General features: G+C 44.1%; 320 protein-coding genes, 1 other RNA gene and 1 pseudogene. 137 read left to right on the top strand and 185 right to left on the bottom strand.

All coding sequences use genetic code 11. From position 1 onward, the window contains the following. Positions 1-94: 94 nt before the first annotated feature. The gene (gene glnB, locus H8B19_RS06135) at positions 95-433 is read right to left on the bottom strand and encodes a nitrogen regulatory protein P-II (protein ID WP_186505914.1); all 339 of its coding nucleotides are present in this window, start codon (positions 431-433) and stop codon (positions 95-97) included. Between the two features lie 18 nt (positions 434-451). Next, positions 452-1,276 carry an ammonia-dependent NAD(+) synthetase gene (gene nadE / locus H8B19_RS06130; protein ID WP_186505913.1) on the bottom strand — a complete coding sequence of 275 codons (825 nt, stop codon included), beginning with the start codon at positions 1,274-1,276 and terminating at the stop codon, positions 452-454. Between the two features lie 201 nt (positions 1,277-1,477). Between nadE and H8B19_RS06125 the strand changes: the two genes are divergently transcribed. Further along, positions 1,478-2,023, top strand: a complete 546-nt coding sequence (locus H8B19_RS06125) for a GspH/FimT family pseudopilin (RefSeq protein ID WP_186505928.1) — start codon at positions 1,478-1,480, stop codon at positions 2,021-2,023. 1 nt (position 2,024) lies between these two features. Here the strand turns inward: H8B19_RS06125 and H8B19_RS06120 are convergent, their stop codons facing one another. The 11 genes from H8B19_RS06120 to murJ form a co-directional block, all read right to left on the bottom strand. Beyond that, positions 2,025-2,483, bottom strand: coding sequence for a type IV pilin protein (locus H8B19_RS06120; protein WP_186505912.1), 459 nt, complete (start codon positions 2,481-2,483; stop codon positions 2,025-2,027). A 2-nt stretch (positions 2,484-2,485) separates the two neighbouring features. Beyond that, complete coding sequence (locus tag H8B19_RS06115; RefSeq protein WP_186505911.1) at positions 2,486-6,574, bottom strand: PilC/PilY family type IV pilus protein; 4,089 nt, start codon at positions 6,572-6,574, stop codon at positions 2,486-2,488. Positions 6,575-6,583: 9 nt separating this feature from the next. Next, on the bottom strand, positions 6,584-7,165 hold the full coding sequence (locus H8B19_RS06110) for a PilX N-terminal domain-containing pilus assembly protein (protein WP_186505910.1): 582 nt from the start codon (positions 7,163-7,165) through the stop codon (positions 6,584-6,586). Further along, on the bottom strand, positions 7,162-8,031 hold the full coding sequence (locus H8B19_RS06105) for a PilW family protein (protein WP_186505909.1): 870 nt from the start codon (positions 8,029-8,031) through the stop codon (positions 7,162-7,164). The genes H8B19_RS06110 and H8B19_RS06105 overlap by 4 nt, the downstream gene beginning before the upstream one ends. Position 8,032: 1 nt before the next feature. Next, complete coding sequence (gene pilV / locus H8B19_RS06100; protein WP_338401499.1) at positions 8,033-8,686, bottom strand: type IV pilus modification protein PilV; 654 nt, start codon at positions 8,684-8,686, stop codon at positions 8,033-8,035. Positions 8,687-8,845: 159 nt separating this feature from the next. Continuing rightward, a complete protein-coding gene (ispH, locus tag H8B19_RS06095; RefSeq protein WP_186505907.1) occupies positions 8,846-9,787 on the bottom strand; it encodes a 4-hydroxy-3-methylbut-2-enyl diphosphate reductase in 942 nt (313 codons plus the stop codon). A 7-nt stretch (positions 9,788-9,794) separates the two neighbouring features. After that, a complete protein-coding gene (gene fkpB / locus H8B19_RS06090) occupies positions 9,795-10,235 on the bottom strand; it encodes an FKBP-type peptidyl-prolyl cis-trans isomerase (protein WP_186505906.1) in 441 nt (146 codons plus the stop codon). Beyond that, positions 10,213-10,722 carry a signal peptidase II gene (gene lspA, locus H8B19_RS06085; RefSeq protein WP_186505905.1) on the bottom strand — a complete coding sequence of 170 codons (510 nt, stop codon included), beginning with the start codon at positions 10,720-10,722 and terminating at the stop codon, positions 10,213-10,215. The genes fkpB and lspA overlap by 23 nt, the downstream gene beginning before the upstream one ends. Continuing rightward, the gene (gene ileS, locus H8B19_RS06080; RefSeq protein ID WP_186505904.1) at positions 10,715-13,543 is read right to left on the bottom strand and encodes an isoleucine--tRNA ligase; all 2,829 of its coding nucleotides are present in this window, start codon (positions 13,541-13,543) and stop codon (positions 10,715-10,717) included. The genes lspA and ileS overlap by 8 nt, the downstream gene beginning before the upstream one ends. 64 nt (positions 13,544-13,607) lie before the next feature. Next, a complete protein-coding gene (ribF, locus tag H8B19_RS06075) occupies positions 13,608-14,546 on the bottom strand; it encodes a bifunctional riboflavin kinase/FAD synthetase (RefSeq protein WP_186505903.1) in 939 nt (312 codons plus the stop codon). A 132-nt stretch (positions 14,547-14,678) separates the two neighbouring features. Further along, a complete protein-coding gene (gene murJ, locus H8B19_RS06070) occupies positions 14,679-16,247 on the bottom strand; it encodes a murein biosynthesis integral membrane protein MurJ (RefSeq protein ID WP_186505902.1) in 1,569 nt (522 codons plus the stop codon). Between the two features lie 158 nt (positions 16,248-16,405). Between murJ and H8B19_RS06065 the strand changes: the two genes are divergently transcribed. Further along, complete coding sequence (locus tag H8B19_RS06065; RefSeq protein WP_186505901.1) at positions 16,406-17,071, top strand: hypothetical protein; 666 nt, start codon at positions 16,406-16,408, stop codon at positions 17,069-17,071. Here H8B19_RS06065 and H8B19_RS06060 read toward each other — a convergent pair. From H8B19_RS06060 to H8B19_RS06020, 9 genes are all read right to left on the bottom strand, one after another. Then, positions 17,068-17,766, bottom strand: coding sequence for a DUF6445 family protein (locus H8B19_RS06060; RefSeq protein ID WP_186505900.1), 699 nt, complete (start codon positions 17,764-17,766; stop codon positions 17,068-17,070). The genes H8B19_RS06065 and H8B19_RS06060 overlap by 4 nt on opposite strands. 3 nt (positions 17,767-17,769) lie before the next feature. Next, positions 17,770-19,278, bottom strand: coding sequence for a tryptophan halogenase family protein (locus H8B19_RS06055; protein ID WP_186505899.1), 1,509 nt, complete (start codon positions 19,276-19,278; stop codon positions 17,770-17,772). Positions 19,279-19,290: 12 nt separating this feature from the next. Beyond that, complete coding sequence (locus tag H8B19_RS06050; RefSeq protein ID WP_186505898.1) at positions 19,291-20,700, bottom strand: tryptophan 7-halogenase; 1,410 nt, start codon at positions 20,698-20,700, stop codon at positions 19,291-19,293. After that, the gene (locus H8B19_RS06045) at positions 20,700-22,271 is read right to left on the bottom strand and encodes a tryptophan halogenase family protein (protein ID WP_186505897.1); all 1,572 of its coding nucleotides are present in this window, start codon (positions 22,269-22,271) and stop codon (positions 20,700-20,702) included. Before H8B19_RS06045 ends, H8B19_RS06050 begins: the two co-directional genes overlap by 1 nt. Before the next feature lie 104 nt (positions 22,272-22,375). After that, positions 22,376-25,717: a TonB-dependent receptor gene (locus H8B19_RS06040; RefSeq protein ID WP_206683164.1), complete on the bottom strand. Its 3,342-nt coding sequence runs from the start codon at positions 25,715-25,717 to the stop codon at positions 22,376-22,378. Positions 25,718-26,261: 544 nt separating this feature from the next. Next, the gene (gene manD / locus H8B19_RS06035; protein WP_186505896.1) at positions 26,262-27,470 is read right to left on the bottom strand and encodes a D-mannonate dehydratase ManD; all 1,209 of its coding nucleotides are present in this window, start codon (positions 27,468-27,470) and stop codon (positions 26,262-26,264) included. Position 27,471: 1 nt separating this feature from the next. Further along, on the bottom strand, positions 27,472-30,360 hold the full coding sequence (locus H8B19_RS06030) for a glycosyl hydrolase 115 family protein (protein ID WP_186505895.1): 2,889 nt from the start codon (positions 30,358-30,360) through the stop codon (positions 27,472-27,474). Next, on the bottom strand, positions 30,361-32,088 hold the full coding sequence (locus H8B19_RS06025) for a glycoside hydrolase family 43 protein (RefSeq protein WP_186505894.1): 1,728 nt from the start codon (positions 32,086-32,088) through the stop codon (positions 30,361-30,363). 13 nt (positions 32,089-32,101) lie between these two features. Beyond that, complete coding sequence (locus H8B19_RS06020) at positions 32,102-33,844, bottom strand: glycoside hydrolase family 9 protein (RefSeq protein ID WP_186505893.1); 1,743 nt, start codon at positions 33,842-33,844, stop codon at positions 32,102-32,104. Positions 33,845-34,085: 241 nt separating this feature from the next. Here H8B19_RS06020 and H8B19_RS06015 point away from each other — a divergent pair, with 241 nt between their 5' ends. Beyond that, complete coding sequence (locus H8B19_RS06015; RefSeq protein WP_186505892.1) at positions 34,086-34,304, top strand: hypothetical protein; 219 nt, start codon at positions 34,086-34,088, stop codon at positions 34,302-34,304. On the opposite strand, the gene H8B19_RS06010 is transcribed toward H8B19_RS06015, so the two are convergent. Beyond that, a complete protein-coding gene (locus H8B19_RS06010) occupies positions 34,301-36,385 on the bottom strand; it encodes a TonB-dependent receptor (protein ID WP_338401498.1) in 2,085 nt (694 codons plus the stop codon). The two genes, H8B19_RS06015 and H8B19_RS06010, sit on opposite strands and share 4 nt — an antisense overlap. A 402-nt stretch (positions 36,386-36,787) precedes the next feature. On the opposite strand from H8B19_RS06010, the gene H8B19_RS06005 reads away from it, so the two are divergent. Then, positions 36,788-37,414 carry a YitT family protein gene (locus tag H8B19_RS06005; RefSeq protein WP_186505890.1) on the top strand — a complete coding sequence of 209 codons (627 nt, stop codon included), beginning with the start codon at positions 36,788-36,790 and terminating at the stop codon, positions 37,412-37,414. A gap of 119 nt (positions 37,415-37,533) precedes the next feature. Here H8B19_RS06005 and H8B19_RS19225 read toward each other — a convergent pair. The 8 genes and pseudogenes from H8B19_RS19225 to H8B19_RS05970 all read right to left on the bottom strand — a co-directional run. After that, positions 37,534-37,638, bottom strand: a pseudogene (locus tag H8B19_RS19225) (Lrp/AsnC family transcriptional regulator); the annotation flags it as partial. A 103-nt stretch (positions 37,639-37,741) separates the two neighbouring features. Beyond that, positions 37,742-39,061: a hypothetical protein gene (locus tag H8B19_RS06000; RefSeq protein ID WP_186505889.1), complete on the bottom strand. Its 1,320-nt coding sequence runs from the start codon at positions 39,059-39,061 to the stop codon at positions 37,742-37,744. A gap of 223 nt (positions 39,062-39,284) precedes the next feature. After that, on the bottom strand, positions 39,285-40,835 hold the full coding sequence (locus H8B19_RS05995) for a M17 family metallopeptidase (protein WP_186505888.1): 1,551 nt from the start codon (positions 40,833-40,835) through the stop codon (positions 39,285-39,287). Positions 40,836-40,924: 89 nt separating this feature from the next. Beyond that, entirely contained in the window at positions 40,925-41,983 is a 1,059-nt protein-coding gene (gene dinB, locus H8B19_RS05990; RefSeq protein ID WP_186505887.1) for a DNA polymerase IV, read from the bottom strand. A 126-nt stretch (positions 41,984-42,109) separates the two neighbouring features. After that, positions 42,110-45,658 (bottom strand): glycoside hydrolase family 16 protein, encoded by a 3,549-nt coding sequence (locus H8B19_RS18960; RefSeq protein WP_186505886.1) that lies wholly within the window; start codon positions 45,656-45,658, stop codon positions 42,110-42,112. Then, complete coding sequence (locus H8B19_RS05980) at positions 45,655-46,377, bottom strand: hypothetical protein (protein WP_186505885.1); 723 nt, start codon at positions 46,375-46,377, stop codon at positions 45,655-45,657. The genes H8B19_RS18960 and H8B19_RS05980 overlap by 4 nt, the downstream gene beginning before the upstream one ends. A 308-nt stretch (positions 46,378-46,685) precedes the next feature. After that, positions 46,686-48,686: a methyl-accepting chemotaxis protein gene (locus H8B19_RS05975; protein WP_186505884.1), complete on the bottom strand. Its 2,001-nt coding sequence runs from the start codon at positions 48,684-48,686 to the stop codon at positions 46,686-46,688. Between the two features lie 193 nt (positions 48,687-48,879). Beyond that, the gene (locus H8B19_RS05970) at positions 48,880-49,986 is read right to left on the bottom strand and encodes an acyltransferase family protein (RefSeq protein WP_194362638.1); all 1,107 of its coding nucleotides are present in this window, start codon (positions 49,984-49,986) and stop codon (positions 48,880-48,882) included. A 354-nt stretch (positions 49,987-50,340) separates the two neighbouring features. On the opposite strand from H8B19_RS05970, the gene H8B19_RS05965 reads away from it, so the two are divergent. After that, complete coding sequence (locus tag H8B19_RS05965) at positions 50,341-51,618, top strand: cation:proton antiporter (protein WP_186505883.1); 1,278 nt, start codon at positions 50,341-50,343, stop codon at positions 51,616-51,618. A gap of 82 nt (positions 51,619-51,700) precedes the next feature. On the opposite strand, the gene nqrM is transcribed toward H8B19_RS05965, so the two are convergent. The 14 genes from nqrM to H8B19_RS05895 form a co-directional block, all read right to left on the bottom strand. Further along, positions 51,701-51,934 (bottom strand): (Na+)-NQR maturation NqrM, encoded by a 234-nt coding sequence (nqrM, locus tag H8B19_RS05960; protein WP_186505882.1) that lies wholly within the window; start codon positions 51,932-51,934, stop codon positions 51,701-51,703. 21 nt (positions 51,935-51,955) lie between these two features. Then, positions 51,956-52,969: an FAD:protein FMN transferase gene (locus tag H8B19_RS05955; protein WP_186505881.1), complete on the bottom strand. Its 1,014-nt coding sequence runs from the start codon at positions 52,967-52,969 to the stop codon at positions 51,956-51,958. Between the two features lie 67 nt (positions 52,970-53,036). Then, positions 53,037-54,269: an NADH:ubiquinone reductase (Na(+)-transporting) subunit F gene (nqrF, locus tag H8B19_RS05950; protein ID WP_186505880.1), complete on the bottom strand. Its 1,233-nt coding sequence runs from the start codon at positions 54,267-54,269 to the stop codon at positions 53,037-53,039. A gap of 25 nt (positions 54,270-54,294) precedes the next feature. Next, on the bottom strand, positions 54,295-54,903 hold the full coding sequence (nqrE, locus tag H8B19_RS05945; RefSeq protein WP_186505879.1) for an NADH:ubiquinone reductase (Na(+)-transporting) subunit E: 609 nt from the start codon (positions 54,901-54,903) through the stop codon (positions 54,295-54,297). Between the two features lie 3 nt (positions 54,904-54,906). Further along, entirely contained in the window at positions 54,907-55,539 is a 633-nt protein-coding gene (locus H8B19_RS05940) for an NADH:ubiquinone reductase (Na(+)-transporting) subunit D (protein ID WP_186505878.1), read from the bottom strand. Between the two features lie 2 nt (positions 55,540-55,541). Further along, positions 55,542-56,297 (bottom strand): Na(+)-translocating NADH-quinone reductase subunit C, encoded by a 756-nt coding sequence (locus H8B19_RS05935; protein ID WP_186505877.1) that lies wholly within the window; start codon positions 56,295-56,297, stop codon positions 55,542-55,544. Continuing rightward, positions 56,284-57,492 carry an NADH:ubiquinone reductase (Na(+)-transporting) subunit B gene (locus tag H8B19_RS05930; RefSeq protein ID WP_186505876.1) on the bottom strand — a complete coding sequence of 403 codons (1,209 nt, stop codon included), beginning with the start codon at positions 57,490-57,492 and terminating at the stop codon, positions 56,284-56,286. Before H8B19_RS05930 ends, H8B19_RS05935 begins: the two co-directional genes overlap by 14 nt. Positions 57,493-57,495: 3 nt before the next feature. Then, entirely contained in the window at positions 57,496-58,830 is a 1,335-nt protein-coding gene (locus H8B19_RS05925; protein ID WP_186505875.1) for a Na(+)-translocating NADH-quinone reductase subunit A, read from the bottom strand. Positions 58,831-59,188: 358 nt separating this feature from the next. Then, a complete protein-coding gene (gene fabV / locus H8B19_RS05920; protein ID WP_186505874.1) occupies positions 59,189-60,391 on the bottom strand; it encodes an enoyl-ACP reductase FabV in 1,203 nt (400 codons plus the stop codon). A 365-nt stretch (positions 60,392-60,756) separates the two neighbouring features. After that, positions 60,757-61,866, bottom strand: a complete 1,110-nt coding sequence (locus H8B19_RS05915) for a TRAP transporter substrate-binding protein (protein ID WP_186505873.1) — start codon at positions 61,864-61,866, stop codon at positions 60,757-60,759. Between the two features lie 33 nt (positions 61,867-61,899). Then, complete coding sequence (locus H8B19_RS05910; RefSeq protein ID WP_186505872.1) at positions 61,900-63,270, bottom strand: TRAP transporter large permease subunit; 1,371 nt, start codon at positions 63,268-63,270, stop codon at positions 61,900-61,902. Further along, on the bottom strand, positions 63,270-63,770 hold the full coding sequence (locus tag H8B19_RS05905; protein WP_338401497.1) for a TRAP transporter small permease subunit: 501 nt from the start codon (positions 63,768-63,770) through the stop codon (positions 63,270-63,272). Before H8B19_RS05905 ends, H8B19_RS05910 begins: the two co-directional genes overlap by 1 nt. Before the next feature lie 196 nt (positions 63,771-63,966). Beyond that, complete coding sequence (gene bolA / locus H8B19_RS05900; RefSeq protein WP_186505871.1) at positions 63,967-64,290, bottom strand: transcriptional regulator BolA; 324 nt, start codon at positions 64,288-64,290, stop codon at positions 63,967-63,969. Between the two features lie 140 nt (positions 64,291-64,430). Beyond that, positions 64,431-65,066, bottom strand: coding sequence for an alpha-ketoglutarate-dependent dioxygenase AlkB (locus H8B19_RS05895; protein WP_186505870.1), 636 nt, complete (start codon positions 65,064-65,066; stop codon positions 64,431-64,433). Between H8B19_RS05895 and H8B19_RS05890 the strand changes: the two genes are divergently transcribed. Together H8B19_RS05890 and H8B19_RS05885 are read left to right on the top strand one after the other, a co-directional pair. Beyond that, complete coding sequence (locus H8B19_RS05890) at positions 65,067-66,212, top strand: methyltransferase (protein WP_186505869.1); 1,146 nt, start codon at positions 65,067-65,069, stop codon at positions 66,210-66,212. Between the two features lie 12 nt (positions 66,213-66,224). Then, positions 66,225-66,821, top strand: a complete 597-nt coding sequence (locus H8B19_RS05885; RefSeq protein ID WP_422121146.1) for a peptidylprolyl isomerase — start codon at positions 66,225-66,227, stop codon at positions 66,819-66,821. A 38-nt stretch (positions 66,822-66,859) separates the two neighbouring features. On the opposite strand, the gene djlA is transcribed toward H8B19_RS05885, so the two are convergent. After that, positions 66,860-67,693 (bottom strand): co-chaperone DjlA, encoded by an 834-nt coding sequence (gene djlA, locus H8B19_RS05880; RefSeq protein ID WP_186505868.1) that lies wholly within the window; start codon positions 67,691-67,693, stop codon positions 66,860-66,862. Positions 67,694-67,980: 287 nt separating this feature from the next. Here djlA and H8B19_RS05875 point away from each other — a divergent pair, with 287 nt between their 5' ends. The 7 genes from H8B19_RS05875 (at position 67,981) to H8B19_RS05845 (ending at position 76,578) form a co-directional block, all read left to right on the top strand. Continuing rightward, positions 67,981-70,110, top strand: coding sequence for an LPS-assembly protein LptD (locus tag H8B19_RS05875; protein ID WP_338401496.1), 2,130 nt, complete (start codon positions 67,981-67,983; stop codon positions 70,108-70,110). A gap of 10 nt (positions 70,111-70,120) precedes the next feature. Then, the gene (gene surA / locus H8B19_RS05870; RefSeq protein WP_186505866.1) at positions 70,121-71,413 is read left to right on the top strand and encodes a peptidylprolyl isomerase SurA; all 1,293 of its coding nucleotides are present in this window, start codon (positions 70,121-70,123) and stop codon (positions 71,411-71,413) included. A gap of 5 nt (positions 71,414-71,418) precedes the next feature. Further along, positions 71,419-72,396: a 4-hydroxythreonine-4-phosphate dehydrogenase PdxA gene (gene pdxA, locus H8B19_RS05865; RefSeq protein ID WP_186505865.1), complete on the top strand. Its 978-nt coding sequence runs from the start codon at positions 71,419-71,421 to the stop codon at positions 72,394-72,396. Then, the gene (gene rsmA / locus H8B19_RS05860) at positions 72,393-73,193 is read left to right on the top strand and encodes a 16S rRNA (adenine(1518)-N(6)/adenine(1519)-N(6))-dimethyltransferase RsmA (RefSeq protein WP_186505864.1); all 801 of its coding nucleotides are present in this window, start codon (positions 72,393-72,395) and stop codon (positions 73,191-73,193) included. The genes pdxA and rsmA overlap by 4 nt, the downstream gene beginning before the upstream one ends. A 5-nt stretch (positions 73,194-73,198) precedes the next feature. Further along, positions 73,199-73,582 carry a Co2+/Mg2+ efflux protein ApaG gene (apaG, locus tag H8B19_RS05855; RefSeq protein ID WP_186505863.1) on the top strand — a complete coding sequence of 128 codons (384 nt, stop codon included), beginning with the start codon at positions 73,199-73,201 and terminating at the stop codon, positions 73,580-73,582. 6 nt (positions 73,583-73,588) lie between these two features. After that, complete coding sequence (locus H8B19_RS05850) at positions 73,589-74,395, top strand: symmetrical bis(5'-nucleosyl)-tetraphosphatase (RefSeq protein WP_186505862.1); 807 nt, start codon at positions 73,589-73,591, stop codon at positions 74,393-74,395. A gap of 161 nt (positions 74,396-74,556) precedes the next feature. Then, positions 74,557-76,578: a methyl-accepting chemotaxis protein gene (locus H8B19_RS05845; RefSeq protein WP_186505861.1), complete on the top strand. Its 2,022-nt coding sequence runs from the start codon at positions 74,557-74,559 to the stop codon at positions 76,576-76,578. A gap of 337 nt (positions 76,579-76,915) precedes the next feature. On the opposite strand, the gene folA is transcribed toward H8B19_RS05845, so the two are convergent. The 4 genes from folA to rplU all read right to left on the bottom strand — a co-directional run bounded on the left by folA (position 76,916) and on the right by rplU (position 79,314). Further along, positions 76,916-77,413: a type 3 dihydrofolate reductase gene (gene folA, locus H8B19_RS05840; protein ID WP_186505860.1), complete on the bottom strand. Its 498-nt coding sequence runs from the start codon at positions 77,411-77,413 to the stop codon at positions 76,916-76,918. A gap of 24 nt (positions 77,414-77,437) precedes the next feature. Beyond that, on the bottom strand, positions 77,438-78,589 hold the full coding sequence (cgtA, locus tag H8B19_RS05835) for an Obg family GTPase CgtA (RefSeq protein WP_186505859.1): 1,152 nt from the start codon (positions 78,587-78,589) through the stop codon (positions 77,438-77,440). A gap of 140 nt (positions 78,590-78,729) precedes the next feature. Continuing rightward, positions 78,730-78,987: a 50S ribosomal protein L27 gene (gene rpmA / locus H8B19_RS05830; RefSeq protein WP_186505858.1), complete on the bottom strand. Its 258-nt coding sequence runs from the start codon at positions 78,985-78,987 to the stop codon at positions 78,730-78,732. Positions 78,988-79,002: 15 nt separating this feature from the next. Then, positions 79,003-79,314 (bottom strand): 50S ribosomal protein L21, encoded by a 312-nt coding sequence (gene rplU, locus H8B19_RS05825; protein ID WP_186505857.1) that lies wholly within the window; start codon positions 79,312-79,314, stop codon positions 79,003-79,005. Between the two features lie 205 nt (positions 79,315-79,519). Here rplU and ispB point away from each other — a divergent pair, with 205 nt between their 5' ends. Beyond that, on the top strand, positions 79,520-80,491 hold the full coding sequence (gene ispB / locus H8B19_RS05820; protein ID WP_186505856.1) for an octaprenyl diphosphate synthase: 972 nt from the start codon (positions 79,520-79,522) through the stop codon (positions 80,489-80,491). Between the two features lie 71 nt (positions 80,492-80,562). Here ispB and mdh read toward each other — a convergent pair whose 3' ends face one another. Then, positions 80,563-81,501, bottom strand: a complete 939-nt coding sequence (gene mdh, locus H8B19_RS05815) for a malate dehydrogenase (RefSeq protein WP_186505855.1) — start codon at positions 81,499-81,501, stop codon at positions 80,563-80,565. Positions 81,502-81,716: 215 nt separating this feature from the next. Between mdh and argR the strand changes: the two genes are divergently transcribed. Then, positions 81,717-82,178 carry a transcriptional regulator ArgR gene (argR, locus tag H8B19_RS05810; protein WP_186505854.1) on the top strand — a complete coding sequence of 154 codons (462 nt, stop codon included), beginning with the start codon at positions 81,717-81,719 and terminating at the stop codon, positions 82,176-82,178. Here the strand turns inward: argR and H8B19_RS05805 are convergent. Together H8B19_RS05805 and H8B19_RS05800 are read right to left on the bottom strand one after the other, a co-directional pair. After that, the gene (locus H8B19_RS05805; RefSeq protein WP_241737491.1) at positions 82,175-83,320 is read right to left on the bottom strand and encodes an endonuclease/exonuclease/phosphatase family protein; all 1,146 of its coding nucleotides are present in this window, start codon (positions 83,318-83,320) and stop codon (positions 82,175-82,177) included. The two genes, argR and H8B19_RS05805, sit on opposite strands and share 4 nt — an antisense overlap. 143 nt (positions 83,321-83,463) lie before the next feature. Continuing rightward, positions 83,464-86,610 (bottom strand): TonB-dependent receptor, encoded by a 3,147-nt coding sequence (locus H8B19_RS05800; RefSeq protein ID WP_186505852.1) that lies wholly within the window; start codon positions 86,608-86,610, stop codon positions 83,464-83,466. A 331-nt stretch (positions 86,611-86,941) separates the two neighbouring features. On the opposite strand from H8B19_RS05800, the gene H8B19_RS05795 reads away from it, so the two are divergent. From H8B19_RS05795 to H8B19_RS05775, 5 genes are all read left to right on the top strand, one after another. Continuing rightward, complete coding sequence (locus H8B19_RS05795; RefSeq protein ID WP_241737490.1) at positions 86,942-87,805, top strand: PhnD/SsuA/transferrin family substrate-binding protein; 864 nt, start codon at positions 86,942-86,944, stop codon at positions 87,803-87,805. Then, the gene (locus H8B19_RS05790; protein ID WP_186505851.1) at positions 87,780-88,733 is read left to right on the top strand and encodes a hypothetical protein; all 954 of its coding nucleotides are present in this window, start codon (positions 87,780-87,782) and stop codon (positions 88,731-88,733) included. The genes H8B19_RS05795 and H8B19_RS05790 overlap by 26 nt, the downstream gene beginning before the upstream one ends. Before the next feature lie 153 nt (positions 88,734-88,886). Then, positions 88,887-89,513: a uridine kinase gene (udk, locus tag H8B19_RS05785; protein ID WP_186505850.1), complete on the top strand. Its 627-nt coding sequence runs from the start codon at positions 88,887-88,889 to the stop codon at positions 89,511-89,513. A gap of 19 nt (positions 89,514-89,532) precedes the next feature. Beyond that, the gene (locus tag H8B19_RS05780) at positions 89,533-90,735 is read left to right on the top strand and encodes a NupC/NupG family nucleoside CNT transporter (protein WP_186505849.1); all 1,203 of its coding nucleotides are present in this window, start codon (positions 89,533-89,535) and stop codon (positions 90,733-90,735) included. 94 nt (positions 90,736-90,829) lie between these two features. Next, positions 90,830-91,669, top strand: a complete 840-nt coding sequence (locus H8B19_RS05775) for an isopenicillin N synthase family dioxygenase (protein WP_186505848.1) — start codon at positions 90,830-90,832, stop codon at positions 91,667-91,669. Between the two features lie 52 nt (positions 91,670-91,721). On the opposite strand, the gene H8B19_RS05770 is transcribed toward H8B19_RS05775, so the two are convergent. The 6 genes from H8B19_RS05770 to H8B19_RS19220 all read right to left on the bottom strand — a co-directional run bounded on the left by H8B19_RS05770 (position 91,722) and on the right by H8B19_RS19220 (position 97,963). Further along, a complete protein-coding gene (locus H8B19_RS05770; RefSeq protein WP_186505847.1) occupies positions 91,722-92,912 on the bottom strand; it encodes a dipeptidase in 1,191 nt (396 codons plus the stop codon). A gap of 24 nt (positions 92,913-92,936) precedes the next feature. Then, on the bottom strand, positions 92,937-93,860 hold the full coding sequence (locus H8B19_RS05765; protein WP_186505846.1) for a Dyp-type peroxidase: 924 nt from the start codon (positions 93,858-93,860) through the stop codon (positions 92,937-92,939). Between the two features lie 168 nt (positions 93,861-94,028). After that, the gene (locus H8B19_RS05760; protein ID WP_186505845.1) at positions 94,029-95,291 is read right to left on the bottom strand and encodes an ammonium transporter; all 1,263 of its coding nucleotides are present in this window, start codon (positions 95,289-95,291) and stop codon (positions 94,029-94,031) included. Between the two features lie 15 nt (positions 95,292-95,306). Beyond that, positions 95,307-95,645, bottom strand: coding sequence for a P-II family nitrogen regulator (glnK, locus tag H8B19_RS05755; protein ID WP_186505844.1), 339 nt, complete (start codon positions 95,643-95,645; stop codon positions 95,307-95,309). A 215-nt stretch (positions 95,646-95,860) separates the two neighbouring features. Next, the gene (locus H8B19_RS05750; protein ID WP_186505843.1) at positions 95,861-96,793 is read right to left on the bottom strand and encodes a M28 family peptidase; all 933 of its coding nucleotides are present in this window, start codon (positions 96,791-96,793) and stop codon (positions 95,861-95,863) included. Beyond that, positions 96,794-97,963, bottom strand: a complete 1,170-nt coding sequence (locus H8B19_RS19220) for a tetratricopeptide repeat protein (protein ID WP_186505842.1) — start codon at positions 97,961-97,963, stop codon at positions 96,794-96,796. Positions 97,964-98,207: 244 nt separating this feature from the next. Between H8B19_RS19220 and H8B19_RS05740 the strand changes: the two genes are divergently transcribed. The 4 genes from H8B19_RS05740 to H8B19_RS05725 all read left to right on the top strand — a co-directional run bounded on the left by H8B19_RS05740 (position 98,208) and on the right by H8B19_RS05725 (position 105,598). After that, positions 98,208-99,290, top strand: coding sequence for an AGE family epimerase/isomerase (locus tag H8B19_RS05740; RefSeq protein WP_186505841.1), 1,083 nt, complete (start codon positions 98,208-98,210; stop codon positions 99,288-99,290). Beyond that, on the top strand, positions 99,290-101,149 hold the full coding sequence (locus H8B19_RS05735) for a sodium:solute symporter family protein (RefSeq protein WP_186505840.1): 1,860 nt from the start codon (positions 99,290-99,292) through the stop codon (positions 101,147-101,149). Before H8B19_RS05740 ends, H8B19_RS05735 begins: the two co-directional genes overlap by 1 nt. 80 nt (positions 101,150-101,229) lie before the next feature. Next, the gene (locus H8B19_RS05730) at positions 101,230-103,674 is read left to right on the top strand and encodes a glycoside hydrolase family 94 protein (protein WP_186505839.1); all 2,445 of its coding nucleotides are present in this window, start codon (positions 101,230-101,232) and stop codon (positions 103,672-103,674) included. 424 nt (positions 103,675-104,098) lie between these two features. Continuing rightward, positions 104,099-105,598 (top strand): sensor domain-containing diguanylate cyclase, encoded by a 1,500-nt coding sequence (locus H8B19_RS05725; RefSeq protein ID WP_186505838.1) that lies wholly within the window; start codon positions 104,099-104,101, stop codon positions 105,596-105,598. 178 nt (positions 105,599-105,776) lie between these two features. Here H8B19_RS05725 and msrQ read toward each other — a convergent pair whose 3' ends face one another. Further along, a complete protein-coding gene (gene msrQ / locus H8B19_RS05720; RefSeq protein WP_186505837.1) occupies positions 105,777-106,379 on the bottom strand; it encodes a protein-methionine-sulfoxide reductase heme-binding subunit MsrQ in 603 nt (200 codons plus the stop codon). An 18-nt stretch (positions 106,380-106,397) separates the two neighbouring features. Further along, positions 106,398-107,429 carry a protein-methionine-sulfoxide reductase catalytic subunit MsrP gene (msrP, locus tag H8B19_RS05715; RefSeq protein ID WP_186505836.1) on the bottom strand — a complete coding sequence of 344 codons (1,032 nt, stop codon included), beginning with the start codon at positions 107,427-107,429 and terminating at the stop codon, positions 106,398-106,400. 136 nt (positions 107,430-107,565) lie between these two features. Here msrP and H8B19_RS05710 point away from each other — a divergent pair, with 136 nt between their 5' ends. After that, positions 107,566-108,462 carry a dienelactone hydrolase family protein gene (locus H8B19_RS05710; protein WP_206683163.1) on the top strand — a complete coding sequence of 299 codons (897 nt, stop codon included), beginning with the start codon at positions 107,566-107,568 and terminating at the stop codon, positions 108,460-108,462. Between the two features lie 8 nt (positions 108,463-108,470). On the opposite strand, the gene H8B19_RS05705 is transcribed toward H8B19_RS05710, so the two are convergent. Then, complete coding sequence (locus H8B19_RS05705) at positions 108,471-109,484, bottom strand: LacI family DNA-binding transcriptional regulator (protein WP_186505834.1); 1,014 nt, start codon at positions 109,482-109,484, stop codon at positions 108,471-108,473. 452 nt (positions 109,485-109,936) lie between these two features. Between H8B19_RS05705 and H8B19_RS05700 the strand changes: the two genes are divergently transcribed. Both H8B19_RS05700 and H8B19_RS05695 read left to right on the top strand, forming a co-directional pair. Continuing rightward, entirely contained in the window at positions 109,937-111,322 is a 1,386-nt protein-coding gene (locus H8B19_RS05700; RefSeq protein WP_186505833.1) for a Na+/H+ antiporter NhaC family protein, read from the top strand. Between the two features lie 2 nt (positions 111,323-111,324). Further along, entirely contained in the window at positions 111,325-112,053 is a 729-nt protein-coding gene (locus tag H8B19_RS05695) for a sulfite exporter TauE/SafE family protein (RefSeq protein WP_186505832.1), read from the top strand. 333 nt (positions 112,054-112,386) lie between these two features. Here the strand turns inward: H8B19_RS05695 and H8B19_RS05690 are convergent, their stop codons facing one another. From H8B19_RS05690 to H8B19_RS05675, 4 genes are all read right to left on the bottom strand, one after another. Then, complete coding sequence (locus tag H8B19_RS05690; RefSeq protein ID WP_186505831.1) at positions 112,387-113,364, bottom strand: GGDEF domain-containing protein; 978 nt, start codon at positions 113,362-113,364, stop codon at positions 112,387-112,389. Positions 113,365-113,457: 93 nt separating this feature from the next. Beyond that, positions 113,458-114,468 carry a ferrochelatase gene (gene hemH / locus H8B19_RS05685; RefSeq protein WP_186505830.1) on the bottom strand — a complete coding sequence of 337 codons (1,011 nt, stop codon included), beginning with the start codon at positions 114,466-114,468 and terminating at the stop codon, positions 113,458-113,460. Positions 114,469-114,488: 20 nt separating this feature from the next. Next, complete coding sequence (locus H8B19_RS05680; protein ID WP_186505829.1) at positions 114,489-115,202, bottom strand: YebC/PmpR family DNA-binding transcriptional regulator; 714 nt, start codon at positions 115,200-115,202, stop codon at positions 114,489-114,491. 135 nt (positions 115,203-115,337) lie between these two features. Next, entirely contained in the window at positions 115,338-115,793 is a 456-nt protein-coding gene (locus tag H8B19_RS05675; protein WP_186505828.1) for a YaiI/YqxD family protein, read from the bottom strand. A gap of 412 nt (positions 115,794-116,205) precedes the next feature. Between H8B19_RS05675 and leuA the strand changes: the two genes are divergently transcribed. The 7 genes from leuA to H8B19_RS05640 all read left to right on the top strand — a co-directional run bounded on the left by leuA (position 116,206) and on the right by H8B19_RS05640 (position 123,607). Next, positions 116,206-117,762 carry a 2-isopropylmalate synthase gene (leuA, locus tag H8B19_RS05670; RefSeq protein WP_186505827.1) on the top strand — a complete coding sequence of 519 codons (1,557 nt, stop codon included), beginning with the start codon at positions 116,206-116,208 and terminating at the stop codon, positions 117,760-117,762. After that, entirely contained in the window at positions 117,763-118,860 is a 1,098-nt protein-coding gene (gene leuB / locus H8B19_RS05665) for a 3-isopropylmalate dehydrogenase (protein WP_186505826.1), read from the top strand. Continuing rightward, positions 118,860-120,266 (top strand): 3-isopropylmalate dehydratase large subunit, encoded by a 1,407-nt coding sequence (leuC, locus tag H8B19_RS05660; protein WP_186505825.1) that lies wholly within the window; start codon positions 118,860-118,862, stop codon positions 120,264-120,266. The genes leuB and leuC overlap by 1 nt, the downstream gene beginning before the upstream one ends. Beyond that, a complete protein-coding gene (gene leuD / locus H8B19_RS05655) occupies positions 120,266-120,868 on the top strand; it encodes a 3-isopropylmalate dehydratase small subunit (protein WP_186505824.1) in 603 nt (200 codons plus the stop codon). The genes leuC and leuD overlap by 1 nt, the downstream gene beginning before the upstream one ends. 149 nt (positions 120,869-121,017) lie before the next feature. After that, a complete protein-coding gene (locus tag H8B19_RS05650; RefSeq protein WP_186505823.1) occupies positions 121,018-121,647 on the top strand; it encodes a YiaD family glycine zipper/OmpA-like lipoprotein in 630 nt (209 codons plus the stop codon). Between the two features lie 74 nt (positions 121,648-121,721). Continuing rightward, positions 121,722-122,612 (top strand): TraB/GumN family protein, encoded by an 891-nt coding sequence (locus H8B19_RS05645; RefSeq protein WP_186505822.1) that lies wholly within the window; start codon positions 121,722-121,724, stop codon positions 122,610-122,612. An 11-nt stretch (positions 122,613-122,623) separates the two neighbouring features. Then, the gene (locus H8B19_RS05640; protein ID WP_186505821.1) at positions 122,624-123,607 is read left to right on the top strand and encodes a D-cysteine desulfhydrase family protein; all 984 of its coding nucleotides are present in this window, start codon (positions 122,624-122,626) and stop codon (positions 123,605-123,607) included. A 7-nt stretch (positions 123,608-123,614) separates the two neighbouring features. Here H8B19_RS05640 and H8B19_RS05635 read toward each other — a convergent pair whose 3' ends face one another. The 6 genes from H8B19_RS05635 to H8B19_RS05610 form a co-directional block, all read right to left on the bottom strand. Next, positions 123,615-124,274, bottom strand: coding sequence for a hypothetical protein (locus tag H8B19_RS05635; RefSeq protein ID WP_186505820.1), 660 nt, complete (start codon positions 124,272-124,274; stop codon positions 123,615-123,617). A gap of 63 nt (positions 124,275-124,337) precedes the next feature. Beyond that, positions 124,338-125,936, bottom strand: a complete 1,599-nt coding sequence (locus H8B19_RS05630) for a hypothetical protein (RefSeq protein ID WP_186505819.1) — start codon at positions 125,934-125,936, stop codon at positions 124,338-124,340. 10 nt (positions 125,937-125,946) lie between these two features. Then, positions 125,947-127,677, bottom strand: coding sequence for a GMC oxidoreductase (locus H8B19_RS05625; RefSeq protein WP_186505818.1), 1,731 nt, complete (start codon positions 127,675-127,677; stop codon positions 125,947-125,949). A gap of 42 nt (positions 127,678-127,719) precedes the next feature. Beyond that, entirely contained in the window at positions 127,720-129,258 is a 1,539-nt protein-coding gene (locus tag H8B19_RS05620; protein WP_186505817.1) for a patatin-like phospholipase family protein, read from the bottom strand. After that, complete coding sequence (locus H8B19_RS05615; protein ID WP_186505816.1) at positions 129,258-130,139, bottom strand: acetoacetate decarboxylase family protein; 882 nt, start codon at positions 130,137-130,139, stop codon at positions 129,258-129,260. The genes H8B19_RS05620 and H8B19_RS05615 overlap by 1 nt, the downstream gene beginning before the upstream one ends. Positions 130,140-130,161: 22 nt before the next feature. Further along, positions 130,162-131,217: an alpha/beta fold hydrolase gene (locus H8B19_RS05610; RefSeq protein ID WP_206683162.1), complete on the bottom strand. Its 1,056-nt coding sequence runs from the start codon at positions 131,215-131,217 to the stop codon at positions 130,162-130,164. 174 nt (positions 131,218-131,391) lie between these two features. On the opposite strand from H8B19_RS05610, the gene H8B19_RS05605 reads away from it, so the two are divergent. The 3 genes from H8B19_RS05605 to H8B19_RS05595 all read left to right on the top strand — a co-directional run bounded on the left by H8B19_RS05605 (position 131,392) and on the right by H8B19_RS05595 (position 135,131). Continuing rightward, positions 131,392-132,615 (top strand): MFS transporter, encoded by a 1,224-nt coding sequence (locus H8B19_RS05605; protein WP_186505815.1) that lies wholly within the window; start codon positions 131,392-131,394, stop codon positions 132,613-132,615. 166 nt (positions 132,616-132,781) lie between these two features. Next, positions 132,782-133,447, top strand: a complete 666-nt coding sequence (locus H8B19_RS05600; protein WP_186505814.1) for a DUF6064 family protein — start codon at positions 132,782-132,784, stop codon at positions 133,445-133,447. Between the two features lie 46 nt (positions 133,448-133,493). Continuing rightward, positions 133,494-135,131, top strand: a complete 1,638-nt coding sequence (locus tag H8B19_RS05595) for a diacylglycerol kinase family protein (RefSeq protein ID WP_186505813.1) — start codon at positions 133,494-133,496, stop codon at positions 135,129-135,131. A 28-nt stretch (positions 135,132-135,159) separates the two neighbouring features. On the opposite strand, the gene H8B19_RS05590 is transcribed toward H8B19_RS05595, so the two are convergent. Next, entirely contained in the window at positions 135,160-136,506 is a 1,347-nt protein-coding gene (locus H8B19_RS05590) for a sigma-54 interaction domain-containing protein (protein WP_186505812.1), read from the bottom strand. A gap of 286 nt (positions 136,507-136,792) precedes the next feature. Here H8B19_RS05590 and H8B19_RS05585 point away from each other — a divergent pair, with 286 nt between their 5' ends. Then, a complete protein-coding gene (locus H8B19_RS05585; protein WP_186505811.1) occupies positions 136,793-137,263 on the top strand; it encodes a DUF2383 domain-containing protein in 471 nt (156 codons plus the stop codon). A gap of 105 nt (positions 137,264-137,368) precedes the next feature. Here H8B19_RS05585 and H8B19_RS05580 read toward each other — a convergent pair whose 3' ends face one another. From H8B19_RS05580 to H8B19_RS05560, 5 genes are all read right to left on the bottom strand, one after another. Further along, the gene (locus tag H8B19_RS05580) at positions 137,369-138,040 is read right to left on the bottom strand and encodes an alpha/beta hydrolase (RefSeq protein ID WP_241737489.1); all 672 of its coding nucleotides are present in this window, start codon (positions 138,038-138,040) and stop codon (positions 137,369-137,371) included. A 218-nt stretch (positions 138,041-138,258) separates the two neighbouring features. Further along, positions 138,259-138,810 (bottom strand): BON domain-containing protein, encoded by a 552-nt coding sequence (locus tag H8B19_RS05575; protein ID WP_186505809.1) that lies wholly within the window; start codon positions 138,808-138,810, stop codon positions 138,259-138,261. Positions 138,811-138,987: 177 nt separating this feature from the next. Then, the gene (locus H8B19_RS05570) at positions 138,988-139,992 is read right to left on the bottom strand and encodes a homoserine dehydrogenase (RefSeq protein ID WP_186505808.1); all 1,005 of its coding nucleotides are present in this window, start codon (positions 139,990-139,992) and stop codon (positions 138,988-138,990) included. Between the two features lie 61 nt (positions 139,993-140,053). Next, positions 140,054-142,666, bottom strand: coding sequence for a bifunctional aconitate hydratase 2/2-methylisocitrate dehydratase (gene acnB / locus H8B19_RS05565; RefSeq protein WP_186505807.1), 2,613 nt, complete (start codon positions 142,664-142,666; stop codon positions 140,054-140,056). Between the two features lie 217 nt (positions 142,667-142,883). Then, positions 142,884-143,729 carry an HDOD domain-containing protein gene (locus H8B19_RS05560; protein WP_186505806.1) on the bottom strand — a complete coding sequence of 282 codons (846 nt, stop codon included), beginning with the start codon at positions 143,727-143,729 and terminating at the stop codon, positions 142,884-142,886. A gap of 171 nt (positions 143,730-143,900) precedes the next feature. Between H8B19_RS05560 and H8B19_RS05555 the strand changes: the two genes are divergently transcribed. Next, positions 143,901-144,995 (top strand): alpha/beta hydrolase, encoded by a 1,095-nt coding sequence (locus H8B19_RS05555; RefSeq protein ID WP_186505805.1) that lies wholly within the window; start codon positions 143,901-143,903, stop codon positions 144,993-144,995. Between the two features lie 73 nt (positions 144,996-145,068). Further along, complete coding sequence (locus tag H8B19_RS05550; protein WP_186505804.1) at positions 145,069-145,725, top strand: hypothetical protein; 657 nt, start codon at positions 145,069-145,071, stop codon at positions 145,723-145,725. Here H8B19_RS05550 and H8B19_RS05545 read toward each other — a convergent pair. From H8B19_RS05545 to H8B19_RS05525, 5 genes are all read right to left on the bottom strand, one after another. Continuing rightward, complete coding sequence (locus H8B19_RS05545; protein ID WP_186505803.1) at positions 145,722-145,967, bottom strand: DUF1289 domain-containing protein; 246 nt, start codon at positions 145,965-145,967, stop codon at positions 145,722-145,724. The two genes, H8B19_RS05550 and H8B19_RS05545, sit on opposite strands and share 4 nt — an antisense overlap. A gap of 33 nt (positions 145,968-146,000) precedes the next feature. After that, on the bottom strand, positions 146,001-149,123 hold the full coding sequence (locus tag H8B19_RS05540; RefSeq protein ID WP_186505802.1) for an efflux RND transporter permease subunit: 3,123 nt from the start codon (positions 149,121-149,123) through the stop codon (positions 146,001-146,003). 9 nt (positions 149,124-149,132) lie between these two features. Further along, positions 149,133-150,341, bottom strand: a complete 1,209-nt coding sequence (locus H8B19_RS05535) for an efflux RND transporter periplasmic adaptor subunit (RefSeq protein ID WP_186505801.1) — start codon at positions 150,339-150,341, stop codon at positions 149,133-149,135. 60 nt (positions 150,342-150,401) lie between these two features. Next, positions 150,402-150,806: a hypothetical protein gene (locus tag H8B19_RS05530; protein WP_186505800.1), complete on the bottom strand. Its 405-nt coding sequence runs from the start codon at positions 150,804-150,806 to the stop codon at positions 150,402-150,404. Between the two features lie 83 nt (positions 150,807-150,889). Then, positions 150,890-152,950, bottom strand: coding sequence for a M13 family metallopeptidase (locus tag H8B19_RS05525; RefSeq protein ID WP_186505799.1), 2,061 nt, complete (start codon positions 152,948-152,950; stop codon positions 150,890-150,892). A 268-nt stretch (positions 152,951-153,218) separates the two neighbouring features. On the opposite strand from H8B19_RS05525, the gene H8B19_RS05520 reads away from it, so the two are divergent. Next, positions 153,219-153,779: a phosphoribosyltransferase family protein gene (locus tag H8B19_RS05520; RefSeq protein WP_186505798.1), complete on the top strand. Its 561-nt coding sequence runs from the start codon at positions 153,219-153,221 to the stop codon at positions 153,777-153,779. A 662-nt stretch (positions 153,780-154,441) separates the two neighbouring features. Here H8B19_RS05520 and H8B19_RS05515 read toward each other — a convergent pair. The 7 genes from H8B19_RS05515 to ampE all read right to left on the bottom strand — a co-directional run bounded on the left by H8B19_RS05515 (position 154,442) and on the right by ampE (position 164,485). Further along, the gene (locus H8B19_RS05515) at positions 154,442-154,852 is read right to left on the bottom strand and encodes a hypothetical protein (RefSeq protein WP_186505797.1); all 411 of its coding nucleotides are present in this window, start codon (positions 154,850-154,852) and stop codon (positions 154,442-154,444) included. An 86-nt stretch (positions 154,853-154,938) separates the two neighbouring features. Beyond that, on the bottom strand, positions 154,939-156,231 hold the full coding sequence (locus H8B19_RS05510) for an NCS2 family permease (RefSeq protein WP_186505796.1): 1,293 nt from the start codon (positions 156,229-156,231) through the stop codon (positions 154,939-154,941). Between the two features lie 128 nt (positions 156,232-156,359). After that, a complete protein-coding gene (gene lpdA, locus H8B19_RS05505; RefSeq protein ID WP_186505795.1) occupies positions 156,360-157,784 on the bottom strand; it encodes a dihydrolipoyl dehydrogenase in 1,425 nt (474 codons plus the stop codon). Positions 157,785-157,874: 90 nt separating this feature from the next. Next, positions 157,875-159,845 (bottom strand): pyruvate dehydrogenase complex dihydrolipoyllysine-residue acetyltransferase, encoded by a 1,971-nt coding sequence (aceF, locus tag H8B19_RS05500; RefSeq protein WP_186505794.1) that lies wholly within the window; start codon positions 159,843-159,845, stop codon positions 157,875-157,877. A 21-nt stretch (positions 159,846-159,866) separates the two neighbouring features. After that, the gene (aceE, locus tag H8B19_RS05495) at positions 159,867-162,539 is read right to left on the bottom strand and encodes a pyruvate dehydrogenase (acetyl-transferring), homodimeric type (protein ID WP_186505793.1); all 2,673 of its coding nucleotides are present in this window, start codon (positions 162,537-162,539) and stop codon (positions 159,867-159,869) included. A 129-nt stretch (positions 162,540-162,668) separates the two neighbouring features. Then, complete coding sequence (gene pdhR, locus H8B19_RS05490; RefSeq protein WP_186505792.1) at positions 162,669-163,415, bottom strand: pyruvate dehydrogenase complex transcriptional repressor PdhR; 747 nt, start codon at positions 163,413-163,415, stop codon at positions 162,669-162,671. A 245-nt stretch (positions 163,416-163,660) separates the two neighbouring features. Next, a complete protein-coding gene (gene ampE, locus H8B19_RS05485) occupies positions 163,661-164,485 on the bottom strand; it encodes a beta-lactamase regulator AmpE (protein WP_186505791.1) in 825 nt (274 codons plus the stop codon). Positions 164,486-164,678: 193 nt separating this feature from the next. Here ampE and H8B19_RS05480 point away from each other — a divergent pair, with 193 nt between their 5' ends. The 8 genes from H8B19_RS05480 (at position 164,679) to yacG (ending at position 170,664) form a co-directional block, all read left to right on the top strand. Continuing rightward, entirely contained in the window at positions 164,679-165,197 is a 519-nt protein-coding gene (locus H8B19_RS05480; RefSeq protein WP_186505790.1) for a retropepsin-like aspartic protease family protein, read from the top strand. Positions 165,198-165,203: 6 nt separating this feature from the next. Next, complete coding sequence (gene nadC / locus H8B19_RS05475; protein WP_186505789.1) at positions 165,204-166,046, top strand: carboxylating nicotinate-nucleotide diphosphorylase; 843 nt, start codon at positions 165,204-165,206, stop codon at positions 166,044-166,046. 231 nt (positions 166,047-166,277) lie between these two features. Further along, positions 166,278-166,688 carry a pilin gene (locus tag H8B19_RS05470; RefSeq protein ID WP_186505788.1) on the top strand — a complete coding sequence of 137 codons (411 nt, stop codon included), beginning with the start codon at positions 166,278-166,280 and terminating at the stop codon, positions 166,686-166,688. Between the two features lie 86 nt (positions 166,689-166,774). Next, a complete protein-coding gene (locus H8B19_RS05465; protein WP_186505787.1) occupies positions 166,775-167,995 on the top strand; it encodes a type II secretion system F family protein in 1,221 nt (406 codons plus the stop codon). A 64-nt stretch (positions 167,996-168,059) separates the two neighbouring features. After that, positions 168,060-168,941, top strand: a complete 882-nt coding sequence (locus H8B19_RS05460) for a prepilin peptidase (protein WP_186505786.1) — start codon at positions 168,060-168,062, stop codon at positions 168,939-168,941. Further along, positions 168,938-169,552, top strand: a complete 615-nt coding sequence (gene coaE / locus H8B19_RS05455; RefSeq protein ID WP_186505785.1) for a dephospho-CoA kinase — start codon at positions 168,938-168,940, stop codon at positions 169,550-169,552. Before H8B19_RS05460 ends, coaE begins: the two co-directional genes overlap by 4 nt. A 64-nt stretch (positions 169,553-169,616) precedes the next feature. After that, positions 169,617-170,369: a cell division protein ZapD gene (zapD, locus tag H8B19_RS05450; protein ID WP_186505784.1), complete on the top strand. Its 753-nt coding sequence runs from the start codon at positions 169,617-169,619 to the stop codon at positions 170,367-170,369. Positions 170,370-170,430: 61 nt separating this feature from the next. After that, positions 170,431-170,664, top strand: a complete 234-nt coding sequence (gene yacG, locus H8B19_RS05445; RefSeq protein WP_186505783.1) for a DNA gyrase inhibitor YacG — start codon at positions 170,431-170,433, stop codon at positions 170,662-170,664. A gap of 28 nt (positions 170,665-170,692) precedes the next feature. On the opposite strand, the gene H8B19_RS05440 is transcribed toward yacG, so the two are convergent. Beyond that, positions 170,693-172,063, bottom strand: a complete 1,371-nt coding sequence (locus H8B19_RS05440; RefSeq protein WP_186505782.1) for an aminotransferase-like domain-containing protein — start codon at positions 172,061-172,063, stop codon at positions 170,693-170,695. Between the two features lie 105 nt (positions 172,064-172,168). On the opposite strand from H8B19_RS05440, the gene H8B19_RS05435 reads away from it, so the two are divergent. Next, a complete protein-coding gene (locus H8B19_RS05435; RefSeq protein WP_186505781.1) occupies positions 172,169-172,765 on the top strand; it encodes a LysE family translocator in 597 nt (198 codons plus the stop codon). On the opposite strand, the gene mutT is transcribed toward H8B19_RS05435, so the two are convergent. From mutT to mraZ, 19 genes are all read right to left on the bottom strand, one after another. Beyond that, positions 172,762-173,154, bottom strand: a complete 393-nt coding sequence (mutT, locus tag H8B19_RS05430) for an 8-oxo-dGTP diphosphatase MutT (RefSeq protein ID WP_186505921.1) — start codon at positions 173,152-173,154, stop codon at positions 172,762-172,764. The genes H8B19_RS05435 and mutT overlap by 4 nt on opposite strands. Positions 173,155-173,214: 60 nt before the next feature. Next, positions 173,215-175,914, bottom strand: coding sequence for a preprotein translocase subunit SecA (gene secA, locus H8B19_RS05425; RefSeq protein ID WP_186505780.1), 2,700 nt, complete (start codon positions 175,912-175,914; stop codon positions 173,215-173,217). Positions 175,915-176,075: 161 nt separating this feature from the next. Next, positions 176,076-176,993: a M23 family metallopeptidase gene (locus tag H8B19_RS05420; RefSeq protein WP_186505779.1), complete on the bottom strand. Its 918-nt coding sequence runs from the start codon at positions 176,991-176,993 to the stop codon at positions 176,076-176,078. A 217-nt stretch (positions 176,994-177,210) separates the two neighbouring features. Continuing rightward, positions 177,211-178,125 carry a UDP-3-O-acyl-N-acetylglucosamine deacetylase gene (gene lpxC / locus H8B19_RS05415; protein ID WP_186505778.1) on the bottom strand — a complete coding sequence of 305 codons (915 nt, stop codon included), beginning with the start codon at positions 178,123-178,125 and terminating at the stop codon, positions 177,211-177,213. 93 nt (positions 178,126-178,218) lie between these two features. After that, the gene (gene ftsZ, locus H8B19_RS05410) at positions 178,219-179,379 is read right to left on the bottom strand and encodes a cell division protein FtsZ (RefSeq protein WP_186505777.1); all 1,161 of its coding nucleotides are present in this window, start codon (positions 179,377-179,379) and stop codon (positions 178,219-178,221) included. Between the two features lie 100 nt (positions 179,380-179,479). Then, a complete protein-coding gene (ftsA, locus tag H8B19_RS05405; protein WP_186505776.1) occupies positions 179,480-180,709 on the bottom strand; it encodes a cell division protein FtsA in 1,230 nt (409 codons plus the stop codon). A 4-nt stretch (positions 180,710-180,713) separates the two neighbouring features. Next, a complete protein-coding gene (locus H8B19_RS05400; protein WP_338401495.1) occupies positions 180,714-181,457 on the bottom strand; it encodes a cell division protein FtsQ/DivIB in 744 nt (247 codons plus the stop codon). A gap of 9 nt (positions 181,458-181,466) precedes the next feature. Continuing rightward, a complete protein-coding gene (locus H8B19_RS05395) occupies positions 181,467-182,402 on the bottom strand; it encodes a D-alanine--D-alanine ligase (RefSeq protein ID WP_186505775.1) in 936 nt (311 codons plus the stop codon). After that, complete coding sequence (gene murC, locus H8B19_RS05390; RefSeq protein ID WP_186505774.1) at positions 182,399-183,850, bottom strand: UDP-N-acetylmuramate--L-alanine ligase; 1,452 nt, start codon at positions 183,848-183,850, stop codon at positions 182,399-182,401. The genes H8B19_RS05395 and murC overlap by 4 nt, the downstream gene beginning before the upstream one ends. Further along, positions 183,843-184,913 carry an undecaprenyldiphospho-muramoylpentapeptide beta-N-acetylglucosaminyltransferase gene (murG, locus tag H8B19_RS05385; RefSeq protein WP_186505773.1) on the bottom strand — a complete coding sequence of 357 codons (1,071 nt, stop codon included), beginning with the start codon at positions 184,911-184,913 and terminating at the stop codon, positions 183,843-183,845. The genes murC and murG overlap by 8 nt, the downstream gene beginning before the upstream one ends. Next, positions 184,906-186,141, bottom strand: a complete 1,236-nt coding sequence (gene ftsW / locus H8B19_RS05380) for a cell division protein FtsW (RefSeq protein ID WP_186505772.1) — start codon at positions 186,139-186,141, stop codon at positions 184,906-184,908. The genes murG and ftsW overlap by 8 nt, the downstream gene beginning before the upstream one ends. Continuing rightward, positions 186,141-187,442: a UDP-N-acetylmuramoyl-L-alanine--D-glutamate ligase gene (murD, locus tag H8B19_RS05375; RefSeq protein ID WP_186505771.1), complete on the bottom strand. Its 1,302-nt coding sequence runs from the start codon at positions 187,440-187,442 to the stop codon at positions 186,141-186,143. Before murD ends, ftsW begins: the two co-directional genes overlap by 1 nt. Before the next feature lie 9 nt (positions 187,443-187,451). Then, positions 187,452-188,534, bottom strand: a complete 1,083-nt coding sequence (gene mraY / locus H8B19_RS05370; RefSeq protein WP_186505770.1) for a phospho-N-acetylmuramoyl-pentapeptide-transferase — start codon at positions 188,532-188,534, stop codon at positions 187,452-187,454. After that, a complete protein-coding gene (locus H8B19_RS05365) occupies positions 188,528-189,928 on the bottom strand; it encodes a UDP-N-acetylmuramoyl-tripeptide--D-alanyl-D-alanine ligase (RefSeq protein ID WP_186505769.1) in 1,401 nt (466 codons plus the stop codon). The genes mraY and H8B19_RS05365 overlap by 7 nt, the downstream gene beginning before the upstream one ends. After that, on the bottom strand, positions 189,925-191,415 hold the full coding sequence (gene murE, locus H8B19_RS05360; protein ID WP_241737487.1) for a UDP-N-acetylmuramoyl-L-alanyl-D-glutamate--2,6-diaminopimelate ligase: 1,491 nt from the start codon (positions 191,413-191,415) through the stop codon (positions 189,925-189,927). The genes H8B19_RS05365 and murE overlap by 4 nt, the downstream gene beginning before the upstream one ends. After that, positions 191,405-193,153: a penicillin-binding transpeptidase domain-containing protein gene (locus H8B19_RS05355; RefSeq protein ID WP_186505767.1), complete on the bottom strand. Its 1,749-nt coding sequence runs from the start codon at positions 193,151-193,153 to the stop codon at positions 191,405-191,407. Before H8B19_RS05355 ends, murE begins: the two co-directional genes overlap by 11 nt. After that, positions 193,150-193,470 carry a cell division protein FtsL gene (gene ftsL, locus H8B19_RS05350; RefSeq protein ID WP_186505766.1) on the bottom strand — a complete coding sequence of 107 codons (321 nt, stop codon included), beginning with the start codon at positions 193,468-193,470 and terminating at the stop codon, positions 193,150-193,152. The genes H8B19_RS05355 and ftsL overlap by 4 nt, the downstream gene beginning before the upstream one ends. After that, positions 193,467-194,405 (bottom strand): 16S rRNA (cytosine(1402)-N(4))-methyltransferase RsmH, encoded by a 939-nt coding sequence (gene rsmH, locus H8B19_RS05345; protein WP_186505765.1) that lies wholly within the window; start codon positions 194,403-194,405, stop codon positions 193,467-193,469. The genes ftsL and rsmH overlap by 4 nt, the downstream gene beginning before the upstream one ends. Further along, entirely contained in the window at positions 194,406-194,864 is a 459-nt protein-coding gene (gene mraZ / locus H8B19_RS05340) for a division/cell wall cluster transcriptional repressor MraZ (protein WP_186505764.1), read from the bottom strand. A gap of 381 nt (positions 194,865-195,245) precedes the next feature. On the opposite strand from mraZ, the gene trhA reads away from it, so the two are divergent. Both trhA and H8B19_RS05330 read left to right on the top strand, forming a co-directional pair. After that, entirely contained in the window at positions 195,246-195,884 is a 639-nt protein-coding gene (gene trhA / locus H8B19_RS05335) for a PAQR family membrane homeostasis protein TrhA (RefSeq protein WP_186505763.1), read from the top strand. Positions 195,885-195,947: 63 nt separating this feature from the next. Next, positions 195,948-196,118 (top strand): hypothetical protein, encoded by a 171-nt coding sequence (locus tag H8B19_RS05330; protein WP_186505762.1) that lies wholly within the window; start codon positions 195,948-195,950, stop codon positions 196,116-196,118. A gap of 75 nt (positions 196,119-196,193) precedes the next feature. Here H8B19_RS05330 and H8B19_RS05325 read toward each other — a convergent pair whose 3' ends face one another. Both H8B19_RS05325 and H8B19_RS05320 read right to left on the bottom strand, forming a co-directional pair. Next, positions 196,194-197,195: an isoaspartyl peptidase/L-asparaginase family protein gene (locus H8B19_RS05325; RefSeq protein ID WP_186505761.1), complete on the bottom strand. Its 1,002-nt coding sequence runs from the start codon at positions 197,193-197,195 to the stop codon at positions 196,194-196,196. Positions 197,196-197,207: 12 nt separating this feature from the next. Further along, a complete protein-coding gene (locus H8B19_RS05320; RefSeq protein WP_186505760.1) occupies positions 197,208-198,674 on the bottom strand; it encodes a M20 family peptidase in 1,467 nt (488 codons plus the stop codon). Between the two features lie 607 nt (positions 198,675-199,281). On the opposite strand from H8B19_RS05320, the gene H8B19_RS05315 reads away from it, so the two are divergent. Both H8B19_RS05315 and H8B19_RS05310 read left to right on the top strand, forming a co-directional pair. Further along, complete coding sequence (locus H8B19_RS05315; RefSeq protein ID WP_338401500.1) at positions 199,282-200,070, top strand: DMT family transporter; 789 nt, start codon at positions 199,282-199,284, stop codon at positions 200,068-200,070. Beyond that, positions 200,021-200,833, top strand: coding sequence for a PhzF family phenazine biosynthesis isomerase (locus H8B19_RS05310; protein ID WP_186505758.1), 813 nt, complete (start codon positions 200,021-200,023; stop codon positions 200,831-200,833). Before H8B19_RS05315 ends, H8B19_RS05310 begins: the two co-directional genes overlap by 50 nt. Here H8B19_RS05310 and H8B19_RS05305 read toward each other — a convergent pair. Then, entirely contained in the window at positions 200,782-201,138 is a 357-nt protein-coding gene (locus tag H8B19_RS05305) for a hypothetical protein (protein WP_186505757.1), read from the bottom strand. The genes H8B19_RS05310 and H8B19_RS05305 overlap by 52 nt on opposite strands. Positions 201,139-201,221: 83 nt before the next feature. Beyond that, positions 201,222-201,582, bottom strand: an RNA gene (rnpB, locus tag H8B19_RS05300) — RNase P RNA component class A. Between the two features lie 143 nt (positions 201,583-201,725). Between rnpB and moeA the strand changes: the two genes are divergently transcribed. After that, entirely contained in the window at positions 201,726-202,961 is a 1,236-nt protein-coding gene (gene moeA / locus H8B19_RS05295) for a molybdopterin molybdotransferase MoeA (RefSeq protein WP_186505756.1), read from the top strand. Between the two features lie 4 nt (positions 202,962-202,965). On the opposite strand, the gene H8B19_RS05290 is transcribed toward moeA, so the two are convergent. Beyond that, positions 202,966-204,111 carry a phosphoserine transaminase gene (locus H8B19_RS05290; RefSeq protein WP_186505755.1) on the bottom strand — a complete coding sequence of 382 codons (1,146 nt, stop codon included), beginning with the start codon at positions 204,109-204,111 and terminating at the stop codon, positions 202,966-202,968. Positions 204,112-204,477: 366 nt separating this feature from the next. Here H8B19_RS05290 and H8B19_RS05285 point away from each other — a divergent pair, with 366 nt between their 5' ends. Beyond that, positions 204,478-205,950 (top strand): hypothetical protein, encoded by a 1,473-nt coding sequence (locus H8B19_RS05285; RefSeq protein ID WP_186505754.1) that lies wholly within the window; start codon positions 204,478-204,480, stop codon positions 205,948-205,950. 11 nt (positions 205,951-205,961) lie between these two features. Here the strand turns inward: H8B19_RS05285 and H8B19_RS05280 are convergent, their stop codons facing one another. Further along, positions 205,962-206,609 carry a response regulator gene (locus H8B19_RS05280; protein WP_186505753.1) on the bottom strand — a complete coding sequence of 216 codons (648 nt, stop codon included), beginning with the start codon at positions 206,607-206,609 and terminating at the stop codon, positions 205,962-205,964. A 9-nt stretch (positions 206,610-206,618) separates the two neighbouring features. Then, positions 206,619-207,764, bottom strand: coding sequence for a sensor histidine kinase (locus H8B19_RS05275; RefSeq protein WP_186505752.1), 1,146 nt, complete (start codon positions 207,762-207,764; stop codon positions 206,619-206,621). 135 nt (positions 207,765-207,899) lie between these two features. Between H8B19_RS05275 and H8B19_RS05270 the strand changes: the two genes are divergently transcribed. From H8B19_RS05270 to H8B19_RS05255, 4 genes are all read left to right on the top strand, one after another. Then, entirely contained in the window at positions 207,900-208,658 is a 759-nt protein-coding gene (locus H8B19_RS05270) for a DUF2306 domain-containing protein (protein ID WP_186505751.1), read from the top strand. A gap of 28 nt (positions 208,659-208,686) precedes the next feature. Beyond that, positions 208,687-210,018 carry a DUF2254 domain-containing protein gene (locus H8B19_RS05265; protein ID WP_186505750.1) on the top strand — a complete coding sequence of 444 codons (1,332 nt, stop codon included), beginning with the start codon at positions 208,687-208,689 and terminating at the stop codon, positions 210,016-210,018. Positions 210,019-210,133: 115 nt separating this feature from the next. After that, positions 210,134-210,559: a MarR family winged helix-turn-helix transcriptional regulator gene (locus H8B19_RS05260; RefSeq protein WP_186505749.1), complete on the top strand. Its 426-nt coding sequence runs from the start codon at positions 210,134-210,136 to the stop codon at positions 210,557-210,559. A gap of 13 nt (positions 210,560-210,572) precedes the next feature. Beyond that, positions 210,573-211,913 (top strand): MATE family efflux transporter, encoded by a 1,341-nt coding sequence (locus H8B19_RS05255; RefSeq protein ID WP_186505748.1) that lies wholly within the window; start codon positions 210,573-210,575, stop codon positions 211,911-211,913. Positions 211,914-211,937: 24 nt separating this feature from the next. On the opposite strand, the gene rsmI is transcribed toward H8B19_RS05255, so the two are convergent. Beyond that, positions 211,938-212,774, bottom strand: a complete 837-nt coding sequence (gene rsmI, locus H8B19_RS05250) for a 16S rRNA (cytidine(1402)-2'-O)-methyltransferase (RefSeq protein ID WP_186505747.1) — start codon at positions 212,772-212,774, stop codon at positions 211,938-211,940. A gap of 202 nt (positions 212,775-212,976) precedes the next feature. Here rsmI and H8B19_RS05245 point away from each other — a divergent pair, with 202 nt between their 5' ends. Genes H8B19_RS05245 through H8B19_RS05230 form a run of 4 tightly spaced genes read left to right on the top strand, consistent with a single transcriptional unit; the run spans position 212,977 to position 216,326 of the window. Then, on the top strand, positions 212,977-214,812 hold the full coding sequence (locus H8B19_RS05245; protein ID WP_186505746.1) for a penicillin-binding protein activator: 1,836 nt from the start codon (positions 212,977-212,979) through the stop codon (positions 214,810-214,812). Further along, positions 214,799-215,158: a YraN family protein gene (locus H8B19_RS05240; RefSeq protein ID WP_241737486.1), complete on the top strand. Its 360-nt coding sequence runs from the start codon at positions 214,799-214,801 to the stop codon at positions 215,156-215,158. The genes H8B19_RS05245 and H8B19_RS05240 overlap by 14 nt, the downstream gene beginning before the upstream one ends. A 6-nt stretch (positions 215,159-215,164) precedes the next feature. Further along, positions 215,165-215,758, top strand: a complete 594-nt coding sequence (locus tag H8B19_RS05235; RefSeq protein WP_186505744.1) for a phosphoheptose isomerase — start codon at positions 215,165-215,167, stop codon at positions 215,756-215,758. Between the two features lies 1 nt (position 215,759). Next, positions 215,760-216,326, top strand: coding sequence for a BON domain-containing protein (locus tag H8B19_RS05230; protein ID WP_186505743.1), 567 nt, complete (start codon positions 215,760-215,762; stop codon positions 216,324-216,326). Positions 216,327-216,371: 45 nt separating this feature from the next. Here the strand turns inward: H8B19_RS05230 and H8B19_RS05225 are convergent, their stop codons facing one another. The 8 genes from H8B19_RS05225 to zapE all read right to left on the bottom strand — a co-directional run bounded on the left by H8B19_RS05225 (position 216,372) and on the right by zapE (position 222,774). Further along, positions 216,372-216,770: a ClpXP protease specificity-enhancing factor gene (locus H8B19_RS05225; protein WP_186505742.1), complete on the bottom strand. Its 399-nt coding sequence runs from the start codon at positions 216,768-216,770 to the stop codon at positions 216,372-216,374. A 15-nt stretch (positions 216,771-216,785) separates the two neighbouring features. Further along, positions 216,786-217,418 carry a stringent starvation protein SspA gene (sspA, locus tag H8B19_RS05220; RefSeq protein ID WP_186505741.1) on the bottom strand — a complete coding sequence of 211 codons (633 nt, stop codon included), beginning with the start codon at positions 217,416-217,418 and terminating at the stop codon, positions 216,786-216,788. 110 nt (positions 217,419-217,528) lie between these two features. Further along, on the bottom strand, positions 217,529-218,266 hold the full coding sequence (locus H8B19_RS05215) for a cytochrome c1 (RefSeq protein ID WP_186505740.1): 738 nt from the start codon (positions 218,264-218,266) through the stop codon (positions 217,529-217,531). Continuing rightward, a complete protein-coding gene (locus H8B19_RS05210; RefSeq protein ID WP_186505739.1) occupies positions 218,263-219,531 on the bottom strand; it encodes a cytochrome b in 1,269 nt (422 codons plus the stop codon). The genes H8B19_RS05215 and H8B19_RS05210 overlap by 4 nt, the downstream gene beginning before the upstream one ends. 2 nt (positions 219,532-219,533) lie before the next feature. Beyond that, the gene (gene petA, locus H8B19_RS05205; RefSeq protein ID WP_186505738.1) at positions 219,534-220,127 is read right to left on the bottom strand and encodes a ubiquinol-cytochrome c reductase iron-sulfur subunit; all 594 of its coding nucleotides are present in this window, start codon (positions 220,125-220,127) and stop codon (positions 219,534-219,536) included. Between the two features lie 456 nt (positions 220,128-220,583). Next, the gene (gene rpsI / locus H8B19_RS05200) at positions 220,584-220,976 is read right to left on the bottom strand and encodes a 30S ribosomal protein S9 (protein ID WP_186505737.1); all 393 of its coding nucleotides are present in this window, start codon (positions 220,974-220,976) and stop codon (positions 220,584-220,586) included. Between the two features lie 10 nt (positions 220,977-220,986). Then, on the bottom strand, positions 220,987-221,415 hold the full coding sequence (gene rplM, locus H8B19_RS05195; protein ID WP_186505736.1) for a 50S ribosomal protein L13: 429 nt from the start codon (positions 221,413-221,415) through the stop codon (positions 220,987-220,989). 252 nt (positions 221,416-221,667) lie between these two features. Next, positions 221,668-222,774, bottom strand: a complete 1,107-nt coding sequence (zapE, locus tag H8B19_RS05190; protein ID WP_186505919.1) for a cell division protein ZapE — start codon at positions 222,772-222,774, stop codon at positions 221,668-221,670. Between the two features lie 110 nt (positions 222,775-222,884). On the opposite strand from zapE, the gene H8B19_RS05185 reads away from it, so the two are divergent. The 3 genes from H8B19_RS05185 (at position 222,885) to H8B19_RS05175 (ending at position 226,258) form a co-directional block, all read left to right on the top strand. Further along, entirely contained in the window at positions 222,885-223,322 is a 438-nt protein-coding gene (locus tag H8B19_RS05185) for a ZapG family protein (RefSeq protein WP_186505735.1), read from the top strand. Positions 223,323-223,700: 378 nt separating this feature from the next. After that, positions 223,701-225,056 (top strand): Do family serine endopeptidase, encoded by a 1,356-nt coding sequence (locus H8B19_RS05180; RefSeq protein WP_186505734.1) that lies wholly within the window; start codon positions 223,701-223,703, stop codon positions 225,054-225,056. 101 nt (positions 225,057-225,157) lie between these two features. Then, positions 225,158-226,258: a trypsin-like peptidase domain-containing protein gene (locus tag H8B19_RS05175; protein ID WP_422121145.1), complete on the top strand. Its 1,101-nt coding sequence runs from the start codon at positions 225,158-225,160 to the stop codon at positions 226,256-226,258. A gap of 5 nt (positions 226,259-226,263) precedes the next feature. On the opposite strand, the gene murA is transcribed toward H8B19_RS05175, so the two are convergent. Genes murA through mlaF form a run of 7 tightly spaced genes read right to left on the bottom strand, consistent with a single transcriptional unit; the run spans position 226,264 to position 230,824 of the window. Next, on the bottom strand, positions 226,264-227,520 hold the full coding sequence (gene murA / locus H8B19_RS05170; protein WP_186505733.1) for a UDP-N-acetylglucosamine 1-carboxyvinyltransferase: 1,257 nt from the start codon (positions 227,518-227,520) through the stop codon (positions 226,264-226,266). After that, on the bottom strand, positions 227,520-227,783 hold the full coding sequence (locus H8B19_RS05165) for a BolA family protein (protein WP_186505732.1): 264 nt from the start codon (positions 227,781-227,783) through the stop codon (positions 227,520-227,522). Before H8B19_RS05165 ends, murA begins: the two co-directional genes overlap by 1 nt. Before the next feature lie 32 nt (positions 227,784-227,815). Continuing rightward, positions 227,816-228,118, bottom strand: coding sequence for an STAS domain-containing protein (locus tag H8B19_RS05160; RefSeq protein WP_186505731.1), 303 nt, complete (start codon positions 228,116-228,118; stop codon positions 227,816-227,818). Then, positions 228,118-228,765 carry an MlaC/ttg2D family ABC transporter substrate-binding protein gene (locus H8B19_RS05155; RefSeq protein ID WP_186505730.1) on the bottom strand — a complete coding sequence of 216 codons (648 nt, stop codon included), beginning with the start codon at positions 228,763-228,765 and terminating at the stop codon, positions 228,118-228,120. The genes H8B19_RS05160 and H8B19_RS05155 overlap by 1 nt, the downstream gene beginning before the upstream one ends. An 11-nt stretch (positions 228,766-228,776) precedes the next feature. Further along, positions 228,777-229,244: an outer membrane lipid asymmetry maintenance protein MlaD gene (gene mlaD / locus H8B19_RS05150; protein ID WP_186505729.1), complete on the bottom strand. Its 468-nt coding sequence runs from the start codon at positions 229,242-229,244 to the stop codon at positions 228,777-228,779. After that, positions 229,245-230,024 carry a lipid asymmetry maintenance ABC transporter permease subunit MlaE gene (gene mlaE, locus H8B19_RS05145; RefSeq protein WP_186505728.1) on the bottom strand — a complete coding sequence of 260 codons (780 nt, stop codon included), beginning with the start codon at positions 230,022-230,024 and terminating at the stop codon, positions 229,245-229,247. Continuing rightward, positions 230,021-230,824 carry a phospholipid ABC transporter ATP-binding protein MlaF gene (mlaF, locus tag H8B19_RS05140; RefSeq protein ID WP_186505727.1) on the bottom strand — a complete coding sequence of 268 codons (804 nt, stop codon included), beginning with the start codon at positions 230,822-230,824 and terminating at the stop codon, positions 230,021-230,023. Before mlaF ends, mlaE begins: the two co-directional genes overlap by 4 nt. A 287-nt stretch (positions 230,825-231,111) precedes the next feature. On the opposite strand from mlaF, the gene H8B19_RS05135 reads away from it, so the two are divergent. The 12 genes from H8B19_RS05135 to H8B19_RS05080 all read left to right on the top strand — a co-directional run bounded on the left by H8B19_RS05135 (position 231,112) and on the right by H8B19_RS05080 (position 240,549). Then, positions 231,112-232,068 carry a calcium/sodium antiporter gene (locus H8B19_RS05135; protein WP_186505726.1) on the top strand — a complete coding sequence of 319 codons (957 nt, stop codon included), beginning with the start codon at positions 231,112-231,114 and terminating at the stop codon, positions 232,066-232,068. Positions 232,069-232,095: 27 nt separating this feature from the next. Next, positions 232,096-232,650, top strand: a complete 555-nt coding sequence (gene kdsC / locus H8B19_RS05130) for a 3-deoxy-manno-octulosonate-8-phosphatase KdsC (RefSeq protein WP_186505725.1) — start codon at positions 232,096-232,098, stop codon at positions 232,648-232,650. After that, positions 232,647-233,216: an LPS export ABC transporter periplasmic protein LptC gene (lptC, locus tag H8B19_RS05125; RefSeq protein WP_186505724.1), complete on the top strand. Its 570-nt coding sequence runs from the start codon at positions 232,647-232,649 to the stop codon at positions 233,214-233,216. The genes kdsC and lptC overlap by 4 nt, the downstream gene beginning before the upstream one ends. After that, a complete protein-coding gene (gene lptA / locus H8B19_RS05120) occupies positions 233,179-233,715 on the top strand; it encodes a lipopolysaccharide transport periplasmic protein LptA (RefSeq protein WP_186505723.1) in 537 nt (178 codons plus the stop codon). The genes lptC and lptA overlap by 38 nt, the downstream gene beginning before the upstream one ends. Beyond that, on the top strand, positions 233,702-234,427 hold the full coding sequence (lptB, locus tag H8B19_RS05115) for an LPS export ABC transporter ATP-binding protein (protein ID WP_186505722.1): 726 nt from the start codon (positions 233,702-233,704) through the stop codon (positions 234,425-234,427). The genes lptA and lptB overlap by 14 nt, the downstream gene beginning before the upstream one ends. A gap of 73 nt (positions 234,428-234,500) precedes the next feature. After that, positions 234,501-235,946: an RNA polymerase factor sigma-54 gene (locus tag H8B19_RS05110; RefSeq protein ID WP_186505721.1), complete on the top strand. Its 1,446-nt coding sequence runs from the start codon at positions 234,501-234,503 to the stop codon at positions 235,944-235,946. Between the two features lie 32 nt (positions 235,947-235,978). Then, on the top strand, positions 235,979-236,266 hold the full coding sequence (gene hpf, locus H8B19_RS05105) for a ribosome hibernation promoting factor (RefSeq protein ID WP_186505720.1): 288 nt from the start codon (positions 235,979-235,981) through the stop codon (positions 236,264-236,266). Positions 236,267-236,288: 22 nt separating this feature from the next. Next, positions 236,289-236,732 (top strand): PTS IIA-like nitrogen regulatory protein PtsN, encoded by a 444-nt coding sequence (gene ptsN, locus H8B19_RS05100; protein ID WP_186505719.1) that lies wholly within the window; start codon positions 236,289-236,291, stop codon positions 236,730-236,732. Further along, positions 236,729-237,592 carry an RNase adapter RapZ gene (gene rapZ, locus H8B19_RS05095; protein WP_186505718.1) on the top strand — a complete coding sequence of 288 codons (864 nt, stop codon included), beginning with the start codon at positions 236,729-236,731 and terminating at the stop codon, positions 237,590-237,592. Before ptsN ends, rapZ begins: the two co-directional genes overlap by 4 nt. 3 nt (positions 237,593-237,595) lie before the next feature. Continuing rightward, the gene (locus H8B19_RS05090; RefSeq protein ID WP_186505717.1) at positions 237,596-237,871 is read left to right on the top strand and encodes an HPr family phosphocarrier protein; all 276 of its coding nucleotides are present in this window, start codon (positions 237,596-237,598) and stop codon (positions 237,869-237,871) included. Between the two features lie 123 nt (positions 237,872-237,994). Further along, positions 237,995-239,356, top strand: a complete 1,362-nt coding sequence (mgtE, locus tag H8B19_RS05085; protein ID WP_186505716.1) for a magnesium transporter — start codon at positions 237,995-237,997, stop codon at positions 239,354-239,356. Beyond that, a complete protein-coding gene (locus H8B19_RS05080) occupies positions 239,356-240,549 on the top strand; it encodes an MFS transporter (protein WP_186505715.1) in 1,194 nt (397 codons plus the stop codon). The genes mgtE and H8B19_RS05080 overlap by 1 nt, the downstream gene beginning before the upstream one ends. Here the strand turns inward: H8B19_RS05080 and H8B19_RS05075 are convergent. Next, the gene (locus H8B19_RS05075) at positions 240,546-241,787 is read right to left on the bottom strand and encodes an MFS transporter (protein ID WP_186505714.1); all 1,242 of its coding nucleotides are present in this window, start codon (positions 241,785-241,787) and stop codon (positions 240,546-240,548) included. The two genes, H8B19_RS05080 and H8B19_RS05075, sit on opposite strands and share 4 nt — an antisense overlap. Before the next feature lie 158 nt (positions 241,788-241,945). Here H8B19_RS05075 and H8B19_RS05070 point away from each other — a divergent pair, with 158 nt between their 5' ends. Both H8B19_RS05070 and pgmB read left to right on the top strand, forming a co-directional pair. Continuing rightward, on the top strand, positions 241,946-244,273 hold the full coding sequence (locus tag H8B19_RS05070) for a glycoside hydrolase family 65 protein (protein ID WP_186505713.1): 2,328 nt from the start codon (positions 241,946-241,948) through the stop codon (positions 244,271-244,273). Between the two features lie 3 nt (positions 244,274-244,276). Next, on the top strand, positions 244,277-244,927 hold the full coding sequence (gene pgmB / locus H8B19_RS05065) for a beta-phosphoglucomutase (protein WP_186505712.1): 651 nt from the start codon (positions 244,277-244,279) through the stop codon (positions 244,925-244,927). A gap of 24 nt (positions 244,928-244,951) precedes the next feature. Here the strand turns inward: pgmB and H8B19_RS05060 are convergent, their stop codons facing one another. Both H8B19_RS05060 and H8B19_RS05055 read right to left on the bottom strand, forming a co-directional pair. Continuing rightward, positions 244,952-245,977, bottom strand: coding sequence for a LacI family DNA-binding transcriptional regulator (locus H8B19_RS05060; RefSeq protein ID WP_186505711.1), 1,026 nt, complete (start codon positions 245,975-245,977; stop codon positions 244,952-244,954). A gap of 163 nt (positions 245,978-246,140) precedes the next feature. Beyond that, complete coding sequence (locus H8B19_RS05055; RefSeq protein ID WP_186505710.1) at positions 246,141-248,396, bottom strand: TonB-dependent receptor; 2,256 nt, start codon at positions 248,394-248,396, stop codon at positions 246,141-246,143. A 714-nt stretch (positions 248,397-249,110) separates the two neighbouring features. Here H8B19_RS05055 and H8B19_RS05050 point away from each other — a divergent pair. The 5 genes from H8B19_RS05050 (at position 249,111) to H8B19_RS05030 (ending at position 253,845) form a co-directional block, all read left to right on the top strand. Next, entirely contained in the window at positions 249,111-249,968 is an 858-nt protein-coding gene (locus H8B19_RS05050; RefSeq protein ID WP_186505709.1) for a MipA/OmpV family protein, read from the top strand. A gap of 12 nt (positions 249,969-249,980) precedes the next feature. Continuing rightward, positions 249,981-250,346: a DUF3019 domain-containing protein gene (locus H8B19_RS05045; RefSeq protein WP_186505708.1), complete on the top strand. Its 366-nt coding sequence runs from the start codon at positions 249,981-249,983 to the stop codon at positions 250,344-250,346. Beyond that, positions 250,346-251,041, top strand: a complete 696-nt coding sequence (locus tag H8B19_RS05040; RefSeq protein WP_186505707.1) for a response regulator — start codon at positions 250,346-250,348, stop codon at positions 251,039-251,041. The genes H8B19_RS05045 and H8B19_RS05040 overlap by 1 nt, the downstream gene beginning before the upstream one ends. A 163-nt stretch (positions 251,042-251,204) precedes the next feature. Then, on the top strand, positions 251,205-252,434 hold the full coding sequence (locus tag H8B19_RS05035; RefSeq protein ID WP_186505706.1) for an ATP-binding protein: 1,230 nt from the start codon (positions 251,205-251,207) through the stop codon (positions 252,432-252,434). A gap of 100 nt (positions 252,435-252,534) precedes the next feature. Next, positions 252,535-253,845, top strand: a complete 1,311-nt coding sequence (locus tag H8B19_RS05030; protein ID WP_186505705.1) for a GntP family permease — start codon at positions 252,535-252,537, stop codon at positions 253,843-253,845. A gap of 1 nt (position 253,846) precedes the next feature. On the opposite strand, the gene arcB is transcribed toward H8B19_RS05030, so the two are convergent. Then, the gene (gene arcB, locus H8B19_RS05025) at positions 253,847-256,198 is read right to left on the bottom strand and encodes an aerobic respiration two-component sensor histidine kinase ArcB (RefSeq protein ID WP_186505704.1); all 2,352 of its coding nucleotides are present in this window, start codon (positions 256,196-256,198) and stop codon (positions 253,847-253,849) included. Between the two features lie 278 nt (positions 256,199-256,476). Here arcB and folE2 point away from each other — a divergent pair, with 278 nt between their 5' ends. The 3 genes from folE2 (at position 256,477) to H8B19_RS05010 (ending at position 263,815) form a co-directional block, all read left to right on the top strand. Then, the gene (folE2, locus tag H8B19_RS05020) at positions 256,477-257,400 is read left to right on the top strand and encodes a GTP cyclohydrolase FolE2 (protein WP_186505703.1); all 924 of its coding nucleotides are present in this window, start codon (positions 256,477-256,479) and stop codon (positions 257,398-257,400) included. Positions 257,401-257,923: 523 nt separating this feature from the next. Beyond that, positions 257,924-262,390, top strand: a complete 4,467-nt coding sequence (gene gltB, locus H8B19_RS05015) for a glutamate synthase large subunit (RefSeq protein WP_186505702.1) — start codon at positions 257,924-257,926, stop codon at positions 262,388-262,390. 9 nt (positions 262,391-262,399) lie between these two features. Next, complete coding sequence (locus H8B19_RS05010) at positions 262,400-263,815, top strand: FAD-dependent oxidoreductase (RefSeq protein ID WP_186505701.1); 1,416 nt, start codon at positions 262,400-262,402, stop codon at positions 263,813-263,815. A 71-nt stretch (positions 263,816-263,886) separates the two neighbouring features. Here the strand turns inward: H8B19_RS05010 and H8B19_RS05005 are convergent, their stop codons facing one another. After that, entirely contained in the window at positions 263,887-264,336 is a 450-nt protein-coding gene (locus tag H8B19_RS05005) for a hypothetical protein (RefSeq protein WP_186505700.1), read from the bottom strand. 259 nt (positions 264,337-264,595) lie between these two features. Between H8B19_RS05005 and H8B19_RS05000 the strand changes: the two genes are divergently transcribed. From H8B19_RS05000 to H8B19_RS04985, 4 genes are read left to right on the top strand one after another with little or no spacing between them, the layout of a single operon-like run. After that, on the top strand, positions 264,596-265,177 hold the full coding sequence (locus H8B19_RS05000; RefSeq protein WP_186505699.1) for a ZrgA family zinc uptake protein: 582 nt from the start codon (positions 264,596-264,598) through the stop codon (positions 265,175-265,177). 45 nt (positions 265,178-265,222) lie between these two features. Continuing rightward, a complete protein-coding gene (locus H8B19_RS04995; protein WP_241737496.1) occupies positions 265,223-265,603 on the top strand; it encodes a MerC domain-containing protein in 381 nt (126 codons plus the stop codon). A gap of 55 nt (positions 265,604-265,658) precedes the next feature. After that, positions 265,659-266,576, top strand: a complete 918-nt coding sequence (locus tag H8B19_RS04990) for an endonuclease/exonuclease/phosphatase family protein (RefSeq protein WP_186505697.1) — start codon at positions 265,659-265,661, stop codon at positions 266,574-266,576. A 27-nt stretch (positions 266,577-266,603) separates the two neighbouring features. Continuing rightward, complete coding sequence (locus tag H8B19_RS04985; protein WP_186505696.1) at positions 266,604-267,971, top strand: alkaline phosphatase PhoX; 1,368 nt, start codon at positions 266,604-266,606, stop codon at positions 267,969-267,971. Positions 267,972-267,993: 22 nt separating this feature from the next. On the opposite strand, the gene H8B19_RS04980 is transcribed toward H8B19_RS04985, so the two are convergent. Both H8B19_RS04980 and H8B19_RS04975 read right to left on the bottom strand, forming a co-directional pair. Continuing rightward, on the bottom strand, positions 267,994-268,686 hold the full coding sequence (locus H8B19_RS04980) for a DUF3299 domain-containing protein (protein ID WP_186505695.1): 693 nt from the start codon (positions 268,684-268,686) through the stop codon (positions 267,994-267,996). A 61-nt stretch (positions 268,687-268,747) separates the two neighbouring features. Further along, positions 268,748-269,314, bottom strand: a complete 567-nt coding sequence (locus tag H8B19_RS04975; protein WP_186505694.1) for a DUF3299 domain-containing protein — start codon at positions 269,312-269,314, stop codon at positions 268,748-268,750. A 98-nt stretch (positions 269,315-269,412) separates the two neighbouring features. Between H8B19_RS04975 and H8B19_RS04970 the strand changes: the two genes are divergently transcribed. The 3 genes from H8B19_RS04970 to H8B19_RS04960 all read left to right on the top strand — a co-directional run bounded on the left by H8B19_RS04970 (position 269,413) and on the right by H8B19_RS04960 (position 271,823). Further along, positions 269,413-270,105 (top strand): ABC transporter ATP-binding protein, encoded by a 693-nt coding sequence (locus H8B19_RS04970; protein WP_186505693.1) that lies wholly within the window; start codon positions 269,413-269,415, stop codon positions 270,103-270,105. Then, positions 270,099-271,334 (top strand): ABC transporter permease, encoded by a 1,236-nt coding sequence (locus tag H8B19_RS04965; protein WP_186505692.1) that lies wholly within the window; start codon positions 270,099-270,101, stop codon positions 271,332-271,334. The genes H8B19_RS04970 and H8B19_RS04965 overlap by 7 nt, the downstream gene beginning before the upstream one ends. A 156-nt stretch (positions 271,335-271,490) precedes the next feature. After that, on the top strand, positions 271,491-271,823 hold the full coding sequence (locus H8B19_RS04960) for a PDZ domain-containing protein (RefSeq protein ID WP_186505691.1): 333 nt from the start codon (positions 271,491-271,493) through the stop codon (positions 271,821-271,823). 76 nt (positions 271,824-271,899) lie between these two features. Here the strand turns inward: H8B19_RS04960 and H8B19_RS04955 are convergent, their stop codons facing one another. Both H8B19_RS04955 and H8B19_RS04950 read right to left on the bottom strand, forming a co-directional pair. Beyond that, entirely contained in the window at positions 271,900-272,994 is a 1,095-nt protein-coding gene (locus H8B19_RS04955) for an NF038122 family metalloprotease (protein ID WP_186505690.1), read from the bottom strand. Between the two features lie 283 nt (positions 272,995-273,277). After that, positions 273,278-274,243 carry a formylglycine-generating enzyme family protein gene (locus H8B19_RS04950; RefSeq protein ID WP_186505689.1) on the bottom strand — a complete coding sequence of 322 codons (966 nt, stop codon included), beginning with the start codon at positions 274,241-274,243 and terminating at the stop codon, positions 273,278-273,280. A gap of 229 nt (positions 274,244-274,472) precedes the next feature. Between H8B19_RS04950 and H8B19_RS04945 the strand changes: the two genes are divergently transcribed. From H8B19_RS04945 to H8B19_RS04930, 4 genes are all read left to right on the top strand, one after another. After that, positions 274,473-275,381 (top strand): AEC family transporter, encoded by a 909-nt coding sequence (locus tag H8B19_RS04945; protein WP_186505688.1) that lies wholly within the window; start codon positions 274,473-274,475, stop codon positions 275,379-275,381. Between the two features lie 237 nt (positions 275,382-275,618). Continuing rightward, the gene (locus tag H8B19_RS04940) at positions 275,619-275,825 is read left to right on the top strand and encodes a ParD-like family protein (RefSeq protein ID WP_186505687.1); all 207 of its coding nucleotides are present in this window, start codon (positions 275,619-275,621) and stop codon (positions 275,823-275,825) included. Then, positions 275,818-276,597 carry a type I methionyl aminopeptidase gene (map, locus tag H8B19_RS04935; RefSeq protein WP_186505686.1) on the top strand — a complete coding sequence of 260 codons (780 nt, stop codon included), beginning with the start codon at positions 275,818-275,820 and terminating at the stop codon, positions 276,595-276,597. Before H8B19_RS04940 ends, map begins: the two co-directional genes overlap by 8 nt. Before the next feature lie 105 nt (positions 276,598-276,702). Further along, positions 276,703-277,098 (top strand): hypothetical protein, encoded by a 396-nt coding sequence (locus H8B19_RS04930; RefSeq protein ID WP_186505685.1) that lies wholly within the window; start codon positions 276,703-276,705, stop codon positions 277,096-277,098. Positions 277,099-277,107: 9 nt separating this feature from the next. Here H8B19_RS04930 and H8B19_RS04925 read toward each other — a convergent pair whose 3' ends face one another. Next, positions 277,108-277,398 carry a YciI family protein gene (locus tag H8B19_RS04925; protein WP_186505684.1) on the bottom strand — a complete coding sequence of 97 codons (291 nt, stop codon included), beginning with the start codon at positions 277,396-277,398 and terminating at the stop codon, positions 277,108-277,110. 93 nt (positions 277,399-277,491) lie between these two features. On the opposite strand from H8B19_RS04925, the gene H8B19_RS04920 reads away from it, so the two are divergent. Continuing rightward, positions 277,492-277,824: a winged helix-turn-helix transcriptional regulator gene (locus H8B19_RS04920; RefSeq protein WP_186505683.1), complete on the top strand. Its 333-nt coding sequence runs from the start codon at positions 277,492-277,494 to the stop codon at positions 277,822-277,824. 33 nt (positions 277,825-277,857) lie between these two features. On the opposite strand, the gene H8B19_RS04915 is transcribed toward H8B19_RS04920, so the two are convergent. The 3 genes from H8B19_RS04915 to H8B19_RS04905 all read right to left on the bottom strand — a co-directional run bounded on the left by H8B19_RS04915 (position 277,858) and on the right by H8B19_RS04905 (position 279,838). Continuing rightward, positions 277,858-278,349: a DUF6622 family protein gene (locus H8B19_RS04915; protein WP_186505682.1), complete on the bottom strand. Its 492-nt coding sequence runs from the start codon at positions 278,347-278,349 to the stop codon at positions 277,858-277,860. Positions 278,350-278,436: 87 nt separating this feature from the next. Next, positions 278,437-278,925: an arsinothricin resistance N-acetyltransferase ArsN1 family B gene (locus tag H8B19_RS04910; RefSeq protein WP_186505681.1), complete on the bottom strand. Its 489-nt coding sequence runs from the start codon at positions 278,923-278,925 to the stop codon at positions 278,437-278,439. 40 nt (positions 278,926-278,965) lie between these two features. Continuing rightward, positions 278,966-279,838, bottom strand: a complete 873-nt coding sequence (locus H8B19_RS04905; RefSeq protein WP_186505680.1) for a LysR substrate-binding domain-containing protein — start codon at positions 279,836-279,838, stop codon at positions 278,966-278,968. 130 nt (positions 279,839-279,968) lie between these two features. Here H8B19_RS04905 and H8B19_RS04900 point away from each other — a divergent pair, with 130 nt between their 5' ends. Beyond that, entirely contained in the window at positions 279,969-281,117 is a 1,149-nt protein-coding gene (locus H8B19_RS04900; protein WP_186505679.1) for an S-(hydroxymethyl)glutathione dehydrogenase/class III alcohol dehydrogenase, read from the top strand. A 67-nt stretch (positions 281,118-281,184) separates the two neighbouring features. On the opposite strand, the gene H8B19_RS04895 is transcribed toward H8B19_RS04900, so the two are convergent. The 8 genes from H8B19_RS04895 to H8B19_RS04860 all read right to left on the bottom strand — a co-directional run bounded on the left by H8B19_RS04895 (position 281,185) and on the right by H8B19_RS04860 (position 289,143). Continuing rightward, positions 281,185-281,988: a PEP-CTERM sorting domain-containing protein gene (locus H8B19_RS04895; RefSeq protein ID WP_186505678.1), complete on the bottom strand. Its 804-nt coding sequence runs from the start codon at positions 281,986-281,988 to the stop codon at positions 281,185-281,187. A 216-nt stretch (positions 281,989-282,204) separates the two neighbouring features. Then, positions 282,205-283,110: an aldo/keto reductase gene (locus tag H8B19_RS04890; protein WP_186505677.1), complete on the bottom strand. Its 906-nt coding sequence runs from the start codon at positions 283,108-283,110 to the stop codon at positions 282,205-282,207. Between the two features lie 121 nt (positions 283,111-283,231). Next, on the bottom strand, positions 283,232-283,534 hold the full coding sequence (locus H8B19_RS04885; RefSeq protein WP_186505676.1) for a type II toxin-antitoxin system RelE/ParE family toxin: 303 nt from the start codon (positions 283,532-283,534) through the stop codon (positions 283,232-283,234). After that, the gene (locus H8B19_RS04880) at positions 283,531-283,773 is read right to left on the bottom strand and encodes a type II toxin-antitoxin system ParD family antitoxin (RefSeq protein WP_186505675.1); all 243 of its coding nucleotides are present in this window, start codon (positions 283,771-283,773) and stop codon (positions 283,531-283,533) included. Before H8B19_RS04880 ends, H8B19_RS04885 begins: the two co-directional genes overlap by 4 nt. Positions 283,774-284,628: 855 nt before the next feature. Next, positions 284,629-285,615, bottom strand: a complete 987-nt coding sequence (locus tag H8B19_RS04875) for a hypothetical protein (RefSeq protein WP_186505674.1) — start codon at positions 285,613-285,615, stop codon at positions 284,629-284,631. A 110-nt stretch (positions 285,616-285,725) separates the two neighbouring features. After that, the gene (locus H8B19_RS04870) at positions 285,726-286,955 is read right to left on the bottom strand and encodes an ABC transporter permease (RefSeq protein ID WP_186505673.1); all 1,230 of its coding nucleotides are present in this window, start codon (positions 286,953-286,955) and stop codon (positions 285,726-285,728) included. Next, entirely contained in the window at positions 286,952-287,671 is a 720-nt protein-coding gene (locus H8B19_RS04865; protein ID WP_186505672.1) for an ABC transporter ATP-binding protein, read from the bottom strand. Before H8B19_RS04865 ends, H8B19_RS04870 begins: the two co-directional genes overlap by 4 nt. After that, complete coding sequence (locus tag H8B19_RS04860) at positions 287,671-289,143, bottom strand: efflux RND transporter periplasmic adaptor subunit (RefSeq protein WP_186505671.1); 1,473 nt, start codon at positions 289,141-289,143, stop codon at positions 287,671-287,673. The genes H8B19_RS04865 and H8B19_RS04860 overlap by 1 nt, the downstream gene beginning before the upstream one ends. A 200-nt stretch (positions 289,144-289,343) precedes the next feature. On the opposite strand from H8B19_RS04860, the gene H8B19_RS04855 reads away from it, so the two are divergent. The 3 genes from H8B19_RS04855 to H8B19_RS04845 all read left to right on the top strand — a co-directional run bounded on the left by H8B19_RS04855 (position 289,344) and on the right by H8B19_RS04845 (position 291,585). After that, complete coding sequence (locus H8B19_RS04855; RefSeq protein ID WP_186505670.1) at positions 289,344-290,429, top strand: Gfo/Idh/MocA family protein; 1,086 nt, start codon at positions 289,344-289,346, stop codon at positions 290,427-290,429. Between the two features lie 123 nt (positions 290,430-290,552). Beyond that, positions 290,553-290,885, top strand: coding sequence for a hypothetical protein (locus H8B19_RS04850; RefSeq protein WP_186505669.1), 333 nt, complete (start codon positions 290,553-290,555; stop codon positions 290,883-290,885). 121 nt (positions 290,886-291,006) lie between these two features. Further along, positions 291,007-291,585 carry a DUF2726 domain-containing protein gene (locus tag H8B19_RS04845; RefSeq protein WP_186505668.1) on the top strand — a complete coding sequence of 193 codons (579 nt, stop codon included), beginning with the start codon at positions 291,007-291,009 and terminating at the stop codon, positions 291,583-291,585. A 57-nt stretch (positions 291,586-291,642) separates the two neighbouring features. Here H8B19_RS04845 and H8B19_RS04840 read toward each other — a convergent pair whose 3' ends face one another. Next, positions 291,643-292,284, bottom strand: coding sequence for a DUF1707 and DUF2154 domain-containing protein (locus H8B19_RS04840; RefSeq protein WP_186505667.1), 642 nt, complete (start codon positions 292,282-292,284; stop codon positions 291,643-291,645). 261 nt (positions 292,285-292,545) lie between these two features. On the opposite strand from H8B19_RS04840, the gene H8B19_RS04835 reads away from it, so the two are divergent. The 7 genes from H8B19_RS04835 to H8B19_RS04805 all read left to right on the top strand — a co-directional run bounded on the left by H8B19_RS04835 (position 292,546) and on the right by H8B19_RS04805 (position 297,977). Then, the gene (locus H8B19_RS04835; protein WP_186505666.1) at positions 292,546-293,244 is read left to right on the top strand and encodes a 5'-methylthioadenosine/adenosylhomocysteine nucleosidase; all 699 of its coding nucleotides are present in this window, start codon (positions 292,546-292,548) and stop codon (positions 293,242-293,244) included. Positions 293,245-293,252: 8 nt separating this feature from the next. Then, on the top strand, positions 293,253-294,191 hold the full coding sequence (locus H8B19_RS04830; protein ID WP_186505665.1) for a cobalamin biosynthesis protein CobD/CbiB: 939 nt from the start codon (positions 293,253-293,255) through the stop codon (positions 294,189-294,191). Then, positions 294,188-295,006, top strand: coding sequence for a cobalamin-binding protein (locus H8B19_RS04825; RefSeq protein ID WP_186505664.1), 819 nt, complete (start codon positions 294,188-294,190; stop codon positions 295,004-295,006). The genes H8B19_RS04830 and H8B19_RS04825 overlap by 4 nt, the downstream gene beginning before the upstream one ends. 254 nt (positions 295,007-295,260) lie before the next feature. After that, the gene (locus H8B19_RS04820; RefSeq protein ID WP_186505663.1) at positions 295,261-295,680 is read left to right on the top strand and encodes a hypothetical protein; all 420 of its coding nucleotides are present in this window, start codon (positions 295,261-295,263) and stop codon (positions 295,678-295,680) included. Beyond that, positions 295,677-296,075: a DUF2721 domain-containing protein gene (locus tag H8B19_RS04815; RefSeq protein ID WP_186505662.1), complete on the top strand. Its 399-nt coding sequence runs from the start codon at positions 295,677-295,679 to the stop codon at positions 296,073-296,075. The genes H8B19_RS04820 and H8B19_RS04815 overlap by 4 nt, the downstream gene beginning before the upstream one ends. Next, complete coding sequence (locus H8B19_RS04810; protein ID WP_186505661.1) at positions 296,072-296,638, top strand: GNAT family N-acetyltransferase; 567 nt, start codon at positions 296,072-296,074, stop codon at positions 296,636-296,638. Before H8B19_RS04815 ends, H8B19_RS04810 begins: the two co-directional genes overlap by 4 nt. A 1-nt stretch (position 296,639) precedes the next feature. Beyond that, the gene (locus H8B19_RS04805) at positions 296,640-297,977 is read left to right on the top strand and encodes an NAD(P)/FAD-dependent oxidoreductase (protein ID WP_186505660.1); all 1,338 of its coding nucleotides are present in this window, start codon (positions 296,640-296,642) and stop codon (positions 297,975-297,977) included. A gap of 54 nt (positions 297,978-298,031) precedes the next feature. Here H8B19_RS04805 and H8B19_RS04800 read toward each other — a convergent pair whose 3' ends face one another. Next, entirely contained in the window at positions 298,032-299,162 is a 1,131-nt protein-coding gene (locus H8B19_RS04800) for a DUF6136 family protein (protein ID WP_186505659.1), read from the bottom strand. Further along, positions 299,159-299,803: an ABC transporter ATP-binding protein gene (locus tag H8B19_RS04795; protein WP_338401494.1), complete on the bottom strand. Its 645-nt coding sequence runs from the start codon at positions 299,801-299,803 to the stop codon at positions 299,159-299,161. The genes H8B19_RS04800 and H8B19_RS04795 overlap by 4 nt, the downstream gene beginning before the upstream one ends. Before the next feature lie 238 nt (positions 299,804-300,041). On the opposite strand from H8B19_RS04795, the gene H8B19_RS04790 reads away from it, so the two are divergent. Next, entirely contained in the window at positions 300,042-300,848 is an 807-nt protein-coding gene (locus tag H8B19_RS04790; protein WP_186505658.1) for a hypothetical protein, read from the top strand. On the opposite strand, the gene H8B19_RS04785 is transcribed toward H8B19_RS04790, so the two are convergent. After that, complete coding sequence (locus tag H8B19_RS04785) at positions 300,841-302,970, bottom strand: tetratricopeptide repeat protein (protein ID WP_186505657.1); 2,130 nt, start codon at positions 302,968-302,970, stop codon at positions 300,841-300,843. The two genes, H8B19_RS04790 and H8B19_RS04785, sit on opposite strands and share 8 nt — an antisense overlap. 159 nt (positions 302,971-303,129) lie before the next feature. Then, positions 303,130-304,329, bottom strand: coding sequence for a tyrosine--tRNA ligase (gene tyrS, locus H8B19_RS04780; protein ID WP_186505656.1), 1,200 nt, complete (start codon positions 304,327-304,329; stop codon positions 303,130-303,132). 274 nt (positions 304,330-304,603) lie between these two features. Between tyrS and H8B19_RS04775 the strand changes: the two genes are divergently transcribed. From H8B19_RS04775 to H8B19_RS04765, 3 genes are read left to right on the top strand one after another with little or no spacing between them, the layout of a single operon-like run. After that, positions 304,604-305,899 carry a peptidoglycan DD-metalloendopeptidase family protein gene (locus H8B19_RS04775; protein WP_186505655.1) on the top strand — a complete coding sequence of 432 codons (1,296 nt, stop codon included), beginning with the start codon at positions 304,604-304,606 and terminating at the stop codon, positions 305,897-305,899. A gap of 29 nt (positions 305,900-305,928) precedes the next feature. Next, positions 305,929-307,041, top strand: coding sequence for an anhydro-N-acetylmuramic acid kinase (locus H8B19_RS04770; protein WP_186505654.1), 1,113 nt, complete (start codon positions 305,929-305,931; stop codon positions 307,039-307,041). A 10-nt stretch (positions 307,042-307,051) separates the two neighbouring features. Next, positions 307,052-307,516, top strand: a complete 465-nt coding sequence (locus H8B19_RS04765) for an Lrp/AsnC family transcriptional regulator (protein ID WP_186505653.1) — start codon at positions 307,052-307,054, stop codon at positions 307,514-307,516. Positions 307,517-307,543: 27 nt separating this feature from the next. On the opposite strand, the gene H8B19_RS04760 is transcribed toward H8B19_RS04765, so the two are convergent. Both H8B19_RS04760 and H8B19_RS04755 read right to left on the bottom strand, forming a co-directional pair. Next, positions 307,544-308,092: an AAA family ATPase gene (locus tag H8B19_RS04760; protein ID WP_186505652.1), complete on the bottom strand. Its 549-nt coding sequence runs from the start codon at positions 308,090-308,092 to the stop codon at positions 307,544-307,546. A 55-nt stretch (positions 308,093-308,147) separates the two neighbouring features. After that, a complete protein-coding gene (locus tag H8B19_RS04755; protein ID WP_186505651.1) occupies positions 308,148-309,962 on the bottom strand; it encodes an aminotransferase class I/II-fold pyridoxal phosphate-dependent enzyme in 1,815 nt (604 codons plus the stop codon). A 244-nt stretch (positions 309,963-310,206) separates the two neighbouring features. On the opposite strand from H8B19_RS04755, the gene H8B19_RS04750 reads away from it, so the two are divergent. The 3 genes from H8B19_RS04750 (at position 310,207) to H8B19_RS19215 (ending at position 312,731) form a co-directional block, all read left to right on the top strand. Then, positions 310,207-310,893, top strand: a complete 687-nt coding sequence (locus H8B19_RS04750; protein ID WP_186505650.1) for a hypothetical protein — start codon at positions 310,207-310,209, stop codon at positions 310,891-310,893. A gap of 81 nt (positions 310,894-310,974) precedes the next feature. Then, positions 310,975-312,228 (top strand): sensor histidine kinase, encoded by a 1,254-nt coding sequence (locus H8B19_RS04745; RefSeq protein ID WP_186505649.1) that lies wholly within the window; start codon positions 310,975-310,977, stop codon positions 312,226-312,228. Next, positions 312,225-312,731 (top strand): response regulator, encoded by a 507-nt coding sequence (locus tag H8B19_RS19215; protein WP_186505648.1) that lies wholly within the window; start codon positions 312,225-312,227, stop codon positions 312,729-312,731. The genes H8B19_RS04745 and H8B19_RS19215 overlap by 4 nt, the downstream gene beginning before the upstream one ends. A gap of 4 nt (positions 312,732-312,735) precedes the next feature. On the opposite strand, the gene H8B19_RS04735 is transcribed toward H8B19_RS19215, so the two are convergent. The 5 genes from H8B19_RS04735 to slyA form a co-directional block, all read right to left on the bottom strand. Then, positions 312,736-313,311 (bottom strand): glutathione S-transferase family protein, encoded by a 576-nt coding sequence (locus H8B19_RS04735; protein ID WP_186505647.1) that lies wholly within the window; start codon positions 313,309-313,311, stop codon positions 312,736-312,738. 227 nt (positions 313,312-313,538) lie between these two features. Then, complete coding sequence (erpA, locus tag H8B19_RS04730) at positions 313,539-313,883, bottom strand: iron-sulfur cluster insertion protein ErpA (protein ID WP_186505646.1); 345 nt, start codon at positions 313,881-313,883, stop codon at positions 313,539-313,541. Positions 313,884-313,991: 108 nt separating this feature from the next. After that, entirely contained in the window at positions 313,992-315,041 is a 1,050-nt protein-coding gene (locus H8B19_RS04725) for a DUF2955 domain-containing protein (RefSeq protein WP_186505645.1), read from the bottom strand. Beyond that, on the bottom strand, positions 315,031-316,098 hold the full coding sequence (locus H8B19_RS04720; protein WP_186505644.1) for an HlyD family secretion protein: 1,068 nt from the start codon (positions 316,096-316,098) through the stop codon (positions 315,031-315,033). The genes H8B19_RS04725 and H8B19_RS04720 overlap by 11 nt, the downstream gene beginning before the upstream one ends. Next, the gene (gene slyA, locus H8B19_RS04715; protein WP_186505643.1) at positions 316,095-316,532 is read right to left on the bottom strand and encodes a transcriptional regulator SlyA; all 438 of its coding nucleotides are present in this window, start codon (positions 316,530-316,532) and stop codon (positions 316,095-316,097) included. The genes H8B19_RS04720 and slyA overlap by 4 nt, the downstream gene beginning before the upstream one ends. 191 nt (positions 316,533-316,723) lie before the next feature. Here slyA and H8B19_RS04710 point away from each other — a divergent pair, with 191 nt between their 5' ends. Further along, complete coding sequence (locus H8B19_RS04710; protein WP_186505642.1) at positions 316,724-317,188, top strand: nuclear transport factor 2 family protein; 465 nt, start codon at positions 316,724-316,726, stop codon at positions 317,186-317,188. A 294-nt stretch (positions 317,189-317,482) separates the two neighbouring features. After that, positions 317,483-318,250 carry a PEP-CTERM sorting domain-containing protein gene (locus H8B19_RS04705; RefSeq protein ID WP_186505641.1) on the top strand — a complete coding sequence of 256 codons (768 nt, stop codon included), beginning with the start codon at positions 317,483-317,485 and terminating at the stop codon, positions 318,248-318,250. Positions 318,251-318,394: 144 nt separating this feature from the next. Here the strand turns inward: H8B19_RS04705 and H8B19_RS04700 are convergent, their stop codons facing one another. Both H8B19_RS04700 and H8B19_RS04695 read right to left on the bottom strand, forming a co-directional pair. Then, positions 318,395-319,387 (bottom strand): GGDEF domain-containing protein, encoded by a 993-nt coding sequence (locus H8B19_RS04700; RefSeq protein WP_186505640.1) that lies wholly within the window; start codon positions 319,385-319,387, stop codon positions 318,395-318,397. Between the two features lie 65 nt (positions 319,388-319,452). Next, positions 319,453-320,169, bottom strand: coding sequence for a DUF6776 family protein (locus H8B19_RS04695; RefSeq protein ID WP_186505639.1), 717 nt, complete (start codon positions 320,167-320,169; stop codon positions 319,453-319,455). 107 nt (positions 320,170-320,276) lie between these two features. Here H8B19_RS04695 and H8B19_RS04690 point away from each other — a divergent pair, with 107 nt between their 5' ends. The 7 genes from H8B19_RS04690 (at position 320,277) to H8B19_RS04660 (ending at position 328,293) form a co-directional block, all read left to right on the top strand. Continuing rightward, a complete protein-coding gene (locus H8B19_RS04690) occupies positions 320,277-321,959 on the top strand; it encodes a chloride channel protein (protein ID WP_186505638.1) in 1,683 nt (560 codons plus the stop codon). After that, a complete protein-coding gene (locus H8B19_RS04685; protein WP_186505637.1) occupies positions 321,959-322,381 on the top strand; it encodes a CopD family protein in 423 nt (140 codons plus the stop codon). The genes H8B19_RS04690 and H8B19_RS04685 overlap by 1 nt, the downstream gene beginning before the upstream one ends. A gap of 28 nt (positions 322,382-322,409) precedes the next feature. Beyond that, complete coding sequence (locus H8B19_RS04680) at positions 322,410-323,780, top strand: MATE family efflux transporter (protein ID WP_186505636.1); 1,371 nt, start codon at positions 322,410-322,412, stop codon at positions 323,778-323,780. A gap of 57 nt (positions 323,781-323,837) precedes the next feature. Continuing rightward, positions 323,838-324,857: an aspartate carbamoyltransferase gene (locus tag H8B19_RS04675; protein WP_186505635.1), complete on the top strand. Its 1,020-nt coding sequence runs from the start codon at positions 323,838-323,840 to the stop codon at positions 324,855-324,857. Between the two features lie 7 nt (positions 324,858-324,864). Continuing rightward, positions 324,865-326,145, top strand: coding sequence for a glutamate-1-semialdehyde 2,1-aminomutase (gene hemL, locus H8B19_RS04670; protein WP_186505634.1), 1,281 nt, complete (start codon positions 324,865-324,867; stop codon positions 326,143-326,145). Between the two features lie 88 nt (positions 326,146-326,233). Continuing rightward, positions 326,234-327,343 (top strand): adenylate/guanylate cyclase domain-containing protein, encoded by a 1,110-nt coding sequence (locus tag H8B19_RS04665; RefSeq protein WP_338401493.1) that lies wholly within the window; start codon positions 326,234-326,236, stop codon positions 327,341-327,343. A gap of 170 nt (positions 327,344-327,513) precedes the next feature. After that, positions 327,514-328,293, top strand: coding sequence for a S1/P1 nuclease (locus H8B19_RS04660; RefSeq protein ID WP_186505633.1), 780 nt, complete (start codon positions 327,514-327,516; stop codon positions 328,291-328,293). A 44-nt stretch (positions 328,294-328,337) separates the two neighbouring features. Here the strand turns inward: H8B19_RS04660 and H8B19_RS04655 are convergent, their stop codons facing one another. Next, positions 328,338-328,625, bottom strand: a complete 288-nt coding sequence (locus H8B19_RS04655) for a DUF1244 domain-containing protein (RefSeq protein WP_186505632.1) — start codon at positions 328,623-328,625, stop codon at positions 328,338-328,340. A gap of 14 nt (positions 328,626-328,639) precedes the next feature. Beyond that, positions 328,640-331,012: a penicillin-binding protein 1B gene (gene mrcB, locus H8B19_RS04650; RefSeq protein ID WP_186505631.1), complete on the bottom strand. Its 2,373-nt coding sequence runs from the start codon at positions 331,010-331,012 to the stop codon at positions 328,640-328,642. Between the two features lie 330 nt (positions 331,013-331,342). Here mrcB and H8B19_RS04645 point away from each other — a divergent pair, with 330 nt between their 5' ends. Next, complete coding sequence (locus tag H8B19_RS04645) at positions 331,343-331,633, top strand: winged helix-turn-helix transcriptional regulator (protein WP_186505630.1); 291 nt, start codon at positions 331,343-331,345, stop codon at positions 331,631-331,633. 11 nt (positions 331,634-331,644) lie between these two features. Here the strand turns inward: H8B19_RS04645 and hrpB are convergent, their stop codons facing one another. Then, positions 331,645-334,104, bottom strand: coding sequence for an ATP-dependent helicase HrpB (gene hrpB / locus H8B19_RS04640; protein ID WP_186505629.1), 2,460 nt, complete (start codon positions 334,102-334,104; stop codon positions 331,645-331,647). Positions 334,105-334,193: 89 nt separating this feature from the next. Here hrpB and thpR point away from each other — a divergent pair, with 89 nt between their 5' ends. Beyond that, positions 334,194-334,709 (top strand): RNA 2',3'-cyclic phosphodiesterase, encoded by a 516-nt coding sequence (gene thpR / locus H8B19_RS04635; RefSeq protein ID WP_186505628.1) that lies wholly within the window; start codon positions 334,194-334,196, stop codon positions 334,707-334,709. Here thpR and H8B19_RS04630 read toward each other — a convergent pair. Next, the gene (locus tag H8B19_RS04630; protein ID WP_186505627.1) at positions 334,706-336,385 is read right to left on the bottom strand and encodes a methyl-accepting chemotaxis protein; all 1,680 of its coding nucleotides are present in this window, start codon (positions 336,383-336,385) and stop codon (positions 334,706-334,708) included. The two genes, thpR and H8B19_RS04630, sit on opposite strands and share 4 nt — an antisense overlap. Positions 336,386-336,814: 429 nt before the next feature. Between H8B19_RS04630 and purU the strand changes: the two genes are divergently transcribed. Continuing rightward, positions 336,815-337,669 (top strand): formyltetrahydrofolate deformylase, encoded by an 855-nt coding sequence (gene purU / locus H8B19_RS04625; RefSeq protein WP_186505626.1) that lies wholly within the window; start codon positions 336,815-336,817, stop codon positions 337,667-337,669. A gap of 13 nt (positions 337,670-337,682) precedes the next feature. On the opposite strand, the gene H8B19_RS04620 is transcribed toward purU, so the two are convergent. From H8B19_RS04620 to rpsJ, 12 genes are all read right to left on the bottom strand, one after another. Then, the gene (locus tag H8B19_RS04620; RefSeq protein ID WP_186505625.1) at positions 337,683-338,252 is read right to left on the bottom strand and encodes a hypothetical protein; all 570 of its coding nucleotides are present in this window, start codon (positions 338,250-338,252) and stop codon (positions 337,683-337,685) included. A gap of 271 nt (positions 338,253-338,523) precedes the next feature. After that, the gene (rpsQ, locus tag H8B19_RS04615; protein ID WP_186505624.1) at positions 338,524-338,784 is read right to left on the bottom strand and encodes a 30S ribosomal protein S17; all 261 of its coding nucleotides are present in this window, start codon (positions 338,782-338,784) and stop codon (positions 338,524-338,526) included. Continuing rightward, the gene (rpmC, locus tag H8B19_RS04610) at positions 338,784-338,975 is read right to left on the bottom strand and encodes a 50S ribosomal protein L29 (protein ID WP_186505623.1); all 192 of its coding nucleotides are present in this window, start codon (positions 338,973-338,975) and stop codon (positions 338,784-338,786) included. Before rpmC ends, rpsQ begins: the two co-directional genes overlap by 1 nt. Beyond that, a complete protein-coding gene (rplP, locus tag H8B19_RS04605; protein WP_186505622.1) occupies positions 338,975-339,388 on the bottom strand; it encodes a 50S ribosomal protein L16 in 414 nt (137 codons plus the stop codon). Before rplP ends, rpmC begins: the two co-directional genes overlap by 1 nt. Before the next feature lie 3 nt (positions 339,389-339,391). After that, positions 339,392-340,096: a 30S ribosomal protein S3 gene (gene rpsC, locus H8B19_RS04600; RefSeq protein WP_186505621.1), complete on the bottom strand. Its 705-nt coding sequence runs from the start codon at positions 340,094-340,096 to the stop codon at positions 339,392-339,394. A 9-nt stretch (positions 340,097-340,105) separates the two neighbouring features. After that, positions 340,106-340,438, bottom strand: a complete 333-nt coding sequence (gene rplV, locus H8B19_RS04595) for a 50S ribosomal protein L22 (protein WP_186505620.1) — start codon at positions 340,436-340,438, stop codon at positions 340,106-340,108. 11 nt (positions 340,439-340,449) lie between these two features. Beyond that, positions 340,450-340,728, bottom strand: a complete 279-nt coding sequence (gene rpsS / locus H8B19_RS04590) for a 30S ribosomal protein S19 (protein ID WP_186505619.1) — start codon at positions 340,726-340,728, stop codon at positions 340,450-340,452. 15 nt (positions 340,729-340,743) lie between these two features. Further along, positions 340,744-341,568 carry a 50S ribosomal protein L2 gene (gene rplB, locus H8B19_RS04585; protein WP_186505618.1) on the bottom strand — a complete coding sequence of 275 codons (825 nt, stop codon included), beginning with the start codon at positions 341,566-341,568 and terminating at the stop codon, positions 340,744-340,746. Between the two features lie 15 nt (positions 341,569-341,583). Then, complete coding sequence (gene rplW / locus H8B19_RS04580) at positions 341,584-341,883, bottom strand: 50S ribosomal protein L23 (RefSeq protein ID WP_186505617.1); 300 nt, start codon at positions 341,881-341,883, stop codon at positions 341,584-341,586. Next, complete coding sequence (gene rplD, locus H8B19_RS04575; protein WP_186505616.1) at positions 341,880-342,485, bottom strand: 50S ribosomal protein L4; 606 nt, start codon at positions 342,483-342,485, stop codon at positions 341,880-341,882. Before rplD ends, rplW begins: the two co-directional genes overlap by 4 nt. Before the next feature lie 17 nt (positions 342,486-342,502). Continuing rightward, on the bottom strand, positions 342,503-343,141 hold the full coding sequence (gene rplC, locus H8B19_RS04570; protein ID WP_186505615.1) for a 50S ribosomal protein L3: 639 nt from the start codon (positions 343,139-343,141) through the stop codon (positions 342,503-342,505). A gap of 16 nt (positions 343,142-343,157) precedes the next feature. Next, complete coding sequence (rpsJ, locus tag H8B19_RS04565) at positions 343,158-343,469, bottom strand: 30S ribosomal protein S10 (protein ID WP_010179497.1); 312 nt, start codon at positions 343,467-343,469, stop codon at positions 343,158-343,160. Between the two features lie 299 nt (positions 343,470-343,768). Here rpsJ and H8B19_RS04560 point away from each other — a divergent pair, with 299 nt between their 5' ends. The 4 genes from H8B19_RS04560 (at position 343,769) to H8B19_RS04545 (ending at position 350,238) form a co-directional block, all read left to right on the top strand. Further along, positions 343,769-345,991, top strand: a complete 2,223-nt coding sequence (locus H8B19_RS04560) for an ATPase, T2SS/T4P/T4SS family (RefSeq protein WP_186505614.1) — start codon at positions 343,769-343,771, stop codon at positions 345,989-345,991. Between the two features lie 144 nt (positions 345,992-346,135). After that, complete coding sequence (locus H8B19_RS04555) at positions 346,136-346,987, top strand: mechanosensitive ion channel family protein (protein WP_241737485.1); 852 nt, start codon at positions 346,136-346,138, stop codon at positions 346,985-346,987. A gap of 227 nt (positions 346,988-347,214) precedes the next feature. Beyond that, the gene (gene fusA / locus H8B19_RS04550; protein WP_186505613.1) at positions 347,215-349,299 is read left to right on the top strand and encodes an elongation factor G; all 2,085 of its coding nucleotides are present in this window, start codon (positions 347,215-347,217) and stop codon (positions 349,297-349,299) included. 168 nt (positions 349,300-349,467) lie between these two features. Continuing rightward, positions 349,468-350,238, top strand: a complete 771-nt coding sequence (locus H8B19_RS04545) for a hypothetical protein (protein ID WP_186505612.1) — start codon at positions 349,468-349,470, stop codon at positions 350,236-350,238. Between the two features lie 53 nt (positions 350,239-350,291). Here the strand turns inward: H8B19_RS04545 and H8B19_RS04540 are convergent, their stop codons facing one another. Then, positions 350,292-351,344, bottom strand: a complete 1,053-nt coding sequence (locus H8B19_RS04540) for an aldo/keto reductase (protein ID WP_186505611.1) — start codon at positions 351,342-351,344, stop codon at positions 350,292-350,294. Between the two features lie 135 nt (positions 351,345-351,479). On the opposite strand from H8B19_RS04540, the gene H8B19_RS04535 reads away from it, so the two are divergent. Beyond that, entirely contained in the window at positions 351,480-351,941 is a 462-nt protein-coding gene (locus H8B19_RS04535) for a YciI family protein (RefSeq protein WP_186505610.1), read from the top strand. Positions 351,942-352,059 lie beyond the last annotated feature (118 nt).

Below are 352,059 nucleotides of genomic sequence, written 5' to 3'. Positions count from 1 at the left end.
AAAAATCCGATGACCTTACGATCATCGGATTTTGATCCTCTTATGCCGAATGTCAACTTCTTAACTGATCGGCATTAGCCTCATGGCGCTTTTTTTAAATAGCTTGTTCGTTTTCTTCACCGGTTCTAATGCGCACCACTCGCGAAACATCATAAACAAAGATTTTACCATCACCAATTTTGCCGGTTTTTGCAGAACTAACAATGGCTTCAACTGCTCTGTCGACCTGATCATCGTTGACTATCAGGTCAACTTTTACTTTAGGTAAAAAATCCACCTGATACTCGGCACCACGATATAATTCAGTGTGTCCTTTCTGACGACCAAAACCTTTAACTTCAGTTACAGTCATGCCAGTAATACCAATTTCTGCAAGTGCTTCCCTGACATCATCCATTTTAAAAGGTTTAACAATGGCTTCAATTTTTTTCACACAAACTCCTTGCGACTCTTAATCGTAAATTGTTGGAATAGGCTGACGCTTATGTTGCGTGCGCTGGTAAATATAGATTAGCTTCTCACTGACTTCATCAGCAACCGCTTTTCCTTCGAGGAAATCATCGATTTGAGCATAGGTTAAGCCTAACGCTTCTTCATCAGCCTTCTGTGGCGTTAAGCTTTCCAGATCGGCTGTTGGGGCTTTTTTAATAATAACTGAAGGTGCGCCCAGTGTTTCAGCCAACTGACGTACTTGACGTTTATTTAACCCAAATAAAGGCGCCAAATCACACGCACCATCCCCGTATTTTGTATAAAAACCGGTAATATTTTCAGCTGAATGGTCAGTACCAAGAACAAGCCCATCAAGCATGCCGGCAATCTCATACTGAATCACCATTCGGGTTCTGGCTTTTACATTGCCTTTAACAAAGTCGACTTTGCCCGCTTGTTGTGGCAATAAACTTCCAAGTGCGTCACAAGTTGCCTGATGCACCGCGTCGGCCCCCGGTGCGACATTAACAACAATGGACTCCGTTGGTTGAATAAAATCAATGCATAACTGCGCGTCATCTTCATCAGCTTGCTGATTGTAAGGCAACCGCACCGCTACAAATTTATATTGCTCGGCATGTTCTTTATTTAATTCATCCACGGCCAACTGCGCCAACCGCCCAAGAGTGCATGAATCCACTCCGCCGCTAATTCCCAGCACCAAAGTATTCAGACCTGACTGTTTAAGGTGAGATTTAATAAAATTAACTCTACGCGTTATTTCATAATGGCTGTCAATTTGCGGTAACACCCGCATTTCACTGATAATATCTTGTCTGTTCACCTGATTTCCCGCTAACGCATTAAAAATATTGGCCTTTTACCTATCATAAAAAATTTTGCATCAATATGCTGCACTAACCTCATTAATTTTTAAATTTAGTTTTTAGGGTATTGAGCCTGCTACTTAGTACAGCAGCACCATACGCATAATTGATAAAAAGCGTGTAAGGTATAATTTTGCAGCCCGCTTCAGGTACTTACTATGCGCAAACAATCCGGTTTAACTTTGTTAGAACTGTTAATCAGCGTTGCCATTATTTCAATATTAATTACAGTAGTAGCACCTAACGTGCGCGAGATGTTGATCACCAATCGTGTTATTTCTCAAATTAACGAACTCAGTGCAACCATTCAATACGCAAGATCAGTAGCGGTCAACGAACGAACAACCACCATAGTGTGTCCCACCAGTAACTTTAGTGTCTGCTCAAATAACTGGAGCGAGGCCAAAATGGTATTTAATGATTTAAACGGTAATGGAAGCAGAGATAGCGACGAAGAGATTTTGGCTGGCACTGAAATCAACGAAAATATCTTGATCACAACCGGACCGGCTCAGGAAATACGTTTTAATCAGTCCGGGGCGACTGCCTCACCCGCCACATTAAAAGTATGTCATAACAGTAATGAAGCTAAATTTGCCCGGGCAGTAGTGATTAGCCTGCAAGGACGTGTAAAAACAAGCAGAGACACTGATAATGACGGCATATATGAAGACAATGCAGGAACAGCACTAAGCTGTCCCTAAACTAACATTTCCAGCAATATTCGCTTGATGCCAGGGTCCCATTATTATTTTTATCCCATCCTTTACGCCCATCACTGAAATAATACAATTTTCCATCGTCAGCTTGTGCCGTGCCACTCACTGGCGTTGCTAACAGTACATAACTGGTGCCACTGGCATTGACACTGTCTATGGTCAGGTTGTACTGCTTTTCTGATGCGGGTTCACTGGATGGGCTGTATGCGTGAAATATACTTGGGGCACCGGTATCAGCCCCACCTGCCGCTGCACCTTTGTAATTATAATTTCCCGCTTTATGACGTTGCATGGCTGCGGCCAGAGCCATCAAATCCGCCTGAGCAGCACTGCGTTTGCCATTTTTTACAAACCCCATGTAAGAGGGGTAAGCAATCGATGTAATAATGCCGACAATGGCGACAACTATCATAAGTTCAATTAAGGTGAATCCGTTATCTCTCATGGCTATCGCTCCGTTTCAGTTTTCCAGCTATTTTTTTGTACTCTTTCCATACGCCCGTAAATATTCTCTGCTAAACAATCCAGTTTGGTTGTGCAATTCTTGGTTGTTCCATCATCTTCCTGTTCTTTGACAATTGAACCGCACTCGGTCCCCAGACACACCACCGGATGGGTCGGATCTTCAATCAATATTTTGGTTTCGGGTGCAATACCGGTTTGTTGCAAATCGACAAATCGATCCGTGTGTTCATCGATATTATTGTGGTTCAAATCAGTTACTGCATTGCCATTAATTAATTCCACCAGATAAGCGCGACTGTTACCACTGGGAGGTGCGCATAAACTGGCGCTAATTTGAGCAGGCACATAAGTAGTGAAAAATAGTTTGTAATTAAGAATCAGCGGCGTTGCCAGGACTTTTTCACCACCCGTTCCCAACCGAATCATCCAACCTTGTTTCCCGGCAAATTTTGCCGCCTCCAGTTGCTGGTCGCTGGTGGAGCCAGTTGTTAACAAATGATCTGTTGCATCATATAACTCGGCTGCGGTAATGGGAGAAGAAGGCAAAATATAATCACCATTACTATCGGTATTAAAAACACCAGTATCTTTAATCATGTAAAGATTATCCTGAATCTCTACATTCAACGGGTGTGCGCGGTAACCAGACCCAATTGCTACCGCATAATAATGCTGATCTGCCAGACTAATTTCGGCTACGTCGGGCGCATAATAGAATCGACGATTATCGGCAGCAGTGCTATCTGCAGAAATAGATGCCAATAATCCACCGGTTACAAATGAACTGCCCGATTCACCATTATGTATATCAAGACGGAAAATTTGTCCGCCAGTGTCGGCGACATACATATGGTCAGCCAGACCATCACTATCCCGGTCAATAACCGAGATACGTGCAGGAATGCTATATTTCATATCACTGATATTTTCGCTAGCATTCGCATCACTGGCAGACCACAACAAGTCCCCCGTATCAGCATCAACGATATAAACGGCGTTCCCCATAGTATCCACGTCACGCAATTGACGGTTATCCTGTAACTCATCATAGCCACCACCAAATACCAACACCGTTTTAACCACGCCACCTATATTCATTTTAGTCAGCGTCGGTTTTGACCATGTTTGCCCTAATTTCGAGAAGTCTCCCACGCCACCTTCAATTTTAAATGCCAGTGATGGCGACGTTTTATTGGTGATGTCAAACGCGTAATAATTGCGGCCACCACGGCGCATGCCAACATAAAGCAGTTTCCGCGACCCCGTATCACGCAACACCATATCGCCATCCATACCGTAGATATGGTTAAAAGAAGAGTTATTCAGATAAAAATCATATAAATTGGGCAACAATTCTTTAGGTATTACAGCAAAATTTTCACTGCCGGTTTCTGGGTCAAAAGAATGTAAAAAGCCCTGGTTGGTCGCCACTAATATCGCACTGTCATTAGTTCCATAATTCACGATAACGGGTTGTGAATGGATAGGATCCCCCATTTGCAAACGCACATCTGTGGTTGAGTTGTCATCATCATCATCTTTGACATCCACACCTCTGGCCCACTGAAGCAAGGTATATCGCAAGCTAGTTGGATTAGCCTGTGTATCAATACCTAAGTCGGATACCGTAATTGAACTGTTGTTTTCATGCAGACTATTGCTGACACTGGCAATATTACCAACCCCATCGAATGTATAAATTGCCCGGCTTAAGTCCAGTTGACTTGCCGCTCCACCGTCTCTTACATCACTCCCATCCACCGTTGGTGACCAATAACTATGCGAAGTATCTTTAAAGAATCCGGTGCCATCATCCACCGCAGCTAAACCGTTTTTATCTTTAATGGTATCGCCGGAAATTTTGTATTTTTTCAGGTTACCTGGCCATGCCGTACCTTCTGCAGGTTTAAACAAAGCAAAATACAATTCATCTTTATGAGTTAAGCGATTGAGCTGGTTAACCGCAACGCCGGGCGAGACAAAGGTTGCATTAACGTCTTTCACGCTTTTTAAAATACTTTCAAATGCGGTCAAAAGCTGAGCACTATCACTGGCCGTATAAAATCCGCCACCACCTTGCAATGCAAGCTGGCTCAAAAAGTTATTGGCCGTCGAATTGGCTGCAAATCCAATGGTGTGAGTAATCACTCTTGCACCAATTTTAGACTCGTTGCTCTTGCTGATATTTTTTACCAGATCAAGACCGCATTTTTCTCCACCACTGGCACTGCCACAACTTTTACCCAGCAGGTCCTCAATTTCATCGACACTATGATTATTATTAGCCTCACCATCTGACAATAAAACAATGTGATTATTGGTCTGACATTGCAAATCAGTTACCGGAGAATTATAGGTGGCACCCGATGGTATATATTCGTAAATACAATCACTGTCGTTAAGGTTATCTTCACTACAGCCATAAGGCAGAACCGAATCATCACCGCTATAAGACAATCGATTACTCACCCGGGTGTGACGACGAACACTGGAACTGACACCATTTTCACCACGTTTCAGACCGTAATAGACATCACGTCCACCATAATAATTAACTGCTTCATAAAGAGTATCCACAATTGGGGTTAATCCATCGGCAGACAACTCATCAACCTTATTTAATAAATGGTCGCGTACAGTTGCCACTGTGGCTGGAATAGCGTTCCCCTGAAATTTAATTTTTAATTGCGTCGCCCCTGAAGGTTTACCGTTATAAGTGTAGGCACCCCTGTTGCCACTAAAATTAGATAATACAAACATCATGGCATTGCCGGATTGCCAGTCGGCCCGATTAACCACAGCCTGAACCTGGTTGACTAATGAGGGACTATCATAGGTATTATTACGATACCAGTTTGGTACCGGCGACCAGGTAACCGCCGAGGTTTTATTTTTACGGTCAAGATATCGCCGGGGGTAAGGTGAAAAATCATTGGGATCTGCTTCATCAACTGCTGCAATATCAAAGGACGCGCTACCAATGCGATTCTGATAAGCGGTAAAGGTTAAATAGGCTTCCTGAACGACCGCTCCCTGAGGAATAGTAACATTTTCGAAACGAACACCCGCGTACTGATTGCTACTCGAGTTTAAGGTTAATTCGGTCCCGGTATTCTGATAACCGTTAGACTGTTCTTCAGCATTATTATTTTGACTGTTTACCTGAAAGAACATTTCACCACCAACACATCCGGTAGCACTGGCTTTATCATAACTAATGACAATTTCAGCCCCCAAACCACTACCTTCATCGTAAGACTTAATAAAACGCTGGCTGGAGCCACTTATCCCACTGCCATCTATTAACAGACTTAGTGCATTACCACCACACCAATCACCACGATTCACAACTTCCTGAATGACAGACGTTATGTCGGGAGTGACAAACTGCTCATTGGTATTGGGCCAGTCATTATCAGTATTCCAGTCCACATAACTGCTGGTTTTTGCTCTTGAACTAATATCGCCACTGGAACCACTAAAAGAATCAGAATTACCGGACGCCTCTCCATAAAATCGTATGTTAGCCGCGCTGACATTGTAGCTATCTGAAGTAAAACGCAAATAAGCAGAATTAATTGTGGCACCGCGGGGAATTTGTAATTGTTCAAAACGCAACCCTGATGATACCGGTGAAGTTCCATCAACCAGTACCAGACGGTTATTAGTGGTGTTAACACTTACACCAATTTCATGTGCATCATCAGCCGAATTTGCCACAGAAGTGACAATTTCAGGCTCAACCGGAGAGTCAATTGGACGCACAGGATATAAAACAGGGCCTCCGTAATCAGAGAAACGCATTAACCCTGCATTAATATTGGTGGCAGAACGCAATGCATCTTTTAATGCATTTTGTACTCGCAGTAATCTGGATTCATAGGTGCCATCCTTGCCTGCCATACTGCCGGAACTGTCCATAATAAACAGTACGTTGGGATTATAGGTAAGCTGGTTATTTCCCACCCCCAAATAGATTTCAATATCATCACCAAATGCAGCTGTATTGACCATAAATGACAGTACGGCCGCAGCCAGCGTATTAAACAGAGAAATTTTTGACCGAAACATCATACCCTCCTAGCCACCATTACTGGCAGGGGCAAAAACGGAAACATTGAGTGAATTAGCCACCACATAAGGTGAACCTACAACCTGACCACAACCTTTTACTTTAAAGATGTGGCAACTGATATTGCTGCCGCCAATCACATTGCTTGATCCCAGACACGCGCGTTCTCCAACAAAGGCGGTACTTGACCAACTATTCGTTGGGGGTTGACTGCTAAAGGTACCAGCGGAATTATTTTGTGCGCCGGGTTGTACTCCGGCACTGGTCATACGGCGCTGTGTCCAGTTAAGCGTATCCAAACAACTTAAATCCTGAACTGTCAGATCGAGCTGGGCTTTTTGGCGAGCCTCAGTTAACGGGTCAGCGACCGCATTGTTTCCCAAAACCTGTAAATCTTCGGACTCAAACATCACGCCACCAAGTCCGGCTTCAGCCGCATCAAAAGCCAGATTATAAGATTCCATTGACTGTGACATTTTGCTTTGCATTAAACTCGAGCTCACTGATGACACACCCAGGATGGTCAAACTCAGTAAGATCAGCAATGCAAACACCAGTACGATGCCCTGCTGTTTATTTATGCTTTTCATTGGTTGTTACTCCGCAAAAAATTTTTCACATTGCGAAAACTGATCGTGGTTTCAAATTGCTTATATAACTGGTGATCTGTGGGACTAAAACTATCTTCATTCAATAATTTAAATGTTGGCACTTTATCGATATACAACTCACTCTCACCTTTCACCAAAACCGCAACTTGTATCGCCACAACCTGCCCACCGGCCAGAATTTGAGCGGCCACATTATCAGCAGTGACATAATTTACCGGACGACCAGAACTGTCATTTGTGATAGCAGCATTAGCAATGGCGTATAACACCTGAAATCCGTAAACATCATCCAATAAGGTAAACGCAGCATCACCATTATTCCCCACTGCCACTTTTTGACCTGCCAGCACTCGTCCGTCAAAACCGACACATTTGAGTTTGTTATCTTCAACAAAATACCGATTGACCACATAAAACTGTTCAGTGTCGGCATATCCGAGCTTGTAACCACGACAATCCTGACCTGCCTGCATACCGGCTACCAGTACGTCATCACCACCATTAGCACCCTGAGTCGAACCTAAAACAGGCTGTAAGGGGAAATCTCCCGGGAGAATTATCGGATGATTTTGTACAAAAGCGGCTTCCGGAACGACATCAACACTGCGTTCAAGATTTGGGTCAAGCGAATCATAACGCCCAGTCTCTAACAGCTCATTACGAAGGCGAGTCATAATAAAACGACCACTTTCCTGAGCAGAAGCAATGCCCCGGTTCAGGCGCTCTGTCACCTGATTGCTGACTAATACCTGAACGATTGCACCAGAAATAATTAACCCCAGTACTAAGGTGATCATAAGTTCAATTAAGCTAAAGCCGCGGGATAAGGAATTTAAACGATGCATATCAGAGTACCAGCTCTAACAAAACGCAGTCGCGCGGCTCTGCGTCACTGGAAGGATTACAGACAGGATTTAACTTTCTATCGATGTTTTGCCAGTTTTCAGCCGGCCAGCTCAGCATGATTTGCTGAGCAGAGCCCGCACTGCACGCATCGGCATCCGCCAGATTATTGTCATTGCAACTCACGTCCAGCGTCACTGAAGGATTAATTTTGGTTGCGGCACAAGTTAACTGCCAGCCATCATAGGTTGCCAACTCGGCACTACTACAGGTGTTAGCATTACAATCCCGTATTGACGCGGGTTTATCCTTACAAAAACATTCCCATCCCGGCTCCCCACTGCCGCAGGAGAGTTGCTTGAAATTATAGGTATCGGGATCAAAATAACGATCATCTGCGACCAACCCGCTAAAACTGGCTGATACAAAACTATTGGCACGTAATCGCTCAGCGGTTTGCTGAGCAACAAGTACAGCATTCGCCCTGTTGAGCGCATCAGAATTTGAAAAGGCACCAATAAACTGTAGCGACGCCACCCCAAGCATGCCTATAGCCAGAATAAACAAGGTCACCAATACCTCGATCATTCCAACACCGCTTTGATGATGGCACCTACTTGTTTGTCTGTGTCTTAATTGCGTTTGAACTGATAACACCTTGCCCTCTTGCAACCTGCAATATGTACAGGTATGTCACTATAGAGTAGCTGAACTTGTTACAGCTTTGGTTATCAATTCAATACTAAAGGTATAAAGATCGGACTGTTTTCATACCTAAAAGGCCCCATCTAAATGTGGCCTTTTAGGTGATTTAGATTAAATCATCTTAACTTGAAGTTCTTTGGGCACGGCAAATTCAATATTTTCCTTACGTCCTTCAACTTCGATAACATTGGCAGCACCAAGGGCTTTGAGCCGTTCAATCACACCGTTCACCAACACCTCTGGCGCTGAAGCACCGGCAGTTACCCCAATGTTAGCGGCACCCGTTAACCATTGTGTTTGAATGCAGTTTGCATCATTAATTAAATACGCAGTGACGCCCATTTTTTCTGCCAGTTCACGCAGACGGTTTGAATTTGAACTGTTTTTAGCACCAACAACTAACATCAAATCGCATTTTTCTGCCAAGTCACGCACGGCATCCTGACGGTTTTGTGTGGCATAACAAATATCATCTTTACGTGGGCCTTCGATAGCAGGGAATTTTGCCCGCAACGCATCAATCACATCCGCGGTGTCATCAACCGACAGCGTAGTCTGACTGCAGTAATACAGACGTTGTGGATCTTTTACTTCAAGGTTGGCCACATCCGCTTCTGACTCCACCAGATAAATCCCACCTTGCGGATTATCATATTGCCCCATGGTGCCTTCCACCTCAGGATGTCCCTGATGACCAATTAAGATGCATTCAACGCCACGTTTGCTGGCACGGGTTACTTCCATATGCACTTTAGTCACCAGAGGACAAGTGGCGTCAAAAACCTTTAACCCCCTGTCATCCGCTTCTTTACGCACCGACTGTGCTACACCATGCGCAGAGAAAATAACAATGCAGTCGTTAGGTACTTCATGTAGTTCATCTACAAATACCGCACCGCGCTTTCGCAAACCATCAACCACAAACTTGTTATGCACCACTTCATGGCGCACATAAATAGGCGGCTCAAAAATTTCCAGCGCACGTTCCACAATGGTAATGGCCCGGTCTACACCGGCACAGAAGCCTCGGGGATTAGCCAGTTGAATGTCCATACAATACCTAGTGAATATCTATAATTTCTACGGCAAAAACCACATCCTGACCAGCCAGTGGATGATTAAAGTCCACTGTCACAGAATGTCCGTTTATCTCGCGAATAATGCCTGGCATTTCAGTACCATCTGGTTGGGTAAACGCAATAATCATCCCAACCTGAGCAGGCGTATCCTGACCAAAACGACTAATATCCATATAGTGAATATTATCAGGGTTCGGCATACCAAAGGCATCCTGTGCAGCTAGCTTAAACTCTTTTTTATCACCGACAGATAAACCCAGCAAACACTGTTCAAAGTTAGGTGTCAGGCTGCCATCGCCCATTACCAGTTTGGCAGGTTTATTGTTAACACGAGTACTATCGGCCGCAGAGCCATCGGTAAGTTTTAAATCAAAGTGCAAAACCACCTGACTGTTTTGATCAATGATTTGTGGCTTGCTCATCTTTTTTATTTCCTGAACGCATTGCGTCATAAATTAAAAATACCGCGCCTACAAAAATGGCGCTATCAGCGATATTAAAGGTTGGCCAGTGCCACTGCTGGTAATACACATCGAGAAAATCGATCACATAGCCATAATGCAAGCGGTCGTATACATTGCCCAGTGCACCACTTAAAATTAACGCGAAAGCAGATGGTACTAATTTTTGTTTGGCCTCTGTTTTTTTCAGCCAGTACAAAATTAATACACTGACGACCACAGCGATAACGGTAAAAAACCAGCGCTGCCAGCCACCCTCGGTGCTTAAAAAGCTAAACGCTGCGCCATGGTTTTGCACATAAGTAATGCTAAACATCGGAATAACAGGAATGGAGTCATACAACTTCATGCTACCCACCACCCAATGTTTGCTAATCTGGTCAACCGCGAACATTACTACGGTTAACCACAGCCAGCGCAAACCTGAGCCGCTAAAAAACTTAAGCATAATGACGTTGCTCTCCGTCGCCTTCGATATTGTCCACACAACGACCACATAATTCCGGGTGTTCAGTGTGCGAACCAACATCTTCGCGATAGTGCCAGCAACGCGTACATTTATGACCTGCAGATACCGCAATCGATACCCACAAACCGTCCACTTCTGTTGCTACAGCACCTTCTGGCGCACTATCACTTACCACCACTTTGGCTTGTGAGGTAATCAAAACAAAACGTAACTCATCTTGTAGTTTATTCAGTTGTTCTGCGAGTTCAGACTTAGCATATAAGGTCACGTCTGCTTGCAAAGAACCACCAATCAGGCTGTCACGACGCGCTTGTTCCAGCGCACCATTCACTTCATCCTTCACCGACATCACTGTTTGCCAGAATGCATCACTGAATTGATTATCCACACCTTGCAAATCAAAACCCTTGTACCAAACATCAGTAAAGACAAATTCATCACGCTCACCTGGCATTTCCTGCCAGATTTCCTGAGCTGTAAAGCTCATTATCGGGGCAATCCAACGAACTAATGCTTCAACAATATGATACAGCGCAGTTTGACAGGAACGGCGTGCCACACTGTCAGATTTAGCCGTGTATTGTCTGTCTTTAATGATATCCAGATAGAAACTACCCATATCAATGGAACAGAAGTGCATTAACTTTTGGGTGATTTGCAATAAATCATATTTGTTGTAATCGCTGATTAATTCCTGCTGCAAGGCTTCGGCTTTTTGCACTGCCCACAAATCAAGGGACACCATATCTTTCGCTGCTACCATATCTGTCGCAGGGTTAAAGCCATTAAGGTTGGCAAGCAGGAAACGTGCAGTATTACGAATACGGCGATAAGCGTCAGCAGAACGTTTAAGAATTTCATCAGATACCGCAATTTCACTGCGGTAATCGGTTGACGCTACCCATAAACGTAAAATATCAGCGCCCAGTTTGTTCATCACATCCTGTGGCGATACCGTATTACCAATAGACTTAGACATTTTTTTGCCTTCCGCGTCTACAGTAAAACCATGGGTTAATACTTGTTTGTAAGGTGCTTTGTCAGACATAGCCACCGATGTCATTAACGACGACATAAACCAGCCACGGTGTTGGTCTGAGCCTTCTAAGTATAAATCTGCAGATGCCGGAATCTCTTCACGTTGATCAACCACAAAGAAGTGCGTTACACCCGAGTCGAACCACACATCCAACGTATCTTGCACTTTTACATAGGTCTGCGCATCGTCACCCAATAACTCTTCAGCGTCCAAATCCCACCAGGCCTGAATACCCTTGGCTTCAACTTGCCTGGCAACCTGCTCCAGTAACTCGGAACTACGAGGGTGCAAATCACCGGTGTCTTTATGGATAAATAACGCAATCGGCACTCCCCATGTACGCTGACGCGAAATACACCAGTCAGGACGTCCTTCTACCATCGCAGTGATTCGGTTTTCACCCCACTCAGGGATCCACTGCGTTTTTTTGATTTCTTCAAGCGACTTCTGGCGTAAACCGTTTTTATCCATGCTGATAAACCATTGCGGTGTGGCACGGAAAATAATTGGTGTTTTGTGACGCCAGCAATGCGGATAACTGTGCTCAAAGGCATGGTGATGTAATAACGCACCATGCTGTTTTAATACTTCGATGATTTCATCGTTAGCTTTAAATACATGCTGACCGGCAAACAATTCAGTGCCTTCCATATAAACACCGTTGGCACCCACAGGGTTTGCCACTTCGATGCCATATTGGCGACCGACATTAAAGTCATCCACACCATGACCCGGCGCAGTATGAACTAAACCAGTACCAGAATCGGTAGTAACATGATCACCCAAAATAAGTGGTACGTCGAAATCATAAAACGGATGTTTTACCCGTACATTTTCAAGTACTTTACCCTTGCAAAAACCTAATGCGTGATAATGCTCAATACCAAAACGATCCATGCAATCTTTAACCAGATCGCTGCCGAGGATCAGACGCTTAGGTGTATCACCGTCTTCAATTTGCACCAGACAATAATCCAGATCCGCATGCACGCTGATTGCACGGTTAGCAGGTAAAGTCCAGGGTGTAGTCGTCCAGATAGCTGCTGAGACAGCGCCTTTGCCAGCATGACCATCAGGATGGTCAAATAAATCAGCAACGGCGTCACTATCAACTGCTTCAAACGCCACATCTATTGCCGGGGAATGCTTATCTTTATATTCCACTTCCGCTTCAGCCAGCGCCGAACCACAATCGGTACACCAGTGCACCGGCTTAAAGCCTTTTTCGATATGGCCGTTTTCCAGTACTTTACCTAATACACGGATAATGTCGGCTTCAGAGCGAAAATCCATGGTTTTGTAGGGTTTATCCCACTGACCAAACACACCAAGACGGATAAAATCACGCATCTGGCCGTCGATTTGCTTTTGAGCATATTCGCGACATTTTTGACGAAATTCAGCTGCCGACACTTTTTTGCCAGGCTTACCCACTTTCTTTTCGACCTGCAGTTCGATTGGCAGGCCATGGCAATCCCAACCCGGGATATAAGGTGCATCAAAATCCGATAAAGTCTTTGACTTAACAATAATGTCTTTCAGAATTTTATTAACAGCGTGGCCAATGTGAATATCACCGTTGGCATAAGGAGGGCCGTCATGCAACACAAAAGGCGTTTTACCTTTTTTGGCTTGACGGATCTTTGAATAGAGCTCGGCATCAGTCCAGCTTTTGAGCATTTTAGGCTCACGCTGGGCTAAATTACCACGCATCGGAAACTCAGTTTCCGGCAAATTCAGAGTATGCTTGTAATCGCTCATGTGTAATAAAATCCAGTCAAAGTGTAATGGGCAACACTGCCCGTTTATAAAAAATGTAATTCAGTTAAATTGCCTGATGCAGGCTATCAAAATAACGTTTGGCTTGCTCACTATCTAATGCAATTTGTTGGCGTAAATCGTCAAGTGAGGCAAATTTTTGTTCATCACGAATTTTGCTCAATAATTCTACTTCAATATGCAGCCCGTATAAATGCTGATCAAAATCAAATAAATGTGCTTCCAGCTGCATACGGCTGCCGTTTAACGTAGGTCGGGTGCCCACATTAGCCACCCCGTTAAAATCACCACGAGGGCTTTTAACTCTTACCGCATACACACCGGCTACCGGTGATTTTACCCGTTTTAACAACAGGTTTGCGGTAGGAAAACCTATGGTACGCCCTTTCTTCTCACCATGAATGACTTTACTGGCAATTGAAAATTTACGTCCCAGTAAGGATTCAGCCAACTGCATATTGCCAGCAGCCAGTGCATCACGCACAGCAGTTGAGCTGATACGACAATCCTGATGTCTAAAACTCTGAGTACTCACCACGTCAAAGCCCCAGCGCTGGCCTTCGCGCTGTAACATATCAAAATCACCGGTACGATCATGTCCAAAACGGAAATCGTCACCCACCACCAAAAAACGGATACCTAATTTAGCGACCAGTAACTCTTCAACAAAATGATTGGCGCTTTGTGCGGCAAATTCACGGTTGAATTTCACGCATATCAGACGATCCACACCCAGTTTTTTTAGTTCGGTATATTTATCACGTAATCGGCTTAATCTCGCGGGTGCCGTCTGTGGACGGAATACCTCTTCCGGCTGAGGTTCAAACACCATCACGGTCGCCGGTAACTGCATTTTTCTGGCTTGTTCGACCAGATTTTTTAGCACCGCCTGATGACCAAGATGCACGCCGTCGAACTTACCAATAGTCAGCACACAGCCACGGTGTTTCTGCCGGATATTGTGCAAACCCCTGATTAATTCCACTGACACCCCTTAAGCAAACCGCATTCCGCCAAGTTTGGCGTATAAAAACAGCGGATTATAACCAACTAGCAGTGTAAAAAAAGCACTCTGACAGGGATGTTTGATGATTTATTTAATATGTTGGCGTAAAGCTTACAGATCTGCTGTTTTTCTGAGCAATGATGAAGGTCTGACACCTAATACGATAGCACTGGTGACAAAAATAACACATGCACCAGCAATACACGCTGAGAGAGCTAAAATTTGCTGTTTAATATCCCAGGCCATCCATTGCTGATTAGAAGGCTGCCACCAATGTAAACAACCTGCCATCACCAGCGCTGCGAGCAGAATCTGGCTGACAAAAATAATGGTTTTGCGTGACACTCGGAAAATCTGACTACGGTGCAATTGTTGGTATAACAAAATGGCGTTTAGCAAGGCAGACGCAGAGGTTGCCATGGCCAACCCCACATAACTAAAGTGCCAGGCAAAAATCACGTTAAAAACCATATTGCTGATCATCGCCCAAATGCCAAATTTAACCGGTGTTTTTACATCCTGACGAGAATAAAACCCCGGTGCCAACACCTTAATTAACATAAAACACAATAAACCACTGGCATAGGCTACTAATGCCGCTGACGTCATTACCACATCATTAGCAGTAAACTCACCACGCTGAAATAACACAGTTAACATGGGCGAAGCCAATACAATGAGCCCGGCGGTGGCAGGAATACCCAACAAGCACACCATTTTCAAACCCCAGTCCATATTCTGTTTAAATGCCTGATGGTCCTGCTTAGCATGGTCATTAGATAATGTTGGCAGGATCACAGTGGCAATGGCGATACCGAATAATCCCAGGGGGAATTCAAGCAAACGGTCGGAATAATACAGCCAGCTAATAGAACTGTCCTGTAAGTGACTGGCAATAAAGGTATCGAACAACAGATTGATTTGACTAACGGAAACACCAAACAAGGCTGGGATCATCAGTTTTCTGACCCGACTGACTTGCGGGTCGCGCCAGCCCCACTGCGGTTTTACTAACAATCCAGCTTTGCGCAAAAAAGGGATCTGAAAAACAAATTGCACCACACCACCAATAAATACCCCCCACGCTAACCCAATCGCCGGTTCGGTTAGCTGAGGTGATAACCATAGCGCTGCGCCAATAATACAGGCATTTAATAACACCGGCGTAAATGCTGATACAGCAAAGCGATTTAAGGTATTCAAAATAGCGCCAGATAGCGCAGTTAAAGTGATAAAAAACAAATAAGGGAAAGTGATTTTCAGCATCAACGCAGCGAGTTCATATTTTGCTGCCTCGGGCCCGCCATTGAGATAATCAATAAACCAGCCATTGGCAAATAACATCGCCAGTATCGGTGAGGCAATAACGCCTAATATAGTGACTATCATCACCAGGGTGCCGAGTGTGCCCGCCACTCGAGCGATAAACAGCTTAAGTTCATCTTCCGAGTGCTGATGTTTGACTTCACTCAACATCGGAATAAACGCCTGCGCAAATGCGCCTTCAGCAAACAAGCGACGCAGGAAGTTGGGTATTTTATTTGCCAGCAAGAATACATCGGCACTACCACCGGCACCGAGCAAATTGGCGACGATCACATCGCGAGCTAATCCCATGACTCTGGATACAAAGGTCATGGCACTGACAATCATGCCTGATTTAAGAAGTTTTCCCGACAAAATACATAGTCCCAACGAAATATGCGCCCATTATGCTGCAACTCGTTTAGACGCAAAACCCTCTTTAATAGACTAAAGCTAAATAAATGAAAAATAACTATAAAAAAGCCAAATCTGTCTATTATTAAATCAATGCTGATATCCAAAGGACAGGAAAGATGTCATCAACTGATAATATTATTATGGCTGTAGGCGGACTGCTTATTCTAATAGGCTTATACCTGTTTATTGGCGGTAAAAAAGATTCAGGCAGCCACAATAATGTCGAAGGGTTTGGCATTAAACTCAACGTGAGTAATCCGTCAATCATTCTGATTATTGTTGGAGTAGGATTATTATTAGTCCCCCGTTTGTTGCCAGAATCTAAGCCTACACCGATCGATAGCAACGAGCGAGTCATTGACAACAATCCGGATCCTAAGGTTTCTCCCAGCCCCCAAATTGAACCGCAAAAGCCTGATGCGGACTTATTTTTTCCTGCTGGATTTTGGCAACTGGCCAATTACAAACAAAACGGTATAGAGATGCCGGTTCCGAGTATGGTGCGAGGTAACATTAGTTTCGGCAATCCCGCCAATCAGCAAATCAGCTGGAAAACTCATGTGTGGATTGATGATATTTGGGGCGGCACTAGCAACTTTTTCTATCAGGGACAAATCCGCTATAACAATGGTGGCTACTTTATTTCATTTGATAACAGTAATGATCCCGACTTTTCACCTAATGGATTTGTGCCTTTAGAGCTTTATATGGAAAACGAACAGTTGCTGCATATGGCTTACACCTCACAAGGATTAAATGACTTGTTACACTGGCACCGTTAACCTGAAATGAAACTCGCCAGTGTAAAACGTCCGGTGAGTGGATTAAGATCAAAATTATAGTCCCTTGAAATATCACCAGAATGTAAACTCGCGCAAGAATACACCAGCATACGGTTAAATCTGGCTGGCACCGATCTAATACACTCGAACAATGCTGTATCGCCGTTTATATATTCCTGCGGCAGCCCATAAAGCTGCACTTCCTGATCTAACCGTGAAAAGTAATCCTGTTGCCGCTTTTTATCCACCCATTCATAACCTGAACTGCGGTGACGATAAAAACTGGTACCACCGTGGGAGTCATCACACAAATAGTGTAATACGGCAACATCATTAATGACTGCAAAGTCAAAATGAGGAATACATTGGGCGGGTTTTAATTCTGATAGCGGTGTACTTACCAGTGAGTAATAACTTTCAATTTGAGCCTGTTTTTGAACGCTATTTCCATCAATGAGTAACGGTTGAATAAGCGGTAATACGTTTTGCAATATAAGATTTTTATAACTATCGGGGGCGGGAGAGCGAAGCCCCGGATACAAGCCTTTTGCAGGCAACACATTTTGTTGTTGCAACGCAAAATCAATCAGCCATTTAGGATCATTTAATGCGTTATCGATAATCAACAGCGGCATGTGATCACGGCCGAAATTCAGCGTACGAATATCGGCATTATCATTCCAGGACACACTCATAATTTACATTTTGTCTGCTTTGCAGTGTTCGTTGATAAACGCCTGATGAGATGGCATGTAATCGGCAGATTTACGCACCACAGCACGAATTGACTCTAATCGGCGCTCCAATTCCTGTTCACTAAAAATATCCACCAAAGCGTGGTAAGACTGCGGGCGAATACCTTGTCCGTACATCACCTCAAACCAGCTTAAATCGTTAAACATTTCATTGTTAAAACGCGCAATACGGCCATTGGCCTTAAACTGTTCAATTTTTTGGGTGAGTTCTTCAGGCACAGACATAGTGCGGCAATAATTCCAAAAATCACTGTCATCACGTTGTGTGGCGTAATAATGCAGGATCAGGAAATCGCGGATTCGTTCGTACTCAAAATCAACCTGACGGTTGTACTCAGTTATATCTTCCGCTGAGAAATCTAAATCAGGGAAAAAGCTAAACAACTTGGATATGCCCGACTGTACCAGGTGAATACTGGTTGACTCCAACGGCTCCATAAAACCAGCAGCTAACCCAAGCGCCAGACAATTTTTATTCCACACTTTATTACGTTTACCGGTGACAAATCGCAGTAATTTTGGCTCTGCTAAGGGTTTACCTTCCAGATTATCCAACAATATTTGTTTGGCAGTCTCGTCATGCATAAATTTACTACTGTAAACGTGTCCATTGCCAATACGATGCTGCAAAGGAATGCGCCATTGCCAACCAGCTGAGTGCGCAGTTGAGCGTGTATAAGGCAAAGGATCACCATTGCTTTCACAGGGCACCGCAATCGCACTGTCACAGGGCAACCAGTGCGACCAGTCCTGATAACCGGTTTTAAGTGCTTGTTCGATTAAAATGCCTTTAAAGCCAGAACAATCGATGAAAAAGTCGGCGGCTAATACATCACCATTTTCTAAGGTTACCGATTGAATAAATCCGTTATCTTTAAGTTGAGTGGATTGCACCTTACCTTCGGTGCGTACCACGCCATGCGCCTCAGCAAATTCACGCAAATATTGCGCATACAGACCTGCATCAAAATGAAAGGCGTACGCAATATTAGACAGGGGTGAATTACCCGCATCAATCGAGCGCATAAAACGCTGTTCGCGGCTGGCCATGGCCGTTAAGGTATATTCGTCAATATGTTCAGCCTTGCCTAAGGCACGCATTTTTAACCAGTATTGATAAAAATGTACCCCTTCCATATCACGGCCAACATCGCCAAAGGCATGATAATAAGCACTGCCTTTTTTATCCCAATCAACAAATTGTATGCCTAACTTAAAGGTAGCCTGGGTTCTGCGCACAAAATCGTTTTCGTCTAAGCCCAGTAGCTGATTAAACAGCTGGATTTGTGGAATCGTCGCTTCTCCCACGCCCACAGTGCCAATTTGCTCTGATTCCACTAACTGAATGTCACAGTAACTTTTGCCCAGCACTTTGGAGATAGCCGCTGCTGCCATCCAGCCTGCGGTGCCACCACCAACAATGAGAATTTTATTTATTTTTTTACTTTGCATAGTCGATTCACTTTACTGTGAGTGAGTTAATTGTTGATAAAACGCGGCATAGTCTGGCATACCCGCAACAATGCCCTGCATGATCTTATCCAGATGCTGCAGTTTTTGTATGAGTTGTTCTAATGAGACATGCTGCAAATACAAACTATCAAGCTCAGGTTGGATCCCCAAACCAGCCAATAGCGCGTGCCAGCGAGAAGACGACACCACATCATAATCGGATTGAGGCAAGCGCCCACATCGCGCATATAGCCCGGCAACAGCATGTGACCTAATCTTTGATGAATTGACTTCAGCCAACTTATGTAACGCGTAATATTGCTCAATTTCTCTGGCTATGTTTTGCATATGCTGATTAAAACATGCCGCCAATGATAGGGTATTTGGCGACGCGGGAAAATGCGAACTTAAAAAATCACTGATTTGCATCAGCCAAACCAGGTTAGAAACACATTGTTGTTGCTCATTTTGTTGCCTGACATTGAATGAAATAACATTGTTTTGCCAATGTGGGAACTGTGTTTGTGAACACGAATCAAAACGAATGTTATCTGATCCACTATGCTGTTTTATTAATTGCGCAGCATCGATTTCGGATACAGAACTTTTATCAAAATAAAACTGATAACAAAGCTGATCACCATAGAGTGACTGATACAGCCAGCCTAGCTCAGTTGCAATGCATTGCCGGTAAGGACGCATCGCACTCGTTTCGATTGTTGTGCAAGCGCTGGCAACGCACCATGTACTTTTGCTCTCTTTTTTGCCATTTACTTGATTGCAGAGCAGATATAAATCAGCGCTATGCAATTGCCCATCCAATAAAACGCCATCAAGTTGTTTTTGGCTGTCATTCGATGTGCAATAGCTAAGCGCTGCCTCGCCTTGAAAAAAGTTAACACCCAGTTTTTCAGCCTGCTGTTTTAGCAAAGTCGTCGCACTTTTTGTCGGTAGATTGAGCCCAAACTTCAAACTGTTTTTTAACTCTGTGCGATTGGCCGGTGGAACCGCAAACCTGGCATTGCTGGCTGCTCGTGCCGCCAAATTAAATTGATTAATGGATAAATCCTGATGCTGTTTGGCGAGCTTAACCACACCTTGCACAAACTCTTCATTTGGCCCAAGCCCATAATCGGCATAGGGTACGAAAAACGACTTTTCCGTCAATTGATATTGCATGCCTAAACTGACTCCAGCTTTTGTTTGCTGCATCAGCGTTTTTAGGGCTAATTCAATTTGTTGGCAAAATGGTGCGATTTCAGGCCCGACAATCTCAACCTTATCAGGCTGCTCACGCACACTTTCAAACGCAGAAATTCGAACTGAAAAAGGCTGCAGCTCGGCGGCTAACAGCGCACATTGGGCATAAAAATCAAAGCCTGAGCCTATCAGTGCAATATGAAGATCCTGCTTAGTCGTCATTAGCATAAACGCCCGTAAAGAGATTGCCCGACGGCAGGATAATGCGCAGTACTTTGCTCAGAGCGCTGCGCTGTGGCATCAAGCGCATGCTGATGGGCAGGCATTTTAGCTACCGCATTTTGCACGCTTTGGTAGTAACGTTCGAGTTGTTGATTAATACTGTCTGACGATAATTTTCCAAGGGCACTATTATCAGTTAGTGGATAAAAACCCTGGCCTAAATACACCGCCAGCCAGCTCGGCTGCATAAATAATCCTTGTCGATAATTATCAACACAGGCGTGTTGTTTAAACAGATCCATTTGCTGTTGCAAGCTATCGGGTATCGACATATCAGCACAATAACGCCAAAAATCGCTGTCTTGCCGCTGATTTAATTTGTAATGCAGGATCAAAAAGTCCCGCACTTTGAGGTATTCATTATTTAATGTGCGATTAAAATAATCACGTTCGACGTCAGTTACACCATTTTGCGGGAACAGCTCAATTAAACGCTGGATCGCTATTTGGGTTAAATACAAGCTGGTGGATTCTAACGGCTCTAAAAATCCGGCAGACAAACCAATTGCCACACAATTTTTCACCCAGGAATTTGTGCGCTTGCCCGTAACGAAGCTAATTTTTTTCGGAGCCTTATCCGCGTGTATTTCCAAATGCTCTGAAAACTGCTGCTGCGCTGAACTGTCCGACATAAAATCGCTGGCATAAACCCAGCCATTACCGGTGCGATGTTGCAGCGGTATACGCCAACGCCAGCCGGCAGTATGCGCGCTTGCTTGTGTATAAGGCACTATTGTGTCCATTTTTTTGGTAGCTAACGCCAATGCGCTGTCGCAGGGTAACCAGTGCTGCCAGTTGTCAAAGGGTTGCTGCAAACTTTCGCCCACCAACAAGGAGCGAAACCCGGAACAGTCAATAAAAAAATCACCGTTAATTTCTTGGCCATCTTGCAGCACCAGACTTTTGATATCCCCGGACGAATGTTGATGAACGCTGGTAATTTTATCTTCGATGCGCTCAACACCTGCTTGTTGCGCCAGCTGTTTTAAGAAAAGACCATATTGGGTGGCATCCAAATGAAAGGCATAGCTGTAATGGCTAAGTAATGAGGTTTCATCCTCAGATTGATACTGAAACTTACCTGCCAGCGCCATTTGGCACGCAATGGAATACTGCTGGAAATCACGTGCCTGTCCGGCTTTTTTGGCCTTAAGCCAGGCATGATGAAATCCAACACCAGCAATATCCTCACCGCTAAAACCAAACGGATGAATGTAACTGCTGTTTTCACTTCCCCAGCCGTTAAACTGGATCCCTAATTTATAGGTTGCACCAGTTGCCTGCATAAACTGGTTTTCGTCTATGCCAAGCATTTGATTAAATTGACGAATATGTGGGATCGTTGCTTCACCGACACCCACGGTACCGATTTGCGCAGACTCAACTAATTGGATACTAAAGCGTTGTGGATCTAAAAATCGACCCATTGCCGCAGCGGTCATCCACCCGGCCGAACCTCCACCAACTATTACAACCTTAAAGCGTTGCATACCGCCCATTTTCTCCGACATGTCTGATTAGCGACCTGAGTTATATCACATCAAAATGTACAAAACGAAAAGCTGTCACAAACAAAAACGCCCCGATAAACGAGGCGTTTTAACATCAACAATGTTTAGAAGTTTGCGCGAACAACAAAGGCAACCCTTCTGTCAGCTTCAAACCAGGAGCGACCTGCTTCTAAATATTCATCATTTAGCAGCATGATAGTTTCTGATACCGAGTTGGTCAGGTTAGTGCCTTGCAGACCCACGGTAATGCTATCAGTGACATTGTAGAACACCGACGCATCTAACTGACCATGATCATCATAGAATAACGGTGCTTTACTGATAACATCACGCGTGGTTAACAGGTAGCGAGAACGCCAGTTATAGGCTAAACGCGCGCTCCAGCCATCTTTTTCGTACATAGCAACCAGGTTAGCCGTGTGTCGTGATTGCCCCTGCATTGGCACGCTATCAAAACTAACGCGGATACCGGTATCTGTTGCCACATCGCCTACCCATGATGCATCGTCATAAGACTGCTCATTGTTTGGCACACCGGCAGCGTCAATATAGGTATAGGTAGCCTGTAAACCTAAACCATCAAACGGCTCTGGCAACATATCAAAGAACTGCTGATAGGCAATTTCCAACCCTTCCATTGTACCTTCGCCACCATTGGTAGTGGTCGTTAGTAATACGGTTTGCTCTGCACCATTGGACGGATTAGTGAACGAACGAGGGAACGCGCCCTGAATAAAGTAGTTTTTCAAGTCCTTACGGAAGTAAGTACCACTTAATTGGCCAACTTCAGCGAAGTACCATTCCAAACCAATATCAAACTGCGTTGATTCCATTGGTTTGAGGTAAGGGTTACCACCGCTACCTGTCCAGGAACCTACCAGCGTTTCCTGAATTAAATTATCTTCAGGCTCTGGCGGATTCTCCGGATCAATCACGCCGCCTGCACGAACAGTTTGTAAGCTTTGCGCCCCTAAAGATGCATGGTTAACCACATCGCCCATATCTGGTAAAGCTACGGCCTTAGAAAAAGCAAAACGTGCAATTAAATCATCGTCCAATTCAACTTTTAAGTTAAAGCTGGGTAACCACATTTTAAAGGTGGTGCTGGCTTCCACTTCCTGTTCACTATCATTACCAAATTGACGCGCATTATCTGGCAGATAGTTGTTCATATCGCCAATCCAACGGTTGTCGGGTAATCCGTTTGGATTACCATCTGCATCCATACCGGTAGAGCGAATTGCAGAGGCTACGTCCGGGAAGATGCCATCGGCAACTTGCTGATTTACGTAAGTCAGCACTACATCGGGATTTAGTGATTGGCCTTGTAATGACGCTGGCGGCGCAAAATCAGGCACCAAGTCAGGGAAAGTAACAGAACCTAAACTAGTGCGGTCTAACTCAACATAACGCAAACCAATGTTACCGCTGTAACGCAGATCTCCGTCACCTTCGAAATTCAAACGTACATAAATCGCTTTATTTTCTTCAGTGGTTTCACTGATCTCCCCGGGTGTAAACAATCCATACTCTGCATCTACGTTGTCTCGCAACGAATAAGGAGCCCAGTCTCCACCTGCGGTGCGATAGGGTTGTGCGCCTTTAATAATGTTACGCACATATTCTTCGGTCATATGAATGGTTTGGTTACCCGGTATATCAGCAACACCACCACCCATAAAGTCAGACCAGTCGACTAATTCGTAATCTGATGGGCTCAGATCTGTGGTTGGCAACCAGGCTGCGGGTGCCGAACCGGAAAACTCAGGCCCCAAAGACCCCCAGTTCCAGTCGGTTTTGCGAATCGTTTGTTCACGCTTGGCGTAACGCACACCGGTTTGCAATGAATTAAATATGCCCATATTGTCGAGGAAATATTTGGCATCGATACGCGCTGCTACAGAGTCACCTTCAGAGCGTTCATAGTGATCCATCGCCGAACGCAGGAAATAAGAATTAGGATCCTGGAAGAAATTGCCATCTCCCGCCGGATCACCAGAGAATCCCGGATAATTTTCCGCAAACAGATCTGGATTTTCATCACGATAACCTAACCATGGATCGATGTATCGCACATGCGGCTTACCTCCGCCAGTTGTATCGTATTCCTGCGCAGCAAACCCCCCCGTGTGCAGCACGACATCGTCATCCTGAGTATCCGCTTTAACGTATTGGATATCTGTTGTTACTGTTAAATCTTCGGTAGCAATCCAACGCAAGTTCAATGAGAAGTCTTCTACCAAAGTAGACGTATCTTTTACCCGGCTATCATACTGGGTTTTGTGCCCCCACTGTGGACGGGCATTTTCACCCCAGGCACGTGGCACATTGTGTGCACCCGTTACCGGATCGGTCGCATTACCATCAGCAGCACGCCAGCCGCCCGCCCCCTGAGTAATAATCCCTGACTCAAAACGACCTAGCTCATCAAATTCAAACTCTGTCCCGGCCAGAGGACGAGACGCATCCTCACCGGCAATTTTTTGTGAATAACCGCCCTGATATTTGATTGCATTTTCATGCCATGAAAGCGTGGCGTCTGAACGAATATACTGAAACGTTGCCAGTAAACTATCATCAGCGGTTTCAAACTGAATGGTCGCCGCCATGCCCTCACGCTTGCGATCGTCGACTTTTTTAAGCAAGTTTGCGCCGTTAGTCACCCAAACAATGCCTTCTCCATCATCACCAACAAAGGCTTCTGCACCGGCTAAATCACGGGCATAAAATTGGGTATATGCATCTGATTGAATACCTTCGGACGCACCATGCAAAGTCGAGTTGGCATAGTTAACTAACAGCCCCCATTCTGCACCGCTATCCAGTGTCCAGCGATCGCTAAACAAACCAGAAAAAGTTGGGCTGCCTTCTTCAGCAATATCACCGTAAGAATAATCGGCGTTAAATGCGATAACACGATCCTGCGAGTCAAATGGCTTTCGAGTCCGCAGACTAATAGTGCCGCCAATACCGCCCTCAATCATATCAGCAGTCTGGCTCTTATAAACATCAACGCCCCCCATTAATTCGGGTGACACATCCTGGAATGATAATCCACGACCAGAGTTGGCAGTAAAGGAATCACGCCCATTAAATTCAGAGCGGGTCTGAGTCATACCACGGATAATGGCACCACTGCCTTCCACACTGAAATGATCCGGGTCATCTGGGCCGGCAAATCGTTCAACCGATACACCGGGTAAACGCTGAATAGCTTCTAATACACTTCGGTCTGGCAAGGAACCAATATCCGATGCAGTAATGGAATCCACTACTGTGTCAGCCTCGCGTTTCAGATTCTGGGCATTTAACAGGTTAGCGCGTGTTCCCCTTACCTCAATCTGTTCTACTTCATCGGTTTGATCTTTTTTATCAGCGTCCTGCTCGGTTGCAGCTTGCTGACCATAAGCAACAAAATTGACGCCCATCATGGCGACTGCCAGCATGGATTTCCTGAAGATTGGTTTTGTTGTCCGTCGTTTATATTTAACACCTGGATGTGTCATTAATATGCTCCACTGTCTTTATTGTCTTACATTCACAGATGAGCGTTTAATGCTAACTACCACAACTTAAACGAGATTGCTGGTCGAGGCGGTTGTCCCCCGAAACCGTCCCTGCAACCGTTTACACTCTTCACCATTAAAGAATGCAAAATCATCAGTGAAAACGTTTTTATTTTTTGCCATAGTGAACGGGGTTAAGAAACCAGTCAAACACCTGCAAAAATTTCGCAACATAAAAACAATAAATCGAAACAATTTTATAACAAGATTTTTATGTAATGGGTATAACGAAATAGTCACGAAAAAATGAATATTAGTGTAGATAATTCAATCAATTAGATATTAACCGCACAAAAATAAAGACGATTTTATTATAGAAGCTTTTTTGTAATGACATAAAAAAGCACCCTGCAGGGTGCTAATAATGTTAATAAACCTTAGGCAAAAATTAACCTGAATCAGTCATTTTTGATTTTACTGCGTGTTACCAATGCCATAAGGTGCCATCTTCCAAACGGTTGACCGGCAAACATTTACGCTGATACGGATATTTCGCCGCCAGTTTTTCATCAATATCCACGCCGTGGCCAATTGCCTCACCCGGCGTAAAGTAACCATCTTCGTAACGATAAGCACGGGTAAATACCGATTCCATCAGTTCGCTGTGTGGCATATGTTCCTGAATTCCAAAGTTTGGTACCCAGTAATCAAAATGCAGCGCAGCGCCCATACATACAGGTGATAAATCGGTAGCACCATGGCTACCAGTTCGCACATGATACAAAGAGGCAAAATCAGCAATGCGGCGCATTTGGGTAATACCACCGGCATGCACTACTGTGGTACGAATATAATCAATCAGCTGGTTTTGGATAAGCTCGCGGCAATCGTGAATGGAATTGAAAATTTCCCCCACTGCGATAGGCGTGGTGGTGTGCTGACGCAATAAACGGAAGCTTTCCTGATTTTCCACCGGCACCGCATCTTCCATCCAGAATAAATGATAAGGCTCCAGCTCTTTACCTAAACGACCCGCTTCAATCGGGGTTAGGCGGTGGTGAACATCGTGCAGTAGATGAATATCATTTCCGTACTGGCGGCGCACTTCATCAAATAATTTAGGGGTGAAATTCAGGTATTTTTCAGTCGACCAGCTATGTTCATCCGGTAAATCCGAATCCGCCGGTTCGTACTTACCACCACCTTTGGACACACCATAAGTCGTTGCGACACCTGGAATGCCTGACTGTACACGGATCGCTTTATAACCTTGCTCTATGGCTTTGCCCACCGCATCCAAAGTAGAAGGAATATCAGCACCATTGGCATGGGTATAAACCATTATTTTATCGCGGCTGCGTCCACCTAATAGCTGATACAGCGGCATATTGGCGGCTTTGGCTTTGATATCCCATAAAGCAGTATCAACTGCAGCAATCGCTGTCATACCAACCGGACCACGACGCCAGTAGGCACCGCGATATAAATACTGCCAGATATCTTCGATGCGCTGTGCATCTTTGCCAATTAACATCGGGCACAGGTAATCTTCTAAAAAGCTAACTACCGCTTTTTCACGCCCGTTTAAAGTGGCATCACCAATGCCATACAAGCCCTCGTCCGTTACAATTTTTAAGGTGACGAAGTTGCGGCCAGGACAACACACAATGACTTTTGCTTCGGTGATTTTCACGTTATTTCTCCATAGATGTCGCTGATGACGCAGCGATGTACTTACTTGCTTGTGGTCCCAGATAAGAAGGCTTCAGACCACCGGTATTAATAATAATTTTCTCAATGACAACGGCAGGATCAATCAGATAGATGCGTAACTTATGATGCCCGGTTTCCATGACCTGATGCTGACTAACGATATCGCGAATATTGTTACTCACCGCCTGTTGCCAGTCGGCATGGGTATTCTTCGCCAGAATATCGACTATTTGCGGTGTTTTATCGTCCACGGCAATGGCATAACGCAAGCCGCGCTCAGGTACAAAATTAAGCGTAGGAGCCACCTGAGTGTGTACCGTTAAATCCCCCGTTGTAAACAAAGTAAAGTCGTATTCCAATACCGGTGTATTGGTCAAATCTTCGATACTGGTATTGGCGGGGGTAACGCTGGTTACTGAGGCTTTTTCACGACCATAGTTGGGGATCAACTGCCAGCTGACATCCTTTGAATTGTTCAGCATATTAGCTTTGCTCACATCCAGTGAGATGTAGCCGTCTGCCTCAACAAAGCCGTTTACGTCTGTTGACTGTGGCTTAACAGCAGTGACATTAATGACGGCGCCGCCCCAGCCGGTGCCTTTTATATTAATCTGTCCAGCCAGCTCACCTGCAGGCGCCTTTTGCCAGTCGATACTTACCCACAAACGCTGTTCAATGGTTACCTGCCCACTGGTTTTACTAATTTTGATCCAGGGTTGGTTAGCACTGGCACTAAACGCAAAGCCTTTTGTGCCTTTATTGAATACATCAATAAAACGCTGCTGCTGACCATAAGGTGAAAAAGCATCTAAAGTTAAACGCCCCTGAGCTGGCCACGATGCCTCAGTTCCTTCCACTGCCACGCCCATATCTGCAACAGCTTGTGGCTGATTCATTGCCACATAAGGCATGCTATTGGCAGGAGGATTATTCCAGTGGGTGTAACCAATATGAGTTTGATCCATAAAGTGATCCCAGCGCCCATTTTCTAACTCATGGTATCGCTTGGTTAGCTCGGCATCTTTTTCAAACCACTGTTTAGTTTGTTCAGCAAATTGATTAGTACTGGCACGGCCCTGTTTGGCATATAAACGATTTATCGCCACATTGTGATACAGCTCAAACACCGCTTGCGATGCTTGTACAGGATGCAGCACCAATTGGAAGAAAGCGGCTTTATCCTCATCATTTAATTGCTGATAAATATTCTCAGCACTGGCTGCCAGACTTTGCAATTCATCAGACACGCCTTTGGCTTCGAGATAATGCAAAATACTGTAGGTGTTTTCATCTAAAAGTTCTGGTTTGCGATTAGCGTTATGGCGAGTGTAACCATCAACAATTCGCGCGATTTCTGCAGCATGAGTTTCACTAAATTGCTGACGCGCCCACTGCTGTGAATATTGGCTTAACTGCTGCTGCGCAACGGCATCCGGGTTCCAGGCTAAACGCAGGAAAAAGTCTGTAGGCAGTTCCATTGGTTTTAGATCACCTACATTCACCACCCAGATTCGATCAGCGCCATACTGATAAGCAAGCTTCATTTGCTCCCACACTTTGCTAACTTGTGTGGTATTGATCCAGCGATAGGAACGTGGCCCACCTACATAATCAAAGTGATAATACACACCCGCGCCTCCCTGGCGTAAACGCTCTTTTTCGGTTGGTAAGCGGCGGATATTGCCCCAGTTATCATCTGACCATAACAACGTCACATCGTCTGGCACGCGCATGCCATTTTCGTAATAACTTTGTACTTCTTTATACAAAGTCCATACCTGCGGCACATCACTGATATCGCGATCACTAAAGGTGTTTTTCAGGATTTCACGCTGGTCGTGAACGATTTTTTCCAGCAGGCCGATGTTTTCGGTTTCACTCATCGGCGTGTCTGCCTGACCACGCATCCCCAAGGTAAAAATGCTGTCTAAGTTTTTATGACGCTCTGCACCTTGCTGCCAGAATTGATACAGATTATCCGGGTTAACCGCATAGTCCCATTTACCCTTACCTACTCTGTCCCATTCTTTATCGGCGCGCATCATAGGCTCATGGTGTGAGGTACTCATTACTATGCCCATTTCATGGGCCAGTTTCGGGTTATTGACGTCATCCATGCTAAAGGCATTATTCCACATGGCAGGCCACAGGAAGTTGGCTTTTAAGCGCAATAACAATTCAAAAACATGCTGATAAAACTCTGCGTTGTAATCACCGTATTTTTCTTTCACCCACCCGGTTAAGGCGGGTGCTTCATCATTTAAAAAAATACCGCGATATTTGACTTTGGGCTGCTCGGTGACGTTTACATCAGCGGCAATAAATAGTTGTGACTGAGGTTTAATTGCCACATCGGCCCACCAATACCAGGGTGAAACACCGATTTGCTCCGAAATATCATAAACACCAAAAATGGTGCCGCGTCTGTCACTACCAGCTACAACCAATGCTTTTTCAACGCCCGGAAACGGATTGGTGACTTGCTGAATATGGAATGCTTCCCACTGCCCTTTAATAGCTGATACATCCAGTTTGCCGCTGGCAATCAGTTGATCTATTAATTGGCTGTGGCCTACTGTGCCAATAATCACCAGCGCCGACTGGCCGCTTGGCTCATTAATTAACTGCGGTTTGATACCAGTGACTTTTTGAATATCACTCTGCAAAGATTGCACCGCCAGCGATACACCGGACAAGTCCTGACTATCCACATAGATGGCGGTGGCGGTGTTACCTTGTTTTAACGCAAAATCACCTTGCTGATAGTCATAATGCACATAGGATTTTTTAAGAGGAACCGATGCTGTCGCCCAGCAGGACACCAAAGTACAACTAATGAAAATAAGTTTGACCAACTGCGCAAACCGCATTTATTTTTCTCCGTTTTTAACAAACTGGCTATAAGGCCCGACCATAGTGCCGACAAATCCTCCGGCCACTGTGGTACTTAAAATTTTACCGTCGGTATCCTTTAAAAACGGTTGCTGATTGTCTGCAAGTGAATAGCTAAAATCCATTTTTCCGGCATTAGCAGTTATCGACAATCTGATGGTGTCACCCGCTTCGGCAACAATTTTTATATTCGCTAATTTTTGTTCAATACCCGCGGCCATCTGGCGCACTAATAAGTGATAACCACCTGTCATTTTGCTCAGACCAAAATCATAGTGATACTGGCTGTTTTGAAAGGCAGTTAGGCCTGTTTCAATTTCAGTGGATTCAGGCAATACCAGCTCGGCACTGGCAGTAAAATGCATATGTTGCTGACGATGTCCGATAAAAGCCGGCTGATTAAGGGAATTTAAATTGGCTGGTTGCGCGGTTAATGTTAACTGTCCATTTTCAAGCGCTGACCAACTATGTTCAGCCTGACGTAGCCAGCTCCAATTAAGATCAAGATTCGTTTGTTCAAAGTCATCCCGCCAAACAAAGTTACCGGTTTGTGGCACGGCATCGGCCGGTTTAAATAAATCTAAATTGGGACGTTTGGTCACATAAGGCACCACGTCGCCTTTGGCTAAAATCGTCGGCCAGTCATTATTCCAGCTCACCGGTAAAAGAAAGGTTTCGCGGCCGGTGTTGTAAAAGCGCTGCTCATAGGAACGAGTGGCTAAAAACACCGCCCACCAGTCACCGGCTGGCGTTTGGATTAAATCGGCATGCCCGGCCGTGGTAACAGGTTGTGCCCGGTTCGGATCTAAATCACGTTGAGTCAGAATTGGATTATTGGCATAAGGCTCAAAAGGCGCTTCCAAAGAACGGCTGCGGAAAATCACCTCAGAGTGATTATCACCGGTGCCGCCCTGAGCGCACATCAAATAGTACCAGCCGTTAATTTTGTACAGATGCGGTGCTTCAATCCATATCGGCTTTTTGCTGATATCGGTACCGCCATTAACCACCACATGGCCTGAATCTTTGACCACTTTTTGTGTAGCAGGATCGTATTCCCACATCCAAATTGCCCGGTGTCCGTCATAACGCGGTTTTTCAGCTGGGGCATCGTTGTGGGTGATATACACCTTGCCGTTATCATCAAAAAAGATATCGGGATCAATACCACCGACTTCAGGCAACCAGATAGGACCAGACCAGGGACCTGCTGGATCCTCTGCCGTAATAATAAAATTACCACCACTATCCACTGCCGTAGTGATGATATAAAACAGTCCATCGTGATAACGAATGGTGGGCGCAAAGATACCGCGAGATACGCGCAAACCGTCAAAGTTAAATTGCGCGTTGCGATTAAGCGCATGACCAATTAATTGCCAGTTAACCAGGTCTTTACTGTGCAAAACAGGCAGCCCCGGCGCATAGGAAAACGACGAGGTGGTCAGGTAATAATCATCGCCTTTGCGCGTGATACTTGGGTCAGGGAAAAAACCACTTATAACGGGATTGTAAAACTCATCGGCTTTCAAAGGTTGCCCGAATACTTTGTCATTTCCCTGATATTCAAACCAGTTAAACGAGGCAACGGGTTTAACTTTTATCGATGCTGCGTTATCTACAACCTTTTTATCGCCACAGCCTGACAAACAACTCACAATCAACATGACAGTGGCTACAAATAATGGATGAGATACACGCAGCATACTTTGCCTCTTATTATTGGTTTAACGCAGCAAGCACAAATACCAGCGGCGCATTCCAGTTAATGGTGATTTCGTTGGTGGAATAACTGCAAACATCATCCACATAGGATAATGCAGGCAAGTTAGATGGATAGTTACAATCATCTTGCTGACCATTTTGCGCGCCACCTGCCAGCCAGCCCGGCACCGGTTCAGCAATGCCATCGGCTTCTGATGGACGATGATGAATATGCATCGGCGTTTTATGCCCGAATCCGGTCACATAACTGTAGCCCGTTGGATTACGGCCTAATACATAATCCAGCAGCCCCTGAGCCGCTTTTTTGTAATCACTGTTTTGGTTGGAGGCAAATAGTTGCATGAGCACCATTGCTTTATTCAAGGCATTGGCGTTACTGCCCCACACAAAATCTGTGCGGTTCATTGCCACTTGATAAGCGGAACTTTGAGCATCACTCACAACCTGATTGGCATAATCCGTGAGTCGTTGTTGCACATTTTGGTAATCTGCTGCTGAAAGTAATGACTTACCTTCACTTTGTAATGAAAGCAAACCTAAGGTGCCTACGTTCCCCCAACCTGGGGTACTGGCATTTAGCCAATGTTCGGATACATATTGCCAATAGATGTCTTTTTGCGTGGTTAGATACAACTCCGCCGCCGCCCAGAAAAACTCATCCTCAGCATTGTTATCACCATAAGCGCCAGTGCTAACATCTTCCGGTTGCTGATAATAAGCTTGTGGATGTTCAACAGCCCATTGCCACGCCTTTTCAGCCGCCTGAATATAATCTGCCGCTTTAGCACTATTAGGCTCGCCTAAGTCAGTATAAATTCGGCTAGCAAGTGCCAGGGTTGCGGCGTAATCGAGCGCCGCTGTAACTGTTTTTTGCACCACATAGCGCTGCGCGGTGGCATCTTTTGGCATCACCATTCCGGCAAAATTAAGTGTGGTTAATTTGTGATATACACCACCATCAACCGGATCCTGCATGCTGCGCATCCAATCCAGATTCCAGTTAGCCTCGTCAATAATATCCGGCACACTATTGGCTGATTCCGGAATATCGGTAAGTTGCTGCTGATAAAATGCGGCATACTGACGATAAGCGCTTAATAAGGTGTAGGTAGAAATACCGGAGTTAACGATATATTTATTGTAATCACCGGCGTCGTACCAGCCTTTGGGTGCACTGATTTCGCAGCCTGCCGGTCGATTGGCAGAGGCAGCTGAAGCATGAATTTTTACCTTATCATCCGCATGGCCTGCCGCCCGGGCATAGTCACCGGCAAATTCGGTGCTTAATGCTGTACTGGCACGATTAAAATAAAAGGCTTTTAACGCAGCGTTATGAACCGCCTGATAGGCATCATCACTAATAACAAATTCATCAGACTGATTATTTCCCACCACCAGTTTAAAATTGCCCTGCTGATCAAAATCACTAAAATCAGCCACTTGCACCTGCTGGTTAGCCACATCCCAGTTTGCGGCTTCGGATAAATTACCCGTATATACCACCTGATTATTTTGCTCACTTACCAGAGAAAATTCTGTCGCATCACTACTACTAACAACCGCCACCTTGAATGAATAAGGCCTGAAGCCTAACTGATTCAGTTCAAATTTAACCGTCTGTGATACAGCTGGTGAATCCGGTTTTACTGTATTACTGGCTGTTGGCGCTGTTTCTGTTCCACCACATGCTGTTAACAACAAACTGCTCATCATTAATGAAAGTTGCGCGAACCGCATTGCATTTTTCCTTGTGAATTAACTAAATGCGTTTGATTAGAAGGGAAAAGTCCCTGATCTTCAATGTAAATCCATTGTAAAAGACTTATGAAATCCGGTGAGCAGGTTTGCGTTTTATGATTTAGGGCAAAATATCGGCAACCTGCCTAAGGCATGAAAGATGACTGACTTTATTTTGCCTGATGACCGCAGTTAGAATAGCCAGTCTAACGAAAGTTATATGAATTGAATGAGGATGGCGATGGACAAACAATCACGGATACGGCGCAGTATTAAAGTCATGAAGGTCTTTATGCTGCTCATAATTGCCATTCCGTTCCTGCAATATCAGCAAACGGGCAGTTTTAGTCTGCAAGATATATTGGCAACGCTGGCATGTTTATGTTGGATGCAGGCATTGTTTAAGAAGGGCAGCCAGCACAAAACTGGCTGCAGGATCTATTCCCGTATCCCGCTTTAAAAACGATATACCACACCTAAATTAACCGAACGTCCTTCACCAGCTAATTGTGCAAAATTATCGCTGCGCTTAGAAGAAACATCAGCAATACTCACACCACCTAAAGGCAGTTGGTAATACTCATCCAGCAGATTATCAATCGACAAGCTCAAAGTAACATTGTCCCATTCATACTGACTTTCAAGATTAAGTAAGTGATTACTCTCAGTGGTATTTTCCAGGCGATTGAGATCCACATGGATTTTATCATCCAGCCACTGCCAGCTCAGGCTATTTTGCCAGTTGCCTAGTTGATGTTTGATGGTTGCAGTCAGTTCAAGCGGTTTGATTTGGTATAAATCGGAGTGGCTATCGGCGTTGCGGCCAAATTGTTTATCTGCCGATAATTGTAATTGCCATACGCCACTTTCATTACTCGCCAGTTCATTTAACCAGTTGGCTTTTAAACCATATAAACGTGCGTCTACATTGGTGAATTGCAGAATATGATGCAGGGTTGCCGGGTTATCACTGCGATTAAACTGACCAATTTTTACCGCGTCAATGTAATCATCAACCTTTGTATAATAACCACTGACATCAAATTGCCACTTAGCCGCAGCGTCCATTTTGCTAAATTTAATACTCAATGTGCGTGCGGTCTCGGGCTTTAACTCAATATCCCCGACATAACCGTTGCCACTGCCAAACCAGCCAATCATAGAAGTGGCCATCACACCGCGGCCCCAGCTGTATCTTTCATACAAGTTGGGCGCACGATTTTTTTGGGCCAGTCCAAATTCAATTTGGCTGTTGTTATCCAGAGAATAACGACCAATCAGGCTCAAATCGAGCAGCGTATCCTGCTGCTTTCTGTCGCTGGTATTAAATTGCTGCATCGCCATAAAATCGGCGTTCATCGGCATGGTGTTGTAGGCCTGCGCCTCATCGGCGTTAGTGGTTACCTGCTCGATACGTGCGCCATAATTTAAATAAAAATCAGGATTTATATTTTGCTCAACTTCGGCAAAAACAGCTGTACGCTTACGCTTACCGTTATTGATATTTAAGTAATCCAGCGGCCCCATCATCATCGAATCAGGCATGCCCGGCCACCAGTCATCCAGTTGGTAATCAAATAACTCATGCCCCAGCAAAATGCGTGTTTGCGCATTGGCAGCAAACTGATAACTCAGCCGATAACTTTTATCTTCGGCTTCGGTATTCATTGGCATCATGCCCATTTTTTCGGGAGTGAAAAATCCCATTTCGTGGGACACCTTATGCCAGTTAACTCGTGCCGAAAACTCGCCATTTTCAAGATTATTGGTGTATTCCAATAGTGCGCCATTACTGCGATTTTTGGTCATATCCATGTATTGATTTGGATATCCCTGATACGGAATTTGCTGGTGAGTCAGTTTGACTAACCATAGCTGGTTATCTTGTTTGTAAGCAGTGGTAAGCAAATGGTTTTCGGCTTTATATAAGGTATCAAACACCAGATTGCCATTGCCGTCTTCATAGCTTTGCGCTTTGTCACTATGGCCCTGATAATCGATACTAAAATTATCGCTCGCCAGCGCCAGCCCAACACCTAAACGCTTGGCTTTATTATTTGAACGATACTCACCCGACACATAACCCGCTTGCCAACCAAATTCAGCACTATTGGCAAAACGCGCCCCGGTACTTTTTACCTGTATCACCCCGGCAATATTGTCTCCGGCAACACTCACCGGAGAAACACCCGCCAATACACTCACCTGACTCACCTGGCTGGCAGACAAATAAGAAAGGGGCGGATTCATCTGATTGGCACAAGCCACCGATATATCCGCCCCATCCAGCAAAACTTTGACTTTGTCGGCTGTCATGCCGTTAATTACGGGCAATGCCGATACGCCCCCAGCGGCTGAAAAATCAACGCCTTGTTGTTTTAATATGGTATCTAAGGCGCCCATGTTGGCAGTGTTTTGTTGTAAATGGCCTGTCACTTCGATGGTATCGAACTCATCATCAGCCTGAGCAACTAACGGGAAACAACTGGCAACAACAACAGATAAATAACTAATAGGAGAAAACAAGGGCAACTTATGCACAACCAATAACCTGTGATACGAATAAATTCAGAGGGTTAGCAGTATAAAGTCGAGGTGGCATACTGAACATGCGACAAATTGTCGCAGCTAATATTTGAGCATATTCCCGCGATGAGTCGCCCATATTCTTTTGTATCAATTAATTTACAAATTCCAGAAAACACGCTTAGCAAAACAATAAATCATTAAATTGTAAACTTTAATAAACACTAGTCACTTAATTGTTAATAACAGTCCCAGCCTAGCGCAGTCATTCTGATTCCTATTTACAAGCTTGTAACGAATTAACTCGCTTACTCATTGTTAGATTGTGGCCACATTTTTAAGGGGCTAGCACCACAAAAATTACACAGTAAAATACGCGCTATTCAACAACCCTATGACTCAATTTTTGAGGGCTATATGCAACTACAGCACAAATTTTATGAAGATATATTTGCGATACTCTGCAGTGCAGTGATGGTAGCGTTAGGTTTGTCGTTATTTAAGGCCGAAGGCCTTTTAACGGGTGGTACAGCGGGAATCGCACTCATTTTAAGCCATATTATTCCAGCCAATTTTGGTCTGGTGTTCTTTTTAGTCAATGTGCCATTTTATTACCTGTCCGTTAAACAACTAGGATGGCAATTCACGCTTAAAACCTTCATCTCGGTGACTTTGGTATCGGTACTAGTTGAACACATGCCACAATGGGTTGAAGTAAAAATTTCTCATCCATTATTTGCCGCACTAGCGGGAGGATTACTGATAGGTGTCGGTCTGCTGGTTTTATTCCGTCACAAATCCAGTTTAGGTGGCATTGGCATTTTAGCATTTTATCTACAAAACAAATTTGGACTGCGTGCAGGGAAGTTTCAGATGGCTGTAGATATGGGCATTCTAACTGTGTCGCTTATTATCAGTTCGCCCATCATTACCTTATTATCCGTGGTTGGTGCGGTAATGATGAATATGGTTATTGCGGTAAATCATAAGCCCGGACGCTATCAAAGCACACTGACGCAAACTGAAGCTCAACCTGCAAATTAGATAAAATTAACAGGTCTGAAAACGTAACTTTTAAAGATCATTTACATAAGCGAAAGCTAACCGTTCCATTAAAAAGTTCTATACCGTTAACTGAGTCATGACAGAGCATTAATGGCAATCTAAATGGTCGAAAGCAAGATACTGGTTTCACTATTTAATATGCCATCAATTTCCCTTATCTGGCGCAGTACTCCATCAAACTTAGTTAAATTTGCAGCTTTTAAAGCAGGTGTGCCACGGAAAAATATAGATTGAAACTGACAATAGTGTTGACCAGTATGGCGAACATCTCTGTTCGCCTTTTTTGCGCATACTTGCCTTCATATGTTATTCGGCATTGATATAGACTTCAGCAGGTAGACTCGAAACACTAAATTCGCCGTCTGATACTATTACGGTTGCTCTGATTCTATCTCCGGCAGTCGCAATACCCGCAGGCAAAATACTTTCAGTTTGATCAGGAATAATCTCATTCCATTTTGTCCATTGGTAAGAAACTGTTAGTTCATTTTCGGGAGTATCTGGATCAATGTAACGAATATCATGTATTTCTAATTGGTCCCCTTCAAAAGCAAATTCAGGTTGAATATAGGGTTTAAGCACTCTTGGTGGCTGATTCATGGCCTCGACATCTTCCAGAGATGTATGAGTAAAATCTGTATTGAGGAAATGATCCAGTGAAATAAAATACTTGCCAGACTCCGGTTCACCATCGGCATTTTGATCAATCAGTAACTTTAGCGCCGCTGCAAATTCTAAGGATGCAATTGCGTTATCTCCCATGGAAAATGCCAGTTTGGCATATAATGGATTATTATCGCTGGAGAATTTGCTTTCCGTTGTAAATTGAACCGAGCCAAGTGATTCCAGTACTATTTCACCTGAATAACTAGTACCATCTTCGTCACCGCGGTTGCCATCTGAACGCCAATTTAACTGTTCTAAATACTGAATACCGGTCGATTGCGCTTCGAATAACAAGTGACTAGATGAAAAATAAATGCCAAAAGGGCCTTCAGTGCCTATTTCTGACCCGTATAGATAATGGCCAGTAATTATCCATTCCTCATTAAAAGCTTCCAAACTGACTTCGTTAAAAAAAAACACACTAGTGAAGTCTGAGTTACTCGATTCATGCAGGCTTATGGCGCCAGTACCTGTAATTGTGCCGTTCCCCTCATTACATTGATTATAACTTACAGCGAGAATGCCAATTCCTTTCTCGTCCAATTCACCGGTAAGATCTACGCTGCCAGATACATAGCATGCCTCAGAAATATTACCGGTTACCAACTGACTTTGATTGGATGTAATAACTCTGCTGAAAAGTGCATTTAAAAAATAAGGGATTAATGGGTTCCCTGTTCCTAACAGTTTATTTGTGACTTGTTGGATTGGCTCAGGCCCGACTGTCGCCGATTCTGTTATGCCTTGGTAAAGATGTTGTGCGTATCCCCAATAATTTTCCTGCAGTTCAACTTCACTTAACGTTGTCGGATCAGTATTGATGACTTCAGTCCAATCAATGGACGGTGGGGCCGGAGGAGGGAGCTGAGTTGGGGGAGGGTTTTCATTACGATGTCCTCCCCCACAAGAAACAACAGAAATTAAAATTACATTTATAGTGAGTACTTTTGACAACATCAATCATGCTTCCTTTCATAAAATATATACTTAATACTTCCAATTAGTGAAAGTACAAAAATTTTCCTTTATTTAATCAAAAGGTTACAAAAAAACTAACACTTAGTCTTCTTTTATTAGAGTCCCAAAAGAAGACTATCGATCAAATCAATTTGCTGAATTCAGCACCCACTTTAATAGCGCAGTCCACTATAAAAAATTAATGGACCGCATAAATCTAAATTAACTATTTCAAATATCTGGCTGATAACGCCACAACGGGCGCACCTGTGGGTGAATCGTGTTGCCAGTCGCCCCCCTCCACACCGCTACCAGCGATATCGATATGGGTGTAGCTAAGTGGTTGAGGACTATTTATTCCGTGAGCATCTAAACCCGATGCAACGGTCAAAAATGCCATAGGGAATTGATGTCCACGCATCGTAGCTGACGAAGGCGCATTGTTACTGGATAACACATCATCGGCTAAAGAACGTGGACGAATAAAATCGAAATCTTCACGGCGTGAACGGGAAATTTCGCAAGGGTCACCCCACACTTCACCTGTTGCCGCCAATCGTGTTGAACAACCATGAGCACGCGCCACACCATTATCAACCAGCGCCGTATAAGGTCCCATCGCCAAAGCTGCGTGGCCTGTTAAAGTAGCCACAGTAAATAACTCCGGCTGGTTTTCATCTACTGCATTTTGTTTTATATGGGACAGCAAATCGGCCATCACCAAACGGCCTTCTGCATCGGTGTTGCCTATGCGCACCCGCACACCAGCATGGCTTTGGATAATTTCATCGGCTACAAAAGCATCGGCACCAATACTATTTCGCACCACGCCCAACTCGGCAATAATTTTGATGCCTTTGGGTGCAAGCAATGCTGCAGTTTTTAAAAAGCCGGCGACAGCCGCTGCACCACCTTTATCACGGCTCATACCCGCCATGTGGCCACCGGTTTTGATATCTGCACCGCCTGTGTCATACACCACACCTTTACCGGCAAACAGCAAAGTGTGTTCAATTGCGCCTTCAGGAATATATTCAAGGCGCACAACGCGAGGCTGATGATGTTTAACCATGACTGAGGCACGCGCTACCGCGTATAAAAGCGGATAGTCCTGTTGTAACTCGTTTGGATCTTCACCCAGCACTGTCACTTTAACAGGTAATCCGGCAAAGGCTTGTTGGCAATATTCGGCAAATTTAGGCGGAGCCATACGCTCAGGTTCAGTACCACATAAATCACGGGCTAAACGACGGCCTTGCTCGGTAGCATTCAGCCAGTCGATAGCGGGTTCCGTCTGGCTAAACAAACCAACTTTTTGCATCGGCTCAACCTTACTTTCCCCTAACGCTTCACGTGCTTCGAGCGGCTGCCATAATATCTGACAAAATCCGAAATAAGCGACCTGCAGCGCATTTTCATACACCGCACCATCCGGCTTTTGAATTAACATCAAAGGTTTCACCATGCCGGCATTTTGTGCCATTTTTGCGGCAATTTTGGCTGCATCGGAATAACGGCGTACATCATCAAAATCACGATCGAGCACACAGGTTGGCGAATAAATTAAACGCTGCCCTGCCAGCTCCGGGCTATGGATAAATACCGCTTCGCGGCCGAGTCGCTGATCAAATTGTTTGTAGTGTTCGATACATTGATTTAATAGTGGGTGGAAATAATCTTCACTCTCAGGCGCAATTAAAATCACACCATCATAGCCACTGGTTTTACCTAAAGCGGCGTCCAGATCACTGACCCATTCTGCAATTGGGAATGCCATAAAAAATCCTGAAAAATTATTTAGTTAGTTCGATTGTGGCAGAAATCCGCCATTTGGCGCAAATCTGACCAGCAAATTGTCATCAGGGTTTATCCCGCTAAGGGTAATTCTAATTGCAGGATATCCGTATCTGTGGGCAACCCCACATGAAGTCCAACCAGACGAATGCCTCTGCCTTGCTGGCGTTGCAACGCATCACTTAACAAACTGATGAAATAGTTTTTATCCAGCTTATGGTAGCGGGTTTCAACCGTGGTCAACTGAAAATCATCAAATTTGAGTTTAACGCCCTGAGTATGAATCGCCAGATTATTACTTACAGCCTTTAAACGTTTTTCCAGTTTGGGATATAACTGCTCCACCCATTGCCAACAGGCTTCAAAATCGTGAATATCGGCCGCTAAGGTGGTTTCTACCCCGACAGACTTGCGTTTGCGATTATTGCTGACTTTCCTGTCATCTATCCCATTACTACGCTGCCACAGCACCGGCCCAAATTTACCGAAGGATTTAAGCAATTTATCAAAGGGATACCGACGCACATCGGCACAGGTGTACAATCCCATACGATTAAGCTTTTCCAGGGTGACTTTTCCGACACCCGGAATTTTGCCCAGTGGCAGTTTTTCAACAAAGTGATCTAACTTATCTGGCGTAATAACACACATGCCATTGGGTTTATTTTCATCCGAGGCAATTTTGGCGACAAACTTACATGGCGCCACACCTGCAGAAGCGGTTAAACCCGTTTCATAATAAATGGCCTGACGAATATCGTCGGCAATTAAGGTCGCGCTGCCGTTAAACAATTCACAATCACTGACATCCAGATAGGCTTCATCCAGTGACAAGGGTTCGATAATCTCGGTATAGCGTAAAAAGATCTCGCGAATTTGCCGCGATATTTGCACATAAAGTTCCATCCGTCCGGGGATCAAGACTAAGTCGGGACATAGTTTAAATGCTTGTGCGGTGGCCATAGCCGAACGCACACCATATTTGCGTGCAATATAGTTACAGGTGGAAATAACACCACGACGATCAGATGCGCCACCAATAGCTAAAGGTACGTCACGGTAGGCTGGATTATCACGCATCTCAACTGCTGCGTAGTAACAATCCATATCAATGTGTATTATTTTTCGCATCACACAAAACACTGTATATAGTTACAGTTATTTTGCAATAAGAGTAGCTAAAGTCAAGCGCTTGATCTTACAGAAAATAAAAAGCCTGCATCACACAGGCTTTTACAGGGAGAAATAAACACTATTTTATAGTGGCAAGCTAATCATCGTATAAGTTTGATTAGGCGTATCAGTCGCTCCACCACCACCATTTCCGTCATTAGTCCAGTAAGTAAATGAGAAGGTAATAACATCGCCCGGATTGAGTCCATTTACTTCCCAGATATTCTGACCGTCAGTTCTGTTCATACCAACATTAAGAGGACCACCATCATTAACTTCATAATGGACATTTGCCCAATCATTGTTATTTGCATAGAAATACAAACTATGGTCTGAGGTTTGAACGAATCCAGTGATGGTGTCGGTTGGGATGTCACAACCTGTTGAATCAACGGCTGTTCCAGCAGGAGTATTTGGGCACTGATCAACACCGTCTTCTACCCCGTCATTGTCAGCATCGGCTATGGCAATTTCACAACCATTTTCGCCAACACTGGCAGCAACTGGGGTATTGGGGCATTGATCAAACTCATCAGTAACACCATCACCATCTGAATCTGCAGGCGCGGAACAGCCGCTTGCATCCACTACAGCACCAACTGGCGTTGCCGGACATTCATCCACAGGATCGGCCACGCCGTCACCGTCTGCATCAGGAATCGAGATTTCACATCCATCGATGTCCACTGTCGCCCCAGCCGGGGTGGCCTGGCAAAGATCATCATTATCAACAACGCCATCGCCATCAGTGTCTAAGGTGCTACCATCATTTGAGCGAAATACCACGTTATCGAGATGATAAACCGCCCCCTGAGCCTGACCCCAGGCCGGGAAAACCATCACAATTTTAACTTGTGATAAATCAAGGCCGGCTGCGGCTAAATCAGACAAACGATAGGTAAAGTGTTGCCATTGACCTACCTGCGCATCAACACCCTGCAAACTTTGATTTAATTCAAACTGAGCAAAGGCACCACCCAAGGCTTCAATTTTTATAAGCATTGGCGCACTTGTATCGTTTGGTTGTTGTACCAGTTTTAAATCAAACTCTAATGTGCCGTTGGTAAGCTGAGTTAAGTCCACCACTGAACTGGCAAATAACCCAGAAACCGTGCCTGAGGGGCCAAAGAAATCGACTTTTATTGCTTCGCCGTGATCGCCATCAGGATCAGTTATTTGCGACACACTCGCATTGGCACAGCAGTCCCACAGGCTCCAACCTTGCGCAAGAGAATCATCAAACAATACCAGTTCATCGGTCGGAACCGGTGGCGGCTGAACCACGTCCCCACCTTTAGTCAGTTGAACGTTATCCACCTGCATAACGACACCTTGCTGATTACCCCATGCAGGGAATACAACCAACGGCGTATCAACCTGAAATACATTCAAGCTCGAACCTGGATTATTATTCAAATCCACAACCGGAATTTTATAATGTGTCCAAACACCAATATCTGGCGCTGCAATAGGGAAATCACCCGAACCACAAGGGCTGCCACAGTCCATTTTGACCATAAATGTGCGCTCTTCCCGGGGGTCGGCAACAACGTTTAAATCAAACTCAACATAACTAAAACTACTGAGATCAAGTTTTAACGGGGTTAAATCACGCTGTAACATGGTTTGGAAATACACCACAGATTCGTTGGTGTTAAAGTTAATTTGTTTTACCTGACCATGGGTACCGTCTCCGGCATCAACCTGTTCAATATCAACACTGCCGTTAGCGACATATTTGTTAATACCAAATGGAGCATGATCCTGCTCATCAAAAATAGTGGCAACGTCCTGATGAGATAAATCAAACTCGTAACGCACGTTATCAACACTGAAATTCATTGCGGCTGTTGGTTCAACCACAAACGGATTAGCAACCTGCGCCATATTAACGAAGTTACCTGGTGAATAACGATTACCAGCGGCGACAATATCCTTGATGGGGATACGCACGGTTGTCCATTCACCTATAGTAGGTAACGGAACGCTGTAATCACTGACGTTTGGCCAGCCACTATCGAGCTTAACCAGTAACTCTGCGCCGGTTTCAACCGAGTTAACTTTTAAATCGAAAGTTAGCACGCCAAACTCTTCCCAGCGCGCTAAATCGGCGGTTGGAGCGTAGGCAAAAAATACATTACCAATTGGTCCAGCCTTATCAATATTGACGACTGTGCCATGGTCAGTTTCAGCTTGCTGATCAATGGTTATTGAACCGTCAGGATTGTAGCTTTCGAAAGTTAAACCATCCGCCAGTTCATCAATATACAGGTTAAACACGGATTCCTGACCAAACCCCGTTTCCGGGTTCACAATCTCGGGCGGCTGATTCCCTTCAATTATTTCGGGATTATCACCAATGGTTGCACAACCGGTTCCATCAGTTGGATTAACCGAACATTCATACACACGAACGTAGTCAACTTGCATTGTCTGTGGGAACACGGATTCATCGATACCGGTTTCATTGACATTGCCAGCCCAGGCACCACCAACAGCCAGATTGAGCAACATGTGGAAGCGTTCATTGAATGGCGCATCTTCTTCACCATTAACCGTTAGCCCTTCCTCATTTTTATACTGGTTATACCAACCCGATGCACGATGTGTCGCAAAGTGCACACCATCAACGTACCAGCGGATTTCACCTTTTTCCCACTCCAGTGCATATTCATGGAAATTATCGGCGGGATTGGCACCATTTGGAAGTTTATATGGTGCACCTGACGACACATTACCCGGCCATACATTTCCGTAATGTAACGTTCCGTGCGTGCGCGCTTCTGGCGTATTTTCTGGTACACCAGCTTCATCAGAATTTGCTTTTAAGTTAACCGCTTCCATGATGTCAATTTCGCCAGATGACGCCCAACCACCATAGACGTAATCGGTGGGTAACATCCAGATTGCCGGCCAGGTTCCCTGCCCATAAGGCAATTTTGCACGGATTTCAAAACGTCCGTATGTCCAGTCACCTTTATATTTAGTACGCAAGCGTGCAGAAGTATATGGCAACGTCGCGGTATTGCTCATGTCCCCTTCTACTTCAGCAGGACCAGTAAAGGTTTCACGTTGTGCTTTGATGGTGAGCAATCCATTATCTACCCATGAGTTGACCGGACGGTCGGTATAACATTGTTGCTCACCGTTACCACCACCCCAGCAGTTCACTTCGTAGCCCCATTTATCAGTATCAACTTCAGTGCCATCGAATTCATCGTTCCACACCATAGTCCAGCCCGATGCAGGCACATCTTGCTGCAATTCTGCGGTGAACTGAATGCGTGCCCGGGTCAGCGGGAATTTAACAGCAACTGATGTAGTACCGCCTGACGCTATCGACTCAATACTAATATCGATATAACTGTCGCCTTCACTCGTTATACCATCCGCATTTTGCACCGCCAGAGTAGGATTTTTTAATACCAGTCTAAATGGACCTGTGATCTCTGAATCTGTTGGGTTGCTAACCGTAACCAGCACTGAATACTGACGATTAACACGATCCACGGTTGGTCTGGCAGTATCTATTTGAATACTCTGCTCTACCGTCATCCAATCTGCACTGACGAATGACGATGCAATACCACAGCCAAGAGCAATAGCACTTTTTAACAATACTTTATTATTCATGGCTCATTCCTTGAGATTTGTTGACTATTGTTTCGACGCCACGCCATTAAGCCCAGACCCAAAGCAAAAAATGCCAAAACTGGGGCTTCGTCTACCGTTGCATTAGGAACCTCATTCAAACTAACGTTTTGCAGATAAAGCGATGAGCCAGCAAAATCTCCCATTAAAGTATTGTTATCAAATCCTGGTAGTACCTGAAACTCCAACGCCCAGCCAGCCTGATTTACCCAGGAATTATCCAACTCAAATGAAAAACTATATTGATTAATCCCATCAATATCGGTTGGCGCAACCAGATAGCCAGGCTTGCGGTATTGGTCAAATAAACTACCGGTTCCATCACCAAAACCAATAGCAAAATAATCAGCTATAAACCCCGCATCAGCGCTGGTTAATTCACTGTCAACGGAAAAATCAAAACTTAATAAAAAAGTGCTGTCTGCAGCCGCGGATAGAGCCAGGTTCTGGTAAAGCGTATTAGCAAAGAAAACATCCGTGAAATTTGCCCCCCAGTAATCCACATTGATTGCAATACTGCAATCAGGCGCACTACCAACGATAGTGAAGTCATTACTTCCACCTGGACCTAATCCATCGGTATCCGTTTCCCAGCCATTTAAACTGCATGAATTGGCGATATCGCCATTGATAATTGCACCGGCCATACTTTGACTACTAGCCAGCAAAATTGCCGCTCCTATTAAAAATTTCATTTTCATATTGCTCTCCTACCTAACGTATTTTTATGTTTTTAATTATTATGTAAGCGCTTTCATTTTAATAAATGGAAGCGCTTACATTTTGTTAACATTCAGAGCGTATTTTAAGTGTAAAAATTAATCAATAGTTTTTATTTGGCGGCATATTGGGGGTTTTATAATCTAATGCAACGGTGAAACGCTTTAAAAACATTACTAGTGCCTGTATAGAAAGGAATGTACCCAACAGACTATCGGACACATTTAGCGGTTTAGAACAAATTAAAATAAACAATAATTTAACAATTATAAGGAAAGTTAGCACTTTCCTAAACGCGGAACTGTTTCACAACCTTATCCAGCCCTGACGATAACTTACGTAATTGATGGATACTCGATTCCACGTCCTGACTTTCATTAACCGACTCATCCGCCAGTTCTTTCACATGAGCCACATTACGCGCGACATTTTCTGCAATGGTTGCCTGCTGTGTGTTGGCCGCACCGATACTGTGCATTTGTTGCTGAATATCATCGATCGCCTTCATAGCATCTTTTAACACTAATTGAATTTCCGAAACTTGTTTCACACCACTTTCTACTTGTGTATTACTGGCATGCATTGCTTTACTGGCATCGCTGGCAGTTTGTTGTAGCGTGCGAATTATGTCCTGAATATGACTGGTCGATTCCTGAGTGCGTTGTGCCAGTGTACGTACTTCATCGGCTACAACCGCAAACCCTCTCCCTTGCTCACCTGCTCGCGCAGCCTCAATTGCCGCATTGAGCGCCAGTAAATTGGTTTGTTCAGTAATGGCACTGATCACTTCTAACACTTCACCAATTTTGTCAGTTTCATTTTCCAGTGCGGTGACAACACTGACAGATTGTTCAATTTGCTCAGATAACTGGTGAATATTGTCCACTGCCGATGCAACAACATTATTGCCTTTATCCATTTGTTGCTTAACTTTGTCCGAAACATTCATCGCTCCTTCAGCGCTGCTGGACACATTACGACTGGTTTCGGCCATTTCCTGACTCGCTTTTGCCACTGTTTCAATTTCCGACTTTTCATTATTGGCAAGCGACACATTATGCTCGGTAATTCGCGACACAGTTTCAGTCACATCAAGTACTTCAGTGACAATATCTTTAGCCTGACTTACCAGGCCCTGAATTTTATCCATAAAAGTATTAAATTCAGCAGCAAGCTGCCCAGTTTCATCTTCACGGTTAACATGAATACGTTTGGTCAGATCGCCTTCGCCATGAGAAATATCCCGCATGGCCGATAACATGTTTTTTAGCGGTTGCAACACCGGCTTTACAATGACACTGACAATGACGGCAATAATAGCCAGCATAACGATTAGAATAACGCCCGATGATAATACAGCGTTATTAATCGGCTCGGAGATCACAGAGTCTGGCACCATAAAACCCAGCTTCCAGTTCATGCTGGGATAATCACTGGTCACCTCATCAAATATCACCCGGTAATTTTCCCCTTTCCAACTTACCGTCGCTATGCCATGTGCCTGGTTTGAGGTCAGTGACTTAAGGGCAGAAAAGCCTTCAGTATCACTAAATTTTTTATCCACCATCGACATATCACTTCCGGGAGGGAAGGCATCACTAAAGCCGGGAAAATAAACCAGTACACCTTTTTCAGTGACTAAAAAGGCATTGCCTAGCTGTTGATATTTAATTTTTCCCAGCAACTTTTGTCCTATGGTACTGATCAAAATATCCATACCACCAATACCAATAAACCGGCCATTATGCTTTACCACTGTTTTAATGGTGGCTGAAATGGAGCCGTCGTTGGCATCTACTGCCGGATCTGATACATACAGACTCTTTTTCTGCTGGGTTTCACTCCACCAGGGACGTTTGTTGGTGTAATAATTAGGATCACCATCATAACGTCCATTTAAGTCAAAATATTCAAAGGTATTAGCCGAACCAAAAAAGACACTTTTTATTGCGTTATCCTGCTCAGAGAAAAATTTAAAATACTGCTGGATGGACTGATATCCTGAATCATTCGCGATGAAACTACCACGCTCATTGTATTGATCAAACCAGTCAAGTACTTGCGGGCTGGCAAACACACTGTGAATAATTTGTCCCTTGGCTTCAAAAAAACCTTTGATTTCGCTAGCACTAAACTTCACAAGTTGCTGAATATCAGCCTGCACATTCTGAGTTGTGACGCGTTTAACCTGACTAATCTGCCATACGCCATAGAGAATAAATAAAACTGCCAGACTGGCAACAACACCGGCAATTAAGCGACTGCTAATTGATTTTTTTAACCACGTCATTTGAGTATCCTATTGTTATTTTTGTTATTTTTTCCCCTTGCCCATGATGACTATGTCGGCAAGCTGTGTAAAGACTGAACTATTGCCCCATTAAAATGTGATAAAAAAGTCAGCATTTTTCAAATATCAGAAACAAAAAAGCCGACTTGCAAAAATGCAAAGTCGGCCGAATATGAATTGGATAAAAAGTTATTTACAGTTTCACAAACCACTTCTTGTGATCAAGAAATCTGGCCAGTAGATACAAAACACTTACCACGATTAACGCAAATAACAACGAAGCATTTTTGGGTGCCATAAACTGGTTGAGTAACTGGAAACAATAATGGTACATACTGGTTGTTTTGCCCTGGTATTCAGCAGTTAACACTTCCCCCAATGTAATCGCGATCAAACCTGAACACACATAGACCACCAAAGGATTACTGCCATAAATACGGAAAAATTCCAGCCCTCTTCGCACTCCCATTAATTCCCATGCCCAAATGATCACAGCCAGCACACACATCGCCACACCTGCGGTTAACATAACAAATGACCCGGTCCATAAGCTTTTATTAATCGGATGCCACTGGTGCCAGATTAAAGCCAGTACAATTAATGGGACTGCCGCAGTTAACAGTTTTTTGATTTGTTGCATGGGCTCCGGAGTTTGCGCCAACCACCAGGTACTCAGATATCCACTTAACAATGTTACCGTTGCTGGCAAGCTGCTTAATAATCCTTCCGGATCAAATGCCAGTCCTTTGCCTTTCCACAAATGTGATGCACCTAAAATCGCTAAATCAATTTGTCTTACCAGATTACTTTCCAGTGCATAAGGATTATCACTCCCCAAAGTCATCACCAACCAGTAGCCAAGTAAGATCCCAACGCTGGCAATAACAAGTTGTCTGGTATTTAGCGTAAGGATCAGAATAGCACCGATAAAATAACAAATGGCGATACGCTGCAGGACGCCAAGAATACGCACATTTTCAGGTGCGGTATCAAACGGCAAAATATTTAAAAACAAACCAATTAAAAATAACAGCACGGCACGTTTACAAATTTTTGCCCAGGGGATAAGGCCGCTCTCCCGTGCGGAAGACAATGAATAAAACATTGCTGCGCCGACAATAAACAAGAAAAAAGGAAAAACCATATCGGTAGGAGTTGCACCGCTCCAGTCAGCGTGCAAAAACGGGGGATAGACATAACTCCAGGAACCTGGGGTATTGACCAGAATCATTAGCGCAATGGTTAATCCCCTGAGTACATCAATTGCTGCAACCCGTTGTTTTCTTATTGTTTGTTGCATTTTACTCTCCGGTAGATACATGTTGTACATGCTTTTTATATTTAGCGGCTACCTGTTTTCCACTACTGCTTAACACTGATAAGTAAAATAACAGTCCAGCCACCCCACAAAATGACAACGCTGTCATTTGATGATAATGTACATGAGCAACATATGGATGGCAACTCACTTAGTTATAATTTAAACAGGCTGAAGTCATAAAATATTCGTAAAATTTATACTATCAACCCAGTAATTCACTGACTAAACTGTCGCCCAACGTTACAATACGCTGCCCTTAGCAATAATCATTTGTACCCTCAATCATAATAAATGCTGGCGCTACCTTTTTACTGTTAACTTTAGGAATTCGTAATGAGTGCCTGGTACTTGCTGTGCTTTTTGTCTGCCTTAGCCATCCTGATTGCTTTTGCCAATCAATATGTCCTTAAACTTCAAACCACCATCGCCATCACCACAGGTTCAGTGGTGATATCTCTGTTATTAATTCTCGCGGTATCTTTACTGGGAGATAAAACAGCTTTAGCTATCACTGAGGTGGTAACTGAACTGGATTTTAATCAGTTGCTGCTTAAAGGCATGCTGGGCTTTTTGTTGTTTGCCGGCGCATTGGAAATCGATTTACGCGCATTACGTAATCAACGCTGGGAAATTACTACACTGGTATTATTCTCGACCTTGCTGTCGACTTTCATGATTGGTTTTATTAGCCAGTGGCTTATGGCATTAGTCGGCTGGCAAGTGCCTTTTATCTATTGTCTGCTATTTGGCGCACTCATTAGCCCTACAGACCCCATCGCAGTACTGGCCATTATCAAACAAATGAAAGCACCACCAAACATTGCGATTCAGGTTGAAGGTGAATCTTTATTTAATGACGGCGTAGGGCTGGTCATATTTACCACTATTTTTGCCGTGGCATTTTCAGGTGTCGAACCAAGTTTTGCCAGTGTGGGGGAACTATTCTTAAAAGACGCCCTTGGTGGTGTTGCATTTGGTTTGCTGCTGACGGTGATTGGACATTTTCTGGTGATTAACAGTAAAGATGCCAATATCCGTTTACTGGTAACGCTGATGGTGCCATCCGCAGGTTTTGCCACCGCCAACCTGCTTGAGATATCAGGTGCGTTAGCCATGGTGACCTGTGGCATTTTAATGGGCAATATAACTCGCTCTAAAGCATCGAAACGCACCGGTATTTCTGCAACCAAATATGTCAAAAGTTTTTGGCACGCCACCGATTATTTTTTGAATGCGCTGCTGTTTCTATTGATTGGTTTATTGCTGGTCACTATGCCATTAACGCTGGGCGAAATTGGTCTCGGCTTATTAATGGTACCCATTGTGCTCTTTGCACGTTTTGTCAGTGTCGCAAGCCCATATCTGGTGTTTCGCCGCTTCAGAGAGTATGACTTAAATTCAGTACGTATTTTAACCTGGGGAGGGTTACGCGGCGGACTGGCGTTAGCCATGGCCGCATCCATACCATCAGGCACCTTATTACCCAACGGCACGGATGTACATAACCTGATGATTATCATGACTTATGTAGTAGTGATTTTTTCAATTATTGTACAGGGCTTGACGATAGGGCCGCTGATTCGAAAAAGTATCGCCGCTCGCAGCAAATAATAAAAAGCCGGAGTAACATAAAATGACTCCGGCTTTTCTTCTTCTGAACGCTAGTTATTAGCGAAATAAAGCAAACACTCTGCTACAGAATTTGGTCCTGCTTCCATTGCTTAAGTTTTTCAGCACGAGCAGCTTCTTTTTCCAGTCTGGCTTTTTTGCGGTCACAGGGCTCAGGACAGTCACAGGCTTTTTCAATACCCAAGGCGCCCAAACCACCACAACTACCAGAAATCGATTTTTTTTGCAGGATATATCCAATCGCCATTGCTGCAACGACCACTACAAAAAAAACAAAAGCTAAAATAAACGTATTCACAACTGCTCCAAATGCAAAAAACTAACGTAAATAAGGCTCAAACTGCTTGCTAGTATACGACTTAAAGCCGTCATTTTCTCGGGTAATCAGCAGGACAGCCAGATTATTTTTTTCTGCAAAAGCCAGACCCTTTTCATACCCCATCACATCAATCGCGGTAGCCAGACCATCTGCGGTCATACATGAAGGATGCACAACGGTAACCGACACCAAATTATGCTGAATAGGGTAACCGGTTGTCGGGTCGATAATGTGTGAATATCTAATACCATCCTGCTCAAAATAGTTGCGATAATCACCCGAAGTCGCAACCGCATTGTTACCAACACCAATAATCTGCGCCACAGAGCGCTCAGAGCTTACTGGTTTTTCTACCGCAACTCTCCATTCCACCGCACCGGGTTTAGTACCAGCAAGACGCATTTCACCGCCAATTTCCACCAGATAACTCTCTACGCCATGGGCATGCAAAATATCAGCAACCACATCGACGCCATAACCTTTGGCAATGGTCGATAAATCCACATACAAGTCCTCGTGGCTTTTACTCAGCTGATTACCATCGATACGCAGATATTTTAAACCTGTACGACTTTTGGCTTCAGCAATCACATCAGGCGCAGGAATCGTTTCTGGTCTGGCCTGAGGTCCGAACCCCCACAAATTCACCAGAGGGCCTACCGTAACATCAAGAACACCGCCAGTAAGTTCACCTAAGCGCTTAGCTTCTTTAATCACAGTTGCGGTGCCATCTGACACTGTCATCGCTTCGCCCGCAGGGCTTTGATTAAACACAGAAAGCTCAGAGTTTGGATCATAAGTGGACATTTCTTTGTTCACTTTCACCAACGCCTGATCGATTTCTGTTTGCATTGCAGTCACTGACGGGCTGTTATCCGTTGGAACCCACTTAATATGATAAGTGGTACCCATGGTTTTACCTTCAATGGCAACCACACCTTCAGTGGCTGGCTGACATGCACTTAGCAATAACAGGCTTAAAATCAGACCTGTAAAACCCAGTTTGAATTTCATTCTTTTACCTATCAAAGAGACATAAAAAAGGGCAGTAATCTGCCCTTTTAAAATACATTATCTGGAATTAACCACCAAAATCATCCAACAGGATATTTTCGTCTTCCACACCTAAATCTTTAAGCATGTTAATAACGGCGGCATTCATCATAGGTGGACCACACATATAGAATTCACAATCTTCTGGTGCCGGATGATCTTTCAGATAATTTTCCAGCAATACATTGTGAATAAAGCCAGTGTAACCTTCCCAGTTGTCTTCTGGCTGAGGGTCAGAAAGAGCAACGTGCCATTCGAAGTTGTCATTCTCAGACGCCAGTTCATCGAAATCTTCCACATAGAACATTTCACGCTTAGAACGGGCACCGTACCAGAAACTCATCTTGCGGTTAGATTTAAGACGACGTAATTGGTCGAAAATGTGAGAGCGCATTGGCGCCATACCTGCACCACCACCAACAAAGACCATTTCTGCATCGGTTTCTTTAGCGAAGAATTCACCAAACGGACCAGAAATTGTCACTTTATCGCCAGGCTTAAGGCTCCAGATATAAGATGACATTTTACCTGCAGGCAGAGACAGATTATTAGGTGGCGGCGTAGCGATACGCACGTTCAACATAATAATACCTTTCTCTTCCGGGTAGTTTGCCATTGAGTAAGCACGAATAGTTTCGTCATCAACTTTTGATTCAATATCAAAGAAACCAAAGTGATTCCAGTCTTTACGATACTCTTCCGGTACATCAAAATCTTTATATTTAACATGGTGCGCAGGCGCTTCAATCTGAATGTAACCACCAGCACGGAACGGAACCACTTCACCTTCAGGAATTTTCAGCTTCAATTCTTTGATAAAGGTAGCTTTGTTATCGTTACTGATAACTTCACATTCCCACTTTTTGATACCAAAGATTTCTTCTTCAAGCTCAATTTCCATATCCTGCTTAATAGCTACCTGACAGGATAAACGGCAACCATGTTTAGCTTCACGCTTACTGATGTGATCTAATTCAGTTGGAAGGATTTCTCCCCCACCCGATTTAATGTCAACACGACACTGACCACATGAGCCACCACCACCACAAGCTGATGATACAAAAATACCAGCATTGGCTAAAGCGCCTAATAATTTGTCACCCGGTTGCGCAGTAATGGCTTTTTCCGGATCACCGTTGATGCTGATAGTCACTTCGCCTTCTGGTACCAGTTTTGATTTGGCAAACATGATTACCATTACCAGTACCACAACGATGGCGATAAACATGCCAACGCCAAGGGCTATTTCTATTTGATTCATTTAGTAATACTCCAGTGGCCGTTTATTACAGTGCAATACCAGTAAATGACTGGAAGCCTAATGCCATCAGACCCGCAATCATAAATACTGAACCCAGACCACGCAGTCCATCAGGAATGTCTGCGTATTTCAGTTTTTCGCGCACGGCAGCCAACAAAGTAATTGCCAGTGCCCAACCCAGGCCACTACCAATACCGTATACAATACTTTCGCCCAGCAAATACTCACGCTGAACAGCAAAAGCAACTCCACCGAAAATGGCACAGTTAACGGTAATCAAAGGCAGGAAGATACCCAGAGCGTTGTATAACGCAGGGAAAAACTTATCCAGAGCCATTTCTAAAATCTGAACTAATGCTGCGATAACCCCGATAAAGGTCAGGAAGTTAAGGAAGCTCAGATCAGTTTCAGGGAAACCAGCCCATTCCAACGCGCCTGGAGCCAGAAAGGTAGTGTAAATAATTTGGTTAGCCGGAACTGAGATACCCAGTACCACAACAACCGCAACCCCCAAGCCCATCGCTGTTTTTACTTTTTTCGATACCGCCAGGAAAGTACACATTCCCAGGAACATAGACAACGCCATGTTCTCGATAAAAATAGAGCGAACAAATAAACTTAAATAATGTTCCATGACTTACTCCTTCGCCTCTACCTGGTCTTTCTTAAAGGTACGGATAGCCCAAATCATGCCACCGATTAAGAAGAACGAACTGAACGGAAGAATTAATAAACCATTTGGTTGATACCATCCGCCATTCTGAATAACAGTAAAGACTTCGAATCCTAAAATCGTACCGAAGCCAAACAGTTCCTTGATTGTACCGACAACCATAAGAATGAAGGCATAACCCAGACCATTACCAATACCGTCCATAAAACTCATTAACGGCGGATTTTTCATAGCGTAAGCTTCTGCACGACCCATTACGATACAGTTGGTAATAATCAAACCAACAAACACCGATAGCTGTTTAGAAATTTCGTAAGAGTATGCTTTAAGAATTTGGTCTACCACGATTACCAACGACGCAATAATCGTCATTTGCACAATAATACGTACACTTGACGGAATAGCGTTACGAATAATCGAAATAAACAAGTTAGAGAAAGCCGTTACCGAGGTAAGTGCTAACCCCATCACTAATGCTGTTTCCAGCTTAGTGGTAATTGCCAGAGCAGAACAGATACCCAGTACCTGTAATGCAATTGGGTTATTGTCGAGGATCGGCCCGAACAATACCTTTTTCAATTCTTTAGTATTAGCCATGATTAACCTCGCTTAAGATTTTTCAGGTAAGGACCAAAGCCTTGCTCACCTAACCAGAAATCAAGCTGATGTTGCACACCATTACTGGTTAAGGTTGCGCCAGACAGAGCGTCCACAGTGTATGGGTCATTTGAGCTGGCATTTTTCACCACTTTGATAGCCACTTTGCCATCTTTAAACAGCTTTTTACCATCCCACTTCGCCTTCCACGCTGGATTCTGAACTTCACCACCTAATCCCGGCGTTTCTTTTTGCTGGTAGTAAACCAGGTTACGCGCCGTTGCACCATCAACGTCAACTGCCAGGAAGGCGTACATCAGATCCCATAAACCACTACCGTGAATTGGCAGTACCACACGGGTTGTATTGCCAGCTTCATCTTTAACCAGATAAACGCTAGCCACATTTGCGACACGTTTGAAACCTGCTGGGCTGCCATCTAATGCAGTACTCATGTCAGGCTTTTTAGCTGCTTTATACATATCAAAGTTAGTAGATGGCTTTTCAACATATTCACCAGTGCTTAAATCTACATAGCGAATTTCTACAAACTTTTTGAAGGTACCGGCAATATCACCATTGGCTTTATCCAGTAAATCAGCTGCTTCAAGGATGTTGGTTTGTTTATCCAACATTGCGTTGTGTTGTTGCAAAGAACGCAATCCAACCGCTGCGCCAGAAACAATAACAGAACAAACTAAACAAACAGCTAAAACGACACCTAAAGTTTTACCTAATGTTTCTTTATTGGCTGACACGAGCAACCCTCCGTTTGATATTGCCTTGTGCGACAAAATAGTCGAATAATGGAGCCCAAAGGTTAGCGAACAGAATGGCTAACATCATACCTTCAGGGAAGGCCGGGTTAAGTACACGGATCATCACACACATAAAACCAATTAATGCACCGTATGCCCATTTACCTTTGTTGGTAAATGATGCAGATACAGGGTCGGTCGCCATAAACAACATACCAAAGGCAAAACCACCTGTTACCAAATGCCAGTACCAAGGCATAGCAAACATTGGGTTAGTGCTGCTGCCAATCATGTTTAACAAGGTAGCAAACACGATCATGCCAGCCATAACACCACCAACAATGCGCCAGGATGCAATTCGCATATACATGATGAACAAACCACCAATTAACAATGCTAATGTGGAGGTTTCACCAACAGAGCCCTGAATAGAACCATAAAACGCATTCCACCATTCAGCATTCATACTCCAGTCCGTTACGTTACCTAACGCCGCCTGACCCAGGAAAGTTGCACCAGAGAAACCATCAGCAGCAGTCCAGATTGCATCACCCGACATATAAGCTGGATAAGCGAAATATAAGAATGCACGACCTGATAAAGCAGGGTTCAAGAAGTTACGACCGGTTCCACCGAAAATTTCCTTGGCGATGACGACACCAAATGAAATACCCAGCGCCACTTGCCATAAAGGCACAGTAGCAGGCAATGTCAGAGAGAACAGTACCGAAGTTACAAAGAAACCTTCGTTCACTTCATGTTTACGAATAGAAGCAAATAACACTTCCCAGAAACCACCCACAATAAATGTGGTGGCATAAATAGGAAGATAAAAACAGGCGCCGTAGAAGAACAACATTAAACCGCTGGCACTCTGACCTAATTCACCGCCAAACGCGCTGAATAAAGCAGCTTGCCACATATCTGGCAAAGTAGCGCCAGCCATGATAGCGGTATTGGCTTGCAAACCTACGTTGTACATGCCGTAGAACATAGCCGGGAATGTTGCCATCCACACCATGATCATAATACGTTTTAAATCGATGCTGTCTTTTACGTGAGTCGTCGATTTATTGACTTTACCTGGGGTATAGAAAATAGTCGCAGCAGCTTCATACAGCGCATACCATTTTTCGTACTTACCGCCCGGCTCGAAATTCGGCTCGATTTTTTCTAAGTAATCTTTCAAGCTCATGGATTACCCTTCCTTCTCAATCGTAGTCAAGCAATCACGCAACAATGGCGCGTAGTCATATTTGCCGGGGCAAACATAAGTACATAGTGCCAAATCTTCTTCATCCAGTTCTAAACACCCCATTGCCTGAGCACTGTCAGTGTCACCAGAGATAATGTCACGTAATAATAATGTGGGAAGAATATCTAACGGCATAATGCGCTCGTAGTTACCGATTGGCACCATAGAACGTTCTGAACCATTAGTTGTTGTGGTCATATTAAACAAACGCTTCGGAGACAAGTGACCTAAATAGGCACGCGTCACAGAGTGCTGGTCTGAACCACCACGAAGCCAACCAAACAATACTTTTTCACGACCTTCCATCACCAATGAAATTTGGTTGTGGTAACGACCGATATAACCGTGAACACCAGCTGCATTATGACCGTGCAGAACAGAACCAGAAATAACACGTACTTCACCGTCTTTGGTTTCACCTGTTAGTAATTGTTCAGTGCTTGCACCATTCAACGTTTTAACTAAACGCGGTTTAGACGCAGCTGGCCCAGCAATGGCAACCACACGAGAGCTATCAATCTCACCGGTAGTAAACAAGTGGCCAATGGCTATAACATCCTGATAACCCACATGCCAAACTGTTTTAGCAGCACCGGCGCTATCCAGAAAATGGATATGCGTGCCCACTAAACCAGCCGGGTGAGGGCCAGCGAACTCATTAACTTCAGCTTTAACGCTGCCTGTATCAACCGTCGCACCTGGCGCTTTGTTTACGAACAGCTTGCCATCAGTTAATTTGGCTAATACCTGTAAACCATTGGCAAAATCAGCCTGACGCTGAGTAATGATCACTGTCGGGTCTGCTGCCAGCGGGTTAGTATCCATCACGCTAATGAAAATGGAATGAGGCTTGCTGCCAATAGCTGGAACCTTGCTGTAAGGACGTGTACGAATAGCTGTCCATAAGCCTGATTCAACCAGGGTAGTCTGAATTTGTTCAGCTTGTAAGCTGCTGATATCTGCACTGGCATCAAAGGTAAGTTGTTCATCACCTTCAATATCAATCACAACCGATTGCAAAACACGCTTCTGGCCACGATTAATTTCAGATACAGTTCCGGCAGCTGGTGCAGTAAACTTAACGCCTGGATTCTTTTTATCTTCAAAAAGAACCTGACCTTTTTTTACTTTATCACCGACCTGAACATGCATAGTGGGCCGCATGCCCACATACTCTTCTCCGAGCACAGCAACACGGGTTACCGCGTTACCATCCTGGATTTCCTGAATGGGAGCCCCCTCGAGTGGGAGGTCCATGCCTTCTTTGATTTTTATCATATGCAGTCGCACTACTCTTAAATTAAAAAAGATTCGAATTCTGCTCAGTCTGATAAAAGTCCACGCCTTTTATCAGTAATAATCTTTGCCTGTTAGCTCTAAAAACCCCTATTTAAGCATGGAATTTTAGCATTAATGGGAGAAACTTCGCCACGCAAATTATTGTTTATGCGATTTATTTGCTGCTTTTAACGTATTTTTTACGCAACAAATACTTGATTGATGATTTTTACAGCAGTTAATCGCCATAACATCACGATTTTTTTGGCGCTGTATTGTGACAAAAAATGAAGCATTTTGAAAATGCAAAAGCCGTCAAAGAGACGGCTTATTTATATTTTTGATGTATTTTTTAACGTTAGAGTGCTTCAACGTCAAAATCGACTACTGGATCCACTTCTGCATCATAATCAACCGACGCAAGGCCAAATCCAAACAGTTTCAAAAATTCATCTTTGTATAGCTGATAATCAGTTTCATCGAACAAGTTATCATCTGTCACTTTTGGCCATAAATCACGACACGCCTGCTGCACGTCTTCACGTAATTCCCAGTCATCAACACGTAAACGATTTTTATCGTCAGTTAATTCTGCCGGGTTAGATTCGTTATACAAACGCTCAGCAAACAAACGATAAATTTGTTCCATACAGCCTTCGTGAATGCCTTTTTCGCGCATCACTTTAAAGACCATGGATAAATAAAGTGGCATAACCGGGATAGCAGAGGACGCTTGTGTCACAACAGATTTCAATACGGCAACATTGGCACCACCGCCAGTCTGGCTGAGGTTGCCATCAATCGCGTTAGCCGCGCGATCTAAATCTTCCTTCGCTTTACCTAATGCGCCATGCCAATAAATTGGCCAGGTAATATCTGAACCAATATATGAGTAAGCAACACTGCGTGCACCGTCTGCCAATACACCGGCGTCGCTTAATGCCTGCATCCATAATTCCCAGTCCTGACCACCCATTACGGTAACTGTCGCTGCAATTTCTTCTTCAGTAGCGGGTTCAATTTCAGCATCAATAATCACATCACGATTAGTATCAATTGCGGTTGAGCGGTATGGTTCGCCTATTGGTTTTAATACCGAACGGATCACTTCTCCACTGTCTGGTAATTTACGTACCGGAGAGGCCAGTGAATAAACCACCATATCAATCTGACCTAAGTCAGCTTTGATTAACTCAATAACCTTGTCGCGCGCTTCATTTGAAAAGGCATCGCCATTAATGCTTTTAGCATACAGACCGGCTTCTTTTGCTGCCTTATCAAATGCTGCGGCGTTGTACCAACCAGCGGTTCCAGGCTTTTTCTCTGTGCCCGGCTTTTCGAAAAACACACCAATGGTGGCAGCATCACAACCAAATGCAGCAGCTATTCTGGACGACAGTCCATAACCACTGGACGCACCAATCACCAATACCCGCTTAGGGCCATTGTTAATTTTGCCTTTGGTTTTGGTTAACTCTATTTGTTCTTTTACATTGTGCTCACAACCCACAGGATGCGTGGTGGTACAAATAAAACCGCGAATTTTCGGTTTAATAATCATTTGGTTATTCCCTACATAAAAATTGCGCCCATTTTAAGGGCGCAAATTTAATAAACAACTCTGAACAGCTAAACTTTGTTTCACAAAGCTTATTAACTGTTAGGGTCTGTTGATCTTTACTGTATACTTTTGCAACGAGTTGCGCGGTATTTAAACAATGAAGCACGATTGTGGTGTAGTTGTTCTACATGAATGAGTGCTGAAGCAGTAGAGATGCCGCGCAAACGTTGCCCGAAGGGTTCGTCTTAAACACTTTTTACTCTTTGTTGCTTATTTTTGACTTAATCCATTAGGCCTGCAAATAAGCGCCGCGATTAAAAAGCGTTTAGTTAGAACAAAATTCATACAACAAAGATCAACAGACCCTAGTGAACATCATCCCGGTTTCGGTAGTAAGTTACTTCAGAAATATGGTGATAAGCACTTACACCTTTCTGAAAAGCCACATACGCTCGGTATATATTGTCAAACTGCGGATCAGCTTCTGATTGTTCTTTCATCACTTCCACTGTGGCATTTTTTAAAGCAACAATCACATCGGCTGGCAATGGCAACAAATTTACCTGATGTTTATCAATCAGTGTTTGCATGGCCATATTATTCCGCGCTGTATATTCGTCCAGCATGTCGGCATTAACAGCCTGCGCAGCGGTGGCAACAATTTCCTGTAAGTCAGCAGGTAAACTTTCATAAGCTTTTTGGTTAACCTCAAACTCCAGTACTGAGCCAGGTTCATGCCATCCGGAATAGTAGTAATAATCTGCGGCTTTATATAAACCAAATGCTAAATCATTATATGGGCCTACCCACTCTGTCGCATCAATGGCACCACTTTGCAGAGAAGTGAAAATTTCGCCTCCACTCAGTGAAACAGGAATTCCACCGACTTTTTTCAACACCTCACCACCCAAGCCAGGAATACGCATTTTCACGCCTTGAAAATCCTCAAGGCTGGTAATGGGCTTTTTAAACCAACCGGCCATCTGTACCCCGGTATTACCACCTGGAAATGGAATAACACCAAAGGGTTTATATAGATCCCGCCACAACTTAAGACCGCCTCCATAGCGCAACCAGCCATTAACTTCCTGCGCGTTCATACCAAATGGAATGGCACCAAAAATCTGTGCCGCTGGCATTTTGCCTTTCCAATAGTAAGCTGCAGCATGCCCCATTTCTGCCGTGCCTTGCGACACGGCATCAAAAACTTCCAAAGCAGGTACTAACTCACCGGCTCCGTAAACTTTTATTTTCAGACGTCCATTGGACATTTTTCGCACTTTTTGAGCAAATTCTTCTGGTGCATGACCCAGTCCCGGAAAGTTTTTCGGCCAGGTGGTCACCAATTTCCACTCGAAGGTCTGCTGCTCTTTAGCGCTGCTATTTTGTGCTTGAGATTGTTTATCACCACAGGCTGATAATAGCGTTACTATTAAACCTAAACCCGCCATTATCATGATACGATTCAATTTCATACTTATCCCTTTAAGTTGTTAGTAAACAGTACCTTATTGACTAAGTTGTTGTGGTAACCAGGTCGCAAGTTCCGGCCATATTGCCAACATTACCAATACTGTCAGTTGGATTAAAATATAAGGCAACACACCTCGGTAAATAGCAACTGTTTTAACCGATTCAGGCGCAACCCCTCTTAAATAAAATAGTGCAAAACCAAAAGGAGGAGTTAAAAAAGAAGTTTGAAGATTAATGGCAATCATAATACCCAGCCACACCGGATTAATATCCATTGCTAACAAAACAGGTGCGACTAAAGGTACAACCACAAAAGTGATTTCGATAAAATCCAGAATAAACCCAAGTAAAAATATTACCAGCATAACCAATAAAATTGCGCTCCACTTACCACCGGGTAATTGTTCAAAAACATCATTTATTAGTTCTTCGCCACCAAAACCCCGAAAGACAAGAGAAAACACAGCAGCACCAATTAAAATCATGAAAACCATCGAAGTGGAGGTCAATGTTGACAGGCAAATTTCCTGTAGACGTTTGAATGACAATTGTTTGTTCATCACTGCGATCAACAAGGCACCACAAGCGCCAACTCCAGATGCCTCAGTTGGTGTCGCATACCCCGTGAGTATGGTACCGAGCACAATTAAAATCAGGAACAAAGGCGCAAACAAAGCGTTAAACAATGAAGATGAGCCAACTTGTGCAGAACGATGAGTATCTTTTGAGGGAAGCTGACTACTGGATTTAAACGCCAGAAAAAGGATATACAGCAGATACCCGACAACCAGTAACATACCGGGTAAAATTGCCCCCATAAATAAATCCCCAACCGAAACAGATTCGGGTGAGAAAATGCCTAAATCCAGTTGCGACTGCTGATAGGCATTGGAAATAACATCTCCCAGCAATACCAGAGCGATAGACGGAGGAATAATTTGTCCCAGTGTTCCTGTGGCACAAATTGTGCCGGTCGCCAGCTGAGGAGAATAGCCTTTTTTTAACATTACCGGCAATGACATTAAGCCCATAGTCACAACAGTTGCACCTACAATACCTGTGCTGGCCGCCATTAACATGCCTACCAATACAACCGACACCGCCATTCCCGCCCGAAAACGGCCAAACAACTGCGCCATCGCCGCCAGCAATTTTTCTGCAACTTGCGACTTTTCCAGCGTAACACCCATGAAAATAAATAAAGGAACTGCCAACAATGTAGGATTGGTCATAATGCCGTAGATTCGATTTGGCAATGCGTGCAAATAAGCCATATCAAATACATCAAACAATACACCAATACCGGCGAATAATAATGATGTGCCTGCAAGCGCGTACGCCACCGGATAACCACAAAGTAGTACAATGCAAACCAGTGCAAACATCACCAAAGACAATATTTCCACTATTTTTGCTCCAGTGTATTTTTATAGATAGACCAGTTACGTACTATTTCGGCTACACCCTGTAACGTAAGAAAAAACGCAAATAATAGAATCAGTGTTTTAAGTAAAAAGACCAGTGGCAAACCACCAGCCTGAGGCGAGTCTTCTAGTAATTCCCAGGAACTGGCAACATAACCCCAGCTAACAACAGCAATAAACACATTAACCGGCAATAGCAGAAAGATGCCTCCCAGCACATTCACCAGAGCTTTCTTGCGAATATCGAAGTGACGATAGAACACGTCAACGCGTACATGTTGATCAACTTTCAGGGTGTAAGCTGCTCCCAACATAAATACACACGCATGCAAATACATTACCGACTCTTGCAAGGCGATCCAGCCAAGATTAAATCCATAACGTAAAATAACAATAAGCAAGGTCAACATTGCCATTAACAATGTGAACCAGCTGATTAACTTACTTAAACCAGTGTGAAAGCTATCAATCTGTTTTATCACTCAATCATTTCCTTCAACGCCGAATTACAACCTGGGCGAATTGAACTTTACTGAGTAAAATTATTAACAAATTTATAACGAGATGGAAATACTTATTGAAGCGAACACAACAAAATAAATTAGAAAAAACGTTTTATTTTCAGAGTATTAGAGGAAATGAATGCTCTGGTTTTAATGACAAACCAGAGCGAATAGATTAGGCGTTTTGAACCCGGCTTCCGCCCCGACATGCAGGTGACGCAGGCGCACCGCCATACAGGCCCTGCCATTCTGTATCAGTGTAGGTATGTAATGCCAACGCATGAATTTGATTAGCTAACTCATCTTTTAATACCGCGTTAACCGCCCGATGACGACTGATTAAACGCTTACCATCAAATTTAGGTGTGACCAGTACCACTTTAAAATGCGTTTCAGAACCGACAGGAACATTATGCTGACTACTTTCATTCACCACTTCTAAATGTGCGGGCTCGAAATGTTCTATCAGCTTACTCTCAATATTGAATTGAATATTCATTGTTATTCCCTCTTAAGAACCACGACTTCTGCTATTAAATTTAGCTGTGAAATGCAGGATAAAAAACTTCTTTTTTGGTGGGATGCGGATTTTCTCGTATAAGCTACTGAGTGTTCAAGTTATATTTTTTTAAAGCCATTTTAGACACTATTTATAACTCTTTTTATAACTCTTTTAATGTGCCGAAATGTCAAATTCAGACGGGGTGCGACATTGCGGCGCGTTTTATCAATTCCGTGCTGCCAATAAGTTTGAGTGGCTCCCGCCATCACTAACAAACTACCATGCTCCAACTCTATTTTATGGCGTTTACCAGAAGATTTATGCTTAAAAATCAATATCCTAGGCTGACCAAAACTTAGGGATGCGATAGTGGGTTCAATACCCAGTTCACTTTCGTCGTCACTGTGCATACCCATACTATCCTGTCCGTCACGATAATAATTACACAGCACTGAGTTAAATAACGTTGCACACTCCACCTCACATCGCTTTTTCAACTGCAGTAACAATGGGTGCCAGGGAATTGGATTCATTTTGAGGCCTGAATACTGATAGTCAGTACCAACATCGCCATACCATGCCTGCAGTCTTGGGATCTTATGTTCACGGCCGTAGAGTCTGATATAATCCTGTCTCCATTGCAGCTCGTTGGTCAGGATCCGCAACACGTTTTCGGCTTGCTCAGTTTGAATAAAATGACTGAAATATCGAATATTTGCCTGAGGTAACGGAATGTCTGAATTTTGTGTTAGGTCAAAGGTAAACTGCTTCACATGACTTCTCCTGCTCAACCCAATAGTATTTTAACGCTGGGCGACCACACCCTTAAGCTTTTTCGTTATCCTAAACAATTCCAGCATAATACACTGCAGGCATGGGATTCTTCAGACGAACTGTTGATAGACCATATTCTGAGCAACATTAAACCGACAGATACAATAAGTGTGTTTAACGATGATTTTGGCGCACTGGCCTGTGCGCTCTATGCTTATCAGCCTGATTGGTATAACGATTCCTTTGTTAGCGAATGCAGTTTAAAACAAAACCTGCAATTGAATAAGTTAAGTACTGATGCAATAAAAGTCTTTAGCTCACTCAGTAAACCTGCACCATCGGACTATTTTCTAATAAAACTTCCGAAGTCACTGGCGTTATTGGAACAACAATTAATTGATGTTCAGCAAGTTGCCAGCACCGATAGCCAGATCATAGCCACCGGCAAAACCACAACAGTCACAAAAGCGGTGTTGGCGTTATTTGAAAAGTACATAGGAACCACAACCACATCGCTGGCGCGTAAAAAGTCTCGATTAGTTTTTTCCGGTCTAACGGTTCAACAACGTCATCAATCTCCTTACCCCACCACATGGACATTGCCAGATAACAACATGTTAATCAGCAATTTGGCGAACGTTTTTTCTCGTCAGAGCCTTGATATTGGTGGACGTTTTTTATTGCAGCATTTACCGGATTGCAGCAATAAAAACGTTATTGATTTGGGTTGTGGCAACGGCATTATAGGTTTGTCGGTACTGGCTAAATTTAATCATTCAAATGTTACTTTTGTTGACGAATCGCGTATGGCCGTCGCTTCTGCACATCAAAACGTGCAAACCAACATAGAAAATGGGCTAAATCGCGCCCGGTTTTTATTGAGCAATTGTCTGGAACAGGTCAGCGACACACAGGCCGACATTATTTTATGTAACCCGCCTTTTCATCAAAACAACACTATAACCAGCCACATTGCCAGACAAATGTTTGATGACAGTTATCGTCACCTGAATTCTGGCGGAGAACTAAGAATTGTTGGCAACCGGCACTTAAACTACGGACAAATGCTCAAAAAACGTTTTGGTGGATTTAAGGTGGTTGCATCCAATAACAAATTCAGTATTTTAAGCTGCATTAAACGATAAATAAGGAACTGTATGATGTTCATGCGCACACTCTTTTGTGCTTTATTACTCATTTGCACAAATACATGGGCTAAAGAAGATGGGTCAGACATTCAACCGGACAATTTGTTTCCCCGGGTAAAGCTGGAAACCAGTATGGGCAATATAGTGATTGAATTAGATCGCTATAAGTCCCCGCTGACCGCCAATAATTTTCTGCGTTACGTCGTTAAAAAGAGTTACGACGATACGATTTTCCATCGTATCGTACCCGATTTTGTAGTGCAAGGTGGAGGGTACGACAAAGATTTCAACGAACAACCTAAGTTTGGCAATATTTTCAATGAATCAGGGAATGGCAATAAAAACGCCATTTATACTGTTGCCATGGCTCGCCAGAACGATCCGCACAGCGCCAACCGCCAGTTTTTCTTTAATTTAAAAGATAACGACAGCCTCAATCCGGGAAAAGACTGGGGGTATGCAGTATTTGCAGTCGTTGTGGATGGTATGGATGTAATCGATAAAATGGCGGAAGTCGAAACTCACTACGATGCAGAACTAGGCTGGAACGATGTACCAGTAAAACCTGTGTTTCTTAAAACTGCGCGTTTGTTACCTCAACAATAAAACAATCAAAGGCGGCACTGCCGCCTTTTTAATATATTTTATCCACGCTTACTTTTAATTAATTCATAGGCAGCCTGAATGTCCTGTGCTTTGTTTTTAGCGATTTCCAGCGCTTGTTTAGGCAACCCCTTCGATACCAGTTTATCCGGGTGATTCTCACTCATAAGCTTTCGATACGCTTTTTTGATATCTCCCATTGAATCACTGGCACTGACGCCAAGTATTTTATAGGCATCACTCAATGAATCTTTTGTGGAGTAACTACTGGCTTTTTGTCGTCCGTGGCCTGAACTTCGTCCCTGTCTAAAACGTAATTCTGCTTCATAAATCGAGATTAAATAAAGTAATTCGTTGTTGCGGAAACCTAATGCTCTGGCCGCTTTTTCTAATACCACCTGTTCTTCTTTTTGTACCTGCCCGTCAGCAAAAGCAGCCTGAATCAAAATTTCCAGAAACACCTGCATAATATCGCGACGACCATGACAGGATTGCTTGAACTCCTGCAGTATGTCACTCACCGGAAAATCAGCAGCCTTACCTTCATTAAATGCTTGCTGTGCTTCGCGCCTGACCTCCCCCTCCAGATTCATCTGATCCATCAGTTGGCTGGCCATATTAATTTCATCTTTAGTCACACGACCATTGGCTTTAGCAACATGTCCCATTAGTGAGAAAAGCGCATGAAAGAAAATTGCCTGCTTACGCATATCATTCGCCTGACCAAAAAAGCGACCAAATCCGCCCATCTGATCAAAATCCTGACTGTACCCCTTATCAAATAAATGACCGACAACGAAACCGATAATTGCACCGGGAATACGGGCAAACATAAATCCAAACAAGGTTCCCAGTATTCGCCCCCAAATTCGCATTAAAACCGCCTCTTCACCAGCAAATGTGCGTGAGCCACACTGCTTAACTAAACATTAATAACAATGTTCGCCACTATACCAAAAGCCAACTAGAATAGAAGTTTGCAGATAATAACGAACTTTACTGGTAAAATTCGTCTAAAACCTTAAAATCGCAAGCCAGAAAAGCCCTGTCTAAAACAAAGCCCGGTAAAACATTTATTAAACGTATGAATTTTAACCATCTAGTGATTTTATTTGTTTGCTGTTTCAGTGCGTCATCTTATGCGCAGCAACAGCAATGCCCTGTGCCACTAGATAACGCAGGTTTGGCCCTGCGGGCATCTGGAACAGGTGTTGAAATCAAAGCCAATGAAACATCAGTTCAGCAAAATAAAATGGCAGAGTTTGCCGGTAAAGTGCAAATAATTAGTGATAGTGCACAAATTCAGGCGCAACACGCGCGAATTGATAAAGTTACTCAACAACTGAACGCCAGTGGCAATATTCGTTTTGAAGACCCCCAGATTCGGGTGAGCAGCGATGATGTTCACCTTGATTTTAACTCGGGTGAATTATCACTGGATAAAACAGCTTACGAAATGGTTGGAATTAATGGCCGTGGCGAAGCCGGTCGCATAGAGTTAAGTAAAGAGCGTGGTATTGAATTACAGGATGTGAGTTTTACTACCTGTCCGGTTGGTGAAGAAGACTGGGAAATGATTGCCAGCAGCATACAACTGGCGCCCGGTGATATCTGGGGTACCGTTACCCATGCGCGTTTTTATATGATGGATGTGCCGGTTCTGTACCTGCCTTACTTTAAATTTCCGGTAACGGAACAACGACAATCCGGCGTATTGTTTCCCAAATTCTCAAGCTCTGACAGCACTGGCATGAGTTATGAACAACCTTATTACTGGAATATTGCCGAAAATTATGATGCGACAATTTCCCCCAGGGCCATGGTAAACAGGGGCGTTCAACTCAAAACTGAGTTTCGTTATTTAACGGATAAATCTCAAGGCCAAATTGATCTGGAGTACATGCAGCACGACCGTAATCAGGATAGTGAGGAAGAACGTTATTTTTACCGTTTTATCCACCGCAGTTCGTTTGCTAAAGGCTGGCAGTTAAATATAAATATTAACGCGATCAGTGATGACAACTATATTGTCGATTTAGGCTCTGATTTTTATAACCGTGCTGATACTCATCTTTATCGCAACGCTGGCGTCGCCTACCGCGATGACAATCTCAGTTTTAGTGCTGAGCTACGAGACTTCCAGTTGATCGGTAATCACCCTGATAGTTATCGTGCGTTACCAGAGTTAAAACTCGATTATGTGGAACCATTATTTAATGGGCTGGATTTTTTATTACACAGCGAATTAACTTATTTTGATAGTGCGGAGCAAACGGCTCCGGCAGCAACCCGTTTTCATATAGCGCCCGGCTTGCGTTATTCTGTGTATGAAAACTGGGGAGAGTTCTCAGCAGAAACTACATTATTACAAACAAACTACCGCCAGCAAGATGGTGATCAATATGGTTTAAAGGATGATGTCAGCCGCACTATTAGCCGTAGTCGGTTATATGGCTCCATGACATTTGAGCGTGACAGCAGCTGGTTTGGCAGCAGTAAGCAAACACTTGAACCAAAAGCTCAGTATCTGTATACCAGCTATCAGGACCAAACTGATATTGGTTTATACGATACCACCCGTTTACAAAATAACTTCGCCGGACTGTTTCGTGGACAGGAATTTACCGGATTAGACCGCATTAGTGATACCAATCAACTTACGCTGGGTCTGACAACCCGATTACTGGACAATAAGGATGAAGAGCTTATTCGATTCAGTCTCGGTCAAATATTTTATCTGACTGATAACCGCGTTCTGGAAGCACACAAAGGCACCAACCGCTCGGCATTAGCCGGTGAACTGGACTGGCGACTGGGCAGCAAGTGGTTTATGCACAGCGAAGTACAAATGGACAGCGAGACACATAAACTGGATAAAAGTAGCCTGTCATTTGATTATCGTTTAGGCGAAGACAAGTTAATTCAGATTTCCCATCGTTTTGTGCGTGAACTTTCCAACGAACGAATTGACCAATTAGGCATTACCGCAAGTTGGCCCATCAGCCAAAACTGGCATTGGGTAGGACGCTGGTATAAAGATATGGACAGCCACCGTACCATTGAAAGTTACACTGGCGTACAATACGAATCTTGTTGTTGGTCTTTACAGTTGGTTACCCAACGCTATCTCAACAACCGCTTTGACCAAAACGGGTTACAACAGGGCAATGCTTTTGAATCCGGCATTGCACTTAAATTTATATTTAAGGGAATGGGCGGTGGAAACACCACCCGCGCAATGCTGAATGATGGTTTGTTTGGCTACCGTCAACCTTATTTTTTGAATGAGTAGAACGATAACTATGAAATTAAAACTCGCAATCCTCGCCATGATGGCATTTGTTACATTTGGTTCAGGTGCAGCAACTCAGGAACTGGATCAAGTTGCAGTCATTGTCAATCAGGGAGTTGTACTGGAAAGCGAAGTACAGGATCTAATTAGTACTGTAAAACGCAATGCCGTGGTAAATGGTCAGCAACTGCCATCAGACCGGGTATTACGTACGCAGGCAATTGAGCGTCTCATTGTACAAAGTTTGCAAATGCAAATGGCAGAACGCATGGGTATCCAGGTAAGCGATCCTCAGTTGGAGCAAACCATTGCCAATATGGCTGAAAGCCAGGGGCAAAGCATGGATCAATTGCACGCCAGCCTGCAACAGGATGGGATTAGCTACGATAAGTACCGCGAAGAAGTGCGTAAAGAGCTAATCATGGGCGAAGTCCGTCGCGCGAATGTTCGCCGCCGTATTTACATCACTCCACAGGAAATTGAAAGCCTGACCAAACTAATGGATGAACAAGGCGAAGAGCAAGTTGAATATCATCTGGGTCATATCCTGATCGGTCTGCCCTCCGATCCCACACCGGAAGATATCGAAAATGAGCGCGGTCGAGCGAATAAGGTTATGGAATTGTTAAATAATGGCTCAGACTTCAAGAAAATAGCGGTAGCCTCATCGGGCGGTGCAAAAGCGCTGGAAGGTGGAGATATGGGATGGTTAAACGTTAATGCGATGCCAACCCTGTTCGCAGAAGCGGTACAAGGAAAAGAAAAAGACGCATTAATTGGTCCAATTCGTAGTGGTGCAGGTTTTCATATTCTGAAAATTTTTGATATTCGTGGCCAGCAAAAAGTTGAAGTAACTCAGGTCAAAGCTCGTCATATCTTAATTAAACCCTCAGTCATTCTAAGCGACAAGAAAGCCGAGAGCATGTTGCTTGAGTTCCGTAAACAGCTGATTGCCGGTGAAATTGATTTTGCAGAAACCGCCAAAGAGTATTCTGAAGATCCGGGAACAGCGATTAAAGGTGGTGAATTAGGTTGGGCAAATCCGGATATTTACGCACAAGCGTTTAAAGATGCACTGGAGAAACTGGATAAAGGCGAATATTCGATGCCATTTCGCTCGCAATTCGGCTGGCACTTAGCTCAACTGGAAGACAGACGAGTTGAAGACGCCAGCGAAAAGCGCAAGCAAGATAAAGCTTACCAGTTATTATTCAACCGCAAGTTTGCAGAGGAAAGCGAAGCCTGGACCCGGGAAATGCGTGACGAAGCCTACGTTGAAGTTGTGCATAACCCGGCTAATTAGTCACTATGGCACTTAAAATCGCAATAACTCCCGGAGAACCTGCCGGGATCGGCCCCGACCTCACAATTGAACTGGCACAGCAAAGCTGGCCTGTTCAATTGGTTGTGTTCGCCAATAAAACCATGCTGAAAGAGCGGGCTGCATTGCTTAATCTGCCGATTGACTTAATCGATTTCCAGGATCAAGACACACCTCAACCATCAGGCTCTCTGTATATTGTTGATATTCCTATGGGAGCAACCGTCATACCTGGAGAGTTAAATCCTGAAAACGGTCATTATGTTGTGGAAACTCTGCGCCAGGCAAGTGAAGAAAATATTCGCGGAAACTTTGATGCTGTGGTCACCGGCCCGGTGCACAAAGGCACTATCAATAAAGCAGGTATTTCATTCAGTGGACACACTGAATTTTTTGCCCTACAGGCGAATACGCCGGATGTAGTTATGATGCTGGCAACAGAAGGTCTGCGTGTAGCTTTAGCCACAACCCATATTCCACTTGCCTATGTATCAAAAGCTATTACTGAAGAACGCTTAACTAACGTTATTCATATTATTGATCAGGATCTCAAACAAAAATTTGCACTGAAAACGCCACATATTTTTGTTTGTGGCCTCAATCCTCATGCAGGAGAAGATGGCCACATAGGGCGTGAAGAGCTGGACATCATTATCCCCACGTTAAACAGACTGCGTGAACAAGGCATTAAAATAACCGGCCCATTACCAGCGGACAGTTTGTTTCAACCCAAGTATATGCAGGATGCAGACGCTATTTTAGCCATGTATCACGATCAGGGCTTACCGGTTCTTAAATACAAAGGTTTCGGCGCCTCAGTCAATATAACCTTAGGTTTACCCTTTATTCGTACTTCAGTTGACCATGGAACAGCAATTGATTTAGCTGGCACCGGTAAAGCGGATAGTGGCAGCTTTAAATTTGCCTTACAGCAAGCAATTGAATTAGCAGGAACCAAACTTTGAGTAAAAAGCATTTAGGTCACACTGCAAGAAAACGCTTTGGTCAGAACTTCTTACATGATCAATATATTATTGATCAGATTGTATCGGCAATTAATCCATTGTCCGAACAAACTCTGGTAGAAATAGGCCCGGGCCTTGGCGCAATCACCGAGCCGGTGTGTGAACTTGTAGACAAACTCAATGTTGTCGAACTCGACCGCGATTTAGCCAAACGTCTGCGCAGTCACCCTTTTATTGGCAGCAAACTTAATGTGATCGAAACCGATGCACTGAAGTTTGATTTTTCTACATTGTTTGAAGAGGGCAAACCTTTAAGGGTATTTGGTAACCTGCCATACAATATATCGACACCTTTAATGTTCCACTTGTTTTCTTTTGCGGGCAAAGTACAGGATATGCACTTTATGCTGCAAAAAGAGGTAGTAAACCGTCTGGCGGCCTCTCCGGGAAACAAAAACTATGGGCGTTTATCTATCATGGCGCAGTATTATTGTACGGTTGTGCCGGTACTACATGTTCCGCCCGGCGCTTTTAACCCGCCACCTAAGGTTGACTCTGCAGTTGTTCGCTTAATCCCTCATACGAACAAACCACATCCGGTTAAAGACGAAGCCTTGCTCAACCAGATATGTGCGGCGGCTTTTAATCAACGCAGGAAAACCTTGCGTAACAGCCTGAAAAATGAAATAACCGAAAATGAATTGGTTGCATTGGGAATTAAGCCCGATTTACGTGCAGAAAACTTGAGCCTGCAAGATTACGTAACCATTACCAACTTTATTTCAGAAAAAGAGTAACGCCTGTGTCACAAAGCGCTGCTGAAGATATAGTAATCACGGTAAAAACACAGTTCCTCGCAGATCATCCTGTCTGTGATGAAGGTAAATTTGCATTTGCCTATTTCATTACAATAAAAAATACCAGTAAACAGAGTGTGCAATTACTCAATCGCTATTGGTTAATTACTGACGGTAATGGCAAAACCTCGGAAGTTCAGGGTGCCGGTGTCGTTGGTGAGCAACCTCACATATCGCCCAATCAAGCACATCATTACAATAGTGGCGCCATTCTGGATACACCAGTGGGAACCATGCAGGGTTTTTATGAAATGCAACGTGCCGATGGCAGCACGTTTGAAGCTCCCATCCCTCTTTTTTCACTCGCTGTCACTTCACTGGTCAACTAGCGTTAGATGGCAGATTATGTTGTTGGCGATATACAAGCCTGTTACAGCGAATTAAGATTACTGCTGGATAAGGCTGGATTTAATCCTGCCAATGATAAATTGTGGGCAACAGGCGATTTAATTGGTCGCGGTCCCCAAGCATTACAAACACTGACTTATCTTAGAGACTTAGGTGATAGTTTTGAAACCGTACTGGGGAATCACGATCTACACTTTCTAGCCGTAAGTCAGAAAATTAAATCGGATAAGCCAGAAAACAAGTTTGAATCCGTTTTAACCTCCCCGGCCCTTAACGAAATAGTTGAATGGCTGCGCCATAAACCCCTGGCCTGCAAAATAATGAAAGGACGTTTACTGACCCATGCAGGACTTTATCCAGGCTGGTCACTGAAAGATGCAATTGAATACAGCGATGAGGTCAGTAAAAAGCTTAGTAGCCCTGACTGGCATCAACTATTACAGTCAATGTATTCCAATAATCCATTGAAATGGTCTAATAAATTAAAAGGGATACCGCGTTACCGCTTTATCATTAATGCCATGACCCGCATGCGTTTTGTGACCCAAAATGGCGAACTTAATTTTTCGGCGAAATCCAGTATTGCTTCAGCTCCCAAACACCTTCAGCCGTGGTTTTCTCACCCTGCGACACAATTAAAACCCCATCAACAGGTATTATTTGGTCATTGGGCGGCATTGGATGGTGAGACAGGCTCAGAACAATTTATCGGACTGGACACAGGTTGTGTTTGGGGAAATAAGCTAACCCTGCTAAATTTGGAAACTAATGATTACTTTTTTGTAAAAGCATAAAGTTTCAGCTTTTAGTGACGATATAAATTTACCAACTTTTACAATAACTTGGCGGAAAACCGCTAAAATCCAACCTTTAAAATGGCTAAAACTTCATTTAATGACCAAATAAATGTAAAATCAGCGGCCATTTTGTAAGCAACGCAGAGTCAGGAGTATTGATGAAAATTACAGTAGCTATGCGAGTTTTTGGTGGCTTTTTGCTCATCACTTTGTTTCTGTTCGCGATCAGTATTTCTTCTTTAGTTAGCTTAAGTTCAATAGACTCGGCCACCGAAGAAGTAAATTCACTGGCAATGCCAACAGTAACAGGCAGCAATGGGTTGAAAGTGGATTTTCTGACTCTGAGTAAACTGACCTTTCAAAGCTATTATGAGAAAGATTTAGCCGCTTTGAATGAAGAGTATGACAACTTCCAAACCTACGAAGAGAAATTCGAGCAACGCCTGAAGAAACTAAAACAGGTTATTTCCGGTCAGCCTAAACTGGAAACGACGTTAGCCACAGTCGAAAGTAGTTATAACTCATACAAAACTAATGCCCGCGCAATGTTTGAAGGAACAAAAGCTAATTTAACGCTGGAAGGCATTATTCAGAATCAATTGGGTGATATTGAAGAGCACACTGAAGATACTTCAAGTTTGCTGTTAGATTTTTCAGACTCTGATGCAGCACAAAGCGGTGCCTTAGCCCAGGCAGCCAAAATTGGCTCTGATATGGAAACCAAGCTGATGTCGCTTGTGGCAGTAAGTACCGATTACTCCAAAACCAAAAACCTGACTAAAGCAGAAACCATTGGTAACGAGTTGAAGCTGAAAATTGCCGATGTGGTCGAAAAACACAACGACATTAACAAAGCGGCTGGTAGCAGAGATACCACGGGAATGCTGTCTGATGTTAATCAGAAAATATCTGAATTAACTGAAACATTAAACGGCAGTAACGGTTTGGTACAAAACCAAATTACCCGCTTAAATGAGCAAGTCAAAGCGGCTAAAGCCCTGTCCAATTCCGAGCAAAATATGGGTGACGCATTAACCAATATCGATAACTTGCTTAATCAGGCCAATGAAAAATCTCAGCAAATAAAATCGCTGGTAAATGACTCTGTTAGTCGCGGTACCACCATTACCTACGTATTTATGTTGATTTCGGCGGTTGCTGCATTCCTGATTTCTACCTTAAGCGTACGTGCTATTACAGTGCCACTGAATAAGGTTAACGACATGCTGAAAATCATCTCTGGTGGCGACTTAACCCAGAAGCTGGATGACAAATCAGATGACGAATTTGGTACCTTGGCGAAAAACTGTAACAACCTGATTGATAGTCTGAAAGAACTGATTATTGGTATAGGCTCACGTGCAGGGCAATTAGCTGCGGCTTCAGAAGAAACCTCTGCGGTGACCACAGAAACCACCAGCTCAATTCAGGAACAAAAATCTCAAATTGCTCAGGTTGCAACTGCGACCACTGAAATGAACAGCACTTCTGAGTTAGTCACTCGTAATGCAGAAGACACACTGAACCAAATCAAGAATGCTGACAACGAAGCTGAACGTGTTAAGAAAATCTCTGAAGAGAACAAAAATACCATTATCGCATTGGCGCGGGAAGTGGAGTCTGCAGCAGAGGTGATCAATAAGTTACATCAGGACAGCGCAAGCATTGGCGGTATCTTAGACGTAATCCGAGGTGTTGCCGATCAAACTAACTTACTCGCACTAAACGCTGCAATTGAGGCGGCGCGTGCTGGTGAACAAGGCCGGGGTTTCGCAGTGGTTGCTGACGAAGTACGCACATTAGCCAGTCGTACTCAGGAATCAACTCAGGAAATTCACTCTATGATTGAAATGTTGCAGGCCGGCGCTGAAAAAGCCGTAGCAGTCATGCAGCAAGGTAAATCACAGACTGAGTTATGTGTTGAACAAACAGAAACGGCAACTTTAGCACTCAATACTATCACTGACGCTGTACACAAAGCCTATGATGTGAGCGCGCAGATTGAACAATCAGCCCGTGAACAAAATCAGGTTTCGCAGGAAATCAGTGAAAAACTGGAAAGCATTGTATCCATTGCCGAACACACAGTGCATGGTGCAGAGCAAACCTCTGATTCCAGCCATGAAGTAGCTAAACTGGCTGAAGAGCTACAGGAATCAATCAGGCAGTTCCGCGTATAATTGCCAGTCAGACCAAACAAAAATCCCGCTTTATAAGCGGGATTTTTTATTCAGATGAAATAGTATCCTAGGGTCTGTTGATCTTTGCTGTATATTTTTGCAACGAGTTGCGCGGTATTTAAACCATGAAGCACGAATGTGGTGTAGTTGTTCTACATAAATGAGTGCTGAAGCAGTAGAAATGCCGCGCAAACGTTGCCCGAAGGGTTCGTCCTAAACACATTTTACTCTTTGTTGCTTATTTTTGACTTAATCCATTAGGCCTGCAAATAAGCGCCGCGATTAAAAAGCGTTTAGTTAGAACAAAATTTATACAGCAAAGATCAACAGACCCCAGCTATTCTGAATCCTGACGTTCCAGCGTCACAAACTGATAATTATAAGGGTTTTTGTCGTCTGCCAGATTCTGTTGTTGCTCAACCTGCTTCCAGCTGGCTGATTTTGCATAATCCGGGAAACAGGTATCCCCTTCCACTTCAAGGTCGATGAAAGTGAGATACAAACGATGACAGTCAGGTAAAAAGTGCTGATAAATACTGCCCCCTCCGATAATCATGACTTCAGTCTGATCTTTAAGCAGTTTTAATGCAGCTTCAGGTGAAGTAACTACTGTTGCATCATCTGGCTTAAACGCGCTGTCTCGCGTTATAACAACGTTTAATCTTCCGGGTAATGCCTTACCTATCGAATCATAGGTTTTGCGTCCCATGACAACTGGATGGCCCAGCGTTACCTGTTTAAAATGTTTCAGATCTGCCGGCAAGTGCCATGGCATCTTATTATCCGCACCAATAACACGATTATTTGCCATCGCAGCTATCATTGAAATGATCATTATCTACATCAACTCCCTTGAGATTTATTTCTGATAAATAACCTCAACGTCATAATCATCGTCGTCAAAGTCGTCATCATCGTCATCCCAGTCTTCAACGTCGTGTTTCGGTTCATTATCCCATTTAAATGCGATTTCTTTATCAGCGGGATCTTCGATAACTTCTGGTGGCAGTTCTTCAATAAAGGTCATCACTTCGTGACACAGGTCGTCAGTGCCTTGTTTATTTAATGCAGCAATACGATAACTAGGTCCTTGCCAATCAAGCGCTTCGATAACAGATTGACATACTTCATCAGCCTCTTCGGGCAACAATAGATCAACCTTGTTAAAGACTAACCATCTCGGTTTGGCAGCTAATTTGTCGCTATACTTTTCAAGCTCGGAGATAATGGCTTTGGCATTATCTGCCGGATTACTGCCATCTGGGGGCAATACATCAACCAGATGCAACAATATACGACAACGTTCCAAATGCTTTAGAAACTGGATACCAAGACCCGCTCCCTCGGCTGCACCTTCAATCAAGCCGGGGATATCTGCAATCACAAAACTACGCTGATTATGCAAGCGCACCACCCCCAGATTAGGCACCAGCGTAGTGAATGGATAATCTGCCACTTTAGGTTTTGCTGCAGACACACTGCGAATAAAAGTAGACTTTCCGGCATTAGGTAACCCTAATAAACCAACATCAGCCAATAACATCAGTTCCAGTTTTAAATTGCGAATATCACCAGGAGTGCCATTGGTTTTTTGACGTGGTGTACGGTTGGTGCTGCTCTTAAAACGTGCATTGCCCAAGCCATGATATCCACCTTTGGCAACCAATAGTTTTTGCTGATGAACAGTAAGATCTCCCAGCACTTCCCCGGTATCCTCATCAGTGGCACGGGTACCAACTGGAACAGGAACAACTAAATCAGAGCCCTTTTTACCAGTACAATTAGTTCGTTGACCATTTTGGCCACGCTCGGCGCGATGAAAACGTTCAAAGCGATAATCCACTAAGGTATTGAGGTTTTCATCAGCAACGAGGTAAACACTACCACCATCACCACCGTCACCACCATCGGGACCACCTTTAGGAATGTATTTCTCCCGGCGGAAACTGACAATACCGTTTCCACCATCCCCGGCTTCAACCCGGATTTCTGCTTCATCTACGAATTTCATGATGCACCTTAATGCGCAAAGTTCAGTATAAGATTATGAACTTTAACTACTGCGATTCAAACTTTTAACGGGAGACTAAATTCTCCCAATAAAAAACCCCGCTGATGCGGGGTTTTCAAAAACGTTTTTATAAACAGTGCTTATTCAGCAACAATGCTTACAAATTTGCGGTTTTTAGGACCTTTCACTTCAAATTTCACTTTACCTTCAGTTAAAGCGAACAAGGTGTGGTCTTTACCTAAACCTACGTTGTCACCCGCGTGGAACTTTGTACCACGTTGACGAACAATAATATTGCCGGCCAATACTGATTCACCACCGTAACGCTTAACACCTAAACGTTTACTTTCTGAGTCACGACCGTTTCGGGTACTACCACCCGCCTTTTTGTGTGCCATCTTTTCGTACTCCTATTAAGCGCTGATGCTAGTGATTTTAACTTCAGTAAACCACTGACGGTGGCCCATTTGCTTGCGAGAATGCTTGCGACGACGAAACTTCACAATGTTAATCTTCTCACCACGACCATGGGTAATAACTTCAGCTGTTACCTTACCGCCGTTAACATAAGGAGTGCCGATTTTAACATCGTCACCATTGCTTACCATCAAGATATTATCAAACTCGACAGACTCACCTGGCGCAATTTCGATCTTCTCAAGACGAACGGTCTGGCCTTCAGCCACACGGTGTTGTTTACCACCACTTTGGAAAACCGCGTACATATTAAACTCCGCTCTTTGCGTCATGCAGACGCTATTCGATTCATAAACAGGGCGCGAATTGTACGCGAAGTGAAATTCTGCCGCAAGTGCAAATTCGGATTTATTTTGAACAACTTACACTATCGCTATACAGACTGGATAATCGTGTTTTTTTTTGCCAGAATCCCGCCCCTAAGTACCTTACCGGACAGATAAAAAGACGTCGATGGATATAACCCGCATACAGCAATTAGCCGAACCCGACATGTTGAAAGTTAATCAGCTTATTCAACAACAATTAAGTTCTGATGTCGCGCTAATTAATCAACTTGGATTTTATATTATCAATAGTGGTGGTAAACGCCTGCGTCCTTTACTTTCAGTACTTGCGGCACGCGCTCTTGGCATAAAGACTGATCAACACCATAGGCTGGCAGCAATTATTGAGTTTATTCATACCGCAACTTTATTACATGACGACGTGGTTGACGAATCCACCATGCGCCGTGGTAAAGAAACCGCTAACGCATTATTTGGTAATCAGGCCAGTGTATTAGTTGGTGATTTTCTTTATACCCGTTCTTTTCAGCTCATGGTCACGCTGGAAAATATGCAGGTAATGAAAATTTTATCTGACTCGACCAATGTAATAGCCGAGGGTGAAGTTTTACAGCTAATGAACTGCAATGACCCGGATACCACCGAACAAAGCTACATGCAGGTCATTTACAGCAAAACCGCACGTTTATTTGAAGCCGCAACTCAGCTAGCCGCTATATTAACTGACCAAAACGAACAGGTGACTAAAGCCATGCAGTATTACGGTATGCATTTAGGCACCGCATTTCAATTGGTAGACGATGTACTGGATTATGTTGCCGATGCTCAGGAAATGGGTAAAAACGTCGGTGACGATTTAGCAGAGGGCAAACCAACGCTACCTTTACTATATGCAATGTGGAATGGGGATCAGCATCAACAGCAACTTATTCGTGATGCAATAGAGAACAATACTGGTATGCAGCATCTGGATGAAATTCTCGAAGCCATGCAACAAACCGGCGCAATTGAATATACCAAACAACGGGCGATTGAAGAGTCTCAAAAAGCGATTGAATATGTGCAGATTTTACCTGATTCAGAGTACAAAGATGCATTAGTTGCGCTGGCAGGTATTGCGGTAGAGCGCGCGGCATAAACAACTCTAAAATACAGATCCCACAAACAAAAAAACCAGCTTCACAGCTGGTTTTTTTAATCATAAGATAATTAAGCGTTTACGAAATCAACACCCAACTGAATATCTTTACGTAAGCCATCTAACATATCGTCTTTGGCTTTTTGCTCATATTCACTTAGCTCGCCATAAGGCAGAATTTCTTCCACACCGTTTGGCCCTAAACGAACCGGATGAGCGAAAAAGGCAGCATCAGCAGAATCATCAACCTGAACATAGGTATATTCAACTACGTTGTCACCTTTAATAGCAGCAACTAAAGACAGGCAGAAACGCGCCGCAGCCTGACCCATTGATAAAGTTGCAGAACCACCGCCCGCTTTGGCTTCAACCACTTCGGTACCCGCGTTTTGGATACGATGAGTCAGGCTAGCCACTTCTTCATCAGAAAAGCTTACGCCTTCAACCTGTGACAGCAATGGCAGGATAGTCGTACCAGAATGACCACCAATAACAGGTACATGAACGTTTGCGGCGTTTAAACCTTTCAGTTCAGCAACAAAGGTTTCAGAACGGATTACATCCAGCGTGGTTACACCAAACAATTTGTTTTTATCATACACACCTTTGGCTTTTAACGCTTCGGCCGCAATCGCAACTGTGGTATTAACCGGGTTAGTGATAATTCCAATGCATGCAGATGGGCAGGTGTCGGCAATGGCATCAACCAGGTTACGCACAATACCCGCATTAATATTAAATAAATCTGAACGATCCATGCCTGGCTTTCTTGGCACACCAGCAGGGATCAAAACAATTGTCGCGCCAGATAATGCAGTTTCCAGCTCATCTTTACCATGTCCGGTCACTTTTACGTCTGTCGGAATGTGGCTCAAATCAACCGCTACACCAGGTACTACAGGTGCAACATCATACAATGCCAGTTCAGAACCGGCTGGCAATTGGGTTTTCAGTAATAAAGACAGTGCCTGCCCAATACCACCAGCTGCACCTAATACGACGACTTTCATTGTTTTCTCCTGTGAATCAAGAACTTTGCGGGCTGCAACACTACTACAGCACCGCAAAAATTGAAATATATTTGCCCATTAACCATAGCGGATTTATGCGAAATTAAGGCAATTATGTTGTTCATTTTGCTAAATCTATGCATAAATATGTTCAAATTGAGAAATTTCAATAGTTTGGGCAAAATAGAGCGCTAACAAATTTACAGGAACCCTGCATGTCACAACCCAAAGATGAAGTCATTAAAGCTTTTAAAGAAATTCTCAAAGCGGAGAAATTTGGTTCTCAGACTGAAATTGCCAACGCTTTAAATGAACTTGGGTTTGAAAATGTCAGCCAGTCTAAAATTTCGCGTTTGCTAAGTAAACATGGCGCGGTAAGAGCGCGCAACGCCAAAGGACAAATGGTGTATTGCTTACCACCAGAGTTTGGCATGCCGACAGCGAAAAGCCCACTGAAGCACCTGGTACTCGATATTGTTCACAATAACGTAATGGTGATCATTCGTACCAGCCCCGGTGCCGCTCAGCTTATTGCACGCTTATTAGACTCATTAAGCCCGGCTGATGGCGTATTAGGTACCATTGCCGGAGACGATACAATTTTTATCGCTCCAGCAGACGTATCCAATATTGAAGCGACCTTAAAACTGGTAGAAAGTTTGTTCGATAACGTCTAGTCATTATCGGTGAGCACTAACTCAGCCCACACTAAACGGTGATCAGAAGAACTTTCTCTGTTCTTAATAAGTACATAATCGGCCTGCTGTTCAGTAGGCCAAAATATGCCACTTTGCTTAATTGAAAAGCCATACTCAGAAGGTAAAACATAATCAGCGCGCATGCGCCAACCAGCAGTATGTGTTGCAGCAAATGGATTATCAGGCGAATGTCTCTTTCCTCCCTCGCTCATGGGCGCAGGTTCACTGATTATGGTTGTGTGGTTAATCAAGCCACCAATGGCATCCTTATAGGAATCCCCTTCATCCTGCGAAGAATTTAAATCGCCTAACACCACAAAACGCTTACCACTGAAACCGCCGTGTTGCCCCTGATCATCGTATATGTAAGCTGCATTTTGTCCGGCATTAAGATAATCAACCCAAAAGCGCACTTCGTCATGATTACGTTTGCCATTTCTATCCTCAGGGCCATCAAAAACCGGAGGTGTCGGATGACTTGCAAGAATATGAACGGTCTTACCATTCACATTGACAGGTACGTCCCAGTGCGATTTTGAAGATAACCTTAAAACGTCCTGTGCATCAGCTGAATACCAGGATTTACCCTGTTTATCCTGAATCGTGGTTAGCATGTTATTTGGCATATCGCGCCATTTAAACAGCTGAAATGTGCGGATCTTGCTTTTATCAATTGGGAACTTACTGAGTAACACCATGCCATATTGACCGGGATAGACACCATAACCAAATGCATCGTCACCCTTTCCACTCGCGACACCATCACGGTTTAAGTCCACTCCGCTGTCAACACCAGTATTAACGGGAGCAATATAATAATAAGGATAATCTATACCTTTGCTGCCTGGCTGATCCTTATTTAAGTAATGCTTAACAAAGGCTTTTACCCCTTTATTTTCATCCGGCGTGTAGTCAAATTCATTAAGCAGAATAATATCCGGGTTTATTCGCTGGATAATCGCCGCAATATTTTTAATATGTGGATTTTCAGACGTCGCCAGTCGCTCAAATAGCTCATTACCTTTAATATCACTTTCCCTGGCAACATAGTTTGTTGCTTCCATGCTAACATTAAAGGTGGCCACTTTTAGCGTTTCGCTAGCCGCAACAATCTGTGACATAAACACTATACTCCAGCAAAACACAGCATAAACTTTTGACATTACTTTGCACTCTTAATTTAATCAACAATCGTTTTAACACACTGATTTAAAATAAAAAAGCCGGCATAAGCCGGCTTTTTTTGTACTGCTTTTAAGCAATCTTAGAAAGTGTATTTAACACCCACTTTGATGTACCAAACAGACTCGTCACCTTCGATATTGTAAGAACTAACTTCAGCGTCAGTTGGTCCAATCTTAGAACGGCTGTTAGGGCTATAAACGATTTGACCAGCATCATTCCAATCAGCGTTGGCGAATTCTTTGTTGTAATCGCCATCAGTTGGATTATATACGTGGCCCCAATCTTTGTTTAACAGGTTAGCCAGGTTTTTAATGGTGAAAGTTAATGTACCCTTATCACCGTCCATAAAACCAGGAATATCCTGTTGGATTGAGAAATCCATTGTTGTTACCCAAGGGCGTACAGAAGCATTCTTAGCAACATAACCACCAGCATAACCTTCTAAACCGGCAGGAATTACATAATCATTCATGAATTCCTGATAGGTCATGCCATCATATGCAACGTTTGGATCATCGGCACCTGAAGGAATGTATGGAGTATAAGCATTGTAGCGAGACAGATAGTACTGGTCACCCAAAGACTCATTTCTGTAAGTTCCCATTACCCATCCATAAGGACGACCTGAACGGCGTTCAAAGAACAGGTTCATGCGGGTAGCATAGCCATCTACGAACTCATTGGTATAACCCAGTGATAATTTCAGGCTGTGCTTGATTTCGTAGTTACCTGTACCTAAGTAATCCACATTACGGTTAACCACTACATCATATTTGTAGTTAGACGCCGCCTGAGAACTGGTACCAGTATTACCATCCACTACGTCCTGATTAGTGTAAGACGCGAACATGCTGAAACCATTATCCCAGGTTTTGTTCAGGCTGGTAGTGAACACGTTTGAATGACCATCTTTATCAGCATTAGTCATCAGGATGTCATAGTGATCAGGGCTTGAAGGATCAACCGGCTCATAAATGATACGGCCATCAAGCGTGGTTTCACCACTTGGCTTACGGCCAAGATCACGCCATGCCAATGAATCCTGCTTATCTACATAGATATACTCTGCAGACCAGTTCCAGTCATCACCCAGTACAGGCATATCGAAGTTATAATCGAAGCCTAAGCTGTAACGCCATTCAGAAGGGATATTGAAATCTGAATCGATTACATCTGTCTCACCATCAGCTTCAACGTTAGCTAATGAATCTTTAATATCCTGTGGAACTTTAAGAGAAGTCAGACCTTCATAAGACATGGTATTAGTAACATAGTTAATACCACTCTTGCTGTATGAGTTAGAAATCCATACGTTTGGCTTACCGCCACTGAACAGGCCAATACCACCGTGAACAGTTAATGCATCGTCAGCATACCAGGTAAAACCTGCACGAGGTAACCAGATATCGAAACCATCAAGGTTTTCCTGGTTATCATAACCATAACGCTCTACAAATTTAGGGTTATAGCCTGGTTTATCATCTGCAAAAATTCTTTCGTAACGGATACCAAAAGTCAGGTCGATATCAGAGCTGAATGCCCAGTCATCCTGAATATAAGTAGAGTAGCTACCCATAACCAAAGAAGCAGCAGTGTCTTCCTGATTGTTAGATGGCGCATTACCGTAGAACAATTCACCGTTTCCGTTAGCAAAATCTTCAATGCTATCGAAAGTCCAGGTACCCAGTGTTGCTTCAGCAAACATATTGAAGATATCGTTACGCTCGTACTGAACGCCGAAACCTAATTTATGATCACCAATTAAGTATTCGCCTTCAAAATTTGCACGCCATGTTTTGGTTTGCAATTCGTTAGCGTGACGATAGTTATCCGGGCCAAAGTTAATAGAACGGTCGATGCTTACTTTACCGTAATCACGGGTAGCAATACCTGAAATGGATTCTACATCTTTATAAGAAATGGCTACTTCAGTCGTGAAGTCGCTGTTCCAGTCAGAGTATAAATGAGCAGCGTATGAATCCATGTTTTGCTGGTAGTTATACCAGTTAGTAGATGTATTTAATGAACTGCTACCGCTGGTAACATTACGAATATCGTTACTTTCATCACGGTTAAAAGTGAATGATGCACGATGGTCGTTATTGATGTTCCAGTCTAACTTAACAAGAATTTTTTCATCTTCTTCTTTTGGTGTACCTTTCCAGTCACCAATATCGGCTATACCGTAACGCTCACTAGCGATTTGCGCGATTTGGTTGTATTCGTCTAGAGTCAGGTTAGTAGACAGAGGCTTGTCTGAACCGTCTGGACCATAGTTAGATAAAGTTGGCTTTTCGAAACTTTCGTAGTTTGCGAAGAAGAACAATTTATCTTTGATGATTGGACCACCTAAATGCACACCCCAAGTGTCGCTTTTAACACCTTCAACTTCATTATTTTTTGAAGTATTGGTGTCGTAGTCACCAGCCCAGCTATCAGAAGTTTTATCGTAGAAAACACCGCCATGGAATTCGTTAGTACCAGACTTGGTTACAGCGTTAATACGTGCACCACTGAAACCACCGAATTTAGCGTTGTACGGGTTGGTATCGATAGTAATCTGATCGATAGCATCTAAAGAAATAGGTGAACGCTGAGTTGGGTAACCATTACCATTTAGACCAAAGTCATCGTTCAGGCCAACACCGTCAACGTTCAAGCTGTTGAAACGCGGGTTTGCACCAGCCACAGAGAACGCATTGTCATCACCACCTAAAGAGGTCGCCAAAGGGTTTTGACGTAGAACGTCCTTAAGGTCACGATCGAAAGATGGGCTGTTGTTAATTGAATCGGAACCAAAAACACTGGAACTACCTGCGTTTTCAGTTAAAGACAGTGCACTACCAGTAACAACAATGCTTTCCATGCTATCAGCATTTCCAAGCTGTTCAGATAAGCGTAATGTCTGACCTAACTGTAAGAATACGTCATTTTTTGTTTGATCCTGGAAAGTATCAGAATCAATAACGATTTGGTAAGGACCACCAACACGAAGACCATTAGCACTGAATGTACCTGATTCATTTGTAACAACTTCAGTTACGGTTCCTGAAGGTTGGTGGATAAGAACAATTTTCGTGCCCGGAGCTGGTTGACCGTTTGGACCAACAATTGTTCCGCGAACCGATGAAGACGTATCCGCGGCAAACGCCATATTGGCACTACCCAATGCCAACGACAACGCGACTGCACCAGCAACGCGGGTCAGATTTAGCTTGTGTAACATGTTTTTTTCCTAAGTTAGAGTGTGTATAGAGTTTTATAAAATTTTAAGCTGCAAATATTACATTTAGATTACAACTATCTATTTTACTTATTATTGAAACAATTTAAATCCTAGTACAAATTCTTCGCTTTCCATAAGCAAAAAGCCCGACAAATTTTCCTCTCCACAGCAAAAACAGCTACCCCTCATTAATATTCATAATATGCTGTTAATAAAATATATATTTCAAACACTTACATCATAAAAATAACTTTATTTATTGCAATAAGTAAGATTAATTGTTCAAATACCAGTATCATCCCCCTTGTTAAAAAAAGTTTGGCAAGCGCTTATGATTGATATTCGAATTTCAATAGTTATCTGTACCCTGCTTGTTGCAACAGCAATGGCCGTTTTAGGTCAAAAATCAGTGACCTTATCCAAAGCAACGATCGAACCCGGCTTATCCTTTTCAATACATTGTCAAACTCAGGGAAATAATCAGTCCACAAAACTAATTGCCTATATTAACGACCAGCAAGTAGCCAATAAACTCAGCAGGTTGTTATGCAGTAACAGTGTTGTTGCTAAACAATATGGCGCAGTGGATGTTTACTGGAGCACAGGGGAAGATCAGGTTCTTCAGTTTACAGGTAAAGGGATAGCTGATTTAGCCTTAGTTAAAAAAAACCTAATGGACGCAGTTAAAGCAGAAACCACCTACGGTTATGAAGAGGTTGGCTCTTACCCGGATTACACGGCTTATTTGATATCACTGCGCGAAAAACCAGTGATTTCCAAAGAATATCTGTTGGGCAAACGAATTGGTCTGGTCGATTACCCCACGAGTCGTTCGGGGCATATTATTCCAATTCGCATGATGAAATCATTGGGCTTATCACCGAATAACCTGCATATTCAGTTTGCTTCTAATCACGCAGAACTGCGTGAACTGCTAACCTCCGGTCAGGTAGACTTAATATCAACTTATTGGCAGGAAACGGATCAAGATACTTTATTTAAGAATTACATCACGCCCATTGACGAGCAAATTAAGGGTTCTACCTGGTATTTAAAAATGGATACCGATAACGTCGATTTGTATTGTGCGATACAACAGGTTTTGGCCACTATAGCCAAACAAACACAGTCCAGTTATTTTAAACAGCTAACATTGACAGGTAACTGCGATGAAAACCTCAATACAGCGAATTAATCCAATACAGTTTGCCATTGCAGGAAGTGCGATAGCGTTATATGCGTTTTTTCAGCTGTTGTTTAGCACGGCAGCTTATTTTAGCTATCAGCATCAAATTGAAATAATAACCGGCAAAGTTATCAATCGTGTCGCGCTGGATTTACCTCTGTTGCAAATTGCTAATAAACCGATGAAACAAGTCGCGAATAAACAAGCCATTATTGACTACCAACAGAATATAAATCAGCAGCTCGAATCACAAAAATTTCCTGTCAGGATCGCCTATATTCAGGGAGTGGACGCCCCGGAAAATAAGGGCTTTAACGGCATAATCAGCACTCAGGTTTTAACCACACCTTATCAGAAAGTTGAGTTAGGGCTGGATGGAATACCTTTTCCATTCATCAGCAGTTTGTCATTTTATCCGGTAATTGGTTCAGTGTTGATAATGTTGGTTTCGTTGCCCCTGATAAACCGTTGGAAAAAAGAACACCGGCAAGTACCTGAACGTATTGAAGAACCTAAACTGATTATCAATTTAAACAACCGGACATTAACCAACAGTGCAGATGGAAAATCAGTGCAAATGTCCAATAAACCCTTTTGCTTCTACGTCGCATTACTCGACTATTGTAGTAAAAGTGATGATGCCACCCTCAACCACAATAAAAATCTGCCACCAGAATTACTTGAGCTTGCCAGTCGTAATTTTTATCGCTTAATCGAACTTGGGCATACGATACGCAAACGCCCGGATTTCAGTTCAAATTTAGACAAAATGCTCAGTGAAATACGCGCGGCACTGGATGAAATATATAAAGACACACCGGAACTTAAATCCCCTTATTATCCTCCCAAGGCGCAGGGAGAAGGCTCACGCTCCAAGCTACATAATTATGCCTTGGAAGGGATCGATGCAAACAGTCTTGAATTCATAGGAAAATAAGCATTTTCGGGTACTTTTCGACCATACACGGCTAAAAAACTAATAATTCCATGTTCAGGTAAGTTTATTTGGTACTATTTTAGGCTCTAACACTGGCTTTTTTCATCGTCGCTGGTAACCTTTGCAACGTTTAAACTACCACGCCTCTATGCCATGACATTACCTCATATAATTGCTATTTCTGGTGCCTCAGGTTCAGGTAAGTCATTATTTACCGAAACCTTGTGTGATGAACTACGACAGATTGATACTGACGTATTGGTTTTATGTGAAGACCACTATTATCGTGATCAAACACATCTGGAAATGTCTGAACGGGAAAAAACCAATTACGACCATCCGAATGCCTTTGAACACGAACTTTTGGCTCAGCATTTACGTGACCTTAAGGCAGGCAAAAGCATACAGTATCCTCATTACTGTTTTAAGACACATACTCGCCTGCAGAAATTAACAGAGGTAACAGCCCATCGGGTGGTGGTGGTTGAAGGTATTTTATTACTGGCATCCCCAGAATTAATGCCACTGTTTGACCTTAAGGTATATATGGACACGCCTTTGGATATATGTTTATTAAGACGTATTCAGCGAGACCTAACCGAACGTGGACGCACTCTGGATTCAGTAGCCAAACAATATGAAAAAACAGTAAAACCCATGTACCATCAGTTTATTCAACCCTGCCGCCATAAAGCGAACATTGTAGTTACTCAGGGTGGCAAAAATCGTCCTGCGCTGGAAGTGATCAAAGCGCATATTAGAAATACTTCAAAACTATAAAAATAATTGAGGAATTAACATGACAAGTCTTTTCGGCGTCTTGGTCGTATTAGGCCTGGCACTGCTTTTATCAACTAACAGACGTGCGATTAACTGGCGTACTGTAGGTGGTGCTTTTGTAATACAGGCATTAATTGGCGCGTTTGTATTATACTTTCCCCCGGGCATTGAAATGTTACTAAGCCTGACCGAAGTCATTAAGAATGTACTGAGCTACTCTCAGGAAGGCATCAACTTTCTGTTTGGCCCTGTCGGCGATAAATCCATTGGGTTTATTTTTGCTTTTAACGTTTTACCGGTCATAGTATTTTTCTCTTCGTTAATCAGCGTACTTTATTATCTTGGAATTATGTCGTGGATTATTCGTCTGATTGGTGGTTTTTTGCAATTAGTGCTACGAACCAGCCGGCCTGAGTCCATGTCTGCTGCCGCCAACATTTTTGTCGGACAAACTGAAGCCCCCTTAGTAGTTAAACCTTTTATTCCACAAATGACACGTTCTGAACTGTTTGCGATCATGGTTGGCGGCCTGGCTTCAATTGCCGGTTCTGTGATGGCAGGTTATGCCGGTTTAGGCGTCGAGCTTAAATATTTACTTGCAGCCAGCTTTATGGCAGCTCCAGCCGGCTTATTAATGGCGAAAATCATTTTACCGGAAACGGATAAAGCCAAAAACGAACTAACCGAACTGGACAGCTCCAGCGAGAAATATACCAATATTTTTGATGCCGCTGCCAGCGGCGCATCTTCAGGTATGCAACTGGCCTTAAATGTAGGCGCCATGCTTTTAGCTTTTGTGGCATTAATTGCCTTACTTAACGGATTAATTGGCTGGATTGGTGGTGTTTTTGGCATGGAAGATCTGACCTTCCAAATGATTCTCGGATATATCTTCCAACCTCTGGCATGGGCGTTAGGTGTACCCTGGAATGAAGCCAATGTTGCCGGCAGTTTTATTGGACAAAAACTGGTTGTAAACGAATTTGTGGCTTACCTTGATTTCATTAAGCATCAGGCCGAGCTTTCTGAGCAAACACAGGCAATCGTTACCTTTGCGCTTTGTGGCTTTGCCAACTTTTCATCCATTGCCATTTTAATGGGTGGCTTAGGTGCACTGGCACCAAACCGCCGTAAAGATATTGCAGAGTTGGGATTAAGAGCGGTAGCAGCCGCAACACTGGCGAATCTTATGAGCGCGGCACTGGCCGGTATTTATTTGTAAATTAAACCACTTATTTAAGCCAGTCTTGCGTTTTCCGAAGACTGGCTTTTTTGACTAAGCTAATAATTAATACCCTATATTGTCAGGATTAAATATGAAACTTGAAGCAGTAGATTTTAACGCCGACAACGCAGCAGAACTTTTTGTTGAGTCGCTGCGTGAAACCGGCTTTGGTGTATTAAGAAATCATCCGATCCAGCAAAAAATGGTAGATGATATCTATACCAGTTGGCAGGCATTCTTTGATAGCGAAGAAAAAAACAATTTTGTGTATAACAAAGGCACACAAGATGGTTTTTTCCCTTCAACTGTTTCTGAAGTCGCTAAAGGCCATAAGAAAAAAGACATTAAAGAATATTTCCATTATTACCCCTGGGGCCAGTGTCCAGCTCATCTAAAACAACAATTAGCTGATTATTACGCTGCAGCAGGAAATCTGGCTGAAACCTTATTGGGATGGGTGGAACAGTACTCACCTGAAGACGTATCCAAACTCTACAGCCAGACACTGTCTTCAATGGTCGAAAACAGCGAACAAACCTTATTACGTGTACTACACTACCCGCCACTAAAAGGCGACGAAGAACCAGACGCGATCCGTGCCGCTGCGCACGAAGATATCAACCTGTTAACGATATTACCGGCAGCCAACGAACCGGGCTTACAAGTAAAAGGTAAGGATGGCAACTGGATTGACGTGCCTTGTGATTTTGGCAACTTAATCGTAAACATTGGCGATATGTTACAGGAAGCATCAGGTGGTTATTTCCCATCCACCACACACAGAGTAATTAATCCACAGGGTGCGGACCAGACTAAATCGCGAATTAGTTTGCCGTTATTTCTGCATCCAAATCCTGACGTGGTATTGTCTGAACGCCATACAGCAAAAAGCTATTTGCAGGAAAGGCTACGCGAACTCGGAGTGATTTAAACCTGTTAAAAAGGCGCTTAAAGCGCCTTTTTAATCTTTATGGTTATAAATATTAAGCCTTGTTCATACTCGCAGAAACCTGTTCAACTTGTTTCCACACCCGTAGCAGGTTTAACCCCATTATTTTCTTGATATCCATTTCTGAATAACCGCGGTCCAGTAAACCCTGCACCAACCAAGGGTAATAAGATACGTCTTTCAAATCACGGGGCAGAGAATCTCCAACGCCATCAAAGTCAGAACCAATGCCCACGTAATCAATACCTACCAGATTTTTAACATGGTCAATATGGTCCAGTACCATGTCCAGACTTGCATAAGGGAAAGGATTGCTTGACTTAAAGCGCTCACTAAAGGCTTTTTGTGCCGCTTTATCATCTTTTGCGATCTTTTCCTTTTCCAGTTCGTTTTTACGCTTTTTACCCCATTGTTGAGCGACATCTGAAATAAAGCTCGAACCAAAGTTAATCTGGATAACACCGCCGTTTTTAGCCAGCGCTTTAATCATGTTGTCATCCATATTACGCTCGAACCCCGGAGTAAAACTTCTAAGGGAAGAATGCGATGCGATAACCGGAGCTTTGCTGATTTCCACCGCCTGATAAAACGCATCATCAGACACATGGGAAATATCAACCATAATACCCAGACGATTCATTTCAGGTACCAGTTCCTTGCCAAAAGGACTCAAGCCATGCCATTGGCGACGCAAATCATAGGAGGAATCTGCAATATGATTGCTCATAGAGTGAGCGAGAGTAATATAACGAATCCCTCTATCATAAAAGTGCGCCAGTTTCTCCAGACTCCCCTCTACCGGTGTACCATTCTCCATCCCCATTGGCAGGGCGATTTTTCCTTCGACGAACGCTCTCTCTGCATCACTGCTGGAATAAGCCAGTGTAAACTTTTCCGGTGCGCGGCCAACAATAGCTTCCACACTATCAATTAATTTATCGGCTAGTGCATCCCCACCACCTGTCTGTTCATAACTGGCAGGGATATAGATAGACATAAAAGCAGAATTTAAGCCTCCTTTAACCGCGCGTGGATAATCAAAATCTCCGCTTTCAGTGGCTTTTGTTACATCTTCCCAATGATTATTCACCCTGTAAGGCACATCGATATGGGTATCGATCAAAATATTTTGCGCGGCTAGTTTATTTGCCTGCTCACCTGGTTGATTTGCAGCTGAGGCAAACCCGGACACTGAAACCAACAAGCACACTAAAGTTTTGTTCATATTAACTCCCTTACTTTTCTTAATTTATTGTTTTGCGAATTGATGAATAAATTGAATTGATGGGGCAAAAAAAGCAGCACCGGTTTCGGCTGTGGTGTAATCCAGAAACCGGTCATACAATCCGTTTTTATCAGCCAGAATACGGTTTCTCAGCATTCGGGTAAAAGTCACCGGACTCTTGGCACAGGAGACAAAATACACTCCCTGCACCTTCATATCCCCATAGGGCATACTTTGATCGAGTAATACAAGTGGTATTCCATTGTCATCAGTCACCCGGGTTTTACTTAAATGCGAATCCGGTAACAATTGCTCATCAGCCAGTGCTTGTCCACTATCCTTGTATCGCCCAATAATTTGTTGCTGTCGCTCCAGTGATAATTGTTGCCATTGAGTTAGCTGGTGCTGATAACGTTGAACGTGCATGTAACAACCACCACTAAAATCAGGATCCTCATCACCAATAATTGCCACATCAAACTTTTTCATGCCTCTGGGGTTATCCGGCGTTGTAATAAACCCGGTTAAATCGCGGCCATCCAAATAACGAAAACCTTTAACTTGTTCAACCAGATCGGCAACAGGCAACATCAGTTCACAAATATCCAGCCCCATTGCATGACAAATATCAGCCCGATCGGCTCTTACCTGGATAAATAAATCAGCAGGCACCACGGGAGCACTGCGGTCACGTTCCGAAAAATCAGGAAAAGGAGCCAGCAATTCAGGCATATGTCCCGGATACAACTCCATCCAGTAATTGCTGCCAATTGCCACGACCCCCGACACCATTGCTTCATAATGCTCTTCATCATAATGATCAAAAATGGTCAATATTTTCGGAAGTAACTGGCGAATACACACTTCCTGACCATCGTTAACATTAAACATCAGAAACAAGGCATGCAGATTTGGCTCTGCGCAAATGCCCTTTTGCGGTTGTGACATGGCATCTCTTTATCATTATTGTTAATAACGCCAATCATAAACCACATGCAAATTTTTAATAGCGCTTTTACAGTTTATATCAGGCAGTATCTCTTAATATTTGCCCGGAAAAATGAAAGCCCCGACAATGCGGGGCTTTAAACTTAAAGACAAGAGGACACTTGAATATTAAGATTTGATAGAGAAATCCGGATAGGCTTCAAGTCCGCATTCACTGATATCAACACCTTCGTACTCTTCTTCTTCCGAAACGCGGATACCGATTGCAGCTTTGATAATGGCCCAAACAATCAGACTGACAACAAACACCCATACGAAGATAGTCACGGCACCCAGTAACTGACCACCGAATGACGCTCCGCCGTCATCAGTTAATGGATTGGTTACTGGTACCAGCATCAAACCAAGGAAGCCTACAACACCGTGCACTGAAATAGCTCCTACTGGATCATCAATTTTCAGTTTATCCAAAGTGATAATACTGAATACCACTAATACACCACCTAATGCACCAAACAATGTTGCCTGCAGCGGTGTTGGAGTTGATGGCTCAGCAGTAATAGCAACCAAACCCGCTAACGCACCATTAAGTGCCATGGTTAAATCAGCTTTACCAAACATAAAGCGTGCAACAATTAATGCGGCAATCAAACCACCTGCTGCTGCTGCGTTAGTATTCATAAATACAACAGCAACGGCATTCGCATTATCAACACTGCTGGTCGCCAGCACCGAACCACCGTTAAAACCAAACCAGCCTAACCAAAGAATAAAGGTACCTAATGTTGCCATGGGTAAGTTAGCACCCGGAATCGCGTTAACTTTACCATCCGGACCAAATTTACCTTTACGAGCACCAAGTAATAACACACCAGCTAATGCAGCTGCAGCACCGGCCATATGCACAATACCTGAACCGGCAAAGTCAGAGAAACCCTCGTCACCCAGCGTGTACATACCAAATACAGAGTCACCGCCCCAGGTCCATGAACCTTCCATTGGATAAATAAACGCAGTCATAACGATTGAAAATGCAAAGAATGACCAAAGTTTCATACGTTCAGCAACAGCACCAGATACAATAGACATTGCGGTAGCAACAAAAACAACCTGGAAGAAGAAATCTGCACTCGGTGCATAGGTATCTTCATGTTCGGCAACCCCATTACCTAAGATGCCGTCAAGAAAAGGCACTGCAGCATGCAAGCCATCAGGGCCACCATACATAATGGCATAACCGCAGATCATAAACATGGTGCAGGAAATCGCATATAAAGCGACGTTTTTAGTTAAAATTTCGGTGGTATTTTTGGCACGAACCAAACCGGCTTCCAGCATGGCGAAACCCGCCGCCATCCACATAACCAGTGCGCCGCACACTAAAAAATAAAATGTATCAAGAGCATATTGTAATTCGAATACTGGTTCCATTTTTATGCGCTCCCCTTAAATCGCTTCGTTATCAGTTTCACCAGTCCGTATACGGACTGCGTGTTCTAAATCGTAGACAAAGACCTTGCCGTCACCGATTTTGCCGGTTTTTGCTGCACCAATAATGGCTTCAACCAGACGATCGACCTGATCATCCTGAACAGCGACTTCCAATTTAACTTTTGGTAAGAAATCAACCTGATATTCAGCTCCACGGTAGAGCTCGGTATGACCTTTTTGACGTCCAAAGCCTTTCACCTCAGTCACGGTTAATCCATCGATTCCGATCTCTGAGATTGCTTCGCGAACATCATCAAGCTTAAAAGGCTTTATGATAGCGCTTATTAACTTCATCTTTGTTGCTCCTGTTTGATTTTTATAGTTTTCACCTGACTGCAAATTTTTATTACAATCACTGTGCCATATTTTTTACGTATATTTTTCATATACTTACAAACAGTTAAAATTCAACCATGTTAATTACGCACATTAAAGGAGCATATTATTTAAGCAAACGCACCAAACTGGTGCCTGTGTGCAAATATGTTTAATCAGGCAAATTTAAAAATTTATTGTGCGGGATTATCCCAGCTAAGAATAGTCATCAGGATGGATATAACAGCGGTATGAAAAAAGGGTTGATCAATATTATCAGGCGTATCTTCCGGGGTATGATAAAAACGATGATCGTTGGTGCCAAAATACAAAAAGGGGATATGTTGGCGATAAAATGCATAGTGATCACTGGCCTTTAGCCAATGGATGCGTTTACGCTTATCATAACTTCGTGATAGCCCTTCATGCCCGGTTTGCATCGATACACAGGGCAACAAGGTGGCTCTGCGAATTATATGACTAAGTGCAGGAGAATAGCGCTCACCAGCAACATACAGCATCGGATTTTCCCCGCTTCCGCCAATCATATCAATATTGACATTAAGTTTAATGTTACCTAAAGCAACAGGTGGTTGACTCACAAAAGCTCTGGCACCTAATAAGCCTTTTTCCTCACCATCTGTTGCCACAAAAATAATAGAGTGCCTGGGATGATAACGGGAAAAATACTCAGCGAGAAACAGCAAGGCTGCTGTTCCACTGGCGTTATCATCCGCACCATTAAAATTATCATGCATTTGCACACCTAAGTGGTCGTAATGTGCAGTTATAACCAGAAATTGTTCTTTAAAATCGGTCCCCTGAAGCCAGCCAACGATGTTATTTCCTTCAGTTTTACCAATAGCATATTGATGCAAAAATGATTGTTTATAGGACGGATTAAAACCTAGCAACCCTATTTGCTTATAACGGGAAATCAGGTAATTCTGCGCTAACTGGTTTTCTCCCAATTTCCGACCGCGCATTTTATCTGCCGCAAGAGCGGTCAGATCAATCTGCAGTATGCTGTCATCGGGATATTTTGAATACTCACAAGTTAAAGCAAAACAGGATGGCGTAACAAGTGACAATATTACGCCGGACAGACATATTGCTTTTAACTTCATTTATTGGTCATTACGTGAAAGTAATTCTAACTTTCCCTGATAAGCTGAGCGCTGAGAATCACTGATAGAGTTACGTTTCGCTAATTTGAGATTTTGCTCACTCATATCGATATCACCTAACTTGTAATACGTTTTCGCCAGAGCAAAATAAATTTCATGAATATGCTGATCTAATCTGCTTGCCGTATGCAGCGAGATTAATGCTTTATCATAGTCACCTCTATCGTATGCTTCTTCGCCTACAATCAAATGATAATAAGGATTTGATTGCCTGCGCGTAGTTATGATTTTTCTGATGTCCCGCGCGCGATCAAAGTTACCAGTATATTCTTTCAAAATTGCGAGGTTTTCTAAGCTGTTTAAATTATCCGGATCCAAATGAATCGCTTTGGTGTAAATTTGTTCAGCCAATTCATACTTACCGTACAAGCGATACAAAGCACCGAGATTAATTAAGGCAGGAACAAATTCCGGATCTGTTTTTAACGCGGCACGAAAATAAGCAAAAGCCGGTGTGTAACCTTTACTCAACAAGTAATCCGCACCATTGTTATTGTAAAACATAGCGATCACACGCTCTTTAGTTATATTCTTTTTGGTATAGCTTCTTTGAGGGCGATTAAAATCAACCTCGGTATAATTATCTGCGAAATCGACTATTGCTACCTCACTCGCTCTGGGTCGAATTTTTAAATTAATATGCCCATTCTGCAGATTTCTCTCCGCTCTTCTAACCCAGTTTTCGGGAATACCTATTTGTTGAAACTTAACGTCGAATCGCGCGTAATCGGCCATTGCGTATGCAAGAATAGTCAGAGATAAACAGTTTGCTTTGGCGTTAACATAGGTTTGTTTAGCGACGGTATTGGCTTCGTTTAAATAGGTAACTCCCATTTGCTGGCGGCTAAACAGAGCCTGCGCCAACTTTTCAACCTGAATATCAGGATCACGAAACTGTAAAATATAATTGTCTACAAAGTCTTTCGCTTCTGAAGGTAGCTCAAATATATCTTTTTCGCTTTCGACAACCACTTGATTCGCAGCGGGAAATAAATCGTTTTGAAATAACTCAATAGAAGATTGCGGCTGACTAACAAATACCGGAATTCGATTTACAGTGCAGCCGACCGTAAAAAGTAGCGTAATAATTAGGGTTAACCAAGCTCGCACCGAAATACTCCTGCAACCGCTTCGACTTGTATATAATTCAAGCACTTTATCAAGTTGTTAACAATGCCGGTTATCACTTGATCCCCCCCACTCACAATTGGAAATCATCGCAAATCAGCGATTTTTATAATCTTATGAATAACATCCCTAACTAAATTAATTATTCTTTTTGCCACTCATTTATCGTTGTAAACGTTTTCATAATATTGTAAATTTTTATAACATTTAAATTTGGATGGCACAGATGACCCCATCAGAGCTTAAAAACAATATGCTAAAAGAGGTGGAACAAACCATTCTGCCTTTTTGGATGTTTAAAGCATGTGACCTGCAAAATGGAGGGTATTGGGGCAGTGTCAAAACCAATGGGCTCATAGACAAACAAGCCGCCAAAGGCAGTATTTTGCACTGCCGGATTTTATGGAGCTTTAGTGCTGCATACGCGGCAGTTCCAAACCCGGCCTGGCTCGAACACGCACAACGTTGTTTTAGTTTTATCCAGCAGCACCTATTGCAGGAAAATGGATATATTGGCTGGGACTCTTCCAATTTAACTGAGTTTAATACAGCCGCTGACCAGACTATTGCACAAGCCTACTGGCTTTATGCCAGCAGTGAATTGGCCTTAACCACCCGCCAGCAACAACATAGCACTGTCGCGAAACAAAACTGGACGAACTTAATGTCATTAATCGAAGGGAAAGGGTTTGCGACTGAAGACAATCCGACTAGTTTTGGCTGGCGTACCTGGTTACATATTATTGAATCTTTGGATAAATACGCCAGCATCGCAAATTCAGTGCAAATAACCGAACAAATTAATGAACTGCTTTCACGCACTTTCCGTTTATTTGACATCAACTCAGATATGCCGATTAGCAACGCCCATCTTTGTGCGTCAGCCTGGATGTTAATCAAGTGGTGTCAGAACTGGGCTCCCCGATACTCAAACCGGGCGTCAAACCTGGCATGTAAACTGGTGGATAAAGCGATAGAAAGAGCTTATATGCCCAATGGTGGCTTTATTGCCTCAGATGAAGACCCTGCTCAGTATGGATGGGTGCAAGCCGAAGCGATGTTAGCCTGCTGGCGCTGCTACTTAGCCAGTAATGATCCTAAATATCTGAAACATACTTTGGAGCTTTGGCAGTTTATTCAACAATTTATCAGTGATCCCGTTTATGGCGAGTGGCACTGGCAAAAAGGCGCAACAGATAAGGCTCAGGAAAAAGCCGGCTTCTGGAAGTGTCCCTATCATAATTCCAGAGCTTGTCTGGAAATTTTCAACGATCTGTCCGAGATGGACATCACGCACTGGAAACAATAATGAAAATCACTTTTTTCGATATCAGCATTATCCTGCTGTACTTGCTAACGATTGTTGGCATTGGATTTTATCTGAAAAAACGTGCCGCGCAGAGCATGGATGACTATTTTGTTGGTGGAAAATCCATGCCCTGGTATTTACTGGGTTTGTCCAACGCCTCAGGCATGTTTGATATCTCAGGCACGATGTGGCTGGTTACCTTATGTTTTGTGTACGGCATGAAAAGTATCTGGATCCCCTGGTTATGGCCGGTATTCAACCAGATATTTTTGATGGTGTATTTATCCATCTGGTTACGTCGTTCCAACGTTCTAACCGGCGCAGAATGGATCCGTACCCGCTTTGGTGATGGCACCAGTGGCAAGCTATCGCATATGGTAGTGATTGCCTTTGCCGTCATCGGTGCTTTAGGTTTTCTGGCCTATGGCTTTGTTGGCATCGGCAAATTCATTGAAATATTCATTCCGTGGGAAGTGGTGTCTGGTTATGTGCCTTTTCACGTCAGCCCCGAATACGTGCCGCATTTTTACGGGATTATTTTCACTGCTATAGCCACCTTATATGTCATCCTGGGTGGCATGATGAGTATCGTGTGGGCCGATGTGCTGCAATTTTCCATCATGACTTTCTCTGCACTGTTTATTGGTATTGTCGCCATGCTGCAGGTATCTCCCGACACTTTAAATGCAGTGGTGCCAGAGGGCTGGATGAACCCATTTTTTGGCTGGACGCTGGATATCAACTGGACAGGCTTACTCACCGAAGTAAACGAGAAAGTGGTGTCCGACGGCTATTCGCTATTTAGTATCTTTTTTATGATGGTGTTGTTTAACGGTATTGTTAAAAGCGCCGCAGGTCCTGCACCTAACTACGACATGCAAAAAATTCTGGCGACCAAATCACCACGTGAAGGGGCATTGATGAGTGGTTTTGTCTCCGTCATTTTAATGCCTATCCGTTATTTTATGATTGCCGGTTTTACCGTATTAGCTCTGGTGTTCTACGACAAACTGGATTTAGTCACAGGCGGTAAGCTGGATTTTGAAAATATTCTGCCCAGCGCTATTTTGGAATTTGCTCCGGTTGGTATTATGGGATTAGTTCTGGCTGGACTGATTGCAGCCTTTATGTCGACCTTTGCTTCGACCGTTAACGCGGTGCCGGCTTATTTAATTAACGATATTTATAAGCGTTACATCAACCCGCAGGCCGATACCAAAACCCTGATCCGCGCCAGCTACATAGTCTCGGTATTGGTGGTGATCATCAGTACTCTTATAGGCCTTGGTGTACAAAGTATTAACAGTATTTTGCAATGGTTAGTGTCCGGTTTATGGGCAGGTTACGCCATTGCCAACGTGCTCAAATGGTACTGGTGGCGTTTAAATGGTTACGGCTATTTTGCCAGCATGTTAGCTGGGATTTTATGTGCAGGTTTAGTACCGCCACTGATGGAAGCGCCGCTGGCAGATATGGGAATTAGCAGCGCAATTGTGCCCTTATTTGCCTTCCCGGTTATTTTGCTGATTACCGGCGTTATCTGTGTGGTGGTAAGCTTAAAAACCGAGGCCGAAGATACCGAATTACTTAGACGCTTCTACAAACAGGTTAATCCCTGGGGCTGGTGGGGGCCAATTCGCGAGGCCGTCAAAGCCGATGATCCTAACTTTGTCGCCAACCCCGATTTTAAACGCGATATGTTTAATATTGCCGTGGGCATAGTGGCGCAAACCTGCTTGGTCGCACTGCCTATTTTTATCGTAATTAAAGAATGGGATTCAACCGGTATTACACTAGTGATGCTGGCAGTGACTGCGGTGATTTTAAAGAAAAACTGGTACGACCGTTTACCAGCATAACGCTGGCAGCGGAGCCAACTTAGTTTGCTCCGCTTTTTAATACAACTTACTGAAAACGATTACAGCTACGGAAATAAACTATGTCTGCAAGCAACTTTGGACACTTCGACGATGCCAACAAAGAATTTGTCATCACCACCCCTTACACGCCACTGCCGTGGATTAACTATCTGGGTAATAACGGGTTTTACGCACTGATTTCGAACACCGCTGGCGGTTACAGCTTTTATCGCGATCCCAAATTTCGTCGCTTAACCCGTTATCGTTACAACAATGTGCCAATGGACAGCGGCGGCCGTTATTTTTATTTTAATCTGGATGGCGATATCTGGAGTGCCACCGGCCGTCCGGTAGATGCCAAGCTCGATCACTATGAATGCCGGCACGGCATGGGTTATTCACGTTTTATCGCAGAGAAAAATCAGCTACGTAGCGAACTGACCTCATTTGTGCCATTAAATACCACCGCCGAAGTGCATCGCCTGCAAATCACTAACCAGGGCGACAGCGACAAAAGCTTTAGTTTGTTTTCGTTTATTGAATGGTGTTTGTGGAATGCCGAAGACGATGGCACCAATTTCCAGCGCAATTTATCCACCGGTGAAGTGGAAGTTGAGAGCAATACCATTTTCCATAAAACCGAATATCGCGAGCGCCGCAATCATTATGCGTTTTATAGTGTTAACCGCGAGATGCAGGGTTTTGATACCGATCGCCAGCACTTTATCGGCACTTACAACAGCTTTGCCAATCCGCAGGCAGTGCAACAAGGCAAGAGCACTAACTCAGTGGCACATGGCTGGTCGCCGATTGCTTCACACCAACTGGATATCACTCTCGCCCCCGGTGAAAGTCAGAGCCTGATTTTTGTTTTAGGCTATGTGGAAGTCGAAGAAAGCCAGAAATGGCAGGCACAAGGTATTATCAACAAACAACCGGCCTGGCAGTTACAAAATCAGTTTAATACCGATGCCAAATTCGAACAGGCACTAAGTGAGCTTAATCAATACTGGGCTAACCTGCTGGAGCGCATCAAGGTTGATACACCAAGCGAGAGCTTTAACCGCAGCGTGAATATCTGGAACCAGTACCAGAATATGGTGACCTTTAACCTGTCACGCAGTGCCAGTTTTTATGAATCCGGTATTGGCCGTGGCATGGGTTTCCGTGATTCCAATCAGGATACGATTGGTTTTACCCATATGGTACCCAGCGCGGTACGTGAACGCATTATCGATTTGGCCGCCACCCAGCAATCTGACGGCTCGGCCTATCACCAGTATCAGCCGCTGACCAAAAAAGGCAACGCGGCGATTGGTGGTAACTTTAATGATGATCCTATGTGGCTGGTATTATCCACCGCCAATTACATTAAAGAAACTGGAGACGCAAATTTCCTGCAGCAGGTTGTGCCGTTCGAAGATACGCCCGAGGTACCCAATACCTTATTTGATCATCTAAGCGCGTCATTTAATCATGTACTCAACAACCTTGGACCACACGGATTACCGCTAATTGGTCGCGCCGACTGGAACGATTGTTTAAACCTCAACTGTTTTTCAACTGAGCCCAATGAGTCTTATCAAACCACTCAGCGCGGTCCATCGGATGTGGCTGAATCATTGATGATTGCGGGTCAGTTTGTACTGTACGGCAAGGAATATATTGAACTGTGTAAATTGCAGGGTAAAACCGAGCTGGCGGCCAGCGCCCAGCAGGCAGTGGATACCATGATCGCCACGGTTGATAAACACGGCTGGGATGGCGAGTGGTTCCTGCGTGCTTATGATTCGCGTGGTTTGCCAATTGGCAGCCACAAAAATGACGATGGTAAAATTTTTATCGAATCACAGGGCTTTTGTGTCATGGCTGGCATTGGCCTTGACGATGGCCGCGCCCAGCAAGCGCTGGATTCGGTCAATCAGCACTTACTGGCCGAACATGGCGTGGTGCTGCAACAACCGGCCTTTGCCGATTACAACAAATTTTACGGTGAAATCACCTCATACCCACCCGGTTACAAAGAAAACGCGGGCATCTTCACCCACAATAACCCCTGGATTGTGGTGGGAGAAACCCTGTTAGGACGTGGCGATCAGTCGTTTGATTATTTCAGTCGCTTTACACCGCTGTTCCGCCCCCAGGATATGGCCAAACACAAAACCGAACCTTATGTGTACAGCCAGATGATTGCCGGTAAAGATGCGGCCATTCCGGGGGAAGCCAAAAACAGCTGGTTAACAGGCGCCGCGGCCTGGTCTTTTTACACCGCTACCCAATATATTTTGGGCATAGCGCCAGATTACCAAGGTTTGCGCATTAACCCTTGTATTCCGGCAGATTGGTCTGGATTTAATTTTACCCGCCAATATCGTGGTGCAACTTATCATATCGAGGTACAAAACCCGCATAAGGTGAGTAAAGGCATTAAACAGCTGATTGTCGATGGTAATCCTATTGAGGGCAATTTAATCCCGTTTGATGATTACCAAGGCCAGCATAAGGTTGTGGTGGTGATGGGTTAATTCCAACCGACTAACGGTAACGCCATTCTGTTAAGCATGTTTTGACTGAATGCCGTTACCCTTCTACGCGGCTTTCCGTACTAAATTGCGGCATTGAGACTGTGTAGAATAAGCTCTTTACCGTCGTTTATGACAAACCCGAAAAATTTAAACAAGCTGACGATCAGATCCCATTCCCCTGTCACAAAGTTAAAAATCGGACTCAGTTTAGCGGGTGGATTTTCGAGACAGAGATGTCGAGAACGCGCTATCGCGGATGGGATGCACATTGAGCACTTTGATGCGCCTGTACGTTTTAGTCAAATAAGCATGATATAGTCCGGACATCCGTTTAATTATATCCATTTGTTACCCCCAATAGGAACGATAGACCATGTTGTTGAATCGGTCTTTAATAAGCTTATTGCTTCTTCTGCTAACAATATTGAGTAATGGAGCAGTAGCCGAACAAACCACACAATGTCAGATATCCCAATCTGAGGGTACCTCAAACACTGAAGCATTGGTGATGGATCAGACGTTGATTTTATCCATGCATGATGGCATGCAGCGTCTGCATCTGGATTGCCATACCGATAAGCAAGGTGTTTTAGCCTGGAGCAGCAAAGCGGTACGAGCCAGTCACTTGCAGATTAATGAACAGGACGTTGCGCTGATGCGCTCGTCAGAGGTGTCATATTTGACCCCCGCCGGTCATTTCCGAGCCGAGTTAGATTTAACGATGGAAAACGCTGGCCAGCTGGATTTTCACTGGACTCCAATAAACCAATATGTGGGGAGCCTGCAGCGTAATACCCTGTTTGTCAGTCTGTTTGTGGGCTTGTGTCTGACGTTGGCGGTGTATGTACGCATTATCGGTTGGCATTTAAGTGAAGCCTACTTTCGCCTTTACAGCCTGTATGTGGTGAGTGCCACCTGTTTTTTCATTGTGCAGGAAGGCTATCTGAATCTATTTTTCTCACTGGGAGGATGGCAAAACAGCATGCAGTTGTACCTGGCGCTGGCCGGTATGACGGTATTTTGGGCTACTCGCTTTGTTATCAGTCTACTGGATTTACAGGCACTATGGCCTCGCTATGTACGCTTTGGCTTATTGTGGCCGGTCTGGATAGTGCTGGGACTGTCGTTGCTGCCATTACTGGGTATTGAAGCAAACGGACCAAATCAAGTAATGAGTTGGCTGACCTTATATATATCGGTAGGCAATTTCGTGCTGATTACTTTAGCGCTGCTACGTAAGCTGCATACCGCCAAGTTGGTGTTCATTGCCAAATGTGCAATGTTAGTCGCCATGGTGATCCGCATCACTTTTCCCTATTCAGAATTATTTTTGCGTCAGTATGCGTTGCTGATTTCGATGGCCTTTGAGGCCTTTCTACTGGCCTGGGCTACCTCAGAAAAAATCAAACAGCTAAATCTGCAGCGTCAGTTAGCTCAGCGAGAGGCCATTACCGATCCGCTGTGTAATGTCTTGAATCGCCGGGGCTGGACGCTGGCAGCCGAGCAGTTAATCAAACAGCAACAACAGCAAGGCGGCGTGTTGCTGGTGTTCTATATCGATCTGAATGATTTTAAACATATTAATGACCAATATGGTCATCAGATTGGTGACGAAGTATTGCAACGGGTGGCAGACATACTTAAGCATCAGGTTCGTGACAGCGAGGCAGTTGGCCGTCTAGGTGGTGATGAGTTTGTCGTAATGGGGCATTTTTCTGAGCAGCTGCAAGGCCGTTTGCTGTATGAGCGCCTGCAACAAAGAATGGGGAATATATTGATCCGTACATCGGCTGGTGAACTGTCAGTCAGCGCCAGTGCGGGTATGCAATTATACCAAGAATCGCCACACAGCGTTGAACAAGTATTACAAGAATCCGACCAGATGATGTACGAACATAAGCGGGCGATTAAGCAAAGCACCTAAGCGCTATTGAGACTCGATCCGTTACCCATCTAAGAAAACGTACATCGCGTATTATGCGGCTACGCACCGACACCAGTGCACACAAACGGACAACTCTTCCAATTCTTTTAAAAATCAAGCCTTAACTGATTGGTGTTACCGACTAAAGGGCTTTTTGTTGAATATATAACAAGGCTCATTATCGGCTACTTGGCAGTATTCGGCTGAATTTTTTGTAACGCAATGCCAGTAACACAAATGCCAGCATAAAATAAATCAGTGGCTGGCTGATATTGGCTTTCACCGACCAGATATAATGCACACAAACCAAAAGCAAAATAACATATACCCAATTATGTAACTTTTGCCAGTTGCGTCCCATTTTACGTCTCAGTGCATTAAACGACGTCACCGACAATGCAGTTAACAGCAGCAATGCCACCATACCAATGGTGATATACGGCCGTTTTATCACTTCATTGATAAACAGGCTCCAGTTATTCTGCAAATCAAACAGAATAAAATTGGCTAAATGCAACACCGCATAAAAAAAGCTGTACAACCCTAGCAAACGGCGCACCTGCATTAACCAGCCCTGTTTAAATTTCTGCGCCAGTGGTGATACACATAAGGTGATCAGCAACAGGTTCAATGCACCTTTACCAGTGAAATGAATCACATATTGCACAGGATCAGCGCCCAAACCATCGCTAAAAGCCGATAAATACAACCAAATAACCGGCGTCAACGCAGCAAGATGAATAAAGGTTTTAAGCGTAAATACTTTCTGGTTTTGTGTCATAACACCCACTGCATCCAATCAGTAATAACGGGTTAAATCCATATCTTTGTATAACGATGCCACCTCATCGGCATACCCGTTAAAAGGCAAGGTTGCTATGCGGTTACTGGCAAATAAGCCACCTGTGGTGATGCGTCTTTCACTGGCCTGACTCCAGCGCGGATGATCCACTTTAGGATTCACATTAGCGTAGAAACCGTATTCCTGCGGGGCCAGTTTATTCCAGGTAGTGGGTGGCTCTGTGGTAGTTAACTTGATAGAGACAATCGATTTGATGCTTTTAAATCCATACTTCCAGGGCACCACCAGACGAACCGGTGCGCCATTTTGACCGGGCAGGGCTTTTCCATAAAGTCCAACCGCTAACATGGTTAACGGATGCATGGCTTCATCCATACGCAAACCTTCCACATAAGGATAATCAATACCGCCGCCTAAAAAGCGGTTAGATTGGCCCGGCATGCGTTTAGGATCATAGAGAGTTTCAAACGCGACATATTTGGCAGAGGATTTTGGGTCTGCTTTTTTAAGCAAAGATGCTAATGGAAAACCCACCCAGGGGATAACCATCGACCATGCTTCCACACAACGCAAACGGTAAATGCGCTCTTCCAGGTCAAATTGTTTGAACAGGTCATCGTTATCGAGCAACAAGTTGTTGTTAACCTGACCATCTACTTTTAAGTACCAGGGATCAACTTTAAAATTGCGGGCGTATTCAGCCGGTTGAGATTTTTGTGCGCCAAACTCATAAAAATTGTTGTGATGGGTAACTTTATCTTCGGGCGTAAGTTTATCTGTGGCAGTAAATTCTGCCGCCGCTTTTTGATATTCGAGTGCGGCTAATTTACTCGCTGATTTTTTGTCATCGTCGGTGAAAAAGTCCAACACACCCGCATTTGCACTTCCCAAAGGTAAAGCACCAGCCAGCAAGCTACCAGTGCCAATAAATCCCATTTTTTTAAGTAATTCACGACGCCCCAGATAAACACTTTCATCGGTGACATCGTTATCTGTTAATGCATAACTCTTTCGACTCTTAATCAGCATTACCGCTTCCTGAATCCACTAATCTATATCTACACTAGACAAGTAAAACATTGCTTTAATTTCATTTTTAATAAAATTACTGCAACAAGCACAGAACTGTGTATTAATAAATATCTAACCCCCCATGGATTTACGTATGAAAGAGCGCGCGCAAAATACAAAACTGCCTGAGCAGGCTTTTACTCTTTATGACCAGTTTGCTCACGGACGAATTAATCGTCGTGAATTTATGTCAGGATTAACCAAACTGGCAGTGGGAAGTTTAACGGCCAGCTCCATCATGGCAGCCTTAATGCCCAATTATGCCAATGCTGAACAGGTGTCGTTTAACGACCCGGACATTAAAGCAACATACCAGCATTTTGATTCCCCCAAGGGTAACGGGCAATGTCGCGGCTATCGTGTAGAGCCCGCGAACTTGAGCCAATCTGCACCAATAATTTTAGTTATTCACGAAAATCGAGGGCTTAACCCCTATATCAAAGACGTGACCAGACGTTTAGCCAAAGCAGGATTTATTGCCTTTGCACCAGATGGATTATTTCCGGTTGGCGGTTACCCCGGTAATGATGAACAAGGCAAAGCAATGCAAAGGGATATGGACGGCGAGAAACTTAAACAAGATTTTTTTGCCGCAGCAGCGATGCTTAAAGGTGATTCTAAAGGACATGGCAAAGTAGGTGCAGTTGGCTTTTGTTATGGCGGAGGAATGGTGAATAAATTAGTCACCGAGCAACCGGATGTCATTTCTGCCGCTGTACCTTTTTATGGTGCCGCGCCGGATTTAACCAAAGTAAAAAATATTAAGGCGCCTCTTCTCATTCACATGGGAGAGTTAGATGAGTGGGTAAATGCAATGTGGCCAGACTATGAAACTGCATTAAAAGATAATAACAAATCTTATCAGGCCTATATTTATCCCAATGCGCGACATGGTTTTCACAATGATTCTACACCACGTTTTGACAAAGAGCAGGCGGAGCTGGCCTGGCAACGAACTCTGACGTTTTTCCATCAACACCTAAAAGCCTGACAATAAACTTATTGCTGCAACTGTGCTGTACTGCGGCGTACTTGTAGCTTGATGGGTAACTCAATACAGCGCTGGCTAATTGGTCTTTTTTCTATCTGGGCAAGTAATAATGCCATACAATTTTTGCCGATTTCTTTTAACGGCTGATGCATGGTAGTCAACGCTGGCGTCATAAAGGCGGCATATTCGGTATCATCAAACCCAACAACAGAGATATCATCTGGCACCTTCAAACCGGCGTCATGTAATGCACTCATTGCACCAAATGCGATGTTATCACTAAAGCAGAACAATGCCGTTGGACGTTCAGATAATGCTAATAGCTGCTCAGTCGCAGTTTTACCTGATTCGATAAGATAGTTACCGTTGGTCACTAAGTTAGCATCAAACTCAATTCCGGCTTGGGCCAGAGCTTGCTTGTAACCTGTTAATCTGTCATTCGAACTGGGCGTATCCATATTGCCGGTAATCGCACCGATACGCTTATGGCCTAGCGAGATCAAATGATTAACCGCTTCTTTGGCGGCCGCCACATTGTTTACCATGACCTGGCATACTCCATCCAGGTCCAGCGGTTCACAGGAATTAACCAAAGGAGGTAATTGATCAATCGTCGTTTCAGGTGTGATATCAAAGGGTAGGTGCTGTGAAAATAAAATAATGCCATCTACCTGACCCGAGCGAACCATGGACGCATAGTGACGCACTTTAACCGGATCCCTTTGGGTATCCCCCAACAACACCGAGTAACCCACTTTCGCCGCTTCGTCTTCAATTGAACGGATAATACCGGCGTTAAACGCATTAGTAATATCCGGAATAATGACAACAATGCTGCCACTTTTTTGCGTTCTCAAGCTCGCCCCAAACCGGTTAGGTGTATAACCACACTCATCAATGGCTTTTAACACCTTCTCTCTGGTCGCAGCAGAGACAATTTCGGGGTTACTTAAGGTTCGGGATACAGTCGCAGGTGAAACACCAGATAATTTAGCAACTTGTTTTATGCCAGCTTTTAACAAGAGTCCAATCTCAATGAAAACGTTATCAACAAATTGTTAATATAACCCAAATCAATCCGAAAAAAAGCCTTTTACTCAGATTGATGAAAATTTAACCTTACATTCAATTATTTAGTTAGTTATTGTTTTACCAAATAAAAATATTACTAAGCTGTACAGCCTTTAAAATCTGCTCAAACAGATAAGATTTTACCTTTTATTAACAATAGCTATATGCAATGCCAAACAAAGCACTAATTTTTTATTCTTAAAACACCTTATAAAAATTAAGACTTTATTCTATTTACATAATCGGTTATACCTTAAACGCGTTAACTGTGCCGGTTGACGTATTAACACTGGCAATATGATGTAAATTCACCGATCATCCCGTTTAAAATAGCATTACCCTATTTTGCAAATATCATGGATGTGGCATTGTCCTTCTTCTAACAATAACAAAGGTATTTCACGTGAGTAATTGGTTAACCGTTCTTCCGCCTGTTCTGGCAATTCTGGTCGTTTTTTGGCGCAAAGAAGTTATTTTGGCGTTATTGGTCGCATTATTATCTTCCGAAATATTGTTGTTAGTACAAGCCCATACATCAATTGGCGTCCCCTTTAATGGCGTGTTAAATACAGTTGAAAGAATCGTTGGTGTTTTCTCTTCCGCAGGTAATGCGCGCATTCTTATTTTCTCGTTGCTGGTAGGTGCGCTGCTCGCTTATATGCGCCAATCTGGCGGGGTTACCGCTTTAGTCAGTAAATTAATCAATGGCGGCGTGGCTAACAGTGAACGCAAAGTCGGCTTGCTGGCCTTTTTTACAGGTGTGGTAATTTTTATTGAATCGAATTTGAGTGTACTGACCGCAGGTATTTTATCGCGCGGTTTGTTTGACAAATTTAAAATGAGTCGTGCACGACTGGCATACATTATAGACAGTACCAGTGCGCCAATTTGTATTTTAATTCTGCTAAATGGCTGGGGTGCCTATATTCTGGCATTATTGGGCAGTTATGATTTACCTGAAACAGCAGTCAGTACGTTGGTTGGCACTATACCACTTAACTTTTATGCCATCATTGCGCTGGTTTTAGTACTTTATACAATTCTAACTGGCAAAACTTATGGCCCACTGGCCAAAGCTGAACAACAGGCGGAAATTCGTGATGAGCACAGTGAAATAGAACAAAAAGCCACGAAAGCCCGATACATGTTACTGCCATTATTAACTATGGTGCTGGGCATGGTCGGCTTTATGTTATGGACAGGTAACGGCGTTTTAACCGATGGTGACGGCTCTAAATCAGTACTTTACGCCACTGCGTTAGCCTGTGCCGTTGCATATGGCTTGATGCTCAGTTCTGGTCAGTTCAGCCATAAAAAGTTGGTTGATATCGGTTTTAAAGGCATGGGCGAACTTTTGCCATTGGTTACCATTGTTTTGTTTTCTCTGGCACTGGGTACCAGTTTAAAACAACTGGGAACAGGTAACTTTATTGCCGGTTTAGTTGCGGATTCACTACCGCTGTTTATTGTACCTGCGATGCTGTTTTTGGCTGGCTCACTAATTTCATTTTCCACCGGCACATCCTGGGGAACATTCGCCATTCTGATCCCAATTGGTATGCCACTGGTAGTAAACCTTGGTTTACCACCAGAGCTAATTCTGGCTGCAATTTTAGGTGGAGGCGTATTTGGCGATCATTGTTCGCCGATTTCAGATACTACAGCCGTTAGTTCTATAGCGTCTGGCTGTGACTTACTTGAACACGTTCGTACGCAAATTCCATACGCCATTACAGGCGGCATTTTAACCTTTATCGCCTACATCATTGCCGGCTTACTCATGATTTAAACATGAGTTTTACATTATTGTGGCTGGGCCTGTGCGTGTTTTTAGGTTTTACCGCGCAGGCGATGGTCGGGTTCGGCAGCATGTTAATTGCCGTTTCATTAGGTTCTTTGTTTTTTAGTATCCCACAACTATTACCCGTGTTGGTGCCGTTAAACGTGATGATGACGGCATCAATGGCGATTCAACTTCGACACAAAACTGACTTTTCACTGTTACTCAAACAAATATTGCCTTTGATGTTAGTAGGCATGACTGCCGGGATCAGCCTTATTAACTTAATGTCAGGCATGTGGCTTAAGAAGATATTTGCCGTGCTTATTATTACGCTTGCGCTACGTGAATTATGGCAATTGAGCAGCCATTCACAACCACGGATATTGAATAATATGATGCGTAACTTTTACATATTAATTGCTGGCATTGTTCACGGTTTATATACGACAGGCGGGCCTTTGCTGGTGTACGCCTTGCAAGCAACAAACATAGATAAAACCGTTTTTCGAGCCACCATGGTAACGGTCTGGAGCATACTTAATTCAGTATATCTCCTCATTTTGCTTTGGCAGGGCAAAGTACAAACCGTCTGGTTGGAAGTATTATTCTATGCGCCATTATTGCTATTTGCGATTTGGCTGGGTAATAACCTGCACAACAGGGTAAATCAAAAACAGTTTAAGCAACTACTGTGCATCTTGCTGATGGGGTCAGGCACAGCGCTACTAGTCAAGTAGAGCGTGTTGATCTTTGCGGTATATTTTTGCAACGAGTTGCGCGGTATTTAAACCATGAAGCACGAATGTGGTGTAGTTGTTATACATAAATTCGTGCTGAAGCAGTAGAAATGCCGCGCAAACGTTGCCCGAAGGGTTCGTCCTAAACACTTTTTACTCATTATGAAAGACTCCTGTCTTTCACCGCTTCGCGGCCAGCTAAAGCTGTTTTATGGCGTTCCCTACGCCATAATGTTGCTTATTTTTGACTTAATCCATTAGGCCTGCAAATAAGCGCCGCGATTAAAAAGCGTTTAGTAAGAACAAAATTCATACAGCAAAGATCAACACGCTCTAATGTTGCTTACAGCAATTCCTGCCTGCATTTTTGGCTTCATATAATGCATTATCGGCACGTTCCAGCCACTGTTCAGGCGTTTCATTTGCAGAATACTCGGCAATACCCGCAGATATCGTAATATTTTCTTCACTGATTAAACTGGTATTCTGAACGAGCACTCTTAATGACTCTGCCAGTTCACTTGCCTCAGTCAGATTTTTACCACTGCACAATAACAAAAACTCTTCCCCACCATAACGGAACAAGCGACAGCTTTTATCCAGTTGTACCTGAATCAGTTGCACAAGCTGAATCAGGATTTTATCTCCTTCACTATGGCCATGATTATCATTGATCACTTTAAAGTGGTCCAAGTCGAATAATACAAGTGTCGATATTCCATGCATCGCATTAAGGCGCACTGTTTCATCCAGCAAAGCATCATCCATCGCCCGGCGATTACCAATGCCAGTAAGTGGATCGCTACTGGAAAGCACCATTAACTGGGCTTGTTGATCACGCATACGTTTGGCAAACACAAAGTTAAATACCATCGTTGCTGTAGATGAAATAACAAAACTAAGCGCAGTGATGAGTGGTGTTTTGGCAAAAATTCCGGGACTTAAACACACCAGCATAACCAGATAAAACAACACCGCTTTATAGGGGGAAAGCAGAAAAAACAAAGCAACAGTAACAGGATACGCCCAAACCAATTGCGCCATCCCTTTTAGCGATACAGTTACAAACAGCACCACTACACACAGTATGGCCAGTATAAAGCCAGCCATTTTAGTTTCGCGGGTTCGGAACACATACCAGTAAATACTGCTCATCGAGCAAACAGCAAACAAATCCAGAATGGCAATAGCCCATTCACCAGCCAGTGAACGCATGATAAAAAAGGGCAGGATACACAGTGCACTTGCACCAGCAAGCGATAACACAATGTACTCTTGGGTGGTACGCTGTGCGGAAGTTAAAATAGTCATGATGTGGCGGCTTTACCCTATTAGATTATCAGGTTTATTCCATTAAACCTTGTTAAAGGCCGTTTATTAAACGAACAAACTTTAACCTGATTTTTACCAGCCCTGAATGTTTAATTCCACAATTTTCTTAAGTGTTTTTATGTGCTCTGGCTGAGCATTAAGTGCAGGAATGTACTGGTAGTTGTTGCCACCAGCTTCTAAAAAGTAGTCACGGTTTTCCATACCAATTTCTTCAATGGTTTCAAGGCAATCAGCAGAGAATCCCGGGCACACAACCTGGACTGAAGTTACACCCTGTTTTGGCAAAGATTTTAAGGTTTCATCAGTATAGGGTTGCAACCAGGGCTCACGGCCAAAACGTGACTGGAAACAACTCATATATTGTTCCGGCTTTAAGCCTAACAGCTTGGCCACCCTCTCAGAGGTTGCAAAGCATTGCTGCTGATAAGGATCGCCTTTATCCACGTATTTTTGCGGCACCCCATGATACGAAAAAATCAACTTTTGTGGCTTACCCGACACATCCCAAAAAGATTTAATATGATTAGCTAAAGTGCTGATGTAATCATCAAACTGATAATACTGATTGATAAAACGCAATTCTGGAAACCAGCGACGGCGCTGAAAACAGCTCGCAATAGCATCAAAAGTAGATGCCGAGGTGGCCGCACAATATTGCGGGTATAGTGGAAATACCAATAACTTACCCACACCTTTGGCAATCAATTCATCAATGGCACTTTCGATATTGGGGTTGCCGTAGCGCATGGCATACGCAACCTCAATATTTTGTGCTGAAAGCTGGTGTTGCAGCGCAATGGCCTGATCTTCAGTATGAAACAATAACGGAGAGCCACGCTCTGTCCACACGCCCTGATAGGCTTCAGCCGATCTTGCGGGACGAATTTGCAATATCACCAGATTAAGAATTAAAGACCAAATAACCCGGGGAACTTCCACAACACGTGGGTCAGATAAAAATTCCTTCAAATAGGGCTTTAACGCCTTTTTGCTTGGCGCATCAGGCGTACCTAAATTAGTAATAAGCACCCCAATTTTTTGTTGTGCTTCGGAATTTAACCCCGGATTATTTATGTATTTCATCGGCTAATTAATTCACCCGATTACTCAACGTTGTGATATACGTTTTGCACGTCATCACAATCTTCCAGCATTGACAAAAACTTTTCGAAGTTAGGTAAGTCTTCGTCGCTGACTGTGGTCATGGTTTGAGGAACAAAGGTAATTTCTTCCACATCAAACTGAATATCAGGATTATTTTCCGTTAACGCAGTTTTTACTTTGAAAAACTCGGTATGAGGTGCAAATACAGTAATTTTGCCGTCTTCACATTCAATGTCGGTCACGTCGGCATCAGCCATCATTAGTACTTCAAGTACTTCATCTTCGTCATCACCGGCAAAGGCAAAAATAGCCAGATGATCAAACATATGTGATACCGCGCCTTGCGCACCAATTTTGGCGCCGGTTTTGGTGAAGCAGTTACGCACATCAGTAATGGTACGATTGTTATTATCGGTTAAGCAGTCAACGATAACCATACATCCACCTGGGCCGTAACCTTCGTAACGCGCGGTTGCGTAATCTTCACCACCACCACCACTGGCTTTTTCAATGGCACGTTCAATAACGTGAGAAGGAACCTGATCTTTTTTGGCTTTATCCATTAAACGACGTAACGACAAGTTAGCATCGGGGTCAGTACCACCGCTTTTTGCCACTACATAGATTTCTTTACCGTATTTAGAATAAACCTTGGTTTTTGCGCCTTGTGTTTTGGCCATTGAGGCCTTACGCACTTCGTAACTTCTACCCATGGGAAATATGCTCTTTGACTGATTTTCAGTTGTTTTTACTTAAATTTTAAGACCGCCAATTCTACGATTTTGTGCTGCATTTGACCAGTGGCGATTGGCTGTTAAGCCGGTTAGTTCACCTCAACGTTGATAAACCTAGCTGGCTTTATGCCCAGCGGTTAGCCATTTATCCAGTTCATTGGCAAATTGCTGACGTTCCTGTTGAGATAGCGGTGGAGGTCCTCCCGTCTGCACACCACTGGCGCGCATGGTATCCATAAAATCACGCATATTAAGCCGGCTCCGCACTGTGGACTTGGTATACAATTCGCCTCTGGGATTGAGCGCCAGTGCGCCCTTTTCTATCACTTCGGCCGCTAGTGGGATATCCGCCGTTACCACTAAATCCTGTTCAGTAACACGTTGCACGATTTCGTTATCTGCCACATCAAACCCAGAGGAAACCTGAATCAAACGTACGTATTTACTGGCGGGTGTGCGCATAAAATGATTGGCCACCAGAATAACCTGCACTTTGGTGCGCTCTGCGGCGCGAAAAATAATATCTTTTATCACGCTGGGACAAGCGTCCGCGTCAACCCAGATCTGCATTACAACTATGTCTCCTACAACAGTGATTCGCGTCTTTAAGCTAAAAAACCGCCAAAAACACAAAATGCATATTTATTCAAAACCAGCTAGTAAAACGAAATGAATTTTACCATTCCAAATAAATATATACCGATAAACTAATTTATTGTTGACGATGCGCAGTATAAAGGCTACTAATAGATAAGATTTATTCAATTTGCTGTTAATACGAACTTAAGACATGAAAAACAACCTGCTCCTTAACCTCCTACTACTTCTGGCAGCAAGACTGCGCGGGTAGGTTGTATTTGTAGCAAACAGCCAGATTACAAGAAACCCGTGCCAAGCACGGGTTTTTTTTTTAAATTTTTTAGTAAGTCGTGGTTTTAAGCAGGAACAATAAACCATCAATAGCAACCATGAGGGTAATACAATGACAGATCGCGTTTTGATATTTGACACCACCTTGCGGGACGGCGAACAAGCGCTACCAGCAAGCCTGACCATCAAAGAAAAACTGCAGATCGCCCTCGCCCTCGAGCGTTTGGGTGTGGATGTTATTGAAGCCGGTTTTCCTGTTTCATCGCCAGGTGATTTTCAGTCGGTACAGGAGATTGCACGCCAGGTAAAAAATTCGACGGTTTGCGGATTATCGCGTGCTGTCAAAGCCGATATCGATGCTTGTGGCGAAGCGCTAAAAGTAACCGATCATTTCCGTATCCATACCTTTATTGCAACGTCTGAAATTCATGTAGGCGCAAAATTACGTAAGTCGCAGGATGAAGTGGTCGAAATGGCCGTTGCTGCAGTGAAACATGCCAGACGTTATACCGATGATGTTGAGTTTTCCTGTGAAGATGCCGGGCGCACCAATATCGACTATTTATGCAAAATGGTTGAATCTGCAATCAACGCAGGTGCGACCACAGTCAATATTCCGGACACGGTGGGTTATACCATACCTACTGAGTTTGGCGGCATCATTCAGACCTTGTTTAATCGAGTGCCCAACATCGACAAAGCGGTTATCTCTGTACACTGCCATAACGATTTAGGGTTAGCGGTAGCCAACTCAATTTCCGCAGTTCAGCAAGGTGCGAGGCAAATCGAATGTACTATAAATGGTTTAGGTGAACGTGCTGGCAACTGCTCGTTAGAAGAAGTGGCGATGATTTTACAAACGCGTGAAGCCATGTTGGGGTTAAAAACCGGCATCAGGAGTCAGGAAATTTCACGTACCTCTAAACTGGTCAGCCAACTGTGTAACATGCCAGTGCAAGCCAACAAAGCGATTGTGGGAGCTAATGCCTTTAGCCATTCCTCAGGTATTCATCAGGATGGCATTTTAAAATCACAAAATACCTATGAGATCATGACACCGGAAAGTGTCGGTATTAACAAAAACAATCTGAACATGACCTCGCGTTCTGGTCGTCATGTGATTAAGCACCGCATGATGGAGTTGGGTTACAAAGAAAGTGATTACGATCTGGATGCGCTGTACAGTAACTTCTTAACCCTTGCTGATAAAAAAGGTCAGGTCTTTGATTATGATTTGGAAGCCCTGGTGTTTTTTGATCAGCAAAAACACCAGCAAGCCTTCTACAAACTGGAATATCTGCAAGCCAACTCAGGTAAAAACATTATTCCAAGCGCCACAGTCAAAATCGCCATGGGCGATACTCAGGCCACCGAAACCGCCATTGGTAATGGTCCGGTAGACGCAGCTTACAACGCCATTATTAAAGCAACCGGCATTGCAGAAATTGACATAGTTGATTTTAAACTGGATTCAAAAGGTGAAGGTGCCGATGCACTGGCGCAGGTTAGTGTAGTCGTAGAATATCGTGGCCGCAGATTTAATGGTATTGGCCTTGCGACTGACATTGTCGAAGCAGGGGTTAAAGCCTTGATTTATGTACTGAATAATACTCATATGGCTGACCAGATTGATCAGCACAAACAGCAACAGAAGATAGTTGGGATATAAATGTCTGAATATAACATAGCGGTACTGGCCGGCGACGGCATTGGACCGGAAGTCATGCAACAGGCACTAAGAGTGCTGGATGTAGTGGCAGATAAGTTTTCTTTGAAATTTAAGCTTGAACAATACGATGTTGGTGGTTGTGCCATCGACAATCATGGACAGGCATTACCACCCGCCACGCTACAAGGGTGTGAAAACGCAGATGCCATTTTATTTGGCTCTATTGGTGGCCCTAAATGGGATAAATTGCCACTGGAGCAACGCCCGGAGCGGGCAGCGTTATTAAAATTGCGTGAGCATTTTGATTTATTTGGCAATTTACGTCCTGCGCGTATTTATCCGGGCATGGAGCACCTGTCACCATTGCGTGCGGATATCGCAGCACAGGGTTTTGATGTTGTGGTCGTACGCGAGCTGACCAGTGGTATCTATTTTGGTCAGCCTAAAGGGCTTGAAGGTGAAGGCGAACAGCAATTTGCTTTTGATACCATGCGTTATAGCAAAGCTGAAATTCGCCGTATCGCGATTTCGGCATTTGAAGCAGCACGTGGGCGTCGTAAAAAAGTCACCTCGGTAGACAAAGCCAATGTTTTAGTTTGCAGTCGCTTATGGCGCGAAGTGGTTGAAGAAGTCGCTACAGATTACCCGGATGTCGCCCTGGAGCATATTTATATCGATAACGCTACCATGCAGCTTTTGCGTTATCCGGACAGTTTTGACGTGATGTTATGCTCGAACCTGTTTGGTGACATCATCAGTGATGAATGTGCAATGATCACCGGTTCTATGGGTTTACTGCCATCAGCCAGTATTAATCAGCAGGGATTTGGTTTATACGAACCGGCTGGTGGTTCTGCACCCGATATCGCCGGTAAAGGCATTGCTAATCCGATTGCGCAAATACTATCGGCGGCGATGTTGCTGCGTTACAGCTTAAAACAGGCTAACGCTGCCGATGCCATTGAACAGGCTGTACTGCAAACGCTGGCTGACGGCAAACTGACCGCGGAACTTATCGACAAACAAAGTGGCACCGCCCCTTGCTCAACATCTGACGTTGGGGATCACATTGTGAAATTAATTCAGGAAGCTCACTAATGGCTAAGAATTTATACGAAAAAGTGTGGGAAGCACATTTAGTGCATCAGGATGGTGATGATTGTTTGATTTATATCGATCGTCATCTGATCCACGAGGTGACCTCACCTCAGGCATTTGCCGGATTAAAAGAAAAAAACCGCAAAGTACGTCGTCCGGATAAAACCTTTGCCACTATGGATCACAGTATTTCTACCCGCTCGCTAGCGATTGATGCCTGTGGTCCCACCAATGCGCTGCAATTGCGTACGCTGGCACAAAACTGTGAAGAAAATGGCATTCAGCTGTATCCGGTTGGTCACCAAAAACAAGGCATAGTGCATGTTATTGGCCCTGAACTGGGGTTAATTCAGCCTGGTATGACAGTGGTTTGCGGTGATTCACATACGGCCACCCACGGTGCATTTGGTGCGCTAGCCTTTGGTATCGGTACATCTCAGGTAGAACATGTATTTGCCAGCCAAACCTTAAAACAGGGCAAAGCCAAAAGCATGAAAGTTCAGGTGGATGGCAAGCTGGGTTTAGGTGTAACTGCTAAAGATATTATCTTAGCGATCATCGGTAAAATTGGTCACGCTGGCGCAACCGGTCACGTGATTGAATATTGCGGTAGTGCCATTGAAGCCACCAGCATGGAAGAGCGCATGACCATCTGCAATATGACCATAGAAGCCGGTGCCAAAGCAGGATTAATTGCGCCAGACCAAACCACTATCGAATACCTAAAAGACCGCGAATTTGCCCCAAAAGGTGCGGATTGGGATGCCGCAGTTGAATACTGGAAAACGCTTACATCTGATGCTGAAGCCAAATTTGACACCGAAGTCTATTTAACAGCCGAAGAGATCAAACCACAGGTGACCTGGGGTACCAACCCTGGTCAGGTAATAGCGGTAGATGAACCTGTTCCTGCACCTGAAAGTATGCCTAATGACGTAGAAAAAGTATCTTGCGATAAAGCGTTAAAATACATGGGAATTCAGGCAGGGCAACAACTCAGCGAACTAAATGTTAATCACGTATTTATCGGTTCATGTACCAACAGCCGGATTGAAGATTTACGTGCGGCAGCGGTTGTCGCCAGGTTAGGTAAGGTAGCACAAAGCGTGACGGCGATTGTGGTGCCCGGCTCTGCTCAGGTTAAACAACAAGCCGAACAGGAAGGGTTGGATAAAATCTTTATTGATGCTGGTTTTGAATGGCGTTTACCCGGCTGTTCTATGTGTTTGGGAATGAATGACGATATTTTGCAGGAAGGTGACCGCTGTGCATCCACCAGCAACCGCAACTTTGAAGGCCGTCAGGGCCGCGGAGCGCGTACTCATTTGGTAAGCCCGGCCATGGCCGCTGCCGCTGCCTTACACGGTCATTTTGTTGATGTTCGCCAATTACAGGGAGTAGCCTGATGTCTGGTATCGATTTACATAGCGGCACAGCCGTACCTTTGGATCAGGCCAATGTGGACACTGACCAAATTATCCCCAAGCAGTTTTTGACCGCCGTTACACGTAGTGGTTACGGCAAACACTTATTTCACGACTGGCGCTACCTGGATCAACATGAATCGGTACCCAATCCGGATTTTGTGTTAAACAAACCACAACATAAAACAGCGAGTATTTTATTAACCCGCCAAAACTTCGGTTGTGGTTCAAGCCGTGAACATGCGCCCTGGTCGCTGACTGATTATGGTTTTAAAGCGATTATTGCTCCCAGCTTTGCTGATATTTTTTATGCTAACAGCATTAATAATCAGTTATTGCCCATCCGTTTAACGGATGAACAAGTTGAGGCGTTATTTAAAAAAGTGCAGGCAAACGCAGACGTCTGTATTGATATCAATCTATCAGCACAAAGTGTGAGCTGTGAGGAATTAACATTCCAGTTCGATATTGATCCGGCACATAAAAATTCGCTGATTAAAGGGCTGGATGCCATCGGTCAGACTTTGGAACTCGGTGCGCATATCGATAACTACGAACAGTCAATTCCGGCCTGGCGACAATAACATCAGTTAGGCCAATAAAACGAGTGGTAGCCATACCACTCGTTTTAATTCAGACAGGGTTCAGTGTTGGGTATTTAGCATACGGATCATATAAACAACTGAATTAAATGGAGTTAATCAGTTATCTCATTTTTTGCTGTGGAGGTAATATGAAAAAGCTCACCATCCTTATGTTATCAGCCGCAATAGGTATTAGCGGTTGTGCGGCTAATAGTTCTAATGCACAAAAAGGCGCCGGTATTGGAGCCGTTGTAGGTGCAGTTTTAGGTAAAGCAACCGGTGATAACGCTAAAAGCCGTTATGTATGGGGCGCTGCTGTTGGTGCATTGGCGGGTTCCGCAATTGGTACTTACATGGATAAACAGGAAGAGGAATTCAATCGTGAACTGGCCGATACCGGCATAGAAGTCAAACGTCAGGGTGATAATCTGCAATTAATTATGCCCGGCAACATTACCTTTGCCAGCGGAAGTGCCAATATTCAACCCAACTTCAATCCTATTTTGGATGATGTGATAACGGTCTTAAATCGTTACCCCAAAACCATATTGCATATAAGTGGCCATACAGACAGCGTAGGCAAAGATAGCGACAATCAGCAATTATCCTTAAACCGGGCAAACAGTGTGAAAAATTATCTGGTACAACACAACGTTGATAATCGGCGTATTACCACTCAGGGCTTTGGTGAATCCATGCCAGTAGCATCCAATATGAATGAGACGGGACGTCAGCAAAACAGACGTGTTGAACTGACTATTTCTCCACTTCGCCAGTAGTAAAAATACATCAAATGCTTACAGGCATGCGGTAAAAACGGTAGACTGTTGGTTTTTGCGTTCAGGGACATTAGATGAACACACGATGGAAACGGACAGTCTTCTGCTTAATCTGCCTGCAGATTACTTTTCCAGCATTAGCCAATTCGCCAGTCTGGCAAGTTAGCAAAGGCAACCACCACCTGTTTTTAGCGGGTACCATGCATGTTCTGACTAAAAGTGATTTTCCCTTACCCGCCCCCTTTGAGCAGGCTTACCTACAAGCAGACATTATTGCTTTCGAAACAGATATGTCTCAATTGCAAACCACTGAGTTTCAGCAAAAAAGTATGCAATTGCTTACCTACGAAAATGGCACAAAATTAACGGATAAACTGAGTGCTAATACACGCAAGAACCTGATTGACTATTTACAAGAAAGGCAGCTGAATATTGAACAGTTAAACCACTTTAAACCCAGCCTGATGGGTGTATTGCTGAGTTTAACCGAGCTTAAAAAGCTGGGATACAGTGGCGAAGGCGTTGATCAGTACTTCTATACCCGCTCTGTCAGGGATAAAAAGCAGCATGTGTATTTCGAAAGTCCGGAACAGCAACTTAACTATCTTGCTTCACTCGGAGCAGGTGAAGAAGATAAATACATCCAATACACTTTACAAGACCTGAAGCAGTTTGCGCCACAACTGCAGCAAATGCGACAAAACTGGCGCAGTGGTAACTATGTGCAAATGGCGAAAGATTCTTTAACGCCCATGCAACAAGACTTCCCAAATATCTACCAACAGCTTATTTTTCAACGTAATCTGGCATGGTTACCTCATCTGGAGCAAATGCTAACAACAGTACCTACCGAATTGATACTGGTTGGTGCATTGCATTTAGCTGGCCAGGACGGCCTGATTAAAACCCTGGAAAATAAAGGGTACAAGGTAAGTGAGTATAAACCTAAAAAACAAATAAACTGAGTAGCTCTATTATGACAATCACCCTGGCTAAAAAAGTGGATTTGGCATTTTTACCGACTCCACTACATCCTCTGACTCAATTAAGTGAGAAATTGGGTGGCCCTGCAATTTATATTAAGCGTGATGATCAAACCGGCCTCGCGTTAGGCGGTAACAAAACCCGCAAGCTGGAATTTATTCTGGCACAAGCGTTAGCCGGGCAGGCTGACTGTGTTATCACCGCTGGCGCCAGTCAATCAAATCATTGTCGTCAAACGGCGGCAGCTGCAGCCAGACTGGGGTTGGAATGCCATCTGATACTGGGCGGTGAAAAGCCTGCCGACATTAATGGTAATATTCTGTTGGATACCATGTTAGGTGCGCACCTCCATTTTGCAGGTAATAATCGCAAAGGTGAAGATATACCTGCCTTAGTAGAGTCCTTAAAGCAACAGGGAAAACGGCCTTTTGTGGTGCCATATGGTGGTTCAAATTGTTTCGGTGCGATGGCGTATATCAATGCTATGGGTGAGTTAAAAAGCCAGCTGGAAACAGCAAATTTAAAGATGGATCATATTGTATTTGCTTCCAGCTCGGGCGGTACACACGCAGGTTTAGCCCTGGGCAACCAACTGCTTGATCTCAATATCAATGTAATGGGTATTAACAACGATAAGCAATCTTCAGACACGCCTTTGGAACGCGTGATTGAAACCTTGTGCACGGAAACACTTGCAGCATTAAGCATAGATGCCCCAGTACCTGAAATTAAGCTCAATCACGATTATATAGCCGACGGTTACGGCGTGATTAATCAACTGGATAAACACGCATTATCATCTCTGGCACAAACCGAAGGGATTATTTTAGATCCCGTCTATACTGGTCGTGCCATGGGCGCCCTGATAGATATGATCCGCCAGGGAAAATTCAGTAAGGATGACAATGTCCTGTTTTGGCATACTGGTGGTGCACCAGCGGTTTTTGCTTACGCAAAAACACTGGTGCCAGCGTAATTAATAATCATTGTGACTGGCTGTCGGTCTCCCCGTCAGCTGGTTTGACTTTGATGTAGAGTAATTCTTCCATCGATAGTTTATTAAGATATTCTGCAGTGACATTAATACCCGTCACTAACACCGCCTCAAGTTTACCCTCTACGATCAAAGGATTAGCGATAAAAAAGGAATAAGTGGCAGTACTGGCATCCCAGTCCTCATCACTAACAAACTGGCTTTTAGTCACCACAGGCTCAATAAATTTTTCTTCGTCCGCCTGCCAAAAATCGCTAGGCATCGGGGTTGCAGCAATCAACCCTCCCAAAGAATCTGTCAGTAAGATCTCAACTATCTTCAAATCACTTTGATTAACCAGTTGTTTAAATCGTTGCGCACAAGGATTTTCCAGCACTGCTTTTACCACCTGAGGTTGACGTGGCCATTGGCTGTTAATTGTCAGTAAATCGGCTAACTGCAAATTTGACTGAGCATGATTTTTAATACACTCAATCACTAATTCAGAATGCAATAGTGAATCGATAGCGTGTTGGTGCAAGGCAACAATAGCTTGTTTATCGCTGACATCTATTGGCGCACGATTTTTATCTTCATGAGCCAGGGCGCTGTTGCATAAACCACTAATCAACAATAACAGTAGAATGGTAAAACTTGTTTGCTGCTGCATACTTAACATCAATCCCCATACCAAATTTAACTTAACTTTAATAAGCAAGTTAAGTTTAGTCGATTAAAATTTAGCTTGTAGTTGCCCAGTGTTATCAAGTGCATCTTTGTTGTCGCCCCAGTTCACCACATCCTCAACAAAATAATCAAAACTTCGCGGCCGTTGTTCTTTGGTATGTGTATGATTTTTTAAATCAAGTATATATAACGCCCGCAACACTCCTTGCCTGCGGTAACCGCTGTGTTTACGCATTACAATCTGGTCTCGCCAGGTACCCAGGTTGATATAGGTTGCTGGCTGAGGATTATTTAGAGCAGGTTGCTCCTGTAATGGCACATGAGTATGCCCCTCAATATGCAACTGAAAGCCATAATGTTGATAGCAGGGTAAATAGGCAGGAAAAGTTTTCATGGTACTAAGCTTTTCCCCCTTATTACTGAAGCGTTCAATTTTAGCCAATAACTTCAACCAACGTTGCAATACCGGAATTTCGATACCTTTATCGAGTTTATGTAAATACAACAAAATCGATTTACCTACTTTTAATGCCAGCTTTATTACTGGCGTTGCAGATTCATATACAAAAGGCCAACTTAACCATTCGCGAATGCCGTTAAACAGGTTTTTCTCAATAATCACAATCGCCTCACGTCCGCGATTTTGTTTTTTCATTTTACTGGTTTCCTGCAAGATTCGGCTTAGTGCGGCATAGGTAGGTCGATATAAATCCAGTTCATCGATAATCCGGCTTAAACGTGGCTCGTTGCACTGTTGTTCTGCAAACGCCTTTTTAACCCGATAAATAAAAGTGGATAACAAACCCGCTGCGACAGTATCGCCAAAGCAGGGCTCAAGAAAAGGTGCGAATTTCTGTTGCTGCCAGTTTGCTAACTTCCAGCCGTCACTTGCTTTCCAGCCAGGCAAATCATAAGTGGATTTAACTGCCAGCGAGTTATGTGGGTCACGCCATTGACCATGAGTACTAAACAAACGGAAACCGCAATCAGCATAATAAAAGGCAAAATAAGGTGCGCTCTCCAATGACTGAAATAACGTTTCATCACCGTACATTTGGCCAAGTGTACGCCGGGTTTGTGCTGATATATCTTTAAGCGGCTGATTAAGGCCTTTTTCATAAAAATAAGCCAGCGCATCTGGCACACACAACAATTCTTTATCATGATTACCCAGCGTAATAACCAGCTCAACCTTTGTAATACTGCAACCTTCTTCCGCTTTTAACTTGTCTTCCAGTGATGTCAGCATCCTAAAAAATGATTTATGCTGGACTTCAACAATGTCGTGGATAATCTGTGTTACGACTGCCGAAAATTCGTCCCTTTGTTCACGCTGCCACGGATAAATACCGTGCTCAGCCCACCGGCTACTTCGAATCAAATCAACAATGTCGCCATCCAGCAGCAAAACTAATTCTTCAACATAATAACTTTTACAGCGCTGTAATAACGTCTGATAAAACCGTTGCCAGGCATGCTCACCCAAATTCTGAAATCCGACGGTGCCATCGGTCAAATGAATATCACTGACACTCACACACATGCGGTTTCCACGTTCAGCCTCTGCCAGCCTCACGCCAGGCAACTCCAGTGCTTTCGTTTTTTTCATACCAAGCTTTTCAGAAATAGAATGCCACCAGGCCATAGCTACGTCCTTATAATTCGCCACTGGGATCTGGCTTAATGCCAGTGATCCCTTCGGCAACCTTCTCAGATAGAGCAGATATCGTTGCAACAGGATTAGCCCCTACCGCAGTGGGTAACAATGAGCCATCTGCTACATATAAGCCCGGATAACCAAAAACCTGACCAAAGCTATCGCTGTCAGCGCTGGTCACCCCCCGGCCTGGATTATCCGCTAACCGGCATCCCCCTAATGCGTGCACGGTGACATTGCTACGTTTAGGCCACCACCAGTTCGGCAGCGGGAAAAAGTGTTTTCCCCCCACAAAACGCTTAAAGCGCTCTCCCATAGCCAAAATCGCCTGATATAAAGGCATATTTTGTTTCCGCGGCCAGTTGATGTTGATATTGGCACGTTTGTCCAGCGTCAACTGTCCCTGACTATTATCAATCCCCATACACAGCAAAACGGCGGAACGATAAGACATATCATCTTTAAGTAGTTCATTTAATTCGTCGGCCACACTGCCATTAGTCCTGCCCGATAGGAAACGCTGAATAAAGCGTTTAATACCGCGATACAGTGCCGGTATTTTGGCCCAGACGGGCTTCATACCCTCGGTATACCAGGCGGCAAAATTGGGGTAACTTGCATCTTCTAAAATAAAAGCTTTGCTGCGATCAAAATCACTAAACAGATTAAAATCGGTTTTTTGGGTAATCACCGGGCCGTAATTGGGGTCTGCCGGTTTATTGCCATCAATCACAAAAGATAAAAAGTCACCATTGCCAGAAAAATGCTGTCCCAAATGCTGATTAATGTGTGGCAACGTTTTAAAACTATCCCGGCAGCGTAATAGAATCTCGTTGGTCCCCAATGTACCAGCAGACACCACCACCCTCCTGGTAGTAGCACTGCATTGCACCTGATTATCAGTTAAATCATACCAATACACCCGATAACCGAATTCACCGTTAGCTTCGCTATCATCGCGTCCATCAGCATTTAATGGCACGATTTTCTCCACCATCTGCTCAGTTTTTATACTGGCCTTGTATTTATGTTCAGCAACATGAAGGTAATTTAGATCGGTTGTATTTTTAGAGTGGGTATTGCAGCCCACATCACATTCAGCACAATAAACACAGGATGTTTGAATAGCACCATAACGGTTTGGCTGCTGTACACCAATAGGCAATGGTTTTTCAAAATCATTGCCAAAAAATACATTGATATCCACCAGTTCAGACTGCCGGCCTTCACTCTCAGCAAACTGTTTAAATAAGTCAGTACGAACGACTTTTCTTCCGGGCTCAGTTTGGGCGGGGATCGGCCTTGCACCTAACACAGACCTGGCCGTTTGATAATAATGTTGTAAGTCTTGCTTTTTACATTGCACAGGCCAGTTTTCATCAAATACTTCATCAGGAGGCTGCAAAAACACATTAGCGTAGATCAGTGAACCTCCACCTAAACCCGCGCAGACAACTGCATCCATATGTTTATAAAAGCGCACATCAAACATGCCATGCATATCTTGATTCCTGACATGTCCGGGGCGTTTACGCAGTTCCTTTTTGATGTTCCAGAAATTGGTTGCCATATCATGAGGCTTGCGTGGAAAAGAGCCCATGGGGTAGCGTTTACCCCGCTCAAGAAGTAACACCTTTCCGGGCCATTTTTTTGCTAAACGGCAGGCAGAGATTGAACCGCCAAATCCGCTACCGATGACGATGGCTTCATGATCCAGTGTTGACGCCATAGGTATCTCCTTGTGTAATTTTGTTTATTCCTTAATTACCGCTTAAGCGTGTTTGGCATAGGTATCCCACAATTCGCCCATAAAAAACCGTCCAAATTTACCTATGGTGGCTAGTTTTTCCGGGGTGTTTTTGGCATGTAAAACTCGCATGGTAGAAACCAGTTTGATCAGGTCAATAACGCCAAGAGTCAGAATACCAGCCCCCACAACTTCACCCGACTTATCGGTACCTTTGTGCAGTTGGGTATACAAGGTGGTGGTATCCGACCAAAGATCAAAACCAGTGTCGTCTTCCACTTCTTTTTTACCTGCCAGATAGTAGTCCTGTCCGTCATGAGTAAAAGCCAGCTCGTACACCATCAGCTTCAGGCCAGGTTTATCAGCGGGATAAAACAAATTAAACACCCCACTATGTGCCGGTATTCCCTTGCCCATTGGTTCAAAATCAATACTGCCGGATAAACGTCCCGGATGTTTACCGGTTTCGACAAACTGATCGATATCGTCAATATCGACCTGAGCATGCATTGCCAGCACGTGGCCTGCCCACTGACCTTTATCACAGCCTTGTTTGTAATCGCTGGTACCTAGTGCAAAACCACCACTCATGGTTTCTTTAAACTGAATTCCCGGATGTTGTTCTGTCATTTTAGTTATTGCGGGATCAAAAGGATCCCCCTCCTGTGTTGTGTTTAGCATGTAACGGGTCGTGTCCTCGTATCCCTGTTTAATCAAGTCTGCATGACAAATCTCACCGGTATACAACGCAGAATCCAGTGGCAAAGGATGAGGGGGACGAATAAAGTGCAAGCGGATAGGCTGAGTATGTCCATACACAGTTTCTCCGGCAGCAATGCGACTGTTGATGTTTGCAATTTGCAGTAATTCTTTGTGCAGTGCTGCGTTAGCCGCGACCTCCAGCATTTGCACATACCAGTTTAAAAGTCCTGTGCGATATTCAGGTATATTGCCCATAATCCACACAACCCAAAGTTCACGGGCACCCGCTTTTACCGTATGCAAAAGATTGGCATCCTGAATAAACCCCGAATCCATATATAACTCGCCGTTGATAGAGACAGGCGGAAAAACACCGGGTAACGACATACCCGCAACCAGATGATCTTCAGTAATGTGTTGGTGGGGAAAAACCTGATTACATTTGGTGGCGAAGTTACCAACATTGAAGCTCGCTTTAATACCGGTTGCCTGGCGCAAACGCTCAAAATTGATACCAAGATGCGGGAAAACGTTTTGACGAAACGCAGATGCTGAGCCAGCTGCGATAAAGCCATCATCAGCCACTATTTGCGAAAAAGACGGTAACGCCAGGGTTTGTGCCATTTGCATGCTGCTCCAACGCTGACATATTTCCTCAATATCAAGGCCCGATAACAGCATCGCCAGGATTAAAGAGCCACCGGATGTACCGTCCATAAACTCAAATGTCAGCCCACCTTCAAACAAACGTTTAGCCACACCCGCTGCATACGACAAACGCAAGCCACCTCCCGGCAGAATTAACGCACGTTTCGCTTTATCATCTGCTAGCGCTGCGCCCTGAGGTCTGGTTCCACTCATTACTGCTCATCCTCAGCTGGTACGGGTGCAGTGGGTGGTGGCAGCCAACTTTCGCCTAACCCTAAATTCACCACCGATTCCATACCCTCAGGCGTTTGTTTAGGTAATTCGTCAAAATCTAAAAACCAGCTCTCGATTCTGTCGTCCAGTGTGCCATGAATGGCGGGTAAAAATACCGTAGCTAAAGGCGCACCAATATTGAGCTGCTTCAATGTTTGTAACCGGGGATGCTCTCCAATCACAAAGCGTGCTCTGGCTTTAGAAAATAAGTTAATGCCCGCTTTGTTATCCAGAAAAATATCCGACTTCATTAACATACCGCGAAAACTGCAGTAGTTGGACGCTTTCATTTTAACCGGAAGCCGTGCCTTTGCAGGTTTGTCAATTTCCACATAGGCGACCAACTGACCATCGAGATCATATTGGCTGCTCACTTTGTCTTCGCTTATGTTGAAATTAAGCTGGGCCTGATGTTTTGGCATTCCCCAAATGCCTTTTCCCCCCTTTACCGAAATTTCAGAGGACACGGGTAAATCTAATACATACTGCCCCATGTTAAACACGTCCGGCAATAACGCAGGAAGTAGCGGTGGCGCAGGTTTATTACCGTGAGTACAGGCAATAGCAATGCTGTATTCAACATATTTACCAATAGTGGTATGCCGATAATCAATCACAGTGACCACCAGTAACGCCTTTTTCCATAGCCTCAGTGGATGTACATTACGTGGTAAAAAAGTGGCAGCTTGTTCTGCGTCTATGGGGAATACAGCCATAAAGGCAGGAGATTCCACCGCATCCACCGGCATTTTAAAGGGGATACCGTCAACCAAAGCATATTTACCCTGGGTGCGTTTTATTCTCTTTGGCAATCCAAACATGCTTTTCCTCCCTGTGACTCAGTCAGGCGCTTTTATCCAGCTCTTCGATCATCAGTGGAAACACATCTTCTGCCGCACGTTTCCCCATAAATACATCCAGATGTCCGTACCCCTTTAAAATAAAAAGCGCGTGACGGTCACTGTCGGTCTGGCATAAATACTCAAATGTTTTTTCCTGACTCTGGGGCAAAAAACACAAATTGTCCTGCCCGGCAAACAAACTAAATCGTGCGTTTGTGGCCAGAGGTTTAACCCCAAATTCGGTGGGGATCTGGTCAAATTTTTCCGCACTCAACAAATTACCTTTTTTAATGCTGGCGGTAATCTGGGTGAAAAAACGCAGGGGTACTGCAGCAAATTCATCACGTAACCAATCATGCGTTGCTTCATTTAAATTCTCATGGCTCCATAACGCAGGAAACCCGCTGCCATAGGTAAAGCTGACTTGTTTACAAACCGGGTTATTACACTCGTGATGGGTCATTGACACCATGGCAGAAATGACTTTTGCCATGGCAGTAGGTGCATGTTTTCCCCATTGGGGATTAAGATAATCGGTCAGCTTGCGCACCACAGGTAACATATAGCTAAGTTTGAAGTTTGACCACTTCGGTACCATGGGGTGTAAAGACACAGCATTACTAACAATGGCATTAACTTGTGGCACCAAACCAGCCGCGGCTGACATACAAAAACTGGTTGAGCCCTGACAATGAATCAGCGCTTTTATCTGTTGCGCACCGGTTTGTTCGCACACAACATTAACCGCAGCGGGATGGTCAAATACAGCCGCCTGATCGAGCGTCCATTCATTAGCTGGAAAATCGATACTGGCACGCCAATTTTCTAACCAGACGTCATAACCGGCTTCGAGTAATGCATCCACAATACTGGTTTCTACCGGTGCACAAAAAATATCAGCGCGAACACCGGCACCATGCACCAATAATACAGGGCTTTTATCAGGTACCTGTTTAGCCCTGACATTTATTACATTCAGTTGTTTTCCATCTGCGGTGGTAAAGTGAACGGTATTAAGCGAATATCCTTTTGCTTTTGCCATTGCAGCTATTGTCATATTTCAATCCTTGACGACAAAATGAGAACCTAAGATTGCAAGAAGGTTAATAATTAACCACTTGTAAGCATAGACATAACTTCACAAATAGTTCAATGAATATGCAATACATTTGATAGTTAAATGGTCTGATTTTTAATAAACTTATCTCTTTATTAATGGATTGAAAAACCCGTGTCATTTGCCTGGCTTACCCGTTTTCCAGCCCTTGTCTGGATACTGATCATTGGTGTCTTTTGCTCCCGCGGTACCTTTTTAATGGTATGGCCTTTTTTGGCTATTTTGTTGTATCAAAAATTTAATTTAAACGAGTGGCAAATCGGCTTAATCCTCAGCAGCTCTGCGGTAATTGCGATTTTTGTTGGTTTTTATTCCGGTACCCTGTCAGATCGATTTGGTCGTAAATCGATGCTTATGACAGCTGGCGTCCTGTCGGTAACAGCGTTTACTGCGCTGGCACAGGCCGAAGCATTATCAACATATGTGCTGTGCATTATGTTGTGTGCTGTTAGCAAGGAAATCTGGGATCCTGCGGCCAAAGCACTAATAAGCGATTCAATCGAACAAATGGAGCTGCGTGAATTTGCCCTGCAAGTTCGTTATTTTGCCATCAATGTCGGTGCAGCATTAGGCCCACTCGCCGGGGTGTGGCTGGGTTTAACGGCACAACAATCAACTTTTTATGCCACAGCGCTGGTATTTGTGTTGCTGACTGCTGCTGTATTTATTGGTTTTTCCAGACAGCCCCCCACAAACCAGCGCATTAAAAAAACATCATTTAGTTTTCTACAGACCTTTAAACTTATGGCGCAGGATCAGGTTCTACTATTGCTGGTGTTAGCCAATATACTGGTATTGTATATCTATGCACATATGGATACTTCCTTAGTGCAATACCTGACACAAGCAGGTGTACCGCAGTTAGTGGAATTAGTCAGTGCCGTTATTCTGACTAACGCATTAACCATAATCAGCTTTCAGTTTGTATTGTTGAAACTACTGGGTAAATACAGCCTCAATCAACGTGTGGTATTTGGCATGTTTTTACTGGCCATCGGCCAGCTGATGATGGCATTTAATCCGGTTAACCTTTTTTGGGGATGGATTGCGGCGGTATTTTTAATGTCACTGGGTGAGGCAATATTATTCCCAACCATGAATATTCAGGTGGACAGACTGGCCCCCGCTAATATGAAGGGCGCTTATTTTGGCGCGGCCTCATTGTTTTCAATTGGTTTTGCAATAGCACCTTATTTTGGCGGAGTCATACTCAGTGCAGCTTCAGGTCCCGTGCTATTTACTTCCAATGCGCTGTTATGTGGCGTGGTTTTGATACTGTATTATCTAATCAGGTTTGCCAAACGCCCGTCAGCCGTATTGATGAATCAGAACCTGTAGTTACAACACTCCAAACATCGCATATTTGTATTTTTTATGGCCTGTTTATTGCTAACTATTTGTATGTTTTGCATTCAGCTGTGATAACAACATTTAATTAATCATACAGCTGTTTGCATCCGCGCCGCCACTAGAGCGGCCCTCTCTTAAGGATGGAGTGCAAACAGTGAGCATAAATACAACAAAACCACTGTCAGAAATATTTACACTGAAGGTAAATAATTACCTGCAATTTATTTCTGATTACAACCACCAAAGCTGGCCCTTACAAATTTGTGCATTAATTGTTGCGATCTGGATATTATGGTTATTGCACCAACCACAACGTCATAAAACCATTAACTATTTGTTTGCAGGCTGCTGGCTCTGGGTTGGCTGGTTTTTCCACCTAAACTACTACCAGCTCATAACCCCCTTCGCTAAATTGTATGCCGGAGCCTTCATTGTTGAAGGAGCACTGTTTATCATACTGGCAGAGCATATTACCTATTTTAATCCCTTCACCCACGGTTTAAGCAAAGCGGGATACTGGATGCTGGCGGCAGTCTTTTTGTTACCTATTCTGGCGGCATCAATTACCGGGCAAAACCTGTGGCAAATTCCTATGGTAGGCTTAATGCCTACCCCCACAGCACTGGCGACAATTGCTTTGTTATCACTCACCTGTTTTGGTAAACGCTGGTTATTGGTGGTAATACCACTAATCTGGTGTATTTTATTTAGCCTGATGACATGTCAGCTCAATTTATCCAACTGGTATTTACCTTTACTACTGGCAGCTGGCATGGCAACGTTATTACTGGTCGAACATAAAAAGCAGCAACAAACTTAATAATCACAGCATTTAAATAAAATAATAGGAAAAACAAGACGTACCTATGTTTATTATCAAATATTATTTGGTTGCGAGTGTCACTTTTTTATTAGCCGCATTATGGATGCCCTTTATTCCTTTACAAATAATCAGTGGCTGGATTGGTTTATCCTTGCTCACTGTGAGCGTTGCCTATATTTTTCGTGCCGCACACATCTTCCGCAAAAAGATTGATGGCAGGATCCCACTCTATATTCGCTGGCTGTTGTTTCCTTATCTGATTGGTGCGCAGATATACAATCATCGCGAACGCAGTCACGATAAAGTCCCGGCGGTTCAGCAAATTGAGCCCGGCTTATTTTTGGCTTGTCGTCTGTTTCCAGACGATGTCCATGATTTAAAAGATGTGGGTGTTAAAGCAATTCTGGATGTTACCGCTGAATTTGATGGACTGGACTGGACGGCAGAATCAGAACAACTGGCTTACTTAAATGTGCCCGTACTTGATCATCAAAGTCCGGGTAAAAAACAATTACTAAAAGCAGTTAACTGGATTGAGAACCAGCGCAGGGATAATCGCGGAGTGGTAGTGCATTGCGCACTGGGTCGCGGTCGCTCAGTACTGGTAATGGCGGCGTATTTATTATGCAAATATCCGGAACTCAGTGTGGAAGAGGTACTGCAAAAAATCCGTGATATTCGCGAAACTGCCAACCTGAATAAATACCAGCTAAAAGTCCTGCGTAAAATGCACAAAGCAGTGTTGCCGGATTTACGCCAATTCGCCTGGTTAATCGTTAATCCGGTATCTGGCGGTGGCAAATGGGGGGAATATCGTGAGGAAATACTGCAACGCTTAAGTCCGCACTTCCAGCTAAAAATCGTTGAAACAACAGAACAAAAAGGCGCGGATGAACTTGCTAAAGAAGCACTGGAACAAAATGCCAGCATGCTGATTGCCGGAGGTGGTGACGGAACCTTAACCGCAGTTGCAAAAAACCTGATTAACAGTGATATCCCCATGGGCATTATTCCATTGGGTACTGCAAACGCTTTAGCACATGTATTGTTAGGTAGCTCCAGTAAAATATTACCGGCAGAAACCGCCTGCGAAACCATTATTCAGGGCCATAAACGCAAAATTGATACTGCTAGCTGTAATGGCGATTTAATGCTGCTAGTGATGGGGGTTGGTTTCGAACAGAAAATGATAAAAATGGCTGATCGTGAAGCCAAAAATCAATCCGGTCAGATGGCTTACTTATCTGCACTTTGGCAAGCGGTTAATACCAATGAACATTCTATATTGATGATCAGCTTTGATGATAAACCCCGGCAGGAAATGGATTGTGCCAGTTTTGTGGTCGCCAATGCCGCACCTTTTACCACAGTTTTAGCACAAGGTGGCGGGGAGCCGGATGTAGAGGATGGATTGTTTGATATTACCTGGTTACCAGCAAGGGAAAATGCGTCAGATCAAATCATCAGTATGACCGAACTGGCATTTTCCGGGCTGACATCTCAGTATCGCTCCGACAGTATTCAATATACCCGCGCGGCTAAAGTCACCATTGAACGCAAAGATGGTGAGCCACTGGAATATGTAATTGATGGTGAACCAGAACAGGCTGATAAACTACAGCTTGAAATTAATCCACAGTCGTTAGCGGTATTTAGCAAAGAGGATATTCAACAAAGTTAAATACCTCTTAGGTCAACAGGTGGCGAGTTTATTCACCGTCCTGATATTTTTCCAGTTTGTTGTAGAGAGTTTTAACACTAATGCCTAATTGTGCAGCGGTATCAGACTTATTCCCGTCGTTTTCCAGCAAGGTTTGTTCAATGGCAACCCTTTCAATCTCGTGCAAAGGCACGCCCGTAGGTACGCTAATCTCGTCGCTGCTACTTGTTGTTTCGCTGGTGTCATCCAAAATAAGATGCTCTGGCAATATAACCTCATCCGCCAAAATAAACGCACGCTCAATCACATGCTTAAGCTCACGTACGTTACCCGGCCAGTTATGATTATTTAACACCTCCAGCGCCGCATCGGACACCTGTTTAGCCTGTTGCTCTTTTGCATTACGATAAGCTAAGAAATGTTTGGCCAGTCCGACAATATCACCCGCACGATTACGCAACGGTGGCACATTGATGGGAAATTGTGACAAACGGAAATATAAATCTTCACGAATAAACTGACTTGCAATCGCCTCCGCTGGGTCACGGTTGGTTGCCGCCACAATCCGCACGTCCGCTGTACGGGTTTTGCTACTACCTACTGGTCGAAACTCACCACTTTCGAGTACACGCAATAATTTAACCTGCTGTTCTAACGGCATTTCTGTCACTTCATCGAGTAACAAAGTGCCGCCTCTGGCTTGTTCAAATACACCATCATGATCACGATGTGCACCAGTAAAAGAGCCTTTCACATGACCAAATAATTCGCTATCAACCAATTCGGGACTTAACGCACCGCAGTTAATTGCCAAAAATGGACCTTCACTGCGCTTACTAAACAGGTGCACTGTATTGGCGACTAATTCTTTACCTGCACCACTTTCTCCGATTAGCAGTACACTTGATTCTGTTGCCGACACCTTGCGTACAGTGCGATATAAGCGACGCATTGGTTTGCTCGAGCCAACCAGTAAACCAAACTGGTCTAAATCACTGGTTTCAATTTTTTGCGCATTGGCATGTTGCGCAGTGTAATCTTCGTAAATATCAGCAATGGTTTCTTCAATCATATCCATATTAAATGGACTGCGGAAATGGTAACCCGCACCACGCAACATAGCTTTATCCAGATATTCATTTGGCTCACCGTCGCTAAGCAGCAACAGATCTATCTCAGCTAATTCCTCGATCGCCAGTAGTCGCTGATAATCCTGTTTATTAAAAGTGCTGACTTCAATCACCGCCAAATTGGCTTCCACTTCGTTTAACTGATCAATCCAACTTTCAACATGATTGCTCTTCGCGAGCAAAAATTTCTTTGCTACGTCTGAACTTAACAACGCTTGCTCGATCGCTGACTGATGCAAATGGAAAAACAATTTTGGACGCGCCATGCAGTAAATTCCTTTAAAAACACCATTTTGATGGTGGTGACCAAATGGCCGATAGGCTATAAAGCCCTGAAAATTAAATAGTATCAAGCAAAAAGTGATCCTATCAGTGCAATTGGCCAGATACGTTGCTGCCGGACGTGAAACTTTGTCAGTTTAACCTTGTAAGAATTACCAGAGAATGGCGACAAATAATTCGATTTCTTAACTATATCAGTAAGTTATCTGCCTGGCATAGAACTTGTTTGTTGTAGGTTGGTGGCTAACCAGCTAACACAGAGGAGTCATTATGTTAGATGTACCTTCTGACTCACTAACTGCGATGGACACATCGGCTGTACAAAGGTTGGTGATGGTCTGTCACGATGGTGAGTCTTTTTACCAACAGGCTGCTAAATCGGTAGAAGATTACGCTATTAGGCGTACGCTTCTGCAAATAGCCAATACCCGAAATCAGACGTTAAGGGAATTGACTCACAGGCTGCAAATGTCCGGGAAGAAGGTCGAAATCTTCAATACACCTAAACAGGAATTAAATCTGTGGTATTTGGATGCATTGGAGCAGGACTGGGATATCAGCGATCATGAGATTCTGACCAAGCTTCGTCAGCTTGAAGCAGATAATCTGCAATCTTTAGTTCGCTTTACCCGACAAACACAGGATAAGCAATTACGGGAGATGTATTCCAATATTGCTACGCGTTTTACGCTCTGTCTGGATATGCTCGATGAGATCATACTCAGGCAGGAAACTGTGTAAACTGGCCGCGTAAGTCAAAACCCGTCCACTGGACGGGTTTTTTATCATACTTAATTACCACAACTTTGTTAGCAATAAGATGGCTTGCATAATTCAGGCTTTATATTAAAGCGACTGGCAGGAATTCCCTTGCAAGTACCCGTGTATCAACTGAGAAATCTTAACTTTTAACCATTGTGGGCCATTATCTGTCATATCGTTATGTCGTGAACCTGGGATAGTGACGATACAACTTTTATACTTGCGCTTCTCTTCATTTGTTGGCAATACCCCTTTATCTGCCGGGAAATCGCTGCCACGAATGGATAACACCTTTATTTTATGCACTCGGGGCAAGGGAACACGACGATGATCTAAGGTTATTAGTGCTGACACATAATTTTTATGTTGATTGCTCAGCCAGGCAGAAATATCCCCGCCGTTGGAATGTCCGACCAACAACAAGTGATTAAAATCATAGTTCTGATAACGTTTTTGCAACGTACCTCGAATAAAGTTGAGAGTTTGTGCACCGCGCTTCCAGTTTTCCTGGCGTGTTTGATACAAATTACCTTCAACTGATAACGGCAGATCACCTGCTAGTTCGTGGCCAATCGCCACCACTAAATAGTCAAGTGCAGTTAATTGTTTGGCAATAAACTGATATTCGGTATGAGATACGCCATAACCGGCACTTAGAAATGCCACCTGACATTTAGCCGTTGCTTTACAGACATTGGGGTTGTCCGGCATGCTAATTTGCACAGGAATATCACGGTTTCTGGAGGTGTCACTCATAACTTCAGCTCTGGCGTGAGATATAGTGAAAAGTCCGGTGAGTAAAATGAAAAAACCTGGAAACCGCATTGGTATAATTCGTGTCCTGGCATGTAAAAAAGGAACGGCTACCCTACCTGATATCGCTTTTATTTCAATCAGTTAATTACCGTATAACGTCGATTAAACATAAAAAACCGGCCAAAAGACCGGTTTTAAACTTCATTCTACATTAGCAATTAGCTAGCAACATGTAATTCATCATTCACACGTTTTACATCGTTGGTATTTTTGGCAATTGCAATCGCAAGGTCACGCTCCGCATCTGTTTCAACCTTGCCTGACAGGGTAACCACACCATCTTTGGCTTCGACTTCGATATCTAAACCACTGACTTCAGATTCAAACAGCAAACGGGTTTTCACCACGGTTTCCACTTTTGAGTCTTTTAGTCCTTTCATTATTTTACTGTCTTTCTTTTGTTCTTTGTCTGCTTTTACAGTTAACTGATTATCAACGTCACTCACCCCATCAAGCGAAGAAACCAGTTCTTCAGCTAACGCTTTATCGACATCACTTTCTACCGTGCCAGTTAGGGTAACTTCACCATTTTTTACATCGGTATTGATAGTAAATGAGTTTAAATTACCATTAAGTAACAGGGTTGTTTCAGCTTTACCATCAATCCACGCATCTTTCGCTTCATTCTTCCAGCTATTATCTGCACTGGCAGTTGCACTAACGGTTGTTAAAGATGCTGCGACTAATACTGAAATAATTGAACGATTCATAATGCTCTCCTTTTTAAAGTTCAATTATCCTTTTGCCAAATGGATGCCAACTATTTATCTATTTGTTTTTAAAGGTTTTTTACAAAATAACAAACAATTCACTCAATCGATTCGAGAAATTTTTACTTTTTCACGGGTAATTACTTCATAGTAAAATTGTTGGCAATTTGCGACAGATTACAACAACTTATCCATTAACAGCTGCTCAATATCCTTAACCACCGCAGCCGCCGTTGCCAGAGGATTAGATGTGCCACCCGTTAAATAAAAGCAGCCCATTTCTTCGGTATCAACCCATATGGCTTTGGTAGCACCGTTAACCGCGTAAAATGCATCGTGCTTATCATAAAGTTTTAATTTAACCAGATAGCTCGGCTGAGGCGTGGTGAAATCAATACTGGCGATTAATCTTGGTTGTAAACCTTGCTGCTGCCAGCCCATCACTTGCTCTTTATTTATGTCTGTCAGTGAATCTTTGGCTAATAGCTGAATATCCAGAGGTGTATTAAACAAACGCGCAGCCATAATCACCAGTTTGCTGGCAGTATCCCAGCCTTCTACATCAAAACTCGGGTCCGGATCAGCAATTCCTAACTGCTGCGCTTTATGCAGAGCTGTTTTATAGTCGCTACCACTTTGTAACATGTCGGTCAAAATCAGATTACTGGTACCAGTTAATATGGCTTCGATTTTTTTAATGGTGGCACCGGCTAAACAGCGCTCAACAAAATCGATAGTCGGCATGGCCGAGGCCGTTGCCGCACTTAACTTAATTTGTTTTTGATTATTGTTCGCCGTCTGTATCAAGCTGGCATAGTGACAAACCAGCGCCCCTTTGGATGCAAACACCAGATGCATATTTTTATCTAATGCAGCCATGCCATAATCAAAACCCGGCTGCCCGGTTTGTATATTGCTGGGGCCGGCTTCAATTAGAATATCTGCCTCAACCTTTTGAATAAAAGACATCCCGGTTAGTCCTGCAACAAAGTTCTTTTTATCGAGCTGCTCAAGACTTAAACCTTCAGGCTCAACCACACCACCTTTTGAGCCGCAAACACCGCTAATAAGCAATGTCTTTTCATACCTGTGCTTTAAAGAATCCTGGCGCGCCAACAACAGTTTAGCCACTTGCAAACCAATGGCGCCAAAGCCACTAACGGCAATACGTACAACAGACATTTTGCAACTCCAACAGACATAAAAAAGCCGGGTTAAACCCGGCTTTTATCAAATGACTAAATTAAGCCACATTCAATGTAGGAATGATGTTTTTCTTGGCGTCTTCTTCTGCCTGTTTAAACTCATCCATTTTATCGAAGTTGAGGTAACGGAATACATCCGCACTCATAGACTCAATTTTGCTGGCGTATTCCAGATACTCATCTTTGGTAGGTAAACGACCCACAATGGCACCAACCGCCGCCAGTTCAGCTGATGTCAGATAGACATTTGCGCCATCACCTAAACGATTCGGGAAGTTACGGGTTGAGGTAGACAGTACTGTTGCACCGGCTTCAACACGTGCCTGGTTACCCATACACAATGAACATCCTGGCATTTCTGTACGCACACCAGCACGGCCATAAATGTTGTAGTAACCTTCTTCCATTAACTGCGCTTTATCCATTTTGGTTGGTGGAGAAATCCACAAACGCGTAGTCAAAGGATCTTTGTTTTGCTCAAGCAGTTTACCTGCCGCGCGGAAGTGACCGATGTTAGTCATACAAGAGCCGATGAAGACTTCGTCAACTTTATCACCTGCTACATCAGATAATACTTTTGCATCATCCGGATCGTTTGGACAACAAACGATTGGCTCCTGAATATCAGCCAAATCAATTTCGATGATTTCTTTGTATTCTGCGTCAGCGTCAGCTTCCATCAGTTCTGGATTAGCTAACCACTCTTCCATCTTACGTGCACGACGTTCAAGAGTACGCGGATCGCCGTAACCTTCTTTAATCATCCAACGTAACATGGTGATGTTTGATTGCAGGTACTCAGCAACAGACTCCTGAGACAGCTTGATAGTACAACCTGCTGCAGAACGCTCGGCTGATGCATCAGATAATTCAAACGCTTGCTCAACCGTTAAGTTTTCCAGACCTTCAATTTCCAGAATCTGACCAGAGAAGGCATTTTTCTTACCTTTTTTCTCAACCGTTAACAAACCAGCTTTGATAGCGTACAGCGGAATAGCATGTACCAAATCACGTAGCGTGATACCCGGCTGCATCTCACCTTTAAAACGCACCAAAATTGATTCAGGCATATCCAGTGGCATAACACCAGTTGCCGCTGCGAAAGCAACCAAACCAGAACCCGCAGGGAAAGAAATACCTAATGGGAAACGCGTATGAGAGTCACCACCTGTACCTACGGTATCTGGCAATAACATACGGTTTAACCAGCTGTGGATAATACCGTCACCTGGACGCAAGCTCACACCACCACGGTTCATAATGAAATCAGGCAGAGTATGCTGAGTTTCAATATCTACCGGCTTAGGATAAGCCGCGGTGTGACAGAAAGACTGCATGGTTAAATCAGCAGAGAAACCTAAACAGGCCAAGTCTTTTAACTCATCACGCGTCATAGGACCGGTAGTATCCTGTGAGCCAACCGTGGTCATTTTAGGTTCGCAGTAAGTGCCTGGACGAACACCTTCCACACCACAGGCTTTACCTACCATCTTCTGTGCCAGGGTATAACCTTTGCCAGTATCAGCAGGTTGCTCTGGTTTACGGAATAATTCAGAGGGACCTAAACCTAAAGATTCACGCGCTTTTTCAGTTAAACCACGACCAATGATCAGGTTGATACGGCCACCAGCACGGACTTCATCTAACAATACTTTAGATTTGTAATCGTACTCAGCAATCACTTCACCGCTGTCTGCGTTTTTGATAACGCCATCCAGTGGTGAAATTTCGATCACATCACCCATATTCATTTTTTCAACGTCAGCTTCAAATACTAACGCACCAGCATCTTCCATGGTGTTGAAGAAAATAGGCGCCACTTTAGAGCCGATACAAATACCACCACCACGTTTGTTAGGCACACCCGGTAAATCTTCACCGAAGAACCACAATACTGAATTAGTCGCAGATTTACGCGAAGAACCGGTACCTACAACATCACCCACAAATGCAACTGGATGACCTTTAGCTTTGATTTCTTCAATTTGCGCCAGAGGACCTACTTCACCGTGGGTTTCTGGTGTTAAACCGTCACGGGTCATTTTGTACATGGCTTTAGCATGCAGTGGGATATCCGGACGAGACCATGCATCTGGTGCAGGTGATAAATCGTCGGTATTGGTTTCACCGGTTACCTTAAACACGGTACAGGTGATTTTCTCAGGAATGTCGTTACGTGACGTAAACCACTCACCTTCCGCCCAGCTTTCTACTACGTCTTGTGCAAATTTGTTACCTGCTTTGGCTTTTTCTTCCACATCGTGGAAAGCATCAAACATCAGCAAGGTGTGTTTTAATTCTTCAGCCGCTAACTCAGCCAGTTCTGCGTCATCTAGTGCTGCAACCAGAGTCGCAATATTGTAACCACCGTGCATGTTACCCAGTAACTGGATAGCTGCGTCTTTACTGATAAGTGGAGACGTTGCTTCACCATTAACGATAGCAGTCAGGAAACCCGCTTTAACATAGGCGGCTTCATCCACACCAGGAGGAACACGCTCAGACAGCAGCTCCAGTAAAAAATCTTCCTCACCCGCAGGTGGTGCTTTTAATAACTCAACTAAACCTGCTACTTGCTCAGCATTCAGTGGCTTAGGTGGAATGCCTTCAGCTTCACGTTCAGCAACGTGTTGACGATATGCTTCTAACACAACATTGTCCTCTTGGTTAACTGCTTTATCTTGTTATCTACCGATGAAAATAAGTAACCCTGTCATCAGTAAGGGAATTTGATTTAAGCACGACTATACAAAAACGCCAGCAGTATACTGGCTAGGCGCATTAAATAACATCGCTGTTATGTTTTGTTTACTTATATCCGGTATAAATCCAGAAAATGTGGCGATAAAAACGACAAATAGTGAATTATCAATGGATTAAAAACAAATCCGGATTCATGATCACCAGAATATTATAGGCTTCCATTCTGGCATACTGAGAGGCTTCCACCACTTCCTCAGCATGCAGACCAAAGCTTTTTATAATCTCCGGATTGAGTATTTTAGTTTGACTGTATTTATCCGGGTGTACGATAGAGAGCGCAATTCGGGCTGAAGCGTTCAGGATAGCAGTATCCTGATCATCTAACGCCCACATCACATCATTTTGATGTTCAATCGGACGATATAACTCATCGGGTAATCCCCAAAGCTTTACAATTTCAGCGGTAACATCCGCGTAGGTAAACCCTAAAATACTTTGCTGTAACTGCCAGGGCTTTAATTTTTCGTTGTAATCTTCACACAAAGTGGCTTTTTGCGGTGTTTGTGTAGCGACCGCCAGCTCACCAAAATTATGTAACAAGCCCAACAGGAAATAACGTTCAACATCACGAATATTGGCCTGAGTGGCCAGTTCTTTCGCAACCAGCGAGGCATAAACGCTTTGTTGCCAAAAACGTTCAAGATTAATCGCATTGTTTTCGAAATGACGAAAAGCAGTGGTAGCGGTTTCGGTAATCACAAGATTATAAAGCGAACGTCCGCCAATCACGTTGACGGCTTTGGCGATGGTATTAATCGGACTGGGGAAATTATATAAAGCGCTATTAGCCAGCTTCAAAAGTTTAATACTCAACGAAGGGTCCAGAGCTACCACTTCGGCAATATCATCTGCTGTCGAGCAGTCGTCTTCCAACAACTCCTTAATACGAGTGCATGCATCCGGCAAAGCAAAGGATTCGGTTACATTTTTTGCGTATTCAATGGCTTCCATAAGCGCACCTCAAAAACAACAGCGAATTATCAGATAATATATCTACTTATTGAGAATAGACGATTTCATTTATCTTTACTCTATATACACAAACTTTATTACATTGTATGTGAAATTAAGAGTAAATTAGTTTTTTAGTATAAAAATCAAACAGATTAAATGGAGTTTAATATGCGAATCTCATGTTTTAGCTTATTAAAGGTTTTTCTGTCAGTACTATGGCTTTTATCGGTTGCAATCAGGGCCGAGGTCACATTGCCGAATACCCAGACAAAAGACATTAAATCTAACATCAATCAGCAAGTCTACAGGCTGCATATTCAATTGCCGGCCAATTATACAGATACAAATAAACATTACCCAGTGGTGTATTTACTTGATGCGCAGTGGGATTTTCCTCTTCTCAGCGCGATATATGGCCAGCAATATTATGATGGATTTTTGCCTGAACTGATTTTAGTGGGCATTACCTGGGGCGGCGAGAATGCTGATGCCAATAAACTGCGCCGCCGAGACTTTACCCCCAGTGATATGGATGGTAATGGCGGTTCAGGACAAGCTGCAACATTTTTAAAAGTCATCGACCAGGAAATTATCCCGTTTATCGATGAACAATTTCGTAGCAATGATAACCGAACCTTGATGGGGAGTTCGCTAGGCGGGCTTTTTACCTTGTATGCCATGTTCAATCAGCCGCAGCGCTTTAATCAGTATATACCATCGAGCCCTGCTGTTGATTGGGATGATGGCGTTTTGTATACATCAGCCAAACAATACCTTAAGAATCCGCCTCCCCACCCTATAAAAATGTTTATGCCAGTCAGTGAACTGGAAACCTTATATACACCCGTAATGCAAATGGCAGATTTCCTGACTCAACAAAACTTGCCTAATCTGCAATGGCAAAAGCATGTGGTACTTGGCGCCGGTCATTCCGGGGTAAAAGCCGAGGGAGATACCCGTGGTTTGCAATATGTGTTTGCCAAACCCGCCATCAACTTAACTCAAGTACAGCTGAAACAATACACAGGGCTTTATCAGGCTGCCAATCAGCCGGATATCAAAATAGTGTTAGACAAGTCATTGTCCCAACTCAGCGCTGTATTAAAGGGAAAAGCCACATCCCTTCTGGCTGCAAACCCGCAGCAGTTTTTTCATCGTGGCGAGTTTTTTAAAGTGAATTTTCATAGTAGCGAAACCAACAAAGTTAATGGATTAACACTCAATACCTTTGCAAGCTCAGTCAATTACACAAAAGTAAATTAAGTGGATTGACATGTGGGTAAAACGGACATTACGACAACTTTTTTGCACAACCAGTCTTTTATTGGCAGCGTTAATGGGATGCAAATCGAATATCGAATCAGCACCTTTGGCAAGCGATACCTCCCGGCCTTTGCAGCAATTACAACAAACGCATTTTGACAGGTTTGTAGTGCATTCCTTAGCGGACTTTAAAGCCGTGGATAAACTGATCGTATTTAAGTTAAATGTCGAAAAATTAGTGATGCCACCCACCGACGACGATGATATCAACCGCAGCTGGCAACAAGCTCAGGCGCAAGATATTTTTGACATCGCTGATCAGTTCGATCAACTCGCCCAGTTTGTCTTTGCCGAAGGTAAAGCCTTTGAAGCCACCCGCACTGGTGGTGACAATGTATTAGCGGTGCAATTCCGCTTATTGGAATATCACCCCACCACCAGCAAAGATGGCAGCTGGGATAACCCAACCAACATGGATAAATATGTCTCGTCTTTTGGTAGCGCCAAAATCCAGGCGGTATTAGCTAAATCATCCAGCGGTGAATTAGTAGCGGTGATTGAAGACACAGTCAATTTAACCCTGGGCGTGGCCGGTCGTTCATTTCGATACGATGGTGCAATGGGTTCAACCAATAGCAAGCAAAATCAAAAAGCAGCGTGGCGACGCGCGTTTAAACAATGGCTGGTTAACTTAAGAAGCGACTTAACCCGGCTCAAAGAGCAGGTTTAATCCCAAAAAGATTGTTGTTGAGGCGGCTGAGTTGGTTCTTCTGACGTTTTGGATTTAGCCTGCGCACGCTTTTTACGCATAGCGCAGGCTTTAATGATTTTGCGTTTTACATCATCTTCGAGCTGAATCCAGTACAGGCGCTCCTCGCGGGTTCTGAAACACCCGAGACAATTACCCTTTGGACCTGACTGACATACGCCAATGCAAGGACTTTGAATTTCAAAGATTTCAATTTGTCGCATTGGCGCATTTTATACTCAATTAAATGCACAATACTATGACTTTGATTTGGCATCTTTTGGCTTGAGCATCAGTTTGTACAACACAGGGATCACAAATAATGATGCCAATGGTGCCAGGATCATGCCGCCAATCATGGGCGCAGCTATAGGCTGCATTACTTCATATCCCACGCCCTGTTGCATTAACACCGGCAGCAAACTTAATACGATTGTTGCCACCGTCATTACCTTAGGTCTTATGCGCTGCACCGCACCGGCAATAATTGCCTGAGTAAACTGCGATGGTGACGCCATACTCTGGCAGGCCTGATTTAAGTAGACCAACATCACCACGCCAAATTCGGCGGCGACCCCGGCAAGTGCAATCATACCCACTGCAGCCGCCACCGAAAAATGCAGTTGCCAGTACCACATCATCCATAAACTGCCTGTGACTGCCAACGGTAAAGTCAGTAATACCATCAGGCTCTGACGCCAGCTTTGCAAACAGATAAACAGCAGCAACAACACAATCACCAGGGTCACCGGAATGATCTGCTGCATGCGTTTGTTAACCCGTTCGATGGATTGATAGGCGCCACTCCAGCTTAAAGAATAACGCGCTGGCAAGCTGACTTTTTGAGCCAGTAACGGTGCTGCCTGCTGGATATATTCCCCCACCGATACATCTTTGGTTTCAATCAACACCCGGGTAATCGGCCGGGCATTTTCCGACTTAAGCATCGCAGGCCCTGTCGCTATGTTTATGTCAGCCAGTTTTTGTAGCGGAATATAGGCACCGGCAGGTGTGATAATCGGTAACTCTTTTAACGATTCAACCGAGTCGCGGTAATCCCTTAAAAAGCGCACATTAATCGGATAACGTTCTTTACCTTTGATTACCTCACCAATCGCACTGCCGCCCACCGCAGTTTGCAACAACTGATTAAATTGCTGTAACGTCATACCGTACTGACCCAGCTCGCTTAATCTGGGTTGAATATCAATGTAATTGCCTTGCGCAGAACGTTGGGTTACCACAGATGCGGTTGTGGGCAGGGTCTTCAATACCGATTCGACCTGCGTGGCAATCTGCTCTAACTGCTGTGGATCGTCACCACTTAAACTCATCGCCAACGGCGTTTTAATACCGGTGGATAACATATCGATACGGGTTTTTATCGGTTGTACCCAGGCATTGGTTAACCCCGGAATTTGTATTTTGGCATCCAGTTCAGCGATCAAATCATCCAGCGTTAATCCTTCGCGCCATTCACTTTTCGGTTTGAGGTTAATGGTGGTTTCCACCATGGTCAGTGGTGCTGGATCAGTGGCAGTATCAGCACGACCAATTTTACCAAACACACTTTCCACTTCAGGCAAGGTTTTAATAATGCGGTCAGTCTGCTGCAGTAATTGCGCTGCTTTACCCACACTAATGCCGGGTTGCGTGGTTGGCATATACATTAGCGTGCCTTCATCAATGCGCGGCATAAACTCGTACCCCAGCTGTTTTAGCGGATACCAGGCTGAGGCAACGATTAATAAGGCCAGCAATACAATCAGTTTAGGGAAACGCAGAGCCTGTTTTAGTAACGGCCGATATAAAAAGATACAAACACGCGAAATAGGATTGGCTTTTTCGCTGATGATTTTTCCTTTCACCCACCAACCCATTAAAACAGGAATAAGGGTAATGGCTAACAATGCCGAGGCTGCCATAGCAAAGGATTTGGTCAGTGCCAGCGGGGTAAATAACTTACCTTCCTGCCCATGTAAAGCAAAAACCGGGAAAAAACTAACGGTAATAATAATCAGCGACCAGAATAATGCCGGACCAACCTGCTGGGCAGAAATGGTTGCCAGTTGCCAGCGTTGTGTAGCATCGGGTTGTTGCTGATGTTGATGCACAAACTCTTCTACATGTTTGTGCATGTTCTCTATCATCACGATCGCCGCATCAACCAGCGCACCGATGGCAATGGCAATTCCGCCTAAGCTCATGATATTGGCGGTAATGCTCAATTGCTGCATCAGTAATAACGACATTAATAAGGACAATGGCAGGATAATCAGTGCCACAATCGCCGAACGCACATGCAGCAAAAATATCAGCAATACGCCGGCAACCAACGCCATTTCCAGCAGTAACTTATGCCATAAATGATCAACCGAAGCCTGAATGAACTGGGATCTGTCATAGACGCTTTTGATGCTGACACCCTGCGGCAATCCGGCAGATAACTGCTCTATTTTGGCTTTTACCTGCTGGATCACTTGCTGGGCATTTTCACCACTGCGCATGACCACAATGCCGCCCACCACTTCGCCTTTACCATCCAACTCAGCAATGCCACGACGCATAACTGGCCCACGGTGAATAATCGCCACATCTTTAAGTGTTACCGCAATATTGGCCTGATTTTTTACAGGAAGTGGTATTTTTTCAAAGTCACCGATATCGGATAAGTAACCTCTCACACGCAACATAAACTCGGTTTCAGCCTGCTCCATTACCCCTGCACCAATTTCACCATTGTGAGTTTGAATTGCGGAGACAACCTCAGCGGTAGTGAGTTTGTAACGCGCCAGTTTGAGTGGATCCAGTTCCACCTGAAAACTATTAATCATGCCACCGACACTGGCTATTTCAGACACACCAGCCACCGATTGCAGCTCAGGTTTTAGATAAAAATCCTGCAAACTTTTTAACTGAGCTAAATCATAGGTGCCACTGGTATCGGTTAATGCATACTGGTAAATCCAGCCGACACCGGATGCATCCGGCCCAATATTGCTGCTGACACTATCAGGCAGAATTTGTTTAGCCTGGGATAAATATTCCATTACCCGCGCACGTGCCCAGTACATGTCGGTATCGTCATCAAAAATCACGTACACATAGGAGTCTGAATAAAAGGAATAACCTCTAACAGCAGTAACACCGGGGACTGACATCAATAACCCCGATAACGGATAAGTAACCTGTTGCTCAACCTGCTCCGGGCTTTGCCCCGGGTATTGGGTTTTCACAATTACTTGCACATCGGATAAATCGGGGATGGCATCGATATTGATTTTTTGCAGAGACTGCAACCCCACCGCGGCCAATAACAGCGCGACTAAAACCACCATTAGCGCATTGTGCATGGAAAACTGAATAATGCGTTTTAACATTTCAATCTCCTAGTGCTGATGGGACTGCATACGATTAATCGCCGCATCCAGATTGGCTTCAGCGTCAATCAGGAACTGACCGGATACCACCACCTTTTGCTGCTCGGTTAATCCGGAGAGGATCTCAACCCTTTGATTAACCTGCATGCCCAACTCAACCTCCTGCACCACAAAACTTCCATCTTCTTTTTGCACCACCACGCGGTTTTTATTACCACTTTGCAATACCGCCTGCAGCGGGATGTTCAGCACATCTTTTTTCGGCCCACCATAAATCGCTACTTCGGCGGTCATACCGGGTTTAATGCGCATAAGAGGATTAACCAGATTTAGCCTGACTTTAATGCTGCGTGAAACGGGATCAAGGCGCGGATAGATATATTCGATACTGGCCTCGGCGGCTTCTATGCCAATCGATGGCAGATGAATATCAGCCGGTTTACCCAGTTTTAACCAGTCAAACTGATTTTCAAATACATCGGCCAAAACCCACAAATGGGTCAAATCAGCAATCGCAAGCATTTCCCGGGCGGGTTCTACGTACATGCCCTGCCTGACACTTAACCGGGTTATTACACCGGATTGAGTAGCATAAAAAGGTACGCTGTAGCGTGTTTTGCCTTCTTTTTCTAAGGTCGCGATAAAGCTGGGATCAACACCCAGTAAAGATAATCGGCGTTTGGCCTGCGATAACAAATAGTCACGATTACTGCCACTCAGGTTTTTTTGTGCCTGCAGGAAATCGTCCTGCGCCACCACTAAATCGGGAGAATACAGGGTGTAAAGTAACTGACCCTTTTTAACCGTCTGACCTTCAGTGTCCACATTGAGTTTTTCAATCCAGCCTGACATTCTGGGATGTACATGACTAATACGCGATTCATCCACCTGAATCTGACCAAAGGTTTTAATGTATTTCCACATATCACCGCGCATTACCGGTGCAGTAACAATGTTCATGGCCTGCTGCATGTCTCCACGCACATCAACCATGGGTTGCATTTGCATGCTGTTCTGCTGAGTTTTAGGTTGTAAATCCATACCACAAATGGGGCATTTCCCCGGATGGTCGCGCACAATATGATGATGCATAGGACACATATAACGGGTATGTTGCTGCTCTAACTCAGCGGTAAATTCATGTTGTTGTTCTGCGGCAATGGCAACTGGCATGGCCTGAACCCACACCATCAAAAATAAAATAACGAAAGATCGCATATTGACCTCTAACAGAAAAAATTATCCAACAGCGCCAAAAAACACGCTGCACTAAAAATTTTAAGTTAGAGATACCCTTGGAGGTCGGTAGAGATGATCAAGTGAGCTGATAATGGCAGGAGTCACGAACTCCGGAGGTTGAGTATGTTGAAACTGCCCGGTAACAGGTAAAGAAAATGACATAATGCCCAGCACCACAACCACGGGGCATTCACATCCTTGCGTACTGCATTGGTGTTTAGCTGACTGACAACAATTATTGTCCGACATCTGATGCTGGCAACAATCGGCCTTGTGGCCATTACTGGCATCGTGATCCATATGATTAGCTATTTGATGAGATGAATCCTGCTGCATAGACATGGCTGAGTCTTCATGTACCGATGCCATTACCGGAGCTGCCACGGAAGTCACACTTCCCAGCAAGGTAAATATCATCAGTAAATAAACAGCCAGTTTGTTCACATTCAGTCTCATCAATCAGGATAAAAATACTTTACCATAAAAAAGACCGCGTAAGCGGCCTTTTAATTTTTAACAAATGTAAATTACCAGATTTTTACGCGATCTTCTGGTTTAAGATACATTTCATCACCTTCTTTAATATCAAAGGCTTTGTAGAATACATCTGAGTTACGCACTATGCCGTTAGTACGGAATTCACCTGGCGAATGAGGATCGCTTAACAGCTGAGCACGCAGTGCATCATCACGATATTTACCGCGCCATACCTGGGCATACCCCATTAAGAAACGCTGATCGCCTGTAAGGCCATCAATCACAGGCGAGTCTTTTCCTTGCAAAGACATAACATAGGCTTTATGACCAATGGTGACACCAGATAAATCACCGATATTTTCACCCAGAGTCAGTTCACCATTTACATGCTGACCTTCAATGGGTTCAAACTGATTGTATTGATCAACTAACTTAGCGGTCAGTTTTTCAAAGGCGGTACGGTCTTCGTCCGTCCACCAGCTACGCAGGTTACCGTCACCATCATATTTAGACCCCTGATCATCAAACCCATGACCAATCTCGTGTCCAATTACCGCACCAATTGCACCGTAATTAACCGCATCATCCGCATCCATATTAAAGAATGGTGGTTGCAAAATGGCCGCCGGGAATACGATTTCGTTACGGGTTGGGCTGTAATAGGCATTGATGGTTTGTGGTGTCATGCCCCATTCAGAAGTATCCACTTCCTGACCGATACGTTTATTATTAAAATCGGTCTCAAACTCATAATAACGCTGATAGTTACCCACCAAATCATCTGCTTTAATGGTTAAAGCAGAATAATCACGCCATTTATCCGGGTAACCAATTTTAGGCGTAAACTTAGACAGTTTTTCCAGTGCAGCTTGTTTGGTAGTGTCTGTCATCCAGTCGATTTCTTTGATGCTCTGCCCATAGGCTTTAACCAGATTATCAACCAGCGACTCCATCTTGGCTTTTGCCTCTGGCTTGAAGTGACGTTTTACATATTGCTGACCTAACACTTCACCTAACACACCACTGGTTGAGGCAACTGCACGCTTCCAGCGCTCCTGTTGCTCTGGTACACCGCGTAGGGTTTTAGAGTAGAAGTTAAAGCTTAAATCAGAGAAGGTATCACTCAAACGTGGGGCGTATTGATCCACTACGCGGAACGCCAGGTAATCTTTTAATGTTTGCAGATCAGTGTCCGCTAAAATGCCACCAATCGCTTCAAAGTAAGGTAGTTCACGTACAATCACTTTTTGTACATCTTCAATACCCGAACCTTTTGCATAGGCTGCGTAGTCAAAACCATTTAACAATGTAGTGACTTCTTCCGTACTGCGTTTGTTGTAGTTTTTTTCAGCGTCACGACGTTCAACACGACTTAAGTGCTTATCTGCAATCGCAGTTTCCAGCGCCATAATGTTATCTGCAGCTTGTTTGGCATTGTCATAACCCGCAGCCGTTAATACACCTTCCACATATTCCAGCATGGCAGCGCGAAACTTCTGGAATTTTTCTTCATCTTTGAAGTAATAATCTTTATCCGGCATGGTTAAACCGCTTTGTACATAGTACGCCGCGTATACGCCCGGTTCTTTGGCATCAGGAGAAACATAGTAGCCAAATGGTGCATCGACACCTAAACGGCCCAACTTGCCCATTTCAGCAGCAAACTCGCTGGCATTGCTAATTGCAGCCACTTCATCCAGCAAAGGCTGCACAGGTTTCACACCCAGTTCATTCGCCAGCTTGTCATTCATGTAGCTGTTATACATGTCACCCAGTTTTTGATTATTGCTGCCATCGGCATTTTCCTCTGCGGCGGCATCCTGGATGATTTCTTTTAATTGAACCTGGCTGTTGTCATACAGAATATTAAATACAGAGTAACGTGACTTATCCGCTGGAATTTCGGTTTTAGATAACCAGCTACCATTCACATAACGGAAGAAGTCTTCACCCGGCGCCACAGCGGTATCGATAGCTGTAACATCAATACCTGATTGCAGTGGCTTTTTCTCAGCCTGCGTACTGGCAGTGTCTGTTTTAGGAGCAGGGTTACAGGCAGACAGGCCTAAAGCAGCCGATACGCCCAGCGCAATTAACGTGAGTTTTTTCATGTTGGTTCCCATTGTTATAGTTATGCAGAATCTGCTCGCTTTTGATTACAACTAACGTGGAAGACGATGCAAATTTCTGTGTCTTATTTAGACAAAAAAGTATTTACCCAGAATCAGTCTACCTTACGGGCGACACAGGGCAAATAGCAAGTCTTTACAGAATGTTACAGCCGCCATTCATCGCGTATTATTTTTAATCGAACGAATACATTTAGCGCGCCTTGCATTATAATCCGCGCTTTTAAATTGAATAAAAGTGGAGACGTACGTGTCAGAAAAGCACTTTATTACCTCACAACAGTTGTTGCAGGACTCTTTTAGACTGGCATCCATTGTGTATGAAGATGGCTTCCGCCCTGATTATATTATTGGTATCTGGCGTGGCGGTGCTCCAATTGGTATCGCAGTTCAGGAATATTTCGACTTCAAAAAAGTAGAAACCGATCATATTGCGGTACGTACCTCGTCGTATTACGGTATCAATCAACAATCCAAAGAAATCAAAGTGCATGGTCTGCATTATTTAATTGAGAATGCCAATGCACAGGACAAACTACTGATTGTTGATGATGTATTTGACTCAGGCCGCAGTGTTGATGCCCTGATTAATCAAATTCGTAAATTGTCACGTTTAAACACCCCGGGTGATATTCGTGTTGCCTGCCCCTGGTATAAACCGAAAAATACCAAAGTGGATATCATCCCCGACTATTACGTGCATGAATCTGACGAGTGGTTGGTATTCCCTCATGAAATCTCAGGCCTGACACCAGACGAGATTATCAATGGTAAAACAGAGCTGGCTGATATTATGCACCTGCTGAAGTAACAGCAAAGCTGATGATTTGGAAAAGGCCGCTGATAGCGGCTTTTTTTTGTTTTTTCTGGTGTGCAAGTTACCCAACAATACCTGCCACCACATTAACCCCTTTGCCATCCATAGCCTTATTCTCCCCGCATCCTTGCGGGGCGAGCCCCTTTCTTAGGGATAAGAAAGGGGCGAAAGAATCCTGCACTCCGCCAACTTGCTGATCTTGTTACGGTATCACTTGTTTAATCGAACCGGTGCGAGGCAGCTATCCATGCAAAGCACGCACCTCGGGAAAACTTCCTGTTTTCCCGTTCGAACAAGTTTCACCTGCACAAGGCAAGTTGGAGTCGCAATTAGCCAAACTAAGTTTGGCCGCTGTCGCGGTGATGACTCAAAGTTTTGGTTTTCCCAGTCAGCCAACGGCTGACTTACTGCGACTCTGACTTTTAGCCAAAACCAAGCTGGCTTTCGAATGGCCGAACTGGACGTTCGGCCAAGGCCAACGCTTTGCAGGGATTGCTGCCTTTGGCCGCTTCGAATAAAAGACAGCTTGATTTTGGCGTTAAAAAAGTCGGCGGAGTGAAGGAGCTTTCGCCTATTTGGCTCCATCCAAATAGGCTCGCGCCCTGCAAAGGGCGTGAAATGAACAATTTATTTAAAGACCGCAATGCCTAATTTAGTCATGTTTTAGTTTTATACCTGAGTCCTTTCTCTACTTCTAACAAAAAAGGTTCAACACAGGACCTATAAACATTTCCAGGATGATTGATTTTTAAAAGAAAATTTTTGATTACATTGAAATCTTCATCGATTCGATTTTTTTGCAATGAGCTAACATCAAATTTAGAGTTTTTATAATCATTCATGAACATGCAGAGAACATTTATTTCCGTACCTGACAATCTTTCTAAATAAGGCACGTCGATAATGTGAGAATCAGAAAAATAAGAATCAATTAGTTTTGATTCATCGCCGCCAGCGAGCAAGTAATTTTGGTAGTTATCAAAGAAAACCTTTCCTTCAGCTACAGAATCTTTTTTTTCACAAGAAAATAATAAAAGCGCCATTAAAACCAAAATTAATTTATGCATGTGCGGAATCTCTAGTTAGGCTCGATATAACCTGTCACAATGGTCTTTAACAAAAAAGACCGCTATCTGCGGTCTTCACAATTCTATCACCCAACAAATGCAATCTTTGCCACAAAAATCGCGGTCAACACCCACACACTTGTTGTCACCTCCTGCCATTTACCACATACCACTTTCACAAAGGTGTAAGTAATAAACGCCAGGGTTATCCCATTGGCGATGGAAAACGTCAGTGGTGTGAACAGCAAAACCACCGTCACTGGCGCTGCCTCGGTAATATCATCCCAATCGATATCACGCAGGCCAAATAACATTAAAATCGCCACATAAAATATGGCACCGGCGGTGGCGTAGGTTGGGATCATGCCTGCCAGTGGCGCGAAAAAGATGCTTAATAAAAACAATCCACCGGCCACCACAGCGGTTAATCCGGTTTTACCGCCTTCGGCCACACCGGACGCGCTTTCGATATAGCTGGTAGTGGTTGACGTACCTAAACTGGCACCAGCCACGGTTGCAATACTGTCGCTCATTAAGGCTTTACCTAAATTAGGTACATTGCCTTTGTCATCGGCCAGACCGGCTTTATGAGTGACGGCAATCAAGGTGCCTGAGGTATCAAATAAATCCACAAACAAAAAGGCGAATACCACGCTTAACATCGACAGTTCCAGTGCTGCATGTAAATCCATTTGCAGGAATGTAGGCGCCAGAGAGGGTGGCGCAGAAACAATGCCCGCGTATTGCACATCGCCCGATGCTAGCCCTATAAGGGTCATAATTAATATCGCCAGCATTACGCCACCTTTTAAATGACGTGCGGTGAATGCGGCCACTAAAAAGAAGCCGATGATGCTCATTAAAGGAATGAAATCGGTAATAGTACCTAAAGTGACTAACGTAGCGGGGTGGTCAACAATAATGCCGGCATTTTTAAGTGCAATCATCGCCAGAAAAGCACCAATACCGGTGGCGATGCCTTTTTTAAGAGTCATGGGTATCGCATTGATAATCCACTCCCTCACTTTAAATGCGCTTAACAAAAAAAACAGAATACCCGAGAGAAATACCGCACCTAATGCCGATTGCCAGCTGTAGCCCATCGACATGACTACGCCATAAGTGAAAAAAGCGTTAAGCCCCATACCCGGTGCTAAGGCAATAGGCAAATTAGCGACCAAGCCCATAATCAAACAACCAATCGCAGCAGCTAAACAGGTAGCGACAAACACCGCACCGTGATCCATGCCGGCTTCGGCCAGAATCGATGGATTAACAAAAATGATATAGGCCATGGTTAAAAAGGTGGTACAACCTGCTACTACCTCGGTTTTCACGTTACTGCCGCGCTCAGACAGTGCAAATAATCGCTCTAACATTGTTTATTATTCTCGTTGTAATGAATTTGCTTATGCTAATGAATTTCAAGTATTTATTCAGCAATGGAAGTTTAAATTTGCCAATAAAAAAGGGCCTTACGGCCCTTTTTAAAATCATTTAGCAAAAATTACTTTTTCTTTTTTGCTTTTGGATTAGGTAAGTCAGTGATGCTACCTTCGAAAATTTCAGCAGCCAGACCGATAGACTCGTTCAGTGTTGGGTGAGCGTGAATGGTTAATGCGATATCTTCTGCATCTGCGCCCATTTCCACTGCCAGACCGATTTCGCCTAACATTTCACCGGCGTTGATACCCACCATGGCACCACCGATAACACGACCACTGTCTTTTTCAAATACCAGCTTAGTCATACCTTCGGTGCGACCTGATGCAATAGCACGGCCTGATGCAGCCCACGGGAAAGTAGCAGTTTCATAACTTACGCCTTTCTCTTTGGCTTCTTTCTCAGTTAACCCTACCCATGCGATTTCCGGGTCGGTGTAGGCAACTGAAGGAATGCACTTAGGATCGAAGTAGTGTTTCTTACCTGCAATAACTTCAGCGGCAACGTGACCTTCGTGAACGGCTTTGTGTGCCAACATTGGCTGGCCAACCAAATCACCGATGGCATAAATGTGATTTACGTTGGTTTTCATTTGCTTGTCTACGTTAATGAAACCACGTTCATCAACGTTAACACCGGCTTTATCAGCATCTAACAAGCTACCGTTTGGACGACGGCCAACAGCAACTAATACCTTGTCGTAACGAACAGGTTCAGCAGGTGCGTTTTTGCCTTCAAAGCTTACGTATAAACCGTCTTTCTTGGCTTCTACGCCAGTTACTTTGGTTTCCAGCATCACGTTGAACTTGTCTTTTACGTACTTCTGGTAAACCTTGATGATGTCTTTATCAGCAGCAGGCACTAATTGATCAAGGAATTCAACCACATCAATTTGAGAACCCAGAGAACGGTATACCGTACCCATTTCCAGACCGATGATACCACCGCCCAGTACCAGCATTTTTTCTGGTATGTCAGCCATTTCCAGTGCACCGGTAGAATCGATTACACGTGGATCATCTTTTGGGATGAATGGCAGAGAAACAGGCTCAGAACCTGCAGCGATAATCGCATTGTCAAACGTAATAGTGGTTTTGCCATCTTTACCTTCAACTTCCAGGGAGTTACTGCCAGTGAATTTACCATAGCCCTGAACATGCTTAACTTTGCGCATTTTAGACATGCCATCCAGACCTTTAGTCAGTTGGCTAACAACGCTGTCTTTCCAGCCACGTACTTTGTCTAAATCGATTTTTGGCTCACCAAAGCTAACGCCGTGAGCAGCCATTTCTTTTGCATCATCAATAACTTTAGCAACGTGTAACAAGGCTTTAGAAGGGATACAACCAACATTCAGACATACGCCGCCAAGCGTATCGCGGGCATCAACCAACACGGTTTCAATGCCTAAATCAGCCGCACGGAATGCCGCTGAGTAACCACCTGGTCCTGCGCCCAGTACAACCAGCTGTGTTTTGATTTCGCTCATGAGTAACCTCAAATTATTATGACTTTGGTAACGGGGCGAATTCTACTTAGCCCGGCCCCGTTTTACAAAAAATTACGACTATTTTTTCAACTACAGCAATAAATTACGGATATCGCTTAACACTGTGCTCAAGTGAACAGTGAATCGAGCTGCAACCGCACCGTCAATGACACGGTGATCGTAAGACAGCGATAATGGCAGCATCAGCTTAGGTTCAAACTCTTTACCATTCCACTTCGGTTTCATTTCACTCTTCGATACACCCAATATGGCGACGTCTGGCGCATTTACAATAGGTGTAAACGCAGTACCACCAATGCCACCTAAACTTGAGATGGTAAAACAACTGCCCTGCATATCCGCCGCTTTTAACTTGCCATCACGCGCTTTGATGCTGATTTCGGTCAGCTCTTTAGACAGCTCGTAAATACCTTTTTGATCTACGTCACGCACTACCGGTACAACAAGGCCTCCCGGGGTGTCTACTGCGATACCAACATGGTAGTACTTTTTCTGAATTAAGCTTTCGCCCGATTCAGACAAAGAGGTGTTAAATACCGGATAGGCTTTTAACGCGTCCACAACCGCTTTCATCATAAACACCAGCGGCGTGATTTTGATGCCAAGTTTTTTCTTCTCAGCAATGGCGTTTTGCTGTTTACGGAACGCTTCCAGTTCAGTGATATCCGCTTCATCGAATTGCGTAACATGAGGAATGGTTACCCAGTTGCGATGCAAGTTAGGACCAGAAATTTTCTGGATGCGGGTTAATGGAATTTCTTCCACTTCACCAAATTTGCTGAAATCCACTTTTGGCTGCGGCAATACTTGCAAACCACCGCCTCCGGCAGCGATTTGTGAGCTTGCTGTCATCTTAGGACGTGACAATTCGTATTTCACATAAGACTGCACGTCTTCTTTTAAAATACGCCCTTTACGACCAGAACCTTTAACCAGAGTCAGATCCACACCAAATTCACGCGCTAAACGACGCACTGAAGGGGATGCATGTACAACACCGCCACGTGGTCTCTCGCCCACAGAAGGATGATGAGGAACAGGTGGTGCTTTTTGCTGTTCTGTTTTAGCCGCCGCAGGTTGAGGTTTGCTCTCCGCGGATGGCGCTGGAGCGCTGGCTTGTGGTGCTGCTGCACCTTTAACTTCCAGCTTAATAATTAATGAGCCCTGAGACACTTTACCGCCTGTGCTCACTTCAACAGATTTAACCACACCGGCTTCTGGTGCAGGGACATCCATGGTGGCTTTGTCGGTTTCCAGGGTAATCAAACCCGCTTCTTTTTCGATTTCGTCACCAGCCGTAACCAGTACATCGATAACATCCACTTCGCCTTCGGTACCGATATCAGGTACACAAACATCGATCACTTTGGATTCGGTGCTGGCGGCAGGTGCACTTTCAGCAGCAGCCGGAGCGGCTTGTTCAGCTGGTGCAGACTCAGCGTCAGCAGATTGTGTTTCAAGTTCGATAATCAGTGAGCCCTGAGACACTTTGTCACCGTTTTTCACTTTTACCGATTTTACTGTACCCGCTTCAGGTGAGGGTACATCCATGGTGGCTTTATCAGTCTCTAAGGTGATTAAACCGGCTTCTTTTTCAATTTGATCGCCTTCTGCAACCAATACGTCGATAACATCCACTTCGCCATCGGTACCAATATCTGGCACTTCAACCTGAATCACTTTGCTTGCACCAGTATTGGCAGCAGGCGCAGACTCCGCTTCTTTTTGCTGTGGTTCAGCAGCTTTAGTTTCGTCAGCAGCTGGCGCTTGTGGCTCAGCTTCAGCGGCAGGTGCGTCATCACCCGCAGCTTCGATTTTCATGATTAATGCGTCCTGGCTGATTTTGTCACCAACCTTCACCAGTATTTCACTGATTTTACCGCCAAATGGCGCGGGAATATCCATGCTGGCTTTATCGCTTTCCACTGTTACCAATGAGGTTTCAGCTTCAACGTCTTCACCCACCTGTACGCAAATTTCGATGATTTCTACTTCATCCCCGCCTACATCGGGTACTAATACATCTTTAATATCGGCCATGTTCAATATCTCCTTGTCCGATTATGCGTAAAGTGGATTCAGTTTATCCTGGGCAATACCATATTTTTCGATGGTATCAGCCACGATTTTCATATCAAGCTCACCGCCACGTGCCAGTTCATACAAGCTTGCAACAACAATGAACTTAGCATCCACTTCAAAGTGATGACGCAGGTTAGCACGGCTGTCTGAACGACCGAAACCATCGGTACCCAGCACTTTATACTGACCCGGAACAAATGCACGTACCTGATCGGCATAGGCTTTGACGTAATCGGTAGCCGCAATGGTTGGGCCTTTCACACCGTCGTTCAATACTTTAGTGATGTAAGGCACACGCTGATCACCTTTTGGATTAAGCATGTTGCTGCGCTCACAGTTCAGACCGTCACGGCCCAGCTCGTTGAACGAGGTAGCACTGTATACTTCAGAAGAGATATTGAAGTCAGACTTAAGAATTTGTGCCGCTTCACGTACCTGATTCAGGATAGTACCGCTACCCAGCAGTTTAACGCTGGCTTTGGCTTTGCTGGCTTCAACTGATTCCAGCTTATACAAACCTTTACGGATACCTTCTTCTGCACCTTCAGGCATAGCCGGCTGAACGTAGTTTTCGTTCATTACTGTCAGGTAGTAAAAGACGTTTTCCTGTTCTTCGAACATACGGCGCATACCGTCTTGTACGATAACCGCCACTTCATAACCGTAAGTTGGGTCATAAGTAATACAGTTAGGGATCAGGCTGGCCTGTGTATGACTCTGACCATCCTGATGCTGCAGACCTTCGCCATTTAGCGTTGTACGACCAGCAGTACCACCGACTAAGAAACCACGCGCCAGGCTATCACCCGCCGCCCATGCCAAATCACCCACACGCTGGAAACCAAACATTGAGTAATAAATATAAACCGGGATCATTGGCAGGTCGTTAGTTGAGTATGACGTACCCGCGGCTAACCAGGATGCCATTGCACCTAATTCGTTGATACCTTCCTGCAGTACCTGACCTTTTTTATCTTCACGATAATAAGCGACCTGATCTGCATCCTGAGGCACATATTTCTGGCCGTGGTTAGAATAAATACCTACCTGACGGAATAAACCTTCCATACCAAATGTACGGGCTTCATCAGGAATGATAGGTACCACACGGTTACCGACTTTTTTGTCTTTCAACATAGCGGTTAGTACACGTACAAACGCCATGGTGGTAGAAATTTCACGGTCGCCAGAACCTTTGGTTACAGCATCAAAGGCAGACAATGGTGGCGCGGGTAAGCTTTCTTTGCTCTGTGGTAAACGTGCTGGTAAATATCCGTGCAGAGATTCACGACGGGCACGCAAGTACTTCATTTCCTCGCTGTCTTCGTCGAATTTGAAGTATGGCAAATCAGCCAAATCTTCATCACTGATAGGAATAGCAAAACGATCACGGTAAGCACGTACCGCTTCCAGATCCATTTTCTTGACGTTGTGCGCGATGTTTTTACCTTCGCCCGCTGCGCCCATACCATAACCTTTTACGGTTTTAGCCAGGATAACCTGTGGACGACCTTTGGTTTCAACGGCGCGTTTGTATGCAGCGTAAACTTTAACCGGATCATGACCACCACGGTTTAAACGCCAGATATCATCATCTGACATATTAGACACCATTTCTTTCACTTCAGGGTATTTACCAAAGAAGTGCTCACGGGTGTATGCGCCACCTTTAGCTTTGTAATTCTGGTATTCACCATCAACAGTTTCGTTCATAATGTCTAACAGTTTGCCTGTGGTATCGCGCGCTAATAATGGATCCCAGTAACGACCCCAAATCACTTTGAATACTTCCCAGCCAGCCCCACGGAATGTGCCTTCCAGTTCCTGAATGATTTTGCCGTTACCACGTACCGGTCCATCCAGACGCTGTAAATTACAGTTGATAACAAACGTTAAGTTATCCAGACCTTCACGTGAAGCCAGACCAATTGCACCCAATGATTCTGGCTCATCCACTTCGCCATCACCCATAAAGCACCATACGCGCTGCTCAGAGCAATCTTTCAGACCACGGTTGGTAAGGTATTTTAAATAACGTGCAAGGTAGATAGCCTGCATTGGGCCCAAGCCCATGGATACAGTCGGGAATTGCCAGAAATCAGGCATTAAACGTGGGTGTGGGTAAGAGGATAAACCACCACCGTTTGCTTCCTGACGGAACATGTCCAGCTGACCTTCGCTTAAACGACCTTCAATGAATGCACGGGAATAAATGCCCGGAGAAACATGGCCCTGAACAAATAAATAATCGCCGCCGTCTTTTTCATTCGCAGCTCGGAAGAAGTGGTTAAAGCCCACATCGTACAACATGGCAGAAGAGGCAAAACTGGAAATATGTCCACCTAAATCCAGGTCTTTTTTAGATCCACGCACTACCATCATCATCGCATTCCAGCGAATGGCGTTACGAATGCGGCGCTCAATGGTCTGGTCGCCCGGCATTGTCGGTTCCTGGCCTGCAGGAATAGTATTGATATATGCGGTAGTGGCTGTATAGGGTAAGTGTGCTCCGCTACGACGGCCTTTTTCGATCAGGCTTTCAAGCAGGAAATGGGCGCGTTCCGGACCTTCTTCTTGCAGAACCGCTTCTAGTGCATCTAACCATTCTTGTGTTTCTTGCTGATCCACATCTGGTTGCATCATTTCTGACATGTTGCTTTCCTATTGTTGGTTAAGTCGTTGCGGGAAAAGCTAAAGATAGCTGATCTTTATTCGATTCTCCGTTGCAGCGACGTCTTAATCACCTTACTGCTTCATTCAGCGAGTAGCTAAAGGCAGCGTTTATATTTCGATTCTTCGTAACGTTCGCTGCATTTGCGAACTTTGACGATTAATATTAAGCAATGTTTCTTCAATGAAAGCTAAGTGCTCATTGCTGGCGTGTCTTGCCCCTTCCGGATCACCCGACACTATCGCCTGCAAAATCTTATGCCGTTGAACGCGAAGTTTATCCCCACAATCGCTATGCTCAGCCAGCACTTTCAAGTTGCGCGCAATGTTGTCCTGTAACATTGGTTGCATGGCGCTGACAATATGAAGCAGCACCGCATTATGTGAAGCCTGAGCCATTGCCAGATAAAACTTCACCAGGCTTTGGGCTTGAACTTCGATATTGTCATCCCAGCTTTTTTTCACTAGCTGGTAGGCAAATTCAATTTTATCCAAATCGTCTTTCTGCGCGCGTAACGCTGCATAGTAGGCAGCAATGCCCTCTAATGCATGACGAAACTCGAGCAAATCATATTGTGATTCAGGATTAGCACTGAGTAATGCCATTAACGGCTGGTTAGCAATAGGATCGGCATTGTCTTTTACGTAAGTGCCGCCACCTTGTTTACGATACAGCAAGCCTTTCGCTTCCAGTTTTTGAATGGCTTCCCGCAATGAAGGCCTCGAAACATCAAACTGCACAGCTAGTTCGCGTTCCGAAGGCAATTTCTGACCGGCCACCATGCTGCCACTGAGAAGCATTTCTTCCAGTTTTTGCACAATAACATCACTCAGCTTTTGCGGTTTTATACGCTGCATAACCTAACTTTTCGTTAAATGGTAATACCAATTTACCTATTAGATTAACCTATCTGTCATATTACTGACAATGGATTCAACCTAATTTAGGCGTAATCTGTTGTTTCCAGTGTAAACAATGCGTTAAAACCTTATTAAAAATAAGACTCTCAGGCTGGTATGACCTCACACAGCATTTGTCTGGATTTTGTTCAACCATTTGCTCCGGGTTCAGGGCCGGAGCAAATGCTTCATTGTCAGAAGGTCTAATTAATAAACCCTGTAAGAGTTAAAACTGAAATAACAACAAGAATAAAAAGTAAATTTCGTTTAGCTAATTTAAGTAACATATAAGGTTCATGGGCTAAATCGTTGTGATCTATCGGTGTTTCTTCGGCCGCTTTACCCACATCACTTAGTATTTTTAATGCACTGGGTTTCCACTCTGCTAAATACGCAATCCATACGGGGAACGCCTTGCTAAAGTGTCCCATAAATACAAAACCGAGGGTGGTAATTCGAACAGGAACCCAGTCGAGAATTTTTACCCAGTCATGCAATTTATTGCTGTGAGGCAAATCATTGCTCTCTGAATAACGTAATAAATTACGGCTGACCACATACAATACGGCACCTGCTGCACCGAAAAACGCAAACCAGATCATAACCGCCACATAAAAACGATAATTAATCCATACCAGCGTCTGCCCCAGGCTCATCGCCCTTTCAGGATCATGACCTAATTGCTCGGCACAGATTTCACACGCTTCAGTATCGCCACGGTTGGCAGCCTGAAGATAATGTTTATAACAGGCACGCAAATCGGGACATCCAATACATACCATCAGCACTGCTGCACTGATAATCCCTTGCAACAATTGATTGTGCACCAGCAGCATCAAAAGCTGCACAATAATGGCTGGCGCTGCTGCCAGGCCGATAATTTGCCACAAAGGCAAGGCTTGTTTGAGGTTGAATTGACTATCGGCAAAATGCACATAACGGCTTACATAAAAATCAATGCACCAGAGTCGACCTTTTACAACCACTCGTTCCAGAGCCAAAATCAACAATAAACACAGCAAATTCATTCGCTTATCCTATGCGTTATCTTCAACCAGTATAATACGGGATAACCCGAATAATAACACAGGCTGTTTTATCTTAATCCAGACTAAGTGGCGGTCAGCAACAAGTCAATTAAAGCTCAGATCAATCCCTGTATATGCCAAATCTGCCTGTTTTTAGGTATTATTGTCCGATGCTAAGAAACAAGGTAAAGCAATGACCGCAGATAACAGTACCCGCTATGGAAAATGGATGTTTGTATTCGCCTGGCTGGCAGCACTGTTTTTATTAAGTATCTGGTTTGATGATTTACTTGGTGAACAGGAAAACCCGAATCAATCGCCACAATCCATTTCCAGTAATAATCAGATAATGGTCATACTGCAGCAAAATCGTCATGGTCACTATGTCGCCAGTGGTCAGATAAACGGCCAGCCAGTTACTTTTTTACTTGATACCGGCGCGACTCAGGTTTCGATCCCCGCGCATTTGCAACAGCAGTTAGGGCTGCAAGCCGGTTATCCAGGTCAGGTGAGTACGGCCAACGGTATGATCCAAGTGTATAGTACCAGGATTGATACACTGCAATTAGGTGACATTACCTTGCATGATGTCAGTGCCCACTTAAACCCGGCAATTGGTGGAGAGCAAATACTGCTCGGCATGAGTGCTCTTAAGAAACTTGATTTTAAACAACAAAATGGCTCACTGATATTGAGTCAAAACCAGAGATAGAATTTTATGCTTCAACAGGATATCCAGCGCGCAGTTGCCTGTGCCCTGCTGGAAGATTTTGGCTCAGATAATTTTGAAAAAGCAGACATTACCGCGAATTTAATCCCGGCAGGGCAGCAATCTGTTGCGACTATTATTAGCCGTGAGCCTTGCATAATGGCCGGAAAAGCCTGGGTAGAAGAGGTATTTTTGCAACTTCATAACAGGGTTAAATTGCAGTGGCATGTTAGCGATGGCGACACCATAGAGCCTAATCAAACACTGGTAACCCTGCGTGGACCAAGTCGCGATATTTTAAGCGGAGAGCGCACTGCGCTTAATTTTTTACAAACTCTGTGCGCTACGGCGACCGAAACGGCCAAATATGTGCAGGCCTTAGCCGGCACCCAGACTAAAATTCTGGATACACGTAAAACCTTACCGGGCTTGCGCACCGCACAAAAATACGCTGTAACATGTGGTGGAGGCCAAAATCATCGTATTGGTTTGTACGATGCATTTTTAATTAAAGAAAATCACATTGCCGCGTGTGGTTCTATCGCGGCCGCGGTTAGTGCCGCCAGAACTTTAGAATCTGGCAAACCGGTTGAGGTTGAAGTGGAATCACTGGAAGAGCTGCAACAAGCACTGGATAGTGCTGCAGATATCATTATGCTGGATAATTTTTCATTGCAAGATATCTATAAGGCAGTGGAAATCAATCGGCATAGAGCCAAACTGGAAGTATCCGGAAATGTTGAGCTTAATCGTTTGGCTGAGCTGGCCCAAACCGGCGTGGATTTTATTTCTTCCGGGGCGCTAACCAAACATATTAAAGCAATTGATCTGTCACTTAGAATGCAAAGTTAAAACAAACAAGCACCTTTTAACTCTTTGTATTAACTAATTTTTCCTGACTTAAACGCGCCTGTTTGGCGCGTTTTTACACTTAAGTATCTTTCTGCATACTTGTCGCTAAAGCAATCAGATCTATACTGAAAATGTCCAAACAAGATGTGCCCACACAACTTCTTTGTGAAACGCCAGACCAAGATATTTTGCAAACAGTTTGCACCAGAGTGTGTAACAGGAGAGACAGAAATGAAAACGACTCAACTAACCAACAACAAGGGTTTTACCCTAATCGAATTAATGATTGTAGTAGCTATTATCGGTATTTTGGCCGCCATCGCGTTGCCAGCTTATCAGGGCTACACACAAAAGGCTAAATTTACTGAAGTCACCAATGCCACCGCTGCAGCTAAATCTGCAGTTGAAGTATGTGCTCAGGTAAACAATGGCTTAACCGACTGTGACGGCGGAAGCAACGGAATTCCGGCAGATGTTGCTGTATCAACCACTGAAGTAGGGTTAACCACTCTTGATGGTAAAATTACCACAGAAGGTAAAACAGGTTCTGACCTGGCATCAAAAACATACACGCTGACCCCAACCTATGCAGGTGGAAAAGTAACTTGGGACGCAGCTTGTAGTGACACTACACTTTGTTAATCCAGTGCTAGCATGTTGATTTAAAAGCCCAGTCTCCGCTGGGCTTTTTTATCTCAAAAAAGTCATAGTTTAATTTGAGGTGATCCATGGCCACATCGAGCAAATCACTAATTGTTTTTGCCTGGGATGGGGTTAACCGCAATGGTCAGTCTATCAAGGGTGAGATTTCCGCCACCAATATCAGCGAAGCAAAAAATCTGCTTCGGCGCCAGGGCATTTCTGCTACTAAAGTAAAAAAATTCAGCAAACCTTTATTTGGGCGGGGTGCAGAAAAAATTAATGCGGCCGACATCTGTATGATTAGCCGCCAAATTGCCACTATGCTCGCCGCAGGTGTCTCTCTTATCCAAACCATTGATATGATTGCACAGGGGCACTCAAAAGCCTCAATGCGCAAAATGCTGGGAGAAATCGCCGGTGAAGTGAAGTCAGGTAATCCGCTTTCATCTGCATTACGTAAACACCCGTTATATTTTGACGATTTATACTGTGATTTGGTTGAAACAGGTGAGCAATCGGGAGCCCTGGAAACCATTTACGATCGTATCGCTACTTACAAAGAAAAATCTGAAGCACTCAAATCCAAAATTAAAAAAGCCATGTTTTATCCGATAGCCGTACTGGTTGTAGCATTTATTGTTACCACCATATTGCTGTTATTTGTGGTCCCACAGTTCGAGGAAATATTTTCCAGTTTTGGGGCTGAATTGCCGGTCTTCACCCAAATGGTCATCGGTATGTCACGCTTTTTGCAGGATTATGGTGTTTTTATAGCTGCGGGGATTGGGGCTGCTGGATTTTTATTCCTTCGTCAGTATAAAAGCTCTAAAAAGCTGCGTGATAGTCTGGATGCAAAACTGCTTAAAATGCCCATCATTGGTGAAATATTAAAAAAAGCCGCTATTGCACGTTTTACCCGCACTCTGGCCACCACATTTGCGGCGGGGGTTCCGCTTATTAGTGCATTGCAGTCTGCCGCTGGCGCATCAGGTAATGCGGTATTCCGCGATGCGATTTTGTTTATCAGAAAAGAAGTGGCCGGTGGAACCCAGATGAATACGGCGATGCGCGCCACCGCAGTATTTCCGGATATGGTAGTGCAAATGATCGCCATCGGTGAGGAGTCTGGCGCAGTCGAAGATATGCTGAGTAAAATTGCCACCATTTATGAAAGAGAAGTCGATGATATGGTGGACGGACTAACCGCATTACTGGAACCTTTAATAATGGCTGTTTTAGGTGTTGTTATTGGTGGTCTGATTGTGGCAATGTACCTGCCAATTTTTGAAATGGGCAATGTAGTATAACTACTAACTGATCCCCATCTCGTGTTGTAATAACCGATTAAATAATAATAAGCTGGATTTTGCTATGCCCGCCATTGTGCAATTATTTGCAGATAATCTACCGTTTTTTTATGGGTTTATCTTTGTTTTAGGATTGCTAATAGGCAGTTTCTTAAACGTGGTTATTCATCGATTGCCAATTATGCTGGAGCGCAGCTGGAAATCGGAATACTTGTCCTACTTTACTCCCGATGAGCAACAACAAGAACAACCAACTGAAGCCTATAATTTAGTCGTGCCACGTTCACGTTGCCCATCCTGCCATACTGAAATAACAGCGCTGCAAAATATCCCTCTCGTTAGCTGGATATTCTTAAAAGGCCGTTGCGCTAATTGCAAAACTAAAATCTCGGCACGTTACCCTCTTATTGAGTTGATTACTGGTATTTTATCAGTCTGGATTGCAGTGCATTTTGGCTTTACCTATCAATGTTTACTGGCATTAATTTTTACCTGGTCGATGGTGGTCTTAACCGCTATAGATATCGATAAAATGCTATTACCGGACCAAATCGTATTGCCCTTAATGTGGCTGGGATTACTGGCAAGTATTAACACTATGTTTGTTTCAACCTCAGACGCATTAATCGGTGCAGCGGCGGGATATCTCAGTCTATGGTCGGTTTACTGGGCATTTAAACTGCTAACCGGTAAAGATGGTATGGGATACGGTGACTTTAAATTATTAGCCGCCATTGGTGCTTTTGTTGGATGGCAACTGTTACCTGTCGTTATTCTAATGTCCTCTTTAGTGGGAGCGGTTTGCGGCATTATTCTTCTAAAGAGCCAGGGCAAGCAAAATTCTCAACCTATTCCATTTGGCCCTTACCTCGCAATAGCCGGCTGGATTACGCTAATGTATGGCAATCAAATTGTTGAGTGGTATTGGAGCTATCTGCTGACATGAGTCAATTTATCGTGGGGCTGACAGGCGGTATTGGCAGTGGAAAAAGTACCGTGGGAAAAATGTTTGAGCAAAAAGGAATTGAAGTCATTGATGCAGACCAGATCGCGAGAATTGTAGTAGAACCTGGCACTCAAGCTTTGCTGCAAATTAAACAACACTTTGGTGAGCAAGTCTTAAATGAAGATGGCAGCTTAAATCGAGCACAACTCAGAAGCATTATTTTTGCCAATTCCGAAGAAAAACATTGGCTGAATCAGTTATTACATCCAATAATTCGTCAAAAAATGATTGATGCCTGTACCCACGCCCGTTCTGCCTATGTGATTCTGATGGTTCCTCTGTTAATAGAAAATAATCTCATTCCTCTTGTACATAAATTGCTGGTAGTTGATGTCGCACCTGAGATACAAATTCAGCGCACCATATTGCGGGATAATGTAGACGAGACTCAGGTTAAAAATATTATCGCGAGTCAGGCCAGCAGAGAGCTGAGACTACAACTTGCCGACGATATCATACTTAATCATGGTGATAGTACTGAGTTGAATGAACAAATAAACGCCCTACACCAACACTACCTGCAGCAGGCAAAAATCCACGCAAAGGCTTGAAATTAGATTACTTTTACGATGTAGTGCACTAATTGCTAACCTTAACCAAATAATAAAAGCCACTATGCCGACTGCCGTGTTTGAATTCCCGCTCAATGAGAAAGTACGTACTTACTTGCGCCTTGAGCAGTTATTTAAACAGCTTTGCCAATGGAAGGAACTAAACCATGACTGGCAATATATTGGTTATCTGGAATCCTTCTTTACGCTGGTAGACTTACTGGAACGCATAGACATTCGCACCGATATTTTAAAGGATATTGATGCGCATGAACGCAATCTGGTGCACTGGTCACAACATCCTCAAATCGATAACGATGCATTGCAAACAACCTTACGACGCATAGTGAAATTGCGCGATCAGTTAAAATCTGCGCGCAAACTGGGTAGTGGATTAAAAGATGACAAATTTCTCGCAGCTATCAGGCAGCGTTTTGCCATTCCCGGTGCTAATTGCAGTTTTGACTTACCCAGTTTGCATTATTGGCTGAATCAACCTCAACAAATAATTCATGCAGACATAAAACGCTGGATGGATGAGTTCTCTCTGGTCAATCAGGCGATTGATATCACCTTGTCATTTTTGCGTGAACGTGGACGTTTAGCCACGACAGTTGCAGAAAAAGGCTTTTATCAGGATGTTGCCGACAGCCGTTGTGAGTTAATCCGAATTGAATGCGATGTTGCACAGGGTTATTACCCGGTATTAAGCGGTAATAAACATCGTTATGCTATCCGTTTTATGCGCTTTAACCCAGACCAGGATGGTGTGTTGACGGAAGAAAACAGCGTTACCTTTAAACAAGCCTGCTGCTGACCTCCGCTTCTGTATTTGATACAATTGGCTTTTCTTTTTTAAGCATAATACGAAGGCATCTATGCAAGTAAATTGTCCACAATGTGACGCTGAAGTTGAATGGGGAGAGCAAAGCCCGTATCGCCCGTTTTGCAGTAAACGCTGTCAGTTAATCGATCTGGGCGAGTGGGCAAACGAAGAAAAAACCATTCCCTGTGGTAAAAATCAGGATGCCGAAACAGCAGTCAACGCGATAGACATAGAAGATATTGAAGCCATGCTGGCGGACGAGCAACAATCGTTTTTTAACAACTAATCACCAAATATTTCCAGTTTACACAATGCTAAAACATCATGCTCGGCAGGTGATTGCGATACAAAGTATCAGCAATACATTTAAGACCGCGTTGCAATTCTTCATCTGAAACATTGCCCAGACAAAGGCGTAAAGAAGGCACACTTTGATTATTAGCATGGAAAAAAGACCCGGCAATCACATCCACTCCTTTTTGTTGCAATGTCAATAAAAGATCCGCTGAAGACACGTTAGTCGGGTGTTTAAGCCAAATATGTAAATTAACTGGATCAGCTTCCAGCTTTAATTTACCTAATATCGATTTTGCCGTGTTAATACGCTGACTATTACGCTGCTTTCTTATTTGTTCGATTTGTTCCACGACACCAGTATCAATCAAACGCTCAAGCAGTGCGGTCAGTAACGGACTGACCATCCAGTTTTGCACCTGAATCACTTTAAGTAATTCATCGCGCCAAAGCTCAGGCGCAATCACCATTCCAACCCGTAACCCCAGCAATATACACTTGGAAAAACCGGAAATATAAAATGTTTGCTCAGGCAACATGGATTGTAATGAGGGCGGTGTTTGTTGATGAAGATATAAATCATCTTCAATTAGAATAATCTGATGGCGCTTCGCAATCGCAACCAGCTTCTTACGATGTGCCATATCCATGGTGCGCCCGGTAGGGTTATGTGCGGTCGGCATAACAAACAATATCCTGGCGGTGTTTTGCTGACACAACTGCTCAAAATGCGCTAAATCAAGGCCTTGCTCGTCCATCTTGACTGGACGCAAATTAATCCCCAACAGACTGGCTGCCGATTTAATACCTGGATAAGTACACTCCTGCACCATCAGATTATCACCCTGATTTAACAACAACATGAGACAAGACAGGATACCTTGCTGTGCACCGCTGACTAATAACAAATGATTGATACTGACATCGACACCACGTTGCGCCACCCAACTGGAAATAGCATCAAGATGAGATTCAATACCATTGGTTGCTGTATGGTTGCTCCAATGAGGCGCCAGTGAAGATTGTGCAAGCTCTCGCAAATGGGGGTTAATTAAATGGTCAAAATCCAGTGGCATAGGTGCATTGATGGTGAAATTGCAGCCCTGTAATTGGCCAGTTAACATGGTACTTGGTGCGGTTTTCAACCTAATTTGTGAACGAACAAAGGTACCTCTGCCCTGACGCTTTTCGATTAGTCCTTGTTTCTCAGCAACATCAAAAGCTTTGTTGATGGTGCCAGGCGTAACATCAAGAGCTTGTGCCAAAACTCTTACAGTGGGCAAGCGTTGTCCAGTTTGTAAAATCTGATTAGCAATATCCATCGCTAAACAATCCACTACTTGCTGGTATAAATGCACAGATTTAGAGCGAGACAGGTCAGCATTCCACATAAATAGTCCTCGGGCTCAGACAAATTGATTGGGTATCAATTTATCATTTTGAGTTTAATTGATTGCATAGTTGAATATATCAATCAACTCAGGGGAAATACACCAATGGATAACCACAATCTGGTTTTACTTTTATTGTTTGCCGCAACCATGACATTTACTCCGGGTCCGGCTAATTTAATTTTGTTGGGTACCAGCTTACAGCTGGGCGTTAAACGCACCTTGCCTATGATAATGGGCGTGTGTAGCGGTTTTATACTGGTGGCCGCAGCCGTCACTTTAGGATTAGGTGCACTCATTCAGTCGCAACCAGCCTTGCTGATAGCGATAAAAATATCAGGCACCTGTTATTTACTTTATCTGGCCTGGAAGCTGTTTAAACAACGTTATATACCCGTTCAGGGAAAAAGCAGCGAGCGCCCCGGGTTCATCAGTGGCTTGGTTGTTCATCCGGTTAACCCTAAAGCCTGGCTGATGTTAAGTTCTGCCTATTCACAGTTTGTAATACCAGGTGACACACTGGCAACCCAGTCTGTGACACTGGTAATGGTTTTTACCTTATGTGGCATGTTGGCCAATACCAGTTGGGCAATAGGTGGTGGGTTATTGCAACAAAGTCTGAAAAATCCAATTCGTCACTACTGGGTATTTTGTGCCCTTAGCAGCAGTTTATTAATTATTACTCTGATGATGTGGTTTTAAGCTAAGGCCTCCAGTACTTTTTGCAAAATGGCCTTATTGGCTTCCGGAAAATCAAAATTAGACAAATCATTTAGCTTAACCCATTGACCTTGCTGTCCTTCCCTGCCATAGGGTTCGCCTCCAAATCGAGTGACCAGGAGGGTTTCGAGGCGAACTTTTTTATCTCCATAATCATGTTCAACCACCAACAAAGGTTCAGTGCTCTGAACATCAATACCGACTTCTTCCGTCAGCTCACGGCAAAGCGCCTGATGCACAGTCTCGCCCTGTTCTTTTTTACCACCAGGAAACTCCCATTTACCGCCCTGGTGCAATTGCTGTGCACGGCGAGTGATATAAATCTGTCCGTCACGATGAATAACACCAACAGCTACTTCCACAGTTTTAATCATAATTCCCCTGCTTAATGTCGATAAAAAAAACCGGCATTTGCCGGCTTTTTCATATTGTTAACTAAGCTTGCCGTGGCATTGCTTATATTTCTTACCCGAGCCACAAGGACAGGGATCATTACGTCCAACTTTGGCACCTTCACGCATCACCGGACGACCCGCGTTTTGCGCTTCACCTGCGGCGGGTTCGTGTTCATAATGTTTTGGTGTTTCATCGGCACGACGACGTTGTTCTTCGACCGCTTCAACGTCTGACTCTGCTCTGACCTGAACTTTACTCAGGATGTTAACCACGTCGACTTTTAGGTTCTCTAACATTTCAGAAAACAGCTGGAACGACTCACGCTTGTATTCCTGCTTAGGGTTCTTTTGCGCATAACCACGTAAGTGAATTCCCTGACGCAGATGGTCCATAGCCGCAAGGTGCTCTTTCCAGTGCGAATCAAGGCTTTGCAACATCACGGCTTTTTCAAACTGGCGCAGAACCGGTGCGCTTACCTGAGCTTCTTTTTCCTGATAAGCTTTTTCCACTTCAGCCAAAATACGTTCAATTAGCACTTCTTCATAAAGTTTACTGTCTTCGTCCAGCCATTTCTGAACTGGCAAATCCAGTTGGAAATCTACCTTGATACGCTCTTCCAGACCTGGTACATCCCACATTTCTTCCAGTGATTGCGGAGGAATGTACTGAGAGATAACGTCAGTGACTACATCTTTACGGATGACATTAATGGTTTCGCTGATATCACCTTCATCCAGTAACTCATTACGTTGTTCGTAAATCACTTTACGCTGATCGTTAGCAACATCATCAAACTCAAGCAACTGCTTACGAATATCGAAGTTACGCCCCTCAACTTTGCGTTGTGCGTTTTCTACTGCACGGTTTAACCAAGGATGCTCGATAGCTTCACCGCGCTCCATGCCAAGGCGTTTCATCATGGCCCCCATACGGTCTGATGCGAAAATACGCATCAGTGGATCTTGAAGAGACAGGTAAAAACGTGAAGAACCCGGATCACCCTGACGACCGGCACGACCACGCAACTGGTTATCGATACGACGTGACTCGTGACGCTCGGTACCAATGATGTGCAAACCACCGGCTTCTACCACCGCATCATGGCGTACTTTCCAGTCGGCTTTAATCTTGTCAATTTGTTCCTGAGTTGGATTTTCAAGTTTTTCAACTTCTGCCTGCCAGTTACCACCCAATACGATATCGGTACCACGGCCCGCCATGTTAGTCGCGATGGTGACAGCGCCCGGCTGACCCGCTTGCGCCACAATATCGGCTTCCTGTGCGTGGAATTTGGCGTTTAACACTTTATGCGTGATTTTCTTTTTCTTTAAGAAGCGTGATAACAGCTCTGAGTTTTCGATAGAAATGGTACCTACTAATACAGGTACTTTCTTCTCAATGCATTTGTGAATATCTTCTACAATGGCTTCGAACTTTTCTTCTGCGGTCAGATAAATCAAGTCATCTTTATCATCACGGATCATTGGTTTGTTGGTTGGAATAACCACCGTTAACAAACCATAAATATGATTAAACTCAAACGCCTCTGTATCAGCCGTCCCCGTCATACCGGCTAACTTATCGTAAATACGGAAGTAATTCTGGAAAGTAATAGAAGCCAGTGTCTGGTTTTCGTTCTGAATTTTTACACCTTCTTTGGCTTCAACCGCCTGATGTAAACCTTCCGACCAGCGACGACCTTCCATCGTACGGCCCGTATGTTCATCAACGATAACAATTTCATCATCTTTAACGATGTAATCCACATCACGCTGAAACAGATGGTGGGCTCGCAATGCCGCATTCACGTGGTGCAACAGGCTAATATTATTCGCTGCAAACAAAGATTCTTCTGCCGCGAGTACGCCTTTTTGTTGTAATACTTCTTCTATGTGCACCTGACCGTGTTCAGTCAGGTGAATCTGTTTGCCCTTCTCATCAATGGTGAAATCACCATCTCCCATTTGTCCTTCTTCGTCTTCTTTTTCCTGACGAACCAATTCGGGGATAATAGCGTTAATTTGACGATACAGTTCTGATGAGTCTTCTGCCGCACCAGATATAATCAAAGGTGTACGCGCTTCATCAATCAGAATAGAGTCAACTTCATCGACAACGGCATAGTTTAAAGGACGTTGTACTCTGTCTTCCGGAGCAAAGGCCATATTGTCGCGCAGATAATCGAAACCAAATTCATTATTGGTACCGTAGGTGATGTCCGCTGCATACGCCTGTTTTTTCTCTTCATGCGACATGCCTGGAACATTACAACCAACAGTGAGTCCTAAAAATTCAAATAAAGGACGCAGGCTGTCAGCATCACGACGCGCCAGGTAATCATTCACGGTAATAACGTGAACACCTTTGCCACTTAAACCGTTTAGATAAGTTGGCAGAGTAGCGGTAAGGGTTTTACCTTCACCGGTACGCATCTCAGCAATTTTGCCCTGATGCAACACCATACCGCCGACCATTTGCACATCAAAGTGGCGCATAGCAAAGACACGCTTTGACGCTTCACGCACAGTAGCAAATGCCTGTACCATGATATCGTCAAGGGATTTACCCTGTTCGATCTCGGCTTTAAATTCTGCAGTTTTGTTTTTAAGTTGCTCATCACTCAATGCTTCAAATTCTGGTTCTAACGCATTGATTTGCTCAACCACTTTATTCAGCTTTTTAAGAGTTCGATCATTACTGCTGCCGAAAATTTTGGTAAATAAATTTAAGAACATGGATATGTACCGCTTCCAATCAGATTAATTTTCTTTATAACTTTGCGCGGCGGTTTGGCCTGACTCACAAAATTGATTACGTAGCTGTTTGACAGCCATTTATAAAAACAGCAGTCGGCCAAACTGACCGACTGCTGCTACCATCAGGTATAAAAACCTAACTAATGACGATTGCGTCTGGAAACATACGCGAGAGGATCTAACTGTCGCCCGTTCCTTAATACTTCATAATGCACATGTGCACCGGTTGCCCTGCCGGTTTTCCCCATTAGCCCCAACACCTGACCTTTGGTTACCACATCACCGACTTTAACTTTAATTGCTTTGTTATGACCATAGCGGGTTGATAAACCATCACCATGATCAACTTCTACCAGATTGCCATAGCCATAACGTTCGCCCGCCCAGGTTACAACACCTGCACCTGTGGCAATAACATCAGAGCCTTCTTTACCGGCAAAATCCAGACCTTTGTGCATTGCAGGTAAACCATTAAAGGGGTCTTTGCGAATGCCGTAAAATGACGATAACCATCCCGATTTAATCGGTCGGCCTGCAAGATAACTCTGGTCATTAACATGGTGACTTAACATGATAGATTCAAGCGCTTCCAACTGACGCGACTTGTCTTTTATTTCACCCAGCATATTATCAATGCCCGCCATCAGCTCCGCACTGTCTTTAACGATATAATTGGGCGCAGCCTGAGAAGGACCACCTATGGCTGGCTGCTCATTAAATGCAAATTCCTCAACCGAAAGATGAGAACTTTCAGCCAGACGTTCACTTAATGCGTCAAGCCGACGAAGCTGGCCCTGCATATCCCCCAGTTTCATCACCATTCCGGTAAGTTGTTCCTGAGTTTGCAACTTTAACTGTTCCACGTCCTGCTGTTGTTGCTTTAAACCTGACTGCGATTGCAGTACGCGTGTTATATCGTCAGTATCAGAGGGAGCGGTGGTTCGGCCAATCCAAAAAGTTAGCCCCATTGCAATAGCACAAACCCCCAACATTTGGTGTTTGTTTAAACTAAACGCAAATCGAACATTGCTGCCCTTGTATAAGATTTTAAAACTCATGCAAATCCAATGACTGTAAAGCACTAACTCAGCGAGTTGATTCTAAACTGACAACCTGTGAAACACAAAATTTTTGCACCCGCAGTAAACTAATATGGTTCAAGATTAAGCAAGTTAAACACCAACATATAATATTAGACGTGTAATTGGTTAAAAATAATGAAAATTTAAAGGTTAATAAAATAAAAATGCCGCTAAAGCGGCATTTTCAAATCGTCTAACGGCTGGCCATAATTGGCACTGCAAAATTAATTGGCGGTTTCTCATGCTCATATGACACAAATTCCCAACATGATTCTTGTGCCAACATCGCCCGAAGCAACTTATTATTAAGTCCGTGACCCGATTTATAAGCACGAAACTCACCAATAATACTGTGACCACATAAATACAAATCACCAACTGCATCGAGGATTTTATGCTTCAGGAATTCATCGTCGTAACGCAAACCTTCCTGATTCAATACACGGTATTCATCCAGTGCCACAGCATTTTCCATGCTGCCGCCTAAGGCTAAATTATGCGCATGCATATATTCTAAATCGCGCATAAAACCAAAAGTACGGGCACGACTGACCTGATCAACATAAGATTCAGTATCAAAATCCATCACCATATGCTGACGTGTCTGGCTGATAACAGGATGTTCAAAGTCGATACGAAAATCGACTTTGAAACCATCATAAGGAACAAACTCGGCCCATTTGTCACCGTCTTCTACGCGAATAGATTTAGTGACACGAATAAATTTTTTCGCAACGGCTTGTTCTTCAATTCCCGCAGATTGCAGCAGGAAAATAAAAGGACTGGCACTGCCATCCATAATTGGCAGTTCATTGGCATTCACTTCAACAATAATATTGTCGATGCCAAGCCCCGCAAGCGCAGAAGATAAATGTTCTACTGTCGAAATACTGACGCCCTCAGCATTAGTCAGACAGGTACACAACATGGTATCGCCCACCAGCTCAGCGTTTGCAGAAATATCCGCATAAGGTTCAAGGTCGGTGCGCCTGAATACAATTCCTGTATTGGCAGGCGCAGGCCGGAGAGTCATAGTGACCTTGTCGCCTTTGTGCAAACCGATTCCTGTTGCTTGAACAGATTGTTTGATTGTACGTTGTTTTATCATTCAGCTCTTTGCTTAAAATTTAATCAATTTCGAAAAAAGGGTCCGAATTTTAGTGGTTTATGACCAAAGTGTCAAAATATTTCCACTAAATGCCTAGTCTGCCTGCTTACGTAAAAACGCTGGAATATCCAGATAATCGTCTTTTTCGTATTCGTCGCTTTCTTCACTTGGGTTGAGTTTCGTCGCCGTGTTGCCCGCACTTGAAGAAGCATAAGAATCATTAATGTTCATCTGACGATAACCAGTATCTTCACGACGTGGCTGTTTATTACTGACCAGAGAAATATCCGGCTTACGCTCTGCGCCAATACCCGTTGCTACTACTGTGACACGTAACTCGTCCTGCAGTTCCATATCAATAACGGTACCCACAACCACAGTAGCATTTTCAGATGCAAACGCTTTAACCGCATTACCCACGGTTTCAAATTCATCAATACTAAAATCAGGACCACAGGTAATGTTAACCAAAATACCGCGAGCGCCTGACAAATCGATGTCTTCCAGCAAAGGACTCGCGATGGCCATTTCTGCAGCTTCTTCTGCACGATCTGCACCTTTAGCGCTGCCGCTCCCCATCATTGCAGTGCCCATTTCTGACATCACAGTTTTCACGTCGGCGAAGTCCACGTTAATTAGACCCGGACGAGTAATAAGCTCCGCAATACCCTGAACCGCACCACGTAATACGTCATTCGCCGCACTAAAAGCTTCCAGTAATGGGGTACCTTTTGGCATCACTTTCAGCAGTTTTTCGTTAGGGATGGTGATTAACGAGTCAACATTTTTGGCCAGCTCTTCACTGCCTTCTTCTGCAAAACCGATACGTTTTTTGCCTTCAAAAGCAAATGGCTTGGTGATAACTGCAACCGTCAGGATACCTAATTCACGCGCAATTTTTGCCACTTCTGGCGCTGCACCGGTTCCGGTACCGCCCCCCATTCCAGCGGTGATAAAGACCATATCAGCACCTGCCAACGTCTGGCGAATAGTGTCGTTGTCTTCGATTGCTGCACTGCGACCAATTTCAGGATTGGCCCCCGCACCTAAACCTTTGGTAACACTCGAACCGATTTGAATGGTGACATCGGCAGATGACTTGCGTAACACCTGCGCATCTGTGTTGACTGCAATAAACTCAACACCTTCAATGCTTTGTTCAACCATGTGTTCGATTGCGTTTCCACCACCGCCACCGACACCTATTACTTTAATAACAGCTTCTTCGCTGTGACTATCCATAAGTTCAAACATAATTCTCTCTCCGATTTTTTGGGCGTTGTACGGCATCAACTGCACCGTAATTTTTTACTTCTAATGAATGTACGTACCTATTTTTCCCTGGTGCGCACACTTAAAACTCACCTTTAAAAAAGCTTTGTAAACGATGCCACAAGCTTTCTGTGGATTTCTCTTTAGATGATTGCTTAGAGACTAAATCCATCTTGCCATACTGCAACAAACCAACCGCAGTCGCATAGGTGGGATCCTCAACATATTCCGACAGGCCTTTAACCCCCATCGGAGATCCCGTGCGAACTGGCATCTGGAAAATTTCTTCAGCAAATTCCACAGCACCTTCCATTTTGGCGGTGCCACCGGTTAATACCACACCAGCTGCAATCTGCTCTTCCAAACCACTGGCTTTGATTTCTTCCAGTACCAGTTCAAACAATTCCTGATAACGCGGCTCAATCACCTCGGCCAGCGTATGACGAGACATGGCACGTGCAGGGCGTCCACCCACACTGGGCACTTCAATGCTTTCATCCATGCGCACCAAATCTTTTAATGCACAGGCGTAATTAATTTTAATTTCTTCCGCGTGACTAATTGGCGTACGGAATATTTTAGCGATATCACTGGTGATCTGATTTCCGGCGACCGGGATAACCGCGGTATGGCGAATCGCTCCCTCGGCATAAATTACGATATCGATGGTTCCGCCACCGATATCCACTACACACACTCCTAACTCTTTTTCATCATCGGTTAACACCGCGTAGCTTGACGCCAGAGCGGAGAAAATCAGCTGATCACCATGTAAACCACAGCGCTCAACACACTTAACCAGATTTTTAGCCATGTCGTCAGCACAGGTCACAATATGAACTTCGGCTTCCATTCGCACACCAGACATACCGACTGGATTCTTAATCTTTTCCTGCACGTCAATCGTAAAGTCCTGCGGTAAGACGTGTAATAAGCGACGCTCTGCTGCAATAGGTACCGAACGGGCCGCATGGATAACATTGTCCACATCGTCCTGGGTTACTTCTTTATTATTGATTGGCACCATGCCATTTTCGTTCTGGCATTGCACATGACGGCCAGATACCGATAAAAATACTGATGACACTTTACAGTCCGCCATCAGTTCCATTTCATCTACGGCGCGCTGCACAGATTGAACTACCAGATTCAAATCATTAACACCGCCTTTATCCATGCCTCGGGAAGGATGACTACCCACGCCAACAATACTGACACCACCGTCAGTCAGCATTTCGCCAACCACAGCTTTTACACGGCTAGTGCCAATATCCAATCCAACCACCAGGTTGCGATCCGCTACCTTCGACATAGTGTTAACTCTCACTTTTTTGTTTCCAACCCACTGCTAATCCAGTGTCATATCGCAAATCAACATAATCGACCGCTCTATCGCTTTTCACCAGCATCGGATATACATCCACAAAACGCTGCACTCTGTCGATAAATTCTTCGCGGCCAATATTTAGCTTAATGCCGTTACTGAGTTTAATTTGCCAGGCAAAACGCTCACTCAGCTGTAATTCTTCAATTTTCAACTGGCTGTTATCCAACAGCTGCTGCATGGCCCGATAGCCCTGCAACGCAGTTTGTTCACTACCACCCGGTCCAAATAACTGAGGCAGTTGATCTTGTTCCTCATTCATTTGACCATTAAATAAATTACCTTGTTGATTGAGCAAACTATCCGAATTCCAGTGCGCTACCGGCACTTGCTCAATCAAATATACTTTTAAGGTACTCGGCCACTCTTTGCGCACCGAGGCTTTGTGCACCCATGGCATAGCTTCCACAGCCGCCAGCGCTTTATTCACATCCAGTTCAAAAAAACTACCGGGCTGCGCCTTACGTACCGTTCTGGCCACGTCCTCATCTTTAATAAAATGACGTTGACCGGCTATCATAATCTTTTGCACCGGCAAACGCTGTTCATCCTTTAACCAGTCGTTTAAGCGCGCGGTAGCCCAGATAATGCTAAGCACCACAGTGATAAAAAATGCCACACCAAACCAGAACCCTGGTCTGAGTAAAATGGCTTTTTTTTCACCGGTTATTTTCACCTTCCAGTCCTATTTATTCAGGCCGGCGCCAGATAACACTTTTTCGACCAAATCAGCAAAGCTGTAACCTGCTTGTTTGGCTGCCATTGGCACTAAGCTTTTAGCCGTCATGCCCGGCACTGTATTCACTTCCAGCAAATACAACTGACCCGCGCTATCACACATAAAATCCACACGTCCCCAACTACCAGCACCTACCGCCTTAAACGCACGTTCTGCATAGTCAGCCAGTTGCGTTTCCAGCTCATCACTGGCGCCACTGGGACAAAAATATTGCGTACTGTCAGCCTGATACTTGGCTTCGTAGTCATAAAAATCACGGGGAGTAGACATGCGAATAGAAGGAAGCGCTTTACCGTCAAGAATACTGACCGTAAATTCACTACCTTCAATATATTGCTCGAGCAGTACATTATTATCGTATTTAAATGCGTGCTGTACCGCGCCGAGCAATTGTGCAGATTTTGTCACCTTGGTCATACCGATACTGGAACCTTCCAGCGCCGGTTTCACCATGATTGCGCCCCCAAACTCCTGCATTATAACCTCGCAGGATCCCGCATCAAAGCAGCTTTTTTCCACAATTTTATAATTTGCAGTAGGTAGCCCAACACTACTAAATATTTGTTTTGTACGAATTTTATCCATCGACAGGGCTGAACCTAACACGCCACTACCGGTATAGGGGATTTGTAACTGCTCAAGTAATCCTTGCAGGCTGCCGTCTTCACCGCCGCGACCATGTAACATGATCAAAACATTATCAAACTTCTCTGCCACCAGTTCACTTACAGAACGTACAGCTGGATCAAATTTATACGCATCAACGCCACGTGACAGTAGTGCATCCAACACTGCCTGTCCTGAGCGCAGGCTCACCTCACGTTCGGCAGAATGGCCGCCAAACATCACGGCAACTTTTCCGTAATGATTTACCGTGCTCATGCACTAGCCCCTTTTAATGCTTCAATATCCAGTTGAGTTTTTTGCAGCACTTTGGCGAGTCCACCAATATTGCCTGCACCTTGAGTGAGTACAATATCACCATCCTGTAATTGCTCAGCCAGTATGGCGGGTAACTCATCTTTGTTAGCAATATAAATCGGTTCAATTTGCCCACGCTGGCGAATGGAACGACACAAAGATTTACTGTCTGCCCCGTCAATCGGTACTTCTCCGGCACTGTACACTTCGAGCAATAACAACACATCAACCTGAGACAGAACTTTGACAAAGTCTTCGTATAAATCGCGGGTTCGGGTAAAGCGGTGTGGCTGGTAAGCCATCACTAAACGACGATCCGGCCAGTTATTGCGTGCCACCGCTATTGTTGCGGCAACCTCGGTGGGGTGATGCCCATAATCATCCACCAAAATCGCTTTACCGTTACCGGTTTCAAATTCACCCAGCATTTCGAAGCGGCGGCCTATGCCACCAAATGAAGCCAGTGCAGCTACGATGGCGTCATCATCGATACCTTCATCAGTTGCTACGGCGATAGCAGCAAGAGAATTTAAGACATTATGATGACCCGGCAAATTAATGGTCAGGGTCAATGGTTGTTTGCCAGAGCGCAACACGGTAAAAGTACTGCGGTTAAAACCATGTTGAATATCAATTGCGCGTACATCATTGTGCTCACCAACGCCGTAAGTCAGGCATTTGCGTCCAATACGCGGCAGCAATTCGCACACGACTGGATCATCACCACACATCACCGCCAATCCGTAAAACGGTAAGTTATGCAGGAATTCAATATAGGTATCCTGCATACGCTGGAAGTCACCTTCATAGGTGCCCATATGATCGGGTTCAATGTTAGTGACCACCGAAACCATGGGCTGCAAGTGCAGGAATGACGCATCACTTTCGTCAGCTTCAGCAATCAAATAGCGGCTGTTACCCAAGCGTGCGTTAGTGCCTGCACTATTTAGCAGTCCGCCAATCACAAAAGTGGGGTCGCATTCGGCTTCAGCAAAGATGGTTGCCAGTAAACTGGTGGTGGTCGTTTTTCCGTGGGTGCCTGCCACTGCAATGCCATGACGAAAACGCATCAGTTCTGCCAGCATTTCAGCGCGGCGAATAACAGGAATACGGGCTTCAATTGCCGCCATAATTTCAGGGTTGGTTTTGTCCACGGCACTCGAGACAACAACCACATGCACGTTTTCTACGTTGCTGGCCTGATGCGAGAAAAACACAGTGGCACCAAGCCCGGTTAACCGTTCAGTCATCGCGCCGGACTGAATATCAGAACCAGAGATATTGTAACCTTCATTCAGTAATACCTCGGCAATACCACCCATGCCGGCGCCACCTATACCGATAAAATGAATATTTTTAATGCGGCGCATTTCCGGCACCGTGTAAGTTGTTGGGCTGGTTTTACTCATTTACTGCTACCACCTTGGCTAATTCTTTACATACATCGGCAACATCTTTGGTTGCCTGCGGACGCGCCACACTTGTCGCCGCTTGTCCCATACGGGTTAACTGTTGTCTTTCGACACTAAGTTGATTAACTTGTTCGGCCAAATCAAACGCCAGTGAATGACTCTGTTTTACAATTCTGGCAGCACCACAACGCACTAAGGCCTGCGCATTTTTGGTTTGATGATCATCCACGGCATACGGCAGCGGTACAAATATCGCCGCTTTGCCTGCCATCGCGATTTCCGATACTGTCAGCGCACCGGCACGGCAAATAATTAAGTCTGCCCATTGATAAGCACCAGCCATATCATCGATAAAATCGCTAACTTTAACCTGAGCATCGCTTATATAGGTTTTACGTACCTGTTGCTCCCGCCCTGCACCACACTGATGCCAAATACTTACTGGCTGGTTTAATGCGTTTAGCATCTGTGGCATGGCTTCATTTAAAGCCTGAGCACCCAAACTGCCGCCAACCACCAGAATATTGATGCCCTCATGAGAGGATTCGGTTTGTTGAACCTGAATATCCGAACGCAGCGGATTACCCACCCAACTCACTTTTTGTGATGGAGGAAAAGTATCATCAAAACCGGTTAAGACTTTTTTCGCCAGCGGTGCAAGCAACTTATTGGTAAAACCGGCCACAGCATTTTGCTCGTGCAAAATTAACGGTATACCTTTTAAAAATGCCGCAATGCCACCAGGTCCACTGGCAAACCCGCCCATGCCCAGTACCACGTCGGGCTTAACCTTTCGCATAACACTAAGTGCCTGAAATAAAGCTTTGCTCAAGGTCAGCGGCGCCATTAACCAGCCTTTAATGCCGTTACCTCTTAGTCCCGCAACGTCAATGAAGCTGATGTCATAACCCGCTTTTGGCACAATTTGCGCTTCCATTCGCTGTGAGGTTCCAAGCCAATGGATTGACCAACCTTGCGATTTCAAATAATCAGCCACTGCGATACCCGGGAATACATGCCCGCCGGTACCACCTGCCATGACTAACAAACATTTAGTCATCTGCATTCTCCTTCTCCGCAGAAGGAGCGGCCTGGCTGATGCGCTTACGTTTTCCACTAACCACCTGCACATCGGCCATACGCAACTCAAAGTCAATGCGCATTAAGACAGCTAAGGCCATGGCCATAATGATCAAACTTGAACCACCGTAACTTACAAAAGGTAACGTTAAGCCTTTAGTTGGCAGAATGCCTGCACTGGCCCCAATATTGACCGCGGTCTGGAAACTAAACCAAATGCCGATAGCATATGCCAGATAAGCATCAAAGGGGCGTTCTTTATCTAACGCTTTGTTACCCAGCCTGAGCGCTTTTAATACCAGCATCAGCATTAAAATTAATACGCAGGCTACACCGGCAAAACCTAATTCTTCAGCCAGAATCGCCATAATAAAGTCGGTATGGGCTTCCGGCAGATATTCCAGTTTTTGCAAACTGTTACCTAATCCCTGCCCAAAAATATCACCACGACCATAGGCCATTAACGATTGAGTTAACTGATAACCACTACCAAAAGGATCAGCCCACGGATCCATAAAAGACGTCACCCGCGCCATTCGATAAGGCGAAGTAATAATCAGGGTTACCACTGCAATTGCACCCGTTAGCATCAGCGCAAAAAACTGCCATAAACGCGCGCCGGCCAAAAACAATAAACCTATGGTGGTCGCCAGCATAACCACAACTGTACCCAAATCAGGTTGCATCAGTAATAACAGCGCTAAAACGAAGAACACAATCAGTGGTTTGATAAAGCCTTTAATGTTCTCGGTGACTTCCTCATAACGTCGTACTAAGTAACCGGCCAGATAAGCAAAGAAAAACAACTTGGCAGGCTCAGACGCCTGAATGGTAATAGGTCCCAACGCTAACCAGCGGGTACTGCCGTTGACATTTTTTCCGATGATTAATACAGCAATCAGCAAAAATATTGCGGCCAACAACAACCAGCTGTTCCCCCACTGCCACAACTTCATCGGGACTTGCAGCGTGACAAAAAATGCGATTAATGCGACACAAATATAAATTGAATGACGAATAGCGAAATAAAAAGGATTATCGTACAAACGCGCGGCAGCCGGCATAGAAGCAGATGTCACCACAATCAAACCGATACTTAGCAGCGCTAATGCAATCACTAAAATTGACGCATCATAAGGGCGCTGATCAATCTCACCATGGCGGGAATTGAACAGTTCACGTAAATGACCAGACATTGCAGCAACCATTACAATGCCTCCACAGCCAGTGCAAAACGCTGGCCGCGTTCGGCGTAGTTTTTAAACATATCCAAACTGGCACAGGCTGGCGATAACAACACCATGTCACCCGGTTGAATATCTTTTGCCGCTAACTGCACCGCTTGTTCTAAGCTGCTTACAGGCTCAGGATTAGCATAACAGGCTGCAATTTTATCGCCATCACGACCTAAAGTAATTAAGCGATCAACTGAGCTAAATACTGATTTAAGCGGCGTGAAATCAGCACCTTTACCATCACCACCCGCAATTAAAATCAGTCTGGCCGCTACCTGGGGTCGTAAACCTTCAATCGCAGCAATGGTCGCGCCCACATTGGTCGCTTTAGAATCGTTAATCCACTGCGCGCCAAATTTATCGCTAACGCGCTCACAACGATGAGGTAAACCGTTAAAATCGGTACAAGCGGCTTGCAGTGCAAAATGCTCAGCCCCCGTGCAGCTGGCAAGGGCAGCAGCAGCCTGAATATTTAATACATTGTGCATCCCGGCCAGACTGGCTTTTTGCATTTCCAACCAGGGTTTACCCTCTAACAAAATGGTATTGGTTGCCTGGTCGAAACCAAATCCGGTTTTGCTGGCACTTAAGCCAAAGCTCAGTGAGTTCTCAGCCTGTGCACAATCGGTAGCAGGATCATCGCGGTTAACAATGCAATGCTGGCTTAAGTTATAAATGCTGCGCTTGGTATCGCGATAATCGTCAAAACCAGCATAACGATCCATATGATCGTCACTCACGTTTAATACGGTTGCTGCCAGTTTTTGCAGGCTATAAGTCGTTTCTAACTGGAAGCTGGATAATTCAAGTACGATGCAATCGGCCGGTTTACCCAGTAAATCCAGCACCGGCACACCAATATTACCGCCGGTTAATACGCGTTTACCGGCTTTTTCCAGCATATGCGCGACTAACATGGTAACAGTCGATTTACCGTTGGAACCGGTAATGGCTAGAACCGGCACATGATTAAACTGAGCAAAGATTTCAACATCACCTAAAACCGGTACACCCGCATTTTTAGCAGCGGCAATGGCAGGTGTTGACAATGCAACCCCCGGACTCAACACTATCATGTCAGCTTGCGTGAGTAGCCCGGCATCTAATTCTCCGGTTCTCACCACCACACCGGCAGGCACCACTGCCTGATATCCGGCACGAGTGTCGAAGGCAGATACATTAGCGTGGTGCGCTTTTAAAAACGCAATTGCCGACAGACCTGTTTGACCCAGTCCAATCACAGCAATGTTTTTACCCGCTAACTGCATCGACATTTAATTTCGTTACCTTAGTTTCAACGTAGCCAGGCCAATCAGCACCAGCATCAGTGAGATGATCCAAAAACGCACTATCACGCGCGGCTCTGGCCAGCCTTTTAATTCATAGTGATGATGGATTGGCGCCATGCGGAAAATACGCTGACCACGCAGTTTGTATGAGCCAACCTGCAATATCACCGACACCGCTTCCATCACAAACACGCCGCCCATGATGAACAGCACCAATTCCTGACGTACCAAAATGGCGATAATGCCCAGCGCGCCGCCTAAGGCCAATGAGCCAACATCGCCCATAAACACCATCGCCGGATAAGTGTTGAACCATAAAAATCCCAGACCCGCACCAACTATCGCGGTGCACACAATTACCAGCTCACTGGCAAGCGGCAGGTAGGGAATATTCAGGTAAGCTGAGAAATTAATGTTGCCGGTAACATAGGCAAAAATGGCAAAGGCACCGGCGACTAAAATGGTCGGCACGATAGCCAGACCATCCAGACCATCCGTAAGGTTTACTGCGTTACTGGTACCCACTAACACAAAATAGCTCAGTAGCATGTACATAATACCCAGCTGCGGCATCACTTCTTTAAAGAATGGCACTAATAAAGCGGTTTCGGCGGGCAACTCACGCTGCGAATATAGAAACCATGCCACCAAAATCGCCACTGCAGACAACCAGAAATATTTCCAGCGGGCTATTAAGCCTTTAGCATCTTTGCGGATCACTTTGCGATAGTCGTCAACAAAACCAATAATGCCATAGCTAATAATCACGAAAAGCGTGGTCAGCACATAACGGTTGCTCAAATTTGCCCACAATAAGGTGCTGATAACAATCGCCGCCAGAATTAACACACCGCCCATAGTCGGTGTACCCGACTTGGATAAATGTGATTCAGGTCCGTCATCTCTTACCGTCTGACCAATTTGCAGGCGTTGCAGCCAGCGGATCATCAGCGGCCCCATAAAAATGGCCATGCCCAGCGCTGTCAACGTACTTAAAATGGCACGTAAAGTCAGATAAGAAAAAACGTTAAAGCCAGGATCAAACTGCTGTAACCAACTGGCTAACCAAATCAGCATGCAATAGACTCCTGGCGGTGCTCAAGCTTTCCCACAGAGGATACCTCGATTGCTTCCACTACCCTTTCCATGCGGGCACTACGTGAACCTTTAACCAATATGCTGATGTCCTTATATTCAGCTGCAACTTGTTGTTCAAGGTGAGCGACTAACTCTTCAACAGAACTAAAATGCTGACCGTTACCATTAAATACGATACTGGCATGCTGACTTAATACCCCCAAAGTAAACAGGTTATCTAACCCAGCTTGTTTGGCATATTCGCCGACCTGTTCATGATAAAAACGCGCTTTATCGCCCAGTTCCCCCATGTCGCCCAAAATCAGAATTCGGCGACCTGTATAATTGGCTAACAAATCGATCGCCGCTTTAACCGACGACACATTGGCGTTGTAGGTATCGTCGATTAGACGTACCTGATTGGTCAGGGTTCTCACATTAAGACGCCCCTTAACCTGAATCATATTTTCCAGCCCAAGTTGTACATCTTCTAACGTAGCCCCCACGGCCATCGATAATGCAGCAGCGGTCAGTGCGTTAGTGACATTATGTATGCCTGGTGTAACCAGATTAACAAAGGCCGTACCCTGCGGCGTTTGCATTTCAAAGCTGGCACAACCATCAGCCTGCATTTGAATATTGCGTGCCGAATAATCAAACCCGGCTTGCATAGAAAAACGCTGAACATGTTTTAGGTGATTGAGCTTGCCTGCCCAAAAATCATGAAACTGGCTGTCGGCATTTAAAATCGCCACACCGTTTTCACCTAAACCATTAAATATTTCACTCTTGGCACGGGCAACACCCAATAAACTGCCAAACCCCTGCAAGTGTGCAGCTGCAGCATTAAGCACAGTTGCGACATCGGGTTTGACCAGTTCGGTGGTATAGGCAATTTCGCCTATATGATTAGCGCCCAGCTCGATCACTGCGTATTTGTGTTTTTTCTTTAAACGCAGCAAGGTCAACGGTACGCCAATATCGTTATTGAAGTTACCGCTTGTGGCCAACACTTTGCCCTTACGTGACAAAATAGAAGCCACCATTTCTTTTACTGTGGTTTTACCGCTACTACCAGTAATGGCGATGGTTTTAGGTGCCACTTTGGCTTTTACTGCTGCACCTAACCGCCCCAGTGCAACACGGGTATCTTTTACCTGAATACAGGGCAAACTGGTCTCTACCGGCTCTGACACCACTAATGCTGATGCACCATTTTGCTCAGCCACATCAACAAAACGATGGCCATTAAAATTTGGTCCGGTCAGTGCAATAAACAAGTCTCCGGCTTCAATGGTACGGGTGTCAGTGCTGACGCCCTTTATCGTTTTATCTTCACCACAGAGCTTGCCTTGCAATTGATCAGCCACCCAGCTGAGCGAAACTGAAATCATTGCTCCATCCCCTCTAATAATTGTTGTATGTAGTGTCTTTCGTTATACGGCAATCTTTGGTTACCTATGATTTGATAATCTTCATGGCCTTTACCTGCCACTAAAATAAGATCTTGTTCGCTGGCTTTACTTAACATATTGCGGATAGCTGTTGCGCGATCCAACTCAACCTCAATTAAGTCAGGACGTTGGCAACCGGCTAAAATATCCTGTGCGATCTGTTCAGGTGATTCGGAACGGCTGTTATCATTGGTTACCAGAACTTTGTCAGCGAAACGCTCGGCAATATCGCCCATTTGTGGACGTTTGCCTTTGTCACGGTCACCACCACAGCCAAACATACACCACAACTGGCCATTGCAATGGTGACGCAGTGAAACCAGGGCTTGTTCCAGGGCGTCGGACGTATGGGCGTAATCAACCACTAACGCAGCTTTTCCTTTGGCTTTAAATATTTCCATTCGGCCAGCAATAGGTGTCAGTTGAGATGCAATCGCCGCAATATCGTGCAAACTTGTCCCCAAGCATAACTGTGCAGTGATAGCCGCAAGTAAATTCTGCACATTGAAGTTACCCAATAAGGCTGTTTCAATAGTGGCTTGCCCCCAGCTGGAATCTATTTCAATCAGAGTGCCGTGAGGTAAATACTCCACACTGCTGGCAATGCAATAAGGTAAATCGGGATAGTGGACTAATTCAAAGCCATACATCACCGCCTGAACAGTCGACGGACAGTCCTGCAACCAAAGTTCAGCCTGCATATCCTGTTGGTTGATCACGGCAAAACGCAGCCCTTGCTGATTTAGCAATGAACGCTTAGCCGCGCCGTAATTAGCCATGGTGCCGTGATAATCGAGGTGATCACGTGTAAGATTAGTGAAAATTGCCACATCGGTTTTAAGCGCAGCTAAACGCTTTTGTACCAATGCATGAGATGAGGCTTCCAGCGCAACGGTTTTGGCACCCTGCAAACGCATTTCTTCCAGTACTTTATGAATACTAATGGGATCAGGCGTGGTGTTGATATTGGGTATCAACTGGTTGATTAATCCAGTACCTAATGTGCCCAAAGTACCGGCTTTATGTCCGGTTAACTGGCTAATTTGCGCACAAAGCTGGGCAGTGGAGGTTTTGCCATTGGTGCCGGTAACCGCAATCACGTCCAGTTTTGTTGCCGGATAGTCGTAATACAAAGCACTTAACGCGTTCAGTTGCTGATTTAATTGATAAAAATCAACGATGACCGTGTGTTCACGCATACTTATCTGACCGTGTTCATGCACATTTTCCGTTTCAGACAACACCACACGAGCCCCAAGACTAACGGCTTGCGGAATAAAATCACGCCCATCAAGATCATGACCAATTACCGCAGTAAACACGCTATTGGGTTTGACTTTGCGGCTGTCTAATACCAGTTCACCAATTTCGATTAATGGCGCTTCGATACCAAAGGGCTTAAGCAATGTCATTAAATTAACCGGCATTAGATATCTCCCCATGGTAAGCAACAAGGGAAGAAACCGGTTTGTCATCCGGTGCAATATTCAACATTTGCAAAGTGCCGGACATTATCTTTGAAAACACGGGGGCAGCAGTTAAACCGCCGTAATACAAGTCTCCACCGGGCTCATCGATTAACACAACAACGGCAACCTGCGGATTTGAAACCGGTGCAATACCAGCAAAAAAGTTTACGTATTCTTCACCATAACCACCGGCAATGGCTTTACGGCTGGTACCGGTTTTACCGGCAACTCGATAACCGTTTACCTGCGCTTTTGGTGCAGTACCATCATCATCCAGTACATGTTCCATCATGGCAGTCACCGCACGCGCGGATTTTTCGGTTAATACCCGCTCACCTGCCGGGATATCCCCCTTGATAATGCTTAACGGACGTTTGATACCGCCACTACCAATAATGCTGTACATACGTGCGATTTGCACCGGCGTCACTGTGAGGTTATATCCGAAAGATAGTGTGGCCAGTTCATGTTCCGACCAGCGACTGCGATCATGGAAAATACCGCTGCTTTCACCAATTAAATTGGTGCCGGTATCACCTACCAGTCCCATTTCGTAATACATGTCGATGAGGTAGTTTTTAGGCACAGATAAGGCTAACTTGGATGTGCCCATATTACTGGAATGCTTAATAATACCTTCCAGCGTTAGCTTGCCATAATTGTGTCCGTCTTTAACAATGGCACCACCTAAACGCATCCAGCCGGGATTGGTATCAATCACAGTATCCAAATCTGCACTACCAAACTCCAGCGCACTCAAAACCGCAACAGGTTTAACCACAGAGCCTGGCTCATAGGCATCGGTAATCGCACGGTTGCGAATACGGTGAGCTGTGACTCCACGGCGATTATTGGGATTAAACGAGGGACCATTAACCATCGCTAAAATTTCACCGGTATTCACATCAACTACCACGGCAGAGGCGGCGGCCGCATCATATTGCTGAATAGCGGTTTTAATTTCGCGGTAAGCCAGCGCCTGAATACGCTGGTCGATAGTCAGTTGTAAATCTTTGGAGCGTTCGCCCTGATGTTCAGCCAGTATTTCAACCTGACGACCTTTACCGTCACGGCGAATACGACGGGTATCGGGTGTACCATTTAAGCGTTCCTCAAACAAACGCTCAATGCCTTCGATACCCACATCGTCAATGTTAGTAAAACCGATCAGCTGTGCAGACACTTCACCGGTTGGATAATAACGACGAGACTCACGACGTAAATACACCCCGGGAATATCCAGTTTATCCACGTATTCAGCCATGGCTGGTGTTACCTGGCGCTGAATGTAAACAAACCGACGGTCTTTGTCGGCTACGTTATGCATAATTTTATCAGCGTCTTCACCGAGCACTTCGGCCAAAGCGTGCCATCGTCGCACATCGTCGAGTGCATGTTTTTCCAGTATAATTTTAGGGTCAGCCCATACTGCCTGCACCGGAACACTCACCGCCAGTTCCTCGCCGTTGCGGTCAGTTATCATACCGCGATGCACCGCACTGGTTCGGGTACGTAAGGTACGATTATCACCTTGTTCAATTAACTGATCCGGTGCAATTACCTGAATAAAAGCAGCGCGCGCAGCCAATCCAACAAACACCAGAATCACCACCGACATCACCACCATAAAACGCCAGTGCAGAAAACGTGGCTGGATATTGCCTTTGGCCTGTTTTGTATTCACTCGTGAATTCATCTGACCCTCACCACAATTTCTTTGTCCGGGTCAGGACGTTGCATATCGAGCTTTTTGCTAACAATGGTTTCAATGCGATTGTGTTCGGTCAGTACTGACTGTTCCAGAATCAGGTGACGCCACTCCACATCCAGCTGGTCACGTTCCTGCATCAAAGACTCGAGTACAATCGCCAGTTGACGATTATGGTGAGTACTTAACACTACGCCAGCCGCACTTAATATAACCAGTACAAATAACAAAATTCGGAATGGATGATGTAGGAGATCCATGCCGATTAAAGAGGCTAAATTAATGCGTTTGGCGGATTTACTCATAGCTTCTCCGCAATACGTAAAACCGAGGAACGGGAACGCGGATTAACGTCGATTTCCTGCTGGCTGGGCTTAATTGCTTTACCAATAAGTTTCATGGCTTTACCGGCATCTATCTGACTGTCGGTAACAGGCAAACCCGCAGGAAATTGCGTACCACGGCTTTGTTCACGCATAAAGCGTTTTACCATGCGATCTTCCAGCGAATGGAAGCTGATAACCGCTAAACGGCCACCAGAACAAAGAGCAGCCAATGCCCCCTTGAGGCCATCGCGCACTTCGTCCAGTTCACTGTTGATATAAATACGAATACCCTGAAATGCGCGGGTTGCGGGATGTTTATATTTATCCTTTACCGGAACAGCTTCATCAATTAATGCGGCGAGCTGATGAGTAGTGGTAAGAGGGTGTTCATCACGGCTGTTAACAATGGCATGAGCAATGCGCTTGCCAAATTTCTCTTCACCGAATTCTTTAATCACCTGAGCAATATCCTGCTCATCGGCATGTTGTAACCATTCAGCGGCACTCACACCACGCGTGGTATCCATGCGCATATCTAACGGCCCATCACGCAAAAAACTGAAACCACGTGATGCATCGTCCAGCTGTGGTGATGATACGCCGAGATCCATTAAAATCCCGTCTATTTGCCCTTGAATTCCATGATTGTGGGTAAGGGATTCAAGAGCCGAAAATGGACTGTGGAACAGAGTAAAGCGAGGGTCTTGTTGTTCCAGCTGACGCCCGGTAGCTATCGCTTGTGGATCGCGATCGATGGCGTATAAACGCCCCTTTGAATTGAGTTTGTTGAGAATGGCACGCGAATGTCCTCCCCGACCAAATGTCGCGTCAAGGTAGGTGCCGTCTGCCCTGATATTAAGAGCCTCTAACGACTCTTCTAATAGCACCGATTGGTGGGCAAATTCGCCGCTCATTTAATATGAAAAATCCTGCAATCGTTCACTGGGTTCGTAATCCGCCATTTGCTCTTTTAGCTTGTCTTCTGCAATTTGTTTCTCCCACGCTTCGGTCGACCAGATCTCAAATTTATTCATCTGACCTACCAGCATCACTTGTTTATCGAGAGTAGCGTGTTGTCGTAACGGAGCGGATAACAGAAAACGGCCATTTTTGTCCATTTCACCTTCGGTGGCATAACCCAACAGTAAACGCTGTAAACGACGTTCATCCGGATTCATGCTGGACAGGCGGCTCAGTTTAATTTCTATTTCTTCCCATTCGGGGAGTGGGTAAAGCAGTAGACAAGGTTGTTTGATGTCGATGGTGCATACCAATTGTCCCTGACAATCATCCAGCAGTGTCTGACGATACCGGGTTGGGATCGTTAACCGTCCTTTCACATCCAGATTGATCGCGTTAGCGCTGCGGAACATTGCCCTCGCCTTTTGAAATTATTTGATCCACTTTCTACCACTTTTACCCACAATTCACAGTTTAGGTACCACCGGGATACCCTGTCAAGGGAAAAAAGCCGTAAAAGCGGATAAGTTCTCGAATAATTTACAACACTGTTGGGCAGCTTTATTTTTCCTCTCCCACCTTTTATACATCCCTTATTTGGCGAGGGATTGAGCGATTTCAATCATATCAAACTTAACTGATTTTTACGATGTAATGTCAAGACAGGACCTGGAGAATTGAGCAACTTTGTCAGGCATTTCAATGACCTGTGGAATTCGCGATCTTTTAGTGTACACTTGTACGCTGAATTACTAATATATACTCTGATTAATCAATATTAATGGTTTAGCTTTATGAATAAATCAGTGATTGCGCGCTCTTATTCTGTTCTGGAAGAGTGGCTCAACAGCTTAAGTCATGGCATAGGTTTGGTAATTGCCATAGTTGGACTGGTCTATTTACTAATAAATGCAGACTCAGCCAAAGCAGTAACAGCGTCGGCAATTTATGGCGCCTCATTAATTCTGATGTTTTTAGCCTCGACGCTTTACCACGCAATCCAATCAGATAAAGCTAAATCCTGGTTAAAGCTGGTTGATCACAGTGCTATTTATTTATTGATAGCGGGCACCAATACGCCCTTCTTATTGCTCAGTATTGGCGGCTGGCTCGGCATTACAGCTACTGTCATTATTTGGTCACTAGCCATTGCAGGTGTTGCATTTAAGTGGATCGCCAAACATCGCTTTCCCAAATTGTCAGTACTAACATATCTGGTGATGGGCTGGTTTGCGATATTGCTGATTTATCCGCTATATCAGGCATTACCCGGCGCAGGTATGTGGTTGCTGGTGTTGGGTGGATTATGCTTTAGCATTGGTGTTATCTTCTACATTGCCAAGCGTTATAAATATACACATGCCATTTGGCATGTTTTTGTTTTGGCAGGATGTAGTTGCCATTACTTCGCCATTTTTTATTACGTGATATAAACAAGTGTTGGGCTATTTTTTCGATTTAACACTTTATTTAACTGGTACTAAAAAGGAGAAAATATGAAACGGGTCACCCAATGTAAACCCGCCGTTGCCGGATGGTTATTCATGATAAGTGCAACCTTTATTACCGCTAGTGCTACCTTAATCAATCAACCACTGATGTACGTAGCGTCTGCTGTTTTGGCTTTGACCGGCCTGACATTTATTAAAAAATCCGCATCGCGTTAATCACCGCATCTATCAGTGAATAAAGGCGCGAATTTTTCGCGCCTTTTTGTTTGCCCGATAACCTAATCTTTGCCGTTATTCGTCATTAAAGATTTTTACCGTGACCTTGCCATCGGTATCAACACTGGCGCGGTACATACCTGGCGTATTAAAAGGTGTCGCAATATTGCCTTTGCTATCCATAATTATCACACCACCATCCCCGCCAACTTGTTTTAGCTCTTTATTGAGTACCTCATCCCCGGCATCAACAATATTTTTGCCCTGATATTTCACTCGCGCGCATATGTCAGCAGCGACATGATATCGAATAAAGTACTCGCCATGGCCCGTTGCGCTAACCGCACAACTTCCGTTATCCGCATAAGTACCCGCACCAATAATGGGTGAATCACCAATTCGCCCCCAACGTTTGGCCGTCATGCCTCCTGTTGATGTACCAGCCGCCAGATTTCCCTCTTTATCTAATGCCACCGCACCCACTGTGCCAAATTTATAGTCTGTCATGGCCTGGGTAAATTGCATGGCGTGGTCTTCACTGATTAATGCTTGTTTCACTTTATCCAGCGCTTTACGACGACGTTCAGTATCAAAGTAACTGTTATCGACCATTTCCAGCCCTTGATTTTCGGCAAACTGCTCTGCGCCTTTGCCACTTAACATCACATGTACTGATTTATCCATCACAGTGCGGGCTGCTTCGATTGGGCTTTTGATTCGACTAACACCCGCTACCGCACCGGCATTGTGGGTTTTTCCGTCCATGATCGATGCATCTAACTCATGCACTGCATCCCAGGTATAAACAGCCCCACGCCCCGCATTGAATAATGGCGAGTCTTCCATATTTTGGATCGCGGCAATCACCGCATCGACACTGGCGCCACCGTTTTTTAAAACGGCATAACCCTTTTTAACGGATTCTTCGAGTTTGCTACGGATCTCCCGCTCTTTTTCAGGCGTTAACTTTGATTTTAAAATTGTGCCGGCTCCACCATGGATAACCATGGCGATATCGCCAGCCATAACCGGTAAAGTGGAAAAACCAAATAACAGCGCGAGCGTTTTAATTTTCATTCTGACCTCTTTTTATTGTGGTTGTACGGTTTGCTCAATTAATGCGTAATAAAACTGTATCGCCTGCATATAGTCGTCAATGGGTATCTGCTCATCAATGCCATGAAAACGTTTGATCGTGTCCTGATTGAGCCTGACCATTAAAAAACGGTAAACATTGTCACTAAGTGCATAAAAATACTTTGAATCTGTGCCACCTTGCACTAAATAAGGTGCAACCAAAATACTATCATCCAAACGGCGGATTGTTTTTTCAATCAACTTAAATCCTAAGCTATTGGTCGAACTCACTTTCGACGCTTCATTGCCCATAAATGATGATATTTCTACCCTGGGATCATCGATAGCATTTCGAATATGCTGCTCAACAGAGGCAATAGTATCGCCGGGCATAATACGGAAATTCACTACCGCGGTAGCCAATGACGGTAGTACGTTCGATTTACTACTGCCTTGCAACATAGTAGGTGCTATCGTGGTATGAATACTGGCAGCTGTACTGGGATTCGCTAACAGGGCCTTTTCAACGATCGGCGAAAATAACCATAAATTAGCCATAGGTAATCGGCTGCTAAGTGGTGTGTAATAACCGACATAATCAAATGTTTGCCGGATAAAATTCAAATCACTGGCGAAGGGGCTGTTTTGTACCTGTACAATCGCCTGACTTAATATGCTCACCGCTGTAGGGTTAGGTGGCTGTGATGAATGCCCGCCTTCGCTTTTAACGCTTAAACGAAAATTAACAAACCCTTTTTCGGCAATGCCTACCATAGCAACCGGTTGGGCAACACCTTTCATCAACCCCTTAGTCACCGCACCACCTTCATCCAGTACATATTCGAACTGGATATTTTGTTGTTTCAAGTGCTCAGCTATAGCTTTAGCACCTTGCTTACCGCCTACTTCTTCATCATGACCAAAAGCCAGATATAAACTACGTTTAAATGTTTTGCCTTGCTCAAGTAATTTTTCGGTAGCTTCAAGTACTGCCATAACAGTGACTTTATCGTCAATCGCACCACGTCCCCAAATCGCATTACCGGCAATCGCACCGCTGAATGGGGGATGCTGCCACTGATTTAAGGTTTGCTCATCGGCAGGCACCACATCCATATGCCCCATCAGCAAAGCAGGTTTTAATGTTGCATCACTGCCTTTTAGTTCAAATAGCAGAGAATAGTCGTTAACTTTTGTAACAGTAGCCTTTTGGTGCACTAACGGGAATGTCTGCTGCAAATATTGATGCAAGGCTAAAAATTGCGAGTAATCGACCTGCTCGGGACTGTCATAAGAAATAGTAGGAATTTTGATTACATCAGACAGATGTTTAACTACCTCCCCGCGCTCAATCGGCACCGGTGATAATGCTGCCGAAACCTGAAACTGCTTGTTGTTAAAATAAAAAGCCGTTCTGAAAACAAGCACAGTAATAGCCGCGAATAACAATAAAGCAATCCATATTAAAACCTTTTTCATCTGAGCTCCCTGATAATTAAAAAGCGTAATAATTCAATCCAAACACCGTCACTGGAATGTGCTGATCATCAGCTTATCTTTGGCAAACAGTTCGCATTAAATTCACACCACAATCATTAGTATTATCTTCTGCGTAGTAGTGACCTCATCCTACTATTTGTTTACTTATATTGACCAGAGCGTGTTGATCTTTGCTGTATGAATTTTGTTCTAACTAAACACTTTTTAATCGCGACGCTTATTTGCAGGCCTAATGGATTAAGTCAAAAATAAGCAACATTATGGCGTAGGGAACGCCATAAAACAGCTTTAGCTGGCCGCGAAGCGGTGAAAGACAGGAGTCTTTCATAAAGAGTAAAAAGTGTTTAGGACGAACCCTTCGGGCAACGTTTGCGCGGCATTTCTACTGCTTCAGCACGCATTTATGTAGAACAACTACACCACACTCGTGCTTTATTGTTTAAATACCGCGCAACTCGTTGCAAAAATATACCGCAAAGATCAACACGCTCTAGAGGACGTTAATGAAAGCTTATTTTTTCATGATTGGTTATGGTTTGAGCCAAACAATTGTTTGGTTACTTGTGGCATTCTTAAGTGACTCTGTATCAGTATTACTGATGTTTTTGTTCAGGAATCTGGTGGGTTTGTTATTTCTATTTTTAAAACCCCGATCACCACAATTCATCGACGCACACTTATGCGCTGGAAAATGCATTTGCTCAGAGCGTCTGCCACTTTATTTGGTGGTATCAGCATTTTCTACTCTGTCACACAAATACCGGTTGCTGACTCGGTTGCTATTACCTTTCTCGCGCCAATATTCGGCACATTGATGAGCGTTTTAGTACTTAAGGAATCGCTCAGCGCTGCAATCGTTTTTAAGCTTATTTTTGGTTTTAGCGGTGTACTGGTTATCACAGGCTTTAGTGCAGATGGTAATCTGTCAGGTTATTTAGCTGCTTTATTTGGCGCTTTTATGACAGGCGTCGCTTACGTGTCAGTTAAAAGTTTATCTGACACCGAAAAACCACAGGACATATTATATGTTTCCTACCTTATCATGTTGCCTATTGCTGCAGGACTGGCTATGTATCAATGGAAAACCCCAACAATGCTTGAACTGGGTTGGCTAGTTGCAATTGGACTGGCGTTTTATTTGTCACAAATATTAATGGCCAAAGCTTTTTCTCTTGCACCGGCATCAAAACTGTTACCCGTTGATTATTCACGCATCATATTTTCCAGCTTATTAGGATTGGTGTTTTTGAATCAAAGCTTTAGCCTGTCTGCTTATATAGGCGCATTTATTATTTTGTTAACTTCTCTTATCCGGGATAAAGACATTGAAAAAATATCGCGTATTGGTTTTTTCCAACGTTCCAGCGCACGCTAACCCTTGTGATATATACGTTTGTGAACAACAACCCGCTGTGGATCTAATGCAGAGCGCAGCGGCAAGTAGTGCATTATCCGAAGTTGGATTTATTTATCCTGAGCACAACCATCACATTCTGCGAATCTTTTCTCCAAAATGTGAAATGCAATCCTGTTTACATGCGACACTCGCAGCCCATTTTGTATTCAATAAAAAAAGATTAAACGAATTTTCAGATGGACTTTTATTTCAACAGCAAAAGACAAACGCGGTATATACCGCTAATAAAATATCTTTGCCTGTCACCTGTTTAACAAGCGCACAAATATTTAATAAATTTGAAGGTCAATTACCATCATTCTTAAGTAGCTGTGTTTCAAGCTGGGCAGCAACCACCGCCAGTGGCAGATTACGATTAATGGTTGAACTGGCGAACGAGCAGCAGGTGAAACACCTTCAGCCTGAGGTATTTAACTCTGTATCACATGATAATCCGATGCTGGAGTCATTTTTTATTTATAGCGCATTGGATGACTCTGGCAGTTATGCAGGACGCATGTTCGCTCCAGCACTTGGAATTAGCGAAGATCCGGTCAATGGTAACTCCTGCATCGCGCTCTTTTCGAAATTACGATTAGACGATGAAAAGTTAACAGCAATAAAGGTTAAACAAAATGAGGGAGCCTGGGTGGAGATTAATTTGCTTAACACTCAGGCCTTTGTAACAGCCTACTGTTCAATTGAACATGAGTATTTATTCAATGCAGAGATATCGGCCTGACAATATTGCTGATAATTAACGTTGTGTTTAAAACTGAATACCAAATACTGCAACATATCTGGCCAGTACTCCTGATAAGTCACGTAGATAATTTCCAGATTATTGACGAATTGTGTGTGCAATGCCGCATAACTTAGCGTTAATCGCGCTGAAGAAGGCAATGGTGTCAAACCGCTGCTGGCGCTGGCATTGACACCACACAGTAGAAAAAACACGATTGCTTTCAACAAACTTAATTTGATCACAAGATCAGTTGCCGTCATAACCTGTCCAAAACGTGACAACAGGCTACTCAGATATTTCATCACTTACTGTTAAATCTTGTGAAAGATTGTAATTAACTCATGTTGAAGATGACGCCTTGTTCAATCCAAACGTCACCGAAAAAGGATGGAGTTGGCCGATAAGCCGGGTTCTGTCGTGGACAATCATTCATCTAGGCCAGAAATTACTCGCTGGCTCAAGCAACCTACCCGCCTCCCGTACGGGCCGTACGTAATGGAGGCCTATTTGGTCTTGCTCCGGGTGGAGTTTACCGTGCCACAAACTGTTACCAGCTGCGCGGTGCGCTCTTACCGCACCCTTTCACCCTTACCGGCGCTTACGCGCTTAGGCGGTCTACTCTCTGCTGCACTTGTCGTCGGCTCACGCCGCCCAGACGTTATCTGGCACCCTGCCCTGTGGAGCCCGGACTTTCCTCTCCCTCAAAAGCAAACATGCAATGAGGCGGCGATTGTCTGGCCAACTCCGATGCGGATTGTACGCAGTTGTGCCAAAGGAAACAATTGCGATTTAATGCTCACCCGTATTTGAAAAAGTTCAGCTTACTTCCTTGTTAATACAGATTCTCTTACTATGTGGGCAAAAATGGCAGTTAAACAAAAGGTTAATTATGAACAGCTGTGACACTCCAGGATTAATGCCACTGGCTCAGGCTCTGGAAACCATGTTGGCTCAAATTTCAGTTATCTCCGAAACCGAAATTGTGATGTTAGAGCAGGCTGTCGGCAGGGTAAGTGCCAGCGCAATCTATTCACCGATGAATGTGCCTCCCGCAGCTAACTCGTCAATGGATGGCTATGCCGTTCGTACGAAGGATGCAACACCCAACACCGTATTACAATTAGCGGGTAAGGCTCTGGCCGGCTCTCCCTATACAGGAGAAATACAACCCAATCAGGCCATTCGCATCACTACAGGAGGCGTAATTCCCGAAGGAGCTGATGCAGTAATAATGCAGGAAAACACCGAACTTAATGACAATGAAGTTAGGATTCTGGACAAAGTAAAACCCGGCGATAATATCCGTTGTGCAGGTGAGGATATTAAACAGGGAGACCGTATTTTAGAGGCAGGCACACTTTTAAGTGCCGCCCATATTGCGTTAATGGCCTCGGTCGGGATCGCACACCTTGAAGTCGTCAGAAAAGCCAAAGTAGCAATCATGGCCACCGGTGATGAACTGGTTATGCCGGGAAAGCCATTACCCACAGGCAGTATTTATGAAAGCAACCGCTATGCACTGCTTGGAAAACTCAGCATTATGCCAGTAGACGTCATTGATCTGGGCATAATCAAAGATGATCCTGATGCTTTAAGGCAAGCATTTATTCAAGCTGATGCACATGCTGATTTGGTCATTAGCTGTGGGGGTGTTTCTGTGGGAGATGCGGATTATGTCAAGCAGATACTGGACGAGGTTGGTCAGATTAACTTATGGAAAGTCGCCATTAAGCCGGGCAAACCGTTCGCTTTCGGCAAGTTAAACCACGCCAGTTTTTGTGGCTTACCGGGTAATCCGGTGTCGTCTTATGTCACCTTTGAAAAGCTGGTTTTACCGCTATTGCGCAAAGTATGCGGCGCGCAACAGGCCGAATCACCGTATTTTTATGCACAACTTACACAAGATGTACAAAAACGTCCGGGACGCGCTGATTTTCAGCGTGGTGTTTATTGGTTAAATGAAAACGGCGAAATAATGGCTAAAGCACTTCCCCGTCAAAGTTCAGGCGTAATGAGCTCTGTCACGCAAGCAAACTGCTATTTAATTTTGGAGCAGGACTCTGGTGACAAGCAGGCCGGGCAACGCGTAAAAATCCAGCCTTTCAATGCAATGTTTTCGCACTAAATTATCAGGCTTCCATTTCTGTTATTTGTGATGCGTCACGAGTGACTTGCTGATATGCCCATTCCAGCCAGGGTAGCAGAGCGCTAAGATTGTGACTTTCTACTGTGGCGCCACACCATATCCGTAGCCCCGCAGGAGCATCACGATAAGGCGCAATATCCAGCGCCACTTTTTCGTTTTCCAGCAAAAGTATCATTTTTTTGGTTTGTTCTGGTGATAAATCCAGTGTTAAACAAACACTGGTATTAGAACGAATAGACTTATTTCTCGCCAGAAAAGCAATCCAGTCATGTTGACTGACAAAATTCTCGAGAATAGCCAGATTATGATTACAGCGTTTTACTGTTTCTGCAATGCCACCAATACTATCCACCCAGTTCAGAGCATCCAGATAATCCGCCACACATAACATGGATGGCGTATTAATGGTTGCCCCCTCAAAGAGCTCTTCCGTTAGTAATCCATTTCTGGTCATACGGAAAATTTTGGGTAATGGCCAGTCTGGTGTATAACTTTCAAGTCGCTCTACCGCTTTGGGGCTTAAGATCAACATGCCATGGGCACCTTCACCACCCAATACTTTTTGCCAGCTGAACGTCACTACATCAAGTTTCTTCCACGGCAGATTTTTGGCAAATACAGCAGAGGTAGCATCACAAAATGTCAGTCCGGTGCGTTTATCGCTAATCCAGTCACCATCAGGAACACAGACTCCCGAGGTCGTGCCGTTCCAGGTGAATATAATGTCGTGTTGAGGGTTTACTTCGGTCAGGTCGGGCAACTGCCCGTAGGATGCAGCTAATACCCTGACATCATTCAGTTTCAGCTGCTGTGTAATATCTTCTGCCCAGCCTTTACCAAAAGCTTCCCAATACAACACATCAATGGGCGCAGGCCCCAACATAGACCACATAGCCATTTCCATCGCGCCGGTATCTGAAGCCGGTACGACAGCCACACGATAACCTTTTGGCAAGCGCAAAATGCGAGCTGTTTCGGTACAGGCCAGCTTTAACGCATTTTTGCCAATACCGGCACGGTGGGAACGCCCCTGCAACCTCAAATCCAAAGCGGCCACATCATATCCTGGCCGCTTGGCACAAGGACCGGATGAAAAATTTGGATTGTCGGGTTTTACTTCAGGTCGCATATTTATCCCTAAAAATGCATAAAAATTTAATATTAAGTCAATGTTGCAGCCTGTTAGCTGAATGTTATGCCATCGAAAGTTGACTATTTATACACCAGAAGGATACATGAATTTAGCCTGAATAAAAAAGCAATCTTGAGCTTTATACGTTATAACGCAAAACCATTTCATCCTTGCGAGAAGTAGCTATCCTTTACAACTACTGTTTTTTTGTGATTTGTGTGTATTGGGTTTGTTTAATGCAATAATTGTCTGTTAATAATAAATAGCGTTAATAATTCCCATTTTTTAACAAGTTGACATAGAATCAACTCAGCATACATTTCGCAACTTGTTATTATACAAAGTAATTTTTAGAGGTCTTAGGTGTTTAAAGAGTCCAGTTATCTTCGCAGCATCAAAAATTTACTGTACAAAATTCATGATGTCAGCCCAGTTCAGGACTCTCTGTATGAGCAGGCCAGTGATTACTTTGAGCAGGCGAAAGAAATACAGCAGAAAAAACGGGAAATGCAGCTTGAGCTGAAAGCCATCGACAAAAAAGCAGAAGAGATCACTGACAACAAAAAACAGAAAAACCTTCAACAAACCAAAGGTATTGTTAGTTCCCAGTTAAAAGTATTTAATAAAAAAGTCGATGAGAAGCGTATAGAAAGACACCGTGAAGTTAAGCAGATATGCAATAACTTACTTGAGTTGGCCGAAGGACAGAGTTTTCAGGAAAACAATAGCCGAAGCGCAAGATTATTAGGCACCTTATTTATGCTGACGCCGGAAATTGGGCGAAAAGTCCGGTTGCAGAATATGTTTTCCAAACATATATATAAAGCAACGTTAGCGTTACGCCTGCTCGATCAATTGGTAATGACCAACGATATTATTGATCCCTACGTCACAGCTCAAATTGATGAAATCAAAGCACTGGGGGATATTGAAGACGACCAGATTACCAGCCATCCTTTATTTCGGGAACGCGTGAAAATACCCGTTATCTTTGCGGCTCTGGTTCAGGATATTGGTCGCATGCATCCGGATGCACAGCTTATTCTCAAAGGGGAAGATGGTAAACAAGATGAATTCCGGGTATTGGAAAAGGACGAACGTCAGACGTTATTAAAAACCACTTTCCAACAGGCTTTGTTATATATGCAAAATGCCTTGGGGGCTGATCGTTATACTGGCAACTCTCAGGATGAAAGAGCCATTTTTAATCAAATAGAAAAAGACAAACTGGCTTTTGCCATTAAAATACTCAAAAGCTCTCTGAAACCTCAAAATGGCATAGGTAATATCCTCAAATTACCTCAGGTTTATGCGTCAATTGCTTTAACGACCAAACAAAACCAACCTTTGGCCGTGATGCCCAAAATGGGACAAATGCTAACCAAAGGTGCGGAGCAAGGCATGTTTAGTGCCAAAGCCACAGATGCTTTGTTACGTATTACCGGTAATTTTCCGCAAGGTTTTGGTGTGGCGTTTATCCCCAAAGAAATGGACAAACGTGATATAGATAAATATGAATACGCCGTGGTGAATCGTTTATACCCTGATAACCCGGATGAACCCATTGCACGTTGTGTTACCCGTAACCTCGAATACAACTCCAATTGCCCTGATTTCGTTATTAGTAAATCACACAACCTTTATTTTGAACCAGCCCGTAAAGCCTTCGAGGTGGTAAGCCCCGAACGACTGCTGGAAATTTTAAGTAAACTTGTGTCCAACTTTGAGGAACGTAAGAATCAGGATCTGGTTCCGCGTTGCTGGCATACCTACGACTATTTCTCGGATGCCCGTCATCAGAACTTGTGGAATAACATGCCACAATATCGGAACTAAACAATTTAAAATTAATGACTCAACAAGCCTTTTTCCATTGCTAATAACACCGCTCGGGTGCGATCCCGCACCCCTAATTTAGCCAGAATATTGGACACGTGATTTTTTATTGTCCCTTCGGATTTATACAACACATCGGCGATTTCTTTATTTGAGCAGCCATTAGCCATTAATCCCAATACCTGTAACTCACGCGCGGTTAAACTTTCACTGTTTTTATCGTCGCTTTTATCTGCGGATTGTCCTAAGCGGCTGATCAGGGATTCAGTTAAAACAGGTTGATGCAACTGCCCTCCGGCAACCACATGCTCAATCGATTCAATCAACTTATCCAGTGATACATCTTTTAGCAGATACCCTTTGGCACCGGCTTTTAATCCCTCAACGATATATTCATGATCATCAAAGGTAGTAAGAATAATCGCAGGCACATTTATCTGTAATTGTTGCAGCTGTTGCAGTACCTCAATGCCATTCATTTTCGGCATACTGACATCAAGCAGAATAATATCAGGATGAGTTTGTTCAATTTTCCCCTGCACCTGCGTGCCATCAGACGCCTCTCCTACCACCTGTACTTTGTCTGAAATCGATAACAGGCTTTTGATGCCTTCACGCAATAATTGCTGATCGTCTACCAATAACACTTTAATCGGCATAATAATGTCCTATTGTGGAAACGGCAGCCTAATAACAATATGTAATGCCTGCGCTTTCACTGCCAGTTCCAGCTCTCCACCAAAGGGTTGAATACGTTCTTCCATCCCGGTAAGTCCATTACCCTTACAAATATTATCGACTGTCATATTACGACCATTGTCGTGCATCGATATCTGCAACTGACCTTGTTGCGGCTCTATCGTTAACCAAAATGCCGATGCATAACTATGGCGCAAACTATTGGTCAACGCCTCTTGTACACAAAACAACAGGGCCTGCGCCAATTGAATATTATCTATCTGCAAATCATCAGGAATATCAAGGTGACAGGACATTCTGGGCACTTTCTCAAATAACAATTGCAGGCTTTCCGTAAAGTGCAAAGGAGTATTCTCACGCATCGCCGACACCGATTCTCGCACATCACTTAACAGTAATCTGGATAAATCATGGCACTCACGAATCTGCTGTTTAGCGTTATATTGTGCACGATATTCGGCTACCTGTAGTTTAATAATTAATGCGGTCAGGTGATGACCCAGTAAATCGTGTAAATCCCGTGCAATCCTTGTACGTTCCTGTTGTTTACTTGCTTCCGATAACAAATGTTGCGTCGCCAGTAATTGTTGATTCAATTGCTGCATTTTTTCAGCATTTTCATTCGCTCTAAGTGCCTGATAAGACATTAAAATAGCAAAGATATTAAAGGTGCCGTATAAGGTTGCGGTAATCAATATACTCTCCACATCCCAGCGCCATTGATACAGCGAAAACCAGGCGATATTAACCACCAACATAATGCCTATTGCTTTATTCACCTTAGTGTAAAACGGTAGTAGCGACACCCAGATAATTAACAGTATCGCCAGAAACAAGGCATCGGTAATCATAATAAGTACGAAGACACTCAACAGCATTACAATCAGCGAAAACATGCGTAGTTGATAACTGATCTTGGGGGTGGGATCGCGTGTTGCAATTGCACAGCCAGCCAAAAACAATAAAATACAGCCCGCCAAAGCCAGGTGAAGTAGCTTACTTCCTTCGAAGCTAAATAATGCCAAACCGCCCACCAGAACAATGGTGACGATTGCCGCCAGATCTTCTATTTGAAACGGTAAGTTACCGTTTTTTAAACGAGTTATTTGTTTCATTATTGCATTATGCCGACAGACACAAAATTTAAAAATAGGTAAAAAGTCATGATTTAAATTGATGACTTTTGGCACTGATGAATTTTTCCTCAATACGCTTCAATAGCACCATCATCATTGCCAAGGAATAAGCAAATGTACTTCACCCATCAATTTTTACTTTATGTTCATGTCGCCATTGGTGCTATTGCACTGATTGTATTCTGGCTTCCGCTAATCACTCGTAAAGGCTCAGCCAACCACAAACGCATTGGTAAGTGGTACGTTGCCAGCATGTATTTTGTTGCTGGCACAGGTTTAGTTATGAGTTCACTGGATATGATCGCCCCCATCGCCATACGCTATCCGGATGGATACAACGGTGATAAACCCATTGCAGATATCATTGAACGCATTCGTTTTACCGCGTTGTTTTTGTGGATGTTGTCACTGCTGGTTATCAACAATGTTCGTCATAGTGAACTGGTGATTAAACACAAAAATAATCCGTCAGCCTTGCGCACTCCCACCTATTTGCTACTGGTTTTATCTTTGTTGGTAACTAGCCTGATTGTCGGTTTCATTGGCCTGCAAAGCGGTCGTATTTTATTGCAGGTTTTTGCAGGTATTTCATTATTGTCCGCGATTGGCGCCCTGCGATATATGTTTAATAAGAGCAAAAACTCATGGTTAGTTGAACATATTGGTGCGATTTTAGGCTCAGGTATCGGTGTTTACACCGCGTTTTTCGCCTTTGGTGGTCGTGCCCTGTTTGCCCATTTATTTAGCGGTCAGGCGCAAATGATCCCTTGGTTGCTCCCTAGCATAATTGGCGTGCCATGCATCATCTGGCTGAGTAATAAGTATCGTCCAAAAACAACCACCACCATCAGAACCAAAACAATGGTAAGCTAACTCTCTGATTTTCTGGATAAAGGCACATATGGGCAAAATCGCAGACATTCAACCAACACGTTTACTGGCACTTATTGATACCATTAAAACCAGCTTTTGGTTTATCCCCAGTCTGTTAGTAATAGGTTCACTGTGTGCCGCTGCATTGTTTATTTCACTGGACCGTTTTGCCCATCTCAATCAACTCGATGCGTTTGAGTTGCTTTATCAGATAAAAGCCGATGCAGCCCGGGAATTGCTCACCACCATCGCATCCTCAATGATGACGGTGGTAAGTATTACTTTTTCTATCACAATCGTTTCTCTCACCTTAGCATCATCACAGTTCGGCCCGCGTCTTATACGTAACTTTATGAACGATACCAGCACTCAGGTGGTGCTGGGTTTGTTTATTGCTGATTTCGTTTATTGTCTGGCAATAGTCAGAGCAATTGATGCCTTTGCCGATTCAGATTACGTACCTGGATTATCGATTTTATGGTGCCTGTTAATAACCTTGTTCAGTGTATTTGTGCTGATCTATTTTATTCATCACGTTGCACGTTCTATTCAGGCAGATAACGTCATTGATGATGTGTATTGTCAGTTACAAAGCAGTGTGGATAGTTTATTTCCGCTACAAGCGCCTTCTAATGATATTAACAACGCAGGCGTTGACCAGTTGCCCGATTATTCACGTAAGCAATCCATCAGTGTAAAACACAGCGGTTACTTACAAGCCATTGATTTTAATGGCTTAGTAAAACGAATGCAGCAGCATGATTGTTTTGCTCAAGTGACAGCAAAAATTGGGGATTTTGTGGTTGAACAACAAGCTGTGATCGAAATCCATAGTGATTCAGTTCCCAAACAAGCCTTGTATGAAGAAGCGCTTAAATGTCTGACTATTGGGGCCAAACGCTCACCTATCCAGGATCCTGAATTTGCCGTACACCAATTAGTTGAAGTTGCTTTAAGAGCACTTTCACCCGGTGTAAACGATCCGTATACCGCTATAACCTGCGTCGACAAACTAACCGCTACCTTGTGCAAACTCTCCAGCCAGACTTTCCCACAAACGGGCTATTTCGATAATAAAGGTTCATTGCGTTTGTATTATCAGTCCATCACCTATAGTGGTATTGGCAATGCCGCATTTGATCAAATCAGACAATATTCCAGCACCAGTCTGGCGGTATCAATTCGTCAACTGGAGTCCCTGATGAGATTGTGTGATATGGCACACAATGATCAACACCTTAACTTTATCCATCATCAGGCTGGTCAAATAGAACAAGGGCTGGCAAAGCAAAGCATCAGCGATAGCGACTGGCAGGATATAAAAACTCGTCTCGATATTATTCGCAGCAAACTCAGCTAAGCACAGTTAATCCTTTAGCAAAAACTTTATGTTTACATTTTCAGCAGATTTAACTTGCAATATATTTGATTAATCAAGTATATTGCAAGCATATTTATCAAACAGGAATTATAATATGCAATCACTCACTTCAGCCATGCAGCTTGCCATGGCGTTATTTCAGGCACAGTCGGGTTTACTCAAACCACTGGACCGCTCGCTAAGTCTGCATGGCATCAGTTTTACAGAATTGATGGTGATGTTAACTCTGCAACAAGCACCACAATCTAGCATGCGCCGCATTGAACTGGCCGATGCGATTGGTCTCAGTGCCTCAGGCGTAACACGCTTATTGTTGCCAATGGAAAAAAATCATCTGGTTGAAAAGCAACAAAACCAGCGCGATGCCCGCGTCAGCTTAGTCAAACTGACCGATACCGGACAACAGATTCTAAGCGATGCATTAACCACATTTGAGCAAAGCGCACAAAAAGCGACGCAATCATTAACCAGCAAGCAAATCGAACAATGCCTGCAGTTACTCGGCGCATTGCGGGCATAAAGGAACAATAACGGTGAAAGACTTAACCCAGGGATCGATTGGTAAACATCTGGTCCATATGTCGGTGCCCATCGCCATTGGACTACTGGTACAAACCTTATACTTTTTGGTGGATTTATATTTTGTGGGTCAGCTGGGAGGCGAAGCCATTGCTGGCGTAAGCGCAGCAGGTAATGCCAATTTGATCATTATTGCCCTCACACAAATTTTAAATGTGGGCACGGCAACACTGGTATCCCATGCCGCAGGACGAAAAGATCAAACCGATGCCAATATCATTTTTAATCAGTCCCTCTTGTTATCGGCGTTAATGGCAGCAATTACCCTGACTATTGGTTATGGACTAAGTGCATCCTACATGCAGACCTTGTCACAAGATGAAGCCATTATCGCTGCAGGTACCAGCTACCTGTATTGGTTTTTACCCAATATGGCGTTGCAATTCGCGGTGGTAGCCATGAGTGCCGCTTTACGTGGCACCGGCATCGTTAAACCTGTGATGTTAGTGCAACTATTGTCGGTATTAATCAATATTGTTTTAGCGCCGATTTTAATTGCAGGTTGGGGCACAGGCGTGGCATTTGGCGTGGCAGGTGCTGGCATGGCAAGTTCCATTGCTGTACTAATCGGTGTCGCTATTTTGTTGTATTACTTTGTTAAACTGGAACACTACGTCAAAGTGGACTTCAGCCTGTGGTTACCTCAATGGCATAGCCTGAAACGCATATTCGCTATCGGTTTTCCGGCAGGCGCTGAATTTCTGTTGATGTTCAGTTATATGGCTGTGATTTACTGGGCAATTCAGCAGTTTGGCGCAGAGGCGCAAGCGGGTTTTGGATTAGGCTCACGGGTGATGCAAGCGTTGTTTTTACCGGCAATGGCGATTGCATTTGCCGCGCCGGCAATTGCGGGACAAAACGTTGGTGCAAAACAGGGACACAGAGTACGTGAGACCTTTGCCAAAGCAGCAGTATTCAGTAGCCTGATAATGGCGTTATTAACACTGATTTGCCTATGGCAGGCTGATACCTTTGTGCGGGGCTTTTCGGATGATCCGTTAGTGCTCGCGGTGGCCAGTGGATTTCTGAGTCTGATTTGCTGGAACTTTGTTCCAACCGGACTGGTATTTACCTGCTCAGGTATGTTTCAGGGATTAGGTAATACCTGGCCAGCATTACTTAGTAGTGCCACACGACTTCTGTCCTTCGCCTTGCCTGTCATCTGGCTGTCGCAGCAAGAGACTTTTGCAATCGAACAAGTATGGTGGTTATCTGTTATAACCGTCAGCCTGCAAAGCCTGCTCAGTCTGTTTTTACTTAAAAAACAAATGGATAAGCGCCTGATATTCGCTTAATTCGAGACTGATGCTCTATGAGCATCAGTCAAATTCTAATCCTATCTTATATAAGTCGTTTTTCTTTAAATCATAATGCGCCGCGACAATCGCGGCGGCTTTTTTAAGTGGCAGTTCTTCCTTTAACTGCTTTAACAAGGCAATAGCCTCAGGTGGGATCTGTGATGCATCAATTTGTGCACCCGCTATCATCAACACAAATTCGCCTTTTTGATGCACCTCGTCTGCTTGTAACCAGTCAATCACATCCTGCGCACGACCACTGATAAAGTTTTCAAAGGTTTTGGTTAGCTCTTTAGCCAGTACTAATTGTCTTTCATCACCCAGGACCTGCTGAACCAGTTTAATCGTATCCAATACCCGACGCGGCGCTTCATAAAAAACCACTGTGGCCGTTTCTTGTTGTAATACCGTTAAAGCTTGTTCACGTGCCAGCATTTTTACAGGTAAAAATCCATCAAAGCGGAAACGATCGGTGGCCAGCCCCGCAGCGCACAAAGCGGTAATCGCCGCGCAGGCTCCCGGAATTGGTACAACGTTCAAGCCTTCTGCCCGACACAAATTAACCAGGTTGTATCCGGGATCGCTAATCAGCGGCGTTCCCGCATCACTAATGAGCGCAATATTCATCCCCTGTTTAAGTTGCGAAATTAAATGTGAAGCTCGCTTGGCTTCATTATGTTCGTGTACCGATATTAAACGCGTTTGAATTTGGTGGTGCTGCAGTAACTTTTGACTGTGACGAGTATCCTCGGCTGCAATCAAATCAACCTGATTGAGGGTTTCAATCGCACGCAAACTGATGTCGGCCATATTGCCAATTGGCGTTGCCACTATGTATAAATTTCCCGACGCTTGCACGGCTGCTTCCCCTACCCGATTTTAAAGCGGGCATTTTACACCTAATAATCGCTAAAAATAGCCATTTATCGGTCACCTGTCTTTTTTAACACAACATAAGATTGAATTTGCCGGGGGCGTCTTTACAATAACTGCGAAACTCATGTGTAACGTCAATGCCTTAACAACACTGGTTTGCCGTAATAAGGGATCAAACACAATAATGAAATATCAATTCAGGTTATCTTGCTTATTGTTAGCGGCATTACTTAGTGCCTGTAGCTCTGCGCCAAAACAAAAAGCCGTTCAACAACCACAAACTCAAATAATGCCTGTTGAACCCATCGAAACCGAATTGAGCGCTAATGATTACCTGGAAAAAGCTAAACAAGCCAATCCGGATCGTCGTAACCTGTATTTATTTAAAGCCGCCGAAATGTGGCTACAGCAACAACAATGCGACAAAAGCATAAAGCTGGTTGATATTCTGCGCCCGGAGCTTTACGTTCCACTCGATATTTCACAAGCTAATTTAATTGAAGCCGAATGTTTATTTGATATGGGATTCTTTGAGCAATCCAACGATTTAACTCAGACCATTACCGGTCAAATGGGCTTAAACAAACGTCTTTATCTACTCAAAGCTAAATTACTCGAACACCAGTTAAACTGGATTGAAGCAGCCAACGCCTGGCAGAAAGTTAGCAACTATGATCAAAACGCCAACCAACATATTTGGCCACTGTTAAAAAAGCTTAGTCTAAATCAGTTAGAACAAGCTGAATCCAAATATCCGTCCTTAGACGCCTGGTTAGAACTGACAATAATCACACGCAAATATTCAGCGGATGCGTATCGTATGGCGCAGGCATTAAGCGTGTGGAAAAATCGTTATCCAAACCACCCCGCCATTAACAGTATGCCCAGTGATTTGGACAAAGCATTACACACAGACAAATATCAGCCACAAACGGTTGCTGTATTACTGCCATTATCCGGACGTTTACAGTTGCAAGGGGAAGCCCTTAAACAAGGCATACTTGCTGCTTATTTCGAACACGAAAATGCACGGCCTGAAGTCAGCTTCATCGATTCCAACTTAATGACTGAAAGTGATATGACGGCAATCGCCACTCAGTATGATTTTATTGTTGGCCCACTGGAAAAAGACCGTATTGAAGAACTGTTAAAGAAAGTTCCTGCCGACAAGCCAGTGCTGGCGTTAAATCGTATTAACACCGGGCATATGATACCGACACAGAACGCCTCAACAGACACGCCTCAGCCGTCACAGCACTATTATTTTGCACTGGCACCAGAAGATGAAGCCAATCAACTCGTGGAACATTTATTGGATAAAGGTTATCAACATCCGGTGGTGATATCTTCGGCCAATAAAAGCATGCAACGTATGTTGTCGACCTTTGTGCAAACCTGGCAGCAACAGACACAATACACACCTAACTCTGTTACCTTTGAATCCAGTGGCAGCATGCGCAGCGGCATTGCGAATTTGCTTGAAGTTAACCAAAGCCGTAGTCGCATCAGACAAATAGAAAATCTTTACCCTAATGAAGTTCACGCCTTTTACCGCAACCGTCAGGACGTAGATGCTATTGTCGTCTTTGCTAATGCTGAAGAAACCGAGTTATTAGTGCCTATTATTGAGGCGAGCATCAGCCCGTTTTCGGAAGTGATCCCAGTTTACGGCTCCTCGCGTAGTTACACGCAGGTATTAAGCAACAATTCACTGCGCGATTTACGCAACCTTACCTTTATTGATATGCCCTGGATGTTGCCTAATCATCCCTGGCAACAGCTTAAACATACTTTTACCCGATTATGGCCGGCACATACCGACAGTTTGCAACGTTTGTTTGCCATGGGTTATGACGCTTATAGTGTGATTCCTCATTTGAAACACATGGCGATTTTGCCTGAACTACGGGTAAACGGGCTAACAGGGCAAATATCGCTGGATGACAACGATATACTGCATCAGCGCTTTGCCATGGGTAAAGTTGAACAGGAACAGGTTATTCGCGTTGAAATGGATTAAGGCGCTTCAATCAAGTCTGACAGGAAAACAAGCTGAACAGCACGCAGCGAACTATCTGACTCATCAGGGTCTAACACTTTTAACACAAAATTACCGCTGTAAAACTGGTGAAATTGATTTGGTTATGCAACAAAACCAGATGCTGGTGTTTGTTGAAGTTAAATTCCGTAAAAGTCAGTCCCATGGTTATGCTCAGGAGTATTTTCATCCGGCCAAGCGAAAAAAATTTGAATCTGCAGTAGCCCATTATTTACATGATAAAAAGTTAAACCCGGCAATGGTAGACTACCGCGTCGATGTGGTCGCCATACACGGTGAAAAAGTCGAATGGTTTCAAGGAGTTTAAGTAAAAGTGATTGAACAGATTAAGGCCAATTTTACTGAGAGTATTCAGACTAAAATTGCCGCCAGCGAAACAATGGCTGAATCGATTGATTATGCTGCGCAAATGATTGTGCATGCACTGATCAACGGCAACAAAATTCTAAGTTGCGGCAATGGTGGTTCCGCCACTGACGCACAGCGTTTTACCTCACAATTGCTTAACCGTTATGAGCGTGAACGCCCCAGCCTTCCGGCCATAGCCTTATCGGCCGACACATCTGCCATTACATCAATTGCCAGCGACTCTGGTTATGACGAAATTTACTCCAAACAAGTGCGGGCCTTTGGTCAACCAGGTGATATTTTACTGGCGATTTCAACCAGCGGAAATTCTCGCAATATCATTAGCGCAATGGAAGCTGGATTGAGTCGTGACATGACTATTATCGCTTTAACGGGGAGTGATGGTGGAGAAATGGCCGGCTTATTAGGTCCTAATGATATGGAAATGCGCGTCCCTTCAAATCGCAGTGCGCGTATTCAGGAAGTTCACCAGTTGGTGCTGCATATATTATGTGAATGCATCGATAATTCACTTTTCCCCGATCACAGTGAGGATTGATATGTTACGTATTTTAATTGTTGCCAGCCTGATTACCCTTCAGGGGTGTGCAGCGGCACTGGTAGCAGGTGGAATGGGTGTGGCATCTTCAGTACATGACCGACGCACCATGGGCACGCAGATTGATGATAAAACCCTGTTAGCGAGGGTAAACAACCTTCTGGCTGAAAGCCCCGAAATTGAAGAATATGCTCATATTAATGTGAATGTTTACAACGGCATTGTACTGTTAGCAGGACAGGCACCTAACGACGATTTAAGGAACAAAGCGGAGCAAGCCGCCAAAAGCGTGCAACATATTCGCAAACTGCACAACTTAATTCGCATTGGTACCCCTACAACCGCTGGTACTCGTACCAACGATGTGTGGCTGGCCTCAAAGGTCAAAGCCAATTTACTCGCCGATGAACGTGTTGACGGTCTGCATGTGGATGTAATGGTTGAAGATTCGGAAGTATTCCTAATGGGTTTAGTCAATGCCAACGAAGCAAATGTTGCGGTGGATATCGCCCGTAATATCAGCGGTGTAGCACGTGTAGTAAAGGCGTTTGAATATATGCAACAATGATAATGTGACGAGTAATAAAAAAGCGCCTATCGGCGCTTTTTTATCTTACTTAACCACTTTCAGTGTAGGTTTGCCTTTTTTAGGCGGTGTGGGTGATGATTCTGCTTCAGTTGAAGCGGGCTCCTCTGCCAATTCAGGATCTACTTCGAAAATAGTTCCTGCGCCATTTTCACGTGCATAAATTGCCTGAACCGCGTGCACGGGTATAAATAGCTGACGAGCAACTCCACCAAACCGCGCCTGAAAACTGATATCAGTATTACCTATCACCAGTTGCTGACACGCACCAGGAGACACATTTAATACAATCTGTCCCTGCTGAACATGTTCCTGTGGTACCTCGACCCCCTGAATCGTGGCATCCACCACAATATGTGGTGTTAAATCATTATCCACAATCCATTCATGGAAAGCACGTAACAGGTAAGGCTGATTGGATGTCATTTTCACCGTCATAACTTAAAGCGGGTTATGAATTTCACGTTCCTGATCGGTTAATGAAGCAACAAATGAGCTGCGCTCAAAAATACGCTTCATATAACTTTTCACTTCTTTGCTGCCGTTACCATTTAATTCAATGTTCAGAGCAGGTAAACGCCACAATAGCGGTGCAAGATAACAGTCAACCAGACTGAACTCTTCGCTCATAAAAAATGGGGTTTCAGCAAACAAAGGTGCTAATGCCAGAATGGCTTCACGCAACTCATTTCGTGCAGTCTGAACGTCACCTTCACCTTTAAGAATTTGTTCAGCAAGTGAATACCAGTCCTGTTCAATACGATGCATCATTAAACGGCTTTGACCACGGGATACAGGATAAACTGGCATCAAAGGTGGATGTGGGAAACGCTCATCAAGGTATTCCATAATGATGCGTGATTGATATAACACCAGCTCGCGATCAACGAGAGTTGGTACGGTGCCGTAAGGATTCAGATCAACCAAATCTTCCGGTACATTGGTGGGATCAACAAAGGTAATTTCTACCCCTACGCCCTTCTCGGCTAAAACAATGCGTACTTGATGACTATAAATGTCTATCGAATCTGAAAACAATGTCATGATAGAACGTTTGTTGGTGGCTACAGCCATTAAGCTTCCTCCGAAATCCTAAAATAGTGCTTTGACATAAACGGCAAAAAAAGGGGCGTTGATGCCCCTTTTGAGTCTAATCGACTATTATACACAATTCTTGTGCATAATTAATGCACTTCTTTCCAGTATTCTTTCTTAAGTAAGTATACAAATACAAACAGAATAACAATGAATACCAGAACCCAGCGGCCAATGCTTTCAGCTTCAAGGCGAGAAGGCTCACCCATATATGCCAGGAAATTAACCAGATCAAGTACGACTTTGTCGTATTCTTCCTGATTGAGACGACCTGTACCATCACCTTTGATGCCTACATAACGTTCAACCATTTCACCGTCAACCATATGTTTTTCATAGGTTTTGGTAGGAAGCCCCTGCAATTCCTGTAAAACGTGGGGCATACCCACATCTTTAAATACCGCATTGTTTACGCCCCATGGACGTGATGGGTCTTTGTAGAAAGCACGTAGATAAGTGTAAATCCAGTCAACACCACGAACACGCGCCACCAGGGTTAAATCCGGCGGCGTTGCACCAAACCATTTAGCAGCGGCTTTAGGTGCCATGTTATTGGTGATGTAGTCACCGACTTTTTCGCCTGTGAATTGCAGATTTTCCTGCCCCAGTACTAAAGGAATACCCAAATCTTCAAAGGTACGCTGATAACGCTGGTACTGCATCTGGTGACAACCTAAACAATAGTTCATAAAGGTTTGTGCACCTGATTGCAGTGAGGCTTTATCAGTCAGATCGATATTAGCTTTATCCAAATGTACCGAGTGACCCGTTGCCGCCATTGCTAACGATGGCACTAACAAACTTAATACAAGGATTAACTTCTTCATTTGGTGATCCTCGCAGGCAATGGTTTGGTTTTTTCGTTTTTACTGTACAGATAGAGCAATACGAAGAAACTGAAATACATAATAGTCAGAATACGTGACGCAATCACTTTCCACGGTTCTTGTGGCGTACCACCTAAGTAACCCAGGAAGATAAATACCAATGCAAATACGATCAGATTCCACTTATGTAAACCTGAGCGATAACGCCATGATTTCACTTTCGCACGGTCAACCCAGGGCAGTAAGAACAGGCAGATAATCGCCATAAACATCGAGATAACACCAAACAACTTATCTGGAACAGCTTTCAAAATCGCATAGAAAGGCGTGAAGTACCAAACAGGAAAGATATGCTCAGGCGTTTTCAGACCGTTAGCAATTTCAAAGTTTGGATGCTCCAGGAAATATCCTCCCATGCCAGGATTAAAGAACATCACGTAGCAGAACAAGAACAGGAATACGCTAAAGGCAACCAAATCTTTCAATACAATGTGCGGGAAGAAGGGTACTACGTCATCAATGATGTCGTACTTATTAGTGTAGTACTCATGCATTTTGAACTTAGTTTTTTCGTCGTCGCTTAGTGAACCTTTTTTGCGTTTGACTTCAACACCATCCGGGTTGTTTGAGCCCACCTCGTGCAATGCAACAATGTGCAGGAACACCAGGATAACCAAGACTAATGGCAGCGCAATAACATGCAATGCAAAGAAGCGGTTTAAAGTCGCACCAGAGATAACATAGTCACCCTGGATCCAAACCACTAAATCCGGACCAATGCCTGGGATTGCACTAAACAGAGACACGATAACCTGCGCACCCCAGTAAGACATCTGGCCCCAGGGCAATACATATCCCATGAAAGCTTCAGCCATTAACGCCAGATAGATAAACATACCGAACAACCACAATAGTTCACGTGGTTTTTGGTATGAGCCGTACATCATGCCGCGGAACATATGCAGGTAGACAACGATAAAGAACGCCGATGCACCCGTCGAGTGCATGTAACGCAAGATATAACCATAATCCACTTCACGCATAATGTATTCAACAGACGCGAATGCACCTTCAGCGGTCGGGTTATAATGCATGGTTAACCAAACGCCGGTCACAATTTGGTTAACCAGTACGATGGTGGCCAAAAAGCCAAATACGTACCAGAAATTCATATTTTTTGGAGCCGGATATTCCATCGCATGCATTTTTGCCACGCGCATCATTGGAATACGATATTCAATCCAGTCGAGTAGATTTTGCCACATAATTACGCCGCTCCCTCTTCTGAACCAATCAAAATGGTGTTGTCATCAATATAGTAGTACGGCGGTACAACTAAGTTTGTCGGAGCAGGTGAGCCGTCGAATACACGACCAGCCAGGTCAAAACGAGAACCGTGACATGGGCAGAAGAAACCATCAGGAACCCCTTCTACGATTTCTTCAAACTGACCATCATTTAGATACTGAGGTGAACAACCCAGGTGAGTACAAATTCCCACCAGTACCAAATACTCTTCTTTTAACGAACGATAGCGACTGCGGGCAAACTCCGGTTGCTGGTCTTCTTCGGAATTTGGGTCCTTCAACATATCTTCATCTTTTGCCAGTTCAGCCAGAATTTCTGGTGTACGACGTACGATCCATACTGGTTTACTGCGCCACTCAACACGAATTAGCTGACCGGGCTCAATCTTACTGATATCCACTTTAATATCTGCGCCAGCGGCTTTCGCCTTGGCACTGGGATTCCAGGATGCAATAAATGGCACAGCAGCACCCGCCACCCCGACACCACCAATTACAGAAGTAGCGATAGTCAGGAAACGACGCCGGCTGTTATCTACAGGCGTATTGCTCATCCACTTTATCTCCAAGTTTTGGATTTATATGTAATTACTCAGCTTGTACCAATTTGAGTTAACTCATATTAGCTTGCATGTCAGCGACCGCCAGCCAAACTGAATATATCTCACAGGTCAAGTTCACAGCTTTATTCGCCCAACACCGTATTTAAACCGCTGTACGCTACTTCTTGTGAACACAATACCCGCTAGCGACAACCTTCACAGTGACAACGCATGACTGAATAGTGGTTGTTTACTTTTACTTCAGCGAAGCAAATGCATAAATTTAGTTACAAAGCGCGAAAATGATAAAAGAAAACCCCTTCAAAACACAAGGAAATGATGTCCCAAAGCGTAAAATAGTTATTAAAAACGAGAATTTGCGCGAAATTCACCGAATGAAATTCAACCACTTTTTACAGACATAAAAAAACCGGCCCAACAGACCGGTTTTTGAACAATTCGAAACGATTAACGTTTTGAGAATTGAGGACGTTTGCGTGCTTTGTGCAAACCAACCTTTTTACGTTCAACCTGACGAGAGTCACGTGTAACGAAACCAGCTTTACGTAGCGCAGGACGCAACGTTTCGTCGAATTCCATTAACGCACGAGTAATACCATGACGGATAGCACCCGCTTGACCACCGATACCACCACCTTTAACAGTGATGTACAGGTCAAATTTTTCAGTCATTTCAACCAGTTCAAGTGGTTGACGCACGATCATACGTGCTGTTTCACGACCAAAAAACTCTTCAATCGAACGTTTGTTAATTACGATGTTTCCACTACCTGGACGTAAAAATACGCGAGCAGTAGAGCTTTTGCGGCGACCAGTACCGTAGAATTGATTATCTGCCATCATCTAGCTCCTAAATATCCAAAACTTGAGGCTGTTGAGCAGCATGGTTATGCTCGGCGCCAGCGTAGACTTTCATTTTACGGAACATAGCACGACCTAAAGGACCTTTAGGAAGCATGCCTTTTACCGCTTTTTCAATGATCATCTCTGGTTTGTGTGCTTGTAATTTTTCGAAGTTAACTTCTTTCAAGCCACCTGGATATCCAGTGTGTGAGTAGTACATTTTGTTCTTGGTTTTGTTACCAGTAACAACCACTTTCTCAGCGTTGATCACAACAATATAATCACCAGTGTCCACGTGTGGAGTATATTCTGGCTTATGTTTACCACGTAAGCGGCGAGCGACTTCAGTCGCAAGACGACCTAGTGTTTTATCTGCGGCATCTACCACAAACCATTCACGGGTTACCGTTTCAGGCTTAGCAACAAAAGTTTTCATCTATCGTTACCCTAGATTTAAAAAGTTACGTTTGGTTTCACTGCACAACAGTCAAACCGCTAAGACTAAATATATTGATCCCTTCGAATCATTTAGCCGTTCCACTTTCCCAAAGTGGCAGTAACTGGGCAGGGCGCGCATTATACAGATATTTATTTAGAAATCACGTAGAAATTTCATACAAAACGCGACACCAGCCTACAAATCACAATTTATAATTAACCACCTTTTTAGTAGTTGCAGATGTTGAGGTTAAGGTAAGTGTTGCAGTGCTAAATAACTGGTACTTTGCATCTCCTTTAAGCGGCTGATGCATCGTTTAAATTCAAACTCCAGCTGGCCCTGAGTATACAGTTCATCAATGTCCACTTCTGCCGCAATAATCAGTTTAACGTGACGCTCGTAGAATTCATCCACCATGGCAATAAAACGTCTGGCGGCATCATCCACTTCACGTCCCATTTGTTTAACGTTAGCCAACAATACAGTGTGATAACAACGACTTAATTCCATATAGTCGGTTTGACTGCGTGCACTTTCACACAACACTGAATAGTCAAACATCACCACGCCATCGGATTCCTTAATGGTCTGCAATGAACGGTTTTGTACTACGATGGTGGCACCTTCAGTTCCCGCTTCGGCCGACAACTGGCTAAAGTACTGGTTTAGATTGGTTGTAGCCTGTTCATCCAAAGGAAAATGATAAATTTCAGCCTGCTCCAGGGTTCGCAACCGATAATCCACCCCACTGTCGACATTGACTACGTCGGTATTTTTATTGATAAGGTCAATCGCAGGTAAAAAGCGTGCTCGCTGCAAGCCATTGCGATACAGCTCATCGGGAATGATATTTGAAGTAGCAACTAACACCACACCGCGTTTAAATAAGGCTTCCATCAATGTCCCCAGAATCATGGCATCGGTAATATCTGAAACAAAAAATTCGTCAAAACACAAAATCTGTGTTTCATCCGCCAGTTTATCGGCCACTATTTGCAATGGATCTTGTTTACCACCCAGTGTTTTAAGTTCTTCATGCACACGGTGCATAAAACGATGGAAGTGAATACGCATTTTCTTTTTGAATGGCAGACACTCATAAAAAGTATCGACTAAATAGGTTTTACCGCGCCCAACACCGCCCCAGAAATACAGCCCCTTTATTTGTTGTTTTTTATCATGGCGAATGAACCATTTTGTTAACGTCTTGAGTGGACTCACATTTTCAGGGCTTGCAACCAGGTCATCATACAATCGTTGCAGCTGCATAACGGCGTTTTCTTGTGCGCTATCATGCACAAATTCTGGTTGTTTTAAGTCTTGCTGGTATTTTTGCCAGGGCGTAAGCGGTATCATAGACAAATGCGGCTAACCTTTTTGGTCATAAAAAACGAAAATTAATGGCCGCATAGTTTGCTAATTGCGTATTATTAAGTAAAGCACCAGTTTAGATTTGTGGAGATTTTATGGATTTTATTACGGGCTTGTTATTGTTGATTATCGGTGCCGTTGTTGGTTTTTTTGCTGCTCAGTTCTGGCTAAACAAGCAAAATAATGCGGATAAAGAAAAAAATGTCGAAAACACCATCAGAGACATTTTGCTCCAGCAAACCCAAATTCATGTAGCAGAATCACGTCAGGTATTAACCAGTATCGAACAGAAATGTCAGGCTCTGCGCAACCAGCTGGAACATTTTGAACACAATGTTAGTGAGATGCAAAATCAACCAGAAGACGGCAAACTGGCATTTTTTGGTGAACAGGCAAATGTTTACCTGCGCCATAATGTAACAAAAAGTAAACCAGAGAAAACCTCAGCAGATTACCAGCCTCTGGACTATTCAGCGGGGAATTCTGGCCTGTTAAACAGCGAAAATAAACCGCAAAAACAAACGGCAGAATAATTTCAACGGAACTTTGTTCAGGTTGGTTAAGTCTTCTAGTGCAAGTATTGAAAAACAAAAATTCAATTCCTATTTTAGGGTTTGTTGGTCTTCGATGTGTGTTTTTGCAGGCGTTTGTCGCGGATTTATACAAGGCAGAGCGAGTGTTGTGTAGTAAGACTACATAAATGAGCTTTAACGCCGCAGAAATCCGCGACAAAGACTGCCCGAAGGGTTCAACCCAAAACCTTTTGCTCTTTGTTGCCGAGTCTTGACTTAGAACCACTAGGTCTTCACCTCGGCGTCGCGATCAAAAAGTTTTGGATTCGAACAAAACTCATACATCGAAGACTAACATACCCAACGTACTAACCTTAACTAACCTGGAGTATTTTCCGAATGAAAAATGCTGTTATCCGCACTGTTGCTGCTTTCACATTATCAGTAGCAGTCGTAACCTCAACATTCGCTGCCATTCCCTTTTTTTCTGATGATGAGCAAAAAGTGCCTTCTCTTGCTCCGATGCTTGAAAAGGTTACCCCCGCAGTTGTCAGTATATCAGTAGAGGGCACACAGGTATCACGTCAGCGTGTACCTGAAATGTTCAAATATTTCTTTGGCCCTAATGCACCAGATGAACAAGTTCAGGAACGTCCGTTCAAGGGGCTGGGTTCTGGTGTGATCATCGATGCCAAAAACGGTTATATCGTTACCAACAATCACGTTGTTGATAATGCCGACGAAATTCGCGTCAAACTCACCGATGGTCGAGAGTTTGAAGCTAAAAAATTAGGGTCGGACGAACAAAGCGATATCGCTTTACTGCAAATTAAGGCCGACAATTTGGTGGCGATGAATCTGGGTAATTCAGACAAGCTACGTGTGGGTGATTTTGTGATCGCCATTGGTAACCCTTTTGGTCTCGGACAAACTGTTACGTCAGGTATTGTCAGTGCGCTGGGACGCAGTGGCTTAAATATCGAAGGTTTTGAAGACTTTATCCAAACCGATGCAGCCATTAACCGCGGTAATTCTGGTGGTGCACTGGTAAACCTTAAAGGTGAGCTGGAAGGTATTAACACTGCGATTTTAGGCCCCGGTAATATCGGCATTGGTTTTGCCATCCCAGTTAATATGATGAAGAGTCTGGTGGATCAAATTGTGGAGTTTGGTGAAGTTCGCCGCGGTTTACTGGGTATTACCGGCAGCGATTTAGATGCAGATCTCGCAGACGCCATGGGATTAGATATTAATCAGGGTGCGGTAGTACGTGAAGTTACACCTGATTCAGCGGCTGAAAAAGCCGGATTAGCCGCACGCGATGTCATTACTGCGGTTAATGGAAAAACGATTCACAGTTTTCTGGAACTACGTGCCAAAGTTAGCACACTGGGCGCAGGTTCAGATGTAGAGTTGAAAGTGGTGCGTGACGGTAAACAAAAAACCATTACTGCCACATTAGGTGATTACGAAGCCGCCAATATCACGGCCGAAGAAATCCATCCTTCACTGGAAGGTGCGGTTATGTCCAATGGTAAAACCAAAAGCGGCGATAAAGGCGTTGAAATCAGTCAGCTGGCAGCACGTTCTCCAGCAGCTCGCGTTGGTTTACAAGAAGGCGATGTGATTATTGGCGTTAACCGTCACCGTGTTGAATCTGTGGCAGAACTGCGTAAACAGTTATCCGATAGCCCGCGTGTTATCGCACTGAACGTCAAACGCGGAGACAGCTCTGTATTCCTGGTTGTTCGATAAACCTTAATAAAATCTGCAAGATAGCGGCGACTAGCCGCTATCTTCTGTTTCAACCCAATGCTATTATTTTGCCAAACATCCTTATCTAAAGTCGGAGCATCGTGAAAAAGCGCAGCTGGGGTTATTTTTTTACAAAATCCATCTTACTCGGCGTCGTGGTATCTGCAGTGATGTTACTGCTCATTCCCGATTTGCGCCAGGGCACAGGTCTAGAGTTGAGACTCTTTAATCAGCCCTCTACAGCTAATGACCGCGTAAGCTTCCATGAAGCGGTGAAATCTGCCACGCCCGCTGTGGTTGATATATATAGTACAGGAATTGAAACACGCCCATTCCCCTATCGGGGACGCCAGGTAGAAAGGGCCAGTTTAGGCTCCGGCGTAATTATGAGCGAGCAGGGTTATATTCTCACCTGTTACCACGTTATCCGAAATGCAGAAACCATTAGCGTCAGATTAAGCGATGGCCGTATTCTAGACGCTCAGCAAGTGGGTCAGGACCCTTATACCGATCTGGCCGTGCTTAAAATTGATGAAGAAAATTTACCTGTTATTCCGCAACGTGAGCAAACCAATACTCGCGTAGGCGATGTGGTGCTCGCTATTGGCAATCCTTACAACCTGGGTAAAACCATTACTCAAGGTGTTATCAGTGCAACAGGTCGTAACGGCTTAAGTAACTACTTAACTAACAGTAATGGTTATGCCGGTTTTATTCAGATGGACGCGGTATTAAATGAAGGCAATTCAGGTGGTGCTTTAGTAGATTCCAATGGTGTTTTGGTTGGAATTAATAACGCCAATTTCAAAACACTTGATAATCAAAATCGGGTAAAAGATGTAGCCGGTATCTTTTTTGCCGTGCCTTACGAGCTGGCAAAAAAAGTTATGGATTCAATTATTACCAATGGACGGGTAATTCGTGGCTACTTAGGCATATCGGCCAATGAAGAACGTGATCCTAAAAATATGCTACCTGGAATTTTAGTGACGCATATTGAGCCCTTTGGTCCGGCAGCTAAAGCGGGGTTACGTCCTGAAGATATCATCACCAAAGTTAATAATACCCAAGTGGAAGGTGTTTTGCAGGTACTGGACATTGTGGCGGAAACCAAGCCCGGTGATGAAATTACCTTTGAAATTATCCGCAACAAGAAAATAATGACTGTCCCTGTCATTATTGGTGAGTTAGGAGCTTCTTAGATCACCTAACTCACGCGTTTAATATTGGCGCCCAATCCATTCAATTTAGCTTCAATGCATTCGTAACCACGGTCCAGATGGTAAATACGGTCAACAATAGTTTCCCCTTTCGCAACCAGTCCGGCAATAACTAAGCTGGCAGATGCACGTAAATCGGTTGCCATCACCTGTGCGCCATTCAAACTGGAGTGACCACGACATACAGCATTATTGGCTTCCAGATCGATTACAGCTCCCATGCGCTGCAATTCCGGTACATGCATAAAACGGTTTTCAAAAATGGTTTCGGTAACCACTCCTGTACCAGACGCAATTACATTTAAAGCTACAAACTGAGCCTGCATATCGGTAGGAAAACCCGGATGAGGAGCGGTTTTAATATTAACACTGGCCGGGCGTTTACCTTGCATATCCAGCTCAATCCAGTCATCACCACATTCAACAATCGCACCGGCTTCACGCAGCTTACTTAACACTGCATCCAGTGTTTCAGGTGCGGCGTTCAAGCATTTAACTTTGCCACCGGTTACCGCTGCAGCCACCAGAAAGGTACCGGTCTCAATACGATCAGGTAATACACGATAATCACATGCATTGAGCTCAGCCACACCTTCAATGGTAATTTTATCAGTGCCTGCATGTTTAACTCTGGCACCCATTTGATTCAGGCAATTAGCTAAATCTACAATTTCCGGCTCACGTGCGGCATTTTCCAGTACAGTAGAGCCTTCAGCCAACGCTGCTGCCATCATAAGATTTTCGGTAGCGCCAACACTAACTACATCCATAAAGATACGCGCACCTTTTAAACGCCCATCAACAGAAGCTTTTACGTAACCTTCTTCCATCACGATATTGGCGCCCATCTGACGTAAACCGTTTAGGTGCAAATTCACTGGTCTGGCACCAATCGCACAGCCGCCCGGTAACGAAACTTCAGCCTGACCATAATGCGCCAGTATAGGCCCGAGCACCAAAATAGACGCACGCATGGTTTTAACTAATTCATAAGGCGCAACATGGCTATTCAGCTCACTGTTATCAATTGTAACCACATCATTTTCACGGGTGGTTTTGGCCCCCATAATGGACAATAGATCCAGTGTCGTGGTGATATCTCTTAAGTCGGGTACGTTAGTAAAACGACATTTCTGTTTGGTTAATAAGCTAGCAATTAAAAGAGGGAGCGCTGCATTTTTGGCGCCGGATATAACTACATCCCCCTGTAAAACCGAACCACCCTGAATACTTAATTTTTCCATTAAAGGGCTCCTGGCATATTAAATTTTTTCTCTTTAACCCACTGCTCAGGAGTAAAGGTTTTAATCGATACCGCATGCAAACTGCCATCGGCAATAAAAGGTTTTAAAGGTGCATAAACGGTTTGCTGCTTTTTAACCCGTGACATGTCTGCAAACATGTCACTCACAGCAATTATCTGGAAATGAGAGCCATCACCGGTAACAACCAGCTCAGTCAGGGAAAGGGATTCTTTTAATACGGATTCTATATCTGGGATTTGCATGGCCAATCTATTTTTTCAACAAACAATTGGCCCTATTGTAACGGTAAAAGGTCTTCAGCGTCGCTCATTTTTGCTAATTTGATCAAAGAATTAGGCAGGTTGATAATCGACAGCTTTTTACCTGCCTTCTCGCATTCACCACTGAGTTCAATTAACCATGCCAGCCCCGCGGTATCGATGTTGTTAACCTCGGCCAAATCAAACTGCAACTCGTTACCCGCTTGTTGCCATTCGCTGTAACGATGTTGCCATGGATTTGCCAGATTTACAGCGAGCAGATCACCACTAAATACAAAAACATTGTCCTGTTGTTTAATGGATAATGTTTTGTTCATCAGGATTTCGCCTCTGTTTTATCATCCAGCACAATTGACTGGGCATTCTTTTCTTTAAGCAGTTTAATCACAGCATCAATGCCTTCCTGACGGATAATACCTTCCAGTTCGCTTTGTTTACTGGATAACAGGCTAATACCTTCGGCTACCATATCAAACGCTTTCCACTCATCTGTACGGCTGTTTTTGCGTACTTTAAACGCAATTTTAATATCTGGGCGTCCGGGTTCTTTCACCAGGGCACGAACGGTTACCATGCGATCATCGTCGATGGGTTGAGCAGGTTCGAATACGACAGTTTGATTATCATATTGCGCCATCGCGATAGCGTAAGTTGTTACCAGATAATCACGAAATACCTGAATAAATTCAGGGATTTTGTCCTGCGGCACATTTTTAAATTGTTTACCCAGCACCTTTAATGCGGAAAATTTGTAATCCACATGCGGGAGCAGTTCTTCGATCATGATGGTACGCAAAATATCCGGATTTTTCTTTATTTGCTCACGCTCGGCCTTAATTCTGTCAAAGGTCCGGGTTCCCGCTTCTTTCACCATCTCGTAGGGGTTTTCACTGTCCTGTGCCAATGTCACATGACTGATAAGCAAACACGTAATAACCGCGACACTTCTCAGCAACTTACCCATTATTACCTCTCCTAGTCTTTTGATTTGCTAAACAGGAACTGACCAATCAAATCTTCCAGTACCAAAGCCGATTTGGTGTCTTCAATAAAATCACCTTCTTTCAGTGGCTCGATACCATCAAATGAAAAACCAGGCTGTAAACCTACGTATTGTTCTCCTAACAATCCCGACGTCAAAATGGACACCGAACTTGTTTCCGGAAAGTTTGTGTACTGCTTGGCGATAGTTAAGGTGACAACCGGAGTAAAATCTTTATCATCCAGTTTAATTGAGGTTACCCGACCAACAGTAACTCCACCTACTTTAACCGCTGAACGCACTTTTAAACCGCCTATATTGTCAAATTTAGCATATAGATCGTAGGTTTCACCTTCACCAGTAATACCTTTGTTAGCAACATTAAATGCCAGCATCAATACTGCTGCGATAGCTAATGCGACAAAAAATCCAACGACTAATTCAATTTTACGAGAATTCATTTATTCAATCCCAAACATCAGGGCTGTCAGGATAAAATCCAGCCCCAAAACCGTTAACGAAGAGTGTACAACTGTTTCAGTTGTTGCTTTACTGATGCCTTCCGATGTAGGTAAGCAGTCATATCCTTTAAATACTGCAATCCAGGTTACAATTACAGCAAACACAAAACTTTTAATCACGCCATTCAATACGTCAGCCCGAAAGTCCACCGTAGACTGCATAATTGACCAGTAACTACCGCTATCCACACCCAGCCAGTCGACACCGACCAAATGCCCCCCAAGAATACCAACAGCACTAAAAATCACTGCCAACATCGGCATACAAATAAATCCAGCCCAAAAACGTGGCGCAATAACCCGGCGCAACGGATCAATCGCCATCATTTCCAGACTACTTAGCTGTTCTGTTGCTTTCATCAGCCCTATTTCTGCAGTTAACGCAGAGCCAGCACGCCCGGCAAATAACAGCGCAGTAACAACCGGCCCCAACTCGCGTAGTAAAGACAAAGCCACCATAGGGCCTAAACTGTCCTCGGCACCGTAATCCACTAAGATGGTATAACCTTGCAATGCCATCACCATGCCGATAAACAGGCCAGACACCACAATAATCAACAGCGATTGCACACCCACAACATACATCTGACGAATCACCAGAGGCGTATTTTTTATTGGACGCGGGACCGCAACCAAAGCTCCGTATAAAACCTGAGAAGCACGCCCGGTTGCGGCGATCTTTTCAATTACCCAGGCACCCAAATTCGCCAGCCAATTCATGATTTACCACCGCTTAATAGTTGCTGCTTAAATGACTCAGCGGGAAAATGGAATGGTACAGGGCCATCAGCCTGCCCCTGCAAAAATTGTTGTACCAACTCTGAGTCACTATTTCGGATTTGCTCAGGTGAACCTTCACCTATTACTTTTTTGTCAGCAACAATGTATATGTAATCAGCAATACTCATCACTTCGTCCACATCATGGGTAACCACTATGCTGGTGAGATTCAACGCATCATTAAGCGTTTTAATCAGTTTAACCAATACCCCCATGGAAATGGGATCCTGACCGGCGAAGGGTTCATCATACATAATCAGCTGAGGATCAAGTGCAATTGCACGCGCCAGTGCCGCTCGACGAGCCATGCCACCAGACAATTCACTTGGCATCAATTGTGCGGCGCCACGTAATCCCACAGCCTGTAACTTTAATAGCACGATGGTACGAATTAACGATTCGGATAGTTTAGTGTGCTCACGCAAAGGATAAGCAACATTATCAAACACCGTCAGCTCAGTGAATAAAGCACCACTTTGAAATAGCATGCTCATATCGCGACGTGTTTTGTACAACTGATGACGATTCATAGAAGGAATGGAATTCCCTGCAAAAAGAATATCACCACTATCAGGTTTAAGCTGCCCACCGATCAGGCGCAGCATAGTGGTCTTTCCTATTCCGCTGGGACCCATAATGGCGGTGGTTTTTCCTTTCGGAATCCGCATGGAAATATCCTGATAGATAACACGTTCTCCACGTTTAAATGTCAGGTTATTTATCTCTACCAGATAATCCATCTTGTGCTGAAAATCCTACTTTTACTGAGAAGAAAAACGCAATCCTAGAATTGCATCCTAGTGAAGTGAAGGCATTTTAATTTTTTTCAATGCTAATGAGAAATATTAAAAAGTTACAAGATGTAATTTTAATTACACTTTTTAGCTTAAGATCGGAAAAACGCTTATTTTTATAGCAGTTACCAAAGCTTACAAAGTAAAATCTGCGTAAAATACTGATGGAGCATAGGCAAAAGCATAGCTTTTTGCGACAATTCCATTATTCGCTGAATTAATATAGTGGCAGCATGCTTTTTGATTGTGGATTGTTCATTTTAGGACTCATTTTACTTAGTTGGAGCGCCGACCGGTTTGTATATGGTGCTTCTGCGGTTGCAGCGAAATTTGGTATTTCGCCAATGATTATAGGGTTAACCATTGTAGCCATGGGATCCTCCGCACCAGAAATAATGGTGTCATTTACTGCATCCTTAAATGGTAATCCGGATACCGGTATTGGAAATGCAATTGGTTCCAACATTACAAATATTGCATTGGTATTAGGTGCGACGGCGCTGTTTAAGCCTATGTTGGTCGCATCAACCACCCTTAAGCGAGAAATCCCTTTAATGGTGATCGCTACCCTGCTGGGTGTGTACTTCATGTCAGACAATGCTTTAACCCAGACTGAAGGCATTATTTTACTGGTCGCTTTTTTTGTCACCATCTTTGGGGTGTGTTGGTTATCAATGCATGCGGATAAAAAAGACCGGCTGGAACAGGAAATTGCAGAGGAGCTGGATTTAGACGTCAATAGCTCAAGGGCCATATTATGGTTGATCATTGGCATGATTTTGCTGCCAGTGAGTGCCAATATTATGGTGGATTCTGCGGTAAATATTGCCAGGTTTTTTGGTATGAGTGATTTAGTGATCGGCCTGACTATTATCGCCATAGGTACCAGTTTGCCAGAACTGGCAGCGAGTATTGTAAGTATGCGCAAAGGTGAGGACGACATGGCGATGGGTAACATCATCGGCTCGAATATATTCAACATTCTTGCAGTGCTCGCTATGCCTGCTCTTATCGCGCCAGGTGTTATTGATACAGATGCAGCCCATCGAGATAGCTATGTTATGTTAGCACTAACGGTATTACTGGTTATTTTCAGCCTCAGTTTTGGCGGTAAACGTAAAATTGGCCGTTGGCAGGGTGGACTATTACTGGCATTGTTCATAGCTTATCAATTTATTTTACTCGGTTAGGTCATTAGCAGGAAACTGGCGAACAAAATGGCAATTACACAAACCTTATATGGTGAACTGGATTCACAACTCATTAGCCGTCTTAGTCGTGTCAAATTACTGGCCTGCGATGTTGATGGTGTTTTTTCTGATGGCCGAATATATCTGGGCAATCAGGGAGAAGAATTAAAAGCGTTTCATACCCGTGATGGGTATGGTGTAAAAGCGGTACAGAATATAGGTGTAACACTGGCGGTAATTACTGGCCGACGTTCTAATATTGTAGAACAACGCATGACCAGCCTTGGCGTGGCCCATATTATTCAGGGTGAAGAGAACAAAGGTCCCGCACTTGAAAAACTGATGAAGCAGTTAAAGCTATCTGCGCAACAAGTTGCCAGTATCGGTGATGACATGCCCGATTTGGGTATGTTTAATTTGGCAGGTGTCAGTGTCGCCGTTGCCGACGCACACCCCTTTGTACGCAAGCAAGCTGACTACATCACCCATTTAAACGGTGGTTTTGGTGCGGTAAGAGAAGTATGTGATTTACTTTTGCATGCTCATAAAAAACTGACACTGGTGCACGGAAGCAGCACATGAACAAAGTCACTATCAGCATTTGCTTGCTGTTTATTCTGGTGGTTGCGCTTAATTATGATCAATGGATCTCAACAGATGAAGTGGTGCCGTTGGATGAAACAGAAGAGGCATGGCGTCCAAATTATCTGGCTGATGGTATGTTAAATACGCTATACAACAGTAAAGGTGAACTCAGTTATCAGGTATTTGCCAAACATATGGAACATTACCAGTTGCTTGGCTTCACACTGTTTGAACAGCCCATGTATAACTTGTTTGATGAAAATGGTCAAAATCAGTGGCAGATTTCAGCTCAGGAAGGCACATTACATGAAAATAATCGCCTGCAACTGGAAGATGACGTAACGGTAAAAAGTTTAGATAAAGATGGCTTTATCCAAACCATGAAAACCGATTATGTGGAAATCGACCTTAACAACCGGACATTAACCTCTGATCAACTGGTAAAGATCAGTGGTAAGAATTATGTCATTCAGGGGGAAGGCTTTAGCGCCAACCTCGAAAAACGTACTTTTGAGTTACTAAATCATGCGAAATCGACTTTCTCTCCCGGCCCTACTCCGTAGCGCTGCGCTGGCATTACTTGTTACAGCCTCTTTTGGTGTTTTGGCTGACAAGTCGGACTTTAAACAGACAATACAGATCCTGTCAGAAAACAATGCAGCCGATGGCATTCAAAAGTCAGGTTATTACAGCGGTAACGTGCATATCACGCAGGGTTCGCTGGTGATTGATGCTGATGAAGTATTTATCGATGCTAAAGACGGTCCGGGCAATGAGGTATTTATCGCCAAAGGCAAACCCGCCTCCTATCAGCAAAAAGCCAATGATGGCAGCATGATAAAAGCGGTAGCTGATGAGATTCGCTACACGCTAAATAACCGGGTATTAACGTTAACCGACAATGCAGAACTACATTTGCAAAGCTCAATGGTAAAAGCGGAACGAATTGAGTTTGATATGGAAAATGAACAATTTAATGCCAAAGGCAGTGATAACGAAGATGGCCGTACTATCACCATATATCAGCCCAGCACACAGGAAGACGCCAATGGCAACCCTTAAGGCCAGTCATTTAGCCAAATCTTACAAATCACGACAGGTGGTTAGTGATGTAAGCTTAGAGGTATCAACCGGCCAGATAGTCGGTTTACTCGGCCCCAATGGTGCAGGAAAAACCACCACATTTTATATGATAGTAGGCTTGGTACAGCTGGATAAAGGTCAGATTTTTATCGATGATGATGAGCTAACCTTACAACCCATGCATGTGAGAGCCAGACGCGGGATCGGATATTTACCTCAGGAATCCTCTATTTTTCGTAAGCTGACCGTGTGGCAAAATTTAATGGCCATCTTACAAACACGTAAAGACTTAACCGAAGAGCAACGTGAGGCACAGGCGGATGAGCTGTTAGATGAATTCAATATAAATCATATCCGCAATAGCCTGGGAATGAGCCTGTCTGGCGGTGAAAGGCGTCGGGTTGAAATTGCCAGAGCCTTATCCGCCAACCCGGAATTTATTTTGCTTGACGAACCCTTTGCTGGAGTCGATCCTATTTCGGTCACCGATATAAAAAAAATTATAAACCAACTTAAAGACAGAGGGATTGGTGTACTGATAACAGACCATAACGTGCGCGAAACACTTGATGTGTGTGAAAAAGCATATATTGTCAGTCATGGAGAGCTTATTGCTCAGGGTAATGCCGAACAGGTCCTCAGCAACCAGCAAGTCAGGGATGTGTACCTGGGCGACCAATTCAGGCTATAGTTTAACAAACGACAAAACAACAAGGGATGCAGTCATTTCTGGTTTACAACACACGGGACGATATAAGAAGTAAATGAAGCCCTCATTACAACTAAAATTCAGCCAACAACTGACAATGACACCACAGCTGCAACAGGCGATACGCTTATTGCAGTTGTCGACGATTGATCTTCAACAGGAAATTCAGGAAGCGCTGGACGCTAACCCTTTGCTCGAAGTTGAAGAAAACCACGATTTGCCTGACTCTGATAAAAATAACAGTGACAACGAACACACAGATGCTGATGCCATGGAATCTGGTGAAGCACTGGAAAAGAATGAATTACCTGACGAACTGCCTATCGATTCCACCTGGGATGAATATTACAGCGCCTCTTCAGCTCCTGCTGCGCCTATATCTGGTGAAGATGATCAGATTTACCAGGGCGAAACCACGGATAATATTCAGGAGCATCTGTTATGGCAGATGCGGCTTACTCATTTCAGTGAAACAGATGTTGCCATTGCCACCGCGATTATCGATTCGATAGATGAGTCTGGTTATCTGACGGTTTCCACAGAAGAAATTCTGGCCAGTATGGACGATGACGAAATCGATCTGGACGAAGTAAACTGTGTATTAAAACGCATTCAAATGTTTGACCCTATCGGGGTTGGGGCGCGTAATCCCACCGAATGTCTGATGGTTCAGTTAGCACAGTTTGCTGACGATACCCCCTGGTTAAACGAAGCGCGCTTGTTAATTACCGAATATATGGATTTACTGGCAAGCAAGGATTACCGCACATTAATGCGCAAAACCCGCCTGAATGAAGAACAGCTGCGCGAAACTATCCGTTTAATCCAAAACCTAAATCCACGCCCCGGCAATGCACTGATTACTGCCGAACCAGAATACGTGATTCCTGATGTGTCGGTTATGAAGAAGAACGGGCGTTGGGTAGTAGAACTGAACCCGGACAGCTTGCCAAAACTAAATGTAAATCAGCAATATGCGGCCATGAGTCGTAATGCCAAAAATTCCAGTGACAGCCAGTTTATTCGTTCACACATGCAGGAAGCCAAGTGGTTTATAAAAAGTTTGCAAAGCCGCAACGAAACGCTGTTGAAAGTGTCTAACTGCATAGTTCAACAGCAACAGGGATTTTTTGAATACGGTCCTGAAGCAATGAAACCCATGGTGTTAAATGATGTAGCGGAAATGGTCGACATGCACGAATCCACTATTTCGCGTGTGACAACACAAAAGTATATGCATACACCGCGTGGTATCTATGAATTGAAATACTTTTTCTCCAGCCATGTCGCAACAGAAAATGGAGGAGAATGTTCCTCAACGGCTATCCGTGCCCTGATAAAAAAATTAGTGGCCGCAGAAACCCCGAGTAAACCGTTGAGTGATAGCAAGATTGCCGATTTGTTAGCCGACCAGGGTATTAAAGTGGCCCGGCGAACAATAGCAAAGTACCGCGAATCATTAATGATTCCACCGTCTAACCAACGCAAAAGTCTGCTATAGCAGCGTTGCGCCAAAATTAAGGAAGTAGCACTATGCAAATCAACCTTACTGGCCATCATGTCGAAATTACCGACTCTTTACGCAATTACGTAGATACAAAATTTACCAAACTGGAAAGACACTTTGACCATATCAATAATGTGCATGTGATCCTCAATGTAGAGAAACAATGCCAAAAGGCCGAAGCAACCTTACATTTGCAAGGAGCAGAAGTATTTGCCACGGCTGAAAAACCAGATATGTATGCGGCAATCGATACTCTAATCGATAAACTGGACAGACAGGTGATTAAGCATAAGGAAAAAATGAATCGCCACTAACTTATCAAGCAGTTGAATTTTAATGGAAATTAAAGACATACTTAGTCCCGGCTGCACTCAGTGTGCAGCCGAAGATTCAAGCAAAAAACGAATTCTCGAAACCATTGCCAATATAGCGCATCGCGCTTTACCCCAGTTTTCCAGCGACGATATTCTGGAAAGCCTGTTAAACCGTGAAAAAGTTGGTAGTACAGGCATAGGCAATGGTATTGCCCTCCCCCATGGTCGATTAAATGATTTAGATAAAGTCGTGGGAGTTTTGATCACCTGCCAGTCTCCTATCTCCTTCGACGCAATTGATAACAAACCGGTAGATATTTTTTTCGCATTGCTGGTGCCCGCCGAGCAAGCGCAGGGGCATTTACAAACTCTGGCCACCATTGCGGGTAAGCTCAATGATAAGGATGTGTTAAAAAAATTACGGCAGGCGGAGACAAATCACGATTTGTATGAGGCGATAATATGAAATTAATGGTGATCAGTGGACGATCCGGCTCAGGCAAATCGATTGCACTCAGGGTACTGGAAGATTTAGGTTATTACTGTGTTGATAACCTGCCTGTTAATTTATTACCGACTCTGACCCACACAGTAGTAGACGAATATGATCAGGTTGCGGTGAGTATTGATGTGCGTAACCTGCCAAAAGATCCGGAAGAACTGGCAGAAATACTCAATTATTTACCAGACAGCTGGGATATGACAGTCGTTTATCTGGATGCCAGTGACGACGTGTTAATCAAACGCTTCAGCGAAACAAGACGCTTACACCCGTTATCACGCCAGAATATTTCGCTTAGTGAAGCCATTGTCGCCGAAACCACTTTATTGGCTCCCATTATAGAACGTGCTGATCTTTATCTGGATACCACTGAACTGTCGGTACATCAGCTAGCTGAACTGGTGCGTGAGCGTATTTTGGGCAAAAAAAGCTCACGTCTGGTGATTGTATTTGAATCTTTTGGTTTTAAATACGGCATTTCCAAAGAAGCCGACTATGTATTTGATGCGCGTTTTTTACCTAACCCGCACTGGGAACCGGATTTAAAGCATCAAACAGGGCTCGATCCCGAAGTCCAGAATTTCCTCGGCGCCCAACCCATAGTAACCAAATTTATCTGGCAAATTCAGAACCTCATCACTACCTGGTTACCTCACCTCGAGCGCAATAATCGCAGTTATGTCACCATCGCCATTGGCTGTACTGGTGGACAACATCGTTCAGTGTATGTCGCTGAGACCTTGTGTGCCAATATCCGTAGTAGCCATCCCGATGTGCAAATTCGTCACCGTGATCTCAACCATGCTTTACCGGAAAAACGCTAATCAATGAACCGAATAGAAAAAACGCTCACTATCCAGAATAAACTTGGATTACATGCCAGAGCGGCAACCCAATTAGCCAAACTGGCGAATCAATTCGATGCCGAAATCACTATAAAACAACAGGATAAAACTGCGTCCGCTAATAGTGTTTTAGGTTTAATGATGCTGGAAAGTCATCAGGGTAAACAAATTAATGTGATCAGCGAAGGTGTTGACGCTGAAGCAGCATTACAAGCTGTAGAAGATTTAATCGCTAAAAAATTTAACGAAGACGAATAATCTGTATTCTCTCCTGAACTAACACTTTGTTGCAGCACCAGTTATTAAAATTTGTGCTGATATCTTTGCGCGCATCCACTAAACTAGTAGCATAAAATCAATAAGTTGCGATGGCCCGCCCGTATGTCAGACACCACCGAACAGCAATACAGTACCAGCCAGCTCCAGCACATCACTGATGCGCTGAGTAATGGCATGTACGTACAGGTGCGCAAGACATTACATAACATGCCTGCCTGTGATGTTGCTTTAGTACTGGAGTCCACGCCATCCAAGGTTCGTACTGAGCTATGGCAACTTATTGATCCCGAGTTTCACGGTGATGTTTTAGAAGAACTGTCCGAAGATGTACGTAACGGCATTATCCGCAATATGGTACCGGAAAAAGTTGCCGATGCCGTGGAGGATATGGATACCGATAATCTGGTAGAACTGCTACGCACACTACCAGATGACACAGTGCAGGAAGTGTTGTCCTCGATGGATTTCCAGGATAGGCAACGGGCTGAAAAAGCCTTAGCCTACGGTGAAGAAACAGCGGGGTTCGTCATGAACACCGACACCATCACCTTGCGTCCCGATGTTACGATTGATGTTATCCTGCGTTACCTGCGCTTAAAAGGCGACGTGCCCGAAGATACCGATACGTTTTATGTGGTGAACCGTCACGACAAATTAGTCGGATATGTGCCGGTAACCAAGTTACTGACTGCTCGTACTGACATGACAGTTAAAGAGCTGATGACTAAAAACGCAGAAGGCATTCCAGTAGAAATGCCCGAACGTGACGTGGCCAAATTATTCGAACGTTATAACTGGTTGTCAGCCCCGGTCGTTGATGCAGAAAATCACCTGTTAGGCCGGATTACCATCGATGACGTGGTTGATATTATTCGTGAAGACGCTGAACACTCGATGATGAGTATGGCGGGTTTAGATGATGAAGCCGATACCTACGCGCCAATCATGAAATCAACCCGCCGCCGTTCAATCTGGTTGGGGGTAAACTTATTTACCGCCCTTTTAGCCGCAGCGGTTAGCGATTTATTTGAAGCCACATTAAGCCAGCTTGCTGTTTTAGCTATTCTTAACACAATCGTACCAAGTATGGGTGGTGTGGCAGGTAACCAAACCCTGACGCTGGTTATTCGTGGTATGGCCTTGGGACACGTGAGTCCGGGCAACTCAAAACCATTAGTAATCAAAGAACTGGCAATAGGTGCGCTTAACGGCATTATCTGGGCGGTATTAATTGCATCCGTTGTAGCCTTATGGAAACAGGATGTGATGTTAGGTGCGATTATCGCCTTTGCCATGATGATCAATATGGTTGCTGCCGGTTTAGCAGGTGCAACCTTACCAATTTTAATGCAGCGCATGAATATTGACCCAGCCTTAGCGGGTAGTGTGATTCTGACCACCATTACCGATGTAGTCGGTATATTCGCTTTCCTGGGTACTGCAACACTGATGTTAATGCCCTGATGCGCCAAATTTTTTCCGGTTTGTCTCCAACAGTATGGGTATTGATGCTGGCACAGTGCTTTATCGCGTGCACAGGCCCCTTGATCGTTTTTACTGGTGGTTTTGTTGGTATTTCAATAGCACCAACACCTGAACTCGCCACACTCCCCATTACCGCTATGGTAATTGGCATAGCTATGTTCACTTTGCCTTTTGTTCGCTTTGTACGTCGCTTTGGCCGCAAAAAAGGTTTTATTGTGGCGATGGCATTCGGCATCGCTAACTGTTTTATTGCCATGCAGAGCATCGGCACTGGGCAATTCTGGTTACTGTGTTTGAGCTGTTTGTTATTTGGTTTTCCGTTAGCAGCAACATTGCAGTTTCGATTTGCCGCAATGGAGTCAGTTGCACCAGAACAGGCGGGGAAGGCTGTTTCAACCCTACTCATTGCTGGCTTGGTTGCCGCTTTTCTTGGGCCCGAATTGGGGCTATCCGGGCGCTATTTGCTTGACGCAGAGTTTGCAGGTTCCTATGTGCTATTGGCGATATGCCTGACAGCTGCCCTGATCATTTTACTGATATACCGTGAACATCAAACAGAGCAAAACGAAGAGGTGAGCAAGGGGCGTACGCTAACTGAAATTGCCAGACAGCCTTTGTTCCTTCTGGCACTGACTGGTGGCGTGTGTGCCTATGCTGTCATGAGCTTTATCATGACCGCAACACCAATCAGTATGCATGTACACTTTCATCACAGCCTTGAACAAACGAAATGGGTTATTCAAAGCCACATCGTTGCTATGTACCTGCCTTCACTCTTTAGCGGTATTTTGATTCGCAAATTAGGTGCAGTGAAACTGTTAATTAGCGGCATAATACTGATGGTGATATGTCTTATCATTGGTGCATGGCAACAGGATTTCCTGCATTTCTGGTGGGCATTGGTATTGCTCGGTGCAGGCTGGAATTTTATGTTTGTCGCCGCCACCACCTTGCTACCGCAATCTTATGAAGCGTCGGAGAAACTTAAAGTACAGGGTTTTAACGATTTTTGTATTTTCAGTGCTCAGGCGATTGTTTCACTATCGGCGGGTTGGGTTATTCAGGTCGCTGGCTGGCATACCTTACTGTTATTAAATATTCCGTTGCTGGCACTGGTCGTTGTGTCTTTATTCAGAGCCAGTGCGACACTGGCTCCATCCATGCGTAATTAAACGCAGCTTTGTTGAATTTTTAAGGTTCCTTTACGGAAAAAATATAAAGAAACCAGAATCAATCCAATCGGGATCAATGAGAAGTAGAACGCGGTTTGGCCATCAAACTTACCGAAAACCACACCGGTTATAATTGAACCTGTTGTGCCACCTAACGCTGAAAAAATCACAATAAGCCCGGTCATTGCCGAGTGTTGCACTTTGGGTAATGACGTTAACATAATAGAGTTAATCGCCGGATAAATCGGTGCCATAAACAAACCAATCAGAGGGAATACAAATGCAGCTAACGGCGCATGTGCCCAACCACTGTCTCCGCCAGGGTGCATCTGGTTCGCCAGCGGCATCGATATAACCACTAAAATGCCCATTGCCACTAAACAAATATTCAACATCAGATACCAGTTCACTTTGCGCATTAAAAAACCTGCGCTTAATCGACCAATGGCCAAACAGGCAGCAAAAATACTGGTGGCCTGAACGCTCATATCCGCGGGTAAATTCAATACTTCATTATTAAAGGTGGGCAGCCAGGTACCGATCCCCTGCTCGATTAACACATACAAAAAGGCAGAGATAATAAATACCAGCACCAGTGGGCGATACGCTAATTTAAGCATATCCATAAATTCTTCAATGCGACTACTAACCTGTTCATTAACCGGATTAGAGAAAGGTGTGCGCCACAAAATAACGAAATTAGCAGCAATTAATGCCAACAAGACCCAATATACATTCAACCAGGATAAAGAGGCAGGATCGTCACCATCGATAAAGGCTCCAAAGATCCAGTAGCCAGACAATACACCGACCATAAAAGTGCCTTCAATAATGTTGAGCAAAGACGCATGTTTTTGCGGTGTATCACTAATCAGGCCGACGCTGGAATACAATGACACTTTAATTAAACCAAAGGCGATGCCCACAAATAAAAACATCAATTTGCTCATCCAAAATGCGGGAATAAGCGGCATCATGGCGCTGGTAGCGGCAACCAAAGCGCAACCTAACATCATGGCATTGCGATAGCCCAAACGTGGTAAATAGGCAGCAAACAGAAAAGAGACAGCAGCAATGGGTAAGTCTTTAAAACCTTCAAGTATCGCGGCGGATTCTTTAGTAACACCATAACTGTTAATAACCTGAAGTATCACTATCCCTACACTGTTAAGCAAAATGGCAAAAACAAAGTAAGTCAGCAACAGTGAAAACAGTATTCTATTTTTATTGTCCGTCATACGGATTTTCCTGTTTGAAATAGATTGAAGTAAACGATTTGCAAATAAATTGTAATCAATTTAAGCAGCTAGTGTACCGGACAATAACAATATTGCAATCGATTGCAACAAGCTATACTCTTATCACCATAAGTTAGATTTTGATTTAAAGGTTCAAAGTGAAACATTCGGCAGAAAAAACATCATTCGACATGCTCCCCTGGGATGTACGTATTGAGGGTTGGAACCCTCGTACCGCGATGCATGAAGAAACGCTTTTTGCAGTCGCCAATGGCTATCTGGGAACCCGGGGCACCATGGAAGAAAACCCGGGTAATCGTCCCAACAGCTGCGAAGGTACTTACCTCAATGGTGTGTATAGCAACGAAAAAATCACCTACGGTGAAGTGGCGTATGGCTATGCAACACATAACCAAAAACTGCTTCAGGTACCAAACGGTAAAAGCATACAAATCATCGTTGATAATGAAACTGTCGATATTCAAAATGCGCTATCCTGCACACGTGAATTAAGTCTGCGTAGTGCGATTTTATCGCGCTCGATGGAGTGGCAGTCGTCGACCGGTAAAAAGCTGCGCATCACAACCGAGCGTTTTGTTTCACAAACTGAGAGCAATTTACTCTGTACCCGCATAAAGATTGAAGCGCTAAATTTTAATGGAAAGGTTAAAGTTCGCTCATTACTGGATGCCAGCTATGGCTTTAGCCCCAATCCGGATGATCCGCGTGTTGGTCAGCTCAACATGGCAGAAAGTCTGAAGCTGATAAACGCCAGCATTGAAGAAAACCGTGCAAGCATGCTGCATCAGGTAAATCACAGCCATTTTCAGGTTAGCTCCATTATTGACCATCAACTGCCAACAGGCATGTATTTGCTTAATCCAGTTCAAACGGAAAAGCAGGTTGGTTTCGAATATGAAATCGAATTGGTGCAAGCCCAACCGGTTGAATTGATAAAATATGCATCGTATCAACATAACACCGATGGTCTTTGCGACAACTTGCAGCAATACAATAAATCATTACTGTCTCAGGCAGCACAGCTTGGCTGGGATAAGTTAAAGGCATTGCATTGCAAAGAGCTGGAAAAATTCTGGCATAAAAGTGATGTGGAAATTGAAGGTGATCCGGCTTTACAACAAGGGATTCGTTTTAACTTATTGCATCTTTACATGTCATCCGGACATAACGGTACCAGCAATATCGCTGCTAAAGGCTTAACCGGACACGGTTACGATGGACACTATTTCTGGGACTCAGAAGTGTATGTTATGCCCTTTTTGCTGGCAACCAACCCGGAAATCGCCCGCGAATTTTTAGCCTTCCGCTTTAATACGTTAGACGGAGCACGCAATCGCGCCAGACAAATGTCACACGCAAAAGGGGCATTGTATCCGTGGCGCACCATTGGTGGTGATGAGTGCTCGGCCTACTATCCGGCAGGAACGGCTCAGTACCACATCAACTCTGCGGTAGCTCATGCAATTAAGAGTTATTATAACGCCACTGGTGACTGGCAGTTTATGCAGCAGCAAGGTGCTGAAATGTTGTTTGAAACCGCAAGATTGTGGTTACAACTGGGGCACTTTAGTGACTCACACAAGGGGCAGTTTTGTATTGATATGGTCACAGGACCAGACGAATATACCGCCTTGGTCAATAACAACTTTTACACCAATGCCATGGCGCAGGCACACCTTGAGTTTGCATTGCGTATCGCCACTGAATTTAAACAGAATGCCGCAGAGGCTTTTGCCAGCCTGAGTGAACGTATTGAGTTAACAGAAGCCGAATTAGCCAGTTGGGAGCAAGCCGCAAGTAACATGTATCTTGGTTACGATGACAAGCTGGGTATTAATCCACAGGATGACACCTTTCTGGCCAAGCAGAAGTGGGATTTTGAAAATACCCCACAGGAACACTACCCTTTGTTGCTGCACTATCATCCGCTGGTAATTTATCGCTATCAGGTGCTTAAACAAGCCGATGTGGTGCTGGCGATGTATATGCTAGATGATAAATTTGATAAGGATCTTAAAGCGCGTAATTTAGCTTATTACGAGCCATTAACTACCCATGATTCAACCTTATCCAGTTGTATTCATAGTATTGAATATGCTGAAACAGGCGATCTTAAACGTGCCTATGATTTTTATCACAACACGGTACGCATGGATTTAGATAACCTGCACGGCAATACAGAACATGGTGTGCATACCGCCTGTATGGCAGGCTCCTGGAAAGGCATAGTGCATGGTTTTGGCGGGGTACGTTATCGTGCAAATGAGCTTTATAGTTCCCCCTTATTACCAGCGGGATGGCAAGGTTACAGCTTTAATCTGCAGTATCAGGGACGCCACATTAAAGTATCAGTTAATGCCAGGGCGACCGAATATCAATTGATTAAAGGTGCACCAATTAGCATTAATCATGCTGGAAAAGTTTGTGAGCTTAGCTCGCAACACCTTGTATCAATCGCGAGTTAAAACATGGCTATTAACGCATTTATCTTTGACCTGGACGGTGTCTTAACAGACACCGCTGAATATCACTATCTGGCCTGGTCAGCTCTGGCTAACGAACTGGCTGTTCCTTTTGACCGCGACGACAACGAACAGTTAAAAGGCGTTGATCGTATGGGTTCACTGGATTACATCCTTAAAAAAGGGAATGTAAACTTAACTGAGCAACAAAAACTGACATTGGCAGATAAGAAAAACCTGCACTATCAGCAACTCATTAATGACATGAGCCCAAAAGACTTGTTTGAGGGGGTCACGGAATTATTTGCTCAGTTAAAACAACAAAACATTAATATTGGCTTAGCCTCTGCCAGCAAAAATGCGCAAATGGTGTTGGAGCGTTTGGGTATTGCAGATCAATTTGATTATGTAGCGGATGCCGCCAAAGTTGCGCAGGGTAAACCTCACCCGGAGATCTTTTTAACCGTAGCCGAGGCATTTTTCCTGCCAGCTGATCAATGTGTTGGTATTGAAGATTCGATTGCCGGATTACAAAGTATCGTGAGCGCAAAAATGCATTCGGTGGGTATTGGTCAGCCAGAGGTATTATATCAGGCAGATGTCGTTTATGCGGATATCAAAAGCTTTAATCTGCAACAAGTTCTGGCGTTAGCCTGACGCCAGGACGATTGCGCACTTATGTTACAGATGAGCTTTGCGGCTGGATTCACGCACCACAAGCTGCACATCCATCACCTGTGAGTTCACTTCTTTACCCGCTATTTTATTGAGTAATTTATTGACCAGCAGACGACCACCTTCCTGAGTTTGCTGGCGCACTGTTGTTAAAGACGGGTGACAGAAAAGCGACATAGCCACATCGTCAAATCCAACCACTGCGACTTCATCCGGCATATTTATCCCGGCGGCGGATAGCTTTTTCATCGCCCCCAAGGCAATTACATCACTTACGGCAAATACCGCATCAAATTCGACCTTCGACTCTATGAGCTGTTCCATACTGTTGTAACCTGCTTCACTGGTGAAATCGGTCATGTGATATAAATCGTGATTCACTTTAATGCCGGATTGTTCCAACGCAAGGCAATAACCTTGCCAGCGCATTTCCATTTCGCTGTGACTGATATCCCCTAAAAAGGCAATTTTGCGGCAACCATGATTAATTAAGTGAGTAACGGCTAAATAGGCGCCCATTTTGTTATCACTACCCACGGTACAATAATCTTTCCCCGGCAACCCTGCTCCCCACACTACAAAAGGTTTAGAGCTTTTCGCCAATGCATCTATACGAGAGTCATGCACACCCTGCCCGATTACAATCAAACCATCGGCACGTTTTGAATCAAAATAATAATTACGCCAGTCATTGGAAGCGGTACGGGTATTGGTTAACAGCATATCGTAACCATGCAAGGTTAACTCATCTGCGATGGCTCCCAGAATATCGAGTAACCAGGGATCGGAAATTCCACGCCCGGTATGCTCTTTAAATAATACAACCACGGCAATGGTATTGGTTTTTTGTAAACGCAACGCACGTGCTTTGGCATTGATTTTAAAATCATGCGCTTGCGCAACTTCCTGAATTTTAAGGCGGGTTTTTTCACTAACAAGCTTGTTATTGCTTAGCGCTCTGGAAACTGTTGATTCCGATACTCCAACTATTTTGGCGATATCAGCAATTGATTTAACGTCATCTTGAGGCAAAGTCAGCTCCCAAATCCTTTTTATACTATTCGCTATTAATATTTTATTCCGTTAAATACCAAAATTGAGGGGTAAAATAAACTGATTTAATGGTTAGTTGTTCTATTAGCAAGGTGAAAAGGCCACTGAAAAACCTCCAGTGACCTTTTCGGGGACAACATCTTTAGAAGTTGTATCCAACACTCAGGCGAACTGAGCGAGGCAGGATATAACGACCATTTGGTGCTGCTGGATTACGGGGATCTCCCTCAGTTAATCCATCTTTATCCGTCAGGTTATCCACCGAGACTCGCACGTTAAAGTTATCAGTCATTTCCCAGTTAGCACCTAAATCGATCTTGGTATAACCGTCTAATACTACGGTATTGCCATTATCAGACCAGCGGTCATCAACCGCAGCAATGGTTCCGTATAGTGTCAGATAACCACCATTGTCTAAGTCAATTTCATAGGTTGGGGTAATACGCATCTGCCAGCCCGGCTGACGCTGCGACTCTTTACCTATGGTATTGGTATCTGTACTTTCTGTAATTTCAGTGTTTTGAACAGTCGCGTTCATATTGATGTTTAAACCAAAATCAAACATGTAGTTAGCATCAATTTCCACACCTTTTGCTTCGGTTACCGATAAATCTGCCGGGGCGCCAGGTACTGTAGTATTTGAGCTTTCCACTTCGTTATAAAACAAAGTGGCATATAAACTGTAACTATCACCAGCTAACTTATAACCGAACTCACTTTGTTTAACGTCAAATACCAGGTCGTTGCCATTTTGATAATTGCCGTAGTTATCACGGAAATCATCAAAGTAAGGCATTTTGCTACCACTGTTTAAGCGTGCAAAAACACCTGAATTATCAGTTAGTGAATAGTTACCACCAACTGTCCACGAGGTTGAGTTATTATCATAATCAACAGTCTTATCAATTTGACCATCCAGCCCTTCATCAACTGTGTACTGAATCACGTGATTTTCGCGACGAATACCCAGATCGAGCTTAAGCTGCTCATTGACATCATATTCAAATGCACCATAAAACGCGCGAGTGCGACCATCACCAGCAGAGTTGATATCATAGCTCCAACCACAACTGTCAGCATTGTCGTTACAATCGATGCCGGTTAATTGCTCACCGCCTTGTTCAACAACCTGATATTTCTGGTTACCAATAGCCCACCAGTCGTTAGCAGAGAAGCTGGATGCGTACATACCAAAGGTGGTTTTCAGGCTATCAAATTGTTTGCTTAGGGCCAGATCGTTAGTGAAAGACTCAATTTCTTTTAGTACAACCCAGGTGCCCATCTGCTGAACCAGCGTTGAACCACCGTAGGTTTTACCGGTAGAAATACCTACTGCAGATTCTCCGTTATCAGCAACCGAACTTAACGCGACCGGACTACCGTCTGGCACTAAACCAAAAGTATTAGCATCACCTTTAGTAAAGTTAAAACGGTCGGTAAAGGTCCAGCCAGAACCTAAGTCCAGATTAATTTTACCACCAGAGATTGAACCGTCCCAGCCACGACCATCACCTAAATCAACGTCCAGTGCATCCCCATTAGGTCCGTACTGAATTCGAGTCTGACGGTTTTTAACTCCAATCTGGGTGTAACCTGCATCTACGCCATCAACCAGAGGTGTGGGTAAATACCAAACACCGTGATCGTCGGTAACACGGGTGTATAAATTGATTTTGCCGTTATCCAGTTCTTTAGTCAGATTGATAGTGAACTGGTGACCTTTTTCGCTGGTAAAGCCTGCATCACGAATACCCGGAGAGCTCTTAACATAACCGCCGATCATAAAGTAGTAGTCATCACCGAGCTCACCACTAACAACAGCATCTAAACGCTGTAAGTCATAATCAGATGTGGTGTATTTTATCGTACCTTCTGTGCCTGCTGTGCCTTCTTTCAACATAAAGTTGGTCGTTAAACCAGGCTGACCATTTGAAATGACCGGGTTTGGACCACCACGCAGAGCTTCCATAAAGCTAACGGTTTCGTCCATACGGAATAAAGAAGAGTTTTCCAGGAAAGAAACTGTTGGTGGCTGGTACACAGGTGCACCTTCCAACTGAACGGTTAAGAACGGCGCATCACCACCACCAGGCATACCACGTACAAACACGTTAGCGCCTGAAACACCACCAGAACTCTCAGACCAAACACCAGGCACAGCAACGAACAATTCCGCGGTGCTCTTAGGCGCCAGTTTAGTCATAGTTTCTGCAGACAGGTTGGTAATGGCGTAACTGGCATCAACTTTACGTACCGCTGTACCGCCCGGCGTACCCGTTACTACGATTTGCTCAAATTCTTTCTGTTCTTTTTGCGTGTCTGCTTGTTGCTCTTGAGCGGTAGCGCTACCCATGGCAGTTGCTACGGCCAGCGCAACAGCTAGCTTATTGTATTTCATTGTCTCTATCCCAAGTTGATGGTTTACCTAATGGGTTTTAAGAACCATTCCTTTTTTATTTTGAGGTCCACCAGGAATCATTCCAGTTACCCAACTTTATTCTCGAACGTAAAGTATCCACATTTGCAATCGATTGCAATTATTTTGCTAATTTTTTACATAAAAAAACCAATTCAATAACATTGTAGGTGGAATTCCCAGGTTAAACAGGGATTTTAAGTCCCATGTTCTCACTTTTATCCTGTTAAATACTCAATAATGTGTGATTTAAATGTTAACGATTGCAAGAAAAGAAGGGGAGAAACGCTTTAATTAACCAATAGTTTGATAAAAGGTCGATGTGGCGACACAAACCAGACGGGAGCAATATCAAACCTGAATAGCAACATTTTCCGGAAAAAACAGAGCATGAGGGATAGAGAAAAGAATCGTCATCCATGACGATCCGGCTATCAATAGCGGCAAAGTTCTGGTTCCACTCATAGCCGCGAGCGCCACACTAACAGCTGCGAGTTTCAGAACATTGGGTTGACTGGTCTTCCATGGTCAGTCACATTAAAGCTACAAGAGGCAACTCAACAAAACTTATGCTAGCGATATAGGACAAGGGTTTCTGATCAAGAATGCATCGAATTGTGAATAATTGTAACCGCCAGATGAGCCGCAATAACAACGACTGTTATACTCCGCACGCTAAATTATCAGGAGTATTCTGTGGCTAATCGCTCAATCTTTTTTTTATTAACTTTGCTGGTCTGCAGCCACGTTGCCTCTGCCTGTGATTCAGCCAAAGCTGACTGTATCGAACCTAATAGCTGGCAATTTTCGCTGGCAGTGGGCGCTGGGGTTAAACTTAATCCATTGCATGACAGTGACAATATTCCTCTGGTTATCTTACCGGATATCGCATGGTACGGTGAGTCTGCGTATTTTGATAATGGTGAACTGGGTTATCAGTGGACTCCGGCCAATAAACAAAGTGTTGAAACTTTCGTGCGTTTTAATAGCGAGCGCGCCTATTTCAGTTTTTGGCACCCAGCTAATCTGTTATTAATTTCAACTTCAGATATTCAGGCTTCATTAACCTCTCCCGTTGAAAAGTTCGATCGGGAAGCGGTTTCCTATAAAGATGTACGCAAACGCGACTGGGCTGTTGATGCGGGAATCAGATGGCAACATCAAAACAAAAGCGGATTGTGGCAGGTTAGCGTTTTAAACGACATATCAAATACTTACAATGGTCAGCAACTTGATTTAAAGTACAAACACAATTGGCAAGTAAGCCAGTGGAATTTTACCACGACCCTGTCAGCCTTATGGAAGAGCAGCAAATTACTCGACTATTATTACGGACTGAATGAACTGGATAATGTTGAAAAATCGCAGCTTTACCATGCAAACTCTGGCTGGTTTCCCGGTATATCAATTCTTGCACGACATCCAATTTCCGAAAACTGGCAATGGGTACTGCGCGCCAGTTATCAACATTTACCTTCAGCGATGTCAGACAGCCCATTGGTTGAACGCAACTCTGTGGCCAGCGCCTTTATTGGCGCAGCTTACCGATTCTGATCGGGAGGCAGATTGAAAGGAATCTATTTGTTACTTTTGTTGTTGGTTGTTCCCTTTCAGTCTTTTTCTGAGCCCAACTGGAAAGTGTTACCCAATACCTGTGTTGTGGAAAAAGCCGGAGACTGGTGCGTGATACCTGTAAAGGTGAAATTATCCGATCTACCGACCGGTGAATACTGTGTGATGTTCGAAGAGACTCCGCTAGGCTGTACACGTGCAGGAGAGGAATTAACAGCGCAAGTTCGCTTTCAAAAGCCCGGTCAGTTAACCCTGCTTAATCAGGATAAACAGCCCGTACTAAGCACTATGTTAAAAATTAAAACCCTGATGCCACAAAACCAACGGCGACGTGTTCGAAGTCCTTGGAGTATTTTCTGATGCCTCATATTATATTGGTCGAAGATGACGACAGACTCAGTTCTCTGGTCGCAGATTTTTTGGGCGAACAAAAATTTGAAGTCACCTGCCTGCGTGAAGGAAGCCAGTTAGCTCAAACACTGGAAACCAGACCAGCTGATATCCTGATTCTGGATGTTATGCTGCCAGGACAAGATGGTTTTAGTTTATGCCGCAGTATTCGCGCCACTTATAAAGGCCCGCTGTTATTTATGACTGCCCGGGAAGATAATTTTGACCAGGTATTAGGATTGGAACTGGGCGCCGATGACTATGTTATTAAACCGGTAGAACCACGAGTACTACTGGCGCGTATTCATGCATTATTGCGCCGGGTCCAGACGCCTCAGTCAGTGAGCTCCAACAAACAAATGCAGTTCGGTCAGCTTATGATTAACCGGGCATCGCGCGAAGTTAGCCTGAAAGGCGAACTGATCCAGTTAACCAGTCATGAATTTGATCTTTTATGGATGTTAGCGGAAAACGCTTCGCAGGTAGTAGATAGAAACCAGATTTATGACGATTTAATTGGCCGTCCCTACGATGGGCTGGATCGCTCGGCTGACGTCAGAATTTCACGTTTGCGAAAAAAACTATATGATAACCAGCAAAATCCGTATCGTATAAAAACCATTTGGGGTAAAGGATTTTTCTTTGTTCCTGATGCATGGGATTAAAAATTAAATTTAATAATAACTATAAAATCAGCCGCAGTGCTTACAGTGAACAAATAACATGTACAAAATCAGCGTTACACTCAACGCTAGCTGCGTAGTCTGGCAAAGGCAGAATTTGTTCCAGTATTATTCAGGCAACGGCAAATAACCCGGAGCATGTGGTATGGCCCGCTTATTTATTAGTTTATATCTGGTTATTGCCCTTTCTTTGATTCTGCTGGCAGCATCACTGGATAACCTTTTTTACGCTAATACTCCCCCCAATGAACCCGCCGCAGAAGCGGTAGGTCATATGGTGCGCCAACTTTATCCGAAACAAGACTTACACCTGTTAGCACAAAAAGCCGATATGACCATGCAGTGGATTGAACCCGGCAGTATGGTATGGCCAAACAATATCGAACAAAAGCTCAACAAAGGCTTACCTGTTGTATTACACGATAAACTGGACCGTCAGCAACTGTACGTAAAAATGCCGGATGGGCGTCTGCTGGAACTCACTTTTCCACAACAGGAAAAACCAGCCACGTCCTACATGCTGTACAGTAGCATTTTTTTTATTTTACTCAGTATTCCGCTTGCCTTATGGGTTTGGCCGCTATGGCGTGACCTCAATGCCCTTAAAACGGCAACTCAAACCTTACATGCCGATGGTTCACTGGCTAAAGTTAGCCTGTCTCGTCACTCCCCCCTTAAAACCATTGCCAGCGCCTTTGAACAACTTAGCAACGAAATTAAACAACTATTACTCAATAAACGTGAATTGACTGGTGCAGTCGCGCATGAATTACGTACCCCTCTCGCCCGCTTAAAGTTTGCTATGGCACTCAAACCGCAGTCTGGTAGCAACAAATGGCAGGATATGGCAAAAGATATCAGTGAGCTTGAACAACTGGTACAGGAAATGCTCGATTATTCCAGCATGGAAACTCAGGCACCGGATATGGATATGGCGGAAATTCCGGTTAAGACTTTGTGTCAGGAAATGGTCAAAAAACTGTCTTATCAGCACGATAAAAAGCTCACCATTGAAGGTTACGAGCAGTTTATTATGGCCGATGGTCACTTTGTGCAACGCGCGTTGCAAAACCTGCTGCAAAATGCCATTCGTTATGCCAATAAGGAAGTTTGTCTGCGAATTACCACCCAAAAACAACGAGTGTTAATTCAGGTAGATGACGATGGTTGCGGTGTGGAGCCCGAGCTCAGGGAACGTATATTTGAACCCTTTTATCGTCCGGACAGCAGTCGTGATCGATTTAAAGGCGGTGCCGGTTTGGGTCTGGCAATAGTGCGCCGAATCCAGCAATGGCATCATGGAAACTGTACAGTAGAAACCTCTCCTCTGGGTGGCGCTCGTTTTATCCTTAGTTACCCTGCCATCCAAAAATAAATATAACTCGTTGAATGTTAAAAATTTGTTATTGACTCAGACGCCGATTCCTGCAAACGTTTACATTATTTATTAAACAATCACCTGTCAGGGATGTGTTATGGCTGTTTTGTCTGTTGTAATCAGTATCGTTCTGTTGATTTTGTTAATTAGTTGGCTAAAACTCCATCCATTTCTGGCCTTTTTAATCAGTGCCATCCTGGCGTCTGTATTACTGGGATTACCCCTTGACTCAATAGCACCTACACTACAAGCCGGAATGGGAAACCTTCTCGGTCCGTTAAGTGTGATTATTTGCGTAGGTGCAATGTTTGGCAAACTGGTCTGCGAATCCGGTGCTGCGCAGCAGATCGGCAATAGCCTGATGGCATTATTTGGACAAAAATACCTGACACTGGCTCTGATGTTTACCGGTTTTATTGTTGGCATCCCACTTTTTTACAATGTGGGTTTTGTGATTCTGATTCCTCTGGTGTTCTCAATTGCTTACCAAACAAAACTCCCTGCGGTTTATTTAGGCATACCGTTGCTGGCAGCGTTATCTGTTACGCATGGTTTTCTCCCCCCCCATCCTTCTCCTACAGCGCTTGTTCCACAGTTTGGTGCCGATATGGGGCTAACGCTGGTGTATGGATTAATTGTGGCGTTACCTACCATGTTAATCGCCGGGCCGTTTTTCAGTCGCTTTTTGAAAGATATCAATGCCACTCCATTAAAAACCTTTGTGCCCGAAGACAAACCGCAAGAGGCTCTACCCGGCACCCTAAATAGCTTTTTAACCAGTCTGTTACCCGTTTTATTACTGGCGCTTACCGCTGGACTACCCCATTTATCCGATTCGGAAACCTCATCGCCACTGCTTGGTTTTGTTGGACACCCCATGGTGGTGATGCTGCTATCGTTATTGCTCGCGATGTTTACTTTGGGTAAACCCAGCGGCCTTAGCATGAGTAAGATGCTGGATGGTTTTAGTGATGCGATAAAAGATGTGGCGGTGATTTTACTGATTATTGCCGGAGCCGGTGCGCTTAAACAGGTTTTTGTGGTCAGTGGAGTGAGTCAGGATATAGGCACCATCTTCAGCTCTTTAGCCATCAATCCTCTCTTGCTGGGTTGGTTAATGGCCACCATTATTCGCATTTGTCTTGGGTCTGCGACGGTAGCGGGGCTAACTGCCGCCAGTATTTTAGCGCCAATGGCAGCCCAGCTCGACGTAGATCCGAATCTGATGGTTTTAGCAATTGGCGCAGGTAGCCTGATGTGCTCACATGTAAACGACTCAGGCTTTTGGATGTTTAAAGAGTATTTTAATCTCGATTTAAAACAGACCTTTATGTCATGGACCATGATGGAAACCCTGGTGGGTGTTGTGGGCTTATTCATGATCCTGACATTGAATTTAATTATTTAAATTAACTTCCACTCTCAATACGAGCATGTAACCAGTCAATCAGTTTTGGCAGGTCATGCTCCAGTGCCTGTTTAAGCTCATCCAGCCAGTCATAAACATTTTCCCACCAGGCCGGGTGATCTTCCTGTTGCATTAAGTTCGCTACTTTACGCACATGGCTTAAACCGATAGAGCTGGCCGCACCTTTAATTTTATGCGCTTCTTCACACACACTTTTTTGTTGTTTAGCGGTGAGGTTAGATTCCAGTATGGCTAAATAATCCGGCATTTTTTGCTGGAACATTTCCACACTGGTTAACAACATTTGTGCGCCAATGGTATCAACCAGCATGGTCAGATTAACCGTATCTAAACCTGATTCATCTTGTGCGGCATCATTTTGCGTGGTTGTAGTTTCTTTTGGAGCTGGATCTTCTGGTGCAAGTAACTGGTTCATGACTTCTGTCATACGACTGACCTTTATCGGTTTGGCAATTACATCGTCCATGCCATTATCTAAGTATTCCTGCCGGGTTTTTATCACGTTAGCGGTTAACGCGACTATCGGCGTTTGCTCCACTAAACTTTCCTGATGCAACACACTGGCCACATCAAAACCTGTCATATCCGGCAGCTGGATATCCAACAATATCAGATCGAAAGTTTGTTCTCTCGCTTTATTTATTGCTTCCGTGCCCGTCATGGCAACCGACACTCTGTGCCCCATTTTTTCGAGTACAGCTCGTGCCACTAAAACATTTAATTCAATATCTTCCACCAGCAAAATATTCAGGTCATGAACCAGCAATTCTGCTTTTTGTTTAGGTGTGTTTACCACCACCAAAGGAATTTCGATAACAAATTCACTGCCCTGGCCCAAAGTACTGGATACCTTGATCTGCCCACCCATTAACTGCACCATTTTCTGGCATATTGCCAAACCAATGCCAGTACCGGTTGCAGCATGTGACTGATTGGTCTTAACCTGATAATACATGGCAAAGATTTTATTTAATTCTTCTTCTGGAATACCTATTCCGCTGTCGGTCACTTTAAATTGCAGTACCGGTAAACCGTCTTCATTTTTAATTTTATCAACACTAAAACTAACCTGACCACGTTGGGTAAATTTGACTGCGTTATACAAAATATTCCAAAGCACCTGACGTAAACGCGTCGCATCGGCCTCAATATATTGCGGCAATTGACCGGCATACTGAGTGTTGTAATCCAGTCCTTTTTCACTGGTTAACAAACCAATGACACTGTTTAATTCTTTAAAGAACATTTCCAGTTCTACGCTTTCTTTTTTAAGCTCTAAGCGGTCACGCCCCAGCTTATCCAAATCGATAATATCGTTGAAAATAATACCGAGCGTGACTGCACTGGTGTATATGGTATTGACCCAACCCGCTTGTTCTTTCGACATCTCGGTATCGCGCAACATACGGCTTAACCCCACAATGCCGTTTAATGGTGTACGTAACTCATGGCTAATTGTGGCGATAAATGCAGTTTTATCGCGACTGGCCTGTTCCAGCGCCACTTCTGCATCTTTACGTTTAGTAATATCGCGACCAAAGGCTAATAAACCTAAACGGTTTCCCTCGTTGTCATAAAACGGTACTTTGCGCATTTCAAACAAACGGCGCTGCCCATCGGCAAAGCGCAACCAACGCTCTTCGGTGATACTGACGTTGGATTCAAGGACTTCCTGGTCACTGGCAACAATGTCACCCGCCACATCTTCATCAAATACATGGTGAGGGGTTAAACCTAATAAATCGGCTTCTTTTTTACCGGTGACTTGTTCAGCAATACGATTACAACCAGCAAACTGCCCCTGTTCATTACGGTAATAAATAAGGTCAGGTGAGGCATCGATAATCGAACGTAACAGCATAGATAAACGCTGCGCTTGTTGTTCTTTTTCACTGCGCTCTTTGATTTCGGCTTCTAAATCGGTGTAAAGCTCTTCCAGTTCACGTTGGGCATCTTTGCGCTGTTCAGCTTCATAGTTGAGTTGATGAATATTATTTTGTAGTTCGCGGTTTAACAGCACATCTTCTTCACGTAAACGCTCCAGCTGATTCACCACCTCGGATAAATTACTGCGCGATTGTTCCAGCTGTTTAACCAGTTCGCTAAAAAAGAACAGCACCCAGGGCGCACTAAGCAGGGTAAGAATAACCGCGGTAATAAAATCGATCGGTTGCACTTCGCCGGTAATTTGCATACGCAACACATAGGAACCAACAAGGGTGAAAAACAGCGCAACAAAGACAAATAAAAAGCTGGCGCGCAGGGTACCAACATGACGTACAAAGCGGGCAAATTTAAAGACCCACGAATCAGTGTTGTGGTGCTGTTGCATGGAATAAGTATCCCGAAATGGTTATATTATGAAAACAAAGTTAAATGTTACCATGTTCCTACAGACAAACTATGCAATGACCTTATCAATTGCGTGCGTTAAAACTTGAATTTTTAACATTCAATCCCATATCGGTTTTTTGATCAGATATGGCCCGGTTTACCGCAATTAATTAGCCATAAGTTATTTCGGGGGAAATTAACTCATGACACAACATGAGACCGCTTGTGTGTTAAAGGCACACAGTTAACCCCATATTTTTGCCGTTCGGAGTAGTAATGCCTACAAATTTACCAGATGTTGCCAATCATGTAACCGCCCAAACTGAAGGCGTGTTAGAAAGAGTCGGTATGGGCAACATCGAAGTGCCACTGATGTTAAAGGCCGATGAAGCACAAGCACGCATGGTCAGCGCCAGCGTATCAGCCTACGTCAATTTAATTCAGCCACAGGCCAAAGGCATTCATATGTCGCGTTTGTATTTGTTGCTGGATCAGCTGTCCACTGAAGGTGAGCTCACCATCAGCACACTTAAGAAATTACTGGCTGACTTTATCGAAAGTCATGATGACCTGAGTGACAGCGCTCAGGTGATTGTTAAATTTGATTACCATATGCGCCGCAGCTCACTTATTAGTGGTAAACAAGGCTGGAAAGCCTACCCAATTGTCATCAATGGTCAGGTGCAACAAGGTAAATTCGATATCGAACTGTCACTGGATGTGCCTTATTCATCAACCTGTCCCTGCTCTGCGGCGTTAGCACGTCAGTTGATTCAGGATGCCTTTAAAGCACAATTTAACGCTGACACCCTGGATGCAGAACAAGTGCACCAATGGCTGGGCACCACACAAGGCATTGTTGCCACCCCGCATAGCCAGCGTAGTGTTGCAGAGATAAAAGTAAAACTGACTGATGAGGTGAGCGACTTTCCAATCAAATCATTGATTGATCAGGTTGAAGACACACTGAAAACCCCGGTTCAAGCTGCAGTTAAGCGTGAAGATGAACAGGAGTTTGCGCGCTTAAATGGTCAGAACCTGATGTTCTGTGAAGATGCTGCTCGTAAACTGAAATATCTGTTAAATCAACAATCTGACCTGAGCGATTTCTGGCTAAGGGTCAATCACCTTGAGTCACTACATGCTCACGATGCAGTGTCGATTGCAGTAAAAGGCGTAGAGAACGGTTTTCGCGCCTAAGCGATACTCATGCATCAGTAATATTCAACTCTAAGGATGACCATTTCAGACAGTCCACTGCTACTGATATGTCATCCTCACACACCATCAATATGAATTTATATTCACTATAAATAAATATAAATTCAATAAACAAACTGCACGTTTACGTAAGCGTCAACTTATTTCATTATAGAAATTAAAAAAATCTTTACATATAAACGTAAGATTCCAACATATATAAATTTGATATAGATCTATATATTTCATTAACTTATCAATATTTTTAAGCACTTTTCCCCATCGGACACAGGGATATTCCAATATTACAATTGATTTTGTTTTACGAACTGGTTATGTTGTCCGGCTCTGGTCTGGATAAATGCATAACGATTCCTTGAAATCAATAATCGCCTAACAGGCGCAAAGACAGAGCCCCGATAAAACTTCTGTAACCTAAAATTTAGGGAGAGTTGTTATAGATCTTTCGATCTAACACTCTTTTTGACTTCCGACCGTCTACAAGTTGAAGGAGCAAATCATCATGAGTCTATATCATCCGAATGATTCGCGGGATAACTGTGGCTTTGGGCTAATCGCTCACACAGAGGGTAAAGCCAGCCACAAATTGGTGAAAACGGCTATAGAAGGTTTGGATCGGATGCAGCATCGCGGCGGTATTGCCGCTGACGGGAAAACCGGCGATGGCTGCGGTTTGCTGATGCAAACCCCTAAAGCGTTTTTTGAACACGTAGCACAACAACAAGGTTGGTCTCTGGCGCAAAATTTTGCCGTCGGCATGATTTTTATGAGTCAGGACCCAATAAAAGCACAAGCAGCACGCGATATTCTGAATGAGGAACTGGAAAGCGAAACCTTACAGGTTTTGGGCTGGCGTGAAGTTCCCACCAACAATGACTTGTTAGGTGAGCTGGCTGCAAGCTGTCTGCCTGTGATCGAACAGGTATTTATCAATGCGCCTAACGGCTGGTCTTCACATGATATGGAGCGTCGCCTGTTTATGGCGCGCCGTCGTGCGGAAAAACGCCTGTCAGAAGACGAAGATTTTTACGTTGCCAGCATGTCATCGCTGGTCACTGTATATAAAGGTCTGGTATTAGCCGGAGACTTACCCAAATTTTACCTGGATTTAGCCGATGAAAAAATGCAATCGGCTATCTGTGTCTTCCACCAACGTTTCTCCACCAACACCTTACCTAAGTGGCCTTTGGCTCAGCCTTTCCGCTTTTTGGCACATAATGGTGAAATTAACACCATTCGTGGTAACCGCGAATGGGCAAAAGCGCGTTCGAGTAAAATCCGCACGCCGTTGATCCCTGATTTAAAAGATGCCGCACCGTTTGTAAATGAAATCGGTTCGGATTCTTCCTCGCTGGATAACATGCTGGAGCTGTTCCTGGCCGGCGGCATGGATTTATTCCGCGCCATGCGTTTACTGGTACCACCTGCGTATCAGAATAACAAAACCATGGACCCGGATTTAAAAGCCTTCTATGAATTTAACTCCATGCATATGGAGCCGTGGGATGGTCCGGCCGGTATTGTATTAACCAATGGTCGCCATGTGGCCTGTAATCTCGATCGCAACGGTTTACGACCAGCCCGTTATGTCATGACCAACGACGGTCTGATTACACTGGCCTCTGAAATCGGTATCTGGGATTACAACGAACAGGATGTGCTGGAAAAAGGCCGTGTTGGCCCCGGTGAAATGCTGGCGGTTGATACCTACACAGGTAAAATCTGGCGTAGTAATGAAATAGACAAAGAATTGAAAAACCGTCACCCCTACCGGGAATGGTTAGGTGAACATATTCGTCGTCTTACGCCTATTGAGCAGCTGGACACGCCGGAAATTGGTAAACGTCTGTTTGACGATGACATGATGAATACCTATTACAAACAGTTCAATTATTCCTATGAGGAAATTGATCAGGTTATCAAGGTACTGGCTAAAGACGGACAGGAAGCCACTGGCTCAATGGGTGACGATACGCCTATGGCGGTCTTGTCTTCCAAACACAGAACCGTTTATGACTATTTCCGTCAGCATTTTGCGCAGGTAACCAATCCGCCCATCGATCCATTACGTGAAAATCACGTGATGTCACTGGCTACCTGTATTGGTCGTGAAAAGGACGTATTCAGTGAAACCTCAGGGTACGCTGACCGCGTTTTATTTGATTCACCGATTATGGTGTATACCGACTTAAAACAACTGCGTAAGTTTGATCCTGAATATTACTACTCCGAATTTGTAGATTTGAACTACAAACCGGAAGAAGGCCTTAAAAACGCCATTAAACGCGTGTGTGACGAAGCTGAACATTTGGTTAGTCATAAAAAAGCCGCATTTGTTATCCTGACTGACCGTCAGATCAAACCCAATTTAATCCCGATTCCAGCCGCGATGGCGGTAGGTGCGGTTCAGCGTCGTCTGGTCGATCGCGGCTTACGTTGTGATGCCAATATTGTGATCGAAACGGCATCAGCGCGTGATCCACATCACTTTGCAGTACTGATTGGTTTAGGCGCCACGGCGGTATATCCATTCCTGGCCTATGAAGTCATAGAACAGTTATGTAGCAGTGGCCAAATCGATACTCCTCCCATGCAAGCAATTGTTAATTACCGTAAGGGTATTAACAAAGGGCTGTATAAGATCATGTCGAAAATGGGCATTTCGACCATTGCCAGTTATCGCTGCTCTAAATTATTTGAAACCGTCGGCATTAACAAAGCCGTTAGTGATTATTGTTTTAAAGGTGTGCCAAGCCGTATTCAGGGTGCAGGATTTGATGATTTCGAACAGGATCAAATCAACCTTAATCGCATTGCATGGTTAAAACGTAAAACCATCAGTCATGGTGGTCTGCTTAAATATGTGCACGATGGTGAATATCATTGTTACAACCCGGATATCGTTACCACACTGCAAAAAGCCGTCGTAAGTGGAGAGTATGCCGATTATCAGCAATTTAGCGCACTGGTAAACGAACGTCCGGTTGCCACTATTCGTGATCTGCTAAAACTCAACCCACAACTGGATGCCATCAGCATTGACGAAGTGGAACCAGCAGAAAACCTCTATCCACGTTTTGATACCGCAGCTATGTCGATTGGCGCATTAAGCCCCGAAGCCCATGAAGCACTGGCGATTGCCATGAACCGGTTAGGCGGGCAGTCCAACTCGGGGGAAGGTGGTGAGGATCCCAAACGTTTTAATACCGAACGCAATTCCAAAATTAAACAAATTGCCTCGGGTCGTTTTGGTGTGACCCCACACTATCTGGTCAATGCCGATGTGCTGCAAATTAAAGTCGCACAAGGCGCCAAACCGGGTGAAGGTGGTCAGTTACCGGGTGATAAGGTCAATAAATATATTGCCGAATTACGTCACTCAGTACCGGGCGTCACCCTGATTTCACCGCCGCCGCATCATGATATCTATTCGATTGAAGATTTGGCACAGCTGATTTTTGACCTTAAACAGGTTAACCCTAAAGCACTGATTTCGGTCAAACTGGTTTCCGAGCCGGGTGTGGGCACCATTGCCTGTGGTGTGGCCAAAGCCTATGCCGACTTAATTACTATTTCCGGTTACGACGGTGGTACAGGTGCCAGCCCGTTAACCTCGGTAAAATATGCCGGTAGTCCATGGGAAATGGGACTGGCAGAAACCCAGCAAGCGCTGGTGGAAAACGGCTTACGTCATAAAGTTCGTGTACAAACCGATGGCGGTTTAAAAACCGGTTTGGATGTAATTAAAGCGGCAATTTTAGGCGCGGAAAGTTTTGGTTTTGGCACCGGCCCCATGGTAGCGCTGGGTTGTAAATATCTGCGTATTTGTCACTTAAACAACTGTGCAACAGGTGTGGCAACTCAGGATGAAAAACTGCGCAGCAACTACTTTATCGGCCTGCCAGAAATGGTGATGAATTACTTTAAATTCATCGCACAGGAAGTCCGTGAGATTATGGCTGAGCTGGGTGTACGTAAACTCGATGAACTGATTGGTCGTACTGAGTTGCTGGAAATTCTGCCGGGCTTTAGTGCACGTCAGAACAAACTGGATTTATCCCCCATACTGGCCAAACCGACCGCAGGGGATCACACCAAATTATTCTGCAGTGAGGGCGAAAATATCCCGGCAGATAAAGGTGATTTGAACCTGCAATTGCTGGCCGATCTGGATAGTGCAATCAGCTCACGCAGCGGTGGATTGTTCCGCTATAAAATTCGCAATACTGACCGTTCAGTAGGCGCTATGGTATCCGGTCATATCGCCAAATATCACGGCAACCGTGATATGGAAGAACATCCGATTAAACTGGAATTTACCGGTACTGCCGGTCAGAGTTTTGGAGTGTGGAATGCCGGCGGTCTGGAAATGACCTTAATCGGTGATGCCAACGACTATGTGGGTAAAGGCATGACAGGCGGTAAGCTGGTTATTCATCCTCCACAAGGCGTGAGCTACAAAACGCGCAACAGCACCATTGCCGGGAATACCTGTTTGTACGGTGCCACTGGCGGTAAATTATTTGCCGCAGGTTGTGCAGGTGAACGTTTTGGCGTACGTAACTCAGGCGCGATTGCAGTAGTTGAAGGCGTAGGCGATAACGGCTGTGAATATATGACAGGCGGTATCGTTGCGGTATTGGGTCGTACCGGGGTGAACTTCGCCGCCGGTATGACAGGCGGTTTTGCATACGTACTGGATGAAGATAACGACTTCGAACAACGCGTCAATGCCGATTTAGTCGAAACACTGGGTATTGAAGATAAAGTGATTTTATCTGAGCACTTACGTGGCCTGATTAACCAGCATTATGAAGAAACCGGCAGCGAACATGCACTGAATCTGCTGACCAATTTTGCCGAATATTTACCTAAGTTCCGTCTGGTGAAACCCAAAACCAGCGATGTTAAAAATCTGCTTGGACACATTAGTCGTTCAACAGAAGAACTGCGCGTACAGGTAAATTAAGGAGGATTTATGGCAAAAAATGTATACCAGTTTGTTGATGTAGAGCGTATCGATCCTCCGAAAAAACCTATTGCGGCTCGCCGCAGTGCATTTGCTGAAATTTATCAGCCAATGAGTGATTCACAGGTACAAGGGCAGGCCGATCGCTGTCTGGATTGCGGTAACCCTTATTGTGAGTGGAAGTGCCCGGTTCATAACTTTATTCCGCAGTGGTTAAAACTGGCCAACGAAGGCCGTATTTTTGAGGCTGCGGAATTATCGAGTAAAACCAATACGTTACCCGAAGTGTGCGGGCGAGTTTGTCCGCAGGATCGTCTGTGTGAAGGCGCCTGTACCTTAAATGACGATTTTGGTGCGGTTACCATTGGCAGCATCGAAAAATACATTACCGATACCGCCTTTAAACAAGGCTGGCGTCCGGATATGTCGGGCGTGGTGGATACCGGCAAAAAAGTCGCGGTAATTGGCGCAGGCCCGGCCGGTTTAGGTTGTGCCGATATTCTGGTGCGCAACGGTGTGAAACCGGTGGTATTTGATAAATACGCCAAAATCGGTGGCCTGTTAACCTTCGGTATTCCAGCCTTTAAGCTGGAAAAAGAAGTGATGGATTTACGCCATGATATCTTCACCGAAATGGGTATCGAGTTTGTACTTAATACCGAAGTTGGTAAAGACATCGCCTTTGAACAACTGCTGAATGAATACGATGCGGTATTCCTTGGCATGGGTACTTATAAGTACATGAAAGGTGGTTTTGCCAACGAAAGCGCAAGTGGCGTTTATGAAGCCCTGCCCTATCTCATTGCCAACACCAATCGCCAAATTGGCCTTGAACAAAATGCCGATGACTTTATCGATATGCAAGGTAAAAGCGTGGTGGTGTTAGGGGGGGGTGATACCGCCATGGACTGTGTGCGTACAGCCGTGCGTCAGGGTGCTAAACGGGTTATTTGTGCTTATCGCCGTGACGAACAAAACATGCCTGGCTCCAAACGCGAAGTACAAAATGCGCGTGAGGAAGGCGTTGAGTTTATGTTTAACCTGCAACCGTCTGATATTGCCATTGATGAAAATGGCAATGCCTGTGGTGTGCATATGGTGAAAACCGAACTTGGTCCGGCCGATGCCGCTGGTCGTCGCAGCCCACAAGCTGTTGAAGGTTCTGAGCATATTTTGGAAGCCGATGCGGTAATCATCGCCTTTGGTTTCCAGCCAAGCCCCAGCGACTGGTTTGCTGATTACGGTGTGATCCTGGATGAAAAAGGCCGTGTACGCGCGCCACGTAATGGCAAGTTCGCCTACCAGACCTCCAATCCAAAAATCTTCGCCGGTGGTGATATGGTGCGTGGTTCAGATTTGGTAGTGACCGCCATTGATGAAGGACGTAAAGCCGCCGATGGCATTCTTGATTACCTGAATGTGTAATCAATACTTAAATTGAGAAAAGGCACCAATTGGTGCCTTTTTTCGCAACTCAAAACATCACCATATGGGTGTTAAGTCTCTATATCTGCTGAGTCAACTTTGTCGCTATAAAACTTGAGCATCAAGTTTGTAAAGGGGTTACCTAACGCCCACCAATTATCGATTGCTCGATTAAGCAAGTCCTTAGCTTCGTGTTCAGCAAAAATCGATACAACAGGTTCATTAATAGGATTTACGTGCTTTATTTTGTTTCGAGCATAATTAACCCTGTCATGTACCCACTTATTCAGTTTTTCTTTAGTGACATCTTCACCATTCCGGATTTGATTTAACAAAAAGTAAGAGTCTTGAAGCGATTCTAAAGAGCTTTTTATTCCTTGCGCTCTACACGCTTTACCTAATATTTCTTCTGCAGCACCAGCTAAAGTAATTACTGAAAAATAATCATTTGTCTCAAAATAAAGCATAAGTGCGCTTTCCAGCTGTGCTAAAGCAATATCAACACTTTTAAACTCTTTCATATCTAACCTTGTTCTAAAGCTAATTTAAGAATAAATATCAGCGTTCCCCCTGATGTCTAGCGTCTTTTTTAATTTTTTTTATCAAACTCTGTAACATTTGAGCAATCTTAAAAATTCAAAATGCGTACTTATTTTTGAGTTACTCGACACTATTTTTAACGACATTTATACAACCCAAACAAATGTTATGTTATAACATAAATACACAAGTAATTTATAATCATCCATGCTGCGCATTGGTGTTTTCACAGGACACAATATGATGAAAACCTCAGTAAAAACCATAGTTAAACACTCGCTACAGCTGGCGTTGTCTGCCATGTTAATCACTGCACCATCCACTCTCGCAGCCGAGGCTCATGTGCATGGCAGCGGGCAATTGCTTATCACCCAGGATGCACAAGATGTAACCATTCGTTTTATCTTACCTGCTGCCGATTTGTATGGTTTTGAACACAAAGCCGCAACGCCAGAGCAAAAACAAAAAGTCGCTCAGGTAAAACAAACCTTTGAGCACATCAGCAAAGCCATAGAGTTAAGTGGCAAATGCACCACCACATCGGGCAAAGTATCGGTTTCAGCTGCCCATGAAGATCATGACGACGATGATGAAGACGAAGATCATGATGAACATGAGCATCACGGCGAAGAACATCACCACCATCATCATGAAAATATTCAGCTGGATTATCAGCTAAATTGCACCACTGACGTGTCTGATATCAAGGTCACTTTGTTTGCTGCCGCGCCAACATTGCAACATATTGAAGCGCAGTGGATAAATGCCAAAGGTCAGGGCATGCAAAAATTATCGCCGGAACATAATGCCATTCACTGGTAATAGATTTCCGGCTAATTTCCATCAACTAAGAGGTCATCATTGAAAATGCAATTACAGGTATTGGGTGATAAGACAGCCATTTTTCTGTCATCTTTGTGTGTTATACATTGCATCCTGACACCGATTTTAGTGATCGCAATCCCGTCGTTGGGTGGCGTGTTTTGGCTTGAGCATGAGGTATTTCACAATTTGTTATTATTTTTTGTGGTACCGGTTGGTTTGCTGGCTTTAATGGCCGGATACAAACACCACCATAATCACAAGGTATTGCTGTGTGGACTGACAGGTCTTGTGATGCTGACGTTAATCGCGATTGCAGGCCATGATTTTTTAAATGAACGGAGTGAAACGTTGATAACGCTTTTAGCCACGGTTTTTATTCTGTTTGCTCATATTAAAAACTTTCAGTTGCGCCAACACGATTAAACTTGATTATTCAATGAGTTATATTCCGGTATCACCTTTTTAAGAGACGTATTTAATGGCTGTAAAATTTAAAGTAGCTGGCATGCTTGCCGCAATATTATTAGTAAGCTCCTGTGCTTCCACTCTGTCTAAGACAATATCAACACAGTCACAGCCATTAAAAGTGGCGACCTGGAATATGGAACACTTCGCCTTTCCGATTAACAACGGTTGCCGTCCACGCAGTGAGCAGGAAATCACTCAAATTCGCCAGTATCTTAAATCGGTCAATGCCGATATTTACGCGGTAGAAGAAGTGTCATCCGTAGAGGCTTTACGTCAGGTTTTCCCTGAAGATCAGTGGAATATCATTTTTTCACAGCGCCCGGACAGCGAATCTTATGAATGTCGTGGCAGTGGTTATCACTCCACCCAGCAAAAAGTGGGCTTAGTACTGCGTAAAAATATCGAAGTAGAAAAATCCACTCAACAAAGCGAGTTTGGTTTAGATAATCCGGGGTTACGTTATGGTGTATCGGCCACAGTAAAAACCAGCTTTGGCCCGCTAACCATTCTGGCATTGCATTTAAAAAGCGGTTGTTTTGTTGATGATTACAGCAGCAGTGATAAACAGTCGTGCCAGACTCTGGCACAACAAGTACCCCAGTTAACCAGCTGGATAAAACAGCAGGAAACCAAAGGCACGCCTTATATGTTTTTAGGTGACTTTAATCACAGATTATCTGCACCTTACAACCGTTTTACCCGTGAGATTAACGCCAGTAAATCCGCAAGCTCCCAGTTACGTTTAGTGACTCAACCATTACTTGGCTGTCACCCACGTTATCCGGCACCGATTGACCATATTTGGGTGGGTGGCATGCCAACCACTGAACTGGTGTCGCATACCGCTGTCTATCCATTTAGCAATATGGATGAAGATGCCATGTTAAGTGATCATTGTGCCGTTTCTGTCGAATTTCCCGCACACTAATTTTCAACGATACAACAGGAGAATATCGTGATTTCCAGACGCCAGTTTAATCAGAGCCTTGTGGCGGTTGCCTTTGGAGGTTTATCAAAACACTTAATGGCCACCCCAAACGGACTTGGTTCAGTCGCCAAAAATACAGGTTATGGCGCATTAATCAGCGATCCAAACGGCGTTCTGGATTTACCTGAAGGTTTTAGTTATCAAATTATCTCGCAACTAGGTGAGGTAATGTCCGATGGGCGCGAAGTACCTGATCGCGCCGATGGCATGGGCTGTTTTTATAAAGACGATGAGCGCGTGGTGCTGGTACGTAATCACGAATTATCACCGCCGATTGCAGGTAGTAGTGAAGAAGTAAAAGATAAGAGCGCCGCAGCGCAGGCTTACGATGTAGGCCAACATGGTAATGCGCTCCCCGGCGGTACCAGTAACATTGTTTACAATTTAAAAACCGGCAAAACCGAACAACAACATATGTCGTTAATTGGCACCGTGCGCAACTGTTCTGGTGGTATTACACCGTGGGGAAGCTGGTTAACCTGCGAAGAATCAACCTTAACCCCATCGGCAGCCAATCAAAAACACCATGGTTTTGTGTTTGAAGTGCCGAGCGACTCAAATGGGCTGGTTGAACCTTTGCCGCTTAAGGCCATGGGACGTTTTAACCATGAAGCCGCTTGTATCGATCCTCGCACCGGCATTGTGTACCTGACTGAAGATCGTGACGATAGCCTGTTATATCGTTTTATCCCTAAGCAAAAAGGCAAACTGAGTGCGGGGGGAAAACTGCAGGCACTGGCAATTAAAGGCAAACCCCATGCAGATACCCGCAACTGGGAAAAACGTCAGTTAGTGGTGGGGGATACTGTCTTTGCCGAATGGATCGATTTAGATAACGTTGAAAGCCCGGATGATGATTTGCGTTTACGTGGTCATAAAGCGGGGGCTGCACTATTCGCCCGCGGTGAAGGCATTCACTGGGCAAATCAGGAGTTGTTCTTTTGCTGTACCAGCGGTGGTAGCAAGAAACTGGGACAAATCATGCAGTATCAGCCTTCTGAGTTTGAAGGCACCGATAAAGAACAGCAAGCACCGGGTAAATTAACTTTGTACGTGGAAAGCCCGCACAAAGCGTCTTTTAACTTTGGTGACAACTTAACCGTGGCACCGGACGGGCAGCTTATTGTGTGTGAAGACCAGTACACGACAATTGTAGATAATCACTTAAAAGGTGTAACAACCAAAGGTGAAACCTATGATTTTGCGCGTATTCGCTTGCAAACCGAGCCTGCTGGCGCGTGTTTCTCGCCCGATGGCAGCGTGTTGTTTGTTAACTTATATTCGCCGTCTAAAACGCTGGCCATTCGTGGTCCATGGCAACATTTAGCGGGTTAACAGGCTTAGCAACTAAGCAGAGTTAGTAGGCATTGGTAGCCTGATGATTGCGAACATCATCAGGCTCACCTGCAAAGGGTTTAATTTGCACAGGATCAATCAAATAAGCCGAAGTGCCCTGCGGATCTTCAAACATCCCTACCGAAATAATCCCTTCAACAGTATACGCCTGATTAATATCGTAATGATTTAAGCCTTGCGGCACACGACCATACAGCATTTGATTAGGGGCAGGTGCGGGAAAATGAATACAAGCGCCAAAATATGGCACCAGAAAGAAGCTGGTGATTTGCCGTTTCTCATTAATGCTAACCGGCACAATGTAACCACTAAGGCTAATGGACTGCCCATCCAACCCCGCCACCGTATCAGTCGATATTAAACTTTGTTGGTAGGCTTTATCGCTGGAAGCTTGCAACATCACTTCCATTTGCTGTTGAAAACCAAGCTCAGAAGACTGACGATATTTAACCGCTAACTCACGTTCGGTAGCGGTGAGTAAGTCTTTCCAGCCGATATTTTGCAGCGGCTGCGCCAAAAATCGCTCGGTTAATTGTTGGTCATTTGAGGAAAAAATGGCGGAAGAGCTCACGCTTAAACCCTGGCTGGCAGAAAACCAGCGTCCAGCCCACTGACCACCTATCACCCCAAGTAAAATAACCAAAGCCACCAGCAAAACAAACTTTAGCGAGCGGCTTTTTATTATGCCAAACATACGAATTGGCAGCGGCTCTCAGTCTCCTTAAAACAACAAAGCACCCCACATGTCATTTCCATTATTCATCCTCATAAGGCATCACATTGGCTAATGCCATGGTGTAGGCTGACGTACCTAAGCTGTGTTTTTGCGCTTCAATATTAACGGTGCCTTCAAACCAAAAGGGTTGATTTAAATCCTCCAGTTCAACGCCTTGTTTCGATTTGGCATAAATCATTTGGTTTGGTGGTGGAGGCGGTAAATGTATACAAGCGCCAAAATAAGGTACGATAAAAAACTCGGTGACCTTTTTGTCCTCATTTTGTTGTAAGGGCACAATAAAACCCGGAATACGAATGGCCTGATGATTAAAGGATTCAATCACACGCATAGAACGCAAAGCCTGCTGATATCGCTGTGTTTTTTCGTCGTTAAAATCCTGATTTTTAAAATTATCGACCGAATCATCGGCCGAGCCATCGGCAACCTGATCAAGGTATTTAGGTCTGTCGAGCAAGGCTGCCAAATCATCATTTGGCATCAGTTCAACCCATTCGATTTCTTTGAAATCCGATGCGTTGAGAATAAAAGCTGGAAAAATAAAAAATGTAAAAAGCGCGCATTTAAGCGATGGGTGTATCTTCATAAAAATGTTCTACTTGTGTGGTTGAGGGCACCAAAACAAAAATGTTATAACATAACAACAAAATATAAAGAAGTTCTTTCATCAACTAAGTGATTTATATGAGCCAATCAAACAACCAGAGCTTTGCAGTCGAGTTAGATCAGGTTGTGCACCGTTATCCTAACCAGCAAACACAGTTTTGTTTTTCCGCCTGGCAGGTAAGCCAGGGTGCACGCATTTTTTTACATGGCCCATCCGGGTCTGGCAAAACCACTTTATTAAATTTGTTATCGGGCGTGTTGGTACCTGAATCCGGTGCAGTTTCGATTTTAGGTCAGCCATTTTCTTCGCTACCCGCCAGGAAACGCGACAAATTCCGCGCACAACATGTCGGTGTGGTGTTTCAGCAATTTAATCTTATTCCCCATTTAAGCGTGATAAAAAACATTGAACTGGCAGCGTATTTTGCGGGTAACAAGCAGTCTGTTCGCACTAGTGCTGAACAGTTATTAACACAGCTAAAACTGCCAATGGCCTTGCTGGATACCGCAGCCAGCTCTCTAAGTGTGGGTCAGCAGCAGCGTGTTGCCATTGCTCGTGCCCTGATTAACAAACCAGAAATTCTGCTGGTAGATGAACCCACCTCAGCACTGGATGCCGATGCCCGCGATGCTTTTATGCAGGTGTTAATTGCCTTATGTGAAAGCATGAATACCACCCTGATTTTTGTTAGTCACGATCAGGCCTTACGCGCGTATTTCAGCGACTGCGTGAGTGTTAAAGCGCTGCAGCAGGAGGAACAAATATGTTGATTTCTTTTGCAGTCAGTAGTTTAAAAAGCCGCAAAAAATCAGTCATCCTAACCCTGATGTCGCTGTTTATCAGTGTGAGTGTATTACTGAGTGTTGAACATATCCGTTTGCAGGCAGAAGCCAGTTTTAACCGTACGATTTCTAATGTGGATTTAATTGTAGGCGCCCCCAGCGGCCAACTGAATTTATTGCTGTATTCGGTATTTAGAATGGGCAGCGCCACCAATAATATCGATTATAAAAGTTTAACCATGCTGCAACAGCACCCGGATGTGGAATGGGCTGTACCGATTTCACTGGGTGATTCGCATCATGGATTCCGCGTACTGGGCACTTCTCAGGCTTATTTTGATCATTATCAGTACGGCAATAAACAACACATTAGTTTTGCCAGTGGTAAACCTTTCAAGGGGGTATTTGGTACTGTGATAGGTGCAGATGTGGCCAAAGCTCTGCATTACAAGCTGGGTGATAAAATCGTTATTGCCCATGGTATTGGTGCGGTGAGTTTCCATAAACACCAACAATCACCGTTCACCATCACAGGTATTTTAGCGCCAACCGGTACCCCCATTGATAAAAGCGTGCATGTGAGTCTGGCAGGCATTGAAGCCATGCATTTACCACCCGCTAAATTATCTAAAGTATTAGCCGCTCCTGATAACACGGACAATCCACTGGTAAAGCCGGATAGCGTTACCGCTGTGATGCTGGGGCTCAAATCCAAATTTGCTACTTTCACGCTACAACGTGAATTAAATAACTATCAGGACGACAGACTGATGGCCATTTTACCCGGTGTGGCGATGGCTGAGCTGTGGCAGATGATGGACAGTGTCGAGAATATTCTCAGAATCATCAGTGTATTGGTTTTGGTCTCATCGCTGTTTGGTTTATCCACTATGCTGCTGGCATCCATGCAACAACGCGAAAAAGAAATTGCTGTCCTGCGTATTTTAGGCGCAGGTGCGCATGTCATATTTATGATGATAGTCACCGAAGCGATTTTAATTGCGATCAGTGCCAGCATAGGCGCATTAGCTTTTGTATCTCTGACATTTACCTTAGCTAAGGGGTGGTTAGCCAGTCATTACGGCTTATTTATCAGCGCCAACTTGCTGTCCTGGCACACCACGTTTGTGATTGGTGGCGTATTGCTGGCCACCTTAATAACAACCTTACTGCCGGCGTTTGACGCCTATCGCAACGCCCTGCATTCCAAACTTTAATCAAAATAATTAAGTAACAAAGGCACCAATTGGTGCCTTTTTAGTTGTTAAACATACTTATTTACCCGGGTTATTTCACATTCAGTTACTTATGCCATGTTGAACTAACGCTTTGTTATGTCGGTCTTTATATCAATCGCAAAAAGGATATTTGATATGAAAAAAATCGTTTTATTTACCCTGTTGACCTTTACTGTTATCGCACCGGCACAAGCGGAGATAGGTTTAAAAGCATCCATTTCAACTAAAGGCTTGTTTAATGCTGAGCTCACTGAATTTATCATTGAAGCTGTAACCGAAGGCTCTCCTGCACAAAAAGCAGGCTTAAAAGCAGGAGATATTGTTATCGCCATCGCAGATTGCAAAATTCCGGGTTGTGACGCCAGCGATGCCAAAAAGTTAATGAAACGCAAAGCGGGTGAAATTCTGCCACTCACCATTAAAAAAGAAGATGGTACTGAGCAGGTAATTGCAATCCATGTAGAGTGAGGGCTGGATTGGAGTCATTTAAAATAAAAAACCACTGAATAATCAGTGGTTTTTTATTTTATAAATTAACACCAAACTAAGCTTTTCTGCGTCTGATGTATAAACCTGATAAAACCAGTGTCCAGAATGCCATCGTGCCCGGCTCTGGTACCGCTGCAAAATTTAAATCCCAGCCAATTACATCGAAAGCAACTGCATCAAGAATAGTAACATCACCAAATTCACCGAATGCAAAAGTTGGATCCATAATACCTAAACCAAGATTATCCTTAAAATGACTCGCCTGACGACCATCTCCACCAAAAGCCCCTGTAGAAAACTGACCTAAGTTGGTTAACCCGTTATCGATCGAGAAGAAAGCATCAGAACCGGGATCAAAGTCTCTTACGCCTATTCCTGCAAGTAAACTGGCATCAGAAAAACGGAACAAGTCCAATGTGGAAGCAACGACATAAGGATCCAGATCCAGCTCAGGATCAATTAAACCAGAGTTGTAAACATAGTCGTAATCGTCCACACCACTAACAAACCCAAGTGCATGACCAATTTCATGAATGGCAACACCAACAAAATCCATTTTATCTGCATCAATGCCATCGGTACGATCAAAATCAAAGGCAAATTCGCTGCTAAATGTGATTTCCGCATCGTTTAAGTCCCAGGTATCATCAGCAACAAAGCCTAATGCCTTAGCATTTGCTTGCGTTATGCCCAAGGCAATGTTGTCCCATGAACCATCCTGATCTAGCTCAGGTGAGACCGGAGAACTTGGATTTTCCTGATCTAAAAAGGTAATGTTGCAACCACCATTTCCCTGATCATCACATGGCAAACTGTTAACCGCAGTTAAGTCAAATTGTGACGTAACGTCACCAATCATTGATAAAGCAATATTCTGGTAGTAGTCGAGATAATAAGATGAGCGTGTAGAGCCAATCACATTTGGATCTAATGCATCAAAACCAATATTGATATTTACCTGAATATTATCTGTAAAAAGATTAGACCAAAAATCGGCAGCTTCCTGGAAACCAGCTAAAGCCTGTTGGCCTTTTGCCGAAGCAAAGTCTGCTGCATCATAGTTAAGGTCAATAAGTGACGCTGAAGCACTGTACGACGTAAACGCCACGGATAGTGCCAGTATGGTTTGTTTGAAGTTTCTTGTAAGCATAGTTAACTCTGTTGTTTTTATTTAATTATTAGTTTTTGAAGTTTCTTCGCACAAAAAAGGAACTCAACAGATCACAAGCAATAAACAAACCATAATAATTAATTCATATATTTCAATTAGTTAAATAAAAAACAGAAACTTTGGAGACAAGAAATGTAAAAAAAACAGACATTACCCAAACTGAAGGTTAACTAAGAAGAACAGTTAAAAGTAGGAAGATTTTATGTGTAAACAAACATAACCTTGCCAAATTTATAGCAAGGTTATGTAAGAAGATTATTACTCAGTTGTTTGAGTTATTGCTTAAGGCCACACGGAATCCAACGTGATATACCCTAAACGCATGTGGTATCGAAGAGCGGTGTGCAGCGGTAACTTTATTCAGTGGCGACATAAAATCATTGCCGCGAAGCGCGCGGAATTTGCAGGTTTTACCTTCTGGCGCCTGTCGCGCACTACCATCAGATGGAGCACCCTGGTAATTGCCAAACCAACAATCTTCAACCCATTCCAAAACATTACTGTCCATATCAAATAATCCAATGGGATTAGCAGCAAATTTACCAACCGGCGACGTTGTTACATATCCATCATCACATAAAGCTGCGGTCTGCCCTTCTAATCCATAGGCATGTTGCTGCGATTGATCAGCAAAATTAAAAAATTCACAGGCATTATCTTTGTCGGTTAAAAAGGTGGCGCGGGTGCTACCTGCGCGCTGAGCATATTCAAATTCACTTTCTGTGGGCAAACGAAAATTTTTGCCAATCGCGGTACTTAACCAGCTCACATAGGCTTGGGCATCATCCCAACTCACGCATACAACTGGATGTGTTGGCTGCTGGCCAAATCCAGGATTCTTCCACGAGGTTCCTTCCCGCCAACCGGCATCATTTTGCTTGGCTATTGAGCGAACAAAACAACCTTTGGCTTCATTTGTTCCCACTCTGGCGTTGCGTTCAGCATCGGTGACATAACCAGTCTGCTGCACAAAATAGGCAAACTGCTCAACAGTAACTTCATGACTGGATAAATAAAAATCGCTGACTTTTACCTGATGCAGAGGTGAAGTACGTTTATTATGTGCGGCGTCTTGCTCATCGGTCCCCTGCATAAAACTCCCGCCCTTTACCAACACCATATCGGGCAAAGAATTTTCTGAAAATGCCACTGCATTGCTGATCATGCCCAAGCCAGATATAACCAGTCCTGTCGATATAAGTGCCGAAGCCAGCCAGTTCTTTTTCATTTGTTATTCCTGCCGAAAGCCAATCCATAAAATTGGCGTAATGGTGCCGTGCCAGCGCAAAGTTTTACAGGCCGTTCGTCCTTTCAATCAGTGTATTCATCACTCAGTTTCTTCTAAATAACAACCGGGGAAAACAGCAATAACCAAGATGCCACAACACTTTAAGACAAATTTCGCGCATAATGGGACAATCCTGATTGTTTTGAATTGGTTGCCGGAGTTCGAATAAGTGGAAAATTTCTATCTCATCCTGTTGTATTTATCGATTGGCTTAATCTTTAAACGTCTGTCGATATTGCCGGATAACAGCGCCATGGTGCTTAATCATTTTGTGCTCTATATCAGTTTGCCGGCGCTGATTCTGCAGAAAATACCTTCGCTAACATTTTCGACAGCGCTGCTCATTCCACTGCTGACTCCCTGGCTATTGTTGATTGCAATTGCCCTGTTAGTGTTACTGATTGGAAAACAACTGGCCTGGCCCAGGCAAGTCACTGGCGCTTTGTTGATTGTATTACCGTTGGGCAATACCTCGTTTTTAGGCTTCCCCATCATTCAGGGGTTTTATGGTGACGTCGGCCTGTCGTATGCAGTGATATATGACCAACTCGGTACTTTTCTGGGACTTTCTACTTACGCGACTGTTATTGCCGCACTTTATGGCAGCCACACCCGCACTCTCAAACTCAGTCATTTAATCACACGTATTCTGACCTTTCCGGCTTTTGTTTCTTTAATTGTGGCGCTAATCATTAAAGATATGCACTACCCACCTTTAATGCGACTGGTGGTAGATAATCTTGCACTGACATTGGTACCGGTAATTATGATTGCGGTGGGGCTTAACCTTAATTTCCGCCTGCCCAGTGAGCTTAAATTACCCTTTTTTATCGGCTTATTTATCAAACTGATCTTAATGCCTGTACTTGTATATATGGGTTTAAACGCAGCAGGCCAGGATGGATTAGCGGTAACCGTAAGTGTGTTTTGCGCTGCGATGCCACCTATGATATCAGCTGGCGCACTGGCGATATCAGCCAATTTAGCGCCCAAACTGGTAAGTGCATTAGTCGGTTATGGTTTATTGCTGAGTCTGGCGACTTTACCCAGCTATCATTGGTTGCTGGCGCTGCTATAGCGCCAGCATCTGATGTCAGGACACCATCTGCGACCATCATCCGGGCAACTGATTTTTATTATCATTATCTTTTTATTCTACAGCTTCTCTTCGCTACGCATTAATTCATGAATGTCAGCCACAACTGAATCATTCAATTAACTGCATTTTCGTTTTAAAACGGGTGCTTTTAAAAGAACCTGACAAAGCATACAATATGCTACATATTGCTATATAAAACTACATATTGGATTAACTATGGGTATTGTCAAAATATCAGATGAGCTGCACGAGGAAGTGCGTAAAAACAGCGCAGTAATGGAACGTTCCATTAATTCACAAGCTGAGTTTTGGATCAAAATCGGTCGCTTAGCTGAACAAAATCCCCAATTAACCTACGAACAGATTTTGGAGCGGGAAATGCGCCAGCAAAATGTCACCAAGGTGCGCTTGGTTAATGAATAACATTACCATTAAAAACGCGGCAGAAATTGAATTAATGCGCGAATCAGGCCGTTTGCTGGCAAGTGTCTTCAAATATTTGGATCCACTTATCGAGGCAGGCATTTCTACCATGCAAATTAATGACTGGGTAGAAGACTACATTGTTAACACCTTAAATGCGCGCCCCGCCAGTAAAGGCCAGTACGATTACCAATATGTGCTTAACTCATCCGTCAATGAAGTGGTATGCCACGGCGTGCCCAGCCCGGCTAAAAAACTGAAGAATGGTGACATAGTTAATATCGATATTACGCTTGAAAAGAATGGGTTTATCGCTGACAGCAGCAAAATGTACTGTATTGGCAAGGTGTCTCCGCTTGCCAAAAAGCTGGTCGACGAAACCTACCAGGCAATGTGGCACGGCATTAAAACCGTAAAACCTGGCGCAACAATCGGTGATATTGGTTACGCTATCCAACGTTATGCTGAATCACAGGGATTTAGTGTCGTGCGCGAATATTGCGGGCACGGCATTGGCCGTGAAATGCATGAAGATCCGCAAATATTACATGTTGGCAGACCGGGAGAAGGTGTTAGGTTACAACCCGGAATGACGTTTACCATTGAACCCATGATCAATCAGGGCACGCACAAAACCAAACAGAAAAAAGATGGCTGGACAGTCATCACCCGCGATAAAAAACTATCTGCGCAATGGGAACACACTATCTTAGTGACTGAAGATGGTTTTGAAGTGTTAACATTGCGAGACGAAGAAATGACAACAGGTTAGCGGCAGCAAATATTCAGCTTATCCTCATATCAACAAGGGCAGGAAAGAGCGATGTTTTATAAAACCTAAACTATGCTTATATCAGCAAACATTTTAGGTTAATAAATGATGCAATTTCAGGAACATGGCCAATTTAAACTGACAATCGAAGATCGAATTGTCGTGGTGGATGCCGAGGGGCCTTTTGATGTTTTGTTATTTAAGCGTTATGACCATGAAATGCATCAGGCAATTGAACATTTCAACAATCAGCGTTGGGCCAATATTGCCGTTTTACATGGATTGACCATTTTTATTCCCGATGTCTTTACCCTTCTAAATGAACATCTTAACTGGCGCATACAAAATAACTTCGTCGCCGAAGCACTGGTTTTAGTTGAGCCGGAAGGCGCTAATATCCTCGAATCTCAACTGCATGAGGTTTACCATCGACTTAAAATTGATTTTCAGTATTTTGACAGCGTGCCCGCTGCCAGAGAGTGGGCAACCAGCAAGTTTTAATCGGTCGCTTTATCCTAAAAGTAGTGGCGCAAATGCATCTGAGGCCATTACCGGTTCAAATTCTTTAATTGTATAAATGGCTGCACCTTGTTTGATAAAAGGATCGCTATCTAAAACCTGTACCAGTTCTTCCTGATTAGTATGCTTAGAAATGATAAAACCACCGGTTCTTGGTACTTTTCGCCCACCAAAAGCCAACTGCCCTTTTGCATATTCCTGTGCTAAATAAGCTTTATGTAACTCTGTTAATTCAGGCGTTACTTTGCTCATGTCGCTAAAATGCATATCCACTAAAAACATATTTTCCTCGCAATTTTTGATTATCTAAGTAAAGTGCTACTCATTTCGAAGCGGCAATATGATAGTATCGCTACTAATTTAGAAGCGCAATATATGAATACACCTTTACCTAATAAATCAGTACGAGGATCAGATTCTGGTATCGCCATTATGGCGGTATTTGATTTACTCGGTCGAAAATGGAATATGCGAATACTATGGCAATTGCGCCAGGGCGCGCTGAGCTTTCGAGGGCTACAACAAAGTTGTGATGGCATGTCGCCCTCGGTTTTAAATAGCCGGATTAAACAGCTAAACGAAGCTAAGTTGCTGCAAACAACGGAACAAGGTTACCAACTCACGGCACTAGGCATGACTTTGATGGATAAACTTGATCCGCTGCGCGGCTGGGCATCGGAATGGGAAGAGGTATTAAAACAGCAATAATCCCTGTACTAATTGTTTTCATCCTGGTGTTATTTATATTTGATGTTTAACCCGATACACGGATAACGCCCGGGCAAAAAACACGCCGCTAAATGCGCCATACAAAACGCTTAATCCAAATTTAATCAGTGGCAATTGCAGTACCTCTGGCGATGTGGCCGACATCACCCCGACCACATATTTGCACAAGAAAATCGCCATAATAAACAGCCCGGGGACCCAGCTACCGGGAATAACATAAACCTTCTGCGCTGGCTCGTATTTGGCGCCAGTTACCGCAAACGTTGTTTGCGCAATTAGAGTCACTGCCACTAAGCCCGCAAGCCATAAACCAATTGGCAACAATGTATAGCCGAAACTGGATACCAAACCAAAAAACGATAAAAACAACATGCCAACTGGCAAAATAAAAATGACGGCTTGCTTCACCTGACGGGTTTTACTTTGCTGCCAGCTCAGATACAGCAAAAATCCAAACAATCCAAATACCCACACGGGTGTGTGCGACAAAATTTGCAACAACATCAATAACTTCCAGGTTTGTTTAATCCATGGCTATGGTAACTGTCCGGAGGTGAAAAAGAGAACAAAAACAATCAATTATTTAGCATTTCATAACTGACACTGCCAGTACCCCACATCCAACCATTGATTGAATTTATATCCGACCTGTTCAAACTGACCCATTTTTTTCATGCCCAGTTTTTCATGCAAGGCAATACTGGCATCGTTAGGTAACGTGATTCCTCCAATCGCAGTATGAATACCGCCATGCTTAAGTGCACTAAACAGTGCCTGATATAACAAAGTACCAAGCCCCTGACCTTTAGCTTTGTCAGCCAGATACACTGTAGTTTCCACTGAAAAACGGTATGCACTGCGGGTTTTCCAGGGAGATGCGTAAGCATAACCCAGAACTTCGTCTTCAATTTCCAGCACCAGCCACGGTAAACCAGCCTGTTGCACTTGTTGTACACGTAACCAGATATCTGCCGCTGTCACCGGCATTTCCTCGAAGGTGACTGTCGTGTGTTCAACATAATGGTTGTAGATTTGTGCCACTGCGGCACAATCCTGCTTATTTACTGCCCTGATTATCATTGTTATACCTGCTTATCATTTCTCAACATTGACAACCCTATCACTTCGCGAATTGTTGCGACAAAAACTCAATCAGTAACCGCACCTTTAATGACAGCTGGCGGCTTTGTGCATAAACCGCCCAGATCCCCTCGGGTGCCACCCGATAGTTCGACAGCACTTCCTGCAATTCGCCGGATTGCAATTTAGGCTCGACGTAATAATCGGGCAATTGCACGATCCCCAGCCCTTGCGTGGCCGCATCCAATAAAGCGATACCACCATTACATTTTAACCGGCCTGACACCTTAACCTGCTTTTCCTGACCATCGGCACTAAATCGCCAGTGCTCAACCGAACCAAGCAAGCACTGATGAGATTTAAGATCAGATAATGTTTGTGGCGTGCCATGTTCAGACAAATATGTTGGACTGGCACATACAAACAGCTGACGACTTCCCAGTTTTTTGGCGATTAAACTTGAGCTTTCCAGCACGCCTAATCGCACCGCGACATCGATTCCCGAATCAATTAAATCCAGTTTCTGATTAGATAAAATCAGGTCAATTTTTACCTGTGGGTATTGCTGTAAAAACTGGTTCAGTAGAGGCGCAATATGCTGCTCACCATAGGTTGCGGGCGCGGTGACACGTAACTCGCCTTTGGGCTCAGATTGCATTTGTGTCACCGATAACTCGGCTTGTTCCAGCCCTTCAATTAACAAACGGCATTGCTGAAAATAGGCCTGCCCGGCTTCCGTTAACGCTACCTTGCGCGTTGTACGGTTTAGCAGTTTCACTCCAAGTCGCTCTTCCAATATCACCACCCGTCTGCTTACCTGAGCAACAGATGTGGATAATTTTCTGGCCGCCTTGGTAAAACCACCGGTTTCAGCCACCGCGACAAATTCCGTTACCCCTTCCCAGTTAGCCATTATTTCTCCAACACCATTCCAATTCATTTATTACAAATACGTAATAATTATTTTCATTTTAACCGGATTATCAAATACAGACATATCAAATATAGTGCACGTTTGATTTATAGAAGCTAAGAGAAAACACATGCCACTTAAAATTGAACCGGGACAAACCTCAATTAAATCCAAAGCTGCTGTCGCCTGGGCGGCGGGAGAACCATTAAAAATGGAACAAGTGGATGTTGAGCTACCCAAAAAAGGTGAAGTACTCATTCGTATCGTCGCCACCGGCGTTTGCCATACCGATGCGTTCACCTTATCCGGCGATGATCCCGAAGGCATTTTCCCGTCCATCCTCGGCCATGAAGGTGGCGGTATTGTTGAAATGGTGGGTGAAGGTGTGACCAGTGTCGAAGTGGGCGATCATGTCATTCCCCTTTACACAGCCGAATGTGGCGTATGTAAGTTCTGCACATCCGGCAAAACCAATTTATGTCAGGCAGTACGGGAAACACAGGGTAAAGGTTTGATGCCAGACGGCACCACCCGCTTTTCGATCAATGGTCAGCCAATTTACCACTATATGGGCTGTTCGACGTTTTCTGAATATACCGTGTTGCCTGAAATTTCACTGGCCAAAGTTAATAAAAACGCACCATTAGAAGAAGTCTGTTTACTAGGCTGTGGGGTTACTACCGGCATGGGCGCAGTGCTCAATACAGCCAAAGTGCAATCAGGCGATACAGTAGCGATTTTTGGTCTGGGTGGCATTGGTTTGTCGGCCATTATTGGCGCGCGTATGGCTGGCGCTAAACGCATTATTGGTATTGATATCAACGACAGCAAATTTGATTTAGCCAAACAGCTGGGCGCAACCGATGTTATTAATCCGCAACACTACGATAAACCGATTCAGGACGTGATTGTTGAGATGACAGACGGCGGTGTTGATTTCTCATTTGAATGTATTGGCAATGTCAACGTCATGCGTCAGGCACTTGAGTGCTGTCATAAAGGCTGGGGCGAATCAGTGATCATTGGTGTTGCTGGTGCAGGACAGGAAATCTCAACTCGTCCATTCCAGTTAGTTACTGGACGTGTATGGCGCGGTAGTGCATTTGGTGGCGTAAAAGGTCGTTCTGAATTGCCGGAAATTGTAGAGCGTTATCTGGCTGGCGAATTTGGCTTACAGGAATTTATTACCCATACCATGAGCCTGGATGAGGTGAATACCGCCTTTGATTTAATGCATGAAGGTAAAAGTATTCGCAGCGTAATCCATATGGATAAATAAGCAGCCTACATCACAAAACAAAAAACCTGATCTAACTAATCAGGTTTTTTGCTTTTTAACTGACCAACTATGCTTTAAAGCGACGCACTGCTAATCCAAATAATCCTAACGCCATAACAGCTAATGACGATGGTTCGGGTACATCAGCAACAGCGTATTCATATACTACCTTAGCGCTTAGTCTTACGTTATTGTTGGTATAAGCACCACAATACCCAGTCGTATCACCTTTTAAATTACATGTAACACTTAAACTTTGCTGTTTACTCAGTTGCAGTGCGAAGGTGTCGTTGACGTCACTTTGTACAACCCCACTTGTACCCAGCAGGGCTAACAAATCCCATTCATTATTGTAAGAAGAACTATTTTTATGGGTGTAGTTATCATCTGAACATTCATCGTAAAATCTGGGATCACCATTCCAGCTACGATCTTCAATTTGCGACGTACACGATTCCGATCCAGTAAAGGAATGAGTCATCAACGTCTGACCTTCAAAGCTGGCAGAACTGTTACCACTGAAGGACATAAAAACCGTTTTATTTTGTGAACTAAAGTTAGAGGAACGTTGGAAATCCCAGACATATCCGTGACCGTAAATTGAACTGGTTGAGGTCCAAATCAATTTAGCGCTGACTAACTCGCCTAGAGTGCCGTCAAACTTAGCCAATGTAAAAGAGTCATTAAACCCGTTGGAATAGTTTTTAGGTGCAGTGCCATCGGCAGCATAATGTTGTCTGGAAAGGTTACTGTTGTCATATACTGAGCCCATATATTCAACCGAGATTAACCCAGCATGAGCCACATTAAATAAACAACTTAAAATAACTACCTTAGCCAGTACAACAGCTTTTACATGTTTTAACTGCATAAACAACATCCTATAAGTCTTTAATAAATAATATTATTTTTTTATCTTAAGTCGCTAAAGCAAGAACCGAACCAAAAAATTTATCGTTTATTATCAAAGACTTACTATGACCTGTTTTATTATTTTATATTCCATGTAAAAAAAACTGACACCCTAATGATTATTAACCAATTGATTTTGTTAAATAAAAGTCAAATTTATTTACATTAACTAAAACTAAGACCACTCAGGAAACTGAGTAGTATTTAAATCCAGTTTGGTGATTGCCTGCATATCTGAATCAGATAATTCAAAGTCAAAAATATCCAGGTTTTCCGCGCGGTGTGCATGTTGTGAGCTACGTGGAATAGCCACTACACCGCGCTGGAAGTGCCAGCGTAAACACACCTGCGCATTGGTTTTATTATACTTTTTACCAATCGCGGCCAATGCTTCATCGCTAAACATATTATTGCGCCCTTGGGCAAACGGCGACCAGGCTTCCATCTGAATGCCTTGTTTTTGCAACGATTGATACGACTCCATTTCCTGGAAATAAGCATGGGTTTCAACCTGGTTAATCACCGGTTTTACCCTGGCGTAACTCATCAGCTCTTCCAGCTGTGCCGGCGAGAAATTACTGACGCCAATTGCACGAATTTTACCTTGCTGATGTAACTCTTCCATCGCCTGCCATGACTCTTTTACCTTACCGCGTGGGCGATGGATCAAATACAAATCGAGGTAATCCGTCTGTAACTTTTTCAGCGAGATATTAAAGGCTTGTTTAGTGGATTCGTAACCCGAGTCATCCACCCACAACTTTGAGGTAACAAACAGCTTTTTACGATCGATCCCGCTTTTTTTAATCCCGCGACCAACAAACTCTTCATTCCCATAAATGGTGGCGGTATCTAATAAGCGATAACCCAAATTGATCGCGTCAGCGATGCTATCTACCCCGGCATCATCTTTTAAATACAGGGTACCAAAGCCCAAACGCGGCATTTTCACGCCGTTGTTTAAGGTTACGTCAGGGATGGCAACGGGTGAAGCACCGGCAAAAGCACGTGTCACTGACATTGGCAGTGCAACACCTGCAGCAATCGCCGAGCTGACTTTAAGAAATTTTCTACGGTTCATAATCTTGTTCCTTGCATGATCTTGATATATTTCGCATAAAGTAAGCGCTTACATTATGGTAAAACGCAATTGCGATTTTGCCAACGCTGTTAATGTGAATTATGCAATGCGGGAATTAACGTCAGATGATCAAACGACCAGGATTCACATCCATGCTTTTATGCAAAATTCTGACGATAAGAATGTGCTGCTCACTGGTAACTTTATAAAAAATCACATGGCTGCCTTGCGGAAATTTTCGATAATTTTGTCTGATGTCGTCACAGACTTTACCGAGTTCAGGGTTTTGCGCGAGCAAATTAAATGATGTATCAAACTGTTTTAGATAGTTATTACGCTGTTCCCGCCCCCACTCATGCTGGGTAAAGCGCGCTATCTCTTTTAAATCATGCAATGCCAGCTGAGTTAAACTAAATAAGCTCACTCGGAAAGCTCGGTATCCAACTCGTTCATTAACTGATTGAAGTTATAATCAGCCACTCCGCTTTGTTCACCGGCAATCAACGACTGACGTAATTGATTTAACTTCGTTTCCTGATTTTCCAGTAAACGCAACGCCGAACGGATCACCTCACTGGCTGAACCATAACGACCGCTTTGTATTTGACTGGTAATAAAACTATCAAAGTGATCACCAAGTGTGATGCTGGTATTTTTTGCCACAACCTACCCCTTAGTACCAATATATACCTAATTATGGTACCCAATGGATGTAAGTCAATTAAAGAATTACCAAGCTGAGTTTGTTGATTCTGCGAATCTGACTTGCCAAGGGTTATTGGAGTTTTTGTATTATTGCTACACAACCAACCGCTTGTCATAAACGTTAACCCTGGGCGTCGTGTTAGTGGCAAGCGAAGCTTGGCTAGCCTGCGACTCCGACTTGCCTTGTGAAGGTGAAACTTGTTCGAACGGGAAAACAGGACGTTTTCCCGAGGCGCGTGCCTTGCAAGGATTGCTGCCTCGCGCCGGTTCGATAAAACAAGTTATGCCGGAACAATATTAGCAAATTGGCGGAGTGAAAGACCTTTCGCCTATTTGGGTCTGTCCAAATAGGCTCGCGCCCACGGGACTGGGCGTGAAAAAAATCAGGGACGATCGAGGCAGTTTGCTGAAGATGCCGAGTAGTGCTTCGCACTAACCACTTGCCATAAAAGTTAACTCTGGGCGTCGCGTTGGCGACAGCAACCAGAGAGGTTGTGCTGCCGCAACCTCTCTGGACTCACCCGGCACCCCGCACTGTGTCTGTTCAATTTTAAATTCAGGCAATTTTAACAATTTATAACTCTACAAATACAAAAAAGCCCCTGTACAGGGGCTTTTTCAAATAATTAAGGACCAGTTTGTTCATTTCTCATTGTTCATTTCTCCTTCCTAAAAATGTACAACTCCATAAGCTTAACCACATTTTAGGTATGTGGGCCGAAGTTATCAACTATTGTTAACAAATAAAATAATAGCCACCTGTTGTTATGACAATTATTTATCGCCAAAATTCAAAATTTCTCAAGTATTTGACTAAGGACTAATAGTCATATCACTTATAGAAACTTTTTCTCCTGGCTGAGTTGGCCCTACTTCAAATGATTCTTCACCTCCATCGGCTCCCAATACAACTTTTTTCTTAGGGCTGTCTGGAGCAACAATCGATACTTCGAGTTGAACATTGGTTTCATTAACTATGTTAAACACTTGCTTTTCAGTAAATCGCCCCGGGGAAAAACTCAACGCTTTATCAACTCTTTGCCAAGCCCAATTACAAGTTTTATAAACAGCCTCTTCTTGCTCTTTTAACTTTAATTCAAATGAATTTTCATAAACTCTTTTATCTGCGGTTAATTCATGGGCAGTTTTTAAAATTTGTTGGCTTTCTTTCGAGTTATTAAGATCTTTAATGACAACTACATCGATAATTTCCCCCAAAACATCATCATCACACGTCACTTCATCATCAATCTTATAACTAAACTTCATACTCTCAGATACAAAATCGTGATTGTGGTAGATATTTTTTACTATACAGTGGACCTTAGATAGTACTTTGACCGTCTTATGTTTATCGTTGTACTCCCTAATTGCAATAAGACGAGTTGTTTCCGAACTAACACATGCGAGAGACGATATATTCTTAGCAAGGTACTTCCCAAGCTTGGTATCAGAGCTTACACCTGAAAAAATATATTCAATTTTTGTTGATAAATTTTCTTCTTCAGGGCGTTTAAAAGAGATCACCGCAAGGATAAAACCAACCGTAATAAAGAAAATTAAACTATCAAGGGCAGACGCTGCATAAGAAACGACAAAATCACTAGAACTATTATTCACTCTACCAAATAGGCTATCCAGCCAATTAACATCTGTGAAAATAATGTTTGCATAAATTAACGTCAGAAGAACCCATATACCGTAAACAAAAACCCCACAAAACACCAAGAAGCGATGGCGCTTTATGAAACTTCTTCCTACCCCGTTAATTTTCCAGCTAAATTTTCTTACAGAACTCATTTCCCTTGATCCAAATACCAACCCTGTTTATATCTGATTATAAATAATTAAATTTAACAAACAATAAGACAGGTTGCCTGCCTCTATAGCGAGTAAAATTCTGAATTAAATTATTCATATCTCAATGCATCAATCGGTTCCAGCTGCGATGCCTTCAACGCGGGATAATAGCCAAAAAACACCCCAATCAATGCCGAGAAGCCGAGGCTTAAAAACACTACTTGTGTATCAATAACACCACCGGCACCAATGCCGTAGTTGTTTCCTAAAAACACAAACAGATAAGCGATTAATACCCCGATGCCACCACCAGCACCACACAGCACAATCGATTCAATCAGGAACTGGCGCAGAATATCAATCGGTGTTGCGCCTACCGCCATGCGTAAACCAATTTCGCGGGTACGCTCGGTGACCGATACCAGCATAATATTCATAATACCTATGCCGCCTACCACTAAGCTCACCGACGCAACCCAGGCCAGCAGGGTATTAAATACCTGCATGGTTTCGGCGCGGGTGGCGATCATCTCAGAAACATTACGAATACGGAAAGGATCGTCAGCGTTAGCGGGTACTCGCATACGTTGGCGCAGTAGTTCGCGCATTTGCTCTTCAATATAATCCATGTCTTCGCCATCGTAGGCGCTAACCTGAATAAATCGCACCGATTTAGGGTTGGTGGAATCGACACCGGTAATTTTATTGCGCACGGTTTTGATCGGTAAAAAGATCACATCGTCCTGATCTTCACCACGGGCATCCTGACCTTTTTCCGCCAGCACACCAACAACCGTCACATTAAAGTTTTTAACCCGCATGGTCTGGCCAATTGGGTTGCTAATACCAAACAGTTCTTTATGAACACGCTCGCCAATAATCGCCACTTTGGCACCGCTTTGGATTTCCTGCTGAGTGAATTCGCGTCCATCGGCAATCTCCCAGTCACGCACCTGAAAAGAGCGGTTATCAATACCATTAATGCCGGTAGACCAGTTCAGGTTACCGTATATAACCTGGCCGTTTGATGAGAGATAAGGTGCCGCCGCTTCCACACCCGGTACCTGACGTTCAATCAGTCCGGCATCGTCTTCATTAATGCGCACCACTTGTGCGGTACGGGCACCACCGCTGCTGCGGAATGAACCCATTACAAAAAACACGTTGCCACCAAGGGATTTAATTTGATTATCCACTTGCTGCTGCGCACCGGCGCCCATTGCCACCATAATAATGACCGCCGATACGCCAATAATAATACCGAGCATGGTTAAAAAGCTGCGCAGTATGTTTACCCTAAGCGCGGTAATGGCAGTGCGGAATAAAATCAGTAACTTCATACACTGCTCCTTTGGGCAATACGCGGAGAGGCATTGCGTTCATCGGCCACTAACTCGCCGTCACGGAAGGTGAGAGTACGATGAGCAAATTCAGCAATTTCCGGCTCGTGCGTAACCAAAATAATGGTTTTACCTTCGGCATGTAATTCACCAAACAGCGCCATCACATCCATACCGGTCTGGGTATCGAGCGCACCGGTTGGTTCGTCGGCCAGAATCATTAAAGGCTGATTCACCAGCGCGCGGGCAATCGCCACACGTTGCTGCTGACCACCAGATAATTGCGAAGGATGGTGATCCATGCGTGTACCTAAGCCTACCTGTTGCAAACATTTTTCTGCGCGCTGCGGCCACTCATTTTCCGGCACATCGCTATATAAGAGCGGTAAACACACGTTATCCAGCGCACTGGTGCGCGGCAGCAAGTTAAATTGCTGAAACACAAAACCAATGCGGCGGTTACGAATGGCTGCCAGTTCACTTTTGTTTAGCTGCGATACATCCACGCCATCCAGTGAAATATTGCCTTCGCTGGCCACATCCAGACAGCCTAACAGGTTCATCATGGTCGATTTACCCGAGCCGGATGAGCCCATAATCGCCACAAATTCGCCCTGCTCTATGCTTAAGCTCACGCCTTTTAATGCCCAGACTTTTTCCTCACCCATCTGGTACACTTTTTTGGCATCGCGTACTTCGATTAATGGCTTTGGCATTACTGGCTAATCCGTTGTGCGCGCACAATCACGTTGTCACCCGCTTGCAATTGTTCACTGACGATTTCGCTGTTTTCAGTATCCGAAATACCAACCCGCACATTCACTTTATGCGGTTCGCCATCACGTAAAACCCACACCGTGCCGCGCTGCATTCCCTGACCACGGGTTTTGGCAAAACTGCTACGACGCTGATTTTGCATCGCCTGATATTTTTCCATTTGTTCCGGGGTTAAGAAGCTACGTAACTCCCCTTCATTTTGGGCGCGTAATTTTTGCATTTGTTCGCGTATATTGCCCGGAGGGCCCGGCATACTTGAGCGGTTATCACGCATTTCGCGCATTTGCGCCTGCATTTTTTGCATCACGGCTTCGAGCTTTTTCTGTTGGTCGCTATTTAATCCCAATTGCCTGGCCATCTCGGCTGCACGATCGTCCATCGACTGTTGCGCATCGTTATTAGTTGCAGACTCTGGCGGGCTAAAACGCAATGCCGAATTGGCTACTCGCAATACGTCATTACGCTGACCCAAAATAATATCCACGTTGGCCGTCATACCCGGTAACAAAGACAAATCTTTGTTTTCCAGACTGATAATCACTTTATAAGTAACCACGTTATTAGTAACGGTGGCAGCTTTGCGCACCTGCGACACCACCCCATCAAATTTACGATTGGGGAAGGCATCCACTGAAAAACGCACCGGCTGATCCTGTTTAATGCGGCCGATATCAGCTTCATCCACATCGGCTTCGATTTGCATCTTGACCAGATCCTGCGCGATAGAAAACAAGGTAGGCGCAGATAAACTGGCAGATACCGCCTGCCCTTTATCCACCTGGCGATCGATGATAACGCCATTTACCGGCGAGCGAATAAAGGTACGATCTAAATCTAATTTAACCTGCTCGAGCGAGCTTTGTGACTGCATCACCCTTGCTTCGCCAGCAATAATCGCCGCTTTAGCGGTATCGATACTCACTTTAGCCAGCTCATACTGAGTTTCACTAATATCCAGCTCTGAGGCGCTGATCAGGTTTTTATCGCGTAATTCTTTGGTACGTTTAAATTCACGTTCGGCCAATGCTTCTTCGGTTTTAGCTTTGGTTAATGCCGCCTGTAATTGCGCTAGTGACGCTTTGGCCGACGCTAAATCAGCTTCGCTTTGTTTGAGACGCGACTGCACGGTACGGTCATCAATACGAGCGATCACCTGCCCGCTGGTGACTTCATCGTTAAAATCCACATTTAGCTGTGAAATAAGACCGGATAATTCCGAGCCAACATCAACCGTTACAACGGGTGAAATGGTACCGGCGGTATTCACGGTACTTTCGATATTGCCTCTGGTCACAGGTTGAGTGTGATATTTAATGGCTTGTTCAGTGGTACCTGAAGACTGCATCCACCAGTAAATCGCACCAATCACGATCACAGCAACAACCAAGGGTTTAATCAGTGTTTTTTTCATATCAATGTCAGAAAATGAATCAATTAAGACTGACTAAATTAAACCATGAAAACAGCAGGATAACTGTCAGCAATATGTAAATAAATTGCGATGATTTATGACCAAATGTCGCTGAAATACGATGAGTTGCAGCCAAGTAATTTGCAGTTTATTTTTTAACCAGCCAAAGTAGGTGAAAGATAAATGACATGGAGCAAAACATGGCTGGTTTTAATCGACGTCAATTCATTCAACTTTCTGCTGGCACTGCCTTAAGTTCGGCTTTTAGTCGCTTTTCACTGGCGCAGCCCAACAAAAAAGTCGGCGTCGCCTTATTAGGGCTGGGTAATTACAGCGAAAACCTGCTTGCGCCAGCACTACAGCATACAAAATATTGTGAGCTAAGGGGCATAGTGACTGGCAGTCCGCATAAAATTCCCAGGTGGCAACAAAAATACGATATCAAAGACAGCAACATATACAGTTACGACAACCTGCATCAAATTGCCAATAATCCCGAAATAGATGTGGTGTACGTGGTGGTACCCACCGGTTTACATATGCGTTACAGCCTGGCTGCCGCCAACGCAGGTAAACATGTATGGTGTGAAAAACCCATGGCAATGGATGTTGGCCAGTGTGCGCGCATGATTGAAACCTGCAACAAAAACAAAGTAAAACTATGCATTGGCTATCGTATGCAACACGAACCTGTCACTCAGGCGATAAGAGCCTATCATCAGAGCAAACCTTTTGGTGATATTCAGCGTTTTATTAGCGAAGCAGGTTATGCCGGCAATGGCGCGCCGGCTGATTACTGGCGCATGCAAAAAGCCATGGGGGGTGGCGCCATGTACGATATGGGCGTTTATCCGTTAAATGGCGCACGCTATATCAGCGGTCAGGAGCCGGTTGCCGTAACCGCACATCACGAAAAATCCCACCCGGATATATTCAAGGAAGTAGACGAAACCACTTATTTCACGCTGGAATTTACCGACGGACCACAGGCGGAATGCGCCACTAGCGTGGTAAAAGGGTTTAATCAGTTGCAAATGAGCAACCGCAAAGGCTGGTACCGTATCGCACCGATGCAGTCTTACACTGGGGTAAAAGCGGAGAACAGTCTGGGTAAAAAATGGCCAGCTTTTGCCGGAATGCAACAAACGCGGCAAATGGATGACGATGCCTTAGCCATTTTAAATAACACTAAAGTTATGGTGCCTGGCGAAGAAGGTATGCGCGATATTCATATTATCGAAAAGATCTTCGAGGCAGCGAAAAGCGGCAAACGCATGTTAATTTAACCCTTTGAGCCAGATTGAAAATATACCCATGCGCCATTTACAATACCTGTAACAGCATGGCTGTTTATTGCCCCGACACCAGACTCCCTCTATAGTTATATTCTGTCAATTGAGGGGTGAACAATGAAAAATCTGCTAGCCATAGGTAGTCTGTTTATTGCGGCAAACGCGGTGGCAGAATCCGAATGCCCAACTTTATTTTTTAATTTGCCTTTGTACCCACAAGCCAATTATTGCCAGCAGTTTAATGACGCTCCACCGGCAACCCTGACTTACCACGCTAATGCAGGAATGCAGCAAACCGCTGAGTATTACCAAAAGCAATTAGGTAAACCCGGCTCAGACAGCATGTTTAAAGGGCGCCGCGTAATGCAGTTTGATCAGGGCAATACCATTATTGTATTGTCGGTCGATGGTAATGGCACCCAGGTAGATATACTGGTCAAAACCGCCTAAATACCCTTTTTAATTTATTTTTATAAACGTCCCATTTCGCTGGCACTCTCTTTGCATTATCAAATCCATCTGGTTTTCTAAAAGTCAATTTCCCGACTTAATGTGTATTAAAGGGTGGATTATGGATTTGGCAATTGTTCTGCTGATTTTATTGATTGTGGTAGCTGTGGTGGCGTTAAAATTTAATGATCCCGGTCTGGCGTTTCCATTTCGCAAAAAAACTAACCTGTTCACGCCGGTTGAACGCAACTTCCTGAATTTACTCGATGTAGCAGTCGGTAATCAGTACCGTATTATCTGCCGCGTGAAGCTGGCTGACGTCATCACCATTCGCCAGGGCACCGACAAAAAAACATCACGTAATGCGTTAATACGTGCCGGCGCCAAACAACTGGATTTTGTATTGTGTGACAAAAATGACTTAAGCCCGGTAGTGGCGATTGATTTAGTGCACCCCAATGGCAAAGAAGGTTATAAGTCACAACGTGACTGGTTTGTAAGTAGTTCGCTGGAAGCGGCTAAAATTCCGCATATTCGTATCAAAGTAAAATCCGGCTACAAACCGCTGGAAATTCGCCAGTGCATTGAAGGCAAACTGGCATCACTACGTTACAACACCCCTAAAGAACCCATTATTAAAGGTACATTAGGACAAGCGCCTGATAATAAAACCGGTATTCGTCGTCCGGTTGCCGCCTGATATTTTCCTGCAATCTCCAGTTTGTGGCAGCTCAATGAGCTGCCATTTTTTTATCTGTTAGTTGAACAACTGCTTCATCTGCTCAGCAAATGCGACCCATTTTTCTTTTGCACTGCGACGCACTTTAATTTTCACACTACTTAATGCACAAATACCTGATATCACCACAGTCGGTTGATTTACATCCAGTTTTTCACTGTATTCAGAACTAAGACTGCTTAAAATATTTTTACTGCGCACCACTAAATTGGCACCCGGCGGAATATAAATAGTGTCGTCCGACATGATGCTATTAAGCTTAATTTCCACGGTTTTATCGGAAAAACTGGCATCACTTAAATCCAGTTTATTACTGGCCATAACAGACCACAGGGTTAACACTCTGGGCAATACCCAGTTTCCCCGGCGTTCACAGGAACTCAACACTGACACTATGCTGTCGTGTTCCGTTCCTGCATCATCATAAAGCGAAGAGTGCATCGCACGCGCTTTGGTTTGGGTATATTGCTCATCCACGGTTAATGGCAAATCCTCCACCTGTTGCAGAATAACGCTGTGCTGGTCAGACTGATTAATGACATCCAGACGACGTTCAAACGCATCCAGCGAAATTTTTTCGTGGCTGTAATTCATGATCAGCCGGTCGATAGCTTCCTCACGTAATTTTTGAATCGGTCTGTCGTTGATATTGATGTCCATATTATCTCCCGGCGAATAACGTTAATTAAACGATGTGCAAAATACCTGTGACAGAAGCAATCTCAATGCCATCTATTTTTTATAAATTTTTCAATAACTTAAAAATATCATACCCATATAGAATGGTGAATATTCTCGTTAATTGGTCATTTTTGCCATTAAATCAGCAAGCGCCATATTAAGCAAAAATCGAATCTTTTATCCGCTCACCCCATCGTTTTAAGGTAAACTGAGCAGCATAGTCAAAAACAGGTTAAGTATATGAAAATTGGTATTTTAGGTGCAATGGATCAGGAAGTTGAACTGCTTCAGCAAAGCCTGAGTGAACTGGAAGTTATCCAGTGGGCTCACCTGAGCTTTTACTGCGGTAAATTGCACGGTGTTGGGGTGGTTGTGGTTAAGTGTGGCATTGGTAAAGTCGCTGCTGCGGTTGCCACGGCTGAGTTAATTGACCGCTTCTCACCTGATTACGTGGTTAATACCGGCTCTGCCGGTGGATTTGATTCTGAGTTAAATATTGGTGACTTAGTCATTGGTACCGAAGTAAAACATCACGATGTCGATTTGACCCATTTTGGTTACGAGCCAGGACAATGTGCAGGCATGCCGGCGGCTTATCAAAGTGACGAAAGATTAGTCGTCGCGGCGGAACAAGCCACTGTAAAACAGCAAGGCATTAAAAGCAAACGTGGTTTAATTTGCACAGGTGATTCATTTATTGGCAGTGATGAAGTGGCTGCTCGTTTACGTGAATTATTCCCGCAAATGGCGGCCTGTGAAATGGAAGGTGCCGCTATCGCCCAAACCTGTCATATGCTCGACACCCCATTTGTGATCATTCGCTCACTGTCGGATATCGCAGGTAAAACTTCAAGCATGTCATTTAACCAATACATTGAGATTGCCGCTAAGCATTCTGCCGAGCTGGTGATCAATATGATCGACATTCTGGCAGACTGATCTGTCTGATGCTGGCGTACTTGTCACCGCTAATGGTGCTATTGGTTGTGATACTGCTGGAGCGGCTGTGGGTATGGCCGCTTAAGTATCATCCCTTATCCCTCATTCGCATGATTGCTGCGCAAATGTCTGCCAAGGTGAATAAAGCCAAAAGCAGTGCATCCCAACAGCGTATATCCGGTGGATTAGCCATGGTAATGCTGTTGGTTCCCGCCCTGATTATTATTTGGTTATTTATTGAACTGGCGGAATATCCATTATTTTTTAATGGCCTGTTACTGTTTATTGCACTGGAATTTTCTAATGTGAGACGCGCGGTTAATAAGTCTGCCATAGCGTTGAGTCGCAATAAAAAAGCACTGGCGCGCAATATGATAGATGCACATTGCTTACGTGATACAGAGCTACTGTCTCCTATTGGTATTGCAAAAACCTGCTGTGAAGTGCTCACTTTACGCTTCGCCTACCAATATTGGGGGGTGATTTTCTGGTATTTAATCGCAGGAGGGCTCAGCGCACTGGCTTATCGTCTTGTCATCGAAATGGCGTATGCGTGGAATACCAAATTACCTCAATACAGTCAGTTCGGTCACATCACTCAGCAATTCAAAAAATTACTATGCTGGTTACCAGTGCATCTACTGGGTATTGCTATTTTACTGGCCCACAATATTAAAAACGGTTGGCGGGCAATTGCTTTGCGAAGCCAAAAAAACAGTCACACTTTTATACTGGCAGCCGTCGCAGGAACCATGCAGTTTCAGTTGGGTGGTCCGGTAATGTATTCGGGTAAAAAAGTGCGTTACCAAAAACTTGGCCCGGCACGCTACGCCGACGCTGAAAGCATTCGCCAAACCAGTTTGTTAATGGATAAGGCGCTGATTATTTTACTGGTACTCACCTTACTTATTTACGCTGGATTATTTGCACTGAGAAAAACCTTATGACTAGGAATTTTCACCGGGTTTTATGTATTTCGTTGTTTATTAGCTTTAACGCTCTGGCCAATGAACCACAACGTATTATCAGCTTATCACCACACCTGACAGAACTGACCTTCGCCTTAAACAGTGGTGACAAACTGGTCGCAGTGAGTGATTACAGTGATTACCCTGAACAAGCAAAACAGCTGCCATCGGTTGCCAGTTTTCAGGGCGTTAATTTTGAAGCGGTTATGCGTTTAAAACCCGATCTTATTCTGGCCTGGCGCGGTGGCAATAAGCCGCAGGATTTAAGTCGTTTACAATCGCTGGGTTTTAAGCTGTTTTATTCATCGCCGCAAAAACCTGGCGATATCGCTGATGAAATAGAAGCGTTGGGTGAGTCACTCAATCAGTCCAGACGCGCTAAAACACTTGCCGCTGATTTTCGACAACAGCTTGTGCAAATCAAAAACCGATACAGCCAGCAAACACCGGTTTCAACTTTTTACTATATGTGGCCAACCCCACTTATGACCGTTGGCCCCAATGCCTGGGCCAGTAAATTGCTGAATATATGCGGCGCAACCAATATTTTTGCCGCATCACCTACCGATTACCCCGAAGTGCCAATGGAGCAAGTACTGACTCGTAAACCACAATTAATCATCGCGGCTCAGAAAACCAATGCCAGTGATATTCAGGCATTCTGGCAAAAATGGTTACCGATGTTTTCAACACCTCGGCCAAGAATAGCGCAGGTGGATCCTGACCGCTTACACAGGTTTACACCCCGATTAATTAACGGATTAAATGGTTTATGTGAAACCATTCATCTGTAACATATCGCTTTTAAAAAGTGCTTATATTTTACTATGTTATGTGCAATATTGAGCGTTACAGCATAAGCTTTACAGGTGCTTTATGCTGATGGATACAGCAGGGATACAGGGCAATATCATCGTCATAACTACCAACACTGGATGTGGTAGCCAAATTGAACAACGACGCTGATTGCCCGTTTTATAGTGATGCGGATTAACTAAATTGCTAGTCCACATCGCAATCTAACGCTTTATGGATCCGGGTAATTAATATGTCGATATTAAGACGTGGCAAAGATAAATACGGCAGTTACGAAATCACCGTTGAAGATTCCATCCTGATTGTGAGTGTAAAAGGCGCCTTTGGTGAGGGGTTGGTTAACAACTACACCCGTGACTTAACCACCACTATTGATAGTATTTCTCATAAAAAATGGGGATATCTGGCTTATGCTCTTGAATTGGAAGCCCTTACTAATCAGGGATTTGATTATTTAAAAACATCCTTTGCCTACAGTGTTGCCAACAACTGTATTGCCGATGCCTATTGTGTTACCTCTCCACTGGCGATAGCGCAAATAGATAAAATTCGGCAGCTTTTTGATTTACACTCGCCTGTTGAAGAACGACTGTTTAATGACTTAGCATCAGCCAAACAGTTTTTACATGAGCAATTAGAGCAGTTTTCATGAATATAACATTAACCACCCCCGCGATGCTGTTTCCGGCAATATCGTTATTGTTACTGGCTTATACCAATCGATTTATTACGCTAGCCAGCATAATCCGTAATTTTGGTTCGGATACGGTGGAAGAAAACGCACAAAAACAAATTGCCAATCTGCGTAAACGTATTCAACTGATTAAACGCATGCAGGAAGCGGGCGTAGGCAGTTTCTTTTTATGTGTGCTGGCAATGCTGGCGATTTACACAGAATATCAGCAAATAGGTAGCTGGATTTTTGGTGGCTCACTGGTGCTGTTGCTTTATTCGTTATGGATGTCAGTGCTGGAAATTCGCATTTCAGTTGAAGCACTGGATGTTCACTTACAAAGTTATAATCTGGATTACAAAAAGCGTAAATGATCACTTATCAACCACTCTCAGCAAGTCATTTTGATGCCTTGCTGACGTTAGGCAATGCAGTTCATGGTGACAACTATCTTGACCGTCCTGCACTCGAAAAACTGTACGAACTCGGTTTTAAGAATGGTATCAATGCCAGCTGGGTTGCATTAAATAACGGCAAGTTAGTGGGATTTAGACTGACTGTTGCCCCGGGTAACTGGCAGGCAGATAAATGGTGCTCACCCGATCTGTGGCCATTTGATATCAGCGAATTATGTTACTTCAAGTGCAATACCGTTGATCCGGATTGTCAGGGACAAGGCATTGGTTCCGGCATGTTAGAGCGCTCCTGTCATTCGGTTAATAAACAAGGTGGAAAAGGCGGCATTGCACATATCTGGCTGGCCAGTCCCGGCAACAGTGCGTTTAAATATTTTTCAGCCAATGGCGGGGTTTTAGTTAAAGAACATCCCGGAAAATGGCTGCCTAATTGCATTGAAGAAGGCTATATCTGCCCAATTTGTGGCTCACACTGCGAATGTGTGGCTGCAGAGATGCTGTTATATTTTGACGACAAATAAAATGTACGATCCATTAACTGATTCCTCTCCCGGACAACTTGCTAACTATCCGGATTCATACTGGGCCAGCAGTTTTTCTCCAACTAACTACCCCGGTTTACAAACTGATATTCACAGCGATGTGGTTGTCATTGGTGGTGGGTATACCGGTTTATCCTGTGCGCTGCATTTAGCAAGACAAGGGGTGGAAGTGACCTTGCTGGAAGCCAATCGCACCGGCTGGGGATGCAGTGGGCGCAATGGTGGATTTGTATTAAACGGCACCGGTCGTTTGTCATATTTACAGATGCAGCAAAAATGGGGCAAACAGACTGCCAATTTGTTGTATCGAGAAAACCGCGCAGCCATAGATTCAGTCGCGGAACTGATTGAACAAGGCGAGGTTGCCTGTGACGCGAATCCCGGTGGTTATCTCAAAATTGCTCACCGTGCGCATTTGGTGGATGCCCTCAAACAACAAGCGCGTTTTTTACAGGATGAATTTGGCGATCCGGTCAGTTTTATCACTAAAGAGCGACTTGCCAGCGATTATATGCAACACGCCTATGCCCATGGCGGTTTGTTATTTCCTTATTGTTTTGGCGTACATCCGTTAAAACTGGCTGATGGATATGCCCGCATGGCGAGCAACGCCGGAGCAAGTTTGTATCAGGGTAATCCTGTGACCGGCTGGCAAAAACAGGCAGATAAACATGTATTGCTCACCCCGCAGGCCAAAGTCACAGCCAATAAAGTGGTGATCGCCACTAATGGCTATACCCCCAACAAATTCCATGCTGGCATTGACCGTCGCCATTTCCCGGTGTTATCCAGCGTGATAGTCACCGAGCCTTTAAGCGAAGCGCAACTCTCGGCCTGCGGCTTAAAACCTGGCGTAATGGTAATGGATACCCGCGCGCTAAAATATTATTACCGCTTACTGCCCGATGGGCGTTTGCTATTTGGCGGACGTGGTGCCATTCGTGGCAAAGACGCCGATAAAGCCGTATATAAACAGCGTTTATTGGCGGCACTAATCGATAGCTTTCCGGCGCTTCGCCATATTCAGCTGTCCCATTTCTGGAGTGGCTGGGTCAGCGTATCTCTGGATGACTATCCGCGTATCAACCAGCCAGAGCACGACAATAGTGTGTATTATGCCATGGGCTATTGTGGCAGCGGCGTGTCTTTTGCCACGCGTGCAGGTTATCGTCTGGCACAAATGGTAACCGGTAGCGAGCCTATGCCAGCACTACCCTATTTTCAGTCACAGCTGACTAAATTCCCTTTTTCACCTTTCAGACGACTAGGTCTAAGTGCGTTTTATCACTGGGGACGCTTAAAAGACGAATGGCTGTAAAGCGGGTAAGGATAACAAGGCTGCCTAAGTGCAGCCTTGTTTTGCACATTGCGATTATCCGACTACCACTGAGACGGTAATGGCCAGAATCGCCATCACAATCGGCGCAAGCAGATACCGATGGGCCAGCAACAAAATTCCCATAAGCGTTGTTACAAAAAACAAAATCCAGTTGATCCAGTGCTGTACTAAGAACATCTGACTAATTGCTAATAGTAACAAGGCAGGAAGAGCTTTCATCAATACATACGCACAGGCGCTAACCTGCAATCGCATTCCGGATAGTGGCAAACTGCCTAAATAATATTGCCACTGTGCAGTCAGGCGCTGTGTATTGAGCAGTCCACTGGCCATTAACACCGCACTGACAAAACTCAAAATCGAGGCCGCATAAGGTTTTACATCGGGATTAACCTGTTCAAAACAGATTTGCAGCAATAAAAATAACAGTAAAAAACTGAACTGGCGTAAAGCCTCGCTTTTAGGCTGTTGCACATCCGCTTCAATAAACAATCGCCATAAACCTTGTGGCCAGTCTGGCAGATTAAATCTAATAGCTGGTAACTGGCGTTCAATAAATAAAAAGGCACACCACAACGTCAGCCACTGACCTTTTGCCAGATGCCCGGCAAACAACACGCTGAGTAACGGAAAAACCAACAAGCTTAACCAGGGAAATGGCCGGTACAAGGCTACCAGCGCGTAATAACTGCTTAAAAACACCAACACAATCGCGGGTATTAGCTCAGAGGCAATAGTTGATAATGACAAGGCAGCCAGCTCATCACTCTTGCCATATAACATCATTAACAACATCACCAGTGGCAGGCCAATTAAGATATTGCTGGCATACAACATCACGCCCAAATCAGTCCATTTTTTATAACTGCTGCTGACAGGCAGGCTATGCAGATAGTTTGAAAATTGACTCGCCAGAATGCCTTCTCTTTGCAGCCGAACCCAACCAAAACACAATAACAAGTACGCCCACAAGGTTTGCAAATACAACAAATTTTCACTTTTTGCGTCTAGCAATACATTCATTGCCAGTAGTGGGATCAACGCCAGCGCAGGTAAGGCCAATGGAAATAACGCCACTAAACCCAGACTAATTTGCCTAAGGCTGTTAATCCATTGACGCAATGACTGATGATAGATATCTAAGCGCAAAGACCAGTAACTCACGTATGGGTGACTCCTTCACGTTTAAGTGCGATATGCCGAACATCAGCTGAATCGGCCGCCATCGACTGGTGACTGGCAATTACAACTTGACCGGGGTAATCGCTAATCAGTGAATTTAACACCAGTAATGACTGTTCATCCAATCCATTGGTCGGCTCATCCAATAAAAGCAATTGTGGTTGATGCATTACGGCAGTAACCAGGGAAAGCTTTTTGTAATTACCTAACGACAAATCCGCCACTTTAGTAGCGAAGTACTGCTTTAATTTGAAGTCGTCAATTAATGCATGCTCAGCACTGCAACCAAACTGACCGGCATGAAATTCCAGTAACGCTTTTACGCTTAAAAAACCCGGCAAAGCCACTTTAGTCGCACTAATACCAATCTGCTTTTTTACTTGTGAGGATAAAACCGATTCACCATTAAAAGTAACCTGGCCTGCTTGCGGTGCGATCAATCCTGCGGCCAGCATTAATAGTGTAGTTTTGCCTGTGCCATTAGCACCACTGATCACCACCCGTGGTTGTGGTATTGCCAGCGAAAACTGCTCGAAGATAACCCGGGCATCATAATGTAACGCTATTTGATCAAACTCTAACACGATGACCTGTCCGTTTTCATAAAGACTATTAGTCGCCACTTTACTGCTTAAGTTCTTTAAATCAATGAGATAGCTGTAAGAAACTGTGAGTCATTTTCCAAAACTAATAGTGAACCGCATGAAACACTCGTGTTAGTAACGGCGTGTTACAGGAAATGCAGGCTATATATGCTTAACGCGTCATCTCACTAGGCCCCCACCAGCGATTCACAAAATTTAAAAATACGGGAACATGGTGCATACTGATTAAAAATCAAACAAACAGGGACGACTTGTTATGCACATTTCAGTCAGATTATTTCATATTACCCTCCTCATTTTCAGCCTGATGTTCACCAGTCTGGTGAACGCCCGCATTGTCAGAAGTGGCGGTGTCGCAACCAGTACAGATTCGTTTGATTATACCGTTGAGATGGCTTACACCAGTGGAATCAATACAATTGGATTAGATGGTGGTTACTATGGAAACTCCTTTTCTTACAATAGCTTTGCCGATTATGTTTACGCCACACCTGCTCTCGACTGCCACTACAATATTCAGTACAACAATGAAGATAATATCGCGCGGCGCACCGACTGCGACTACGAATTTGATTTAGGTGACAGGTTACAACTGCAGGGTTACTTAGAAGTGTTTCTCGAAAAATCAGCCAGCTATGATTTGTTCTGGACGATTACACAGGGAACGAAGCAATGGCAATTCTCCGGTCCTGAAGTATGGTTAACCGATGGTTCCCGCGATGTCACCAAAAACGTATTTTTAGATGTGGCTATGCCATTGGATATGCTGGTCGGAGATTATGAGGTCAGGCTGGACTTTATTCAGTATGCACCCACTGATGTTATCTATTACGGTTACAACTCACTGATCGACCCTTATCATTGTGAGGATATTCAAACCGGCCCTAATACCATTGAGAATGTCTGTGGGCAGATTGGTACAGCCTCTGACACTCTTGGATTTACCTCAAAGGTAGAGAATATGAGGATTCTCGGTGCACAGGTACCAGAACCAGTCAGTTTCGCACTATTTATGCTGGGTCTGGTAACACTCAGACGTCTGAACTCAATCAGGACTAATTAGTTTTACTGAGCAGCTGTTGCGCTTTTTGCGACTGCTGCTCAAGATTTTCAGTTATTTGTTGGTTTAATGCCATCACTTGCGCTTGCGATTGTATTGATGCAAGTAAAGGGTCATGCGGCGTCCACCATTCCATCCATCCTTTATTCACCGCTTCTGCCAGGCTTTTTACCGCTTCATCCGGTTGATTTTTTAACGCGGCAATCCTCGCTCCCAGATAATCGTAAATATTGTTGATACCAATTTTTCTGGCGGATGCTAATCCACTTTCACATCGTTGAATCAGTTGATCAGCCTGCTCCATTTGGCCAGAGCCTTTAAATGCCCAGGCAAATTCTATTGCCGGACTGCAATATGGCATTCCGTAAATATCTGCAGAGTTCATTAAAGGATACGCTCTGATTAATAGTTGCCCTGCAACTTGCTCATCTCCCACTAACATTTGATACCAGGCTGCCTCAAACAAAATCCAGGGATCGTCAGGGTTAGCAGCAACCTGAAAATCCATTAGTTTAAACAGTTGCTCATATTGGCCATTTATTAATAACAAAGAGGGCGTATATGCTTCATCATCAGTGCGTTTCTTTAACTCATCCCCCAGTTTAAGCTGCACCAGAACATCTAAAAATTGATATTTCAAATTACTGTCATCCGGTGATACTGACTGAGCCTTTTGCCACTGCATTAAACTTTCAGCCAGATGCCCCTGACAATAAGCAACACTGGCCAACCCTTTATAACCCATGGGTGATTCCGGAAAGTCTTTGATTAACTGCTCAAATTGCGCCTGTGCGTGCTGATACTGACCTTTTCTTGTGTATTCAAAGCCCAGATTAAACTGATTGGCGATGGACAATGGATCCAGCTGCGTGGCTTTTTTGAGTGATTCCAATGCATCTTCATAACGGTTTTGACGTTGTAACTCACTAAAACGCCACATATATGCAATCGCCAAATTAGGATTTAAACTAATGGCTTTATTATAAGAAGACAACGCCTGGTCTGGCTGTTGCTGTAGCTCAAACACCTTGCCCTGAATTGCGTAAGCCCGGGCGATACTGTCATCCCTGACAAACACTTTAGTTAAATTCTGTTCGGCTAATTGCGCGGCAATGTGCGGCTCCAGCACACCAAAACGATGCTGACTTTTGGATAGCATAACCAGAGTATCAGCCAGTCCGACATATGCCTGGGTATACTCCGGGTCTAATACCACAGCTTGCTCGAATAATTTTCGCGCTTGTTTCATTGATTCAGTGGTTTGCATGCGGTACTGCTCACGACCTTTTAAATACATCACATACGCATCAGTACTGGCTGCGCTGACACCACGATTAAAGTGTTCAGCACTAAAATAATTGTCTTGTAACAGGTTGGTAACAGAGCGTCCTATCTCAGATTCCATGCTAAAAACGTCTGCCAGTTTGCGCTGCAAAGTATCACTCCACAAGGTCTGTCCATTTTGGCTATCAATTAATTCCAGTCTTATTTTAAGACGATCACCTATGGCGCGCACACTACCTGACAGCACCGCATCCACATCTAATCTTCGCCCTATATCCATGGGAGACAGTTGCTGACGACTCAACATCAACACAGAGGTAAACGCTGAAACCTGTAAACCGGTTTTTTCACCCAAAAGGCTCGACAACTCTTCAGCTATCCCTTCAGCCAGATAACTCTGATCCTGCTCAGGACTCAGATCGCGAAATGGCATAACAGCCATCGCCTGCGCTTTTTTAACTAACTGTGTTCCATCCTGAACCCGCCCCCGTTCACTTTGAATTTGCTCAAACAGATTGATACCTAAAAATGTACAACCAACAAATATAATGGCTAAACCCGTCCAGCGCACAGGTCCCAGAGGTTTTAAAGGTTCATCAGTAAGGTTGGGAATGCGTTTCAAGCCATGCAGTGTGATATCAAAATACCAAGCTATGTAAAATACCACCGGGATACCGGCTAAAAAAACAACAGTAAAAAAAGTGCCAATACGCGGAGACAGATTAAGGTAGGGAGATGTTGTTGCAATAACCTGCAGAATTAACCAAACCAGTCCTAAATAAGCAACAAGCGTTTTGACTACATTTCGTCGACGCAATTCAGAAAAAAAGCGCAGTAGCACAGACCACTCCTTTGTGTTTGTTTTGTAAACAAGGTAATGGGCGAAAGAGAGTGTGTCAAAAGAGAATTTAAACAGGATTCAGTGAATGAAATAGGAAACGTTATTGCACCACATAAAAAAGGGAAGCCACGCTTCCCTTTTCAGGATTCAGGCAGACAACTAGTTCAGTGTAATGCGCGCAAATTTGCGTTTACCTACCTGATACACAGCGGTGCCAGCTTCGGTCAACTGTAGCTTGTTGTCTTCTACTTTTTCGCCGTCAATTTTCACCGCACCTTGTTTGATCATGCGCATTGCATCTGAGGTGGAGCTAACCAAATCCGCCTCTTTTAACAAGTTCGCGATAGCAAAACCTTCAGCACCTAAATCAAAGCTCAGTTCTGGCATATCATCCGGGATGGCATTTTTCTGGAAACGCTGGATAAAATCCTGATGCGCCGCTTCAGCCGCTGCATCATCATGAAAACGTGCGATGATTTCTTTAGCTAATGTGATTTTAATATCACGCGGATTGGCACCGTCTGCCATTTGCTGTTTCAACTCATCGATTTCAGCAATCGGACGGAAACTTAATAAATCGTAATAACGCCACATTAACTCATCAGAAATCGACATGATTTTGCCAAACATATCGTTAGGCGCATCAGTAATACCGATGTAGTTATTTAACGATTTAGACATTTTCTGCACGCCGTCTAAACCTTCCAGCAACGGCATCATCAATACGGTTTGCGGGCGCTGGCCTTCTTCTTTTTGCAGCTCACGCCCCATCAGCAGGTTAAAACGCTGATCGGTGCCACCTAATTCCACATCTGACTGCAGTGCAACCGAATCCCAGCCTTGTACCAGTGGGTACAAAAACTCATGGATCGCAATGGGCTGACCACCGTTGTAGCGTTTTTTGAAATCGTCACGCTCTAACATACGCGCCACAGTCTGACGGGCAGCTAATTTGATCATGCCAGCGGCACCCAACTGTTCCATCCACTCGGAGTTAAAGCGAATTTCAGTTAGTTGTGGGTCAAGGACTTTAAACACCTGTTCTTTGTAGGTTTCTGCGTTTGCCAGTACGTCTTCTTTAGTTAGCGGTTTACGCGTGACATTTTTACCGGTTGGATCACCGATCATGCCGGTAAAATCTCCAATCAGGAATATCACTTTATGGCCAAGCTGCTGGAAAGTACGTAATTTATTGATTAGTACGGTGTGTCCCAAATGCAGATCAGGTGCTGTCGGATCGAAGCCCGCTTTGATAGTTAGTGGTTTGCCGGTTTTTAATTTTTCGGCCAGTTCATCCACTAACAGGATTTCTTCTGCACCTCGTTGAATCTCAGCCAATGCGGCTTGCCAATCTGACATCTGTCACTCCTCAATCCAAATTCACGTCTCGCCGCACGGGCAAGCGCAGCATTCTACTTGGCTAGCGAGGCCATTTAAAGGTTTGAACTAAACTAAAGAGCAAATTAATGGTCGAAATGAAACAAAGCTATAATCAGCTGAGTTTTTTGGTTATTATTTAAACAATACGTATTCACAGCCCCCAGTAAAGAAGCGTTGTAACTGAAGGTTGGCTGGAAAATAACGATAAATTCTTATATTCTGCGCTCAGATTTAGATAGGTTGTAGAAGTAATATGGTCAAATCTACCTTTAAAAAGCTGCCGTTACCGCACAAAGTGCTGTTAGCTTTTACACTTTCCGTTACGGTTATTCTGACCTTGCTCCCTTCCGAGCAAGCCAGCGCCTCCAAACAAACCGCCGATGATTTGGTCTTGGGACAATTGTATCCACTGCCTTTGCATCTGGATAATCTGCCTGACGATGCTGCCACCGATGATTTAGACAGTCCCGACTGGAAAACCTATGTAGTACGTAGTGGCGACAACTTAGCCAAAATATTCTCGCGTGCAGGCCTTAGCCCGCAAGATGTATATGCAGTTAGTCATGCCGGAAAAGATGCTAAAAAACTGCTGAAGATGCTGCCAGGTGATGAAATTGCCATTCTGGTTAATCAGCAAGGCCAGTTCCGCTCTTTAAACTATCGTTTTTCGTCCACTGAATCGCTGAATATTAGTTACAGCAATGATAATCAGCTGGAAACACAAATCGATAAAAAAAAGGTTGAGCGTTTATTAAATTTCACCACTGGCGATATTGAAAGCAGTTTCTGGAATGCGGGCATTAAAGCTGGCATGACTGAAAGTCAAATTATGAGTCTGGCCGATATTTTTGGTTATGACATCGACTTTGCATTGGAGCTCCGTGCTGGCGACAGCTTTAACGTCGCATTTGAAGAAAAGTACATTGACGGTGAATTTGTTGGTTATGGCGATATTGTTGCTGCCGAGTTTATTAACCAGGGCGAAAAATTCACCGCAATCCGCTACGACGATGGCCACTATTACACCCCGGAAGGCCGCAGTTTACGCAAGAGCTTTTTACGTGCACCGGTTAACTTCCGTTATATCAGCTCTAATTTTAACCCTCGTCGTTTTCACCCCATTCAGAAGCGTTACAAGCCACATAATGGCATTGATTATCGCGCCGATACTGGCACACCAGTGGTCGCTGCGGGTGACGGTAAAGTAATTAAAGCCAGCTATAACCGCTTTAACGGTAACTATGTATTTATCCAACACGGCGAAAAATACGTAACCAAATATCTGCACTTTTCCAAACGTGCAGTAAAAGTGGGCCAGAAAGTTCGTCAGGGTCAGGTCATTGGTTATGTGGGCATGACGGGCTTGGCAGAAGCTCCACACCTGCACTATGAATTTTTGGTTGATGGTGTGCACCGCAATCCTCGCACGGTGAAACTGCCAAAAGCACAGCCGATTGCGCGTTCAGAAAAAGCTAAATTTATGCTGTTAGCCGATCACTATTTAGCCCAGTTACAAAACAGCAAACGCATCATGCTGGCAATGAATTAATTGCCAGCCATTCACTTCAGAGACATCAAATGAGCGCTATCTACCTAGGACTGATGTCCGGTACCAGTATGGATGGCATTGATGCCGCACTGGTTGATTTTTCACAATCTTCTCGCCCGCAATTGCTCGATTACATCAGCGTCCCCTATTCACAGCAATTGTTGGATGAATTGCATCAACTAAATCTTCCGGTTAACAACGAACTGGAACGTGCTTTAATCGCCGGACGTAAGGTTGGTCGCGCTTTTGCGGCAGCGGCCAATCAGCTATTGCAGCAGAACAAACTAACCTCAGATTTAGTTGTTGCGATTGGCTCACACGGTCAAACCATTCGCCATCAACCCGGTGGTGATAATGGTTTTAGCCTGCAAATTGGCTGTGCGCATACGATTGCCTGTGAGTCGAAAATTGATGTTGTGGCAGATTTTCGTAATACCGATATCGCCTTAGGTGGTCAGGGCGCGCCATTGGTACCCGCTTTTCATCAGGCCGTGTTTGCTGACCAAAAACTAAACCGCGCCGTGGTGAATATTGGTGGCATTGCCAATATCAGTTATTTACCGGCCAATAACCCTGATGGAGTGCAAGGATTTGATACCGGCCCCGGCAATACGTTAATGGATGCCTGGTGTTTATTACACACAGGCCAACCTTATGATAAAGATGGAAAGCTCGCAGCGCAGGGCAAGTGCAATCAGCTATTGTTACAAGCGTTAATGCAACATCCTTATTTAGCCAAAATTGCCCCCAAAAGCACTGGCAGAGATGAATTCCATCTTGATTGGTTACAGCAATTACTCGTTTCGTATGCGGCCATTAGTGTTGCTGATGTGCAGGCAACCTTGCTGCAATTTACCGCACACAGCATTGCAGCAGATTTAGTTAGATTGGACGTTGACGAAGTGTATATCTGTGGTGGCGGCGCGTATAATTCATCATTAATGGCTGCGTTACAACAGCAAATGCAAACTAAGTTAGTGACTACCACTGCAGATTTGGGCATTAATCCGGATGCCGTTGAAGCCATGGCATTTGCATGGCTGGCATTTGCCTATGATAATAATTTAACAGGAAATGTACCGGCAGTTACCGGCGCCTCTGGCAATGCGATACTGGGTGCAAAATACAAAGCGCCACGTTAAAGGATTAATTATGTCACGGCCATTAGACAGCACCGATCTCACCCTTTTAGCAGAATTGTTTGTTGATGCCCGCATCACCAATAAAGATTTAGCTCAAATTGCGGGTTTATCACCTTCATCCTGTTTAGAAAGGGTCAAACGCCTGCAAGCTGATGGTGTGATTTTAGGTAGTGGTGTGCAGCTTAATGTCAATGCGTTAGGTGGCCACATTCAGGCGATGATATCGGTACGCTTATCCAGCCATAGTCGCGACATTATCGGAGCATTCCAGCAAGATATGCTCACCCAAAAAGAAGTGTTAGGGGTATTCCACATGGGTGGCGAAGATGATTTTCTGGTGCATATTACGGTGTCAGATACCGCTCATTTGCGCGATTTTATTTTTAATGCCATAACCGGGCGCAGTGAAGTCAATCATGTTGAAACCTCACTGGTTTATGACTACCAAATTAGCAAGCGCTTACCTTCTTTCTGATCAATCTCAACACTGCCAGAGTTGAGCTTAATTAAATATCATTTGTCGCTGACACAATTTAGCAAAGCTGTCATTGATGTTTTTGTCATGCACTGACAGCACGACTAAAGACGCCAGGTTTTGCATTAATTTTCGCAATAATCCTGGTGACACGGGAACATAAGGCTCGTCATCTTCCGCATGCTGCATTGGGTTAAACAGTGCATCGGCCTCATCAAAAAACAGCAACCAGTGTTTATTTTGTGCATCGGCAAATAATCGTGCGAGTTTTTTGCCACTATCGTGCGCATAACGCTCTACCCACTGGGGACAATGAATATAACATACCGCCAAACCGGTGTGTTTTGATAACAGCGTAACCGCATAATATTTGCAAAAATCACCGGTGCCACAAAAAGCGACACTGGTATGCTGTTGTTTATTGGTTAGGGCAGCGACGTTGTGCAAAGTGTCGCTGCAATCTTGTGTGATATCAGGTTGTAATGCCAGCTCAATTGCCTGTTCGAAGATTTGACCACCGGCCATTGCCAGTGGCTCACTTCTGGTAAAATGCTGACGAAAAAACGCCATTGCCATAACAATCTCCCAAGCCAGACTAAAACCGCTTAGCCTTAGTTCTAGCTTAGTACAATTAGGCGAGTTCTCCCTGAATATCGTGTTGTTCTAATAAAGTTTGCATCGAAGCAACTGATTCAAAATGCTGCTGGCTGACCTGCATACTAATTTCAAGATATAAATCATCAATTTGTTTTGCACTCATAAACTTGTCGCAGAAACCGGGACGCACCGGTTCAATGTGTATTTGTGCACTTTGCATAAAATGCGCTATCAGTTGTTTAACATTATCGGTGCCCATGGCAATGCGCATGGTAGTGAGGTAAATACCCGCAGCATGTTGCGCTTCGGTATTTAATTCAGAGTGTGAAGTCAGTGCTGGGCACAATATGATGGTATTGTTCTGGCCAATTGACACCTGATGACTGAAGCCCGGCTCCAGCGCATCAAAAAAGCGCACAAAAGTATCACGCGATAAATCAGCTTGTTCCATATCCACGGTAAACAATGCACAAGGCCAGCCATGACGCAGCTGGGCACGGCGTAAATGCGCGTTTTTGTTTTGCTCAATGGCGTGACTATTAATATTAAAATCCGGATGGGACGCCAGAAACGCAGTGAACACTTTGGTATTGATTACTTTATTGATAATGCGTTGTTCGAGGGTTTTCATGCCCATCAGTACATCAAAGGCTTTTTCCGAGTCAAGGAAAGCGCCTTTTATATAGTACACATCCCAGAATAGGGTTTTGTCCCAGCTGACACCGTTAACCGTATCGCCTTTTGCCTGGAACATACGATGATTTTCACCAATCACCACACCGGCTGTGGTTGCACCACTACCACAAATATCTTTGGTGTAACTGTGAACCACATAATCGGGGCGCTGTGTTTTGTGTGGATATTGCAGTGACTGTTGCAGCACAGGAGTCGCAAGGGTGGCATCCAGCATTACCAGTGCATCCTGCTGATGCGCCAGTTCACAAATGCCCGGCACATCCAGCACATAACCGTGGGGGTTACAGGGCGATTCGATATATACATGTAAGTTAGCACCTGCTTTTAACTTATCAGCATGCTTTTCTTTAACTTGCTGCATAAATTGCTGGAATTCATCGGCAGAATAACCATCAAACCACTCCAGTTTTACTGCCATTTTATCCGGCTTGGCATAGTGATCCTGCAACAGCTGGAACACACCACCGTAAATGTTGCGCGATACAATCACCACATCACCGTGGGACAATACATTGGCTAACATGCCATCAATTGCCGCCATACCTGAGTTGAAATTCCATGCCATATATTCGCCGGCATAGGGGCCGGCTTCCAAATCCACAATCGCATTGGCCAGTGAAATACTGGTGGGATTTAATAAACGTGAATAAATCTGATGGGAAAACTCTTTGCCCTGAAATGCATCATCAATCCATTCGGTACAGGCATAAACATAGGTGGCAGTGCGCACTATAACCGGGTTGGCAGAAAACAACGCAGTGACATTATCGAATAACGGATAGTGGCCTTTATTTAAGTGTGAACCACTTTGTGCATTCAGGCTTTGATGGGTGGCGCGAAACGGATTTTGCAGCGTGTCCAGCACTTTAGCTAACTGGAATGACAGGAATTTTTTGGCATTAAAATAGGCGATGCGATCCTGTTTGCTGGCCTGCTCAAGCGTTTCGGTGGTGATATCCCACAGCTGATGCACATTTAGCTGAGTCTGATACAAATTGCACGCCGCCTGATATAACGCCATCCCGTATTCGCTATCGGGATCGATACCAAAATGCAGCAACTGTTCTTTCGCTAATTCATCGATATTAGCGGCCTGAGTACTATTACGTTTTGGCGATAATAATTTTGCGCGATTTAGTGCGGTAGAATGCATAACTCAACTCGTTTAAATACAAAAAAGCCAAGCTATACCGAATTATATTCCAACAAAAGCCATATAAATTAAATTTAATTTAACAAAGTGCAAAGATTTATTTACTTTATTTGGTGTTGTTGGCTATTTATCTGAGTTTGATGAGACTATCACTCAAATCAATATTCAGTATTAAGCGAATCTGATTGAAGCCATCTGTTCGCTAAGTAAGATACGCCGCATCAAAATCAGGGAGAGTTGTTTTATGTGGCAAACATTATTCGGCAGTATTAATACCGCCTTTATTTTTATTAGTTTATTGGGCGTATTTTCTCAGCTTCGTACTCTTTGGCGAGCAAAAGCCGAACATCAGGCTCAACCCACCAAGCTATTGTCACTAAAGATGTTTATGGTGAGCTTTCTGGCCTACTTTTCGTTTTACGTATATGGCATGGCGATTACGCCTTTTAACCATTTTATTGTATGGCCACGACTCATTGCGTCTATTTTAGTTGCGTTGATCTTGTACGAAATATGGCGCGACAGAGGCAATCGCAAAGAGACTCTGGCTTTGCTTGGCGCAATCTGTTTATTAGTGGTGGGCAGTTTGTTTGGTTTGTTAGGTGATTCCTATACCGACAGCGGTAAAGTAATTATGGCGGGCATGATTTGTATCATTACTTCACTGTTGGCTTATGGCTATTACCATCAAATTAAACTGGTGATCAAAGCCGGCAGCACCGGCTCACTGGATAAAAATATGAGCCTGTTTATTTTGATGATGGATGTGTCTACTATCGCTTTTGCCTGTGTGATCGGGATAAAAAATGGTTGGCCACTATTGTTGCTGGCGACCGTCAGTGGCATCACCAAAATCATTATTCTGTACTTATTCCGCTGGGTAAGAATTAGCCCTAATGCACAAGCTAAAAGACTCGCCGCAACAACATAGTTAATAGGGTGCGACAAATTGTCGCACCTTTGGCTATCAGTCACGCTTGCACCTATTAAATGATTGGGCAACAATCGCGCGATGCGAAACAAGTTATTTTTGTCCCAGTCTCCTACCCTGACGCTATTCCCGTATCTGTTATGGTTTCGGTTATTAGTTATTTGCACGGCATTAATCAGTGGTTGGCTATCAGCACCGGCAACAATTTATTGGTGGATCCTAGCTATTTACCTACTTTTGCTGCCGGCTTGTCTACAACTTAAAGCCAGATTAAGCGGCATTAATGCCACCGCTATTTTATTGTGTGTGGATGTTTTTGTTCTGAGCTTTTTTATCCACCTTAATCAGGGGGTATTATCAGGTTGGGTATCAGCATTATTGGTACCAACGGTATTAGCAGCTCTGGCTTTACCGCGGTTATTATCCTGGGTGATAACACTGATTTGTGTACTCTGTTACACCTTGTTAATCGCGCTTTATCTCATGCCCTCGCCCAGTCCTCATATGCATTTGCACGCGGCGGGAATGTCAGATCACATGCTGGGCATGATGATTACCTTTTGGGTATCAGCCTTTTTAATTACCGCATTTATTACCGCTCAGGCGCGCATTGTGCGTCATCAGCATCAACAATTAATGCAACAACAACAGCGCCAGTTGCGTGATGAGCAGATTATGGCGGTGGCAACCTTAACCGCCAATGCCGCGCATCACCTCGCGACGCCGTTGGCCAGTGCGCAAATGTTAACCGATGAATTATGTGACCTTGCCAGTGACCGAACACGGCTGCAGGCACAGGAAATACTGAATCAATTGCATCGCTGCAAACAGGCGCTGGATAAAGTGATTCAACAAGGCAAAAGTTTTGATCCTCTTAGCTGGCAGTCGCAACAAGTCGAGAGCTGGCTAACACATTTATGTGAGAACTGGTGGTTAACCCACAATGAAGTCCAGTTCACTAAAGAGCTTGATGAACAATTATCTCGCTTCAGCTTGCGCCAAAACGACAGTCTAGATATGGCGATTAGTACTTTGTTGGATAACGCTGCACGCGCCTGTCAGCATATAACCAACGGAGCAATCCAGTTACATGCGCATGTTGAGCACAATCAGCTAATTTTGCGCATTATGGATAACGGTGAAGGCATTGATACCGAACTAGAACAGCAGCTGGGTAAAGGCTTTGTGCAAAGTCAGGGCAATGGCATTGGATTTGCCTTAGCCAATGCCAGCATTGAGCAGGCGGGCGGAAAAGTGAATATTGAACAATTAAGCCCCGGTGCCGCCGTCACCGTGACCTTACCCGTGATTACAACACAGGATATTAATCTGTGATCGCTGTGTTAGATGACGACGAAATCTATGCCAGTACGTTGGTCAGGCGATTGCAGCACCACCAATTTGAGGCGCAGGCATTTTTAACCATTGAGAGTTTGCTTAGCAGTAGTTCTAATTTCAATTACTTGCTGTTGGATATGAACCTCGGTAATGGCTCGGTTTTACCGCATCTACCAACACTTCGCGAGAAATATCAGCAAGCGCAGATATGGATAGTAACCGGCTACGCCAGTATTGCGACCACGGTCAACGCCATCAAACAAGGTGCCGACGATTACCTGACCAAACCGCTGGATTTCAATCAGTTGATTGCACGTTTACAACAACAGCCCCCGCAAACTGAAAACGACTTTTCGCCTCTGTCTTCGGCACAACTGGAATGGGAACACATTCAACGGGTGTTACTGGAGCACGATGGCAATATTTCAGCCGCCGCCAGAGCATTAAATATGCACCGCCGTACCTTACAACGAAAACTACAAAAAAAGCCGCTGTGGTAGCGGCTTATTGTCTGGGATCGGTTGCAGTAACTTCGATGCGGTTTTGATGCGACTCCATAAAATCGAGCAATGTATGCAAGCCCTGCAAACTATGCAACTGACGGAATTGCACCCAATCTAACAAACAATACAAACAAATCTCCGGATAGCCCCACAGCTTGAGAGCTTGTTGTTCGATAAACTGATTAAGATGAGTTAGGGTTGCGTTAATTCGCTCATGCTGCAAACGGAAATATAACTTGTCTTCGTTGGTATCAATATCAGAGCGTTTAAGTAGCATCAACTGCACAAACGAATCATTGGCTGAGTCAATTAACGTCAGAATGTTTTCCTGCTCCCAGCTTAAAGATTGGCGGTGAAATTTCTCGCTCAAATAACGAAATATCACTCGCGAGTCGTAAATCATCACACCATCGTCTTCAATCATTGGGATTTTCATCGCCGGATTATGTCGGGCGAGTAACTCTCGATCTTCACCTTCAAAAATCTGCAAATTTAAAAACTGGTGTTCCACATTTGCCAGCCACATGCGCAGGCGTCGAACGTAGGGGGAAGTGGTTGATCCGTATAGTTTTAACATAAATAAACAAACCAAAATGCTGTTAGGTAAAGTAAAAAAACTGACAGGAATAACCGACTAAGGTTCCTGTTTAACCGCAATATTTATAATCGAAGATAGAATAGATGTAAAAAGGTCAGCTAGCACAGAAATGGAATGATGAAGTGCAAAATATGAATGTATTGGAATGGTACTGAGTAGGCTTAGTGCTCCGGCTGAGGATAACCGGAGCAGGTATTTAAAGTTGATTAAATACTGAAGCTGGAACCACAACCACAAGTCGTAGTGGCATTGGGGTTATTAACTAAAAAGCGTGAACCTTCCAACCCTTCAACGTAATCCACTTCGCCACCAACTAAATACTGCAGGCTCATGGGATCAACCACTAAGGTCACACCTTCTTTATCTATGGTCATATCGCCATCATTTACCTTTTCATCAAAGGTAAAGCCATACTGGAAACCAGAACAACCACCACCGGTTACGTATACACGCAATTTAAGATTCGGGTTTTCTTCTTCAGCGATAAGCGCTTGCACTTTATGTGCAGCAGAATCAGAAAATTCGATAGGAAGGGCAGTTTGTACAGACATGATTACCTCAAAATGTGACCAGACGCTGCAATTAGGCAGCAAGTGCAAATTATCTAATACCTGACTGAATTGGTCAACAATAGCAATGTGGATAAAATATAACGAAGGTTAATAAGCGCAATCTCTGGTGCTGGCAAATTGATTCAGCAACCGATGTACGGCATAGGCACAAACAATCAATATCGCCAACGCAAACACAACTGAGCTAAGGCGATACAAACTGCTATACAGGATGTCGCCATGGGGTTGCATATACTGACCAAATAAAATGCCAATGGTCGTTAAGGCACCAAATCCCATCCCGGAACCCGCGCGCTCAACAAGGTGTAATCTCGCTGCAAGTAATACCGTCATAAAAAAAGCCAACACAACAAGCGTGAAGTGATTAATCAGGTCATACATCATGATTTGCACAACGATGCCAAGTGCACAGCCCAGAGTAACGCCTTTGGCGCGATTGATGGCACTTTGCAATGAACCACTGAAGGTTAACGGAAACAACACCAGAATCGTCGCGACTTGTGCTGACAACGAATCACGTAAATCCATAACCTGAAAGACCACAAACGATAATGTAGCCAGAGTCGCGCCTAACAAGGTTCTGTGCCGTATTTGTTCAAAACTCGCAGTAGGCGGTGGCGGAGCGGCTGCAGGTGCAGAGTGCTCAGGAATAAGCCAGTACAACACTGCAGCGCTGATGACTGCAATAATGGATGCCAACATGGTTGAGGTTGCCATATCAGCAATGCTGGTATCAGGATAACTGCCAAAATGCAGCATGGTAGACAGGCTAATTAAACCACAAGCCCACATTAAATAGTGTTTTCCCTTAGCCATAAAATAAAAATGCACTGCGAAAACCACAAAGGTTGCCATGCTCATCAGCAATGGAAATGGCAAAAAGAAACGTTGCAGCAAATACAGTTCAACAATATTAACCACACAACCAAACAGAAACTGGCAGGCAATTAAACGGTTAAACACCGGCAGCATGCCAAGCAATAACATGGGATAAACGGTAAAAAATACCCCGTACGGCCAGTTCATTAATTTACATAAAACAAAACCACTGCAACTGCCTAACGCAATACGCAACAATCGACGCTGCTCTGAGGGCGATAAATCTCTGCTATTAGACACTTCCTGATTAGTAGACATAATGCAGGTAACTCACCATCGCCATTTGAAGCTGTGCCAGTGTATGCATCCAGCCTTGATTATCGTTTTCTAACATCACGGTAGCGCGCGATCCTGTCACCAACGACGCTGGCAACGTCTGTGATTTAAGCTGCACATAAACACGAATACGCTGCGCATCTCGCACCCAGCGATCGCTACTATCCGGAGTTGCGAGTAAACCATTTGCCGCGTTTTGCCCTTGTGCTATGCCTAAATCACGGCTTGAAAGTGACGCGTTAAACACCTGACCTGGCAGTGCATCAAACACCACTAGCGCGTTAGCATTTTGTGGTATGTGAGTCAGACTTTTTTCACGAAAATCAGCAGCAATACGTTCTTTACCCACCACCACTAAACTTAATAATGACTGATTTGCCTGCGCCTGTACGCCAGAGACCAATTGCAGATTAGAAATAACACCGTCTTCCGGCGCCATGACCTGTGTGCGGCTTAAATTAAGCCTGGCCAGTTCTAATTGGTTTCGCGCCTGTCGCTCACGTAAATTTTGTTCGCCCTGATCACCCAGTTCAACGTCAATTGCACGCTGATTTTGTTTAGCTGCCGCCAATCGAGCCTTGGCCGCTTCTACGCTGGAGGCAAGTTGATCAACCTGCTGCTGACTCACAACATTTTTAACTAATAATGCTTGCATGCGCTCGTATTCACGCTGATCTTCTGCAAGCGCAACGTTGGCTTCGGTCACTGCCGCCGCCGCTTGCGCCAGCTGTGCCTGCAAAGTGGCATTGGCTTGTTTTGCCGCATCTAAAGCCAGCTGCGCTTTTTCCAACGCCAATTGATAATCACTGGGGTCAATTTCAAATAATAAATCACCGGCTTTAACCTGTTGATTGTTTGAAACATAAACCTGAGTTACCTCGCCTGATACTCTTGGCGCCACCGAAATAACCGGTCTTTGCACCATAGAATGCGGTGTCATGGGAATGGTGACGTCTGCCAGCATAATGTAGGCAAACACCAGCACAAACAATACAAATGCCCGGCGCATCCAACGATTAAACTGCTTATCTGCTGTCATGATCTCTCCGCTAAAAACTGGTTGCCATTTTCAATAATCAGCTCAAGTAACTGATGAAATGTTTCACGTTGTTGTTTATCTAATCCCGCCAGCATTTTTTGCCGACCGGCTTTGGCCATGCTTTCTACTTTGAACAATAAATCTCGGCCTTCCGCTGTGAACCATAGGGTTTTTCTGCGCGCATCTTCGGGACAACCTTTTCGAATAACCAACCCCGCCTCTTCCAGCTGATTAAGTGTGCGAAGCAGTGAGGGTTGTTCGATACCAATGTTGTCTGCCAGCTCTTTCTGACTGCAACCTTCGCCCAACCGATCAAGGTGCAATAATGCAATCCAACGGGTCTGAGTTAACCCCAATGATGACATGTAGTGGTCAACCGCGTTGCGCCAACTAAAAGCCGCCCGAGACAATAACCATCCAATATTACTTTCCATTTTCATTCCACTACTTACTTAGCATGCTAATTAATATAGCAATACTTAGCATGCTAATCAAATTTTAATTTCGATAAATAGAGCAAAAAACAGCAGATTTATATTTTGTGACACTATTTAGCTAATGATGTCATTGCGCCAAACAATGCAACTTGGGAAGATAAAACAAATAATTACAAGGAATAAACCCTATGAAATTCTGTCGCTCAATCACATTTGTTTCTGCACTTTTCGTTGCACCAGCTCTGCTAGCCGCTACACCACAAGATCCGATTAATAATTTGTTTGATGCTATGCGTGAACATGACGGAACTAAGCTACAAGCGCAGTTTATGCCGGATGCGTTATTGCAACGGGTTAATAAAACCGGTGAGATGCAAAATAACGATATCAGCAAGTTTGCCAACATCATTAGTGAATCCAAAAACCATCTGGATGAACATTTACTCGGCGTAACAGTTCAACAAAGTGATAATCTGGCATCAGTCTGGACACCCTATGCCTTTTATCTGGATGGCAAGTTACGCCATTGTGGGGTTAATAGCTTTCAGCTGGTGTTAGTGGAAGATAAATGGAAAATTCAGTATTTAATCGATAATGTGCATCAGGGGGATTGCGAAGCATTTATTCAGCAACATAGCCAATCACAACACTAAATATTTTCTACTTTTCGTATCATGATTCAGGCGAATTACCAGCCTGAATCAGTTAATAACGCATTAAAATAATTGACTAAAAAAATAAAGCTATATCAATTAGTTAATCAATATTTTCTGTCAGAAAAATTTACAACAACATCGCCGATTTATGAATATATACTTTATATCTTACTGTAAATATTAGATTTTTTATTATAGGCATAGTGCTTGCTTTACCTGTTTGTTCCACTTCACACACCATGCAACTTGCCGTATGCAACGGGACCATCAACACAACAAGGATAAAGAACTATGAATATAAAAAATATCGCCACTCTTATCTTTTGTGGCCTGGCGTTTAGCAACATAGCTAACGCCGACCTGATTACCCTAACCGATCCCGAAACAGGGCAAGGTCTGGAAGCCGGGCAAACCACACCGGCAGCTCCGCTTGGCAACAGTGCCTGGTCTGCAACCACCTTTGGTAATGCGGGTGCTTACTCGGAGTATTATTTATACTGGGATACCGATCCTTCAACCACCGAATACTATTTGGGCGACCTGATTAGCCTGAGTTTTGATACGCTGAAAAACAGCGGAGTGAATGATTTTTTTATACAGATTTACACTACAGTGGACGGTAACCATGATGGAAGTGGTTGGTATGGACAGCGTTTAACATTTGATCCTTTGTATGCTAACAACATCAATGCGCCTGCAAACAACTGGAATACCTGGTCTACTTTAGCTGGCACAAATCAGCTCAATGTATATGATCATCAAAACTACGGCGGTTATGCAGCTCCTACTCTAGCTCAGTTGCTTGATGGAAGTTACGTTGATGATCCGTTTTATACTTTTGACGATATTGATTATTCCCGTGAAGCTATCCGCGGCATTACGATCAAGACTGGTAGCGCCTGGGGCACTACTTTTAGCGGCTCAATTGATAACGTCAACTTCGATTTTGGTAACAAAGGTCAACTACAATTTGACTTAGAAGCAAACTCAGTTCCAGAGCCAGCCATGCTGGTATTGTTTTCGTTAGGTTTAATCGGATTACGGCGCAAGTTACGTTAATAACGCCCGGCTTATACACATTGAAAAGTCAGTCTGTTTAAACTTTAAAATGGGCACCCTTTGTGGGTGCCTTGTTATTCTGAGTTATCAGGTAATAGTTACCTTTCCTCGTTGTATGCAAACGCCTTAATAATTACACAACCCTCAATCAATAACCTGATTACGCCCATCACGCTTGGCCCGATATAATTTCTTATCTGCGTCAGCCAATAAATCTGACAAATTACGATTATCTTTATAAGCAGCAATGCCTGCACTAAAGGTAAAGTGGAAGCTGTCTTTTTTGTATAAAAACTCAGCTTGTAACATATGTTGGCGAACATCATTTGTCAGCGTCACGGCTTGCTCTGCGTTTAACGGCAATAACAAGCAGAATTCTTCACCTCCCAGACGAAAAACCTGAGACTCCCCGGCCTTTTTCTGCAGCAAATGGGTAAATTCAGTTAATAAATGGTCACCGGCTTCATGACCGTAGTCGTCGTTGATTGCTTTAAAATAATCGATATCAATCAACACCAAAGTGAGCTCTTTACTTTGAACAGACTGTTCTTCAAAAAACTTTTTCAGAGCCAGACGATTATACGCGCCGGTCAATGAATCTTTCATTGCCAGTTGCTGCAATGCCTGTTGCGATTTACTGCGATTTATTTCATATGTTCTGGACACCAGCCAGATGGCAAAGTAGGCACAGGCAAAGTTAATCGCAACAATATCGGAATTATATAAAGCAACATTCTCTTTATTGAGAATATTAATGACCTGAATGACTCCAATCACCAATGTGGCCCAAAAACCATGTCGCTGGCCAAACAGTAAATAAAAAATAGTGGGAACAATAAAGGTCCAGATAAACAGACCATTTACCAGCTTGGATACCAAAGTGCCAAAGATGATCGCCACTACGGTGAGATAAGGCACCAGAAGAGACTGTATATAGGTAAACTTGTTTATTTTTATTTGGCGATATACAAAAAAGCAACAAGCGGCCAGCATCCATTCCAACACCATAAGTGGGTACTGGCCAAGAGTCAGGTTGGCCAGTGAGAGCAAAATGGCCAGAATACCTATGGTAATAGCAAGACCCTGTTGAATACTGTTTTGAAACTGGTTATTGCTTTTAATTAAATGTACAGGCATTTGAATAGACTACCGCTAGTAACAAACAACTTAATTAACAAGCGCCATGTCAGCTTAACTGCTAACTATTCCTCACTGGCCTGATCAAGCATTTCAGACCAGTCAAAGGTGCGCTCAAAGGTTGCATTTTTACTTCCTTGATGGGTCATGCGAGCCTTAATCATAATTTTTTCCGGGATAAAGTTATCCGGCAAATCCACTTCTCCGTTTAATGTTTCAAAATAGCGGAAATGAAAACCTAAACTTGTTTTTTGCGGGTCCTGCAACGACAGTAAATCCAGTTCCTGCATTTGTCCTTTCAGACTGCCCTGAAGTTTGATGGTTACTGTGCCTTTAACAAAATTCTTGCGACGTTCCTGTTGCATCAAAATAAGTGAATAACGGAAATGACGTTCAACACTGGTCGACTGAAAATTCATGCTATCAATCACAAAACCTTCATTACCCAGCTCTGGTGCCATGACTTTCTGATAAAATGACAGTTCATTACGCACTTGCTGATTTTCACTAAAAGCATGTTCCAGATCTTGTTGCGCCTGCTGATTAGCACGCTTTTCAATTTCCAGTTCAACGCCCAGTATATTTACTTTACGAGTTAAGCGATTATTTTCTTTATTAAATTCATCAATGGTATTTTGCAATCCAGATATTTGCTGTTGTTGATTTTCGGATTGCCAGTTGCCAACACTATAGCCGCCGTAACCTGCGGCAAGCAATATCAGAATTGCGATGCAATAAAACTTAAATGCACCCCAGCGTTGTTTTAGTTCAAGATCACCCACTATGATTGGTCCTACTACTTAACCTGAGTGTTTTATTCAAATTGAATAAAACTTAAAATACAGTAACTTGTGTTAAACTGCGCACTAAAATAATAACGCTGAATACCATGTCACTTAAACCATACCACTACGAACTATCACATCCCAGAACATCGATACAACGTTGTGTACTGGGTGTTGTTGGTGGCGTGTGTGCCGCGTTGCTGATTATTTTATTTCGCCTGGCCATCGAAGGCCTGCAAAGCTTTTATTTAGAGCGAGCTGACGATTTTACCACGCTTGATCCGACTTTCCGGTTTATTCTGCCGATTGGAGGGGTAATTTGCATCATATTATTTGCCTACCTCACCAAATTTCGCCATAACCGCACCGGTATTCCCTATGTGATTCATCGCCTTAAAACACGTTATGGTCATATGCCGCTGCGCCCGACCCTCAACCAGTTTTTCGGTGGTGCAGTGTCACTGGCAACCGGATTTTCGGTAGGACGTGAAGGCCCTTCAGTACATTTGGGGGCGGCAGGAAGTAGTTTCTTTGGTGAATGGTTTAGGTTACCGCACAACAGTATTCGTTTACTGGCTGGATGTGGTGTTGCAGCAGGTATTTCCGCGTCCTTTAACACCCCGTTTGCTGCCGTGATTTTTGTGATGGAAGTCGTGCTGCGTGAATACAAAGTGCATATGTTTATCCCGATTATGCTGGCGGCAGCTTGTGGCTCAATTCTCACTCGATTGGTGTTTGGTGAAGACCATGAAATGGCTTATCTCCAATTTATATCTCTCGACTACTGGATGTATTTATATCTGATACTACTGGGGTTTATTTTAGGTGCTGCAGGAAGCTTATTTAATTTTCAGTTAATGCGAATGATCCGCTCATTTAGCCATTACAAAATGCTTACTCGATTACTGATTGCTGGGTTAGCAACGGGTATCGTAGGTATTTTGATCCCTCAGGCGATGGGATCAGGACTAAGCGCCATTGAAATGGTTAATCATGCCCCTGATGGCGTGCACATTCTGGTGGCAATCCTGGCGGGTAAGTTTGTACTAACTATTGTAGCTCTGGGTTTAGGAGTGCCCGGTGGTATTGTTGGCCCCACCTTTGGTATTGGCGTATTGATTGGAGCAATTGTATTACTGCCTCTGAGCATCGTGGTTAATGACGTTACCGTATTTACCAGCAGCTTTGCCTTACTGGGTATGGCTGGCATGATGACATCGGTATTGCATGCACCACTGGCCGCACTGGCTGCAGTGATGGAATTATCCTATAACCCGGAAGTAATATTACCTGCCATGTTGGTAATTGTGGCTTCGTATGTGACCTCTGCGCAGCTTTTTAAAAACCGTTCAATTTTCACCCAGCAATTACAGTTCCAAAAATTACCTTACCAATCCACTTCTGTGCAATTTACCTTGCAAAACACCGGCGTACTGGCAGTTGTAGATAAAGATTTTAAACTGGTGAATGAAAGTGAACAGGAGCCGTTACAGGCCCATCTGGAAAAACTACAGGACACCTTGTTAGTTAACACACTGGAACTGGATAGCGAACACGAATATGCCCTGATCGAATGGGACACCAGCCTAAGTCGTCATGAAAACGAACCTTTAAAATCAGTGAAGATGCAGGGTATTAGTGCACTATGTACTCTGGCTGAAGTATATGTCATGTTGCAAGCCGAAAGGCGCGGTGCTGTTTATGTTTATGACCGTTCACCGCACAATATTGTCGGCATAATCACCTGGAATAATTTACGAAACTACCTGCATAAGGAAGACTTTTAGTGTTATGGCTTAAAGCATTACATGTGTTTTTTGTTATTTGCTGGTTTGCTGGCATTTTTTATTTGCCCCGGCTGTTTGTTTATCATGCGCAAAGTGACAATCTGGCGGTCAAAAAGCAATTAAGTATTATGGAACGCCGCTTGTTTTGGTTTGTTACCCCCTTTGCAGTGTTAACCGCAGTTTTCGGTATCGCATTAATAGTCAATTACGGCGCAGCATGGTTTGCAGTCAGTGGTTGGTTGCATGTAAAACTGGTGTTAGTTGTGGGTTTGTATGCCTACCACATTTATTTATACAAACTAATGAAAGACTTGCACCACAATACCAGCAAACATTCAGCCAAATTTTTTAGAATTATCAACGAATTACCCGTACTGGCTTTACTAGCGATTGTCGCTTTAGCCGTGGTGAAGTTTATTTAATCCTTAATATCGGAATATCTGCACTTTTATGAGCACAGCTGCACAACAAAAAGGTTTATGGGGCATGAGTCGCCCTTTGCTAATAGAACAATGTTTACAGTTCAGCGTGCCGTTACTGGATACTTTCTTTTTAAGCCGGGTTAGCGATTCATCAGCCGCAGCTGCAGGTGCCATCACTCCCATTTTGTTCTTCTGTTCCAATATTTTATGGGTGGCGGTTTTTTCTGGTGCCAGCGTTGCTTCACAGCGCTTGGGCGCGGGTAATACTAAACGCGCCAACGCCACTATCGCAACCTATGCCATATGGGTAATGGTTCTGGGTGCAATACTCACTGCAGCACTCAGTGCAATAGCCCCCTATATCACCGAATGGATGGGTTTACCCGGTCAGGTAAGAGTCGATGCCAATACCTATCTCAGTATTGTTTGCTGGTTGATGATGGTACTGGCGTTAAAAGGCTTGTTCCAATCGATATTGAATATTTACGGTAAGCCGCAATGGAATATGTATGCCAATACCGTGTATTTCATCGCCAATGTGTTAGGCAATGCGATTGTCGTATTCGGTTTATTCGGCGTACCTAAGTTAGGGTTAGTTGGCGTAGCCTGGGCCAGTGTTTTTGGCTCACTTATGGGCGTTATTGTTAGTGGCGCAGCGGTGTATTTGCGCCTAAAACTGCCTTTCAGTTGGCAACATATGCGTGAAGAATTTTCATCTGCTACCAAAAACATTCTGCGCCTTGGCATTCCCAGTATGATTGAACCCCTGTCATTTGATATCAACATGATAGTGCTGAACAGCATGGCAGCCAGCTTAGGTGCGGTGGCATTAGCAGCAAAAATTTATACCTTTAATACCTTTATGCTGGGGTTAATTATCAGTGTCGCACTGGCAACCGCTACCGATGTTTTACTCACACAAAAAGTCGGGGCTGGTCGTTACGATGAAGCCAAAGCCCAGGTGAAACAAGGTTTAAAAGCTGCGCTTTGGGGCACTGGGATCGTGGCATTTATTTTATTTGCGCTACATCACCCGATAATGGACATTTTCACCGACAATGAAGCTTTAATTGGCAGTTCAATGTGGTTGTTTTTACTCGCAGCGCTTTCTGAACCGCCTCGCACCGCCAATATAATGTTAGGTCGCGCGCTGCGCACTACCGGCGATGGTATGTTCATTTCCATCATTGGTCCCTTGTTTACATGGCTAGTGGCATTACCTTGCGCTTACGTGATGGCATTCATATTTAATTGGGGGATTTATGGCATTTTGGCATCCGCGGTAATGGATGAAGGATGCCGTGCGGTATTTTACTGGTTTCGCTGGAATAAAGACCGCTGGCACCATACCCATGTACATGCCAGAGAACAGCGAAAATCAGCTAAAGCCGTTTCCTAGTTACAAGCTGAACGTGATAAACTTTGCGCATCTTTTGTAACCTAATGCGTTGAATCCATGAGTCAATTTCGCGGCAATCATATTCTTTCAGTAAAGCAGTTTGATCAAGACAGTATTCGTCAGGTTTTCCGGGTGGCAGATCAAATGGCACCTTATGCTCATCGCCAGAAACGCACCAAAGTATTGGACGGCGCGATATTAGGAAATTTATTTTTTGAAGCCAGTACCCGTACCCGTGTGAGTTTTGGCACCGCCTTCAATTTATTAGGTGGCGAAGTACGTGAAACCGCAGGCATGGCCTCTTCTGCGTTATCTAAAGGTGAATCACTTTACGATACCGCCCGGGTACTGAGCAGCTATTCCGACGTGGTGGCAATGCGTCACCCGGACAGTGGTTCAGTGGCCGAATTTGCGCAGGGTAGCCGGGTGCCCGTAATAAATGGTGGTGATGGCGCCAACGAGCACCCAACTCAGGCCTTACTGGATTTATATACCATCGAAAAAGAACTGGCGTTCCACGGCCAGAAAATTGATGGTATGCATATCGCCATGATAGGTGATTTAAAATACGGCCGCACAGTTCACTCTCTTTCCAAATTACTCAGCCTGTATAAAAACATTCGTTTTACCCTGATTTCACCTGACGCATTGGCCATGCCAGATTCTGTACTATCAGTCATTGAGAATGCCGGTCATCGCTTTACCGTGACCGATCAGTTAGAAGGGCATCTGGATGCAGATATTTGTTATCAAACCCGCATTCAGGAAGAACGTTTTGCCACACAGGAAGAGGCTAACCAATTCCGCGGCAAGTTCCGCTTAAATCAGGCGATTTACACTAAACACTTTCAGTCAAAAACCGTGATTATGCATCCACTGCCACGCGACTCGCGTGCCGATGCCAACGAACTGGATAATGACTTGGATCTTAATCCTAATCTGGCGATTTTCCGTCAGGCAGATAATGGTGTACTGGTGCGCATGGCACTCTTCGCCCTGACCTTGGGTGTAGAAAATATCATTAGTAATTACGATTGCGACGTACAGTGGTACAGCAATAAAGCCGAACAATTATGAGAAACCAATGAATAAATCACAGCAGCTTTTTGAATTAGCTAAAAAACGCATTCCTGGTGGCGTTAACTCACCCGTTCGCGCGTTTAAAGCGGTAGGCGGCACACCTCCTTTTATGAGTAAAGCCGACGGCGCTTATATTTATGATAGCGACGATAAACAATATATCGATTATGTGCAGTCCTGGGGCCCTATGGTATTGGGTCACAATAACAATGCCATCCGCCAGGCGGTAATCGATGCCGCACAAAACGGTTTAAGTTTTGGTGCCCCAACCGAAGCCGAAATTACCATGGCAGAAACCGTATGTACGCTTGTTCCATCAATGGACATGGTACGTATGGTAAATTCAGGTACTGAGGCTACCATGAGCGCCATTCGTCTGGCACGCGGTTACACCCAACGCGACAAAATCGTTAAATTCGAAGGTTGTTACCATGGGCATGCCGATGCGTTATTAGTTAAAGCCGGTTCCGGCGCCCTGACACTTGGCGTTCCCAGCTCCCCCGGTATTCCAGCAGACTTTGCCCAACACACCATCACCCTTGAATACAATAATATTGAACAAGTTCGCCAGACGTTTGCTGAATTAGGTGAGCAAATCGCCTGTATTATTGTTGAGCCTGTCGCGGGCAACATGAACTGCATTCCTCCGGTAGAAGGATTTTTACAGGGGTTACGTGAAGTGTGCGATCAATACGGCACCGTATTGATTTTTGATGAGGTTATGACCGGATTTCGTGTTGCACTGGGTGGTGCACAAGGGTTTTACAATATTACGCCTGATTTAACCTGCCTGGGTAAAGTGATTGGCGGTGGTATGCCGGTTGGTGCCTTTGGCGGCAAAAATGACATTATGCAACAACTGGCCCCATTAGGACCGGTTTATCAGGCAGGTACACTCTCGGGCAACCCGATTGCCATGGCCGCGGGTTTAGCTGCAATGCAACAAATTCAGGCCGCCGGTTTATATGATGAATTAAGCAAACGTGCACAGCAGCTAACCGATGGCATGCAGCAAATTGCAGATAAACATGGTATTGATTTTACTACCAACCGTGCCGGTAGCATGTTTGGATTCTTTTTCACCGATGTGAAAAAAGTGGTTAACTACCAGCAAGCTATAAATTGCAATACCGACCTGTTTAACCGTTTCTATCACGGCATGTTAGACAATGGTGTATATCTGGCGCCGGCGTCTTACGAAGCCGGATTTATCTCTGCCAGTCACAATAGCAGCGTAATAGAAAAAACGCTGGAGATTGCCGATAAGGTCATGGCTGACCTTTAACAGACAAACGCCGGTGCGGATTTACTTGGCACCGGCCGTTGATTCTGACATCTTATAGGCACTTGCAGTGAAATAAGTAGAACTGGTTGTGGCAGCATTTCTGACTTCCTCTACCCTGACAGCAATATTGTTGTTTGTGGTAATCGTATTTGGCGTAATCCTGATTGGATTGATGCGTCGATTGCGTAGTATCCACCAGTTGTATAACAGCCTGCGCAAACAAACGTCTCTGAGTGTGACTGAGGATGACAGTTCCCCCGAAGCACAACAGCAATTGGTTGCCGAACTACATAACCAGTTACAGGAAGCCAAACGCGTCAGCCAGACATTTCGTAAGTTTGTTCCTACCCAGTTTTTTGATCACTTCGCGAAAGATGGCATCGAATCAGTTGAATTAGGCAAAGCCGATGAAGTAGACGTGGCTATTTTGTTTTGTGATATCCGTGGATTTACCGGACTCTCTGAACGTATGTCACCGCAGGAGTTGATGAATTTTCTTAACTCTTACTTCCTGCGCATGAATCAGCCTATCCACCAAAATGGTGGCTTTATTGATAAATTTATCGGTGATGCCATTATGGCAATATTTGATCATCCCGATGGCAGTAAAGCCGACATTGCACGAGATGCCTTAAAGGCTGCGTCAGATATGCGCAAGGCATTAAATTTGTACAATCAACATCGTTCAAATTGTGATTATCCGCCTGTAAATAGCGGTATAGGTATCCATTTTGGCCCGGTAATTATGGGAACAGTAGGCTCAGATGATCGCATGGACAGTACCGTCATAGGTGATAGTGTGAACACCGCCTACCGCCTTGAATCCCTCGCGCCCAAGTTCAACGCTGACATCATTTGTTCTGCTCAAACTCTGGATATCTCGGGGCTGCGTGATAGTTATCCCCACCGCCTGCTCGACTGGGTAAGAGTAAAAGGTAAACAACAACCTATTGAGGTGTATGAAATCCTCGAACATCTGTCCGAAGATGAACAGCAGCGCAAACTAGCAACCGCTCCCTATATTAAACAAGGGATCAAACTGCGTATTGATAAAAACTGGGATGACGCAATCAACTGCTTCCAGCAGGCTTTAACACTGGCGCCAGAAGACAAGCTGGTACATCATCATCTGGAACAATGTTTTCAAATGCGCAGTAACCGTTTACCAGGAGACTGGGATGGTGCATTGGATATTTAAACTCGATAAATAGCAGATTTTCAGGCTGACAGGATTGGGTTTAGGCTGCCACTGCTGTTAGGATTCATTCCAAGCGTTATTATTAAAATAAAAACTGGCTGACCTTCATCACAACATAATGAACAAGCCATTACACTTAACCAAGATCTCAACATCACCAGTAATTCACTATGAAATTAAAAAAACTCGCATTATGTTTAACCACCCTGGTAATAAGCCAACAAGCTTTCGCCTGGGGACAAACCGGTCACCGTGTTGTAGGTGAAATTGCACAGCGTCATTTATCAGCAGATACAAAAACAGCAATCGCCAAAATTTTACCCCATGAAAGTCTGGCTGAAGCTTCTACTTATGCTGATGAAATGCGTTCAGACCCGGCTGTGTTCTGGAAGAAAACCTCTCCTCCCTGGCACTATGTAACTGTGCCACAAGATAAAACTTACGCGGAAGTGGGTGCACCGGAACAAGGTGACGCTTATTATGCTCTGCAAAAATTCACTAAGGTTTTAAAAGACAATAATGCGTCGCTGGAAGATAAAAAACTGGCACTGCGCTTTGTTATACATTTGGTGGGAGACTTACATCAACCTCTGCATGCAGGTAACGGCACCGATAAAGGTGGTAATGACGTTAAACTGAAATTTTTCTGGGAAGATACTAACCTGCATAGTGTGTGGGATACCAAAATGATTGAGAAACTCAATCTGTCATACTCAGAATTAACCCAGTGGTTAGATGAAAAAATCACACCTGAGCAACTAAAGGCCTGGGACAACACTGATCCTTTGGTGTGGATCGCTGAAAGCACCAAAATCCGCGATGACATTTACCCGGATTCTGACAACATCAATTACAGCTATTTATATAACAACATCAACACTGTAAAGCAGCGTTTAAAACAAGGTGGTGTTCGCTTAGCTGATTATCTGAATATGATTTTTGATAAATAAGCCGCTACATTTTCAGCTAAAAAAGCCCGCTATCGCGGGCTTTTTTATTTCTGACTCAGCGCATTAAATTGCTGCATTTGCTCTTCTGTAGCCGGTAACTGGTGTTTTTCTTTCCACTCAGAATATGGCATACCATAAATATGTTTACGGGCGGTATCCATATCCACTTCAACACCTAATTTCTCGGCTTCAGCCACCGTCCACTTCGACAGGCAGTTACGACAAAACCCAGCCAGAATCATTAACTCAATATTTTGCACATCTTTACGTTTATCCAGATGTGCCAATAAGCGTCGCAAAACGGCCGCCTCAATTTCTGTTTGTTTTTCCATGATGTTCCTCTATGTTAATCGTCGCCAAACAGGCGTTGCCACCAGCTCTTATTCTGTGGTGCTTGTTTTGTTTCCTGCGGTTTATTAACCGCTGCTTTACAGCTTTGCGCCGCTGGCAGTAAATCGATAATCGCCGGTAAACTAATAGAATCAGGACATCCCGGATTTACCACAGCACCGGTTGCTGCATCAAAATGCGCAATATTAATACCATTGGGCATGCCTCTCACCAGTGATTTAGGATGCTGACGTTGTAAATAGTCCTTAAAAACCTGTAGCGCACCACTTGCCCCAGTTAGACCGGTAGATTGATTATCATCTTTCCCTAACCACACTGTAGTCACCGTATTGCGATCGAAACCACTAAACCAGCTATCACGATAATCATCTGTGGTCCCAGTTTTACCCGCCAGATTTATCCGCGGGAACAGTTTTTTAAGGGTTTTAGCGGTTCCCTCGGTTGTCACTTTGTGCAGTGCATAATTCACCAGATAACTGGCACCGGCATCAATCCTCTGTTGCGCCTGATAATTAGCCCGCCAAACCAGTCTATTATCGTTGGACGTCACTGCCAGCAAGCTGTGAAGAGGAATAAGCTGGCCCTGATTACCAATCACCTGATACATCTGATTAACCTGAATCGGACTAAAATTAACCGCGCCCAATAACATGGCCGGATATTGTGGCACCGATTGTTCAATTCCAAGTTGATGTAAGGTTTGTGTGACCTGATCCAGGCCAACCTGCATGCCCAGATTAACCGTTGGCACATTTAACGAATGTGATAAAGCAGTAATCAAATTAACCTGTCCACGGAATTTTTTGTCTGCATTAAGAGGGCGCCAGATTTGACCACCACTGCTTTGCATCGCAATCGGCTCATCTTCAATCAAGCTGGCTAAATTAAATTGTTGCGGGTTAGACAATGCCGTTAAATAAATCGCAGGTTTGATGATAGAACCAACCGAACGACTGGCATCCAGTGCTCGGTTAAACCCCTGAAAATCGGTTTGCCTGCCTCCGACAATCGCACGTATCTCACCACTATGAATATCACTGACCATAACCGCGCCTTGCAACTGCTGGATTTTTTTACGTTGTTCCAGAATGGGAATTTGATGGCGAACACTTAATTCGGCGCGTTTCTGCGCGATAGGATCCATGGCCGTAAACACTTTAATGCCCGCCGAAAATAACTCAGGTGTTTGCAGGGCTTGTTTTAATTCGCGTTTAACCTGATCCATGTAGGCAGGATGTTTGCCCTGGGCAAGACGATTCTCACTTGCCAGTTGCAGTTTAGCTTTAACCTGATGTTGGTACTCACTTTTAGTGATGTAGCCGGCATCCATCATCATACGTAAAATAAGATCACGTCTTTGCATTACGCGCTGAGGGTGACGACGTGGATTGTAATAGGAAGGACCTTTGACCATACCCACTAACGTGGCGATTTCACCTACATTTAATTCATTTAATGGCCGGTCAAAATAAAAATGGCTGGCCAGACCAAAACCATGCACACCAGTGGCACCGTTTTGCCCTAAAAACACTTCATTCAGGTAAGCCTGTAAAATCACCTGTTTGCTGTAACGGGCTTCGATAATTAATGACATCCAGGCTTCGTTAATTTTACGTAAGATGGATTTTTCACGGCTTAAGAAAAAGTTTTTAACTAACTGCTGCGTTAAGGTACTGCCGCCCTGTACATTGCGACCAGCCCTGATATTAGTAATCAGTGCTCTGATAATTGCCAGCGGTTTCACCCCATAGTGCTGATAAAAATCGCGATCTTCCACTAGCAGTAAAGCATCAATCAATGCACTGGGTACATTGTCCAGTTGCACTAACATGCGGTCTTCCTGCGAAGAAGTGGTTAAGCGGCTAATCAGCCAGGGTTCTAGTTGTACATAAGGCAGTGATTGCCCGGATTTAAGATCGTTAATACGTTGCACTTTGCCATCGGCCAGTACGACGGCCACATATTGCTCGTCCTGAAAGCCATCAGCAAACTCAAACGCACGACGCACAAAATGGACTTGTGTGGTACTGGCTGCATATTCACCACTTTGATGTAGTCGCTCGACTCGCCGGTACGATAGCAGCTCTAACTCATCAATCAGTTCCTGCCGGTCAATTTCCAGTCCGGGATACAAACTCAATGGTCTGGCATAAATTTGCGCAGGCACTTCCCATTTATTGCCATTAAAACGCGACTGGATTATTGCATCCAGATAAACACTATAAGCTACAACTAACGCCGTTATCACCAGCAATAATTGCCATTTATGCCGGAACACCCACCTCACGGGGTGAAAACGTTTTTTTGTTGTCGCCCTTGTTGTTTTTTTGGTTTTAACTGTTTGAGATGAGGAATGCTTTTTGCTCACTAACTACCACTTAGGCTGGCTGCCGTTCAAAGTCTGTCTGCGGAAAATACTGGCGTCGATTGTATCAGCCTCGTTGCAAGAAATGCAGGTCTGAATAAAAGCTAAATTCTTCCTCAAATTAAAAACTCAATGAGTTCGCAGTAACTTATTAAGTAAACCACGCACTAAATAGATCATTATCTGATCAATTCAGACACTCTGCCGCTTCTCTTAGATAACTGAGCGTGTTTAAGCTGTTAGCAAAAATGTAATTCAACTACACTGACTTGAGGGCTAAGACCCTCCGAGAATTGCTAATATAGATAACTCATGGATTAATAAGGAACTATTTTGCAGCAAAGACCCATCATGCAAATTTTGGAGCTATTCAGCAAAAAATGGATTTTACGGCTGTTGTGGGAGCTTCAAGACGACATGCGTGGTTTTCGAGAGATGCGACGCATATGTGATGATATTCCCCCCACAACCTTATCAAAAAGGTTAAAAGAGTTGGAGCAAGCCGGGCTCATTTTCAAAAATGAACAGGATAAGTGGCAGATATCAGAACTCGGTAAATCTTTAGAACCAACGTTAATGAAATTAAATCAATGGGCCAATGATTGGGCCAGCGATAGAAAATAACAAAAGCCGTGTTAATCACGGCTTTTTTGTGCCTGCATGTGTTTTTTGGTTTTAGTAGTTGGTTCCGCAATCGCAGGGTTATCCGGCCAATAATGCTTAGGATAACGCCCCTTCATCTCTTTTTTTACTTCCTGATAACAGCCCTGCCAGAACCCGGCTAAATCTGCGGTTTTTTGCAACGGACGTCTAGCCGGTGACAATAACTCTACAATAACTTTTTTACGGCCCTGAGCAATGCTGGGGGACTCAAGTAAACCAAAAAACTGCTGCATACGAGCGGAGATAGTCACATCCCCGTTTGCCGAGTAATCCACTGTGGCGTTCTCGCCTGTGGGCAATGCCAGTTTTTCAGGATAATGTTGCTGCAAATGCTGTTGTTGCTGCCAGTCGAGGCGTTGCAATAGCAGCGAATAAAAGTCTACATTACCCAACTGTTTGGCCGACGTGTATTGCTGTATGTAAGGCAACAACCATAACGCTTTTTCTGCCAGCAGTGTTTGTTCATCAAAGTCAGGCCATTCCAATGCAGGCTCACATTGCTGGGCGATGGCGAGTCGGCGAATTAATTGCTGGCAACGTTCGGATAAAGGCAAAAATCCCAGCCCTTGTTTCTCCAAAACAGCATGCCAGATATCAGCGCATTGGCTTTGGCTGGGTGCTTTAATCTGCGCACTGCCCAGTTTCAATTTGCCAAAATAAGCTTGTTCGCTGGCAATAATTTGTTGTTTGTCCGCAACCCACTCACATTGCTGGCGTGTATCAATAAGCGTTGAAAAGTGCAGTTGAAACTGATGAATATCCAGTGGTTCAGCCAGATAAATATCAGCATCGGATTTTTTCTCATGCCAGCCGGCTTTTACCACCACCAGATACGGATGTTTGGTTAATGGATCCTGCTCATTTAGCGCCGCGCCACAGCCGTTGGCAAGCAAGTAACTTTGTGCTCTGCGTTGTTGTGCAATCCAATGAGGAAATGCCAAACATAGCAATAAAGCGACAGCATCTAAGTTCCAGTCAGTAATAGAGATGTTTTGACGTGCATGCCACTGATGTATTTCTTTCCAAAGCGGATGCTGACGATTTTGCTGCAATTGATACAACAGACCAGATACGGTGCCATGTTGATTACTTGCTCTGTCACGCGATTCAACTATTGCGGCGATGGCGCACGCCAGACTGTGAGCTTGTTCTCCCATCGCTTTTGACTGATGTAACATATTTGCCAGCGTCGGATGGCTGGATGTTTGCTGCAAAGTGCGACCATGGCTGGTTACTCTTCCTTGTTGATCCAGCGCAGAGAGTTGGCTTAACCACTGCGTTGCGTGTGAAAGCTGCGCAGCAGTTGGCTGAGTTAACAAACTTAAATCATCTATTGGTGTGCCCCACACCAGGGACTCTAACAAAAAAGGACTGAGATCCTGAGTAAGGATATCGGGCGTTGAATCTTTCGCTAACCGGCTATGGCTTTCTTTTTCCCATAATCGAATACACACACCGGCAGATAAACGTCCGGCGCGCCCGGCTCGCTGCGTAGCAGAAGCCTGTGAAATACGCACAGTTTTGAGCTGCGTCATGCCTTTGTTTAAATCAAAACTGGCGTGTTTTTCCAGACCGGAGTCTATTACCAGCTTAATGCCTTCAATGGTGAGACTGGTTTCCGCTATGTTGGTAGCTAAAATAATTTTACGATGTTGGGCAGGTTTAAGCGCAGCCTGTTGTTGAGCTTTATTCAACTCACCGTATAACTGATGCACATCGGCATTGATACCAACAGAAAGTAAGTGCTCAGCACAACGCTGAATATCGGCTTTACCCGGTAAAAAAACTAAAATATCACCACTGTTATTATTTACTGATTGCACACAAAGCTGTGCCACTTTATCTGCTAATTTTTGTGATGTACCTAATGGCGAGTACTGAATATCTACCGGATAACTGCGCCCTTCACATTCAAGGCATTCTGCATCTGGCATAAACTGTTGCAGCGCTTGCACATCGAGAGTCGCAGACATAATAAGCAGGCGTAAATCGTCTCTTAGCGCCTGTTTGACATCAAGACACAAGGCCAGAGAAAAGTCGGAGAAAATATTACGTTCATGAAATTCATCGAAAATAACTAAGCTTACTGAACTCAGTTCAGGATCGTGTTGCAGTTGTCGCAGCAGGACACCCTCGGTCACTATTTCTAAGCGAGTTTGTGCACTCACCTTTTGCTCACCACGCACACGATAACCTACCGTTTGCCCGACGGATTCACCTAGTTGCTCAGCCAGGTACATAGCGATATTTCTCACCGCAATGCGCCTTGGTTGTAACATGATGATTTTACTTGTTTTATATTGTGGCAGCGTGAGTAAATGCAATGGCAGACAGGTGGATTTGCCGGCACCGGGTGGCGCAGTTAGGATCACGTCCTGATGTTGCAATGCCTCTGTAAGAGGCTCAAAAAGCTGTTGTACCGGAAGAGACACCTGTTACCTGTCCAGACAAAAATGCGAATGCGCTATGGTAGCAGTTGGTGGATATAATGTTGAGTAAGCGATATGCACAGGAGACGATTATGCGTTGTTTTATTGGTCTGGAGCCGGATGCCAAAAGCAAAATGGCAATCGATAACTGGCGACAACATGCGTTGCCTGCGATTGAAGGCAAAGTGCCTGCGGCCAATTTTCATATCACGCTGGCGTTCCTTGGTCAGTTAAACCATTCGCAACTTGAGCAATTACAAACAACATTGGAACAAGCCACAGCACTACCAGCCTGTTCCATACAACTTAATACACTGGGTTATTTCGCTAAACCCAAAGTGTTATTTGTCGGAACAGACGAAATACAACCTGAATTGATGCAACTTGCGACATCGGTTACATCGCTGACACAGCAAGCTGGCTTACAGTTAAGACATCAAACTTATGTACCACACGTGACCTTATACAGGAAATGCCCGTCCAATCCACCTGCCGCGTTATTTTCTCCAGACATTGAATTGCAGTTCACGCAATTCCACCTGTATGAATCTGTTTCTTCGTCGGGTGGAGTACGTTATCCGATCATAAATAGCTGGTCGTTGTACTAACCTGTTTTAAAGGCTCCTACAATATTCTGTAATTCTGACGCCATACGATTTAGCTCATCCGTTGCCGTTGCGGTTTCCTCAGCACCTTGTGTATTTTGATGTGACAGCTCATTAAGTTTTATGATGTTAGTGTTAATTTCTTCAGCAACGGGGCCTTGTTGTGTTGCCGCACTGGCAATTTGATCTGCATTCAGATTGATCTTTTCTACTGCACTGGAAATGGTGTGTAATGCATGCCTAGTATCCTGTGACAAAGATACGGCTTTTTCTGCCTCACGCTGACTGTCCTGCATGACTTTAACTGCCATCATAGAACGTTGTTGTAATTGTTCTATCATGCTGTTTATTTCATCGGTTGAAGTCTGGGTGCGTCCAGCGAGCGTCCTGACTTCATCAGCAACAACGGCAAAACCACGTCCTTGTTCACCCGCTCGCGCGGCTTCAATTGCCGCATTTAACGCCAGTAAATTAGTTTGGTCGGCAATACCTTTGATCACATCCAACACGCTATTTATGGTATCGGACTGCTGTTCCACTTCCGAAATAGTAGTGGCCGATACTTCCACTTGTTTAGCCAGACGATTTATTTGTTCAATCGCATTAACAACAATGTCACTACTTTGTTTTGTCGCCTTGGTTGCTTCAAATGCAGCGGTGGCTGTTTGATTCACATTCACGGCAACTTGCTGCGCGGTAGCAGACATTTGTGTGATAGCCGATGCAATCTGTTCCGTTTCCTGATGCTGAATATCGATATTTTTACTGGTATCTCTTGTCACCTGACTCATTTGTTCAGCTGAAACCGATAATTGTTCGGTGGTATTACTAATTCTATCAAGCATATCCAGCAATCGACGACGCATACTATTCATAGCCTGCTGTAATTCGCCAATTTCATCGCTGGCATTCACCTCAATGTCTTTAGTTAAGTCGCCTGATGCAGTAGTAATCGTCTGACGAATTGCCATTACTATTTTGTTGGCAATGAAATAACTCATTGCAAACCCGATAAGTAAACTCAGCAAAACAAGAGCGATCATAAAATAAACTGAGTGCTGTTCCCGAGCCTGAGCTGCCTCTACCCGGCTAAAAGTAAAATGTTCGAGATTTTCCAGTACAGCTTCTAATTGCAAGTCAATTTGTCCTGAAATGCCTTCCAGTTCGGTAATTCCTGTCTCAGCGCTGGCGACAGCCCCTGTTTTATAAGCATTAATCACCTGCGCAGCCTGTTGATTAAATTGTTTACGCAATTTAATGAAATATTGCAAACCAGTATCAATCCCACGGTATTCAGTAGTATCGGATACTTCGCCGTGCATTGATTGGGTAATTAAATGCTGAATTTCATTTATCAGTGGTTCTATTTGTTGGTTGCGTTGGGCAAACTGAGATAATGCGGTATCGAATGCCTTGTCCTGTTGCACCATCGACTGACGCAGAGCGCCATAATGAGCAACTCTTTCGAACTCAATGTTCACTGCAAGCTGCTGCATTGTCAGTTGTGTGAAACGCTCTGTTATTTTAATATCTTTTTGTGCGACATTTTTAAGTTCATTTCCAATAGTCCCCATAGCCCATAAGGCATAAAAGGAACTGGTTATAAGAAGCGAGTTAATTAGCACAGAAATGCCCATGATTTTGCCACGCAACGATAACCTGCTGTATATAGAGTTCATCCCGGTCCTTTTTAATACATCGGAAGATTAGTGATAATTCAGACTAGCGAAGAAAGTAAGTGCAGATAGTGGGAATAATGATGTGAGCAATATTGAATAAACCTCACAAAGTCAGCAACCAGTATTATTATTTTTATTCCTTGTTATCCTGATGAATAGTCCGTTGTTACTTATTAAATCAGCATCTTTATTATCAGAATAACCCTCATGTTACTCACGGTTATTTTTTGTTCAAAACTAGCGAGGCAATTATCCCCTAACCTGAAGCGTAGCCAAGTTAAAAACGCGTAAAATTTCAGGTCAGAAATTCAGCACTTTAAGCAGTGTTATAACAAAAAAGGTGGCTTTATAGCGTTGTAGCTATTGGCTCTCCAGCCAAGAATAGTTAGTCTGTTATCCAATATAATTCAGGTAGTTAAGAGATAAAAAATGCAACAAACATTACGTTTGGTTATAGATTGCCCCGATCAGGTGGGTTTAGTTGCGGCAGTCAGTGTATTTTTAGCTGAAAATGACGCAACTATTGTCGAGGCTAGCCATCATACCGATCAACAGACCAGACGCTTTTTTATGCGCCATGAAATCCAGGCTGATTCTTTTAAATTAAATAAACAGGATTTTGCCAACGCTTTTGCACCAATAGCCAGTCAGTTTCAGATGAACTGGCGATTGACCGATTCAGCCGACAAACCGCGTATGGCATTGTTAGCCAGTCATGAGTCACATTGTCTGATGGATGTGCTGCATCGCTGGCACAGTGGCGAGCTTGATTGCGAAATACCCTGTATTATTGCCAACCATGCCAAGATGAAGCAATTTGCAGACTGGTATGCCATCCCGTTTCACTTTGTTGATTTTAAGAATCAGTCAAAGCAGCAGGCATTTGCTGAAATTGAAAGATTGCTGGAAAACTACCAGATTGATTTAACCGTGCTCGCACGTTTTATGCAGATTCTACCCGATACTTTATGCGAAAAATTATCAGGCCGCGCGATTAATATTCACCACAGCTTTTTACCGTCCTTTGCTGGTGCTAAACCTTACCAACAGGCTTATGACCGCGGAGTAAAATTAATTGGTGCCACCTGTCACTACGTCACCAAAGATCTTGATGAAGGGCCGATTATCGAGCAACAGGTTATCCGTATTACTCATAGTGACAGTGCTGATGATATGGTCAGAAAAGGTAAGGATTGTGAAAAAACGGCATTATCAAATGGTTTACGCTACCACTTACAAGACAGAGTGATTATTCATCACAATAAAACCGTAGTCTTTGCCTGACACACATATTTTGCTAGAAACGTAATTGATATTTTAGCCGTAGAGCATTTTCACCAAATGTTTCATGCTGGCTTAAGGGTGAAAAATCGTGTGCATTAATACGATAGCGGCTAATCGATAAATTCAGTCTGTGATCGTCGCTATAGTGAAACTGCAGGTTTGCTGACCATGCTCGCTGATTTTCGATATCAACTTGCCGCTCCTGAGTGAACGACATCTCGCCTTTAAGCAGCCGTTGATAGCCAATACCAAATAGTAATTTAGGAGAGAGCTGCACCGCAGGCATAACCTGATAGGTATATAAATCAAATTTCTGCTTACAGACGCCAGATTGTAAATCCCTGCGATCTACTTTTATTTGAGTTTGTATAAACCAGTCTTTTCCAAAAAATTTTTCATAACGCATTTCAGCATGATGCTCTTTATAACCATCGACACTGAAGTCCTGTCGCTCATAATGAAAGCCACTTTTTTTCGCTTTATCGTTAGCAATGTCTTGCAGATTATTGTGCCAGAATAGCTCTTCAGCCTGGCATAAAGCGGGCAGAAAAATCAAAACAGAAATAATTGCTGCTTTCATCATCTTCCTCCAAAGTGGGTGTGTTCAAAGAATAGAGGAATTAATCCGGTAGTTGTGTATAAACGCACATACCCAGATATCGACAAGATTACCTAAAAGCTTTATCTGTTTGTTTTTGAGGTAAATATTTTTTTGGTCTAACTGACAGGGAAATCAAGGACAGATCATTACTGGTAGTATGACATAATTCAAATAACAATCCGTTGCTCAATAAAATTAAAGGATCAAAAAAGGCGCTACAAGAGCGCCTTTTTAATTTAGCAAAAGTCTAAAATTAGATAATTTTAGCTTTAACCACAACGTCTACCAGTGTCCAGGACTTAGTCTTAGAGATAGGGCGACATTCACGTAAAGTGACGGTATCGCCTTCGTTGCACTGATTAGTTTCGTCGTGAGCGTGTAATTTAGTGGTACGTGTAATGTACTTCCCATAGATAGGATGTTTTACACGACGCTCAATGGCAACAACGATGGACTTGTCCATTTTGTTGCTAATTACACGACCTTGTACTGTGCGAACATTTTGTTCAGTCATTATGCATCTGCCTTCTGAGTCAAAATGGTTTTAACGCGAGCAATATTACGACGCACCTTTTTGATCTGATCAGTTTTTTCTAACTGACCAGTGCTGTGTTGCATACGCAAGTTGAACTGTTCGCGCAGCAGGTTTAACAGCTCTGCATTCAGCTCTTCTACGCTTTTATCTTTCAGCTCTGTCGCTTTCATTACATCACCGTCCGAGTTACAAAGGTTGTTTTAAATGGCAATTTAGCCGCTGCCAGTTCAAACGCTTCGCGAGCCAATGATTCTGGAACACCTTCCATTTCATATAAAACACGACCTGGTTGAATCTGACATACCCAGTACTCAACGTTACCTTTACCTTTACCTTGACGCACTTCAAGAGGCTTCTCAGTAATTGGTTTGTCAGGGAAAACTCGAATCCAAATTTTACCCTGACGTTTAACGTGACGAGTCATGGCACGACGAGCCGCTTCGATTTGGCGAGCCGTCATACGACCACGACCAACAGCTTTTAAGCCGAAAGTACCGAAGCTAACTTTACCACCCGCAATTGCAGTACCGCGGTTGCGGCCTTTATGCATTTTGCGGAATTTCATACGCTTAGGTTGTAACATGCCTTAGCCCCCTTGCTTCGCAGCGCGGCCTTTTTTCTTCTTAGGTGCCGGAGCAGCTGGCTGCTCGTGGGTAGGTAAACCACCTAACACTTCACCTTTGAAGATCCAAACCTTAACGCCGATAATACCGTAAGTGGTATTGGCTTCTGAGGTTGCATAGTCGATGTCAGCACGGAAAGTGTGTAGTGGTACACGACCTTCACGATACCATTCGCTACGGGCAATCTCAGCACCGCCCAAACGGCCACTTACTTCAACTTTGATACCTTGAGCACCAATGCGCATTGCATTTTGTACTGCGCGCTTCATAGCACGACGGAACATAACACGACGCTCTAATTGGCTGGCAATGCTGTCAGCAACCAACTGACCATCTAACTCAGGTTTACGTACTTCAGAAATATTAATCTGAGCTGGAACACCAGCCAGATTAGAAACGTGCTTACGCAGTTTTTCTACGTCTTCACCTTTCTTACCGATAACCACACCAGGACGCGCAGTGTGAATAGTCACACGGATGCTCTTGGCAGGACGCTCGATAACAATTTTAGATACTGAAGCAGCTTTCAATTCTTTAGTTAAGAACTGACGTACCTGATGATCATTAAACAGGTTATCTGCATAGTCTTTAGTATTAGCGTACCAGGTAGATGTCCATGGTTTGCTGATACCCAGGCGTATACCTGTAGGATGTACCTTCTGTCCCATAATCTACTCCTAGTTATCAGCCACAACGACTGTGATGTGACTGCTACGCTTAAAGATACGATCTGCACGGCCTTTGGCACGTGGCTTAATACGCTTCATAGTTGGACCTTCGTCTACGAAGATCTTAGCAACTTTCAGCTCATCGATATCAGCGCCTTCGTTGTGCTCAGCGTTAGCAATCGCAGATTCCAGAACCTTTTTAACCAGTTCGGCTGCTTTTTTCTGACTGTAAGTCAGAACTTCTAATGCTTTCTCAACGTGTAAACCGCGAATTTGATCCGCAACCAAGCGAGCCTTTTGAGCCGACGTGCGGGCAAAGCGATGTTTAGCTAATGCTTCCATTTTCCTACCCCTTATCGTTTCTTGGCTTTCTTATCCGCGATATGACCGCGGTAAGTACGCGTTGGCGCAAATTCGCCCAATTTATGACCGATCATTTCGTCAGTAACGAATACTGGAACGTGTTGACGGCCGTTGTGGACTGCAATGGTCAACCCAATCATATCAGGGATGATCATAGAACGACGTGACCAGGTTTTAATTGGTTTTTTGTCGTTATTTTCCACCGCAGTCTCTACCTTCTTCAGCAAGTGCAGGTCAATAAATGGACCTTTCTTGAGAGAACGTGGCATGGTGAATCCTCGCTATTACTTATTACGACGGCGTACGATGAACTTATCGGTACGCTTGTTCTTACGGGTTTTAGCACCTTTAGTCGGTTTACCCCATGGAGATACTGGATGACGGCCACCAGACGTACGACCTTCACCACCACCATGTGGGTGATCAACCGGGTTCATTGCTACACCGCGAACTGTTGGACGAATACCTCTCCAACGGTTTGCACCCGCTTTACCTAATGAACGCAACATATGCTCTGCGTTACCGATTTCACCGATTGTCGCACGACAATCAGATTGAACTTTACGTACTTCACCAGAACGCAGACGGATAGTTACATACGCACCGTCACGTGCAAGAATTTGAACGTAAGCACCGGCAGAACGTGCGATCTGTGCACCTTTACCTGGCTTCATTTCAACAGCGTGTACAGTTGTACCTACTGGAATGTTGCGCATTGGTAAAGTATTACCAGCTTTGATAGGTGCATCAGAACCTGAAATCACCTGATCGCCAGCTTTAACACCTTTTGGTGCCAGGATGTAACGACGCTCACCATCTGCATACAATACTAAAGCAATGTTTGCAGAGCGGTTTGGATCGTATTCCAAACGTTCAATTTTGGCAGGAATACCATCTTTGTTACGTTTGAAGTCAATGATACGGTAGTGTTGTTTATGACCACCACCTACATGACGTACAGTAATACGACCTTGGTTGTTACGACCACCAGACTTGCTGTTTTTTTCCAACAAAGGCGCATAAGGAGCACCTTTATGCAAATCCGGGTTAACCACCTGAACTACGTGGCGACGACCCGGAGAAGTTGGCTTAGCTTTCATTAATGCCATGTCAATTTACTCCTGTTACTCAGCGCCACCGGCGAAGTCGATGTCTTGGCCTTCTTTAAGCACAACGTAAGCCTTTTTCCAGTCATTACGTTTACCAATACGCATACCTGTACGCTTAGTTTTACCTTTCACGTTTACGGTACGCACACAATCAACTTCAACTTCAAACAGTTTTTCAACTGCTTGTTTGATTTCGTTTTTGTTTGCGTCTTTCAAAACTTTGAAGACAACAGTGTTGCTTTCCGCAGCCAGAGTCGTTTTCTCAGAAACGTGTGGTGCTACAACCACTTTTAACAGACGTTCTTCACTGATCATGCTAACGTCTCCTCTAATTGCTTCACTGCATCAGCAGTCATCAATACTTTTTCGAAAGCGATCAAACTTACTGGGTCAATACCCGCAACATCACGTACATCAACTTTGTACAGGTTACGTGCAGATAAGAACAAGTTTTCGTCAACTTCAGAAGTTACGATTAATACGTCGTTCAATTCCAGTTCGTTTAATTTAGCAACCAATTCTTTGGTTTTTGGTGCTTCAACTGCAAACTTCTCAACAACAACCAAGCGTTCCTGACGTACCAATTCAGACAGGATGCTTTTGATCGCACCACGGTACATCTTTTTGTTAACTTTTTGGCTGTGATCTTGATTTTTCGCAGCAAATGTAACACCACCAGAACGCCAGATTGGGCTACGGATTGTGCCAGCACGGGCACGACCAGTTCCCTTTTGACGCCATGGCTTTTTACCGCCACCGCTTACTTCAGAACGTGTTTTTTGAGCACGGGTACCTTGACGGGCGCCTGCGCCAAAAGCGACAACTACCTGATGTACCAATGCTTCGTTAAACTCACGTCCAAAAGTAGCTTCGGATACTTCAAGAGCGCCTTTAGCGTCTTTCAATACTAATTCCATCACCGATCTCCCGAACGTTAAGCTTTAACTGCAGGTTTAACGATAACATCGCCACCTGTTGCGCCTGGAACTGCACCTCTGATCAACAGTAGGTTGCGTTCAGCGTCAACACGTACGACTTCCAAAGACTGCACAGTTACGCGCTCGGCACCCAAGTGGCCTGCCATTTTTTTGCCTTTGAAAACACGACCCGGAGTTTGGTTTTGACCAATTGAACCCGGAGCACGGTGTGATAATGAGTTACCGTGTGAATTACGTTGGTGACTAAAGTTCCAACGTTTGATTGCACCTGCAAAACCTTTACCTTTAGAAGTACCGATTACGTCAACTTTCTTAGTTTCAGCAAAAACTTCAACAGTGATTTCACTGCCAACTTCAATGCCTTCACCTTCATTGCCGTCTAAACGGAACTCCCACAAACCACGGCCAGCTTCCACACCAGCTTTAGCAAAATGACCTGCTTCAGCTTTGTTTACGCGGTTAGCTTTTTTAGTGCCAGCGGTCACTTGTAGCGCGCGATACCCATCGGTGTCTTCAGTACGTAACTGAGTAACACGGTTTGGGGTCGCTTCGATAACAGTCACTGGGATTGATACGCCATCTTCAGTGAAGATGCGAGTCATTCCCACTTTACGACCGATTAGACCAATCGCCATTGTTAAAACCCTCTAATTAGCCCAGGCTGATTTGAACATCAACACCGGCAGCCAGATCTAGTCTCATCAGTGCATCTACTGTTTTATCAGTAGGTTCAATGATATCAACCAGACGCTTATGAGTGCGAATTTCATACTGATCACGTGCGTCTTTATTCACGTGGGGGGAAATCAACACCGTATAACGCTCTTTGCGTGTAGGAAGTGGAATTGGACCACTTACTTGCGCACCAGTGCGTTTGGCCGTTTCAACGATTTCAGCCGTAGACTGATCGATCAACTTGTGATCAAACGCTTTCAAACGAATACGAATTCTTTGATTTGGCATCGACCAAGCTCCAATCGAAAGAACAAAAATATACACCCACCGCCTTCCATCTATTGGGAGGGGGGATGCGTGAATAATTACTAGCCCCAAATCGGGACCCTGTTAATTAAATTGTGCCTAAATCAGACAACAATTGCTGCTGCCATTGCTGACAGCGGACGCGAATTATACAGAAGCTGTACAGCGATGCAACAATAAATATGATTAATTGATGATTAAGTGGTACAACACTTAATACTGCGGCTATGGCTTAGCTATAGTATGATATTAAATATTAAGTACATGATTTGACGGATAATATGCTAGATACGCCACGTACCGAATTAGAACTTGAGAAAATTAATCGACTCCTTGATTCCCATTCAACGTTGATGGATGCCTATCAACAACTTGAATCGATTATCTTAGGTTTGTTTGATGCAGAGCGGATGAGTATTTTTCAACGTCGTCGTCAGAGTCAGGACTTATCCGCGCGTTTTAAAACCGGTAGCGAAACACGTGAAATAAAAGTGCCTATCAGCCCACAGTCCATTGCCGGTTATGTTGCGTTGGCACAACTGCCATTACTAATTGCCAATCCATATAACAGTGAAGAGCTTAGCAGTATTCACCCCCGCTTGCGCTTCGAAGACAAGTTCGACAAATCAAGCTCCTTTACCACGCGTAATATTCTATGCGTGCCAATATTAAATTCAGGGGTACTGCTTGGAGTATTACAGGTCATCAATAAACGTAAAGGTGATTTCTCCGATAGCGATCTACAAATTGCGCAGGATCTGGCAAAAATTATCGGTAATAAGTTTCGTTATGAACTTGGGGGTACTCAACAACCTTTCCAGTTTTTAGTGCACAATAATTTAATATCAGATAGCGAATTAAAAAAAGTAACAGAGTCCAGTAAAGACAACCGTCAGTTAATTCAACGACTGGTATCCGAACAACGTATATCTGAAGACCAAATCGGTCAGGCGCTATCGATCCATTATCAGGTCCCCTTTTTAACCTTTAATCCGGACAAATATCACCTTTACCAAAGTGACAGTAAACTCAACAGCTCCTATTTAAAGCGCAATTTAGTAGCAGTCATAGCCGATGTATCTGATAACCCTATTGTTTTAATGTCGGAACCTAATAATGCCGCGTTATTGATGGAAATTGAAAGCGCGCTGGGTATTGAGAGTTACGAGATTTGCGTTGCCCTGCCTAATGCGGTTTTACAATATTTAGGGGAAGGCGGAGGGGGTGGCTCTGCGCCCGGCGCCATGGATGACATTCTTGACGAAATAGGCACAAGTTCAGAAGTTCAGGATGACAGTCAGGAAGAAATGTCGGACGATGCACCAGCTGTTGTGCGTTTAGTTAGCCGCATTCTGCATGATGCTAAACGCTTAAACGCATCCGATATTCATGTTGATCCGGAAAAAAATGGGCCGACACGTGTAAGAATGAGAGTTGATGGAGTCTGTCGCGACATTACCCAGGTTCCAGCGTCACACCATAGTGCCGTCATTGCGCGTATTAAGATCATGTCCAACCTTAATATTGCGGAAAAACGTGTACCGCAGGATGGAAAAATCGCTGTACGTATGTCGGGTCAATTAGTTGAAGTACGGGTAGCTACCATTCCTACAGTAGCAGGCGAAGGTGTGGTGATGCGGATATTAGCGTCTGGCGGTGCCATGCCAATGGAGAAAATGAACTTATCTCCACGCAATATGGCCATGCTCAAAGAAATGATTAAAAAACCGCATGGCATTATATTAGTAGTAGGCCCAACTGGCTCAGGTAAAACCACAACCTTGCATGCTGTGCTAGGTGACTTAAATACCGCTGATAAGAAGATCTGGACCGCAGAAGATCCTGTGGAAATTACTCAGCCCGGCTTACAACAGGTTCAGGTTAACGCCAAAATAGGTTTTACCTTCGCCAACGCTCTACGCGCTTTTTTACGTGCTGACCCGGATATTATTTTAATTGGTGAAATGCGCGACAAAGAAACCGCACAAGCTGGTATCGAAGCATCCTTAACCGGTCACTTGGTATTGTCTACTCTGCACACCAATTCAGCGCCTGAAACCATTACCCGTTTACTTGACTTAGGTCTTGATCCGGTTAACTTTTCCGATGCCTGCGTTGGTATACTGGCGCAACGCCTGATCAGAACGATTTGCCCTAACTGTAAAGAACCACATGTTCCCAGTGAAGACGATATCGCTTTTATAAAGCGTCAGTACGGGCAGGAATTTCTCGATGAAATTAATCTGGATGATATACAGCTATATCATGGAAAAGGCTGTGATGAGTGTGGTGATACCGGCTATAAAGGCAGAACCGGTGTACATGAACTGCTGACTATGACCCCCGGGCTGCGTTCGTTAGTATATAAGGAAGCTTCGGTACATGACATGAAAGCACAAGCAATGACCGATGGTATGAGAACCCTAACTCAGGACGGTATATATAAAGTCTTAAAAGGTGATACCGATATTGCTCAATTACAAATCATTAGTGGTGCCGAATAATATCTAACCTTTTAAAATTAAAACTAATTTTTCGGATTGATTGGACAAAGTAATACAAGTGTTTACCATATCGCGCTTGTTTAATCTCAATGTACTGCTAAATAAAGGTATTACCCACAACCTGAGGCGTTACACTGCAACATCATGAATTCGGTGGTATCCATGCTTGCGCAACTTTCACAATACAAACTGTTGGTTTCACTGGCAGTGCTTCTTCTGTTTATTCTGCTGAAATACGCTACAGTCCAACTGATTAAACGCAACGCGAAAAAGAAAGGTAAAGATAAGCGCGACCTGGTTAATACCATCAAAAATCTTCTCAACTTCCTGATCATTATTGTTGTACTCAACCTGTGGGCAGATGAATTACAAAAATTTGCGTTCTCTATTGCTGCCTTTATGGTTGCCATTGTGCTCGCGACCCGTGAATTTATTCAGTGTCTGCTTGGCTTTATTTATCTTGCTTCAACACGCCCTTTTCGAGTGGGTGACTGGATCCAAATTGGCGATCATTGCGGAGAAGTAACTGCAACCGACTGGACCAAATTAACCATTCTTGAAGTGGACATGGAAACCTATAATTTTTCCGGTAAAACACTAATATTACCTAATAGTCTGTTAATCAATCAGCCAATAAAAAATCTAAATTATCTCAAACGATACGTCTCGCATCATTTTGTCATTACGCGGGATATGAGTGTGAACCCATACAATTTTATTGACGAGCTCACTCAAAAGGCGGCTGAACACTGTCAACATTTCCACGACGTGGCCATTCGTTACAGCCAGATTATTGAAAAACGACTTGAAGTGAGTATCCCAGGTCCGGAAGCTCACATTTATATTAGTACCAGCAATCTTGGTGATACTTGCACCGAATTCACCATTTTCTGTCCGACAGAACAAGCACTGGAAATAGAACAAAAGATTACTCAGGACTTTTTTAATCTGTGGTTTACTGAAAAAGCCAGACTTGAAACCGCTAAAAGCGAATAAATTTTCACCAACATAGTATTCAAGGCTATCAATGTGATTTGTGACTCTCTATACTGCGCGTGATTTTAGAATAGCGCGCAGTGAAGAAAGCGATTTATAAGCGTAATCCTCCCTGTAATTCAAAATTTTTAATAATTTGGTTAATTTTTAGTAAGGAAAAACAGTACCGAAACTTTTTTTCCTGTATACTATCGCGCAATTTTTCATCCTGACAATTGAGTGAAGCAATGACAGACTTATCTCTCTATCGAAATATCGGTATTTTCGCGCACGTAGATGCGGGGAAAACCACAACAACAGAACGTATTCTGAAACTGACTGGTAAAATCCATAAAACGGGCGAAGTACATGACGGTGAATCAACAACCGACTTCATGGAACAGGAAGCTGAGCGTGGCATTACAATCCAGTCTGCAGCAGTAAGCTGTTTCTGGAAAGACCACCGTTTTAACGTTATAGACACCCCTGGACACGTTGACTTTACAGTTGAAGTATATCGTTCACTGAAAGTTCTTGACGGTGGTATTGGTGTATTCTGTGGTTCTGGTGGTGTTGAGCCTCAGTCAGAAACCAACTGGCGTTATGCGAACGACTCTGAAGTAGCTCGTGTAATCTTCGTAAACAAACTGGACCGTATGGGTGCTGATTTCTACCGTGTTGTTAACCAGATCAAAAACGTTCTGGGTGCAACGCCATTGGTAATGACTTTGCCAATCGGTATCGAAGACGACTTCGTTGGTGTTGTTGATGTATTAACGAAACAAGCTTACGTTTGGGATGACACTGGTCTGCCAGAAAATTATGAGATCCAGGACGTACCTGCAGACATGGTAGACAAAGTAAATGAATACCATGAAATGCTGGTTGAAACCGCAGTAGAGCAAGACGACGACCTGATGATGGCTTACATGGACGGTGAAGAACCTTCTATTGAAGACCTGAAACGTTGTATCCGTGAAGGTACTCGTAAGTTAGATTTCTTCCCAACTTACTGTGGTTCTGCATTCAAAAACAAAGGTGTTCAATTAGTTCTTGATGCCGTTGTTGATTACTTACCTGATCCAACAGAAGTTGATCCTCAGCCTCTGACTGATGAAGAAGGTAACGAAACTGGCGAGCACGCTTTAGTTTCTGCTGATGAGCCATTACGCGCACTTGCGTTCAAAATCATGGATGACCGTTTTGGCGCCCTGACTTTCGTACGTATTTATTCTGGTAAACTGAACAAGGGTGACACCATCCTTAACTCAGCAACCGGTAAAACTGAACGTGTTGGCCGCATGGTAGAAATGCAAGCCGATGAGCGTAACGAATTAAACTCTGCACAAGCGGGTGACATCATCGCTATCGTAGGTATGAAGAACGTGCAAACTGGTCACACTTTATGTGATCCTAAGCACCCTTGTACGCTTGAAGCCATGGTATTCCCAGAGCCAGTAATCTCTATCGCAGTTGCGCCTAAAGACAAAGGTGCATCTGAGAAAATGGGTATTGCTATCGGTAAAATGGTGGCAGAAGATCCATCTTTCCGCGTTGAAACTGATGAAGATTCAGGTGAAACCATTCTTAAAGGTATGGGTGAATTACACCTGGATATCAAAGTAGACATCTTGAAGCGTACTTACGGTGTTGAACTGGTTGTTGGTCAGCCTCAGGTTGCTTACCGTGAAACTATCACTCAATCAGTTGAAGATTCTTATACCCATAAGAAACAATCAGGTGGTTCTGGTCAGTACGGTAAAATTGATTATCGCATCCGTCCTGGTGAACCAGGTTCTGGCTTCAAGTTTACGTCTACAGTTGTGGGCGGTAACGTACCTAAAGAATTCTTCCCAGCCATTGAAAAAGGTTTCAAAGGCATGATGGAACAAGGAACTTTAGCTGGCTTCCCAGTGTTAGACGTTGAAGTTGAACTGTACGACGGTGCTTACCACGCAGTTGACTCATCTGCTATCGCGTTCGAAATCGCTGCTAAAGGCGCTTTCCGTCAGTCTATTCCTAAGTGTTCTCCGCAGCTGATTGAACCTATTATGAAAGTTGACGTATTCACTCCGGAAGATCATGTTGGTGACGTAATCGGTGATTTAAACCGTCGTCGCGGTATGATTAAAGACCAGGAAGCTGGTGTTACTGGTGTACGTATTAAAGCAGACGTTCCACTGTCTGAAATGTTCGGTTATATCGGACACTTACGTACTATGACGTCTGGCCGTGGTCAGTTCTCTATGGAGTTCTCACACTACATGCCATGCCCTGCTAACGTTTCAGAATCTGTTATTGCAGCAGAAAAAGAGCGCCAGGCTAAAAAATAAATTTGATTAACCAGTCAAATAATAAAGGCCCGGTTTCGTAAGAACCGGGCCTTTTTATTTTCTGCAATATATTTTCTACAGGTGCGTTCATTTCTGATGTGTTTGGTAATATGATAAGTTGATGTAATCAGGCACTTTCATCTAATAAAGCAGTAATAAAGGAAACCCATGTCCGATTTTGATGACAATACACCAAGGATCTTTCTCGATAAGGAAGACAAAGAAGCTTATCAACGTCAGCGTAATCAACAAAAAATCCCTAAAACCAATGTTGAAACACCGAGCACGGATAAACCCGTAAAAGGCCGTAATACCTTTTTAGGTGTGTTTACCTTTTTATTAGTTCTCGGTGCAGGTGGTGCCTGTAGCTGGTTATGGCAACAAAGCGAAAAATTAAAGATTGATCTACTCGATTCCAATAACCGCATCATGGAGCTGGAGAAAAAGCTTTCCGCCACCGGTGAAGAAATGGGTGAATCGACCATTGCATTGCAAACCAAAGTAAAACAACTGATTGAAAAAACAGAAGAACTTTGGGGACAAATGGACAAACTGTGGGCCTCGGCATGGCGGAGGAATCAGGCTGATATCGCAGATTTATCCAAAGAAATAAAACAAGTGTCACAACCCATCAGCGAATTGAAAAAACGTGCAGATGGCCTTGAGTCTGACTTAGGGTTAAATAACACCAGCATTGCCGCATTGCAGGAGCAGTTGACTAACCTTAAAACTGCGCAGGATATCGTAAAACGAGAACTGGAGCAGGCATTGCAGGCACAAAGCCGTAATGACAAACACATTAGTGATGTAAATGGCAAACTAACTAATGCCATTCTCAATAATCAAACCATGGCTAATCGTTTAAACAAGCTGGAAACTGAGCTTAAGCGCTTGTCACAATCCTCTTCCGCCCCCGTGGCCAGTTCCACCCCACAGTAATAACAAATAAGGGGCGTTAAGCCCCTTTCTCTTTTTAAAATCAAAAACATTAATTAAAAAGGCACCGGATATTGCTGCATAATGCGCATGATACCTGCCTGCAACTCGTCACTTAATTCAATATTAAATGCAGTGATATCTTCATTAAGTTGTTCGATAGTCGTCGCACCGATAATAGTTGAACTCACGCCATCCACCTGTTTCACCCAGGCCAGTGCTAACTGTGAAGGTGTAATATTATGTTGTTTGGCTAAGTCTACATAGGCCTGAGTAGCCTGACGTGAATAAGGTGTATCCCGGAATAATCCATTGCGTTGCACTAAAGTCCAGCGACTTCCAGCAGGGCGTTGACCATCTGCGTATTTCCCACTCAGAGCACCTGCAGCAAGAGGAGACCATGGCAAATATGCCACTTCCTCATGAATGCAGTTTTCAATTAAATAAGGCCAGTCTTTGGTGTGTAACAGGTTAAACTCATTTTGAATCGACACCGGTCGCGGCAGAGATTGCTCTTCACTTAACTTAAGATACTGATTAATGCCCCAGGGGGTTTCGTTAGATAAGCCCCAATGACGAATTTTGCCTTGTTTGATGCACTCATCAATGGCTTTTAATATTTCAGCCATTTGCAGGCTTTGTTCTGCACTTTCGGCATCACTTAGTTTGTAAAATCCTGGCCAGTGTTTACCAAAGTGCGGACTCGTTCGATTAGGCCAGTGGATCTGATACAAATCGATATAGTCGGTATTAAGACGCTTTAATGAATCATCGACCGCTGAAATTAAATCAGCACCGTTTACAGGTCGGCCATCACGAATATAACTAAGGCCGGGACCAGCAATTTTTGTTGCAAGTACTATATCTTGTCGTTTATCTGAATTGGCTTTTAACCAGTTACCTATGATGATCTCGGTTTTACCATAAGAGTCAGCATTGGGTGGTACCGAGTACATTTCAGCGGTATCAAAAAAATTGATTCCAGCTTCCAGTGCCACTGCCATTTGATCATTCGCATCCTGCTGGGTGTTTTGCGTTCCCCATGTCATGGTTCCCAGACAGATATTAGATACATCCAGTCCACTACTACCCAGTTTTACATATTGCATTGATTTACCTTAATGATTACTTAGTCGTTAATTCAGCAGACAATCGACAAAAACATAACGAATTGCTATACCTTGGGGCACATGCAGTGTATTACAAGTTAATGCCTGTGACTAAAACCGGAGAATTGAAGAATTATGTTCAAATTTGCCAATTACCTGCTCATTTTACTGTCTCTGACATTTTTCAATGCCTATGCTGAGCACACTTATAATCAACAACTTGCCGAACAGTTAGGCGCGGATCAATATGGCATGAAATCATATGTCTTGGTGATTCTGGTCACAGGTTCGCAGGACGATAAAATCACCGACCCGCAGCAGCGTGAAGCATTGTTTAAAGGTCATTTTGCTAACATGAGCAAGTTAGCTGAGAACAGTAAATTAGTGCTAGCGGGACCTCTTATGGATGCGAAACCTAAACGGGGTATTTTCATTCTCAATACCGCATCGATAGATGATGCTCGTGAAATGGTAGAAGCAGATCCCGCAGTTAAAGCCGGTATATTTAACTATGAGTTATTTAATTACTATGGCTCAGCCGCGTTAATGAAAATAAATGACATACATAAAACAATCCAGAAAACATCAATTGAATAATAAAAGGGATGGCTAAGCCATCCCTTTTATTATTCATCGGCTGTCTTGTCCTGAAATGTGTTTACACATTTAGGATTTATTATGACAACAGCAGATAAACAACGAGTTAAACGTACAC

The organism is Neptunicella marina, from assembly GCF_014270035.1.
Taxonomy (GTDB): Bacteria; Pseudomonadota; Gammaproteobacteria; order Enterobacterales; family Alteromonadaceae; genus Neptunicella; species Neptunicella marina.
The sequence above is the reverse complement of the archived record's forward strand: the minus strand, read 5'-3'. Positions and strand labels throughout refer to the sequence as shown.

Coding starts and splice junctions, on each gene's coding strand:
- H8B19_RS06125 (WP_186505928.1), top strand. CDS start 1,478: ATGCGCAAACAATCCGGTTTAACTTTGTTAGAACTGTTAATCAGCGTT.
- H8B19_RS06120 (WP_186505912.1), bottom strand. CDS start 2,483: ATGAGAGATAACGGATTCACCTTAATTGAACTTATGATAGTTGTCGCC.
- H8B19_RS06115 (WP_186505911.1), bottom strand. CDS start 6,574: ATGTTTCGGTCAAAAATTTCTCTGTTTAATACGCTGGCTGCGGCCGTA.
- H8B19_RS06110 (WP_186505910.1), bottom strand. CDS start 7,165: ATGAAAAGCATAAATAAACAGCAGGGCATCGTACTGGTGTTTGCATTG.
- H8B19_RS06105 (WP_186505909.1), bottom strand. CDS start 8,031: ATGCATCGTTTAAATTCCTTATCCCGCGGCTTTAGCTTAATTGAACTT.
- ispH (WP_186505907.1), bottom strand. CDS start 9,787: ATGGACATTCAACTGGCTAATCCCCGAGGCTTCTGTGCCGGTGTAGAC.
- fkpB (WP_186505906.1), bottom strand. CDS start 10,235: ATGAGCAAGCCACAAATCATTGATCAAAACAGTCAGGTGGTTTTGCAC.
- lspA (WP_186505905.1), bottom strand. CDS start 10,722: ATGCTTAAGTTTTTTAGCGGCTCAGGTTTGCGCTGGCTGTGGTTAACC.
- ileS (WP_186505904.1), bottom strand. CDS start 13,543: ATGAGCGATTACAAGCATACTCTGAATTTGCCGGAAACTGAGTTTCCG.
- H8B19_RS06065 (WP_186505901.1), top strand. CDS start 16,406: ATGTCATCAACTGATAATATTATTATGGCTGTAGGCGGACTGCTTATT.
- H8B19_RS06060 (WP_186505900.1), bottom strand. CDS start 17,766: ATGAGTGTGTCCTGGAATGATAATGCCGATATTCGTACGCTGAATTTC.
- H8B19_RS06055 (WP_186505899.1), bottom strand. CDS start 19,278: ATGCAAAGTAAAAAAATAAATAAAATTCTCATTGTTGGTGGTGGCACC.
- H8B19_RS06050 (WP_186505898.1), bottom strand. CDS start 20,700: ATGACGACTAAGCAGGATCTTCATATTGCACTGATAGGCTCAGGCTTT.
- H8B19_RS06045 (WP_186505897.1), bottom strand. CDS start 22,271: ATGTCGGAGAAAATGGGCGGTATGCAACGCTTTAAGGTTGTAATAGTT.
- H8B19_RS06040 (WP_206683164.1), bottom strand. CDS start 25,717: ATGCTGGCAGTCGCCATGATGGGCGTCAATTTTGTTGCTTATGGTCAG.
- H8B19_RS06030 (WP_186505895.1), bottom strand. CDS start 30,360: ATGCGGTTTGCGCAGTTGGTCAAACTTATTTTCATTAGTTGTACTTTG.
- H8B19_RS06025 (WP_186505894.1), bottom strand. CDS start 32,088: ATGCTGCGTGTATCTCATCCATTATTTGTAGCCACTGTCATGTTGATT.
- H8B19_RS06020 (WP_186505893.1), bottom strand. CDS start 33,844: ATGCGGTTCGCGCAACTTTCATTAATGATGAGCAGTTTGTTGTTAACA.
- H8B19_RS06015 (WP_186505892.1), top strand. CDS start 34,086: ATGGACAAACAATCACGGATACGGCGCAGTATTAAAGTCATGAAGGTC.
- H8B19_RS06005 (WP_186505890.1), top strand. CDS start 36,788: ATGCAACTACAGCACAAATTTTATGAAGATATATTTGCGATACTCTGC.
- H8B19_RS05995 (WP_186505888.1), bottom strand. CDS start 40,835: ATGGCATTCCCAATTGCAGAATGGGTCAGTGATCTGGACGCCGCTTTA.
- dinB (WP_186505887.1), bottom strand. CDS start 41,983: ATGCGAAAAATAATACACATTGATATGGATTGTTACTACGCAGCAGTT.
- H8B19_RS18960 (WP_186505886.1), bottom strand. CDS start 45,658: ATGAATAATAAAGTATTGTTAAAAAGTGCTATTGCTCTTGGCTGTGGT.
- H8B19_RS05980 (WP_186505885.1), bottom strand. CDS start 46,377: ATGAAAATGAAATTTTTAATAGGAGCGGCAATTTTGCTGGCTAGTAGT.
- H8B19_RS05975 (WP_186505884.1), bottom strand. CDS start 48,686: ATGACGTGGTTAAAAAAATCAATTAGCAGTCGCTTAATTGCCGGTGTT.
- H8B19_RS05970 (WP_194362638.1), bottom strand. CDS start 49,986: ATGCAACAAACAATAAGAAAACAACGGGTTGCAGCAATTGATGTACTC.
- H8B19_RS05965 (WP_186505883.1), top strand. CDS start 50,341: ATGAGTGCCTGGTACTTGCTGTGCTTTTTGTCTGCCTTAGCCATCCTG.
- H8B19_RS05955 (WP_186505881.1), bottom strand. CDS start 52,969: ATGAAATTCAAACTGGGTTTTACAGGTCTGATTTTAAGCCTGTTATTG.
- nqrF (WP_186505880.1), bottom strand. CDS start 54,269: ATGAATCAAATAGAAATAGCCCTTGGCGTTGGCATGTTTATCGCCATC.
- nqrE (WP_186505879.1), bottom strand. CDS start 54,903: ATGGAACATTATTTAAGTTTATTTGTTCGCTCTATTTTTATCGAGAAC.
- H8B19_RS05940 (WP_186505878.1), bottom strand. CDS start 55,539: ATGGCTAATACTAAAGAATTGAAAAAGGTATTGTTCGGGCCGATCCTC.
- H8B19_RS05930 (WP_186505876.1), bottom strand. CDS start 57,492: ATGAGCTTGAAAGATTACTTAGAAAAAATCGAGCCGAATTTCGAGCCG.
- H8B19_RS05925 (WP_186505875.1), bottom strand. CDS start 58,830: ATGATAAAAATCAAAGAAGGCATGGACCTCCCACTCGAGGGGGCTCCC.
- fabV (WP_186505874.1), bottom strand. CDS start 60,391: ATGATTATTAAACCGAAAATTCGCGGTTTTATTTGTACCACCACGCAT.
- H8B19_RS05915 (WP_186505873.1), bottom strand. CDS start 61,866: ATGAAATTGAATCGTATCATGATAATGGCGGGTTTAGGTTTAATAGTA.
- bolA (WP_186505871.1), bottom strand. CDS start 64,290: ATGAATATTCAATTCAATATTGAGAGTAAGCTGATAGAACATTTCGAG.
- H8B19_RS05890 (WP_186505869.1), top strand. CDS start 65,067: ATGACTTCTCCTGCTCAACCCAATAGTATTTTAACGCTGGGCGACCAC.
- H8B19_RS05885 (WP_422121146.1), top strand. CDS start 66,225: ATGATGTTCATGCGCACACTCTTTTGTGCTTTATTACTCATTTGCACA.
- djlA (WP_186505868.1), bottom strand. CDS start 67,693: ATGCGAATTTGGGGGCGAATACTGGGAACCTTGTTTGGATTTATGTTT.
- surA (WP_186505866.1), top strand. CDS start 70,121: ATGAAATTAAAACTCGCAATCCTCGCCATGATGGCATTTGTTACATTT.
- pdxA (WP_186505865.1), top strand. CDS start 71,419: ATGGCACTTAAAATCGCAATAACTCCCGGAGAACCTGCCGGGATCGGC.
- H8B19_RS05850 (WP_186505862.1), top strand. CDS start 73,589: ATGGCAGATTATGTTGTTGGCGATATACAAGCCTGTTACAGCGAATTA.
- H8B19_RS05845 (WP_186505861.1), top strand. CDS start 74,557: ATGAAAATTACAGTAGCTATGCGAGTTTTTGGTGGCTTTTTGCTCATC.
- folA (WP_186505860.1), bottom strand. CDS start 77,413: ATGATCATTTCAATGATAGCTGCGATGGCAAATAATCGTGTTATTGGT.
- cgtA (WP_186505859.1), bottom strand. CDS start 78,589: ATGAAATTCGTAGATGAAGCAGAAATCCGGGTTGAAGCCGGGGATGGT.
- rpmA (WP_186505858.1), bottom strand. CDS start 78,987: ATGGCACACAAAAAGGCGGGTGGTAGTACCCGAAACGGTCGTGACTCA.
- rplU (WP_186505857.1), bottom strand. CDS start 79,314: ATGTACGCGGTTTTCCAAAGTGGTGGTAAACAACACCGTGTGGCTGAA.
- ispB (WP_186505856.1), top strand. CDS start 79,520: ATGGATATAACCCGCATACAGCAATTAGCCGAACCCGACATGTTGAAA.
- mdh (WP_186505855.1), bottom strand. CDS start 81,501: ATGAAAGTCGTCGTATTAGGTGCAGCTGGTGGTATTGGGCAGGCACTG.
- argR (WP_186505854.1), top strand. CDS start 81,717: ATGTCACAACCCAAAGATGAAGTCATTAAAGCTTTTAAAGAAATTCTC.
- H8B19_RS05805 (WP_241737491.1), bottom strand. CDS start 83,320: ATGTCACAGATTGTTGCGGCTAGCGAAACGCTAAAAGTGGCCACCTTT.
- H8B19_RS05800 (WP_186505852.1), bottom strand. CDS start 86,610: ATGTTACACAAGCTAAATCTGACCCGCGTTGCTGGTGCAGTCGCGTTG.
- H8B19_RS05795 (WP_241737490.1), top strand. CDS start 86,942: ATGATTGATATTCGAATTTCAATAGTTATCTGTACCCTGCTTGTTGCA.
- H8B19_RS05790 (WP_186505851.1), top strand. CDS start 87,780: ATGAAAACCTCAATACAGCGAATTAATCCAATACAGTTTGCCATTGCA.
- udk (WP_186505850.1), top strand. CDS start 88,887: ATGACATTACCTCATATAATTGCTATTTCTGGTGCCTCAGGTTCAGGT.
- H8B19_RS05780 (WP_186505849.1), top strand. CDS start 89,533: ATGACAAGTCTTTTCGGCGTCTTGGTCGTATTAGGCCTGGCACTGCTT.
- H8B19_RS05775 (WP_186505848.1), top strand. CDS start 90,830: ATGAAACTTGAAGCAGTAGATTTTAACGCCGACAACGCAGCAGAACTT.
- H8B19_RS05770 (WP_186505847.1), bottom strand. CDS start 92,912: ATGAACAAAACTTTAGTGTGCTTGTTGGTTTCAGTGTCCGGGTTTGCC.
- H8B19_RS05765 (WP_186505846.1), bottom strand. CDS start 93,860: ATGTCACAACCGCAAAAGGGCATTTGCGCAGAGCCAAATCTGCATGCC.
- H8B19_RS05760 (WP_186505845.1), bottom strand. CDS start 95,291: ATGGAACCAGTATTCGAATTACAATATGCTCTTGATACATTTTATTTT.
- glnK (WP_186505844.1), bottom strand. CDS start 95,645: ATGAAGTTAATAAGCGCTATCATAAAGCCTTTTAAGCTTGATGATGTT.
- H8B19_RS05750 (WP_186505843.1), bottom strand. CDS start 96,793: ATGAAGTTAAAAGCAATATGTCTGTCCGGCGTAATATTGTCACTTGTT.
- H8B19_RS05740 (WP_186505841.1), top strand. CDS start 98,208: ATGACCCCATCAGAGCTTAAAAACAATATGCTAAAAGAGGTGGAACAA.
- H8B19_RS05735 (WP_186505840.1), top strand. CDS start 99,290: ATGAAAATCACTTTTTTCGATATCAGCATTATCCTGCTGTACTTGCTA.
- H8B19_RS05730 (WP_186505839.1), top strand. CDS start 101,230: ATGTCTGCAAGCAACTTTGGACACTTCGACGATGCCAACAAAGAATTT.
- msrQ (WP_186505837.1), bottom strand. CDS start 106,379: ATGACACAAAACCAGAAAGTATTTACGCTTAAAACCTTTATTCATCTT.
- msrP (WP_186505836.1), bottom strand. CDS start 107,429: ATGCTGATTAAGAGTCGAAAGAGTTATGCATTAACAGATAACGATGTC.
- H8B19_RS05710 (WP_206683163.1), top strand. CDS start 107,566: ATGAAAGAGCGCGCGCAAAATACAAAACTGCCTGAGCAGGCTTTTACT.
- H8B19_RS05695 (WP_186505832.1), top strand. CDS start 111,325: ATGAGTTTTACATTATTGTGGCTGGGCCTGTGCGTGTTTTTAGGTTTT.
- H8B19_RS05690 (WP_186505831.1), bottom strand. CDS start 113,364: ATGACTATTTTAACTTCCGCACAGCGTACCACCCAAGAGTACATTGTG.
- hemH (WP_186505830.1), bottom strand. CDS start 114,468: ATGAAATACATAAATAATCCGGGGTTAAATTCCGAAGCACAACAAAAA.
- H8B19_RS05680 (WP_186505829.1), bottom strand. CDS start 115,202: ATGGGTAGAAGTTACGAAGTGCGTAAGGCCTCAATGGCCAAAACACAA.
- H8B19_RS05675 (WP_186505828.1), bottom strand. CDS start 115,793: ATGCAGATCTGGGTTGACGCGGACGCTTGTCCCAGCGTGATAAAAGAT.
- leuA (WP_186505827.1), top strand. CDS start 116,206: ATGACAGATCGCGTTTTGATATTTGACACCACCTTGCGGGACGGCGAA.
- leuB (WP_186505826.1), top strand. CDS start 117,763: ATGTCTGAATATAACATAGCGGTACTGGCCGGCGACGGCATTGGACCG.
- leuC (WP_186505825.1), top strand. CDS start 118,860: ATGGCTAAGAATTTATACGAAAAAGTGTGGGAAGCACATTTAGTGCAT.
- leuD (WP_186505824.1), top strand. CDS start 120,266: ATGTCTGGTATCGATTTACATAGCGGCACAGCCGTACCTTTGGATCAG.
- H8B19_RS05650 (WP_186505823.1), top strand. CDS start 121,018: ATGAAAAAGCTCACCATCCTTATGTTATCAGCCGCAATAGGTATTAGC.
- H8B19_RS05645 (WP_186505822.1), top strand. CDS start 121,722: ATGAACACACGATGGAAACGGACAGTCTTCTGCTTAATCTGCCTGCAG.
- H8B19_RS05640 (WP_186505821.1), top strand. CDS start 122,624: ATGACAATCACCCTGGCTAAAAAAGTGGATTTGGCATTTTTACCGACT.
- H8B19_RS05635 (WP_186505820.1), bottom strand. CDS start 124,274: ATGCAGCAGCAAACAAGTTTTACCATTCTACTGTTATTGTTGATTAGT.
- H8B19_RS05630 (WP_186505819.1), bottom strand. CDS start 125,936: ATGGCCTGGTGGCATTCTATTTCTGAAAAGCTTGGTATGAAAAAAACG.
- H8B19_RS05625 (WP_186505818.1), bottom strand. CDS start 127,677: ATGGCGTCAACACTGGATCATGAAGCCATCGTCATCGGTAGCGGATTT.
- H8B19_RS05620 (WP_186505817.1), bottom strand. CDS start 129,258: ATGAGTGGAACCAGACCTCAGGGCGCAGCGCTAGCAGATGATAAAGCG.
- H8B19_RS05615 (WP_186505816.1), bottom strand. CDS start 130,139: ATGTTTGGATTGCCAAAGAGAATAAAACGCACCCAGGGTAAATATGCT.
- H8B19_RS05610 (WP_206683162.1), bottom strand. CDS start 131,217: ATGACAATAGCTGCAATGGCAAAAGCAAAAGGATATTCGCTTAATACC.
- H8B19_RS05595 (WP_186505813.1), top strand. CDS start 133,494: ATGTTTATTATCAAATATTATTTGGTTGCGAGTGTCACTTTTTTATTA.
- H8B19_RS05590 (WP_186505812.1), bottom strand. CDS start 136,506: ATGGCGCGTCCAAAATTGTTTTTCCATTTGCATCAGTCAGCGATCGAG.
- H8B19_RS05585 (WP_186505811.1), top strand. CDS start 136,793: ATGTTAGATGTACCTTCTGACTCACTAACTGCGATGGACACATCGGCT.
- H8B19_RS05580 (WP_241737489.1), bottom strand. CDS start 138,040: ATGAGTGACACCTCCAGAAACCGTGATATTCCTGTGCAAATTAGCATG.
- H8B19_RS05575 (WP_186505809.1), bottom strand. CDS start 138,810: ATGAATCGTTCAATTATTTCAGTATTAGTCGCAGCATCTTTAACAACC.
- H8B19_RS05570 (WP_186505808.1), bottom strand. CDS start 139,992: ATGTCTGTTGTACGTATTGCCGTTAGTGGCTTTGGCGCCATTGGTTTG.
- H8B19_RS05560 (WP_186505806.1), bottom strand. CDS start 143,729: ATGGAAGCCATTGAATACGCAAAAAATGTAACCGAATCCTTTGCTTTG.
- H8B19_RS05555 (WP_186505805.1), top strand. CDS start 143,901: ATGCGAATCTCATGTTTTAGCTTATTAAAGGTTTTTCTGTCAGTACTA.
- H8B19_RS05550 (WP_186505804.1), top strand. CDS start 145,069: ATGGGATGCAAATCGAATATCGAATCAGCACCTTTGGCAAGCGATACC.
- H8B19_RS05545 (WP_186505803.1), bottom strand. CDS start 145,967: ATGCGACAAATTGAAATCTTTGAAATTCAAAGTCCTTGCATTGGCGTA.
- H8B19_RS05540 (WP_186505802.1), bottom strand. CDS start 149,123: ATGTTAAAACGCATTATTCAGTTTTCCATGCACAATGCGCTAATGGTG.
- H8B19_RS05535 (WP_186505801.1), bottom strand. CDS start 150,341: ATGCGATCTTTCGTTATTTTATTTTTGATGGTGTGGGTTCAGGCCATG.
- H8B19_RS05525 (WP_186505799.1), bottom strand. CDS start 152,950: ATGAAAAAACTCACGTTAATTGCGCTGGGCGTATCGGCTGCTTTAGGC.
- H8B19_RS05515 (WP_186505797.1), bottom strand. CDS start 154,852: ATGCATAAATTAATTTTGGTTTTAATGGCGCTTTTATTATTTTCTTGT.
- H8B19_RS05510 (WP_186505796.1), bottom strand. CDS start 156,231: ATGTTAGAGCGATTATTTGCACTGTCTGAGCGCGGCAGTAACGTGAAA.
- lpdA (WP_186505795.1), bottom strand. CDS start 157,784: ATGAGCGAAATCAAAACACAGCTGGTTGTACTGGGCGCAGGACCAGGT.
- aceF (WP_186505794.1), bottom strand. CDS start 159,845: ATGGCCGATATTAAAGATGTATTAGTACCCGATGTAGGCGGGGATGAA.
- aceE (WP_186505793.1), bottom strand. CDS start 162,539: ATGTCAGAAATGATGCAACCAGATGTGGATCAGCAAGAAACACAAGAA.
- pdhR (WP_186505792.1), bottom strand. CDS start 163,415: ATGCAGCGTATAAAACCGCAAAAGCTGAGTGATGTTATTGTGCAAAAA.
- ampE (WP_186505791.1), bottom strand. CDS start 164,485: ATGAATTTGCTGTGTTTATTGTTGATTTTGGCTCTGGAACGAGTGGTT.
- H8B19_RS05480 (WP_186505790.1), top strand. CDS start 164,679: ATGACCGCAGATAACAGTACCCGCTATGGAAAATGGATGTTTGTATTC.
- nadC (WP_186505789.1), top strand. CDS start 165,204: ATGCTTCAACAGGATATCCAGCGCGCAGTTGCCTGTGCCCTGCTGGAA.
- H8B19_RS05470 (WP_186505788.1), top strand. CDS start 166,278: ATGAAAACGACTCAACTAACCAACAACAAGGGTTTTACCCTAATCGAA.
- H8B19_RS05465 (WP_186505787.1), top strand. CDS start 166,775: ATGGCCACATCGAGCAAATCACTAATTGTTTTTGCCTGGGATGGGGTT.
- H8B19_RS05460 (WP_186505786.1), top strand. CDS start 168,060: ATGCCCGCCATTGTGCAATTATTTGCAGATAATCTACCGTTTTTTTAT.
- coaE (WP_186505785.1), top strand. CDS start 168,938: ATGAGTCAATTTATCGTGGGGCTGACAGGCGGTATTGGCAGTGGAAAA.
- zapD (WP_186505784.1), top strand. CDS start 169,617: ATGCCGACTGCCGTGTTTGAATTCCCGCTCAATGAGAAAGTACGTACT.
- yacG (WP_186505783.1), top strand. CDS start 170,431: ATGCAAGTAAATTGTCCACAATGTGACGCTGAAGTTGAATGGGGAGAG.
- H8B19_RS05440 (WP_186505782.1), bottom strand. CDS start 172,063: ATGTGGAATGCTGACCTGTCTCGCTCTAAATCTGTGCATTTATACCAG.
- H8B19_RS05435 (WP_186505781.1), top strand. CDS start 172,169: ATGGATAACCACAATCTGGTTTTACTTTTATTGTTTGCCGCAACCATG.
- secA (WP_186505780.1), bottom strand. CDS start 175,914: ATGTTCTTAAATTTATTTACCAAAATTTTCGGCAGCAGTAATGATCGA.
- H8B19_RS05420 (WP_186505779.1), bottom strand. CDS start 176,993: ATGAGTTTTAAAATCTTATACAAGGGCAGCAATGTTCGATTTGCGTTT.
- lpxC (WP_186505778.1), bottom strand. CDS start 178,125: ATGATAAAACAACGTACAATCAAACAATCTGTTCAAGCAACAGGAATC.
- ftsZ (WP_186505777.1), bottom strand. CDS start 179,379: ATGTTTGAACTTATGGATAGTCACAGCGAAGAAGCTGTTATTAAAGTA.
- ftsA (WP_186505776.1), bottom strand. CDS start 180,709: ATGTCGAAGGTAGCGGATCGCAACCTGGTGGTTGGATTGGATATTGGC.
- H8B19_RS05395 (WP_186505775.1), bottom strand. CDS start 182,402: ATGAGCACGGTAAATCATTACGGAAAAGTTGCCGTGATGTTTGGCGGC.
- murC (WP_186505774.1), bottom strand. CDS start 183,850: ATGAGTAAAACCAGCCCAACAACTTACACGGTGCCGGAAATGCGCCGC.
- murG (WP_186505773.1), bottom strand. CDS start 184,913: ATGACTAAATGTTTGTTAGTCATGGCAGGTGGTACCGGCGGGCATGTA.
- ftsW (WP_186505772.1), bottom strand. CDS start 186,141: ATGGTTGCTGCAATGTCTGGTCATTTACGTGAACTGTTCAATTCCCGC.
- murD (WP_186505771.1), bottom strand. CDS start 187,442: ATGTCGATGCAGTTAGCGGGTAAAAACATTGCTGTGATTGGACTGGGT.
- mraY (WP_186505770.1), bottom strand. CDS start 188,534: ATGCTGATTTGGTTAGCCAGTTGGTTACAGCAGTTTGATCCTGGCTTT.
- H8B19_RS05365 (WP_186505769.1), bottom strand. CDS start 189,928: ATGATTTCAGTTTCGCTCAGCTGGGTGGCTGATCAATTGCAAGGCAAG.
- murE (WP_241737487.1), bottom strand. CDS start 191,415: ATGCCGGTTAATTTAATGACATTGCTTAAGCCCTTTGGTATCGAAGCG.
- H8B19_RS05355 (WP_186505767.1), bottom strand. CDS start 193,153: ATGAATTCACGAGTGAATACAAAACAGGCCAAAGGCAATATCCAGCCA.
- ftsL (WP_186505766.1), bottom strand. CDS start 193,470: ATGAGTAAATCCGCCAAACGCATTAATTTAGCCTCTTTAATCGGCATG.
- rsmH (WP_186505765.1), bottom strand. CDS start 194,405: ATGAGCGGCGAATTTGCCCACCAATCGGTGCTATTAGAAGAGTCGTTA.
- mraZ (WP_186505764.1), bottom strand. CDS start 194,864: ATGTTCCGCAGCGCTAACGCGATCAATCTGGATGTGAAAGGACGGTTA.
- trhA (WP_186505763.1), top strand. CDS start 195,246: ATGAATAAATCAGTGATTGCGCGCTCTTATTCTGTTCTGGAAGAGTGG.
- H8B19_RS05330 (WP_186505762.1), top strand. CDS start 195,948: ATGAAACGGGTCACCCAATGTAAACCCGCCGTTGCCGGATGGTTATTC.
- H8B19_RS05325 (WP_186505761.1), bottom strand. CDS start 197,195: ATGAAAATTAAAACGCTCGCGCTGTTATTTGGTTTTTCCACTTTACCG.
- H8B19_RS05320 (WP_186505760.1), bottom strand. CDS start 198,674: ATGAAAAAGGTTTTAATATGGATTGCTTTATTGTTATTCGCGGCTATT.
- H8B19_RS05305 (WP_186505757.1), bottom strand. CDS start 201,138: ATGAAATATCTGAGTAGCCTGTTGTCACGTTTTGGACAGGTTATGACG.
- moeA (WP_186505756.1), top strand. CDS start 201,726: ATGAACAGCTGTGACACTCCAGGATTAATGCCACTGGCTCAGGCTCTG.
- H8B19_RS05290 (WP_186505755.1), bottom strand. CDS start 204,111: ATGCGACCTGAAGTAAAACCCGACAATCCAAATTTTTCATCCGGTCCT.
- H8B19_RS05280 (WP_186505753.1), bottom strand. CDS start 206,609: ATGCCGATTAAAGTGTTATTGGTAGACGATCAGCAATTATTGCGTGAA.
- H8B19_RS05275 (WP_186505752.1), bottom strand. CDS start 207,764: ATGAAACAAATAACTCGTTTAAAAAACGGTAACTTACCGTTTCAAATA.
- H8B19_RS05270 (WP_186505751.1), top strand. CDS start 207,900: ATGTACTTCACCCATCAATTTTTACTTTATGTTCATGTCGCCATTGGT.
- H8B19_RS05265 (WP_186505750.1), top strand. CDS start 208,687: ATGGGCAAAATCGCAGACATTCAACCAACACGTTTACTGGCACTTATT.
- H8B19_RS05260 (WP_186505749.1), top strand. CDS start 210,134: ATGCAATCACTCACTTCAGCCATGCAGCTTGCCATGGCGTTATTTCAG.
- H8B19_RS05245 (WP_186505746.1), top strand. CDS start 212,977: ATGAAATATCAATTCAGGTTATCTTGCTTATTGTTAGCGGCATTACTT.
- H8B19_RS05230 (WP_186505743.1), top strand. CDS start 215,760: ATGTTACGTATTTTAATTGTTGCCAGCCTGATTACCCTTCAGGGGTGT.
- H8B19_RS05225 (WP_186505742.1), bottom strand. CDS start 216,770: ATGACATCCAATCAGCCTTACCTGTTACGTGCTTTCCATGAATGGATT.
- sspA (WP_186505741.1), bottom strand. CDS start 217,418: ATGGCTGTAGCCACCAACAAACGTTCTATCATGACATTGTTTTCAGAT.
- H8B19_RS05215 (WP_186505740.1), bottom strand. CDS start 218,266: ATGAAGAAGTTAATCCTTGTATTAAGTTTGTTAGTGCCATCGTTAGCA.
- H8B19_RS05210 (WP_186505739.1), bottom strand. CDS start 219,531: ATGTGGCAAAATCTACTCGACTGGATTGAATATCGTATTCCAATGATG.
- petA (WP_186505738.1), bottom strand. CDS start 220,127: ATGAGCAATACGCCTGTAGATAACAGCCGGCGTCGTTTCCTGACTATC.
- rpsI (WP_186505737.1), bottom strand. CDS start 220,976: ATGGCAGATAATCAATTCTACGGTACTGGTCGCCGCAAAAGCTCTACT.
- rplM (WP_186505736.1), bottom strand. CDS start 221,415: ATGAAAACTTTTGTTGCTAAGCCTGAAACGGTAACCCGTGAATGGTTT.
- zapE (WP_186505919.1), bottom strand. CDS start 222,774: ATGATACCGCTTACGCCCTGGCAAAAATACCAGCAAGACTTAAAACAA.
- H8B19_RS05185 (WP_186505735.1), top strand. CDS start 222,885: ATGGATTTTATTACGGGCTTGTTATTGTTGATTATCGGTGCCGTTGTT.
- H8B19_RS05180 (WP_186505734.1), top strand. CDS start 223,701: ATGAAAAATGCTGTTATCCGCACTGTTGCTGCTTTCACATTATCAGTA.
- murA (WP_186505733.1), bottom strand. CDS start 227,520: ATGGAAAAATTAAGTATTCAGGGTGGTTCGGTTTTACAGGGGGATGTA.
- H8B19_RS05165 (WP_186505732.1), bottom strand. CDS start 227,783: ATGCAAATCCCAGATATAGAATCCGTATTAAAAGAATCCCTTTCCCTG.
- H8B19_RS05160 (WP_186505731.1), bottom strand. CDS start 228,118: ATGAACAAAACATTATCCATTAAACAACAGGACAATGTTTTTGTATTT.
- H8B19_RS05155 (WP_186505730.1), bottom strand. CDS start 228,765: ATGGGTAAGTTGCTGAGAAGTGTCGCGGTTATTACGTGTTTGCTTATC.
- mlaD (WP_186505729.1), bottom strand. CDS start 229,244: ATGAATTCTCGTAAAATTGAATTAGTCGTTGGATTTTTTGTCGCATTA.
- mlaE (WP_186505728.1), bottom strand. CDS start 230,024: ATGAATTGGCTGGCGAATTTGGGTGCCTGGGTAATTGAAAAGATCGCC.
- mlaF (WP_186505727.1), bottom strand. CDS start 230,824: ATGGATTATCTGGTAGAGATAAATAACCTGACATTTAAACGTGGAGAA.
- H8B19_RS05135 (WP_186505726.1), top strand. CDS start 231,112: ATGCTTTTTGATTGTGGATTGTTCATTTTAGGACTCATTTTACTTAGT.
- kdsC (WP_186505725.1), top strand. CDS start 232,096: ATGGCAATTACACAAACCTTATATGGTGAACTGGATTCACAACTCATT.
- lptC (WP_186505724.1), top strand. CDS start 232,647: ATGAACAAAGTCACTATCAGCATTTGCTTGCTGTTTATTCTGGTGGTT.
- lptA (WP_186505723.1), top strand. CDS start 233,179: ATGCGAAATCGACTTTCTCTCCCGGCCCTACTCCGTAGCGCTGCGCTG.
- lptB (WP_186505722.1), top strand. CDS start 233,702: ATGGCAACCCTTAAGGCCAGTCATTTAGCCAAATCTTACAAATCACGA.
- H8B19_RS05110 (WP_186505721.1), top strand. CDS start 234,501: ATGAAGCCCTCATTACAACTAAAATTCAGCCAACAACTGACAATGACA.
- hpf (WP_186505720.1), top strand. CDS start 235,979: ATGCAAATCAACCTTACTGGCCATCATGTCGAAATTACCGACTCTTTA.
- ptsN (WP_186505719.1), top strand. CDS start 236,289: ATGGAAATTAAAGACATACTTAGTCCCGGCTGCACTCAGTGTGCAGCC.
- rapZ (WP_186505718.1), top strand. CDS start 236,729: ATGAAATTAATGGTGATCAGTGGACGATCCGGCTCAGGCAAATCGATT.
- H8B19_RS05090 (WP_186505717.1), top strand. CDS start 237,596: ATGAACCGAATAGAAAAAACGCTCACTATCCAGAATAAACTTGGATTA.
- mgtE (WP_186505716.1), top strand. CDS start 237,995: ATGTCAGACACCACCGAACAGCAATACAGTACCAGCCAGCTCCAGCAC.
- H8B19_RS05080 (WP_186505715.1), top strand. CDS start 239,356: ATGCGCCAAATTTTTTCCGGTTTGTCTCCAACAGTATGGGTATTGATG.
- H8B19_RS05075 (WP_186505714.1), bottom strand. CDS start 241,787: ATGACGGACAATAAAAATAGAATACTGTTTTCACTGTTGCTGACTTAC.
- pgmB (WP_186505712.1), top strand. CDS start 244,277: ATGGCTATTAACGCATTTATCTTTGACCTGGACGGTGTCTTAACAGAC.
- H8B19_RS05055 (WP_186505710.1), bottom strand. CDS start 248,396: ATGAAATACAATAAGCTAGCTGTTGCGCTGGCCGTAGCAACTGCCATG.
- H8B19_RS05040 (WP_186505707.1), top strand. CDS start 250,346: ATGCCTCATATTATATTGGTCGAAGATGACGACAGACTCAGTTCTCTG.
- H8B19_RS05035 (WP_186505706.1), top strand. CDS start 251,205: ATGGCCCGCTTATTTATTAGTTTATATCTGGTTATTGCCCTTTCTTTG.
- H8B19_RS05030 (WP_186505705.1), top strand. CDS start 252,535: ATGGCTGTTTTGTCTGTTGTAATCAGTATCGTTCTGTTGATTTTGTTA.
- arcB (WP_186505704.1), bottom strand. CDS start 256,198: ATGCAACAGCACCACAACACTGATTCGTGGGTCTTTAAATTTGCCCGC.
- folE2 (WP_186505703.1), top strand. CDS start 256,477: ATGCCTACAAATTTACCAGATGTTGCCAATCATGTAACCGCCCAAACT.
- gltB (WP_186505702.1), top strand. CDS start 257,924: ATGAGTCTATATCATCCGAATGATTCGCGGGATAACTGTGGCTTTGGG.
- H8B19_RS05010 (WP_186505701.1), top strand. CDS start 262,400: ATGGCAAAAAATGTATACCAGTTTGTTGATGTAGAGCGTATCGATCCT.
- H8B19_RS05005 (WP_186505700.1), bottom strand. CDS start 264,336: ATGAAAGAGTTTAAAAGTGTTGATATTGCTTTAGCACAGCTGGAAAGC.
- H8B19_RS05000 (WP_186505699.1), top strand. CDS start 264,596: ATGATGAAAACCTCAGTAAAAACCATAGTTAAACACTCGCTACAGCTG.
- H8B19_RS04995 (WP_241737496.1), top strand. CDS start 265,223: ATGCAATTACAGGTATTGGGTGATAAGACAGCCATTTTTCTGTCATCT.
- H8B19_RS04990 (WP_186505697.1), top strand. CDS start 265,659: ATGGCTGTAAAATTTAAAGTAGCTGGCATGCTTGCCGCAATATTATTA.
- H8B19_RS04980 (WP_186505695.1), bottom strand. CDS start 268,686: ATGTTTGGCATAATAAAAAGCCGCTCGCTAAAGTTTGTTTTGCTGGTG.
- H8B19_RS04975 (WP_186505694.1), bottom strand. CDS start 269,314: ATGAAGATACACCCATCGCTTAAATGCGCGCTTTTTACATTTTTTATT.
- H8B19_RS04970 (WP_186505693.1), top strand. CDS start 269,413: ATGAGCCAATCAAACAACCAGAGCTTTGCAGTCGAGTTAGATCAGGTT.
- H8B19_RS04965 (WP_186505692.1), top strand. CDS start 270,099: ATGTTGATTTCTTTTGCAGTCAGTAGTTTAAAAAGCCGCAAAAAATCA.
- H8B19_RS04960 (WP_186505691.1), top strand. CDS start 271,491: ATGAAAAAAATCGTTTTATTTACCCTGTTGACCTTTACTGTTATCGCA.
- H8B19_RS04955 (WP_186505690.1), bottom strand. CDS start 272,994: ATGCTTACAAGAAACTTCAAACAAACCATACTGGCACTATCCGTGGCG.
- H8B19_RS04950 (WP_186505689.1), bottom strand. CDS start 274,243: ATGAAAAAGAACTGGCTGGCTTCGGCACTTATATCGACAGGACTGGTT.
- H8B19_RS04940 (WP_186505687.1), top strand. CDS start 275,619: ATGGGTATTGTCAAAATATCAGATGAGCTGCACGAGGAAGTGCGTAAA.
- map (WP_186505686.1), top strand. CDS start 275,818: ATGAATAACATTACCATTAAAAACGCGGCAGAAATTGAATTAATGCGC.
- H8B19_RS04930 (WP_186505685.1), top strand. CDS start 276,703: ATGATGCAATTTCAGGAACATGGCCAATTTAAACTGACAATCGAAGAT.
- H8B19_RS04925 (WP_186505684.1), bottom strand. CDS start 277,398: ATGTTTTTAGTGGATATGCATTTTAGCGACATGAGCAAAGTAACGCCT.
- H8B19_RS04920 (WP_186505683.1), top strand. CDS start 277,492: ATGAATACACCTTTACCTAATAAATCAGTACGAGGATCAGATTCTGGT.
- H8B19_RS04915 (WP_186505682.1), bottom strand. CDS start 278,349: ATGTTGTTGCAAATTTTGTCGCACACACCCGTGTGGGTATTTGGATTG.
- H8B19_RS04910 (WP_186505681.1), bottom strand. CDS start 278,925: ATGATAATCAGGGCAGTAAATAAGCAGGATTGTGCCGCAGTGGCACAA.
- H8B19_RS04905 (WP_186505680.1), bottom strand. CDS start 279,838: ATGGCTAACTGGGAAGGGGTAACGGAATTTGTCGCGGTGGCTGAAACC.
- H8B19_RS04900 (WP_186505679.1), top strand. CDS start 279,969: ATGCCACTTAAAATTGAACCGGGACAAACCTCAATTAAATCCAAAGCT.
- H8B19_RS04895 (WP_186505678.1), bottom strand. CDS start 281,988: ATGCAGTTAAAACATGTAAAAGCTGTTGTACTGGCTAAGGTAGTTATT.
- H8B19_RS04890 (WP_186505677.1), bottom strand. CDS start 283,110: ATGAACCGTAGAAAATTTCTTAAAGTCAGCTCGGCGATTGCTGCAGGT.
- H8B19_RS04875 (WP_186505674.1), bottom strand. CDS start 285,615: ATGAGTTCTGTAAGAAAATTTAGCTGGAAAATTAACGGGGTAGGAAGA.
- H8B19_RS04870 (WP_186505673.1), bottom strand. CDS start 286,955: ATGAAGTTACTGATTTTATTCCGCACTGCCATTACCGCGCTTAGGGTA.
- H8B19_RS04865 (WP_186505672.1), bottom strand. CDS start 287,671: ATGCCAAAGCCATTAATCGAAGTACGCGATGCCAAAAAAGTGTACCAG.
- H8B19_RS04860 (WP_186505671.1), bottom strand. CDS start 289,143: ATGAAAAAAACACTGATTAAACCCTTGGTTGTTGCTGTGATCGTGATT.
- H8B19_RS04855 (WP_186505670.1), top strand. CDS start 289,344: ATGGCTGGTTTTAATCGACGTCAATTCATTCAACTTTCTGCTGGCACT.
- H8B19_RS04850 (WP_186505669.1), top strand. CDS start 290,553: ATGAAAAATCTGCTAGCCATAGGTAGTCTGTTTATTGCGGCAAACGCG.
- H8B19_RS04845 (WP_186505668.1), top strand. CDS start 291,007: ATGGATTTGGCAATTGTTCTGCTGATTTTATTGATTGTGGTAGCTGTG.
- H8B19_RS04840 (WP_186505667.1), bottom strand. CDS start 292,284: ATGGACATCAATATCAACGACAGACCGATTCAAAAATTACGTGAGGAA.
- H8B19_RS04835 (WP_186505666.1), top strand. CDS start 292,546: ATGAAAATTGGTATTTTAGGTGCAATGGATCAGGAAGTTGAACTGCTT.
- H8B19_RS04830 (WP_186505665.1), top strand. CDS start 293,253: ATGCTGGCGTACTTGTCACCGCTAATGGTGCTATTGGTTGTGATACTG.
- H8B19_RS04825 (WP_186505664.1), top strand. CDS start 294,188: ATGACTAGGAATTTTCACCGGGTTTTATGTATTTCGTTGTTTATTAGC.
- H8B19_RS04820 (WP_186505663.1), top strand. CDS start 295,261: ATGTCGATATTAAGACGTGGCAAAGATAAATACGGCAGTTACGAAATC.
- H8B19_RS04815 (WP_186505662.1), top strand. CDS start 295,677: ATGAATATAACATTAACCACCCCCGCGATGCTGTTTCCGGCAATATCG.
- H8B19_RS04810 (WP_186505661.1), top strand. CDS start 296,072: ATGATCACTTATCAACCACTCTCAGCAAGTCATTTTGATGCCTTGCTG.
- H8B19_RS04805 (WP_186505660.1), top strand. CDS start 296,640: ATGTACGATCCATTAACTGATTCCTCTCCCGGACAACTTGCTAACTAT.
- H8B19_RS04790 (WP_186505658.1), top strand. CDS start 300,042: ATGCACATTTCAGTCAGATTATTTCATATTACCCTCCTCATTTTCAGC.
- tyrS (WP_186505656.1), bottom strand. CDS start 304,329: ATGTCAGATTGGCAAGCCGCATTGGCTGAGATTCAACGAGGTGCAGAA.
- H8B19_RS04775 (WP_186505655.1), top strand. CDS start 304,604: ATGGTCAAATCTACCTTTAAAAAGCTGCCGTTACCGCACAAAGTGCTG.
- H8B19_RS04770 (WP_186505654.1), top strand. CDS start 305,929: ATGAGCGCTATCTACCTAGGACTGATGTCCGGTACCAGTATGGATGGC.
- H8B19_RS04765 (WP_186505653.1), top strand. CDS start 307,052: ATGTCACGGCCATTAGACAGCACCGATCTCACCCTTTTAGCAGAATTG.
- H8B19_RS04760 (WP_186505652.1), bottom strand. CDS start 308,092: ATGGCAATGGCGTTTTTTCGTCAGCATTTTACCAGAAGTGAGCCACTG.
- H8B19_RS04755 (WP_186505651.1), bottom strand. CDS start 309,962: ATGCATTCTACCGCACTAAATCGCGCAAAATTATTATCGCCAAAACGT.
- H8B19_RS04750 (WP_186505650.1), top strand. CDS start 310,207: ATGTGGCAAACATTATTCGGCAGTATTAATACCGCCTTTATTTTTATT.
- H8B19_RS04745 (WP_186505649.1), top strand. CDS start 310,975: ATGCGAAACAAGTTATTTTTGTCCCAGTCTCCTACCCTGACGCTATTC.
- H8B19_RS04735 (WP_186505647.1), bottom strand. CDS start 313,311: ATGTTAAAACTATACGGATCAACCACTTCCCCCTACGTTCGACGCCTG.
- erpA (WP_186505646.1), bottom strand. CDS start 313,883: ATGTCTGTACAAACTGCCCTTCCTATCGAATTTTCTGATTCTGCTGCA.
- H8B19_RS04725 (WP_186505645.1), bottom strand. CDS start 315,041: ATGTCTACTAATCAGGAAGTGTCTAATAGCAGAGATTTATCGCCCTCA.
- H8B19_RS04720 (WP_186505644.1), bottom strand. CDS start 316,098: ATGACAGCAGATAAGCAGTTTAATCGTTGGATGCGCCGGGCATTTGTA.
- slyA (WP_186505643.1), bottom strand. CDS start 316,532: ATGGAAAGTAATATTGGATGGTTATTGTCTCGGGCGGCTTTTAGTTGG.
- H8B19_RS04710 (WP_186505642.1), top strand. CDS start 316,724: ATGAAATTCTGTCGCTCAATCACATTTGTTTCTGCACTTTTCGTTGCA.
- H8B19_RS04705 (WP_186505641.1), top strand. CDS start 317,483: ATGAATATAAAAAATATCGCCACTCTTATCTTTTGTGGCCTGGCGTTT.
- H8B19_RS04700 (WP_186505640.1), bottom strand. CDS start 319,387: ATGCCTGTACATTTAATTAAAAGCAATAACCAGTTTCAAAACAGTATT.
- H8B19_RS04690 (WP_186505638.1), top strand. CDS start 320,277: ATGTCACTTAAACCATACCACTACGAACTATCACATCCCAGAACATCG.
- H8B19_RS04680 (WP_186505636.1), top strand. CDS start 322,410: ATGAGCACAGCTGCACAACAAAAAGGTTTATGGGGCATGAGTCGCCCT.
- H8B19_RS04675 (WP_186505635.1), top strand. CDS start 323,838: ATGAGTCAATTTCGCGGCAATCATATTCTTTCAGTAAAGCAGTTTGAT.
- hemL (WP_186505634.1), top strand. CDS start 324,865: ATGAATAAATCACAGCAGCTTTTTGAATTAGCTAAAAAACGCATTCCT.
- H8B19_RS04660 (WP_186505633.1), top strand. CDS start 327,514: ATGAAATTAAAAAAACTCGCATTATGTTTAACCACCCTGGTAATAAGC.
- H8B19_RS04655 (WP_186505632.1), bottom strand. CDS start 328,625: ATGGAAAAACAAACAGAAATTGAGGCGGCCGTTTTGCGACGCTTATTG.
- thpR (WP_186505628.1), top strand. CDS start 334,194: ATGCGTTGTTTTATTGGTCTGGAGCCGGATGCCAAAAGCAAAATGGCA.
- H8B19_RS04630 (WP_186505627.1), bottom strand. CDS start 336,385: ATGAACTCTATATACAGCAGGTTATCGTTGCGTGGCAAAATCATGGGC.
- purU (WP_186505626.1), top strand. CDS start 336,815: ATGCAACAAACATTACGTTTGGTTATAGATTGCCCCGATCAGGTGGGT.
- H8B19_RS04620 (WP_186505625.1), bottom strand. CDS start 338,252: ATGATGAAAGCAGCAATTATTTCTGTTTTGATTTTTCTGCCCGCTTTA.
- rpsQ (WP_186505624.1), bottom strand. CDS start 338,784: ATGACTGAACAAAATGTTCGCACAGTACAAGGTCGTGTAATTAGCAAC.
- rpmC (WP_186505623.1), bottom strand. CDS start 338,975: ATGAAAGCGACAGAGCTGAAAGATAAAAGCGTAGAAGAGCTGAATGCA.
- rplP (WP_186505622.1), bottom strand. CDS start 339,388: ATGTTACAACCTAAGCGTATGAAATTCCGCAAAATGCATAAAGGCCGC.
- rpsC (WP_186505621.1), bottom strand. CDS start 340,096: ATGGGACAGAAGGTACATCCTACAGGTATACGCCTGGGTATCAGCAAA.
- rplV (WP_186505620.1), bottom strand. CDS start 340,438: ATGGAAGCATTAGCTAAACATCGCTTTGCCCGCACGTCGGCTCAAAAG.
- rpsS (WP_186505619.1), bottom strand. CDS start 340,728: ATGCCACGTTCTCTCAAGAAAGGTCCATTTATTGACCTGCACTTGCTG.
- rplB (WP_186505618.1), bottom strand. CDS start 341,568: ATGGCATTAATGAAAGCTAAGCCAACTTCTCCGGGTCGTCGCCACGTA.
- rplW (WP_186505617.1), bottom strand. CDS start 341,883: ATGATCAGTGAAGAACGTCTGTTAAAAGTGGTTGTAGCACCACACGTT.
- rplD (WP_186505616.1), bottom strand. CDS start 342,485: ATGGAATTAGTATTGAAAGACGCTAAAGGCGCTCTTGAAGTATCCGAA.
- rplC (WP_186505615.1), bottom strand. CDS start 343,141: ATGGCGATTGGTCTAATCGGTCGTAAAGTGGGAATGACTCGCATCTTC.
- rpsJ (WP_010179497.1), bottom strand. CDS start 343,469: ATGCCAAATCAAAGAATTCGTATTCGTTTGAAAGCGTTTGATCACAAG.
- H8B19_RS04560 (WP_186505614.1), top strand. CDS start 343,769: ATGCTAGATACGCCACGTACCGAATTAGAACTTGAGAAAATTAATCGA.
- H8B19_RS04555 (WP_241737485.1), top strand. CDS start 346,136: ATGAATTCGGTGGTATCCATGCTTGCGCAACTTTCACAATACAAACTG.
- fusA (WP_186505613.1), top strand. CDS start 347,215: ATGACAGACTTATCTCTCTATCGAAATATCGGTATTTTCGCGCACGTA.
- H8B19_RS04545 (WP_186505612.1), top strand. CDS start 349,468: ATGTCCGATTTTGATGACAATACACCAAGGATCTTTCTCGATAAGGAA.
- H8B19_RS04540 (WP_186505611.1), bottom strand. CDS start 351,344: ATGCAATATGTAAAACTGGGTAGTAGTGGACTGGATGTATCTAATATC.
- H8B19_RS04535 (WP_186505610.1), top strand. CDS start 351,480: ATGTTCAAATTTGCCAATTACCTGCTCATTTTACTGTCTCTGACATTT.